337 protein-coding genes, 2 tRNA genes and 10 pseudogenes are annotated in these 423,407 nt (G+C 71.1%); 159 read left to right on the top strand and 190 right to left on the bottom strand.

Annotation, left to right across the window (positions count from 1 at the left end; genetic code table 11):
- Positions 1-159: 159 nt before the first annotated feature.
- The 9 genes from ACFZBP_RS05360 to ACFZBP_RS05320 all read right to left on the bottom strand — a co-directional run bounded on the left by ACFZBP_RS05360 (position 160) and on the right by ACFZBP_RS05320 (position 11,452).
- Positions 160-591, bottom strand: a complete 432-nt coding sequence (locus ACFZBP_RS05360; protein WP_234760355.1) for a PPOX class F420-dependent oxidoreductase — start codon at positions 589-591, stop codon at positions 160-162.
- A gap of 214 nt (positions 592-805) precedes the next feature.
- A complete protein-coding gene (locus tag ACFZBP_RS05355; RefSeq protein WP_391410126.1) occupies positions 806-2,497 on the bottom strand; it encodes an AMP-binding protein in 1,692 nt (563 codons plus the stop codon).
- Positions 2,494-4,296: a CoA transferase gene (locus ACFZBP_RS05350; RefSeq protein ID WP_391410124.1), complete on the bottom strand. Its 1,803-nt coding sequence runs from the start codon at positions 4,294-4,296 to the stop codon at positions 2,494-2,496. The genes ACFZBP_RS05355 and ACFZBP_RS05350 overlap by 4 nt, the downstream gene beginning before the upstream one ends.
- Entirely contained in the window at positions 4,293-5,156 is an 864-nt protein-coding gene (locus ACFZBP_RS05345) for a methyltransferase (RefSeq protein ID WP_391410122.1), read from the bottom strand. Before ACFZBP_RS05345 ends, ACFZBP_RS05350 begins: the two co-directional genes overlap by 4 nt.
- A gap of 60 nt (positions 5,157-5,216) precedes the next feature.
- A complete protein-coding gene (locus tag ACFZBP_RS05340) occupies positions 5,217-6,779 on the bottom strand; it encodes an AMP-binding protein (RefSeq protein ID WP_391410377.1) in 1,563 nt (520 codons plus the stop codon).
- 1 nt (position 6,780) lies between these two features.
- Positions 6,781-8,151: a protoporphyrinogen/coproporphyrinogen oxidase gene (locus ACFZBP_RS05335; protein WP_383456581.1), complete on the bottom strand. Its 1,371-nt coding sequence runs from the start codon at positions 8,149-8,151 to the stop codon at positions 6,781-6,783.
- Positions 8,148-9,122 (bottom strand): UbiA family prenyltransferase, encoded by a 975-nt coding sequence (locus ACFZBP_RS05330; RefSeq protein ID WP_391410119.1) that lies wholly within the window; start codon positions 9,120-9,122, stop codon positions 8,148-8,150. The genes ACFZBP_RS05335 and ACFZBP_RS05330 overlap by 4 nt, the downstream gene beginning before the upstream one ends.
- 96 nt (positions 9,123-9,218) lie before the next feature.
- Positions 9,219-10,361, bottom strand: coding sequence for an aminotransferase class I/II-fold pyridoxal phosphate-dependent enzyme (locus tag ACFZBP_RS05325; RefSeq protein WP_391410117.1), 1,143 nt, complete (start codon positions 10,359-10,361; stop codon positions 9,219-9,221).
- On the bottom strand, positions 10,358-11,452 hold the full coding sequence (locus ACFZBP_RS05320; protein ID WP_391410115.1) for an aminotransferase class I/II-fold pyridoxal phosphate-dependent enzyme: 1,095 nt from the start codon (positions 11,450-11,452) through the stop codon (positions 10,358-10,360). The genes ACFZBP_RS05325 and ACFZBP_RS05320 overlap by 4 nt, the downstream gene beginning before the upstream one ends.
- Positions 11,453-11,736: 284 nt before the next feature.
- On the opposite strand from ACFZBP_RS05320, the gene ACFZBP_RS05315 reads away from it, so the two are divergent.
- Genes ACFZBP_RS05315 through ACFZBP_RS05290 form a run of 6 tightly spaced genes read left to right on the top strand, consistent with a single transcriptional unit; the run spans position 11,737 to position 17,520 of the window.
- The gene (locus tag ACFZBP_RS05315; RefSeq protein ID WP_391410113.1) at positions 11,737-12,813 is read left to right on the top strand and encodes a Gfo/Idh/MocA family oxidoreductase; all 1,077 of its coding nucleotides are present in this window, start codon (positions 11,737-11,739) and stop codon (positions 12,811-12,813) included.
- A gap of 1 nt (position 12,814) precedes the next feature.
- Positions 12,815-13,720, top strand: coding sequence for a TIM barrel protein (locus tag ACFZBP_RS05310; RefSeq protein WP_391410111.1), 906 nt, complete (start codon positions 12,815-12,817; stop codon positions 13,718-13,720).
- Entirely contained in the window at positions 13,717-15,012 is a 1,296-nt protein-coding gene (locus ACFZBP_RS05305) for a M20/M25/M40 family metallo-hydrolase (protein WP_391410109.1), read from the top strand. The genes ACFZBP_RS05310 and ACFZBP_RS05305 overlap by 4 nt, the downstream gene beginning before the upstream one ends.
- On the top strand, positions 15,009-16,142 hold the full coding sequence (locus ACFZBP_RS05300; protein WP_391410107.1) for an Ldh family oxidoreductase: 1,134 nt from the start codon (positions 15,009-15,011) through the stop codon (positions 16,140-16,142). Before ACFZBP_RS05305 ends, ACFZBP_RS05300 begins: the two co-directional genes overlap by 4 nt.
- Entirely contained in the window at positions 16,139-17,089 is a 951-nt protein-coding gene (locus tag ACFZBP_RS05295) for a Gfo/Idh/MocA family oxidoreductase (RefSeq protein WP_391410105.1), read from the top strand. The genes ACFZBP_RS05300 and ACFZBP_RS05295 overlap by 4 nt, the downstream gene beginning before the upstream one ends.
- Positions 17,086-17,520, top strand: coding sequence for a DUF6917 domain-containing protein (locus tag ACFZBP_RS05290; RefSeq protein WP_391410103.1), 435 nt, complete (start codon positions 17,086-17,088; stop codon positions 17,518-17,520). Before ACFZBP_RS05295 ends, ACFZBP_RS05290 begins: the two co-directional genes overlap by 4 nt.
- Before the next feature lie 79 nt (positions 17,521-17,599).
- On the opposite strand, the gene ACFZBP_RS05285 is transcribed toward ACFZBP_RS05290, so the two are convergent.
- The 3 genes from ACFZBP_RS05285 to ACFZBP_RS05275 all read right to left on the bottom strand — a co-directional run bounded on the left by ACFZBP_RS05285 (position 17,600) and on the right by ACFZBP_RS05275 (position 19,947).
- The gene (locus ACFZBP_RS05285; RefSeq protein ID WP_391410101.1) at positions 17,600-18,133 is read right to left on the bottom strand and encodes an EF-hand domain-containing protein; all 534 of its coding nucleotides are present in this window, start codon (positions 18,131-18,133) and stop codon (positions 17,600-17,602) included.
- A 196-nt stretch (positions 18,134-18,329) separates the two neighbouring features.
- On the bottom strand, positions 18,330-19,589 hold the full coding sequence (locus ACFZBP_RS05280; protein ID WP_391410099.1) for a nucleotide sugar dehydrogenase: 1,260 nt from the start codon (positions 19,587-19,589) through the stop codon (positions 18,330-18,332).
- A gap of 49 nt (positions 19,590-19,638) precedes the next feature.
- Positions 19,639-19,947 (bottom strand): hypothetical protein, encoded by a 309-nt coding sequence (locus ACFZBP_RS05275; RefSeq protein ID WP_391410097.1) that lies wholly within the window; start codon positions 19,945-19,947, stop codon positions 19,639-19,641.
- Positions 19,948-20,770: 823 nt separating this feature from the next.
- Here ACFZBP_RS05275 and ACFZBP_RS05270 point away from each other — a divergent pair.
- A complete protein-coding gene (locus ACFZBP_RS05270; RefSeq protein WP_391410375.1) occupies positions 20,771-21,184 on the top strand; it encodes a TIGR02679 domain-containing protein in 414 nt (137 codons plus the stop codon).
- Positions 21,088-21,339 (top strand): DUF2399 domain-containing protein, encoded by a 252-nt coding sequence (locus tag ACFZBP_RS05265; RefSeq protein WP_391410095.1) that lies wholly within the window; start codon positions 21,088-21,090, stop codon positions 21,337-21,339. Before ACFZBP_RS05270 ends, ACFZBP_RS05265 begins: the two co-directional genes overlap by 97 nt.
- Before the next feature lie 729 nt (positions 21,340-22,068).
- On the opposite strand, the gene ACFZBP_RS05260 is transcribed toward ACFZBP_RS05265, so the two are convergent.
- Both ACFZBP_RS05260 and ACFZBP_RS05255 read right to left on the bottom strand, forming a co-directional pair.
- Positions 22,069-22,713: a 3-oxoacid CoA-transferase subunit B gene (locus ACFZBP_RS05260; RefSeq protein WP_391410093.1), complete on the bottom strand. Its 645-nt coding sequence runs from the start codon at positions 22,711-22,713 to the stop codon at positions 22,069-22,071.
- Positions 22,713-23,507 (bottom strand): 3-oxoacid CoA-transferase subunit A, encoded by a 795-nt coding sequence (locus ACFZBP_RS05255; protein ID WP_391410091.1) that lies wholly within the window; start codon positions 23,505-23,507, stop codon positions 22,713-22,715. Before ACFZBP_RS05255 ends, ACFZBP_RS05260 begins: the two co-directional genes overlap by 1 nt.
- 333 nt (positions 23,508-23,840) lie before the next feature.
- On the opposite strand from ACFZBP_RS05255, the gene ACFZBP_RS05250 reads away from it, so the two are divergent.
- The 5 genes from ACFZBP_RS05250 to ACFZBP_RS05230 all read left to right on the top strand — a co-directional run bounded on the left by ACFZBP_RS05250 (position 23,841) and on the right by ACFZBP_RS05230 (position 31,811).
- Entirely contained in the window at positions 23,841-24,896 is a 1,056-nt protein-coding gene (locus ACFZBP_RS05250) for an iron-containing alcohol dehydrogenase (protein ID WP_391410089.1), read from the top strand.
- A gap of 83 nt (positions 24,897-24,979) precedes the next feature.
- Entirely contained in the window at positions 24,980-25,852 is an 873-nt protein-coding gene (locus tag ACFZBP_RS05245) for a dioxygenase (protein WP_391410087.1), read from the top strand.
- A gap of 138 nt (positions 25,853-25,990) precedes the next feature.
- Positions 25,991-28,921 carry a BTAD domain-containing putative transcriptional regulator gene (locus tag ACFZBP_RS05240; protein WP_391410373.1) on the top strand — a complete coding sequence of 977 codons (2,931 nt, stop codon included), beginning with the start codon at positions 25,991-25,993 and terminating at the stop codon, positions 28,919-28,921.
- A 170-nt stretch (positions 28,922-29,091) separates the two neighbouring features.
- Positions 29,092-29,538 carry a flavin reductase gene (locus ACFZBP_RS05235; protein ID WP_391410085.1) on the top strand — a complete coding sequence of 149 codons (447 nt, stop codon included), beginning with the start codon at positions 29,092-29,094 and terminating at the stop codon, positions 29,536-29,538.
- A gap of 68 nt (positions 29,539-29,606) precedes the next feature.
- Complete coding sequence (locus ACFZBP_RS05230; RefSeq protein ID WP_391410083.1) at positions 29,607-31,811, top strand: LuxR C-terminal-related transcriptional regulator; 2,205 nt, start codon at positions 29,607-29,609, stop codon at positions 31,809-31,811.
- Between the two features lie 78 nt (positions 31,812-31,889).
- Here ACFZBP_RS05230 and ACFZBP_RS05225 read toward each other — a convergent pair whose 3' ends face one another.
- Positions 31,890-33,407: a 4-hydroxyphenylacetate 3-hydroxylase N-terminal domain-containing protein gene (locus tag ACFZBP_RS05225; RefSeq protein ID WP_391410081.1), complete on the bottom strand. Its 1,518-nt coding sequence runs from the start codon at positions 33,405-33,407 to the stop codon at positions 31,890-31,892.
- Positions 33,408-33,564: 157 nt separating this feature from the next.
- Between ACFZBP_RS05225 and ACFZBP_RS05220 the strand changes: the two genes are divergently transcribed.
- Positions 33,565-36,420, top strand: a complete 2,856-nt coding sequence (locus tag ACFZBP_RS05220) for an AAA family ATPase (RefSeq protein WP_391410079.1) — start codon at positions 33,565-33,567, stop codon at positions 36,418-36,420.
- 23 nt (positions 36,421-36,443) lie between these two features.
- Here the strand turns inward: ACFZBP_RS05220 and ACFZBP_RS05215 are convergent, their stop codons facing one another.
- The 10 genes from ACFZBP_RS05215 to ACFZBP_RS05170 form a co-directional block, all read right to left on the bottom strand.
- Positions 36,444-37,223: a polysaccharide deacetylase family protein gene (locus ACFZBP_RS05215; RefSeq protein WP_391410077.1), complete on the bottom strand. Its 780-nt coding sequence runs from the start codon at positions 37,221-37,223 to the stop codon at positions 36,444-36,446.
- A gap of 99 nt (positions 37,224-37,322) precedes the next feature.
- Positions 37,323-38,492, bottom strand: a complete 1,170-nt coding sequence (locus tag ACFZBP_RS05210) for an acyltransferase family protein (protein WP_391410075.1) — start codon at positions 38,490-38,492, stop codon at positions 37,323-37,325.
- Between the two features lie 10 nt (positions 38,493-38,502).
- Positions 38,503-39,306, bottom strand: a complete 804-nt coding sequence (locus ACFZBP_RS05205) for a methyltransferase (protein ID WP_391410073.1) — start codon at positions 39,304-39,306, stop codon at positions 38,503-38,505.
- Positions 39,307-39,429: 123 nt separating this feature from the next.
- Positions 39,430-40,386, bottom strand: coding sequence for a transporter (locus tag ACFZBP_RS05200; RefSeq protein ID WP_391410071.1), 957 nt, complete (start codon positions 40,384-40,386; stop codon positions 39,430-39,432).
- Positions 40,383-41,294, bottom strand: a complete 912-nt coding sequence (locus ACFZBP_RS05195) for an ATP-binding cassette domain-containing protein (RefSeq protein WP_391410069.1) — start codon at positions 41,292-41,294, stop codon at positions 40,383-40,385. Before ACFZBP_RS05195 ends, ACFZBP_RS05200 begins: the two co-directional genes overlap by 4 nt.
- Positions 41,291-41,731: a GntR family transcriptional regulator gene (locus tag ACFZBP_RS05190; RefSeq protein ID WP_391410067.1), complete on the bottom strand. Its 441-nt coding sequence runs from the start codon at positions 41,729-41,731 to the stop codon at positions 41,291-41,293. Before ACFZBP_RS05190 ends, ACFZBP_RS05195 begins: the two co-directional genes overlap by 4 nt.
- Positions 41,732-41,807: 76 nt before the next feature.
- Complete coding sequence (locus tag ACFZBP_RS05185) at positions 41,808-42,212, bottom strand: Rid family hydrolase (RefSeq protein WP_391410065.1); 405 nt, start codon at positions 42,210-42,212, stop codon at positions 41,808-41,810.
- 165 nt (positions 42,213-42,377) lie between these two features.
- Complete coding sequence (locus ACFZBP_RS05180; protein WP_391410063.1) at positions 42,378-42,779, bottom strand: cupin domain-containing protein; 402 nt, start codon at positions 42,777-42,779, stop codon at positions 42,378-42,380.
- Between the two features lie 164 nt (positions 42,780-42,943).
- Positions 42,944-43,417, bottom strand: a complete 474-nt coding sequence (locus tag ACFZBP_RS05175; protein ID WP_391410061.1) for a carboxymuconolactone decarboxylase family protein — start codon at positions 43,415-43,417, stop codon at positions 42,944-42,946.
- Between the two features lie 129 nt (positions 43,418-43,546).
- On the bottom strand, positions 43,547-44,359 hold the full coding sequence (locus ACFZBP_RS05170; protein ID WP_391410058.1) for a Rid family hydrolase: 813 nt from the start codon (positions 44,357-44,359) through the stop codon (positions 43,547-43,549).
- 72 nt (positions 44,360-44,431) lie between these two features.
- On the opposite strand from ACFZBP_RS05170, the gene ACFZBP_RS05165 reads away from it, so the two are divergent.
- Entirely contained in the window at positions 44,432-44,941 is a 510-nt protein-coding gene (locus tag ACFZBP_RS05165) for a LysR family transcriptional regulator (protein WP_391410056.1), read from the top strand.
- Here the strand turns inward: ACFZBP_RS05165 and ACFZBP_RS05160 are convergent.
- Positions 44,938-45,522, bottom strand: coding sequence for a hypothetical protein (locus tag ACFZBP_RS05160; RefSeq protein ID WP_391410053.1), 585 nt, complete (start codon positions 45,520-45,522; stop codon positions 44,938-44,940). The two genes, ACFZBP_RS05165 and ACFZBP_RS05160, sit on opposite strands and share 4 nt — an antisense overlap.
- Before the next feature lie 98 nt (positions 45,523-45,620).
- The gene (locus tag ACFZBP_RS05155; RefSeq protein WP_391410051.1) at positions 45,621-45,836 is read right to left on the bottom strand and encodes a hypothetical protein; all 216 of its coding nucleotides are present in this window, start codon (positions 45,834-45,836) and stop codon (positions 45,621-45,623) included.
- Between the two features lie 335 nt (positions 45,837-46,171).
- Here ACFZBP_RS05155 and ilvC point away from each other — a divergent pair, with 335 nt between their 5' ends.
- Positions 46,172-47,170: a ketol-acid reductoisomerase gene (gene ilvC, locus ACFZBP_RS05150; protein ID WP_391410049.1), complete on the top strand. Its 999-nt coding sequence runs from the start codon at positions 46,172-46,174 to the stop codon at positions 47,168-47,170.
- 19 nt (positions 47,171-47,189) lie between these two features.
- On the opposite strand, the gene ACFZBP_RS05145 is transcribed toward ilvC, so the two are convergent.
- Complete coding sequence (locus ACFZBP_RS05145) at positions 47,190-48,086, bottom strand: RNA polymerase subunit sigma (RefSeq protein WP_391410047.1); 897 nt, start codon at positions 48,084-48,086, stop codon at positions 47,190-47,192.
- A gap of 215 nt (positions 48,087-48,301) precedes the next feature.
- Here ACFZBP_RS05145 and ACFZBP_RS05140 point away from each other — a divergent pair.
- Positions 48,302-48,421: pseudogene (locus ACFZBP_RS05140) on the top strand (WhiB family transcriptional regulator); the annotation flags it as partial.
- 362 nt (positions 48,422-48,783) lie between these two features.
- Complete coding sequence (locus tag ACFZBP_RS05135; RefSeq protein ID WP_391410045.1) at positions 48,784-49,338, top strand: GNAT family N-acetyltransferase; 555 nt, start codon at positions 48,784-48,786, stop codon at positions 49,336-49,338.
- On the opposite strand, the gene ACFZBP_RS05130 is transcribed toward ACFZBP_RS05135, so the two are convergent.
- The 3 genes from ACFZBP_RS05130 to ACFZBP_RS05120 form a co-directional block, all read right to left on the bottom strand.
- Positions 49,335-49,868, bottom strand: a complete 534-nt coding sequence (locus ACFZBP_RS05130) for a DUF6262 family protein (protein WP_391410043.1) — start codon at positions 49,866-49,868, stop codon at positions 49,335-49,337. The two genes, ACFZBP_RS05135 and ACFZBP_RS05130, sit on opposite strands and share 4 nt — an antisense overlap.
- 8 nt (positions 49,869-49,876) lie before the next feature.
- A complete protein-coding gene (locus tag ACFZBP_RS05125) occupies positions 49,877-51,958 on the bottom strand; it encodes a hypothetical protein (protein WP_391410041.1) in 2,082 nt (693 codons plus the stop codon).
- 407 nt (positions 51,959-52,365) lie between these two features.
- The gene (locus ACFZBP_RS05120; RefSeq protein WP_391410371.1) at positions 52,366-53,520 is read right to left on the bottom strand and encodes a tyrosine-type recombinase/integrase; all 1,155 of its coding nucleotides are present in this window, start codon (positions 53,518-53,520) and stop codon (positions 52,366-52,368) included.
- A 14-nt stretch (positions 53,521-53,534) separates the two neighbouring features.
- Here ACFZBP_RS05120 and ACFZBP_RS05115 point away from each other — a divergent pair, with 14 nt between their 5' ends.
- Positions 53,535-53,819, top strand: coding sequence for a WhiB family transcriptional regulator (locus ACFZBP_RS05115; RefSeq protein WP_391410039.1), 285 nt, complete (start codon positions 53,535-53,537; stop codon positions 53,817-53,819).
- A 269-nt stretch (positions 53,820-54,088) separates the two neighbouring features.
- Here ACFZBP_RS05115 and ACFZBP_RS05110 read toward each other — a convergent pair.
- The 5 genes and pseudogenes from ACFZBP_RS05110 to ACFZBP_RS05090 all read right to left on the bottom strand — a co-directional run.
- Positions 54,089-54,262: pseudogene (locus tag ACFZBP_RS05110) on the bottom strand (low temperature requirement protein A); the annotation flags it as partial.
- A gap of 79 nt (positions 54,263-54,341) precedes the next feature.
- Positions 54,342-55,325 carry a pirin family protein gene (locus ACFZBP_RS05105; RefSeq protein ID WP_391410037.1) on the bottom strand — a complete coding sequence of 328 codons (984 nt, stop codon included), beginning with the start codon at positions 55,323-55,325 and terminating at the stop codon, positions 54,342-54,344.
- Positions 55,326-55,422: 97 nt separating this feature from the next.
- Positions 55,423-56,022, bottom strand: a complete 600-nt coding sequence (locus ACFZBP_RS05100; protein WP_391410035.1) for a YceI family protein — start codon at positions 56,020-56,022, stop codon at positions 55,423-55,425.
- A 115-nt stretch (positions 56,023-56,137) separates the two neighbouring features.
- Positions 56,138-57,838: an FAD-binding protein gene (locus ACFZBP_RS05095; protein WP_391410369.1), complete on the bottom strand. Its 1,701-nt coding sequence runs from the start codon at positions 57,836-57,838 to the stop codon at positions 56,138-56,140.
- 174 nt (positions 57,839-58,012) lie between these two features.
- Positions 58,013-58,276, bottom strand: a pseudogene (locus ACFZBP_RS05090) (FAD-dependent oxidoreductase); the annotation flags it as partial.
- Positions 58,277-58,344: 68 nt separating this feature from the next.
- Here ACFZBP_RS05090 and ACFZBP_RS05085 point away from each other — a divergent pair.
- Positions 58,345-58,593 (top strand): hypothetical protein, encoded by a 249-nt coding sequence (locus tag ACFZBP_RS05085; protein WP_391410033.1) that lies wholly within the window; start codon positions 58,345-58,347, stop codon positions 58,591-58,593.
- 1 nt (position 58,594) lies between these two features.
- On the opposite strand, the gene ACFZBP_RS05080 is transcribed toward ACFZBP_RS05085, so the two are convergent.
- The 6 genes and pseudogenes from ACFZBP_RS05080 to ACFZBP_RS05055 all read right to left on the bottom strand — a co-directional run bounded on the left by ACFZBP_RS05080 (position 58,595) and on the right by ACFZBP_RS05055 (position 65,353).
- Positions 58,595-59,017 carry an OsmC family protein gene (locus ACFZBP_RS05080; RefSeq protein WP_391410031.1) on the bottom strand — a complete coding sequence of 141 codons (423 nt, stop codon included), beginning with the start codon at positions 59,015-59,017 and terminating at the stop codon, positions 58,595-58,597.
- A 60-nt stretch (positions 59,018-59,077) separates the two neighbouring features.
- On the bottom strand, positions 59,078-59,575 hold the full coding sequence (locus tag ACFZBP_RS05075) for an Ohr family peroxiredoxin (protein WP_391410029.1): 498 nt from the start codon (positions 59,573-59,575) through the stop codon (positions 59,078-59,080).
- 257 nt (positions 59,576-59,832) lie between these two features.
- Positions 59,833-60,603, bottom strand: a complete 771-nt coding sequence (locus ACFZBP_RS05070) for a methyltransferase (protein ID WP_391410027.1) — start codon at positions 60,601-60,603, stop codon at positions 59,833-59,835.
- 8 nt (positions 60,604-60,611) lie between these two features.
- A pseudogene (locus ACFZBP_RS05065) lies at positions 60,612-61,753 on the bottom strand (2-oxo acid dehydrogenase subunit E2); the annotation flags it as partial.
- Positions 61,754-61,867: 114 nt separating this feature from the next.
- A complete protein-coding gene (aceE, locus tag ACFZBP_RS05060; RefSeq protein ID WP_391410025.1) occupies positions 61,868-64,555 on the bottom strand; it encodes a pyruvate dehydrogenase (acetyl-transferring), homodimeric type in 2,688 nt (895 codons plus the stop codon).
- Positions 64,556-64,612: 57 nt separating this feature from the next.
- Positions 64,613-65,353, bottom strand: a complete 741-nt coding sequence (locus ACFZBP_RS05055; RefSeq protein WP_391410023.1) for an NAD(P)H-binding protein — start codon at positions 65,351-65,353, stop codon at positions 64,613-64,615.
- 187 nt (positions 65,354-65,540) lie between these two features.
- On the opposite strand from ACFZBP_RS05055, the gene ACFZBP_RS05050 reads away from it, so the two are divergent.
- Both ACFZBP_RS05050 and ACFZBP_RS05045 read left to right on the top strand, forming a co-directional pair.
- Complete coding sequence (locus ACFZBP_RS05050; RefSeq protein WP_391410021.1) at positions 65,541-66,161, top strand: DUF5134 domain-containing protein; 621 nt, start codon at positions 65,541-65,543, stop codon at positions 66,159-66,161.
- A gap of 118 nt (positions 66,162-66,279) precedes the next feature.
- Positions 66,280-66,423 (top strand): annotated as a pseudogene (locus ACFZBP_RS05045) (PIG-L family deacetylase); the annotation flags it as partial.
- A 25-nt stretch (positions 66,424-66,448) separates the two neighbouring features.
- Here ACFZBP_RS05045 and wrbA read toward each other — a convergent pair.
- The 4 genes from wrbA to ACFZBP_RS05025 form a co-directional block, all read right to left on the bottom strand.
- The gene (gene wrbA / locus ACFZBP_RS05040) at positions 66,449-67,060 is read right to left on the bottom strand and encodes an NAD(P)H:quinone oxidoreductase (protein WP_391410019.1); all 612 of its coding nucleotides are present in this window, start codon (positions 67,058-67,060) and stop codon (positions 66,449-66,451) included.
- Between the two features lie 93 nt (positions 67,061-67,153).
- Entirely contained in the window at positions 67,154-67,396 is a 243-nt protein-coding gene (locus ACFZBP_RS05035; protein WP_391410366.1) for a WhiB family transcriptional regulator, read from the bottom strand.
- Between the two features lie 38 nt (positions 67,397-67,434).
- The gene (locus ACFZBP_RS05030; RefSeq protein WP_391410017.1) at positions 67,435-68,868 is read right to left on the bottom strand and encodes a sugar porter family MFS transporter; all 1,434 of its coding nucleotides are present in this window, start codon (positions 68,866-68,868) and stop codon (positions 67,435-67,437) included.
- A gap of 38 nt (positions 68,869-68,906) precedes the next feature.
- Positions 68,907-69,896 (bottom strand): ROK family glucokinase, encoded by a 990-nt coding sequence (locus ACFZBP_RS05025; RefSeq protein WP_391410015.1) that lies wholly within the window; start codon positions 69,894-69,896, stop codon positions 68,907-68,909.
- A gap of 440 nt (positions 69,897-70,336) precedes the next feature.
- Between ACFZBP_RS05025 and ACFZBP_RS05020 the strand changes: the two genes are divergently transcribed.
- Positions 70,337-73,210 (top strand): AAA family ATPase, encoded by a 2,874-nt coding sequence (locus ACFZBP_RS05020; RefSeq protein ID WP_391410013.1) that lies wholly within the window; start codon positions 70,337-70,339, stop codon positions 73,208-73,210.
- On the opposite strand, the gene ACFZBP_RS05015 is transcribed toward ACFZBP_RS05020, so the two are convergent.
- Complete coding sequence (locus ACFZBP_RS05015) at positions 73,194-76,088, bottom strand: AAA family ATPase (protein WP_391410011.1); 2,895 nt, start codon at positions 76,086-76,088, stop codon at positions 73,194-73,196. The two genes, ACFZBP_RS05020 and ACFZBP_RS05015, sit on opposite strands and share 17 nt — an antisense overlap.
- 225 nt (positions 76,089-76,313) lie before the next feature.
- Between ACFZBP_RS05015 and ACFZBP_RS05010 the strand changes: the two genes are divergently transcribed.
- The 7 genes from ACFZBP_RS05010 (at position 76,314) to ACFZBP_RS04980 (ending at position 83,713) form a co-directional block, all read left to right on the top strand.
- Positions 76,314-79,088 (top strand): AAA family ATPase, encoded by a 2,775-nt coding sequence (locus ACFZBP_RS05010; RefSeq protein ID WP_391410009.1) that lies wholly within the window; start codon positions 76,314-76,316, stop codon positions 79,086-79,088.
- Positions 79,089-79,339: 251 nt separating this feature from the next.
- On the top strand, positions 79,340-79,840 hold the full coding sequence (locus ACFZBP_RS05005) for an SsgA family sporulation/cell division regulator (protein ID WP_391410007.1): 501 nt from the start codon (positions 79,340-79,342) through the stop codon (positions 79,838-79,840).
- The gene (locus tag ACFZBP_RS05000; protein ID WP_391410005.1) at positions 79,837-80,172 is read left to right on the top strand and encodes a hypothetical protein; all 336 of its coding nucleotides are present in this window, start codon (positions 79,837-79,839) and stop codon (positions 80,170-80,172) included. Before ACFZBP_RS05005 ends, ACFZBP_RS05000 begins: the two co-directional genes overlap by 4 nt.
- Positions 80,157-81,494: an FAD-dependent oxidoreductase gene (locus ACFZBP_RS04995; protein ID WP_391410003.1), complete on the top strand. Its 1,338-nt coding sequence runs from the start codon at positions 80,157-80,159 to the stop codon at positions 81,492-81,494. The genes ACFZBP_RS05000 and ACFZBP_RS04995 overlap by 16 nt, the downstream gene beginning before the upstream one ends.
- A complete protein-coding gene (locus ACFZBP_RS04990; RefSeq protein ID WP_391410002.1) occupies positions 81,491-81,862 on the top strand; it encodes a hypothetical protein in 372 nt (123 codons plus the stop codon). The genes ACFZBP_RS04995 and ACFZBP_RS04990 overlap by 4 nt, the downstream gene beginning before the upstream one ends.
- 133 nt (positions 81,863-81,995) lie before the next feature.
- Positions 81,996-82,928, top strand: a complete 933-nt coding sequence (locus ACFZBP_RS04985) for an RNA polymerase sigma-70 factor (protein WP_391410000.1) — start codon at positions 81,996-81,998, stop codon at positions 82,926-82,928.
- Positions 82,925-83,713: a GNAT family N-acetyltransferase gene (locus ACFZBP_RS04980; protein ID WP_391409998.1), complete on the top strand. Its 789-nt coding sequence runs from the start codon at positions 82,925-82,927 to the stop codon at positions 83,711-83,713. The genes ACFZBP_RS04985 and ACFZBP_RS04980 overlap by 4 nt, the downstream gene beginning before the upstream one ends.
- Before the next feature lie 372 nt (positions 83,714-84,085).
- On the opposite strand, the gene ACFZBP_RS04975 is transcribed toward ACFZBP_RS04980, so the two are convergent.
- The 4 genes from ACFZBP_RS04975 to argG form a co-directional block, all read right to left on the bottom strand.
- Positions 84,086-85,615 (bottom strand): helix-turn-helix domain-containing protein, encoded by a 1,530-nt coding sequence (locus tag ACFZBP_RS04975; RefSeq protein ID WP_383456538.1) that lies wholly within the window; start codon positions 85,613-85,615, stop codon positions 84,086-84,088.
- A gap of 65 nt (positions 85,616-85,680) precedes the next feature.
- Positions 85,681-85,878, bottom strand: a complete 198-nt coding sequence (locus ACFZBP_RS04970; RefSeq protein ID WP_383456536.1) for a DUF4236 domain-containing protein — start codon at positions 85,876-85,878, stop codon at positions 85,681-85,683.
- Between the two features lie 84 nt (positions 85,879-85,962).
- Positions 85,963-86,487, bottom strand: coding sequence for an AAA family ATPase (locus ACFZBP_RS04965; protein ID WP_383456534.1), 525 nt, complete (start codon positions 86,485-86,487; stop codon positions 85,963-85,965).
- A gap of 105 nt (positions 86,488-86,592) precedes the next feature.
- Complete coding sequence (gene argG, locus ACFZBP_RS04960; protein ID WP_383456854.1) at positions 86,593-88,047, bottom strand: argininosuccinate synthase; 1,455 nt, start codon at positions 88,045-88,047, stop codon at positions 86,593-86,595.
- Positions 88,048-88,282: 235 nt separating this feature from the next.
- On the opposite strand from argG, the gene acnA reads away from it, so the two are divergent.
- The 4 genes and pseudogenes from acnA (at position 88,283) to ACFZBP_RS04940 (ending at position 94,945) form a co-directional block, all read left to right on the top strand.
- The gene (gene acnA, locus ACFZBP_RS04955) at positions 88,283-91,000 is read left to right on the top strand and encodes an aconitate hydratase AcnA (RefSeq protein WP_383456532.1); all 2,718 of its coding nucleotides are present in this window, start codon (positions 88,283-88,285) and stop codon (positions 90,998-91,000) included.
- An 856-nt stretch (positions 91,001-91,856) separates the two neighbouring features.
- A pseudogene (locus tag ACFZBP_RS04950) lies at positions 91,857-92,025 on the top strand (hypothetical protein); the annotation flags it as partial.
- A 408-nt stretch (positions 92,026-92,433) separates the two neighbouring features.
- Positions 92,434-93,522, top strand: a complete 1,089-nt coding sequence (locus ACFZBP_RS04945) for a homoserine dehydrogenase (protein ID WP_391409993.1) — start codon at positions 92,434-92,436, stop codon at positions 93,520-93,522.
- Complete coding sequence (locus ACFZBP_RS04940) at positions 93,515-94,945, top strand: aldehyde dehydrogenase family protein (RefSeq protein ID WP_391409991.1); 1,431 nt, start codon at positions 93,515-93,517, stop codon at positions 94,943-94,945. The genes ACFZBP_RS04945 and ACFZBP_RS04940 overlap by 8 nt, the downstream gene beginning before the upstream one ends.
- A gap of 68 nt (positions 94,946-95,013) precedes the next feature.
- Here the strand turns inward: ACFZBP_RS04940 and ACFZBP_RS04935 are convergent, their stop codons facing one another.
- The 3 genes from ACFZBP_RS04935 to solA form a co-directional block, all read right to left on the bottom strand.
- Positions 95,014-95,484: an AsnC family transcriptional regulator gene (locus tag ACFZBP_RS04935; protein ID WP_391409989.1), complete on the bottom strand. Its 471-nt coding sequence runs from the start codon at positions 95,482-95,484 to the stop codon at positions 95,014-95,016.
- A 514-nt stretch (positions 95,485-95,998) separates the two neighbouring features.
- Positions 95,999-96,970 carry a succinylglutamate desuccinylase/aspartoacylase family protein gene (locus ACFZBP_RS04930; protein WP_391409986.1) on the bottom strand — a complete coding sequence of 324 codons (972 nt, stop codon included), beginning with the start codon at positions 96,968-96,970 and terminating at the stop codon, positions 95,999-96,001.
- Between the two features lie 18 nt (positions 96,971-96,988).
- Positions 96,989-98,128 (bottom strand): N-methyl-L-tryptophan oxidase, encoded by a 1,140-nt coding sequence (solA, locus tag ACFZBP_RS04925; protein WP_391409984.1) that lies wholly within the window; start codon positions 98,126-98,128, stop codon positions 96,989-96,991.
- Between the two features lie 416 nt (positions 98,129-98,544).
- On the opposite strand from solA, the gene ACFZBP_RS04920 reads away from it, so the two are divergent.
- Together ACFZBP_RS04920 and ACFZBP_RS04915 are read left to right on the top strand one after the other, a co-directional pair.
- Positions 98,545-99,222 (top strand): winged helix-turn-helix domain-containing protein, encoded by a 678-nt coding sequence (locus tag ACFZBP_RS04920; RefSeq protein ID WP_391409982.1) that lies wholly within the window; start codon positions 98,545-98,547, stop codon positions 99,220-99,222.
- 105 nt (positions 99,223-99,327) lie between these two features.
- Positions 99,328-100,425: a lytic polysaccharide monooxygenase gene (locus ACFZBP_RS04915; RefSeq protein WP_391409980.1), complete on the top strand. Its 1,098-nt coding sequence runs from the start codon at positions 99,328-99,330 to the stop codon at positions 100,423-100,425.
- Positions 100,426-100,605: 180 nt separating this feature from the next.
- Here ACFZBP_RS04915 and ACFZBP_RS04910 read toward each other — a convergent pair whose 3' ends face one another.
- A complete protein-coding gene (locus ACFZBP_RS04910) occupies positions 100,606-101,592 on the bottom strand; it encodes an acetylxylan esterase (RefSeq protein WP_391410364.1) in 987 nt (328 codons plus the stop codon).
- A 185-nt stretch (positions 101,593-101,777) separates the two neighbouring features.
- Here ACFZBP_RS04910 and ACFZBP_RS04905 point away from each other — a divergent pair, with 185 nt between their 5' ends.
- Genes ACFZBP_RS04905 through ACFZBP_RS04885 form a run of 5 tightly spaced genes read left to right on the top strand, consistent with a single transcriptional unit; the run spans position 101,778 to position 108,032 of the window.
- Entirely contained in the window at positions 101,778-102,770 is a 993-nt protein-coding gene (locus ACFZBP_RS04905; protein WP_383445760.1) for an ABC transporter permease, read from the top strand.
- Positions 102,764-103,636 carry a carbohydrate ABC transporter permease gene (locus ACFZBP_RS04900; RefSeq protein WP_383445763.1) on the top strand — a complete coding sequence of 291 codons (873 nt, stop codon included), beginning with the start codon at positions 102,764-102,766 and terminating at the stop codon, positions 103,634-103,636. The genes ACFZBP_RS04905 and ACFZBP_RS04900 overlap by 7 nt, the downstream gene beginning before the upstream one ends.
- A 36-nt stretch (positions 103,637-103,672) precedes the next feature.
- The gene (locus tag ACFZBP_RS04895; protein ID WP_391409977.1) at positions 103,673-105,328 is read left to right on the top strand and encodes an extracellular solute-binding protein; all 1,656 of its coding nucleotides are present in this window, start codon (positions 103,673-103,675) and stop codon (positions 105,326-105,328) included.
- Positions 105,325-106,011: a hypothetical protein gene (locus ACFZBP_RS04890; protein ID WP_391409975.1), complete on the top strand. Its 687-nt coding sequence runs from the start codon at positions 105,325-105,327 to the stop codon at positions 106,009-106,011. The genes ACFZBP_RS04895 and ACFZBP_RS04890 overlap by 4 nt, the downstream gene beginning before the upstream one ends.
- The gene (locus ACFZBP_RS04885; RefSeq protein WP_391409973.1) at positions 106,008-108,032 is read left to right on the top strand and encodes a beta-galactosidase; all 2,025 of its coding nucleotides are present in this window, start codon (positions 106,008-106,010) and stop codon (positions 108,030-108,032) included. Before ACFZBP_RS04890 ends, ACFZBP_RS04885 begins: the two co-directional genes overlap by 4 nt.
- Here ACFZBP_RS04885 and ACFZBP_RS04880 read toward each other — a convergent pair.
- On the bottom strand, positions 108,026-110,005 hold the full coding sequence (locus ACFZBP_RS04880) for an alpha-glucuronidase (RefSeq protein WP_391409971.1): 1,980 nt from the start codon (positions 110,003-110,005) through the stop codon (positions 108,026-108,028). The two genes, ACFZBP_RS04885 and ACFZBP_RS04880, sit on opposite strands and share 7 nt — an antisense overlap.
- 20 nt (positions 110,006-110,025) lie before the next feature.
- Complete coding sequence (locus ACFZBP_RS04875) at positions 110,026-113,835, bottom strand: GH92 family glycosyl hydrolase (protein WP_391409969.1); 3,810 nt, start codon at positions 113,833-113,835, stop codon at positions 110,026-110,028.
- A 364-nt stretch (positions 113,836-114,199) separates the two neighbouring features.
- Here ACFZBP_RS04875 and ngcE point away from each other — a divergent pair, with 364 nt between their 5' ends.
- The 9 genes from ngcE (at position 114,200) to ACFZBP_RS04830 (ending at position 126,538) form a co-directional block, all read left to right on the top strand.
- A complete protein-coding gene (gene ngcE, locus ACFZBP_RS04870; protein ID WP_391409967.1) occupies positions 114,200-115,666 on the top strand; it encodes an N-acetylglucosamine/diacetylchitobiose ABC transporter substrate-binding protein in 1,467 nt (488 codons plus the stop codon).
- Between the two features lie 49 nt (positions 115,667-115,715).
- Complete coding sequence (locus tag ACFZBP_RS04865) at positions 115,716-116,639, top strand: ABC transporter permease subunit (protein WP_391409964.1); 924 nt, start codon at positions 115,716-115,718, stop codon at positions 116,637-116,639.
- Between the two features lie 202 nt (positions 116,640-116,841).
- Positions 116,842-117,777, top strand: a complete 936-nt coding sequence (locus ACFZBP_RS04860; RefSeq protein ID WP_391409962.1) for an ABC transporter permease subunit — start codon at positions 116,842-116,844, stop codon at positions 117,775-117,777.
- A gap of 210 nt (positions 117,778-117,987) precedes the next feature.
- Positions 117,988-119,187 carry an ROK family transcriptional regulator gene (locus ACFZBP_RS04855; protein WP_048583725.1) on the top strand — a complete coding sequence of 400 codons (1,200 nt, stop codon included), beginning with the start codon at positions 117,988-117,990 and terminating at the stop codon, positions 119,185-119,187.
- Between the two features lie 133 nt (positions 119,188-119,320).
- Positions 119,321-120,421 carry a substrate-binding domain-containing protein gene (locus ACFZBP_RS04850; RefSeq protein ID WP_391410362.1) on the top strand — a complete coding sequence of 367 codons (1,101 nt, stop codon included), beginning with the start codon at positions 119,321-119,323 and terminating at the stop codon, positions 120,419-120,421.
- A 198-nt stretch (positions 120,422-120,619) separates the two neighbouring features.
- Positions 120,620-121,411, top strand: coding sequence for an ATP-binding cassette domain-containing protein (locus tag ACFZBP_RS04845; RefSeq protein ID WP_383445795.1), 792 nt, complete (start codon positions 120,620-120,622; stop codon positions 121,409-121,411).
- Complete coding sequence (locus ACFZBP_RS04840; RefSeq protein ID WP_391409958.1) at positions 121,408-122,703, top strand: sugar ABC transporter permease; 1,296 nt, start codon at positions 121,408-121,410, stop codon at positions 122,701-122,703. Before ACFZBP_RS04845 ends, ACFZBP_RS04840 begins: the two co-directional genes overlap by 4 nt.
- Before the next feature lie 232 nt (positions 122,704-122,935).
- Positions 122,936-124,867 (top strand): 1-deoxy-D-xylulose-5-phosphate synthase, encoded by a 1,932-nt coding sequence (gene dxs, locus ACFZBP_RS04835; protein WP_391409956.1) that lies wholly within the window; start codon positions 122,936-122,938, stop codon positions 124,865-124,867.
- Positions 124,868-125,014: 147 nt separating this feature from the next.
- Positions 125,015-126,538: an amino acid permease gene (locus ACFZBP_RS04830; RefSeq protein WP_391409954.1), complete on the top strand. Its 1,524-nt coding sequence runs from the start codon at positions 125,015-125,017 to the stop codon at positions 126,536-126,538.
- Between the two features lie 55 nt (positions 126,539-126,593).
- On the opposite strand, the gene ACFZBP_RS04825 is transcribed toward ACFZBP_RS04830, so the two are convergent.
- Positions 126,594-126,965, bottom strand: a complete 372-nt coding sequence (locus tag ACFZBP_RS04825; protein ID WP_391409952.1) for an NTP pyrophosphohydrolase — start codon at positions 126,963-126,965, stop codon at positions 126,594-126,596.
- 29 nt (positions 126,966-126,994) lie between these two features.
- Positions 126,995-127,879, bottom strand: a complete 885-nt coding sequence (locus tag ACFZBP_RS04820; RefSeq protein ID WP_391409951.1) for an NAD(P)-binding domain-containing protein — start codon at positions 127,877-127,879, stop codon at positions 126,995-126,997.
- Positions 127,880-128,055: 176 nt separating this feature from the next.
- On the opposite strand from ACFZBP_RS04820, the gene ACFZBP_RS04815 reads away from it, so the two are divergent.
- The 5 genes from ACFZBP_RS04815 (at position 128,056) to ACFZBP_RS04795 (ending at position 141,662) form a co-directional block, all read left to right on the top strand.
- Positions 128,056-132,378: a LamG-like jellyroll fold domain-containing protein gene (locus ACFZBP_RS04815; protein ID WP_391409949.1), complete on the top strand. Its 4,323-nt coding sequence runs from the start codon at positions 128,056-128,058 to the stop codon at positions 132,376-132,378.
- 188 nt (positions 132,379-132,566) lie between these two features.
- On the top strand, positions 132,567-139,523 hold the full coding sequence (locus ACFZBP_RS04810; protein WP_391409947.1) for a polymorphic toxin-type HINT domain-containing protein: 6,957 nt from the start codon (positions 132,567-132,569) through the stop codon (positions 139,521-139,523).
- On the top strand, positions 139,523-139,930 hold the full coding sequence (locus ACFZBP_RS04805) for a hypothetical protein (RefSeq protein WP_391410360.1): 408 nt from the start codon (positions 139,523-139,525) through the stop codon (positions 139,928-139,930). Before ACFZBP_RS04810 ends, ACFZBP_RS04805 begins: the two co-directional genes overlap by 1 nt.
- Positions 139,927-140,385: a hypothetical protein gene (locus tag ACFZBP_RS04800; RefSeq protein ID WP_391409945.1), complete on the top strand. Its 459-nt coding sequence runs from the start codon at positions 139,927-139,929 to the stop codon at positions 140,383-140,385. The genes ACFZBP_RS04805 and ACFZBP_RS04800 overlap by 4 nt, the downstream gene beginning before the upstream one ends.
- 260 nt (positions 140,386-140,645) lie before the next feature.
- Complete coding sequence (locus ACFZBP_RS04795) at positions 140,646-141,662, top strand: hypothetical protein (protein WP_391409943.1); 1,017 nt, start codon at positions 140,646-140,648, stop codon at positions 141,660-141,662.
- A 106-nt stretch (positions 141,663-141,768) separates the two neighbouring features.
- On the opposite strand, the gene ACFZBP_RS04790 is transcribed toward ACFZBP_RS04795, so the two are convergent.
- From ACFZBP_RS04790 to ACFZBP_RS04775, 4 genes are all read right to left on the bottom strand, one after another.
- Entirely contained in the window at positions 141,769-143,898 is a 2,130-nt protein-coding gene (locus tag ACFZBP_RS04790) for a 3-hydroxyacyl-CoA dehydrogenase NAD-binding domain-containing protein (protein WP_391409941.1), read from the bottom strand.
- Positions 143,895-145,115, bottom strand: a complete 1,221-nt coding sequence (locus ACFZBP_RS04785; protein ID WP_383445836.1) for a thiolase family protein — start codon at positions 145,113-145,115, stop codon at positions 143,895-143,897. The genes ACFZBP_RS04790 and ACFZBP_RS04785 overlap by 4 nt, the downstream gene beginning before the upstream one ends.
- A 216-nt stretch (positions 145,116-145,331) precedes the next feature.
- Positions 145,332-146,366 carry a substrate-binding domain-containing protein gene (locus ACFZBP_RS04780; protein WP_391409938.1) on the bottom strand — a complete coding sequence of 345 codons (1,035 nt, stop codon included), beginning with the start codon at positions 146,364-146,366 and terminating at the stop codon, positions 145,332-145,334.
- Positions 146,363-148,732, bottom strand: a complete 2,370-nt coding sequence (locus ACFZBP_RS04775) for a glycoside hydrolase family 2 protein (RefSeq protein ID WP_391409936.1) — start codon at positions 148,730-148,732, stop codon at positions 146,363-146,365. Before ACFZBP_RS04775 ends, ACFZBP_RS04780 begins: the two co-directional genes overlap by 4 nt.
- 150 nt (positions 148,733-148,882) lie before the next feature.
- On the opposite strand from ACFZBP_RS04775, the gene ACFZBP_RS04770 reads away from it, so the two are divergent.
- From ACFZBP_RS04770 to ACFZBP_RS04760, 3 genes are read left to right on the top strand one after another with little or no spacing between them, the layout of a single operon-like run.
- Complete coding sequence (locus ACFZBP_RS04770; protein WP_383445848.1) at positions 148,883-150,193, top strand: ABC transporter substrate-binding protein; 1,311 nt, start codon at positions 148,883-148,885, stop codon at positions 150,191-150,193.
- Positions 150,193-151,146, top strand: coding sequence for an ABC transporter permease subunit (locus tag ACFZBP_RS04765; RefSeq protein ID WP_391409933.1), 954 nt, complete (start codon positions 150,193-150,195; stop codon positions 151,144-151,146). Before ACFZBP_RS04770 ends, ACFZBP_RS04765 begins: the two co-directional genes overlap by 1 nt.
- A complete protein-coding gene (locus ACFZBP_RS04760) occupies positions 151,143-151,973 on the top strand; it encodes a carbohydrate ABC transporter permease (RefSeq protein ID WP_383445856.1) in 831 nt (276 codons plus the stop codon). The genes ACFZBP_RS04765 and ACFZBP_RS04760 overlap by 4 nt, the downstream gene beginning before the upstream one ends.
- Positions 151,974-152,046: 73 nt before the next feature.
- Here ACFZBP_RS04760 and ACFZBP_RS04755 read toward each other — a convergent pair whose 3' ends face one another.
- The 8 genes from ACFZBP_RS04755 to ACFZBP_RS04720 all read right to left on the bottom strand — a co-directional run bounded on the left by ACFZBP_RS04755 (position 152,047) and on the right by ACFZBP_RS04720 (position 159,075).
- Positions 152,047-153,336 carry an HRDC domain-containing protein gene (locus ACFZBP_RS04755; RefSeq protein ID WP_383445859.1) on the bottom strand — a complete coding sequence of 430 codons (1,290 nt, stop codon included), beginning with the start codon at positions 153,334-153,336 and terminating at the stop codon, positions 152,047-152,049.
- A gap of 311 nt (positions 153,337-153,647) precedes the next feature.
- Positions 153,648-154,169, bottom strand: a complete 522-nt coding sequence (locus ACFZBP_RS04750; RefSeq protein ID WP_391409930.1) for a hypothetical protein — start codon at positions 154,167-154,169, stop codon at positions 153,648-153,650.
- A 110-nt stretch (positions 154,170-154,279) separates the two neighbouring features.
- Positions 154,280-155,479: a putative T7SS-secreted protein gene (locus ACFZBP_RS04745; RefSeq protein WP_391409928.1), complete on the bottom strand. Its 1,200-nt coding sequence runs from the start codon at positions 155,477-155,479 to the stop codon at positions 154,280-154,282.
- 10 nt (positions 155,480-155,489) lie between these two features.
- Entirely contained in the window at positions 155,490-155,801 is a 312-nt protein-coding gene (locus ACFZBP_RS04740) for a WXG100 family type VII secretion target (RefSeq protein WP_391409926.1), read from the bottom strand.
- Positions 155,802-155,977: 176 nt separating this feature from the next.
- A complete protein-coding gene (locus tag ACFZBP_RS04735; RefSeq protein ID WP_391409924.1) occupies positions 155,978-156,685 on the bottom strand; it encodes a hypothetical protein in 708 nt (235 codons plus the stop codon).
- A gap of 128 nt (positions 156,686-156,813) precedes the next feature.
- Complete coding sequence (locus tag ACFZBP_RS04730) at positions 156,814-157,134, bottom strand: DUF4333 domain-containing protein (protein WP_383445874.1); 321 nt, start codon at positions 157,132-157,134, stop codon at positions 156,814-156,816.
- A 354-nt stretch (positions 157,135-157,488) separates the two neighbouring features.
- Positions 157,489-158,151, bottom strand: a complete 663-nt coding sequence (locus ACFZBP_RS04725; RefSeq protein ID WP_391409922.1) for a LuxR C-terminal-related transcriptional regulator — start codon at positions 158,149-158,151, stop codon at positions 157,489-157,491.
- Between the two features lie 246 nt (positions 158,152-158,397).
- Positions 158,398-159,075 carry a DUF3000 domain-containing protein gene (locus tag ACFZBP_RS04720; RefSeq protein WP_383445877.1) on the bottom strand — a complete coding sequence of 226 codons (678 nt, stop codon included), beginning with the start codon at positions 159,073-159,075 and terminating at the stop codon, positions 158,398-158,400.
- A 104-nt stretch (positions 159,076-159,179) separates the two neighbouring features.
- Between ACFZBP_RS04720 and hemE the strand changes: the two genes are divergently transcribed.
- Positions 159,180-160,235 carry a uroporphyrinogen decarboxylase gene (gene hemE / locus ACFZBP_RS04715; RefSeq protein WP_391409919.1) on the top strand — a complete coding sequence of 352 codons (1,056 nt, stop codon included), beginning with the start codon at positions 159,180-159,182 and terminating at the stop codon, positions 160,233-160,235.
- A gap of 6 nt (positions 160,236-160,241) precedes the next feature.
- Here hemE and ACFZBP_RS04710 read toward each other — a convergent pair whose 3' ends face one another.
- Positions 160,242-161,063, bottom strand: a complete 822-nt coding sequence (locus ACFZBP_RS04710) for a rhomboid family intramembrane serine protease (RefSeq protein ID WP_383445884.1) — start codon at positions 161,061-161,063, stop codon at positions 160,242-160,244.
- A 125-nt stretch (positions 161,064-161,188) separates the two neighbouring features.
- On the opposite strand from ACFZBP_RS04710, the gene ACFZBP_RS04705 reads away from it, so the two are divergent.
- Positions 161,189-161,518, top strand: coding sequence for a hypothetical protein (locus tag ACFZBP_RS04705; RefSeq protein ID WP_383445887.1), 330 nt, complete (start codon positions 161,189-161,191; stop codon positions 161,516-161,518).
- A 91-nt stretch (positions 161,519-161,609) separates the two neighbouring features.
- Here the strand turns inward: ACFZBP_RS04705 and ACFZBP_RS04700 are convergent, their stop codons facing one another.
- On the bottom strand, positions 161,610-163,022 hold the full coding sequence (locus tag ACFZBP_RS04700; RefSeq protein WP_391409916.1) for an FAD-dependent oxidoreductase: 1,413 nt from the start codon (positions 163,020-163,022) through the stop codon (positions 161,610-161,612).
- A gap of 27 nt (positions 163,023-163,049) precedes the next feature.
- Positions 163,050-164,081 (bottom strand): DUF4349 domain-containing protein, encoded by a 1,032-nt coding sequence (locus ACFZBP_RS04695; protein ID WP_391409914.1) that lies wholly within the window; start codon positions 164,079-164,081, stop codon positions 163,050-163,052.
- Positions 164,082-164,242: 161 nt separating this feature from the next.
- Between ACFZBP_RS04695 and hemG the strand changes: the two genes are divergently transcribed.
- Positions 164,243-165,703, top strand: coding sequence for a protoporphyrinogen oxidase (gene hemG, locus ACFZBP_RS04690; RefSeq protein ID WP_391409912.1), 1,461 nt, complete (start codon positions 164,243-164,245; stop codon positions 165,701-165,703).
- A 4-nt stretch (positions 165,704-165,707) separates the two neighbouring features.
- Positions 165,708-166,439 (top strand): hydrogen peroxide-dependent heme synthase, encoded by a 732-nt coding sequence (gene hemQ / locus ACFZBP_RS04685; RefSeq protein WP_383445899.1) that lies wholly within the window; start codon positions 165,708-165,710, stop codon positions 166,437-166,439.
- A 119-nt stretch (positions 166,440-166,558) separates the two neighbouring features.
- On the opposite strand, the gene ACFZBP_RS04680 is transcribed toward hemQ, so the two are convergent.
- The 5 genes from ACFZBP_RS04680 to ACFZBP_RS04660 form a co-directional block, all read right to left on the bottom strand.
- A complete protein-coding gene (locus tag ACFZBP_RS04680; RefSeq protein ID WP_391409909.1) occupies positions 166,559-168,208 on the bottom strand; it encodes an alpha/beta fold hydrolase in 1,650 nt (549 codons plus the stop codon).
- Between the two features lie 97 nt (positions 168,209-168,305).
- The gene (locus tag ACFZBP_RS04675; RefSeq protein ID WP_391409907.1) at positions 168,306-169,088 is read right to left on the bottom strand and encodes a TIGR04222 domain-containing membrane protein; all 783 of its coding nucleotides are present in this window, start codon (positions 169,086-169,088) and stop codon (positions 168,306-168,308) included.
- A gap of 101 nt (positions 169,089-169,189) precedes the next feature.
- Positions 169,190-170,020: a DUF4142 domain-containing protein gene (locus ACFZBP_RS04670; RefSeq protein ID WP_391409905.1), complete on the bottom strand. Its 831-nt coding sequence runs from the start codon at positions 170,018-170,020 to the stop codon at positions 169,190-169,192.
- Positions 170,021-170,303: 283 nt separating this feature from the next.
- A complete protein-coding gene (locus ACFZBP_RS04665; protein WP_391409903.1) occupies positions 170,304-171,638 on the bottom strand; it encodes a DUF692 family multinuclear iron-containing protein in 1,335 nt (444 codons plus the stop codon).
- Positions 171,639-171,868: 230 nt separating this feature from the next.
- Entirely contained in the window at positions 171,869-172,585 is a 717-nt protein-coding gene (locus ACFZBP_RS04660) for a peptidyl-tRNA hydrolase (RefSeq protein WP_383445914.1), read from the bottom strand.
- Between the two features lie 38 nt (positions 172,586-172,623).
- On the opposite strand from ACFZBP_RS04660, the gene ACFZBP_RS04655 reads away from it, so the two are divergent.
- On the top strand, positions 172,624-173,520 hold the full coding sequence (locus ACFZBP_RS04655; RefSeq protein WP_391409900.1) for an ATP-binding cassette domain-containing protein: 897 nt from the start codon (positions 172,624-172,626) through the stop codon (positions 173,518-173,520).
- Entirely contained in the window at positions 173,517-174,188 is a 672-nt protein-coding gene (locus tag ACFZBP_RS04650) for an ABC transporter (RefSeq protein WP_383445920.1), read from the top strand. Before ACFZBP_RS04655 ends, ACFZBP_RS04650 begins: the two co-directional genes overlap by 4 nt.
- Before the next feature lie 8 nt (positions 174,189-174,196).
- Here the strand turns inward: ACFZBP_RS04650 and ACFZBP_RS04645 are convergent, their stop codons facing one another.
- The 9 genes from ACFZBP_RS04645 to zapE all read right to left on the bottom strand — a co-directional run bounded on the left by ACFZBP_RS04645 (position 174,197) and on the right by zapE (position 183,151).
- Complete coding sequence (locus ACFZBP_RS04645; RefSeq protein ID WP_383445923.1) at positions 174,197-174,388, bottom strand: hypothetical protein; 192 nt, start codon at positions 174,386-174,388, stop codon at positions 174,197-174,199.
- 18 nt (positions 174,389-174,406) lie between these two features.
- The gene (locus tag ACFZBP_RS04640) at positions 174,407-175,264 is read right to left on the bottom strand and encodes a polysaccharide deacetylase family protein (RefSeq protein WP_391409898.1); all 858 of its coding nucleotides are present in this window, start codon (positions 175,262-175,264) and stop codon (positions 174,407-174,409) included.
- Between the two features lie 101 nt (positions 175,265-175,365).
- Positions 175,366-176,832: a protein kinase gene (locus tag ACFZBP_RS04635; protein ID WP_391409896.1), complete on the bottom strand. Its 1,467-nt coding sequence runs from the start codon at positions 176,830-176,832 to the stop codon at positions 175,366-175,368.
- 62 nt (positions 176,833-176,894) lie between these two features.
- A complete protein-coding gene (locus ACFZBP_RS04630; RefSeq protein WP_391409894.1) occupies positions 176,895-178,283 on the bottom strand; it encodes an alkaline phosphatase PhoX in 1,389 nt (462 codons plus the stop codon).
- A gap of 90 nt (positions 178,284-178,373) precedes the next feature.
- The gene (locus ACFZBP_RS04625) at positions 178,374-179,219 is read right to left on the bottom strand and encodes an SPFH domain-containing protein (RefSeq protein ID WP_391409892.1); all 846 of its coding nucleotides are present in this window, start codon (positions 179,217-179,219) and stop codon (positions 178,374-178,376) included.
- A gap of 122 nt (positions 179,220-179,341) precedes the next feature.
- Positions 179,342-180,796, bottom strand: a complete 1,455-nt coding sequence (locus tag ACFZBP_RS04620; protein ID WP_391410358.1) for a SulP family inorganic anion transporter — start codon at positions 180,794-180,796, stop codon at positions 179,342-179,344.
- Between the two features lie 8 nt (positions 180,797-180,804).
- Positions 180,805-181,383 carry a carbonic anhydrase gene (locus ACFZBP_RS04615; protein WP_391409889.1) on the bottom strand — a complete coding sequence of 193 codons (579 nt, stop codon included), beginning with the start codon at positions 181,381-181,383 and terminating at the stop codon, positions 180,805-180,807.
- Positions 181,384-181,464: 81 nt separating this feature from the next.
- Positions 181,465-181,866 (bottom strand): hypothetical protein, encoded by a 402-nt coding sequence (locus ACFZBP_RS04610; protein WP_391409887.1) that lies wholly within the window; start codon positions 181,864-181,866, stop codon positions 181,465-181,467.
- Positions 181,867-182,041: 175 nt separating this feature from the next.
- Positions 182,042-183,151, bottom strand: a complete 1,110-nt coding sequence (gene zapE / locus ACFZBP_RS04605) for a cell division protein ZapE (protein WP_391409885.1) — start codon at positions 183,149-183,151, stop codon at positions 182,042-182,044.
- 37 nt (positions 183,152-183,188) lie between these two features.
- On the opposite strand from zapE, the gene ACFZBP_RS04600 reads away from it, so the two are divergent.
- The 5 genes from ACFZBP_RS04600 (at position 183,189) to ACFZBP_RS04580 (ending at position 187,500) form a co-directional block, all read left to right on the top strand.
- Positions 183,189-184,007, top strand: a complete 819-nt coding sequence (locus ACFZBP_RS04600; RefSeq protein WP_391409883.1) for a dihydrofolate reductase family protein — start codon at positions 183,189-183,191, stop codon at positions 184,005-184,007.
- A gap of 148 nt (positions 184,008-184,155) precedes the next feature.
- Entirely contained in the window at positions 184,156-184,629 is a 474-nt protein-coding gene (locus tag ACFZBP_RS04595) for an indole-3-glycerol phosphate synthase (protein ID WP_391409881.1), read from the top strand.
- A gap of 210 nt (positions 184,630-184,839) precedes the next feature.
- Positions 184,840-186,231 carry a UDP-N-acetylmuramate--L-alanine ligase gene (murC, locus tag ACFZBP_RS04590; protein ID WP_391409879.1) on the top strand — a complete coding sequence of 464 codons (1,392 nt, stop codon included), beginning with the start codon at positions 184,840-184,842 and terminating at the stop codon, positions 186,229-186,231.
- Positions 186,232-186,244: 13 nt separating this feature from the next.
- Positions 186,245-186,652: a peptide-methionine (R)-S-oxide reductase MsrB gene (gene msrB, locus ACFZBP_RS04585; protein ID WP_383445956.1), complete on the top strand. Its 408-nt coding sequence runs from the start codon at positions 186,245-186,247 to the stop codon at positions 186,650-186,652.
- Between the two features lie 101 nt (positions 186,653-186,753).
- Complete coding sequence (locus ACFZBP_RS04580) at positions 186,754-187,500, top strand: PP2C family protein-serine/threonine phosphatase (RefSeq protein ID WP_383445959.1); 747 nt, start codon at positions 186,754-186,756, stop codon at positions 187,498-187,500.
- 34 nt (positions 187,501-187,534) lie between these two features.
- Here ACFZBP_RS04580 and ACFZBP_RS04575 read toward each other — a convergent pair whose 3' ends face one another.
- The 4 genes from ACFZBP_RS04575 to ACFZBP_RS04560 form a co-directional block, all read right to left on the bottom strand.
- Positions 187,535-188,548 carry a lysylphosphatidylglycerol synthase domain-containing protein gene (locus tag ACFZBP_RS04575; RefSeq protein WP_391409876.1) on the bottom strand — a complete coding sequence of 338 codons (1,014 nt, stop codon included), beginning with the start codon at positions 188,546-188,548 and terminating at the stop codon, positions 187,535-187,537.
- Positions 188,549-188,783: 235 nt separating this feature from the next.
- The gene (locus ACFZBP_RS04570; protein WP_391409874.1) at positions 188,784-191,087 is read right to left on the bottom strand and encodes a hypothetical protein; all 2,304 of its coding nucleotides are present in this window, start codon (positions 191,085-191,087) and stop codon (positions 188,784-188,786) included.
- A 3-nt stretch (positions 191,088-191,090) separates the two neighbouring features.
- Positions 191,091-191,162, bottom strand: a tRNA-Pro gene (locus tag ACFZBP_RS04565).
- 3 nt (positions 191,163-191,165) lie between these two features.
- Positions 191,166-191,237 (bottom strand) — tRNA-Tyr (locus ACFZBP_RS04560).
- 152 nt (positions 191,238-191,389) lie between these two features.
- Here ACFZBP_RS04560 and ACFZBP_RS04555 point away from each other — a divergent pair.
- A complete protein-coding gene (locus ACFZBP_RS04555) occupies positions 191,390-192,889 on the top strand; it encodes a glycoside hydrolase family 3 N-terminal domain-containing protein (RefSeq protein WP_391409872.1) in 1,500 nt (499 codons plus the stop codon).
- A 24-nt stretch (positions 192,890-192,913) separates the two neighbouring features.
- On the opposite strand, the gene ACFZBP_RS04550 is transcribed toward ACFZBP_RS04555, so the two are convergent.
- A complete protein-coding gene (locus ACFZBP_RS04550) occupies positions 192,914-194,134 on the bottom strand; it encodes a cellulase family glycosylhydrolase (RefSeq protein ID WP_391410356.1) in 1,221 nt (406 codons plus the stop codon).
- A 102-nt stretch (positions 194,135-194,236) separates the two neighbouring features.
- On the opposite strand from ACFZBP_RS04550, the gene ACFZBP_RS04545 reads away from it, so the two are divergent.
- Both ACFZBP_RS04545 and ACFZBP_RS04540 read left to right on the top strand, forming a co-directional pair.
- Positions 194,237-195,271 carry a BadF/BadG/BcrA/BcrD ATPase family protein gene (locus tag ACFZBP_RS04545; RefSeq protein WP_391409870.1) on the top strand — a complete coding sequence of 345 codons (1,035 nt, stop codon included), beginning with the start codon at positions 194,237-194,239 and terminating at the stop codon, positions 195,269-195,271.
- Positions 195,268-197,511 carry a glycoside hydrolase family 3 N-terminal domain-containing protein gene (locus ACFZBP_RS04540; protein ID WP_391409868.1) on the top strand — a complete coding sequence of 748 codons (2,244 nt, stop codon included), beginning with the start codon at positions 195,268-195,270 and terminating at the stop codon, positions 197,509-197,511. The genes ACFZBP_RS04545 and ACFZBP_RS04540 overlap by 4 nt, the downstream gene beginning before the upstream one ends.
- Here the strand turns inward: ACFZBP_RS04540 and ACFZBP_RS04535 are convergent.
- The 6 genes from ACFZBP_RS04535 to ACFZBP_RS04510 all read right to left on the bottom strand — a co-directional run bounded on the left by ACFZBP_RS04535 (position 197,475) and on the right by ACFZBP_RS04510 (position 206,865).
- Entirely contained in the window at positions 197,475-198,353 is an 879-nt protein-coding gene (locus ACFZBP_RS04535; protein ID WP_383445978.1) for a carbohydrate ABC transporter permease, read from the bottom strand. The two genes, ACFZBP_RS04540 and ACFZBP_RS04535, sit on opposite strands and share 37 nt — an antisense overlap.
- Entirely contained in the window at positions 198,350-199,381 is a 1,032-nt protein-coding gene (locus ACFZBP_RS04530) for an ABC transporter permease subunit (RefSeq protein WP_391409865.1), read from the bottom strand. The genes ACFZBP_RS04535 and ACFZBP_RS04530 overlap by 4 nt, the downstream gene beginning before the upstream one ends.
- A gap of 2 nt (positions 199,382-199,383) precedes the next feature.
- Positions 199,384-200,754: an extracellular solute-binding protein gene (locus tag ACFZBP_RS04525; RefSeq protein WP_383445988.1), complete on the bottom strand. Its 1,371-nt coding sequence runs from the start codon at positions 200,752-200,754 to the stop codon at positions 199,384-199,386.
- A 149-nt stretch (positions 200,755-200,903) separates the two neighbouring features.
- Positions 200,904-201,623 carry a peptidyl-prolyl cis-trans isomerase gene (locus ACFZBP_RS04520; RefSeq protein ID WP_391409862.1) on the bottom strand — a complete coding sequence of 240 codons (720 nt, stop codon included), beginning with the start codon at positions 201,621-201,623 and terminating at the stop codon, positions 200,904-200,906.
- Positions 201,620-205,861: an NEW3 domain-containing protein gene (locus ACFZBP_RS04515; protein WP_391409860.1), complete on the bottom strand. Its 4,242-nt coding sequence runs from the start codon at positions 205,859-205,861 to the stop codon at positions 201,620-201,622. The genes ACFZBP_RS04520 and ACFZBP_RS04515 overlap by 4 nt, the downstream gene beginning before the upstream one ends.
- 119 nt (positions 205,862-205,980) lie before the next feature.
- Positions 205,981-206,865, bottom strand: a complete 885-nt coding sequence (locus ACFZBP_RS04510) for a MurR/RpiR family transcriptional regulator (protein WP_383445998.1) — start codon at positions 206,863-206,865, stop codon at positions 205,981-205,983.
- A gap of 207 nt (positions 206,866-207,072) precedes the next feature.
- Here ACFZBP_RS04510 and ACFZBP_RS04505 point away from each other — a divergent pair, with 207 nt between their 5' ends.
- Positions 207,073-207,837 (top strand): sugar isomerase domain-containing protein, encoded by a 765-nt coding sequence (locus ACFZBP_RS04505; protein ID WP_383446001.1) that lies wholly within the window; start codon positions 207,073-207,075, stop codon positions 207,835-207,837.
- Here ACFZBP_RS04505 and ACFZBP_RS04500 read toward each other — a convergent pair whose 3' ends face one another.
- Positions 207,838-210,933, bottom strand: a complete 3,096-nt coding sequence (locus ACFZBP_RS04500) for a beta-N-acetylglucosaminidase domain-containing protein (RefSeq protein ID WP_391409857.1) — start codon at positions 210,931-210,933, stop codon at positions 207,838-207,840.
- Between the two features lie 196 nt (positions 210,934-211,129).
- Here ACFZBP_RS04500 and ACFZBP_RS04495 point away from each other — a divergent pair, with 196 nt between their 5' ends.
- Positions 211,130-211,711, top strand: coding sequence for a hypothetical protein (locus ACFZBP_RS04495; protein ID WP_391409855.1), 582 nt, complete (start codon positions 211,130-211,132; stop codon positions 211,709-211,711).
- 68 nt (positions 211,712-211,779) lie between these two features.
- Here the strand turns inward: ACFZBP_RS04495 and ACFZBP_RS04490 are convergent, their stop codons facing one another.
- The gene (locus tag ACFZBP_RS04490) at positions 211,780-212,529 is read right to left on the bottom strand and encodes a DUF4142 domain-containing protein (protein WP_391409853.1); all 750 of its coding nucleotides are present in this window, start codon (positions 212,527-212,529) and stop codon (positions 211,780-211,782) included.
- A 119-nt stretch (positions 212,530-212,648) separates the two neighbouring features.
- Positions 212,649-213,704 carry an alpha/beta fold hydrolase gene (locus ACFZBP_RS04485; RefSeq protein WP_391409851.1) on the bottom strand — a complete coding sequence of 352 codons (1,056 nt, stop codon included), beginning with the start codon at positions 213,702-213,704 and terminating at the stop codon, positions 212,649-212,651.
- A gap of 175 nt (positions 213,705-213,879) precedes the next feature.
- Between ACFZBP_RS04485 and ACFZBP_RS04480 the strand changes: the two genes are divergently transcribed.
- Positions 213,880-216,906: a SpoIIE family protein phosphatase gene (locus tag ACFZBP_RS04480; RefSeq protein WP_391409849.1), complete on the top strand. Its 3,027-nt coding sequence runs from the start codon at positions 213,880-213,882 to the stop codon at positions 216,904-216,906.
- Between the two features lie 24 nt (positions 216,907-216,930).
- Here the strand turns inward: ACFZBP_RS04480 and ACFZBP_RS04475 are convergent, their stop codons facing one another.
- Entirely contained in the window at positions 216,931-218,436 is a 1,506-nt protein-coding gene (locus tag ACFZBP_RS04475; protein ID WP_391409847.1) for an alpha/beta fold hydrolase, read from the bottom strand.
- A gap of 143 nt (positions 218,437-218,579) precedes the next feature.
- Here ACFZBP_RS04475 and ACFZBP_RS04470 point away from each other — a divergent pair, with 143 nt between their 5' ends.
- The 10 genes and pseudogenes from ACFZBP_RS04470 to ACFZBP_RS04425 all read left to right on the top strand — a co-directional run bounded on the left by ACFZBP_RS04470 (position 218,580) and on the right by ACFZBP_RS04425 (position 230,135).
- Positions 218,580-219,836, top strand: a complete 1,257-nt coding sequence (locus ACFZBP_RS04470) for an ATP-grasp domain-containing protein (RefSeq protein ID WP_391409845.1) — start codon at positions 218,580-218,582, stop codon at positions 219,834-219,836.
- A complete protein-coding gene (locus ACFZBP_RS04465) occupies positions 219,833-220,678 on the top strand; it encodes a Rossmann-like domain-containing protein (protein WP_391409843.1) in 846 nt (281 codons plus the stop codon). The genes ACFZBP_RS04470 and ACFZBP_RS04465 overlap by 4 nt, the downstream gene beginning before the upstream one ends.
- Positions 220,675-221,751 (top strand): pyridoxal-phosphate dependent enzyme, encoded by a 1,077-nt coding sequence (locus tag ACFZBP_RS04460; RefSeq protein ID WP_391409841.1) that lies wholly within the window; start codon positions 220,675-220,677, stop codon positions 221,749-221,751. Before ACFZBP_RS04465 ends, ACFZBP_RS04460 begins: the two co-directional genes overlap by 4 nt.
- The gene (locus ACFZBP_RS04455; RefSeq protein WP_391409839.1) at positions 221,748-222,806 is read left to right on the top strand and encodes an enolase C-terminal domain-like protein; all 1,059 of its coding nucleotides are present in this window, start codon (positions 221,748-221,750) and stop codon (positions 222,804-222,806) included. The genes ACFZBP_RS04460 and ACFZBP_RS04455 overlap by 4 nt, the downstream gene beginning before the upstream one ends.
- Positions 222,790-224,052: an MFS transporter gene (locus tag ACFZBP_RS04450; protein WP_391409837.1), complete on the top strand. Its 1,263-nt coding sequence runs from the start codon at positions 222,790-222,792 to the stop codon at positions 224,050-224,052. Before ACFZBP_RS04455 ends, ACFZBP_RS04450 begins: the two co-directional genes overlap by 17 nt.
- A 329-nt stretch (positions 224,053-224,381) precedes the next feature.
- Positions 224,382-225,167 (top strand): annotated as a pseudogene (locus ACFZBP_RS04445) (class I SAM-dependent DNA methyltransferase); the annotation flags it as partial.
- A gap of 15 nt (positions 225,168-225,182) precedes the next feature.
- Positions 225,183-226,754 (top strand): ABC transporter substrate-binding protein, encoded by a 1,572-nt coding sequence (locus ACFZBP_RS04440; protein WP_391409835.1) that lies wholly within the window; start codon positions 225,183-225,185, stop codon positions 226,752-226,754.
- A gap of 26 nt (positions 226,755-226,780) precedes the next feature.
- Positions 226,781-227,797, top strand: coding sequence for an ABC transporter permease subunit (locus ACFZBP_RS04435; RefSeq protein WP_391409833.1), 1,017 nt, complete (start codon positions 226,781-226,783; stop codon positions 227,795-227,797).
- Positions 227,794-228,588, top strand: coding sequence for an ABC transporter permease subunit (locus ACFZBP_RS04430; RefSeq protein WP_391409831.1), 795 nt, complete (start codon positions 227,794-227,796; stop codon positions 228,586-228,588). The genes ACFZBP_RS04435 and ACFZBP_RS04430 overlap by 4 nt, the downstream gene beginning before the upstream one ends.
- Entirely contained in the window at positions 228,585-230,135 is a 1,551-nt protein-coding gene (locus ACFZBP_RS04425; RefSeq protein WP_391409829.1) for an ATP-binding cassette domain-containing protein, read from the top strand. Before ACFZBP_RS04430 ends, ACFZBP_RS04425 begins: the two co-directional genes overlap by 4 nt.
- Positions 230,136-230,425: 290 nt before the next feature.
- Here the strand turns inward: ACFZBP_RS04425 and ACFZBP_RS04420 are convergent, their stop codons facing one another.
- Genes ACFZBP_RS04420 through ACFZBP_RS04410 form a run of 3 tightly spaced genes read right to left on the bottom strand, consistent with a single transcriptional unit; the run spans position 230,426 to position 233,187 of the window.
- Entirely contained in the window at positions 230,426-231,148 is a 723-nt protein-coding gene (locus tag ACFZBP_RS04420; protein ID WP_391410354.1) for an FAD:protein FMN transferase, read from the bottom strand.
- A 22-nt stretch (positions 231,149-231,170) separates the two neighbouring features.
- A complete protein-coding gene (locus ACFZBP_RS04415; protein WP_391409827.1) occupies positions 231,171-231,881 on the bottom strand; it encodes an FMN-binding protein in 711 nt (236 codons plus the stop codon).
- A gap of 19 nt (positions 231,882-231,900) precedes the next feature.
- Positions 231,901-233,187, bottom strand: a complete 1,287-nt coding sequence (locus ACFZBP_RS04410; protein WP_391410352.1) for a ferric reductase-like transmembrane domain-containing protein — start codon at positions 233,185-233,187, stop codon at positions 231,901-231,903.
- 205 nt (positions 233,188-233,392) lie between these two features.
- Here ACFZBP_RS04410 and ACFZBP_RS04405 point away from each other — a divergent pair, with 205 nt between their 5' ends.
- The 5 genes from ACFZBP_RS04405 (at position 233,393) to ACFZBP_RS04385 (ending at position 238,153) form a co-directional block, all read left to right on the top strand.
- A complete protein-coding gene (locus ACFZBP_RS04405) occupies positions 233,393-234,082 on the top strand; it encodes a response regulator (RefSeq protein ID WP_391409824.1) in 690 nt (229 codons plus the stop codon).
- Positions 234,079-235,554 carry an ATP-binding protein gene (locus tag ACFZBP_RS04400; protein ID WP_391409822.1) on the top strand — a complete coding sequence of 492 codons (1,476 nt, stop codon included), beginning with the start codon at positions 234,079-234,081 and terminating at the stop codon, positions 235,552-235,554. The genes ACFZBP_RS04405 and ACFZBP_RS04400 overlap by 4 nt, the downstream gene beginning before the upstream one ends.
- Positions 235,555-235,626: 72 nt before the next feature.
- The gene (locus tag ACFZBP_RS04395; RefSeq protein WP_391409820.1) at positions 235,627-236,802 is read left to right on the top strand and encodes an ATP-binding cassette domain-containing protein; all 1,176 of its coding nucleotides are present in this window, start codon (positions 235,627-235,629) and stop codon (positions 236,800-236,802) included.
- Positions 236,799-237,488, top strand: a complete 690-nt coding sequence (locus tag ACFZBP_RS04390; RefSeq protein WP_383446073.1) for an ABC transporter permease — start codon at positions 236,799-236,801, stop codon at positions 237,486-237,488. The genes ACFZBP_RS04395 and ACFZBP_RS04390 overlap by 4 nt, the downstream gene beginning before the upstream one ends.
- A complete protein-coding gene (locus ACFZBP_RS04385; protein ID WP_383446077.1) occupies positions 237,485-238,153 on the top strand; it encodes an ABC transporter permease in 669 nt (222 codons plus the stop codon). Before ACFZBP_RS04390 ends, ACFZBP_RS04385 begins: the two co-directional genes overlap by 4 nt.
- A gap of 81 nt (positions 238,154-238,234) precedes the next feature.
- Here ACFZBP_RS04385 and ACFZBP_RS04380 read toward each other — a convergent pair whose 3' ends face one another.
- From ACFZBP_RS04380 to ACFZBP_RS04365, 4 genes and pseudogenes are all read right to left on the bottom strand, one after another.
- On the bottom strand, positions 238,235-238,870 hold the full coding sequence (locus ACFZBP_RS04380) for an ATP/GTP-binding protein (protein WP_391409817.1): 636 nt from the start codon (positions 238,868-238,870) through the stop codon (positions 238,235-238,237).
- Positions 238,857-239,220, bottom strand: a pseudogene (locus ACFZBP_RS04375) (DUF742 domain-containing protein). Before ACFZBP_RS04375 ends, ACFZBP_RS04380 begins: the two are co-directional and overlap by 14 nt.
- Before the next feature lie 200 nt (positions 239,221-239,420).
- On the bottom strand, positions 239,421-239,897 hold the full coding sequence (locus ACFZBP_RS04370; RefSeq protein WP_391409815.1) for a roadblock/LC7 domain-containing protein: 477 nt from the start codon (positions 239,895-239,897) through the stop codon (positions 239,421-239,423).
- Entirely contained in the window at positions 239,894-242,371 is a 2,478-nt protein-coding gene (locus tag ACFZBP_RS04365; RefSeq protein WP_391409813.1) for an ATP-binding protein, read from the bottom strand. Before ACFZBP_RS04365 ends, ACFZBP_RS04370 begins: the two co-directional genes overlap by 4 nt.
- Positions 242,372-242,678: 307 nt before the next feature.
- Here ACFZBP_RS04365 and ACFZBP_RS04360 point away from each other — a divergent pair, with 307 nt between their 5' ends.
- Positions 242,679-243,635: an ABC transporter substrate-binding protein gene (locus ACFZBP_RS04360; protein ID WP_383446087.1), complete on the top strand. Its 957-nt coding sequence runs from the start codon at positions 242,679-242,681 to the stop codon at positions 243,633-243,635.
- 70 nt (positions 243,636-243,705) lie between these two features.
- On the opposite strand, the gene ACFZBP_RS04355 is transcribed toward ACFZBP_RS04360, so the two are convergent.
- From ACFZBP_RS04355 to ACFZBP_RS04320, 8 genes are all read right to left on the bottom strand, one after another.
- Positions 243,706-245,085, bottom strand: a complete 1,380-nt coding sequence (locus ACFZBP_RS04355) for a glycoside hydrolase family 43 protein (RefSeq protein WP_383446090.1) — start codon at positions 245,083-245,085, stop codon at positions 243,706-243,708.
- Positions 245,086-245,217: 132 nt separating this feature from the next.
- Positions 245,218-245,805: an ATP/GTP-binding protein gene (locus ACFZBP_RS04350; protein ID WP_383446093.1), complete on the bottom strand. Its 588-nt coding sequence runs from the start codon at positions 245,803-245,805 to the stop codon at positions 245,218-245,220.
- Entirely contained in the window at positions 245,792-246,172 is a 381-nt protein-coding gene (locus ACFZBP_RS04345) for a DUF742 domain-containing protein (RefSeq protein WP_383446096.1), read from the bottom strand. The genes ACFZBP_RS04350 and ACFZBP_RS04345 overlap by 14 nt, the downstream gene beginning before the upstream one ends.
- Positions 246,153-246,572: a roadblock/LC7 domain-containing protein gene (locus tag ACFZBP_RS04340; RefSeq protein ID WP_030047831.1), complete on the bottom strand. Its 420-nt coding sequence runs from the start codon at positions 246,570-246,572 to the stop codon at positions 246,153-246,155. The genes ACFZBP_RS04345 and ACFZBP_RS04340 overlap by 20 nt, the downstream gene beginning before the upstream one ends.
- A gap of 11 nt (positions 246,573-246,583) precedes the next feature.
- Positions 246,584-248,974 (bottom strand): nitrate- and nitrite sensing domain-containing protein, encoded by a 2,391-nt coding sequence (locus ACFZBP_RS04335; protein WP_391409809.1) that lies wholly within the window; start codon positions 248,972-248,974, stop codon positions 246,584-246,586.
- Positions 248,975-249,167: 193 nt separating this feature from the next.
- On the bottom strand, positions 249,168-250,163 hold the full coding sequence (locus ACFZBP_RS04330) for a substrate-binding domain-containing protein (RefSeq protein ID WP_383446105.1): 996 nt from the start codon (positions 250,161-250,163) through the stop codon (positions 249,168-249,170).
- A 331-nt stretch (positions 250,164-250,494) separates the two neighbouring features.
- Entirely contained in the window at positions 250,495-250,911 is a 417-nt protein-coding gene (locus ACFZBP_RS04325) for a DUF6114 domain-containing protein (protein ID WP_391409807.1), read from the bottom strand.
- The gene (locus ACFZBP_RS04320; protein ID WP_383446114.1) at positions 250,911-251,579 is read right to left on the bottom strand and encodes a DUF6230 family protein; all 669 of its coding nucleotides are present in this window, start codon (positions 251,577-251,579) and stop codon (positions 250,911-250,913) included. The genes ACFZBP_RS04325 and ACFZBP_RS04320 overlap by 1 nt, the downstream gene beginning before the upstream one ends.
- Positions 251,580-252,198: 619 nt before the next feature.
- Here ACFZBP_RS04320 and ACFZBP_RS04315 point away from each other — a divergent pair.
- On the top strand, positions 252,199-252,852 hold the full coding sequence (locus ACFZBP_RS04315; RefSeq protein WP_391409804.1) for a Tat pathway signal sequence domain protein: 654 nt from the start codon (positions 252,199-252,201) through the stop codon (positions 252,850-252,852).
- An 18-nt stretch (positions 252,853-252,870) separates the two neighbouring features.
- Here ACFZBP_RS04315 and ACFZBP_RS04310 read toward each other — a convergent pair whose 3' ends face one another.
- Positions 252,871-253,806 (bottom strand): lytic polysaccharide monooxygenase, encoded by a 936-nt coding sequence (locus ACFZBP_RS04310; RefSeq protein ID WP_391410350.1) that lies wholly within the window; start codon positions 253,804-253,806, stop codon positions 252,871-252,873.
- 406 nt (positions 253,807-254,212) lie between these two features.
- On the opposite strand from ACFZBP_RS04310, the gene ACFZBP_RS04305 reads away from it, so the two are divergent.
- A complete protein-coding gene (locus ACFZBP_RS04305; protein ID WP_391409802.1) occupies positions 254,213-256,024 on the top strand; it encodes a S8 family serine peptidase in 1,812 nt (603 codons plus the stop codon).
- A 191-nt stretch (positions 256,025-256,215) separates the two neighbouring features.
- Here ACFZBP_RS04305 and ACFZBP_RS04300 read toward each other — a convergent pair whose 3' ends face one another.
- Entirely contained in the window at positions 256,216-256,893 is a 678-nt protein-coding gene (locus tag ACFZBP_RS04300; RefSeq protein WP_383446122.1) for a ScbR family autoregulator-binding transcription factor, read from the bottom strand.
- Between the two features lie 180 nt (positions 256,894-257,073).
- Between ACFZBP_RS04300 and ACFZBP_RS04295 the strand changes: the two genes are divergently transcribed.
- The 3 genes from ACFZBP_RS04295 (at position 257,074) to ACFZBP_RS04285 (ending at position 259,948) form a co-directional block, all read left to right on the top strand.
- A complete protein-coding gene (locus tag ACFZBP_RS04295; protein WP_391409799.1) occupies positions 257,074-258,012 on the top strand; it encodes a ScbA/BarX family gamma-butyrolactone biosynthesis protein in 939 nt (312 codons plus the stop codon).
- 69 nt (positions 258,013-258,081) lie between these two features.
- A complete protein-coding gene (locus ACFZBP_RS04290) occupies positions 258,082-258,729 on the top strand; it encodes a ScbR family autoregulator-binding transcription factor (RefSeq protein ID WP_391409797.1) in 648 nt (215 codons plus the stop codon).
- A 31-nt stretch (positions 258,730-258,760) separates the two neighbouring features.
- Positions 258,761-259,948, top strand: coding sequence for an ARMT1-like domain-containing protein (locus ACFZBP_RS04285; RefSeq protein WP_391409795.1), 1,188 nt, complete (start codon positions 258,761-258,763; stop codon positions 259,946-259,948).
- A 74-nt stretch (positions 259,949-260,022) separates the two neighbouring features.
- Here the strand turns inward: ACFZBP_RS04285 and ACFZBP_RS04280 are convergent, their stop codons facing one another.
- Together ACFZBP_RS04280 and ACFZBP_RS04275 are read right to left on the bottom strand one after the other, a co-directional pair.
- The gene (locus tag ACFZBP_RS04280; protein WP_391409792.1) at positions 260,023-261,285 is read right to left on the bottom strand and encodes a cytochrome P450; all 1,263 of its coding nucleotides are present in this window, start codon (positions 261,283-261,285) and stop codon (positions 260,023-260,025) included.
- Positions 261,282-262,163: an alpha/beta fold hydrolase gene (locus ACFZBP_RS04275; protein WP_391409790.1), complete on the bottom strand. Its 882-nt coding sequence runs from the start codon at positions 262,161-262,163 to the stop codon at positions 261,282-261,284. Before ACFZBP_RS04275 ends, ACFZBP_RS04280 begins: the two co-directional genes overlap by 4 nt.
- Positions 262,164-262,503: 340 nt before the next feature.
- On the opposite strand from ACFZBP_RS04275, the gene cyc2 reads away from it, so the two are divergent.
- Positions 262,504-264,663, top strand: coding sequence for a germacradienol/geosmin synthase Cyc2 (gene cyc2 / locus ACFZBP_RS04270; protein WP_391409788.1), 2,160 nt, complete (start codon positions 262,504-262,506; stop codon positions 264,661-264,663).
- Between the two features lie 119 nt (positions 264,664-264,782).
- On the opposite strand, the gene ACFZBP_RS04265 is transcribed toward cyc2, so the two are convergent.
- On the bottom strand, positions 264,783-265,526 hold the full coding sequence (locus ACFZBP_RS04265; RefSeq protein WP_391409786.1) for a hypothetical protein: 744 nt from the start codon (positions 265,524-265,526) through the stop codon (positions 264,783-264,785).
- Positions 265,527-265,620: 94 nt separating this feature from the next.
- Between ACFZBP_RS04265 and ACFZBP_RS04260 the strand changes: the two genes are divergently transcribed.
- From ACFZBP_RS04260 to ACFZBP_RS04240, 5 genes are all read left to right on the top strand, one after another.
- Complete coding sequence (locus ACFZBP_RS04260) at positions 265,621-266,493, top strand: LysR family transcriptional regulator (RefSeq protein ID WP_391409783.1); 873 nt, start codon at positions 265,621-265,623, stop codon at positions 266,491-266,493.
- A gap of 121 nt (positions 266,494-266,614) precedes the next feature.
- Positions 266,615-267,220, top strand: coding sequence for a PDZ domain-containing protein (locus ACFZBP_RS04255; RefSeq protein WP_391409781.1), 606 nt, complete (start codon positions 266,615-266,617; stop codon positions 267,218-267,220).
- 73 nt (positions 267,221-267,293) lie between these two features.
- Entirely contained in the window at positions 267,294-267,941 is a 648-nt protein-coding gene (locus tag ACFZBP_RS04250; RefSeq protein WP_383446156.1) for a LysE family translocator, read from the top strand.
- A gap of 118 nt (positions 267,942-268,059) precedes the next feature.
- Positions 268,060-269,223 carry a M24 family metallopeptidase gene (locus ACFZBP_RS04245; RefSeq protein ID WP_391409779.1) on the top strand — a complete coding sequence of 388 codons (1,164 nt, stop codon included), beginning with the start codon at positions 268,060-268,062 and terminating at the stop codon, positions 269,221-269,223.
- 61 nt (positions 269,224-269,284) lie between these two features.
- Entirely contained in the window at positions 269,285-270,232 is a 948-nt protein-coding gene (locus ACFZBP_RS04240) for a phosphotransferase (RefSeq protein WP_391409777.1), read from the top strand.
- Between the two features lie 31 nt (positions 270,233-270,263).
- Here the strand turns inward: ACFZBP_RS04240 and treZ are convergent, their stop codons facing one another.
- On the bottom strand, positions 270,264-272,009 hold the full coding sequence (gene treZ, locus ACFZBP_RS04235) for a malto-oligosyltrehalose trehalohydrolase (protein WP_391409775.1): 1,746 nt from the start codon (positions 272,007-272,009) through the stop codon (positions 270,264-270,266).
- A 185-nt stretch (positions 272,010-272,194) separates the two neighbouring features.
- On the opposite strand from treZ, the gene ACFZBP_RS04230 reads away from it, so the two are divergent.
- The 3 genes from ACFZBP_RS04230 to ACFZBP_RS04220 all read left to right on the top strand — a co-directional run bounded on the left by ACFZBP_RS04230 (position 272,195) and on the right by ACFZBP_RS04220 (position 274,671).
- Positions 272,195-272,746 (top strand): FHA domain-containing protein, encoded by a 552-nt coding sequence (locus ACFZBP_RS04230; protein WP_383446172.1) that lies wholly within the window; start codon positions 272,195-272,197, stop codon positions 272,744-272,746.
- A gap of 138 nt (positions 272,747-272,884) precedes the next feature.
- Entirely contained in the window at positions 272,885-274,255 is a 1,371-nt protein-coding gene (locus ACFZBP_RS04225; protein ID WP_391409772.1) for a M14 family zinc carboxypeptidase, read from the top strand.
- A complete protein-coding gene (locus tag ACFZBP_RS04220; protein ID WP_383446178.1) occupies positions 274,252-274,671 on the top strand; it encodes an SSI family serine proteinase inhibitor in 420 nt (139 codons plus the stop codon). The genes ACFZBP_RS04225 and ACFZBP_RS04220 overlap by 4 nt, the downstream gene beginning before the upstream one ends.
- Before the next feature lie 76 nt (positions 274,672-274,747).
- Here the strand turns inward: ACFZBP_RS04220 and ACFZBP_RS04215 are convergent, their stop codons facing one another.
- Entirely contained in the window at positions 274,748-275,998 is a 1,251-nt protein-coding gene (locus ACFZBP_RS04215; protein WP_391409770.1) for a M14 family zinc carboxypeptidase, read from the bottom strand.
- A gap of 344 nt (positions 275,999-276,342) precedes the next feature.
- Complete coding sequence (gene treY, locus ACFZBP_RS04210; protein ID WP_391409768.1) at positions 276,343-278,706, bottom strand: malto-oligosyltrehalose synthase; 2,364 nt, start codon at positions 278,704-278,706, stop codon at positions 276,343-276,345.
- Positions 278,707-278,787: 81 nt separating this feature from the next.
- On the opposite strand from treY, the gene ACFZBP_RS04205 reads away from it, so the two are divergent.
- Entirely contained in the window at positions 278,788-280,170 is a 1,383-nt protein-coding gene (locus ACFZBP_RS04205) for an MFS transporter (RefSeq protein WP_391409766.1), read from the top strand.
- Here ACFZBP_RS04205 and glgX read toward each other — a convergent pair.
- Positions 280,167-282,296, bottom strand: a complete 2,130-nt coding sequence (glgX, locus tag ACFZBP_RS04200; protein WP_383446192.1) for a glycogen debranching protein GlgX — start codon at positions 282,294-282,296, stop codon at positions 280,167-280,169. The two genes, ACFZBP_RS04205 and glgX, sit on opposite strands and share 4 nt — an antisense overlap.
- Before the next feature lie 181 nt (positions 282,297-282,477).
- Here glgX and ACFZBP_RS04195 point away from each other — a divergent pair, with 181 nt between their 5' ends.
- The 4 genes from ACFZBP_RS04195 to ACFZBP_RS04180 all read left to right on the top strand — a co-directional run bounded on the left by ACFZBP_RS04195 (position 282,478) and on the right by ACFZBP_RS04180 (position 286,859).
- Positions 282,478-283,293 (top strand): Tat pathway signal sequence domain protein, encoded by an 816-nt coding sequence (locus ACFZBP_RS04195; RefSeq protein ID WP_391409763.1) that lies wholly within the window; start codon positions 282,478-282,480, stop codon positions 283,291-283,293.
- Between the two features lie 56 nt (positions 283,294-283,349).
- Positions 283,350-284,678 (top strand): copper amine oxidase, encoded by a 1,329-nt coding sequence (locus ACFZBP_RS04190; protein WP_391409761.1) that lies wholly within the window; start codon positions 283,350-283,352, stop codon positions 284,676-284,678.
- Positions 284,679-284,750: 72 nt separating this feature from the next.
- Complete coding sequence (locus ACFZBP_RS04185) at positions 284,751-286,019, top strand: SAV2148 family HEPN domain-containing protein (protein ID WP_383447089.1); 1,269 nt, start codon at positions 284,751-284,753, stop codon at positions 286,017-286,019.
- A gap of 102 nt (positions 286,020-286,121) precedes the next feature.
- Positions 286,122-286,859: a 3'-5' exonuclease gene (locus ACFZBP_RS04180; RefSeq protein ID WP_383446207.1), complete on the top strand. Its 738-nt coding sequence runs from the start codon at positions 286,122-286,124 to the stop codon at positions 286,857-286,859.
- A 47-nt stretch (positions 286,860-286,906) separates the two neighbouring features.
- On the opposite strand, the gene ACFZBP_RS04175 is transcribed toward ACFZBP_RS04180, so the two are convergent.
- Both ACFZBP_RS04175 and ACFZBP_RS04170 read right to left on the bottom strand, forming a co-directional pair.
- Positions 286,907-287,422: a YbaK/EbsC family protein gene (locus tag ACFZBP_RS04175; RefSeq protein WP_383446210.1), complete on the bottom strand. Its 516-nt coding sequence runs from the start codon at positions 287,420-287,422 to the stop codon at positions 286,907-286,909.
- On the bottom strand, positions 287,368-288,387 hold the full coding sequence (locus ACFZBP_RS04170; protein WP_391409758.1) for an EamA family transporter: 1,020 nt from the start codon (positions 288,385-288,387) through the stop codon (positions 287,368-287,370). Before ACFZBP_RS04170 ends, ACFZBP_RS04175 begins: the two co-directional genes overlap by 55 nt.
- 92 nt (positions 288,388-288,479) lie before the next feature.
- Between ACFZBP_RS04170 and ACFZBP_RS04165 the strand changes: the two genes are divergently transcribed.
- The 3 genes and pseudogenes from ACFZBP_RS04165 to ACFZBP_RS04155 all read left to right on the top strand — a co-directional run bounded on the left by ACFZBP_RS04165 (position 288,480) and on the right by ACFZBP_RS04155 (position 290,533).
- Positions 288,480-289,385, top strand: coding sequence for a LysR substrate-binding domain-containing protein (locus tag ACFZBP_RS04165; protein WP_391409756.1), 906 nt, complete (start codon positions 288,480-288,482; stop codon positions 289,383-289,385).
- A gap of 34 nt (positions 289,386-289,419) precedes the next feature.
- A pseudogene (locus tag ACFZBP_RS04160) lies at positions 289,420-289,500 on the top strand (aminoglycoside phosphotransferase family protein); the annotation flags it as partial.
- A gap of 361 nt (positions 289,501-289,861) precedes the next feature.
- A complete protein-coding gene (locus ACFZBP_RS04155; RefSeq protein ID WP_391410348.1) occupies positions 289,862-290,533 on the top strand; it encodes a DNA alkylation repair protein in 672 nt (223 codons plus the stop codon).
- A 98-nt stretch (positions 290,534-290,631) separates the two neighbouring features.
- Here the strand turns inward: ACFZBP_RS04155 and ACFZBP_RS04150 are convergent, their stop codons facing one another.
- Positions 290,632-291,495 carry a phosphotransferase gene (locus ACFZBP_RS04150; protein ID WP_391409754.1) on the bottom strand — a complete coding sequence of 288 codons (864 nt, stop codon included), beginning with the start codon at positions 291,493-291,495 and terminating at the stop codon, positions 290,632-290,634.
- A gap of 239 nt (positions 291,496-291,734) precedes the next feature.
- Here ACFZBP_RS04150 and ACFZBP_RS04145 point away from each other — a divergent pair, with 239 nt between their 5' ends.
- From ACFZBP_RS04145 to ACFZBP_RS04135, 3 genes are read left to right on the top strand one after another with little or no spacing between them, the layout of a single operon-like run.
- Complete coding sequence (locus ACFZBP_RS04145) at positions 291,735-292,670, top strand: ABC transporter permease subunit (protein ID WP_391409752.1); 936 nt, start codon at positions 291,735-291,737, stop codon at positions 292,668-292,670.
- Positions 292,667-293,500 (top strand): ABC transporter permease subunit, encoded by an 834-nt coding sequence (locus ACFZBP_RS04140; RefSeq protein WP_391409750.1) that lies wholly within the window; start codon positions 292,667-292,669, stop codon positions 293,498-293,500. Before ACFZBP_RS04145 ends, ACFZBP_RS04140 begins: the two co-directional genes overlap by 4 nt.
- A complete protein-coding gene (locus tag ACFZBP_RS04135) occupies positions 293,500-294,783 on the top strand; it encodes an extracellular solute-binding protein (protein ID WP_391409748.1) in 1,284 nt (427 codons plus the stop codon). Before ACFZBP_RS04140 ends, ACFZBP_RS04135 begins: the two co-directional genes overlap by 1 nt.
- A gap of 26 nt (positions 294,784-294,809) precedes the next feature.
- Here ACFZBP_RS04135 and ACFZBP_RS04130 read toward each other — a convergent pair whose 3' ends face one another.
- A complete protein-coding gene (locus ACFZBP_RS04130; protein ID WP_391409746.1) occupies positions 294,810-295,418 on the bottom strand; it encodes a DUF6817 domain-containing protein in 609 nt (202 codons plus the stop codon).
- A 104-nt stretch (positions 295,419-295,522) separates the two neighbouring features.
- On the opposite strand from ACFZBP_RS04130, the pseudogene ACFZBP_RS04125 reads away from it, so the two are divergent.
- Positions 295,523-296,825: pseudogene (locus ACFZBP_RS04125) on the top strand (glycosyltransferase).
- Here ACFZBP_RS04125 and ACFZBP_RS04120 read toward each other — a convergent pair.
- Complete coding sequence (locus ACFZBP_RS04120; protein ID WP_391409744.1) at positions 296,783-300,460, bottom strand: helix-turn-helix domain-containing protein; 3,678 nt, start codon at positions 300,458-300,460, stop codon at positions 296,783-296,785. The pseudogene ACFZBP_RS04125 and the gene ACFZBP_RS04120 overlap by 43 nt on opposite strands.
- A 147-nt stretch (positions 300,461-300,607) precedes the next feature.
- On the opposite strand from ACFZBP_RS04120, the gene ACFZBP_RS04115 reads away from it, so the two are divergent.
- A complete protein-coding gene (locus tag ACFZBP_RS04115) occupies positions 300,608-301,816 on the top strand; it encodes an acyltransferase family protein (protein WP_391409742.1) in 1,209 nt (402 codons plus the stop codon).
- Positions 301,817-301,880: 64 nt separating this feature from the next.
- Here ACFZBP_RS04115 and ACFZBP_RS04110 read toward each other — a convergent pair whose 3' ends face one another.
- On the bottom strand, positions 301,881-304,148 hold the full coding sequence (locus tag ACFZBP_RS04110) for an MMPL family transporter (RefSeq protein ID WP_391409740.1): 2,268 nt from the start codon (positions 304,146-304,148) through the stop codon (positions 301,881-301,883).
- A gap of 308 nt (positions 304,149-304,456) precedes the next feature.
- On the opposite strand from ACFZBP_RS04110, the gene ACFZBP_RS04105 reads away from it, so the two are divergent.
- Together ACFZBP_RS04105 and ACFZBP_RS04100 are read left to right on the top strand one after the other, a co-directional pair.
- Positions 304,457-305,005, top strand: a complete 549-nt coding sequence (locus ACFZBP_RS04105; RefSeq protein ID WP_391409738.1) for a DUF1697 domain-containing protein — start codon at positions 304,457-304,459, stop codon at positions 305,003-305,005.
- The gene (locus tag ACFZBP_RS04100) at positions 304,998-305,381 is read left to right on the top strand and encodes a DUF4440 domain-containing protein (RefSeq protein WP_391409736.1); all 384 of its coding nucleotides are present in this window, start codon (positions 304,998-305,000) and stop codon (positions 305,379-305,381) included. Before ACFZBP_RS04105 ends, ACFZBP_RS04100 begins: the two co-directional genes overlap by 8 nt.
- Here the strand turns inward: ACFZBP_RS04100 and ACFZBP_RS04095 are convergent.
- Positions 305,362-306,228 (bottom strand): transglutaminase domain-containing protein, encoded by an 867-nt coding sequence (locus ACFZBP_RS04095; protein WP_391409734.1) that lies wholly within the window; start codon positions 306,226-306,228, stop codon positions 305,362-305,364. The two genes, ACFZBP_RS04100 and ACFZBP_RS04095, sit on opposite strands and share 20 nt — an antisense overlap.
- A 67-nt stretch (positions 306,229-306,295) precedes the next feature.
- Between ACFZBP_RS04095 and ACFZBP_RS04090 the strand changes: the two genes are divergently transcribed.
- The gene (locus tag ACFZBP_RS04090; protein WP_391409732.1) at positions 306,296-307,303 is read left to right on the top strand and encodes a 2-dehydropantoate 2-reductase N-terminal domain-containing protein; all 1,008 of its coding nucleotides are present in this window, start codon (positions 306,296-306,298) and stop codon (positions 307,301-307,303) included.
- 202 nt (positions 307,304-307,505) lie between these two features.
- Here ACFZBP_RS04090 and ACFZBP_RS04085 read toward each other — a convergent pair whose 3' ends face one another.
- The 15 genes from ACFZBP_RS04085 to ACFZBP_RS04015 all read right to left on the bottom strand — a co-directional run bounded on the left by ACFZBP_RS04085 (position 307,506) and on the right by ACFZBP_RS04015 (position 322,488).
- Positions 307,506-308,246 (bottom strand): CbiX/SirB N-terminal domain-containing protein, encoded by a 741-nt coding sequence (locus tag ACFZBP_RS04085; RefSeq protein ID WP_391409730.1) that lies wholly within the window; start codon positions 308,244-308,246, stop codon positions 307,506-307,508.
- Positions 308,247-308,251: 5 nt separating this feature from the next.
- Positions 308,252-309,151, bottom strand: a complete 900-nt coding sequence (locus ACFZBP_RS04080; RefSeq protein WP_383446258.1) for an ABC transporter permease — start codon at positions 309,149-309,151, stop codon at positions 308,252-308,254.
- A complete protein-coding gene (locus tag ACFZBP_RS04075) occupies positions 309,138-309,926 on the bottom strand; it encodes an ABC transporter ATP-binding protein (RefSeq protein ID WP_383446260.1) in 789 nt (262 codons plus the stop codon). The genes ACFZBP_RS04080 and ACFZBP_RS04075 overlap by 14 nt, the downstream gene beginning before the upstream one ends.
- Before the next feature lie 44 nt (positions 309,927-309,970).
- Positions 309,971-311,071 carry an aliphatic sulfonate ABC transporter substrate-binding protein gene (locus tag ACFZBP_RS04070; protein WP_391409727.1) on the bottom strand — a complete coding sequence of 367 codons (1,101 nt, stop codon included), beginning with the start codon at positions 311,069-311,071 and terminating at the stop codon, positions 309,971-309,973.
- Positions 311,072-311,278: 207 nt separating this feature from the next.
- On the bottom strand, positions 311,279-312,613 hold the full coding sequence (locus ACFZBP_RS04065) for a GTP-binding protein (RefSeq protein WP_391409724.1): 1,335 nt from the start codon (positions 312,611-312,613) through the stop codon (positions 311,279-311,281).
- A gap of 2 nt (positions 312,614-312,615) precedes the next feature.
- Positions 312,616-313,563 (bottom strand): sulfate adenylyltransferase subunit CysD, encoded by a 948-nt coding sequence (gene cysD / locus ACFZBP_RS04060; RefSeq protein ID WP_383446270.1) that lies wholly within the window; start codon positions 313,561-313,563, stop codon positions 312,616-312,618.
- Positions 313,560-314,147, bottom strand: a complete 588-nt coding sequence (cysC, locus tag ACFZBP_RS04055; RefSeq protein WP_391409722.1) for an adenylyl-sulfate kinase — start codon at positions 314,145-314,147, stop codon at positions 313,560-313,562. The genes cysD and cysC overlap by 4 nt, the downstream gene beginning before the upstream one ends.
- A gap of 3 nt (positions 314,148-314,150) precedes the next feature.
- On the bottom strand, positions 314,151-314,861 hold the full coding sequence (locus tag ACFZBP_RS04050; protein ID WP_383446276.1) for a phosphoadenylyl-sulfate reductase: 711 nt from the start codon (positions 314,859-314,861) through the stop codon (positions 314,151-314,153).
- A complete protein-coding gene (locus ACFZBP_RS04045) occupies positions 314,858-315,037 on the bottom strand; it encodes a hypothetical protein (protein WP_383446279.1) in 180 nt (59 codons plus the stop codon). Before ACFZBP_RS04045 ends, ACFZBP_RS04050 begins: the two co-directional genes overlap by 4 nt.
- Entirely contained in the window at positions 315,034-316,731 is a 1,698-nt protein-coding gene (locus tag ACFZBP_RS04040) for a nitrite/sulfite reductase (protein ID WP_391409719.1), read from the bottom strand. Before ACFZBP_RS04040 ends, ACFZBP_RS04045 begins: the two co-directional genes overlap by 4 nt.
- A gap of 128 nt (positions 316,732-316,859) precedes the next feature.
- A complete protein-coding gene (locus ACFZBP_RS04035; protein ID WP_310591794.1) occupies positions 316,860-316,943 on the bottom strand; it encodes a putative leader peptide in 84 nt (27 codons plus the stop codon).
- 127 nt (positions 316,944-317,070) lie between these two features.
- Positions 317,071-317,643 (bottom strand): GNAT family N-acetyltransferase, encoded by a 573-nt coding sequence (locus tag ACFZBP_RS04030; RefSeq protein WP_391409717.1) that lies wholly within the window; start codon positions 317,641-317,643, stop codon positions 317,071-317,073.
- 72 nt (positions 317,644-317,715) lie between these two features.
- Positions 317,716-319,005 (bottom strand): hypothetical protein, encoded by a 1,290-nt coding sequence (locus ACFZBP_RS04025; protein WP_391409714.1) that lies wholly within the window; start codon positions 319,003-319,005, stop codon positions 317,716-317,718.
- Between the two features lie 157 nt (positions 319,006-319,162).
- The gene (locus ACFZBP_RS04020; RefSeq protein WP_383446298.1) at positions 319,163-320,452 is read right to left on the bottom strand and encodes a GAF domain-containing protein; all 1,290 of its coding nucleotides are present in this window, start codon (positions 320,450-320,452) and stop codon (positions 319,163-319,165) included.
- A 401-nt stretch (positions 320,453-320,853) separates the two neighbouring features.
- The gene (locus ACFZBP_RS04015; protein ID WP_391409712.1) at positions 320,854-322,488 is read right to left on the bottom strand and encodes an acyl-CoA dehydrogenase family protein; all 1,635 of its coding nucleotides are present in this window, start codon (positions 322,486-322,488) and stop codon (positions 320,854-320,856) included.
- Positions 322,489-322,623: 135 nt separating this feature from the next.
- Here ACFZBP_RS04015 and ACFZBP_RS04010 point away from each other — a divergent pair, with 135 nt between their 5' ends.
- Positions 322,624-323,763, top strand: a complete 1,140-nt coding sequence (locus ACFZBP_RS04010) for a YihY/virulence factor BrkB family protein (protein ID WP_383446304.1) — start codon at positions 322,624-322,626, stop codon at positions 323,761-323,763.
- 17 nt (positions 323,764-323,780) lie between these two features.
- On the opposite strand, the gene ACFZBP_RS04005 is transcribed toward ACFZBP_RS04010, so the two are convergent.
- The gene (locus ACFZBP_RS04005; RefSeq protein ID WP_391409709.1) at positions 323,781-324,635 is read right to left on the bottom strand and encodes an NmrA family transcriptional regulator; all 855 of its coding nucleotides are present in this window, start codon (positions 324,633-324,635) and stop codon (positions 323,781-323,783) included.
- 80 nt (positions 324,636-324,715) lie between these two features.
- Here ACFZBP_RS04005 and ACFZBP_RS04000 point away from each other — a divergent pair, with 80 nt between their 5' ends.
- Both ACFZBP_RS04000 and ACFZBP_RS03995 read left to right on the top strand, forming a co-directional pair.
- Entirely contained in the window at positions 324,716-325,693 is a 978-nt protein-coding gene (locus tag ACFZBP_RS04000; protein ID WP_391409707.1) for a cupin domain-containing protein, read from the top strand.
- A 59-nt stretch (positions 325,694-325,752) separates the two neighbouring features.
- Positions 325,753-326,490 (top strand): helix-turn-helix domain-containing protein, encoded by a 738-nt coding sequence (locus tag ACFZBP_RS03995; protein WP_391409705.1) that lies wholly within the window; start codon positions 325,753-325,755, stop codon positions 326,488-326,490.
- On the opposite strand, the gene ACFZBP_RS03990 is transcribed toward ACFZBP_RS03995, so the two are convergent.
- The 3 genes from ACFZBP_RS03990 to ACFZBP_RS03980 form a co-directional block, all read right to left on the bottom strand.
- Positions 326,427-326,822 (bottom strand): VOC family protein, encoded by a 396-nt coding sequence (locus tag ACFZBP_RS03990; protein ID WP_391409703.1) that lies wholly within the window; start codon positions 326,820-326,822, stop codon positions 326,427-326,429. The genes ACFZBP_RS03995 and ACFZBP_RS03990 overlap by 64 nt on opposite strands.
- Positions 326,823-327,107: 285 nt before the next feature.
- Complete coding sequence (locus ACFZBP_RS03985) at positions 327,108-327,740, bottom strand: VOC family protein (RefSeq protein ID WP_391409701.1); 633 nt, start codon at positions 327,738-327,740, stop codon at positions 327,108-327,110.
- A 67-nt stretch (positions 327,741-327,807) separates the two neighbouring features.
- Positions 327,808-328,833 carry a DUF5954 family protein gene (locus ACFZBP_RS03980; RefSeq protein WP_383446319.1) on the bottom strand — a complete coding sequence of 342 codons (1,026 nt, stop codon included), beginning with the start codon at positions 328,831-328,833 and terminating at the stop codon, positions 327,808-327,810.
- Positions 328,834-328,991: 158 nt separating this feature from the next.
- Here ACFZBP_RS03980 and ACFZBP_RS03975 point away from each other — a divergent pair, with 158 nt between their 5' ends.
- A complete protein-coding gene (locus ACFZBP_RS03975) occupies positions 328,992-329,639 on the top strand; it encodes a ThuA domain-containing protein (RefSeq protein ID WP_391409698.1) in 648 nt (215 codons plus the stop codon).
- Here the strand turns inward: ACFZBP_RS03975 and ACFZBP_RS03970 are convergent.
- From ACFZBP_RS03970 to ACFZBP_RS03925, 10 genes are all read right to left on the bottom strand, one after another.
- On the bottom strand, positions 329,614-330,543 hold the full coding sequence (locus ACFZBP_RS03970; protein WP_391409696.1) for a phosphotransferase: 930 nt from the start codon (positions 330,541-330,543) through the stop codon (positions 329,614-329,616). The two genes, ACFZBP_RS03975 and ACFZBP_RS03970, sit on opposite strands and share 26 nt — an antisense overlap.
- Positions 330,544-330,590: 47 nt before the next feature.
- Positions 330,591-331,751 carry a ferritin-like domain-containing protein gene (locus tag ACFZBP_RS03965; RefSeq protein WP_391409694.1) on the bottom strand — a complete coding sequence of 387 codons (1,161 nt, stop codon included), beginning with the start codon at positions 331,749-331,751 and terminating at the stop codon, positions 330,591-330,593.
- A 190-nt stretch (positions 331,752-331,941) separates the two neighbouring features.
- A complete protein-coding gene (locus ACFZBP_RS03960; protein ID WP_391409692.1) occupies positions 331,942-332,406 on the bottom strand; it encodes an SRPBCC family protein in 465 nt (154 codons plus the stop codon).
- Positions 332,407-332,719: 313 nt separating this feature from the next.
- Positions 332,720-333,772, bottom strand: a complete 1,053-nt coding sequence (locus ACFZBP_RS03955) for a substrate-binding domain-containing protein (RefSeq protein WP_391409690.1) — start codon at positions 333,770-333,772, stop codon at positions 332,720-332,722.
- Positions 333,773-333,935: 163 nt separating this feature from the next.
- Positions 333,936-335,543 carry a family 43 glycosylhydrolase gene (locus ACFZBP_RS03950; protein WP_391409688.1) on the bottom strand — a complete coding sequence of 536 codons (1,608 nt, stop codon included), beginning with the start codon at positions 335,541-335,543 and terminating at the stop codon, positions 333,936-333,938.
- A 22-nt stretch (positions 335,544-335,565) separates the two neighbouring features.
- On the bottom strand, positions 335,566-336,504 hold the full coding sequence (locus ACFZBP_RS03945) for a carbohydrate ABC transporter permease (protein WP_383446340.1): 939 nt from the start codon (positions 336,502-336,504) through the stop codon (positions 335,566-335,568).
- The gene (locus ACFZBP_RS03940) at positions 336,504-337,388 is read right to left on the bottom strand and encodes an ABC transporter permease subunit (RefSeq protein WP_391409686.1); all 885 of its coding nucleotides are present in this window, start codon (positions 337,386-337,388) and stop codon (positions 336,504-336,506) included. The genes ACFZBP_RS03945 and ACFZBP_RS03940 overlap by 1 nt, the downstream gene beginning before the upstream one ends.
- Positions 337,389-337,398: 10 nt before the next feature.
- Positions 337,399-338,736: an extracellular solute-binding protein gene (locus tag ACFZBP_RS03935; RefSeq protein ID WP_391409684.1), complete on the bottom strand. Its 1,338-nt coding sequence runs from the start codon at positions 338,734-338,736 to the stop codon at positions 337,399-337,401.
- 463 nt (positions 338,737-339,199) lie between these two features.
- On the bottom strand, positions 339,200-340,291 hold the full coding sequence (locus ACFZBP_RS03930; protein WP_391409681.1) for a substrate-binding domain-containing protein: 1,092 nt from the start codon (positions 340,289-340,291) through the stop codon (positions 339,200-339,202).
- 396 nt (positions 340,292-340,687) lie between these two features.
- Positions 340,688-341,701: a hydroxyacid dehydrogenase gene (locus ACFZBP_RS03925; protein ID WP_383446352.1), complete on the bottom strand. Its 1,014-nt coding sequence runs from the start codon at positions 341,699-341,701 to the stop codon at positions 340,688-340,690.
- A gap of 549 nt (positions 341,702-342,250) precedes the next feature.
- On the opposite strand from ACFZBP_RS03925, the gene ACFZBP_RS03920 reads away from it, so the two are divergent.
- The 7 genes from ACFZBP_RS03920 to ACFZBP_RS03890 all read left to right on the top strand — a co-directional run bounded on the left by ACFZBP_RS03920 (position 342,251) and on the right by ACFZBP_RS03890 (position 353,355).
- On the top strand, positions 342,251-343,588 hold the full coding sequence (locus ACFZBP_RS03920; protein ID WP_391409678.1) for an extracellular solute-binding protein: 1,338 nt from the start codon (positions 342,251-342,253) through the stop codon (positions 343,586-343,588).
- Positions 343,585-344,592: an ABC transporter permease subunit gene (locus tag ACFZBP_RS03915; protein WP_391409676.1), complete on the top strand. Its 1,008-nt coding sequence runs from the start codon at positions 343,585-343,587 to the stop codon at positions 344,590-344,592. Before ACFZBP_RS03920 ends, ACFZBP_RS03915 begins: the two co-directional genes overlap by 4 nt.
- Complete coding sequence (locus tag ACFZBP_RS03910) at positions 344,589-345,455, top strand: ABC transporter permease subunit (RefSeq protein ID WP_391409674.1); 867 nt, start codon at positions 344,589-344,591, stop codon at positions 345,453-345,455. The genes ACFZBP_RS03915 and ACFZBP_RS03910 overlap by 4 nt, the downstream gene beginning before the upstream one ends.
- A gap of 34 nt (positions 345,456-345,489) precedes the next feature.
- The gene (locus tag ACFZBP_RS03905; protein WP_391409672.1) at positions 345,490-347,025 is read left to right on the top strand and encodes a glycosyl hydrolase family 28 protein; all 1,536 of its coding nucleotides are present in this window, start codon (positions 345,490-345,492) and stop codon (positions 347,023-347,025) included.
- Entirely contained in the window at positions 347,022-350,372 is a 3,351-nt protein-coding gene (locus ACFZBP_RS03900) for an alginate lyase family protein (protein ID WP_391409670.1), read from the top strand. The genes ACFZBP_RS03905 and ACFZBP_RS03900 overlap by 4 nt, the downstream gene beginning before the upstream one ends.
- Positions 350,373-350,398: 26 nt before the next feature.
- Positions 350,399-351,652, top strand: a complete 1,254-nt coding sequence (locus ACFZBP_RS03895) for an alginate lyase family protein (protein ID WP_391409668.1) — start codon at positions 350,399-350,401, stop codon at positions 351,650-351,652.
- Between the two features lie 110 nt (positions 351,653-351,762).
- Positions 351,763-353,355: a carboxylesterase family protein gene (locus tag ACFZBP_RS03890; protein WP_391409666.1), complete on the top strand. Its 1,593-nt coding sequence runs from the start codon at positions 351,763-351,765 to the stop codon at positions 353,353-353,355.
- Between the two features lie 243 nt (positions 353,356-353,598).
- On the opposite strand, the gene ACFZBP_RS03885 is transcribed toward ACFZBP_RS03890, so the two are convergent.
- The 3 genes from ACFZBP_RS03885 to ACFZBP_RS03875 all read right to left on the bottom strand — a co-directional run bounded on the left by ACFZBP_RS03885 (position 353,599) and on the right by ACFZBP_RS03875 (position 357,856).
- A complete protein-coding gene (locus ACFZBP_RS03885) occupies positions 353,599-354,651 on the bottom strand; it encodes a LacI family DNA-binding transcriptional regulator (protein WP_383446376.1) in 1,053 nt (350 codons plus the stop codon).
- An 88-nt stretch (positions 354,652-354,739) separates the two neighbouring features.
- Complete coding sequence (gene mmuM / locus ACFZBP_RS03880) at positions 354,740-355,657, bottom strand: homocysteine S-methyltransferase (protein WP_391409663.1); 918 nt, start codon at positions 355,655-355,657, stop codon at positions 354,740-354,742.
- A 90-nt stretch (positions 355,658-355,747) separates the two neighbouring features.
- Positions 355,748-357,856, bottom strand: coding sequence for an autotransporter (locus ACFZBP_RS03875; RefSeq protein WP_391409661.1), 2,109 nt, complete (start codon positions 357,854-357,856; stop codon positions 355,748-355,750).
- Between the two features lie 187 nt (positions 357,857-358,043).
- Here ACFZBP_RS03875 and ACFZBP_RS03870 point away from each other — a divergent pair, with 187 nt between their 5' ends.
- Together ACFZBP_RS03870 and ACFZBP_RS03865 are read left to right on the top strand one after the other, a co-directional pair.
- Positions 358,044-359,153 (top strand): glycoside hydrolase family 43 protein, encoded by a 1,110-nt coding sequence (locus ACFZBP_RS03870; protein WP_383446385.1) that lies wholly within the window; start codon positions 358,044-358,046, stop codon positions 359,151-359,153.
- A 1-nt stretch (position 359,154) separates the two neighbouring features.
- Complete coding sequence (locus ACFZBP_RS03865; protein ID WP_391409659.1) at positions 359,155-360,567, top strand: RICIN domain-containing protein; 1,413 nt, start codon at positions 359,155-359,157, stop codon at positions 360,565-360,567.
- 13 nt (positions 360,568-360,580) lie between these two features.
- On the opposite strand, the gene ACFZBP_RS03860 is transcribed toward ACFZBP_RS03865, so the two are convergent.
- A complete protein-coding gene (locus tag ACFZBP_RS03860) occupies positions 360,581-362,245 on the bottom strand; it encodes a rhamnogalacturonan lyase B N-terminal domain-containing protein (RefSeq protein WP_391409657.1) in 1,665 nt (554 codons plus the stop codon).
- A 217-nt stretch (positions 362,246-362,462) separates the two neighbouring features.
- Here ACFZBP_RS03860 and ACFZBP_RS03855 point away from each other — a divergent pair, with 217 nt between their 5' ends.
- Complete coding sequence (locus ACFZBP_RS03855; RefSeq protein WP_391409655.1) at positions 362,463-363,515, top strand: GDSL-type esterase/lipase family protein; 1,053 nt, start codon at positions 362,463-362,465, stop codon at positions 363,513-363,515.
- A 69-nt stretch (positions 363,516-363,584) separates the two neighbouring features.
- The gene (locus ACFZBP_RS03850) at positions 363,585-365,279 is read left to right on the top strand and encodes a DUF2264 domain-containing protein (RefSeq protein WP_391409653.1); all 1,695 of its coding nucleotides are present in this window, start codon (positions 363,585-363,587) and stop codon (positions 365,277-365,279) included.
- Positions 365,280-365,292: 13 nt separating this feature from the next.
- Here ACFZBP_RS03850 and ACFZBP_RS03845 read toward each other — a convergent pair whose 3' ends face one another.
- Positions 365,293-366,684: a hypothetical protein gene (locus ACFZBP_RS03845; protein WP_391409651.1), complete on the bottom strand. Its 1,392-nt coding sequence runs from the start codon at positions 366,682-366,684 to the stop codon at positions 365,293-365,295.
- A 439-nt stretch (positions 366,685-367,123) separates the two neighbouring features.
- Here ACFZBP_RS03845 and ACFZBP_RS03840 point away from each other — a divergent pair, with 439 nt between their 5' ends.
- From ACFZBP_RS03840 to ACFZBP_RS03830, 3 genes are all read left to right on the top strand, one after another.
- On the top strand, positions 367,124-367,882 hold the full coding sequence (locus ACFZBP_RS03840) for an isocitrate lyase/phosphoenolpyruvate mutase family protein (protein ID WP_391409649.1): 759 nt from the start codon (positions 367,124-367,126) through the stop codon (positions 367,880-367,882).
- A gap of 93 nt (positions 367,883-367,975) precedes the next feature.
- The gene (locus ACFZBP_RS03835; RefSeq protein ID WP_372497398.1) at positions 367,976-368,395 is read left to right on the top strand and encodes an NUDIX hydrolase; all 420 of its coding nucleotides are present in this window, start codon (positions 367,976-367,978) and stop codon (positions 368,393-368,395) included.
- A gap of 111 nt (positions 368,396-368,506) precedes the next feature.
- On the top strand, positions 368,507-369,379 hold the full coding sequence (locus tag ACFZBP_RS03830; protein WP_391409646.1) for a trypsin-like serine protease: 873 nt from the start codon (positions 368,507-368,509) through the stop codon (positions 369,377-369,379).
- 66 nt (positions 369,380-369,445) lie between these two features.
- Here ACFZBP_RS03830 and ACFZBP_RS03825 read toward each other — a convergent pair whose 3' ends face one another.
- From ACFZBP_RS03825 to ACFZBP_RS03805, 5 genes are all read right to left on the bottom strand, one after another.
- Positions 369,446-370,174, bottom strand: a complete 729-nt coding sequence (locus tag ACFZBP_RS03825; protein WP_383446411.1) for a hypothetical protein — start codon at positions 370,172-370,174, stop codon at positions 369,446-369,448.
- 37 nt (positions 370,175-370,211) lie between these two features.
- Positions 370,212-371,648 carry a hypothetical protein gene (locus ACFZBP_RS03820; protein WP_383446414.1) on the bottom strand — a complete coding sequence of 479 codons (1,437 nt, stop codon included), beginning with the start codon at positions 371,646-371,648 and terminating at the stop codon, positions 370,212-370,214.
- A 50-nt stretch (positions 371,649-371,698) separates the two neighbouring features.
- On the bottom strand, positions 371,699-372,310 hold the full coding sequence (locus ACFZBP_RS03815; RefSeq protein WP_391409644.1) for a WHG domain-containing protein: 612 nt from the start codon (positions 372,308-372,310) through the stop codon (positions 371,699-371,701).
- A gap of 69 nt (positions 372,311-372,379) precedes the next feature.
- A complete protein-coding gene (locus tag ACFZBP_RS03810) occupies positions 372,380-373,039 on the bottom strand; it encodes a response regulator (protein WP_383446420.1) in 660 nt (219 codons plus the stop codon).
- The gene (locus ACFZBP_RS03805; protein ID WP_391409641.1) at positions 373,036-373,890 is read right to left on the bottom strand and encodes a histidine kinase; all 855 of its coding nucleotides are present in this window, start codon (positions 373,888-373,890) and stop codon (positions 373,036-373,038) included. The genes ACFZBP_RS03810 and ACFZBP_RS03805 overlap by 4 nt, the downstream gene beginning before the upstream one ends.
- A 139-nt stretch (positions 373,891-374,029) precedes the next feature.
- Here ACFZBP_RS03805 and ACFZBP_RS03800 point away from each other — a divergent pair, with 139 nt between their 5' ends.
- The gene (locus tag ACFZBP_RS03800; RefSeq protein ID WP_383446428.1) at positions 374,030-374,737 is read left to right on the top strand and encodes an ABC transporter ATP-binding protein; all 708 of its coding nucleotides are present in this window, start codon (positions 374,030-374,032) and stop codon (positions 374,735-374,737) included.
- A complete protein-coding gene (locus ACFZBP_RS03795) occupies positions 374,734-377,049 on the top strand; it encodes an FtsX-like permease family protein (RefSeq protein ID WP_391409639.1) in 2,316 nt (771 codons plus the stop codon). The genes ACFZBP_RS03800 and ACFZBP_RS03795 overlap by 4 nt, the downstream gene beginning before the upstream one ends.
- A 27-nt stretch (positions 377,050-377,076) precedes the next feature.
- Here ACFZBP_RS03795 and ACFZBP_RS03790 read toward each other — a convergent pair whose 3' ends face one another.
- Positions 377,077-378,396 carry a jacalin-like lectin gene (locus tag ACFZBP_RS03790; RefSeq protein ID WP_391409637.1) on the bottom strand — a complete coding sequence of 440 codons (1,320 nt, stop codon included), beginning with the start codon at positions 378,394-378,396 and terminating at the stop codon, positions 377,077-377,079.
- Positions 378,397-378,655: 259 nt separating this feature from the next.
- On the opposite strand from ACFZBP_RS03790, the gene ACFZBP_RS03785 reads away from it, so the two are divergent.
- Positions 378,656-380,674 (top strand): calcium-binding protein, encoded by a 2,019-nt coding sequence (locus ACFZBP_RS03785; RefSeq protein WP_391409635.1) that lies wholly within the window; start codon positions 378,656-378,658, stop codon positions 380,672-380,674.
- Between the two features lie 103 nt (positions 380,675-380,777).
- Here the strand turns inward: ACFZBP_RS03785 and ACFZBP_RS03780 are convergent, their stop codons facing one another.
- The 9 genes from ACFZBP_RS03780 to ACFZBP_RS03740 form a co-directional block, all read right to left on the bottom strand.
- Entirely contained in the window at positions 380,778-381,587 is an 810-nt protein-coding gene (locus tag ACFZBP_RS03780) for an ABC transporter permease (protein WP_383446441.1), read from the bottom strand.
- 1 nt (position 381,588) lies between these two features.
- Positions 381,589-382,395, bottom strand: a complete 807-nt coding sequence (locus ACFZBP_RS03775) for an ABC-2 family transporter protein (RefSeq protein ID WP_391409634.1) — start codon at positions 382,393-382,395, stop codon at positions 381,589-381,591.
- 1 nt (position 382,396) lies between these two features.
- On the bottom strand, positions 382,397-383,404 hold the full coding sequence (locus ACFZBP_RS03770) for an ATP-binding cassette domain-containing protein (RefSeq protein ID WP_391409633.1): 1,008 nt from the start codon (positions 383,402-383,404) through the stop codon (positions 382,397-382,399).
- A gap of 138 nt (positions 383,405-383,542) precedes the next feature.
- A complete protein-coding gene (locus ACFZBP_RS03765) occupies positions 383,543-386,416 on the bottom strand; it encodes a glycoside hydrolase family 2 TIM barrel-domain containing protein (protein WP_391409632.1) in 2,874 nt (957 codons plus the stop codon).
- Positions 386,417-386,443: 27 nt separating this feature from the next.
- Positions 386,444-387,340: an ABC transporter permease subunit gene (locus ACFZBP_RS03760; RefSeq protein ID WP_391409631.1), complete on the bottom strand. Its 897-nt coding sequence runs from the start codon at positions 387,338-387,340 to the stop codon at positions 386,444-386,446.
- The gene (locus ACFZBP_RS03755; RefSeq protein ID WP_391409630.1) at positions 387,337-388,302 is read right to left on the bottom strand and encodes an ABC transporter permease subunit; all 966 of its coding nucleotides are present in this window, start codon (positions 388,300-388,302) and stop codon (positions 387,337-387,339) included. Before ACFZBP_RS03755 ends, ACFZBP_RS03760 begins: the two co-directional genes overlap by 4 nt.
- 20 nt (positions 388,303-388,322) lie before the next feature.
- Positions 388,323-389,588: an extracellular solute-binding protein gene (locus ACFZBP_RS03750; protein WP_391409629.1), complete on the bottom strand. Its 1,266-nt coding sequence runs from the start codon at positions 389,586-389,588 to the stop codon at positions 388,323-388,325.
- 192 nt (positions 389,589-389,780) lie between these two features.
- Positions 389,781-391,028 carry an ROK family protein gene (locus ACFZBP_RS03745; RefSeq protein ID WP_391409628.1) on the bottom strand — a complete coding sequence of 416 codons (1,248 nt, stop codon included), beginning with the start codon at positions 391,026-391,028 and terminating at the stop codon, positions 389,781-389,783.
- A 125-nt stretch (positions 391,029-391,153) separates the two neighbouring features.
- Positions 391,154-392,407: an FAD-binding protein gene (locus tag ACFZBP_RS03740; RefSeq protein ID WP_391409627.1), complete on the bottom strand. Its 1,254-nt coding sequence runs from the start codon at positions 392,405-392,407 to the stop codon at positions 391,154-391,156.
- 134 nt (positions 392,408-392,541) lie between these two features.
- Between ACFZBP_RS03740 and ACFZBP_RS03735 the strand changes: the two genes are divergently transcribed.
- From ACFZBP_RS03735 to ACFZBP_RS03710, 6 genes are all read left to right on the top strand, one after another.
- Positions 392,542-393,555 (top strand): NAD(P)-dependent oxidoreductase, encoded by a 1,014-nt coding sequence (locus ACFZBP_RS03735; RefSeq protein ID WP_391409626.1) that lies wholly within the window; start codon positions 392,542-392,544, stop codon positions 393,553-393,555.
- 605 nt (positions 393,556-394,160) lie between these two features.
- A complete protein-coding gene (locus ACFZBP_RS03730; RefSeq protein ID WP_383446473.1) occupies positions 394,161-395,516 on the top strand; it encodes a radical SAM protein in 1,356 nt (451 codons plus the stop codon).
- Positions 395,517-395,705: 189 nt separating this feature from the next.
- Complete coding sequence (locus ACFZBP_RS03725; RefSeq protein WP_391409625.1) at positions 395,706-397,196, top strand: cellulose binding domain-containing protein; 1,491 nt, start codon at positions 395,706-395,708, stop codon at positions 397,194-397,196.
- A 255-nt stretch (positions 397,197-397,451) separates the two neighbouring features.
- Complete coding sequence (gene rsgA / locus ACFZBP_RS03720) at positions 397,452-398,543, top strand: ribosome small subunit-dependent GTPase A (protein ID WP_391409624.1); 1,092 nt, start codon at positions 397,452-397,454, stop codon at positions 398,541-398,543.
- A gap of 63 nt (positions 398,544-398,606) precedes the next feature.
- Positions 398,607-399,998, top strand: coding sequence for an AlkA N-terminal domain-containing protein (locus ACFZBP_RS03715; protein WP_391410346.1), 1,392 nt, complete (start codon positions 398,607-398,609; stop codon positions 399,996-399,998).
- Positions 399,999-400,000: 2 nt separating this feature from the next.
- Positions 400,001-400,513, top strand: a complete 513-nt coding sequence (locus tag ACFZBP_RS03710) for a methylated-DNA--[protein]-cysteine S-methyltransferase (protein WP_391409623.1) — start codon at positions 400,001-400,003, stop codon at positions 400,511-400,513.
- A gap of 193 nt (positions 400,514-400,706) precedes the next feature.
- On the opposite strand, the gene ACFZBP_RS03705 is transcribed toward ACFZBP_RS03710, so the two are convergent.
- Together ACFZBP_RS03705 and ACFZBP_RS03700 are read right to left on the bottom strand one after the other, a co-directional pair.
- Positions 400,707-401,189 (bottom strand): DUF456 family protein, encoded by a 483-nt coding sequence (locus tag ACFZBP_RS03705; protein WP_391409622.1) that lies wholly within the window; start codon positions 401,187-401,189, stop codon positions 400,707-400,709.
- A gap of 87 nt (positions 401,190-401,276) precedes the next feature.
- Positions 401,277-402,266, bottom strand: coding sequence for a helix-turn-helix domain-containing protein (locus ACFZBP_RS03700; RefSeq protein ID WP_383446490.1), 990 nt, complete (start codon positions 402,264-402,266; stop codon positions 401,277-401,279).
- 271 nt (positions 402,267-402,537) lie between these two features.
- Here ACFZBP_RS03700 and ACFZBP_RS03695 point away from each other — a divergent pair, with 271 nt between their 5' ends.
- Positions 402,538-403,818, top strand: coding sequence for a protein phosphatase 2C domain-containing protein (locus ACFZBP_RS03695; RefSeq protein ID WP_391409621.1), 1,281 nt, complete (start codon positions 402,538-402,540; stop codon positions 403,816-403,818).
- Positions 403,819-403,827: 9 nt separating this feature from the next.
- On the opposite strand, the gene ACFZBP_RS03690 is transcribed toward ACFZBP_RS03695, so the two are convergent.
- Positions 403,828-405,147: a helix-turn-helix domain-containing protein gene (locus tag ACFZBP_RS03690; protein WP_391409620.1), complete on the bottom strand. Its 1,320-nt coding sequence runs from the start codon at positions 405,145-405,147 to the stop codon at positions 403,828-403,830.
- A gap of 243 nt (positions 405,148-405,390) precedes the next feature.
- On the opposite strand from ACFZBP_RS03690, the gene ACFZBP_RS03685 reads away from it, so the two are divergent.
- Both ACFZBP_RS03685 and ACFZBP_RS03680 read left to right on the top strand, forming a co-directional pair.
- A complete protein-coding gene (locus ACFZBP_RS03685; protein WP_391409619.1) occupies positions 405,391-406,008 on the top strand; it encodes a hypothetical protein in 618 nt (205 codons plus the stop codon).
- A 625-nt stretch (positions 406,009-406,633) separates the two neighbouring features.
- Positions 406,634-407,116 (top strand): ATP-binding protein, encoded by a 483-nt coding sequence (locus ACFZBP_RS03680; RefSeq protein WP_079056009.1) that lies wholly within the window; start codon positions 406,634-406,636, stop codon positions 407,114-407,116.
- Between the two features lie 69 nt (positions 407,117-407,185).
- Here ACFZBP_RS03680 and ACFZBP_RS03675 read toward each other — a convergent pair whose 3' ends face one another.
- Both ACFZBP_RS03675 and ACFZBP_RS03670 read right to left on the bottom strand, forming a co-directional pair.
- Positions 407,186-408,226 (bottom strand): DUF2637 domain-containing protein, encoded by a 1,041-nt coding sequence (locus tag ACFZBP_RS03675; protein WP_391409618.1) that lies wholly within the window; start codon positions 408,224-408,226, stop codon positions 407,186-407,188.
- Positions 408,227-408,530: 304 nt separating this feature from the next.
- A complete protein-coding gene (locus tag ACFZBP_RS03670) occupies positions 408,531-409,382 on the bottom strand; it encodes a (2Fe-2S)-binding protein (protein ID WP_391409617.1) in 852 nt (283 codons plus the stop codon).
- 155 nt (positions 409,383-409,537) lie between these two features.
- On the opposite strand from ACFZBP_RS03670, the gene ACFZBP_RS03665 reads away from it, so the two are divergent.
- Positions 409,538-410,362, top strand: a complete 825-nt coding sequence (locus tag ACFZBP_RS03665) for an FCD domain-containing protein (RefSeq protein ID WP_391409616.1) — start codon at positions 409,538-409,540, stop codon at positions 410,360-410,362.
- A 595-nt stretch (positions 410,363-410,957) separates the two neighbouring features.
- Here the strand turns inward: ACFZBP_RS03665 and ACFZBP_RS03660 are convergent.
- Positions 410,958-411,734, bottom strand: a complete 777-nt coding sequence (locus ACFZBP_RS03660; protein WP_383446517.1) for a hypothetical protein — start codon at positions 411,732-411,734, stop codon at positions 410,958-410,960.
- Positions 411,735-411,887: 153 nt separating this feature from the next.
- On the bottom strand, positions 411,888-413,564 hold the full coding sequence (locus ACFZBP_RS03655) for a PucR family transcriptional regulator ligand-binding domain-containing protein (protein WP_391409615.1): 1,677 nt from the start codon (positions 413,562-413,564) through the stop codon (positions 411,888-411,890).
- Between the two features lie 376 nt (positions 413,565-413,940).
- On the opposite strand from ACFZBP_RS03655, the gene ACFZBP_RS03650 reads away from it, so the two are divergent.
- The 7 genes from ACFZBP_RS03650 to ACFZBP_RS03620 all read left to right on the top strand — a co-directional run bounded on the left by ACFZBP_RS03650 (position 413,941) and on the right by ACFZBP_RS03620 (position 423,277).
- Entirely contained in the window at positions 413,941-414,831 is an 891-nt protein-coding gene (locus ACFZBP_RS03650) for an FAD binding domain-containing protein (RefSeq protein ID WP_391409614.1), read from the top strand.
- The gene (locus ACFZBP_RS03645; RefSeq protein ID WP_391409613.1) at positions 414,831-415,433 is read left to right on the top strand and encodes a 2Fe-2S iron-sulfur cluster-binding protein; all 603 of its coding nucleotides are present in this window, start codon (positions 414,831-414,833) and stop codon (positions 415,431-415,433) included. Before ACFZBP_RS03650 ends, ACFZBP_RS03645 begins: the two co-directional genes overlap by 1 nt.
- A gap of 5 nt (positions 415,434-415,438) precedes the next feature.
- On the top strand, positions 415,439-417,823 hold the full coding sequence (locus ACFZBP_RS03640; RefSeq protein ID WP_391409612.1) for a molybdopterin cofactor-binding domain-containing protein: 2,385 nt from the start codon (positions 415,439-415,441) through the stop codon (positions 417,821-417,823).
- A gap of 244 nt (positions 417,824-418,067) precedes the next feature.
- Positions 418,068-419,528: a solute carrier family 23 protein gene (locus ACFZBP_RS03635; RefSeq protein WP_391409611.1), complete on the top strand. Its 1,461-nt coding sequence runs from the start codon at positions 418,068-418,070 to the stop codon at positions 419,526-419,528.
- 62 nt (positions 419,529-419,590) lie between these two features.
- Positions 419,591-420,742: an XdhC family protein gene (locus tag ACFZBP_RS03630; protein WP_391409610.1), complete on the top strand. Its 1,152-nt coding sequence runs from the start codon at positions 419,591-419,593 to the stop codon at positions 420,740-420,742.
- Between the two features lie 100 nt (positions 420,743-420,842).
- Positions 420,843-423,026: a TOMM precursor leader peptide-binding protein gene (locus ACFZBP_RS03625; RefSeq protein WP_391409609.1), complete on the top strand. Its 2,184-nt coding sequence runs from the start codon at positions 420,843-420,845 to the stop codon at positions 423,024-423,026.
- Positions 423,027-423,130: 104 nt separating this feature from the next.
- Complete coding sequence (locus ACFZBP_RS03620; protein ID WP_234766714.1) at positions 423,131-423,277, top strand: hypothetical protein; 147 nt, start codon at positions 423,131-423,133, stop codon at positions 423,275-423,277.
- Positions 423,278-423,407: the final 130 nt, after the last annotated feature.

The following is a 423,407-nucleotide window of genomic DNA, read 5'->3' as shown; positions in this document are numbered from 1 at the left end:
TTTTTGCTTCCACTGCCCCGCCTGTCGGGGGCGGGGGGGCCGGTCCTGGGTGGGATAACACGCCAGGGGGGGGGGGCGCGCGGCCCCCCCCCCCCCCCCGGGGCGGGGGCCCCACGGCCGCTCCCGTGGACGCGGGGCCGTCCCGCGCCTGCCGCCCCGTCAGCTGATGTCGGCCCCGTAGACGTGGTCGACCGTCATGGTGATGAGCACCCGGCGGTCGGACACCATCACCGCCCGGTACTCGTCCCAGTCCGGGTGCTCCCCGGCGGCGAGCCGGTAGTAGTTCACCAGCGCCTCCACCTCGGGCCCGTGGGGGTCGGTGCCCGGACCGGTGAGCGTGGCGATGCCTTCGGCGGTGGCCCACGACATGCCGTCGGGGCTGGTCACCTCCAGCGTGGCCCGGGCGTCCCGCCGCAGGTTCGCCACCTTTGCCGCGCCCGCGCTGGTGGACACATGGATCACGCTCGCCGACTCGTCATAGAAGGGCTGGACGGGGGAGAGCTGGGGCCGCCCGTCCGCCTTGATGGTCGCGAGCACACCGATCGGGCTCTTCGCGAGCAGCGCATGGGGGTTGAAGGATGTAGAGGTCATGCCCCGGTTGTCGACCTTTCGTATCACCTTGAGGTTGGCGCAGACGTGCTGCCACTCTTACTTGACCTTCCTACAGGGCGAGCCCGGTGCGCTCCACCGACATGACGAGCCATTCTTCGGGGCGCGATTGCGCCATCGTGAACCGCGGGTCCCAGATGAGTCCCAGGGCCCTCTCGCAGAGGGGCGGCGCAGGCCGGACGTGAGCCGCCGGTCGTCACCCGCCCGCCGACCGGTCCGGGACGCGGTGCCGAGACGCCCGGGCGGCCAGGGTGCGATGGCAGATCTTGCCGGTGGGACCGAGGGGCATCTCCTGCACCACCAGGAGGAGTTCGGGGAGCTTGCGGCGGGCCAGGCCGCGGTTCAGCAGGTGGGTGGTGAGGTCGGACAGGGTGGGCGTGGGAGTGCCGGGGGCCGGGCGGACGCAGGCGCACAGGCGTTCGCCGAGGGTCGGGTCGGGTACCGGAACGCAGACCGCCTCGGCCACCGCTGGATGGCTGCCGAGTTCGCGTTCGACCTCGGCGAGGCTGATGTTGAGGCCGCCGCGGATCACGATGCGCTTGAGCCGTCCCAGGACGTGCAGCCGTCCGTGCTCGTCCAGCCGGCCGAGGTCGCCGGTGCGCACCCAGCCTTCCGACGTGCGGTAACGGGCGTCCAGTTCCGGCGCGTTGACGTAGCACATCGGTGTCATGGGGCCTCTGGCCTCGATCTGGCCGGTGTGCCCGGTGGCCAGGGACGTGCCGTCGGGGCCGGTGATCCGGATGCGGGCGACCGTGGGGTCGGGGGTGCCGACGCTGTCGCCCGGCGGGAGGCACTCGCCCGCGGTGTGGCAGTTCACGCCGTCCGAGGAGCCGTAGACGGTCACGACCGGCCGGGCAAACCGCCTGAGACAGGCGTCAGCGGTCGCTGCGGGCAGCGCCGCGCCGCTGGAGACGAGGACACGGAGCGACGAGGTGTCCTCGTCGGCCTGGGACGGGAGGTCGGCGAGCCGGCGGAGCATCGTGGGCACCGCGAAGAGGTGGGTGGGGCGGTGCTCGGCGACCAGCCGCAGCGCATCCTCCGCGTCGAACACCGACTGCACGATCAGAGTGCCGCCGAGGGTGGCGAGGGTGACGGGCGTGCCGAGCGAGCCGAAGGAGGAAGCCAGCGGGACGAGGACGAGATGACGGGGTGGCACCGAGGAGTCCGGGTGCAGCGCCCGGACGTAGCGGGCCCTGCCGCCGGCCAGGGCGTGATGGCTGTAGGCGACCATCTTCGGCTCGGCCTCGGTACCCGAGGACACCAGGATGCGGGCGGGGCCGTACGGATCGGCCGGCCGGTGCGGTCGGCGGCGCGAAGCCGGGGGGCGCGTGGCGTGCAGCCCCTGGGCCCGTCCCTCGCCGGGGCCGGGTACGAACAAGGTCTGCAGGTGGGGAAGGTCCACCACGCCCCGTGTCTGAGGCGCCCCGGTGAGGACGGCGCCGCGGGCCCGTGAGCGGGTGAGCAGCGCCCGCAGGTCACGGTCGTCGCCGCCCGGAGGGAGAGGGAGAGCCACCGCGCCGATCGCGTACACGGCGAGTTCCGCGGCGACGGCGTCGCGTCCGTTGGGCAGTCGCAGCGCGACCACGTCCCCGGCCCTCAGGCCCGCCTGCTCGAACACGGTGGCGATGCGGCGCACCTCGGTGTCGAGGGCCGCGTAGGACAGCACTCCGGCGTCGTCCACCAGCGCCTCGCGGTCCGAGTGTTCCCGGACATGGGCGGTGAACAGGCTGAACAGGTCGGTGTCCGGGCACACGCCGGCCGCCACCCAGGCCCGTCGTCGGTCGCGGGGCACGAGGTCGGGGAAGGGAACTCCGGCGCGTGAGGTCCACACCGGTCGCCCGGTACCCGTCGCACCCGTCGTCTCTTGCGTGGCGGGGGCGGCTGTCATGCGAACTCCCACGGTGTGTACGGACGGGCGTACCCGTTCGCCGGGCCCGGCGGCGCGACGGCTGTCCGGAAGGCGGCGTCGTGAGACAGGTCGGTCAGGGCGGTCAGCACGGGTGTCGCCGCCAGCCCCGCCTCGGCCAGCCGCACCCGCCACTCCTCGGTCGTGCGGCGGGCGAAGCGGGCCGCGACGTCCCGCGCGGACGCCGTGTCGGCGCCGTCCAGGAGGCGGCGCACCGCTTCGGGGTGCTGCCGGGCGCGGGGGCCGAGGTACAGATGGCCGTCCGCAGTGCGCAACGGCCGGTCCAGGGGCGTCCAGCGGACCCGGTGCGCAGGACGGGGGACCAGAGCGCCCGCGGAGAGCAGACAGGAGTGGACCTGGCTGCCCCGGTGGGCCGCCTCACGGACCGCCAGCGCCGTCAGCACGCCCTGGGCGCACACCAGCCCGCCGAGCACGTCGGTCAGGGTCATCAGGGACGGGGCCGGGGGTTCGCCTGCCGGTCGTACCGCGGCGGCGAGTCCGCTGTGCACCTGGGCGAGGTAGTCGGTGCCGACGGGGGGCCGGTCACCGAAGGCGTCGCCGAAGCCGGACGCCCAGGCGTACACCAGAGCGGGACTTCCGGGCAGCAGGTCGGAGGCGGCCAGACCGAGACGGGAGGCTTTCCCGGGGGCCCAGTTGTGCAGGAACACGTCGGCTTCGGCGGCCAGGGTGCGGATGGTGCGGCGGCCCAGTGCGGTGGTGAGGTCGGCCTGGATCACCGGCTTGCCCGCGTTGAGCGCCAGGAACCGGGCCGAGCACTCTCCCGCCAGCGGGGGGAGCCAGCGCATCGGGTCGCCGCCGGGCGGCTCGATCCGTACGACGTCGGCGCCCAGCATCCGCAGGATGTGCCCGGCGAGCGGGCCCTGCACTCGGCGGGTGGACTCCACGACCCGGAGCCCGGTCAGCGGAAGGGCGCCTTCGCGGGCCGGGCGCGGGGAGCGGGCCCCGACGGCGCTGTCCGCATGCGGCCCCCGGCCCCGTGCCGGTTCCGGCCAGGGGGTCAGTTCCCAGGGCTCCGGGTGGACGGCGGGGGCCGGGTCGGAACGTACGACGAGGAGGCTGACCCCGCTGTGGTGTGCGGCGGCGCGCAGATCCGGCAGCATGTGACGGCGTGCGGCCTGCCGCAGCGCGTCGGGCAAGGGGCAGACGGCGGTGGCGAACCGCTGCTGGAAGGGCAGCCAGCCGCGGCCCGCGACAGCCGGAGCCACGCCGAGCCGGACCCAGAACTCCCGCCAGGCGTCCGGGGCGAGGGTCTCGACCTCCACCCGGACACCGTCGGACGTGACCAGGGTCGCCAGGCCGCCCGCCTGCCCCGCGGAGTCCGGCGGGAGCCGGGGTTCGGGCGGGCCACCGCTCCCTGCGGCCGTCGCGGCGGCGAGGTACTGGCCGACCGCCAGCAGCGCTCCCTGAGCCACCGAGGTCCGCACCTCGCACAGGTCCGACCCGCGGGCCCGCCCGACGCGCAGGGCGGTGGCGCCCAGGGCGGCGAGCACCCCTGTCACGACGGAGGCGTAGTCGACTGCCAGCCGGGCGGGCCCGCCCGTGGCCCGGCCGTGGACGTGCATCAGTCCGCAGGCGGCCTGTACGGCGCACTCGTCCGGCAGGTCCGCAGCGACGGGGCCCGCCCACTCGATGCGCAGCCGCACCGGGTCCGGGCCGACGGCCGAGCCCTGTGGCAGTGCCTGTGCGGTGCGCCGCAGCAGGCGCTCCGCGATCGTGGTGGCGACGGCCGGTCGGGCCTCGGCCCGCAGCCCCGGCGTCACGGTCGCGCCTCGGCGGGCCGACGGCCCTGTACGGAGTAGAAGACGCTGGAGGCGGCACGGAAGGACGGGTCCCGCATCAGGACCCGCACCCGGTCCAGGTCGTCGTCGGTCATGCCCTGCTCCTTGAGCCGGTCCCGGAGGTTGCGGGTGTGGTTCAGCTGGAGTCCCAGACCGGGGTCCTGTGCGTGTCGTACGCCGATGTGGAGATGGACGTCGAGGGCGGTCAGCCCCGCCGCCCGCATGGCGGCCGGCACTTTCCGTGCCCAGCACGGGTCGCCGCCCGCGGCCCGCAGCGCCGCCGCCTTGGCGCCGAGGAACCGGACGTACAGTGCCTCGGCCTGTGTGTCCGGGGTGAGCAGCGGCGGTTCGTAGGAGGCGTCGATCTCGTCGATCTGCAGCAGGCCGCCGGGTTTGAGGGCGCTCACCAGCTTGTGCAGGACGGTGTCGCGGAAGGGCAGGTGCTGCAGGACCAGGCGGGCCACCACCAGGTCGTAGGCTCCCTCCGGGATCGGGTCGCGGGTCACGTCGAGGGCAGCGACCTCAAGGGACGGACCGGGTGCCAGATCGCGGGTGTCAAGGTCGGTGGCGAGCACGGAGCCGCCCGGTGCGACCCGGTCTGCCAGCCAGCGCGAGACGCTGCCGCCGCCGGCGCCGATCTCCAGACAGCGCCAGCCCGGACCGACGCCAACGGCGGCCAGCCGGGGCAGGGTCACCGGGTCGTACGCGGCGGCCAGGCAGCGGTGCTGGTCGCGGCTGTTCGCGGTGCCGTTGGTGAAGACCGCGCGCGCAGCTTCCCGGGGGTGGGACGGCTGCCATGCGTGAGACGGTTGCGGCACGGTATCGGGAGACGGCTGGGACACGGCAGGACTCCTCTCGTCAGCGTGGTGGCCTGTCAGGCCCGACTCGTACGTGGTGGCCTGTCAGGTCCAGCGGCCGGTCCCGGTCACCGCGGTACCGGTGAGGTGCCGGGCCAGGGCGGCGCGGCGAACCTTGCCGGTGCCGGTGCGAGGGACCTCGTCCCAGGTCAGGACCGCGGGCTGACGCATCGCCGGCAGCCCCTGGACGGCTTGTTTCCAGGCATCCGGATCCAGTCGGCCGTCGGCGGTGACCACGGCCGGCAGCGGATCGCCGTCCGGCGCCCCGACGATCACGCATTCCAGGGCCTGGGGCAGCCGCTGCTCCAGCAGGTCCTCGGTCCGCAGGCAGCTCATTCCGGGCAGGGTGTCGGCCTCGCGGTCCAGGACGCTGACGCTGCCGTCGCGGTGGTGCACCCCGACATCACCCGTGGACCACCAGTCGCCGACGCGCTTGGCCTCCCAGCGCTCCTGTTCACCGACGTAGCCCAGGGCGAGGGCCGGTGTGCGGATCAGGAGCAGACCCGGGCGGCCGCGCGGGACCGGGCGCAGCGTGTCCGGATCCACCACGCACAGCCGGGTCCGGCCCGGCACCGGACGGCCCAGCCGGCGCGTCGTGGACGCGGCGTCCGGTGCCAGCGCGGAGCGCCGCGTGTGGAAGCGGAACGTCAGCGGTCCGGTCTCGGTCTGGCCCCAGCCCTGCATCCACAGCGGGTGGGCGCGGCGGCTGGCGGTCAGGTACGCGCGCAGGGCGGGCGGGTGCATCGCGTCGTAGGTGCTGATGTACAGACGGATGCGCCGGAACGGGTTGTCCAGCCGTGCGGTGAGCGGCCGCAGCCGGACGTAGGTGGCGGGCAGCGCCTCCATCACGGTGGGCGGGTACGCCCGCAGCAACGGGTCGGCGGTGTCCGGGTCGTCACCGGTGAGGACCACGATGCCGGCGGGCGCGAGTGCCATCACCACCGCCGTCCAGCAGAAGGTGCGCCCGTGTGCGAACGCGCTGGCGTTGCACAGGACGTCGTCCCGGCGCAGCCCGATGCCCGGATAGCGCACCGCCTCCAGGCGGGCCAGCTTGCGCACGAGTGTCCGCGTGGAGTGGACCACGAGTTTGGGCACGCCGGTCGTGCCCGAGGTGTGGTGGATGACCAAGGGCTCGTCGTCGTGGCGCCGTACCGGCGCACCGGGGCCGGAGGCGTCCAGTGCGGCGAGGTGGGTCGCGCCGGGCACAGCGGTGTCGACGGTGATGCCGACGGGGGCCGCGGCGGCTGCGTCCCGGCAGCGCGCCAGCACCGCGGAGGTGGTGATCAGCGCGGCCGGCCGCAGCCGCCGCAGCAGGGTGAGGAGGTCCGGGGTGTCCAGTCGGGCGGACAGTTGGGCGGGCACGGCACCGACGCGGACGGCGGCGCAGGCGAGCAGGTCGTAGTCCCAGTGGTTGTCCTTCACGATGGCCACGCGGTCCCCGGGCCGTACCCCGGCGTCCGTGAGCCGGGCGGCCGTTGCGCGGACCAGGGCGGCGAGCTCCGCGACGGTCCACCGGGTGCCCGCCCGCGGGGCGATGTCGAAGGGCCGGTCCAGGTGGAACACGGTCCGGGCGCCGGCCGCCGCCGCGTCGTCGAACAGGGTGCCCATGTCATGCGGTCGCACGGATCTCCTCGGCTCGGTCGGGGCCGGACGACGGGCGCCGCCTCAGCCTGCTCAGGACACGGGACGCGGCCAGCGCACCCGCCCGGACGGCACCCTCGGAAGCGGGCCGCAGCATCACCCAGTCGCCGGCGTACTCCACGGCGCGCACCGGGCGGGCCAGGAAGCCGGGGCGTTCCCGCAGCGCCCGCGGGGTGGCTTCCGGAAGGCCGTGGCGAAAGGCGTGCACGAGGTGGTGGCGGCGGGCACCGGCGAGGCCCGGTACGTAGTGTTCCGCCGCGTGGGCGAGCACGTCGGCGGCCTCGTCTGGGGAGGCGTCCAGCAACTCGCGGACCCGGCGCGGACCGGCCACGAGGGTGATCAGCCCGCGGCCCGCGGGAGCTCGGCCGGGGTCCTTGGCGTGGTCGACGACCACACCGGAGAGCACGTCCTCCTCGACGGCCGGGGTGAGCAGGACGTGCACCGGACGCCGGGCGGGCGGGGCGAGCGGGTGGTCCAGCAGGTAGCTGACCTTCATCATCGGGGTGAAGGTGCAGGCCGTGACGAACGGCCGCTCGTCGGCGGGGGCGTCCGGGCGCAGCGCCACCGCCAGGGGCGCCGGTACGGCCAGTACAGCGGCCCGTGCCCGGACCTCGCCGTCATCGAACCGCAGGACGGCGTGCTCGCCCGCGTCGATGACCTCCCGCACGGCGCGGCCGGTCACGACGTCGGTACCGGCGGCCAGCCGGCGGGCCAGGAAGTCCATGCCGCCCCGGTAGGTACGCCAGGTGGCGGGGGAGCCGGCCTCCAGCAGCAGGCTCACCAGAGGGGCGGCGGCGGAGCGGGCGGTGTCCCAGCCGAAGAAGCACCCCGCGACCGGCTGGAGGAGGTAGTCGTGCAGGTCGGGGTGGTAGCGGGCGGCCGTCTGCCGCACGGTGGCCGCACCGAGGGGACTGTGCTCGGGTCGGTCTCCGTCGAACCGGGCACGGTGGCGTCCGGTCCACGCCGAGAAGACGGCCAGGTCGAGCCGGGCGCGGGCGGACAGGCCGGCGCCGGTGAACACCGCCGTGCTCTCGCCGACGCCGAGGTGGGCGCGCCCACCACGCCAGACGGCCACCGCACCGCCGACCCGGGGGACGTCCGCCGGGCCCGCACCCAGCCGGCGCAGCAGCTCCCAGGTGGCCCGGTAGCCGCGCGGCGCCACCTGCTCGGCTCCGGTGTCCACCGTCCAGCCCTCCTGGCGCAGGCTGCGCATCCGGCCGCCCACCTGGGGCAGTTGCTCGTAGACCCGCACCGACAGCCCGGCGCGACGCAGTTCGTGGGCGGCGGTCAGACCGGCGATGCCGGCCCCGACGACCGCGACATCGACCTCGGGCGTCATCGGGCGGCCCCCACTGCGACCAGGATGTTGGCCACGGTCATCAGCACCACACTCAGCCGGTGCACCGCGAAGCCCGTCCGGCGGGCCGTCATGATGTCTGCCCGGACGAACCCGGTCAAGTACTGGCGGGCCCGCAGCGCGGTCGCCGGCAGCATCAGCAGCACGAACCACCACGGGGCCGCCCCGGTGGCCGAGGCGACCGCACCGATGAGGAACTCGGTGACCGACAGGGCCGCGATGAAGACGGCGTTGCCGCGTTCGGACACCAGAGCCGCCACGGTCGGACGGCCCACCGCCCGGTCGCCGGCGACGTCGTTGGTGTTGGAGTAGACCCCGAACATCAGCGGCCCGAACCCGAACAGCACCGCCTGCACCATCAGGAAGCCGGACCAGCCCCCTGCCACCAGGCCGTAAGGCGCGATCACGAGCACCGCGCCGAGCGCGACGAGGAAGACCTCCTGGAAGCCGTGGTAACTGAGCTTCAGGCCGTACGAGTACTGCAGTGACACGGCGAACAGCGCGCCCGCGGCTACCAGTGCCCACAGCGGGCGGTGCGGTGCCAGCGCGGCGGCGCCCGCCCACAGCACAGCGCCCGCCGCCGCACAGCTCCAGGCGAAGCGGAGCGCTTGGGGCACGGTCAGCGTCCCGGCGACGAGGGGTTTGCGTGCCTTGCTGCGCAGCGGGTTGTCGGGACCGTAGTTGGCGAGGTCGCTGCCGTCCCGGAAGCCGGTGACGTCGTCCAGGGCGACCATCGCCATGAGGACCGCGACCTCCCCGGCCAGGAACACGACCAGCACGAGGGCCTGCCGGGCCGTGAAGTCGCCGACCGGGAACAGGGCGGCGGAGAGGGCGAGAAAGACACCGAGGTAGTAGTCGTACACGTCCAGCTTGCCGAGCCGCGCGTAGACGCGCAGCCTGCCGGCGCCGTGGGCGGCGGGCGCGGGCCGGCCGGCCGCGATGCTGTCGGTCATGGGTGACCTCTTGGATTTCTCTGCGTCGGACGGAGGTGCCGCGCGCCGTCCGGGTGAGGGGACGGCCCCCGCGGCTGTCGTACGTGCTGTCGTACGTCAGAGGTGCTTGGAGACGAACGCGCACACCAGGTCGGCGACCTGTTCGACCTGCGAGTCGCTCAGCAAGTGGTGTACGGGGAGCGCCAGATGACGGCGGGCGGCCTGTTCTGCTCGCGGCCAGCGGGCGCCGGGTGGCGCGTAGGGGGCGAAGGCGCGGTGCGCGGGCAGGGGACGCGGGTAGTAGACGTGCGAGGCCACCCCCGACTCGGCCAGGTGGGCGCCGAGGGAGTCCCGCTCGGAGGCGAGCACCGTGTAGACGTAGAAACACCGGCCGTCCCGGTCGGGCGGGGGCGGGACCACACCGTGGCCGGCCAGCGGCGCGAAGCGCTCGGTGTAGTAGGCGGCGATCTGCGCCCGCCGCGCCAGCCGCTCCGGGAAGCCTCGGTAGCGGTGCGTCTGGAACGCGGCCTGGATCTCGTCGAAGCGGCTGTTGAGCCCGATGGCGTGGTGCACGAAGCGCCGCCCGGCCACCTGGCCGTGATTGCGCAGCATCCGCACCTTCTCGCCCAGCTCCGCGTCCCGGGTGACCACCACGCCGCCTTCGCCGGGCATGCCGCAGGTCTTGACCTGGACGAAGGAGTAGACCCCCGCCTCGCCCCACAGTCCGGCCGGAACACCGCGCAGGACGCCGCCCTGGGCGACCGCCGAGTCCTCCACCAGACGCAGTCCGTGCCGACGGGCCAGCTCGACGAAGCTCGGCATGTCGGCCATCACGGAGAACATGTGCGCCGGCATCACCGCTTTGGTCCGCGCGGTGACGAGTCGCTCGGCATGGTCCGGGTCCATGGTCATGGTGTCCGGCCGGATGTCGGCGAAGACCGGGGTGGCTCCGGTGCCGGCCACAGACGCGGCCAGCGGCGCGCACCCGAACGCGGGCACGATCACCTCGTCACCGGGCCCCACGTCCAGAGCCCGCAGCACCAGTGAGAGCGCCGAGGTGCCGCTGGAACACGCGACCACATCGGCCGCCCCCAGATCCTCGCGCAGCAGATCCTCGAAGGCCGCGGTGCGCCGCCCCAGGATGAACCGCTGCTCCGGGTCCAGGCCGACCTCCCGGACCAGGCCGATCAGCGCGGCGCGGTCGGCTTCGAAGAGGGCGGGCGGGAAGAACGGGACGGCGGAAGGGAGCGATACGGTCATACGGTCGTCCTCCCCCCGGCGAGGAAGGAGCGGACGGTGTCGCACACGCGGTCCAGGTCGCCGGGGCTGAGATCGGGGTGGAACGGCAGGGCCACGGCATGCCGGGCCGCCGCCTCGGCGTGGGGGAACTCGCCCGTCCGGTGGCCCAGGTGGGCGAAGACGGGCTGGTGGGGCAGCGGCACCGGGTAGTAGACCTCGGTGCCGATGCCGTGCCGGTCGAGATGGGCGACGAGGGCGTCCCGGTCCTCGGCCTCGATGAGGTAGACGTAGTACACGTCACGGGCGCCCGGGCCCTCGGCGGTGACGCGCGGCAGGCGGACGATGCCCGGCATCTCCCGCAGACGGGCGGTGTAGGCGTCGGCCAGCTCGGCCCGGTACGCGATCTGCTCCTCCAGGAGAGGCAGTTTGGCGAGCAGGACGGCGGCCTGGATGTCGTCCATCTTGCTGTTCACGCCCGGCCACGCGCTGTCGGTCGAGATCGCCGGGAAGTCGTTCAGCGTACGGCCGGTCCTGCCGTGGTGGCGCAGGGCCGCGACGGTGTCCGCCACCTCCGCGTCGTCGGTGAGCACGGCTCCCGCGTCCCCGATCGCCCCGAGCGTCTTGGAGGGGAAGAAGGACAGCACCCCTCCGGCGCCGTGCAGGCCCGCGTGCACACCGCGTCGGCGCATGCCGATCGCCTCGGCGCTGTCCTCGACCACCGTCAGACCATGCCGCCGTGCGACCGCGGTGACGGCCTCCAGGTCGGCCATCGTGTGGAACAGGTGCACCGGCATCACGAACCGGCTGCGGGGAGTGACGGCTGCCTCCAGGGCCGCCGGGTCCATCGCGTACGTCTCCGGGTCGATGTCGACGAACTGGGGTCGGCCGCCTGCCAGAACGACGGCCGACGCGGTGGCGAAGAACGAGTACGCGGGCACCAGGACGCCGTCGCCGGGACGCAGCCCACAGGCGCGCAGCAGCAGCACGAGCGCGTCGGTGCCGCTGTTGACGCCGACCACGTACCGTGCACCGGTGTATTCCGCGAGCGCCGTTTCAAGCTGTCCGACCTGTTTTCCGTGAGAGAACTTGCCGTTGTGGAAAACCTCCTCCAATGACTTTTCGACAGAAGGCCACAGCAGTTCGAAGGTTTTGGCCTGGGAAAAGAAGGGAACAGCATGTGCTGCTCCTTCCGTGGCCGGTAATTCGCTCAATTCTTGACCGCCCCGTTGAGTCGTGCGGAATATCGACGCTAATAGGACTCGTGGGCCGCGGAGAATGGAGAAGGGGCAACTTCACACTTTGTGAGTAAATGCCTTCCGGATGTCTTGACCCATTCCTCCCGGGACGGCAATAGTCCTGCGTCACAACGGAGTTGGCGCACGGACTAGGAGGCCTTGTGCTGCAGCCCCTCGTGGTCGGGCTCGGCAGGTCCGGATCCGGACTGCACTTGAAAACACTGGCCCGGCTGGCCGGGCGGACCGGAAGCACGAATGATCCACTTGTCGCCCTGCCCGCGGTCGGCTGCGATCCGCGCGCCGGCGTTCTGCGGCTGACGGCCACCCCTGGTGAGGTGACCGTCGTCACCACGCTGGATCAGGCCCTGGAGCATGTGGACCCCGCCACCGCGGTGGTCCACGTGTGCACGCCGCCCCGGTTGCGGCACGCCCTGATCGCGGAACTCGCCGGGCACGGTTTCCGCCGGATGATCGTGGAGAAACCGCTGGCCGGATCCCGCGACGAGCTCGACGCCCTGGTACGGCTCCGCGACGAGACGGGCCTCGCCCTCGTGACCATGGCCCACTGGACCGGCTCCCGGCTCGCGGCCCGACTGCGCCGGCTCGTCCGTGGCGGCCATCTCGGCCGGCTGCGCCACATCACCGTGGACCAGCACAAGCCGCGCTTTCTGCGGTCCCTGACCACCGACGGGCACCAGAGCGCCCTCGACGTGGAGATCCCCCACTCCCTGGCTCTGGCCCTCGACCTGGCCGGCCCCGCCGAACTACGCGCCGCGCACTGCTGGGATCTGCGCTGCGAAGACGGAGAGCTGCCCGGTATGGGCGGGGCCCACCTGGAACTGGAGCACAGCACCGGGGTGTCCACGCGGTTGCGCTCCGACCTGGGCGCACCCGTGCGACAACGCAGCGTCGTCTGCGAGTTCGACGGCGGGACGGCCACGGGTCACTTCCCCCTCAGCGAGGACGACGACCACGCCCAGCTCGTCATCACCCCCGTCGGCGGCGACGCGCCCGCGACGACGACCGTAGCCAACGCCACGGGCGGCGTGCCCGGGCCCGGCCACCAGGTCTTCCGGGACGACGCCCTGACCGACTTCCTGGAAGGCGCCTATCGCGGCTTCCTCTCCGAAGCGCCGGACGCCACCGGGTTCACGCTCGCCTGTGAAACCGCCCGCCTGCTGTGCGCGGCCCGGGAACACTGCGCCGCCGCACCGCTTTCTGGCACCGGGAGCCGTTGACATGCCCCGACACGGCACGGCCGGGCACCGCACCGCGGGATTCGGGCCCCTGGCCGGGATCGGCGACGAGGCGGCGCCCGGAACCGACGGCCAGCTGGCCGCCCTGCGGCACCTGGGCTGGACCGCCGTCGAACTGCGCACGGTCGACGGCGCCGCACTCGCCGACCTCTCCCCGGCCGCCTTCGCCACCCTCACCCGGCGGCTGGAGGGCGCCGGCGTCACCGTGATCGCCGTGGCCTCCAGGATCGGCAACTGGTCCCGTCCCGTCACCGGTGATCTCTCCGTGGACCTCGCGGAACTGGATGTCCTGGCCGAGCGGTGCGCCGCACTGGGCTGCCGTCTCGTACGGATCATGTCGTACCCCAACGACGGTCTGACGGAGACCGAGTGGGCCGACCGCGTCCTCGCCCGCACCGCCGTCCTGACGGACCGCGCCGAGCGCGCGGGCCTGGTGCTGGTGCACGAGAACTGCGCGGGCTGGGCCGGGGACCGGGCCGACCGCGCGCTCCGACTGTTGCGTGCCGTCGGCAGCCCGGCCCTGCGCCTGCTGTTCGACACCGGCAATGGCGTTCCCCATGGCTACCGCGCGGCGGACATGCTTCAGGACCTCGCCCCCTACGTGGCCCACGTCCACATCAAGGACGCCGTACGCACCCCGGACGGCACCACCGCCTACACCCTGCCCGGTGAGGGCGGCGCCGAGGTGGCCGCATGCCTGCGGATCCTGGCCGCTCACGGCTACACCGGGGCCCTCTCCCTCGAACCGCACCTCGCCGTGCGTCCGCACGAAGGCCTGGTCCGGGCCGGTGAGGACGCCGGTGACCTGTTCGTGCGGGCCGGACAAGCGCTCACCCGGCTGCTGCGGACCGTGGAGGCGGCACCCGCCCACGTGGACGGTACGGCGTGACCGTACTGTTCACCGACCAGTACCGGATGCTGCTGCTGGACCTCCTGCGCCTGCCCAGCGTCAACCCTTTGGAGGCCGGGCCGGACGACCCCCCGTCCCGACTGCCCGATCTCCTCGACCGGTACGCGGCAGCCGCCGCCGACGCGGGGTTGGACACCGTCCGGCTCGCGGCCGCGCCCGCCGCATGTCTGGACCGGCCCGGGGTTCCGGCCACCGTTCGGGCCGCCGCTTGCGATCCGCGCTTCCTCGCGGACCAGCCCAGCCTGCTGCTGCGGCTGGGACCCGAGCGTCCCCGCGTGGACACGGTGATGTTCAACGTCCACCTGGACACCGTCGCCGGACACGTCCCGCCCGCCTTCGACGGAAGCAGGTTCACCGGCCGGGGCGCGGTCGACGCCAAGGGGCCCGCCGTCGCCCTGCTCGCGGGACTGCGGGCCGCCGCGTCCCACCCCGCCGTCGGACGGGACGTCACCGTCCTGGTCCAGGCCGTCGCCGGGGAGGAAGGCGGAGCCCTGGGCACCTACGGCACCCGCCCGCTGCTGGAAGCCGGCCACCACGGGCGCCTCAACGTGTTCTGCGAGCCGACCGGTCTGCGCGCGCTGCCCCGGGCGACCGCCTCCATGACCGCCCGGATCACCGTCACCGGCGAGGACGCCGTGGACGACCATCCGGACACGGGACACAACGCCACCGTGCTGCTCGGCTTCCTCGCCCAACACCTCGCCGCCCGCCTGGACGGGGCCGTACCCGGCGCACGGGTGTGCGTGGCCGGGCTGCACACCGGCCGCACGCACAACCGTGTCCACGGCACCGGCACCCTGCTGGTGAACCTGTCCTACCGCACCACCGCGAACGGCCGTCACCTGAAGACCGCGGTGACCCGGCAGGTCACCGACGGTCTGCTCCGCTTCACGGAACTCTTCGCCTCGACCCGGGAGTTCGCCCGCACGGCACGGGACGCGGCAGACATCACACGGCTCGGCTGGGACAAGCACGGACTGCCGGCGCTGGACAACCGTGATCCCTGGGCCGAGGCGCTCCTGGCCCGGGCGGGAGCCCGGCCGGCGGACGGCGACCCCGGTTTCACCTGCGACGCCATATGGGCCGCCGGTCTGGTCGACGCGTTCACCACCGTGCTCGGCCCCGGTGACCTGGCCGCCAACCACGCCCACGCTCCGGGGGAGTTCGTCGACCTCGCACACCTGGAGGACTTCGCGAACGTCGTCCACCGCCTCGTCACCCTCTTCGCCGAAGACCACCGGTCCGCCCCTGACGTAAGGAACCCCGTATGACGGTGTCCACCGCCTCCCCGGCACCCTCCGACCACGCATCCGTCCTTGTCGGCCACGCCGAGCTGCATGCCGCACTGACCGGACTGTTCACCGGGCACGGAATTCCGGCGCCCCGGGCACGGCTCGCCGCCGACGCCCTGTGCCACGGTGACCTCACCGGCCTCGACTCGCACGGGGTGTTCAACCTCACCCGGCTCTACCTGCCGCTGCTGGAGTCGGGGCGCTGCGACCCTCGTGCCGAACCACGGACCGTCACCGACCTGGGCGCCTGTGCGGTCGTCGACGCCCGCCGCGCCCTGGGTCTGTGGGCCGCGGCCGAGGCCATGGACGACGCCGTCGCCCGCGCCCGCCGGCACGGCGTCGGTCTGGTGTCCGTGCGTGGAGCCACCCACTTCGGGTGTGCCGGCTTCCACGCCGTCCGCGCCGCGCACGCCGGGATGATCGGCGTCGTCGCGAGCAACTGCGGCGGCCAGGGCGTCGCACGCCCGCCGGGAGGAACGGTGGCCATGCTCGGTACCAATCCGCTGAGCGTCGCCGCACCCGCTCTCGACCGCCACCCCTTCCTGCTGGACATGAGCACCACCGTCGCGCCGACCGGACGGGTACGCGTCGCCGCCCGGCGCGGCACGCCCGTGCCCGCCGGCTGGCTGGAGGACGCGACGGGCAAACCGGTGACCGACCCGTCCGCCTTCGACCGCGGCGAGGCGTTCCTGCGCTGGCTCGGCGGTACGGCCGAGACCGGCGTCCACAAGGGCTACGGACTCGGTATCGCGGTGGAGCTGCTGGCCGCGGTGGTCTCCGGGGCGGCCGTGGGGCCCTCGCCCGCCGCACTGGAAGGGAACGGCCGGCCGCACGGACGGGACGACGACATCGGCTTCTTCCTCCTTGCGATCGCCCCGGATGTGCTGCGTCCGGGCACGGACGTCGTCAGCTCGACCCGGTCCCTGTTCGGCGCGCTCGCCGAATGCCCGCCGGTGCCCGGCGGCGAACCCGTGCGTTACCCGGGGTGGCGGGAGGCCGAACTCGCCGCCGAGCGCCGCCGCGACGGCATCCCCCTGCCGGAGCACCTGTACCGGGAACTGGCCGACCTGGGCCTCCTCGGCGGTCCCGGCTCCGGGAACCCCCGATGACCCGGCCCCTGCGGCTGGGCGTCGTCGGCCTCGGCGCCATCTCCCCCTTCTACCTGGCCGCCGCCGAACGGCTGCCCGGCTGGGAGCTGTCGGCCGTGTGCGACACACGCGACCAGGCACTGGAGCAGTACCGGGGACGGGCGGCCCGCTTCCGCGACCACAGGACACTGCTCACCCAGGCACGGCCGGACGCCCTGGTCGTGGCCGTTCCCAACCACGTGCATCTCCCGGTCTGCCGAGAGGCACTGGCCGCCGGTGTTCCCGTGTGCGTCGAGAAACCCCTCGCCCTCACCGCCGCCGAGGGACACCTGATGGTGGATCACGCACGGCGCTGCGGCGTCCCTCTGATGACGGGGTTCCACCGTCGCTACAACGCGGCCGTCCGCGCGCTGGTGCACCGGGCGGCCGGCCGGAAGATCGTCGCGGTCCGCGTGCGGTACCTGGAGCGCATCGAGGAACATCTGGGCGGCGAGGACTGGTACCTCGACCCCGCCCGCTGCGGCGGCGGCTGTGTGGCCGACAACGGCCCGAACGCCCTCGATCTGCTGCGGCTGCTGCTCGGCGACGTCACCGTCACCGGCTGCGAGATCCACCGCGACGGTTCGGGCGTCGACCGGCAGGCCGTGATCCGCCTCAACAGCCCCACCGGCGCCACCGGGGTGGTCGAACTGGACTGGTCGTATCCGGGGGAACTCAAGGACATCGAGGTCGAACTGGCTGACGGGGAGGTCCTGCACGCCGACATGCTGGCCGGCCACTCCGGCTTCAAGGCGTCGCTGTGGCACGAGTACGAGGCGATCCTCACGGAGTTCGCCGCCCTCGCCGGCCGGCGCGCCCCGGCCCTCCCGGGAGCGCACGGCGGCCTGCCCGCACTGGAGTTGGTCGAGGCTGCCTACCGCAGCGCCCGGCCCGCGTCGGATGCGGCGTCTGCGGAGGTGGACCGGTGAACCCGGCGGAGGACGGCCCGAAACGTGTGGTGCGCGGGAGCCTGGTCAAGGTGCTGACGCACCACCGCACGGACCGCGGAATGCGGGTGGAGGAACACACCGCGCGCTGTGTACGCCGCGGCGAGGTGCACGAACTCGTCAGCACCGACCAATGGGACCCGCGCCCCGGTGCCCGGATCGACAGGGTGGGCTTTCTCGGCTTCGCGGAACTGGTGTGCGGCGGCGTGATCGACCGCGGTGACCTGGTGAGCATCGGGGAGGCGCCGATCGGCACGGTCCTCGGCTTCGATGCCTGCCACTTTCCGAACCACTACAACATCCTGATCCACACCCCCCGTCCGGTCAGTGGCCGGGACCTGCGGCTGCGGCCCGAGGCCCGTGTCACCTTCGTCCAGGGCCCGGATGAAGGAAGCCCCGGGCAGAAGGACTGACGCCTTCACCGCGGCCCCCTGATGGGGGTGACCCCCCTGAGCGAAGGCCCAGGGGGGTCACCGGAGCTGGTCCGGCAGGTCAGCCGAGAAGCTCGACGTCCAGCTGGCCGAAGTGGAAGTCGCGGAGCGCCTGCAGCAGTTCCTCCTCGGACAGACGGCCGTCGCCGTTCGCGTCGATCTGCCCGAACGTGTCACCGGCCCGGGAGTCCGGCACGCCGACGGCGGTCAGCCAGGCCCGGAACTCGCGCTCGTCGATCTCGCCGTCGTGGTTGTCGTCGCACAGGCGGATCAGCGCCTTCACGATGGGGGACAGGGCGCGGTTGAAGCTCGCCTCGCCCTCCTTGAACAGCATGTCCCCCGTGGCGTTGAGGAACTGATCCCGGCTGATGCCGCTCCCGGCGGGGACTCCGGCCTTCTGGGCCAGCTGCTCGTAGAGCCCCTGGAACGCGGTCAGCAGCCCCTGCACCTCCGCGGAGTCGGCCTTCCTACCCAGGTTCTGGGCGATCCGGGCTGCCTCGCCCTGGAAGTCGCCGGGTTCCAGCACACCGTTGCCGTCGGTGTCCCACTTCTCGAAGCGCTTCACCAGACGGTCGTTGGCGACAGCAGTACTCATGTGTTCTCCTTCTCGGTTCGTCTCGGAGAGATGACGGACTGCGGCCCTGGTCAGGGCCGCAACCGCGCAGGGCGCGGCCACTGCGCGGGTCTGTGGGCCGGCGGGACGCCGGCAGGAGAGCGCCGACGGGAGTCGGCGCGACGAGGCGCCGGCTGAGGCGGCGAAGGGGGCCGGTGCCGGAGACGTGACGGGGCTGTCAGAGAAGCGTCACCCTGCTGCCCACGGCCTTGCCGCGGGTGTCCAGCACGGCGCAACGGGCCCGGCCCAGAGTCTCTCTCGCGTAGCAGGCGTGGTCCTGCAGCAGGATCGCCACATCCGCCTCAGCCAGTGCTTTCCGCAGATCAGTGGCGCGCGGCAGGGACCGATCGTCCATGCTGAAGTCGGCTGCGTACGGGTCGTGGTAGAAGACGTCGACCCCGGCGGCAAGCAGACCCGCGGCCACGGGGCGCGCCGGTGACTCACGCATGTCGGCGACGTCGGCCTTGTAGGTGACGCCCAGGAGGAGGGCACGTGCGCCCTCGGGCCGGCCGCGGGTCTCGGTGAGCAGCGACAGGGCCCGGTCCACGACATGCCTCGGCATGTCGGTGAGGACCTCGTGTGCGGCTGTCAGCATGCGGAAGGGGAACCCCTGGGACTCGGCCCGCGCGGCCAGATAGCGAGGGTCGACGGGGATGCAGTGCCCACCGACCCCGGGACCGGGACTGAAAGGGGTGAAGCCGAACGGCTTCGACGCCGCGCAGTGCAGAACGTCCCAGACGTCGATGCCGGCCTGGTGGCAGAACAGCGCCACCTCGTCGACGAGGGCGATATTGACGTAGCGGTAGGTGTTCTCGAGGAGTTTGGCCATCTCCGCCTCCCGCGTGCCTCGGGCGAGGACGAGGCGGTCCACGAACCGCCCGTAGAACGCGGTGGCGTACTTGGCGCACAGAGCGGTGCAACCGCTCACGATCTTCGGGGTGTTGCGAACGCCCCAGATCTCGTTGCCGGGGTCGATGCGCTGCGGAGAGTACGCGAGATGGAAGTCCTCACCCGCCCGCAGTCCACTGCCGCGCTCCAGCAGCGGCCTCACGACATCCTCCGTGGTGCCCGGGTAGCTGGTGGACTCGAGGACGACGAGCATGCCGGTGCACAGCCGGCCGGCGAGGACCTTGGAGGCGTCCTCCACCGCGGATAAGTCGGGTAAGCCCTCCGGCGTGAGCCCGGTCGGAACACAGATCACCACGGTCTGTGCGCCGTCGAGGACCGCGGGGTCGGCCGTGGCGCGGAAGCCTGCGTCCAGCATGGCCGCGACCTCGGCGTCGCAGACACCACCGACGTGCGAGCGGCCCTCGGCGAGACCGGACACCACGGTGCCGGACACGTCGTACCCGGCGGTGGTCAGGCCGGCCGAGACCGCGGCTCGGGCGAGCGGTAACCCGACATGGCCAAGCCCCATGACGACAAGTTCGACGGTCATGTGAAGGAGTACTCCTGAGTGTGGGGGGCAGAGCGCGGGAAGCGGTGGTTCAGGCCGAGAAGCTGCCGCTGCCGGGCGCCACGTGCGCCCCGAAGCCCGGCTGCACGGTGAGGCCGGGCGTCAGACAGAAGGGGTCGCCGTACACCGTGACCGGCCGGTCGGTGCGATTCGTCAGCACGTGCGCGTCCGGCGGAAGCTTGTGACAGCCGTGAGGATCCTGGTAATCGGTCAGCGGCACCAGCTCCGTCCTGAACACCACGACCTCGCCGGGTTCCGCCGCCGCGGCTGTACCGGGGACTGCGGTCCCCGCGAGGAGCGCACAGGTCACAGCGAGCAGAAAGGTCCGGGCACCACGCACAAGCGGCCTCCTCTGGAATTCTTCGGTCATTTCTTTTTCCTCGGTCGTTCTTCTCAGAGCGAAGGACGGTTGAGTGCCGAATCCCCACGCGAATATCGACTTCGTCCGTCGGTGAGCAGGCGGCAAAAATCGTGTACTTCTCGGAGACCGGCTCGCCCTATATGCCGTGGTCCCACTTTCTGGAGGGCATGTGCGGTTCCCGGACACGGGCGTGCCCGAGGCGCACCTCGGTCGCGGTGGCCGCCAAGGTGCGGTGAGCGGCCGGCGAGAGGCAGCAGCCGATCAGACCGACTGTGGCCTGCATCATCGAGACGGTGCCGTGGTGGTGCGAGATGCGCGACTGCGCCCTGCCAACGTCCTCGGCCGGAGCCCGGCGGTGTCGCAGCTTCGCGCAGGAACTCCTCAGGCCGGGGCGGCAGTTGGGGATGCGGCCTGGCGAGCGTACCGATGGAGCGGACGATGCCGCTGAAGTGAGGGGTCCGGCCTGAGTCGAGCAGTTCGGCCACAGGGCGTCCGCCGACGGATCACAGGTCCTGTTGGCCTCAGGCAGGTCTTCGAAGGTCATGGGTACGGCTGTTTTCCTTTCTGGCGGCCACGAGACGGGAGCAAATCAGTCAGGTCGTGCCGCGTTCCTTGGGAGGAGGCGGCTGCCGCGCTTCGGCGCCTGGAGCCTGTCCGCTTGCCGGAGTAAGGATGCGCCGACGGCAGGTGGTGTACACATGTGGGTGAATCCGCCAGCGCGTGCGGATCGGCGGCGCCGAGTGCAGCCGTGCGTACGACATGGGGCTGCTGAACGCCCCAAGGGCAATGCCAAGGTGCACGTCTGCGGGCACGCCGGCGCCGGCGGACTCGTCGACTGCTACAACATCGTCAAACCCCGCTGACCCGCTGGGCCGACCGGATCCAAGGTGACGGTCTCGTACGGCGCCTCGCCCGTACACCGGAGGCCATGGGCATCCTGGTGGAGGCTGCCGTGCGCACGTTGCGCGCGCTGCCCGCGTCACCCCCGACATCGCGGGCGACGTTCGCGGCACAAAACCTCTCGGGCGCCCATGCCCTGGACGAGGGGACGCCGCTCGCCAGTCTCGTCCTGTCGGGCATCCGTTGTCTCACCGGCTTCCCCGACGGCTCCGGTGCGCGGTGGCGGCGGGAGGCTTGGGCTTCGGCGGGCTTGCCCAAGGACGACCTGTCATCCGGCCGTGGCGCTACACGGCGGCGGACTACCGAGCAGCAGTGAACGCAGTGGCCGAAGGCCCGGCTTTGACGGGCCAGCCCGCTGCAACTCCCCGCGACCCGGCCCTGGCCGTCGCTCTCGCCGAGCGCGGTGACCGGGTCGAGGAGGAAACGGTGCTGGACGACTTGCTCACTGACCTTGGTACGGGGTCCCACTGAGACGTATCTCGAAAGCGCGGCGGGCGCAGAATCAGACGAGTAACGACTCACCCCCCTCGTCATGCGACATCTTGCCGACGACGCGTCGTCTGGAGTGTGTGTCGCTCGAAAGCCTTCACGCCCGGCCAAAAGCCCCAGAAGAGTCCCCAGAGGCGCCTGCACGCCCCCTCCCGTCGCGAAACGGCACGGCCTGGAACCAGCGGGCAAACGCATTGAGAAGGTTCCGTACGGTGGGCCGGGGCTGGAGCTGTTCCTTGCGGATGGCCCGCATCCCAATGCACGGAGTCAACGGCCGAAGGCGGGGCGGGGATCCGGTTCTTGCTCCCTCACGACTTGCAGAGACCGGAGGCTGAGGCGGTCCGGCGAGGGTACGAGGTGCAAAAGCCTGGGTCGTCCTTCCACCCGCGCGAGGGCGGAGTGGACGTCGCTGTCGGCGGCTTCGCGTATACCGTCACCGTCAGACAGGAGTTCCCGGAGTCCACAGATCCGGAGCGTTCCGTTCGTCTTGTCGTGGAGCTGGCCCATGGCCTGGCCGGTCGGTCCGGTGGCCTGGCCGGTCGGTCCGGTCGCTGGCGGGATCGGAAGTCCGTGCTGCGCGGGAGCCCATCTTGGCCTCAGTGTCGAGGAGTTCACTGATGGGTGTGCCGCCGGGACGTCGGGGGTGTACCGACGCGGCCGCCGTGCGCACGGCGGATCGGCGTGCGCACGGCGGCGGCGGTTACACGCTCTTCATTTCACACCCTCCGCGACGCTCACCTTGGCATCGGTCCTCGCGATGATCTCCTCGACGTCGACACCGGGCGCACACTCGACCAGGACCAGGCCCTCGTCAGTGATGTCGAGGATGCCGAGGTCGGTAATGATCCGGTTCACGCAACGCTTCCCGGTCAGCGGCAGCCCGCATTCGGTGACGATCTTCGGCGAGCCGTCCTTGGCGGTGTGCGTCATCACGACGATGACCGTCTTGGCGCCGTGCACCAGGTCCATCGCCCCGCCGATCCCGGTGATCAGCTTGCCGGGGATCGCCCAGTTCGCCAGGTCCCCCTGTTCGGAGACCTGCATCGCACCCAGCACCGCCACGTCGATGTGGCCGCCGCGGATCATCGAGAACGACAGCGCCGAGTCGAAGAAGGAGGCGCCCGGCAGTACCGTCACCGTCTCCTTGCCCGCGTTGATCAGGTCCGGGTCGACGTGCTCCTCGGTGGGGTAGGGGCCGGTTCCCAGGATGCCGTTCTCCGATTCCAGGACCACTTCCACGCCCTCGGGCAGGTAGTTGGGGATCAGTGTGGGCAGCCCGATGCCGAGATTGACGTACTGGCCGTCGAGCAGTTCCCGCGCCGCCCGGGCGGCCATCTCCTCACGCCTCCAGGCCATCAGCCGCCCACTGACCCTCGCGCCGCGGGCACGGGCATGGGCGCGGACACCGTGCGCTGCTCGATCCCCTTGTCCGCCGCCTGTTCGGGGGTGAGGGCCACCACCCGCTGCACGAAGATCCCTGGCACATGCACCGCATCCGGATCGATCCGGCCCGGCTCCACCAGCTCCTCCACCTCCGCGACGGTCACCCGTCCCGCCATCGCGGCCAAGGGGTTGAAGTTGCGGGCCGACTTGCGGAACACCAGATTGCCGTGCCGGTCCCCCTTCGCGGCACGTACCAGTGCGAAATCGGTTCGGATCCCGCGCTCCAGCACATGCGCGACGCCTTCGAACGTCCGCACCTCCTTGGCCGGCGAGGGCAGTGCCACCCCGCCCGAGCCGTCATACCGCCAGGGCAGTCCGCCCTCGGCGACCTGGGTGCCCACCCCTGCCGGGGTGTAGAAGGCCGGGATGCCTGCCCCGCCGGCCCGCAACCGCTCGGCCAGCGTGCCCTGCGGGATCATCTCCACCTCCAGTTCCCCGGCCAGATACTGGCGTGCGAACTCCTTGTTGGCCCCTATGTACGAGCCGGTCACTCGCCCGATCCGGCCCGCCGCCAGCAGGACCGCCAGGCCGGACTCCAACGCCCCGCAGTTGTTCGAGACGACCGACAGACCGCCGACGCCCCGCTCGAACAGCGCCTGGATCAAAGCGTTCGGCACCCCACTCAAACCGAACCCGCCCACCGCCAACGACGCACCTTCCGGCACGTCCGCCACCGCCTCCAGAGGCGTGGCGACCACTTTGTCCATCCCTGTTGCCTCGCCTCTCGTGAATGGGCCCATCGGCCCTGTTTTCGTAAGGCAATGTCAAGCGTTCGGTCCGGCCTTCAGGTATTTCTGTAGGTGGCGCAATTCGCGTCTCCCCTGGCCGAGACCTGTATCCACGATGCACGCCATGGCTCCGCTCGACATCGCGTAGATGAGTGATACAGGCCGAGATGTCAAGGTCAGGGCGGTGAAACCTGTCGCTTGAACGGGGTATTTCCTCGCCTGTTCATGTCATTCCTCGCAGATTCCATTGACGGGCATCATTCGGGCCTTGACGCTTTCTTCGGTAAACAGCGGCGGCCTTGAGGAAATCTCATGAAGACATTCGTGCATCGGGGGCAGGTCACCAAGGTGGTCTTCGGCAGCGGTACGCGCAGCCGTATCCCTGAAGAGGCCGATGCCCTCGGATGCCGTCGGCTGCTCATTCTGTGCACACCTGGTCAAGCGGACCAGGCAGCGGAGATACGGGATCTGCTGGGTGCCGTAGCCGTGGGGACGTTCGCCGAAGCGGCCGCGCACACGCCGGTCGAGGTCACGGAGAAGGCGGTGGCGTACGCCAGAGCCGTGGAAGCGGACTCCGTGCTCGCCGTCGGCGGTGGGTCGACCATCGGCCTCGGCAAGGCGATCGCGGTGCGGACCGGGCTGTCGCAGCTGGCGCTGCCCACCACTTATGCCGGCTCGGAGATGACGCCGATCCTCGGAGAGACCGACGGCCGCAGGAAGACGACCCGGCGGCTTCCGGAAGCGCTGCTCAAGACGGTGGTGTACGACGTCGACCTGACGGTCACGCTTCCCACGGCGACCGCGGTGGTCAGCGGCATCAATGCCATGGCACACGCCGTGGAGGCCCTGTACGCGCAGGACCAGGATCCGGTCGCCTTCCTGCTGGCCGGTGAGGCGCTCGATTCCCTCACTCGATCCCTGCCGGTCGTCGCGCGGTGGCCGGACGACGGTGAGGCGCAGGCGGAAGCGTTGTACGGGGCGTGGCTGGCGGGCACGTGCCTCGGCATGGTGGGCATGGCACTGCATCACAAGGTGTGCCACGTGCTGGGCGGCACGTTCGGGCTTCCGCACGCCGAGACCCACGCGGTGGTCCTGCCCCACGTGGTCGCCTACAACGCGTCGGCGGCCCCCGACGCCATGGCTCGTATCGCGCGGTCGCTGCCCGGGGACGACGCGGCCAGGGGGATCTTCGACTTCGCCGGGCGACTCGGCGCCCCCAGAGCGCTGCGGGATCTCGGCATGCCGGAGTCGGGGATCGCGCAGGCGGCCGAACTCATCGTGCGGGACGGCTACTGGAATCCGCGGCCGGTGGATCGGACTCTCGTTCGCGCCCTCCTGACCCGCGCCTGGGCCGGACAGGCGCCGTAGGCGTCGCCTGGCAGGAAACATCCGACCGAGCATCCCCAGCCCGGACTCCATTCCCGAACTCTCAACCAACACAGGAGCACACCATGCGTGATCTGACCAGTGACACCATCACCGAAGCCGTGATCTCGACCATGCGGGACACCAAGGACGCCCGCATCGCCGAGATCCTGGAATCACTGGTACGGCACGTCCACTCCTTCGTCCGTGAGGTGGAACTGACGGAGCAGGAGTGGGCCCGGGGAATCGACTTCCTGACGCGTACCGGGCAGAAGTGCACGCCGACGCGTCAGGAGTTCATCCTGCTGTCCGACGTGCTGGGCGTCACGATGCTGGTCGACGCCCTGAGCAATCGACGCCCCGCCGAAGCCACACAGAACAGCGTCCTCGGCCCCTTCTTCAGGGAGGACAGGCCGGAGCGCGCCCACACCGCCGACATCTCCGGAGGTCTGCCCGGCACCCCGCTGTTCTTCGAGGGCAGGGTCGTCAACCGTGAGGGAGCGCCACTCGCCGACGCCGCGGTGGATGTCTGGCACAGTGACGCGGACGGCCACTACGACGTGGATGTGCCCGGGCTGGAAGACGACTCGGCCATGCGCGCACTGTTCCGGACCGACGAGAAGGGGCAGTTCGGTTTCCGGTCCATCCGCCCGTCCAGCTACCCGATCCCCGGTGACGGCCCGGTCGGCGAACTCATGAGCGCGACCAGCAGGTCGCTCATGCGTCCCGCCCATGTGCACCTGCTGATCGAGGCCCCGGAATTCCAGCGTGTGACCACCATGCTGTTCCCTTCGGACGACCCGTACCTGGACGCGGATCCGGTGTTCGGGGTCAAGGAGTCGCTGGTCGAGTCCTTTGACACCTACGAGGCCGGCTCCGGGCCCCACCGCGAGGTGACCGACGAGCCGTACACCCTGGTACGCCGCACCTTCGTCCTCGAACCGCGCCCCGCGGACTGAGCTCCCGGCTGCTCGCACACCGTCGAGAGGCGGTCATCGATGAGGAGCGGCGATCCTGGTGAAAGGCATGGCGGTCTGCCCCGGTTGGCCGACCATGTCATACCGCGACCGAGGCTGGTCGGCAGAATCCGTCAGTTGGTGGACCAGCACCCGGTGCTCGTCATGGCGGCTTCGGCAGGGTCGGGCAAGACGACCGCCGCCGTCCAGGCCGCTCAGGAGCTGGCAGGCCCCGTCGCCTGGGTGTCGTTCGCGGGAGCGGCCGCCGGCACGGAGCCCGGCGCCGGGCGTTCCGGCGCCGGCTGGGCGACGATGACGCGCCTTCTCAAGGCGGCCGTCGAGCCCCATGTGCCGGACGTGGCGACCGCGTTGACGGAGGCGCTGGCGCGAGGGTTCTCGGCGTCGGAGGTCGGGACCCTGCTCGCCGGGATGCTGGTCGGCGCGGAACTGGTACTGGTGCTCGACCGTGTGGAGACGATCGGTGCGGTCGCCGGTGCGGAGGAGTTGCTCTCCGCACTGGTCGGCGGTCTGCCGGAGGGGCCGCGGCTGGTCCTGATCTCCCGAGCGGATCTGCCCCGAGGCCTGCGAGGTCTCGGCGATGTCCATCGCGTCGCCTTCCTCGAGGACGGGGACCTGGCCTTCGACATGGCTGAGGCGACCGAAGCCCTGCGGGTCAGCGGCCGAAGCGACGACCCGGGCCGACTGGTCGAGGTGATGGGCGGTTGGGTCAGTGGAGTCCTCTACGACTGGTGGGGTGCCGACACCTCCGCCTCCGTCGCACAGCACGACATCCTTGCGGCCGAACTGCTGGCCCAGCTCACGCCCGTGGAGGCGGAACTGCTCGTCCGCACGAGCCTGCTGGACGACGGCGTGACGGCCGAGCAGGCGAATGCCCTCGGACTGGCGTCGCCGGACCGGACGATGGCCGCCCTCCGAGGCCGACGGCTGCCGCTCACCTGGTCCCCCGACGGCAGGCGTATGGCCGCTCTGCCGCGGTTCCGTCACCATCTCCAACGCGAGTTCGCACGCTTGGACGAGAACACTCTGCGAGCATTGCGTGGGGCGTACGCCTCGTTGCTCCAGGACAAGGGGCGCCACGAGGACGCCGTGGCCGAGTTGCTCATGAGCGGCGACACCGATTCGGCCCGAGACGCCGCGGAGCGCGCCCTGCCCGAGGTACTGGGCCGACTCGACCTGGCGACCGCCGAGAGCTGGCTCGACCGCATGCGCCCGGCGTCCCGCACGCTCACACCGAGCCTGGCCGCAGCTGGGCTCCGCGTCGCCTTCGGGCTCGAACAGTGCTGGCGGGGCGTGCAGTTGGCCGACCACCATGGGCGTGCGTGGTGGAGCCGCCTCGCCGAACGGCCGGGCGGTGCGGAGGACCTGGTCCTGCTGGTGTGGTGCTTCTGGCATGCAGGGAGAATCGAGGGGGCCCGAGAGATTTTGCGTGTCATGCCTCCAGGGCGCCCGCGCGACATCGCGGAGGCCTTGCTGGCCCTGGCGGACAACAGCCCGCCCCAGCTCGCCCCGGACCTTCTCGACCATGTCGTGGGACCCCTCGAGGCCATGGTGATGCGCATCTCCTACAGGGCTGGGCAGCTGCGGGGACTGCGGGACGGCTCGTCCGGCGCCTGGCGGAGCGTGGCCGGAACGCCATGGGCGATCGCCGCCCTGCGCGCCGAGGGACGTATCTCCCAGGCGGAGGAGGCGTACGCGGCGGTGGGAGACGGACCGCGGCCCGTCTGGCTGGCCGCGATCGAGGCCCCGGAGCTGATGGCGGATCTCGGACGCCGGGACGAGGCGTGGGCCTCGCTGCTGGCAGGGCGGGAGCGGATCGCATCGACCGGCTCCCACGTGTACGAGATCCTCAGCCTGCTCCTTGAGGCAAAACTGGCCCTGCGCCTGGATCGCGACGTGCCGCGGTCGGGCCGGGCCCTCGCCGAGGCGGAGCGCAGAGGGTGTGCGCGCTACGCGTTCACCGCGGAACTGGCCCGCGTCTGGCGTGGCCTGGAGCTGCTGCTGGCCGGTCATGACCACGAGGCCGTACCCCACCTCACCGCCGCGGTATGCGCCATGTTCACGAGCGGCAGGCGTCTTGAACTTCCCACGGCGGCCGTCTACTTGAGCGAGGCATTGTGGCGCACCGGCGACGAGGACGGTGCGGATGCCGCTGCCGACCTGGCGCTGGAGGTCGCGACGGCCCAGGGCCCCCGCAATCTGCTGTTGCAGGCTCTGGAGGACGTGCCTTCCGTCGCCGTGCGTCAGGCCGACGCGGAGCCCACGCACTCCTCACGCTGGCACGAGCTTGTGTCCGCGCTCTCGGCCGCGAGACCGGTGGCCGGGTGCGCCGTACCCCGACTGACCCTTGAGGACATCGGTCCGGTGCGGCTGGTCGCCGACGGGAGGGAGGTTCACCCGCGGCTGGCCAAGAGCGTCGAGCTGCTCGCCTACCTGCTGTCCCGGCCCGCGGCGAGTGCCAGGCGCAATGCGCTCTTGCAGGCGCTGTTCCCAGGGAAGAGCGACGCCACGGCGCGCAGCTACCTTCGGCAGGCCGTCTACCGGCTCCGCGAGGTGCTGCCCGAGGGACTGTCGCTCCTTCAGGAGGACGACGTGTACCGGCTGACACCGGCGTCCGCGGTGGTGAGCGCCTCGGGGACCGTCCAGCGACTGCTGGCGGAAGCCGCACGGCAGGACGGCGAGCACCGGTGGAACACACTCCAGCGCGCCCTGGCCATCGCCGAACGTGGTTCCTACTTCGACTCCCTCTCGACGGACTGGCTCGACACCAGGCGCGCCGAACTGGAGGCCGCACTCCTGCAGGCCCGTGTGGACGCGGCGACCATGGCGCTGCGCCTCGGCCGGGTCGGGGAGGCCCGTCGGCTCGCGCGTGCCGTGCTGGACCGGGACCCCTACCGGGAGAAGGCCTGGCGGCTTGCCCTGTACGCCGCTGAGGCGGCCGGCTCGGACGATGAACTGCTCGACCTGTACCGAGGCTATCTGCGCGTCATGAAGGAGCTCGGAGTTCCACCGTCCATGGACCTCAGACGCCTGGTCGACCGACTGCGCCGGTGAGACGGGTCGGCAGTGTGGACGACCGGTCGCGTTCAGGAGAAGCAGCGATTTCTCAGGTATTAACAGGCGCCGTTGCACGCTTCATGACAGCCGACGGGGTCCAGCCCCACTGTCACGGAGGTCCTTCGATGATTGAAATCCCTGACACGACGTTCGATTTCCGAGCCACCATGAGCCGGCTCGCCACAGGTGTCAGCGTGATCACCACCTGCTCCGGGAACAGTCCCATCGGAATGACCGCGAGCGCCGTGTCCGCGCTGTCCCTGGACCCGCTCCAGCTGCTCGTATGCATCGGCAACCACCTGTACACGCGGACCGCGATCGCGGAGCACGGGCGTTTCGCCGTCAACGTCCTCGGCGAGCACAGCGAGCCTTTGGCACGGAACTTCGCCGTATCCAAACGGGATAAGTTCGCGGGAATCGAGACCCTCGACGAGCATGGTGTGCCGGTGCTGAAGGACGCCATAGCGGCTGTCGTCTGCGATGTCGCCGAGGCGCTCCCCGGCGGCGATCACACGATTTTCGTGGGTGATGTCCGCCATTGCGAGCACAGGGTGGACGGCCGGCCCTTGCTGTACTTCGCGGGAGGGTTCGGCGCGCTCGACGCTCCGCACTAGGAGGTGCTGTGCCGGACTCTCACCACACCACCTGTTCCTGTCGGACGGAAGTCCCCACGACCACCATCGTGCCGACCTTCAAACTTCATCCTCCGGCCCAGCCCCCGCATCTCCTGACCCGCCCGCGGCTGCTGCGTCGGCTCGACGCGGCGACCGAGCCCGTGGTGGTGGTCTCCGCGCCGCCCGGTGCCGGGAAGACTGTGCTCCTGACCGAGTGGTCGCGTGGCCTGGCGGCTCGCGGAGAGCGCGCCTGGCTCAGCCTGGACGCGCACGACAACACCGCGGGCCGCCTCTGGACCGGAATCCTGCAGGCGCTGCACCGGGTACGACCGGAACTGCCCGCCCGCCTCGACAGCGCTGGGTGGACGCTCGACGGATGGCTGGAGAAGATCCTTCCGAGCCTGGTGACCGGAGTGGGTGCACAGGGACCGCTCACGCTGATCCTCGACGGACTGGAATCCGTCACGGACGCCGAAGCGGTCCGCAGCCTGGCCGACTTCCTGACCAGGCTTCCCCCGGGCTTCCGCATCGTCCTGTCGACCAGGCACGTACCCGGACGGCCCCTTCCGGCCCTGCGCGCCCGGGGGCTGGTCGCCGAACTCGACCAGCACGACCTGGCCTTCACCCCTGATGAAGCATGGGCGGTTCTCACCGATCTGCTCGGCTCCTCCCCGACCGCGGACACGTCGAGCGCGCTGTACGAGGTCACCGAGGGATGGGCGGCGGGGCTGTGCCTCATGGGGCGTATCCTCGCCCGCTCGGCGAACGAGGCAGACAGGGAAGGGAACTTGGCCCGGGGCCGGCAAGCGGTCACCGAGTATCTGGCCACCGAGGTGCTCCACCGGCTCACCACCGAGCAACGCGAGTTCCTGCTGCGTACCAGCGTCCTCGACGAGCTGAGTGCCGGGCCGTGCCAGGCCCTCGCCGGAGACCGGGCGGGCGCACTGCTGCGCGAGCTCGCGCGGACCGTACAACTGCTCGTGCCTGCCTCCGACCCGTCGGCGTACCGGCATCACCGCGCACTGTCTCTGCTGTTGTCCGACCTCCTGAAGTCCGAAGGGCCGGACACTCTCGCGTCCCTGCACCGGTCGGCCGCTCAGTGGTACTCCCGCCAGGGGCAGACGACCGAGGCCGTACGGCACTGGGGCCTGGGCCGTGACGAGTCCGCCGCGGTCGCCTCGGTCCTCGACGACTGGGAGAAGGCGATCTCGGCCGGCCGTGGCGCGGAGGTCGCACGGTGGCTGGACCTCTTGCCGCCCCGCACGGTCGCCGCCGACGCGGGGCTGTGTGTCGTGGCGGCCATGGCGTCTCTCGCGGAGGGGGCGCCGGAGACAGCGTGGCGCTGGCTGGATGTGGCCCAGCTCAGGCGGACGGGATCGGAGACGGTCGGCGAAGAGGGCACCGTGTCCGAGGCGTCGATCGTCGCCCAGGCCGTGGCCTGCTGTCTGAAGGGGGAGGTACTCACCGCCGGCCGTCTCGGCGAATCCGCCGTCGCCGGCACCATGCCGCTGACTTCCTGGCATGCCCTGGCCTGTACGGCCCGCGGTGTCGCTCTGCTGTGGACCGGCCGATTCGAGGAGGCGGAAATGCTGCTGGGCGAGGCGACCCGTGACGCACATGCGGTCGGGCACAGTCTGGCGCTCGTCCGCGCGCTGGGCCTGCGGGCGGTGTGCGCGTTGCTGGCCGGGCGGCACGAACAGGCGCGAACTCTGAGCGACGAGGCCCTTGATACGGCCGCGACGGCCGACCTGGGCGGGCACTTCGTCGTCGTGTCCGCGTACATAGGCCGGGCCGGACCGCTCCTGGAGGAGGGACGGGTCGAGGAGGCCGAACGGGCTCTGGCCGATGCCGAATCGGTGCTGGCGGGCTCGCTGCGGACCGGAACCGAACCCCACCTGCGCGCCATGTGCCACTTCACGCGGGCACGACTCGAAAGCGCGCGGCACAACGCGGACGCGGCGCGGGAGGCCCGTGAGGCAGCCGAGCGGGCGGCGGAACGGTGCGAGTCACCGGGGGTACTGGCGGATCTGCTCGGGCGAGTCGGCGAGGACACGGCCGTGACCCCGGTCGTGCGTGGTCCGCAGGATCTGTCCATGGGGGAGCGCCGAGTGCTTCGCGCGCTGTGCGGACCACTGACGCTGCGTGAGATCGCCGCCGAGCTCTATGTGTCCCACAACACCGTCAAGACGCAGGTACGGGCGATCTTCCGCAAACTCGACGCGCACGACAGGAGTGGAGCGGTCGCAAGAGCCCGGGAGTGTGGGGTCCTCTGACCCGGGCCCCGGCACCCGTGGCTGAACACCGGCCGGGCGCCCGGCCGGTGTTCAGCCACGGGAGGCTCTTCCACCCTGCTATGAGGCGTCCTGGCGTCGGGCGTACCCGGCCTGAGCCGTGTACGCGGTCGTCTTCCGCTCGTCGCCCGTGCTCTCGATGCCGCAGACCTTGCGCGCGAGGTCCGCGGTGGGGCCGCTCGGGGACAGTTCCGCGCGCTTCATCGTGAGGGTGCGGATGGCCAGCAGGGGCGTGCCGTTGAAGTTCTCGAAGGTGCTGATGCGGTCGCCCCAGTCGGACAGGAACAGGTCGCGGATCACGCGACTGATCTTCAGCCGGTCGTGCGGCCTTCCGACCGGCCCGGTCTGCAGCGCCTCCAGCCAGGGCCGCAGTTCGGGCCGCTGCCACTGCCCCTCGGTCGGGAAGATGAGCGAGGCGCGTCCCGCAAGGTCGACGACCTCGTTGACCATGCCGGCGACGTTCTCCAGGTAGTAGGCCCGGCCGAAGTCGAACATCAGGACGTTCGGCTTGTAGAGGCCGCCGGGCGTGGTGAACCCTTCGTCCTCCGAGGCGATCACATGCGCCTTGAGTGTCTGGTGGAAGCCGGCGAACCGGGCGATCCGGGTCTGGACCGGCGGCAGTGGATAGGTGCCGATGTGCTCGGTGATCAGCAGGACCAGACCGAGCATCAGCTCGGCGCGCACCATCTGCCGGACCAGGGCCTGGTAGTGCAGCCAGTCGAAGACGCGCTGCGGGTACAGCGACGCATGCTGGGGGTTACCGATATGGAACACCCGGTTCCACGGGATGAACACGTCCTCGAAAACGATGACGCTGTCCAGCTCGTCCCCCTGGGAGGCGAGCGGGTGCTCCACGTCCTCGCCGTCCCGGACGTTGCTCTCCCTGCAGATGATGGTGACACCGGGCGTGCTGGGCGGTACGGCGGCGAAGATGACCTGTTCCGGCAGGATGCCGGGGCGGTAGAAGACGCCGATGTGGATCCAGTCCCCGAAGGCCGCGCCGGTGCCGATGGCCTTCACGCCCCGCACGGTGATGCCCTCGTCCGAGGTGCCGACCACCTGCAGGGCGGGGGACTCGGCCTGTGCGGACTCGCGCGAGCGGTCCGTCTGCGGGTCGACGAACGCCGGCGTCGTGTTGAGGTCGCCCTCCCGCACCACCTTCCAGAAGTCGATGATTCCCTCAGTGAGGTCCCTCCCGTCGGTGCCGACGGACTGGCTGCTCCAGGGCTCGGGGTCGTCGACGTACGTGAGCAGCACGTAGTTGTTGACGTCCGGGGTGCGCGGGGTCGCCCCGCCGCCCATTTCCCGCAGCACCGTCTCCATGTAGCGCCGCTTACGCTGCAGGTCCTCCTTGGTGCGGTGCTGGAACCACGTCATCGACCGCCTGACGCCCTCTTCGTCCACGAACGTCATGACGTCCTGGAGGTCAGGGCGGTGGTGCAGGTCGTAGAAGTCCGCGAGCCTGCGGGCATACGCCCGGGTCGCGCGGTGCGTGGCCACGTTGTCGACGAGCTCGTCGCCCACCCACACCGTGCGGCCGTCGTTCAGCGCCGCGAGGTATTCCTTGCCTGTACGCACGTGATGCTCCTCTCCGGGGCAAGAGATCTGGACGATCGGAGCATGCGCGGCGGCGGGGTGAGAGACCGGCGCCGAACCGACAATCACCCGGGTGAAAGCGTCGATCACCGGAGTTCCGGCGTTGAGGGCGATCGCGGCCCTCCGGCATGCTTGCCTCATGCGCAGCACAGATCCCGCCGACGAGCAGATCCATGGGCGCGGGAAGCAGGCCATGAACAGGCTGCGCCTCAGGGGACGGGACCGCGAGATGGCGACTGTCCGTGAGGCCCTGAAGGTGGTGCGTGGGGGACGGGGCGCCTGCGTCGTCGTGGAAGGCACGCCCGGTGTCGGCAAGAGCCGGCTGCTCGCGGAGCTGGACGAGCTGGCGCGGCGGGCCGGCTTCGATGTGGTGTCCGTACGGGCCGACGAACTCGACCAGTACGCGGCAGGAGCCGCCCTGCAGTCCGCCGTGCGGTCCCTCGGCTCCCGCCGAGCCGCAGCGGCCACGGACGACCAGCGGCTCCGGCTGCTGGACGACACCGCGGACGCTCTGGAGGAACGGGCCCAGCGCGCCCCGGTGGCCGTGCTCGTGGACGACGCGCAGTGGGCGGATCCGGCCACGCTCTACATGCTCCGTACCCTGCCCGCACGACTGGCCGCCTCGCGGATCCTGTGGGTGCTGGCGGTCCGGTCGGAGACCGAGCGGCCGACCGTGGCCAGGATGCGGGAGGACCTCGAACGCCTCGGAGCCCGATGGCTGACCCTCAGCCCCCTGTCGCAGCACGAGCTGCGGCACATCGCGGCCGATGTGCTCGGGGCCGGCCCGTCACCCGGTCTGGCCGGGCTGCTGCGAGGAGTCGCGGGCAATCCGTTCCTGGCGATTGAACTGGTGCGCGCCTGTGCCGACACGGACGCCGCCGAAGAAGACGGCGGCGTCCCGCACCAGGGCATCCCCGCCGGCTTCCGGCTGAGTCTCGCCGCGCGTCTGGACCGGCTTCCGGAGGATGCCGTGCGCCTGCTCCAGGTGGGGTCCGTCCTCGGCCGCGAATTCGATCTCGGCACGGCCGCCCGCATGCTGGGCAGGCAGGCCGGCAGCCTGCTGTCGGGCGTCGAGGCCGCCCTGAACGCCGGTCTGCTCTTCGCCGACGGCCCGCGACTCGCCTTCCGCCACGACCTCATCCGGCAGGCCGTTCACGAGAACCTGCCCCTGGCCGTACGGACCGCTCTGCATCGGGAGGCGGCCGACTGTCTGCGCGACACCGGGACACGATCGGCGACGGTTGCCTGGCACATGGTCATGTCGGGCGGCCCGCTCGACAACGACGCGCTGACCACGCTGCACACCGCCGTACGGGATGTGTCGTCGACGGCCCCCGACGCGGCTGCGGACTTCGCCCAGCGGATCGCCGGGCTGCTGCCCCCGCACGACCGGCGTCGCGTCACCCTGCTGACCGACGCCGCCGAGTACCTCGGCCGGACCCGCCGCGTTCACGAGGCGCTCGACCTCGTCGATGCCACCCTGTCCGACGACCTTGAGCCGTTGCAGGAAGCGTGCCTGCGCCTGGTGGCCGCCGAGATCCACCAGGCAGCGGGCGACGACGACGCCGCGATGACACACCTCCAGCAGGCCTTGGACCTGCCCGCGCTGCCGCCCGACGTGCGCACCCGGCTGCTGAAGACCAAGGCGACGGGCCACGTGTACCTCGGGGACATCACCGCTGCCGAACAGACCGACACCGGGCTGGTCGAGGCCGCCTACCGCAGCAAGGATCCGGCACTGGTCGCCAGCGCCAAGGTGTTCCGGTCGCAGACGTCCTTCTACCGCGGGCGTCTGGCCCGCGCCATCGAGCTTGCCGAGGAGGCCACCGGAGGGGCTGGCACGGAGTCCGCCGCGCTCTGCCTGCGGCCCCCGCGGATTCCGGCGCTCTGGCTGGCCACGGTTCTGACCTTCACCGACCGACTCGCGGACACCGGGCGGATTCTGCGGGAGGGGCAGCGCGTAGCGGAGGAGCAGGGTCTCGGCTGGTCACTTCCCCACTGGCACGCCGCCCGTGCCTGTGCACTCCTCGAACAAGGTGCGCTGGATGACGCGGCCGTGGAGGCCGAGGCCTGCCTGGCGGTGGCGGACGAACTCGAAATCGCTCGACTGCACCCGCAGGCCCGCTCCCTGCTGGCATGGGTGGAGATCAGACGCGGTGACCTCGCCAGAGCCAGGGAGCATCTCGGCACCGCCGAAGCCGCTTTGGGCGCGACCACTCACCGGTACGGTCTGTGGGTGTCGCTCGCCCGTGCCTGCCTGGCGGGCGCGGAGGGCCGGGATGCCACAGCGGCAGCGGCACTCACGGGCAGCTTCGAGGACCGCGAACCGGCACGGCTGCTTGCCGTGCCGCCCTCCCTCTGGCCCGAGATCGTGCGCATGGCTCTGCGCGGCGAGGATCCGTCGGTTGCCCAGGCCGTGTCCGGTGCACTGCACAACCTCACCGCACAGGACGACAGCCAGCAGATCATCGTGACAGTCCGCGCCCACGTGGACGGTCTGCTCCACGGCGACCCTCGTGCCCTGGCATCCGCCATCAACGGTTACCGGAGCGCCGGCAGACCGCTGGCTCTGGCCGCGGCCTCCGAGGACCTCGGGGAGCTCATGGCCACATCGGCCGATGCGGCGCCGGCGATCCGGTACCTCGAAGAGGCGGGTCAGCTGACATCGGCCTCGGGAGCCCTGCGCGATCACGCACGGATCAGGCGGCGCCTGCGGCAGCTCGGTGTGCGGACCAGCGCCGTACGACAATGCAGGACCGGTTTCCCGGAGTGGGGGAGCCTGACCGAATCCGAGCGGAAGCTGATCCCGCTCGTCGTCGAGGGCCTCACCAACCGGGCCATCGCCGATCGCCTCTATGTGTCGGTGCACACCGTGAACACGCACATGAAGCACATCTTCACCAAGCTGGGCATCAACACGCGTGTCGAACTGACCCGGTTGGCGATCGAACAGGGTGGTGTCGGCGACGGGGCCGACCGAGCTGTGCCCTCATGAGCCTCGAATTCCGACTCGGTGGTTCAGGGCCGGTAGACCATCCCCGGCTCGGGCTCGGCAGGGGCGAGCAGTTGCGACACCGTGACGAGGGTGTAGCCACGCTGCTTGAGCGTCTTGATGATTCCGGGGACGGCCGGCACGGTCCCCTTGTGCAGGTCGTGCAGCAGGATGATGCCGTCGCGGTCGGTCTGGTCGAGCACCCGCTTGGTGATCAGGGCCGAGTCGGTCGTCTCGTAGTCCTTGGCCGTGACGCTCCACAGCACCTGCGCCAGCCCCAGGTCCCGGCAGATCTCGGACACCTCGCGGTCGGTGCGGCCCTGCGGCGGACGCATCAGGTTGGGCCTGGTGCCGGTGATCTTCTCGATGGCGTCCTGTGTCCGGGTCAGCTCCTGACGGGCTTCGACCCTGCCGATCTCCGTCAGCCTCGGATGGGTCCACGTGTGATTGCCGATCTCATGCCCTTCGTCCGACATGCGACGCAGGATCTCGGGGTACTTCGCGATGTGGCCCTTTCCCTGCACGAAGAACGTGACGTGCAAGTCCTCCTGTTTCAGGATGTCCAGCAGCCCGGGGGTCGTCAGGCTGGGGCCGCCGTCGAAGGTGAGGGCCACACACTTCGCTTTGCGGCAGTCGATGTTCCCGGCCACCGACCCTGATGCCTTGCCGCGGGCGGTGCGCGGCGAGGTGTGATCGTAGGTGGTGACCGTCAGAGCCAGGGTCACCGCCACAGCCAGGACGGCGGCTACGGCTGTTGCGACGGCGAAACGTATTCGCGATCGGCGTGATCGCGCTTTTATGGGCATGCGAGACCTTTCCCGGAATTCGGGTTGTCGCTGTGATCGGGTATGTCTGTTCGCGGAACTCGCGTGAGCGAAATCGCTATTGAGGGGTCCGGCCTCGTGCTACCGCGTGCGGGCGAAACCCGGCTTGGCGGCGGAGTCCTGCATGTGAACGTCAAGCGTCAGGCGATGCCGCAGCAGGCGTCCGAGCGGGCCCTCCACCTTCTTGTGGACAAGGGCGGAAAGGACCAGCATGCAGATGACGGAAAGCGCCATCGAAGGCAGGGGTCCCAGTCCTGGGAATGCTCGGATCAAGCCCTTGGCCAAGGGAATTCCGATGCTTTGGTGGACGAGATAGAAGGGGTAGGTGAGCGCCCCGGCGGTGACCAGCCAACGCCATTGCAGCGCCCTCAGCGGTCCGACACCCGCCAGTGCCAGCAGCCCGAGACAGACGGTGAGCACGGTCGCGCACATGGCCCAGGAGGGCTGCCCCTCACCGGCCGACGTGGTGGCATGGCCGGCCACCCGGAGTTCGAGGACGGTGAGTTCGTAGCACCAGGCGAAACCCAGCAGCAGCCACAGCAGCAGGTTCTGTCCGAACCTGCGCATGAGGTAGAGCACGATCCCGGCGACGAAGAGGCCGGTGTACCGGGTCAGGACGAGTTCGTCGAGCAGTGGCGAGTGAATTTCCAGGGTGATGACACCGGCCAGGAGCCAGATTCCGCAGAAGGCCACCATGCGGCGGTAGGACAGCCCGAAGATGAGCAGCACGGCTATCAGAAAGTAGAAGCGAGCTTCCACCCAGAGTGTCCAGCTGACACCGGCGACCAGATCAAGGCCCAATGGCCCAGGCGCCATGGTCAGGTTCCCCAGGACCGTACGCGGATCGATGCGCGTGGCGGCGGGCCAGTCGGCCATCCGCGCGACCAGGACCAGCATGACGACCAGGAGCACGGCGCACCAGTAGGCCGGGAAGAGTCGTGCTGTGCGGGAGACGGCGAACTGTCCGGGAGTACGCCCCCAGGAGCTCATGCAGATGACGAATCCGCTGATGATGAAGAAGAATTCGACACCGAGCCAGCCGTAACTGCTGATCTCGTGCAGGAACGGGGCGAAATCCCTGAGCTCCGTCTTGCCCCAGAAGCGGGGGGTGGGCGTTCCCAGAAAGTGATACGCGGCCACCATCATCGCTGCCACCAACCGGAGCCCGTCTATTGCGGCCAGACGCACCTGGCCGTGCTCGGATCGGTTCGCGTCGATGGGCTCACTCGACTCACGAGGTTGTGCCTGCATCCCGGAACTCTCAGCTGGCGGGCAGGGCCGAGCGGCTGACCCGGATCTTCGACTGGCCGTGCCGGCGCTCCTCCCAGTCCTCCATGAAGCGCGCCCGCAGGCCGTGCTTTTCGGCCAGGGCTAGAAGGGTCTCGGTGCGGTAGTAGAAGTCCTCGCGCAGCACCTGGTGTTCGGTGCCCTCGGTGCGGTCGAAGGTGAAGTCGAAGAACCCGGTGTCGGTCAGGACGCGGCCGACGTGCGCGAGGCATTCGTCGATGACATGCAGGGGCGAGTGGGAGAAGACGCTGTGCGCGTGGACGACGTCGAAGTGGTCACTGGGCAGGAAGTCCAGGGTGAGGTCGCCGGTGATGGTCAGATGCGGCAGCTTGTCCTGGAGACGGCGCTCGGTGAGGGTCTTCTTGGCGGCCATCAGGATGTCGGGCGAGATGTCGATGCCGTAGTAGTTGCCGCTGTCGAGGTGGCTGATGAAGCGCCAGCCGCCGCGCAGGTTGCCGCAGCCTATGTCGAGCATGCGGTGCTCGGGGCGCAGCCCGTGTTCGACGAGGTAGTCGAACTGCATCTGCCCGAGCGCCAGCCAGCGGTCGTGGGTCTGACTGCCGACCGCGGCCTCCGGGTTGCGTCGGGTGTCCGAGGCCATGACGGCCCGGTAGTAGCCGACGTGGTCACGGTGCTTCAGCCCCAGCCAGGCGTCTCGGCCGGCCCGGCTGAGATACGGGACGACACGGCCAGGGTGGCGCAGGGCGTAACCCACCTTGTGAGTGAGGGCGGAGCGGTTGTTGCGTAGCTTCTTCGGCGACTTGGCGTCTGCGGGCATGGCGGAGCGACCTCCGTGTCATGAGGGTGGTTCCCGGGAGGGGACTGAAGGGGTTGAAGATTGAAAGGGGCTATGAGATGGGCTACGAGGTGCCCGTCAAAGGGCCCGATACGGTCGCCGCGGTCAGACGCGGCGGCGCAGGAGCAGCACGGTGATCACCGTGAGCAGGAGGGCGAGGCCGCCGAGGACGGCGGTGTCGGTCCACTGGAAGGCCCAGTAGTCGCGGGCCGGGTTGGCCTCGTAGAAACGGGCGACGTACCCGTGCCGGTCCATGCACTGACTGAGCTGGGTGCCCGAAGGGAAGGGGCAGTTCAGCACGTCGTCGCGGCGGCCGGAACCGGTGATCAGCCCGTAGTTGCCGGTCGACCACTTCTCGCCCATGGCCGGCTTGGGGATGCTGCCGACGCTGGTGTAGGTGTGCGGGGGCACCAGCAGGCGGGTCCTGTGCGTCCACTCCAGCAGGAGGGTCACCGTCCCGGTCACCAGGAGCGTCAGTCCCATGGCGGCCAGCACGCGGCGAGCCAGCAGGCCCAGCAGCGTACCGGCCGCCAGGCCGAACAGGGCGGCGGCCACGACGCGCGGCCCCGAGCCGCTCAAGGCCGCGTTCTCGTACCAGAACAGGCCGTAACTACGGTCTGCTGCCGGTCGCCACCACCACGCGAACACTCCCGCGAGCAGTCCGGAGAGCGTCACGGTGACCGCACCGGCGAGGGCGAACCGCGAAGCGAACCACTGACCGCGGCTCACGCCCTGAGCGAGCACCATGCGGTGCGTGCCCAGTTCCCGGTCGCGGCCCAGCAGGGGAGCACCCCAGAAAACGCCGATCAGGACGGGCAGGGCGATGTTCAGCGCTCCGAGGTACTGAAGCGGTTCGACGTTCAACAGCAGGGGCACGCCGCTGTCGGGGCTTGTGCAGTACAGCGGGCCGGGGGCGCAGTGGTCGAACTGGCCGCTGCTCAGCCTGTCCAGCATGCCCGAGCGGCCGTACGCGGCGAGCGCGGCAGCGATCGCGAGGACGACCGCGCCGACGCCGACCAGGGTGCGTTGCTGGCGCCACGCGAGCCAGAGGGAGCCTTTCACGCCGCGGCCTCCGTCCGCTCCGCAGAGACAGGACGCTCCGGGCCGCCGGTCTGGAGGTAGCCGATCAGGATGTCCTCCAGTCTGGGCTGCTCGACGTGCCAGTCGCCGTGCAGGGGGCCGTGTTGCCGTATCAGGGCGGTCGTCTGTCTGCCGGCGGATCGGCGCTGTACGACGGTGTGCCGGGCCGCCAGGGCGTCGGCGTGGTCGGAGTGACCGGTCAGCATGGTGTGGCTCTGGCGCAGGGTGTCGACGTCCTCGCTCAGCTCGGTGTGGCCATCCCGCAGGAGCAGCACCCAGTCGCAGGTCTGCTCCAGTTCGGGCAGGACGTGTGAGGAGAGCACGATGCTCGTGCCGCGCTCTGCGGCCTCGGCCATCAGCGACGCCATGATCTCGCCTCGGGCCACGGGGTCGAGGTCGGCCATCGGCTCGTCGAGCAGCAGCAGTTCGGGCCGTTTGCCGAGCGCCAGGGCGAGCGCGACCCGGGTGCGCTGACCGGGGGACAGCTCGCCGACTCGGGCGGAAAGCGGGATGTCGCCCTCGCGGACGGTCTGTTCGGCGGTCGCCCGGTCCCACGAGGAGTTCAGTCTCTCGCCCATCAACAGGGTATCCGCGACGGTGAAGCGGGGGTAGAGCGGTTTGTCCTGGGTGAGCAGGGAGACCCGCGCGCGGGCCTCAGCCGTGCCCGGTACGGCGTCCAGTGCGTGTATCTCCCCGGAGCCGGCCCGCAGCAGGCCGCCGGCCAGGTGCAGCAGGGTGCTCTTGCCCGCGCCGTTGCGTCCGACGAGGGCGGTGATGCGACCACTGGGCACGGTGAACTCGCAGTCCCGCAAGGCCCAGTCGCCCCGCCTCCGGTACCGGAATCCGAGTCCCGTGGCGCGCAGTGCGGCCGGCGCGTCAGGCCCGGTCATGCGTCCTCCTCTTTCCGCTCCCGGTCGGCCGGGGGGGTGTCTTGCTCGTTGTCGTGGGCATCCAGGGCTGCGGTGACCAGGGCGAGGATGTCGGCCCGTTCCAGCCCTGCCGCCCGGGCGCGGGCCGTCCAGTCGGTCACCTCCCGGCGCAGAGGCGAGTCGTCCTCCGCGCCGGGCCGGGCGAGTGATCGCGTGACGAAGGTCCCCAGACCGCGGCGCAGTTCGACCAGTCCGGCCTGCTCCATGTCGCGGTAGGCCCGCAGCACGGTGTTGGGGTTGATGGCGGTCGCCGCCACCACCTCCCTGGCCGTGGGCAACTTGTCGCCGACCTTCAACGTGCCCATCCGGAGCGCACGTTCGGTCTGCTCGACGATCTGCACGTAGGCCGGCACGCCGCTGCCACGGTCGATCCGGTAGTCGATCACGTCGCCTTCCATGGCCCCATCATGCTTGTATTAATGAATTAATACAAGCATGATGAAGGTCGGCGACGGTGTCAAACCGGAGCAGGTGTCAGTTCGTCATGTCGAGGCGCACGACCGCACCGATCTCGACGAGTTGATCGGGCAGCGCCAGGTCGGACACGCCCAGGACGGTGCTGGCAGGCCGGTGATCACCGAAGTACTCGGCGTGCAGGCGGGCGACGGAGTCGAAGTGGTCTCGCAGGCCCTTGACGAGGACGGTGGTCTCGACGATCTGGCCGCTGGTGGCTCCGAAGTGCTCCAGCACCCGGTCGAGGTTGCCGAACGTCGTCCTCACCTGGAGCTCGAAGTCACCCGCCCCGACGAACGTGCCGGTGCTGTCATGGGACAACTGCCCGGAGATGTGGAGCGTGTCGCCGGCCTGCACTGCCTGACTGAACCCGTAGAAGGATTCCCACGGCATACCGAAGTTGAATTCCCTGGACCGGACGGTCACGGTTCTCTCCCTGTGGTCGACAAGACGTCTCCGCGGGTGCGGCGACGACAGGTAGACCAGCAAGGAGCCGATGGTGTGACAGGCTGGCACATTGTGTTCCCTCGGACACGGCAACCACCGCCATGGCCAGTGCCATGGCGGTGATCAAGAGAGACGGCTCGCCGGTCAGTCCGTGGGCCGCGGTGCGCGCAGGTGGGCCCGCTCCTTCAGCTCCTCGTCGTCGACCAGCGTGAGCATCGGCTTGCCCGGCGCGCAGAGCATGAACACGATGTACTTGGCCGGTGCGTCCGACCGGGCGTTGCCGTTCTGGTAGTGGATCGTGTCACCGCCCGGCTCCCAGAACGTGTCACCGGCCTTGAGCACACACTCGGGCTCGCCCTCGAGCTCCCACCGGACCTCGCCCTCGGTGACGTAGCCGAAGCACGGCCCCGAGTGGCGGTGGGGAGGCGTTCCGGGGTGGCCCGGAGGCCACTCGACGGCAACGGTCATCCCCGAGGCACCCTCGGGGATGAAGGGCGGCTTGACGTCCGCCAGCATCTTGGGCCCGAGCCCGTCCATCGAGTCCATTTCATGCACTGTGACACACCTCCGTAGGTACCCGGAACGGACGACGTCACGTCATCGGTCCGGGCTCTCACAACTTGCTTTCACACTGATGACCGGGCATCACCCGAATCTGTGACACGGATGCGCCTTCCGCTACCGACGCGGCATCACGGTGGGGGAGTGGCTCAGCCGAACATGCCGACCTTGTAGCTGCCGGCCGGCTGCTGCGTGATGATGTTGATGCGGTTGTAGGCGTTGATGATGGCGATGAGGGAGACCAGGGCGGCGAGCTGGTCCTCGTCGAAGTGCTTGGCCGCGTTCGCCCAGGCCTCGTCGGTGACGCCGCCGGCCGCGTCCGCGACGCGGGTGCCCTGCTCGGTCAGCTCCAGCGCGGCGCGCTCGGCCTCGGTGAAGACCGTCGCCTCCCGCCAGGCGGCGATCAGGTTGAGCCGCAGTGCGGTCTCCCCGGCGTGGGTGGCCTCCTTGGTGTGCATGTCCGTGCAGAAACCACAGCCGTTGATCTGGCTGGCGCGAACCTCCACCAGGTGCTGAACAGTGGCGGGCAGCGGCGAGCCCGACAACACCTTGCTGGCCGAGACGAGGTTCTTCAGCACCTTGCCTGCGAGCGGGTTGCCGTAGAAGTTGAGACGCGCGTCCATGGGTACTCCTAGCAGAGTTGCGGTTACGCACTTCTGACCGGACAACTCGGCGAGGTGTGACGCGGAGAGTATGTGACGTGGGTCTCCACGACCTCGGCCGCTCGCGCGACGGCTTCAGGTACCCGGGCTCTACCTGAGCGCCGATGGCCGTTGCTGATCACCGACTTGCGCTCGCGTGAACCCATGGCTCCGTTCCGCTTTCGCCACGTGCAGCGTGTAGCTCTGATACCAGTCCGCTCGCCCGCGCTGTTGCGCCGCGCGATGCTCGGCGTTGGTCCGCCACTTCGTGAGGGCGTCGGCGTCGCGGAAGTAGCCGACGGTGATGCCCAGCCCGCCAGGAGTCTGCGCATGGTCGATCCCCAGGTAGCCGGGGACGTCCTTCACCAGGTCTTCCAGGCGTGCGTTGGTCTCGTGGTAGCCGCTCTGGTCGTGGGTTCGCACCGCAGCGAAGACAGCGACGTAGTAGGGCGGTTCATAGGCCTCGACGGGCACGACGGGCACGATGGGTACGACCGACGCTTCCGGGCGACTGCTCGTGGCGACGCCACCGTGAGGCGGGATGGGCCGCCGCGCCTCCACCTCTATCTCGATCTTCATCCGCGGGTCGGCGAGGCCGCACACGAGCATGGTGGCGGCCGGCCGGACCTCACCGAAGCGGCGGCGCAGGACCGGCCAGCAGGGCTCGAAGTCCGCACGGTCGGGGAGCAGATACCGCACCCGCACCACATCCGAGAAAGTGCAACCCGCTTCGGCCAGCGCGGCCCCGATATTGCGCAGGCACTGCTCCGCCTGTTCCACCACGTCGTCGGAGATCGTCATCGTGCCGTAGTCGAACCCGGTCGTCCCGGACACATGCACCCGGTCGCCGTCGACCACGGCACGGGCATAGCCGATCTGCTCCTCGAAGGTCGAGCCGCTGAGGATCGCACGTCGCTCTGTCATGCGCCGCACGCTAGGTGACCAGCGCGGATACGTCTAATACTGCAGAGGGCATGACCTGATATCCCTGGGCGTATGGACCGTCCGGAACTGCCCCTGCAACAGCTGCATGCGTTCGTCGTGCTCGCCGAGGAACTCCACTTCGGTCACGCCGCCGCCCGTCTCGGTATCGCCCAGCCACCGCTGAGCCAGCAGATCAGACGCCTGGAGGACAAGGTCGGCCACGCCCTGTTCCACCGCGCCCCAGGAGGCGTCACGCTCACCCCGGCCGGCCGTGAACTGCTCCCCGCCGCCCGTCGCGCCCTCACCGACGTCACGGACGGCCTGGTCGCGGCCCGCGCCGTCGGCAGCGGCCGGGCCGGCACCCTGCGCGTCGGCTTCGCTGCGTCCCTCGCCCTGACCATGCTGCCCGGCCTGCCGCGCACCTTCCGGCATCGGTTCTCCGGCAAGGGCGTCGCCTTCCGTAGGATCGACGCCGGCACCGTCCGCACGCGTGTGGCCGTCGCCTGGCGCGTGAACGACCACAATCCCCTGGTCACATACCTGTCGGGGATCGTCAGTCAAGACACGCCAGACAGGCCCTAGGAATGCTGGGCGCGGTAGAGGCCTCGGCCTGTGCGTCGGACTCGGGACGCACTCACAAGACGATCGAGTGTGCTTCGTACCGCGTTGATGCTTCCGCTGTCGGTGTCACGACCGAGGGCCGCGGCGACATCACGGGCCCGTACGTCGGTGTCACCGACTTCGGCGAAGTACCCCATGATCTGCTCGGTGAGCTTGCCGTACTTCTTCTCATCGCCCGTGTCGGTGCCGGCGGCGGCACGCTTGGCGTTCATGTCGCTCGCCGGCTTCCCGGTACGGGCGGACTTCTTCGTGACCAGCGCGGGTTCGGCCGCCGCCATGGTCACTTGCGGTTCGGCGGGCGCCGCGACCCGGCGCTGCTTCGGTGCCACGGATCCCGTATCACCCGTCGTGTCGGCTGCGGTCGGTGTGGACATCAACGTCTCAAGGGCGGTCAGCGCCCGCTGCACCGAGCCGAGATGTGCCACGACCGCGGCCAACTCCCTTTCCAGCGCCTGCTTCTGGATCTGCAGACGAGTCAGGTCCTCCTGAAGGCTCTCAGCGGTGATCTCAATGTTGCGCGCGGCGTGGCTTACGGAGACCATGCGTACCTCTCACCTCGACCCTTCGTTGCCCTCCGACATCATATGCAGCGGCCACCCGGGTACAGTCGCAGCAGACGGTAGGAGCGGCAGGCCACTGATCAGGGCAGATGCCGGTCAGGCACCCATCGTTGCGCGGCGCTCTCCACAGCCTTCAGCTGCCTCAGGGCGTCCGAGACTTCCTCCATGCGTGCGTCGACAGTGTCGATGGCCTCCCGCAGCATACGGAGGCGGGCCTCCAGCAGCGCCGCCTCGGTTGCGAGCGACACGCTGGTGGCTGCGGGGTCGGACTCCTGGTCAAGGTCTCGTCGTGACATCGTGCGTCCTTCTGGGGTCGAGCGAGCGGCGCGCGAGCCGCTCGCCCGATTGACCACAGAACTCGCCGACGTGTGACACCGAGCCGGCAGAGCTGGGCTGGAAGACCACGTCCGTGGCACCGAGGTTCTCGCCGAGGCCCGTCCTCATGCTCATGGTTTGACAGCCCATCAGGCCGCCCACACAGTGTGAGATAGTGTCACCCGGTCTGCCGACGGCGACCGAGCATCCGCAGCTGCGCAGATGGCCAGCCGAGCGATCAGCGGCGATGGGCAGCCGTTTGTCCGGCGACCTCTCTTTCCTTCCTTCCACCTGTTTACGGGAAAGGTGTTTCTCCATGGCCGAGTTGTTCTACGACGCCGACGCCGACCTGTCCGTCATCCAGGGCCGCAAGGTCGCGGTCATCGGTTACGGCAGCCAGGGCCACGCCCACGCGCTGTCGCTGCGTGACTCGGGTGTCGACGTCCGTGTCGGTCTGCACGAGGGCTCCAAGTCCAAGGCGAAGGCCGAGGAGCAGGGCCTGCGCGTGGTGACCCCGTCGGAGGCCGCCGCCGAGGCCGACGTCATCATGATCCTCGTCCCGGACCCGATCCAGGCCCAGGTCTACGAGGAGCACATCGCCCCGAACCTGAACGACGGTGACGCGCTGTTCTTCGGCCACGGCCTGAACATCCGCTACGGCTTCATCAAGCCCCCGGCCGGCGTGGACGTCTGCATGGTCGCCCCGAAGGGCCCGGGCCACCTGGTGCGCCGCCAGTACGAGGAGGGCCGCGGCGTTCCCTGCCTCGTGGCTGTGGAGCAGGACGCCACTGGCAGCGCCTTCGGGCTGGCCCTGTCGTACGCCAAGGGCATCGGTGGCACCCGCGCCGGCGTCATCAAGACGACGTTCACCGAGGAGACCGAGACCGATCTGTTCGGTGAGCAGGCAGTGCTGGCGGGCGGCACCACCGCGCTGGTGAAGGCCGGTTTCGAGACGCTGACCGAGGCCGGCTACCAGCCGGAGATCGCGTACTTCGAGTGCCTGCACGAGCTGAAGCTGATCGTGGACCTCATGTACGAGGGCGGCCTGGAGAAGATGCGCTGGTCGATCTCCGAGACCGCCGAGTGGGGCGACTATGTCACCGGCCCGCGGATCATCACCGACGCCACCAAGGCCGAGATGAAGAAGGTCCTCGCGGAGATCCAGGACGGCACCTTCGCCCAGCAGTGGATGGACGAGTACCACGGCGGTCTGAAGAAGTACAACGAGTACAAGAAGCAGGACTCCGAGCACCTGCTGGAGACCACCGGCAAGCAGCTGCGCAAGCTGATGAGCTGGGTCGACGAGGCAGCGTAGACCGCGTCCGCGGGACGGGTCAGGGCGTGGCGGGGCCGGGGCGGTTCCAGGTGCGGAGTTTGTCGGGGTTGAGGATGACCCAGACCTGGACCACCTGGGGACCGGCGATATCGAGGCTGATGACCGCCGCGACCTGGTCGTCGTAGCGAACGACCAGACCGGTGCGTCCGTTGACGGAGCGGGTGTGCAGCGTGGTGCGCGGGTGCCGCGCCAGCAGGGTCAACAGGGCGTGGGCGACCTGGGTGTTGCCGTGCACCGGTTTGACCAGAGCCCTGACCTTGCCGCCGCCGTCGAAGAACGCCGTCGCGTCGGGGGCGAGCAAGGACGCCAGGCGATCCGCGTCCTCCGCCGCGCAGGCGTGCCCCACCGCGCGGGCCACCGCGTCGTGCTGCTGCGGCGGCGTAGGACGTGTCCGCCGGGCCCGCAGACTGCGCCGTGCGCGGTCCGCCAGCTCCTCGCACTCCGGCTCGGAGCGTCCCACTATCCCGGCGACCGCTCCCGGCACCATCCCGAAGACGTCGTTGAGCACGAACGCCACCCGCTCGGCAGGGGACAGTGTGTCGAGCGCGTCCAGCAGCACCTTGCTGATCTCCTCCTCCAGCATCCGCTGCCGTTCCGCTGCCACATCGGCGGGTGCCACCTCGCCGGACCTCCCCTCCTCCGCACTGGGTTCGCCTCGCTCGGGGAGGGCCAGGCGAGCCAGGCAGATCCTGCCGGTGACCTGCGCCAACCAGGCGCGCGGGGCCGTGATCCGAGCGCGCGCGGGATCCGACAGCCCGTACCACCGCCGGTACGTCTCATCGATGACACTCTCGGCAGCACGGCTGCTGCCCAGCATCCAAGAGGCGACATCCAGCAGATGCCGCCGCTCGTCGAGCAGCTCCGCGATCGGCACCGCGTCGTCGCCGGCATCCATTGCAGCAACCTCCCTCACACCACGCACCAAGACCCGAGACGGCTGCCTCCTCGGCAGGAGGCCCACTCGTCCGCTCAACAAGGGAGACCGGACAGTGGTGCATCTTGTGACGGCGACGCTGTCCTGTGTCACACAAACGTCGACCATTCGGTCTCACCTGTGACAGACCGGCCGGGTCCTCGGGAACGGCCCGGACTTCGACGAGGAGGCCTTCTGTGGACTGGCGTGAAAGGGCCATCTGCCTCAGTGCGGACCCCGACCTTTTCTTCCCCATAGGGAACAGCACCAGCGGTCCGACGCTGATGCAGATACATGAGGCGAAGGCCGTCTGCCGGCTTCTCTGGGGGTAACCGTGTGGCGCGAGGCGAGTTGGGGCAAGATTTGGCAGCTCAGCGCCGGTCATGGCGAGGATATCTGATGCAACACCTGTGGCGCTATCGCTGATCCGAGGGCTCGTGGAGCCTGTCCGCTGTAGTTGCAAGTGGTGGGGCAGACGGCGCCGTCAAGGCCACGCTATAATCCCTGTCATCACTGAAGCCTTCCCGGTCGGATACACATCCCCGGGGAGGCTTTCTTCATGCCCCGTCGGGAACCGCCCGGGGCCATGACTACCCCTCTCGGGCGTTAGCCCGCGGCACCGACCACTGAGCTCGGCATACGCATGTCCGACGGTCGGTCCCCTGTCCAAAGGAGTGCCATGCCAGACGTTTCAGTGCGCCTCGCGACCGTTGACGACCGTCCTGCCGTCGAACGGCTGTGGCTCATGTTCCGCCACGACATGTCGGACTTCGGCGGCCAGCTCCCCTTCCCGGACGGCACGTTCCGCAGTGAGCGGCTTGAAGCTGCCTTCACGGAGACCGGCTGGGCGCCGTACTTGCTGACCAGCGACGATTGCCCTGCCGGTTTCGCGTTCGTTCGTGCTCTGACTGAGCCGACGCATGTGCTGAACAGCTTCTTCGTGGTTCGCGGAGCACGCAGGGCGGGGATCGGCCTGTGTGCCGTTCAGCAGGTCGTCGCCAGCCATCCGGGGCGGTGGGAAGTCGCCTTCCAAGACGCCAATGTGGCTGCAGTCCGCTTCTGGCGGCGTGTCGCAACCGAAATCGCTGGCGAGGCCTGGTCCGAAGAGCGCAGGCCCATTCCTGGTCGGCCGGACCTGCCACCCGATGTCTGGATCTCGTTCCGTGCTGACTCGAATCCGCGACCGGCCGATGGGCAGGCCTCGGAATCACGTGCAGGCAGGACGGCCGTCTAGCGACCCACGGTGCCCTCTGACCCACGCTGGTTCAGGGCTCTGGTGAGGTCTCGGTTGGCTTCCCGCGCGGCGTCGAGGTCGGACTGCACCTCTTCCAACCGGGCCGTGATTTCGACGTTGTGCTGCTCCAGCCTCGTGATCTTCCGCTGGAGCTCGTCGATGTCCGCTGGGGCTCCGAGCCCTGACTCCTGCCATGCCTGCGCTCCCAGCGCCTGCGACAGCCGTTTCTCCAGCTGCTGAACGCGGGCGGTCAGACGGGTGTTGCGGGCTTGGGCGTTGGCGAGGTCGGTCTGGAGCGAGGCCCGGCTGACCGGCGATCCGCCGGCCGGGTCCTGGACTGCCGGTTCGAGTTCGGCGGCGTGGACGATTTCGAGCAGGTCGCGGTGACGGTAGAGGAAGCTGCGGTCTACTCCGGCTTGCCGGGCGATGGCCGAGACACTGATTGGGGTGCCGTTCTTCGCGGCGTTCTTGACCGCTGTGGTCACCCGCTGGCGGCGGCGCTCGGTGTCGGCCTGGCGGCCGTCGCGCATGGCGGGGATCATGGCAGCCTCCAGGGCCTGACATCGGGAAGTGGCTGGCCAACACGGGGCTTGCCCAGCATCACCACGCGACCGCGGCGGACCACGGCGACGGCTTCCTCGATCTGGGCGCGTTCTTCTTCTGACGGGTCGTCCAGGTCCGCCTTGACCCGGTTGATCAGGCGGCGGACGCGGCGGATCTCCTCTTCGGAGGGTATGGCCTCGCTGCGGGCCCAGTCGTCGGCCTCGAACGTCGACATGAGCCGCTCGCGGCTGCGGAGCAGATCAGAGAGGTAGCGCTCCAGGTCGGGAAGGTAGGAGACATCGGTGCGGAAGTGGTCGCAGCCGACGCAGCGGAAGCGAAGCGGGCAACTCTGCCCGCCGGCTGCGACGTTGTGCGGTTCCAGGCAGATGCCGTAGGCCGTGGCGACTTCTCCGATGGCCCGCCGTACGTGTTCGGAATCCAGCATCGTCTGTGCTTTGCGCCAGACGCGGTTGCCGCGACGGTCGAACTGCAGGGCGGTGACCCGGTCGACAGCCTCGCGCCGTCGCTCCTGGCTGACCCGGTAGTAGCCCTGAGTTGTGGAGATTTCACGATGGTCCATCAAATCCATGAGCACGTCCGGAGGGACGTTGGCGTCCGCGTGCCGCTGGGCGAAGGAGTGCCGGTAGGCGTAAGGGAAGATCTTCGACTTGTCGAACGGCAGCATCTTCGTCACCAGCTGCCCGTCGGCCTCCACCACGAACGGCATCATGATGTCGGGCAGGGCATCGACCCATGCTCGGTGAGCGTCGCCGATCGAGCCGATCGGCTTCGTCCCCTGGGGGTTGGAGATCGGGCTCGGCAGCAGCTTGAGCTTGCTCGCCGGGGTGTTGGGGAACCGCTGCCGTACCCGTTCCTGCTGTGCCGTGATCACAGCGGCGGTCGCCTTCGCGATCGGCAGACGGCGGCCCAGCCGGTAGTTCTTGGAGTTGTCGTAGAGCAGGACGAGGGTGCCGTCCGGATCCTTCTGCAGACACTCGAACGGCAACGTGCTGATCTCGTCGGGCCGCCGCCCGGTGTCGATGAGCAGTTCGGTCGCGACGCGGAACTCGCGGTTGCTGATCTTCTCCAGCAGGTCGAGGTTGTCGCAGAGTTCCCGCATCACCTCGTCCGGCAGATCGCGCCCGGCCTCGGTGTCCTCGGGCTCGTCCGGGATGTCTTGCACGGACAGTGCGAAGTCGGCCGGCAGGCCCTCCAGCACCTGGCCAGGACCGGTGAGGCCCATGACGCGGATCCGGTTCACGATGTTCCGGACGTAGCGGATCACGTTGACCCGGTGGTGAGCCCCGAAAACGCCGGTCTCGGCGAGGAACGCGATCCGGTTGCAGAAACTGACCATGTCCGTGCGGCTCAGGAGCCGGAGTTGATGTCCTTCGTCGTCTCGTTGCAGGCGCAGGCTCTCCGAGAGCTGTTCCATGCCGCGGATCATGTTCTGCATGGAGGACGCGACGTTCCGACCGCGTCGCCGCGGAAGTTCGTCGTAGGCCCAGACCTTGAGCGCCTCGCGGAGAGGTTGCTGATGGATCCGGCTGAAGTTGAGAGTGCCGTGGTAGCCGAAGACGAACAGATCCCAGATGTCCTTGAGACGTTCGGTCTCCGGAGTCGCCCCCAGCCTGCGCAGCGAGGTCTGAGCGCCCCTGATGATCATCCGAAGGTCGTCGACCAGCCCCGCGCGGACCAGGTCGGCGTCTTCGAGGGTTTCCAGGCTGGGGACCTGGAGGAGACGCAGCTGATCGCTGATGTGCCGGATCCGGTGGTCTCGGGTCTTCACCTCCCGGGCGGTGCGGACCTGCAGGCAGTAGAGGAGCTCGGCGACCAGCCGGTCGGGCAGACCGCGCAGGCTGGCCTCGCGGTTGACGGCCACCGCCGGCGTCGTCAGGCGCCACCGCTCCTCGTCGCCGCAGAAGGTCCCCAGACGCCGTTCGCGGTTGAGCCGTCCGCGGTGGACCTCGCAGTAGATGGTCCCCTCCGAGCCGCGCAGCCTGTAGCAGGCGGCAACCTGGCAGGGGCCGAACCCGGGCAGCCCCTTCTGCGGGGAGTTCCGCAGAAAGTCCTCCACGGTCGGCTCGGATGATGTCAGCCACCGGCTCCCGTGGGTTGTGCAGAGCCCGTGCGTCACCAGTCGGGGCGGCCGCTGGCAGCCGGGGACCCGGCAGAGCGTCTGTCCGTCCGAGCGGTGATACGTGCCCGGCCTCGGGGCCGTGGCGAAGTCCTCGAAAGACAGCCCGGACTGCCGCCAGCGATTCCTGCAACCGATGCAGACCGGTTCACCGAGCGGGGTGCCCTTCGTGCAGCCGGGGATCTCGCAGTCCGCCATGCCCAGCACCGGGTGGATCTTGGGATAGCGGACGACCCGCACGTCCCAGTCTCAGCTCACCAGGTTCAGGAAGTCGGCATCCAGCGCGGCGATGATCTCCGCGGTCCGCAGGTCCTGCAGCTCCTGGGCCAGTGGCAACGGCGTCGCGGTCACTTCTCCCCCGTCCCGTGCAGGGCCCGCGGGGAGGGAACGCGCTCGATCGCTGCACGCAATCGTGCCCGGTCAGGAATCAGGTAGGGCCTGGGTGACTCCGGGTGCGTCTGACCGAGCAGGGCCTGCACCTCGTCCACCGACCCGCCGGCATCCGAGATGTTGCTGCCGAAAGCGCGACGGGCCATGTGCGGGCCGACCTTCCGCGACAGCTTGGCCCGCTGTCCCAGGCGCTCGAACAGCTCGCCCAGTGCGTCCGGCGGCATCGGCGCCCCCAGCGGCTCGCGGAACAGGTTCACCAGCAGGAAGTCACTGCCGCCCGCCCCGAGGATCTCGTGGCGCTCGTCGATGTACTGGTCGAACGCCTGGACCACCAGGAAGTCCAGCGGCTGCGTCCACGCCTCCCTCGACTTCGACCACGCCCGATTGCTGTTGTCGCGGCGCCGGACATGAACGTGGGCGCCCGCGTAGTCACAGCCGAGAGCCCGTGCATCAGGCAGCAGGTGACAGTCGCTGCGGTGCAGGCCGGCCGCCTGGCCACGGCGCAGCCCGACCCGGCCGAGCAGCAGCACGATCAGCCGGTCCCGGGCGTTGCGGCACTGAAGGAACATCGCCACCAGCTCGTCGTCGTCGGTGGCCCGGTCCACCTCCGCCTCCGGCTCCTGCACCCGGTGGACGGCCCTCAGCCGGTAGGACAGGCCGGAGTCCTCGCCGTGGGCCTCCACCGGCAGGTCCCGGCTATCGGCCAGCTCGTATATCTGCCCGAGCACCGAACGGGGCACCTCGCCCACCGACACCGCGTACGACAGCAGCCCGCGCACCGCGGTCAGTACCCCGTTGATACGCCGTTCCCTCCGCGCCGGCTCGGCCCCGGGACCCAGCACGACCGAGGCCAGTTCACCGTCCGACGTCGACGGCGTGTACTTCAGCCAGACCATGAACAGGCCCATGTCCCGGGCCGCCTGCGGCCATTGCCGCCCCGTGATCCGGCACCACAGCAGATACAACGCCACACCCTCGGCGTACGCCTTCGTCGTCAGCTCGGCCCGGCTCCGACCGAACCGCAGGAACCGCAGCCACTGATCTGCGACCCACACCACCTCGAAGTCGTCGTCGACGACTGTCCAGTACCGAACTCCAGACGGCAAATCCACAGGAAAGGCACGCAATGCAACTCCATGATCTGACGGTTGATGCAACAACCCGCCACAGAGCCACACCCCCCCGAGAACGAGTCTCAGAAGATCGACTTACTGCTCCCGCACAACGTCACACCACACCGGGCTGCCCCCAGAGAAGCCGTCGTTGCCCCGTGCGGCAGCCCTGCCTGGACTGGGCCGTCGAGGCCGATCCGGTCGAGGGCATATGGGGCGGCACCACGGAGCAGGAGTGCCGCGCGTTGAAGCGGCGTCTGGTACGCCCGTCCCGGAACGTGCCGGCAACGGCGGCTTGACCGTCGGCTTACGCCCTCAGGGCCTGGCCGCTCTGCGGCCGGTCACCACAAGAGTGGACCCGAGCAGGAGCGATGCCACGACTCCGTACCGAGCACGGGAAACGTGGTGGCGAGGACGGCGAGTACGGCCACCGCGTGCAGGACGTTGACCAGGGTGGGCAGCCGCGGCCTGCCGGTGAAGGAACCAGACGCCGGCCATGAAGACGGCGACGGGCACGGTATTGAGGGCGAGGCCGGCACCCGCGGCGGCAGCGGAGGCGAACACCGCATAGTGGGAAGAACACGAGTGCGTAGCCGAGCAGGCCATGACCGAGGTGGCCCGCGGCCAACTCGTGCTCGAGCGTCGCGGCGGCCTGGGCGACGGCGGCGACGAAGCAGAGGTCGAAGAACAGTTCCAGTGCGGTGGCGGTGCGGTGCTCCTCCCGGGAACGGAGGGCGAGCATGGGCCGGTACCAGGAAGTGCTGCGTCAGGTGACTGACTCATGGGGGGGATCCCTGTCGTACGGCGACGGGTCGGCCCGATCATGTGCGGGACCCGGGCACCGGGTTCCTCCGCGGTGCGATGGTGGCGTGCGGCAGTGCCGGTGCGGGCAGGCGGTTGCCGTCGTACTCCTCTACCTGGCCGAAGCGGTCGGACCCGTACTCCCAGGCGTCGCGGGCCCGGACGATGTCGTCATGCGTGCGGCCGATGAAGTTCCACCACATGACGATCTCCTCTTGGAAGGGCGGCCCGCCGAGCAGCACGACGCGGGCGGGCCGCGAGCTCGCGTTGGTCAGGGTGAGCGATGTGAGTCCCGGGGCGGCACAGCCGAGTTCGGCAGGTCGCAGCGGCGTTCCGTTCATGTGCACCGCGCCGCTGTCCACGATGACACCGTGCTCGAACACCTCGTCGACGGCGAGCCACAAGGTGGCGTCCGGCTCGATCGAGAGTTCGGCACCGAGCAGGGGAGTGAACGTGGGAACGGGTGACGTGTCGCCGGCCAGGGAGCCCAGGAACACGCGTGCCTCGCCGCCCTCCAGGGGCACCGTGCCGGGCACGTGGTGCTGGAAGTTCCGCGCCGTGTGACGATGCGCCTCGGGCAGGGCGACCCACAGTTGCAGACCGTGCAACAGTGTGGTCCGCCCCGTCGACACCTCGGAGTGGCTGATGCCGAAGCCGCCCGTCATGAGATTCAGCTCACCGGGCCGCACGAATGCGTGGTTGCCGATGCTGTCGCGGTGCTCGATCTCGCCGCTGAACAGCCAGCTCACCGTCTGTAGTCCGGTGTGCGGGTGGGGAGCCACCCGCATGCCACCGGTCACGGTGACGTCGTCGGGGCCGTAGTGATCGGCGAAGCACCAGGCGCCGATGAGGGTGCGCGCTCGCTGGGGCAGCGTGCGCCGCACGGTCATGGCACGAGGGCCACCGAGCGGCACCTCACGGGCGGAGAGGACCTCGATCTCCCGCCCGTGGAGCCTGGGGGTCGTGCCCGCCGGCTCGGCCGGGCGGGGTTCCACATGGCTCACGGATACATCCTCTTCTGGACGGCGGAACGGGAAATCAACCGGAAATCAGGCGGGGCGCGTTGGCCCCGACCACGGCGCGGAAGGCTCCGGGCCGCTGTCAGGCGGCGGACTCGGAGTCGGCCCGCACGGCCGAGATGTCGAGAATCAGCGTCACCTTGTCGCCGACGAGGACGCCCCCGGTCTCCAGCGCCGCGTTCCAGGTGAGGCCCCAGTCGGAGCGGCGCAGGGTCGCTGTGCCCGAGAAACCGACCCGGTCCCGCCCGTCGGCGTCCCGACCGGCTCCCCCGAACTCCAGGTCGATGGCGAGGGGCAGTTCGACGTCCTTGATCCTCAGTTTTCCGGCCAGGCGGAAGGAGTCGTCACCCGTGTCGACGACCGCCGTGGAGCGGAACGCCATCAGCGGAAACGTCGCGGAGTCGAAGAAGTCGGGACTCATGAGGTGCTCGTCCCGCTCCCGGATGCCGGTGTCCAGGCTCCCGGTCTGGACGCTCACATGTGCCTCGGACCTGGACGGCTGGTACCCGTCGAGTTTGAGCAGTCCTTCGAAGGCGCCGAACTTCCCCCGCACATGGGAGATCATGGCGTGCCGGACGGAGAACCCGAGCATGCTGTGGATCGGGTCGATGGTGTAGACACCGGTCAGTGCTTCGTATCGGCCGGGGCCGGCAACGGTCTTGGCATTGCTGTTTTTGAGCATGGTGAGTCGCCTTTTCGGGCTGGGTGATGTGTTGGATGGGTGCGGAACTCTGAAGGAACTGAGGGGTGCCCGTGGGATTCGCGGACTTTCCTGTTCCGGGGTAGCCCTTATCGGCTCACTCGGCGAGCTTGCCGTCGGTCGAGACGTCTTCCATCAGGGAGGCGATCTCCTGCGGGATCGCGGGAATGCTCTCGCGTTCGATCCCCGTCGTGGGTGACCACACCAGGTTGACCTGGAGCGCCGGGTCGAGGTCGGGGTAGTCGCTGCGGTTGTGGCAGCCTCGGGTCTCGCGGCGTTCCAGTGCCGCTTCGAGGGTGGCCCGGGCCGCCAGGGCCGCGGATTTCAGGTCGAAGGCGTGCGCGAGGTCCTGGAAGCCGGCGATGTCCGGGTGCACGCCGACGTTCTCCATCCGCTTCTCGATCACTTCGAGTTCCGCCAGCCCCGCACGCAGGCCCTCTTCGTTGCGTACGACGCCGGCGTGCTCGGTCATGGTGTTGCGGATGGCGCGTTGCAGCGCGCGGACGTTCTCCGGCCCGTCCGCCGCGAGCAGGCTGTCGACCTCCGCGCGGGCCTCGGCCACCGCCGACGCCGAGCGCGGCTGGGCGGACAGCGACTCCGAGTGGGCGGCGGCCGCCTGGGCGGTGATCCGGCCGTAGACCAGCAGCTCGATGAGGCTGTTCCCGCCGAGGCGGTTGGCGCCGTGCAGTCCGCTCGACGCCTCACCGATGGCGTACAGACCGCGCACGTCGGTGCTGTGGTCCTCGGGCCGGACCCAGACGCCGCCCATCGAGTAGTGCGCCGTGGGCGCGACCTCGATCGGGTCACGGGTGATGTCCAGCATCTGCAGGTCCAGAAGTGTCTGGTACACCCGCGGGAGCCGGTTCATGATCGTCTGCCGGGGCAGATGGGAGACGTCGAGCCACACCCCGCCGTTGGGCGTGCCGCGCCCTTCCTTGATCTCCGTGTAGGAGGCGAGGGCCACGCGGTCGCGGGTGGACAGTTCCATGCGTTCGGGGTCGTAGCGGGCCATGAACCGTTCCCCGAGGGCGTTGCGCAGGATCCCGCCCTCACCCCGGGCCGCCTCGCTGACCAGCGTACCGGCCGCGTTTTCCGGCTCGATGATCCCGGAGGGGTGGAACTGGACCAGCTCGGGGTCGCGCAGCCGGGCCCCCGCCTCCACCGCCAGCCGGAAGGAGTCACCGGTGTTCTCGTCGCGCCGCGAGGACGTGCGCCGCCAGATCCGCGTGTGGCCACCGGCCGCGAGGATGACGGCGTCCGCGTGGATCAGATACCGCCGCCCGCTCGCGAGGTCGAAGCCGTACGCCCCGAACACGGTGCCGTCGTGCACCAGCAGCCGGGTGATGTACACGCTGTCGAGCACGGGAATGTCCAGCTGGCCCGCCCGCCTGATCAGCGTGCGCTGGATCTCCAGGCCGGTGTAGTCGCCGGCGAAGGCGGTCCGGCGGAACTTGTGCGCCCCGAAGAAGCGCTGGGAGATACGGCCGTCCTCCTCCCGGGCGAAGGCCATGCCGTAGCGCTCCAGGTCGTCGATGCCCCGGGCGGCGCCCTGGGTGACGATCTCGGCGGTACGGGGATCGCCGAGCAGGTAGCTCTCCTTGAGGGTGTCGGCGGCGTGCTGCTGCCAGCTGTCCTCGGGGTCCATCGTGGCAAGGGCCGCGTTGACTCCGCCGGCGGCGAGGGACGTGTGGGCGTCCTCCTTGGGGCGCTTGCCGACGGCGAGGACGTCGACACCGGCCTCGGCCAACTCGATCGCTGCCCGCAAGCCGGCACCGCCGGTACCGATCACCAGCACCATGGTGGAAAGACGTTGTTCTGTGGCAGCCACGATCGCTCCCATCGTTCGCTCTCATCGTTGTGGTCGTCATCCACTACGACCGGAATGCCAAGGAGGTTGTGACACACATGCCGCGGCCCCCACGTCAGTGGACGGAGCCTCAGCGCAGAAGGCTGTCCATGGGGACACCGAGATCGCGTCGACAGCCGTCACCCGTGTGCTCAGGATCAGGTCGACTCCGTGCTCGGTGTACCAGCCCTCGGGGTGGACGTAGATCGAGTCACGCTCCTCCTTGCCCAGGCGATAGCCCTTGGACAGCGGCGGCCGGGTGTACGGCCGCTCGGGTTCGTCGCCGATGAGGAGGAGCGAGCCGTCGTGGCCGTGCTCCCGCAGTGCCTGCGCCGCTTTGCCTGCGGCCAGACCCCCTCCGACGATCACGAAGGTGTTCTCAGGGGACATGATGTTCCTCGTCTCAGTTGCCGCAGGCTGCTGAGAGCCATGGTTACGCGTGCGAGCCGGTCTGCCCGGTGGAGGCCATCTTTTACGAGGACGACCTCCCCCAGCGCTGGGCGCATTACCGGTCCGTCAACGCCGAGTACTTCGAGCGTTCCTCCTTGCCCGAGGACGAACCGGGGGTCGGCCGCCGCGACCACGCTCTCGTCGCCGGGCTGCCCCCGCAGAGTTCATACAAGAAGGACATCGCCGCGTTCACCATCGGCAAGGAGGACCCCGCCGATGTCGGCGTGTGGTTCCCGTCCTCACCCGGCGCGGAGTGAGTCAGTCCGGCAGGGAATGGCTCCTGGCCGGCTGGGACACCCTCACGATGGTGGGAACGGTGGTCACGGTGACGTCGCCGGTCAGAAGGCGATGCACCGGACAGCGGCCGGCCACCGCCAGCAGGTGCTCCGCCTGAGCCGGTTCCAGGTCGCCGGTCAGGCGGATGCTCTTGACCAGGTCGCCGCGCTGCCCGAACCGCACGTCCACGTCGACCCGTTGGAGATGCCAGCCATGGCGGTCCGCATAGGCGCGGACCGCCATGGAGGTGCACGAGCCGAGCGCGGCCAGCAGCAGCTCTCCCGGTGTGGGCCCCGTGTCCGAGCCGAGGGGCTCGGGCTCGTCCGCTGTGAGGATGTGCGGTCCGACCGCGATCGAGCGGGTCAGCCGCTCGCCCTCGCGAACCGACACGGTACGTCCGGTCATGGGTCTGCCTCTCAGTGGTTTACCACTAGGACAGATGTGCACGTGCTCGTGTGACGGTCTTCAGGGAACCAACGTGATGGTTGCCGGTGTCCCCTGTGCGGCCATCTTCGCGTACGGGCACAGTGAGACGGCCTTCTCCAGGAGGGGATCGGCGATCTCCGGATCGATCCCCGGCCACGTGACCACCAGGTCGACGCGGAGGAGATAGCCGCCGTCGGCCGGATCCCGCCCGAAGGCCACGGTCGTCTCCACCGAGATGTCGGCGGGGTCCAGTTCCTCCTGTCGTGCCACGAGGCTCAGGGCGCCGTGGAAGCAGGCCGCGAAGCCGGTGGCGAACAACTGCTCGGGGTTGGTTCCCTGGCCGTCCCCTCCGAGTTCGACGGGCATGCGCAAACTGAGGTCCAGGGCCCCGTCGGCCGTCCGTGCCTCCCCGGAGGCGCGACCGTGCCCGGCCTTACCGCCGCTGACGGTCACTGTCGTGGAGTAGATAGGAGAGAAGGACTCCCCGTCGAAGTCCTTGTCGGTGGACAGATCGGGCAGTGGAATCTCGTCGGTCACAGCACGACTCCGATGGCGCTCGACGGGGTGGGGCCTGTCGGAGCAGGCGCTTTCGCCTGGCGGACAGAGCATCGGCCCCGTTCCGGGGCAGGGGGCGCCGTGCGGCTCATGACCAGCGTCACGTCGTGTGTCCTTCACGTTGTGGGAGACGAAATCTCGGACGACAAGTTGACCGACCAGTAGCCATCTCCGTGACACGGGCCGACCGGCGTCCGCTCCCACGCATACGGGCGTGGACCTTGGGAGGGCCGATGCTCCTACCGCGGCCGGAGGTGCAGCGTGAGCACGGTGGGTTCGTCCCGTCCGGGCAGCGGGACGAACCCGTGCTCCGCCAGGTCGCGGACCATCTCGGCGCGCGGGGCCGGCCACATCCAGAACGTCTCCGTGTGCTCCCGCAGGACACCCTCCGCCCCGCGCACCCGGTAGTCGAAGCGGGTGCGGATCCGGCTTCCGGCGGCGGACATCACCATGCGTCCTCCGTACGTGTGCTCACCGACCCGCTGGTCCGGGAAGACACGCACGGTTTCCTCGTCGGGCGGGCGAGCGGGCGGAAGCTGAAGGAGCAGACGGCCCCCCGGAACGAGCGCCCTGGCGAGGGCCGGCCAGAGCGCACGCCGCGCGGCGGGAGCCAGGCAGGCGACCGTGTTGTGGCAGACCGCCACGTCCGCGACCGCGCACAACCTTGCCTCCTCAAGCCTCCGAGGATGTACGGTGATCCGCTCCCTCAGCTCCGGGGACAGGGCAGCGAGACGTGACATCAGCGGTGTGCGCATCGCGCGCGCAGGCTCGACGGCGTACACAGCGACTCGGGACTCGAGGAGACTCATCAAGGTGACACGGCCGGTTCCGGCTCCGACATCCAGCACACCATGACGGGCGCTCGCGACATCACGGCCGTAGAGGCGATGGACCCGTATCGCGTCCTGCTGGGCCTGAAGAACGTCGTAGAACTCGGCGCTGACCGCATAGTCGTCGTCCGTCGGCGCGCGAACGGCCGACGGCCGGGAGATGACGGAGGGCGTGCGCACCGAGGCCCTCAGGCATCCGCGCCGGACAACAGGTCACCGGCGAACGAGACGTTCTCCAGGAGCGCCTTGACTGTCGTCAGGTAACGGGCGGCGTCCGCACCGTCCACGAGGCGGTGATCGTAGGACAGCGACACGTACACCAGGTCACGGATCCCGGTGCCGGCGTCCGACTCGGCCTCCACGACCGCGGGACGCCGGAGGACGGCGCCGACGCCCAGGGCGGCGACCTGGCCCGATGGCACGATGACCGTGTCGAACAGGGCTCCGTGCGACCCGGCGTGGGAGACGGTGAAGGTGGCACCCGACACGTCGTCCGGGGCGAGTCCGCCGCCGCGGGCCTTCTCGGTGAGTTCGGTGGCAGCCCGTGCGATGTCGGTGACGCTCAGGTCGCCCGCGTTCCTGATGACGGGAGTCGTCAGGCCCTTCTCGGTGTCCACCGCGATGCCGATGTGTTCCGTGTCGAAGTAGGTGACGGTGCCCTCGCCCTCGTTGATCCGGGCGTTGACGACGGGGTGCGCCTTGACTGCCTGTGCCGCCGCCTTGACGAAGAACGCGTCGGGGACGACGGGGCGCCCTCGCGCGAGGCGAAGCCGTCCATCGACCGGGCACGCGACCCCATCAGCCTGGTGACGTCGACTTCGACGACGGAGGTCAGCTGCGCCTGCTCCAGTAGGGCCTTCTTGAGACTGGCACCGATGATCTTGCGGATGCGAGGCATCGGGACGGTCTGCCCGCGCAGCGAGGATGCCTCCACCGGCCCGGGCGCAGGTAGCGGGGTGGGCACGGTGCCGGCCGCCACAGGCGTGGGCGCCACGGATCGAGGCGCGGGCCTCGGAACAGGGTCGGCCGGCGCTTGCGCCGCGGGAGCCGGTGCTTCGAGCACGGGCGATGCGAGGTCGAGCCCGGCCGCTGTCGGAACCGGCTCCGGCGCCCCGATGACGGCGAGTTCGGCGCCGATCTCGGCCGTCTGGTCCTCGGCGACGGTGATCTCCAGCAGGACGCCGGCCGCGGGGGAGGGGATCTCGGTGTCCACCTTGTCGGTCGACACCTCCACGAGGGGTTCGTCGGCCTCGACCGTATCGCCGACCTCCTTGAGCCAACGGGTGACGGTGCCCTCGGTGACGCTCTCGCCGAGGACCGGCAAGGTGACTGAGACTGCCATGATGTCGTTGCTCCTCATGGGGCTGTAGGGCGCGCGGCACCCTTTGTTCGCTTCCAGCGCCCGCGGTGCGCGGATGCGCCGCCGGCACGCTGCGGGCGCGGTTCACCCCTGCCAGCCGTGTCGCTCGCGGGCCCGCGTGACCGTGTCCGGGGCGACTGCACCGAGCCGGGCCAACTGGTCCAGGGCCGCCACGACGATCGACTCGGCGTCGACCCGGAAGTAACGGCGAACGGCGTCGCGGGTGTCCGACAGACCGAAACCGTCCGTTCCCAGCGACGAGTAGTCCTGTTCCACCCACTGGCTGATCTGGTCGGGCACCTGTCGCATCCAGTCGCTGACGGCCAGGACCGGCCCTGGTGCCCCGGACAGCGCACGCGTCACATACGGGACGCGTTCCTCGCCGCCGAGCCGTGCCCGGTCGGCGCTCAAGGCATCACGCCGCAGTTCGGTCCAGGACGTCACCGACCAGACGTCGGCGTGCACTCCCCACGCCGACTCGAGAAGTTCCTGGGCCCGCAGAGCCCAGTGGATCGCCGTGCCCGAGGCCAGCAACTGGATCCGTGGCCCGGCGTCGTGGGCCTGAGCCGGCTGGAACCGGTACATGCCCCGCAGGATGCCCTCCGCCACCAGCGGCCCCGCGGGCATGGGCGGTTGCCGCTTCGGCTCGTTGTAGACCGTCAGGTAGTAGAAGACGTCCTCGGGCTGGTCGCCGTACATCCGCCGCAGCCCCTCCCTGACGATCACCGCGATCTCATAGGCGAAGGCCGGGTCGTAGCACACTGCCGCCGGATTGGTGGAGGCCAGCAGATGCGAATGCCCGTCGGCGTGTTGCAGGCCCTCGCCGGTCATCGTCGTACGGCCTGCCGTCGCCCCGACGACGAACCCGCGCCCCATCTGGTCGGCGAGTGCCCAGAACTGGTCGCCGGTCCGCTGGAAACCGAACATGGCGTAGAAGATGTAGAAGGGGATCATCGGCTCGCCGTGCGTGGCGTACGAGGTCGCCGCCGCGGTGAACTCGGCCATGGAACCGGCCTCGGTGATGCCTTCGTCGATGAGCTGGCCGCTCTTGGCCTCGCGGTAGTAGAGCAGCTGGTCGGCGTCGACCGGTTCGTACGTCTGCCCCTCCGGCGAGTAGATCCCGGCTGTCGGGAAGAGGGACTCCAGTCCGAAGGTACGGGCCTCGTCGGGGATGATCGGCACCCAGCGCTGTCCCGTCTCCCCGTCACGCATCAGGTCCTTGACCAGGCGGACGAGCGCCATGGTGGTGGCCAGCTCCTGCTTGCCGAAGCCCTTCTCCAGGGCCTCGAAGGGACGCGACGGAGGCTGCTTGAGAGGCTTGGCGACGACGTCGCGTATCGGGAGGGGACCTCCCAGTGCGGTGCGTCGGTCGCGCAGATACTGCACTTCGGGGGAGTTCTCACCAGGATGCCAGTACGGCACCAGGTCCCCGCTCAGGGCACTGTCCGGGATGGGCAGCTCCAAAGTGTCGCGCATCCGGCGGAACTGCTCCATGGTCAGCTTCTTCATCTGGTGGTTCGCGTTGCGCGACTCGAAGTCCGGGCCCAGGGTGTGTCCTTTCACCGTCTGGGCGAGAACGACGGTCGGGGCCCCGCGGTGCTCGATCGCGGCCTGGTAGGCGGCATAGACCTTCAGCGGTTCGTGACCGCCGCGCGAGTTCTCGAACATCTCCACCAGCCGGGCGTCGCTGAGTCCCGCGGCGATACCGGAGAGGGTGTCACCGGTGAAGAAGTGCTCGCGCAGGTAGGCGGCGTCCCGCGCGGCGTACGTCTGCATCTGCGCGTCGGGCACCTCGCCGAGGCGGCGCACGAGCTCTCCGGTGGCGTCCTGCCGCAGCACCGGGTCCCAGGCCTCGCCCCACAGGGACTTGACCACGTTCCAGCCCGCGCCGCGGAACCGAGCCTCCAGCTCCTGAACGATCTTGGAGTTGGACCGTACCGGGCCGTCCAGGCGCTGCAGGTTGCAGTTGACGACGAAGGTGAGGTTGTCCAGACCCTCACGGGTGGCGAGCGCCAGCGCGGCCAGCGCCTCGGGTTCGTCCGTCTCCCCGTCCCCGAGGAACGCCCACACCCGAGAGGCGGACATGTCCTTGATGCCACGGGCGTGCAGGTAGCGGTTGAAGCGCGCCTGGTAGACGGCTGCCAGCGGGCCGAGCCCCATGGACACGGTCGGGAACTCCCACAGCCACGGCAGCCGTCGCGGGTGGGGGTAGGACGGCAGCCCGTGGCCGTCCGCCTCGCGCCGGAAGCCGTCCAACTGGTCCTCGCGCAGGCGCCCTTCGAGAAACACACGGGCGTAGATGCCCGGCGACGCGTGCCCCTGCAGGAACAACTGGTCGCCGGAGCCGTCCCGTTCCTTGCCCTTGAAGAAGTGGTTGAACCCGATCTCGTAGAGCCAGGCAGCGGAGGCGTACGTGGATATGTGGCCGCCGAGTCCCAGGCGGGAGCCGCGGGTCACCATCGCTGCCGCGTTCCACCTGTTGAGAGCGGTGATGCGGGACTCCATGGCGATGTCGCCGGGGAACGTGGGCTGGGCGGACGCCGGGATCGTGTTGATGTAGTCCGAGGAAAGGAGCCGGGGGAGTGCGATCCCGGACCGGATCGCGTACTCGTGCACACGTCGCATCAGATACACGGCGCGTTCCGGCCCGGCGTTCTTCATGACTGCGTCGAGCGATGCCTGCCATTCCGCGGTCTCCTCGGCGTCACGGTCGGGCAGCTGGTCGAGCTCACTCGTCGCCGAGTGTTCTGTGAGCCGCGCCGGATCACTCATGGCGGCTTTCCTTTCTCGCGAGGGAGGGGGAGGTGTCGGGTCACACGGACACGGTCATCACCGGGCGAGCCACTGGGCGAACGTTCCGTGTCCCAAGTGGGCGGCCGGTGCGGGCAGGAGCGTCCTCTCTTCGATCCGCGCGCCGAAGAAGGGGGCGTCGGCATCGATGACCACTTCACGCATGTCGCCGCGCGCGGCGAGCAGCTTCGCGGTGAGGTCGTCGAGGCGGTGTTCCTCGGGGCCGGCGATCTCAAGAACGCCGAACAGCGGTACTCCCAGGGCGACATGGGCGACCTCGGAGGCGACATCGTCCGCCGATACGGGACGCATCAGGACCGGCGCGGCGTGCACACCGTCTCCGTACGTGTTCATCAGCGCCATGGCCTCGACGGATTCGAAGAACGGCGTGGCACGCACCAACGAGGAGAACGGAATCCGCGAACGCCGCACCAGGTCCTCCTGCAGCAGCTTCGCACGGAAGTACCCGGCCTCCAGCCGCTCGGCCCCGACGACGGACAGGACCACGTAATGCTCCACGCCTGCCGTGGCCGCGGCCTCGACCAGGGTGTCCGTGGCACGGGCGAAGAACTCCACGCTCTCCTTGTCCGTACGTGAGGGCGCGTCGGTGACGTCCACGACCACCTCCGCACCCCGCAGTGCCTCGGCGAGGCCCTTCCCCGTGGTGACGTCGACTCCCTCACTGCGGGACACGGTCACCACCTCCACACCGTGGTCCCGGAGCCTGGCCACCGTCCTGGAACCGATCAGCCCGGTGGCTCCCACAACAACGACTCTCATGTGAATCCCTTCCCATCGTCGGCGACCCCGACTGGTGTCTTCGGGACGGTGACGGGCGAAGTCAGCCGCCTCACTCCACCTAGGACCAGGCGCGGGTCAACGTTGTGACACCGTCCCCGCGTGTCACGAATCCGCAGGCCGTGCGGTCACCTCTGGGAAACGACATCGAGGAAGGGCGCGAGACGGCATGCTTGCTGCTGACGTGGTGAACTGCACGCTGACAGCGCTGTTCACGGCCGCTGCCGTCCAAGCGCTGCGGCACGGCGTCCTGTCACGTGGTTCGGGACGGCGGGACCGCGTCGACCAGCTCCTGCACACCGCGATGGCCCTGGCCATGGCGGTGATGCCGTGGAGCTGGGGTCGCCTCTTGCCGCAGGCACCGACGACAGTGTTCTTCGCGGCCGCCGCGCTCTGGTTTCCCCTGACCGCGGTCGGCCGCCGCCCGGAGCCGTGGCCGACCGCGATCAGGCGGAGCCTGCCCTACGCGGCAGGCATGGCCGCGATGGCCTGGATGACCTACTCCACTGCGGACCCCTCGCACGAACCCCCGACCGAGGGCCTCCCGGCGATGCACCAGGCCGTGCACGTAGGCCACGTGGCCGAGCACTCGCAGATCGCTGACGCGGTCACCGGAGTACTGGCGCTCTGCCTCCTCGGCTGCGCTCTACGGTCGTTGACCCGCGAGATGCCCGCGCTCGGCCGGGCCCGGCGCATGCAGGACGGCTCCAGCACAGGGAAGCCGTACCGCCACTTCTGGGACGGATCGATGAGCCTGGGCACGGTCGTCATGCTCCTTATGCGCCACTGACCGCCCGTACCGGTCGCCCCCGGTGCTGCCCGGTTCGTCGAGGCCCTTGTGCCGGTACCGTCCGGCCGCTGACAACGATGTTGACCGCCGCCCGCGCCCCCTCGGGTGCCGGCGCGACGCTCTGCGCCGCGACATCGCCGCCGCCATCCGCCGTCACCGGCCCGAGCTGCTGATCACCCTCAACCACCGTGTCACCTGGGGTCCGGACGTCTGGAACACCCCGGATCACGTGGCCGTGGGCCACGCTGTCCGGAGCAGGGCACGCGGCGGAGCGGAAGGAACGGTCGTCACACCTCCGTACGCAACCGCCGCGTGATGTCCACGACCCGGCTCGCCTGGAAGTCGATGGCGGCCAGCTCGGTCTGCCCGGGCGGGATCTCACCGTTGCGGGACACGTGGCTCGTGCCGTAGGGGTTGCCGGCCTCGAACTGGATCGGGTCGGCGTAGCCAGGCGGGACGATGACGGCACCCCAGTGGTAGAAGGTGTTGTTGATCGCAAGGATCGTCGATTCCTGACCGCCGTGCGCTGTCGCCGTCGCGGTGAACGACGAGCCGACCTTGTTCGCCAGCCGGCCCCGCGCCCACAGCGGCCCCGAGGTGTCGATGAACTGCTTGAGCTGGGCCGCGGGCAGTCCGTACCGGGTGGGTGACCCGAGCATGACCGCGTCCGCCCAGTCGAGGTCGTCGAGAGTCGCGACGCGTATGTGCTGGGTGGCGGCGAGATGGGTGGACCAGCCCTGGTTGGTGGCGATGGCCTCCTGTGGCGCCAGCTCCGCCACCTTGCGAAGCCGCACTTCGGCCCCCGCCTTCTCCGCGGCCGTGGCCGCGGCTTTGGCGAGTTCGAAGACGGTCCCGGTGGACGAGTAGTAGATGACGGCGACGTTTACCGAAGAGTTCATGACGATTCCTGGGGGGCGATGTGACGGGTGATTCGGCAACAGCCTCGCGATGCACCGGGATACGGGCATCGGTCATCCGACCGGGGCCGTTGCTCAACCGGAAGAGGGGCCACTGCGGGGCCCGATGCGGATGAGGGTGTCGCGCGTGCCCTCGGTCAACCCGCCCCAGATGCCATATCGTTCCCGGTGGCGCAGGGCGTATCGACGGCAGGGAATCCGCACGGGGCACAGACCGCAGATTGTCAGCGCCCGTTGGACGGCCGCCTGGTCGCCCGGAGGCGGGAAGAAGGTCTCGATGTCCGTGCCGCGGCAGTGTGCGGCACTCCACCAGCTCATCGCCGAACGGGCGGATGAGCCATGTCCGTTCGCCGGCGTCATCCCATCTCCTCCAGCTTCCTGCCGTTGGTCTCGCGTACCAGGGCGGCGACGAAGACGAAGGAGAGCAGAGCGAAACCGGCGTAGAGGGCGTACGTGGCCGACAGGTTCCAGTCCGACATACGGGGGAAGCTTTCGGTGACGGCCCAGTTGGCGACCCAGTTGGCCGCGGTCGCCACCGACATCGCGGCGGCGCGGATCCTCAGCGGGAACATCTCACCGACCATCACCCAGAGCACCACCCCCCAGGAGACGGCGAAGAAGAACACGAAGGCGTGCGCGGCGATCAGTGCCACGGTGCCCTGGGTGTCCGGGATCGACAGACTGCCGCCGCTGCCCGTCCGGTAGGAGAACGCCCACGAGGCGAAGGCGAGTGAGACGGCCATACCGGCCGAGCCGGTCAGCGCGAGCGGTTTACGGCCCACCCGGTCGATCAGGAGCATGGCGACGACGGTGCCGACGATGTTGATGATCGATGTGGACAGACTGATCAGCAGGGAGCCGGACTGGTCGACACCCACCGACTGCCACAGCAGCGACGAGTAGTAGAAGATGACGTTGATGCCGACGAGTTGCTGGAAGACGGCCAGTCCGATGCCGGCCCAGACGATCGGCAGCAGCCCGAAACGTCGGCTGAGCAGATCGCGTACCAGCGGCTTGTGGTCGGTCCTGAGCGCATGCTGGATCTCGGCGATCCGGCTCTCGGAGTCCGTGTCCGTGCCCTGTAGGTCGCGCAGGACCGCGCGCGCCCGGTGCAGACGGCCCTTCGCCACGAGGAAGTGCGGCGACTCCGGGATACGGAGGGTGAAAAACAAGTACGCGAGCGCCGGTACGACAGCGGCCATGAGCATCCACTGCCAGGCCCGCAGGGGCCCCAGCGGATTCTCGCTCCCGCCGTCGGCGGCCTGCGCGATACCCCAGTTGACCAGCTGGGAGGCGGTGATCCCCAGCACGACGGCCGCCTGCTGGAACGAGGCCAGTCGGCCCCTATGGTCGGGCGGTGCGACCTCGGCGATGTAGGTGGGCCCGATGAGCGAGGCGAGACCGATCGCCACGCCGCCGACGACCCGCCACGCTCCCAGGTCCCAGGCGGAGAACGGCATGGACGAACCGAGTGCGCTGATCGTGAAGAGGATGGCGGCGAGGTACATCACCCGCAGACGTCCGACCCGGTCGGCGAGGCGCCCCGCGACGGCGGCTCCGACAGCGGAACCGAGCAGCGCCGAGGCCACGATGGTGCCCGTCTGGCCGGTCGTGAGGTGGAATCGGTGCTGGATCCCGGTGACGGCACCGTTGATGACGGCGCTGTCGTAGCCGAAGAGGAATCCGCCGATCGACGCGGCTGCCGAGATGCCGGTGATGCGGCGGAGGCTGGATGCGTGGGACGCGGCCACAGTGCGGGCGGGCCCCAGGGGACTGGTGTTGGAGGTCATGGAAAGGGACTCCTTCACAAGACCGGCCGTAACCGCTTTCAGAAGCGGATCGCCGGGGACGAGAGCAACTCGTGGAGGCGGGCGAGGTTCGCCGCGCCGATGAGGCCGGCGTCCTGTCCGACGGTGGCGGTGCGGACCTCGGCGTAGACCCGGTGCGCACCGCCACCGAGGGCACGGCGGTAGGCGACCTCGGCCGGACGCCGGATCAGCTCGCCGGTTTCGCCGAGGCCGCCGCCGATGACGAGGACGGAAGGGTCGAGGACGGAGGCGAGGTCGGCCAGTGCCTGGCCCAGCCAACGGCCCGACTGAGCGAACACCTCAAGAGCGAAGCGGTCTCCGCCGCGGGCCGCCTCGGTCACATGGCGGCCCCGGAGACCGGCGGGCGTGCCGTCGCCCAGCGCGAGCACGGCCGCGGCACGCCCGGGATCGGCGGCCGCCAGGTCGCGGGCGCGCCGCGTGTGGGCCGCTCCGCTCGCGTACTGCTCCATGCAGCCGCGCTGACCGCAGGGACAGGGCAGACCGTCGGGGACCGCCCGGTAGTGGCCGATCTCGCCCGCCATGCCGAAGCGGCCGCGGAAGAGCCGGCCCCTGCTGACGATGCCTCCGCCGAAACCGGTGCCGGCGGTGACCATCAGCATGTCCTCGTGCCCGGCGCCGGCTCCGTGCACGAACTCCCCCCATGCGGCGGCGTTCGCGTCGTTCTCGACCACGACCGGAAGCCCTGTGGCCTCCTGGACGATGTCCCGTATCGCCTTGTCGTGCCAGCCCAGGTTGGGCGCGAAGCGCACCGTCGACCGCTCCGCGTCCACGTATCCGGCGGCTCCGACGCCGACCGCGCGGACATCGTCCCGGCCCTCGCGGACCCGCCGGACCGCCTCGGTGACCGCGTCGGCGATCCGGTCCGGGTCGCGTGGGGTGGGGAGGCGGGCGCGCGTGGCGACACCCCCGGCGGGATCGACCGTTCCGGCGGCGATCTTCGTGCCGCCGACGTCGACGCCCACCGTCAGCCCGCAGGTCTGCTCGCTCATCCGGCACCACCCGTGCTCTCGAACGAACGGTGGTTGGCGCCGGGCTCCGGGTGCTCGCCGTGTCCGCACAAGGGCGCGCCCGTGAGTGCCGGGCGGATGGGCCAGATGGGCATGTCGGTTCCTTCGCGTCGTGCCTGGTGGTGCGAGCTGACCGGAACAGCTTCCGTACGCCGACGGTGAGTTGCTTGAGTCATTCGACTGGCGCCGGTACGGGCAGTCCCGCGGTGGGCCATCCGGAGGGGGCCGGACCCGGCGCCCCGCGAACCGACCGTCCCCTCCGCCGCGGTCGGAACCGCGCGCGTCACCTGTCACAGATGCCGCCCATGCGCTGTCTTCCTTCTGCGGCAAGGTGTGTCGGCCCGGAGACGGCGAGCGTGCGACGGTGCGTCGCTTCCGACGCCGCGGGTCGGCCAGGTCGGTTCTCGAAGGGAGCGTCGCCTGTGGGTGAGGGGTCGGTGCGGAGCACGGCCGACGGGCTCGTCGGACGCGACCGCGAGTTGGAACTACTGCGGTCGTTCGTCGACGAGGCGGTCGGTGGCAGTGGTGGGGTGCTGCTGCTGTCGGGGGAACCAGGCGTCGGCAAGTCCGCTCTCCTGGACACCGCGGCGAAGACCGCGGCGGCGGCCGACGCGCTGGTGCTGCGCTCCGACGGGGTCGAGTTCCTGGTCGATCTCAGCTTCTCCGGCCTGGACCACATGCTCGAACCGTTGCACCACGAGCGCGACGGACTCGATGCGGCCCACCGTGAGGCGCTGATGGTGGCGTTGGGCACAGGCGAGGGCGCCCCGGTGGAGCGTCTGGTCGTCTACGGGGCGGCGCTCGCGTTGCTCCGCAGGGCCGCCCGGACCCGTCCGGTGCTGCTGATCGTCGACGATCTGCAATGGGTCGACCGGGCCAGCCTGGCGGCGCTGGCGTTCGTCGCACGGCGGCTCGCGGGCAGCCGGGTGGGCCTTCTCGCCGCCTCCCGACCGGGATTCGAAGGCTTCTTCGAACGGGCGGGGCTTCCGGAGGTCACGGTCCCGCCCCTGGACGACAGGGCAGCGGCCGGTCTGGTGCGCACCAGGTTCCCGCTGCTCGGCGCACGCGAGCTGCAGCGTGTCCTGGCGCAGGCCCAGGGCAATCCCCTGGCCCTGCTGGAACTGCCGGCGGCGCTCGGCGACGCGCGGTTCGGTGCCGGAGCCGTACTGCCCGAAGTCCTCCCGCTCAGCCGCCGTCTGCAGGACCTGTACGCATCCCGTGTCGCGGAGCTGCCGCCGCCCACCCGTCGGTTGCTGCTCCTGGCCGCACTTGAGGGCAGCGGGGATCTGCCGGTGCTGCGGGCCGTCACCCCTGGTGAGGACGTGCTGCACGTCCTCGCCCTGGCCGAGCGGGCCCAGCTGGTGCGCGTCGAGGACCGGGGCCTGGGGCGGTTGGCGTTCCACCATCCCCTGATCCGCGCGACGATCGTCTCGATCTCGACCGGCGGTCAGCGACTGGACGCTCATCGGGCCCTGGCCCAGGCGTTGACCGGCCAGCCCGATCGCCAGGCATGGCACCTCGCCGAAGCCACGCCGGACCCGGACGAGCATGTCGCGGCGCTCCTGGAGCAGACCGCCCATCGGGTCCGCCGGCGCGGTGACGCCGTCGGCGCGTTCAACGCGCTGATCCGGGCCGCCGACCTCACACCCGGCCCCGCGGACCGCAGCAGGCGCCTGGCCGAAGCCGCCTACGTGGGCTCCGACGTCGCCGGAGAGCTGCGCACGGCGGCGGAACTGCTGGTGGAGGCCCGGCGCGCCGACCCCGCCCTCAGAGGATCGCTGCAGGCCGCGGCCGCGGCCTCCCACGTGCTGCTCAATCGTGACGGTGATGTCAGCACCGCGCACCGGCTGCTCGTGGGTGCCATCACAACCCGCGAGGGCCGCTCCGACGGCGGTGACGACGAGGCGCTCTTCGAGGCGTTGTGCACCCTGCGCCGGGTGTGCCTGTGCGCCGGCAGGCCGGATTTCTGGGGCGCGTACCACGCCGCGAAGGCACAACTGACCGTGGGGCTGCCGGCGTTCCAGGAACTGATCGTCGATGTCTATGCCGACCCGGCACGCGCCACCGAGGAAGCCCTCACGGTGCTCGACGCGGCCATCCACGATCTCTACCAGGAAACCGACCCGACCCGGATCGGGCGGCTCGGGATGACGGCACTCTTCGTGGACCGGGCGGCGGGATGCCGCGCCGCCCTCTGGCGTGTCGTCGAGGACGGACGTGAGGGAGGCGCCGTCACGTCGGCGCTCTTCGCGCTGGTGGTGTTGTGTCTGGACGATCTCGTCACCGGCCAGTGGGACGAGTGCGGCCGCCTCGCCGCGGAAGGTCTCGCACTGTGCGAGGAACACGGTTACGACATGCTGGCCCAACAGTTCCACCGGGGCGTGGGACTGCTCGCCGCGGTCCGCGGCGACCAGGGCACGGTGCGCGGACTGGCACAGGGGATCACCGAGTGGGCCGCGCCCCGTGGCGCCCGGACCGTAGAGCAGTTCGCACACCACATGACAGCGCTGGCGGCCCTCGGCCGCCGCGACTACGAGGAGGCCTACCGGCACGCCGCGGCGATCAGCCCTCCGGGCGTGCTGGCCCAGCACGTTCCGATGGCGCTGTGGGTGGCCATGGACCTCGTGGAATCCGCCGTCCGCACCGGCCGCGGAGCAGAGGCACGGGCGCATGTCGCGGCGATGCGACAGACGGGCCTGCCCGCCATCTCCAGCCGCCTGGCCCTGATCACCGCCGGCTCAGCGGCCATGGCCGCCCCCGAGGACCAGGCCGCAGAGCTCTTCGACGAGGCCCTCGCCGTGCCGGGCGCCGAGCGCTGGCCCTTCGACCTCGCCCGCGTCCGCCTGGCCTGCGGTGAACACCTGCGCCGCGCACACACGGCCAAGGAAGCCCAGCCGCACCTGGACGCCGCTTTCGACACCTTCCGTCATCTCGGAGCCACCCCGTGGGCCGCGCGAGCGGCAGAGGAACTCCGGGCGACCGGCCGTAGGACCGGCTGGGTGCACCAGGATCTGCGAAGCAATCCGCTCACCCCGCAGGAACACCGGATCGCCACGCTCGCCGCCTCGGGAATGACCAACAAGCAGATCGGTGAGAAGCTCTTCCTCTCCCACCGAACGGTGGCGGCCCACCTGTACCGCATCTACCCGAAACTCGGCATCACCTCCCGTGTCACCCTGGGGGAGGCCCTTGCCTCGCTGCTGCCGCACCAGAAGCTCCAAGAGCTGCCCGGCGGACCGGAACGTGCCGCAGAGGCCCGTACATCTCGTCAGCGGGATGTCAGGGAAGACTCGTGAGCGCGTCCCGGAGTGCCGCTCGGGAGGCGATCCCGAGCTTCGGGAAGAGTTGGTAGAGGTGCGAGCCCACGGTACGGGGCGAGAGGAAGAGACGCTCCGCGATCTGCTTGTTGGTCAACCCGGAGGCGGCGAGGTGGGCGATCTCCAGTTCCTGCGGGGTGAGCGTCACGTCATCGGCCGTTGCCCTGGTCCGCCCCCGACGGATGGCCCGGAGTTCGCCCGTCGCCCGGGCGGCCCACGGCCTGGCGTCCAAACGCTCGAACACCTCTGACGCCGCGTCCAGTTGTTCTCGCGCTTCCGTGACCGAGCGCATGCGCCTGAGGCGTTGCCCGTAAGCCAGCCGGATCCGGGCCAGATCGAACGGTCGGCGCTCGGCTCCCGGGACGGCCAGGGCCTGTTCGAAACGTCCCGGCGCGTCGTCGTCGGACGCCACAAGCGCGGCCGAGCCCGCCACGAGCAGCGCCAGCCGGGGGGAGAGCGCGGCGACGCCGGACTCCTGGAGCGCACGGACGTGTGCCTCGGCCTCGGTGGCGCGCTGGGTGTGGACCGCCGCTTCTACGAGATCCATGCAGACCCACAGGGCGTGGGGGACATGGGACGCCAGGCGGCCGGCCGGACTGATCGCCGCAGCGTGGTGGTAGGCACCTTCGTAGTCGCCGTCACCGAGATCGGCGAGCACCCGGACATGATTGACGAACGCCACGACACCCAGAGCACCACGGGGCACTGCCCACCGGGTGATGCGATCGGCCAGGGCTCGGCTCGCCTCGAAACGCCCGTGGACTGCGGCGAGCAGAGCCCGGTTGTACTGGAAGTACCAGGAGCAGACCCGGTACGGGAGTTCCTCACAGATCCGCAAGCCTTCGTCGGACAGCCTCGCGGCCTCCTCCCACTCACCGGTCTGGAATTCGTGCAGGCACAGGTTCATGAGCGCATCGAGGTGCCTGCGGGCGGGGCCGCCCCGGCGCCCCTGGCGGACCACACGCCAGGAGGCCTCCCGCACATCCGCGAGCCGGTCCGCGTAGAGACACGCCGTGCCGGCGCGGGCGATCTGCCCCGGGTCCTCCTCGTCCCGGATCCCGGCAAGAATCGAATCGAGCTCCTTCAGGCCCGCCACCCCGGTCCGGGCCGGATCGCCGAACGTCTTGCCGCAGACGGAGAGCAGCGGGGGAGGGGCCGGCTTCAGGCGATCGAGCGCCGCGTGGAAGGGTTCCCACAGGGCGGCGCGGCCGCCGATGAAGCACACCGACTGCAGGGTGTACAGGGCCTCGATGAGAGCGTCGTCCCCGGCATCATGTCCGTGCGGGCCGGCCTCGATGGCGGCCACGAGCAGGCGGTGGGCCGAGTCGACGTCGCCGTCACCGCTGTTGAGCAGGAGGATCGCCGCGGTGGCGGCAGCGAGCGGAGAGCCTGAGAGATCTGGGCCCGCGCGCCGGGCACGGTCGAGGAGCTCGGAAGCCGCCCGCAGCTCACCGGTCGCGTCGGCATCGAGGTAGGCGGCCGCCGTCAGCCGGCGTACCCGGTCGGCCGGTCGAGGGCTCAGCTCGGCGGCCCTGGTCCAGGTCGCGACCGCTCCCGCGGTGTCACCGCGCCGGTCGAAGCGGTGCCCGGCCTCCTCAAGGAGGTCCGCGACCTGCTCGTCCGGCGCGAGGGTCGCCTCTCCGAGATGCCACGCTCGACGCTCGGGCTCCTCCGCACGGACCTCGGCGAGCCTGCGATGAGCCTGGCAGCGCTCGGTCAACGTGCAGGCCTCGACGACGGCAGCCCCGATCATCGGGTGAGGGAAGGTGACCCGGCGGTTCGCGCCGTCGACGGCGATCAGACCCTCGGATTCCGCCGCTTCCAGAGCACGCAGCCCCACCGTGTCTTCCGGCCCGATCCGCAGGACGCCCAGATCCCCGGTGCCGTCGAGCGCGAGGAGCAGCAGAAGCCGTTGCGATGCGGCGGGAAGACCGGACAGGCGCGAAGCGTAAAGCGTCTGGAGGCTTGGAGGGAGGGGCAGTACGGTCGGCAGATCGGCCGGCGCCCCGCGCTGCGGGCTGCTGAGCGCGGCGGGAAGCTCCAACAGCGCGAGGGGATTGCCCTGAGCCTGCGCGAGGACGTGGCGCCGTACGCGTGCGGTGAGACCCGGGAAGCGGGCGCCGATCAGTTCCGCCGCAGCGCTGTGATCCAGCGGCGGCACCTCGTACCGGGTGAGACCGGCTCCGTCGAAGAAGGTCCCGGCTCCCGACCTGGCGGCCGCGAGGAAACCGATACGGCTGCCCGCCAGCCGACGGGCGACGAAGGCCAGCACCGCCGAACTGGGCCGATCGAGCCAGGGCAGGTCGTCCACGACGACGAACACAGGGCGTTCGGTGGCCGCTCGGCGCAGCAGGGAGAACACCGCATGGGAGACGAGGAGCCTGTCGGGCACCGGATCTGAGTCGAACCCCAGTGCACCGCGCAGAACCACGTGGTGCGAGCTTCCGATGCCGTCGAACCGGTCGTGCAGAGGGAAGAGCAACTGGTGCAGACCGGCGTAGGCGAGGTCGGCCTCGAACTGGACGCCGGTGGCCGACAGCACCCGGGCCCCCGCCGTGGACATGGCCTTGGCGATCTCGCCCAGCATCACGGTCTTGCCCACACCCGGTTCCCCGCGGAGCAACAGCGCGCGCCCGCCTTCGCCCGTCCCCGTCCCGAGGAAGGCCGTGATCTCCCGCAGCTGCTGGGCACGCCCCACTACTGCAGGCGGCGTGTTGCCGTCGAAGAAGACCCTTCCACTGAATCGTCCGGGCGCGGCCGTACGCGGCACGGAGGGCGGCTGCAGCAGCGGCCACTGTGTCTGCGCCGCTTCATCGGGAGCCGGCGACGGCCCTGTCGTATGCGAGTGGAGCGGCATGGGCACTCCGTACGTTATCGGTGTCGGCGCCATCGAGCGGTGGTCATCCGGGTCCCACCGTGCCTGAGCAGGAAAGCGCTAACATCGGTCAGGTGACTGCATGATCCTGTTCCGTACGGTCTCCGGTAGGCGTACGGCTGATCCGCAGCCACCGTTTCCCTCGGGAACGGAGGACATGTGGTGGGCGACCGTCGGCCCGCGCCCTCCCGAGCGACTGATGTCCTGGTGGGACGGCGAGCAGAGCTGGCGCTGGAGCGCGCGTTCCTCGACCAGGCCGCGACCGGCGGGGGATCCCTGCTCCTGACCGGTGACGCCGGCGTCGGAAAGACCGCACTGCTGGATCGCGCCGCGGCGATGGCGCTGACCGCTGGGAGCCTGGTCCTGCGCGGTTGCGGCGTGGAGTTCGAGGCCGATGTCCCCTACTCCGGGCTCCACCAAGTCCTTCTTCCGCTGGAGGGAGAGCTGCGCTCGCTCGAACACGGGCCGCGCAGTGCGTTGACGGTGGCGCTGGGGGGCGATGCGGGAGCGGCCCCCGACCGGGCGCGGGTGTCCGGTGCGGTGCTCGCCCTGTTCCGTCGAGCCGCTGCCCGTCGGCCGTTGGTGGTGATCCTGGACGACGTCCAGTGGTTCGACCGGGCCAGCGCCGGTGCGCTGGGCTTTGTCTCCCGCCGCCTGTCCAACACCCGCATCGGGCTTCTCGCGGGGACGCGCCCGGGAACGGAGAGCCCCTTCGCCGGGGTCGGCCTTACCGAGCACGAACTTCGGCCGCTCGACGACGATACGGCGATGGATCTGCTGCGCATACGGTTCCCCGGGCTGCCACCTGGGAGCCGCGCACGCGTGGTCACCCAGGCGCAGGGCAACCCGCTGGCACTGCTGGAACTGGCGGGCGACGAGACGAGCCGTACGGGGTCCGCGACCGCATCGGTGTCACCGCCGGTCGGGCTGCCCACCGACCGGATCCAGACGCTCTTCGCGTCTCAGGTGAACGACCTCCCTGCCCGGACCTTCGGGCTGCTGCTCCGTGCGGCCCTGGACACCACCGGCGATCCCCGCATCCTGCAGTCCACCGGCGCTGAGGCGCTCGGCCGCGGCGATCTCGGTCCTGCTGCGGAGGCCGGGCTGATCCGCGTCGACGACAACTCCGGCCGGGTCGAGTTCGCCCATCCCCTGATCCGCTCCGCCGTGATGCGACGGTCCACCAGCGGCGAGCGGCGCGAGGCCCACAACGTCCTCGCCCACCTGCTGGCGGACCTGCCCGAGCGCCGGGCGTGGCACCTCGCGTCGGCGAGCGGCGAGCCCGACGAGCACGTGGCCTCCCTGCTGGACGAGGTCGCCCGGCGCGGGCTGCGGCGCGGCGAGGTCGGCGAAGCGATAGCGGCACTGTCGCGTGCCGCTGAACTGAGCCCGCGCGGCACCGACCGGAGTCGTCGGCTAGCCGAGGCCGCGTACATCGAGGCGGAGACGGGCGGAGAACTGCGCGGCACGCCGCGGCTGCTGGCCGCTGCCCACGCCGCCGATCCCGGGAACGTCCAGCCGCTGCACGCCGCGGTCGCCGCCTCGTACATGCTGCTCACCGGTGAAGGCGACGTCGACACGGCGCATCGTCTGCTGGTCAAAGCCCTTGATGCCGCGCCCGTTCGCGACGACGCGGACGGCGGCAGTGTGCTGAACGAGGCCCTCCGTACGCTGCTCATGGTGTGCTTCTTCGGTGGGCGAGCCGAACTGTGGGACTCCTTCCACTCAACCCTTGCCCGCTCCGAGTGCGACAGTCTCGTAACGCTGTGCGGAGCCACATTCTGCGATCCCGCCCGCGCCACGGCGGACGTGCTGCGACACCTCGACGACCTGATCGCTCGCAGCGCGGATGAACGCGATCCGAGTCGGATCGTCGGGCTGTCGATCGCCGGCCTCTTCGTCGACCGGCTTCCGGGCCTGCGTGACGCGCTTTGGCGGGTGGTGGACGACGGCAGGAAGGGAGGCGCCGTCGGCTCGTCCGTCAAAGCGCGGATGGTGCTCGGCATCGACGACTTCCTGTCCGGCCGGTGGGACCATGCGCAGCGGCTCTTCGACGAAGGCCTGAAGGCGTGCGACGACCACGGCTACCGGATCCTGGAGGTGCCGGGGAGGTGGGGGCAGGCGCTTCTCGCCGCAGCCCGCGGCGACTTCGACGCCGCCGCAGCCCTGACCGACGACATGACCCGCTGGGCCGCAGCCCGGGGCATCCGCGTGGCCCAGGTGCTCGCATGTCACGTCCGGACGCTGACGGCGCTGGGGCGGGGGGACTACGACGAGGCCTACCAGCAGGCCACCGGCATCAGCCCGGCGGGCGTTCTGGCCTCCCGCGTGCCGGTGGCACTGTGGGTTTCCATGGACCTCGTCGAGTCCGCGGTGCGCAGCAACCGTCACGTCGAGGCAGAAGCACACGTGGCGGCCATGCGGGAAGCCGGTGTCGCCTCCCTCTCCCCGAGGCTGGCACTACTCATGGCGGGTTCGGCGGCCATGGTCGCTTACCCCAGCACGGCCACCGCACGGTTCGAGGAAGCACTTGCGGTTCCCGGGGCGGGCCGCTGGGCCTTCGACCTGGCCCGCGTGCGGCTCGCGTACGGCGAACACCTCCGACGTTCCCGGGCCATCACCTCCGCGCGGACGCAACTCGACGCGGCACTCCACGACTTCCGGAGAATGGGTGCGCGCCCTTGGGCGACGAGGGCGGAGAACGAACTGCTCGCCACCGGCCGCACCAGGTCGCACGCGGGGGAGTTCGGACCGGCGGCACTCACCTCGAGGGAACGCGAGATCGCGCTGCTGGCCGCCTCCGGGCTGAGCAACAGGCAGATCGGGGAGCGGCTCCACCTGTCAGCCCGGACCGTCGGCGCCCACCTGCGTCATGTCTTCCAGAAGCTCGGCATCGCCTCCCGAGTCGCGCTGCGGGACGCGCTTGGCCCGCATCCCGCCCCGCCGGACGGAACGGGGGCCCGACGACAGCCTGCTCCCTGAGGGCGGAGCCCGGACGGTGGCCTCGCACCGGTCATTCGACTGGTGTACGCCGACGAGCCACTCGGCGTGGCGACGCGGGACAGCCGGGCGGACGGGCAGAAGCGCTGCTGGTCATTTGACTGATGACCACGCTTCCCCGCACGTCCAGGATCGTGTCATCCCTGACTCGCAGAGCGGAACACCAGGTGGACTCACCTGGCTGGTGTCCCCGAGTCTCCCCTGATCGCAACGGTTGACCGAGCGGTGATGTGATGAGCCAGCCTGACATTCTGACCGTGGTGGCGTGCCGGATGCTGGTCCGCCTGATCGTCGCCGAGGGCGTGGACCGGCCCGTGATGCTCGACCTGTTCTACGACAGCACCGATCCGTATGCGGTGTCCTTGACGTTCCACATGCACACCGATGACTCCGTCCGGTGGGTGCTGGGCCGCGACCTCCTCCTGAACGGCCAGCAGGAGCTCACCGGCGTGGGCGACGTCCAGGTCTGGCCGTCACGGAGCTCACCGGCGGGCAAGGTGTGCGTCGCACTGCGCCCGTGCGCGGAGCGGGAGGCGGTGGTCGTGACCGCCTCGGCACGGGCCCTGAACGCCTTCCTGCGCCGGACCCTCACGGTCGTGCCCGCGGGGACCGAGGAACGCCACCTGGACGTGGACGGAACAGTCCGCCGGCTCCTGGGCGATCCTGGCGAGCCGCACCGACAGGTGTGGCCGAGGGACGGAGACGGACCCGGCGCGGAAGGAGAATCGCCGTGACTGCCATGGACGTACGCGAACCGGTGAACGCAACGGCGATCCACCGGGTCGGCGGCCTCGCGCACCGCTGCCACGACTCCTCGCTGGAGGAGGCCGCGATCGATGCCCTGGCGCGCATGTTGTGCCGTGCCACGACGCCGACCGGTCCCGGCGCGCAGGAGCTGCTGGCACGCCTGTCGGACGACGACCTGAGCGCCTTGTACCTCAGCTGTGCCCTAAGGATCTGCGGCATGCGCGGACCCATATCGGACGCCCACTGTCACAACAGCGTGCGGTGCGCGGTCTCAGTGGTGACCGACAACATCCAGAGGGGATCATGCGCGAGATTCTGATCGCCGGCGGCGGCTACGCGGGCTTTTACACCGCATGGGGCCTGGAGAAGACGCTGCTTCCGGGCGAGGCACGGATCACGATCGTCGATCCGCGGCCGTACATGACCTATCAGCCCTTCCTGCCGGAGGTGACGGCCGGCTCGGTCGAGGCACGTCACTCCGCCGTGTCACTGCGCCGCACCCGGCTGATCGCGGGCACTGTGACCGAGATACGCAACGCGGACCGGACCGTCACCGTCCGGCCCGCGAACGGAGCCGACCGCGAGATTCGGTACGACATCCTCGTGGTCACGGCCGGCGCCGTGACCCGTACCTTCTCCATCCCCGGCCTCACACAGCAGGCGATCGGCCTGAAGCACGTGGAGGAGGCGGTGGCCATCTGCGACCGGCTGATGACCGCGTTCGACCAGGCGGCGTCCCTGCCACCGGGCCCCGAGCGGCAGAAGCTGCTCACCGTCACCTTCGTGGGGGGCGGATTCTCCGGTGTCGAAGGATTCGGCGAACTGCTGTCGCTGGCTACCGCGATGCTCAAGTCGTACCCGGAGCTGAGCCTCGACGACCTGTCCTTCCACCTGGTCGAGGCCCGAGGCCGCATCCTGCCCGAGGTAAGCGATGGGCCAGGTGCCTGGGTGGTGCGCTCACTGGAGCGCCGCGGCGCCCGGGTCCACCTGAACACGCAGGTGGAGTCTGTGCAGGAGGGGCGCGTGGTGCTCTCCGACGGTGAGGAGTTCGAGTCCGCTCTGATCGTCTGGACCGCGGGCAACGCCTCCAACCCGGTCGTGCACAACCACACCGATCTGCCGGTCGACAAGCGTGGCCTGCTGCTCGTCCGCCCCGATCTCCGCGTGGGCACCGACAGTGAGCCCGTGCCCGACGTGTCGGCAGCCGGAGACGACGCGACCGTCCCCGACCTTGCCTTTCCCGTACCGGGAGCGCGTACGGTGCCGAACGCCCAGCACGCGGTGCGGCAGGGCAGACTCCTCGCCAAGAACCTTGCGGCCCACCTGCGCGCAGGACGCGTCCGGAACTACCGCCACAGCAGTCTGGGAGTAGTGGCGACGCTGGGGCGCGGCATCTTCCAGTACAAGGGCATCGTCATCAAGGGGCTGCCCGCCTGGCTGATGCACCGGGGCTATCACGTCCTGGCTGTGCCCACCTGGGAGCGCAAGGTCCGCGTACCGGCCGCATGGATCACTGCCGCGCTGTTCGGACGGGACCTCGTCTCCCTCGCCTCCGTGCAGCACCTGCGGGAAGCCTTCGTCACGAGCGAGGAGGCACAGGGCTTCGGCGTGAGCCGGGCGAGTGAGGAGACGGCGGCATGAGCCTGTGGGGTTCTCGTTTCCACCGGGAACACGCCGTGGACCCGGGTACGGAGGCCGCACGCGGCCTGACCGACATCGAGAGCTTCCTGTACCGGGAGGCGCACGAGGATGCGGCACGTCGGCGCGCGGCGGATTTCACCGCACGCACACAAGGGCTGAGCCCGGAACAGAAACAGCGGATCGAACAGTGGTACGTCCACGAGCAGAAACACGTCGCCCGCATGGTGACCGATCACATCGCCGACCGCGTCGAGGCGCTGGAGGAGCAGCACCGCGCCCGACTCCGACATCGACGGCGGGCAGTCACTGTGATGGCCGGCGTCACCGCGATGCTCATCGTGACCGTGATCCTGGCAGCGTTGCGATGAACACGGTGTGTCACCTCGGAAAACCTGACGTGGGACAGGCCTCGGCCGTCCCACTCGACACGGATCTGTCACACTTACGGGACTGCCTCGGTCAATGAGAGAGATGGACCGGAGCAACGGAGGCCAATGACTCATGCATGTCGAACTGGACCCCGCGACAAACGATCTCGACCAGGCTGTTTCTGTCTTCGTACAGCACCGTCGGCGCCTTTTCGGGATCGCCTACCGCATGCTGGGCAGCGCGGTCGAGGCCGAAGACGTGGTCCAGGAGGTGTGGCTGCGTTGGCAGCGGACCGATCGCTCGGTCGTGGTCAACCCGGTCGCCTTCCTGTCGTGCACCACGACCCGCCTGGCCATCAATGTCTCGCAGTCCGCGCGCGTGCGCCGGGAAACCTACATAGGCCCATGGCTGCCGGAGCCGGTCGACACGAGCGCCGACCCCGAAGTCGGTGCGCAGCGCGCGGAGGCCCTGGAGCTGGCGCTGCTGCTGGTGCTGGAGAAACTGACCCCCACCGAGCGCGCGGCATACGTACTGCGTGAGGCGTTCGACTACACGTATCCCGAGATCGCCGAAATCCTCGAGCTCAGCATCGTCAACGTCCGGAAGATCGTGAGCCGCGCTCGTCAGCACCTGTCGGACGAGCAGCGGGAGAGTGTGGACGCCGCCGAGCACCGGCGCCTGCTCGACGCCTTCGTCGCAGCGGCACAAACGGGAGACGTGGCAGCTCTGGAGGCGCTGCTCATCCCCGATGCCGTCAGCCTGTCCGACGGCAACGGAATGCGGGCGTGCGCCCGTGTGCCTGTGCTGGGACGTGCCCGGGTGGCCGTGCTGTCGACCTACCGGCACCTCTGGCAGGACGCGGAAGCGGAGTTGATCGAGGCCAACGGCTCCACGGGTGTCCTGGTCCGCCGGGACGGCCGGCCCGTCGCCTTCATGACGGTGGCTGCGTCAAAGCAAGGCATCCACCAAGTGATGTGGTTGTTCAATCCGAGCAAGATCGCCGCGTTCCTCGGTTCGCGTTCCCGTTTCGCGGTCGCCCCCGTGCCGGTGGCGGAGAGCGTGTGACGGTGACAGTGCGACGTTCTCGGGCGCTCGACGCCGAGGACATGTCGCGGGTGACCGCCAATTTCCGTCAGTACGTCATGGGCTGGGGTGACGGAGATCCGTCCGAGGGCCATGTCGACTGCTACCGCAGCGGGCTCGCCCAACCCCAGTTCAACGGTGTCGTCCGGCTGCGGTCCCTGGACATGATCGGGCAGGTCCTCACGACAGCGCGGGCCCGCCTGGCGGGCGTTCCCTGGTGGTGGTGGGTGGGCCCGGACAGTCCCGAGGGCACCGGCGCGGCTCTCACCGCGCGCGGTGCGGTGGCGCTGACGGCCATGCCGCTCATGATCCGATGGCTCGACCGCCTCGTCGAACCGGGACGGGCGGTACCGGGGCTGGGGGTCGAGACGGTCAAAGGGCCGGGGCAGCTGAGGGAACTGGTCAACGTGTACAGCACTTCCATCGGTGTCACTCCCGGCCTGGAGCCCAATGTGGTGCGTATCGAGGCCGAGCGTGCGGACAACGCGGACATCGTCCGGCTCGCCGCCGTGCTGAACGGCCGCATGGTGGGGACGACAGTGGTCATCGCGACGCACGGCATTGCGGGGATCTTCCTGGTCCACGTCGCCGAAGCGCATCGTCGGCACGGCATCGGCGCAGCACTCACGACGGTCGCGTTGCGGATCGGACAGCAGCGCGGGATGAGCCTGGCCGCGTTCATAGCCAGCCCGGCCGGCGAACCGCTGTACCGAGGGCTCGGCTTTGAGCCGGTGTCCGAGTACCGGCTCTTCGGGCTGCCGGTCTGACTTGACCGCTGCTGATCCAACCCCATGGACGAGAGCGCGGCGAGACGGATCCAGAGCGAGCGGGCGCCGAGCGGCCTGTTCCCGCCTGCCGGGAGTTGGCAGCGCCCCTGAAGGCGGGGATCGCCCGGCGCGATCTCCGTCCCAATGCCGGGTGCACCCTGCGGAAGTAATCCCACTTCCTGCCCCGCGCCGGCACACGGGGAGTGCCGCCATCGCGCGATCTTCGCGGAGCCGTAGCCGGTCGGCAGAGACTGTGGAGCGTGGCCATAGCCCGCCGCGGGCCCAAAGCCCCAGTGAAGTCCCAGAGATGCCGACGCACCCTCCCCAAGCCGCCCAGTAGCAGGTCAGACGGGGTGTGGCGGCATCCACGTATCAAATGTCCCGGAAGATCTCGATCTGCGCCCCGATCGAGTTCAGTCGCTCGGCCAGATCCTCGTAACCGCGGTTGATGACATACACGTTGCGCAGGACCGACGTACCCTCGGCAGCCATCATCGCCAGCAGGACGACCACGGCGGGCCGCAGCGCCGGGGGACACATCATCTCGGCGGCGCGCCAGCGGGTGGGACCCTCGACGAGGACGCGGTGGGGGTCCAGCAACTGGAGGCGGCCGCCCAGGCGGTTGAGGTCGGTCAGGTAGATGGCGCGGTTGTCGTAGACCCAGTCGTGGATGAGGGTCTTGCCCGACGCGACGGCGGCGATCGCCGCGAAGAACGGGACGTTGTCGATGTTCAGTCCGGGGAAGGGCATGGGGTGGATCTTGTCGATCGGCGCCTCCAGCTTGGAGGGGCGGACCGTCAGGTCGACCAGGCGCGTACGGCCGTTGTCCGCGAAGTACTCGGGCGTACGGTCGTGGTCGAGGCCCATCTCCTCCAGGACCGCCAGCTCGATCTCCAGGAACTCGATGGGGACGCGACGCACCGTCAGTTCCGACTCCGTCACCACCGCGGCGGCCAGCAGGCTCATCGCCTCGACCGGGTCCTCGGAGGGGGAGTAGTCGACGTCCACGTCGATGTTCGGTACGCCGTGGACGGTGAGCGTCGTCGTGCCGATGCCCTCGACGCGGACGCCGAGCGCCTCCAGGAAGAAGCAGAGGTCCTGGACCATGTAGTTGGAGGAGGCGTTGCGGATGACGGTGACGCCGTCGTGCCGCGCGGCGGCCAGCAGCGCGTTCTCCGTGACCGTGTCGCCGCGCTCGGTCAGCACGATCGGGCGGTCGGGGCGGACGGCGCGGTCGACCACCGCGTGGTACTGGCCCTCCGTCGCCGCGACGTCCAGACCGAAGCGGCGCAGGGCGATCATGTGCGGCTCGATGGTCCGCGTGCCGAGGTCGCAGCCGCCGGCGTAGGGCAGCTTGAAGCGGTCCATGCGGTGCAGCAGCGGGCCGAGGAACATGATGATCGAGCGGGTGCGTACGGCGGCCTCCGCGTCGATCGCCGCCATGTTCAGCTCGGCCGGCGGCACGATCTCCAGGTCGACGCCGTCGTTGATCCAACGGGTGCGCACGCCGATGGAGTTGAGCACCTCCAGGAGGCGGTAGACCTCCTCGATGCGGGCGACCCGGCGCAGCACTGTGCGCCCCTTGTTGAGCAGCGAGGCGCACAGCAGGGCCACGCAGGCGTTCTTGCTGGTCTTGACATCGATGGAACCGGACAGTCGACGTCCGCCGACAACACGCAGATGCATCGGACCGGCGTAGCCGAGGGACACGATCTCGCTGTCCAGGGCCTCACCGATGCGGGCGATCATCTCAAGGCTGATGTTCTGGTTGCCGCGCTCGATGCGGTTGACGGCGCTCTGGGAGGTGCCGAGCGCCTCGGCCAGCTGCGTCTGTGTCCAGCCACGGTGTTGCCGGGCGTCACGGATGAGCTTGCCGATGCGTACGAGGTAATCGTCTGCCATGGGATTGAGGTTATCTCAGATATGAGATGGCACATTCCCAGGGGGGCCGTTCGGGTGACGGGCCGTCAACGCCGCCTGGCGGTACGCGTACGACGCCACCCGAAAGGTCCGGGCAAATCCATCGATGTCGTACGACGTCCAGAACTGCTGTGCGTGCGTCGCGGCCCGTGCCTGCCACCGGTGGTGATGGACCAGGAGTGCCGGTTGATGTTCAGCCGCACTCCGGGCAGGATCCGAAAGCTCTTGCGGAATGTGAGGGGCACGGATGCCTCCCTCCGAGGTCGGGTACGTACCTCTCGGTTACCCCGACTTGCCGAACTGATGGCAGCTCGTCACGGAGAGTCTGCTCAAACGCCGTCGGCGACCAGCCGGGCGACCTGCTGGGGGGAGAGCGGCGCGGTGTCGATGACCTCTGCCTCCCGACTGAGCCAGGGCAGCGCCTCGCGGTAGGCGGCGCGATGGTCGAGGCGCCACTGGCGGGCCTGCGGGAACTGGGTGTTGGTCGCGTCGTCCGTCTCGATCCGCCGGGTGAGCGTGTCCGGGTCGGAGTGGAGCACGAAGTGGTGGACCGGGATGCCCTCCTTCTCCAGGCCGGTGCGGATCTCGGTCCAGTACCGCTCGACGAGAACCGTCTGCGGCACGACGAGCGTCCCGCCCAGGTAGCCGAGCAGTTGCGCGGCCGTCTCCACCACCAGGTGGCGCCACGGCGGCCAGTGCTGGAAGTCGCCCAGTGGGGGGAGCTTCTCGACGTGCTGCAGCATGTAGCCGACTTGTTCGGCGTCGAAGACCGTCGCATCCGGCACGAGGCCGACCAACTCACCGGCGGTGGTCGTCTTGCCCGCGCCGAAGGTTCCGTTCAGCCAGATGATCACCCGGTGAGCCTAGTGGGGTGGACCCGACGTGGTGGGGGATGACCTGAAAAGGCCGGTCCGACGCCCGTGGCGTCGAACCGGCCTTCAGTGGTCCCTCCCGGCGGGTCAGTCCGTGCCGGACTCCATCGCCGCGCGGTCCAGCAGCGCGTCCTCCTCGGAGACCTCGCCGCGGGAGGCGATCGCCTCGGCGCCGCCCTCGGGGAGTTCCGGCATGGTGCCGATCAGGCCGGTGGCGGCGGCCTGGGAGGCGCCGATGGTGGGGCTGCCGGTGCCGATCAGGCCGAGGCCCGCGTACTGCTCCAGCTTGGCGCGCGAGTCGGCGATGTCGAGGTTGCGCATGGTGAGCTGGCCGATCCGGTCGACCGGGCCGAAGGCGGAGTCCTCGGTGCGCTCCATGGAGAGCTTGTCCGGGTGGTACGAGAACGCCGGGCCCGTGGTGTCGAGGATCGAGTAGTCCTCGCCACGCCGCAGGCGCAGGGTGACCTCGCCCGTGATGGCCGCGCCGACCCAGCGCTGGAGCGACTCACGGATCATCAGCGCCTGCGGGTCCAGCCAGCGGCCCTCGTACATCAGACGGCCGAGACGCCGGCCCTCGTTGTGGTACTGGGCGAGGGTGTCCTCGTTGTGGATCGCGTTCACGAGGCGCTCGTACGCCGCGTGCAGCAGGGCCATGCCGGGCGCCTCGTAGATGCCGCGGCTCTTGGCCTCGATGATCCGGTTCTCGATCTGGTCCGACATGCCGAGGCCGTGCCGGCCGCCGATGGCGTTGGCCTCCATCACCAGGTCGACGGCGGAGGCGAACTCCTTGCCGTTGACGGTGACCGGCCGGCCCTGCTCGAAGCCGATCGTCACGTCCTCGGCGGCGATCTCGACCGACGGGTCCCAGAACCGGACGCCCATGATCGGCTCGACCGTCTCGACGCCGGTGTCCAGGTGCTCCAGGGTCTTGGCCTCGTGGGTGGCGCCCCAGATGTTGGCGTCGGTGGAGTACGCCTTCTCCGTGGCGTCCCGGTAGGGCAGGCCGTGGGCGACCAGCCACTCCGACATCTCCTTGCGGCCGCCGAGCTCGGTCACGAAGTTCGCGTCCAGCCACGGCTTGTAGATCCGCAGGTGCGGGTTGGCGAGCAGCCCGTAGCGGTAGAACCGCTCGATGTCGTTGCCCTTGTAGGTCGAGCCGTCGCCCCAGATCTGGACGTTGTCCTCGAGCATCGCCCGCACCAGCAGCGTGCCGGTGACGGCACGGCCCAGCGGCGTGGTGTTGAAGTACGCCCGCCCGCCGGAACGGATGTGGAACGCGCCGCACGTCAGCGCGGCCAGGCCCTCCTCGACCAGCGCCGCGCGGCAGTCGACCAGGCGCGCGACCTCGGCGCCGTAGGTCTTGGCGCGGCCGGGCACCGAGGCGATGTCGGGCTCGTCGTACTGGCCGATGTCGGCGGTGTAGGTGCACGGGACGGCGCCCTTGTCGCGCATCCAGGCGACCGCGACCGAGGTGTCGAGACCGCCCGAGAAGGCGATGCCGACGCGCTCGCCGGTGGGCAGGGAGGTGAGGACCTTGGACATAGGAAGAGTATGCATGAAGACGCATGGTCATGCAAAGAGTGCATGTCGAAGCCCCGGGACATGACCATCCCGGCCCCATGTACTAGAGTTATCTCGACATCGAGATATCTGCCGAGGCGTACCGCAGTCGCCCACCTGGTAAGGCATACCTAACTTAGCCTTACCTTAGCGGATCGGCCAAGACGGTGTGGCGGCAGGATGCGGTGGTAAGCGCACAGAAATGAAGGAGACTGTCGTGTCGGCGAACAGCTTCGACGCCCGCAGCACGCTGAGCGTGGGCGACGAGTCGTACGAGATCTTCCGGCTGGACAAGGTCGAGGGCGCCGCGCGCCTCCCTTACAGCCTGAAGGTGCTGCTGGAGAACCTCCTCCGCACCGAGGACGGCGCGAACATCACCGCCGACCACATCCGCGCCCTCGGCGGCTGGGACTCCCAGGCCCAGCCGTCGCAGGAGATCCAGTTCACGCCGGCCCGCGTGATCATGCAGGACTTCACCGGCGTGCCCTGTGTCGTCGACCTCGCCACCATGCGTGAGGCCGTCAAGGCCCTCGGCGGCGACCCGGCCAAGGTCAACCCGCTGTCGCCGGCCGAGATGGTCATCGACCACTCCGTCATCGCCGACAAGTTCGGCACGTCGGACGCCTTCAAGCAGAACGTCGACCTGGAGTACGGCCGCAACAAGGAGCGCTACCAGTTCCTGCGGTGGGGCCAGACCGCCTTCGACGACTTCAAGGTCGTCCCGCCGGGCACCGGCATCGTCCACCAGGTGAACATCGAGCACCTGGCCCGCACGGTCATGGTCCGCAATGGCCAGGCCTACCCCGACACCCTCGTCGGCACCGACTCGCACACCACCATGGTCAACGGCCTCGGCGTCCTCGGCTGGGGCGTCGGCGGCATCGAGGCCGAGGCCGCGATGCTCGGCCAGCCGGTCTCCATGCTCATCCCGCGCGTCGTCGGCTTCAAGCTGACCGGTGAGCTCACGCCGGGCACCACCGCCACCGACCTCGTGCTGACCATCACCGAGATGCTCCGCAAGCACGGTGTCGTCGGCAAGTTCGTCGAGTTCTACGGCGAGGGCGTCGCCGCCACCTCGCTCGCCAACCGCGCCACCATCGGCAACATGTCGCCGGAGTTCGGCTCCACCGCCGCGATCTTCCCGATCGACGCCGAGACCATCAACTACCTGAAGCTGACCGGCCGCTCCGAGCAGCAGCTCGCGCTCGTCGAGGCGTACGCCAAGGAGCAGGGCCTCTGGCTGGACCCGAAGGCCGAGCCGGACTTCTCCGAGAAGCTGGAGCTCGACCTCTCCACGGTCGTCCCCTCCATCGCCGGCCCGAAGCGCCCGCAGGACCGCATCGTCCTCGCGAACGCCGCCGAGCAGTTCAAGCAGGACGTCCGCAACTACGTCGACTCCGTCGACGAGGCGGGCCAGGAGTCCTTCCCGGCCTCCGACGCCCCGGCCGTCGCCCCGAACGGCGCCCCGTCCAACCCGGTCACCGTGACCGCCCCCGACGGCTCGACGTACGAGATCGACCACGGTGCGGTGACGGTCGCCGCCATCACCTCCTGCACCAACACCTCCAACCCGTACGTCATGGTCGCCGCCGCGCTCGTCGCGAAGAAGGCCGTGGAGAAGGGCCTGACCCGCAAGCCGTGGGTCAAGACCACCCTCGCCCCGGGTTCGAAGGTCGTCACCGACTACTTCGACAAGGCGGGCCTGACCCCGTACCTCGACAAGGTCGGCTTCAACCTCGTCGGCTACGGCTGCACCACCTGCATCGGCAACTCCGGCCCGCTGCCGGAGGAGGTCTCCAAGGCCGTCAACGACCACGACCTCGCGGTCACCTCGGTCCTCTCCGGCAACCGGAACTTCGAGGGCCGGATCAACCCCGACGTCAAGATGAACTACCTGGCCTCCCCGCCGCTGGTCGTCGCGTACGCCCTCGCGGGCTCCATGAAGGTGGACATCACGCGCGACGCCCTGGGCGCCGACCAGGACGGCAACCCGGTCTTCCTGAAGGACATCTGGCCCTCCGAGGCCGAGGTCAACGACGTCGTCGCCAACGCCATCGGCGAGGACATGTTCTCCAAGTCGTACGAGGACGTGTTCGCCGGTGACGCCCAGTGGCAGGCGCTGTCGATCCCGACCGGCGACACCTTCGAGTGGGACGCCGAGTCGACCTACGTCCGCAAGCCCCCGTACTTCGAGGGCATGACGATGGAGACCACCCCGGTCTCCGACATCTCCGGCGCCCGCGTCCTCGCCAAGCTCGGCGACTCGGTCACCACCGACCACATCTCGCCCGCCGGCGCCATCAAGGCCGACACCCCGGCCGGCAAGTACCTCACCGAGCACGGTGTGGAGCGTCGTGACTTCAACTCCTACGGCTCCCGCCGAGGCAACCACGAGGTCATGATCCGCGGCACGTTCGCCAACATCCGCCTGCGCAACCAGATCGCGCCGGGCACCGAGGGCGGCTACACCCGCGACTTCACGCAGGAGGGCGGCCCGGTCTCCTTCATCTACGACGCGTCGCAGAACTACCAGGCCGCCGGCACCCCGCTGGTCATCCTGGGCGGCAAGGAGTACGGCTCCGGCTCGTCCCGCGACTGGGCCGCCAAGGGCACCGCGCTCCTCGGCGTCAAGGCCGTCATCACCGAGTCGTACGAGCGCATCCACCGCTCGAACCTCATCGGCATGGGCGTCCTGCCGCTCCAGTTCCCGGCCGGCCAGTCGGCCGACTCGCTCGGCCTGACCGGCGAGGAGACCTTCTCCATCACCGGCGTGACCGAGCTGAACAACGGCACCACCCCGAGCACGGTCAAGGTCACCACCGACACGGGCGTCGAGTTCGACGCGGTCGTCCGCATCGACACCCCCGGTGAGGCCGACTACTACCGCAACGGCGGCATCATGCACTACGTGCTGCGCCAACTTGCCGGTTCTTGACCTGATGTGAACGAGCGCCCTGCCCCTGCATCTCGCGCGGGGGGGGCGGGGCACTCGCGCTCGGCGGTGCGGAAGACGCCGCCTGTGACCATGGTCGCAGGCGATCTGTTCCCGGAGCGGAGCTGCGCATCCTACGACGACGAAGAACCCCGCACCTGGTACCAGGTGCGGGGTTCTTCTGTCCTTGCGAGCGTGGGGCGAACGAGCGCCGCCGGACGATGTGCTGCAGCTGCGTGTCGTCGCCGCCGCTCAGCCGGAGGATCGCGACGATGCGATCGACCTGCTCCGAACCTGCACCTGCCACCGGTTACGCCCCTGCGCGGCAGGTGATCGTCTTGTTCCGCTCTCTCGGCGCCAGCAGCCCGGTCAGGTATTCGCGCGAAACCCTCGCCGGTGGGCCAGGCTGAAGAAGAGGTCGTCGAACCGGGCCGCGTAGTCCTCCAGCGGTCCCGGCGCGGGCGGACACGGACGGCGAGCGGTCATCTTCAGCCTCCAGGAAGGCAGTTGACTCCTATCACCGGCCTACGGCCAACCCGACCTGTCGTCAGCCCACGCCACCACCGGATTTAACGAACCACCGGTACCTCAGCCTGCTCACTGGGCCGGCCGGTGCAGGGGCGGCACCGCGACATCTGCTGATGACAGCACTCACGGGTTCGGCCGCATTCGCCTGCTCCGGGAGCAGGTGACTGCGAGGACCAGGGTCGACGGCCCCGGCCGCCTTGGAGTTCTGGTCTCCGCGGGACCTCCGCTCACTGACAGCCGCGCCCCGTTTTCCGTCTGGGCACGTCACGGTCGCGTACGCGGCGTGCCAGCCACGGTCACCCCCGAAGCGTACGGATCCGAGGTCGGTGAAGAGCGGTTCCTGGGCGTGCGCCGGGGCCTCTCTGCCCGACATCGACATCGACATCGACGTGGAGTCTGTCAGTCGGCTGGAGTGCTACGACACGATCTTCGAGCGGTTCGGCAAGGAGCGGGTCGCGGTCACCGCGACGCCCGAGACCTACCGGGCGCGCCGGGCCCTGCGGTTCTCTGTCAAGTTCAGCGTGTTGAGGACCAAGCGCCGAACTTCCCGTTCTGGCACTCCTGCAGTAAGACACCCAACCCGGCCGACGGCTGAGCGAGTCGGTCACGCGAGGGCGGCGGGCGCACTGCGGCCGTGCCGAAGCGCCGCGGACTCGTTCTGCCGCAACCTCAGCCGTACGCCTTGTGGAGCAGTAGGCGCACGGTGGGGGCCGTCGTCCCGGTCCCCGCACAGGCCGTCCGGCCTTCTCCAGCGCGGTGTTGCCGGAGGCGGGGCGAGCGAAATGCCATAGGACACAGCAGATCGGCATGCCTCGTGGTCGTAGTGGCATGGAGCAGGTGACAGGCAGGGAAGCGAGGCTCTCCAGCAGCCGCACCGTGGAGGCGGCGGACTGTGAAGGAGCGATCTCATGGGCCGATACGATCTCGCCCTCATCGGGTTCGGCGGCGTCAATCGCGCGCTGGCCGAGCTCATATCCCAGAACGGGGAACGCCTGACGAAGGAGCTGGGTTTCGCCCTGCGGGTGGTGGCGATCACCGATCTGCGGGCCGGTTCCCTGGTGGACACCGACGGCATCGATCTGGCGCCGCTGCTGGCCGCCGAGCCCGGGGAGCTGAGCTTCGCGGGCCTTGCCGGAGGCAGCGCTGATCCGCGCAACGAGTGGGTGATCCGCGAGGTCCCGGCCGACATCGTCGCGGAGGCGACGTTCACCAACCCCGCCGACGGCGAGCCCGCCCTCTCCCATGTGCGCTGGGCCCTGGAATCGGGCAAGCACGTGTGCACCACCAACAAGGGGCCGGTCGCACTCGCCGGCCGCGCACTGAAGCAGTTGGCCGCCGAGCGTGGTGTCAGCTTCGAGTTCGAGGGCTCGGTACTCAGCGGCACCCCCGTCCTGCGCACCGCCGAGCGCATGTTCGGCGGCCTGGAGATCACCGGCGTCCAGGGCATCATGAACGGTACCTCGAACTACATCCTGGGCCGCCTCGAAGAGGGCATCGAGCTTTTGGCGGCCATCGCCGAAGCCCAGGACCTCGGGTACGCCGAAGCCGATCCCACCGCGGACATCGAGGGCCACGACGTCCAGCTCAAGGTCATGATCCTGGCCAACGAGGTCCTCGGCGCCGACCTGCGCCGCGAGGACGTCTTCTGCGAGGGCATCTCCGCGATCACCCCCGATGAAGTGCGGGACGCCGCCTCGAAGGGGCTGCGCTGGAAGCTGGTCGGCTCCGCCATTCGCCACGAGGACGGCAGCGTCGACGCCCGCGTCGCCCCGCTCGCCCTGCCCGCCCAGCACCCGCTCGCCGGGATCTCCGGCCCCCTCAACGCGGTCGCCTTCACCACCGACCTCCTCGGCACCGTCACGGTGTCCGGGCCGGGCGCCGGGCGCATCGAGACCGCCTACGCCCTGCTGTCGGACATCATCGCCATCCACCAGCGCCACGCCGACGACGACACCGCCCCCACCCGCCACGTTCTCCAGGAGACCCACCGTGTCTGACACCGCCGTGCCCCCCGGCATCGAACTGGGCGCCGACACGGCGCCCGTGCACAACCCCTACACCGGCGAGGTCATCGCCTCGGTCCCCACCCTCGACGCAGCAGCCGCCGGCGGCGTCCTGCAGCAGGCCAGGTGCGGGCGCCGTACCGCGGCCGCCCTGTCCCGCGCCGCCAGAGCCTCCGTCCTGGAACGCGCCGCCCACCTGATCGAGCGGCGCGCCGAGTCCTTCGCCCAGCTGATCGTCAGCGAGGCCGGCAAGACCATCACCCAGGCCCGCAAGGAAGTCGCCCGTGCGGTCAACACCCTGTCCCTGTCCGGAGCCGAGGCACGGCGCAACGCCGGCGAGGTCATCCCCTTCGACTCCTACGAGGGCTCGGAGAAACGGCAGGGTTGGTTCACCCGCGAACCACTGGGCATCATCGCGGCCATCACCCCGTTCAACGACCCCCTCAACCTGGTCGCCCACAAGCTCGGCCCGGCCGTCGCCGGCGGCAACGCCGTCATCCTCAAACCGTCGGCACTGACGCCGCTGTCCGCGCTGCGGCTGGTCGACACCCTCATCGAGGCCGGCCTGCCCGAGGAGATCGTCACCGTCGTCAACGGCGACGCCGGCATCGCCGCCGCGATCGTCGCCGCCCCCGACGTGCGCATGGTGTCCTTCACCGGCGGATTCGCCACCGGCGAGGCCATCTCCCGCACGGCCGGCCTGAAGAAACTCGCCATGGACCTGGGCGGCAACGCCCCGGTCATCGTCATGGACGACGCCGACCTGGACGAGGCCGTCGCCTCCTGCGTCTCCGGCGCGTTCTGGGCCGCCGGCCAGAACTGCATCGGCACCCAGCGGATCCTCATCGCCGCCGAGGTCTACGACCGCTTCCGCGACGCCTTCGTCGCCCGCACCAGACTGCTGCGCGTCGGCGACCCCCTCGACGAGCACACCGACGTCGGCCCCATGATCACCCCGGACGCAGCGGCCGCCACCCGGGCCAAGGTCGACACGGCGGTCGCCGAGGGCGCGAGGCTGCTGTGCGGCAACGACGCCAGCGGCTCCCTGTACGCGCCGGCCGTCCTGGAAGACGTCCCGGCGACCTGCTCGATCTGGCAGGAGGAGGTGTTCGCCCCGGTCGTCGTGCTGCAGCCGTTCACGTCCTTCGAGGACGCCATCGAGCAGGCCAACGCCATCGACTACAGCCTCCACGCGGGCATCTTCACCTCCCGCCTGGACCGCGCCCTGAACGCCGCCCGGCTGCTGGAAGCCGGCGGGATCATGATCAACGACTCCTCCGACTACCGCTTCGACGCCATGCCGTTCGGCGGATACAAGTACGGCAGCATGGGCCGCGAAGGCGTCCGCTTCGCCTTCGAGGAGATGACCCAACCCAAGGTCGTCTGCGTCAACCACATCAGCGAAGTGGTCCAATGACCGTCTCTGTACCGGTGGCGAACCCTTGGCACTGAACGGTAACCGGCGAGCACCTGCCGATGGGCTGCTCACCCCGTTGGCGTTGTATTCCGTGTATTCCGTTCTCCTCGTGGGCGGTTGACGACGCTGGACAGGGTGAGGGCGGTGACCGTGTCCCGTACGCCGGGCATCTTGGCGATGTCCTCCCAGATGCCCCGTACGCGTTCCAGTGAGGCTGCTTCCAGGCGCACCATGATGTCGAAGTCGCCGCTGAGGATCTCGCAGATGACGACCTCGGGGATGCGTTTGAGTGCGGCCAGGACGTCGCCGCCGCGCATGCGGTCCTGGCGGTGGACGAGTACGAGGGCAAAGACGGCATCGCCGGTGTCGTGGCCCGCGCGGACGATGGTGTAGCCGGCGATGTGGCCCTGGCGCTCCAGCCGTTCGATGCGCTGGCGCACCGCGTTGCGGGACAGCAGCACCTTGCCGGCCAGCTCGGAGTGCGAGATGCGGGCGTTGCGGGTCAGCTCGGCGATGATCTTCTCGTCGATGGTGTCCACAGCGGACCGTCTCCTTCGCGAATCGGTCGAGGTTGCAAACCCCCGCGGCAAGGCGTACTACCGCAGACCTTCCGGCGGCGCAGGCACGGCGACCGTCCGGATCGCCTGCTGTTCCGCGAGGGAGGAGTCTCCGGTGCGACCGGGTGCCGGAGGGCGAGGCCGTGGCGGCGGGCCTTCAGGAGGCCGCCGCTCCGGTCGAAGCGGGCCAGGCTGGTCGCGGAGCTTCTTGCGCTGCCCGGTCGCGGTGGCCGGCTTGCCGCCGGCCACCTTGACGGACGGTGCGGCGACACCGTGTCGGGCCGTGGCTCCACTCCAACCAGCGTTGGTGACGGCGCTTCGTTCCGCAGCCACCAGTCGATGTCCGTGTCGAAGCGCTTGTCGTAGTGGTTGGGCGCACCGGCGCGTGCGTCGCGCTCGCCCTCCGTGAGCTGAGGTCGGCCACCGGGGAGGAGGGCTCGGCGGGAAGGCCGGCTCACTGGGACGGGGGCGGTTGAGTGGGCGGGCACGAGGCACGTCAGTCGTGGGGGGTGGCAATGGCGGCGAGGTGCGTGCCGGGGCGCACGGTCAGCCCGTTCATGTTGTAGATGATCGTTCCGGTGGAGACGGCGGAGACCTTGAGTTCGGCGCCGTCGACGGGGTCGATGATGCGGCCGATGGTCTGTCCCTCGGTCACTTCGTCACCGGTGACCGCGTCCGGGTACCAGAGGCCTGAGGCCGGAGATTCGACCTCGCCCGTCCAGATCCAGTCGCGCGGCTGCACGGTCACCGGTGCGAGGTGCTGCGGCGCCTCGATGACGTCGAGGTGGTGCAGGATCCGGTACAGACCGTCGAGGAGCCTGCGTACGGTGGGTGGCTCCCGGTCGCCGAGTTGCCCGGTCTCGACGAGGATCGCGGGGACGTCCTGCCGGTTCGCGGCGGCGTGGCTGTTGCCGCCGTCCGCGCTGGTGCTGAAGATGACCCGCTCGTATCCGACCGCGTGGGCCATCGCCCTGTTCTTCGCGTCCAGTTCGTCGTCACCGGTCAGGCGGTAGCCGACGAAGTCGAGCAGACGCTGGTCGATGCCGCCGCTGTGCAGGTCCACGTAGGCGTCGGCACCATCGATCAGGTGCTCGAACAGCCAGGCCGCCATCCGGTCGGTGGGGCCGCCGTCCTTGTCGCCGGGGAAGACGCGGTTGATGTTCACGCCGTCCAGCGGGGAGATGTTGAGCCTGCCCCCGTACACGGCCGGGGGGTTGGCCACGGGGCAGATCACCACCTGGCCGGCGACATCGTCCGGCTCCAGCAGCCCGGCCAGGCGGGTGGCGACGTCGACGCCGACGAACTCGCCGCCGTGGACACCACCGGTGATCACGACCCGCGGGCCGGGACGGGAGCCGTTGACGAGGATCAGGGGAACCTCCGCCGTCGTGGTGCCCAGGCCGGCGGGCAGCACCCCGCGCTTCTTCTGGCCGGGCTCGGCCCGCAGCGCGCCGATGGTCAGGGTCATGTCTTACCTCGTTCGGACTCAGGCCGCGGTACGGCCGTTCGTGGTGATGAAGTCGATCGGCTGGGAGGTGCGGCCCTCCAGCGCGAGGTCCGCGGCGATGTCGCCCATGGCGGGCGAGATCTTGAAGCCCTGGCCGGAGAAGCCGGCCAGCAGGACGATGTCGTCGCAGCCCGGCAGAGGGCCGACCAGTGGGCGGGTGCTGCCGGTGTAGCCCTCCATGAAGACGGACAGGCGCACCGGGTCGGGGTTCAGGCCGGGCAGGTGGCGTCGCACCGCTGTGGTGAAGGCCTCCAGTTCCTCCGGCGCGACGGTCCGGTCCAGGCGGTTGGGGTCCTCCACGGGCTTGTGGTGGGACTGGGGCAGGCCCAGCTTGACGGCAAGGCCGTCCGGGGACGGGATGCCGTAGAAGGGGATGTCGCCGCAGCGGACGAAGGCGGGACGTTCCACGTCCGCCGGGTGGTCCTCGTGGGGCAGGAACCAGGCGCTGATCGCACGGTAGACGCTCACGTCCCACGGCAGGTCGGGCAGCAGATCGCCCACCCAGGGGCCGGGGGTGACGACCGCGGCGTCGAAGCGCTCGGTGTCGGTGTCGGTGCGGATCTGAACGCCTCCGCCGGCGACGGGAGTGACGTCCCGCACCGGGGTGTAGCGGCGGATCCGGGCGCCCAGCTCCTCGGCACGCCGGGCCGCGGTCTGGACTGTCAGCTCGGGGCGGACGAACCCCGCGTGGGAGTCGAGTACCACCAGGTCGCCGTCGTCGACGCGGAACTGCGGGAAACGCTTGGCCATCGCCTCGGTGTCGATCACCTCGTGGTCGAGGCCGTGTTCGGCGATGCCGTCCATGACGGTACGTATCTCGGGGTCGTCGGCCGGCCCCATGACCAGGGCTCCGATCAGTCGGCGCAGTTCCCGCCCGGTCTCCGCCTGCAACTGCTTCCAGAGGGCGTCGGCGTGCCGGACCAGCGGCACATAGCGGCCGTCGTGGGTCTGCACGCTGCGGAAGACGCGGGTCTCGCCGCCCGCGGCGCTGCGGTCGTGGCCGGGCGCGAACCGGTCGTAGCCGACGACCTCGGCGCCCCGGGCCGCCAGCCGCCAAGCGGCCTGGCTGCCCATCGTTCCCACTCCGACCACCGCGACGCGTTTCCTCGCAGCTGACACAGGACTGTCCTTTCGTACCGCCGGGCCGCAAGCTGAGTGGGCCCCGAGCGTGAGGATCCTTGGTGGCGACCCGGAGGGAACCGGACCTCAAGTCCCCAATACTCGTATTCGTATCGGGTCAAGGGGATCCAGCGGAGCCCCCGAACTCCGTTGTGCCACATAGTGGTATGGTGTGCTAGTATTTGGCACAGAGAATGACAGCCACTTAAAGGGGAGTCAAGAGGTCCGGCGGATGGCCTCACTTCATCCCGGAAGGTGAAGCGGTGACCGCTCCCCACGCACGGGGCGCTCCACGCCGCCTTGCTTCTGGGGTCCCGGGGAGCGGCTCTCACCACAGGCTCACTGTGGGGCTACTGAGGTTTTCGGCCGGGGGCGACGGTGATCTCGCTGGTGGGTGTATCGCGGTGTCATGAGGTATGCCGATGGGGGGGCTGACCGCGATGCAGCGGGCTCAGCGGGAGCAAGTGCGGTTTGAGGCCGCCGAGTTATTGGCTCAAGGTGTGACGCCGCCGCTGGTCGCGCGGCGGTTACGGGTCTCACGCAAGTCCGCCTACGCCTGGCATGCCCGCTGGCGGGAGGGTGGCGTGGAGGCGCTTCGGTCCGAGAGCCTGTCGGGGCAGCCCTCCCGGATGAAGCCCGGCTGGCGCAAGTGGCTGGCCACGGAGTTGGGGAAGGGGCCGGCCGCGCACGGCTGGGTGGAGGACCAGCGATGGACGCCGGACCGCATCGCCACGGTGATCGCCCGGCACTTCCATGTCCGCTTCAGCCCCGCGCAGACCTGGCGCATCCCGCACCGGATGGGCCTCACGATGCAGGCCCCGCAGCGTCGGGCCGCCGAACGCGACGAGGACGCCGTCGTCGCGTGGATCAAGGAGACGTGGCCACGGGCGGAGACAAGGGGCACTTGTACGCCAGCTGGCGGCGTCGTCGGGTGCGCACGTGGGGTCGTGGAGGCCAGGAGCAACCGGTGCGTAGTGCGCGTCCGCGACGACCGGGCCCGCCCTTCCCGCGACGCCTTGTGCGTCAGGCGTTTACAACCACGCCCCCCGGCGCTACCTTCCGCAACAGACGGGGTGGGAGCGCTCCCACAGTGACGGACCGGAACCCGTCGCCCCGGACCGTTCCCGCCCCGCGCATCCGCACGCACGCCCACACAAGGACCCGCACGGCCTGTGCCTGACGGAACGGACCTGACTGTCATGATCCTGACAAACCAGGGGGCGACCGGGACCACCCCGCCCCGCCGATTAACATTCCCCACCCGCGCCAGAGCCCTCTTCCTCGTCCTGGTCTCCCTGCTCGCGACCATCCCCGCGGTGGCCCTCGTCATGAGCACCGGCGGCGAGGCGGAGGCCCACGGCACCCCCATGAAGCCGGGCAGCCGTACCTTCCTGTGCTGGCAGGACGGCCTCACCGACACCGGTGAGATCAAGCCCGTCAACCCGGCCTGCAGGGCGGCCCAGCAGGTCAGCGGCACCACGCCGTTCTACAACTGGTTCTCGGTGCTGCGCTCCGACGGCGCCGGCCGCACCCGCGGCTTCGTGCCCGACGGCGAGCTCTGCAGCGGCGGCAACACCAACTTCACCGGCTTCAACGCCCCGCGCGACGACTGGCCGCTGACCCATCTCACCTCGGGCGCGACCGTCGACTTCTCCTACAACGCCTGGGCCGCGCACCCGGGTTGGTTCCACGTCTACATCACCAAGGACGGCTTCGACCCGAAGCAGACCCTCACCTGGGACGACATGGAGGAGCGGCCCTTCCTCTCGGTCGACCACCCGCCGCTCAACGGCTCCCCGGGCACGGTCGAGGCCAACTACTCCTGGTCGGGGCAGCTCCCGGCGAACAAGTCGGGCCGCCACATCATCTACATGGTCTGGCAGCGCTCGGACAGCGCGGAGACCTTCTACTCCTGTTCCGACATCGTCTTCGACGGCGGCAACGGCGAGGTCACCGGCATCAAGGAGCCCGGCAACCCGACCGACCCGGTGCCCGGCGAGTGCTCCGCCACCCGCCGCACGACGGGTACCTGGTCCGGCGGCTACCAGTCCGAGGTGACCGTCACCAACTCCGGCGACGTGCCGATGCTCGGCTGGATGGTCGACTGGACGCTTCCCGCGGGACAGAAGGTCGAGAGCCTGTGGAGCGGCAACGCGACCTACACCGGTCAGGACGTGATGGTCCACAACGCCGACTGGAACGGCTCCCTCGATCCGGGTGAGAGCACGACCTTCGGCTACGTCGTCTCCGGCTCCGGCGGCGACAGTACGAGCGGTCTGCCCTGCCGGGTGGGCTGAACCGCGGCTCGGGGCGGACCCGGTGGACGGTGGGTCGCCGTCCACCGGGTCCGCGAGCCGGACGGGCCCGAGGGGGGAAGTGGGACCGTCCGGATGGTGCGTGGCCGGGGGAGACCAGAGTGTCCGACAACGTTGTCGAATGGTCTGTGCATGACTCTATCGCCTCAACGGACAACGACGTCAACCCAGTTGGCCTGCCAGCCAGTCCAGTTGGCGGCGTACGTGCACCGCGTCGCCGCCCTCGTGGCCGTTGAACCGATAGGGGTGGATCTCCTTGCGCGGTTCGGCGTCCGACAGTTCCGCGTAGCGGTTGAAGGCGGCGTAGGCCCCGCTCGGCGGGCACACGGTGTCGCGCAGGCCGACGCCGAAGTGGGCCGGAGCGTGAGCGCGGCGGGCGAAGGAGATCCCCTCCAGGTAGGAGAGCGTGGTGTACGCGGCCCGCTCGGCGTCCCGGTGCACCGAGAGGTACGCGGCGATCTCGCCGTACGGCGAGGCGTCGGTGAGGTCGAGGGCGCGGCGGATGCCGCACAGGAACGGGGCGGTGGCCAGGAGCGCGGTGAGGCCGGGGACGAGTCCGGCGACGGCGAGCGCGAGTCCGCCGCCCTGGCTGTTGCCGACGGCCGCGACGCGGGTGCCGTCGACGCCGGGCAGGGCGCGGACCGCGTCGACCGCGCGTACCGCGTCCGTGATCAGCCGCCGGTAGTGGTGGTCCCAGGGTGAGAGCAGGCCGCGTACGGCGGGGCCGGGGCCACCCGGCGCCGTGGCGTGCGGGTCAGGGGTGGCGCCGCCGTTGCCGTACTGGTCGCCCTGGCCCCTGTTGTCCATCAGCAGATGCGCGTACCCGGCGTTCACCCAGGTCAGCCGCTCGTGCGGGAGGCCGCGGCCCCGGCCGTAGCCGGCGTACTCGACGACGGCCGGCAGGGGATCGCGCACCCCGGCCGGTCTGCTGAACCAGGCCCGCACCGGGTCGCCGGCAAAACCCCGGAAGGTCACGTCCCAGGTGTCGGTGAGCCGCAGCCCCGTCTCCACCGGTTCGCACGCCACCAACACCTCGTGCCGGTCCGCCTCCTTGAGCGTGTCGTGCCAGAACTCGTCGAAGTCGGCGGGCTCCTGGAGGTCGGGTCGGTAGTGCTCCAGGTCCGTCAACGGCAGGTCGAACGCGGGCAACATGGCCTCCGATTGTTGCGCTTCTCCAACAGAATGTTTCGTAACCTCCGGCTCGTCCCGGTCCCGACCTCCTCAACTGACCTTCCCTGTCAGTCCCATTGACAGCCATTACACCCGCCCCTAACCTCGCCGCAAAGTTGCCGGTACGACTCCGAAACTTTCGGTGCCACCGGGAGGCCACCTGCATGAGCACCTCCACCACCTCGGCTCCACCACCCGGCACAAAGGAGCCGCCGCCGACCAGGGCCCCATCCCGCCGCGGGCGACGGACGACACGCGTCGGCTGGCGCCGGGCGCTGCGCCGGGACTGGCAGCTGTACTCGCTCGCCGTGCTGCCGCTGCTGTTCTTCCTGGTCTTCCGCTATCTGCCGATGCTCGGCAACGTGATCGCCTTCCGGCGCTTCGAACCGGGCGGCTCGATCTTCGGCGAGCAGTGGGTGGGCCTGCGCTATGTCGAGATGTTCCTCAGCGACCCCACCTTCTGGCAGGTGTTCCGCAACACCCTGTGGCTCGGCGGACTCACGCTCGTCTTCTGCTTCCCGATCCCGATCGTGCTCGCCCTGCTGCTCAACGAGGTGCGCAGACGTTCGCTGAAACGGTTCGTGCAGTCGGTGTCGTATCTGCCGCACTTCCTGTCGATCGTCATCGTCGCGGGCATCACCCTGCAGATGCTCGCCACGGACGGCCCGATCAACCACGTCCTGGGCTGGTTCGGGCACGACCCGGTCCGGTTCATCCAGGAACCCGAGTGGTTCCGCACCATCTACGTCGGCTCCGAGATCTGGCAGACCGCCGGCTGGGGCACCATCCTCTACCTCGCCGCGCTCACCACCATCGACGAGGACCTCTACGAGGCCGCCCGCATCGACGGCGCCAACCGCTGGCAGCAGATCTGGCACGTCACCCTGCCCGGCATCCGCCCCACCATGATCACGCTGCTGATCCTCAATGTCGGCACCTTCCTGGCCGTCGGCTTCGAGAAGGTCCTGCTGCTGTACAACCCGCTGACCTATCCGAAGGCCGACGTGATCTCGACCTACCTCTACCGCGCGGGCGTCGAGTCCAACAGCTTCAGCTACGCCGCCGCCATCGGCCTGTTCGAGGCGATCATCGGCCTGGTGCTGATCACGTCGGCCAACCAGCTCTCACGCCGCACAGTGGGGACCAGCCTGTGGTGAAGCCGAGCCGCTCCTACCGCGTCTTCCAGGGCGTCAACGGCGTCGTCCTCACCCTGGTCGTCATCGTCACGCTGTACCCGTTCGTCAACATCATCGCCCGCTCGTTCAGCGCGGAGCGGCAGATCAGGGCCGGTGAGGTGACGCTGTGGCCCGAGGGCTTCAACCTCACCACGTACAAGATCGTGTTCCAGGACGCCATGTTCTGGCGGAACTACGGCAACACCGTGCTGTACACGGTGGTCGCCACCGCCGTCGCCATGATCCTGACCACCTGTTACGCCTACGTCCTGTCGAAGAAGCACCTCAAGGGACGCGGCGCCCTGGTCGGGGTCGCCGTGTTCACCATGTTCTTCACCGGCGGCCTGATCCCCAACTACGTCCTCGTCACCAGCCTCGGCCTGAAGAACAGCGTCTGGGCCATCGCGCTGCCCAACGCCATCAGCGTGTTCAACCTGCTGGTGATGAAGGCCTTCTTCGAGAGCCTGCCGACCGAACTGGAGGAGGCCGCGCAGATCGACGGACTGAGCACCTACGGCATCCTGCTGCGGATCGTGCTGCCGCTGTCCAAGGCGGTCGTCGCGACGATGGTGCTGTTCTACTCGGTGTCCTTCTGGAACTCCTGGTTCAGCGCCTTCCTCTACATGGACAGGTCCGAGCTGATGCCGGTCACCGTCTATCTGCGCAACCTCATCTCAGGCGCCACCACGGGCGGCAACGCGGGCGCCGCCGACGCCCAGCTCAGCCAGGTCGGCGCGAACATCCAGGCGGTCACGATCGTGCTGACCTCGCTGCCCATCCTCTGTGTCTATCCGTTCGTCCAGCGCTACTTCGTCTCGGGCGTGATGCTCGGCGCGGTCAAGGGCTGACGGTCCAGGGCTAACAAGGGAGTAACCGTGTCATCCGTGCACAACGCAGGCCAGCTGTCACGGCGTCAGATCCTCGCCGCCGCCGGTTTCATCGGACTCGCCACCCTCACCGGATGCGGCAGCGGCGACGACGGCGAGGACTCCAAGGACCTGTCGAAGAAGCGGAACGGCGCCATGAAGGACTACCGGGTCGGCCAGCAGTTCAAGGCGACCGAGGCGCTCTCCTTCTCGGTCCTGCACAGCAACAACCCGGTCTACCCGTTGAAGGACGGCTGGCTGTTCTGGAAGGAGCTCACCCGGCGCACCGGCGTCACCTTCGAGCCCGTCGCCGTCCCCCTGGTCGACTACGAGAAGAAGCGCAGCGTCCTGATCGGCTCGGGCGACGCCCCGTTCCTGATCCCCAAGACCTACCACCCCTCCGAGGTCGCGTTCGTGTCGTCGGGCGCGGTCCTCCCGGTCAGCGACTACACGCACCTCATGCCCAACTTCCGGGACAAGGTCGAGCGCTGGAAGCTGGAGCCGGAGCTCGACTCCATCCGGCAGTCCGACGGCAAGTTCTATCTGCTGCCCGGCCTGCACGAGAAGCCCAGATCCGGCTACTCGCTGGCGCTGCGCACCGACATCCTGGACCGCCTCGGACTGAGCCTTCCCACCACCTGGGACGAGGTGTACGAGGTCTTCAAGGCGATCAAGGAGGAGTACGCGGACCGCTACCCGTTCTCCGACCGCTGGAGCAAGAACACGCCCTACCCGGCCGCCGCCCTCTTCAGCTACCTCGGCCAGGCCTACGGCGTCCGCGCCGGATGGACGTACGACAACATCGACTGGGACGCGGACGCGGGGAAGTTCGTCTTCACCGGGGCGACCGACGCCTACCGGCAGCTGGTCGAGTACGTGCGCAAGCTGGTCGCCGAGAAGCTGGTGGACCCCGAGAGCTTCACCCAGACCGACGACGAGGCCGCGCAGAAACTGCTGGGCGAGAAGTCCTTCGCGATCAGCGCCAACCCGCAGGTCCTGGTGCAGGAGTACCGCTTCAACCTGGAGAAGCAGGTCAAGGGCGCCAAGATCGAGATGATCCCGGTGCCGCTCGGCCCCGCCGGCCCGGTGGTGCTGGGCGGCGTCCGGCTGGAGAACGGCGTCATGATCTCCAGCAAGGCCCTCAAGAGCGACAGCTTCGTCGCGATGATGCAGTTCGTGGACTGGCTGTGGTACTCCGACGAGGGCCAGCGGTTCGCGCGCTGGGGTGTCGAGGGCGTCACCTACACCCACTCCGGCGGCCAGTACCAGCCCAAGCCCGGCATCAGCCTCATGGGCTCCGACCCGGACGCCCCGAAGGACATGCAGAAGGACTACGGCTTCTACAACGGCGTCTTCGCCTACGGCGGCAGCTGGGAACTCGTCTCCTCCATGTTCAGCCCCGACGAGAAGAAGTTCCAGGACGCCATGTCCCAGCGCGAACAGACACCCATCGCCCCGGCCCACCCGCTCCAGTCCTTCGAGCAGGAACAGGCGTCCCTGTGGGAGACCCCGCTCAGGGACCACGTCACCCAGAACACCCTCAAGTTCGTCCTCGGCAAACGCCCCATGTCCGAATGGGACGCGTACGTCGCCGAGCTGAAGGCGAAGAACATGGAGAAGTTCGTCGACCTGCACAACACGGCGTACGAACGCTTCAAGAAGGACAACGGGTGAGCAGCGGCGCCCCCACGGCCGACTTCGGCGCGGGGGCCCTCTCCCGCGCCGCCGCCCTGATCCACACCCTGGTCACCGTCGAGGCCCTGCTGCTCCTCGCCGCCGCACCCGGACTCGCCGGCCTGCTCCTCGTCGGCCCCGACCCGGCCAACCTGCCCCTGGCCGCCGTATGCCTGCTGCCGCTCGGCCCAGCCCTGTCCGCCGCCCTGTACGCGCTGCACCACCGCAGCCGGGACCTCACCGAACTGCACCCGGCCCGGACCTACGCACGCGGCTGGCGCCTCAACGCCCTGCCCGCGCTCAAGCTCTGGACGCCGCTGCTCGCCTGGCTGACGGTCATCGCCTTCACCCTCACCCACTTCGCCGCCACCGGCCTGCCCGGCTGGTGGGCGGTCCTGCTCGGCGTGATCGGCGTCGGTTCCCTGCTGTGGGGCGCGCACGCCCTGCTCCTCACCTCGCTGTTCGCTTTCCGCACCCGCGACACCGCCCGCCTCGCCGCCTACTTCCTGGTCCGGCACGCCCGCACCACCCTCGCCGCCGCCTCCCTGCTCGTCCTGGTGGCCGCGTCGACCGCCCTGCTGACCGAGGCCCTGCCCGCTCTGCTGGCCGCCCCGCTGCTGCTCTCCCTGCTGCACAGCGGCCGCCCGGTGATCGCCGAGACCCAGGAGGACTTCACCGCATGACAGCGCCGCGCACCCCGAAGATCGCGTACGGCGGCGACTACAACCCCGAGCAGTGGCCGCAGCCGGTCCGGGACGAGGACCACCGTCTGTTCACGCGGGCCGGCATCGACACCCTCACGGTCGGCGTCTTCTCCTGGTCGATCACCCAACCCGCCCCCGGGGCCTACGACTTCACGGTCCTCGACCGCGTCCTGGACCGCGCCGCCGCCGAGCACCGCCAGGTCTGCCTGGCCACCGGCACCGCAGCCCTCCCGCCCTGGCTCGCCAAGCGCCACCCCGAGGTCAACCGCACCGACTTCGAGGGCCGCCGCCACCGCTACGGCCAGCGCCACAACTTCTGCCCCAGCGCACCGGCCTACCGCGACCACGCCACCGCCATGGCGGCCCGCCTCGCCGAACGCTACGCCGACCACCCGGCGTTACTGGCCTGGCACATCAACAACGAGTACGGCGGCGCCTGCTACTGCGACCTGTGCGCCGAGGCCTACCGGGAGTGGCTCCAGCGCCGGTACGGCACCCTCGACGCCCTCAACGACGCCTGGTGGTCGACCTTCTGGTCCCACCGCTTCACCGACTTCGGTGAGATCGAGCCCCCGAGCGCCCTCACCGAGCACTGGCGCGGCCCCGACCACACCGCCTTCCAGGGCATCACCCTCGACTACTTCCGCTTCACCACCGACGCCCTGCTCGGCTGCTTCCTCGCCGAGAAGGAGGTGATCCGCGCCCACGACCAGGACACGCCCGTCACCACCAACTTCATGGGCATGTTTCGCCCCCTCGACTACCACCGCTGGGCGCCCCACCTCGACTTCGCGTCCTGGGACAGCTATCCGCCCCTCGACGCCCCGCCGACCTGGCCCGCCCTCGCCCACGACCTGATGCGCGGTCTGAAGGACGGCGCCCCCTTCTGGCTGATGGAGCAGACGCCGTCCACCACGGCCTGCCGTGACGTCAACCCGCTCCGCCGGCCGGGGGAGCTGCGGCTGGCCACCTTCCAGGCCGTCGCCCACGGCGCCGACGCCGCTCTCTACTTCCAGATGCGCGCCTCCCGGGGCGCCTGCGAGAAGTACCACGGCGCAGTGATCGGCCACGCGGGCCGGGACGACACCCGGGTCTTCCGTGAAGTGGCCGAACTGGGACGGGAGTTGGAGGCCCTGGGCAGCGCGACGCTCGGCGCCCGCACCCCGGCCCGGGTCGCCCTGCTCTTCGACTGGGACAGCTGGTGGGCCCTGGAGATCTCCGACGGCCCGTCCCGACTGGTCCGGTACCAGGAGGTGGTCCACGCCTACTACCGGGCCGCCCGCGAGGCCGGCGCGGACGTGGACGTCGTCCCGGTCACGGCCGACCTCACGGCGTACGACGTGGTCCTCGCGCCGGTCCTGCACATGGTCAAGGGAGACCTGGCACAGCGCCTGGAAGCCGTCGCCGCATGCGGCGGAACCGTTCTGACGACCTTTCTCTCCGGCCGCGTCGACGAACACGACCGCGCCTTCCCCACCGACGTGCCCGGTCCGCTCGCCCCGCTCATGGGCGTCCGCGTCGACGAATGGGACGCCCGGCCACCGGAGGTCGTCCAGCCCGTCCAGCTGGGGCAGCCGACCTGCGAGGCCCGCCTGGTCTTCGAGATCGTCCTGCCCCGCGGCGCCGAGCCGGTCGGGACCTACGGCGCCGACTTCTACGCCGGCACCCCGGCCGTGACCCGCCACCGGTTCGGCGACGCGGGAGGCGAGGGCTGGTACGTCGCCACGGCCCTGGACCAGCCCGGCGTCGACTCGGTCGTCCGCCGCGTCCTGGCCCGCCACGACCTGCTCGGCCCCTACGCCGACCATCCCGCCCTGGAGACCGCGACCCGGGTCGCCCCCGACGGCGCCCGCCTCCACTTCCTCCTCAACCACGCCCCGGAACCGACCCACCTCACCGCCCACACCACCGCGACCGACCTGCTGACCGGCAAGCGGATCGAGGAGGGCGAGCCCCTGACCATCGACCCGCTCGGCACAGTGATCCTCCGCAGTCAGTAGATGCGGCGCCCATGTGCGTCGGGCACACCTGACTTACGGAAGAAGTAGCTGTTGACCTGATCGCGCCACTCGCGGGCACTGCGGAGCTGCTCCTCGAACCGCTCGGCCACCCGCGCGTGGCGCGCCGGGTCCACGAGTCCGGCCAGCGAGGCCCACACCGCGCGGGCCTCCTCCACCTCCTCCACGCCTTCGCAGTGCGTGTCGTACATGTGCTGGATCACCGTCTTCCCGCTGTGGAGCACATGGTCGTACGACACGTGGTGGAAGAACAGCAACAGCTCGTCGGGGCAGGTGGCGGGCGATTCGTACAGCTCGGCCCACCGCTTGGCGTACTGACCGGTGTACCCGGTGCCGGTCGCCACGCTCCGGTCGACGCCGATGCCGTCGCGGTCGGCGAAGTGGTAGGTGCCCCAGGGGCTGTACTCGTAGCCGTCCACGCTCGGCCCGTAGTGGTGACCGGGCTGCACCATCCAGCCGACGCCGAGCGGCGCGGTGTACTTCTCGTACGTCCGCCAGGACTGGGCCAGCACCGCGTAGAGGCCCGCCTCCAGCCGCGCGCTCTCCTCGGACCTCGTGGACGTGAAGGTCAGCCTGATCCACTCGTCCAGCAGCCCGTAGGGATTCGCGTCCGGCTGCCAGGCCAGTCGCCCGAAGGTGTAGAGGTTCGCCTGGGCCAGCGGATGCCCGGTCCAGAACGGGTCGTCACCGACGTTCGACACGGCGACGAGCCCGCCGCGCGCCAACTCGCCGACCGCCGACTCCCCGTCCGCCCGGAACCGCAGCACCTCGCTCCACATCGGCCCCAGCCAGCACACGTGCCGCTGCTGCCCGGTGTACTCCTGCGTGGCCTGCACCTCCACCGCGAGCCGGGTCCGCGGCATGGCACCGATGAGCGGCGAGACCGGCTCCCGCACCTGGAAGTCCATCGGCCCGTGCTTCACCTGGAGCACGGCGTTCCCGGCGAACTGCCCGTCCAGCGGCACGAAATGGTCGTACGCGGCACGCGCCCGGTCCGTCGTCCGGTCCCGCCAGTCCTGGCGGTGGTCGTACACGAAGGCCCGCCAGTGCACCGTGCCGCCGAACGGCTGCAGGGCGGCGGCCAGCATGTTCGCGCCGTCCGCGTGACTGCGGCCGTACGCGAACGGCCCCGGCTGGCCCTCGGAGTCGGCCTTGACGACGTACCCGCCGAAGTCGGGAATCGCCTCGTACACCCGCGAGGTCGACTCCGCCCACCAGTCGCGCACGCCCTCGTCCAGCGGATCGGCCGTCGGCAGCCCGCCCAGCACCATGGGCGCCGCGAAGGTCACCGACAGGTGGACGCGGATGCCGTACGGCCGCAACGCGTCCGCGACGGCGGCGACTTCGCCGATCCGGTTCGTGAGCAGACGGGCCTCGACCTCGTGCACATTGACGTTGTTCACGGCCATGGCATTGATCCCGCAGGCCGCGAGCAGCCTGCCGTACGCCCGCACCCGGCCCAGCAGCTCGCCGCGCGCCCGGCCGTCCGCCCAGAACAGCGACCCGCCGGCGTATCCGCGTTCCACCTGGCCCATCACCGGGTGCACGGCGACGTTGTCCCAGTGGTCCAGCATCCGCAGCGCGAGGGCCGGGCGGTGGGCCTGCTTCTGCCGGTCCTGGGAGAAGGCGCGCTCACCTAGCCGCACGAGATGGAACAGCCCGTACAGCAGCCCCGCCTGACCGTACGCGGTGACGTGCGTGACGCCGTCCTCGCGCCGGCAGGTGAACCCCTCGGAGCCGAGCCCCTCGGGGCCGGTCAGTTCGAGCACCAGGTCGTACGCCGTGCCGTCCGCACCCGCGGCACGCACCACCCGGCCCCCGAACCGCCGGCAGGCCTGCGCCACCTCCCCGTGCACCGTGTCCACCAACGGACCCGCACCACGGATCAGCGTCCGCCGGGTGCCGATCGGCCGGAACGCCCCGTCCGGCAGCCAGGCCGGATCGACACCCTGCATCAGAACCCCAACTCCCTTGCTCAGCCGAGCAGTTCGACTTCCGCCAGCACCGCCTCGCCGTCGAGCACCAGGCGGTACTTCCCGTACGTACCCGGCGACCCCACGGAGAACGCCCGTGTCTGCCGGTCCCAGGTGAAGGATTCCCCGGAGCGCTGGTCGAGGGTCCGCCAGGTCGTCCCGTCGTCCTTCGACCCCTGAAGGGTCCAGCCGGTCGGCGCCTTCGTCCGGTCCTTCGGCGAGGTCAGCGTGTACTGCACCGCCCTGGCACCGCCCTCGGACACCGGCAGCTCGACCGAGGTGACGCCCGCCTCCGTGCCCGAGGTGTCGTCGAACAGCGCCCCGTCACCCTTCAGCACGTCCGCACGCGGCGTCGGCACCTCGTCGTCCTGGGTGATGGAGACCGGCGCCGCGTTCCTGCCGGTGCCCCAGGACGAGGGCTTCGGCCCCATGTCGAACTCCAGGACCCCGCCCTTCGCGATCAGCGAGTGCGGCAGCGAAGTCGACCTCCACGGAACGCCGTTGACCCTCAGCCCCTGGACGTACACATGGCGAGCGCTGTTCTTCGGCGCCTTCACCACCAGCTTCCGGCCGTTCTCCAGCTGGACCGTCGCCTTGGTGAACAGGGGCGAGCCGATGGCGTACTCGCCGCTGCCCATCACCAGGGGATAGAAGCCCAGCGCGGAGAACAGGTACCAGGCCGACTGCTCGCCGTTGTCCTCGTCGCCGTGGTAGCCCTGCCCGATCTCGCTGCCGACGTACAGCCGCGACAGCACCTCACGGACGTTCTTCTGCGTCTTCCAGGGCTGACCCGCCGCGTTGTACATGTAGTTCGCGTGGTGGGCGACCTGGTTGGAGTGGCCGTACATGCCCATCCGGACGTCCCGCGCCTCCGTCATCTCGTGGATGACTCCGCCGTAGGAACCGACGAAGTCGGGCGAGGCCGTCTCCGGGGTGGCGAAGTACTCGTCGAGCTTGTCGGCGAGAGAGCCGCGGCCGCCGTAGAGGTTGGCCAGGCCCCGGCTGTCCTGGGGCGCCGTGAAGGCGTAGCCCCAGCCGTTGGTCTCCGTGTAGTCGTAGCCCCACACGCGCGGGTCGTACTTCGAGGACTCGACGCGCCACTCGCCCTTCGCGTCCCGGCCCTGGAAGAAGCCCGCCTCGGAGTCGAAGAGGTTGACGTAGTCCCGCGCGCGGTTCAGGAAGTACGCCGACTCCTCCTTGTACCGCTTGTCGCCGGTCTTCTTGTACAGGGCCTGGCCCATCCTCGCGATGCCGTAGTCGTTGAGGTAGCCCTCCAGCGCCCACGACAGGCCCTCGTGCGTCTCGGTACTGGTGTAGCCGAGGAAGGGCGAGGTCTCCATGCCCTTGCGGCCCACGCCGGACGACGGGGGCACCACGGTCGCGTTCTTCACGGCCGCGTCGTACGCCGACCTCGCGTCGAAGTCGACGCCCTTGACGTAGGCGTCCGCGAAGGCGACGTCCGAGGAGGTGCCGGTCATCAGGTCGGCGTAGCCGGGGGAGGACCAGCGGGAGGTCCAGCCGCCGTCCTTGTACTGCTGCACGAAGCCGTCGACCATCTCGCCCGCCTGGCTCGGTGTGAGCAGCGAGTACGCCGGCCAGGTGGTCCGGTAGGTGTCCCAGAAGCCGTTGTTGACGTACACCTTGCCGTCCACGATCTTCGCGCCGGTGTGCGTCGGGGTGTCCGGGCCCGGCATCGGCGAGAACGGGGACGCGTACCGGTCCTTCCCGTCGACCTTCTCGAAGCCCGAGTTCGGGTACAGGTACAGCCGGTACAGGCTGGAGTACAGCGTCGTCAGCTGGTCCGGCGTCGCGCCCTCCACCTCGACCTTGCCGAGCAGCCGGTCCCACTGGCGCTGGGCGCGCGACTTCACCGTCTCGAAGGAGGCGCCGTCGACCTCCTGGCGCAGGTTGTCCTTCGCCTGGTCGACGCTGATGAGGGAGGTGGCGAGGCGGAGCGTGACGGTCCGGTCGGCACCGGCGGCGAAGCGCAGGTGGCCCTTGACTCCGCTGGAGGAGCCGTCGGTGACGGGCTTGTCGAACTCGCCGTACACGAACAGCCGGGTCGCGCCCGTCGACAGCCCGGACTTCACGTCCGAGTAGCCGGTGAACGTCCCGCTGTCCTTGTCGAGCGTGAGCCCCGCCTGGTCCGTCACGTTGTCGAAGATCACGCCGGCGTCGTCACCCGGGTAGGTGAAGCGCAGCACCGCCGCGTGGTCGGTCGGCGCCATCTCCGCCTTGAGCCCGTTCTCGAACCGGACCCCGTAGTAGTACGGCCGCGCGGTCTCGTTCTCGTGCCGGAAGGCCAGCTCGCGTGCCTCACGCCCGCTGTCCGGGGTGCCGGAGGCGGCCGACGGCATCACCTGGAAGGTCTGCCGGTCACCCATCCAGGGGCTGGGCTCATGGCTGGCGCTGAACGCCTGGATCGTCGGCAGGTTGTCGGCGTTGTTGGCGCGGGCGTAGTCGTACAGCCAGCTCAGCGATCCCGCGTTCGTCACCGGCGTCCAGAAGTTGAAGCCGTGCGGCACGGCCGTCGCGGGGAAGTTGTTGCCGCGCGAGAAACCGCCGCTGGAGAGGGTGCCGCGGGTGGTGAGCGCGTAGTCCGACGGGTGCGCCTTCGGCTTCTTGGGCGCTACCGCCTTCAGCGCGATGTCGTCCAGCCAGCCCTGGAACTTCGCCGGGCCCTTGGGGGAGTCGTACGCCACGAGGATCCGGTCGACGGTCCGGCCGGCCGCGACCGACCCGATGCGCGAGGCGACGTGGTTCCACTGGTTGACGTACAGCACCTTCGCCGCGCCCTGCCCGCGCGGCGACAGCGGGAAGCCGTGCTGGTCGGTGGCGCCGAGGTCGCTCAGATAGGTGCCGTCGGTGAAGGCGAGGTCGACGGAGACGTTCGTGGCGTCGTAGTCGCGGTCGCCGTCCGCCATCGACGGGAAGATCCGGTAGGAAAGGCGGGTGTCGCGGCCGACGGCCACGTTCACGTCGTAGACCTTGTTGTACGAGTACGCCTTCCCGTCCGCCGTGTGCCGGCCGGCGTACCGCAGCGCCCGCTTGCCGGTGAAGCCGGCGCCCGCCTTCGCGGTCGGCGATCCGCTCGGGCCGCGGTCGACGAGGGAGAGCATGTCCTGCGGCACCGGGCCGTCGCCGCCGCCCGTGGAGAACTGGACGTCGGCCAGCTGGAGGATGCCGTCGGCGCCGTTGTTCCCGGTGACCTCCAGCCGGAAGTGCTGGTACTCGGCCGGCTCCGCGAGGTCGTACGTCTTCGTCTGGAACCGTTCGGCGAACGTCTCACCCGAGCGGCTGTCCAGGGTCTTCCAGTCCTTGCCGTCCGTGGAGCCCTTCAGGGTCCAGTCGCGGGGGTCACGTTCGGCGTAGTCGTTGGCCGAGGTGAGCGCGTACTTCGCTATTCCCACCGGTTTGTCCAGGTCGAACTCGACCCATCCGGTGGGCTCGAAGACCAGCCATTTGCTGCTCGACTCGCCGTCGGTGAGGTTCTCCTTCACCTCTCCGCCGCCGGTGTTCTCGCCGCTCGCCCGTACGTCCGTGACATGGTCGGTCACATTGCCCGGAATGCCACTGCTGTAGCCGCCGTCGACGCCCGAGGCTCGCTTGGCGCCGTCCGGCGCGGTGTCGACGGTGTTGAGCCAGTCGGGTGCGGGATCGTCCGCCTCGAACGAGGACGTGAAACCCAGGTCGGCCGCCGCGGGGGCGGCGGGCAGGGCGACCGCCGCGCCCTGTGAGCCCACGGTCAAAGCGAAGGCGGCCGCCGACACGACCGCCGGTCCACCCCATCTGTGCCGAGCTCTCTGCTGCATAAGCGGGTACCCTCCCTGCGCACGGGACAACGTTGTCAACATCGCTGCGCAAGGAACAGTTGTGGCTCAAGTGCTCTGTCGTGTCAAGGGTGTTGGATGTGCCATTCGAGGGCTATGACAGGGATTTTTCCGCCAAGGAACACACAGGCCGCTCATATTTCCGGCAGGTCTCAACTCGGAAAAGACCACCGGGGAACCTTGCATTCGATCTTGCTCCGTTGGCGGGAAGTGGACTATACCTGTCGGCGATTCACACGATTCGCACTTCCTGCACGACCCAGCCTGCACGACCAGCTCGACCCGACCGCGGTGCCGGGAGGATCCGGTTCACCGCCTGAGTCCTGGAGAAGGCGAGGACTTGAGCATGGGATCCACTTCCGCCGAGAACCCTGAGAACAACGGCTCCGCAGGTGTGGGGCGCCGCGACCTGATCAGGCGGTCCGCCGCGCTCGGTCTGATCTCCGTCCCGACCATGGCCTTCCTGTCGGCGTGTGCCACCGGCGGTGGCGGCGGCAGCGACGAGGAGAGCAAGGCGCCCGGCGGCGCGAAGTCCGCCACCAACCCGCTCGGGGTCAAGGAGGGCACCGCGCTGGAGGCGTTCATCTTCAAGGGCGGCCTGGGCGACCAGTACGCCAAGGACGCCGAGGCCGACTACAAGGCCAAGTACAAGGCCGAGGTCAAGCACACCGGCACCCAGCAGGTCGGCCCGAAGCTCACCCCGCGCTTCGCCGGCGGCAACCCGCCGGACGTCATCGACAACTCCGGCGCCGACCACCTCGACATGAACAAGCTGTCCACCCAGGGCCAGCTCCAGGACCTCAAGGCGCTGCTGGACGCGCCCTCGCTGGACGACGCGAGCAAGAAGATCTCGGACGTCATCCACCCGAGTACCATCGAGAAGGGCAAGCACGGCGACACCTTCGACGTGCTCTACTACGCCTTCACCATCTACGGCACCTGGTACTCGCAGAAGGCCCTCGACGACAACGGCTGGGAATACCCCAAGACCCTCGACGACATGGTCAAGCTCTGTGGCGAGATCAAGAAGAAGGGCATCGCGCCCTGGACATACGCCGGAAAGTATCCGTACTACGTCCATTTCAACCTGTTCGCCCAGATCGCCAAGATCGGCGGCATGGACGGCTGGATCGCCATCGACAACCTGGAGCCGAACGCCTGGACCAGCAACGACGCCGTCAAGCAGGTCGTCGAGCACTACGAGGAGCTGGCCGCCAAGAAGTACTTCCTCGCGGGCAGCCAGGGCCTGACGCACATTCAGTCGCAGACCGCCTGGAACAAGGGCAAGGCCGTCTTCATCCCCAACGGCTCCTGGGTGGAGAACGAGGCCGCCCCGACCACGCCCAAGGACTTCCAGATGTCCGTCGGGGCCCTCTTCGACGGCTCCAGCGGTGACAAGCTGCCGCACGGCACCCTGCGCGCCGAGCCCAGCGAGCCGTACATCGTCTCCGCCAAGGGCAAGAACCCGGCCGGCGGCATGGAGCTGCTGCGCATCATGCTCTCCAAGAAGCACGCGCAGAACTTCGCCACCAAGGTCAAGTCGCTCACCTGTGTGGTCGACGCCACCGAGGGCATGACTCTCTCGCCGGGCCTGGCGTCGGCGAGCAAGGCGTTCAAGGACGCCGGGGACAACATCATCAGCCTCCAGCTCCAGGAGTGGTACCCCTCGCTCACCGACGAGAAGATCGGCGGTCTCACCGGGCAGCTGCTCACCGGTGAGATGAGCGCGGCCGACTGGATCAAGAAGACGCAGGCATACGCCGACGCCGTGGCGAAGGACGACTCGGTGAAGAAGTTCAAGCGCGAGAAGTAAGCGTCCGGTCCGGCACAGCGGCACTCAACGGGAAGGGCCGGGAAGCACCATGCAACACGGCAAATACCGATTCATCGTGGGCTTCCTGGCCCTGCCCGTCATCGTCTACGCGGTCTTCGTGATCTCGCCGTTCGTCCAGGCGTTCCAGATCTCGATGACCGACTGGTCGGGGCTTGTCGGCACGGCGAAGTTCGTCGGATTCGAGAACTTCGAAAAGCTGTGGCACAACGAGGATTTCTGGAACGCGCTGCGGCACAACGTCTACATGCTGATCGCCGTGCCGATCGTGACGCTGGGACTCGGCCTGTTCTTCGCGTTCATGCTCAATGTCGGCGGAAAGCGACGCAAGAACGAAGTCATCACCGGTGTCGCGGGTTCGAAGTTCTACCGTTTCGTCTTCTTCTTCCCGCAGGTCATCTCCATCACCATCATCGCCGTCATCTGGTTCAACATCTACAACCCGGACCCGCAGGACGGCATGCTCAACTCCCTGCTGGGCTCGGTCGGTCTGGACGGCTGGCAGAACGCCTGGCTGGGCGAGAAGAGCCTCGCCCTGCTGTGCATCATGGTGGTGATGATCTGGTCCCACGTCGGCTTCTACGTCGTGCTGTTCTCGGCGGCGATGGCGTCCATCCCGCGGGACATCTACGAGGCGGCACTGCTGGACGGCGCGGGCCGCTTCCACACCTTCTTCCGGATCACCCTGCCGCTGCTGTGGGACACCGTGCAGACCGGCTGGGTGTACATGGGCATCATCGCCCTGGACGGCTTCGCCCTGGTGCAGATCATGTCGGTCAACATGGGCGGCCCCGACGGCGCCACGGACGTCATGCCGCTGCGGCTGTACCTGACGGCGTTCCGCGACAGCCAGTTCGGCTACGCGTCCGCGATGGGCGTCGCCATGCTCATCGTCACCATGACGTTCGCAGTGCTCACCCTGCGCTTCGCGCGGCGTGAGCGGATCGAGTTCTAGGGCCTGTCCGGCGGGCCAGGCTGGAGGAAAGATGCGGAACCTCATTGACACAGGTGAGCGGGGTCTGGTGCGTGCAGCTGCAAGGCGGAGGAGGGAGTCGACGCGGAGCGTCGGCGACCGACGACAACGCGGCAGATGTGCGTGCCAGACCCCGCGTCTCCGGCATGGCCCGCTGGACAGGTCCTAGGGGGTTACGGGCGACATGACGACGGACACGACGAACACCGGCACGGTCACCAAGACGGACGGGGAGGACCGTCCGGGCCTCACCAAGAAGCTCGGCGCGACCGACGGCCGCAGCTCCGAGGGCGGCGTCCTGCACGTCTTCTCGCACGGCATGCTCGTCCTGTGGGCGCTGATGGTGGGCGTACCGCTGCTGTGGGTGCTGTGGAGCTCGTTCAAGACGAGCAACGGCATCCTCTCCGACCCGTGGGGGCTGCCGACCTCGCTGCACTTCGAGAACTGGGCCAACGCCTGGAACAAGGCGAACATGGGCCAGTACTTCCTCAACACCGCGATCGTGGTCGGCGGTTCGGTGATCGGCACCATGGTGCTGGGATCGATGGCCGCCTATGTGCTGGCCCGGTTCACCTTCCCGGGCAACCGGTTCATCTACTTCATGTTCGTGGCCGGCATGTCCTTCCCGGTCTTCATGCTGGTCATCCCGTTGTTCTTCGTGCTGCGGGACTTCCCCGGCAGCTCGCTGCTGGCGACGTACCAGGGACTGATCCTGGTCTACATCGCCTATTCGCTGCCGTTCACGGTCTTCTTCATGACCGCGTTCTTCCGCACACTGCCCACGTCGGTCGCGGAGGCCGCGCTGATCGACGGGGCGTCGCACACGCGAACGTTCTTCCAGGTGATGCTGCCGATGGCCAAGCCGGGCCTGATCAGCATCGGCATCTTCAACTTCCTGGGGCAGTGGAACCAGTACCTGCTGCCGATGGTCCTCAACCAGAACGAGGACAAGTACGTGCTCACCCAGGGACTGGCGATGATCGCGCTGCAGCAGGGCTACGAGAACGACTGGGGTGCCCTGATGGCCGGCATGATGATCGCGATGCTGCCGGTCCTGATCGTCTACTTCATCTTCCAACGGCAGGTGCAGGCGGGCCTGACGGCCGGTGCGCTGAAGTAGACGCTCTCTGTTCGCTCCAGGGTGAGCGCCACATCACCCCACGTCACACGTGAGCCGTCCCACACAGGGGCGGCTTACGTGTGCGCGTACACAGTCCCGGATCCGGTTCAACCTCTTGACGGGAGGCAACCCGAACGGCTCAGCTTAGAGTTCACTAGTTGGACACGTAACGGGGCCTCACCGAAGCGGCCCCGCGCGCAGGAGGTCGTCGTGGAGACTCCGGGGTCGCAGTCGTCGCTGCACCGAGCCAACCTGGAGCGGGTGGTGCGGGCCGTCCGGCTGGCCGGGTCGCTCACCCAGGCGGAGATCGCCAGGACCACGGGACTGTCCGCGGCGACGGTCTCCAACATCGTCCGGGAGCTCAAGGACGGCGGAACGGTCGAGGTCACGCCCACATCGGCGGGCGGCCGCCGGGCCCGCAGCGTCTCGCTGAGCGGGGACGCCGGCATCGTCATAGGGGTCGACTTCGGCCATACGCATTTGCGCGTCGCCGTCGGGAACCTCGCCCACCAGGTGCTCGCCGAGGAGTCCGAACCGCTCGATGTGGACGCCTCCTCGACGCAGGGCTTCGACCGGGCCGAGGAGCTGGTCAACCGGCTGATCGAGGCGACCGGCGTCGACCGGTCCAAGATCGCCGGGGTCGGCCTGGGCGTCCCCGGCCCGATCGACGTCGAGTCCGGCACCCTCGGCTCGACCGCCATCCTGCCCGGCTGGACCGGCACCAAGCCCGCCGAGGAGCTACGGGGGCGGCTCGGGGTGCCCGTGCACGTGGACAACGACGCCAACCTGGGTGCCCTCGGCGAGCTGGTCTGGGGCAGTGGACGGGGCGTGCGGGACCTGGCGTACATCAAGGTCGCCAGCGGTGTCGGCGCCGGTCTGGTGATCAGCGGCAAGATCTACCGGGGGCCCGGCGGCACGGCGGGAGAAATCGGGCATATTACCCTTGATGAATCCGGCCCGGTCTGCCGCTGCGGAAACCGGGGCTGCCTGGAGACCTTCGCGGCCGCGCGCTATGTGCTGCCGCTCCTCCAGTCCAGCCACGGCACGGATCTGACCATGGAAGGTGTCGTACGGCTGGCCAGGGACGGAGACCCGGGCTGCCGTCGGGTGATCGCCGACGTCGGCCGCCACATCGGCAGTGGAGTCGCGAACCTCTGCAATCTCCTGAACCCGAGCCGCGTGGTCCTCGGCGGTGATCTCGCCGAGGCCGGTGAGCTGGTCCTCGGGCCGATCCGGGAGTCCGTCGGCCGCTACGCCATCCCCAGCGCGGCGCGCCAACTGTCCGTTCTCCCCGGGGCACTTGGCGGTCGTGCGGAGGTGCTCGGCGCCCTCGCCCTCGCGCTCAGCGAGATGGGTGATTCAACCCTTTTGGACAGCACGCTGCACGCGGCCGCGCCTGCCTTCACTTAGAGAACGGATGGCACCGTTGCCAACCCGTTAAGGATTTACTTCTTGACGTCGCACGTGTGGCCGAGTTGACTTCCAGCCACCTCGGCCGCAACGACGCGGCCTCGTCAGGGAGGTTTCTGAAGTGAACACGCGTATGCGTCGTGCCGCTGTCGCCATTGCCGCTGGTGCTATGGCCGTTTCGCTGGCTGCCTGTGGCAGCGCCGAGGAAGCGGGCGGCGGCAACGACTCCACCGCTTCCGCCGCCAAGGGCGACGACATCAAGGTCGGTCTCCTGCTCCCGGAGAACCAGACCGCTCGCTACGAGAAGTTCGACCGGCCGTTGATCGAGGAGAAGATCAAGGAGCTGACGAACGGCAAGGCGACGATCGACTACAACAACGCCAAGCAGGACGCCAACCTGCAGGCGCAGCAGGTCGACACCATGATCACCAACAAGGTGGACGTCCTCATCCTGGACGCCGTCGACGCCAAGGCGATCAAGAACTCCGTCCAGAAGGCCGTGGACCAGGGCATCAAGGTCGTCGCCTACGACCGCCTGGCCGAGGGCCCGATCAGCGCCTACACGTCCTTCGACAACGTGTCGGTCGGCAAGACCCAGGGCGAGGCCCTGCTGACGGCCCTGGGCGCCAAGGCCAAGGACGGCCAGATCGTCATGATGAACGGCTCCGTCACCGACCCGAACGCCGCCCAGTTCAAGGAGGGCGCGCACTCCGCCCTCGACGGCAAGGTGAAGATCGGCAAGGAGTACGACACCAAGGAGTGGAAGCCGGAGAACGCCAACGCCAACATGGAGGCGGCGATCTCGGCCCTCGGCAAGGACAAGATCGTCGGCGTCTACTCCGCCAACGACGGCATGGCGGGCGGCATCATCACCGCCCTGAAGGCCGCCGGCATCGACGTCCCGGTCACCGGTCAGGACGCGGAGCTCGCCGCCGTGCAGCGCATCGTCGCCGGTGAGCAGTACATGAGCGTCTACAAGCCGTACGCCCCCGAGGCCACCGCCGCCGCCGAGATGGCCGTCGCGCTCGCCCAGGGCAAGTCGCTCGACTCCATCGCCAAGGACAAGGTCGACAGCGGCAGCGCGAAGGGTGTCCCGTCCGTGCTCGTCCCCGTCACCTCGCTGACGAAGGACAACATCAACGACACCGTCATCAAGGACGGCGTCTACACCGCCGCCGAGATCTGCACCGGCAAGTACAAGGCCGCCTGCGACAAGGCCGGCGTCACCGGCTGAGCCGCTTCGGCGAAAGCAGTCCCAGGTCCCTTTCCAGGTGCGGGAATTCGTCCTTGAATTCCCGCACGGGACATGACTGCACAAGACTCCTCCGGCGCCCCCGCGCATACGTCAGCCCCGCAAGCTCGGCGCGGGGCGCCGGACGGATCCTCTCTCACTCTTCTGCACTACCTTCCGCCGGGTCAGGCGGCGAAGGAGATGGTTCACGTGTCCGCTACGCCCGTGCTGGCGTTGCGCGGGGTCTCCAAGCGATTCGGTGCCGTCCAGGCGCTCACCGACGTCGAGCTTGAGGTCCACGCCGGTGAAGTGGTCGCCCTGGTGGGCGACAACGGCGCCGGAAAGTCCACGCTGGTCAAGACGATCGCCGGCGTGCACCCCATCGATGAGGGCGTCATCGAATGGGAGGGCAAGGCCGTTTCGATCAACCGGCCGCACGACGCCCAGAGCCTCGGTATCGCGACGGTCTACCAGGACCTCGCGCTGTGCGACAACATCGACGTCGTCGGCAACCTGTACCTGGGCCGTGAGGTCCGCAAGTGGGGTGTCCTCGACGAGGTCGAGATGGAGCGCCGCTCGCGCGAGCTGCTCCAGACCCTGTCGATCCGCATCCCCAGCGTGCGTATCCCGATCGCCTCGCTCTCCGGCGGTCAGCGCCAGACCGTGGCCATCGCCCGTTCCATGCTCGGCGAGCCCAAGCTGGTCATCCTCGACGAGCCCACCGCCGCCCTCGGTGTCGAGCAGACCGCCCAGGTCCTCGACCTGGTCGAGCGGCTGCGCGAGCGGGGTCACGCCGTGATCCTCATCAGCCACAACATGGCCGACGTCAAGGCCGTGGCGGACAAGGTCGCCGTGCTGCGCCTGGGTCAGAACAACGGCGTCTTCGAGGTCAAGACGACCTCGCAGGAGGAGATCATCTCCGCCATCACCGGCGCCACCGACAACGCCGTGACCCGCCGTGCGGCGCGCACGAACGGGGAGGCTTCCAAGTGAGCATCGACAAGACCTCCACGACGCCGCAGGACGAGCACGAGGTCCTCAACACCGAGGCCGCCGCGGCCGCCGTGACCGCGGTCGACCCCCGCCTGCTGGTGCAGGAGCAGGGACTGGCCGGCTATGTGACCGAGTTCCGGCGCAAGATCAAGGCCGGTGAGCTCGGCTCCCTGCCGGTCATCCTCGGCCTGGTCGTCATCTGCGTCATCTTCCAGAGCCTGAACTCGGCGTTCCTGTCCGCGCAGAACATCAGTGACATCACCGTCACGATGGTCGGCACCGGCATGATCTCCGTCGGCATCGTCTTCGTGCTGCTGCTCGGCGAGATCGACCTGTCGGTCGGTTCGGTCAGCGGCGCGTCCAGCGCCATCGCCGCCGTCCTCGCGGTCAACCAGGGCTGGCCCGAGTGGGCGGCCGTGCTCTTCGCCATCGCGGCCGGTGCCGTCATCGGCGCCGCGCACGGGTTCTTCTTCGCGGTGCTGGGCGCCCCCGCCTTCGCCGTGACGCTGGCCGGCCTGCTGTTCTGGCTCGGCTTCATGCTCCAGACGCTGGGCGAGAACGGCACGATCAACCTCGACGGCGACGGGCTGATCGGCAAGCTCACGACGTACTTCTTCACGGACGTGGCCGCCGCGTACGGGCTGGCGGCCGTGGTGACCGCGCTGTTCTTCGTCACCTCGTTCCTCGGCAACCGCCGTCGTGAGGCCGCGGGCATCCCGTTCCGGCCGCTGACCGACACGATCCTGCGGACGGTCCTGCTGGGCGTGGTCTCCTTCGCCGCGGCGATCATGTACAACCAGTACAAGGGTCTGCCGCTGGCCACGGTGATCTTCCTGGTGTTCCTGTTCGCCACGGACTTCCTGCTGCGCAGGACGTCGTACGGGCGCAAGATCTTCGCGCTCGGTGGCAGTGTCGAGGCCTCGCGTCGTGCCGGTATCAACGTGACCGCGGTGCGGATCACCGTGTTCGCGATCTCGGGTGGGTTCGCGGCGATCGGTGGTCTGTTCCTGGCCTCGAAGATCGCTTCGGCCAACCAGAGTGCCGGTACGGGCGACCTGCTCATGAACGCGATCGCCGCGGCGGTCATCGGTGGTACGTCGCTGTTCGGTGGGCGTGGGCGGACGTGGAACGCGCTGCTCGGTGTGCTGGTGATCGTGTCGATCCAGTACGGACTTCAGTTGGAGTCGATCGCCGAGCCGGTGAAGTACATGATCACCGCGGGTGTGCTGTTGACCACGGTCGTGATCGACTCGATCACTCGTAAGACGCAGAAGACCGCCGGACGCGCGTAACGCGGAACGCGGGGCGCCGTAGGGGCGTGGGTGAGATTGCGGGTGCCGGTCCGTTGGGGCTGGTCGCGCAGTTCCCCGCGCCCCTTTTTGCGGCGTTGTAGTACGGGGCGTTATTGGGTAGGGCCGATTGCGTGACGTGCGACAGGTGGGCCGGGAACCTTCCGGCTGGGCGGAACATTAGACTCGACGAGCCCGGCAACAGCTCGAAAAGCTCTACTGCAAGGAGGCACGGGTGCCGCTGCTGACCCGCATCAGGGGACCGCGCGATCTGGACCGGCTCAGCCCTGAGCAGCTGGACCAGCTGGCAGAGGAGATCCGCACCTTCCTCGTCGAGGCGGTTTCCAAGACCGGCGGCCACCTCGGCCCCAACCTCGGTGTGGTGGAGCTGACCATCGCCCTGCACCGGGTCTTCGACTCGCCCAGGGACAAGGTGCTGTGGGACACGGGTCACCAGTCCTATGTGCACAAGCTGCTCACCGGCCGCCAGGACTTCAGCAAGCTGAAGATGAAGGGCGGTCTGTCGGGCTACCCCTCGCAGGCCGAGTCCGAGCACGACGTCATCGAGAACAGCCACGCCTCGACCGTCCTCGGCTGGGCCGACGGCCTCGCGAAAGCCAACCAGCTGCGCGAACGCGACGACCACGTCGTGGCCGTCATCGGTGACGGCGCGCTGACCGGCGGCATGGCCTGGGAGGCGCTGAACAACATCGCCGAGGCCAAGGACCGCCCCCTCGTCATCGTCGTCAACGACAACGAGCGGTCGTACGCGCCGACCATCGGCGGCCTCGCCAACCACCTGGCGACGCTGCGGACGACCGACGGCTACGAGCGCTTCCTCACCAGGACGAAGGAGATCCTCGACCGCACGCCCGTCGTCGGCAGGCCCCTCTACGAGACGCTGCACGGGGCCAAGAAGGGCCTCAAGGACTTCATCGCGCCGCAGGGCATGTTCGAGGACCTCGGCCTGAAGTACGTCGGCCCGATCGACGGCCACGACATCGAGGCCCTGGAGTCGGCCCTCGCGCGGGCCAAGCGGTTCGGTGGCCCGGTCATCGTGCACTGCCTCACCGAGAAGGGCCGCGGCTACCAGCCCGCCCTCCAGGACGAGGCCGACCGCTTCCACGGCATCGGCCCCATCCACCCCGACACCGGCCTGCCGATCAAGGCCTCCGGCGCCGACTGGACCTCCGTCTTCGGCGACGAGATGGTCGAGCTCGGCAAGGAGCGCGAGGACATCGTGGCGATCACCGCGGCGATGCTCCAGCCGGTCGGCCTGAAGAAGTTCGCGGACACCTTCCCGGACCGGATCTACGACGTCGGCATCGCCGAGCAGCACGGCGCCGTCTCCGCGGCCGGCCTCGCGACCGGCGGACTGCACCCCGTCTTCGCCGTCTACGCGACCTTCCTCAACCGCGCCTTCGACCAGGTCCTCATGGACGTGGCGCTGCACAAGTGCGGTGTCACCTTCGTCCTCGACCGGGCCGGCGTCACCGGCACCGACGGCGCCTCCCACAACGGCATGTGGGACATGTCGATCCTTCAGGTCGTCCCCGGCCTCCGGCTCGCCGCCCCGCGCGACGCCGACCAGGTCCGGGCCCAGCTGCGCGAGGCCGTCCAGGTCAAGGACGCGCCGACCGTCGTCCGCTTCTCCAAGGGCGCCGTCGGCCCCGCCGTGCCCGCCGTCGGCCGGGTGGGCGGCATGGACGTGCTGCGCGAGCCGGGGACGGACACGCCCGACGTTCTGCTCGTCTCCGTCGGTGCCCTCGCCCCCATGTGCCTGGAGATCGCCGGCCTGCTCGACAAGCAGGGCATCACCACCACCGTCGTCGACCCGCGCTGGGTCAAGCCCGTCGACGAGGCCATGGCCCCGCTCGCCGAGCGGCACCGCGTGGTCGTCACCGTCGAGGACAACTCCCGGGTCGGCGGCGTCGGCTCGGCGGTCGCCCAGGCCCTGCGCGACGCGGGCGTCGACCTGCCGCTGCGTGACTTCGGCATCCCGCCGCGCTTCCTCGACCACGCCTCCCGCGCCGAGGTGATGGCGGAGATCGGACTCACCGCCCCGGACATCGCCCGCCAGGTCACCGGTCTTGTCGCCAAGCTGGACGGCCGGTTCGAGGAGCGTACGGCGGCCGAGGTCGACTCGGTGGAGCCCGCGCGCGACTGACGTCCACTCACAGGGCCGCAGGGGCCGGTTTCGCCACCGTGAAGGGTGGTGAAACCGGCCCATCTGTGTGAATCCACCCGCGTCGGGGCATGCGTACCACGCCCCCTCTCGATCATGTCGAGGACGACAAGCGTGGGAGGTATGACCGTGAGCAGCACACTCTTCCGGACGAAGAGAGTCGAGCAGTCCATCCTCGATACCGAGGAGCCAGAGCACGCGCTCAAGAAGTCCTTGTCCGCGCTGGATCTGACCGTTTTCGGCGTCGGCGTCATCATCGGCACCGGCATCTTCGTGCTCACCGGCACCGTCGCGAAGAACAACGCCGGGCCCGCCGTGGCCCTGGCGTTCGTCGCGGCCGGTGTCGCCTGCGCGCTGGCCGCCCTCTGTTACGCGGAGTTCGCCTCCACGGTCCCGGTCGCCGGGTCCGCGTACACCTTCTCCTACGCCTCCCTCGGCGAACTGCCCGCCTGGATCATCGGCTGGGACCTGGTCCTTGAGTTCGCGCTCGGGACGGCGGTGGTGGCCGTCGGCTGGTCCGGCTACATCCAGTCGCTGATGGACACCGCCGGCTGGTCCATGCCCGAGGCCCTGGGGAGCCGGGAGGGCGCCGACACCTTCGGCTTCGACATCCTCGCCGCCGTCCTCGTCCTCATCCTCACCTGCATCCTCGTGGTCGGCATGAAGCTGTCCGCGCGGATCACGTCCCTGGTCGTCGCCATCAAGGTGACCGTCGTCCTCGTCGTGATCATCGCGGGCGCGTTCCTGATCGACGGTGACAACTACGACCCGTTCATCCCGAAGACCCAGACGGTGGACGCCGGCAGCAGTCTCGACGCCCCGCTGATCCAGCTCATGTTCGGCTGGGCGCCCTCCAACTACGGCGTGATGGGCATCTTCACCGCCGCCTCGGTCGTGTTCTTCGCCTTCATCGGCTTCGACGTCGTGGCGACCGCCGCCGAGGAGACCAAGAACCCGCAGCGCGACATGCCGCGCGGCATCATCGGTTCCCTCATCATCTGCACCACGCTGTACGTCGCCGTGTCGATCGTCGTCACCGGCATGCAGCACTACAGCCGGCTGTCCGTGGACGCCCCGCTCGCCGACGCCTTCAAGGCCACCGGGCATCCCTGGTTCGCGGGCTTCATCAGCTTCGGAGCGGCGGTCGGCCTGACGACGGTCTGCATGATCCTGCTCCTCGGCCAGACCCGCGTCTTCTTCGCGATGAGCCGCGACGGACTGCTGCCCCGGTTCTTCTCCCACGTCCACCCGCGCTTCAAGACCCCGCACCGCCCGACCATCCTGCTCGGCGTGATCATCGCGATCCTCGCCGGCTTCACCCCGCTGAACGAACTCGCCGCGCTGGTGAACATCGGCACCCTGTTCGCCTTCGTGGTCGTCGCCATCGGCGTGATCATCCTCCGCAGGACCCGCCCCGACCTGCACCGGGCCTTCCGCACCCCGTGGGTGCCCGTCATCCCGATCCTCTCGGTGTGCGCCTCGCTGTGGCTGATGATCAACCTGCCCGCCGAGACATGGGTCCGCTTCGGCATCTGGATGGCCGCGGGCTTCGTCGTCTACTTCCTCTACGGCCGCTCCCACAGCCGTATGGCGCTGCACGGGGAGACGACCGTGGCCGAGGTGGAGAAGGGACACGGCAAGGACACCGAGTAGCCGAACCAGACGCCGAGGCCCGACCCGACGTCACGGGGCCGCGTACGACAGCCGGCTACGGCCGGACCGTACGCGGCCCCGTCACATCCGCCCCCAACTCCGCGACCCTGCGCCGCAGTTCACGATCCGCAGTCACCACCAGACAGGCCCGGCCGCCCGCCCCCGCCACCAGCTCGACCATGTGGTCGTCGCCGCTCCCGGCAGCGGACTCCACCCGCACGCCCGGCACGGACTCGACTCCCCGGGCCGCCCCCTCCACCACGAGCACGATCTCCACGGGCCCCGCACGCCCCGGCACCCCGTCCGCCGCCAGCCGGTCCCGCAGCCGCTCCGCGGCCCCCCGCCGGTCCCGCCACCAGCCGTCCGGCACCGACCCGACGACGTTCGCGGCGTCGACGATCACGAGCAGGGGAGCGTCCTCATCCATGGGGGCAAGGGTCCCACGCCGACCGGGCCCTACCTCCCCTCCTCGAAGCTGGCGAAGTACGCCGCCGCCATGTCCTCGTCCCCGTGCCCCTGCGCATCCGCCCGCTCGAACCGCTCCGCGCTCGCCGCGGCCACGTCCAGACGGGCGCCGTACCGCTCACCCGCCTCCACGATCAGCCGCGCGTCCTTCGCCGCCGTGCGCACCGCGAACGCGGCCGGGGACAGCCCGTCGTTCAGCACAAGACCGGTCTTGGCGCGCAGATACCCCATGTCGAGCGGGCCGCCGTCGATCACCTCGAAGAACCGCTGGGGATCCACGTCCAGGGCCTTGGACAGGGCCAGCACCTCACCGGCCGCGTTCGTCACCGCCAGCACCCAGCTGTTGGCGACCAGCTTCAGGCGGGTAGCGGTGCCGGCCCCCCCGTCCTCCCCGGTCCACACGGTCCGGGCGCCCACGGCGTCGAACACCGGCGTCACCGTCGGCCGGCCCTCGACCGGCCCCGCCGCCAGCACGGTGAGCCGGCCGGCCTCGGCGGGCTGGCGGGTGCCGAGCATCGGGGCGTCGTAGAAGACGAGGCCGTGCTCGCGCGCGAAGTCGGCCAGGTCGGCGATGCCCTCGATGCCGGCGGTCGTCGACTGCACCCACGCGGCACCCCGGCGCAGGGCGGGCGCCGCCTCACGCATGACGTCCAGGGTCGCGGGGCCGTCGTGCAGCATGGTCAGGACGACGTCGGCGCCCCGGACCGCCTCGGCCGGCGTGTCGGCGATCAGGGCGCCGTCGGCGCCCAGGGGCTCGGCCTTGGCGCGGGTGCGGTTCCAGGCGCGGACGGTGTGCCCGGCACGGGCGAGATTGCGGGCCATCGCGGCGCCCATGATGCCGGTGCCCAGGACGGTCACGGTGAGCTTGTCGGTCATGACGTCGACTTCCTGTTCTCGTACGGACGTTGCTACCAGTGATGTGACCAAGATCATGGCCACCCGCGTGATGCGGTTTCCGTATGCCCTGATTCTCCTCTCGATCATCACGCTTCGGCCGGAGTACAGTCCGTCAGCTTGTTCTCATCAAATCTTCATATAGGGGGGTGAGGTGTGTGAGCACCGAAGGGAAGTCACGAAGACGCGTCGTGGGCGGCGCGCTGTCCGTGGCACTCGGTCTGGGCCTGGTGGTCGCACTGCCACCGGCGGCGACCACGACCGCATCGGCCGCGGCACCGCGGCAGACGTCCGGACAGGACACGGGCAAAGAGACCCTGTCCGAATCCGAAGCGCTGGCCAAGGCCAAGCGGACCGGCACGAACGTGGAGATCGTGTCGCTGCGCGGCGAGAGCAGCGAGGTGTACGCGACACCGGACGGCAAGCTCGAGGCGCGGGAGCACCTGCGCCCCGTACGCGCCCGGGTGGACGGCGTGTGGCAGCCGATCGACACCGGCCTCGCCAAGCGCGCCGACGGCACGGTCGCGCCCGGGGCGACCACGGTACGGCTGGAGTTCTCCGGCGGCGGCGACGAGCCCCTGGTGCGCATGGAGCGCGCCGGACGTGAGCTCGCCCTGTCCTGGCCGACGAAACTCCCGGCACCGGAACTCGACGGCGACACCGCGACCTACCGGAACGTTCTTCCGGACGTGGACCTGCGCATGGGCGCGCAGGAGGACGGGTTCACCCAGCTGCTCGTCGTCAAGTCCGCCGACGCGGCGGCAAGCCCGGCGCTCAAGGAGCTGCGGCTGAAGCTGTCCGCCCAGGACCTGGACGTACGCGAGACGGCCACGGGAGGTCTGGAGGCCGTCGACGAGGCCGCGGGCAGCACGGTGTTCGAGGCGCCGAGGCCCGTGATGTGGGACTCCAGCCCCGGGAAGAGCGCGACCGCCGCGGCCAAGTCGGCCGGCGGTGCGGAGCGTGCCAAAGCCACCGTCGTGGCCGGGGACGCCAAGGCCGGCCCGACGGGCGGCAGCGGCGCCGGGGCCGACGCCGGCGAGTCCGGGAAGCTCGCGCCCGTAGGCGTGGAACTGCCCACCACCGGCCGTGAGCTGGTGCTCAAGCCGGACTCGGAGGTCCTGAAGGGCCCGGACACCAAGTACCCCGTCTACATCGACCCGCAGTGGTACTCGCCCAAGCGGTCCGCGTGGACGATGGTGTCCAAGTACTGGGCGTCGTCGCCGCAGTGGAAGTTCAACGGCGAGTCCACCGCCGGCATGGGCTACTGCGGCTGGCACTACTGCCAGCCGTACGACACCAAGCGGCTCTTCTACCGCATCCCCGTCTCCAAGTTCGCGGGCCGCAGCATCCTGTCCGCCGAGTTCGTCGTGCGCAACACCTGGTCGGCGTCGTGCTCGGACCGCGGGGTGCAGCTGTGGCGCACCAAGGGCATCAGCTCGTCGACGACCTGGAACTCCCAGAACGACTCGGACTTCTGGATCGACCACCTCAAGACGGAGAGCTTCGCCTACGGCTATGACGGCTGCGCCGCCAAGGACGCGGAGTTCGACGTGCGCTCCGCCGTCCAGACGGCCGCGAACGGCAAGTGGTCGACGATGACCTTCGGTCTGCGGGCGTCCAGCGAGACGGACGAGTACGGCTGGAAGCGCTTCTCGGACGACGCGTTCCTGCGCGTCAAGTACAACCGCCCGCCGTCCCAGATCAAGATGTCGCAGCTGACGGCGGAGTACGGCGGCACCTGCAAGAAGCCCACCTCCCCGGCTCGTGTGCGCACGCTGGGCAAGGTCTACGCGAACAACGTCACCGACCCCGACGGCGACAACATCGCCGTCCAGTTCCAGGCCAAGTGGGACTCGGGCGACGGCAAGGGCCTCATCGCCCGGTGGAAGCCGGCGCTGACCTCGTACAAGAAGTCGGGGTCCAGCTTCTCCATCACGCTGCCCTCGGTCACCGCGAACAAGACGGTCCACTGGTACGCGCGCTCCTACGACGGCGGCCAGTACTCGCCGTGGTCGTACACCGGCGACCCCACGGGCTGTTACTTCGTCTACGACACCAAGGTGCCCAAGGCCCCGACGATCGCGTCCGGCGAGTACCCGGCCTCCGACCCGGAGAACCCCGAGGACCCGTGGTACGACGGCGTCGGCAAGTACGGCTTCTTCGACATCGACTCGCCCGAGACCGACGTGACGAAGTACTGGTTCGGCATCAACGGCGACCCGACCTCGAAGAACACTCTGACCACGTCCTCCGGTGCGCTGAGGACGGCCGACGTGCTGCCCGCCAAGCCCGGGCTCAACTTCATCACCGCGCAGGCGTTCGACTCGGCGGGCAACGACAGCGAGATCCGTACCTACCAGTTCCGGGTCAAGGCCGGACAGCCGGAGCGGGCGATCTGGCAGCTGGACGAGGGCGCCGGAGCGAGCGCCGCCAAGGGGTCTGCACCGGAGCGCACCGCCGAACTGCGCGGCGGTGTCACCCTCGGCGTGGCCGGGGCCAAGGGGAGCGCGGCGTCGTTCGACGGCGTCGACGACTACGCGGTCACCGACATCCCCACGGTGGACACCTCGACCGGTTTCTCGGTCTCGGCCTGGGCGAAGCTGTCGGCGATGCCGGACCACGCGGCGATCATCGCGGCCCAGCCCGGCAACCACTCCCCGGGCTTCGAGCTGTACTACTCGAAGACCTACGACCGCTGGGCGTTCAACCAGTACACCTCCGACACCGCGAGCGCGGGCATCGTACGGGCCATGCAGGCCTCGCCGGGCGGAGTCAAGGCCGGTGAATGGACCCACCTGGTGGGCTCCTACAGCGCGACCAGCGACGAGATGAACCTCTACGTCAACGGACAGCTGGCCGGGACCACGACGTACGACTCGCCGTGGGACGCGCGGCGCGGGCTCCAGATCGGCGCCGGCTCCTACAGCGGGCAGCCCGGGTCGTTCTTCCCCGGGGCGATCGACGAGTTGCAGATCTTCGACAAGCCCGTGTCGTCCGGCGAGGTGACCCGGCTCTACGGCAAGGACTCGCTCATCTCGGGCCGCAGCGCTCGGGCGGTGTTCCCGCTCGACGAGCAGGCCACGGACAGCGCCGGCACCCCCACGACCATCCTGACCGGGGCCGCCGAGGTCGCGTCGGCCACGTTCTCCGGAGGCGTCACGCCGGGGCAGACCGGCACCGCGGGCAAGGCCCTGACCCTCGACGGGAACGACGACTACGCCTCCACCGGGCGACCGCTGCTGAACAACCAGCGCAGCTTCGCGGTCTCGGCGTGGGCCAAGCTGCCCAAGACCAAGCCCGACCACGCCGCCGTCGTCGTGACCCAGGCGGGCACCCACCGGCCGGGTCTTGAGCTGTACTACTCCAAGACGTACGACCGGTGGGCGGTCAACCAGTACTCGGCGGACACCTCGACCGCCACCCCGATCCGGGCGATGCAGGCCGACGGGCAGACCGCCTACGGCGACACCTGGACCCACCTGGTGGGCGTGCACGACACCGTCGCGAACAAGCTCACCCTGTACGTCAACGGCGTCAAGGCGGGCGAGACGGACCTCCAGGCCGGCTGGTACGCGGGCGGCGCGGTGCAGATCGGCGCCGGCTCCTACGACGGCGCGCCCGGATCGTTCTTCGGCGGCCAGATCGACGAGGTGAGCCTGTTCGACCGGCCCGTCTCCGCCGACGAGGTCCGGCAGATGTTCCGGCAGCGGCCGCTGGTCAAGGGCCGCTGGCTGCTGGACTCGGTGGCCACCGGCACCCCGGCCACCAGCCCCGACGCCTCCGCCGACAACCGGGCGCTGACCGTGGGCGGTGGCGCGCAGGTCGGGGCTTCCTGGGTCGACGACGGTGCCCTCCAGCTGGACGGCGTCGACGACCACGCCGCGACCGCCACGCCCGTCATCGACACGACGGCCAGCTTCACGGTGATGGGCTGGGCCACCGCGGCCGGTGCCCCGACCCGCAGCGCCGCGGTCCTCAGCGCACCCGGCGCGTCCAACAGCGCCTTCGCGATCCGGCACGTACCGGCCGCCGCGGGTGACGCGGGCGCGGGGCGCTGGCAGATCTCGATTCCGGACTCCGACGCGACGGACGCCACCGTCGTACGCACCGAGAACCAGCAGTTCTACGACGCACGGGACTGGAACCACCTGGCGCTCGTCTACGACGGCTTCGCCAAGGAGGCCCGGCTCTATGTGAACGGGCAGCTGGAGGAGGTCGCCTGCGCGGACGACGACGGTGACGGCGAGTCCGACGACCCGACCTGCGCCGACCGCCTGTCGTGGTCCGAGAACGTCCTGTCGTACAAGGCCACGGGCGGACTCCAGATCGGCCGCGCCCGCACGGCGGGGGCGTGGGGCGAGTACTGGCCCGGCGCCATCGACGACGTCTGGGCCTTCCAGGGGACGCTGAGCGACTCCCAGATCGCCCATCTGTCGCTGGGCATGCCGGGCGTCGCCACCGAGGTACCCGGCACCGACTGACCGGAAGCGGTGCCGGCCCGTCGCCCCTGTGCGGACGGGCCGGCACCGCGCCGCCGCCCGGGTCCCGCCCGGGCCGCCACCGGCTTCACACGAGCTGTCACACATCAAGGGGAACGATGAGGGATACGGGACGACCGGGCCGCGCGGCCCGGTGGAGACGGAAGACCGCACTGGCTTCCGGGATAGTCATGATCGCCACGGTGCTCCAAGGCATCACCGCCCCGGCGGGCGCGGGAGCCGTGGCGGACGACGGACGGGGCCGGCCGGCCCTGCCCAAGGCGGAGCGGCCCGTGGCCGGTGCCGCGGCCAAGACGAAGCCCCGCACGGTGGAGCGCGGCCCGCGCACCCCGCGGACCGCGCCCAAGGCCGAGTGGCCCGGGGCGGGTTCGGGCCGGGTGACCCTCACCGGGACACCGGCGGGAGCGAAGGGCGCGAAGGCTTCGGCAGGCGCTGAGGGCGCCAAGGGCTCGGCGAGCGCGAAGGATGCGAAGGGCTCGAAGGGCGCGGCGCAGGCTCCGGTCAAGGCCGGCAAACTGCCCGTCTCCGTCGGCGCCGCCAAGGCGCGCGGCGCCTTGGGTGCCGTGCGGGTCGAGCTCGCCGGGCGGGGGCAGACCCGGAAGGCCGCGATCGACGGCCTGCTCGTGACGCTCGCCCCCGAGCGCACCGACTTCACCGACGGCGCCGCCCAGGTGCGCGTCGACTACCGCGACCTCGCCCAGGCCTACGGCGGCGGCTACGGCGCCCGGCTCCGCCTGGTCCAGCTGCCCGCCTGTGTCCTGAAGACGCCGGAGCGGGCCAAGTGCCGTACCCAGAAGCCGGTCGAGACCGTCAACGACACGGAAAGCGGCGCGCTCACCGCCCCGTCCGTGCGGCTCGCCTCCGCCCAGCCGACCGTGCTCGCCGCCGTGGCGGACGACAGCGCGGCCACCGGCGACTACAAGGCGACCACGCTCGCGCCGTCCGCGACCTGGCAGACCAACCTCAACACCGGTGACTTCGCCTGGTCCTACGACATGGGTGTCCCCGAGGTGCCCGGCGGGCTGAAGCCGAGCATCGGCCTCGGCTACTCCTCCGGCTCGGTCGACGGCCGCACCACCGAGACCAACAACCAGTCCTCCTGGATCGGCAGCGGCTTCGACATGTGGCCGGGCTACATAGAGCGCCGCTACAAGCCGTGCGCCGAGGACGGTGTCGAGAACAGCGACGGCATGAAGCCCGGCGACCTGTGCTGGGGCTACGACAACGCCTTCATCAGCTTCAACGGCAAGGGCGGCGAGCTCGTCCCCACCGGCACCGACGGCGAGTTCAAGCTCCGCCAGGACGACGGCACCCGGATCGCCCGGCTGACGTCCACCACCCGCGGAAACGGCGACGACAACGGCGAGTACTGGCGGCTCACCGACCCCGACGGGGTGCGCTACTACTTCGGCTACCACCGGCTGCCCGGCTGGGCCGACGGCAAGAAGACCACGAACTCCACGTGGACCGCGCCCGTCTTCGGCGACGACACCGGCGAGGCCTGCCACGCCGCGGCCTTCGCCGACTCCTGGTGCCAGCAGGCCTGGCGCTGGAACCTCGACTACGTCGTCGACCCGCGCGGCAACGCCATCGCGTACTACTACACCCAGGAGAAGAACTCCTACGGCCGCAACCTGAAGGCCGCCGACGACACCCGCTACACCCGCGGCGGCTACCTGGACGAGATCCAGTACGGCCTCAAGTCGTCCTCGATGTACGGCACTCCGGCGCTCGCGAAGGTCACCTTCACCAACGCCGAGCGCTGCCTGCCCGACGCGCAGACCACCTGCTCGTCCATCACCAGCGACTCCGCCTACTGGTACGACATGCCCTGGGACCTCAACTGCGACGAGGGCAAGGACTGCGACGACGGCCGTCTGTCGCCCACGTTCTGGACGCGCAAGCGCCTCAGCGAGGTGACCACGCAGGTCATCGACGCCGCCGGCGCCTACCAGAAGGTCGACTCCTGGAAGCTGGCCCACCGCTGGGGCATGGCCGACATCGACTACCAGCTGCTGCTCGACTCGATCCAGCACACCGGCCACACCGCCACCCCCACGATCACCCTGCCGAAGACGACCTTCAGCTACACCCAGCTGGAGAACCGGCTCGACAAGACCGGTGACGGCTTCGCCCCGTTCATCAAGTCGCGCCTGTCGACGATCGCCGACGAGTACGGCGGCCAGATCGACGTCAACTACTCGGCACCGGCCTGCGACTGGGCCGCGCTGCCCACCCCGCAGACCAACACGACCCGCTGCTTCCCGCAGTACATCGGGGGCAGCTCCACCGAGGACCCGGAGCGGCACTGGTTCAACAAGTACGTCGTCACCTCCGTCACCGCGACCGACCGCACCGGCGGGGCGCCCGACCAGGTCACCCGGTACGAGTACATGGGGCCGGCCGCCTGGCACTACGACGATGACGACGGTCTGACCAAGGAGAAGTCCAAGACCTGGTCCCAGTGGCGCGGCTATGGACACGTGCGCGTCAAGACCGGCGGCCAGGGCGGCGACGCGGCGATGAAGTCGCAGTCCGACTCCTACTTCCTGCGCGGCATGGACGGCGACCGCGAGTCCCCGACCGGCGGCACCAAGAACGTCAGCGTCACCCTCGGCGCAGGCGAGGGCGACCCCATCACCGACCACGAGGCGCTGGCCGGCACCACCTACAAGACGGTCGGCTACTCCGGCAACGGCGGCAAGGTCCTCACCAAGACCGTGAACCGCCCCTGGTACCACCAGACCGCGAAGAAGACCCGCGACTGGGGCACGGTCACCGCCAACTTCACCGGTATCGCCAGCTCCAAGACCTGGACTTCCCTGGACGACGGGGCGGGCACGTCCTGGCGGACCACCTCCACGGCCACCTCGTACGACACGGTCGCCGGACGGGTCACCCAGGTCGACGACTTCGGCGACACCACCACGGCCGCGGACAACCGCTGCACCCGCACCACCTACGCCACCAACAGCACCGACAACATCCTCGGCCTGCCCGACCGCGTCGAGACCGTCGCCAAGTCCTGCGCCGACCCCGTAGACCGCTCCAAGGACGTCATCTCCGACGTCCGCACGGCCTACGACGGCGGTGCCTACGGCGCGGCCCCGACCAAGGGCGACGTCACGGCCACGGCCCTGTTGAAGAAGCACGACGGCACCACGGCCACCTACCTGGAGTCCGGGGCGACCTTCGACTCCTACGGCCGGGTCCTCACCAGCACCGACCTGACGGCGAACGTCACGGTCACGGGCACGGGCGCCCCCGTACGCACCGCGCGCACGGACGGCCGTACCACCACCACCGACCGCACCCCGAGCACCGGCTTCGTCACGAAGACGACCACGACCACACCGCCGGCGAAGGCCGGGGACGCCACCACGGCCCTGGTCAGCTACGCCACCCACGACCTGCGCCGCGGGCTGCCGCTGACCCAGACCGACGCGAACGGCAAGGTCACGACGTTCACGTACGACGCGCTCGGCCGGTCCTCGAAGGTATGGCTGGCTGACCGGCAGACGACGCTGACGCCGAGCTACGAGTTCGACTACCTGGTCACGGAGGGACAGCCGGTCGCGGTCGTCACCAAGGCGCTCGGTTCCGGCGGCAGCCAAGTGGCCAGGTACACCCTCTATGACGGACTTCTGAGGGAGCGTCAGAGTCAGGCTCCCGGGCCGGACGGCGGGCGCGTGCTGTCGGACGTCTTCTACGACGAACGTGGTCTGACCGCCAAGACCTTCGCGACCTACTACGCCACCGGCGCGCCCTCACGGACCCTGTTCAAGCCCGCGGACGCGCTCTCCGTAGAGACCCAGACCCGTACCACCTACGACGGTATGGGCCGCCCCACCGTGGCCGAGCAGATCGCGGGCAACGGCGACGGCGGCACGGTGCTGGGCACCACCCGCACGATCTACGGCGGTGACCGCACCACGGTCATCCCGCCGGAGGGCGGCACCGCGACCACCACGGTCACCGACGCCCGCGGGCAGACGACCGAACTGCGTCAGCACCACGCGCGCGCCGCCGAAGCCGCGTACGACACCACCCGCTACGCCTACACCAAGCGCGGCGAGCTGGAGAAGCTGACCGACCCGGCCGGGAACAGCTGGACCTACACCTACGACCTGCTCGGCCGTCTCACCGACACGACCGACCCGGACAAGGGCCCGAGCTCCAGCACCTACGACGACCACGGTCAGCTCACGTCCGTCTCCGACGACCGGGAAACCGACCTCTACTACGTCTACGACGGGCTCGGCCGGCACACCGAGATGCGGGAGAACAGTGCCACGGGCGCTCTGCGCGCCAAGTGGGTCTACGACACGATCAGCGGCGCCAAGGGCCACCTGGCCGAGTCCACACGGTACGTCGGCTCCAACGCGTACACCAGCAAGATCGTCGCCTATGACCGGCTGTACCGGACGCTTCGCTCGTCCGTGACCATTCCCGCGAGTGAAGGTGCACTCGCCGGCACGTATCTTTCCGCGACCGCCTACAACGTGGACGGCTCGATGCGCTCGACCGGATTCCCGGCCGCGGGCGCGCTGTCCGCTACCACGGTGGCGTTCACCTATGACACCCAGACCCTGCGGCCGACCGCGCTCAGCGGCAGCCAGGGGATCGACGCCACCATCAGCCACAGCCTCACCGGAAAGCCGCTGCAGTACGAGTTCTCGAACAACGGCGGAAAGAAGGTCTGGGCGACCAACACCTACGAATGGGGCACGCAGCGCCTGGCCACCTCGCGGGTGGACCGCGAGAACGTGGCGGGCGTCGACCGACACAACACCTACCGCTACGACCAGGCAGGCAACGTCCTGTCCGTCTCGGACGTGTCCCGCTCCGGCACCGACACGCAGTGCTTCGACTACGACCATCTGCGCCGGATGACCACGGCCTGGACTCAGGCCACAGCCACCTGCGCAGCGGCCCCCAGCGGTCAGACGGTCGGCGGCCCCGCTCCGTACTGGCACTCGTACACCTACGACAAGGTGGGCAACCGGCGTACCGAGACCCTGCACGACATCACCGGTGACACGGCGAAGAACACCGTGCGCACCTACGCTTACCCGGAACCGGGCCAGCCCCGTCCGCATGCCGTGAACACCGTGACCCAGACCGGTCCGGGCGGTACCGCGCAGGACTCCTACGGCTACGACGTGGTCGGCAACTCCGACACCCGCACCCTCGCGGGCACGACCCAGGACCTCGACTGGGACGTCGAAGGCCATCTGGTCAAGGTGACCAAGCCGGTCGAGGGCCAGCCGGACGAGGTCACGGAGTACATCTACGACACCGAGGGAAACCGTCTCATCGCGCGGACCCCCACGGAGTCCACGCTCTACCTGGGCGCCACGCAGATCACCGTTGCCAAGGGCAGCAGCACTCCCAAGGCCACCCGCACCCTGGACCTGGGCAGCGGCCACCAGGCGGTGATCGAGGACAACGGTTCGGTCTCCTTCACCTTGGCTGACAATCAGGGCTCGGGCCAGTTGGCGATCGAGGCGGCGACCCAGCAGCTGACCCAGCGTCGCACGCTGCCGTTCGGCGACATCCGCGGCGACCGGCCCGGCAACTGGCCCGGTACGGCCGGGTTCCTCGGTGGGACGGACGACTCCGGGTCGACCGGACTACAGCACATCGGTGCGCGTGAGTACGACCCTGCCATCGGCCGCTTCATCTCCGTCGACCCGCTGTTGTCCACGAACGACCCGCAGGCGTTCAACGGCTACGCCTACAGCAACAACAGTCCCGTCACCTTCAGCGACCCCGACGGTCTTGGCTGCATCCACGGTGCGCCCGGCGGCGGAGCGGACGGCATCTGCGCGGGAGTCGAAGGCGACACCGACGGCGTCATTGACGGCAACTCCAACAACTGTCAGCGGACGCAGTCCTGCTACGACACCGCGGTCAAGATGTCGCAGGAGGCCAGGAGGAACGGCACCTACGGCAAGAAGCCGATCGTCATCGCGCCCAAGGGTGACTCGATCACCATCCAGGGCACCTACATCCCGACCCAGGCGGAGCTCGCCGAGAACTTCCCTTACTACCACGAACGACTCGACTACGAGCACAACCTGCAGAACTGGGCGAGGGCCCGATGCACGGGCCTGACGGTCGCTGGTTCCGACTTCTGCAACGCGGTCGGAGAACTCGGCTGGTTCGGCGACCGGGACGGCCCCGGAATCCTCGAGGTACTGGGCGTCGATGACTACGTCGGGTGCGCCAAGGGATCCGGCAGTGCCTGCAAGGCGGCAGCGATCGACGTAGGTGTCGCCGTTGCCACCGGACTGGTCGGAAAGGCCGGAAAGGTCATCTTCAAGAGCATCAAGGCGGGCATCAAGAAAACGGACGTCCTGCCCGTCGAGTGCCTGGCAGCCGGCCTGGTGCACAGCTTCACGCCGGGCACCGGGGTCCTGATGGCGGACGGGTCGACCAAGCCCATCGAGGAGGTGCGCATCGGTGACGAGATCGTCGTCACCGACCCGACGACCGGTAGGACCGTCACGCGTGCGGTCGTCGCCACCATCGTGACCGAGGACGACAAGCACTTCGTCGATCTCACGGTCGCGCAGGAGAACGGCGAGGCCGCGGCCCCGCTGACCACCACCACGACGCACCCCTTCTGGTCCCCGTCCGAGGGCACCTGGGTCGATGCCGGGGAACTGAAACCCGGAATGACGCTGCGCACCGTCGACGGCAGCACGGTGCGGGTCGAGAAGACCCGTCCGTTCGAGAAGCGGCAACGCACGCACGACCTCACGATCGACGACGTCCACACCTACTATGTGGTCGCCGGCGACACGCCGGTGCTGGTGCACAACTCCGGCGGAGGCGACACACGCGGGCCCTGGAAGATCAAGCCCGGCAAGTCCGTGGAGATCAAGCGGGGTGGCCCCTTCGGAGTGAACTACTACAAGCAGGCTCCGGACGCGGCAGGCAATGTCTACTGGTGGAGCCCGGACAAGGCCGGTCATGCCTCGACCTGGAAGGTCTTCAAGGAGACGTCGAAGGGCCTGGAGTGGGTGGCCGATGCCGACGAATACGGAGACTTCATGACAGGCAAGCACAAGGGCAAGACCGGGAAGTTCATTTCCTGGAAGAACCTGAAGTCGGTGTGCTGATGATCGAGAGCGCAGAGGAGTTCATCCGGCTCCGGGAAAGCGGCGACGGCGGCGATTATCAGCGCCTGAAGAAGGAAGAAGCGCCCGCCGAGGTATGGCGGGAGCTCGTCGCGCACCACCCGGACATGCGGTTCTGGGTCGCCTTCAACCGCACGGTTCCGGCAGACGTGCTGCGGCAGTTGGCCAAGGACGCCGACTGGAGGGTTCGTGACAAGGTCGCAGGCCGACGGGACACACCGCCGGACGTGCTCGGCGAACTGGCAAGGGACGCCCACGACGCGGTCGTGTCGTCCGTGGCCGGCAACCCGAGCACGCCGGACGATGCCCTGCGCGTCCTCGCCGCGCACCCGTGGGACCAGGTGAGCGACACGGCGCGAAAGCGTCTTACCGACCCGGGCCACGGGTGACCACGACAGGTCTGGGTGGCGAGGTCGACCGCATCCTGAGGGGTGCGGTCGCCCGCTCCGTCGGCAGAGCAGTGGACATGGGCATCGTCGAGTTCCACGGCCCTGACGGCGAGGAGGCCATGATCCACATGCAGTGTCCGTTCCGGATCGTACGGAACGGGAGGATCCTCCTGGGATCCAAGGACATGCGGTACGCCCAGAAAGGCGCGGGCCCCCATGCCTTCGACGAGTTCCGCATGATCTACGACGCCCGGACCGTCACGCTCAACGGCGTGCTCGGACAGCTCCACCCCCGCGTCGACGGTGTGACCGTGGGCGAGACGGGTGAGCTCACCGTGAACTGGGAGCAGGGCTTCCGGCTCGAGGTGTTCCCGGACTGCTCCGGGAACATCGAGGCCTGGCGGGCCTTCGTCCGTGGTGACGCCCACTACGGATTCCCGCCGGAGACCGTCTGACGCGGTACAGCATCACCACGCGGCCCCCTGCTCCCGGTATTCGGGAGCAGGGGGCCGTTTTTCCAGCACTGACAATTCCGGAAGGGGTCTGGAGATGAATCCATGTCAGGAGTTCCGGCCCGACCCGGCCTCGTGGATCCTGGGGCTGCGCGGCCATGACGCACCATGGCGCTGACGGTCCCTGACGAGGGAACGGCGCCGTCCGCGGGGAAGCCAGGGGCGCCCCCCGACCGCATACCCGCCCCGCATATGGTGATCCGGTGAACGGCGACTGGCTCATCCGCGGCCGTGACGGCCGCCTCAGCGTCTATCTGCCGACCGGCGAGGCCGTCCTGTGCCGGGCGGAACTCGGACCCGGCGGCCCCTGGGAACCCCCGCGCAAGGTCGGCGGCGACCAGAAACTGCGCCCCGGCCCCGCGGTCGGCCAAGGCACCGACGCCTACGCCCATCTGGCGGCCTGGCGTCCCACCAAAGCCGGTGAGGCGGGCCTCGTCCACTCCACGCACTTCCGCCCGCGCCTGGCCGCCCTGGACTGGATCTCCATCGGCCACCCGAACCAGACCGGCGACCGCACCGGCACCCCCGCCGTCACGGTCGACGCGCAGGGGCGGGCCCACGTCTTCGTCCGGAACAGGGGTGGCGGCGTCAGCATGCGCGGCCAGAAGGAGGCCGGTGGCTGGGGCCCCTGGCGTGACCTCAAGGGCCGTGACGTACAGGACGACTTGGCCGCCGTGACCGGCGAGTCGGGGCTTGTGGAGCTCTACGCCGCCGTTCCCGGAGCCCTGCTGCACTGGCAGCAGGAGAAGCCCGGCGCCGTCCCCGTCCTGGAGGAGGCGATGGAGACCCCCGTCCGCCCGGGCACCCTGCACGCCCTGGCCACCTCCGCGGAACACACCACCCTGTTCTTCACCGACGACTCCGGCGACCTGCGCGCCTGGCGCCCCGGCACCGAACCGGTGACCCTGCTGGCCTCCGCGGGCCCCGGCCCGGTCTGCGCGATCCGTTGCGAACTCGACGGCCACGACTGCACGTTGCTCGCCCAGCGCTCGGCGAGCGGCCGCGTCGCCTTCGCCGCGTACCCGACGGAGCAGGAGTCGGCGGGGGCGTGGTGGACCGAGTCGGGGCCGCAGCTTCCGGTGGACGCGGTGGTGGGGCTGGCCGTGGACGAGGACGGGCGGGTGGTGGCGGCCACGTTGTCGCCGTCGACGGGGCAAATGCTCATCGCCCGACGCAAGGAGGAGCCGGGGCTGGCCCTGGAGGCGTGGCGGGAGGTCTGACGGCCCGCTGGGCATCGCACACGAATCGTCCCGCACACGAAAGGGCCCCTGCCGGAGCAGGGGCCCTCACTCGTGTACGAGTGCTCTCACTCGTGTACGAGTCGTGCTACGCCGGAACCGACGCCACGCCCGGCGCCAGGAACTTCTTGCCGTTCACGCGCTCGGAGACACCCTCGCGGTCCAGGTACGGCGTGATGCCGCCCAGGTGGAAGGGCCAGCCGGCACCCGTGATCAGGCAGAGGTCGATGTCCTGGGCCTCGGCGACGACGCCCTCGTCGAGCATGAGCCCGATCTCCTGGGCGACGGCGTCGAGGACGCGGTCGCGGACCTGCTCCTCGGTCAGGACGACATCGCCCTGCTTCAGCAGCGCGGCGACCTCGGGGTCCAGCTCCGGCTTGCCGGAGTCGTAGACGTAGAAGCCGCGCTTGCCCGCCTTGACGACGGCCGCGAGGTTCGGGGAGACCGTGAAGCGGTCCGGGAAGGCCCGGTTGAGGGTCTCCGAGACGTGCAGGCCGATCGCGGGACCGACCAGCTCCAGGAGGACGAGCGGGGACATCGGCAGGCCCAGGGGCTCCACCGCCTTCTCCGCGACCTCGACCGGCGTGCCCTCGTCGATGACGTTCTGGATCTCGCCCATGAAGCGGGTGAGGATGCGGTTCACGACGAACGCCGGGGCGTCCTTCGTCAGCACCGCGGTCTTCTTCAGCTTCTTGGCGACGGCGAACGCCGTGGCCAGCGAGGCGTCGTCCGTCTGCTCGCCGCGGACGATCTCCAGCAGCGGCAGCACCGCGACCGGGTTGAAGAAGTGGAAGCCGACGACCCGCTCGGGGTGCTTCAGCTTCGACGCCATCTCGGAGACCGAGAGGGAGGAGGTGTTCGTCGCGAAGATGGCGTGCGCCGGGGCGACCGCCTCGACCTCCGCGAACACCTGCTGCTTGACGCCGATCTCCTCGAAGACGGCCTCGATGACGAAGTCGGCGTCCGTGAAGCCCTCGGCCTTGTCCAGGACACCGCTGACCAGGGCCTTCAGGCGGTTGGCCTTGTCCTGGTTGATCCGGCCCTTGCCGAGCAGCTTCTCGATCTCGGCGTGGACGTAGCCCACACCCTTGTCGACGCGCTCCTGGTCGATGTCCGTGAGGACGACCGGGACCTCCAGGCGGCGCAGGAAGAGCAGCGCGAGCTGGGAGGCCATCAGACCGGCGCCGACGACACCGACCTTGGTGACCGGACGGGCCAGGTTCTTGTCCGGCGCGCCCGCCGGACGCTTGCCGCGCTTCTGCACCAGGTTGAACGCGTAGATGCCGGACCGCAGTTCGCCACCCATGATCAGGTCGGCGAGCGCCTTGTCCTCGGCGTCGTAGCCCTGCTGCAGGTCGCCGTTCTTGGCGGCGGCGATGATGTCGAGGGCGCGGTAGGCGGCCGGAGCGGCCCCGTGCACCTTGCTGTCCGCGATGAAACGGCCCTTGGCGACGGCCTGGTCCCAGCCCTCACCGCGGTCGATCACCGGACGGTCGACCTCGACGTCGCCCTTCAGCACCTGGGCGGTCCAGATCAGCGACTGCTCCAGGAAGTCCGCGCCCTCGAAGATGGCGTCGGCGATGCCCAGGTCGAAGACCTGCTGGCCCCCCAGCTGCTTGTTCTGGTTGAGGCTGTTCTCGATGATCACCGAGACGGCCTTGTCGGCACCGATCAGGTTCGGCAGGATCGTGCAGCCGCCCCAGCCGGGCACCAGGCCGAGGAAGACCTCGGGGAGCGAGAAGGCCGGGAGCGCCTTGCTGACCGTCCGGTACTTGCAGTGCAGACCGACCTCGACGCCACCGCCCATGGCGGCGCCGTTGTAGTACGCGAAGGTCGGCACGGCCAGGCCCGCGAGGCGCTTGAAGACCTCGTGGCCGCCCTTGCCGATGGCCAGCGCGTCCTTGTGCTCCTTCAGCAGCTCGACGCCCTTGAGGTCGGCGCCGACGGCGAAGATGAACGGCTTGCCGGTGATGCCGACGCCGACGATGTCACCGGCGGCGGCCTCGGCCTCGACCTGGTCGATGGCCTTGTCGAGGTTCGCCAGCGACTGCGGGCCGAAGGTGGTCGGCTTGGTGTGGTCGAAGCCGTTGTCCAGCGTGATGAGCGCGAAGCGCCCGGCGCCGTACGGCAGGTCCAGGTGACGTACGTGCGCGGACGTCACGACCTCGTCGGGGAACAGCTCGGCTGCACCCTTCAAAAGCTCAGCGGTGGTGCTCACTTGCTGCCTCCGTCGAAGTGCGGGTTCTCCCAGATGACCGTCGCGCCCATGCCGAAGCCGACGCACATGGTGGTCAGGCCGTAGCGGACGTTCGGCTGCTCCTCGAACTGGCGGGCGAGCTGCGTCATCAGACGCACACCCGACGAGGCCAGCGGGTGGCCGAAGGCGATGGCGCCGCCGTACTGGTTGACGCGCGCGTCGTCGTCGGCGATGCCGTAGTGCTCCAGGAAGGCGAGCACCTGGACGGCGAAGGCCTCGTTGATCTCGAACAGGCCGATGTCCTCGATGGACAGCCCCGCCTGCGCGAGCGCCTTCTCCGTGGCCGGGATCGGGCCGTAGCCCATGACCTCCGGCTCCACACCCGCGAAGGAGTAGGAGACGAGGCGCATCTTCACCGGGAGGTTGTTCTCGCGGGCGAAGTCCTCGGAGGCGATGAGGGAGGCGGTGGCGCCGTCGTTCAGACCGGCGGCGTTACCGGCGGTGACGCGCCCGTGGACACGGAACGGCGTCTTCAGACCGGAGAGGTTCTCCAGGGTCGTACCGGGGCGCATCGGCTCGTCGGCGGTGACCAGGCCCCAGCCCGTCTCACCGGCGTCGGCGTTGGTGCGGCGCACCGAGATCGGCACCAGGTCGGCCTGGATCTTGCCGTTGGCGTACGCCTTGGCGGCCTTCTCCTGCGAGCGCACGGCGTACTCGTCGGCGCGCTGCTTGGTGATCGTGGGGTAGCGGTCGTGCAGGTTCTCGGCGGTCATGCCCATGAACAGCGCCGACTCGTCGACCAGCTTCTCGCTGACGAACCGCGGGTTCGGGTCGACGCCCTCACCCATGGGGTGGCGGCCCATGTGCTCGACACCACCGGCGATGGCTACGTCGTACGCACCGAAGGCGACCGAGCCGGCGACAGAGGTGACGGCGGTCAGAGCGCCGGCGCACATGCGGTCGATGGAGTAGCCGGGCACCGACTGCGGCAGACCGGCCAGGATCCCGGCGGTACGGCCGATGGTCAGGCCCTGGTCACCGATCTGCGTGGTCGCGGCGATGGCGACCTCGTCGATCTGCTTCGGGTCGAGACCGGGGTTGCGGCGCAGCAGCTCCCGGATCGCCTTCACGACCAGGTCGTCGGCGCGGGTCTCGTGGTAGATGCCCTTCGGGCCCGCCTTGCCGAACGGGGTGCGGACGCCGTCGACGAAGACGACGTCCCTGACGGTACGAGGCACGATGGCTCTCCTCCAGAGGTGCGGGATCTGCACTGCTGCGCTACGCAAGCGCTGAGCGCGCGCTCAGGTTCATGCTACTTACGAGTAACGTAGCTGCACAGTCCTGGGGGCAGGAGCGGCGAAGGTCACATCAAAGCCGACGGTGCTGGAGCGCCCCGACAGGGGCGCGGGGAACCGCGCGAGAAGCACCCACGGACCCGCAGACCCATACGAACCTCACCGAGGCGGCGCTGTGGACCCCCGAGGAGCCAGTACGGGCGTAGCCACCGGATGCGACCCCACCCCACCCCCCATGATCACCCCGAACAAGGTCCGAGCCACCTCCGCCCCGAACCCGTGCACGTCATGACTCATCGCGGACAACGTCGGATGCGTGAGCCGGCACAACTGCGAGTCGTCCCACGCCAACAACGAAACGTCCTCCGGCACCCGCAACCCCATCTCCGCAGCCACCGACAACCCCGCCACCGCCATGATGTCGTTGTCGTACACGATCGCCGTCGGCCGGTCGACCCCCGACGCGGCGAGCAGCGACCGAGTCGCCCGCGCCCCCGCCTCCCCCGAGAAGTCCGTCGTCACCTGCCACGCCCCGGCCAGCGCCAGCGCCCCGGCCGCCTCGTCGAACGCCGCCGTACGGATCGACGTGTGCCCGAGCGCCGCCGCCCCGCCCACCCGGGCGATCCGCCGATGCCCCAGCGCGGCCAGATACCGCACCGCCTCCGACACGGCGGTGGCGTCGTCGGTCCACACCGACGTCAGCCCGCCCGTCAGCGACGGGTGCCCCACCGCGACCACCGGCATCCCGAGCCGCTGCGCCATCGCCACGCGCGGGTCGTCCGCGCGGAAGTCGACCAGGATCGATCCGCCGATCTGCCGCCCCCGCCACCACGACTCCTGGAGGCCGGTCTCCTCCTCCACGGTCCGCACCAGCCGTAGCAGCAGCGAGCAGGAGTGCTCGGTCAGGACGCTCTCCACGCCCGAGATGAACTCCATGTAGAACGGTTCGAGACCGAGCATCCGGGCCGGCCGGCAGATCGCCAGACCCACCACGTCGACCCGCGACCCGGCCAGTGTCCGCGCGGTGAGGTTGGGCGCCCACCCCAGTTCCCGCGCGGCCCGGAAGATACGGTCCCGGGTCGCCTCCGACAGCCCCGGCTTGTGGTTGAAGGCGAGGGACACGGCCCCCTTGGACACACCGGCGCGCGCGGCGACGTCCTTGATGGTGACGCGGGGGGTCGGCGTTGCCGTCATCGGCTGGGCTCCATGCAGTACAGGGCCGATCGCGCGGCCTCGGCGTCAGGAGTCTTCCAGTGACGCACACCGATGGTCACCTGTTCGCCGGGCAGCAGCGTGACCAGTCCCCGGTCGGCCACGGCGTCCGGATCCAGCCGGTCGGCCTGGAGAAGCAGATCCCGGACGAGGGTACGGGCCGTCACCGTGACCCCGCCCGGCGCGAGCGTGACGTCGAACTCCGGCCGGGGATACGGCACTTCGCGGTCCGGCGCGGGAAAGTGCACGGCCCTCAGCCCGTCCACGTCCGCGACCAGGAACTCCTTCGGCCCGCCCGGCTCCAGCTCCCTCGGCACCTCCACCCGGGCCACGGTCCTCGCTCCGGCGGCGAACGCCACGCCCGCCTCGCCGACCACCACCCCCTCGACCGACATCCGCCGCAGCCGCACCGCACCCGCCCACTCCTGCGCGGCCTGGTTGACGGCGGCCAACTCCAGCCCGTCCTCCCGCACCCGAAACGTCGGCAACCGGTCCGCGTACAGCCGCCGCAGCTCGTGGTACAGCGGCTTCTCCCGGCCGTCCCCGTCGATCGCGGCCCAGGACGTCACCGGCCAGCAGTCGTTCAGCTGCCACACCACCGTGCCCGCGCACACCGGCCAGTGCGACCGCCAGTGCTCGATCCCGGCCGCGACGGCCCGCGCCTGGTTGACCTGGGTGAGGTAGTGCCAGCGGTCGAAGTCCCCCTCGGGGAAGGCGAAATGCCGCTCGAGGCCTCGCCTCAGCTTGCCGTTCCCGTCGTCCGCCTTCTGGTGGTGCAGCATGCCGGGGGAGTCCGGCGCGAGCTCCTCACCCGGCAGGGCGCGCCGCAGCGTGGCGTAGGCGGGCGGCGCCTGCCAGCCGAACTCGGCCACGAACCGCGGCACGCTCAGCCGGTAGTCGGCGTAGTCCTCCCGGTTCCACACCTCCCAGGAGTGGTGCGTGCCGTGCGCCGGGTCGTTCGGGTGGTGGTCCCAGGAGCCGGACCACGGACTGCCCGCCGTGTACGGCCGCGTCGGATCCAGCTCGGCCACCACACGCGGCAGTACGCCCAGGTAGTACCCCTCTCCCCAGGACTCCCCGGCCAGCCGCGGCTCCCACTCCCAGTCCCGGAACCCCCACAGGTTCTCGTTGTTGCCGTTCCACAGCACCAGCGAGGGATGCGGCATCAGCCGTACGACGTTCTCCCGGGCCTCGGCCTCCACCTCCCCGCGCAGCGGCTGCTCCTCCGGGTAGGCCGCGCACGCGAACGGGAAGTCCTGCCAGACCAGCAGTCCCAGCTCGTCACAGGCGTCGTAGAAGTCCTCGCTCTCGTAGATCCCGCCACCCCAGATCCGTACGAGGTCCACGCCCGCGTCGGCCGCCTGCGCCAGCCGCCCGCGGTACCGCTCCCGTGTCACCCGGGACGGGAGCACGTCGTCCGGGATCCAGTTGACGCCCCGCGCGAAGAGCCGCTCGCCGTTGACGACGAGGGTGAAGCCGGTGCCGTGCGCGTCGGGCCGGCGGTCCAGCTCGACGCTGCGGAAACCGACCCGGCGCCGCCACACGTCCAGCGCGTCCCCGCCGTGCAGCAGCGTCAACTCGATGTCGTACAGCGGCTGTTCACCGTATCCGCGCGGCCACCACACATCCACGTCCGGCACGGACAGCCGTACGACCCCGCCCGTACCCTCGATGTCGGCCCGGGCCCGCACCCCGCCGACCGTCGCCTCGACGGTGAGCGGCGCCTCGACCCGGGTCCGCTCGACGACGACCGCCAACTCGACGCGCCCGGTGCCCTCTTCGACGGTCACCAGGGGCCGCACCCGCGCGATCCGGGCCGTCGACCACTGCTCGATCCGCACCGGCCGCCAGATCCCGGCCGTCACCAGTGTCGGCCCCCAGTCCCAGCCGAAGGAGCAGGCCATCTTGCGGAGGTACTGGTACGGCTCGGCGTAGGCGGCCGGCCGCTCGCCCAGCCTGCCGCGCACCGCCTCCGCCTCGGCGTACGCGGAGGCGAAACGCACCGAGAGCCGTCCGCTCATCCCCGTCACGTCAAAGCGGTACGAGCGGTGCATGTTCCTCACCCGGCCCAGGAGCCGGCCGTCGAGCGAGATCTCGGCGACGGTGTCGAGCCCGTCGAAGACGAGGTCGGTCTGCTCATGACGGGACGGGACGGCCAGGTCGGTCTCATAGGTCCAGTCCCGCCGCCCCACCCATGCCACCTCGGTCTCGCCCCGCCCGAGAAAGGGGTCCGGGATCGCCCCGGCGGCCAGCAGATCGGTGTGCACACAGCCCGGCACGGTGGCGGGGAGCGCGGCTCCCTCGTGCCGCAGGGTCCATCCGTCGGTGAGCGGTGTGGCCTGAAGCATCCGCACTCCTAAACCGATTCATCCCAGTGCTGGGACGGAATTTGGCATCGTTGGCGAGATACGGACTTTACCGGTTAAGAAAACGTTGTCAGAGTTCGGAACCAGCCAACCCGCTCGTGCTCGTCCGTCCCCAGAACGGAGCTGACGCACATGAACCGCCGTACACTCCTCGCCGCCGCCACGGGTGCCCTGCTGCTCTCGGCGTGCACCGGCACCGGAGGAAGCTCGCAGGGCGCCGAAGCCAAAGCCGCCGACGACCCGTCGAAGGTGAGCGGCACCATCACCGTCCTCACCCATCGCACCGACCTCGTGCAGGACGGGACGATGACGAAGTACGCCGCCGAGTTCAACAAGACGTATCCCAAGGTGAAGGTCGAGTTCGACGCCATCACCGACTACGAGGGCGAAGTAAAGATCCGTATGAACACGGAGAACTACGGCGACGTCCTCATGATCCCCGCGGTGATCGAGAAGAAGGACTACCCCAGGTTCTTCGCGGCGCTCGGCACCCAGGCCGAGCGCAGCAAGGAGTACCGCTTCACCGACTACACCGCCGTGGACGGCAAGGTCTACGGGCAGAGCCCGCTCGGCGCGGTCCCCGGCTTCATCTACAACAAGAAGGTCTGGCAGGAGGCCGGAGTCACCGACTGGCCGACCACCCCGGCCGAGTTCCTGGACGACCTGAAGGCGATCAGGTCGAGAACCGACGCGATCCCGTACTACACCAACTTCAAGGACATGTGGCCGCTGACCCAGTGGACGCAGGTCAACGGCTCGGTCAGCTGCGACGAGCAGGCCACCACGAAGCTCGCCGAGGGCGACCCGTGGGCCGAGGGCGCCGATGTGCGCACCGCCGACACCCTGCTGTACGACATCGTCCACGAGGGGCTCGTCGAGAAGGACCCGACGACCACCAACTGGGAGGCCTCCAAGCCCAAGCTGGCCAAGGGGGAGATCGCCACGATGTGGCTCGGATCCTGGGCGGTCATCCAGATGCGGGGCGCGGCGCAGCAGGCCGGCACCGACCCGGACGACATCGGCTTCATGCCCTTCCCCGCCCAGAAGGACGGCACCTTCTGCGCGGTGGCCCAGCCCGACTACAACCAGGCCGTCAACATCCACTCCGAGCACAAGGAGGCGGCCCGCGCCTGGCTCGACTGGTTCACCGACAAGTCCGGCTACGCGGCCGACAACCTCGCCCTGTCCCCGCTCAAGTCCGCCCCGCTGCCCACGATCATGAAGCCGTACGAGGAGACGGGGGTGAAGATCCTCGACCTCGACGACAGCAAGGGCGCCGTGGTGAAGTCCATCGACAACCAGTCCGAGATCGGCATCTACAAGCCCGACTACCGCCAGGACCTCGTCGACCTCGCCCGCGGCGCCACGAAGGGCGACCTGGACGACTTCCTGAACGACCTCGGCAGGAAGTGGACCGAGACCCAGCAGTCCCTGGGGTCCTGATGACGGACACGACCGAGAAGGCGGCCGCCATGGCCCCCGCGGGGGCGGTGGGCGCCGCCCCCGAACCGGCCCCCGCCCCGCGCCCGGCACGTCTGTGGCGCGGGGCCACCCCCTGGCTCTTCCTGCTCGCGCCGCTCGCCCTGCTGATCGTCTTCACCTACGCGCCGATCGCCAACATGGTCGCGTACAGCTTCACCGACTGGGACGGCGTCAGCCCCGAGCTGCACTACACGGGCGCCGAGAACTACGCCGAACTCTTCACCCGATCCGACCTGTTCGAGGTCTTCTGGGTCAGTGGCTACTACCTGGCGGCCTCGGTCTTCCAGATCGTCGCCGCCCTCTACTTCGCCACGATCCTGAGCTTCAACGTCCGCTTCCGGAACTTCTTCAAGGGCGTGCTGTTCTTCCCGTACCTGATCAACGGCGTCGCGATCGGCTTCGTCTTCCTCTACTTCTTCCAGGACGGCGGCACCCTCGACTCCGTGCTGAGCCTGCTGGGCGTGGAGACGGACCGCGCCTGGCTCGGCACACCGGAGTCGGCGAACACCTCCCTCGCCGCCGTCTCCGTCTGGCGCTACCTGGGCCTGAACTTCGTCCTCTTCCTCGGCGCGATCCAGTCGATCCCGGGGGAGCTGTACGAGGCGGCCGAACTGGACGGTGCGAACCGCTGGCACCAGTTCCGCCACATCATCGCGCCCGGCATCAAGCCGGTGCTGTCCCTGACGGTGATCCTGTCGATCTCCGGCTCGCTCTCGGTCTTCGAGATCCCGTACATCATGACCGGCGGGGCGACCGGCACCGAGACCTTCGTGATCCAGACCGTGAAGCTGGCCTTCCAGTTCAACAAGACGGGGCTCGCCTCGGCGGCCGCGGTCGTCCTGCTGCTGATCGTCCTGGTGGTGACCTGGGTGCAGCGCCGTCTCGTCCCCGACGACAAGGTGGACCTCGCATGACCCGGCACGCGCTGGCCCGCACGCTGGTGTACCTCTCCCTGCTCGCCGCGACGGTGGTGGTCCTGTTGCCCCTGGCGGCCGTGGTCCTGACATCGCTCAAGTCCGAGCGGGAGATGGCGAACGACAGCGGAGCCCTGGCCCTCCCCGGCAATCTGCTGAACTTCCACAACTACGCGACGGCGTTCGAGGACGGCCGGATGCTCTCGGCCTTCGCCAACACGGCGGTCATCCTGCTCTTCGCCATCGGCGGCACGGTCCTCATCGGCTCGATGACGGCGTACGCCATCGACCGCTTCACCTTCCGCTTCAAGAAGCTGGTGGTGGCCCTGTTCCTGGTCGCCGCCCTGGTCCCCGGCGTCACCACCCAGGTGGCGACCTTCCAGATCGTCAACAGCTTCGGCATGTTCGACAGCCTCTGGGCGCCCATCGTCCTCTACATGGGCACGGACATCGTCTCGATCTACATCTTCCTGCAGTTCGTCCGCTCGATCCCGACGTCTCTGGACGAGGCGGCCCGCCTGGACGGCGCCAACGCGTTCACGATCTACCGAAAGATCATCTTCCCGCTCCTGAAACCGGCCGTCGCGACCGTGGTGATCGTCAAGGGCATCACCACGTACAACGACTTCTACATCCCGTTCCTCTACATGCCCTCGGAAGATCTTGGCGTGATCTCGACGTCCCTGTTCCGCTTCAAGGGCCCCTTCGGTGCCCACTGGGAAACGATCTCGGCAGGAGCGGTCCTGGTGATCCTGCCGACGCTGATCGCCTTCCTGCTGCTGCAACGATTCATCTACAACGGTTTCACGAAGGGAGCGACCAGGTGAGGCGCCTCTAGGGGCGCGGGGAACTGCGCGACCGGCCAAAGACCACCCGCAGTCGCCGTACGAGAGAGACCTCCTACGGCGACTGGGCGGACAAAGCAGCCACCAAAACCGGCGTGACCTGCTCAACCTGCCAGGCCCGAGCCCCATACCCGGCCAACGCCTCCGCGACGGAGCCCGCGTCGACGACCTTGGGCGGCTCCCAGCAAACCCGCCGCACCGTATCCGGAGTGATCAGATTCTCCTGAGGCATGTTGAGCTGCTCGGCCAACGCCGAGACCGCAGCCCGAGCCGCAGACAGCCGAGCCGCCGCAACAGGGTCCTTGTCGGCCCAGGCCCGCGGCGGCGGAGGCCCCGTCACCGGCTGCCCCGGCGCCGGCAACTGCGCCTCGCTCATGGCCTTCGCACGATCCACCGCGGCCTGCCACTGCTCCAGCTGCCGCCGACCCATCCGATGCCCGAACCCGTTCAGCGCGGCCAGGGCGTGCACGTTCGCCGGCATGGCGAGCGAGGCCTCCACGATCGCCGCGTCGGACAGCACCTTGCCCGGCGACACGTCCCGCTTCTGCGCGATCCGGTCCCGTGTCTGCCACAGCTCCCGCACCACGCCCAGCTGCCGACGCCGCCGCACCTTGTGCATGCCGGACGTCCGACGCCAGGGATCCTTACGCGGTTCAGCCGGCGGCGCGGACGCGATCGCGTCGAACTCCTGCTGCGCCCACTCCAGCTTGCCCTGCCGGTCCAGCTCCTTCTCCAGCGCGTCACGCAGGTCGACGAGCAGCTCGACGTCCAGCGCCGCATACCGCAGCCAGGGCTCGGGCAGCGGGCGGGTCGACCAGTCGACGGCCGAGTGGCCCTTCTCCAGGACGAACCCGAGCACGCCCTCGACCATCGCGCCGAGGCCGACCCGGGGGAACCCGGCGAGCCGCCCGGCCAGCTCGGTGTCGAACAGCCGGCTCGGCACCATGCCTATCTCCCGCAGACAGGGGAGATCCTGCGTGGCCGCGTGCAGCACCCACTCCACACCGGAGAGCGCCGCGCCGAGGCCCGACAGATCGGGGCAGGCGACGGGGTCGATCAGCGCCGACCCCGCCCCCTCGCGGCGCAGCTGCACCAGATACGCGCGCTGGCCGTATCGGTAGCCGGACGCGCGTTCGGCGTCCACGGCGACGGGACCGGAGCCGGCGCTGAACTCGGCGATCACCTCGGCGAGCGCGGCCTCGTCGGCGATCACGGGCGGAATGCCCTCGCGGGGCTCCAGCAAAGGGATCGGCGCCTCCGTAACAGAAGATCCGCCGTCGTCCGGAGGGGCGCCTCCGGTGGTTCGCAGTGAACTGTCTGCTGCGGTGTCTTGGGCGTCGGTCACCTGTCAAGGGTATCCGCAAGGCTGAGCGTCTGACCTGCGCCTTCTGGACACGTTGGCTGTGACCTGCGCAAACGGCTCCCGCCGTGTTCCACGGCCCACCGATGCTTCTCGGCCACGTGGGGGCTGGGGGGTGTTTCGAGAGTCCCGTGCGGTGCCCGCGCCCGCCGCGGCAGCGGCTGGTGTCGCAGCCGGTGCGTGCCCTCGGCGTGCCGGACGAAGGCCCTCGTACTGGACGTACTCGGGCCTTTGGCCGGTGCTGCGAGGGTGCGTGCCAGGCGCCGTGGGTGCTGTGGGGACTTTCGAAACACCCCCTAGCCCTCCGAGGAGGGGGAGGCCGGGCGCAGGGTCGAGAGGAAGGACTGGAAGTCCTCCAGGACGTCCTGGAGCTGGCTCGTCCTCGCGGTCAGGGCGATCTCGATCTCGGCGCGTTCGCCGCGCTGCCGCTCGCTCTCCAGCACCAGGAGGAACTGGCTCTGCGCGAGCTCCATCGGCTGCCCGTTGACGGTGGCCTGGATGCGCAGGTTCTGCACGATCCCCGGGGCGTCGATGAGGCCCGGCGCGGGCGAGGTGCCCACCTCGGTGCGCTTGACGACCTCGACGGCGCCGACGTTCTCGCGCAGCCGCCGCACCGATTCCTCGGCGAGGCCGTGCAGGCTCGACGAGCCGTCGAGGCGGTGGCCGGTGACGGTGATGTTCGGCACGAAGCCCTGGCCCCGGGAGGCCATGTGCAGGGCGACGAAGGCGGCGTGCGGGGCGCCGACCTCCTCCGGGGGCGCCGACTGCCAGCCTTGCGGGAGCTCGATTTCGAGCGGGACCGGAAGTGTGCCCGGCATGGTGGATCAACTCCTTGCGGTACGGGTTGCGACGGTACGGGAAGCGAGGGGGACGTGGACGGAGCGGAGAGGGGACGGTGGGGCGCCCCCGGCTGGGTTCCCCGTGGCGGTCAGTCGAACCAGTCCCCGACCGCGTCGACCGCGTCGCCGGCCGCGTCGGTGATCTTGCCCGGGTCGAGCTCGATCTGGCCGCCGAGCTTGCCGCCCACGCCGAGGCCGACGCCCAGGTCGCCGCCGATGACGATCTTGCCGTCCTTCATGCCGGCGTCGAAGTGGGCCTCGGCGCCGGCCCCGGCCCACGCCTCCGCCGTGCCGCCGACGCCGACACCGGCGACGGAGGCGTGTCCCTCGGCGGTGGCCTTGGCGCCGGCGAAGGCCTCGCCGCCGACGTGGACGCCGTCCGTGCCGATGGAGCCCTTGACGCCGGCCTCGGCGCCCACGTACGCCTCACCCTTGCCGGAGGCCTCGAACAGACCGAACCCGTACTTGCCCTCGGCGGTGGCCTGGGCGAGATAGGCCTTGCCGGACGCCTGTGCGGTGGCGTTCCCGTCCACGAGTCCCACCCCGGCGGAGGCGTCGACACCGAGGAGGCTGACGCCGGCCTTGCCGGAGACCTCGCCGCCCGCGAACTCACCGCGGCCCTTGGCCTCGGCGCCCCACACCTTGGCATCGGCGGTGACGGACGGGCCGGCCACGGTGACGCCCGGACCCTTGCCCTCGCGCAGGGCCTCGCGCTCCGCCTGCGTCATGTTCTTGTGGTCGCCCCAGGTCCTGATGGTCCGTGGGTCGCGTGCCCGTTCCAGCTCGAAGAGTTGCTTGGACGTCGCGCCTGTGTCGTCCTGCGCCGCTTCGGAGGCCCAGAAGAGCCAGTCGGGCGCGTTGTCACCCTCGCCGCCCTGCGCCTTGAACTTCTTGGCCGCCGCGTCGCCCTCCGCCTCGACATGGGCGCGCGCCGACGCCAGCAGTTGCTCGCCGCCGCTCTCGTCGCCTCCGTCGTGCAGCCGGATGGCCTCTTCCGCCTGCCCCTGGGCCCACGCGAGGGCCCTGGCGTAGTCCCGCAGCGCTGCTGCGGCCGCGCCGAGCGAGTCCGAGCCGCGGTACCACTTCTGCTTCTGGCCCGAGAAGTCCTCCCAGAAGGCGTCGCTGGCCTGGCCGTGCCAGCTGGGAATGCGGACGGAGTCGAGCTCGTCCCCGATGCCGTCGAGGGTCTTCGCATGGCCGTCGAGCTTGTCCGCGTCGTCCGTGAGCTTAGAAGGGTTGCCCGGGATCAGTTCGCGCGGGTTCCGGGTGGACCCGAGTTGTGCCGCCATCGCTTCCCCGTCAGTAGCCCGGGCCGGCGACCGCGGGCCCGGTGAATCGGTCCTGGGACTCCCGCTCGGAGCGCTCGTAGGACGCGGCGTTCTCGTCCAGCTTGGCCGACGAGGTCTCCCCGTCCTCCTTCATCGGGCTCTTGATGGCCTCCATCCAGGTGGCCATCAGCTGTCCGAACTCCTTGGCCGCGTCGCCGTGGCCGAAGTCACCGCTGGAGTCCCCGAGTTCGTCGAGCTTCACCTTGTCGCTCCGGCCCACGGAGTCCTTGATCTTCTTGGCAGCCGACCGCAACTCGGACGGCTCGACATCGAACTGGCCCATCCGCTCCCCCCTCTACGTCCGAGAGGGTGCGAACGCACGTCCGCACCCTGGTTGTTGAGAACGTGAAAGAGGGTCTCCCAAAGGCAAAGACGCAGCGACACCGGCCCCGGACCTCACATGATTCCTACCGGGAAGCTTCATAGCGCGACCGCATCGTGCGCCTCGAAACGGCTGCGCTACGGCGCCTGCGGAGGACGGGCGGGCGACAGGGATCCCAAGTGGCCTGCGGCGTCGACGAGATACTCAAGGGGCTCGTCGAACGTCTCACCGCTCAGCCTGGTCCGCGAACGCGAGGTGATCAGCTGACCGTCGTGGAGCCGGAGCGGCAGCTCCAAGGCCCGAGGGTCGGAGGTGAGGAACTCCGCCAGGCCGCCGAGCACTACCGGCCGGGCGCGCTCCTCGTCGCGGGAGACGATGTGGAAGTCCTTGTCGAGCCGGGGGATGCCCACCTCCATGGCCCTTCCCCGATAGAAGGTGTCGAACCAGCCGTCGCGGTAGATCCGCAGGTCCGGAACGTCCACGCCCAGGTTCAGGGCCCAGACGGAGTGGACGACGACCTGCGTCGTCTCCGAGTCGACGTCCTTGTTGTAATAGCGGTACTCGAACGCGCGGAAGCCGAATCCGCGGTAAGTGCCGCTGACCACGTTGTCCCCCGTGACGTTGCTGGCCTTGTCCGGGAGCGGCTCGGCCCCCTCGTAGGCGTCGACGAGGCTCGGCACGCCCTCCTCGTAGGTCCACCCGCGGCTCTCGGCGAACGACTGGAGCCGGGCGTACCCCTCCTGTTCCGCACGCTTCTTGCGGGCCCTGCGCCGGACCGCCCACACCGCGAGCGCCGCGACGCCGCTCCACCACACCAGGATCAGGACTGCTTCCGCTCCACTCATGGTGTCAGCATCCCCCGCGGCCCCGGTGTGGGCCCGACCCCCCGGCGCTCCATCACAATCCGCACCTCGCGGTCACACATTTCCCCCGCGCCCGCCGGAACGGCTCGGCGGGCGCGGCCTGCTCCGGCTCAGGAGGCGGTCTCGTCGACCTTGATGTCGTAGCGGATCGTGCTGCCCTCGACGGAGGTGACCTTGACGGTGACGCCGAAGCTGGTGCCGTCGGTCGCGGTGAGCTTGCAGCGCAGCGAGGTGCCGACCTTGCCGGCGAGGTCCTCGGGGCAGGTGACGTCCGGCTTCGGCTGGCCCGTCTGCGCGGCGAGCTTCTCCGCCACCGAGTTCGCCACCTCGTCCTTGGCCAGCTTGGCCTCCGACGAGCAGCCCACCAGCAGCGCGGCGCAGGCCGCTGCGGCGAGGCTCCACGAGGCCAAGGACGAGTAGGACTTGGGCATGACGGCTCCGTTCGAGGCGGGAGGAAGACGACGGCCGGAAGATGACGCTCGTCAGTGCGACTGTCTATCAGCCCCCGTCGCCCACCCGGCGGATCTTCACATCCTCCCGCTCCGGCCCGCGAGTGATCTTCACCTGCGTCCGCCCCGGACGGGCCGTTCCCGGGGTCGTACATGGACAGCGCCCGCCGACGGAACGTTCCGTCGGCGGGCGCCTGAAGGTCGTGAACCAGTCGGCCCAGTACAGGATCCGGTCCACGACAGGTGGGGGACGCGGGCGGGACCGGAGGCCGATCCCGTGCACGTCAGTGGGTGGTCGAGGTCAGGGAAGCGGTCGGGGCCGGTGGATGACCGGCGTCAGTGGATGATGCCGGTCCGCAGGGCCACGGCGACCATGCCGGCGCGGTCACCGGTGCCGAGCTTGCGGGCGATGCGGGCGAGGTGGCTCTTGACGGTCAGGGCGGACAGGCCCATCGAGACGCCGATCGCCTTGTTCGACTGGCCCTCCGCCACCAGCCGCAGCACCTCGACCTCACGGCCGGACAGTTCGCGGTAGCCGCCCGGGTGGCTCGGGGCACCCGGGTGGCGACGATGCATACGGGCGGCGGCGGCGCCGATGGGAGCGGCACCGGGTCGGATGGGGAGCCCGACGTTGGTGCGGGTGCCGGTGACGACGTAACCCTTCACGCCACCGGCGAGAGCGTTGCGTACGGCACCGATGTCGTCGGCGGCGGACAGGGCCAGGCCGTTCGGCCAGCCCGCGGCGCGGGTCTCCGACAGGAGGGTCAGGCCGGAGCCGTCGGGCAGATGGACGTCGGCGACACAGATGTCGCGGGGGTTGCCGATGCGGGGACGAGCCTCCGCGATGGACGAGGCCTCGATGACGTCACGCACACCGAGCGCCCAGAGATGCCGGGTGACGGTGGAGCGGACGCGGGGATCGGCCACGACCACCATGGCGGTCGGCTTGTTCGGGCGGTAGGCGACCAGGCTTGCGGGCTGCTCGAGGAGAACGGACACCAGGCCTCCTGGGTGCGGGGACGGCTTTCAAGGTCACAGTCGTCTTCGGCACCAAACCTCTGGCCCTTTAGGGAAAGATCACGATTTAGTGAGTAACAATCGGGGCAATTCGGACGCGTGGTCGATCGTTCGGCGAGCAAAACGGTTCGATCATGGACGGATTCCTGACCGAAAGTGGCCGTATCGACAAAGTGACGGTCAAGTCGCCGTCACTGGTGTCACGTCGTCGACAGTCGTGAGCAGGGCTCAGCGGGACTGCGGGTCGCGGCGCTGCGGCAGCGTCACCACCGAGGCGTCCCCCGGTCCCGCCGGCGGCAGCCCCGCGACCTGGGCGAGCAGATCGCACCAGGACGCCAGATGGGCCGCGGTGTCCGGCACGCCGCCCAGGCCCTCGCGCGGGGTCCAGGAGGCCCGGATCTCGATCTGCGAGGCCGCCGGGCGCTCGGCGAGGCCACCGAAGTAGTGGGAGCTCGCGCGCGTCACGGTGCCGCTCGGCTCGCCGTACGCCAGCCCGCGCGCCTGCAGCGCCCCGGTCAGCCAGGACCAGCACACGTCGGGCAGCAGCGGGTCGACGGCCATCTCCGGCTCCAGCTCCGCCCGCACCAGGGTCACCAGCCGGAAGGAGCCCCGCCAGGCGTCGTGGCCCGCCGGATCGTGCAGCAGCACCAGACGGCCGTCGGCCAGGTCCTGGTCGCCGTCGACGACGGCCGCCTCCAGCGCGTACGCGTACGGGGCCAGCCGCTGGGGCGCCTTGGTCTGCTCGACCTCGATCTGCGGCCGCAGCCGACTGCCGCGCAGGGCGTCGACCGCCGCGCGGAACGCCGGCGGAGCCGTACTCTTCGCGTCGCGGTCCGCCTCCCCGGTGCCCTTCGCGTCGTCCATCCCGCCAGTACCGTCCGACAGTCGTTCCTGAGCCGCAGCCATGCCGGGAAGATTAAGGGGAACGGGGGCTTCGTGCAGGGAGGGACACCCGGACAACACGGCGACCCCGGCGCCGGGCCGGATGCGGCCGTGCGAGACTTGCCCCCGTGAGTGCCAACCAGACGCCGCCGACAGCCACGTACGACTCCGCTTTCCTCAAGGCGTGCAGGCGCGAACCCGTGCCGCACACGCCGGTGTGGTTCATGCGGCAGGCCGGGCGCTCCCTGCCGGAGTACCGCAAGGTGCGCGAGGGCATTCCGATGCTCGAGTCCTGCATGCGGCCCGAGCTGGTCACCGAGATCACCCTCCAGCCCGTGCGCAGGCACGACGTGGACGCGGCGATCTACTTCAGCGACATCGTCGTCCCCCTCAAGGCCATCGGCATCGACCTCGACATCAAGCCCGGCGTCGGCCCGGTCGTCGAGAACCCGATCCGCACCCGCGCCGACCTCGCCCGGTTGCGCGACCTGACCCCCGAGGACGTCTCCTACGTCACCGAGGCCATCGGCCTGCTCACCCGCGAGCTCGGCGCCACCCCGCTCATCGGTTTCGCCGGCGCGCCTTTCACCCTCGCGAGTTACCTCGTCGAGGGCGGCCCGTCCCGCACGTACGAGAACGCCAAGGCGATGATGTACGGCGACCCGGAGCTCTGGGCCGACCTGCTCGACCGTCTCGCGGACATCACGGCCGCCTTCCTCAAGGTGCAGATCGAGGCCGGCGCCTCCGCGGTCCAGCTCTTCGACTCCTGGGTGGGCTCGCTCGCCCCGGCCGACTACCGGCGCTCGGTGATGCCGGCCTCCGCGAAGGTCTTCGAGGCCGTCGCCGGCTACGGCGTCCCGCGCATCCACTTCGGCGTCGGCACCGGCGAGCTGCTGAACCTCATGGGCGAGGCCGGCGCGGACGTCGTCGGCGTCGACTGGCGCGTCCCGCTCGACGAGGCCGCCCGCCGCGTCGGCCCCGGCAAGGCGCTCCAGGGCAACCTCGACCCGACCGTCCTGTTCGCCACCCCCGAGGCGGTCGAGGCCAAGACCCGTGAGGTCCTCGACGCGGCGGCGGGCCTGGAGGGCCACGTCTTCAACCTCGGCCACGGCGTCATGCCGTCCACCGACCCGGACGCGCTGACCCGGCTCGTCGAGTACGTCCACACGCGGACGGCTCGCTGACGACGCTCACCACGTGTGGGGCCGCGCCCTCCTGCCGAACAGCAGACCGCGCGGCTCCGGTGGCGGCGGCGTCCCCGGCTTCAGCGGCCAGGCCAGCGCCATCCCGGCCAGGAAGCCCACGATGTGCGCCGCGTACGCCACGGTGCCCGCGTCGGAGACGCCCTCGCCGTTCGAGTACACCGCCTGCAGCACGAACCAGAAGCCCAGCACCAGCCAGGCCGGCAGCCGCAGCGGCAGGAAGACCAGGAACGGGACGAGCACCCACACCCTGGCCCTCGGATACAGCACGAGATAGGCGCCCAGCACGCCGGCGATGGCCCCGGACGCGCCGATCAGCGGGTCGGCCGAGTCGTCGTTGAGGAACGCGAAGCCGTACGACGCCGCGTAGCCGCAGACGACGTAGAAGAGGAAGTACCGCACATGGCCCATGCGGTCCTCGATGTTGTTGCCGAAGATCAGCAGGAACAGCATGTTGCCCAGCAGATGCAGCCAACCGCCGTGCAGGAACAGGGCGGTGAGGACCGACAGCGCCGGGGACTTGTCGTAGTCCGGCGGGCCGACCACACAGCCGGGGCCGTTCGGTCCGACGGCGACGTCGCCGGTGGGGACCACGCCGGGCAGCTGGTCGTGGACCAACTCCCTCGGCACCGCCGCGTAGTGGTCCAGGAACGCGTGCAGATGGCACGTCTGGGCCAGGCTGCTCTCACCGGCCACGGAGCCGGCTATGCCGGGCGTGGACAGGAAGACGAGGACGTTCGCGGCGATCAGCGCGTATGTCACCCAGGGCGTGCGGCGCACCGGGTTCACGTCATGGACGGGGATGACCACGAGGTTCTTCTGCCCTGGATACGTCCGGCGAATCGGTGAACGGCGCCGTCCGGGTGTGCGTATCTCCTCTCAACCGCCCGCGGCACGGGGAAGGCGGGTCGCGGGGTCTACGTGAGGAACAGGCGATGAACGACCGAGTTACTCCTGCGATGCACGCGTTGCCCGACGGGGAGGCCGAGATCTCCGTGGTGGTGCGGCTGCCTTGGGAAGACGTGGCCCGGCTGGGCCAGGAGGCCGGACGGCTCGCTTCGCAGATGCAGCGGCCGGTGACGCTGGACGAGGCCGTGAGTCACCGGTTGCGCTCCGCGCGAAGTGCTGCGCATGCGAAGCCGGCAGGGGAGCAGCCCGCTGCCGCGATGCCGCCGAGTGTGAGTGCGTCGGTGTCTTCGTTGCCCTCTCGGCCGCCCGCCGAGCAGGCTCGGCAGGCCATTGAGAGGATCAACGGATCCGCCTAGTCGCCGTGGGGGTGTGGGTGGCTCGGCGGGTGCGGGTGCGTTGCGGCTGGTCGCGCAGTTCGCCGCGCCCCTGGGCGGTACCCCGCGCCGCCTACTGGGAAGTCCCGGCGTTCACCGCCTTTGACGCCTTGCGGGCTGCCACCAGTACCGGGTCCCAGACCGGGGAGAACGGTGGGGCGTAGCCCAGGTCCAGGGACGTCATCTGTTCCACCGTCATGCCTGCTGCCAGGGCCACCGCTGCGATGTCGACGCGCTTTCCCGCGCCCTCCCTGCCCACGATCTGTACGCCCAGCAGGCGGCCCGTGCGGCGTTCGGCGAGCATCTTGACCGTCATGGTGGAGGCGTTGGGGTAGTAGCCCGCGCGGCTCGTGGACTCGATGGTGGCTGTGACGTACTGGAGGCCGGCCCGGCGGGCGTCCTTCTCGCGGAGGCCCGTGCGGGCGATCTCCAGGTCGCAGACCTTGCTGACGGCGGTACCGACGACGCCGGGGAACGTGGCGTAGCCGCCGGCGGCGTTCGTGCCGATGACCTGGCCGTGTTTGTTGGCGTGGGTGCCGAGGGCGATGTGGCGTTCCCGGCCGGAGACCAGGTCGAGGACCTCCACGCAGTCGCCGCCCGCCCAGATGTTCTCGTGGCCGCGCACCCGCATGGCCAGGTCGGTCAGCAGGCCGCCGTGGTCGCCGAGGGGGAGGCCGGCCGCGCGGGCGAGGGTCGTCTCCGGGCGGACGCCGATGCCCAGGACGACGACGTCCGCGGGGTACTCGGCGTCCTCCGTGGCCACCGCCCTGACCCGGCCGTCCTCGCCGGTGAGGACCTTGGTGACCTCGGCGTCGTCGACCATGGTGATGCCCAGGCCCTCCATGGCCTCGTGCACCAGGCGGCCCATGTCGGGGTCGAGCGTGGACATGGGCTCGCTGCCCCGGTTGACGACCGTGACCTCGTAGCCGCGGTTGATGAGCGCCTCGGCCATCTCCACGCCGATGTAGCCGGCGCCGACCACGACCGCGCGACGGCCACGCGTGCGGGTCAGCGTGTCGATGAGGGCCTGACCGTCGTCGAGCGTCTGCACACCGTGGACGTCGGGGGCGTCGGCGCCCGGCATGTCGGGGCGGATCGGGCGGGCGCCGGTCGCGATCACGAGTTTGTCGTACGACGTCCAGTACTCGTCGCCGGACTCGACGTCACGCGCGCGTACCCGGGCGCCGGCCACGTCGATCTCCACGACCTCCGTCCGCATGCGCAGGTCGATGTCCCGCGCGCGGTGCTCCTCGGCCGTACGGGCGATCAGCTGGTCGCGGTCGGTGACGTCGCCGCCCACCCAGTACGGGATGCCGCAGGCCGAGAAGGAGGTGAAGTGGCCGCGTTCGAACGCCACGATCTCCAGCTCGGCGGCGCCTTTGAGGCGCCGCGCCTGCGACGCCGCGGACATCCCCGCGGCGTCCCCTCCGATCACGACCAGTCGTTCCCGCGTACCCGGCACACCCCTCGCAGCGCTCATGTTCATGCGAACACGCTACGAGTGCCCCGCATTTCAGTCCTGCTCACCGCTCTGTTCGTCGCCCGCGCGCGTGGGGCGCGGTGCCGGGCGGGCCGTCGGCAGCGGACCCAGGGCGGTCGTCACCGGCGTGGGCTCCGGGCGGCGCGGCAGCCGGGGCCGCACGACCTTCAGCCACAGCAGCACGATCAGCGCGGCCACCGCCGCGAACGGCAGCACGGCGCCGATCACGACCGCGAGCCAGCGCAGCATCGTCACGAACGCGTCCCAGCCGCCCGCGAGCGCGTCCAGGAAACCGGGGTCGTCGTCCTTCGCCACCGCCTTCTTCACCGGCGTCTCCGACAGGGAGAGGGTGATCGTGGCCAGGCTGGTGCGGTCCTTCAGGGACGCCTGCTGGGCCAGCAGCGACTCCAGGTCGGCCTGGCGGGAGCTCAGCTCGCCCTCCAGCGTCACCACGTCGCTGAGCCTGGTCGCCTGGTCCATCAGCTCACGGATCCGGGCGACGCTGGCCCGCTGCGACTTGATGCGGCTCTCCACATCCACGACCTGGTCGGTGACGTCCTGTGCCTTGGCGCTGCGCTCGATCAGCTTGCCCGCGCCCTCCAGGTCCGCGAGGACCTCGGCGTACCGGTCGACGGGCACGCGCAGGACGACACGGGTCTGCTCGTGGCCCTCCTCGTCGCGGGTGGTGGTCTCGTTGCCGACGTAGCCTCCCGCGTTCTCGGCCGTGGTGCGGGCCTCGTCGAGGGCCTTAGGTACGTCCTTGACCTGCACGGTCAGGGAGGCGGTGCGGATGATGTGGCTCGCGGTGGCCTTGGGCGGCGTGGTCGCCTTGCCGGCGCCGGGACCACTGCCCGGGGCGCCCTCCTGCGTCCCCGCCCGCGAGTCCGCCTGCGCGCCGTCTCCGGCGGCGGCCTTGCTGCCGGCCGCCCCCGAGTCGTCCGAGGCGCTGCAACCGGTGAGCGCGAGAGCCGCGGCGAGAAGGACTCCGGCCAGGGCCTGGACCGGACGCACGGATCGTGCGGAGCCTACGGATCGTGCCGATGGTGCGGAACGTCGTGTGCGCATGTGGGCGTACCCCCGATGGTCGTCGTGGCGACTGATGCTTCTTCGACGCAGGGGCCCGGCGGAACGTTGGCGGTGACCGGTCCCGATGCGGTCACGGTCAGGACTCGTGGAGGACACCGGGGCGCGCAGGGATTGTCAGTGGGGTCTGAGAGGCTGTCGACATGCGCGAAGTGGAGAGTCGTACGGGTGCGGGGCGGGTCGTCGTCATCGGGGGCGGGATCGCGGGACTCGCCGCGGCCCACCGGCTGCTGGACGCCGGCCGGCAGGTGACCGTCCTCGAGGCGTCGGACCGGGTCGGCGGCAAGCTGCTGCCGGGCCGGATCGCGGGCGTCCGCGTGGACTTCGGCGCCGAGTCGATGCTGGCCCGCCGCCCCGAGGCCGTCGCCCTGGCCCGGGAGGTGGGGCTCGACGAGCGCCTCCAGCCGCCCGCCACCGCCACCGCCTCGATCTGGACCCGCGGTGCCCTGCGCCCCATGCCCAAGGGGCATGTGATGGGCGTCCCCGGCACCGCGTCCGCCCTCTCCGGCGTCCTGTCCGACGAGGGCCTGGCGCGCATCGAGCGCGACGCCGACCTGCCCCGCACCGAGGTCGGGGACGACGTGGCGGTCGGGGAGTACGTGGCGGCACGTCTCGGCCGCGAGGTCGTCGACCGGCTGGTCGAGCCCCTGCTGGGCGGCGTGTACGCGGGCGACGCGTACCGCATCTCGATGCGCTCGGCCGTCCCGCAGCTCTACCAGGCCGCGCGGACGCACGACTCCCTCACCGAGGCGGTCCGCGAGATCCAGGCCAAGGCCGCGGCCAACCAGCAGACCGGGCCGGTGTTCATGGGCATCGAGGGCGGCGTGGGCCAACTCCCGCTCGCCGTCGCCGAGTCGGTGCGCGCGCGGGGCGGCGAGATCGTCACCGGGGCGCCCGTGACCGAGCTGCGGCGCGTGGAGCCCACGGGGTGGCGCGTCGTCGCCGGTGACCGGGTGCTGCGGGCCGACGCCGTGGTCGTCGCCGTCCCCGCCCCGGCCGCCGCCGCCCTCCTGCGCGCCGAGGCCCCCGAGGCGGCCACCGAGCTGGACGGCGTCGAGTACGCCTCGATGGCCCTGGTCACCCTCGCCTACCGCCGCACCGACACCGGCCTCCCGGCGGGCAGCGGCTTCCTCGTGCCGCCGGTGGACGGGCGCACCATCAAGGCGTCCACGTTCGCCTCCCAGAAGTGGGGCTGGATCGCCGACGAGGACCCGGACGTGATCGTCCTGCGCACCTCCGTCGGGCGGTACGGCGAGACGGAGATCCTGGAGCGGGACGACGCCCACCTCGTCGACGTCTCCCGGCACGACCTGAAGGCGGCGACCGGCCTCGACGCCACCCCGCTCGAAACCCGCGTCACCCGCTGGACCGACGGCCTGCCCCAGTACCCGGTCGGCCACCACGCGCGCGTGGCCCGCGTCCGCGAGCACGTCGCCAAGGTCCCGGGCCTCGCCGTCTGCGGCGCCCAGTACGACGGCGTGGGCATCCCGGCGTGCATCGCGAGCGCCTACGCGGCCGCCGACCAGCTCGAAGGCGATCTGCGCGGTGTGGAGGAGCTCACCGCCCACCCGGTGCAGAGTCTGCACGGCGGAGCGGGAGAATAAGGGCATGAGTGACGACGCCCCCACCACCGAGTCCGGCAGGATCCCGAACAAGGGCAAGCTGGCCAAGGACCTCAACGAGGTCATCCGCTACACCCTCTGGTCCGTCTTCAAGCTGAAGGACGTGCTCCCCGAGGACCGCGCGGGCTACGCCGACGAGGTCCAGGAGCTCTTCGACCAGCTCGCCGCCAAGGACGTGACGATCCGCGGCACCTACGACGTGTCCGGGCTGCGCGCCGACGCCGATCTCATGATCTGGTGGCACGCCGAGACCGCCGACCAGCTCCAGGAGGCGTACAACCTCTTCCGCCGCACCAAGCTGGGCCGCGCGCTGGAGCCCGTCTGGTCGAACATGGCACTGCACCGGCCCGCCGAGTTCAACCGCTCGCACATCCCGGCGTTCCTCGCCGACGAGACGCCGCGGAACTACGTCAGCGTGTACCCGTTCGTGCGCTCCTACGACTGGTACCTGCTGCCCGACGAGGACCGCCGCCGCATGCTCGCCGACCACGGCAAGATGGCCCGCGGCTACCCGGACGTCCGCGCCAACACGGTCGCCTCGTTCTCGCTGGGCGACTACGAGTGGCTGCTGGCCTTCGAGGCCGACGAGCTGTACCGCATCGTCGACCTCATGCGCCACCTGCGGGCCTCCGAGGCCCGGATGCACGTCCGCGAAGAGGTGCCGTTCTTCACGGGCCGCCGCAAGTCCGTCGCCGACCTGGTCGCCGGACTCGCCTGACGACGCGACGTGAGGCCGGACGGGGTGGGCCCGCCGTTCGGTGGCACCCGGCGCCGGTCGGCCGTGGCCACCAACGCCGGGATGCCTGATCGGTGCGGGAGCCGGGCGCGCCGTCGTGGTTACTGCGGTCGGCCGCCCGGCTTCGTGGCGTCCGCCCGGTCGCCCAGCTTCTTCTTCGCCTGCTCCTCGCCCGGGCGCTCCGGCTTCGGCTCGGGGTGCGCCTCGCAGGCCGCCCGCCGCTGAGGGAGGCGGCCCTCCAGCAGGTAGGCGTCGACGTGGCCGTTGACGCAGGCGTTCGGGCCGTATGCGATGCCGTGCGTACCGGCGTCCCGCTCGGTCACCAGGACCGAGCCGGCCAGCCGCCGGTGCATCTCCAGAGCGCCCTCGTACGGGGTCGCGGCGTCGCGCTCGGCGGCCAGGATCAGCGTCGGCGGCAGCTCACCCTGACCGGTGCGCACATCGAGGGGCTTCTGCCGTGGCGCCTGCCAGTAGGCACACGGCAGGTTCATCCACGCGTTGTCCCAGGTCTCGAACGGCGCCACACGCGCGAGCCGCGTGTTGTCCCGGTCCCAGACCGCCCAGTCCGTCGGCCACGGGGCGTCGTTGCACTCGACGGCCGTGTAGACCGCGCTGGAGTTCTCCTGCTCGGCCGCCGACTCCCGCACCGGCGCGGCCAGCTCGACCAGCGCCTTCGAGTCGCCCTTCAGATACGCCGCCAGCGCCTTCGCGCGTGAGGGCCAGTAGTCGTCGTAGTAGCCGGCCTGGAGGTACGCCTCCTGCAACTGCCGCGGCCCGACCTTCCCGCCCGCGGGCTCCTTGGCCAGCTGCTCGCGCACCTTCTCGTAGTTGAGCAGCACCTCCTCCGCGGTGTCCCCGAGCCCGTACACGTCGTCGTGCTCGGCGACCCACTCCCGGAAGTCCTCCCACCGCCCCTCGAACGCGGCCGACTGGGCGAGGTTGTTGTGGTACCAGATCTGCGAGGGGTCCGGGTTGACCGCGGAGTCGAACACCATGCGCCGTACGTGCGAGGGGAAGAGGGTCGCGTACAGCGCGCCGAAGTAGGTGCCGTACGACGCGCCCATGAACGTCAGCTTCGACTCGCCCAGCGCGGCGCGCAGGACGTCCAGGTCACGGGCGTTGTTGAGGGAGTTGTAGTGCCGTAGCGCGGGGCCGGTGCGCTCGGCGCAGCCGCGCGCGTAGGCCTTCGCCTGTGCGATGCGCTCCTTCTTGTACGCCTCCGAGGGGTGCGTCGGCGCGAGTTCCGGGCCCTGGACGAACTTCTTGGGCGCCTGGCAGGACAGCGGCGCGGAAGGGGCCACGCCGCGCGGGGCGTAGCCGACGAGGTCGTACGCCGCCGCCAGCCGCTTCCACTCGGGGAGCAGGCCGATCAGCGGGAAGTGCAGCCCGGAGGCGCCCGGACCGCCCGGGTTGTAGACGAGCGAACCCTGCCCGGGCACCCGGCGCTTGCTGTTGTGCGGGTCCTTGTGCGTGGCCCGTACGCGGCTGACGGCGAGCTTGATCTGCTTGCCGTCGGGGCGGGAGTAGTCGAGCGGCACGGACACCGTGCCGCACTCCATCTTGCCCGGCAGGTCCTGCTCCTTGGCGCAGTCGCCGAAGGTGATCCCGGTCGCCTTGGCACGCGCGGCGGCCACGCTGGTGCCGTGCTGCTCGGCCGTGCCCGGGGCGGCCCCGGTGCTGCCGGCCGGTGCGGCGGAGAAGGTCGTCAGGAGCAGAGCCCCCGCGGCCGAGTAGAGGGCGGCAGCTCTCATCGCGTATCCCTTCGCAGCACGGCAGCAACAAAAGGGATATTTCGTTCGTCTGTTGAGGAAGGCAAGCACCGCCTCGCCGGTGTCGCCTCAATGCCCCCTATGCGCCACCGGGCGGGTCGCGGTGCGCGAAGGCGGCGCGCAGGTCCGGCTCGCCGATCGCGCGTACGCCCCGTACGGCGACGGAGGTGAGGTTGGTGCGGTCGTCCGCGCTGCGGGAGCGCCGGACCAGGGCGTTGAGCAGCCGCTGCCCGGCCGGGGAGGCCCACCGGGCGTACGGGTGGATCTCGATCCGGGCGATGGCGAGGCAGCTCAGGGTGAGCACGAAGGGCAGCGCGAACCAGAGCGCGACCAGATGGGCGGGCATGTCCGACCGGGCGGGCGCCAGCAGGGCGACGGCCCCCAGGGCGAGGACGACGGCCGCGGCGAGCCGCACTCGCCGGATCGCCGCGGCGATCCCGGTGCGCGCCCCGTCGGGCACCGCGAGGCCGGCGCTGACCAGCCGGTCGGCGAGGCTGCCCACCGCGTCGGCGGCGGCCGCGGCGTCCCGCACCGGCTCGATCCGGGACTGCCCCTCGGGCCCGATGGCCCCTATCACCGAGCGCTCCATCTCGTCCCGCCCACGCGGATCGACGACCGTCGCCCAGCCGGTGCGCGCGAGCAGCAGCCGGCGCTGCCGCGCCATGGAGACGAGGGTCAGATCGGCGACCCGCCGGGGTCCGCCGGACAGGAACGCGGCCTCGTACAACGTCAGATCGTGTCCCAGGCCCGCGGTCGCGTCCTTCGTGTCCATGGCGGCGGCGTGCGCGGCGGCCAGGCACAGCCGCGTGCACGCGGTGCCGGCGACCGCCCAGGCCAGCAGCAGGAGAAGGACCCAGAACATGCCGCGTTTCTATGCCAAAGCCCCGCAGGGCGCCATGCCTTGTTCACCATCCGGACGGAGAGTTGCCGGGATGTGACGTTCCGGATGGAGGGCCCGGGCGGTCAGGACACCACGTATTCGTCGTAGTCCTCGGATTCGCCGAAGTCCTCGGAGTCGTCGGCCCGGGGGCTGGTGGCGGCCGGCGGCAGGGTGTAGTTCGGGGAGGGGGACGGGGGCGGGGTCATCGGTACGGCGGGCGCCGGGTCGGCGGTCGGGCCTGGCGGCGCGGGGGAGGGCGTCAGCGGCGGAGTGCTGTCGGCGACCATGTCGCGGGCCAGGGCGTCGAAGTCGACGTACCCGGTGGCCTCCAGGACCGTGATGTGGTCCAGCACCGTGGTGTTGGCGTCGTCGGCGAGCTTGCGGACGAGGGTGTTGCGCGTACTGGCCCGTACCTGGGCGACGACGGAGAACACCTTGCCGTGCGCCAGCCGCAGGATGTTGGAGAACTGCCGGTCGTACTCGACGCCTTCGGCCGCGTCCAGGGTCGCCAGCCACTCCTGCTGCTGCTCGGTGGGCTCGTTGGGCAGGGCCAGGCTGAGCTTGCCGGCGACGTCGCGCACCCGCTCGTCGAGGAACGCGTGCCCCTCGACGAGGTGTTGCCCCGCGGTCCGTACGGCGGGCGTCGCCCCCTTCTGCCGCGCCTGCTGCCCCGCGGGCAGCTCCCACAGCCCCGCCAGCCGGACCTTGGTGACGAAGTCCCGGTCGAGCGCGGACAGTGGCCCGTACCCGGTCGAGACGGTCTCGGCGTTGAGCGTGTCCAGACCGGTCCCGGACCGGTCGGCGTACGACCAGATCGGGAAGATCATCGCCAGCAGCGTCGCCGCCAGGCCGGTGATGATGAGCCCGGTGCCGCTGAAGATGCCTCGGCCGTTGATCGGGGGTCGCGGTCGCATGGTGCCTCCTGTTGCGGCACCGCACGTTAGTGCGCTTCGGGGGTGGGGTTGGCATATTACTTCGGGGTACCCCGGGGTCTACGCCAGCTGCCGTACAGGAGCGAATGGTTGCAACGGGGGTGGATACGGGCGGATGGGGGAGTAAGGGTGGATGGCGTAGGGCGGTAAAGCGGGAGGAAAGGGGTGAGTTGTCAGGGTGGCGGGCCGGGGTGTTAACCCCGGCACACTCGGCGGGGGCGACCGCGTCCAGCGGGGGGACGCTGCTCGGCGTAGGCGATGCGGCTCACCGCCGCAGCAACACCCGCCGCGTGGCCCGGGCCAGCCGTACCCCCGGTCGCCGCGAGCGCGGCTTCGGCCCCGACCGCTCCAGCCACCACTCCCGCAACTCCGCGCGCACCCGCGCGTCTTCGAGCCGTCCCTCGGTCAGCAGGTGTCCGGCGAAGTCCAGGGCGTCACGGCGGTAGCCGTCCGTCATCGGGTGCCCGTGGCTGTAGGCCAGGAAGGCCCGCCGGTATCCGTCCCCGAGGATCACCGGCAGTTCGGGCGCCACCTTCGCCACGACGTCCGCCCGCTTCCCGGCGAGGGCCCGTGCCTGCACGCCGAGCCGCACCCGGTCGAACCCCTCCGGCACCGGCGTGCCGGCGACGAGCGCCGACAGCAGCGCGGCCTGGGCGAGGGCGAGGCGCTGGCGGGCGGGGGCGAGTTCCGCGAGGTGTTCGGAGGCAGGGGAGTTCTCCGGTACGGGTGCCGTCGTCTCCCGGGAGACCCCCTCGGCAGTCGCAGCCCGCTCCGCCGCCCCCTTCTCCAGCGCCCCCCTGATCGACCCCAGCTCCCGCTCCAGCTCGGCCGGTTCGGGGAAGTTCTCGTCCCTCTCCAGCAGCACCCCCGGCGGGGACACCCGGGACGCGAGGTCGGTCAGGACGTCCAGGACCGGCTGCGGGACGGGGTGGGCGTGGCTGTCGTGCCAGACGCCGTCGCGTTCGAAGCCACCGGCGACATGGACGTACGCGATGGCCTCGAGCGGCAGTTCGGCGAGCGCCTTGGCCGGGTCCTCGCCCCGGTTGACGTGGTTGGTGTGCAGGTTGGCCACGTCGATCAGCAGTCGCACGCCCGTGCGGTCCGCGAGCTCGTACAGGAACTGCCCCTCGGTCATCTCCTCGCCCGGCCACGCGATCAGCGCGGCGATGTTCTCCACGGCGAGCGGCACGGGCAGCGCGTCCTGCGCGATGCGGACGTTCTCGCACAGCACGTCCAGGGCGTCCCGGGTGCGCGGGACCGGCAGCAGGTGGCCGGCCTCCAGACGCGGGGAGGCGGTCAGCGACCCGCCCGCCCGTACGAACGCGATGTGCTCGGTGACCAGGGGCGATCCCAGTGCCTCGACCCGCTCGGCGAGCGCGGCCAGCCGCCCGGCGTCGGGCCGCTCCGCACCGCCGAGGCCCAGCGAGACGCCGTGCGGGACCACCGTCACGCCGCGCTCCCGCAGCCGTACCAGGGACTCGGGCAGATGCCCGGGGCAGATGTTCTCGGCGACGGCCTCGACCCAGTCGATGCCCGGCATGCGCTCCACCGCGTCCGCGATCTCCGGACGCCATCCGATGCCCGTACCCAGTCGCTCCATCGCCCCTCCTCGGCCTCTTCCCTGCCCGCTGTCCCGTCTCCTCGGACGTGTCGGTTCGTGACGGGGGTATGGCCCCGCATGTCCGGCGCGAACCGCTCGGGGGACACCTTCAGAGCAACATTTGAGGTTCGGATCCACGCCCCGCCCCGCGCCCCAGGCGCCCACGCCCCGCCGACGGCCCCGCAAGGTCGTACGCGCCGGACCCCGGGGATGTTCAAAGGCGGTCAGGCCTACCGCAGCGCCGGATGGTCGGCGACGACGGTGCACGAGCCGGGCGCGATCTCCGTGAACCCCGCGTCCCGCACCACCGGCAGCCTCCCGTCCGTCAGCTCACGCCAGCGCCCCGGCCCGGCGCCGCGCACCGCCAGCGGGAACCCCGCGTCACGCCAGGCGGCCCGCTCCTCGGCCGACAGTTCCCACCAGGCGAGCTGCGCCGCGTGCCCGGTCTGCGCCATCGCCTTGCCTGCCGACATGTCGAGCTCGGGGTTCAGCCACAGCACGGGCGTCGCCGGGTCGGCGGCCACGGGCGGCTCCGGATCGTCGAGATCGGTACCGGAGACCTGGAGCTTCGCCAGCTCCTTGGGCCAGCCGTCCAACGGCACGGGCGGGAAGACCCGCACCTCGGCCGACTTGCCGGTGACGGTGATGCCCGGCAGCCCTTCCGCGCGCCGCCACTCGGCGCCACGAGCCCGCCGCACGACCTTCCGGATCCGCGCGTCCTGCCAGTCCCGCATCGCCTGCGCCCACTCGCCGTCGCCGGCCGACCGCTCGTCGCTGAGGATCACCAGTACCGCGCGGGCGGCTGTCTCCAGCGCGTCGGTGCGGGCCGGGGGCGCGCCCTTCTCTATCCGGACGACCAGGGGCAGCACGAACTGTCGTGCCTGGTCGCGGGCGCTCGGCTCGGAGCGGAACGGGCTGTCGGTCGCGGGCGTCGGATCGCTGTTCACGTCCTCAAGTGTGCCAACCCCGAGAGATGATGATCCCCATGCAACGCGATCTTCGTCTGGACAACGTGGGCCGCCGCTACGGCCTGCGCGGCCCCTGGGTCTTACGCGGCGTCCACCTCACCGTGAGCCCCGGCGACCTCATCCGCGTCGAAGGCCCCAACGGCACCGGCAAGTCCACCCTGCTCCGCCTCGTGGCCGGCATGGACGCCCCGACCGAGGGCCGTATCACCGGCCGCCCCCGCACCGCCTACGTCCCCGAACGCTTCCCCACGGCCCTTCCCTTCACCGCCCTCGGCTACCTCACCCACCTCGGCAAGGTCCACGGCCTCTCCCGCCCCGCCGCCGCCCGGGCCGCCCTGGAGTGGCTCGACCGCTTCGGCGCCGCCGCGTACGCCCGTACGCCCATGGCCCAGTTGTCGAAGGGCAGCAGCCAGAAGGTCGCCGTCGTGCAGGCCCTCCTCGCCGAACCGGAGCTGCTCGTCCTGGACGAGGCGTGGACCGGCCTCGACGCCGCCGCCCGCGAGGAGTTGGAGCGGGCCGTCGCCGAACGCACCGCGGACGGCACCGCCGTGGTCTTCGTGGACCACGACCCGACCCGGCTGGCGGGCGCGCCGGACGCGACGTACACCGTGCGGGACGCGGGCCTCGACCTCCGCACCGAACGGGTGGCCGCGGAACCCGCCGGCCCGCACATGACCGTCGTCGTCCAGGGCGCGCGCGGCGCCCGACTCCCCGCCGACGCGGCCACCCGCACGGCCATATCGGTCGAGGAACCCGAGCCCGGCACCCATCGCATCACCCTCCCCGCCTCCCACTCGGACGTCCTGCTCCGCGCCCTGCTGACGGCCCGCCCGCCCTGGCACGTGGTGAGCGTGAGCCAGGACCCGCCCGCGACGGAGCCGAGACCGATCCCCGACACCGAGAGCCGCCGATGACCGCCCTCCTCAGCTACCAGACCGCCCTGCTGGTCCGCTCGCAGCGCTGGCTGCCGCCGTTCATCCTGTACGCCGCGTTCCTCGGCATCGGCGTGCAGGGCGGCCAGCCCGTCCTCGACTCGCTGGGCTTCACGGCCGCGGGCCTGCTGCCCGTCGCCGCCTGGCTGGTGCGGATCTGCGTCACCAACGAGCCGCCCGCCGCCCGCGGTTGCGTCTCCGCGGCGGCCGGTCCCGGGCGGGCGCACCTCGCCGCGCTGCTGGTGGCGCTGACCGCCGCGGCACTCGTCGGGACGGTCGCCACCGTGGTCGTGACGCTCATCAGCGACCCCGTGAGCGCGGACTACCAGACGCGCGTGCCCCGGCTTCCGGCGGGCGCGGCCGGGCTGCTCGCCACGCTGGCCTGCGCCCTGCTCGGTACGGCCGTGGGCGCCCTCACCACCTGGCCGCTGCTGCGCTCGACCGGCCGCGCGGTCCCCGCGATGCTGCTGGCGGCCCTGCTGGCTGTGGTGGGGACCGGCTCCCCTGCGCAGGCGGCGGTCAGCGGCCTGGTCACCGGCTCCCGCTCGGGCACGGTCCCCCTGCCCCTGCTGCCGCTGGCCGCGGCGGCCCTGCTCACGGCGGCGGCGACCGCCGTGGCCTGCGCGCTCACGTCCCGAAGATCACCCTGACCCGGGCGTCACCCCGAACAGGCGGTCCGCTGGGCCTCCTGCCACTCACACACCGGGCACATGGTGATCCCCTTGTACGACTCCGGGTACTCCGTCAACTCCCGGCACAGCACGCACTCCGCGTACGGCGGCCCGTCGGCCTTGGGTGGCCTGGTCGCGTCGATCAGGCAGTAGTCGTTCGTGGGCTGGTCCTCGCTCATACGTCCAGCGTACGAGCCTCAGCCCCGCCCACCGGCGGCCCCGATCAGCTCGGACACCTTGACGAACCGGAACCCCCTTGCGCGCAGCTCGGGCACGACCCGCCGGACCACCCGCTCGGTCGTCGGAGCGGCGCTGAGCGTGCAGTGCAGGACGACCACGGATCCCGGCCGCACCCCGTCCAGCACCTCCTGGGCGACGGCCCGGGCGTCCGTCGCGAACGCGTCCCCGCTCACCACGTCCCACTGCACGGCGGTGACCCCGACCGCGGCGAGCGCCTTCAGGGCGCGCCGGTCGTAGCAGCCCCCGGGAAACCGGAAGTACGGCATCGCGTCCCGGACCCCCACCTTCCGGAACGCCGCGTACGCCCGCTCCACGTCCGCCCGCATCCGCTCCTCGCCGACCGTCGGCAGCCCGTAGCAGTCCTCGGTGAAGGCGTAGTGGCTGTAGGAGTGGTTGGCCACCTCGAAGAGCGGATCCCGCCCGATGGACCGGGCCTGCCGCGGATACTCCTCGGCCCACCGCCCCGTCATGAACACCGTCGCCGGCACCTTCAACTCCCGCAGCGCCGCGACGAGCCCCGGATTGTCGAACCGTTCCCCACGCGCCGCCCGTGCCCCCTGACCCGCGGTCATGTCGGCGTCGAAGGTGAGCGCGACCGTCTTGCCGCCCGTGTGCGGACCGTGCTCGAAGACCGGGGTCAGACCGGCGGGGCCGGGGGCGAGGGTCGGAGGCCTGACCGAGGGCGAGGTGGTGAGGGTGGTGCTGGACGCCGGGTGGGGAGCACGGGTGGCCTCGGGCGCCCCGCAGGCGGTGAGCCCGCTCAGGGCCGCGCTCACGGTACAGACGGCGGCGATAAGTCGTACAAGTGCGATCACCGCATGAACATATGGGGATCAGATGGTCATATCGGTACCGGTGTGGGTGTGCCGGGCCCGTGTCACCCGCCCGGCGGGACCGGACCGCCGAGTGAGTCTTCTCAGTCGTCGCGTGTGCAGCGGCCCGTCGGTGCGGTGACCGGAGGGCGGCACTGCAGGGCGTTCTCGGTCGCGTCCGTGCTCACATAGCGGCCGATGCAGGTGTTCGGCGAGGTGCGGCCCCGTTCGGCGCAGAAGGCCAGGGCGGCGCGGCCGTCGGTGAAGGGGCCGGGGGCGTAGAACACCCAGTAGCCGGGGCGCAGGGACGCGTGGTCGTCGCTGCGGAGGACGGCCGTCTCCGGTACGGACTGACGGAGGACGGCGAGCCTGCGGTCCCGGTTGGCGGTGCCGGCGGAGACGGGTTCGGAGTGGAGCTGGGCGATCCAGCGGCCGTTCGCCGAGGTCGGGGTGGGGGTGGCCGGGGTCGGTCGCTGCTTTGCCGGGACCGGGGAGCCGGTGGCGGTGGCGGTCGGCGCCGGAGTCCTGGCGCGGGCCTTGTCGTCGCCGCCCGTGTCGCCGAGGCGCAGGGTGAGGACGAACGCCGCCCCGGCGACGGCCAACGCCGTGGCGGCGGCCACCAGGAGGGGAGTGCGGCGACGGGGTCTGCCCTCTCCCGTCGGAACCGCGGGAACCTCGGGGACCGTGGGGCGCGGGGTGTCCACCTGGGCCGGCGCCGGCCGCGGTGCCACGGCCGTCACCCCGGGCGGCGCGGTCCAGTCCGGCGCCGTCCCCGTCTCCACCTGGGCGAGCATCTCGTCCAGCCGGGCGGCGTCCGGGCGCGCCGCGGGGTCGCGGACCAGCAGGGCTTCGAGCACCGGCGTCAGCGGGCCCGAGCGGGTCGGCGGCGGGAGCGGGTCGTCGAGTACGGCGGCCAGGGTGGCGAGGGTGGTGGGGCGGCGCAGAGGGCTGACGCCCTCGACGCACACGTACAGGACCAAGCCGAGCGACCAGAGGTCGGCCGCCGGGCCGTCGTCGTGACCCCGGATGCGCTCCGGCGCCATGTACTCGGGCGACCCGACGAACTCACCCGTCGCCGTGAGGCCCGTCGTGCCCTGGAGCGCGGCGATGCCGAAGTCGGTGAGGACGGCGTCGCCGTCGGGGCGCAGGAGGATGTTGGCGGGCTTGACGTCCCGGTGCTGGATGCCCGCCGCGTGCGCGGCCCGCAGCGCCGCGAGCACCTGCCGGCCGAGCCGGGCCGCCGCCACCGGGGTCAGCGCGCCGTCGTCCAGCCGGCGTTGCAGCGAGACGCCCGGCACCAGCTCCATCACGATCCACGGATGCGGCTCGGCGGCGACGATCTGATGGACCGTCACCACATGCGGATGGCTCAGCCGCGCCAGCGCCCGTGCCTCCCGCAGCACCCGCTCGCGCATCACGCCGACCGTGTCCGCGTCGGACCGCACCGCCTTGAGCGCGACCTCGCGGTGCAGCACCGTGTCGCGAGCCCGCCACACGGTGCCCATTCCGCCACTGCCGAGCCGTTCCACCAGCTCGAACCGGCCGTCGACGAGATCCCCCGGAGCGTTCATGCCGCTCAGGTTAGAGGACGACCGGAGAGCGGCCCTCCGCACGGGGAGGTGTGACGGGACGGTTACCCGCGCCAGGGTCCCGTCACCGCGAACGTGGTGCCCGGCGTGTAGCAGTTCACGTACATCGTCCCGCCGTCCGGGGAGAAAGTGACCCCGGCGAACTCGCCCCACTCCGGTTCTGCGGGCGTCCCGATGTTCTGGGCGTTGCGGGCCATCGCGTAGACCTCGCCGCGTCGCGTCACACCGAAGACGTGCTGGGCGCCGTTGCCGTCCTCGCACACCATGAGCCCGCCGCTGGGGGCGAGGCAGATGTTGTCCGGGGACTCGCCGGGGAGCTGGAGGTCGGTGTCGGGACCGAAGACGATCACCAGGGTGAGGCGGCGCTCGGCGGGGTCGTAGCGCCAGATCTGGCCGTAGTGGTCCGCCGCCGAGCCCTCCGCCCGGCGGGCGAACGACGAGACGAAGTAGACGGAGCGGCCACCCCAGTAGCAGCCCTCCAGCTTCTGCGCGTGCGTGATGCCCTTCGGGCCGAAGTCCTGGTGGCGGATGGGGGTCCGGGTGGCGAGCGGGTCCGGTACGTCGACCCACTCGATGTTCCCGAAGCTCGCGCCGGTCTCCTGGATCGAGGAGAGGTCGGGGACGCCCGGCACCCGCATCGCCTGGAGGCGGCCGCCCGCGCGCAGGGTGCCCAGGCCGCCGTGCGGCTGGTGCGGCAGGAAGCGGTAGAAGAGGCCGAACGGCTTCTCGAAGGCGTCCTCGGTCTCGTAGACGATGCCGCGCCGCGGGTCCACCGCGATCGCCTCGTGCTGGAAGCGGCCCATCGCGGTCAGCGGGACCGCGCCCGAGCGGTACGGGTTCGCCGGGTCGACCTCGAAGATGAAGCCGTGGTCCTTGGTGTAGCCGTTGGTGCCGGCCCGGTCCTCGGTCTCCTCGCAGGTCAGCCAGGTGCCCCAAGGCGTGGGCCCGCCCGCGCAGTTGACGGCCGTACCGGCGATGGCGACCCGCTCGGAGAGGACCTTGTCGTGCCGGTCGAGGGTCAGGGCCGTACAGCCGCCCTTGCCGGCCGGGTCGTAGGTGAGGCCCTCGACCGTCGGGACGGGAACCCTGCCGTCGGCGCGGTTCTCGTGGTTGCGGACCAGGTGGACGCGGCCGTGCCTGCCGGGCAGGGCCGTCATGCCGTCGTGGTTGGAGGGGACCAGGCCCTCACCGGAGCGCAGCCGGTCGCCCTCGCGGGAGAGGACCCGGTAGCGGAAACCTTCCGGCAGATCGAGCAGGCCCTTCGGGTCGGGGACCAGCGGGCCGTATCCGGTGTGGCCGAGGTCCTGTGCCGCGGCCGTGCCCGCGAAGAGTTCGGTGAGATTGCCGGCGAAGGCGATCGAGACGCCCAACGCGCCGGTACGGGCGAGGAGTTGACGACGTGATGTGCCGTCGGTGGTCGTGTTCTCGGACATGGGGAAACCTTCCTGCTGGCGGACAGGAACTGTGACCCCGCCGTGTCTATCACCTGCTGCGAGTCGCGTGAACCACGCGCGTAGCGTGTGTCACTTCTGAAGGGGCTGTCCGGGGGGCTCGGACTCCTCGACGGCGATGTGCTCGGCGACGGGTTCGACCGCCTCCCCCGGCGCCGGCTGTGCGCCCCTCTCCAGGAAGCGCAGCAGCTCCACCGGGATCGGCAGGACCAGCGTGGAGTTCTTCTCCGCCGCCACCGCCATCACCGTCTGCAGCAGCCGCAGCTGGAGGGCGGAGGGCGCGTCGGCCATCTGGTGCGCGGCCTCGGCCAGCTTCTTGGAGGCCTGGAGTTCGGCGTCGGCGTTGATGACCCGGGCCCGCCGCTCCCGGTCGGCCTCCGCCTGCCGGGCCATGGAGCGCTTCATCGACTCCGGCAGGGAGACGTCCTTAATCTCGACGCGGTCGATCTGCACGCCCCAGCCGACGGCCGGGCTGTCGATCATCAGCTCCAGGCCCTGGTTGAGCTTCTCGCGGTCGGACAGCAGATCGTCCAGATCGCTCTTGCCGATGATCGAGCGCAACGAGGTCTGCGCCATCTGTGAGACGGCGAAGCGGTAGTCCTCGACGTTGATGATCGCGGCCGTCGGGTCCACGACCTTGAAGTAGACGACCGCGTCGACCCGCACGGTCACGTTGTCGCGGGTGATGCCCTCCTGGGCGGGCACGGGCATCGTCACGATCTGCATGTTGACCTTGTGGAGCCGGTCCACGGCGGGGACGATCAGCGTGAACCCCGGGTCGCGCACCGTGCCCCGCAGCCGGCCGAGCCGCAGGATCACCCCGCGCTCGTACTGCTTGACGACCCGTGCCGCGGCCGCGACGTACACCGCTCCCGCCGCGCCGACGCCCAGGGCCACGCCCAGCAGCTCTTCGACCATGACGACCTCCTCGCGGAGAGGGCCGTTCCGTGTGCTCCCTGCAACGATATGCCCGGTGTCCGGTCCGGGGCCATGGACGGCCCCGGACCGGGGTTCATACCGCGTCAGAGGTCAAACGGCGGTCAGGCGGCGGTGACCCGCACCGGTTCCGTACCCGCCGCGCTGTGCCGCTCGGCCCAGTTCTCCAGGGCCGTGCGGAAGGCGTGGTCCAGGTGGTGCACCTCGGAGAGGTTCAGCTCCACCGGGCGGTCCTGGGGCAGCGACTCCAGGCTGTCGAGGATCTTCGGCAGCCGCAGGAAGGTCGCGTTGCCCGACAGGCACACCTGGATGGGGCCGGCGCCCTTGTCGACGATCTCCAGCTTCACGTGCGAGGCCTGCCAGGCGGTCTTGGCGACCGACAGGGCCAGTCCGATCAGCACGCCCTCGAACATGTTCACCGCGACGATGGAGACGGCGGTGACGACGAGGATCAGCGCCTCGCCCTTGTGGCTCCGCCACAGTGCCACGACCTCGCGGAACGGGATGAGCTTGAAGCCCGCGTGGACCAGGATGCCGGCCAGGGCGGGGATCGGGATCAGGGCCAGGGCCCACGGCATCGCGGCGGCGAACAGCAGCAGCCACACGCCGTGCAGCACACGGGACGCCTTGGTCTTCGCACCCGCGTTGACATTGGCGGAGCTGCGCACGATCACCGCGGTCATGGGCAGCGCGCCGAGCAGGCCGCACACCGTGTTGCCCGCGCCCTGGGCGATCATCTCCTTGTTGTACTCGGTGCGCGGGCCGTCGTGCAGCCGGTCCACGGCCGCCGCGCTGAACAGCGACTCGGCGGACGCGATCAGCGCGAACGCGACGATCGTGCCCCAGATGGCCGGGCTGGCCAGCTCGCCGAAGGCCTCGGCGCCGGGCGGCTGGATGACGCCGAGCAGGCCCTCCACCTGGACAGTGGCGACCGGCAGACTGAACGCCAGCGAGGTGACCGTGGCCAGGACCACCGCCGCGAGAGCGCCCGGCACGGACTGCACGACCTTCGGCATCTTCTTCCACAGCACGATCACGGCGATGGTGCCCGCCCCGATCGCGAGCGAGGCCAGCGCCGAGGTGCTGCCGAACGCATCGGCGAAGGCGCCCGGAAGCCCCGCGATCTTGCCGATGCCGCTCTCCGGGGCCTTCAGGCCCGCTGCCGCGTAGATCTGCCCGGCGATGATCACCAGACCGATACCGGCCAGCATGCCCTCGACGACGGAGACGGATATCGCGCGGAACCAGCGACCGATCCCGGAGAAGCCCATGGCGAGCTGGAGCAGACCCGCCATCAGCACGATCACACCGAGGGTGGCGACCCCGAACTCGCTGACCGCTTCGAATACCAGGACGGTCAGTCCGGCGGCCGGACCCGACACCTGAAGGCTGCTGCCGCGCATGAGCCCGGTGACGAGTCCGCCCACGATGCCGGTGATCAGGCCCAGCTCGGCCGGGACACCGGAGGCGACGGCCACGCCCACGCACAGGGGCACGGCGACCAGGAAGACGACGATGGAGGCGAGGAAGTCCTGCCGCAGATGAGGGAACTTGGTCATCATGGCGGTCACAGCGCCTCGAACGCGTCGGTCTCGGCGCTGTGGACGCGCACGGCGCCCTTGTGCACCTCGTAGTACCAGGCGTGCAGGTTCAGTTGACGCTCCTTCAGCTTCTTCTCGATGAACGGGTACGAGCGCAGCCGCAGCAGCTGCGTCAGCACATGGGCCTGGACGCCCTCGGCGACCTCGGGGTCCTCGACGGTGCCGGACGGACGCGGCTCGGCCTGCGCGAGCCAGTCCCGCACCGCCGGTACGGCGTCCAGGTCGTCGCCGCGCACCAGCGCGCCGACGGCACCGCAGTGGGAGTGGCCGCAGACCACGATGTCGCGGACGCCGAGGACCTCCACGGCGTACTCGATGGTGGCCGCCTCGCTGGTGGGGTGCGCGCAGGCGTACGGCGGAACGATGTTGCCCGCGGTGCGCAGCTCGAAGAGCTCGCCGGGACGGGCGCCCGTGATCAGTGCCGGTACGACCCGGGAGTCGGAGCAGGTGATGAACAGGACCTGCGGGGACTGCCCTGCGGCCAGTTTGGCGAACTCCTCAGGGCGCTGTCCGAACGTACGGGCGTTGTCGATGAGGGGCTGCATGTGTGGTGACTCCTCCTGGCGCGCCGTGAGGGCGCGTCGGTGTGGTTTTTCATGACAGGGGTGGGGGGATCGCGCTGCTTCTCAGCAGCGGAAGACCTGGAGCCCCGCGGGAGTGTGGGACGTCGAGGATCTCGACGTGCGCTGATACGCGCTGCCGGGTGTGCCCGGCTGGTGCGCGGACGCGGGGTCCCGGGTGAGCAACGGTCGGTCGGGTGCCTGGACTCCGTTGTCGGCGGAGCGCAGGTCCCGGGTGCGCAGCGGGCCGGTCGGGTCCCCGTCGCCCGACGGCATGCAGTGGCGGAACGTGAGGGTCTCGTCGCGTAGCGCCTTGCCGGAGAGCTTGATTCCGGGCTGGGCTTTGGCCTCTGCCTGACTGACCGTATGCGCGTGTGCGAAGGAAGCGCCGGGTGCGAAGAACTGGAGGGCGAGCAGGAGTGCCGCGACGAGCGAAACCACGGTCCGTGCTGTTGTACCTCGGAACATGCGCCCCCCTCCAGGCAGTTCGTACCTATGGTGCTCGCCAACGCTTAGTCAATCGTTGGTCAAGAAACACTTTAACCCGGCAAAGTTGTTTGCAGGGTTAACTTAACGTTGCGAGCTGAAGAGAGCCTGAAATGTACGGGTGGCTTGGCCTGAACCACCCCTTGACCAGGGGGAATTAGTGGGTTACCAGGCTCTTGGCGTCGCGGGCCAGCGCGGTGAGTCGCGAGATGGCGCGGAAGTACTTCTTGCGGTACCCGCCCTTGAGCATGTCCTCGCTGAACAGCTGGTCGAACGGCAGACCGGAGGCCAGGACCGGGACTTCACGGTCGTAGAGCCGGTCCGCGAGCACCACGAGCCGCAGTGCGGTGGACTGGTCGGGGATCGGCTGGATGTCGGTGAGACACACGGCCTTCAGGCCATCGGTCAACGCGCCGTAACGGCTGGGATGGACGCGGGCCAGATGCTCCAGCAGATGCGGGAAGTCGTCGAGCGAGGCGCCCTCGGTGGCGTACGCCGCCTTCGTCACCTGTTCGTCGGAGTACGGCGCCGGCGCCTCGGGCAGACCGCGGTGGCGGTAGTCCTCGCCGTCGATGCGCAGCGGGCGGAAGTGGGCCGACAGGCCCTGGATCTCCCGCAGGAAGTCGGCCGCCGCGAAGCGGCCCTCGCCGAGCTTGCCGGGCAGGGTGTTGGAGGTGGCCGCGAGCGCGACGCCCGCGTCGACGAGCTTGCCGAGCAGCGTCGAGACCAGGACGGTGTCGCCGGGGTCGTCGAGCTCGAACTCGTCGATGCACAGCAGGCGGTGACCGGAGAGGGTCTGCACCGTCTGCTGGAAGCCGAGGGCGCCGACGAGGTTCGTCAGTTCCACGAACGTGCCGAAGGCCTTGAGGGACGGCTCGGCCGGGGTGGCGTGCCAGAGGGAGGCGAGCAGATGGGTCTTGCCGACGCCGTAGCCGCCGTCGAGGTAGACGCCGCGGGGGCCGGCCGGCACCTTGGGCGCCTTCGGCCTGCCGAACCCGAGGAAACCGCGCCTGGCCTTCCCCGCACCGCTCGCGTGCGCCCCGCCGAGCCCGGCCGCGAAGGCCTCCAGGACACCGACCGCCTCGATCTGGCTGGGCTGGTTCGGGTCCGGGATGTACGTGCTGAAGCGGACCGAGTCGAAGCGTGGCGGCGGCACCATCTCGGCGACCAGCCGGTCCGCCGGGACGTGCGGCTCACGGGCGCACAGGGACAGCGGGCTCGCTTCGGCTATCGGGCTCGGCTTGGACGCGGCGGAGGAGGACGACACGGTTCACCATGCTAAGCGCCGTGCCACACTCCATGACATGCGACGCCTGTTCCCTGTGACCGACGAGACAGCACCCAGGGCCTCCGGCGGTTCGGCCGGGCTTCCCGCCGGGGGTGATCCGGGTGACCGGGAGTGGAGTCTGGCCGAGCTCGCCGCCGCCTATGCCTATCCGGAGCCGGCGCCCGGGGGGCCGGTGCCCTGGCTGCGGGCCAACATGGTGTCCACGATGGACGGGGCCGCCCAGCACGACGGACGCTCGCAGCCCATCTCCACGGCGACCGACATGCGGATCTTCGGCACGCTGCGGGCGCTGGCCGACGTCGTGGTCGTCGGCGCCGAAACGGTACGCCAGGAGGGCTACCGTCCGGCACGCGCGCGTGAGGAGTTCGCCGAGGCGCGCGAGGCGGCCGGACAGGGCCCCGCGCCGGCCATCGCGGTGGTCAGCGCCGGCCTGGAGCTCGACTACGGCCTGCCGCTGTTCACCTCCCCCCTGGTGCCCACCCTGATCCTGACCGGCGCCGCCGCGGCACCGGACCGGGTCGCCGCGGCCGAGAAGGCGGGCGCCCGGGTCGTGATCGCCGGTGACGGCGTCGGCGTGGACCCCGTACGCGCCGTCCAGGCGCTCGCCGAGCTCGGTCACACCCGGCTGCTGACCGAGGGCGGGCCGCGGTTGCTCGGGCAGCTCGTGGCCGCCGGGGTGCTCGACGAGCTCTGTCTGACGATCTCCCCGATGCTCACCGCCGGGGACGCCCAGCGCATCGCGGGCGGGCCCTCGGTGGCCGTTCCCAAACGGTTCGAGCTGGTGTCCCTGCTGGAGGAGGACGGCTTCCTGTTCAGCCGGTACCGGCGGGCTTGAGGTTAGTTCGGCTCGAAAAGGGGTTCTATGAATCCCGTGGTCCGAAACGGCGGAATCCACCGTTCCGTTCAGCTTCCGCCGGGCACACTAAAACTCGCAGTCCCCGTGCGAGCACGGGGCAGGATGGTTTCCGCAGAAGGGGCGCCCGGTGTTCACAAGCGTTTTGATGATCGAGAAGGCCCTGACGTCCGCCGACGTGGAGTTCGTCACCACCTTGCACGGGGACGAACAGGTCTCGTTCCATGTGCTGCTCCAGCCGCGCGGCGAGCAGGCCGACAGGTTGTTGCGCGCCATCGACGACATCGCGCTCGGTGAGCTGGACGAGGCCGTAAGGGAGGGGAGCACTCCGGAGGGCGAGGAGGCGCTCAGTACGGGGGAGCGGGCGCTGGAGGTGTCGCTCACGGCGTTGCGCTCCGCCGGGGCCGCGGCGGAGGGGCGGCTGTTGGAGGACCATCCGCTGGACGCGTTGCGGGCGGTGGTGGACGAGGTGGGGGCGGACGAGGTGATCGTGCTGACGGATCCCCACTACGTGGAGGAGTTCTTCCATCGGGACTGGGCGTCTCGGGCTCGGCACAAGGTGGGGGTGCCGGTGCTGAAGCTGTTCTCGCACAGCAGAGTGTAGGGGGTTCGGGGGAGCGCCCGTGGCCGGCTCGGGTGGTTCGCCGGGTGCGCGTCCGTCGTGGCTGGTCGCGCCCACGCGGCGGAGCCGCATATCGGCACCGCCCCGAGCCCCTGGGTCGGCACAGTGCCCGGCGCCCCATTGCGCAACGCCCGCCGGAGTACCCCATAGGCTGAGGGCTCATCGTCGTATCGCAATCCTGGGAGAACACGCATGGCACCCGGTATTCCCACCGCCATGGACCGACCGCACTTCATCGGCATCGGTGGGGCCGGGATGTCGGGGATCGCGAAGATTCTCGCGCAGCGCGGGGCCAAGGTGGCGGGGAGTGATGCCAGGGAGTCGGCGACCGCCGAGGCGCTGCGGGCGCTGGGGGTGACCGTGCACATCGGGCACGCGGCGGAGCACCTCGCGGACGACGCCAGCTGTGTCGTCGTGTCGTCGGCGATCCGGCGGGACAACCCCGAGCTGGCCCGCGCCGCCGAGCTGGGCGTTCCGGTGGTGCACCGCTCCGACGCGCTGGCCTCGCTGATGGAGGGGCTGCGGCCGATCGCCGTCGCCGGTACGCACGGCAAGACGACCACGACGTCGATGCTGGCCGTCTCCCTGAGCGAGCTGGGCCTGCGGCCCTCGTACGCCATCGGCGGCGACCTCGACGCGCCCGGCTCGAACGCCCTGCACGGCGAGGGTGACATCTTCGTCGCCGAGGCGGACGAATCGGACCGCAGCTTCCACAAGTACGCGCCCGACGTCGCCATCGTCCTGAACGTGGAGCTCGACCACCACGCCAACTACGCCTCGATGGACGAGATCTACGAGTCCTTCGTGACGTTCACCGACCGCATCACCGAGGGCGGCACCCTGGTGATCTCGGCCGACCAGGACGGGGCGCGGGAGCTGACCCGGCGGGTCGCGGGCGGTGCTGTGCGGGTGGTGACCTACGGCGAGGCCGAGGACGCCGGCGTACGGGTCCTGTCCGTTCAGGCACAGGGGCTGAAGAGCCAGGTCACCGTCCTGCTGGACGGTCAGGAGCTCACCTTCGCCGTCTCCGTACCCGGCCGGCACTACGCGCTCAACGCCGTGGCCGCCCTGGCGGCGGGCGCGGCGCTCGGCGTCCCGGCCGCCGAGCTGGCCCCCGCGCTGGCGGCCTACACCGGGGTGAAGCGGCGCCTTCAGCTGAAGGGCGAGGCCGCGGGTGTCCAGGTCATCGACTCCTACGCCCACCACCCGACCGAGATGACCGCCGACCTGGAGGCCATGCGCGCGGCCGCCGGGGACGCCCGGATCCTGGTCGTCTACCAGCCCCACCTGTTCTCCCGCACGCAGGAGCTCGGCAAGGAGATGGGCGACGCACTCGCCCTCGCGGACTCCTCGCTGGTCCTGGACATCTACCCGGCCCGCGAGGACCCGATCCCCGGGGTCACCAGCGAGCTGGTCCTCGACGCGGCCCGCGCGGCCGGCGCCGAGGTCACGCCGGTGCACGACAAGAGCGAGGTGCCCGCCCTGGTCGCGGGAATGGCGAAGCCCGGTGATCTCGTTCTCACCATGGGCGCGGGCGATGTCACCGACCTCGGCCCGCTCATCCTGGACCGCCTGTCGAAGTGAGGGGCACGCACTCATGTCGTACGACGTCGAAAAGCCGGACGAGCAGTGGCGCACGGAGCTGACCCCGGCGGAGTACGCCGTGCTGCGCCAGGCCGCCACGGAGCCCGCCTTCACCGGTGAGTACACCAACACCAAGACGACGGGCGTCTACTCCTGCCGCGCCTGCGGGGCCGAACTGTTCACCTCCACCACCAAGTTCGAGTCGCACTGCGGCTGGCCGTCCTTCTACGACCCGAAGGACACCGACGCGGTCGAACTCGTCGAGGACCGCACGCACGGGATGGTCCGTACCGAGGTGCGGTGCGCGCGGTGCGGGTCGCATCTCGGGCATGTCTTCGAGGGCGAGGGGTATCCGACGCCCACGGACCAGCGGTACTGCATCAACTCGATCTCGCTGCGGCTGACGCCGGACGAGGGCTGACCCGGGGGCGGCCGTGGGCGTGCCGCACTGCGTTGGCACGCCCGATGCCGGTGTTCCTAGACTCGTAGGGGACCTCCGGTGCGGGAAGGCGGTGGCGCTGCATGCCGTACGTCGCGGTGAGTGCGATCAGCCATCCCGGACTGCTGCGCGAACGCAACGAGGACAGCCTCGTCGTCGGGCCGTGGACGCTGTGCGCCACCGTGACCGAGAATCCGCAGACCCTGATCTTCCCGCTGGGCACGCCGCTCGTCGTGGCCGTCGCCGACGGGCTCGGCGGGCATCCCGGTGGTGACCTGGCCAGCGCCCTGGTGGCCCGCCGGATCGCCTCGCTCGGGCCGGCGCTGACCGGCGAGGTCGCCGTCCGTGACGCGCTGAACGCCTGCAACCGGGCCGTGTACCAGGCGGCCGGGGGCGATCGGGGCGGTGAGCTCAGCGCCATGGGGACGACGATCGCCGGAGTCGTCGTACGGCCCGACTCGCTCGTGGCGTTCAACGTGGGCGACAGCCGGGTCTTCGCCGCGTCGGACGGCGAGCTGCGGCAGCTGAGCGTCGACGACAGCCCGCCGCACCCGGCCGGGCACACCACCTCGCTCGTCACCCAGTGCCTGGGCGGATCGCCCACCTACCGCGCTGTCCACCCCCATGTCACGGCCGGGCCCCTGACGCCCGGCGAGCGCTATCTCGTCTGCTCGGACGGGCTGACGGACCCGCTGCCCACGGAGGCGCTCGAGGAGGTGCTGCGGGAGCACGACGACGGCCGGGCGGCCTTCGAGCTGTGGAGGGCCGCGATCGAGGCGGGCGGGCCGGACAACATCACGGTGGCGGTCGTGCGGGTCGGGCAGGAGTGAGCGGGCCGCGCGGGCTGGGGCCGTGTCCGCCGGGTCAGAGGATCTTGCGCTGGACCATGATCGAGAGCACCAGCGCGCCCGGCAGCAGAGGCACCCAGACCGTCAGGACGCGGTAGCCGATGACGGTGGCCGCGGCCAGGCCCGTCGGGGCGCCGAAGGTGACCATCGTGAACACCAGGGCCGCGTCCATGGGGCCGATGCCGCCCGGCGCGGGTACGGCGCCGGCCGCCGTGCTGGCGAGGAGGAGGGCGAGGACCACCTGCGTCCAGGACAGCGGCAGACCGAGCGCGAAGCCGACCGAGGCGATCACGCTCGCCTGGAGCAGCGGCGTGGCGGCGGCCCCGCCCCACAGGGCGAGGACGCGGCTGGGCCGGGTGTGCAGGATCCGGGCGTCGGTCAGGGCGGTGCGCAGGAAGCGGAGCAGGGGCCGCCGCAGCGGGCGTACGGCGGTCACGAGTACGCCCGCGGCGCCGAGGCCGAGCGCCACGCCTCCGGCGACCATGAGCAACGTCCGCTTGTCCGGGACGAGTCCACCGAGGTGCAGCAGCTCGGGGAAGGCCACGAGGAAGACGAGGAGCACCGCTGTCTTCGCGAGCGGTTTGACCAGCGAGTACAGGGCGAGCGACGCGGTGGCCCGGGCCAGCGGGATGCCCTGGTTCTGCAGGAAACGCAGGGTGACGGCGTGGGCGCCGAGGCCGGCCGGCAGCACCTGGTTGGCGGCGCCGGCGGCGAACTGCGACGCGAGCAGCGGGCCTGGCGGGAGCCGTTCCGGCAGGGCGCCCTGCCGAACGACCGCGGCGATCACCCAGCCCATGCAGGTGAAGAAGAGACCGGCCAGCAGCCAGCCGGGGTCGGCGGAGGCGAGCCGGACGGCGCCGTCGCGCACCGTAGGCCAGTCGGCCGCCGCCCATGCCCCGATCAGCAGGAGCGGGAGCAGTGTCAGGGCGTGCCGGGCGAGACGGGCGGGGGAGAGGCGGCGGCAGACGGGAGCGGAGGTGGGGCGGGCGGGCAGCGACTGGGGGAGGTCGCTGAGCGGGAGCGAGGACACGGCGCGGTCGTCCTTCCGCGTCCTGACCGCGTAGGCGCGGGGCGGACGGCTAGAGGGCGAGGCAGGAGGGGACGACGGAAACGTGCCCGTCCGGCATGACGTCGCGGTGTCCGGAAACCGAAGCGACGTCGGCGGGCGGGCGACGTGACCGGGGTTTGGTCTATGCCCGATCCGTCCGGCCCCGAACCCCGGTTCGGCTACCGCTCCCGCCCGCCCCGCGTCCCTGCCACGCCTCTCACCGCATCCAGTGCCCCGTCGTACTCCACCCCAGGAACCGGCGTGCACGACCCCCCTCCGCCGTTCCGTCGGTGTCGAAGGCGCCGCCCTCGACCGTGCGGGCCAGGCCCGCCAGGGCCGGGGCCAGCCGGGTCGCCACATGGGCGGGGTGGCGGGCCGTCTCCTCGGCGAGTCCGGCGAGGAAGCGGCGCTGTTCGGCGGGCGGGCACAGGGACAGGTGGAACAGCATCTGGCGCCAGGCGTACGCGGCGTCCTTGATGGTGGGCAGCGGGCGCCGGTTGTTGTGCACCCGGGCCGTCAGCCGGCACACGGTGCCGAAGCAGCGGTGCGCCAGGTCGGCGAAGCCCGGCCGCGGGGCGATCTCCACCCGGTGGACCAGCGTGGCCAGGTTGTGCGTGGTGAGGATCTGCGCCTGCTCGATCACCGTGCCGTTCGCCGCCACGGACCAGGACCCGGACGAGTCCGCCGCGGCCCGCTCCGTGCACAGCCGCGCGAAACCGGGAGACGTCCGGGCGCCGTGGGAACGGCTCGGCGCGGCGCCCGTCTCGGTGATCGCGAGGTCGCGGATCGCCCCGTAGTCGATGCCGTAGTAGCGCTCGTACAGCGTGCCGCCGAGCAACTCGCCCGCGATCCGGGCCGCGGTGAGGAACTTCGGGCTGAACGTGCCCATGAAGATGTCGGCGGCCAGCTCCTCCACGAACGGCGCGCCCAGGTCGCACTGGCGGGCGAGCACGCCGAGCTCGCGGACGAGCGGGTTGGGCAGGATCGTGCCCGGGAAGGCCTGCACGGCCAGCTCGCCCAGCTGCCGCAGCACGGTGAGCGCGCCCTCCTCGTCCGTCTTGCCGATCACGGCCGACCGCTGCCCGGACACCGCCCGCACCCAGGGCAGCTCCTCCACGCGCACCTGGCGTTGCAGGTCGAGCAGGAGCAGGGAGCGGCGGTTGCCGAAGGCCCGGTGGTTCGCGGCCATCAACGCCCGCAGCGCCTCGTCGCCGTACGCCCGCGCGGTCGTGGCGGCGACCAGCTGCGGGACCAGCTCGGCCATGACCTCGGCGGACGGGACGACGCCCCGCTCGACGAGCGTGCCGAGCGGCGCGCTGAGTGCGGCCTCCACCACCCGGCGGATCACCCGGGGGACCTCCGCTCCGGCGGGCAGGCCGGTCTCCCGCTCCTCCTGCTCCGTCACGGGCGTCAGCAGCGGGGGCACCTCGGTGATGCCCGTGTCCTGGGGCAGTTCCGCGAGCCGGCGCAGCATCAGCTGGGCCAGCGCGTGGTGGGACGGGAGCGCGGCCTGGCGTGCCTGCTGTCGGCGCAGGGCGCTGTGCGGTGCGGACCCGGGCAGGCCGCGTCGGCGCACCATGGCCTCCACCGCGTGCCGCAGCAGACCGAGCCGGCGAGCGTCCAGCGGGCGTCCGGCGACGGTCTCCTCCAGCGCGCCGCGCAGAATGCCCAGGTTCTGCTTGGGGCTCAGGTGCTTGGTGCAGCGGGTGTGCTCCGCGGCCAGCCGCCGGTAGCGGGCGAGCAGAGCCGCACCCCGTGTCAACCAGTCGGTGTCCGGGGCGAGTTCGAGCACCCGGCCGTCCCGCGCCGTCTCCAGCCAGTGGGCCAGCAACTCGTCGCCGAACGGCTGCCATACGGCGAGTGCCTCGCGCTCGGTCTCGACGGCCGCGTTGGGCCGCCGCCGTACGAGGGTGTCGACGGTGTCGGAGACGGTGTTGCGGTGCACGGTGGTGACGCGGTCCGGCGCGGGGCCGTCCGCCGGGCGGGGCAGGAAGCGCAGCCGGTCGGCGAACGGCTCCAGTTCGTCCGCGAGGTCCAGCGCCGCGTCGGTCGCCCCGTGCCGCACCAGCCAGGCCACGGTGAGCAGCGCCGCCTCCTCGGGCACGCCGACCTCGTAGTGGCCGTCGTCCAACCGTGCCCACAGCCAGGCGAGCCCCGCCTCGGTCAGAGCGTGGGCGAAGAGCGCGCGCCGCTCGGCGGGCACCCCGAAGTTCCGCGCCGCCTCGGTCTCGTACGGCTGGAGCGGGCCGCCCGCGCTCGCGGTACCGGTGGCGAAGCCGCCCCGCACCACCTCGTGCGTCACCCAGGCCGGCAGCCCGGGCACCGGGGTGCGCGAACCGACCCTCAGCCGGCCGGCGCCCATCCCCGCGAGCACCGCACGCCAGCGCTGCCCGCGCTCCTCGGCCCGGCGCCGGGTGGCGGGGTCGTGGTGGGTCAGCGCGGTCGTGAAGGCCTTGGCGAGCTGGGCCGCCGGGTAGGACGGGGCCGCGACGAGGGGCTGCTGCTCAGCGTTGTCGTTCATAAGCCGACGTGGCAGGTTCCGCCCCTGCGCCCTCCGGGTCCCGAGCCCGGTGCTCTGCTGCTGAGCTACACGTCGAGGCCGACGTGGCAGGTGCTGCCCCTGCGCCCTCCGGGATTACAGCCCGGTGCTCTGCTGCTGAGCTACACGTCGACGAGGACCGACGGTAGACGCCCATGAGATCACCGTACAAACGGGTTTATGGCCGTCACCGCCGGGCTGGACGGCCGCGCGAGGCGGGCTTGATGAATCAGTGATCCACCGGGAGGTTGACTTTCGGCTGATCGAGCCAGAGCATTGCCGGGGTGAGCCACTTCGAGCACGTGCACGCGTCCTCCCGGTCGACCGCACTCCCCGCCGACCTGGACGAAGCCGCCCACCGCTGTCTCGTCGCCGGGTTCGACGGCGCCACGAGCGTGCCGGACCCCCTCAAGGAACTCATCGACCGCGGCCTCGGCGGGGTCATCCTGTTCACCCGCAACATCCGCGACGCCCGGCAGGTACGCCGCCTCACCGACGAACTGCGCGCGATACGCCCGGACCTCGTCGTCGCCATCGACAACGAGGGCGGCGGCATCGGCCACCTGGTCACCGCCGGCGCCCCCGACGTCCCCGGCTCCTACGCCCTCGGCGTCGTCGACGACCCCAACCTCACCGCCCGCTGCGCCGACGCCCTCGCCGGTCATCTGGCCGGCCTCGGCATCACCGCCTCCTACGCCCCCGTGGCCGACCTCCAGCACCGGCCGGACAACCCGATCGTGCGCACCCGCTCCTTCGGCGCCGACCCCGGACTCGCCGCCCGTCATCTGCGCGCCTGGATCACCGCCACCGAGGCCCGCTCCATCGCCTCCTGCGCCAAGCACTTCCCCGGCCACGGCGGCACCGTCACCGACAGCCACCACGGCCTCGCCGTCGACCCACGGCCCTACGACGAACTCCGCGCCGACCTCGAACCGTTCCGCGCGGCCATCGACGCCGGGGTGCCGATGCTGATGAGCGCCCATGTCGTCTTCCCGGCCCTGGACCCGGGCCGCCCCGCCACGCTCAGCCGTCGCATCCTCGGCGACATGCTCCGCCTCGACCTCGGCTTCGAAGGCGTCCTCGTCAGCGACGCCCTGGAGATGAAGGCGATCGCCGACCAGTACGGCGAGGCGGCCGGCGCCCGCATCGCCCTCGCCGCCGGCGCGGACCAGGTGATCGTCGCCGTGGGGGACCTGAACGTCACCCTGGACTGCCGGGACGCCGTCCTCGACGCGCTGCGCACCGGAGTGCTCGCGCAGGAGCGGATCGAGGAGGCCGCGGGCCGGGTGCGGCGGCTCGCCGAGCGGTACGCGACCCCCGCGTCCACCGTCGCCGGCTGGGACGAGGGCGCCGGGCTGGAGGCCGCGCGGCGGGCGATACGGAGCCGGGGCGTGCCGACCGCCGTGCGCGGCGCCCATGTCGTCGACCTGTTCCCGCCGCCGCACCCCGCGCTCAACTGGGGCGGCGAGGACCTGCTGACCGAGATGCGCGCCGTCGACCCCACGGCCACGGGCACGGCCGTCACCGGAGACGCGGCCGACCCCGCCGAACTCGTCGACGGCATCCTGCGCTGCTGCGGTCCCGCTCCGCTGGTCGTGGCCACCTGCGACGCCGGACCGCACCCCTGGCAGGCCCGGTTGCGCGACGCCCTCCTCGCGCGGCGGCCGGACGCGGTGCGGGTGGACACGGGGCTGCCGGAGGGCGGCGCGCTGTGCTCGTACGGGCGGGGGCGGGCCAACCTGCGGGCGGTCGCCGAGGCGTTGGCGGGCGTCACCGTCGGCTGACGCCCGCCGGTCGGGCCGGGCGGCTCAGGACGGGCGTACGACCTCCTTGATCCCCCTGGCCGCCAGGTACTCCCCGTCCTCCGCCCGTGCGGCCAGGACCACCGCGGGGCGCAGCCCCTTCGCCCGCATCCGCGTCCAGGCCTCGAAGTACGCGCCGCCCGGACCGGACACCGACCGGGTGCCCGGCGTGCAGTCCAGGAGCAGGGCGGTGGCGCGCGGCCCAGCCGGGGCCGGGGTCTCGCGCAGGTCGGCGATCGTGTCGGCGAGGGCCTCGGCGATGGGCTTCGCACGGCCCGTCGAGTCGAACAGGCCGAGCGTGTACTCCAGTTCCGGGAAGTCGGCCAGCGACCGGTCCACGTCGTGCGAGCACCACCAGGTCACGCCCCACAGCCCCGTGCACTCGGCCGCGTTGCGTACGGTGTCCCGCGCGAAGTCGGGGGCGTCGGCGGCCGGGATGTGCGGTTCGGGGGCGCCGGTCTCCTGGACCCAGACGGGGCGGGCGGGGTCGGTGGCGTACGCCTTGGCCAGCTCGGTGCCGTACTCGGCGAGATGCCGGACCTGCGGGGAGCGGGAGCCGTAGCGGCGGGCACAGTCGCCGGAGAACACCCAGGGGTGGACGGTGGTCAGATCGCCCTTGCGGGCCGAGGCCTCGGGGGTGAAGGGGTGGTCGTCGCCGTACCAGGCGGCGTCGTAGGCGGAGTGCGTGACCAGGCCGCCGTCCGGGCCGAGTCCGTCGCGGGCCGCCGCCAGCAGGGTGTCGAGGTAGTGGTCGACCTCGTCGGCCGTCACCGGGTTGTGCTCGACCAGGTTGTTGAGCTCGTTGCCGAGCTGGAGGCCGATGAGGTTCGGGCGGCCGGTGAGCGCGCGGCCCAGGGTGCGCAGGAGGTCGGCCTGGGCCTCGATCGCCTCCGGGTCCGTGAAGACGTTGCGGTGGTGCCAGCCACGGGTCCACTCCGGGTAGAAGTCGAAGCTCGACAGATGGCCCTGGACGCCGTCCACCATGACGTCCAGACCGGCCTCGCCGGCCAGGTCGACGAGGTGCGCCAGCCGGTCGACCGCCGCGGGTCGGACCAGGGTGCGGTTGGGCTGGAGCAGCGGCCAGAGGTGGAAGACGCGGACGTGGTCGAGGCCGAGACCGGCGATCTGGTCCAGGTCGTCACGCGCGCGTGCCGGGTCGAAGTCGTGCCAGGAGTGGAACCAGCCGTGGCGGGGCGTGTAGTTGACGCCGAAGCGGAGCGGGTGGATGGGATCCTCCTCGGGCCGGGCCTGCGCGGTGGCTTGGCCGCCGTGTGTCTCTTGTCCGTCGACTCTTGTCTGCCGCGAATGTATCAACCACCATGGGCGACGATGAATAGTGATTTGAACCAAACCTCGGCCGGACGGGCACCGGCGTACGTCGTCGGCCTCGACGCCGGCGGCACCCGCACGCGCGCCGTCCTCGCGCCCGCGCACGGCGGCGACCCCGAGGGTGAGGGTGTCTCCGGGCCCGGCAACGCCCTGACCGTGCCCGGAGCGCAGCTCACCGAGCATCTCGCCGAGGCCGTCGCGCAGGCCGTGCCAAAGGCGCTGCGCGGCCGTGTCGTCGCGGTGGCGGGCGGCTTCGCGGGCGCCTCGCGGACCGCGCCGGACGAGCCGGGCCGCGTGAAGGCGCACGCCGCTCTCGTCGTCGCCCTGAGCCGGCTGGGCATCGACGTCGACGCGATCGAGATCCACAGCGACATCGAGGCGGCGTTCGCCGCCGCGCCCGGCCACCCCGCCGACGGACTCGCCCTGGTGGCCGGTACGGGCGCGGTCGCGATGCGCATCACCGCACGCGGGTGCACCGCGACCGCGGGCGGCGACGGCTGGCTGCTCGGCGACGACGGCGGTGGCTTCTGGATCGGGCGCGAGGCGGTACGGGTGGCGCTGCGCATGGCCGACGGGCGGGGCGGGGCGACGGCGCTGGGGGCGTCGGTGGGGCGGGCGCTGGACGTGCCCGAGGACGTCCTGCCGGCGGAGCCTCCGGGCCCGTACGACACCCGTGTCTGGACCCGGGCCCGGCGCGAGGCCTACCGCATGCACCTGCTCCCCGCCGTGCTGGAGCGGCCACCGGTCCAACTGGCCCTGCTCGCCCCGCTGGTCGCCGAAGCCGCCGTCCGGCACGAGGACCCGGTCGCCGAGGGGATCCTCGAAACGGCCGCCGACCACCTCGCCGACACCGTCCGCGCCCTCGAACCGCGCCCCGGGGAGCGGATCGTCGCGACCGGTGGCCTGCTCGGCCCCGACGGACCACTGACCGCACCCCTCACCGCCCGGCTCCACCGCCTCGGCCTCACCCTCGACTGGGTTCCCGACGGCTCCCGGGGCGCCGTGGCCCTCGCCCGCCTGGGGCACGACGGATGAGCGCCGCCGACGCGCAGCGGTACCGCGACCCCACCGCCCCCGTCGACACCCGGGTCCGCGACCTCCTCTCCCGGATGACCCTGCGCGAGAAGGTAGGCCAGCTCAACCAGCGGATGTACGGCTGGGACGCCTACCGACGCACCCCCGACGGCGGCTTCGAGCTCACCGACGCGCTGTACGCGGAGACCGACCGCTTCGAGGGGCTCGGCGCCCTCTACGGCCTCCAGCGCGCCGACGTCTGGTCCGGCGTGGACCACACGAACGGGCCCGGCGCCGAGGACGGTGCGGCGCTCGCCGCGCTGGTGCAGCGCCATGTCGTGGAGCGCAGCCGGCTCGGGATTCCCGCGCTGTTCGTCGAGGAGGTCCCGCACGGGCACATGGCGCTGGACGGCACGGTCCTGCCGGTCAACCTGGCGGTCGGCGCCACCTGGGACCCCGGGCTGTACGAACGCGCCGCCGCCCACGCCGCCGCCGAACTGCGCTCCCGCGGCGGCCACCTGGCCCTGGTCTCGGCGCTCGACATCGCCCGCGACCCCCGCTGGGGCCGCACCGAGGAGTGCTTCGGGGAGGACCCGTACCTCGCCGCCCGCTTCACGGAGGCCGTCGTACGCGGCATGCAGGGCGAACCCGCCGAGTACTTCGCCGCCGACAAGGCCCCGGTCGTCCTCAAGCACTTCGCCGGACAGGGCGCCACCGTCGGCGGCCGCAACTCCGCCGAGTCCGAGCTGGGTCCGCGCGAGCTGCACGACATCCACCTCCCGGCGGCCCGCGCGGGCGTGCGCGCCGGGGCCGCCGCCGTCATGGCCGCCTACAACGAGGTGGACGGGATGCCCTGCTGCGGGAACAGGGCGCTGCTCACCGAACTCCTCAGAGAACGCTGGGGGTTCGAGGGCCTGGTCATGGCCGACGGCCTCGCGGTGGACCGGCTGGCACGGATCACCGGCGACAAGGTGTCCGCGGGCGCCCTCGCGCTCGCCGCCGGCGTCGATCTGAGCCTCTGGGACGAGGGCTTCACACATCTGGAGGAGGCCGTCGAGCGGGGCCTGGTGACCGAGGAGGCCCTCGACGCCGCCGTCGCCCGCGTGCTGCGGCTCAAGTTCCGGCTGGGGCTGTTCGATCAGCGGGACGCCACGGTTCCCTTCCCCGTGGGGGGCCGGGAGCTCAGCACCGCGGTCGCCCGCAGCGCGGTCACCCTCCTGCGCAACGACGGCGGCGTCCTGCCCCTGTCGGCGTCCGTCTCCCGCGTCGCCGTCCTCGGACCCCAGTCCGCCACCGCCGCCCACCAGTCGGGCGACTACACCGCGCCGCAACACCCCGGCGCCGCGGTGAGCCTGCTCGACGGGCTACGGCGGCTCGCCCCGCCCGGCCTCGACATCCGCCACGCCCCCGGCTGCGCCCTCACCGGCGACGACCTCTCCGGCATCCCCGAGGCGGTCGCCGCGGCCGCCGCGTCCGACCTGGCCGTGCTGGTGCTGGGCGGCAGCAGCGCACGTACGCCCGGCACGGAGTTCGACGCCAACGGGGCCGCGCGGACCGTCGTCTCCGAGATGACCTGCGGCGAGGGCGTCGACCTGGCCGGGCTGCGGCTCGGGAGGGCCCAGCACGCGCTGCTGGACGCCGTCGTCGCGACCGGGACGCCGACCGCGGTCGTGCTGGTCCAGGGCCGCCCGCACGCCGTGCCCGCCACCGGAGCCGCCGCCCTGCTCACCGCCTGGTACCCGGGCCCCTGGGGCGGCGACGCGCTCGCCGAGGTGCTGCTCGGGCTCGCCGAACCCGTCGGCCGGCTGCCGGTCTCGGTGCCGCGCTCCGCCGCCCAGCTCCCCGTCTACTACAACCACAAGGACACCGAGTACGGCGGCTACGTGGACGAGGACGCCGAGCCGCTCCACTCGTTCGGGCACGGGCTCTCGTACACGAGCTTCACGTACGGTCCGCCGCGCCTGTCCGGGCACACCGTCGAGGCCGACGTCACCAACACCGGGGAGCGCCAGGGCCGTTCCGTGGCGCAGCTGTACCTGCGGCGGCTGCGGACCCCGGTGTGGCCGCGCACGCTGGAGCTGTGCGGGTTCCGGGCCGTCGAGCTGGCGCCGGGCGAGACCCGCACGGTGGCGTTCTCGCTCGGCGCCGAGCTGCCCGGCAGGGGCACCGTGGTCGAGTTCCGGGTCGCGGAGTCGGCGCGGGCGGCCCTGACCGCCGTACCGACTCAGAGCTTCACGGCCCCCGACGAGACGCCCTTGTAGAACCACCGCTGGGTGATCACGAACAGCACCAGCACCGGGACCACCGAGATCACCGAGCCCGCCATCACCAGCCGCTGGTCGTAGCCGAACGACGACGTCTGCAGCCGGGCCAGACCCAGCGTCAGCGTGAAGTGCTCCTCGGAGCGCAGCACGATCAGCGGCCAGAGGAAGTCGTCCCAGGCGCTGATGAAGGTGTTGATGGTGACGACCAGGATCGCGCCGTACGCGGACGGCAGGTACAGATGGCGGAACCGCTTCCACTCGCCGGCGCCGTCCAGCATCGCCGCGTCCTCGATCTCACGCGGGACGGCGAGGAACGCGGCCCGCATGATGAGGACGTTGATCGCGGCGACGAAGCCGGGCAGCCAGACACCGACGAGGTTGTCGACCAGACCCATGTCGCGGACGCTCAGGAACAGCGACACCATGATCGACTCGAAGGGGAACATCATGGACGCCATCAGCAGCACCCAGACCAGCGCCCGGCCCTTCCAGGCGGGCTTGGACAGCATGTAGCCGGCCATCGTGGAGAAGACCAGCTGGCTGGTGATGGAGATGACCGCCACGAACAGGCTGTTCCTGATGTACGTCCACACCGGGACCTGGGCGAAGACCTGCTCGTAGGCCCGCAGCGTCGGGTGGTGCGGGATGAGCGAGGCGCCCGCGCCGAAGACGTCCTCGCCGGCGCCCTTCAGGGACGACAGGACCTGCCACAGCAGTGGGCCGACCGTGATGAACAGGACGAAGACCAACAGCAGGTAACGGACGACGAGTTCACGAGGGCGGCCGTAGTCCCGCCAGCGCGGCATCAGACGCCTGCGCTTCTCCACAGCCGTGGTCATGCCTCGTCCTCCTTCGTCAGGCGCTGCGCGATCAGCGTGAGGCCCAGGGTGAGTGCGAACAGGGCGACGCTGACCGCCGCGCCGTAGCCGGCGTTGCCGGTGAGCGGGTCGAGGCCGACGTCCCGGATGTAGAAGGGGAGCGTGCGGTCGGCGCCGCCGGGGCCGCCGGTGGCGCCGCCGAGCATGTAGATCTCGGTGAACACGCGCAGCGAGCCGATGCCGGTGAGGGTGCCGACCAGCATCATCGAGGTGCGGACACCGGGCACGGTGACATGCCAGAAGCGGCGCACCGCGCCGGCGCCGTCCACGGCGGCCGCCTCGTGGAGTTCGCGGGGCACGTTCCCGAGGGCGGCCAGGTAGAAGATCATGTACCAGCCGAGGCCCTTCCACAGCGTCAGGCCCATCGCCGACAGCAGGATCAGCCACGAGTCCGACAGGAAGGGGATGGCGCCGCGGATGAGGTGCGCCTTCTCCAGCCAGGTGTTGACCAGGCCCTGGTCGCTCAGCAGCCACTGCCAGCTCAGGCCGACGACCACCGACGAGGCGAGGACCGGGGTGTAGAAGGCGGAGCGGAAGAAGCCGATGCCGGGGAGGTTCTTCTCCACCAGGACCGCGAGCAGCAGCGGCAGCAGGACCATCAGCGGGACGACGATCAGCGCGTACAGGACGCTGTTGCGGGTCGCCAGCCAGAAGTCCGCATCCCCCAGCATCCGCGTGTAGTTGTCCAGGCCCACCAGGTTGTACGCGCCGCCGAGCGGCTTGGCGTCGGTGAACGACACCAGGATGGTGTTGAGGAACGGGAACACGCCGAAGACCGTCGTGCCGACGATCGCCGGGAGCATCCACAGCCAGGGCAGCCACCAGCGGCGGTAGAGCGCCGCGCCCCCCGCGTCCGCCGTCGGGCCGGGCGTGACGGCGCGGAGGGCGCGGCGCAGGCGCCCCGGCGGTTCCGGTACGGAGCCGGGGCGGGGGGCGCCCGCCCCGAGGGGAGCGGGAACGGGCGCTTGGTCCACAGTCTGCTGAGCCATCGTCAGCTACCCTGCTCGATCAGTTCGTTGCCCTTGGACTGGGCGTCCTTCAGGGCATCCTCGGCGCTCTTCTTGCCCTGCATGGCCAGCTGGATCTGGGCCGAGATGGCGTTCAGCTCGCCGGGCGTGAGGGCGATCTCGTCGGCCGTCGCGGTCTTGCGGTCACTGGCGACGATCTTCCGGGCCTCGGCGAAGGGGTCGGTGCCCTTGACCGACTGGAAGAACGGGTCGTCCAGCGAGGCCGTGGTCGACGGGAAGATGACCACGTTCGGGTCCTTCGCCCACTCCAGCTGGTTCTTCGCGTTGGTCAAGAACCGTGCGAAGGCGAGTGCGGTCACCGCGTTCTTGCTGGTGGATGCGGTGCCGATGTACTGCGGGGCGCCCACGGTGTGGCCGAGGTCGTCCAGCATGTAGCGGGCGACGCCGGTCTTCTTGTAGACGGTCGGGTTGTTCTGCTGGATGAACCGCAGGAAGTTGGGGTTGGTGGGGCCGTAGACCAGCTTGCCCTGGCCGAAGACGTTGGCCGGGTCCTGGGTGGAGGACAGGGAGTCCCGGGGCATCCCGCCGGCCTTGTAGAGCTTGGTCATGGCCTCGACCCACTGGGCCGTCCTCGGGTCGTCGGCGAAGGTGAACGACTTGCCGTCGGCGGAGAAGATCTTGATGCCCATCTGCTGCCAGTCGGCCGGTATGCGCAGCTGCGGGTTGGCGAGGAAGGCGTGGTACTTGCCGCCCGATGCCTTGGCCACCTTCTCCGCGTCGGCGAACAGTCCGAGGACGGTCGTCGGAGGTTTGGCCGGGTCCAGGCCCGCCTTCTTCATCAGCTCGGTGTTGAAGGTCTGCACGATGCCGCCGGAGTACCAGGGCAGCACGCTGTGCACCTTGGTGCCCGAGGCGTCGGCGTAGAGGCTCGACTTCCACAGCGCGGGGACGAACGGCTCGCCCGCGTCCGGTGCCTTCTTGTCCAGGTCGATCAGATAGCCGTTCTTGGTGAGCGCGATCGCCGTGTTGACGTTGATGTTGACCACGTCCGGCAGCGTGCAGCCCTGTGCGTCCGCGACCAGGCGCTGGGTGAAGGTGGCGTCGCCCGGGTCGTCGATCCACTTGACCTTCGTGCCCGGGTGCTCCTTCTCGAAGGCCGCGATGACGCCGTTGAAGTAGTCGCCGAAGTCCTTCTTCAAGTTGGTCGTCTGGAAGGTGATGTCGCCCTTCACGTCCCCCGTGAGCGCGCCCGACCCGACGTTCGCCTTGTCGACCTTGCAGCCGCCGGCCGTGGCCCCGCCGTCGTCGGAGCCGCCGGAGAGGCCGCAGCCGGCGGTCGTGAGTGCCAGGGCGAGGAAACATGCCAGGGATCCGGGAAGTCTGCGTGCGCGCATGGGTGCCCTCCTGCGGCCGGCCGCGCCGGCTGGTTCGCTGGTGTCAGCTGGCTGCTGGTTCAAATCACCAACTTGGACTCTGATTGATGAAAAGGTGGACCAGAATTCATCGGAGGTCAATGGGTTGCCGTGTTGCTTTTACGTTCCGTTCAGTGCCGGTGCTCGTGGTCCGGGTGGGACGGGTCGCCCGGGTGCTCGTGGCCCGGGGCGTACTCCACGCCGGTGCGGGCGTGGTCCAGCCAGGCGAAGAACGCCCAGCGGCCTGCCGCCTGGCGTAGTTCGCGCTCGATGTCCTCGCGGGCGCGTTCATATGGCAGGAAGTCCGCCGGTACGGCCGCCGGGTCGTAGGGGTTGAGGCCGCGTCTGAGCGCGCTGGGGGTCAGGAAGCGGTCGCGGTTGCGGTCGTAGTAGTCCCGTATCGCCGCCTCGGGGATGTGCTGCTCGGATTCCAGGTGGGCCAGCAGGGTGCGGGCGGCGGGGGAGTGGGACAGGGCGACGGCGATGATGCTGCCCAGGTCGGCCACGGTGCGCTCCGCGGGGGGTGCCGTGTCAGGTCGGTGGTCGGGTGCGGCGCCGTCGTGGCTGGTCGCGCAGTTCCCCGCGCCCCTTGGGGGTGTGGCGGAACCGTCGCTGATTCCGCGAGGGGCGTCCAGGGGTGGCCTCGTCTCCAGCCCGCGCTCCTCACATGCCTGTCGGGCCAGTTCGTCGATCACCACCACTTGGGTCGCCCAGCGGCGGCGTTGGCGTTCGGCCCTGGCGAGGGACTCGGGGCGGGTCTCGGGGTCGCGGGCCGGCACTGCTTCGAGGAAGGCGTCCACGTGGGCCTTGGGGATCGGCCGACCTTGGACGAGGGCGGCGTGGTTCGTCACTCCGTCACCTCCAGCACGACCGCCTCCGTGTAGGCGACGCAGCCGTGCCAGCCGACCTTGGCCATCAGCCAGTAGGAACCCGGTGGCACCGCACCGCCGTCCACCTCGATGACGTGGTCGAGTCGTTCGCCGCCCGGGACGGTGAAGCCCTGGCAGCCGGGGGTCACACCGGCCCAGGTTCCCCAGGAGGAGACCGCCCACAGGGTGCCGCTGATCGGGCCTCGGGTGGTGTTGCGCAGGGTCACGGGGACGTGGGCGCGTTCGCCCCGGCGCACGCTGACGCGCTCGACTGCCAGCTCCGTCACGAGCGTCGGGCCCCTGTGCCCGTCCGGCACATCCAGGGCCACCACGTCCTCGTACGTCTGACCGCCGTACGACAGCCGGGCGGCGAGCCAGTGGCGGCCCGGCTCGGCGTCGGGTGGTGGGGTCACCGTGGCCTCGGTGAGCGTGAACCCGCCGGGGGCGAGCGCGTACGGCAGCTCGGGTGGCTCGACGGACCAGCCGGGCGGGACGCGCAGGCTCACCGTGCCGGAGACCGGTGCGTCGGTCAGTTCCGAGGAGACCCGGACCGTCGCCGTCACCGGGCCGTCGGCGACGGTGAGCGTGGTCGGGGAGACGTACACCGCGACCGGCATGTTGCCGCGCGGGGCGGGGCCGGAGTTGTGGAGCCAGTAGCGGGTGGGGACGGGCTGGGCGGGCTCGTGGGCGGCGACGCCCTGACCGGGTGCGGTCGTCGCGTCCGTCGTGGCGAGGACGGTCGCCACCTCGAAGCCGGTCAGGTCCAGGTCGAGGGCTTGCTGATCGGCGGGCTGCAGTGGCTCCCCGCGCCTCTCCAGTACGTCCGCCCGCGCACCGTCCGTCCACTCCCGCGGCCCCCGCACCCGCGCTCGCACGGGCCGCCCGTTCACCTCGTGCATCCGGATGACGACCCCGCGTCCGGGGTCGGCCGGCGCCACGCTGCCCCGGGCGAGCGGCGACCCGGCGGGCTTGAGCGCGTCGAGCAGCACCTGTCCGGCCGGCTCCAGGCCGAGCAGCGCGGTCTTCCTCGGCAGTGCGGCGTCCTCGGCCGCCGTCCGCCTCGGCCGCGCCGTCAGGGGGTGGTTGAAGGCATGTCCGGCCTGCGGCAGCCGCAGCTCGCGCCAGTCGCCCGCGCCCGCGACCACGGCGTACTCGAAGGTGTGGGACCAGCGCTGGAGCTGGAACGCGGAGCCGTCGGGCGCCGTGCGGCGGGGCGGGTCGACCCAGATCCCGGACGGCCAGCCCGTGCAGGAGCGCATGAGGGACATGTAGAGGTCGCCGGAGGAGGTCACCACACAGCCGGGTGTGCCGCGGTTCAGGACCGCGAAGCTACGGCCGTCCCAGGCGTCCCCCGGGGGCAGCGCCTCGCCGCCGCCCGCAGCCGTGGCGCCCAGGACCGCGTCGTCCAGGTCGGCGATCAGCGCGTCCACGGCCTTGGCGTCGTCCTCGGGCCGGGCGCCCGCCACCACGAGCAGCGGCAGCCGCTCCAGGTCGCGCAGGTCGGCGCCGGGCACCCACTCCTCCCGCAGCGAGGCGCGCGGTGCGACCCAGACGGCCGCCACTCCCCGTTCGGCGAGCTGCCGGCGCAGTTCCCGCCCGGCGGCCGGGTCCCAGCCGAGGGCCTGAGCGACCAGCGCGTTGCGCTCGGGGGCGCCCACCGCGATCCGGATGTCGGGCAGGTTGGAGTCGACCTCCAGGTCGCCGTAGCGCGGGCCCCCGGCGATCGTCGAGGTCGCCGTCACACCCACGCGCACCAGGGCCGCCGCGAGCGCCGTGCCCAGCTCACCGGCGTCGTCCCAGGAGGCGTACACCAACTCGGCGACCCCGATGGACCGTTCGCCGAGCGGTCGGCCGGAGCCGTCCTCGATCGCGACCCGCGCGGTGGAGCCGAGCCCGAACCAGGTGTTGGCCGGGTTGTCGAGCGTCCACGGGAATTCCTCGCTGTCCACCTCCACGAACCCGAACCCGCGCCCGATCACCGCGTCGGCCACCTCGTGCACGGGGAGTCCGCCGCGCACGTCGGACGGCCAGCGGACCCGGATCAGGCGGTCGGCGCCGTCGTAGCCGTCGAGGGTCGTCGTGAGGTCGAGGCGGTCGACGCCCTTCCAGAGTGTCAGGCGCTGGGTGTAGCGGAAGAGGCCCAGGTCGGCGCGGACGGTGATCCGGGACCCGGCGGGGGAGTGCTCGACGTCGACGTCCGCCGTGACGTCCCGGCCGCGCGCGGCGGTCGTGCCGGTCGGCGTGAGGTGCCAGGGGCCCTCGCCGAAGCGCGGGTGTCTCGGGTACTCCTCCTGGACGACCAGCTCGTTGCCGATGTCACCGGGGCGCAGGAGCTCCCGGCCGGCCTCCTTCAGGGCTCGCAGGCTGCTGACGGTGCCGCCGCGCGCGGGGTCGACCGTGACCTCGTAGAACTCGTTGCGGATCGTCGTGCCCTCGCCGCGCGTCCACTCGGGGACGGTGCCGTCGGCGAGCGGGAGCGCCTTGAGGCCCATGCCGGGCACCTCAGGGACGACGACCCGCAGTTCGCCGTCCTCCCGTACGGCGGGCAGGGGCAGACCGGTGTCGTCCAGCGGGACGAGTCCCGGGTCCGCCACCGCCAGCACGTCCCGGCGCTCCCAGGTCGCCGCGTTGAAGACCACCAAGTCCGGTGTGCCGTCCGGTAGTTGGGCCACTCTGCGCGCCAGGGCGTCCGTCGCGTCCGCGTGCACGGTCTCGGCCAGGTCGTACAGCTCCCGCCAGCCGGTGAGCAGGTCGATGTAGACCTGGTCGGACTCCGAGCCGGTGATGGCGTCGTGGTGGGCGCCGTAGATCAGCTGCCGCCAGGCCTTGTCGAGCGCCGCGTCCGGATACGGGTGCCCGGCCACCAGCGAGGCGAGCGTCGCCCAGGCCTCCGCGTCGGCGAGGAGCGTCTCGCCGTGCCGCTGGGCCTGCTTGGTGTCGATGTAGGAGACGTCCTTGCCGGTGTAGACGGGGTTCATGTCCCGTGTCTGCGGGGAGGCCTTGCGGCCCTCGGCGTCGAGTTCGGCGCGCACGGCGGCGAAGAAGTCCCTCGGGATGCCGCTGACGAAGCGCGGCCAGACGTAACGGGCGTTCCAGTCCCGGTGGATGCCCATCACCCAGCGGCACGGCGGCGCGTAGTCACCGCCGACGGGCAGCAGGACGTTACGGGTGAGCGCGACCTGCTTGAGCCCCTTGAACAGCTTGAACGCGGCCGCCTCCGCCTCCGGCAGGGTGGGCGCGTTGTCGATCGCCCAGCCGGCGCCGTAGTGGTTGACCATGTACGCGGTCAGCAGCCCGCGCCCGGACGGGGCGATCCAGCTGAACTCCGCCGGGAACTGCATCCGGTTGGGGTCGCGCGGCTCCTCGCCGAACACGGAGAGGGTCGGCCCCCACTGGTGGAACGGCCCGCGCGCCCAGGAACTGGAGCTGACCCCCGCGTCCGCCATCAGCCCGGGGAACTGCGGATCGTGCCCGAACGCGTCCAGCTGCCAGGCCGTCTCCGGGGACGCCCCGATGATGCCGCGCTGGAAGCCGTCGCCGTACAGGGCGTTGCGTACGGTCGCCTCGGCGCCGGTGAGGTTGGTGTTCGGCTCGTTGTAGGTGCCGCCCATGATCTCGACGCGGCCGGTGCGGATCAGCTGCCGCAGGAAGGCGCGCTCCTCCGGGAAGGCGTCCCAGTAGGGCTTGAGGTAGTCGACCTCCGCGAGCACGAAGGTGTATGCCGCATCGCGCCGCGCCAGATCGCAGTGCGCGCGGACCAGGCTCATCCCGGACTGGCCGCGGGAGTCGAAGGTGCGGGCGGGCAGTCCGGTGCCGGCGGGGTCGTCGGCTACGTCCCAGGTCTCGGTGTAGGCGGCCTGGGTGTTCCACCAGACCGGGTCGTAGTGGAAGTGGCTGACCATGAACATGGTCCAGCCGGGCTCGGCGGCCGCGAACGCGGCGGACTGCTCCGCCCCGCGCGCCGGGTCGTCGGCGTCCTTCGCCGTGACCTTGATGTGCGTACGCTCGCCGGGGGCCAGGTCGGTCGTCACCGGTATCTCGGCGCGTACGGTGCCGTCGTCCCCCGCGGTCGCCTCGGCGGTGCCGTGGACACCCGGGCCCTCGACGGTGAGGCGGACCGTGCGGCCGGGGGCCTCGCCGATCTCCACGGCCACCACCTGCAGTGGATGGTCCTCGGAACCGACGAAGAGCTCGGTCGACTCGACAGAGATGACGCGCATGGGGCTCCTACGAGTGCTCGTGGGGAGCCCCATCCTGGCGCAACGGGATGATTCAAACAACCACCCTCAAGGTAATCAGGTGGTTGATCCATACACTCCGGGCCGGGTTCAGCCGGGGTTCAGCGGATCCGGCGGTTCTTCACCGCGTGCCGCGGGGTGATGTGGTCCGTCAGGGCGAGCGAGGCGCTGGCGCGCTGGTAGGAGACCTGGCCGACCCGGACGTAGAGACAGTCGACGATCATCAGGACGGAGTGCCGGCCGCCGATGCTGCCGGTGCGGAAGCTGGTCTCCGAGGTGGCCGAGATGAGCCGGATGTCGGCGGCCTTGGCCAGCGGGGAGCGCGGGTCGGTGGTGATGGCGATGGTGGTCGCGCCCCGTTCCTTGGCCGTCTCGAACGGTTCGAGCGTCTCGCGGGTGGCCCCGGAGTGGGAGATGCCGATGGCCACGTCGGCCGGGGTGAGCAGGGCCGCGGAGGTGGCGGCGCCGTGCACCTCGGTCCAGCCGCGGACCTGGCAGCCGATGCGGAACAGCCGGGTCTCGGTCTCCTGGGCCACCGCGCCGCTGCCGCCGACGCCGTACACGTCGATACGGCGGGCACGGGCCAGGGCCTGGGCGGCGCGTTCGAGGGCGTCGAGGTCGATCCGCTCGATGGTCTGCTGGATCGCCCGCAGGTCCGCGCTGCCGACGACCTGCACGACCCGCTCCAGGCTGTCGTCCGGCGAGATGTCGGGGCCGATCTCGGCGCTGCCCCAGTCGGAGACCTCGCCCCGGCCGCGCTCCTGGGCCAGCTCGATCAGCAGATGCTGGTAGGAGTCGAGCCCGATGGCCCGGCAGAACCGGGTCACCGTGGCCTGGGAGGTGCCGGTGCGGCGGCCCAGCTCGGCGGCCGAGCAGTGGGTGACGGCGGCCGGATCCTCCAGGATCAGCTCGCCTACCTTGCGCAAGGAGCCAGCCAGCCGGGGCAGTTCGGTGCGGATCAGTGTGGTGACGTCCGTCGGGGGCATGGGGAGAAGGTACCAGCCACCGTTTGCCGCGCAGGATGAATACCAGGACCGGGAAATGCCGGTTACCGGGGAGCCCGGTCGGACTCGTTGCCCGTACCGCTCGGTGTGTGATTTATTGATTCATCGATGTAGGAGTGCAGGGTGGTTCAATCCATCAGACTCAGAACGTCAGGCCCGTCCCGCGGGCCCGTCAGTGGGGAGTGACCTGTGTCCGACGAGTCCGTGAGCGCCCGGCGCTTCGCGCGCGAGGGCATGGCCGTCCTCGACCGCCTGACCGAGGCCGCCCGCGAGGACGTGGCCCGCGCCGCCGAACTCATCGCCGAGTGCGTCCGTACCGACGGGGTGATCCAGGCCTTCGGCACCGGCCACTCCCAGGCGATGGTCCTCGAAGTCGCGGGCCGGGCGGGCGGGTTGGTCCCCACCAACCGGCTCAGCATCGCCGACCTCGTCCTGTACGGCGGTGACGCGCCGAGCGTCCTCGACGACCCGCTCCTGGAACGCGAGCCCGGTGTCGCCGCCCGCCTCTACGACCTGGCCGCCCCGCACCCCCAGGACCTCTTCGTCATCATCTCCAACTCCGGCGTCAACAGCGTCATCGTCGAGATGGCCCTGCACGCCAAGGAGCGGGGCCACCGGATCCTCGCCCTCACCTCCCTCGCCCACACCCGGGCCGTCCCCGCGGGCCACACCAGCGGCAAGAAGCTCGCCGATCTCGCGGACGTCGTCCTCGACAACGCGGCCCCGCCCGGCGACGCGCTGCTGGAGCTGCCCGGCGGCGGTGCGGTGTGCGCCCTGTCGACGCTCACCGGCGTGATGCTGGTGCAGATGGCCGTCGCGGAGGCCTCGGGACTGCTCCTCGCCGCCGGGGAGCGACCGCCCGTCTATGTCTCCGCCAACGTGCCCGGCGGGTTCGAGGGCAACCTGGACCTGGAGAAGCGGTACGCCGGACGGATCCGGCGCACCGCGAGCTGATCACTCCACGGGTACCGGCGTCAGCGCGACGGCCAGCGGATACGCGCCGGTCGTCAGCGGTGACCCGGCGGTGCCCGACGCGGTGTCGACCGGCACCAGGCTGTTCCCGTCCGCGGTGGTGACGTAGGCCGTGCCGCCGTCCCAGTCCAGGCCGACGTCGAAGGCGGACCTTCCGACGGTGACCTCGGCGCCGGGCGCGCCGGTCACCGTGTCGACGGGGGTGACCCGGTCCCCGGTGCTGGGACTGACCCACAGCGTCCGGCCGTCCGGGGACAGCCCGAGGCCGTAGGCCTGGCCGGTGACCAGCAGCGTCGGCTCGGTGTCGTTGGTCGCCGTGTCGATCGGAGTCACCGTCGAGCCACCGGAGTTGGACACGTACACCGTCCTCCCGTCGGGCGCGGCGACCACGTTGAAGGGCCTCGGGCCGACCGCGACGGGGGCGCCGGCCGTGCCGGTGGCGAGGTCGACGGGGCTGACCGTGTTGTCGTGGATGTTGGCCACGTACAGCGTCCTGCCGTCCGGCGTGACCGCCATGTTCTCCGGGCCGTCGCCGACCCGGACGGGCGTTCCGGCCTTGAGCGTCCCGGTGTCCACGGGCTGCACCGTGCCGTCCGTGTAGTTGGCCACCCACAGCGTCCCGCCGTCCGGGGTGAGCGCGAGACCGGCGGGGACCCGGCCGACGGCGACCGTGGCGGTGACCGCGCCGCGCGCCACGTCGAGCACGCTGACCGTGTTCGAACCCTGGTTGGCGACGTACGCGGTACGGCCGTCGGCGCTCACGACGACCTCCCCCGGGTTGGCGCCGACCGCGATGTTCTCGGTCGTCCCGGTGGAGAGGTCGATGGAACTGACCGACGCGCCACTGAAGTTGGCCGTCAGCGCTCGCGGAGTGCCGCTGCCGTCGGTGACCTGGACGGGGAGCGCCCGGTCGAGGAGCCCCGTGCCCGAGACGACGACCGAGTGGACGCCTTCCTCGGCGGCCGCGTCGGCGGTGAGGGTGACCGTGACCGATGCCGGGCCGGTGACCGTGCCCTCGGCGGGAGTGGCGGTGACGCCCTCGGGCACGTCCAGCTTCCAGCCGACGGTCTTCTCCCGCGCGTCGGACAGGTCCAGGGTGACCGTGGCGGACGCCCCGGGCCGCAGGGACAGCGCGTCGGGGGAGAAGGAGGCGTCGACACCGGGGTCGGGTGCGGTCTGGAGCATCGTCGTGTAGAGGAACTGGTCCATCACACCCGGCGAGACCTGCTCGGGCACGGCGTCCAGCGCCTTGCGCTCGGCCCTCAGTTCGGCCCAGTACCGGCTGACGGCCTGAGTGTCGCCGTCCTTGTGCGTCAGCAGCAGGTCCACGGCGGTCTCGCCCGCGCCGCCGTAGCGGCCGAGCTTGTCCAGCCAGGCCGAGGTCTCGTCGAGGAACCCGGGGTTGTCCAGCAGGGCCCGCAGCCGGGCCGGGGTGGCGGCCATGTCGGCGAAGTATCCCCTGAGCGCGGCGGCGGCCCGCTCGAGGCCGCTGTCCTGCTCGTAGGCCTTGCGGAAGGCGGCGATCAGAGGGGTGAGCGTCGGGGACTCGGTGGGGTCGAGCTGGGAGGAGTAGCTGTTCTCGGCGAAGATCCGCAGCCAGCGGGCGGCGCCGGGTCCGGCGAGGTCCCGTACGGAGGCGAGGAACGCGGCCCGGGGGTCGTACGCGTCCGGGTTCCACAGATAGGCGGCCGTGGTGAACAGGGCGATCCGGCTCGCCTCTCCCTGCACCATCGGGTTGGCGGTCACCCCGGTCGACGCGCTCGCCACGCCGGGCTCGCGGCCGGTGTAGGGGCCGAGCAGGAGACGGCTGGTGACGTAGTCGTTGACCGGATAGTTGTCCCAGACCAGGATCGGGTGGCCGTACACCTCACGTGCCTGCTTCACCTGCTCGGCGGTGATGGTCGGCGCGATCACGCCGACGCCGGTCCACTCGACGACCACGGACGGGTCGAGCTTCTCCCGCAGCGCCTTCTTGTAAGGGGAGTCGGCGAGGTCGGAGTACTCGGTGGGGACCATCTCCAAGGGCTCGAGGTCCGTGTGCTCGGCGGTGAACTCCCGCCACACCGTGTTGAGCAGACGCGCCTGCGCGGCGCCCGCCGCACCGCCGCCCGTCCCGAACTCCGCCTCGTCGGCCGCGCAGTTCCACTTCGTGTAGCTGATGTCGTCCAGCGGGATCGCGAAGGAGCGCACACCGATGTCGTACAGCGAGTCGAACTTGGCGGTGAGCGCCTTGATGTCGGCGTCGGAGGAGTAGCAGACGGAGAGACCGGGGGAGAGGGCGTAGGTGAAGCGGACGTGGTTGGCGCGGGCACGGTCGACCAGTTCCCTCAGCCGGTCCAGTTCGGCGGGCGGGTACGGGTCGCGCCAGCGGGCGCGGAGGTAGTCGTCGTCCTTGGGGGAGTAGACGTAGACGTTCTGTTTCGTACGGCCGTAGAAGTCCAGCTGGGCGAGGCGTTCGGCGTGCGACCAGGGCGTGCCGTAGAAGCCCTCGATGACACCGCGCAGGCCGGCGGTGGGCCAGTCGCGGACGGTGACGGTGGGCATCCGGTCGCCGGTCACGAGCTGGCGCAGGGTCTGGGCCGCGTAGAAGGTGCCGGTGGTGTCGGTGCCGGAGAGGGCGAGGAGGGCGCGGCCGTGTGAGTGTCCGGCGCCGAGGGTGTAGCCGCCGGAGGGCAGGCCGGTCGGGGGCTCGGCGCGCAGGTTCCTCAGGGCCGCCGCGGTGGCGGGGTTCTCGGTGGGGCCGCCGACGTACACCGTGAGGGCGGAGGCGGGCGGCCGCCGGCCCGCCGGCACGGTGACGATGTGGTCGGCGCCGGCCTCGCGCAGCACGGACTCGACCAGGCGTCGGGCGGCGGGGTCGGTGCGCGGGCCGACGACCTCGACGACCCGGTCCGGCACGGTGAGCCGTCCCGGGCCCGCGTGCACGCTCTTCGGCGTCGGCCACATCTGCGGAATCCTGCTGCGGGGCTCGGGCGTGGTGGCGGCCGTGGCCGGGGCGGTGAGGCCGAGGGTCAGGAGCAGGGCGGCGGCCGATATCAGCGGGCGGCGGGCGCGTCTGACTCGGACAGCTGGAAACACGGGCAGCGCGGAATGCGCAGGAGGTACAGGACGCACGGGTCCTCCCGGGACTGGATGAATGTATCCATCGGGAGATGGTAGAGATGATGAATACTTGATTCAATGGTGCGGGAGTTCCATGACCGGAAGCCCGCGCGCCCGAAGGCAGGTGGGCGCACACTGGAAGTGTGCTGTCGGTGCTCAAGGGGGTGTCGGCATGGCTGCGTCTGGGTGTCCGAGGGTGCGGCTGTGGCGATGGCGGCGCAGCCCGCTGAGGCGGCGCAGTGACGTCATCGAGGCCTGGGTCGTGCTGTGCGCATGGCTGTTGGCGCTGGTCGGTGCCGTGTTCGCGGGCCGGGCGGCGGCCGACGCGGTGGTCGCCTCCGCGCAGGAGCAGCGGGCCCGAAGCCACAAGGTGACGGCCGTCCTCGTGAAGGAGGCGGAGGACTCCCGGGCCTCGCGGGTCACCACCGACCATCTCGTGTGGTCCACCGTGCGCTGGACGGACCCGGACGGCAGGACCCACACCGACGAGGCACGTGTGCCGCCCAGCACCCATGCGGGCAGCAAGGTCGAGGTGTGGACGGACCGCAATGGCGTCATCGCCAACGAGCCGCTCTCCGAGGGCGAGATGACGCTGCACTCGATCGCCGGTGGCATCCTGGCCGGCGCGGGCACCGCCGGTCTCGTGCTGGGGTCGTCCTGGGTGGTACGGCTGGGGATGGAACGGCGCAGGCTGGAGCAGTGGGCCGCGGAGTGGGAGCGGCTGGACACGCCGTGGGGGTGGAAGACGGGCTGATACGGCGGCCCACTGCCGCTGGTCATGCGTCTGACCAGCTGATACCTCGTGTCAGCTGACGCCCGCCGTCACTTGACGTCCGCGCTCGGCAGCGCCGACGGCGACGCGGTGTTGAGGTCCTCCAGGCCCTTGGGGATGGCGAGCGTGAGGACCGGCGCGCCCGGCTGCGGCGCGGGCGGGGTCATCTGCTCCTTGGGCAGCTTCGGCGGCGTGGTCTGCTGGAAGTTGTTCGCGTCGAAGTTCACCAGGCCGGTCTTCTCCAGGACCGTCATGTGGTCGAGCACGGTGTCGTTCGCCAGGTCGGCCAGCTGACGGACCAGGGTGTTCTGCGTGGTGCCCCGGATCTTCGCGATCGCCGGGAAGATCTGCCCGTGCGTCACCCGCATGATCGCGACACCCGTGGCGTCGAACTCCTTGCCCGTCTTGGAATCCACGGTCGCCACGAACTGCTGCTGCTGCGGACTCGCCTGGTTGGGCAGCGTGATGTTCAGTTCGGACGCGAGCTTGCGGCAGGCGAGGTCGAGCCGGGCGTGTCCGACGACCAGGTGCTCGCCGGCCTCCTTCATCTCCGGTGTCGTACCGCGCTGCATCGCCATCATGCCCAGCGGGTGCTCCCAGAGGCCCGCGGCGCGGACCTTGACCACGAAGTCCCGGTCGGCCTCGGTCAGCGGACCGTACTGCGTGTTGGCGATGACGCGATCCTGATTAACGGAGGTGGTCTCCACGCCCAGCATGGCGGGGTAGGCGAGGGCGGAGAGAGTCAGGACGAGGGCGCCTCCCACGAAGACGGTTCCTACCATGCGGCGCGAGATGGGCATCGTGCCTCCAGAGACGAACGGCTCAGTACTCCAGGAGGTACGGACGCGGCGCGCGAAACAATCACCGCCGAGGGAAAAAACTTACGGCCGCCCGTGCGGGGTGCGTCACAGACGCCGGCTCAGCCCAGGTGACGCTCGAAGAACGCCGTCGTCACGTCCATCGACTCCCGCCACCGGGGCCCGAAGGTGTGCCCCTCGCCCGCCCACGTCCGCAGCTCCACGTCCTTCCCCGCCGCCTCGAACGCGGCGACCGTCGTCCTCGACCAGGCCGGGGGGCAGGTGTCGTCGGCGGTGCCGTGGTGGACCAGCAACGGCTCGGTGACCCGGTCGACATAGGTGACCGGCGAGACCTGCCGCCAGAACTCCGGGTTCTCCTCCGGGGTGCCGTGCGCCTCCTCGATCTCCTCGACCAGCGGGTCCCCTTCGGGCCGCTGGAACCGGTCGATGTTCTCCTCCGGGCGGGAGCTGACCGGCGCGAAGACGACGGCCGCGTCGACCAGGCCGGGCGCCACGACCAGCGCGTTGTACACGACCCCACCGCCCATCGACCGCCCCAGCAGCCCGATCCGCCCGTCGTCGACGTTCGGCCGGTCGGCGGACCGCAGGGCCTGTACGGCGTTGATGACGTCCTCCGTGTAACCGAGCCGCAGGTTGACGTCGTTGTCCGGGTCGTCGTCGGACCCGGCGTGGTTGCGGTAGTCGGTGTGCAGGACGACGTACCCACGGCGGGCGAGCAGGTCCTGCTCCCTGGGCATGCCCTGCCCGGTCGTGTACACGTCCGGGTCGATATAGCCGTGCGCCAGGACCAGCGCCGGGAAGGGGCCCTCGCCCCGGGGGACGTTCATGATCCCGGAAACGGTCAGCCCGTTGGACCGGTACGTGACGGCGTACTGCGTGTAGGCGTCGGTACGCAGGCGTACGGCACCGAGGCGCAGGCCGGAACCGTGGTGCTCGCGGCGGATCAGGGCGGGGAGGGAGACCGGGTCGGCGGGTGCGGGCGTGGATGTGCCGGGGGTCTGTGTGCGCGTGGGTGTGGGTGTCGTGCCGGCCGCTCGTGTCGACGCCGGCGGATCCGTACGCGGCGTGTCGTCGTCGCCGCCACCTCCGGTGCAGCCGACGGCGACCGCCAGGACCAGCCCAGCGGTGACACGGGCAGCGTCCCGAGGGAACCGCATGGGCCAAGTATCGCTCGGCTGCCGTCCGCGGACGCGCGGGGCGGGCGCGGTCCGGTGCCGGAAAGAACCTGTTGTGGTGCGCATCGCGCAGGTCTAGGGTGATATCGCCTGGAGGCCTCCGCCGGGCCGTCGGCCGAGTGGGCGGTGCGTGGCCGGGGCGGCTCCGGGTGAGGAAGTGATCCGGTTGTCCGTCGCCTGGGACGACGTCGGCGGTCTCGTCGATGCCCATGAACGTTTCCTGGCCGGCTCCCTCATCGAGTCGGACGTCAGGGACTCCGTGCTCGACTCCTGGAAGCGCTGCCGCTCCGCGGGGCTCGAGCCGCATCGGTTGCTGGTTTCCTACAGCGCTGACGTGACGCTGGACGACCGGTTCCTGCGCGCCGCCGACCCGGTCCTGCAGGACCTGATCGCGTCCCTCGCCGCCGCGGGCATGGCCATCGCGCTCTGCGACGCGCAGGGCCGCATGGTGCAGCGGCTCGGCGGTGACCCGCGGCTGCGCGAGCGCCTCGACGAGGTGCAGTTCGCCCCCGGCTTCGACGCCTCGGAACCGGTCGTGGGCACGAACGGCGTCGGCACCGCGCTGGCCGAGCGCGGCCCCGTCTACGTCGCCGGACGCGAGCACTTCGCCGACTGTCTGCAACCCTTCGCCTGCGCGGGAGCACCCGTCCGTGATCCGCTCAGCGGTCGTATCGAGGCCGTTCTCGACCTCACCTGTCTGCGCGACCAGGGCGATCCGGCCATGATGCGGATGGTGCGGGAGGCCGCCCGGAGCATCGAGGCCCGGCTGCTGGACCAGGCCACCCGCCGTGAGCGCGCGCTGCTCGCCGCGTACCGGCGGGCCGGCGGCCACCCGGAGACCTGGCCGAAACAGCCCGAGGGCCTGCCGCCCGGCCCGGACGGGGGCGTCGGCGCCCTGCCCCGGCTCGACCTGGTCGTACTGCGGGAGAAGGCCGAGGAACTCCTCGCCTCGCCGCACCGCACCCTCGACGAGGTCGCCCTGCCCAGCGGCCGCGCCGCCACCCTGCTGCGTCGTCAGGTCACGGGCGAGGACGGCGAGGTCGGCGTGGCGGTCGAGGCCCGCGTCCTCGGCGGCCCCCGCCTGCGCCACGTCGCGCCGTCGCCGTCGGCCACGCATGTGGCCCCGCTCGCCTCCGCCGACCGGACTCTGCCCTCCCCCTCCGTGCGCACCACGTCGCCGCGGAGCACGCCGGCTCCGCCCGCACCGCCCGAGCCGTCGGCATCGTGGCCGGCCGCGGACGCACGCGCCGCCCAGGCCACAACGGCCACGGCAGCCGCGCCCGCGCCGCCCACCACCGCCCCGCCCACTGCCCGGCACTCCGTCGTGCCGCCGCCCTCCGTACCCCAGCCGTACCCCGCCGGGTCCGAGCCTGACGCTGACGGAAGCGCGGACGCCCCGCGCATCGTCGCCGCCGAGCCACCGGCACCCGACCCGCCCCGCCCGGACGGCCAGGGCGCCGAGGGCCGGCTGCTGCTCGTCGGAGAGCCCGGGGTCGGCCGGCTGGCCGTGCTGGCGCGGCGGCGCCTTGAGTTGCTGCACGACGCGAGCGTGCGGATCGGCACCACCCTGGACGTCACCCGCACCGCCGAGGAACTCGCCGAGGTGACCGTCCCCCGGTTCGCCGACTTCGTCGCCGTCGACCTGCCCGACCCGGTACTGCGCGGTGAGGAACCGGAGGCGCTCGGCGGCCGGAGCGCGCTGCGCCGGGTGGCGATCCGCGCCGTACGCCAGGATCCCCACTACCTGTACGACGTCGGAGACCGCGTCGAGTACGTGCCGTCCACGCCGCAGGCCCGCTCCCTGGAGACCCGGCAGTCCGTGCTGGAACCCGTCCTGTCCGAGGCGGGCGGCTGGCTCGCGCAGGACCCGCGGCGGCTGGAACGGGTGCTCGCGGCCGGGATCCACTCCCTGATCACCGTGCCGCTGCGGGCGCGGGGCACGACCCTCGGCGTGGTCAGCTTCTACCGCTCCCTGCGACCCGCCGCCTTCGAGGACGACGACCTCTCCCTCGCCCAGGAGCTGGCCGGCCGCGCGGCGATCTGCATCGACAACGCCCGCCGCTACACCCGCGAGCACAACACGGCACTCGCCCTGCAGCGCAGCCTGCTGCCGCGGGGACGCCCCGAGCAGAGCGCCGTCGAGGTCGCCTACCGCTATCTGCCGGCGCAGGCCGGCGTCGGCGGCGACTGGTTCGACGTCATCCCGCTGTCCGGCGCCCGCGTCGCCCTCGTCGTCGGCGACGTCGTCGGGCACGGACTGCACGCCGCCGCCACGATGGGACGGCTGCGCACCGCGGTCCACAACTTCTGCTCCCTCGACCTCTCCCCGGACGACCTCCTCACCCACCTCGACGACCTGGTCGGTCGGCTCGACCGGGGCGAGGGCTGGGCGGCGGAGGGCACGCCGGACTCCGGCATCGTCGGAGCCACCTGCCTCTTCGCCGTCTACGATCCGGTGTCCCGGCGCTGCACCCTCACCCGCGCCGGGCACCCCTTGCCCGCGCTCGTCACCCCCGACGGCACCGTCGAGTTCCTCGACCTGCCCTCCGGCCCGCCCCTCGGCCTGGGCGGCCTGCCCTTCGAGACGGTCGAGCTGGAACTGGCCGAGGGCAGCCAGCTCGTGCTGTACACCGACGGGCTGGTCGAGGACCGCCACCGTGACATCGACGCCGGCCTCGACCGGCTGCGGACGGTCCTGGCGCGGGCCGGCCGCGCGCCCGAGGAGACCTGCGAGGCCGTCCTCGACGCGCTCCTCCCGGCCCGCCCCGGCGACGACGTCGCCCTCCTCGTGGCCCGCACCCACACCCTGGACGCCGACCACGTCGCCCAGTGGGAGCTGCCCAGCGACCCGGCGGTCGTCTCCCGCTCCCGTGCCGCGGTCACCGAACGACTCGCCGCCTGGGGCCTGGACGACCTGGCCTTCACCACCGAACTCATCGCCAGCGAACTCGTCACCAACGCCATCCGCCACGCCACCGGCCCCGTCCAGCTCCGCCTGCTCCGCGACCGCGCCCTGATCTGCGAGGTCTCCGACGGCAGCGGCACCTCACCGAGACTGCGCCGTGCCCGCAGCACGGACGAGGGCGGCCGGGGTCTGTTCCTCGTCGCCCAGCTCACCGAGCGCTGGGGGACGCGGTACACCCCCGACGGCAAGATCATCTGGACGGAACAGCCGTTGCCGTGACGCGCCGCCGGGGGGCGGGGGGCGCTACGGCTTCCCAGGCGTCGGCAACCCCGGCCCCTCACACCGTGTATCGGCCCCCGGCACCACCCCGTCGACGAGATACGCGGCCACCGTGCCGTCCACGCACCCGTTGCCCCGGCTGGCGAACACCCCGTGCGAGTAGTCGTCGTCGAGGACCACCAGCCGGGAACCGGGCAGCACCTCCCGAAGTCGCCGGGCGCCCTCGACGGGCGTCACCGGGTCGTGCGCGGACGCGACCAGCAGGACCGGCGGGGCGGCCGGACCGCCCAACGGGGTACGGCCGCCCGGGCGGTGGTGCCAGTAGGCGCAGGCCGTGGCCTCCAGGCCGGTCAGGACCGGCTGCGGGTCCAGTCGCCGTATGCGGCGGATGTCCGCCACGATCTCGCGCGGCGTCGGGCCCGGTCCGTCCGCGCACTTCACGATCCGGTTGGCCGCCTCGTAGTTGCGGGATTCGGGGCTGTCGAAGGCGGCGGCGGGGCGCAGGCCGGCCACGCCGCCGGCCGTCAGGTAGGCGCGCAGGCCGTCGGCCAGGCCCGCCCAGCGTTCGGTGCGGCCGAGGGCGCGGTAGACGGCACGGTCGAACTCCGCGGGACCGAAGCCCGCCACCGGTCGGGCGGCGAGGCCCTCACGTGCGCGCAGGTACGAACGCCGTACCGCATCCGATGTGTTGCCCAGGTCGAAGCGGTCCGGGTGCGCGGCGGTCCAGGCGAAGAACGTGTCGCGGGCGCGGAGCAGCGCCCGGGCCTGGAGCACGTCGAAGTCGTACCAGTCCCAGGGGCCGACCACGCTGTCCAGCACCATGCGGCCCACCCGGTGCGGGAAGCGAGCCGCGTAGGCCGCGCCCAGGTAGGTGCCGTACGAGACACCGAGGAAGCTCGTCCGCGGCTCGCCCAGCGCGGCGCGGATCGCGTCCATGTCGTACGCCGTCCGTTCGGTGGACAGGTACGGCAGCATCGCCGTGCCCGCCCCCGTCGCGCAGTCGTCGGCCAGCCGGCGCTGTGCGTCGAGGTACGACCGCTCGGCGCGCGGGCCCACCGGTACCGGGTCCGGGCCCGGAGCGCTGAACAGGCCGCCCATCGCGCCGCAGTCGACCGGCGTGCTGTGGCCGACGCCGCGTGGGTCGAAGCCGATGACGTCGTAGGCGCGCCGCACGCTCGCGGGGAGTTTGGCGCGCTTGGTCACCGCGTAGGGGAGCCCGGAGCCGCCCGGGCCGCCGGGGTTGACGAGCAGGATGCCGCGCCGCTCGGCCGGGGTGCCGGAGGCGGGGACGCGGGAGACGGCGATCTCGATGCGCGGGCCGGACGGGCGACGCAGGTCGAGCGGGACGGTGAGGCGCCCGCATTCCACGCGGTCCGGTGCGGGCGGGGCCGGCACGGAGTCCGGGCAGGCGCCGAAGGTGAGGGCGGGGGTGGCGCGGGCGGAGGCGGCGGCTGGGGCTGCCATGGGGAGCAGGGCCGCGGCGGCCGTGAGGGCGCACAGCAGGGCGGCGGGACGGGGCGGGACGGACAAGGGCACTCCAAGGCTGAGTAAGAACGGGGTAGCAAATGAAAATGATTATCGCTAACCTGTCCGCGTCAAGTCCGGCACCCCTCCGACCGAGGGGCGCCCAGGGCTGCCTTGACGTCTGGACTCACGGCACGAAAAGGGGAGTTGTGGCTCATCTGCTGGTGGTAGAGAGCTGGGTCGGGTCGATGAGCAGGCTGCTGCCAAGGGCGATCCGGGAGGGCGGACACGAGTTCACCTTCCTCACCCGTGACCTGCATCACTACCTGCGCTCGGCGCCCGAGGGGGCGGCACATCCGCTGCTCGGCGCCCGCAACGTGATCACGACCGAAACCAACGACCTCGACGCCCTGCTGCCCGAGGTGGCACGGCTGCACTCGGTGCTCGCCTTCGACGGGGTGATCACCTCCTGCGACTACTACCTGCCGGCGGTCGCCCGCATCGCCGGACACCTCGGCCTGCCCGGCCCCGGCCCCGAGGCCGTGGAGAACGCCTGCCGCAAGGACGCCACCCGCCGCGTCCTCGCCGACGCCGGCCTGCCGGGACCGCGCTTCGCCGTGCACGAGGAGTGGGCCGACCTCGCGCGGGCCGCGAAGGAGATCGGCTACCCGCTCGTCGCCAAACCAGTCGACCTGTGCGCGGGCATGTATGTGCGCCGCGTCGACGACGAGGCCCAACTTGCGGACCTGGTCAGGGACCTGGCCGACTTCCCGGTCAACGCCCGCGGCCAGCGCCGCACCCCCGCCGTCCTCCTCGAAGAGCTCCTCGACGGCCCCGAGGTGAGCGTGGAGACCGTGTCGTACGCGGGCGCCGTGCACATGGTCGGCGTCACCGACAAGAGCATCGGCGGAGCGCCCGCCTTCATCGAGACCGGCCACATGTTCCCCGCCGCGCTGCCGCTCGCCGACCTCGACGCCGCCGAGCAGACCGCCCTCGGCGCGCTCAAGGCCCTCGGCCTGACCGACGGGGTCGTGGCGCACACCGAGATCAAGCTCACCTCCGCCGGGCCCCGCGTCGTCGAGGTCAACCCCCGGCCCGCCGGCAACCGCATCACCGAGCTCGTCCGCCATGTCACCGGCATCGACCTCGCCGCCGCCTTCGTGGACGTCGCCCTCGGCCGCCGCCCCGACCTCCGGCGCACGGACACCGGCCTGCGCAGCGCCGCCGTCGGCTTCCTCGTCCCGGACCGCGCGGGCACGCTCGAAGCCCTGGACGCGGGTCGACTGGCCGACGGGCCAGGCGTGTTGGAAGTGCAGCTCGCCGAACCCGGCAAAGCCGTGAAGGCGGCGGGCAGCAACAACGAGTACCTGGGCCACGTCATGGCAGGCGACCCCGACGGGCCCGGCGCCCGCGACTGTGTCGAGAGCATGCTGGCCGGCCTGCGCGCCGGGATGGTGATCCGATGACCCCGGTCGGCGCCCAGCGGGCGGCGCCCTGTCGGACGTACGACGATCTCGTCGCCCAGGTCCGCGCGGGCGCCCTCGGCCCCGACCCCCGCACCCGGCGCGTCGCCGTCGCCTTCACCACCCGGCAGGCCGTACGGCACGACGGACGCGGCACCGGCTACCGCAACGAGGTCCTCAGCCTGCGGCTCGCCGAGGCCGTCGGCTCGTGCGCCGTCGAGCCCGGCGAACTGCCGGACAGCGCGCTCGACGACTGCGTCGGCGCCGACGTGGCACGGCTGCTGGAACACCCGCTGGCGGCCGTGCGCGTGGCCGCCCTCGACGCCTACCTGATGCACGTCACCCCGCACACACCGGACCACGGGGCGCTGCCCACCCCGCTGCCCGCCGGGTCCTCGCTGGAGAAGTCCGAGGCCAGGGCGAGAGCCGTGGTCGAGCTGCTGGACCTGCCGGCCGGGGCGACGGTGCTCGTCGTCGGAGTCGTCAACTCCCTCCTGGCGGCCCTGCGTTCGCGTGGGCTCGGCTATGTCCCGTGCGACCTCAAGGGCGGGGTGACCGAGTGGGAGGAGCCGGTCGTCATGGACGCGCTCGCCGCCGCCGCGCGCTGTGACGCGCTGCTGGTGTCCGGGATGACCCTGGGCAACGGCAGCTTCGAGCCCCTGCGCGAGCACGCGCTGCGGCACGGCAAGCAGCTGGTGATGTTCGCGCAGACCGGCAGCGCGGTGCTGCCCCGCTTCCTGGGGCACGGTGTGAGCGCGGTGTGCGCGGAGCCGTACCCCTTCTTCTGGCTCGACGGCGGCCCCGGGGTCGTCCACCGCTACCGCTGTGCCGGAGGTGCGCGATGACCACCACCGCCGTACGGTCCACCGCCCGCCCGGAGTTGCTCACCCTGCTCGGCCGCACACCCGTCGTCCGCGTCACCACCGACCTGCCCCACGCCCATCCCGGCTTCTGGGCCAAGCTCGAAGGGCTCGCGGCGGGCGGCATGAAGGCACGGGCCGCCGTGTCGATGCTGCTCGGCGCCCGCGAGCGCGGCGAACTGCTGCCCGGCGCCCCGGTCGTGGAGTCCACCTCCGGCACGCTCGGCATCGGGCTCGCCTTCGCCGGGCAGGCGCTCGGCCACCCCGTCGTGCTGGTCGGCGACAGCGAACTGGAGCCGTCCATGCGGCAGTTGCTGCGCGCGCACGGCGTCCGCCTGGAACTCGTGGACCGCCCGGCGCCCCAGGGCGGCTGGCAGGCCGCACGGCTCGACCGGCTGCGCGCGCTGCTCGCAGAACTGCCCGGCGCCTACTGGCCGGACCAGTACAACAACCCCGACAACACGACCGGCTACGCCTCCCTGGCCGCCGAACTCGCCGTCCAGCTCGACCACTTGGACGTCCTGGTCTGCAGCGTCGGCACGGGCGGCCACAGTGCCGGGATCATCGGCCCGCTGCGCCGGCACTGGCCCGGCCTCCGGCTCGTCGGCGTGGACGCCACCGGCTCCACGATCTTCGGCCAGCCCGCCCGCCCCCGTCTCATGCGGGGCCTCGGCAGCAGCATCCACCCGCGCAACGTCGCCTACGACGCCTTCGACGAGGTCCACTGGATCGGCCCCGCCGAGGCCGTGGACAGCTGCCGCAGGCTCGCCCGGGGCAGCTTCGTCAGCGGCGGCTGGAGCACGGGGGCCGTGGCGCGGGTCGCCGCCTGGGCGGCCCGCGTGCACCCGGGCGCGGTCGTCGCCACCGTCTTCCCCGACGGGCCGCACCGCTACCTCGGCACCGTCTACGACGACGACTTCCTCACCGCCCACGGACTCGACCTCGCGGGCGCCGCCGCCCGGCCCGTGGAGATACCGCACCCGTACGCCGCCGAGGCGAGCGGCTGGGCGCGGTGCACCCGGGTCGCCGACCCCCTCTCTCCCGGAAGGACACGATGAAGGCCCGCCTGCGCACCGTACGGCTCGAACTCGCCCAGCCGCTGCGCATCTCCCGCTCCACCATGACCGCCCGCGACGCCGTGTGGCTGGGCGTCGAGCACGACGGGGTGACCGGCTACGGCGAGGCCGTCAGCAGCGTGTACTACGGCCTGGACGCCGACACGCTCGTACGGCTGATCGCGTCGGTCGACCTCGAACGGTTCGCCGATCCCGAGAGCGCGCTGGAGGCCCTGCCGACGGGTGCCGGTGCCGGTCCTGGTGCCGTACCCCCAGCCGTGACCGCCGCCGTCGAGTCGGCGCTGCTGGACCTCGTCGGCAAGCGGGACGGTGTGCCCGTCCACCGCCTTCTGGGGACCGATACGCCGTTCGGCGTCGCCACCGCACGCACCATCGGCATCACCTCGCTCGCGCACGCGGCCGCCGAGGCCCGGCGCCTGGCCGCGAGCGGCTTCGAGATCGTCAAGGTGAAGGCGGGCTCGTCCGATGCGGAGGACGACGTGGAGCGTGTGCGGGTCATCCGTGACGCGGCTCCCCACGTGCGGCTGCTGCTGGACCCGAACGGGGCCTGGAGCGTGGTGGAGGCCGAGCGGCTGCTGCCCCGGTTCGCCGCGCTCGGGGTCGAGGCCGTCGAACAGCCGCTGCCGCCCGGTGACCCGGACGTGCTGGGCGCCCTCGCCGAGAAGTCGCCGCTGTCCGTCATCGCCGACGAGGACGCGGTGAGTGTGGAGGACGTACGGCGGCTGGCCGGACGCGTGCACGGCGTCAACGTCAAGCTCGCCAAGTGCGGCGGAGTCCGGGCGGCCCTGCGGATCGCCGAGTTGATCGAGGGCAGCGGGACCGAGCTGATGCTCGGCTGCCTCACCGCCAGCAGCCTCGGCATCGCGCCCGCCGTCCACCTGGCCGACCGCGCCCGCTGGACCGACCTCGACGGACATCTGCTGCTGGCCCACGACCCGTGGCGCGGGATCGGCGGCGACGACGGCGTCGTACGCACAAGTGCCCTTCCCGGTCTGGGAGTCGAGGAGGTGGAGGCCGCCCATGAAGACGTGGCGTGAGATGCGGGCCTTCCCACTCGCCGTCCAGCTCCTCCTGGTCAACCAGCTCGGCGTCAACACCGGCTTCTACCTCCTCATCCCGTACCTCGCCACCCACCTCGGCGAGAACCTGGGCATGTCGGCGGCGGTCGTCGGCATCGTGCTCGGCGTGCGCAACCTCAGCCAGCAGGGCCTGTTCATCATCGGCGGTTCGGCGGCGGACCGGCTCGGGGCGCGGGGCGTGATCATCGCCGGGTGCGCGCTCAGGACCGTCGGCTTCGCGCTGTTCGCGCTGGGCGACGGGCTGCCGGTGCTGCTCGCCGCGTCCGTGCTCAGCGGGCTCGCGGGTGCCCTGTTCAACCCGGCCGTGCGGGCCTACCTCGCCCAGGAGGCGGGGGAGCGCAAGGCGGAGGCGTTCGCGCTGTTCAACGTGTTCGCCACGACCGGCGCGCTCATCGGGCCGCTGCTCGGCAGCGCCCTGCTCCTCGTCGACTTCCGCACCTCCGCGCTGACCGCCGCCGGCATCTTCGCGGTCCTCACCGTGGCCCAGGCCCTCGTGCTGCCCGCGCGCAAGGTCGAGCCCAGCGGCACGGGTGTCCTCGGCGACTGGCGCGAGGTGCTCGGCAACCGGGCCTTCCTCGCCTTCGCGCTCGCCATGGTCGGCATGTTCACCCTGGAGAACCAGCTCTACCTGCTGCTGCCCGCCGGGGCCCGCGAGGCCACCGGCTGGGACGGGGCCGCCGGCATCGTCTTCCTCGTCGGCACGGTCGCCAACCTGGCGCTCCAGCTGCGCATCACACGGTCCCTCAAGTCACGTGGCAACAGGGCGCGTTGGATCGCGGCCGGGCTCGCCGTGATGGGCCTGGCCTTCCTTCCGCCCACGCTGGTGGCGGGTGCCGGATCCCCCGGTCTGCTCGACGCCGTACCCGTCCTGCTCGGCGCACTGCTCCTCTACGTCGGCGTCATGGTCGCCTCGCCCTTCGTCATGGAGCTCATCCCCCGCTTCGGCCGCCCCGAGCTGACCGGCACCTACTTCGGGATCTTCTACGTCGTGTCCGGCATCGCCTCGGCCGTGGGCAACACCGTCGTCGGCTGGGCCATGGACGCGGGCGAGCACGGCGGCCACGCATGGTTCCCCTGGGCGTCCTGCGCCGCCTTCGGCCTCGCCTCGGCGGGTGGCGTGGCCTGGCTGCACAGGCGCGGGGCGCTGCCGGCGGATCCGGTGCCGGCGACGCCCGAGCCGGACGGCGAGAGGAGTACGGCGTGAGTGAGCCGGACGTGGTGAGTGAGTCGGGCGCCGTCGAGGCCGCCTCGGCGACGGCTGCGGAGGGCTCGCGTGGCCGGTTGGAGCGGGGCCCGGGCGCTGAGCGCGCGGGCGTCGGTCATGGGGCCTGTCTTGCCGAGTTCGGTCGCCGGGAGGCGGGCGGTGCAGACGCGGTCGACGGCGACCGGCCGGCCACCACGGCCGACTCGCCGAGTGGTGAGCGGCTCGGCGGGACCATGCCGTCGAGCGGCCGGGACGCGGACGTTCCCGTCGCGGACGGGAGCGAGGCGAGAGACGGATTCGGCGGCGTCGGCGCCCCCGCGGACAGCCGGAACCTCCTCACCGACAACCCCGCCCTCTACGAGGCCCGCTTCCCCGACCCCGACCGGCTCGCCGGACGGTGGGCCGAGGACTGCCTGCGGCGCCACGGCGCCGGGGCCCGGGTGCTGGACATGGGCTGCGGTACCGGTCGCGACGCCGCTCATCTGCGTTCCGTCGGCCGGGAGGTGACCGGCGCCGACCTCTCCGAGACGATGCTGGAGCACGCCCGGGTCCATCACCCGGGGCCCGCTTACGTCCGGGCGGACCTGCACGGTTTCACCCCGGGCGACCTGGGCGGGGGCGCCTTCGACGCCGTCGTCTGCCTGGACAGCTCCCTGCTGTACTGCCACACCAACGACCAGCTCGACGGCTTCCTCGCCTCCTGCCGCGAGGCCCTCGCGCCGGGCGGGCTGCTGGTCGCGGAGATGCGCAACGGGGCGTACTTCCTGGGTCGTACGGACCTCCTGGACGACCCGAAGGTCAACTCCTTCAGCTGGCAGGGCACCGCCTACCGGTCCCGCACCACCCTCACCGTCGACCGCACCGCCCAACTCCTGCGCCGTACCCGCGTATGGACCGCCGACGACGGATCACCGCCCGTCGAACAACGGTCCGCCTGGCGGCTGCTGTTCCCGCAGGAGCTGCGCCGCTTCCTCGCCGCGCACGGCTTCGAGGTGCTCGAACTGCACGACGGGCCCGGACCACGCACCGAACCCCCGTGGGGCGAGGGCGAGTTGCCCGGGACCGTCACCGACGCGGACCGGCTGCACCTCGTCGCGCGCCTGCACACCCTCTGACACCAAGGACCAGACATGTACGACGAACGTTTTCCCGGCCTGCGCCGCCGCGGCTTCCTCGCCGCCACCTCGGGCGCCGCCGCCCTCGCCCTCGTCGGCTGCTCGGGCGGCACGGACGACAAGGCGCAGAGCACCTCCGGCACTCCCAAGCGCGGCGGACGGCTGCGCGCCGCGTTCGCCGGGGGCGGGGCCAGCGAGACCCTCGACCCGCACCTGGCCAGCCTCTTCGCCGACGTGGCCCGCGCCAAGGCCCTCTTCGACAAGCTCGCCGACTACGGCGCCGACCTCTCCGCCCAGCCCCGCCTCGCCGAGAAGTGGGAGCCCAACAAGACGCTGGACCGCTGGCAGGTGACGCTGCGGCAGGCCACCTTCCACGACGGCAGGCCGGTCACCGCCAAGGACGTCCTCTACAGCTACCGCCGTATCGCCGATCCCGAGCAGGCGTTCCGCGCCAAGGCGTCCCTGGAGCCCGTCGACCTCGACGCCAGCCGCGCCACCGGTGAACGGTCCATCGAGTTCGTCCTCAAGCGGCCCACCGCCGAGTTCCCCAACGTCCTGGCCGCGTTCGGCGCGTACATCGTCCCCGAGAACGCCACCGGCACCGACTTCGACCGCAAGCCCGTCGGCTCCGGCCCCTTCCGGTTCGTCTCCTTCGCCCCCGGCCGCTCCGCCGTCTTCCGCCGCAACGACGCCTACTGGGACGGCGCCCCGCACCTCGACGAGATCGAGTTCATCGTCGCCAACGAGGAGTCCGCCCGCGTCAACGCCCTCCTCGGCGGCCAGGTCGAGTACGCCCACGAGCTGAACCCGACCACCGCCCGCGCCCACGAGTCCGCGGGCCAGATCCAGATCGTGCGGCTGCGCAACAGCGCCATGCAGGCGTTCTGCATGAAGACCGACCGCCCGCCCTTCGACGACAAGCGGGTCCGTGAGGCCTTCTTCCTCATCGCCGACCGGCAGGAACTCGTCGACGGCGCCCTCTCCGGGGCGGGCGAGGTCGGCAACGACCTGTTCGGCAAGGGCTACGAGTACTACGCCGCCGACCTGCCGCAACGCCAGCAGGACCTCGACAAGGCCCGCGCCCTGCTGAAGAAGGCCGGCGCCGAGAAGCTGAAGATCACCCTGGACACGTCGGCCGTGGCCGCCGGCTTCACCGAGGCCGCCGGCATCTTCCGCGACCAGGCCGCCAAGGCCGGCGTCACCATCGACGTGAAGGCGGGCAGCAAGGACTCCTACTGGAGCGACATCCTCGACAACGGCACCCTGTCCTGCTACCGCTCCGGCGCCATGCCCATCGAGGCCCACATCTCCCAGCGCCTGCTCACCGACTCCACCACCAACGCCACCAAGTGGCACCACAAGGACTTCGACGCCCTCTACCAACAGGCCCAGTCCACCCGGGACAAGACGGAACGGGCAGCCGTCTACGAGCGCATGCAGCGCCGGCTGTACACCGAGGGCGGCTTCCTCATCTGGGGTTTCGCGGACTGGATCATCGGAACGGCGCGCACGGTGAGGGGGGTCGAGACGAAGGCCCCCGCGAACACCTTGGACTGGGCCCGCTTCGACAGGGTGTGGCTGGCGTGAGAGGCGCTTCCAAGGGGGGCGGGGCTGTGTCGACACGCGGCTCCGCCGCGGGGTCCGACCAGCCACGACGGACCCGCGGACGACAGACGGCATACCGCGGCACCCCCTTCGTCGCCCGGCGCCTCCTGCTCGGCGCGGTCCAAACCGTGGCGGTCGTGCTCCTGGTCTTCGCCCTGACGGAAGCGCTGCCGGGCGACGCGGCGGTCGCCCTCGCCGGCGACCAGCCGGACCCCGCCCGCATCGCCGCGATCCGCGAGGCGATGGACCTCGACCGTCCCGCCCCCGAGCGGCTGGCCGACTGGGCGGCAGGCCTGCTGCACGGCGACTTCGGCACGTCCCTCGCCTCCGGCCGCCCCGTCACCCAGTACATCACCGACGCCTTCGGCCCCACCCTGCTGCTCGCCGCGCTCACCCTCGTCCTCCTCGTCCCGCTCGGCTTCGGCCTCGGCGTGCTCGCCGCCCGCCACGAGGGGCGCCTCGTCGACCGGGTGGTCAGCTCGGTGACGCTGGCCGTGTACGCCGTCCCCGAGTTCGCCCTCGGTGTGCTGCTGGTGACGGTCCTCGCCCTGAAACTGGCCTGGCTGCCGCCGACGGCGGTCGGCTACGGCACCGATCTGCTCGGCCATCCGGCGGCACTGGTCCTGCCGGTGCTGGTGCTGCTGTCCCGGCCGGTGTGCTCCCTGTCCCGCCTGGTCCGGGCCGGCATGGTCGACGCCCTGGCGTCCCCCTACGCCGCCCACGCCCGCCGCTACGGCGTCCCCGGCGCCCGCGTCCGCTACGCCCACGCTCTGCCGAACGCCCTCGCCCCGGCCGCGCAGCAACTCGCCCGTACCGTCGACTGGTTGCTGTGCGGGGTGATCGTGGTGGAGGCCCTCTTCGTGATCCCGGGTCTGGGCACGGTCCTGCTCAACGCCGTGGCCGAACGGGACGTACCCGTCGTGCAGGGGCTGGCCGTGGTGTTCGGCGTGCTGACGGTGCTGCTCAACCTGGGGGCCGACCTGGTGGCGCACCGGCTGACCCCGCGTGCGGGGGTGGCCGCGTGACGACGTACCGCCGTTTCGCGCTCGGCCTCGCCGTGGTCGCCGTGCCCCTCGTGCTCGCCCTGCTCGGGCCGCTGTTCGCGGGCGATCCCGGTCCCCGGGCCATCTCGTTCACCCTCGGCGGCGGCCACTGGCTCGGCACCGACTTCGTGGGCCGGGACGTGTGGCACCAGGTCCTGCTGGGCGGCCGCACGGTGGTCCTGACCGCGCTCGCCGCCACCGCGCTCGCGTATCTCGTCGCCGTCCCGGTCGCGCTCGTCAGCGCGCTCACCCGCCTCCGCCCGCTGGAGGAACTGCTGATGCGGCCGCTGGACGTGCTGCTCGCCGTGCCGTCACTGCTGCTGATCCTGCTCGTGGCCTCCGTGTTCTCGCCGGGCGCAGCCGGGCTCGCGCTGCTCGTGGCGCTGGTGAACGTGCCCGACGCGGCGCGGATCGTGCGGGCGGCGGCGGGGGAGGCCGCGGCACGGCCCGCCGTCGAGGCGCTGCGCATGCAGGGGGAGACCTGGTGGCGGATCGCCGTCGGCTACGTCACCCGGTCGGCCCTGCGCACCCTCGCCGCCGACGCCGGGATCCGGCTGACGGGTGTGCTGTACCTCGTGTCGACGGCCGCGTTCCTCGGCGTCGGCGTCGCGCCGGACGCCGCCGACTGGGCGGTCATGGTCGACCGCAACCGCACCGGCCTGCTCGTACAGCCCTGGGCCGTGGTGGTGCCCGCGCTGCTGATCGTGGCGCTGACGATGGGGACGAACCTCCTCTTCGACGCCGCTCTGGAGAAGAAGGGACGAGGCCGGTGAGCCGGGCTGTCGAGGAGACCGTCGCCGAGATCCGTGGCCTGCGTGTCGAGATCGGCGGTCGTGTCCTCGTCGACGGGGTGCACCTGCGGGTGTCGCCCGGCAGGGTGACCGCCCTGGTCGGTGCGTCGGGCAGTGGGAAGACCACGACCGGCCTCGCGCTGCTGGGGGAGTACCCGGCCGGTGCGCTGGTCGCGGGCGAGGTGCGGCGGTCGGGGGACGGTCCGGTGGGCTATGTGCCCCAGCATCCGGCGGCCGTCCTCAACCCGGCCCGGCGCGTCCGCGCCCTGCTCGACGACATCGCCCGCCCCCAGGTCCGCCACCTGCCCCGCGCCGAACGCCGCGAGGCGGCCCGCGCACTGGTCCTGCGGGCCCTGGGAGATGCCCAACTACCTGACGGAGAAGCCCTGTTGGGGCGGTACCCGCACCAGCTCTCCGGCGGTCAGCAGCAACGCGTCGTGCTCGCCCAGGCTCTGCTGCTCGGCGCCCGTGTCATCGTCGCCGACGAACCCACCACCGGCCAGGACGCGTTGACCAAGAGCCGTATCGTCGAGCAGCTGGCGGCCGTCGCGGCGCGCGGCATCGCGGTCGTCCTGCTCAGCCACGACCTGGACGTGGTCCGCGCCCTCGCCGACGAGGTCCTCGTCATGCGCGAGGGCCGGGTCGTGGAGTCGGGCCCGGTGGAACGGCTGTGGACGGCGCCCCGGCACGAATGGACCCGCCGACTGCTCGACGAACAGCGCGCGGCCCCGCCGGACGGGACGGCCACCGAGGCCGGTCGACCCGTCCTGGAAGTACGGGACCTGACCGCCGTGCACGACCGCCGAACCGTCGTCCTGCGCGCCCCGCACCTCACCCTCCACCCGGGTGAATGCGTGGCCGTCGTCGGTCGTTCCGGCAGCGGCAAGACCACACTCGCCCGCTGCCTGGCCGGCCTGCACAGCGACCACGACGGCGACATCCTGCTCGACGGCGCGCTCCTGCCTCGCAGCCTCCGCCGCCGCGACCGAGCCCAGCTCGCCGCCGTGCAGTACGTCTTCCAGGACGCCCGCGCCGCCTTCGACGAACACCGTCCCGTGCTGCCCCAGGTGGCCCGCACGGCCGTACGCCTGCGCGGCGTCGACGAACGGGCGGCCACAGCGGAGGCGTTGACCACGCTGAACCGTCTCGGTCTGCCCGAGCACCTGGCCCACCGTCGCCCCGGCGAACTCTCCGGCGGCGAACTCCAGCGCGCCGCCCTCGCCCGGGCGCTGCTCGCCCGCCCCCGGGTCCTGATCTGCGACGAGGTCACCTCCGGCCTGGACACGGTCACCCGGCGCGGCATCCTCGACGTCCTTTCGGGCCTGGTCGGCGCGGAGGGCGACCTGTCCCTCGTCCTCGTCACCCACGACCTGGACACCGCACGCCTGGCCCACCGCGTCGCCGTACTGGAGGAAGGGGACATCGTCGAACAGGGGCCGACACAACAGATCCTGACGGCCCCTCAACATCCGTTCACGATCGCCCTCATGCGGACCACGGAGCGCCTGGAGACAGGTACCCGGTCGTGAGAAGGCCGACCTCCGGGCGGTTCGCGGAGGAGACGGGAAGGCCTCGGCGGTTGGCGGGCAAGGTCGAGGACCCGCTCGCCGCGCTGGACGCGTTCCGCGGATACGGCGCCGAGGTCCCCCTGGCCACGCCCGCCGACCGGGGCGAACTACGCGTCCGCACGGCGACCGCGCCCCCTGCCCGGCGTCCGCTACGAACAGGAGGTGACCGAGCGGACCGAGGGGCCCTACGACGGGACCGTGGCTCTGCCGGAAGGGGTCGGCTGACCGAACTCCCGCTGCCTGCCCGTCGGTTATGCCGCCGTCCGGGTCTGCGCCGACGCCACCGCAAAGCCCTCCGTACGGAAGACACGCCGTTCGGCGTCCACCGCGAACACCTCGCAGCCCGCCCGTCCGGCCGCCCACTCGACACCCTCCGCGCCCATCGCGAACGCGGCGGTCGCCACGGTGTCCGCGACGGTCAGGGAGGACGCCACGACGCTCAGCGAGAGCAGTCCGGTCGCCGGGCGTCCGGTGCGGCCGTCGACGATGTGGTCGCCGCGTTCGTAGCGCGCGGACGTCGCGATCGCCCCGTCGGTGAGCTCGGCCACCGTGCACACCTTGTCGGCCTGCTCGGGGTGGCGTACCCCCACCCGCCAGGGCCCGCCGGAGGCGACGACGTCACCACCGGCGTTGAGGACGAAGCGCCGCGCTCCCGCGGCTGTGAGCAGCTCGGCCGCCCGCTGCACCGACCAGCCCTTGACCACCGCGCACGGATCGAGCCCGCGCCCCGGCAGCCGTACGTCGAAGGCGCCGCCCGTGGCGACCCGGTACTCCTCGCACAGGCCCAGCACCTCGTCGAGGTCCGCGCTGACGTCGCCGCGCGCGATCTCCTCCCGGTCCAGCTGGCAGACCTCGCTGTCCGCTCTGAACGGGCTGAACCGGGCGTCGACCTCGCGCAGCCACGCGAACACGGCGTCGGCCGCCTCCTCGCCGACGTGCGCGTCGTCGACCCGCAGCGAGACCGGGAACCCCATCACATGCTCGACGCGGTGCACGTCAGGCGCCCTTCGCGTCGATGGCGGCCTGGAGGGACTCCTTGTAGCCGTCGCTGGTGATGGTGGCGCCGGAGACCGTGTCGATGTCGGCGCTCTGTGCTTCCAGTGTCTCGGCGATCAGCTGCGGCACGGCGGCCGTGGTCTGGGGGTGGTTCGGCTGCTGGAGCATCCGCACGGCCGAGATCCTGTCGCCCTGGAAGGTCACCTGGACCTGGACAGGGCCCTTGTCCGTGTTCACCGTCGGGCCGTCGACCGTCCGCGTCTGCGAGGCGGCGGACGCCGAGGCCGAGGGGGACGCGGAGGACGAGGACGCCGACTTCGCGTTCGCGTCGATGGCGGCCTGGAGGGACTCCTTGTAGCCGTCGCTGGTGATGGTGGCGCCGGAGACCGTGTCGATGTCGGCGCTCTGTGCTTCCAGTGTCTCGGCGACCAGCTTCGGCACGGCGGCCGTGGTCTGGGGGTGGTTCGGCTGCTGGAGGAGCTTCACGGCCGTGATCCTGGAGCCCTGGAAGGTCACCTCGACCTGCACGGGACCCTTCTCGGTCTGCACGGTCGGGCCCTTGACGACCGTGTTCCCGGATCCGGCCGCCGCCGAGGGCGTCGAGGCCGGTGTGGCGGCCTCCGTGGTGGCGGTGCCGAGGGACGGCTCGTAGCGCCAGACCGGGATCAGGCCCACGGCGCTCAGGACCAGGACAGGTATTGCTCGCTTCACGATGTGTTTCCCGTCCCTCTCAGCCGGCCAGGCTGAAGCGCTCGAAGTGGACCTGCTGCTTGGGCACGCCCAGCTCGCGCAGGCTGCCGATCAACGCGTTCATCATGGGCGGCGGGCCGCACAGGAACACGTCCCGGTCCGTGATGTCCGGCACCAGCCGCGTCAGCTCCGCCGGGGCCAGCTGGTCCGGGACCGGCGGTCCGGTCACCAGGTGCAGCTCGGCGCCCTTGGCGTGGGCGAGCTCCACCAGCTCGCCGTACAGCACCGCGTCCCGGTCCGTGGCGACCCGGTAGATCACGACCGCGTGGCCGTGCAGCTCCTCCAGCAGTGCCCGGATGGGGGTGACGCCGACGCCGCCCGCGATGAGCACGGCCTCCGTCCGGGTGCGGTGCATCGTGGTGAAGGCGCCGTAGGGGCCCTCGGCAAAGACGCGCGTGCCCACCTTGAGGTGCCTCAGGCCCGCCGAGCCGGCGCCGGCCGCCTTGGCGGTGAGCCGCAGCTGGTTGCCGTCGGGCGCGGCCGACAGGGAGAACGGGTTGGCCTGCCACCAGCGGTCCTTCGTCAGGAACCGCCACAGGAAGAACTGGCCCGCGCGGGCCGGGAGCCTGTCCAGGTCACGGCCGGTGACATAGACGGAGACCACGTTGTCGGACTCGGCGACCACGGCGGAGACGCGCAGCTGGTGGCGCTGGTTCCGCCACAGCGGCAGGACCAGGCGGCCGACGACGACCGAGGCCAGGGCGGCGCCCCACACGCCGTACCAGTACGCCGTGGCGGCCGGGGACGAGGTGAAGGACGTACCGACCGCGACCTGGTGCGTGAACGCCAGGACCACCGCGACATAGGTGTACAGGTGGATGAAGTGCCACGTCTCGTACGCCAGCCGGCGCCGCGCGAAGCGGGCCGAGACCACGCCGATCACGATGATGATCCCCAGCGCGACCACGGCACGGAGCACGCCCTCGACGGTCTCGGCGAGGTCGATCAGCTGGTTCACCGGGTCCAGCGAGGACGACTCGGCGTAGCCGAAGGTGATGAACACGGCGTGCGCGAGGAGGGCCCACAGGACGCTGAAGCCGGTCCAGCGGTGCCAGGAGGTGAGCCGGTCCATGCCGATCCGGCGGTCCAGCCAGGGCAGCCGGGCCACCAGCAGCAGCTGGAAGGCCATGAGGAGCGCGCCGAACAGGCCGGTGAGACGGCCGAGCACGATGAGGGTGTTCGAGGCGAAGCCGGCAGCGATGAAGAAGTACAGGACCACGGCCACGTTCGCGGCGAGCAGGGCGTACAGGCCCGTGCGGGCGACCACCCTGGGGCGTATCGCTGTGGGGGGCGCGGCTGGCGATTGGACGGTCGTCGTCACGGCGACAGCTCCTTGATCTCGTCTGTGGATACCGAGCTTGTCCGGTCGCAGCTGTCGAAAAGCTGTCGTAGATCTTTCAAGTGTTTATCGATGTGGTCGCGGTGTCCGACCCGCACCCGGGCGGCGGCGTTCGGTGCCGCACTATGAACGGGTGGAGAAAGTACGCCTTCTGGTCGTGGACGACGACCCGCCCATCGCCGACCTCGTCGCGACGGTCGCCCGCTACGAGGGCTGGCAGGCGATCACCGCGAACTCCGGCGAGGAGGCGCTGCGGCTGGCCGCCGAGTTCCATCCGGACATCGTGGTGCTGGACCTGATGCTGCCCGATCTGGACGGATTCGGCGTCCTGGACCGGCTGCGCGGCGCCGGCACGATGGTGCCCGTGGTGTTCCTCACCGCCCGCGACGGGGTCGCCGACCGGGTGGCCGGACTGACCCGGGGCGGCGACGACTACCTGGTGAAACCGTTCGCGGTGGAGGAGCTGATGGCCCGGCTGCGGACCGTGCTGCGGCGCGGCGCCGGGCCCGGCTTCCAGCGTTCCGTCCTTCGGGTGGCCGACCTGATGATGGACGAGGACACCCGCGAGGTGCGCCGCGGCGACAGACTGCTCACGCTCACCCCGACCGAGTACGAGGTGCTGCGCTACCTCATGCGCAAGTCACCGACCGTGCTCACCAAGGCGCAGATCCTCGACCACGTGTGGGAGTACGGCTTCGGCGGCCGCTCCAACGTCGTCGAGCTGGTCGTCAGCCGGCTGCGCCGCAAGCTCGACGACACCGGCACTCCGCTGATCCACACCGTGCGGGGCTTCGGATACGTGATCCGGCAGGCGGCCGAGTGATCGGGCGGCTGCGGCGGACCTACCGTGCGATGCGGCTCGGCACGCGGCTGGCGCTGGGCCTCGGCGTGCTGTCCCTGGTCGTCTTCGGCGTCGTCGGCACGGCCCTGACGACGTACATGCGCGACTACCTGTCGGCCCAGCTGGACGCACAGCTCGCGCAGGGCCAGATCGCCCAGTCCAAGAGCATCGCGGACTACGGCACGCTGACCGGCAAGAAGTACTACAGCTGGTTCTACGCCGTCTACGACGTGGCCGACGGCACGCCCGAGCTGCGCAGGCCCGAGGACCCCGCCGACCTGCCGGAGGACGTCGACGACTTCACCGCGCTCGCCCGGGCGCAGAGCGCCGCGCACACCGAGCTGCTGCGCACCGAGCACCTGCGCGGCAAGGGCGAGTACCGGCTGCGCGCGTGCGAGGTCGAGCCCGGGGTGGTGCTGGTCAGCGCCGCGCCCATGGACGACATCGAGGACACCGTGGGCCAGCTGATCGCCATCCAGGCGGTCACCTTCGGGCTGGCGTTGATGACCCTCGTGGTGGCCGGGCGGGGCATGCTGCGGCGCGGTCTGAAGCCGCTGAGCGACATGGCGCACACCGCCCGCGGGATCACCTCGCACGATCTGACGGACTCGGCGCGGCTGCCGGTGCGGCACGACAAGCGCAGCGGCGGCCCCGAGGTCGAGGAGTTGCGCACCGCCTTCAACACCATGCTGGAGCACATCGACGACTCCCTCGCGGTGCGCGCGGAGGCGGAACAGCGGCTGCGCCGCTTCGTGGCGGACGCCTCCCACGAGCTGCGCACCCCGCTGATGTCGGTGCGGGGCTACGCCGACCTCTTCCAGTACGCCGCCGCCAACGCCCCCGAGGAGCGGGACAAGCACCTGGCCCGGCTGCGCGCCGAGGCCGCCCGGATGGGCTTCCTCCTCGACGACCTGCTGCTGCTCGCCCGCCTGGACGCGGCCGAGGTGGAGACACCGCTGCGGCTGCGGGAGGCGGACCTGGTGGAGCTCGTCGAGCAGGCGGCGGACGCCTTCCGCGTCACCCACGCCGACCATTCGCTGACGGTGGCCCCCGGGCCCGGTTCCCTGAAGCTGGCCCTGGACCCCCAGCGCATCCGCCAGGTCCTGGACAACCTGCTCACCAACGCGGCGATGCACACCCCGGCCGGCACCCAGGTCTCGGTCGCGGTGTCCATGGTGAACGGCGCCGCCCAGGCCCGGATCGCCGACGCGGGCCCCGGCATCCCGCCCGCTGACCGGGCCCGTGTCTTCGACCGCTTCTACCGCGTCGACAAGGCCCGCAGCCGCGACCGGGGCGGCAGCGGTCTGGGTCTGGCGGTCGCCCAGTCACTGGTACGGGCCCACGGCGGCCGTATCGACCTGACCAGCGAGCCGGGCGCGACGGTGTTCACGGTGACGATTCCGCTGACCGGAGCGGCTCCTCCGGGCCACAACCCCGCAACACAACACGTCTAGACTCTTCCAACGGCCCGGCGCCCGTGGTCAGAAGCGGGCGAAACCCGTCAAACCCGAAGGGCATTCGGCGTTTTGATACGCATAGACTCAGTCACCAAGCGATACCCGGACGGCACGGTGGCGGTCGATCGGCTCTCGTTGGAGATACCCGACCGCTCGATCACCGTTCTCGTGGGGCCGTCGGGCTGCGGGAAGACGACCACCCTGCGGATGATCAACCGGATGGTCGAGCCCAGCGAGGGCACCATCCTCATCGACGGCGTCGACAGCCGCCGGCAGCCCGTCAACACGCTGCGCCGGTCCATGGGATACGTCATCCAGAACGCCGGCCTCTTCCAGCACCGCACGATCCTCGACAACATCGCCACCGTGCCCCGCATGCTCGGCTGGGGCAAGGACAAGTCCCGGGCCCGGGCGCGGGAGCTGATGGAGCGGGTCGGCCTCGACGGAACGCTCGCCAAGCGGTACCCGTACCAGCTCTCCGGCGGCCAGCAGCAGCGCGTCGGTGTGGCGCGGGCGCTCGCGGCGGACCCGCCGGTGCTGCTGATGGACGAGCCGTTCTCGGCCGTCGACCCCGTGGTGCGCAAGGGACTGCAGGACGAACTCCTACGGATCCAGGACGAGTTGGGCAAGACCATCGTCTTCGTCACCCATGACATCGACGAGGCCGTCAAGCTCGGCACGATGGTCGCTGTGATGCGCACGGGCGGCAAGCTCGCCCAGTTCGCGCCGCCCGCGGAGCTGCTGTCCCGGCCGGCCGACGACTTCGTGGAGGACTTCCTCGGCGCCGACCGCGGTATCCGGCGGCTGTCGTTCTTCCCGGCGGCGGGTCTGGAGCTGCTGACCGCCCCGGTCGTGGCCGTGGACGCCACCGCCGAGCGGCTCGCCGAAGCGGGCGCCGCCGACACCCCGTACCTCCTCGTCACCGACGCCGACGGCAAGCCCCTCGGCTGGGGCGAGCCGCGGGACCTCACCGCCGGGGCGATCACGACCGAACGACTCCTGCCGTACGGGCGTCCGTTCGTCGCCGGCACCGACTCGCTGCGGGCCGCCCTCGACTGCGCCGTGCTCTCGCCCACCGGATGGGCCGTCGCCGTGGACGCGTCGGGCCGGGCCACCGGGGTCGTCTCGCAGCAGGTCATCGCGGAGGCCATCCGGGGCGCGCACGCGCTGAGCGACGCGGACAGGGCGCGGGACGCGGACGCCGAGCCCGACGACGACGGCAAGGTCCAGAAGGTCGCGCCATGAGCGAACTCCTCGACCTGCCCAGCGACCTCCAGAACAGCTACTTCGGACTGGTCGCCCTGCATCTGCGCGAGGCCCTGATCCCGGTGCTCGTCGGCCTCCTCGTCGCCCTGCCCGTCGCCCAGCTGTGTGTGCGGGTGCGCTGGCTGTACGCGCCCGTGCTGTGGGTGACGACCGTGCTGTACGCGATCCCGTCGCTCGCGTTCTTCGTCATCCTCATCGACTACACCGGCCTCAGCGAGCTCACGGTGATGATCCCGCTGGCCGTCTACAGCCTCGTCGTGCTCGTCCCGGCGATCGTGGACGGCGTCCGCTCGGTGCCGCAGGAGACCCTGGCCGCCGCCACCGCCATGGGCTTCGGGCCCGTACGGCGCTATGTCCAGGTGCAGTTGCCGATCGCGGCGCCCGCCATCATCGCCGGGCTGCGGGTGGCGTCCGTGTCGAGTGTCTCCCTCGTCAGCGTCGGCATGCTGATCGGCAACGAGGGCGCCCTCGGCAACCTGCTCAACAGCGGCCTGACCTACAATCAGCCCCGCCTGATCTGGCTCTCCGTCGTGGGCACGGCCGTCCTCGCCCTCCTCGTCGACGCCGCGCTGATCGGTCTCCGCGTCCTGCTGACGCCCTGGATGCCGCGCGCCACCCGCCGGAACAAGGCGCGCACCCCCGCCGTGCAGGAGGCCGCCCGGTGAACGTCCTGAACTTCATCAACTCCTTCTTCAGCGACAACGCCCACTGGCAGGGCTACGACGGCATCCCGACCCGCGTCGGCGAGCACATCCAGTACACGCTGATGGCCCTCGGCATCGCCGCCGCCGTCGGCCTGCCCGTCGGCCTGCTCACCGGCCACACCGGGCGCGGCGGCAACACGCTCGCCCTCATCGCCACCTCCGCCCGGGCGCTGCCCAGCTTCGGGCTGATGGTGCTGATGTTCATCCTGCTGGGCCTGGGCATGGCCCCCGTGATGATCCCGCTGGTCGTGCTCGCCATCCCGCCCATCCTCGTCACCACCTACGAGGCGATGCGCTCCGTCGACCCCGCCCCGGTGGACGCCGCCCGCGGCATGGGCATGGCCGAGACCGCGGTCCTCTTCCGCGTCGAACTCCCCGTCGCCCTCCCGCTGATCCTCAGCGGCCTGCGCTCGGCGGCCATCCAGATCGTCTCCACGGCCACCATCGCCGCCTACGTCAGCTTCGGCGGCCTCGGCCGCTACATCATCGACGGCCTCTACCAGCGCGACTACGAGAAGGTCGTGGGCGGCGCCACGCTGGTCGCCGCCATGGCGTTGGCGACGCTGGGGCTGTTCTGGGCGGTGTCACGGGTAGCGGTGTCGCCGGGGGTGCGCAGGCGCCCTTGAGGGGCGCGGTGCTGTATCGACACGCGGCTCCGCCGCGGGGCGCGACCAGCCCCCACCGGCCCGCAGCGAACCACGGCCAGTTCAGCGAAGCGCCTGCGTGCGGGCCAGCGCCAGCTCCAGGACGACCAGCAGCGCATCCCGCACGGAGGTGCGCTCGCGGGCGTCGAAGACCAGGACCGGGACGCCCTCGGTGACGTCGAGGGCCCAGCGGATCTCCTCCAGGGTGTGCTCGACCTCGCCGTCGAAGGCGTTGGCGGCCACCGCGAAGGGGATGCCCCGGTGCTCGAAGTAGTCGACGGCGGCGTAGCAGTCGTCGAGGCGGCGGGTGTCGACGATGACGAGCCCGCCGACCGCGCCCTCGACGATGTCGTCCCACATGAACCCGAACCGCTCCTGGCCGGGCGTGCCGAACAGATACAGCTTCAGGGTGGGGTCGATGGTGAGGCAGCCGAAGTCCATGGCCACGGTGGTCGTGGTCTTGAGCGGGGTGTGCGTGAGGTCGTCCACACCCGCCGCGACCTCCGTGATGGCGGCCTCGGTGGTCAGCGGCTCGATCTCGGAGATCGAACCCACGGCGGTGGTCTTGCCCACGCCGAAGCCGCCCGCGATCACCATCTTGACCGGCAGCGGCGGTCGTACGGTGGCCGCCGGCGCGGCGGGCGCGCCTGGGGGTCCCCCCGGCCGGAGGCTGGGGGAGGCCGGTTCAGTCGTCGTCACGGAGTGACCCCTCGCGAGTCGGGGATGGCGCGCAGGCCGTCGATGACCCTGCGCAGGACGGATGCGTCGTGGACGACGCCGGAGTCGGGCACGTGCACCGCCAACTGCCCGGCGGCGCGCAGGTCCTCGGCGAGGACACGCACCACGTTCAGGTGCAGCCGCAGCCGGGCCGCGATCTCCGCGATGGACTGCGGCAACCGGCAGACGGCGACGATGTCGTGCCGCTCGAAGGCCAGCCGGTCGAGCGCGTCGATCCCCTCGGTGGTGGCCACCACCTGCGTCTCGACCGGCATCGACCGACCGTCGGCATCCCCCACCACCCGCCCGGCGGTCACCAGGAACGGCCGCACGGCGGGGGCGGGGCCGACCGGGTCCGGCTGCCCGCCGGGGTGGGTCCGGTCACCCTCCGGAACGGCGGGACCGGTCCCGGGTTCCGGCCCGTCGGGCTCGACGCCGTCAGGCTCCGGCCCGGATGGACCGGCGGGCTCCGGGCCGGCCGCGGCCGGTGGTGGGGTGCCGTCCGCCATGGCGGTGTCCGTCCTTCTGGGCGTCAGCGGGCCGACGCGGCGCCGACGTTGTTCTTCAGCTCCAGCACGAGCTGCGGGCTGAGGGAGGAGCCGGCACGGTTGGCGAACACGGTCATCTCGTAGGCGATGTTGCCCAGCTTGGCCTCCTTGTCGGTGACCACGCCGAGGACGGCGCCGCTGCCGATCGCGGAGACCAGGACATGACCGCCCTCCAGGTCGATGATGACCTTGTTGAGGCCGCCGAGGCCGTAGTTGCCGGAGGCGCCGGCGGCCAGGCTGGTGATGCCGGAGACGATCGCGGCGAGCCGCTCGGAGTCGGCGTGCTCACGCAGCTCTGACACGGCGATGAGCAGGCCGTCCGACGAGACGGCGATGGCGTCCACCACACCGGCCGTCTCCTTCGCGAACCGATTCAGCAGCCAGGTGAAGTCGGCCGCGGCGGCCTGAAGTTCGGCCGGCGTGGAGCCTCCCACCGGGGTGCCACCTGTCGACGTGCTCACTGCTCCGCTCCTTCCGGGGAGTCGTTCTGGTCCTGCTCATGGGGGGTCGGGGTCATGACGGGGGCGGGGTGTTCCCCGGTGTCGCCGGACCGGCTGTCGCGGTGCGCGCGCTCCACGCCGGCCTCGAACTCGTCGAGCGCGGCCCGCACCGCCTCCGCGTCGAGCGTCCGCACATCCTGGCGCAGCGCCGACTGCCGTTCGGACGGCTCGGCGGTCGTCCGCAGGGTCGCGCCGCGCACTCGGCGACGCAGCGGCCGGGTCGCGCCGACAGCCGGTTCCGGCTGGTCGGCCCGGGCATGGTCGACGGGCGTCGGCTCACGGTGGGTGACGCGGCGGGGCAGCGGCCGCAGGGCGTCACCGTCACCGTCGCCGTGACCGTCCGGCCGTACGGGATCCGCAGGCACCGTGGCCGAGGGCCGGGGCCCCGCGGCGGGGGCCGAAGGCGGCCTGGTCGCGGGCGGCGCGGCGGCCGGCGGAGCGGCGGCCGCCACCGCGGCCAGGGCCGCGGTGGCCGCCGACCCCGTCGTGCTCCCCGTCACCAGCAGCGACGACGGCACCGTCACCTCGGCCGTCACACCGCCGCCCGGCGTCCGCGACAGCGTGACCGTGATGTGCCAGCGGCGCGCCAGCGTGCCGACCACGAACAGACCGAGGACCTTCGTCGGTACGACGTCCAGTCGCTCGCGGCGGATCAGCCGCGCGTTCTCCTCGTCGAGGCGTTCGGGCGTCATGCCGAGACCGTGGTCGGTGACGACGACGACCGCGTCGTCGCCGGAGGCCGCCACGCGCACCTCGACCGGGCTGCCCTCCGGCGAGAACGACACCGCGTTCTCCAGCAGTTCGGCCACCATCAGCGTCAGGTCACCGATGACCTCCGGCTCCACCACGGCCTCGGTCCGCGCCCGCACCTCCACCCGCTGGTAGCCCTCGATCTGGCCGAGCGCGGCGCGTACTACGGTGGTGAGCGGACTGGGACCGGAGTCCAGGACCGCCTCGTGGATGCCGGCGAGCAGCATCAGGCTGTCGGCGTTGCGGCGCAGCCGGACCGCGATGTGGTCGATGGAGTAGAGCCGCTCCAGCAGGGCGGGATCCGTCTCGCCCCGCTCCACCACGTCGATCAGGGACAGCTGGCGTGTGGTCAGGTTGCTGACCCTGCGGCCCACGTTGCCGAACATCTCGGCGACGTTGCGCCGGCTGAGCACCTGCCGCTCCAGCAGCGCGGCCGCTGTCTTCTGCACCTGGTTGAAGGTCTCGGCGAGTTCACCGATCTCGTCGCGCGCGGTGACCGGCATCTCGCCGAGGCGGGGCGGGCCGTCGTCCTCGGCGTCGTCGTCGGCCACCCGGGCCAGTTCGCGCTCGGCGACCTCGGCGACCTGCCGTGCCGCACCCGTGAGGGCCTGCACCGGGCGGACCACCGAACGGCGGACCAGCATCGCGAGGGCCAGCCAGACCGCGAAGCCGAACAGGGCGAGCCCCAGCAGCAGGAGCGCGCGCCACGCCGCCGTGTCGGAGGCGCTCTCCGCCTCGTCGGCGATCTGCCCGATGAGCGAGGTGGTGATCGCCAGCCGGGTCCTGGCCTGGTCGCGGTAGGCGCCGTAGGAGTCGAGCGCCTCGGCGAGCGACCTGCGGATCTCGGCGGGGGAGTCGGCCTGCACCGCGCCCGGGTCGATCTGCAGCTCGGAGTACTGCCGGCTGATGGTGGTCTGCGCCCGGGTGTACCTGATCCCCTCGAGGGTCTCGGCCTGGGCCTCGGTGGCGAACCGGGCGAACCGTTCGGCCTGGTGGGTGTACTCGTCGTAGGCGCCGATCGCGCCGATGAACTCGATCAGCGCGTTGGAGTCGCCGGTCGACGCCGAGAACACGCCGGTCTCGAAGGCGCTGTGGGCGGCGCCCGCGCGCAGCAGCGAGTCCAGCATGCTGCCGGTGAAGGAGGTCGCGAGATCGGGGTTGCGGTCCAGGCCGAGGCCGTCGATCAGCCCCTGGGCGGCGTGGGTGTAGGCCGGGTCGATGTTGCTGGCGGGCAGATAGCCCTGCTCGACGGTGTCCCGCAGGCTGCTCAGTCCCTCGACCCCGCGCAGGGCCTGCGCCTCGGTCTGCGGCAGCCGTTCCCCGAACGCGTCGCGCACCCGCTGGACCTGGGAGTCCACGCTGGACTGCGCCGTGCGGTAGGCGGCGGACGAGGGCTCGCTGTCCCCGGCGGCCTCGTGCCGTACGGACAGCAGGATCGCCTGCTGGTGCTCGGCGGCCAGCCGGTCCACGAGGGTCGCGACCTCGACGCTCTCCCGGACCAGCCGGGCGGCGTCGGCGGCGTCGCGCGACTGCGCGGTCTGGTCGGCGATGAGATAGGCGAGCAGGACCGCGACCACCGTCAGCGGCACACCGACCAGGAGATTGAGCTTGCGCCGGAACGGCCAGCGGTCGGCGAAGCCACGTATCCGACGCGGACGGGGCACGCCCACTTCATCAGTGGCCACCCTGCCTCCTTCGTGGGCGTCACACGGCGCGCGAAGGGTCGCACATGACCGGTGCTGATCGAGTATGAAACGGCTTTCTGACGGGGACGGTACCGCCCCTGGATCTCCGTGACCGGAACTGTACGTCAAGAATCCATTACGACCCCCTGCACCCCAACCGTCCCTCCTTCACATCGGAGCGCAACTGCCCGTTACCTTCCGATTTTTGAGGCCAATCGGTGACCCGCCCGCTCTTGACTGACCGAGAACCGGCTGGATTGGATCAGTGGAAGAGCTCTCCCAACCCACTGAATCCGGAACGGGAATCGTGACTTTCACCGCCACACGCAGCAGGTCCCTCAGGAACCATCCCGGCGCGGCCGCCGTCGCGCTCGCCGCCACGGCGGCGCTGCTGGCGGGATGTTCCTCCTCCGACGACAAGTCCGACCCGCTCGCCGGGGACAAGCCGAGCGGTGACACCGTCGTCGTCGGCTCCAACAACTTCCCCGAGAGCACCCTGCTCGCCGACATCTACGGTGAGGCGCTCAAGGCCAAGGGCATCGAGGTCAGCTACCAGCCCAACATCGGCAGCCGCGAGGTGACCTACGGTCAGCTCCGCAACGGCTCCGTCACCGTGCTGCCGGAGTACAACGGCTCGCTGCTGGCCTACCTCGACCCCAAGGCGGAGCAGAAGTCCTCCGAGGCCGTGAACGCGGCGGTGAAGACCAAGCTGGACGCGAAGCTGACGCTGCTGGAGTCGTCGCCCGCCGAGAACAAGGACTCCGTCGCCCTCAACGTTCAGACGGCGAAGAAGTACGACCTGACCTCCGACTCCACCCTTGAAGACCTCAAGGACGTCGCCCCGGACCTGGTGATCGGCGGCTCGCCCGAGTTCCAGACCCGCCAGCAGGGCCTGAAGGGCCTGGAGTCCGAGTACGGGCTGACGTTCAAGTCCTTCAAGGCGCTGGACGCGGGCGGCCCGCTGACCCGGGCGGCGCTGGTGAAGAACACCGTGCAGGCCGCGGACGTCTTCACCACCGACCCGAGCATCACCAAGGAGGGCTTCGTCGTCCTGAAGGACCCGAAGAACCTCTTCGGCTTCGCCCAGGTGACTCCGCTGGTCTACAAGAGCGGCCTCTCCCAGGAGGGCGTCGACGCGCTCAACGCGGTCTCGGCCAAGCTGGACACCAAGACGCTCCTCGAGCTGGACTCCCAGGTGCAGCTGGAGAGCAAGGACCCGCTGGACGTCGCCAAGGCCTGGCTGAAGTCGGCCGGCCTGGGCTGACGTACGGCTGACCGGGCAGGTTCTCGCGGGGTTGTGACGGGCTGCCGTCACAACCCCGCTGTGCTGTCGGTCAGTAGCCGACCTGGAAGGTGGCGTCCTGGCGTTCGGTGGCCGTCGATATCGGGTCGATGCGCAGGGCGTAGTCGGAGTGCCTGAGGTAGCGGGTCGGGTTGTTGTACGAGCGGAACGACGCCCAGGTGGCGTCCGCGAGTCCGGCCGTACGGTGGAAGGTGGCGTCACCCGCGAACGTCGACGTGCCGTCGTTCACGTCCAGGCGCAGGGCGTAGTCGTAGTGCCGCAGATAGCGGGTCGGGTAGTTGACCGACTGGAAGGAGACGCCGGAGGAGTCGGCGAGCCCCGGCACCAGCTTCCACTGCGAGTCGGGGAACGGGTCGAAGGGGTAGGCGTCGATCCGGCCGGCGAAGCCGCTGTGGCGGACGTAGCGGGCCGGGTAGTTGTAGGACTTCAGCCGGTTCCAGGCGGGGGCGCCCCACTTGGCCAACAGGTTGTCGTACTCGGTCGAGGTGATCGGGTGGATGCCGCAGTGCTTGGAGTTGAGCGGCTGCGTGTAGAGCTTCTGGTCCAGGGCGGTCCAGGTGCCGGCGGCCAGATCGGTCGTCTGCCAGACGTAGAAGACGCCGTTCGGTGTGTACGTGTCGCCCCACAGGTACCAGTTGTTGCCGGTCAGGGACTTGACCACCGTGGGCGCCTCGGTGCCGCCGTGGTTCACGGCGGTGCTGAACGCGGTGAAGCTGCCCGGGTTCAGGCTCGTGGAGCGGGCGCCGACCAGGGTGCCGTTCCGTTTGAAGTAGAGGTAGTTGACGCCGTTCACGCCGACGGTGAGGTTGCCGTCGATGACGTCGTAGCCGGGGTCGAAGAAGACCTGGGGGCTGGTCGTCGTACGGAAGTCGGTGGTGTAGCTGACCATGATGACGTTGTGGCCGCTGCTGTTCACCGACGAGTAGAGGATGCCGTACTGGCCGCGTGCGGCGTCCCAGAACGCCTCCGGCGCCCAGCTGTGCGTGGTGGTCATGTCGTGCAGCTTCAGCAGCCGGTAGCCGGTGAAGGTGCGCAGGTCGGTGGAGTCCCAGACGTGGATGTAGACGCTGTTGCGGGTCCAGTCCGTGCCGCTGAGGTCGGTCGCGAGGACGACGAACGTGCCGTCCTGCTTGCGCAGCAGGAACGGGTCGCGCAGACCGCCGGCGCCGAGGGTGGGGGTGGCGACCGGCTTGTTCTGGTTGAGCGGTGTCCAGCGCAGGCCGTCGGTGCTGACGGCCAGGTGGAGGTTGTAGTCCGCCTCCAGCATGGTGTTGGACTCGGTGAAGTAGACCATCGCGTACGCCGAGTCGGCGGCGTGGGCGGTCCCGGCACCGAGGGCCAGCGCACCGGTCGCGGCGAGCGGGACGGTGGCGGCCATGCCGAGGAAGTGTCTGCGTGAGGGGTCGGTCATGCGGCTCTCCTGGTCGATATCTCGAACAGAGTTCGGTTAATCGACCAGAAAGTAGGAGAGGGTTGAGGGCACGTCAATCACAGGGGCACCCTTGGCGGTTTCCCGCCACCCGGATGAGCAGCCCTCCCCGGCTCAACCGGCCTCGCGGGCGTCCGCGATCAACTGGTCGATCAGGGCGATCAGTACGTCACGGCTCGACTCCCGCTCCCGCGCGTCGCACAGCAGCACCCGTACATGCTCCGGCAGGGCGAGCGCCTCCCTGATCTCCTCGGCAGGGTACGGGTGCGCGCCGTGGAAGCCGTTGACGCCGACGACGAACGGGATGCCCCGGCGCTCGAAGAAGTCGATCGCCGCGAAACTGGACTCCGGCCGGCGCACATCGACCAGGACGACCGCGCCGAGCGCGCCGATCGCCAGGTCGTTCCACATGAACCAGAACCGCTGCTGCCCCGGCGTACCGAACAGGTACAGCACCAGCTCCCGACTGATGGTGATGCGGCCGAAGTCCAGGGCCACCGTGGTGGCCCGCTTCTCCTCGATGCCGTTGAGGTCGTCGATGCCCAGCCCCGCGGCCGTCAGGGGCTCCTCGGTGCGCAGCGGGGCGATCTCGCTGACCGACCCGACCATGGTCGTCTTGCCGACGCCGAAGCCGCCGGCGATGAGTATCTTGACCGTGTCGGGAGGCGCGACCGCGTCCAGGGCGGTGTCAGAGCCGGCCAAGGCCGTCCCTCACTTTCTGCAGCAGGTCCAGGTCCGGGGTGCGGGGGGTGACGGGGTGCGGCGGGTGCACGGTGATCAGACCCGCCTCCAGCAGATCGCAGAGCATGATGGCGACCACGCTCACCGGAAGGTCGAGATGGGCCGCGAGCTCCGCCACCGCGATCGGCCGGGCGCAGTACCGCAGGATCCGCGTCTGCTCCGGCTGCGGCCGCGGCGCCCGCTCCGGCGGCGGATCCACCGCCGTCACCGTCGTGATCAGGGTGAAGTCGGAGCGGCTGGGCCGGGTCCGGCCGCCGGTCAGGGTGAAGGGACGGACCAGCCGGCCGGCCGTATCGTCTCCGCTCACCTCACGCGCCAGGGCCGACATGGGCCCGCGGTGCCGCCGAGAGATGCTCGCCGATCTTCTTCACCAGCATGTTCATCTGGTACGCCACCACACCGACGTCCGCGCCCTGGTTGGTGAGGACGACGAGATGGGCGCCGGGACCGGCCGAGGTCAGGATCAGATAGCTGTTGGCCATCTCGATCAGTGCCTGCCGCACCGGCCCGCCTCTGAAGTCCAGGCTGACGCCCTTGCTGAGGCTCATCAGCCCGGACGCCGTCGCCGCCAGCCGCTCGGCGTCGTCACGCAGGAACCCGGTGGACCTGCTCACCACCAGACCGTCCTCGGAGAGCACGACGGCATGGTTGACGTCGGCGACCCGCTCCACGAGTCCGGTGAGCAACTGATCGAGCTGGGTGTCCGTGGCGGGGGTGGGGCGTGTCATGGCGATGTCCTTCATGAACGGTCGGCGGGCGGGGTGGAGGACGTGGGGGAGGAGGCGGAACGGGCCGGACCGGCCGTGGGCCGCCCCTCGCCGGCACCGTCGTCACGCGCCCCCCGAGTGGCCGGGACCCGCTGGTCCTCGGCCTTGGGCGCGTGCGGGGCCTCATGGTCGCTTTCGTCGCGGGCCTGGAGCGTCCCCCGCTGGAAACAGGCGAGGGACGAGGCGGCGCGCTCGGCGGTGAAGTCGTCGGGGTGGTCCTCCTCTTCGACGGACGGGGGCTCCTCACGCAGTTCGGCCGCCAGGCTGGTCTGCGGCACCCGGCGGGGGAGGGGAGAGAGGCCGTCACGGGCCGCGGGCGCGGCGGTCCGCCCGGACACGGTACGGGCCGGCACCACCGGACGGGACTCCCGTACGGGCTCCTCCGGTTCGGCCGCCCCCGCGTGCTCCACCTCGTCCCGGTCCGGTGCGGCCACCTCCCGCACCACGACGTCGTGCGGGAGCAGCACGATCGCCGTCGTGCCGCCGTACGGCGACGAGCGCAGCGTGACCGCGATGCCGTGCCGCTGGGCGAGCCGCGCGATCACGAACATGCCGAGCCGCAGGTCGTCGGCGAGCGCCACCACGTCGAACTGCGGGGGCTCGGCCAACTGGGCGTTGAACGAGGCGTAGTCCTCCTCGGACAGCCCGAGACCGCGGTCCTCGACCTCCACGGCCAGCCCCTTGGCCACCATCGCGGCCCGCACGGTGACCGGCGCGGGCGCGGGGGAGTACAGGGTGGCGTTCTCGATCAGCTCGGCCAGCAGATGGATCACGTCCGCCACGGCGGGCGGCGCGAGATGCACCTCCTCCTCGGTGTGCACCTCCACCCGCTGGTACTCGGCGACCTCGCCGACGGCACTGCGCAGGATGTCGATCAGCGCGACCGGCTCGCTCCAGCTGCGGCCCGGCCGCTCACCGCTGATGATGACGAGGTTCTCCTCGTAGCGGCGCAACTGGCTGGCGGTGGAGTCCAGTTCGTACAGCCCCTGGAGGACCTCCGGGTCCTGGTGCGCCCGCTCCAGCGCGTCCAGCTTGGTCAGCTGGAGGTTGACCAGGTTCTGGCTCTGCCGGGCGATGCCCAGGATGACCTTCTGGAAGCCGCGCCGGGTGTCGGCGAGTTCGACGGCGGTGTGCACGGCGGTGCGCTGCGCGGTGTTGAACGCCTTGGCCACCTGGCCGAGTTCGTCGTGGCCGTAGTCCAGCGGCGGCGTCGCCAGCTCCACATCGACCGTCTCGCCCCGCTCCAGCCGGGCCACCACGTCCGGCAGCCGGTCCTGCGCCAGGCCGAGCGTGGCCTCGCGCAGGCCGCGCAGCCGCCTGGACAGCGAGCGCGTGATCCGCCAGGACATCCACACGCACAGCAGCAGCGCGACCAGACCGCCCGCGCTCAGCGACGCCGCCTTGATCAGCAGACCGCGCGCCTCGTCGCCGCTGCGCTGGAGCAGTGCGGTCGTCTGCTGCCGGATCAGCACCTCGTACTCGTCGGAGACCTTGACCAGCGCGGCCCGCCACTCCCGCTGCGCGTCCGGGACGGCGATGTCCCCCTCGGCACCCGCCGCCGCCCGCGCCGCGAGCACCCGGTCCTCGACCTTCTCCAGGGTCCGCCACTGCGGGCTCCCCAGGATCCGCTCGGTCTCCGCCTTCGCGTCGCCGGTGAGCGCGGGCAGGATCTGGTCGCCGACCAGCCACCGCCGTGTGTTCACCAGCTCGGCGAACTCGGTCCACGTCTTCTCGTCCATCTTCTTCGACGGCGAGGCCAGCGTCAGCAGCGCGTCCTCCCGGGACACCAACTCGGCCGCGTGCTCCAGCGACACGAGCGGCCCCGCCTGCGAGGTCAGGTCGCCGTCGTCGACCTGGGACAGCTCCTGGAAGGCGTGGATCTGGTCGTCGATGATCGACGTGTACTGGCCCAGCGCCTGCACGGCGGGGATGTCGGTGGGGTTGTCCACCTGCCCCCGGTAGTACTCCAGGCTGCTCACGGACGCCACGACCGAGTAGAGCCGGTCCTTGATCCGCGAGGGCGCCTGCTGGATCTCCTCCGACTGCGCCAGCAGCTTCGCGACCGCCTTGTCGGTCCTGCCGCGCTGCGCCTCCAGCGCGGCGCGCGCCTCCTGCTGCCGCGAGGCCAGCCACACGGCCGAGTAGCTGCGCTCCTGCTGCAGCGCGAGCGTGGCCTCGGTGCCCATGGCCCCGGTCGACCTGCTCAGCCCGGTCTGCGACCGCAGCCGCAGCCCCTCCGAGAACATCTGGATCGTCGTCACGCTCCAGACGGCGGCGAGCGTGACGCTGGGCACCAGCGCCAGGAGGATCAGGGAGAGACGGATGGAGCCGAGGCGGCGCCGGGGACCTGTCCGTGGAGACATTGTCGTCCTAGGGCGATCAGCAGGGGGTGGGGGCGGGGGCGGGAGCGGAGAGCGGGGGCGAAAGGGGGACGAGAGCGGGGGTGGCCGCGTGTCCGGGATGTCACAGGGGGTGCGCAGGATGCTATCCGTACAAGTGGGCGTACGCGTCAGGCGGGACCGAATCTTTGGCGACACCGCCCGGGGAACTGTCCGGTCAGCGGGTTCCGTTGGCGGCGAACGCCGCGACCGAGGCGATGTTCGCCCTGGTGACGAACGCCGGCCCGGTGAGGACGGGCGCCTCGCCGCCGCCGAGCGTGTTGCCGTTGGTCCGGTACAGCCAGAGCGAGTCCACCGCGAGATAGCCCTGGAGATACGGCTGCTGGTCCACCGCGAACTGCACGTCGCCGTCCTGGACCGCCTTGACCAGGTCCTGGTTGAGGTCGAAGGTCGCGACATGGGCCTTGCTGTCGGCCTCCCGGGCCGACTTCACCGCGGCCAGCGCGAACTGCGCGCCGTTCGTGACGACCTCGTCGAAGCTCGGGTCCTGGGAGAGCCGCGCGGCGATGGTGGCGGTGACTGCGTCCATGTCGGTGCCGTCCACGTACAGGTTCTCGGTCTCGCCGCCGAACGCCTTCTTCACGCCCGCACAGCGCGCCTCCAGGGCGACGTTGCCGCGCTCGTGGATGACGCAGAGCGCGTGCTTGGCCTTGAGGTCGTCCAGCTTGTCGCCGACGGCCCGGCCCGCGACGCTCTCGTCCTGGCCGAAGTATCCGAGGAGCCCCGCCGACTGCCATTCGTCCATACCGGAATTGAGCCCGACCACGGGTATGCCCGCCGCCCGCGCCTCGGCGACCGGACCGGCCATCGCCGTCGGCTTGGCCAGGGTCACCGCGATGCCGTCGACCTTCTGCCGGATCGCGTCCCGCATCAACGCCGCCTGGCCCGCGGGCTCGGAGTCGTTCGCGTAGGTCAGCTCGATCTTGTCCTTGGCGGCCGCGGCCTGGGCGCCCTTCTGCACCAGGTCCCAGAAGGCGTCCCCCTCGCCTCCGTGAGTGATCAGGGCGACCTTCAGCCGTGCGGTGCCCGCCGCGTCCGAGCCCGACGCGTCGTCGGTCGCCCCGGCGGCGGAACAGCCGGCCAGCAGCAGACAGGCCGCGGCCGTGACGGCCGCGGCGCGAGTGAGAGTGAAGCAGGGGGGTGGGGTCTTCATGAGGGTGCGGCACCTCGCTGTACGGCCGAGCCGGAGGAACGAACGAGAGCACGGCCGGAGTCGAACGGGGAGGTCCCCGACCTGGTGAACTCTCGCTGTGGCGGAGCCAATCGCGTGTGACCACCGGTAGTCAAGTGTGCAACCACGGGGTGTGAGTCGTTGCTGCCACATCGTGATGAACCGCTGGCGAGAGGCCGAACGCGTCGCGCTCGCAAACCTCGCCCACCGTACTGGAAGGCCGACGAACAGTGTGCCCACCCAGGGGCGCGGGGCTGTGTCGTCGTGCGGCTCCGCCGCGTGGGCACGACCAGCCCCCGCACACCCGCGCCCGTCAACCCCCCGTCGCGGCAACCCCTCTGTCCCGCCGCAGCCGCCGCCGGACCCGGGGTTCCTGATCCGGAAGCCACCCGAAGGCAAGGCAACTCCCCACGACCCCGAGCAGCAGCCCCACGAAGAACCCGCCCAGATTCGATGTGAGCCAGGTTCCCAGCGCCACCAGAACCCCGGTGATCGAATAGAAGAGCCGCTGGGCGGGATTGAAAAGGATCAGCAGCCCGAGCAACACCATCAGCGTCGGCAACAGATACCCGGCCAGGCCCTGCATACCGGCATGCAGCATGACCTTCACGGACGCCTTCATGGTGAGCAGGACCTCCGCCCCGCCCAGCGCGAGCAGCACCCCGCCCCAGAACGGCCGGTCGGCCCGCCAACGACGGAAGGCCGACCGGAAACCCGTACGCGAACTCATCAGCAACCCGTACTGCTGAAGCGGAGTTTCAGCCCGGGGAGCTTGAAGACCCCGGCGGTCGTCGCGTAGTTGGTCTGCCGCAGATTGGCGATGCGCACGGTGTCGGCCTGCTGGCTGAAGACGCCGATCGGCCCCTTCACCCCGGCCTTGGTCAAGGTACTCGCGTCGTTGCCGATCTCGATGTTGTTGAACGCGGCGTCACCCGACAACTCCGTCGAGTCGGTGGTCAGATCGCTCGCGGTCACCTTCTCCGCCCCGCTGCCGGCGGTGATGAGCAGGTTGGTCCCGCCCAGGTCCACGCTCTGGCACAGCTTCGTGAGCGTCGCGTTCTTGATCGCGGACGTGACCACCAGCACCTGCCCGCCGGTGTCGCCCGCGTTGGGGCTGCCCGGCGCCATCTCGTCGAGCCCGCCGAACTGCTCGAACCCGGTGCCGTTGAGCTCGGTCGCGGTGACGGTGAAGGGCATGCCGGAGATCGCGAACTGCACGCCCAGCGCCCCCTCGGCGGTGAGCACCGCGAGGGTGCCGGCGACCAGGGTGGCCGGTACCGCCATCACGGCGGCTCGGCGCGCCCGGACCCGTCCGCGTCTCGCGGGACCGTCGGGGGTTTCGGATGCTTCGGACGCTTTGGACACGGAACCGCTTTCCGGGTTCTCGGACAAGGCCATGACTGCTCCCAGGTGCAGAGAAAGTGCGGGTAGGGCATCAGCGGCACGTTGTCCTGGCGCGGACAGCGCCCACGGCGTACGTCTCCTCACAACTCCCGGCGGATGCAAGGGCTTTCTCGTACTCCGCAGTAGCCAAGCCCGGAAGTTACCGGTGGTTACAGTCGAGGGTCAAGGCAGTTGTGGAAAAAGGGTGTTGATTGTGAGTCACCTGTGGCTCAAGGGCTTGTGGAGCACCGGCCATGGACTCGTCGCCCGTATCAACTCCCTTTCAACTGCTTGACGATGACTGACCCTCAGGTCTACAACTGCCCCTGGCTCCCCCCTGGATCCGTGGCGCCGGATCCGCCGCCCGCGCGGCCTCTGCCCGCGTTCCCGGACTGATGTCCTTCACATTTCCGTGAGTTCACTCCATGGAGCCGTCACGGTCGCTTCCCCCCTCGGTCCGTGCCGGTCACCCCCCCGCCGTTGCCGGTCCGTGACGTACGGAGAAGGCGTCACGGACCGGCAACGGCACACGTGAACTCGCGCACCCCTCACTCCAGCCCCCACCCCAGAACTCCCTGAGCGGCACGGCTGCCCTCAGGGCACACCCCTGCAACGAAAGCCGAGGTACACCCCCATGCGCACCCGCACTCTCCTCACCCTCGCCGGTACCGTCGCCGCCCTCACCCTCCCCCTGGCCGGCCCCGCGTCCGCGGCCGACGGCACCGTCCTCACCACCGGATCCGTCGGCGGTACGGCCGTCGCGGCCGGCGAGGTCCTCACCGCGCCGCTGGCGAGCGGCACCGCCGCCACGTTCTACTCCAGCGCGACCGGGACGAGCGGTATCTCGTGCACGTCGTCGCAGTTCACGGCCACCGTGACGGACAACCCGAGCGCACCCGGCACCGCCACGGAGTCGGTCTCCGCGCACACCTTCGACGCCGCCAGCTGCACCACCAACGTGGTCGGCGTGCTCGGCGTCACCAGCATCACCGTCAACAACCTGCCGTACAGCGCCGCCGTGTCCTCCGACGGCACCGTCACCGTCACCCCGGCCGCGGGCTCCACCATCCAGACGACCGTCGTCCTGCGGACCCTGCTGGGCAGCATCAACTGCGTCTACCAGGCCCCCAGCCTGTCCGGCACGGCCAGCAACGACGACAACACCATCAACTTCGCCGGCGCCCAGTTCACCAAGGTCTCCGGCTCGTCCCTCTGCTTCGCCAACGGCTACTTCACCGCCAAGTACGCCCCGGTGACCGCCGGTGGTGAGGCCGTCTACGTCAACTGACGCCGAAAGCGCCGGAGTTCACCTCCTGCGCAGCCGCAGCGCGAGGGCGGCGCCCCCGGTGAGCACCAGCACCGCGGCGGCGCCGCCCGCCAGCATCGGCGTCGAGGGCCCGGTACCGGCCTCGCCGGTCTTCGCCACCGGCGTGCTGTCGGGCACGGCGGCGTTCTGCGGACGCCGGCTCCCGGTGTCGACGGGGGCGGAAGGCGTCGGTGTCGACGTCGGTGTCGGTGAGACGGGCGTGCGCGGCTCGGTCGTCGACGAAGGGCTCGCGGTCGTACGTCCCGCGGCGCTGTCGGCAGCGGAATCACCCCCGCCCGCCGGGAACACCACGTCCGAGCACGAGTAGTACGTGTCCGGAGTGCTGCTGTTCTGCCAGATCGTGTACAGCACATGCCGCCCGGTCCGGTCGGACGGCAGCGTGGCCCGGATCCGGTACGCCCCGTTCGTCAACGCGGGATCCTTCACCTCCGCGAACGGCCTGTCCGGCAGGTCGGACCAGGTGAGCGGCTTCGCCGGGTCGTAGCCGGGCTTGGTGAGGTACAGCTTGAACGTGCCGGTGTGCGGGATCGTCGAGACGTACCGCATGGTCAGGTCGGCCCCCGGCGTGAGCCGGGTCGACGGCCAGTCGGCGCGGGCGAGGTCGAGACCCCGGTAGGCGGGCAGTCCGCCGCTGCACAACTGCCCGTCGGGGACGACCTGTCGGTCCCGGCCGTTCACGTTCGCGATCCGAAGGTTGTCCCAGGCCGTGAAGGCCGCCCCGTTCGACGCGACCGCCGCCCGGCAGGCCGCCGACCGGGACGCGCTGCCGCCGTCGGGGGAGCAGGCGTACACCCGGCTGACCGGATCCGTCGGCGCACCGTGCGCCTGGGCGGGGCCCGCCGCCCACACCGTGAGCAGCAGGGGTGTGACGGCGGTGGCCGCAAGGGCGGTGCGGTGCGATCTCATCCAGCGCATCCGGGACATCCGGAACGTCTCCTCGGCCGGCACGGAAAGGGTCCCCGTGCAGTACGGGAATCGGGCCCGGCGCGTTCACCGCGCGACGAGTCGGGCAAAGTCTGGCAATGCCGGTCAACCGTCCGACGTAGAGGGTAGGTTTCCGGCCGGATCGAGGGTTTCCCCCGTATCCCGGTGACCTTCTCTTTGCCTATCGTTCGACCACAGCCGACCCACAGGTAACCCCGAACGGGTCGAAGCTCGCGCCAGGCCGGCCGCCGCGCCCCCGCGTTCCGCACTGCCCCACATGCGTTTCCCGCACTGCCCCACCGCCTTCTCGGCGTACCCCCCGCCGCTTCGAGGACGAAGCGAATCGACCGCCGCTCCGCGCTGCCCGGAGTACGGCAGGCCACGAAAGGGCACACCCTTGCGTACCTCTGCGTCCACCAGACGGAAGCTGATATCCGTCGCCGCGGTCTCCGCCGCGCTCTTCACGGCCGCCACCACCTCGGTCGCCGTGGCCCAGGACTCCTCGGCCCAGGAAGCCGCCGCCCCCGTCCCGGCGGCCCAGACCGAGGCCGCCCCCGGCACCCCGGCCGAGCGCCTCATCGTCGGCTACAGGGCCGGCGCCGCCGAGGCCAAGTCGAACAAGGCCGCCGAGGCCGACGCCGCCGCCAAGGGCAAGGAGGCCGGCGAGGACCTCGACTTCCAGCGCCGCCTCGGCTCCGGCGCCGCCCTCGTCGACCTGGGCGAGGAGCTCACCAAGGCGGACGTCGCCGACGTCGTCGCCGAGTACCAGGCCGACCCGCAGGTCGCCTACGTCGTACCGGACCGGCTGAACAAGCCGCTGGCCACGCCCAACGACACCGAGTACAGCAAGCAGTGGGACCTCTTCGAGAGCACCGCGGGCATGAACGTGCCGGGCGCCTGGGACGTCACCACCGGCAGCGGCGTCACCGTCGCCGTCATCGACACCGGCTACGTCACCCACTCCGACCTCGGCGCCAACATCGTCGGCGGCTACGACTTCATCTCCGACACCGCCGTCTCCAACGACGGCAACGGCCGTGACAGCAACCCTGCCGACACGGGCGACTGGACCACCGACGGCCAGTGCGCCGCCGACTGGACGGCCACCACCTCCTCCTGGCACGGCACCCACGTCGCGGGCACCATCGCCGCCGTCACCAACAACGGCAAGGGCGTCGCGGGCATCGCCTACGGCGCGAAGGTCTCCCCGCTGCGCGTCCTCGGCCAGTGCGGCGGCTACGACTCCGACATCATCGACGCCATCACCTGGGCGTCCGGCGGTTCGGTCTCCGGCGTCCCGGCCAACACCAACGTCGCCAAGGTCATCAACATGAGCCTCGGCGGGGGCGGCGCCTGCTCCTCGGCGACCCAGAGTGCCATCAACGCCGCGGTGAACCGTGGCACGACGGTGGTCGTCGCGGCGGGCAACGAGAACCAGAACGCCTCCAACTCCTCGCCGGCGAACTGCAACAACGTCATCTCGGTGGCCGCGCTGGGCCGCTCCGGCGCCAAGGCCTACTACTCCAACTACGGCTCGAGCGTGGACATCGCGGCCCCCGGCGGTGAAACCCGTACGACCACGGCGAACGGCATCCTGTCCACGCTGAACACCGGCACCCAGGGCCCGTCGAGCGAGACGTACAAGTACTACCAGGGCACCAGCATGGCCGCCCCGCACATCGCGGGCCTGGCCGCGCTGATGAAGTCGGCCAACGCGTCACTGACCCCGGCGCAGATCGAGTCCGCGATCAAGACCAACTCGCGTGCTCTGCCCGGCGCCTGCTCGGGCGGCTGCGGTGCCGGCCTCGCGGACGCGGCCAAGACGGTGCAGGCGGTGAGCGGCAGCTCCGGCGGCTCCACGGGGGGCACCACCTTCACCAGCACCTCCGCCGTCGCCATCCCGGACAACTCCTCCGCGATCGAGTCCTCCATCGCGGTCACCGGCCGCAGCGGCAACGCCCCCTCGGCCCTCCAGGTCGGCGTGGACATCACCCACACCTACCGCGGCGACCTGGTCATCGACCTGGTGGCGCCGGACGGCTCGACGTACCGCCTCAAGTCCAGCTCCTCGGACTCCGCGGACAACGTCAACACCACCTACACCGTGAACGCCTCCAGCGAGACGGCCAACGGCACCTGGAAGCTGCGCGTCCAGGACACGGCGGCCCAGGACACCGGCCGGCTCAACAGCTGGAAGCTGACCTTCTGACCGACCTGGTGGCAGACCGTCTGATCGACCTCATGGCCGACCTTCCGGTCGACAACTGAACGCGGGCCCTGGACGGGCGCGTACACGAACGGGCGGGCCGGCCGGTGCGGATGGGGCATCGGCCGGCCCGTCGTGTGTCCGGAGCACTGCCGACCGGGGCGGAAACCGTCGCTCCGGTCGGCTTCGTGCGCTCAGCGGCCGGACGCGTCCACCGCGACCCGCCCGGCGCCGACCTCGTCGAGGGCGGCCAGCACCCGGGCGCCGCGATCGGGCTCCCGGTCGATCCCGGGCAGCAGACCCGGCACCGCGATGCTCGGCAGGACATGCCCCCACAGGACCGAGATCCGCTCCGCCAGATCGGCCCGGTCGGTCAGCGCGCGGGACATCAGCTGGATCCCCGCGAACGCCCCGACCAGCAGCTCCACCGTCTGCCTCGGTACCACGGTGGGCAGCAACTCACCCTGGTCACGGGCTCGTTCGAGCAAAACGACGAGATGGTCCGCCCACTGCCGGAACGGGCCGGAGTGGTCGGACCCGGCCGGTGCGCTCTGGTCCACCGCCAGCCGCACGCTGCCCTTGAGCAGCGAGTTCCCGAGCAGCCGCTGCCCGAACACGAAGGTCATGTCGACGAGTTCCTGCAGCTTGCACGGCTGCGGCGGCACCGCTGCGAAGGGCACCTGCTCGTCCAGCACGGCCTGGGCGAGGGATTCCTTCGACGAGAAGTGGAAATACAGGGCACCCTTCGTCACTTCGGCCCGCTCCAGGACCATCGAGATGGTCGTCGCGGTGTATCCGTGCTCGTCGAAGACCGCTCCGGCGGCCTCGAGAATCACCCTCCGCGTTCTGATGGCGCGCTCCTGCCTCGCCATAACAGCCCCTCCGCTGCGCCGAGTTGGCCCGTGCGCCGGGCGTGCGCCGGAGCGGTTCGGGCACAGCCGGGCGACCCAGGGCCGCATTGAAAACAAACCGGTCGGCTCGTACTCTAACGCTCGCGGCACGGGCACCTCGCCGTCTGTCAGCGCACACACGGGGGGACCCAAGGAGGGGACATGCCTTATCCGCGGCCACTCGCCACGACCCTGCTCGCCGAGACTCCGGTACCGGACGGCCTGACCGCCACCGTACCGCGCCAGCTCGTCCACCGCGCTTCGGTCGCGGAAACGTTTCTCACGGGCGCGACCAGCATCAACACCGACCGGTTCACCGTCTTCGCCGAGTGGCCGCGCGCTCATCAGTTACACGTGTCGCCGGACCGGTCGGCCTATGAACCGCTGCTCGTCGCGGAAACCGTCCGTCAGGCCGGCACCCTCATCGCGCACACCGCCTACGAGGTCCCCCTGGGCCACCAGTTCGTGCTCCAGGAACTGCGGATCACCACGCGTCCCGAACGCCTCGTCATGGGCGCCACCCCCGCCGAACCCGTCCTCCACATCGAGGTCGTCGACGTCACCCGGCGCGGCGGCCGTCCGGCCGGATTCCGCTATGACGTGGAGATACGGCTCGGCGAGGAACTCGTCGGAACCGCGCATGTGGCCGCCACCTGGACCAGCGCCGCCGTCTACCGCCGACTGCGCGGCGGCCGCACCGCCGCCACCGTGTCCGCGTTGCCCGCCCCGCAGGGTCTGCCGCCCGCCGTCGTGGGCCGCGCCCTGCCCGAGGACGTCGTTCTGGCCCCGGCCGGGCGCTCCGACGACTGGCAGTTGCGAGTCGATACCGGACATGCTGTTTTCTTCGACCACCCGCTGGACCACGTACCCGGCATGCTCCTGCTGGAGGCGGCCCGCCAGGCCGTCTGGGCCGGTGCCCGCGGCACCCACCGCACAGCGGCCTCCTTCCACGCCGTCTTCCACCAGTACGCCGAACTTGACCTGCCCCTTTGGATAGAGGCCGAGAGCCGGGCGGGCGCGCACGGCACCGATGTCCAAGTCGTAGGACGCCAGGGGAAGTCGACGGTCTTCGAGTGCGGGGTGGGTATCGAGGAGCGCTGAGATATCGTGTGGGGGAGCAAGAAACAAACGGCACGACCCGTTCTTTTCCGTCACAGGAGAGTCCAGCTGATGGCGAGGCAGTTACGCGCCGAACAGACCCGCACCACGATCCTCACAGCCGCCGCCGAACTGTTCGACCGTCACGGCTATGAATCGACCAGTCTCAGCGACATCGTCGAGCAGGCCCAGGTGACCAAGGGAGCCCTCTACTTCCACTTCGCGGCCAAGGAGGACCTCGCCCAGGCCATCATGGAACTCCAGTCCCGGGCCGCCCGACAGGTCGCGATCGAGATGGACGGCAGGGGCTACACCTCGCTGGAGTCCCTGATACGCACGACGTTCGGCATCGTGCGGCTCTCCGTAGAGGGCCCGATACCCCGGGCCGGCCTGCGCCTGGCCACCGGGGGAGTGGTGATACGGCCGCCGCTGCGGCACCCGTACACCGAGCTGCTGGACATCACCTCCCGCAAACTCCTCGGCGCCGCCAAGGAGTCCGACATCCACCCGGACGTCGACGCCGAGGCCGCGGCCCACTCCCTCGTCTGCTTCTTCGTCGGCACCCGCGTCGTCGGCCGCTCCCTGGAACCCGTCGCACGACAGCCGCGCCGACTGGCCGAGATGTGGCACATCATGATCCGCGGCCTGGTCCCGGTACCGCGCCGCGCCCGCTACCTCACGCTCGCGACACAGCTGGAGCGGGAGATCAGAGCCGTATGAGCCGTAGGGCACGCGCGGTACCGTGAGGCGCATGCCCGAGAGGTCCGACACCCCGCCCCCGCCCGTGCTCCTCGGGAACGAACCCGGCTCGTTCCCGCACCGCGTCCTCGCCGAACGGCATCCCGCGATCATCCAGCAGGTGCGGGACTCCTTCCCGTACGGCCCCGAGCAGCACCGCGCGCTGGACGCGCTTCTCGCGAACTGCACCAAGGGTGTCATCGAGGCCCTCCCCGCCTACGCCCACGACGGCGACCGCTGGACGGCCTGGGGCGCCGACGCCAACGTCGGCCGGTCCTGGTTCGACGTACCGTGGCTGTGGTCGGAGAGCTACTTCTACCGCCAACTCCTGGAAGCCGTCGGCTACTTCACCCCCGGGCCCTGGCAGGGCATCGACCCGTTCCGCCCCTCCAAGACCGCCGAACTCGACGCCCCGGAGACGGACGAGGAGCTCTCCGCCCTCGACACCCTCGCCGACCGGCCCGCCGAGGAGCAGGACCGGGCGCTGCTGCACGGCTCCCTCTGGGGCAACCGGGCCGACCTCGGCTTCCGGCTGTCGGCCGCGCCCGGCGAGACCTCCTCGGACACCCCGCCCCTGGTGGCCGACGACAGCGAGACCCTCTGGTCGCTGCTCCCGCCCTCCGGCTCGGCCACCTTGTGCCTGATCGCCGACAACGCGGGCCGCGAACTCGTCCCCGACCTGCTCCTCATCGCCCATCTCCTCACCCAGGGGCGCATCGCGCGGGCCGTCCTCCACGTCAAGCCGTACCCGTACTACGTCTCCGACGCCACGCACACCGACGTGCTGGACGCCCTGCGCCGGCTGACCGCGGCCCCGGGCGCCGCCGCGACCTACGGCCGCACCCTCTGGTCGGCGCTGACCGACGGCCGCCTCACCGTCCGCGCCCACCCCTTCTCCTGCGCCCCGCTGCCGTACGCCGAGATGCCCGGCGACCTGCGCGACGAGTTCGCCGCCGCCACCGTCACCCTCCTCAAGGGCGACCTCAACTACCGCCGCCTGGTCGGCGACCGCCTCTGGCCGCCGACCACGCCCTTCGCCGATGTCACCGCCTACTTCCCCGGCCCGGTCGCCGCCCTGCGCACCCTCAAGTCCGACGTGATCACCGGCCTCGCCACCAGGACCGAGGCGGCGCTGGTGGCGGCGGAGGGACAGCGCTGGCGGACGGGCGGCACGCACGCGCTGATCCAGGTGCGGACGTGACGAAAGGGTTGGGGCGGTTACCCGTGCCGGTGACTCGTGCCTGCGATTCTTTGAGCAGCCCGACCCATTCAGGATCAAGTGACGTGCACCGGAAGCGACTTGATGCCGTTGATGAAGTTCGACACCAGCCGCCTGGGCGGCCCGGCCGTCCGTAGCTCCGGCAGTACCCGCAAGGTCTCCTGGTAGAGCACGCGCAGCTGGAGCCGTGCGAAGTGCGCGCCCAGGCAGACGTGCGGACCGTCGCCGAACGAGACGTGCGGGTTCGGAGCGCGGGACAGATCCAGTCGGTCCGGTTCGCCGAAGACCCGTTCGTCACGGTTGGCCGAGGCGTGGAAGACGACCACCTTGTCGCCCGCGCGAATGCGCCGACCGGCCAGTTCCGTGTCCTGCGCGGCGGTGCGCCGGAAGGTGAGGACGGGCGGATGCCAGCGCAACAACTCATCGACGGCGAGGCGGAGTTGAAATCGTCCGGCGCGTAGTCGCTCGTACGACTGCGGGTGCTCGGCCAGGGCCAGCAGCCCGCCCGGGGCCGCGCTGCGGACGGTGTCGTTGCCCGCGACCGTGAGCAGGAAGAAGAACATCTCCAGCTCGGGCCCGGCGAGTTCGCCATCGTGGGCGAGGGTCGTCATCACGTCGTCGTCGGGGAACCGCCTCTTGTGCGCGGCCAGTTGGCGGGCGTAGGCGAACATGTCCCGCAGCATCGCGGGCGACCGCGGATTGACCGGTCTGCCCTGCGGGTCCAGCACCGGGGGACCCGCCTCGTCGGGGTCCTGGTAGCCGATCACCCGCTGCGTCCAGTGCAGCAGCAGCTTGCGGTCGGCCTCCGGCACGCCGAGCAGGTCGGCGAGGTTGAGCAGGGCGTAGTCGTCGGTCACGGCGGTGACGAGATCGACGGTGCCGTCCGTCGCGCGGGCCGTCTCCAGGGCCTGCGCGAGGAGGGTGCGGGCCCGCTGCTCGGAGACCCTGGCGAAACGGTCGACGCGCCCCGGAGTGAAGGCCCGGCTCACCAGCCGCCTCAACCGGCCGTGCCCCGGCGGATCCTGATTGAGCATCATGCGGCGGATGAACGGCAGATCGTCGGGGTCGGGATCCCGGATCTGGGTCGCGCCCACGTACGAGGAGTAGGCCGCCGAGTCCTTGAGCACCCGCACCACGTCCGCGTGCCGGGTCACCGCCCAGAAGCCGGGCCCCGCCGGCCAGCCCAGCACCTCGGACTCCTCCTGTCGGACCACGGGGTGATGGTCGCGCAGGACGCGATAGGCCTCATGGGGGACGCCGGCCGCGTACTGCCGGGGATCGAAGACGTCGGGGACGGGGGGCGCGTCGTGGACGGTCACGCCGGCTCGCCTTCGCCGACGCGGCCGCTGCCTCGCGCGCCTTCCGCGTCGGCTGCGCCTTCCGCGTCGGCTGCGCCTTCCGTGCCGTCCGTGTCGTCTGCGCCGTCCGGGCTGTCGGCGCGCAGGAAGTCCTCGACGACGCGGATGAGCTCCAGCGGCGTCTCGTCCATGGCGTAGTGGCCCGCGGACGAGAGTTCGCGCAGCTCGGCCCGTGGATACCAGGTCATCCACGTCCCGCGGAGAAGGTCGGCGGACAGGGCGGGGTCGAGGGCGCCGGCCACGGCGAGCGCGGGGACCGGGGAGTCCTCGATCCGTGTGTGGAAGTCCTCCCCGGCCCAGGAGTCCAGCCAGGCGCGGAACGCCTTCTGGTCGCTGACGGCGAGCGAACGGGCGACCATCCGGTCGAGCCAGGCGGCCGGCCGACGGCCACCGGTGGTGATGTCGATGATGGCACGCCGGTTCTCCGGCCGGTGCGCCGCGTCCGCGAACAGCTCCCACTGCCCGGGCGGCAACGCCAGCCCCGACGCCGGCACCGGCGAGACCCCGACCAGCCTGCGCAGCCGGTGCGGGGCGACGGCGAGGAGGCGCTGCCCGACCGCACCGCCCATCGAGTGCCCCACCACCGAGAACCGCTCCCAGCCGAGCCGGTCGGCCAGCTCCACCAGGTCGAGGGCCGCCTCGTTGGTCGTGTACGCGCCGGCGGCGTCCTTCGCGGCGCCGTAGCCGCGCAGATCGACGAGCGCGTAGGTGAACTCCGTACGGTCGAGGTCGGGGAGGACCGCCGCGTAGGCGGACCGATCGGCGAACCAGCCGTGCACCGCGAACACCTTGTGGGCGCCGTCGCCGTGCAGCTCATGGGGGAGCGAGAAGGAGGTCATGCGACCAAGGTGGCCCATATCGGGGGAGACCGACAGATTGACGGAGCCGGGTCGGTGTGCTGTGTGTCCGTGATGCCTGGGGCCGTATGCGGTGTGCGGCCGACGGCGTCGCCCCGCTTCCCGCGCGGTTCGGATCAGCTCGTCCCTGTGGGCGGCGGGGTGAGGTCGGCGGCCACGCCCTGGAGGAGGTGGGCAGGTGAGGTGCGAGGAGTTCGCGCGCGTGGAGATGAACGCCACAAGGGCCGTCGAGAACTCCCGGAATCACCCGCGATTCACGCGATGGTGTGATCATGTGCCGCGCCACGGATGCCACTTGAGTCCCAGGGGTAGGGCCCCGGCCATGACGCAGCAGCCCTTCGAACTCCCGCACTTCTACATGCCGTACCCCGCGCGGCTGAACCCGCATGTCGATGAGGCGCGTGCCCACTCGACCGAATGGGCGCGCGAGATGGGCATGCTGGAAGGGTCCGGGGTCTGGGAGCAGGCCGACCTGGACGCGCACGACTACGGCCTGCTCTGCGCCTACACCCATCCCGAATGCGACGGTCCCGCGCTCTCCCTCATCACCGACTGGTACGTGTGGGTCTTCTTCTTCGACGACCACTTCCTGGAGATCTTCAAGCGCACTCAGGACCGCGTCGGTGGCAAGGCCTACCTGGACCGGCTGCCCCTGTTCATGCCGATGGACCTGTCGACCCCGATGCCCGAGCCGCAGAACCCGGTCGAGGCGGGCCTCGCCGACCTGTGGAAGCGCACCGTGCCCAAGATGTCGGCCGACTGGCGCCGCCGCTTCTCCGTGGCGACCGAACACCTCCTCAACGAGTCCCTGTGGGAGCTCTCCAACATCAACGAGGGCAGGGTCGCCAACCCGGTCGAGTACATCGAGATGCGCCGCAAGGTGGGCGGCGCCCCCTGGTCGTCGGGCCTGGTGGAGTACGCGACGTCCGAAGTGCCCCCGTCCGTCGCCGAGTCGAGGCCGCTGAGGGTCCTGATGGAGACCTTCTCCGACGCCGTGCACCTGCGCAACGACCTGTTCTCCTACCAGCGCGAGGTCGAGGACGAGGGCGAACTCAGCAACGGCGTGCTGGTCCTGGAGACCTTCTTCGGCTGCACCACCCAGGAGGCCGCCGACACCGTCAACGACGTCCTCACCTCCCGGCTCCACCAGTTCGAGCACACCGCCCTCACCGAGGTCCCGGCCGTGGCGCTGGAGAAGGGGCTCACGCCCCAGGAGGTCGCCGCCGTCGCGGTGTACACCCGGGGACTCCAGGACTGGCAGTCCGGCGGCCACGAATGGCACATGCGCTCCAGCCGCTACATGAACGCGCGTGCCGAGCCCACCGCACCCTGGCGCGCCCCGACCGGACCCGGCACCTCCGCCGCCGACGTCGGCGCGCTGCTCGCGGCGGCCGGCGCCGAACGCCTGCGTGCCTACACGCACATGCCGCACCAGAAGGTCGGCCCGTCCCGGCTCCCCGACTTCTACATGCCGTTCCAACTCGAGCTCAGCCCGCACCTCGGCGCCGCCCGCCACCGCCTGACCGAGTGGTCGCACCGGATGGGCATCCTCCAGGAGGGCGTCTGGGACGAGGACAAGCTCGCCGCCGCCGACCTTCCGCTGTGCGCGGCCGGCCTCGACCCCGACGCCACCCCGCAGGCCCTCGACCTCAGCTCGCAGTGGCTGGCCTGGGGCACCTACGGCGACGACTACTACCCGCTCGTCTTCGGCCACCGCCGCGACCTCGCCGCCGCCCGGCTCACCACCCAGCGCCTCTCAGCCTGCATGCCCCTCGACGGCGAGCAGGCCGCCCTCCCGCTCAACGCCATGGAACGCGGCCTGATCGACCTGTGGGCGCGCACGACGGCGGCCATGACCCCCGAGCAACGCCGCTTCCTCAAGGACGCGGTGAACGTCATGACCGAGAGCTGGGTGTGGGAGCTGTCCAACCAGCTCCAGAACCGCGTCCCCGACCCGGTCGACTACCTGGAGATGCGGCGCGCCACCTTCGGCTCCGACCTCACGCTCAGCCTCTGCCGGATGGGCCACGGCCCCGCCGTCCCACCGGAGGTGTACCGCAGCGGGCCCGTCCGCTCGCTGGAGAACGCCGCCATCGACTACGCCTGCCTCCTCAACGACGTCTTCTCCTACCAGAAGGAGATCGAGTACGAGGGCGAGATCCACAACGCGATCCTCGTCGTGCAGAACTTCTTCGGCATCGACTACCCGACCGCGCTGTCCGTCGTCCACGACCTGATGACCCAGCGCATGCAGCAGTTCGAACATGTGGCGGCACACGAACTGCCCATCGTGTACGACGACTTCGCGCTCTCGGACGAGGCCCGCGAGATCATGCGGAACTATGTGGTCGACCTCCAGAACTGGATGGCGGGAATCCTCAACTGGCACCGGGAGGTCGACCGCTACAAGGCCGAGTACCTGGCCCGCCGCGCGCACGGCTTCCTGCCGGACCGTGCCCCCGCCGTGCCCGTCCTCCGCTGACCTCCCGCACCCGCGCCGCCGTCACCTCGGCGAGCTCTCGTACGCCGTTCGTCGCGTTCTCCGAGAGCTCGCCGCTTTCGAAACTTTTCGGTTCGACGAGAGGGGCACACGGGCTGACGTCACGCGCGCGTGGGCACCTTCCGGGCCGCGTGTTCGACCGCGGCTCGCGCCAGCGCCCGGACCACCGGGTGCGGGCGCGAGCCGTCGCCGGACAGCTCGGGCTGGAAGAGCGTGGCCAGGAAGAAGGGATGGCCGGGCAGTTCGGCGATCCGGACGTGGCCGTCCTCGTCGTGCCCGGAGAAACGCAGCCCGCGCGCACGCAGGGTGCCGAGGTGGCGGGAGGGGCCGTACGCGCAGAAGTACCGTTCGACGGTGCGCTCCGAGCCGATCACCGACTCGGCGAGCGTGTCGGGCTCGATCCGGACGGCCGCCTCATGGCCGACCAGCGAGCAGGCCAGGGGTTCGATGAGGAAGTCGTCGGCGTCGGGGTCGTTCTCGGCGTGGGCGACCCGCGTCAGCCCGCACACCTGGCGGGCGTACTCCAGGAGCGCGTGCTGGAAGCCACCGCAGGTGCCGAGGAAGGGGATGCCCTCCTCGCGCGCGGTGCGGATCGCGGCCAGCACACCCTCCTCGCTGCGGTACGGGCTGCCGGGCAGCACCCACACGGCGTCGAAGCCGCGCACCGCACCGTCGGCGACCGCGTCCCGCGTGGGGATCCAGTAGGCGTCGAGGACGAGCCGGTCGCGTTCGGCGAGGGCGTCCAGCAGAAGGGGCACGCGTGTGTGCGAGGCGACGTCGGGGGAGCGGTCCCCGACAAGGGCGAGCCTGGCCGGCCCGGCCGTCCGAGCAGCGGTTTTCGTCATGGCGTCATCCTGGGCGCGGCCCCCACTTCACGTCCAACGATGATTACTGGACCTCCGATAAGCGGAGCTGATGGCGTGCGGGATCCTGTGCCGCATGGACCCGCACCTGCTGCGCACGTACGTCACCGTCGCCCGCCTCGCCTCGTTCTCCGAGGCCGCCCGCACTCTGGGGTACACCCAGTCGGCGGTGTCCCAGCACATCGCCGCGCTCGAACAGGACCTCGGCGCGCCCCTGCTCACCCGTCGCCCCGTCACGCCCACGGCGGCCGGCGAGCGGCTCCTCGAACACGCGGGGCCGCTGCTGCTCCGGCTTGAGGCGGCCCGCGCGGACGTCGCACGGATGGCGGCCGCGCCCGACCGCGAACTGACCCTGGCGACCACGTCCACCGCCCTCGGCGCCCGCGTCCTCGCCGCGCTCCCGGCCTCCGGCGTGACACTGCGCGTGCTGCCGCGCGACGAGGTCCCCGCGGCCGTCGCCACCGGCACGGCCGACCTCGGGCTCGTCGACGGCCTCGCCGCCCCGAGCGACCCGCTGCGGCTGCCCGACGTGGCGCCGCTGACCACGTACGGCGTCGGGGAGGAGCCGGTCTGCGTGCTCCTGCCCGACACCCACCCGCTCGCCGGGCGCACCGGACTGCGGCTCGGCGACCTGGCCGACGCCCGCTGGCTCGACGCCCCCGACGCGGGTCTGCCGCTGGCCCACCTCCGCGGCGCGAACGGCGGCCACGGGTTCCGCAGCGCCCTGCGCTACGAGGGCACCGACGTCCGCGCCCTCACCGCCCTGGCCGCGGCGGGCCACGGCCTGACCCTGCTCCCGCGTTCGGCGGCCGCCGAAGTGCCGCACACGGTCGCCGTACCGCTCACGCGACCGCGGGTCGTACACCGGACCGAACTGGTGTGCGCGGGGGCGGGTACGCCCCGGGGAGCGGTGGCGGACGTCGCGGAGGCGTTGCTCGATCGGGCCTGATCGCGGAGCGGTCGACGTCCGGACGCCGACGGCTTCCCGTTCCTGACCCCCGGTCAGTCTCACTCGATCGTGGCTCGTCGTGCGCCGGTGCGCAGGGTAGTCACCAGCCGGAGGCGATCCGATGGAACAGACTGCGTTGCGACCCAAGCCCATGCCAGGTCAGAGCCCCGGCGACGGCACCAAGCCGGCCCCCGGCGCACGACGCCCGCACGCCGCGCCCCAGCCGCGCGGCCGACGGCTCACGACCGTGCTGTGCGCCCTGCTGGCCGGGACGGTCCTGGTCCTGTCCGGGGTCGGACTCGGCACGCTCGGGGCCACCGTGATCGGCATGAGCAAGCTCGCCGAGTTCCAGCGGCAGGCGGGCCAGCGGGCCGGTGCCCCGGGAAGCCCGGCCGAGTCGGCACACCCCGGCTCCTCCGCCCCGGCGTCCCCGACGCCCACCTCCTCGCCGGCTCCCGCCGCCGTCGCCACCCTCGGCGTCGAGGCCGTGGACGCCCGGAGGACGGGCGCCCTGGTGGTCGGCGTCCACGTCCCCGGACCCGGGTACTCGGCCGGTCTGGTCAGGAGCGACGTGATTCTCGCGTTCGACAACACCCGCATCGACTCGGCCGCCGACCTCGCGCGCGCCGTCGCCGAAGCCCGCCCGGGCGACGAGGCGACCTTGACGGTGCGCCATCGCGGCGGGGGCCGGCAACAGCTGACCGTGATTCCGGGGGTGGTCATCTGACCGCCGGGCGGCCCTTGCAGGAACCCGCGAAAACCACTGGTCACGGTCGGCCGACCAGGCCACGATGAGGCCCATGCCGACCACCCTCATCGCCTTCCTGGGAGCCTGCACCCTCGTCGCCGCCTCGCCGGGGCCCAGCACGGTGCTGATCATCAAGCAGTCCCTGCACAGCAGGCGCTCCGGCTTCCTGACCGTGCTCGGCAACGAGACCGGCGTCTTCATCTGGGGCGTGGTCGCCGCGTTCGGCCTGACCGCGCTGCTGACGGCCTCCGAGGTCGCGTACGACGTGATGCGGATCGTCGGCGCGGTCGTCCTCGTCGGCTTCGGCGTCCAGACGCTGCGGCACGCGCGCCGCACGAAGCAAACGGAGGGCGCGGAGGGTGCGCGGGGCGCGGAGGAACCCGTCTGGGAGGGCACGCGGAAGGGCGACTGGGCGTCCTACAGGGGCGGGCTGCTGCTCAACCTCGCCAACCCCAAGGCGGCCGTCTTCGCGCTGTCCTTCCTCCCGCAGTTCGTGCCGCAGGGCGCCCCGCACCTGCCGACCATGGTGGGCCTCGCCGCGCTCTGGGCGGTCTACGAGGTCGGGTACTACGGCCTGTACGTGTGGTTCGTCGGCCGGATGAGGACCGTGCTGTCCCGCGCGGGCGTGCGCCGGCGTCTGGAACAGGTCTCCGGCGGCGTCCTGCTGCTCCTCGGCGTCCGTATGGCACTGGACAGCTGACGCCGTGACCGCAGGGGCGGTCGAAGTCCCGCCGACAAGACCCGTCGACCGGCTCGCGCCGCCCCCTCCGTCCGGGCAGGATGCTGCCCGTAGCCCTTCACGCGCCCAGGAGGCCCGGATGACCGGCACCGCACCAGCGCCCTTCACCGCCGACGACTACGGGGCCCGGATGGAACGTGCCGCACGGGCGGCCGCGGACGCCGGCCTCGCCGGGCTGCTGGTGGCACCCGGCCCGGACCTGGTGTGGCTCACCGGCTACGCGCCCACCGCGGAGACCGAGCGGCTCACCCTGCTGGTCCTCGCCCCCGGTCAGGACCCCGTCCTCGTCGTCCCCGCCCTGGAGGCCCCGGACGCCGCGAAGGCCCCCGGCGCGCCCGGTCTGACCCTGCGCGACTGGACCGACGGCAAGGACCCCTACGCCGCCACCGCCGCCCTGCTCGACGGGCGGCTCCGGGGAGGTGCGAGTGCGTTCCCGGAGCCGCCCGGACGGTTCGGCATCAGCGACAACGCCTGGGCGATGCATCTGCTCGCCCTCCAGCGGGCACTGCCCGGCACCTCGTACGCCTCCCTCACCGACGCCCTGCCGATGCTCCGCGCCGTCAAGGACGCGGCCGAGCTGGAGCTGTTGGCGGCCGCGGGCGCGGCCGCTGACGCAACGTTCGAGGAGATCCGGAAGGTGCCCTTCGGTGGGCGTCACGAGTCGGACGTCGCCGCCGACCTCGCCGACCTGCTGCGCCGCTTCGGACACTCCCAGGTCGACTTCACCATCGTCGCCTCGGGCCCCAACGGCGCCAACCCGCACCACGAGGTGGGCGACCGCGTCATCGAACGCGGCGACATGGTCGTCCTCGACTTCGGCGGCCTGAAGGACGGCTACGGCTCCGACACCTCCCGCACGGTCCACGTCGGCGAACCCACCGACGAGGAACGCCGGGTCCACGACCTCGTACGCGAGGCCCAGGAGGCCGGCTTCCGGGCGGTGCGGCCCGGCGTCGCCTGCCAGGAGGTCGACCGGGCCGCCCGCGCGGTCATCGCCGACGCCGGGTACGGCGAGTACTTCATCCACCGCACCGGGCACGGCATCGGCGTCACCACGCACGAGCCGCCGTACATGATCGAGGGCGAGGAGCAGCCCCTCGTGCCCGGCATGTGCTTCTCCGTGGAGCCCGGCGTCTATCTGCCGGGCCGTTTCGGAGTGCGCATCGAGGACATCGTCACCGTCACCGAGGACGGCGGCCGGCGCCTCAACGACACGACCCGCGAGATGGTCATAGTGGACTGACCCGGTGACCGGCACCGGAGCGAGGAGACCCCGTAGACCCCCGAGCGACGACGGCGCGACCATGACCCAGGCACCGACACCCACCGCGGACACCGTCCGCCGACTGGTCCGTTCCCTGCTCAAGAACGGCGTGGACGACTCGGCCGGACCCGAGGTCCGGCCCGCCGCCCCGGGCGCCGAACCCGCCACCTGGCTGGTCGGCACCCGCCATGTGCTGCGCCTCGCCCCCGACCGGGGGGCCGCCGTGCGGCAGCGCCGCGAACTGCGGCTGCGTGACCTCGTCCGCCCGCATGTCCCGGTCACCGTGCCGACGAGCGTCGCGCACGGCGAGTGGGCGCCCGGGCTGCCCTACACCCTGGACACCAAGGTGCCCGGCGGGGCCGGCGGCGAGCACGACGTGTCCGCCCTCGGCGAGGCCGACCTGGCCGGGCTGCTCACGGGGCTGCGCGAGGTACCGGCACGGCAGGCCGAGACCCTCGGTGTGCCGCGCACCGCACCGCGCTCCCTGGAGGCCCTGCGCCGCGCCGCCGAACGCCCCGCCGCGCGCCTCGCCGACGCCGACGAGTTCGACGCCGCCCGGCTGCGCCAGCTCACCCAGCCGGCCGCCGTCCAGCTCGCCGCCCAGCCCGGCACGGCCGTCCTCGTCCACCACGCCCTCACCGGCGACCACCTCGTCGTCAGCGCCGACGGCCGGGTGCGCGGCGTCCTCGGCTGGGCCGACACCGTCCTCGGCGACCCCGCCGAGGACATCGCGGGCCTCGCCCTCACCGTCGGCTCCCCGGCAGCCGTCCGCGCCGCCACCCTCGCCGGCTACGGCGCCCGCCCCTGCCTGCGCGGCCTCTGGCTCGCCCGCTGCGACGCGCTCCTGCGCCTCGCGGACCGCCTCGACGGCAAGGGCGAGGCACCGCTCCCCCTGCTGCGGCTGCAACTGCGGCACGCGTGGGAGGCGATCCTGCTGGAGCGGGTGACCGAGCTCAGGGAGGACGACGACGGGGCCGACGAGCTCTAGGGGGCGCGCCCGCCCAGAAGGCACGCCCCGCTCAGCCCTGCAGCAGCACCACGCCCGACTCCCCGGGCACATGCAGCACCCCGTCCGCACCCGGCGCCTCCACCGGCTCCCACGCCGCCAGTACGGTGGCCCGGCGCGGTCCCAGCGGGATGGCCGCCGCCTCCTTGGCGAGGTTGACGGCCACGCGTACGTCACCGCGGCGGAAGGCGAGCCAGCGCTCCCGCTCGTCGTAGGCCACCTTGGTGTCGGCCAGGTCCGGATCGGTGAGGTCGGGCTGCTCGTGGCGCAGGGCGATGAGACGGCGGTACCAGTCCAGCACGCGCGCGTGGGGCTCGCCGTCGAGCTCGGACCAGTCGAGGCAGGAGCGGTCCCGGGTCGCGGGGTCCTGCGGGTCGGGCACGTCCTCCTCGGCCCAGCCGTGCTCCGCGAACTCCCGCCGCCTGCCCCGCCGTACGGCCTCGGCGAGCTCGGGATCGGTGTGGTCGGTGAAGAACTGCCAGGGCGTGCCCGCGGCCCACTCCTCGCCCATGAACAGCATCGGCGTGAACGGCGCGGTCAGCGTCAGCGTGGCCGCGCAGGCCAGCAGGCCGGGGGAGAGCAGGGCGGCGAGCCGGTCGCCCTGGGCCCGGTTGCCGACCTGGTCGTGGGTCTGGCCGTACCCGAGGAGGCGGTGCGCCGCCACGCGCGTACGGTCCAGCGGGCGACCGTGGCGCCGGCCCCGGAAGCTGGAGTACGTGCCGTCGTGGAAGTACCCGCCGGTGAGGGTCTTGGCGAGGCCCGCCATGGGGGCGCGCGCGAAGTCGGCGTAGTAGCCCTGGGACTCGCCGGTCAGCGCGGTGTGCAGGGTGTGGTGGAAGTCGTCGTTCCACTGCGCGTGCAGACCGAGGCCGCCGTCCTCGCGCGCGGCGATGAGCCGGGGGTCGTTCAGGTCCGACTCGGCGATCAGGGACAGTGGCCGGCCGAGGTCGGCGGAGAGGGCGTCGACGGCCGTCGACAGCTCCTCCAGGAAGTGGCACGCGCGCGTGTCCTTCAGCGCGTGCACCGCGTCCAGCCGCAGCCCGTCGAGCCGGTAGTCCCGCAGCCAGGCCAGCGAGCTCTCAAGGAGGTACGCCCGCACCTCGTCGGAGCCGGGCGCGTCCAGGTTGACGGCCGAACCCCAGGGGGTGTGGTGCTTGTCCGTGAGGTAGGGGCCGAAGGCGGGCAGATAGTTGCCCGACGGGCCGAAGTGGTTGTGCACCACGTCCAGGACCACGCCCAGGCCCAGCCCGTGCGCACGGTCGACGAAGCGCTTCAGCGCCTCGGGACCGCCGTACGGCTCGTGCACCGCCCACAGCGAGACGCCCTCGTACCCCCAGCCGTGCCGGCCGGGGAACGGGCACACCGGCATCAACTCGACGTGGGTGACACCCAGTTCGACGAGATGCCCGAGCCGCTCGGCGGCAGCGTCCAGCGTGCCCTCACGCGTGTACGTGCCCACGTGCAGCTCGTACAGCACCGCTCCGGGCAACGGCCGCCCCGCCCACTCGGTACGCCACTCGAACCGCCCGTGGTCGACGACCGCGCTCAGCCCGTCCGGGCCGTCCGGCTGCCGGCGCGAGCGCGGGTCGGGCAGCACGGGGCCGTCGTCGAGCGCGAAGCCGTACCGTGTGCCGTCCCGTGCCTCCGCCTCCCCCCGCCACCATCCCGCGCGATCGGGATCGCGCTCCAACGTGCGCGTGTCGCCCTCGCAATGGAGCGTCACACGGTCGGCCTGCGGTGCCCACACCTCGAACTGCACGGACGGTTCCCCTTCGTCTGCTCACCGTGATGTAGCCCGTCCATGGTGCTTCAAACGAGATCAATCCGCTTTTGAATCTTCCCTTTTGCGGCAGGTGTCGCGACCGGTCCTGTCGATCACGCGCGCGTGGTGGCCGTTTCCCCGTTTTCTGGACACCGGGGGTTCGCTGACCGACAATCAGCGACGTGACGTCGTCCTTCGAGTTCAACACGTACCCCGCGCGGCTTTCCGACGTGGAGCGCGACAAGGCGCTGAAGGTGCTCCGTGACGGCGTCGCCATGGGTCGGCTGTCGCACGACACGTTCGTACGGCGCATGGAACTCGCGCTCTCCGCCCGCCGCGCGGACGAGCTCGCCGCGCTCACCGCCGACCTGCCCTCCGAGAGCCGTCTGTCGCGTCTGGTGTTCGGCACCGTCGAGGCGGTCTCCGGCTTCACCGTACGGCTGCGCCGGGCATGGCAGGCCGAGCGGCTGCCCAAGCTGCTGCTGCCCCACCCCTCGGCCGGCCACCCCCTGCGCATCGGCCGCGACCCCCTCAACGGGCTGCGGCTGACCCACGAGACGGTCTCCCGGGTGCACGCCGAACTGAGTCACCAGGGCGGCCTGTGGGTCCTGCGCGACCTCGGCTCCACCAACGGCACCACGGTGAACGGCCGCCGCGTCATCGGTGCCGTCGTGGTCCGCGAGGGCGACCAGGTCGGCTTCGGCCGGATCTCGTTCCGGCTCGCCGCGAACTGAGCCCTGTCCCAGCCCTGGCCTGCCCCTTGGTTGAAGTGTTGACTCAAGTCCCTTTGCCCTCTGTGGTGTTGACGTGGTCGTCAACTCGTGACTGACTGTGCGTACACCATGCACATCAGGTGAACCGACGGCACCGCATTGTGGAGGTGTGCCCTGCCGCCCCTCCTCCGCTACCCGACCGTCGACGAGCTGGGCGCCCGGGCCGCCGCGCTCGTCGCCCGCCGCCCCCGCGACGCGCGTCTGCGCCGCGTCGGGACGTCCCGCGCGGGCACGCCCCTGTGGCTGTTGTCCGTCGGCCACGGCAGCCGTCAGGCCCTCGTGGTCGCCGGTCCGCACGCCAACGAGCCGGTCGGCGGCGCCACCGTGCTCCGGCTGGCCGAACGGGTGCTCGCCGACCCCAGGCTGCACGAGGGCGCCGACGCCACCTGGAACCTGCTGCTCTGCCTCGACCCCGACGGCCTGCGCCGCAACGAGGGCTGGCTGCACGGCCCCTACGCCCTCTCCGGTTACTTCCGGCACTTCTTCCGGCCCGGCTTCCTGGAGCAGCCCGAATGGCTGCCGGACGGCGCGGACCGGGCCAGGCTGCCCGAGACTCGCGCGCTGCTCGAACTCCAGGACGAACTGCGGCCCTTCCTGCAGTGCTCCCTGCACGGCGTCGACGTCGGCGGAGGCTTCGTCGAGCTGACCCACGACCTGCCCGGCCTCGCCCAGCGCGTCGCCCACACCGCCGCCCGCCTCGGCATCCCGCGCGAGCTCGGCCCCTACGACACCCTGTACTGGCCGGAACTGGGCCCCGCCGTCTACCGGATCCCGAGGCCCCGCCGAGGCGACCTGGCCGCCGCCATCACCGAGGCGGCCGTCGAGTCGACGTGGTTCCACCCGTACCGGCACGGCACGGTCACCGCGGTCGTCGAGGCGCCCATGTGGGGTGTGGCCGGTGTGGAGGACGGCGCCCCGCACGCCGATGAGGAAACGGTCCTGCGCCGGGTGAGCCACACCCTGCGCCACGACACCGGCGTCCTGAACGGGCTGCTGGCACGCCTGCGGCCGCACCTGCCCGCCGGACCCGAGACGGCCCGGCTGCTCGCCCCGGTCGACGACTATTTACTGGTCTGCCCAGGGCTCGCCGACACCTGGGACCCCGACGTCACGGACCCGGTCGGCGTACACCCCCTCCCTCCGCTCAGCACCGCCCACCTGGCCGCCCTGCGCATCGCCGGGCGACGCCTCGCGCTGCGGACCGCGGGGCTGCTGCACCAGCTCGTGACGGCAGCCGGGCGCGACCCGGCCGGCGTGCTGCCCGAGCTGGACCCGCTCATCGAGGAGTGGTGCGAGGACTACCGGGACGGCTGCGGGGCGCGCTGGATACCGGTCGCCCGCCAGGTGGAGTACCAGGCGCGGGTCGTGCTCGCCGCGTTCGAACTCGCCGGGCGGCACGCGCCCGCGTGCTCCCGTTCGGGTGAGTCGGGGTGGAATGCCGGGGCAGCCGTGCCGATGCATCAGGAATGACGATTTCATTCACGGCGAAAGCGGTACGGGGCGGCCTGCTGGCGACGGCCGCCATGCTCCTCCTCGGCGCGGCTCCGGCGCGGGCGGCGGTCCAGGAACCCCAGCCGGGAAGCTGGCTCTACCTGACGGTCACCCGGGGCGACGCCCGTCACGGCGACCCGCACGGCACGCTGCTGCTGTGCGACCCGCCGCAGGGCCACGGGAAGGCGGCCGAGGCCTGCGCGGACCTGGAGCGGGTGGGCGGTGACATCAGCAGGCTCCGCACGGTGGACGCGTTCTGCCCGATGATCTACGCGCCGGTGACCGTCCAGGCGCGCGGGGAGTGGAACGGCCGGCCGGTCGAGTACCGCGAGACCTTCGCCAACGGCTGCGCGATGGGCGCGCGGACGGGCTCGGTGTTCGCGCTGGACGGCTGACGCCGTAGGCCACACGGCCGCACGCGCGCGTAGGCGGCACGGCTCGCGCCGACCGGCCCCTCCACGGCCGTGCGGCTCACGCCGCCCCGTCGCGCGCGTGCAGGGCTGCCGCGACGACCGTCCGGGACTGGTGCTCGACCTGGTGCTCCAGGGGCACCCAGCGGGCGCGGAAACGTTCGGCGAAGGCATCGCTCCAGGTCGCCACCAGGTGTTCGAGGCGCTGCGCCCCGCGGTCGTCGGCCTCCTGAAGGACGCGCAGCAGCATGGCCGCCGCCCGCAGCGGCAGCCGGCGCCCGAAGGCGTCCACGCTCCCGACGTACGCCATGGTGTTGTCGGCGGGCGGCGTGTGCGTCCAGTCGGCGGCGAGGCCGGGCACCAGCTCCAGCGCCCACTTCGACGCCCGCAGCAAGGGCCCGTCGACCCCGTCCAGACGGGGGAGCGCCTCGGTGAGCACCCGCTCCACCTCCACCGAGTCCCGCCGCAGCCGGGCCGCCAGCCGTCGCATCGCCCTGGCCGGCGCCGGATGCGGCGCCGGGTCGTCCACCAGGTCGCTCGCCCACATCGGCACCTCCACGACCGCGGTCAGCCCGCCGTACCGGTGCACGTGGTACCAGGTGCTGCTGCGCGCGTCGTCCGGCATGCTCGGATACGCCGCCCCCGCGCCCGGCGCCGGCATCACGTGCACGCCGGGCCCCGACGCGGGCCAGCCGGCCGCGTCCGAGGCGCCGGTCTCCACCGGGATGTGCAGCTGCGCCGCCGACTTCGCGAACGGCTCGGCGAGCCCGGGCACGTCCTTCGTCAACTGCACCCAGCTGCCACCCAGGTCCGTCCCGTGCAGCGTCACCTGGAGGTAGGGGCGCAGTTCGTCGATGACCCGGGTCAGCGCGCGTGTCTCGGGCGGCAGCCGGTCGGGCGGCAGCGTGGCCGGCGCCCACTCCGGCTGCTCCGGGGCCGCGGGCCGGAAGAAGCCGCGGTGGTAGTCCAGCAGGGTGCGGGGCGCCGGTGTGACATGCAGGCTCGCCCCGTCGGGATCCGCGCACAGCAGGAAGTGCCAGGAGATGTCGGCCCGCAACTCCCGCTCGTGCAGCACCCGTTCGGCGACCGCGAGGAGCGTGGGGCCGCCCGTGGGCTCGTTGGAATGCGCCCCGGCGACCACCAGCACGGCGCGTCGGGCGTGACCGATGGACAGCAGGTGGAGGGGCCTGCCCGCCCGGGAGGCCCCCACCTGTCTCAGCGTGCACAGGCCCGGCCGGTGGGCGGCCAGGGCGCGGGCGGACAGGACCAGTTCGGTCAGGGTGGGGTAGCGCAGCTCCGGCAGGAGACTCACCCCCGTCACGTCCGCCCGGCTCGCAATCCGCAGTACCCCACGGCCTGGTTTACCTGTCAAGGAGTTCATGGGGGAGGCTCCCGGGGGCGCCCAGGTGCATTGACCGCCGGACGGCGGGATCGACCGGCGTCAGCCGGGGCTGCCGGGTCCGTGCCGACGCGCTCGCCCACCCGTGTCCTGCACCGATGCGTGCCGGGAACCCGGGCGTGCGGCGGGCCTCGACGCTCGTCACCACACGCCGGCTGCCCACCCCGAGCCCCGGGAGCGCACGCGGGGCCCGAGCCGGTCGCGGGCACGAGGCCACGGCGCGCCACGCGGCCGTACGCCCCGTGCGCGCGCCCGCCTCACCCCGCCGCCTCCACGCCGACCCGTTCGAGCAACGCCACCGGCAGCCGCTCGAACAACTCCGCCACGCGCGCGTGCCCGGTGAACTCCCGCTCCGGAGCGAGCACATCGGCCCACCGCCCCGGCGGCAACGGCAGCACGGTCTCGCCCCAGCCACCCGACCGCGCCAGCCGCAGCGACAGCCGTGTCACGGCGGTGACCACCTCTCCGGAGCGCGTGAAGGCCACACAGTGGGCGGCCGACGGGCCCTCGGCGGCCAAGGGCGCGTACGACGCCGAGTCGCCGAACACCTCCGGGCGCCGCCTGCGCAGCCTGAGCGCGGCCGTCGTCACCGCGCCCTTCTCCCCCGGGTCCTCGTGCGGGAACCGGGCGACCCGGCGGTTGTCCGGGTCCACCAGCGCCCGGTACTCGCCCTCCGTGCCCTGATAGACGTCCGGCACACCCGGCATCGTCAACTGGGCCAGGGCCATGCCCAGCACGTTCGCCCGCACGTGCGGCTCCAGACGGCTCCGGAAGGCCGCCACGCGCTCGCCGGGCGCACCGCACGGCCCCGCGGCGACGAACGCCGCCACCGCCTCCTCGTACGGCGGCTCCCGCTCCGTCCAACTGGTGAACAGCCCGGCCTCGCGCACATGCTTCAACAGCGCTCCCTGCACCCGGTCGACGTCCGCCGCGCCCAGCCCGAACACCGTCTGCCACGCGGCCCACGCCAACTGCGCGTCCGGGACGCCCTCGCCGTCCCGGGTCACCTCGGTCAGCACGTCCGCCCACCACTGCGGGCACTGCGTGAGCACGGCCAGCGCGGCCCGTACGTCGGCACTGCGCTTGGTGTCGTGCGTCGACACGACCGTCCCCGTCCCGGGCCAGTCGCGCTGCACGCGCGCGCAGTACGCGTGGAACCCGTCCGGCGAGACCGCCGGGCTCCCCGGGTTGCCGCCCACCTCGGTCGCCGACAGCAGCGGCACATGGCGGTAGAACGCCGTGTCCTCCACGGACTTGGCCCGCAGCGCCGACGCCGTCTGCGCGAACCGCGTCCGGAACTCCACGTGCTCCGGACCGTCACCGAAGCGCCCGAGCACCAGGTCGCGCACGACGTCGACCGCGCCCGCCTCCTCGGGCACCACGAAGGCGAGTCGGGCCTCGGCGGCATGCTCCTCGGTGACCACGCGGGCCGCGTCACCGGAGGCGTACGGCCGGTAGACCTCCAGCCGGACGAGGAGTTCCTCGAGCGCCATGCGCAGCGCCCAGGGCGCCCGGTCGCGCAGCGCGGGCTCCGGGGACGTGGCGCACAGGTGGCTCGCCACCCGCGTCAGCCGGTCCACCTCCGTGGCCAGCTCGTGCGTGAGCACCTTGTACGCCGCCCGCCGCACCGTCGCCTCCCAGTCGCCGCCCCGGTCCGTCTGCGGGGCCGCGAACCGCCGGTACTGGCCGAGGAGTTCCCCGAACCCGGCCGGGTCGGTGAACAGGCCGTCGACGTACCGCAGGGCGTCGTAGCCGGTGGTGCCCGCGACGGGCCAGGAGGCCGGCAGATGCTCGCCGTCCGCCAGGATCTTCTCCACGACCGTCCAGCGTCCGCCGGTCGCCTCGTGCAGGCGCTGAAGATAGCCGTCGGGGTCGGCGAGGCCGTCGGGATGGTCGATGCGAAGGCCGTCGATCACGCCCTCGTGGAGGAGTTCGAGGATCTTGGCGTGCGTGGCGTCGAACACCTCCGGGTCCTCGACCCGGACCCCGATCAGCTCGGAGATGCTGAAGAACCGCCGGTAGTTGAGCTCCGTACGGGCCAGCCGCCACCACGCCAGGCGGTACCACTGCGCGTCCAGGAGCCGCGGCAGCGGCAGTTCCCCGGTGCCCTCGCGCAGCGGGAACACATGGTCGTGGTAGCGCAGGACGTCCCCGTCCACCTCCAGGTGAGCGAGCTCCTCGCCCAGCGGCCGCCCCAGCACCGGCAGCAGCACCCGGCCGTCCTGCGTCTTCCAGTCGATGTCGAACCAGCGCGCGTACGGCGACTCGGGGCCCTCGCGCAGCACTTCCCACAGCGCGCGGTTGTGGCGCGGGGCCATGGCCATGTGGTTCGGCACGATGTCCACCACCAGACCCAGCCCGTGCTCACGCGCGGTCCGCGCCAGCGCGCGCAGCCCGTCCTCACCGCCCAGTTCCTCACGCACGCGCGCGTGGTCCACGACGTCATAGCCGTGCCCCGACCCCGGAACCGCCTCCAGGACCGGGGACAGATGCAGATGCGAGACGCCGAGCGAGGCCAGGTACGGCACGGCCGCCGCCGCGGCCTCGAACGGGAACGCGGGCTGCAACTGCAGCCGGTAGGTGGCGGTCGGCACCATCGGGTCAGGTCGCTCAGGTGTCATGGAAACCTACGTACCCGCCCTGCCGCCCTTCGTGTCATCGTCCCCTCCACGTGGGCCCACGCGCGCGCCTAGCTTCGAGCGATGGGAGAGACGGGGAGCAGTGGACGGCGCGGCACATCGGCGGCATACCGGGAGGTGATCGGCCTGACCGGGCCGCTGCTGCCGGTGATGTCCTTCCTCGCCCGGCTGCCGACCGCCACGATCCAGTTCGGCAGCGTGCTGCTCGTCGCACGGACCAGCGGCTCCCTGGCCGCCGCCGGCCTCACCGGCGGCGCGCTCGCCGTCGGCCAGGTGGCGTGCGGGCCGCTGGTGGGCCGGCTCGCCGACCGCCACGGCCAGCGCACGGTCGTCCTCACCTGCTGCCTCGCCAACGCCCTGGCGATCGCCGGGTTGGTCCTCGGCGCGCTCGCAGGGTTGCCCACGGCGATCCTGGCCGTGCTGGGGGCGGCGGCCGGGGCCACGGTGCCGCAGATCGGGCCGATGGCACGCGCACGTCTGGTCGCCCTCGCGCGCGGCGCCGGGGTCCGGGACTCCACCGTGGGTGCCGCGCTCTCCTTCGAGAGCACCCTGGACGAGGTGTCCTTCGTCCTGGGGCCCGCCCTGGTCGGGCTGGCGGCCGTGACCGCGCATCCGGGGTTCGCGCTGGGTGGAGCCGCGGTGCTGGTGGCCCTGTGCGGCGCGGGGTTCGCGCTGCATCGGACGGCGGCGGTGACACGGCCGGAGTCCATCGCCACGGCGCCGGCGATACGGTCGGAGTCCGCAGCCACGGCGGCGGAACGACGGTCCGGTGCCGTCCCCGCGCCCCCGCCAGGACGACCCGCCCCCGCCCTACCCCGCATCCCCCGCTCCGTCCACTCCCTCCGAGCCGCCCTGGCCCTCCAAGGCGCCATGTTCGGCGCATGCCAAGCCGGCATCACCGCCCTCACCGAGCGCCTCGAACAGCCGGACCAGGCGGGGCTCGTGTACGCCGCCATGGGAGTGATGAGCGCGGTCGCCGGGCTCTCCATGGCCGCGGTGCCCGCCCGCGTCGCACTCACCACGCGCTGGCGGGTGGCCACCGCCGCCGCATGCGTGCTGTCGCTCCCGCTGCTGTGGACGGAGAGCCTCATCGCCCTCTACGCCACCGTCGTCGTCCTGGGCGTCGCCTACGCCCCGCACCTCATCACGGTGTTCGGGCTCACCGAGCGCGTGGTGCCGCCCGCGCGGCTCGCCGAGGCGATGGCGGTGGCGACGAGCGCACTGGTCGGCGGGCAGGCGCTGGCCGTCGCCGGCACGGGCCGGCTCGCCGAGTCCTACGGCCCCGCGGCGGCGTTCGGCGCGGGGAGCCTCGCCGCGGCGCTCGCCGGTCTGATCGCGCTGACGGCGCGCCCGGAGTCGTACACCGGACGCACCGCCGAAAGCGTCCGCCACGCGCGCGAACCCGCCCGGCCGGCATCCGCCCCTCGGCCGGGTGAGCCGGTCTAGACCGGCCGCTGCAGCACCGTCATGCTGCGGTCCACCAGCGTCAACCGCTCCCCGGCCTGCACCTTTGGGCCCGTCCCCGGCGGCACCCCGTCCGCGCGGGCCGTGTCGACGACCACCTGCCACTGACGGCCGTGGTCGACCGGCACGACGAAGTCGAGGGGCTTCGGGGAGGCGTTGAACATCAGCAGGAACGAGTCGTCGCTGATGCGTTCCCCGCGCGGGCCCGGCTCCGAGATCGCGTTGCCGTTGAGGAACACCGTCAGTGCCGACGCCTGCGCCCTGTCCCAGTCCCGCTGGGCCATCTCCTTGCCCTGCGGGGTGAACCACGCGATGTCCGACAGGTCGTCGTGCGTGCCCTCCACGGGACGCCCGTGGAAGAAGCGCCGCCTGCGGAAGACCGGATGGTCCCGCCGCAGCCACACCATCGCGCGCGTGAAGGCGAGCAGCCCGCTCTCGCCCTCCTCGGCACCGTCCCCGGTGTCGCCCCACTTCACCCAGGCCAGCTCGCTGTCCTGGCAGTACGCGTTGTTGTTGCCGTGCTGGGTGCGCGCGAACTCGTCGCCGTGGCTCAGCATCGGCACGCCCTGGGACAGCATCAGCGTGGCGACGAAGTTGCGCATCTGGCGGGCGCGCAGTTCCAGGACGGCCGGGTCGTCGGTCTCGCCCTCCGCCCCGCAGTTCCAGGACCTGTTGTGGCTCTCGCCGTCCCGGTTGTCCTCGCCGTTGGCGTGGTTGTGCTTGTCGTTGTACGAGACGAGGTCGTGCAGCGTGAAGCCGTCGTGGCAGGTCACGAAGTTGATGGAGGCCAGCGGGCGCCTCCCGTCGTCCTGGTACAGGTCGGAGGAGCCCGTCAGCCGGGACGCGAACTCCGCCAGCGCCCGCGGTTCGCCCCGCCACAGGTCCCGTACGGTGTCGCGGTACTTGCCGTTCCACTCGGTCCACATCGGCGGGAAGTTGCCCACCTGGTAGCCGCCCTCGCCCACGTCCCACGGCTCGGCGATCAGCTTCACCTGGGAGACCACCGGGTCCTGCTGCACCAGGTCGAAGAACGACGACAGCCGGTCCACCTCGTGGAACTGCCGGGCCAGGGTGGCCGCGAGGTCGAAGCGGAACCCGTCGACGTGCATCTCGGTGACCCAGTACCGCAGCGAGTCCATGATCAGCTGGAGCACGTGCGGGGACCGCATGAGCAGCGAGTTGCCGGTCCCCGTGGTGTCCATGTAGTAGCGCGGGTCGTCGGTGAGCCGGTAGTACTGCGGGTTGTCCAGGCCCCGGAAGGACAGCGTGGGGCCCAGGTGGTTGCCCTCGGCGGTGTGGTTGTAGACCACGTCGAGGATGACCTCGATACCGGCCTCGTGCAGCGCCCGTACCGCCGACTTGAACTCCAGGACCTGCTGGCCGCGGTCGCCCCAGGAGGCGTACGCGTTGTGCGGGGCGAAGAAGCCGATGGTGTTGTAGCCCCAGTAGTTGTTCAGGCCCATGTCGACCAGCCGGTGGTCGTTGACGAACTGGTGGACCGGCATCAGCTCCAGCGCCGTCACCCCCAGCTCGGTGAGGTGCTCGATGAGCGCCGGGTGCGCGAGGGCGGCGTAGGTGCCGCGCAGCTCCTCCGGCAGCCCCGGGTGCCGCATCGTCAGGCCCTTCACATGGGCCTCGTAGATCACCGTGTGGTGGTACTCGGTGCGCGGGCGGCGGTCGTCGCCCCAGTCGAAGTACGGGTTCACCACGACCGACGACATCATGTGCGGCGCCGAGTCCAGGTCGTTGCGCCGGTCGGGTGCGTCGAAGTGGTAGCCGTACACCTCCTCGCCCCAGCGGATCGCGCCGCTGATCGCCTTGGCGTACGGGTCCAGCAGCAGCTTCGCCGAGTTGCAGCGCAGACCGCGCTCCGGGGCGTACGGGCCGTGCACCCGGAATCCGTACCGCTGTCCCGGCATGACGCCCGGCACGTACGCGTGCCGCACGAAGGCGTCGCTCTCCCGCAGTTCCACCGCCGTCTCCGAGCCGTCGTCGTGCAGCAGACACAGCTCTACTCGGTCCGCGGCCTCCGTGAAGACCGCGAAGTTCGTGCCGGCGCCGTCGTAGGTGGCACCGAGTGGATATGCCTCTCCAGGCCAGACCTGCATGGACACGACTCTTTCAGCTGGAGCGCGCCGTCGGGGGCGCCTTGACGTCGAGTCTCCCCGAAAGTGATGGAACCACCTATGACTTACGTCCCTCTTACCGGCCGACCAGTGCATACGACGTATGCCGAACCAGTGGGGCAGACACGTACTCCCGTGGACGTTGGGGGAGTAGGGGGAAGATGTGCGCGACATAGTGCACCGCCATCTGGGCAAGGTGGTGGCGGGTGCGGCCATCGCGGTGGCGGGAACCGCCGTGATGATCGGAATCACCCTGCCGGGCACGGCAGGGGCGGACACGACAGGAGGGACCGACGGCAGCGGCCGGTCGGCCCAGCAGTCGGCGCAGGGCCGGGACGGCGCCGCCGCCGCCGTGCAGCCCGGCGTGGTCGAGGAGGCGCCGGCCGAGGGCGACCGCGGCAAGGGCAACGACCCGCTGACCGACGACGAGATCGCGCGGGTCGAGAAGCTCGCGGTGAACCGGCAGCTCATCGACCGCAGCGAGAACGTCAGGGGCGCGCGCGGCCCGCAGCGCATCGACGTCCAGCTGGCCGAGCCGGAGGCCGACGAGGTCGACGACGCGAGCGCGCCCCGGCGCGCCGACGTGACGGTCTACGACTACCAGGACGACACCCTCGTCACCAGGACCGTCAACCTCGACACCGGCAAGGTCGAGCGGACCGCCACCCAGCGCGGCGTGCAGCCGCCGCTGAGCCTCGCCGAGCAGGCCGAGGCCGCCAGGCTGCTGATCGCCGACCCGCTGGGCGCCGATCTGAAGGCGGACTACAAGGACGCCACCGGCAAGGAGCTCACGTCTGACGACCAGCTCCAGCTGAGCGGCATGGTGTACCGGGCCGCTCCGGGCGGGTCGGTGTCGGTCGAGAAGTGCGGCGAGCACCGCTGCACCCGGCTGTTCCCGAAGGTCAAGAACGGCCCGTGGATCGACGCCCGGGACTTCGTGATCGACCTGAGCGCCCGCAAGGTGATCCGGCTCGGCTGAGCCGGCCTCCGTTCACGCCTCCAACTCCGCACCTCCTGTAAGGGAGTCACCTCTTCATGCGCGTCAACAGAATCAGCCGTGCCCGCAGGCGGGCGGCCCTCGGTCTGTCCCTGGCGGCGCTGGCCGCCGGCGCGACGACCGGGGCGGGGCCGGCCGCGGCCCAGCCCAAGGCCGCCGCGGCCCCGGCACCCGCCTGCAGCGCGGCCTACCGCATCGAGCAGAAGCTCTCCACCGGCACCACCTGGCGGATGTGCTGGCGCTTCAACAGCACCTCCGGTGTCGTCCTGGAGGACATCTCCTACCAGCCGCCCGGCGAGGCCAAGCCCATCAAGGTCCTCAACAGCGCCAAGCTGGCCCAGATCCATGTGCCGTACGACGACGGCAACGCCGAGTACAACGATGTCACCGAGTACAACTTCGGCAACGGCCTGCTGAACATGAAGCCCGCCGAATGCCCCGGCGGCACCATCAAGACGGTCAAGGTCCGCGAGCCCATGTACTCGGCCTCGCAGAACGTCAAGGGCCTGTGCGCCACGACGCGTTCGCGCGGCCACGCCTACCACCTGCAGACCGAGCCGCCGAACGGGAACGTCGGCAAGACCTACCAGGCCCAGGGCAAGGACCTGCTGCTCTACACCGTCAACAAGGTGAGCTGGTACGAGTACATCACCGAGTGGCGGTTCCAGGACGACGGCACCATGACCATGAACGTCGGCGCGACCGGCAGCCTCGCCCCGGAGGACTACGACTCCGGTGACGGCCGCGGCTGGCCCATCGGCAAGGGCGCCAAGGACTACGCCGACAGCCACAGCCACAACGTCTTCTGGCGGCTCGACTTCGGCCTCGACGGCTCCTCCAAGACCCGGGTCGAGCAGTACGACTCGAAGGTCAGCCCGGCCGCCGGCGACCGGGGGCCGACCAACAAGACGACGCTCACGAAGGTCACCAAGGAACTCGCGGGCGACGCCAAGAACATGCGCTGGTGGCGCGTGGTCAGCCGGTCGGGCAAGAACAAGGACGGGCACGCGCGCTCGTACGAGCTCGTCCCGGGCGCCCAGACGAAGTATCCGGGCCGCCCCTTCACCAACCACGACGTGTACTTCACCGAGTACAACAAGTGTGAGCAGTACGCCAGCGGCAACCTGGGCGCCTGCGCCGCCGGACACCCCGACTCCGTCGACAAGTGGGTCAACGGGCAGACCCTCACCCACCCCATCGTCTGGATGAACGTGGGCTTCCACCACATCGTGCGCGACGAGGACCAGCAGCCGATGCCGGTCCACTGGCAGGGCTTCTCGATCGCCCCGCGTGACGTGACCGCTATGAATCCGCTCACTCCGGCGGACCTCAAGGGCATCAACGGGCACGTCGGCCGGGACAGTTGAGAAACGACCCTGTCCATCGGGCTGCACCGCCCACCGCTCCCGGAGTACCCTTCCTTGATCGTTGGGACGGGGATGCTCGGGGGAGCGGAAGGCGGTGCGCGGGTGGGCTCGGGAGGCCTGGAGTTGCCCCCTGGTGACGAGGGTCACGAGGGGAACTCCGCAGACGTCCCGCCCGGCACGGTGTCCCTGGCCCGGCCGATGGAGACCAGTTCCATCGGCCCGGAGCTGGACTGGGACACCGAGGCCTGGCTCGAGGTGCGCACCCGCGCCCAGCGAGCCGGCCGGGCCTACATCTGGCTGAACCTCGTCGAACAGCGGCTGCGCGCGGTCGTGGCCGCTGTCGTGCGCCCCATCTACGAACCCGTCCACGGCGACGACTGGGTCGTCGCGGCGGCCGGCCCGGCCGGCCAGGAGTGGGTGCAGCGCGCGGTCGCCGTACGCGAAGTCAGCCGTCGCAAGGGCTACTTGCTGGACCCGGCCGACGACAACGTCCTCAGCTTCCTCACGCTGCCGCAGCTGCGCGAGCTGATGGTGCAGCACTGGCCGTGCTTCGAGCCGTACGTCGACGACCGGCGGGACGTCGAACTCGCCCTGGACGAGCTCGAAGTGACCCGCAACGTCGTCTCCCGCAACCGCGCCCTGTCCGAGGCGGTCCTCAACCAGGCCGAACGGGCCTCGGCGCGGCTGCTGGAGATCCTCGGCACGGGCGGCGACGTGCCATCCGCGCGCCGGCTGCCCATCGACGCCGTCGAGGACCTGGTCGGCGACCGGTACGCCGACGTGGTCGCCGTGCACCCCGACCGGGTGCGGCTGCTGCGCCAGTTCCCGGCCGAGGACATCTTCGGCGGCGCCCGCAGGCTCGACGCCATCGGCATCGGCCTCAACCTGCTCGTGCAGAACTTCTCGGGCCGCCGGCTGGTGCGGCTCGCCGAGTCGGGCTGCCGGGTGCGGCTGCTGTTCCTGAACCCGGCCTCCAGCGCCGTCAAGCGGCGTGAACGGGAACTCGGCATCAAGCGCGGCGAGCTGAGCCGCGCCGTCGAGATGAACATCCTGCACATGCGCCGGGTCCGGTCCCGGCTGCGGGACCCGGGCGCCTTCGAGATCCAGGTCTTCGACGAGACGCCCCGCTTCACCGCCTACCTCGTGGACGGCGACGGCTCCGACGGCATCGCGGTCGTGCAGACCTATCTGCGCCGGATGCGCGGACTGGAGGCGCCGGTCCTGGTGCTGCGCAACGGAAGCCGGGTGGTCAAGTCGGGCGAGATGGACGAAGGCGGGCTTTTCCCTACGTATCGCGAGGAGTTCGAGCTCATGTGGGCGGATTCGCGACCGGTGTCCTGAACCGTCCCGCGGGCGAAGCGGAACGCGGTCCTCTGATTGTCAGTGGCCCATGGGAAGGTGGAGACCACTGGGGGAACGCACCACCAAGAAGGGGGACCGCCCATGGGCTGGCACCGTGAGCTGCTGATCGGCTTCGACCTGGAGACGACCGGGACCGATCCGCGCGAGGCGCGCATCGTCACCGCCGCCGTGATCGAGGTCCGGGACGGGCAGCCCATAGGGCGCAAGGAATGGCTGGCCGATCCGGGAGTCGAGATCCCGGCGGACGCGGTCGCGGTCCACGGCATCAGCAACGAACGCGCGGCCGCCGAGGGCCGCCCCGCCGACCAGGTCGCGGACGCCGTCGCCGACGTCCTCGTGACGTACTGGAAGACGGGCGTGCCGGTCGTCGCCTACAACGCGGCCTTCGACCTGAGCCTGCTCTCCGCCGAACTGCGCCGCTACGGACTGCCGTCCCTGCGCGACCGGCTGGGCGGCGTGGATCCCGCCCCGGTCATCGACCCGTACACCATCGACCGCTGGGCCGACCGCTACCGCCGCGGCAAGCGCAACCTCGAAGCGGTCTGCCGGGAGTACGGCATCGCACTCGACGCCGCCCACGACGCCTCCGCCGACGCCCTCGCCGCGGCCCGGCTGGCCTGTGCGATAGGCGGCCGCCACCCCAAGATCGCGGCCCTCGGCCCGGCGGAGCTGCACCTGCGCCAGATCGAGTGGTACGCCGAGTGGGCGGCGGACTTCCAGAGCTTCCTGCGCCGCAAGGGCGACGCGACCGCGGTGGTCGACGGCACCTGGCCACTGCGGGAGCCGGCCGGCGAGAGGGTGGCGGGCGAGTCGGTCTGAGGAGCGCCGGGCGGGCAGGTTCAGGCCCGTCCGCCGGGCAGTCCCGCCTACGCCGGTGTCGCGACGCGCTCGACGCGGGGCCTGGCCAGCCGCTCGTAGTCGGCACCCGAGATGAGCAGGGAGCGGTCCAGGCGGGCCGCGTTGAAGTACAGCTTCGGCTGGGCCACGACATCCGGGTCCGCGACCACTTCGAGGTCGTCGTCGAAGCTGAACGGCAGGACCGTGCCCGGGACGGCGCGGGCCAGCCGCTCCGCGGTCTCCGCGTCGCTGAAACCGACGTAGCGCGCGTCGAACAGCGTCCGGACGGCGTCCAGGTCCACCCGGCGGTCCCCGGGGACGACCGCGAGGACATGACGGGTCGTGCGCCGGTCCACCTTGACCCGCAGCACGATGCACTTCGCGGCCTCGGAGGCCGGGTGCCCCCGCAGCGCGCAGACGGCCTCGGTGGAGCCCTCGGGCGCGTGGTCGATGAGGTGGTAGTCGACGCAGGAGGAGTCGAGCAGGGAGATCAAGTGCTGGTAAGTGTCGTGGTGGGTGATGCCGGCGTCGGGGCGGTCGGGCATGCGGAGTCCTTCTCGAGGGGGTCGGGCGGGACAGGGGGCGAGGTGCGCGGCGGGAGGGACGGCGAGGGCGGTGCGGGGTCGGGTGCGGCGCGGTGCGCGCGTTCCACCGCCTGCCCCCAGTACGTGCCGGAGACCATCAGAGCCGCCCCGAGACCGGTCAGCGCGGTGAGGTGGTCGCCGGCGAGGGCCACGCCGACCGCGACGGCCCACACCGGCTCGGTGCCCAGCAGCAGACTGGCCCGGCTGGCGGACGTGCGCTGCACCGCCCAGGTCTGCGCCAGGAAGGCGAACACACTGCAGAACAGGGCGAGATACACCAGTTGGGCCCAGGTCGCCGGGTCCGCGTGGACCAGCATCGGCAGGTCGAGGACGGCGACCGGCAGGAACAGGGCGGTGCCGACGAGGGTCTGCACCGTGGTCAGCTGGAGCGGGCGGACCGCCCGGCCGGCGGTGAAGCGGCCGACCAGCACGACATGCCCGGCCCGGATCACCGCGGCGCCGAGCATCAGCAGATCGCCGAGGCGCGGCGCGTGGAAGCCGTTGCCGGACATCAGCAGCCCGACGGCCAGGACGCACAGGCCGGTCGCGGCGAAGAACGCGGCAGGCGGCGCGCCGCGGTGGCCGCCGCGGTCGAGGAGCGGGGTGAGGACGATGGTCAGGCTGATGATGAGGCCGGCGTTGGCGGCGCTGGTGTGGGCGACGCCGTACGTCTCCACGACCAGGACCGCCGCCTGGGTCAGCCCCAGGGGCACACCGGCCCGCAGCTCGTCACGGGTCCACCGGCGCGCCCCGCCCCGCCGGGCGGCGACCACACCGAGACACGCGAGCGCGGAGAGGGAGTAGCGGGCGAAGAGCACCAGCAGGACGGGCAGCGCGGCGGTCGCCGTCTGGGCCGAGAGATAGCTGGAACCCCAGACGAGTGCGACAAGGAGGAGTACCGCATCGGTACGGCGGAGGTCGGACACCCGCCTACGGTGCACCGGAAGCATCCATGAAGCCCAGTACCAGCTTCTAAAACGATCATTTAGCCGGACTACATCGTCCCTACACTGACGCCATGGACGAACGGCAGCTGCGGATCCTGCGGGAGCTCGGCGAACTGGGCAGCGTCACGGCCGTCGCCGAGGCGATGCTGGTGACCCCGTCGGCGATCTCCCAGCAGCTACGGCTGCTCCAGCGCGCCATCCCGGTGCCGCTCACGGAGCGGCAGGGCCGTCGGCTGGTGCTCACCGACGCCGGACAGGCGCTGGCCGGAGCGGCCGTGGAGGTGGAGACGGCGCTCGCGCGGGCCCGGCACACCGTCGAGGAGTTCCTCGGGCGGCCGGACGCGGAGGTGTCGGTGGCGGCGTTCCACAGCGCGGGCTCCGCTTTCTTCCCGCCGCTGCTCCGCGCGCTCGCCGGGCCGGACCGACCGGTGCCCAGACTCGCCGACGAGGACGTACCGCAGGAGGATTTTCCGCGCCTGACCAGGGAGTACGACGTCGTCCTCGCCCACCGTCTGGACCACGCCCCGCCCTGGCCGGACACGGTGGCCACGACGACGCTGCTGCGCGAGCCGCTCGACGTGGCCGTGCCCGCCGACCATCCGCTGGCCGCCAAGCGCCGTGTCACCCCGCGTGACGTGGCCGACGAACCGTGGATCACCGTGCACGACGGTTTCCCGGTGCTCGCCGTCATCGAGGCCATCGCCGCGGCGGCCGGCCGGCGTCCCCATCTCGCCCACCGCATCAACGAGTTCGCGGTGGTGGCCGAGGTCGTGGCGGCCGGGGGTGGCATCGCCCTGATCCCGCGCTGGACGATGCGCCCGCATCCGGCGCTGGTCCTGAAGCCACTGAGCGGAGTCCAGGCCAGGCGCCACATCGACGCGCTCTACCGCCCCGAACGCACGGCCCGCACAGCCGTCCGCACCGTCCTCACCGAGCTGAGCCGTGCCGCTCGCACCATCCGCGACGCGGGACCTTGAGCGCCTGTCGCTTCCCGGCGACAGCGTGATCGTCATGACGGCTGAGGGCGAGGCACTGATCGGCGGCATGGCGAACGAGGGGGCGGTCTTCCGCCGCGGTGCTCTGGTGGAGCGGCGAGTTCGGTCATCTCGCTGGGCGGGTCGATCACCGGGTGGATGAGGAGTTCGTCGACGCCTGCATGTTCCAGGGCGGTGATGCGCGTGCGCCGGTCGTCGCGGGTGCCGACGAGGGCCAGGCTGTTCATCAGCGAGGGCAGGACCAGGTCCCGGTCCCGCGGTGCGACGCGTCCGAGGTAGTTGGGGTAGAGCTTGGTGTACCCGGACGCGGACCGGGTCGAGCCTGCTCATGCTGGCAGGTCGCGGGACCGAAGCCCATGGCCGTGACGCCGCCCGCGCGACCACCATGGCGCGGCGCTCTCCGGCGTAGGCTGAATCCCGCGTATGAGGGACAGGAGACCGAGGTGGCCGAGACGGCGCTGACCGAGACGACGGTGGCCGAGGTGCTGGCCGAACTGGCCGAGCTCGACGACCCCAGGATCCGCGCGGTGAACGAGAAGCACGGCGACGATCACGGCGTGAACCTCGGCAAGCTGCGCGCGCTCGCGAAGCGGCTGAAGACCCAGCAGGAGCTGGCGCGCCGGCTCTGGGCGACCGCGGACACCGCCGCCAGGCTGCTGGCGCTGCTGATCTGCCGCCCGAAGGCGTTCGAACGCGACGAGCTGGACACGATGGTCCGCGACGCGCGCACCCCCAAGGTGCACGACTGGCTCGTGAACTACGTGGTGAAGAAGAGCCCGCACGCCGAGGAGCTGCGGGTGGCGTGGTTCGCCGATCCCGATCCCGTCGTCGCGAGCGCCGGCTGGGCACTGACCACCGAGCGCGTGGCGAAGAAGCCCGCGGGCCTCGACCTCCCCGGGCTGCTCGACACCATCGAGGCGGAGATGAAGGACGCCCCGGACCGGCTCCAGTGGGCGATGAACCACTGCCTGGCGCAGATCGGGATCGAGCACGCCGAGCACCGCACCCGTGCCCTCGCCATCGGCGAGCGCCTTGAGGTGCTCAAGGACTACCCGACGTCCCCGGGCTGCACCTCACCGTTCGCGCCGGTCTGGATCACCGAGATGGTGCGCCGGAAGAACGACGCCTAGCCGCAGCACCGGCCGAGATCGACCGACCTCGGAGCGCCGACGCTCAGAACGGGCACCACCGCACCGGCCGGGACCGGCCGACCCCGGAGCATCGACGCTCAGAACGGATACCACCGCACCGTCTCGTCCCCGTCCCGCAGCGACGCCACCCGCCGCTCGAACTCGGCCAACGCCTTCGGATTGCTCGGCGCGTGCTGGGCCACCCAGGCGCAGCTCGCCGTCTCCCGCGCCCCGCGCAGCACCGAGCACCCCTCCCACTCCCGCACATCCCAGCCGTACGCCTCGACGAACGACCGGTAGGCCGTCTCGGGCAGCCCGTACCGGTCGCGGGAGAGCACCATGACCACCAGGTCGTGCTCGCGCAGATCGGCCGAGAAGGTCTCCAGGTCCACCAGCACCGGTCCGTCCGGCCCGACATGCACATTGCGCGGCAGCGCGTCCCCATGGATCGGACCCGGCGGCAGATGAGGAGACAGGGCGGCAGCGGCCGCCGCGAAGCCGTCCCGGCGTTCCCGCAGATACGCCCCGTCCGCCGCGTCGACCGCGTCCCCCGCCAGCCGCAGCCAGCGCTCCACACCCCCCAGCAACTCACGGGGCGGCAACGCGAAGGAAGGCGTGGGCAGGGCGTGCACGACCCGTAGCAGTTCGGCCAAATCCCGTGGCTCGGCGGGCCGTACGGGGTCGGGCAGCCGGTGCCACACGGTCACCGGGTGCCCTTCCACCAGCAGCGGCTTCGATTCGGCGGCCCGCACCGCCGGAACGTCCGCCTCCGCCAGCCACGTCGCGATGTCCAGTTCGCGCCGGGCCCGGTCCAGGAGTTCGGCGTCGCGACCCACCTTGACGACCAGGTCACCGGCGGCGAACACCGCGTTCTCGCCCAGGGCGAGCAGGCGCGCCTCCCGTGCCGGGCCGGACAGTACTCCCGCGGCGGTCAGTACGTCCCGTGCCCGTGCCTCGTCCATCGTCCGCCTCCGTGTCCCGCCCGGCCTGTCCCGTATCGACACGGATCGATCCGCGTCGGCGGTGTCGTTGATCCGTACCGACGGTGCCGTTGATCCGTACCGAGGGCGTCGAGTTCTCGCCACCCGCCCGTCAGTCTCGCATTTCCACAGGTCGGACCGCGTGCGCGCGGCCTTGACGGGGTACGGCGCCTTCACGACCATGACGGGGCCCACCCGAGCCGTGCAAAGGGGCTGATTCCGTGACATCGGTGACCGAGGTGGAGAGGTCGGTGGGACGCACGCCGGGCGACCGGAGACAGCGGCGCGTCACGGACCACGGCGCCTGGTTCCTCGTCCTCCCCGCGCTGATCCCGATCCTGATCCTGAGCGTCGGACCGCTGCTCTACGGCATCCTGCTGTCCTTCACCGACGCCCAGTCCGGACGGACCCAGCCCACCCAGTGGATCGGCGGTCTCAACTTCCGGGACCTGCTGCACGACACGCTGTTCTGGGAGTCGTTCCGGATCGGCCTGGTCTGGGCGGTCGGCGTCACCCTGCCGCAGTTCCTGCTGGCGCTCGGCCTGGCCCTGCTCCTCAACCAGGATCTGCGGCTGCGCTGGCTGGCCCGCGCCCTCGCGATCGTCCCCTGGGCCATGCCCGAGGTCGTCGTCGGCGTCATGTGGCGGCTGGTCTACAACCCCGACGCGGGCATCCTCAACGAGACGCTCCGCGACCTCGGACTCGGTGACGGCCGCGACTGGCTCAGCGGACTCGGCACCGCTCTGCCCGCCGTCATCGTCGTCGGCATCTGGGCCGGCATGCCGACCACCACGGTCGCCCTGCTCGCCGGCCTGCAGAACACCCCGCGCGAACTGCACGAGGCGGCCGCCGTGGACGGCGCCGGCGCCTGGCGCCGCTTCCGCACGGTCACCTGGCCCGCCCTGCGGCCCGTGGCCCTGTCCATCACGGCGCTCAACCTCATCTGGAACTTCAACTCCTTCGCCCTGGTCTACGTCCTCACCAGCGGCGGCCCCGGCGGCCGCACCCGCCTGCCGATGCTCTTCGCCTACGAAGAGGCCTTCCGTTACGGACAGTTCGGCTATGCGGCCGCGATGGGATGCGTGATGGTCGCGGTGATCTCGATCCTCCTCTCCGTCGTCCTCGTCGGCCGGCTCAGGGGAGGTGACCGGTCATGAGGACCAGCACCGCGGGCCGCGTCGGGCAGTACGCCGCCCTCCTCGCCTACCTCCTCTTCCTCGCCTTCCCCTTCCTCTGGCTGGTCTCCACCGCCTTCAAGCCGCCGCGCGAGCTGGGCAGCCTGCACCCCACCTGGATCCCGAAGGACCCCACCCTCGCCAACTTCCGCCAGGCCTTCGACGAACAGCCCCTGCTGCACGCCGCCCTCAACTCCCTGATCGCCGCACTCGGCGCCGCCCTGATCGCCGTACTCCTCGCGACCCCGCTGGCCTACGTCATGGCCCGCCACCGCACCCGGCTGGCGCGCGCGGCGACCGGCTGGGTGGTCGTCAGCCAGGCGTTCCCGCTCGTCCTGGTGATCATCCCGCTGTTCCTGGTCCTGAAGAACCTGCGGCTGATCAACTCGGTGCCGGGGCTGGTCATGGTGTACGTCGTGTGGGCGCTGCCGTTCGCGCTGTGGATGCTCGTGGGGTATGTACGCGCGGTTCCCCCCGAGCTGGAGGAGGCGGCGGCCGTCGACGGCGCCGGGCGGCTGCGCACCCTGGTCTCCGTGACGGCGCCGCTGCTCGCGCCGGGGATCGTGGCGACGGCGCTGTTCGCGTTCGTCACGGCCTGGAACGAGTTCTTCTTCGCGCTCGTTCTGCTGAAGACCCCCGAGAAACAGACCCTGCCGGTCGTCCTCACCCACTTCATCGGCGCGGAGGGCGTCGCGGACCTCGGCCCGCTGGCCGCCGCCGCGTTCCTCGCGACACTGCCCTCGCTGGTGGTGTTCGCGGTCATCCAGCGAAGGATCACGGGCGGCATGCTCGCCGGGGCGGTGAAGAGCTGATGCGTACAAGAGTGCTGTCGACCCTGGTCGCCGTCCTCGCCCTGCTGCTCGCCGGATGCGGCGGCGACGACGGCCGGTCCGGCGGGCCCGTCACGCTGCGCTTCCAGTCCCTGGCCTGGCAGGAGGAGTCCGTCGAGGCCAACAAGGAGCTGGTGGCGGAGTGGAACGCGACCCATCGGGACGTCAAGGTCGAGTACATCCAGGGTAGTTGGGACAGCGTCCACGACCAGTTGCTCACCTCCTTCGAGGGCGGTGAGGCCCCGGACATCATCCACGACGCCTCGGACGACCTCGCGGACTTCGCGTACGGCGGATACCTCGCCGATCTGACCGACCTGCTGCCGCGGCGACTCAAGTCCGACATCCCGCAGCGCAGTTGGGACACGGCGACCTTCGACGGCCGGATCTACGGCGTGCCGTTCCTCCAGGAGCCGCGCGTGCTCATCGCCAACGCGAAGTGGCTGAAGGCGGCGGGCGTACGCGTCCCGACCCCCGAACGGCCCTGGAGCTGGCCGGAGTTCCGCGAGATCACCCAACAGCTGAGCGGGGACGGGAAGTACGGCGTCGCCTGGCCGCTCAAGGAACCCGTCTCCGCCTCCCTCAACCTGTCGCTGTCGGCCGGCGGGCAGCTCTTCCACCGCGCCGCCGACGGCAAGGTCACCGTCCGCTTCGAGGCGGCCGACCAGGTGATGCCGCGCACCGTCCACGACCAGGTCAACGCCGACCGCAGCGCCTCGCCCACGACCCTGGGCAGTGGCGGCTCGGACACCCTGCCCGGCTTCTTCGGCGGCCGCTACGCGATGGTCCCGCTCGGCTTCTCCTACCGCCAGCAGATCGTGCAGCAGGCCCCGAAGGGCTTCGACTGGCAGGTGCTGCCCGCCCCGGCGGGCGCCGACGGCCTCACCCAGGGCGTCAGCCCGCAGACCCTGTCCATCGCCGAGGACAGCCCGCACCAGCGGGAGGCCGCCGAGTTCATCGACTTCCTGCTGCGCCCCGAGAACATGGTGCGGCTGGCGCTTGGCGACTGGATGCTGCCCACCGGCAGCGAGGCGCTGAAGGACCCCGCTCTGCGCACCACCGAGCACGACTGGGCCACCGGTACCGCCCTCGCCGCACATCTGCGCTCGGCGCCCGCGCAGTCCGTGCGCGGCTACCCGGAGTGGAAGGACAAGGTCGCCACACCCGCTCTCCAGGAGTACTACAGCGGCGCCATCGGCCTCGCCGAACTGCGCGAGCGGCTGGAGGAGGACGGGAACCTGGTCCTCGCGCGCTACCAGCGCTGACGCACTTCGGTTGCCCGCGTGCCGGGTTAGGGCGCACCGCGCTGTCGCCGGCTCTCGGGCTCTCGGTGGTTCGCCGGCTCGGAGGCAGGGGTGGCAAGTGTCCTGCGACACGCGAGCCAGGCGTCAGCACTCAGCAGATCCTGGAGTCTGGTGAACAGGGCGAGCAGCTCGGGGCCCCATGTGTCGCGGAAGGCGGAATCGACAACGGCGAGATCGAGTTCGTTGGCCGCCGACAGCTCGGCGAAGTCCCGGCGCGCCTGGGCCTCTGGAACGTGGGAGCGGCCGGTGAACCTGTCGTGGAAAGCGGCGCCGGCCTGGTCGAGAGCCGGGTACGAGGTCTTCCGGTCGCACGAGGCGTACAGGTACACGAGGGCCTCGGCCTCGGCGCCGATCACCTCTGCGAGGTCCTGGCGACGGTCCAGGGGGAGCAGCGCTGTGGGGAAGCCGTCCGTGCCGTAGAACGCGTGACACAGGCCGGCGAGTTGAAGGGCCGGACGGGCGTTCCACGCGGCGAGCCGCGCTTGTACGCGCCGAAGGTGGGTGAGGAGGGTGCCGCCGGGGTGCACGATGCCTTCGGCACCGAACTCACGCAGCAGGGCGACAGCCCGGTCAGCCGCGGCAGGGAGATCAGTCACAGTGCCCGTGTCCCTTCGGTAACGGGTTGCCTCCTGGGTCCTGCAGCGATCTTCTGGCACCCGCAAATCCCAGTCAATCCTTGGGATTTCTCCCCATACCCCAGGTGCAGCTTGGGTGCGACTCGTGCCGAAGTCAGTTGCACGAGACGTATCGTCTCGTTTAGAGTCCACGGCATGACCACCCCCGCGCACATCGCCATGTTCTCCATCGCCGCCCACGGCCACGTGAACCCCAGCCTCGAAGTGATCCGCGAGCTCGTGGCGCGTGGGCACCGCGTCACGTACGCGATTCCGCCGGCCTTCGCCGAGAAGGTCGCCGAGACCGGCGCCGAGCCGAAGCTCTGGAACTCCACGCTGCCCGGCCCCGACGCGGACCCGGAGGCCTGGGGGAGCACCCTGCTGGACAACGTCGAGCCGTTCCTGGCCGACGCGATCCAGGCCCTGCCGCAGCTGGTCGAGGCGTACGAGGGAGACGAGCCCGACCTCGTCCTGCACGACATCGCCTCCTACCCGGCCCGCGTCCTCGCCCACCGCTGGGGCGTCCCCGCGATCTCGCTCTCGCCGTGCCTGGTCGCCTGGGAGGGGTACGAGCAGGAGGTCGCCGAGCCGATGTGGGAGGAGCCGAAGAAGACGCAACGCGGCCGGGCCTACTACGAGCGCTTCCAGGCATGGCTGGAGGAGAACGGCGTCACCCAGCACCCCGACCCGTTCGCCGGACGCCCCGACCGCTCCCTGGTCCTGATCCCGAAGGCGCTTCAGCCGAACGCCGCCCGGGTGGACAAGTCCGTCTACTCGTTCGTGGGCGCCTGCCAGGCCGACCGCACGGCCGAGGGCGACTGGAAGCGTCCGGCGGACGCCGAGAAGGTCGTGCTGGTCTCCCTCGGGTCGGCGTTCACCAAGCAGCCCGCCTTCTACCGGGAGTGCGTGCGTGCCTTCGGTGACCTGCCCGGCTGGCATCTGGTGCTCCAGATCGGCCGGCATGTCGACCCAGCCGAGCTCGGAGACGTACCGGCCAACGTCGAAGTGCGTTCCTGGGTCCCGCAGTTGGCGATCCTCAAGCAGGCCGACCTGTTCGTCACCCACGCCGGCGCCGGCGGCAGCCAGGAGGGCCTTGCCACGGCCACCCCGATGATCGCCGTACCCCAGGCCGCGGACCAGTTCGGCAACGCCGACATGCTCCAGGCCCTCGGCGTCGCCCGCCATGTCCCGACGGACGAGGCCACCGCCGAGTTCCTGCGCGAGACGGCCCTCGCGCTCGTCGACGACCCCGAGGTCGCCGGGCGTCTGAAGGACATCCAGGCGGAGATGGCCGAGGAGGGCGGGACACGCCGGGCCGCCGACCTCATCGAGGCCGAGCTGACGGCTCAGCCTCCGGCGCGGGAAGAAGCCGAACCAGAAGCCGAATGAGTGGTGCCGACGGCCGCTTCGACGGCCTGGATCGCGTGCGCCGGATCGGGCAGGTAGACGTCCCACAACTCGACGGAGCCGCCCGTGCCGACGGCCAGGGTCCGACCGTCCGGGCCGAACACCACCCCCGCCGGTGAGCGGCCCGGCAGGCTCATCCTGGCCCGGCCGGTGGCGAGGTCCCAGAGGCGGACCCCTCCGGCGCCGGCCGTGGCCAGGGTGCGCCCGTCGGGACTGAAGGCAGGCGACCCCGCCTCGGTGCCGGCGGTGAAGCCGTCCCGGAGCTCTCCGGTGCGCGCGTCCCATGTCCTCACGGATCTGCCGCTCGTGGTGGCCAGGGTGGTGCCGTCCGCGCTGAACGCGAGGGCCAGCGGGCCGCGGGCGCCCGGCCGGACGGTGCGCTGGGTGCGGCCGGTCGCGGCGTCGAGGAGGGCGACCGGTTCGTCGCCGCCCTCGATGGCCGCGACGGCGAGTGTGCGGCCGTCCGGGCTGAACTCCACCGTTCTGACGGGGTCTGCGTCGCCGGCGCGGACGGTGCGGACCGCGCCGCTCGCGAGGTGCCAGATCCGTACCCACCCCTCGACGCCGACGACGGCGAGCCGCGTCCCGTCCGGGCTGAAGGCCACCTCCTGGACACCGCGCCACGCACGGCTCTGGCGCAGGCGGCCCGTGGCGACGTCCCGGACCTCGATCACTCCCTTCCTGTCCGTCCTGGCTGCCAGGGCACGCCCGGTCGGGCCGAACCCCATGTCCCCGGGGCGGGAAACCGCGACGGGCAGCCCTTCTCCCCGGAGCGTCAGGTCGGTGTCGGGTGCCAGTGCGGCTTCGCGACCGCCGGTCCCGGCGTCCCAGAGCTCCACCGACTCGCGGGCGGACGCATCATGGCCCACCGTCGCCACCGTGTGTCCGTCCGGACTGAAGGCGATATCGGCGACGGAACCTCCGGCACCGCCGCGCAGAGTGGTCCGCGGCTGATCGCCGGTCAGGCGGTGCACGCGTACGGCCGGGTCCAGGTTGCCGCTGGTGACCAGGGTGCGCCCGTCCGGACCGAGAGCCACCGTCATGGCCCCGCGTCCGCGATGACCGGCGGTCACCGTGGCCCGTGCGGCGCCGGAGACGGTGTCCCACAGGCGAACCGTGTCCTGAGGTCCCGGGACGGCGAGGGTCTTCCCGTCCGGCGCGAAGGCCACTTGGTTCCACCCACGGGGCCCGTCCTCGATGGTGCGCCGGACGCCGCCGCCGGCCACCTCCCGCAGTTGCACCGAGCCGTCGCCGCGAACAGCCGCGTATGTCCGTCCGTCCGGGCTGAAGACCACCGCATCACCCTCGGCCCGGCTGTCGTGGGTGCTCCGGGTGCGGCCGGTGGTCGTGTCCCACACCCGCACGCGCCCATCGAGGCTCACCGCGGCGACGGTACGTCCGTCAGGGCCGAAGGCGACGGCCTCCAGGTCGGGGAGGCCGGTGAAGGTGTGCCGTGTGCGGCCGGTGGGCACCTCCCACACCCGCACGGCCGACAGGGAGGAGACGGCCACCGTACGACCGTCAGGGCCGAAGTCCACGCCCCGTACGGAACCGTCGGGGACGGCGAGGCCGCTGACCTTCCTGCCGGTGACCGGATCCCACAGGCCCACCGCGGCGCCGGAGCCGGCCGAGGTGACGACGGCGAGGGTCCGTCCGTCGGGGCTGAACGCCATGACCTCCAGGACGTGGCGGCCGGTGAACGTGTGCCGGAGCCGGCCCTCGGGCAGGTCCCAGATCCGTACGGTGCCGTCCCCGCTGTGCGCGGCGAGCGTGCGCCCGTCCGGGCTGAGGGCGAGGGAGTGCACGGGTTCGGTGCCGCCGGCCAGGCGCTTGCGCAGCGGCAGGGCAGCGGCGGCGTACAGGGCGGTGGTGGCCTCGCGGGTCGGGCTGGTGCGGTAGGCCTGGACGGCGAGCAGGGCGGCACGGTCGGGATCGGTGTCCAGCAGTGCGCCGGACTGGGCGGCCAGTTGTCGGGAGTGCGCCAGCTCCTGGGCGGTGACCGCGCTCTGCCACTGCCGCACGGCGAGGCCCGCGGCGACGAGCACGAGACACAGGGCCGTCGTGACCGCGGTGAGCGTCAGCCGGTGGCGGCGACGGCCCCTCAGCTCGTGGTCGCGGCCGGCGTCCAGGAAGGCCCGCTCCAGGTCGGTCAGGTCCGCGTGGGCCGCCCCGCCGAAGTGCTCCCGGGCGGCGGCCAGTCGGCTGCCCCGGTACAACGCCCCCTTCTCCCGGCCCAGTTCCCGCCAGGCGTGGGCCGCGTCGGTCAGGTTCCGGTGCACCCGCAGGCGTTCGCGGTCGTCGTCGATCCACCCGCGCAGCCGGGGCCAGGCCGTGATCAGGGCCTCGTGGGCCATCTCGACGGTGTCGCCGTCCAGGGTGAGCAGCCGTGCCGCCGCGAACGCCTCCAGTACCTCGGCGGTGTCCTCCCGGCCGATGCCGGACAGTTCCGCGCGCTCGACGGGACGCCGGGTGTCGGGGGTGCCGTCACCGGGGGAGACCAGACGCAGCAGCACCCGTCGGGCGACGGCCGCCCGGCCCTCGGTGAAGCGGCCGTAGACCTCCTCGGCGGTCCTGGCGATGGCGTCGTCCAGGCAGCCGGCCGCCTCGTAGCCCGCCAGGGTCAGGGTCTTGCCGCGGCGGCGGCGCCAGGTCTCCAGCAGCGCGTGGGACAGCAGCGGCAGCCCGCCCGGGGCGTCGGTGACCTCCTCGACCAGCCGGGCGGTGAGGGTGCGCTCCACGATCAGCCCGGCGGCCGTGGCCGGCTTGACGACGGCGTCGCGCAGTTCCGCCGCAGTCATCGCACCGGCCAGGAGGTTGGCGTCGCGCAGGGCGTCGGCCAGTTCGCGGTGCTCGGCGCAGCGGCCGTAGAAGTCGCCCCGTACGGCCACCAGCACCCGTAATCGGCTCTCCGGTCGTCGGGCGGCCAGCAGCAGGTCGAGGAAGCGGGTCCGTTCGGCGGGGTCGTGGCAGAGGGTGAAGAGCTCCTCGAACTGGTCGACGATCACGAAGGTGTCCGTCCCCGCGCCGTCCGCGCCGGGGGCCGTGGGGGTGAGGAGGGGCGCATGGGTGCGGGCGGGATGTGCGCCCGGGGTCAGGATCCGGATCGCGGCCGGACGTAGCTCCGGCTCCCGGGACTGCCGGAGGACGGGGATCAGTCCGGCCCGCAGCAGGGAGGACTTGCCGCTGCCGGAGGGGCCGAAGACCGCCGCGAACCGCCGTCGGCGCAGCAGGTCGACCAGGTCGGCCGTGAGCTGTTCCCGGCCGAAGAACAAGGCGCTGTCCCCGGTCTCGAACCGGGCCAGCCCACGGTACGGAGCCACTGACCCGTCGTCCCGGGAGCCGTCGTCGGCGGACTCCGCCACCGCCTCCTTCCACCGCGCCTCCCACAGCGCCAGATCCGCGCCGCACGCCTGCGCGTAGGCCAGGGCCACCGGCAGCGTCGGCAACCGCTCGCCCGCGGCGGCCTGCGACAGCGTCGTCACCGAGTAGCCCGCCCGCCGGGCCAGCGTCCGGTAGGTGATCCCGCCCGCCTCCGCCCGCAGTTCGCGCAACTCGAACGCGAACCGCTGCACCGGCCCCGCCGCCGGATCCACCGGCGCCTCACGACGACCCGCCACCCCCGCACCTCCTCCAGCCGCCCCTGCGCGTACCCCGCCATTGTTCGGCCGCCAGAACGGTACTGCCGAACAATTCGCCGGCCGCTGAACTCGAAGACACCCCAGGCCGAACCGGCCACCCCGCACGGAACAGGACTGCGCCCCCGCATGGAACCCCCACCCTCCGGCTCCGCCGCCCGCCTGGGCTGGCTGGACGCGCTGCGCGGCATCGCCGCACTCGTCGTGGTGTTCGACCACTCGTCGTACACCTTCCTGGCGGACTTCCGGCGGGAGCTGATGCCGCAGTTCAGCACCAGCCGCTACGGCATCATGGTGTTCTTCCTGGTGAGCGGCTACATCGTGCCCGCCTCGCTGGAACGCCGGGGCTGCGTCCGGACGTTCTGGATCGGACGGCTCTCCCGCGTCTACCCGCTGTGGGCGGCCGTCGTCACCGCGCTCCTCGCCGCCGACCTCCTGGGCCTCGCGCAGTCGCGCGACTTCGGTCAGCAGAGCGCCGTCATGGTGGCCGTCGCCCACGCCACCATGCTTCAGGAGTTGTTGGGCACACCCAACCTGCTGCTCGTCCTGTGGACGCTCTCGTACGAGATGGCCTTCTACCTGCTCGTCGTCGCTCTGTTCACGGTCCGCCTGCACCGGCGGTCCGCGGCGATCGCCCTTCTCCTGGCCGTGCTCGCCGCCGTGAGCGTGACGGCGGGGGTCGCGCTGCCGCCGTCGGCCCTGTCCGGGCTGGTCGGCACCGGCCCGCTGATCGCGTTCGCCTCGATCGCCATGGCGGTCGCCCTGTGCTGTGCGAGCGCCACTTCACCCGTACTGCGGGTGTTCGGGGGCGTGTCGGGCGGGGTGTCGGCGTTGGTCCTGGTCCTGTGCAACGGCACGGTCCCGTTGTGGGAGGGCCTGGTGATCCTCGCGGTGATGTTCCTCGGCACCGCGGTCCACCGGGCCGAGAAGGGGCAGATCAGCCGGCGGTGCGTGGCGGGCACGGCCGTCGTGGTGGTCGCCTGTGCCGTGGGCAGCGCCTACCGGTACGGCGACGGCGACCACTTCACCCGGCGCGGCTGGATCGTCGCCTTCCTGTCGGCCGTGCTGACCTTCGGCGCGGGACTGGCGGCGCGCCACCGACGCATACCTCGGCTGCTGAGCGGACTGGGCACGATCAGCTACTCGGTCTATCTGACGCATCCGCTGCTGCTGGCCGTGATCGACAGCACGGCCGGCCGCCGACGCCAGGACGATCCCGTGCTCGAAGTGGCGTTCTTTGTCGTGCTGTTGCCGCTGTGCGTCCTGACCCACCGCTACGTCGAGGTACCGGGCCAGGCCTTGGGCCGCAGGTTGGCGCGCCGCGTACGGTCACCGTGACATGCGCGGCGGGGCCCGCCGACCCCGTGGAGTCGGCGGGCCCCGCTCGTCGGGCGGGACGGGATCAGACGGGCACCCGCTCGCCCTCGTCGTCCCGGGCCGCCTTCCGCGTCACGGCCTCCGGCGCCTCGTCGTGCGTCAGGTCCGGCAACCGGTGCAGCCACTTCGGCAGATACCAGTTGCGCTCGCCCAGCAGCGCCATCACCGCCGGGAGCAGCACACCCCGGATGACCGTCGCGTCGATCAGCACGGCCGCCGCGAGGCCGACGCCCATCTGCTTCATGGACTGCATGGACAGCGTGCCGAAGATCGCGAACACGGCGACCATGATGACCGCGGCGCTGGTGACGACACCGGCCGTGGTGACCACCCCGTGCTGGATCGCGTCCTTCGTCGTACGGCCCCGCAGCCGCGCCTCGCGGATCCGGGAGACCACGAACACGTGGTAGTCCATCGACAGGCCGAACAGGATCACGAAGAGGAACAGCGGCAGCCAGGTGATGATGGCGCCGACCCCCTCGGCGCCCACCAGGGACGCGCCCCAGCCGTGCTGGAACACCGCGACGAGGATGCCGTACGCGGCGCCGACCGACAGCAGGTTCAGCACGATCGAGGTGACGGCTACCGTCAGCGAGCGGAACGACAGCAGCATCAGACCGAAGGCGAAGACGACGACGAACGCGAAGACCGGGATGACGGCTCCGGCCAGCTGGTCGTTGAAGTCCTTCGAACCGGCGACCTGCCCGGTGATCGGCGCCTCGACCCCGTCGACCTCGCCGAGCGTGGCCGGCCGTACCTCGTCGCGCAGCTTGTCCAGGCTCACGCCCGCCTTGTCGAGGTCGGAGCCGCCGACCAGCGGGACGTACACGAAGGCGATGTTCTGCTCGTCGTGCAGCTTGATCTCCACCGGGCCGCGCGAGGCACCCGAACTGATCGCCCGCTCACGGAAGTCGGCGAGCGCGGACTTCACCGCGGGGGCGTTGATGTCGTCCGCCTTCACGACCACCTCGGCCGGCTCGGAACCGCCCGGGAAGGCCTCGTTGAGCCGGTTGTACGTCTGCACGATCGGCAGCGAGTCGCCGAACTCCTTGTCCAGGGTGAGCTGCTCGGTCTTCATGCCGAGCGCAGGCGCCGCGATGGCGAGCAGCGCACCGGCCGCGACGGTGACCGAGACGACCGGCCGGGCGAGTACGCCCTTCAGTACGGCCGTCCAGAACCGGCTCTCGCGGTTGCCGCGCGCCCGGTTGCGCCGGAGCTTGCTCTGCGGGTGCAGGAACGGGATCTTGCCCTTCTCGACCCGCTCACCCAGCAGCGACAGCAGCGCCGGCAGCACCGTCACCGACCCGACCATGGCGACCGCCACGACCATCAGCGAGGCCAGGCCCATCGCCTCGAACTCGGCGAGACCGGTGAACAGCATCCCCGCCATCGCCACGCACACCGTGACCCCGGAGACGATGATCGCGCGGCCGCTGGTGGCGGCGGCGACCCTCAGGGCGGTCTGCGCGTCCCGGCCGGCCTCGCGCTCCTCGCGCTCACGGCGCAGATAGAACAGGCAGTAGTCGACGCCGACGGCCAGACCGACCAGCAGCATCACGGAGTTGGCGGTGTCGCTCATCGGCATCACATGGCTGACGATGCCCATCAGGCCCATCGTCGCCATGATCGCCGTGACCGCCAGCAGCACCGGCAGCAGGGCAGCCACCAGCGCGCCGAAGGCGATGAGCAGAATGCCGAGGGCCACCGGCACCGCCGAGTACTCGGCCTTCTGGAAGTCGTCCCCGAACGCGTCGTCGAACGTCTTCGTCATGCTCGCGCCGCCGATCTCCTCGATCCGCAGCGACGCGTGGTCCTTCTGCACACCCTCCACGGCCTTCAGTACGGGCTCCACGCGCTCGCCCGCAGTGTCCGCCTCGCCGCGCATGTCGAACTGCACCAGCGCGCTGCGGCCGTCCTTGGAGATCGTCCGTGTCTCGTACGGCGACGTCACGTCCGTGACCTCGCCGGTCCCCTCGACGGCCTTGACGACCGCGGTGACGGCGGACCTGAACGCGCCGTCGGTGGCCTTGAGCGAACCGTCCTTCGCCTGGATCAGGACGGTCTCACCGGCCGGCTCGTCGATCCCGGCGTCCTCGACGATCTTGGCGGCGGTGTGCGTCTCGCCCTTCAGTTGGTCGCTGTCCTTGACGTCGACCCGGCCGGCCGCCGAACCCAGCCCCATCGCCAGGACGACGAACAGCACCCAGATGCCGACGGCAGCCCATCGATGGCGGGCGCTCCAGCCGCCGGCGCGGGCGGCGAGTCCCCGTACCCGCGTATCTCCGTTCCCCATGACGGGCTTGCCCCCTTGTCTTGCGGTGGCGGCCCCCTGCCGCCCCCTTTCGTTTCGAAGGTATGGGCTGGATAAAGCCATCTCGTCGTGCTTCCCGGTGAACCGCGGCGTCCGGAACTCATCCGCTCGGGCACCGCCCTCTCCCCACTGGGGAGGATGAAGGTCCCTTACATCTATCGGGCCGAAAAGGTTGTGCTCCGTACTGACCGATGAGTAACTTACGGCTCCGGGCCGTCGTGCCCACCCCCACGGGGCACGACGGCCACGACAGCCCGGCCACTGTCAGTGGGCCGCCTTAAGGTGGCCGGATGACGACGACGTATGCGGCGCTGCTGCGCGGAATCAACGTGGGCGGCAGCAGAAAAGTCCCGATGGCCGACCTGCGCACCCTCCTGACCGGCCTCGGCCACGGCGGCGTACGCACCTATCTCCAGAGCGGCCAGGCGGTCTTCACCGCCGACCACGGCGACGAGGACTCCTTGGCCGCCGAGCTCGCGTCGGCGATCGAGAAGCACTTCGGCTTCGCCGTGGACGTCATCGTGCGCGACCACGCCTACCTCCGGGCCGTCGCCGACAACTGCCCCTTCCCGGCGGCCGAGTTGGAGCCCAGACAGCTCCATGTCACCTACTTCTCCGCCCCGGTCGACGCCGACCGCTTCGCGGAGATCGACCAGCCCGCCCACCTCCCGGAGGAGTTCCGCCTCGGCGACCGCGCGCTGTACCTCTACGCCCCGAACGGCCTGGGCCGCTCCAAGCTCGCCGAAATCCTGTCGCGGCCCCGGCTCAACAAGGGTTTGATCGCCACCAGCCGTAACTGGAACACCGTCGTGAAGCTCGTGGAGATGACAGGTGACTGACCATGATCCCGCCGTGCAGGCGGCCATCGCGGGCGAGCTGAGGCTGCTGGACCCCGAAGTCCGAAGCTCGCCCGAGCTGCTCGGGGCGCTGCTGCACCCCGACTTCCACGAGTTCGGGTCCTCGGGGAGGCGCTGGGACCGGGCGTCGACCCTGGCCCGTCTGCCGGTGGACACCGATCCGTCCGACCCCGAGGACCGGTATGTCGTCACCTCCGAGATCCGGGGCGTCCGGCTCGCAGCCGACGTCGTCCACCTGACCTTCGACACGGAGTACTGCGGCCGGCACGCCCACCGCAGCTCACTGTGGCGCCGGACGGCCGACGGCTGGCAGATGTACTTCCACCAGGGGACACCGTTCAGCGCCGAGGGAGCGTGACCCCGCGCAGACCGAAGGCGGGCGACTTGGAGAGGATCTCGCGGGGCGGCGCCAGCCGCGGCTGCGCACACAGGCGCCGTACGTCCTCGTCGGTGTGCGCGGTGGCCACGGCGTCCAGGAGCGCGAGGTCGTCGTCCGACAGCGACACGTCACCGAAGCCCGCGAGAGGCTCCCAGCCGTCCCAGGGCAGCGTCTCCACGCCACCCCGACACGCCAGGTCGAGGACGAGACTGCCCCGGACGAACCACAGCCCGCGCAGCGCCCCGTCACTCCAGAGCCCGAACGTCCCCGGATCCGCCTCCCCGCCCCGGCACGCCCGCCAGGCGTCGCCCGCCACGAGAAACCGGTCGCGCGGCACGTCCAGCGGATCGAAGCCGAGATCGCCGTAGGCCGGATGCAGGACCTGGGGGTCGACCAGCCGCCAACTCCCGTCCGGCAGCCGGTACTCGCTGACCCAGTGGTCCTCGTGGAAGCCGTCCACGAAGTAGGTGCCGAAGCCGCCCCGGACCCGTGCGGGCGTCCCCGTGGCACGCAACAGCGACACATGCAACAGCGCGAAGTCCCGGCACGTCCCCACGAACCGCTCCTCCGGCTCGCGCGCCTCGGTCAGCGGGGCGTCCCGCCGCTCACGCAGGATCCGCAGAATCTCCGTGACGTACCGGGACTCGGCGTCCTCGCGCAGCCGTTGCTCGGGAATGGTGTATCCAAAACGCGTCCCGTCTCCCTGATGCATGATCACATCTCGTACGGCACAGGCGAGTTGGCGCGGATCACTCGGCAGCCCACTGACATCCAGCTCCCCGGGATCGCTGTAAGGCGTCTGCCGCAAGTAGAAGTCGTCGTCCATGCGGGGACTCTCAAGCCTGCCCCCGGGTCAAGGTCAACCCGGTGGACGGGTGTGCGAGGCTCGGCGTATGCGCTACATCATCATCGGGGCAGGAGCGGTCGGCGGGGTCATCGGCGGGCGGCTCGCGGGTTCGGGGCACGAGGTCGTACTGGTCGCGCGGGGCGCGCACTTCGAGGCCCTACGGGACCACGGGCTGCGGCTCAGGGTGCCGGAGGGCGAGCTGACCCACCGGCTGCCGGTCGTCGAGGGCCCCGCCGCGCTCGGGGAACTGCGCCCCGACGACGTACTCGTCCTCGCCGTCAAGACCCAGGACAGCGTGGCGGCGCTCCAGACCTGGGGCCCGGCCCCGGTTACGGGCGGCGGCACGGCCGCGGAGCGGCTCCCGCTGGTCTGCGCACAGAACGGCGTCGAGAGCCAGCGCCTGGCCCTGCGCCTCTTCCGCCGTGTCTACGGAGTCTGCGTATGGCTCCCGTCGACCTACATCGAACCCGGCGTCGTCTCCGCGGCCGGCAGCCCCCTCACCGGGATCCTCCATCTCGGCCGCTACCCGCACGGCACCGACGAGACCGCCCGCCTCATCGCCGCCGACCTGGAGAAGTCGCACTTCGAGGCACCGGTCGTGGCAGACGTGGCCCGCTGGCAGTACGCCAAGCTGCTGGCCAACCTCGGCAACGCCCTGGAGGCCGTGACCGGCCCCGTCGACAGCGAGGAGGCCGCGGCTCTCTTCCAACGGGTGCGCGCCGAGGGCGCCGCCGTGCTCGACGCCGCCGCAATCGCGTACGCCGACGCCGAGGAACAACGCGCGGTACGCGGCGACAAGGTCACCCTCGTCCCGCTCCCCGGCACCTCACGCGGTGGCGGCTCCTCCTGGCAGTCCCTCACCCGGGGCACCGGCACCATCGAGGCCGACTACCTCAACGGCGAGATCACCCTCCTGGGCCGCCTCCACGACGTACCCACCCCCCTGAACGACCTCCTCCAGCGCCTCGCCAACACCTTCGCCAGGGAGAGGCGGGCGGCGGGGTCGATGCCGGTGGCCGAACTCCTGCGCCTGGCCGAGGAGGCCACGCACTGAGCGCCGCGCCCGCAGGGGCGCAACTCCTGCTGGCCTCGCCGCGTGACAGGACGTTTTCCGTCATCCGTTCCCGGTGCGTCCTCGTGGGTCGCGGCCTCGGGCAGGGGTTCGGTGTCGACCCCTCTGCGCACCCAAGGCGCTACGCGACCTCCCACCGAACACCAACAGGCCGCCGCAGACATTCCGCCCAACCGCCGGAGGCTCACGCCCCCACAGCCGTCAGCACCGGCACCCGAGCCGCCTCGTACCGCTCCACCAGCACCCGAGCCACCTCCGGCGCCGCCCCGAGAACGTCCGCCAGGACATCCGCGTCGGCCGCGCCCCGCGCGATCCGGTCCGGGAGGAAACCCGGGGCCAGTACGTACGGCGCCACAGCCACCCGCTCGCAGCCGAGCTTCCGCAGCTCCCGGACGGCCTCCTCGGTGCGGGGAAGGGATGCGGAGGCGAACGCAGGTCGCACGGCGCACCAACCGGTGTGCCGCCACTCCCGCGCGATTGCTGCGATCACCGCGTTCGCCTCCGGGTCGGAGGACCCCGCCGAGGCCAGCACGACCCCGGTCGAGGACTTGTCGGCGGGGCTCAAGCCCGCCTCGTACAGACGCCGTTCCAGGGCGGAGAGGAGCAGCGGGGACGGCCCCAGCACCTCCGCCTGGCGGATCCGGAGCTGCGGCGGCGCGTCCCTCAGGACCGCCGGGATGTCCGCCTTCGCGTGGAAGGCGCGCGTCAGCAGCAGCGGCAGGGCGACGACGTCACGGACGCCCTCCGCGGCCAGCGACTCCAGCACGCCCTGCACGGACGGGATGTTGAAGTCGAGGAAGCCGGTCTCCACCCGTACGTCCGGGCGCAGCGAGCGCACCCGGCGTACCAGGGCGTGCACCGTCGCGGCATGCCGCGGATCGCGGCTGCCGTGGGCGATGACGAGAAGAACCGGCTTCTTGAACACAGGACTCAGCTCCTTGCCAGCAGACCGCGACTGCGCAGCACCCACCGCTCCAGCGGGCTGAAGATCAGCAGGTCGATCGCGATGCCGACGACGAGGATCAGGAAGATGGCGAGGAAGACCTGGGACATGCTGCTGTTGGTGCGCCCCTGCTCCAGCAGCTGCCCCAGCCCGATGCCCAGGTCGGGCGAGGTGGCGATGATCTCGGCGGCCATCAGGGACCGCCAGGAGAAGGCCCAGCCCTGCTTCAGACCGGCCAGATAGCCGGGCAGCGCGGCCGGCATCACGATGTGCCAGGTGCCCTTCAGCCCCGTCGCGCCCAGTGTGCGGCCCGCCCGCAGGAACAGCGGGGGCACCTGGTCGACGCCGGACACCAGACCGTTGGCGATGGACGGGACCGCGCCGAGCAGGATCACCGCGTACATCATCGAGTCGTTCAGGCCCAGCCAGATCACGGCCGGCGGCACCCAGGCCACCGACGGCAGCGACTGCAGGCCCGACAGGATCGGCCCGATCGCCGCCCGCACGAACCGCACCCGCGCCACCAGCAGACCCAGCGGCGTGCCGATCGCGAGCGCCAGCAGGAAGCCCATCAGGCCGCGGGAGACGGACGTCCAGATGTAGTCGAAGAGCGTGCCCTGCAGCCAGGACTGGCGCACCTCGCCCCACACGTCGGACGGCGAGGGCAGCTTGTAGTCGGGCGCGACCTCGGCCCACACCAGCAGCTGCCAGACCGCCAGCACCAGCGCGACGGCGACGACCGGCGGCAGGACCTTCTGGGTCAGGGTCTTCCGCAGCGGCGTACGGCCCGTCTGGACCGTGTCGAGGGCGTCCAGGCCCGCTTCGAGCCCGGCGAGATCGTTGCCGTCCTTGCCGCCCTTGGCGACGGTCGTCTCAGTGCTGGCCATGACGGCGGATCTCCCCACGCAGTTCCTCGGTGATCTCCCGCGACAGCTCCGCCACCTCGGCGTCCTCGATTCGGCGCGGCTGCGGGATGCCGACCGTCCACTCCCGGGCGATGCGGCCCGGACGGGACGACAGCAGCACGACCCGCTGGGCGAGCCGCACCGCCTCGCGCACGTTATGGGTGACGAACAGCACCGACAGGCCCGTCTCCCGCCAGATCCGGGTCAGCTCGTCGTGCAGCACGTCGCGCGTGATCGCGTCCAGCGCCGCGAACGGCTCGTCCATCAGCAGCAGCCGGCTGTCCTGGGCCAGAGCCCGGGCCATGGCGACCCGCTGCCGCATACCGCCGGACAGCTCGTGCACCCGCTTGCCGTACGCGCCCTTCAGCCGGACCAGTTCGAGGAGCTCCTCGGCCCGCTCGCGCCGCTCGGCCTTGGCGACCCCGCGCAGCTTCAGCGCGAGCTCGATGTTCTTGCCCGCGGTCAGCCACGGGAACAGGGCGTGCTCCTGGAACATCAGCGCCGGCCGGCCGTCGGTCGTGATGCTGCCCGCGCTGGGCCTGTCCAGCCCGGCGACCAGGTTGAGCAGGGTGGACTTGCCGCAGCCGGACGCCCCGAGGAGGGTGACGAACTCGCCGGGCGCGACATCGAGCGTGATGTCGTCCAGGACGAGCTGCTGCCCGGCGGGGCCGGCGAAGGACTTCGAGACGTGGTCGATGCGCGCGGCGTGCTCGACGGACGCATCCGTGTCGGCGGCCTTGGCGAGGGCGGTAGCCATGGTCGTCACCTCCTGGGGAACTCGCGGATTTCCGGAAACGGGACTTACTCGACGCCGAGCCCGGCGTCGTCGACCTCGGGTTCGCCCTCGGCCTTGAGGACCCTGTTCAGCGGTGCCAGGTCGTAGATGCCGGTCAGGTCCGGCTTCTGCAGCAGGCCCGCCTCGACCGCGTGCTTCGCCTCCGTGGCGAGCGTGGCCGCCAGCGGGTCGTCGGTGACCTGGATGGACTGCCACGCCGGGTCCAGCACATCGGCCGGCAGCGCCTTCCCGGTGTCGGCCTTCAGCTGCGCGTTCGCCGCCGCCTTCGCCTTCTCCGGGTTGTCGTCGATCCACCGGTTGGTCCGCACCGAGGCGCGCAGCACGGCCTCGACGGCCTCGGGGTGCTCCTCGAGGAAGTCCTGCCGCACGATGACGTTCGTGATCACGAACTTCTTGTCCGGCCACAGGTCGGCCTCGTCCAGCAGCACCTTCCCGCCCTCGGCGACCAGCTTCGACGCCGTCGGCTCCGGCACCCACGCGCCGTCGATCGACCCCGACTTGTAGGCGTCCGGCGTGATCTTGTTGTCCGTACGGACGACGGAGACGTCACCCTTGCCGCTCTGCGCGTCGACCTTCCAGCCCTGCTCGGAGACCCAGTTGAGGAACGCCACGTCCTGGGTGTTGCCGAGCTGCGGGGTGGCGATCCTCTTGCCCTTGACGTCCTTCAGGGACTTGATCTTCTCCGGGTTGACGACGAGCTTCACGCCGCCCGAGGCCGAACCGGAGATGATCCGCAGGTTGGTGCCGTCCGACTTGAGGTAGCCGTTGATGGCGGGGGAGGGGCCGATCCAGCCGATGTCGATCGACTTGGAGTTCAGCGCCTCGATCTCCGAGGGACCGGCGTTGAACGTGGCGTACTCCGCCGTCGTCCCGCCCAGCTCCTTCTGGAACAGCCCCTGCTGCCGCCCGACCAACGCCGTGGCGTGCGTGAGGTTCCCGAAGTAGCCGATCCGCACCGAGTCCAGGCCGTCGACCTTGGCCGCCCCGGCGACGGCGTGCTCCGTGTTCTCCTTGGCCTGGGAGCCGTAGCCGCAGGCCGCGAGGGCCAGCAGCGGCAGCGCGGCCAGGACGGCGAACGTCCGTCGCAGGGCGGGAGTGGCAGGCACGGGAGGTGTTCCTCTCGGTGGCCCGGCGTCACGCCCGTGTCAGGTCGTGGCCGGGAGGTCGGCGGGTTCGTGCGCGGCGGCGCGCATACGGTGCACGCGGGTCAGCGCACACATCGCGCCACTCCGCCCTGCCCGCTGCCGAGGACGCCGCTGCCGACGCGGCCGCCCTCCTTCGCGAACGTGGAGTAGACGTCGTGGGCCTTCATGTCAGAAGTCCCACCCGTCGTCCTCGACCTCGTCCTTGACCGGCTCCGGCGCGGCGAACGACTCGCCGACCATGCCCGCGGTGAGCGTGGTGCCGTCGTTCGGGTCGATCAGGATGAACGATCCGGTGCGGCGCGAGTCGGCGTAGGAGTCGACCGGCAGCGGCTCGGCGGTACGGACCTTCACCCGGCCGATGTCGTTGGCGACGAGCTGCCCCGGGTGCGGGTGCAGGGACAGGTCGTCCAGCGTGAGCCGGGACGGGATGTCCTTGACGATCGCCTTGACCGTGCGCGTGCCGTGCTTCAGCAGCACCCGGTGACCGACGGTCAGCGGCGCGTCGGCGACATGGCAGACCGTCGCCTCGATGTCCTGCGTGGTCGCGGGCGCGTCCTTGGTCGGCACGATCAGGTCGCCGCGCGAGATGTCGATGTCGTCCTCCAGCAGGAGGGTCACCGACTGCGTGGTCCACGCGACGTCGACCGGTTCGCCCAGCAGGTCGATGCCGGAGATCCTCGACGTACGGCCCGACGGCAGCACGGTCACCGACTCGCCGACCCGGAACGAACCGGCGGCGATCTGACCGGCGTAACCCCGGTAGTCGGGGTGCTCGGCGGTCTGCGGCCGGATCACGACCTGCACCGGCAGCCGGGCGTGGCAGTGGCTCAGGTCGTGGCTGACCGGGACCGTCTCCAGGTGCTCCAGGAAGGTCGGCCCGCCGTACCAGTCCATGTTCGCGGACGGGTCCACCACGTTGTCGCCGGCCAGCGCCGAGATCGGGATCGCGGTGATCTCCGGGACGCCCAGCTCCAGCGCGTACGCCGTGAACTCCTCGGCGATGGCGGCGAAGACGGACTCCTGGTAGTCGACCAGGTCCATCTTGTTCACGGCGAGCACGACGTGCGGGACCCGCAGCAGGGCCGCGATGGCCGCGTGCCGGCGGGTCTGCTCGACGACGCCGTTGCGGGCGTCGACCAGGATCACCGTCAGCTCGGCCGTCGACGCGCCCGTCACCATGTTGCGGGTGTACTGCACATGCCCGGGGGTGTCGGCCAGGATGAACCGGCGGCGCGGGGTCGCGAAGTAGCGGTACGCCACGTCGATCGTGATGCCCTGCTCGCGCTCGGCCCGCAGGCCGTCCGTCAGCAGCGCCAGGTCGGGCGCCTCCTGGCCGCGGCTGCGGGAGGCGTGCTCGACGGCCTCCAACTGGTCGGCGAGGACCGACTTGGAGTCGTGCAGCAGCCGGCCGACCAGGGTGGACTTGCCGTCGTCGACGGAGCCCGCCGTGGCGAACCGCAGCAGCGTGGTGGCCGAGAGCTCCTCGGTCGTGATCGTGCTCATGCTTAGAAGTACCCCTCGCGCTTACGGTCTTCCATCGCGGCCTCGGAGAGCTTGTCGTCGGCGCGGGTGGCGCCGCGCTCGGTGAGCCGGGACGCGGCGATCTCGGCGATCACCTGCTCCAGCGTCACCGCGTCGGAGTCGACGGCACCCGTGCAGGACATGTCACCGACGGTCCGGTAGCGGATGAGCCGCTTCTCGACGGTCTCGCCGTCCTTGGGTCCGCCCCACTCGCCCGCGGTCAGCCACATACCGCTGCGGGCGAACACGTCACGCTCGTGCGCGAAGTAGATCTGCGGCAGCTCGATGCCCTCGCGGGCGATGTACTGCCACACGTCCAGCTCGGTCCAGTTGGACAGCGGGAAGACGCGGACGTGCTCCCCGGGAGCGTGCCGGCCGTTGTACAGGTTCCACAGCTCGGGCCGCTGGCGGCGCGGGTCCCACTGCGAGAACTCGTCGCGCAGCGAGAAGACGCGCTCCTTGGCCCGCGCCTTCTCCTCGTCACGCCGCCCGCCGCCGAACACCGCGTCGAACTTCTCGCTCTGGATCTTCTCCGTCAGCGGCACCGTCTGCAGCGGGTTGCGCGTGCCGTCCGGACGCTCCTTGAGCACACCGCGGTCGATGTAGTCCTGCACCGACGCGACATGCAGCCGCAGGTTGTGCTTCTCGACCGTACGGTCGCGGTACTCGATGACCTCGGGGAAGTTGTGCCCCGTGTCGACGTGCAGCAGCGTGAACGGCACCGGCGCCGGCGCGAACGCCTTCAGCGCCAGGTGCAGCATGACGATGGAGTCCTTGCCGCCGGAGAACAGGATCACCGGCCGCTCGAACTCGCCCGCCACCTCACGGAAGATGTGGACGGCCTCGGATTCCAGCGCGTCCAGGTGGGACAGGGCGTACGGGGAGTCCGTACCGTCCTCGCCCCCCTTGACCGTGGCAACGGTCGTCGTCATGCCAGTCCCCTCTCGGTGAGCAGCGCGTGGACCGCGCCCGCGGATTCCTGGACGGTCTGGTTCTGGGACTCGATGCGCAGATCGGGCGACTCGGGCGCCTCGTACGGGTCGTCGACCCCGGTCAGCCCCGTCAGCTCGCCCGCGGCCTGCTTGGCGTACAGCCCCTTCACATCGCGTACGGAGCACACCTCGACCGGAGTGGCGACGTGCACCTCCAGGTACGGCGACCCGTTCTCCTGGTGGCGCTTGCGGACCGCGTCACGGCTGTCGGCGTAGGGCGCGATCACCGGGACGAGCGCCTTCACGCCGTTACGGGCGAGCAGTTCGGCGAGGAAGCCGATGCGCTGCACGTTGGTGTGCCGGTCCTCGCGGCTGAAGCCGAGGCCCGCCGAGATGAACTCGCGGATCTCGTCGCCGTCGAGCACCTCGACGCGGTGGCCCTCCTCGCGGAGCCGGCCGGCCAGTTCGTAGGCGATGGTGGTCTTGCCGGCGCTCGGCAGACCCGTGAGCCAGACGGTGGCTCCGCTCGTCACGTGGTTCTCCAAATTCGCAGAAGGCGTGGGAAACGCCGAGGACTCGGTCATGGGTCAGCCGTGCAGCCCGCACTCGGTCTTGGCGCGGCCCGCCCAGCGCCCGGCGCGGGCGTCCTCGCCCTCAAGGACCCGGCGGGTGCAGGGGGCGCAGCCGACGGAGGCGTAGCCGTCCATCAGCAGCGGGTTGGTGAGGACGCCGTGCTCGGTGACGTAGGCGTCGACGTCGTCCTGCGTCCAGCGGGCGATCGGGGAGATCTTGACCTTCTGCCGCTTCTCGTCCCAGCCGACGACCGGGGTGTTCGCCCGGGTCGGGGACTCGTCGCGGCGCAGACCGGTCGCCCAGGCCACATAGTCCTTCAGGCCCCGCTCCAGCGGCTCGACCTTGCGCAGCTTGCAGCACAGGTCGGGGTCGCGGTCGTGCAGCTTCGGACCGTACTCGGCGTCCTGCTCGGCGACCGTCCGGCGCGGGGTGAGGGTGATGACGTTGACGTCCATCACGGCCTCGACCGCGTCGCGGGTGCCGATGGTCTCCTCGAAGTGGTAGCCGGTGTCGAGGAACACGACGTCGACGCCGGGCATCGCGCGGGAGGCGAGATGGGCGACCACCGCGTCCTCCATCGAGGAGGTGACGCAGAAGCGCTTGCCGAAGGTGTCGACCGCCCACTGGAGGATCTCCAGCGCGGAGGCGTCCTCCAGGTCACGGCCCGCCTGCTCGGCGAGCGCCTTCAGATCGTCGGTCGTGCGCTCTTCCTGAAGCGTCGTCATATCTGTTCTCCCCCTGCGTCGTCGTGCTGAAGGCCCCGGGCGAGCAGCCCGAGGAACTTCAACTGGAATGCGCGGTTGCACGCCGCGCATTCCCACGCGCCGTGACCCTGCTCGCTGGGACGGAGGTCCTCGTCACCGCAGTAGGGGCAGTAGAAAGGGGCGGCCCGCTCGCTCATGAGAGGGCCTCCTCGGAGGCGCGCGAGGCCCAGGCGGCGAACCGCTCGCCGTCCTCACGCTCGTCCTGGAAGCGCTTCAGCACGCGCTCGACGTAGTCGGGCAGTTCCTCGGAGGTGACCTTCAGACCGCGCACCTTGCGGCCGAAGCCGGCCTCCAGGCCGAGCGCGCCGCCGAGGTGCACCTGGTAGCCCTCGACCTGCTCGCCCTGCTCGTTGAGGACCAGCTGGCCCTTGAGACCGATGTCCGCCACCTGGATACGGGCGCAGGCGTTCGGGCAGCCGTTGAGGTTGATCGTGATCGGCTCGTCGAACTCCGGGATGCGGCGCTCGAGTTCGTCGATCAGCTGGGAGCCGCGCGCCTTGGTCTCGACGATGGCGAGCTTGCAGTACTCGATACCGGTGCAGGCCATGGTGCCGCGCCGGAACGGGGACGGCTTGGCCGTCAGGTCCAGCGCCTCCAGGGCCTCGACCAGCGGCTCGACCTGCGCCTCCTCGACATCGAGGACGATCATCTTCTGCTCGACGGTGGTGCGGACCCGGTTCGAGCCGTGCGCCTCGGCCACCTCGGCGATCTTCGTGAGCGTGGCGCCGTCGACCCGGCCGACGCGCGGCGCGAACCCGACGTAGTAGCGGCCGTCCTTCTGCCGGTGCACGCCGACGTGGTCACGCCAGCGGCCCGAGGGCTCGGCGGGCGCGGGGCCGTCGACGAGCTTGCGCTCGAGGTAGTCGTCCTCCAGGACCTGGCGGAACTTCTCCGGGCCCCAGTCGGCGACGAGGAACTTCAGACGGGCACGCGTGCGCAGGCGCCGGTAGCCCCAGTCGCGGAAGATGCCGACCACACCGGCCCACACCTCGGGCACCTCGTCCAGCGGCACCCAGGCGCCGAGCCGGACGCCGAGCTTGGGGTTGGTGGACAGGCCGCCGCCGACCCACAGGTCGAAGCCGGGGCCGTGCTCGGGGTGCTCGACACCGACGAACGCGATGTCGTTGATCTCGTGGACCACGTCGAGCAGCGGGGAGCCGGAGATCGCCGTCTTGAACTTGCGCGGCAGGTTGGAGAACTCCTTGCTGCCGATGTAGCGCTCGTGGATCTCGTCGATCGCCCAGGTGCCGTCGACGATCTCGTCCTCGGCGATCCCGGCGACCGGCGAGCCGATGACGACACGCGGGCAGTCACCGCACGCCTCGGTGGTGGACAGCCCGACCGCCTCCAGGCGGTTCCAGATCTCCGGCACGTCCTCGATGCGGATCCAGTGCAGCTGAATGTTCTGCCGGTCGGTGATGTCCGCGCTGCCCCGCGCGAACTCCTCGGAGATCTCGCCGATCACCCGCAGCTGCTGGGTGGTGAGGCGGCCGCCGTCGATCCGCACCCGCAGCATGAAGTACTTGTCGTCCAGCTCCTCCGGCTCCAGGATCGCGGTCTTGCCGCCGTCGATCCCGGGCTTGCGCTGGGTGTACAGGCCCCACCAGCGCATCCGGCCGCGCAGGTCGTTGGGGTCGATCGAGTCGAAGCCCCGCTTGGAGTAGATCGTCTCAATGCGTGTCCGCACATTGAGACCGTCGTCGTCCTTCTTGAACTGTTCGTTGCCGTTCAGCGGGGTGTGATGCCCCGCGGCCCACTGACCCTCACCGCGGTGACGGCTCACCTTGCGGCGGGGAGTCGCGGCGGCAGGTTTCTGCGGGGTGGCGGCCATGGTGGTTACGTCCTTCGGGACAGGCGGGAATACGGCTCTGACCTGCGCATACGGGCGCATGGGTATAGATGCGCGTCATTGCGCGGGAATGAAGCGAGAAGAGAGGGATGTCGGGCGCTGCGGGGCTGTCAGCGCGCCGGACAGATGGCGCTGGACATGCGGCCGAGGTCGACGTGCCGCCGACTCACCAAGGCAATTCCAGTTCCAGACATGACGGAAGCGTGTCACGGCGATCTGGACAGAGTCCAGCTTCGTCCAAGATGCGGACACCCTTGTCCCGTAGAGTGAGACAAGGGTGGTGTTGGTCACATGGCCCGTATCGGACTGTTTCTCCCCAGCTCAGCCAGGGTAAGCGCCGGGCCACGGACCGGGCGTGGCCACCACCGCCTCCTCCTCGACCTTGGTGTCGAAGAGCTTGAAGCCCCGCCGCAGGTAGTTGTCCATGGCGTGCTCCCCGTCCTTGCTGCACGTGTGCAGCCAGACCCGCTTGGTCTGCGCGAGCCCCGGCCAGCGCTCCGCGAGATCCCAGGCGCGGGCCGTGCCGTACGAAAGCAGATGACCTCCGATTCGGCGGCCGCGGAAGGCCGGAATCAGCCCGAAGTACTCGATCTCCACGACCCCGTCGTCCTGCGGGCTCAGCTCCACGTACCCCGCGGGCGTCCCCCGGTCGTAGGCGACCCACGTCTCGACACCCGGACGCTCCAGATGCGCCTGCCACTGCGCGTACGTCCAGCGCAGCCGGTCCACCCAGAGGATGTCCCCGCCCACGGACGCGTACAGGAACCGGCTGAACTCGGGGGAGGACACCTCGGAGCGGACGATCCTCACGTCGCCCTCCGGGCCGGCGGCCGGGAGGAGGTCGGTGGGAGAGGTCTGCTCCAGGGACCAGGTGGTCACGGCGATGTTGGGCATGTCCGTCAGGGAATCATCCAGGTGGCCGATCTGTCGATCGGCGTCCATGCGGGCCGGCCCCGAACCGGGCGGCTACCCCAGCGCCCGGTCGATCGACGTCAGCGGTACGGCGAACAACGTCCGGCCCGACTGGGACCAGACCTCGCCCGTCGCCTCCCAGTACGACAGGGGCCCGGCCTGGACGCCCCAGCAGCGGGGGGCGTCCTCCGAGCCGCAGCGGGTCGCCTCGGCGCCGTCGGCGTCCTGGCGCCACAGGCTGCCCTGCCGGTCGGTGGAGCCCGGGGCGCGGCTGACGTACCAGTCGGAGCGGTCCGTCCCGGCGGACGGGTGCGACAGGACCCCCGCGATGCCGGAGGCCTCGGTCTCGTACGCCTCGACCGCGGACGCGGATCCGGTGGCGTCGGTGGAGAGCAGGCCGGGGCGGGCCGGGTCCTTGCTGAAGTCGTAGCGCCACAGACGGGCGTGCCGGTCGCTGTCGGCGGCGGTGCGCTCGCTCGCGACCAGGCTGTCGGGCGCCGTGGCCCGGTCCAGGGAGATGCCGCCGAACGCGGGGGCGGTGCTCCCGCCGGTCAGACGGTACGAGCCGACGGCCGGCAGGACGAAGCGGTAGCCGTGCGCCGACCAGCCCTTCTCGACGCGGCCCACGGCGGCGCTGTCCACCGTGGTGCGCTGGACGCGGTTCATGTCGTACACGTACAGGCCGTCGCCTGCGGTGACCAGCAGCTTGTCCTGATACCAGACCATCCCCGACAGGCGGGACGTCAGGGCGCGGTAGTCCCTTCCGCCGTCCACCGGGACGACGAGGAGCGCCGACGCGTACCTGAGGCGGCTCAGGTCGCCCGCGTCGACGAAGGCGACCCGGGCGAGGCCGCGGTCGGCGGAGCCCTGGCTCCAGCCGGAGAGCAGCACCCGGTTGTCGTTCCACCAGCCGTCGTCGTCGGCGTCGCCCGAGGTGGTGACCGCGCCCGCCCGCCAGGTCCGGGTGTCGGCGGCGTCCCAGCAGTACGCGCGGGTGGCCGTCGGCGCGACCGGCAGCGCCGTGCGCTCGTCGGCCGTACAGCCGGACGCGGTGCGCAGACTGTGCTCGGCGGTCTCCAGGACGGCACTGACACCGACCGGCCTGCCCATCCCGGAGGCGAGCTCGTCGAGGGTGGCCTGCGGGACCAGTTGCTCCTGGAGCCGCAGTGCGCGGGTCTCCGCGGCCCTGGTGAGGGGCTCCAGCGCCCCGGGGTTGTCGCCGACCGTGGCCTGTGACGCGCTGATCATCGTGGCGGCGGCGGTGAGCGCGAGGGCGGTTCCGGCGAGGAACGCGCGCGCCGCGCGGCCCTGCTTGCGTCGACGATGTCTGCCGCGGTGCTTCATCACAACCTCCCGAGGCGGGCCAACTGCGGCCATTGGTCTGTGCGTTGACCAAAGGAGCAGGTGGGGCGGCCCGTACAGGGATGCTACGGCAGTTGGGCACGGTTGCGGACTAAGACCCTGCAAATATGCGGAAGATGCACTCCGCAGGCCCCCCGGTTCAGGGCACGTCGGCCGAGAACCGCCCCCGTGCCACCGCGGGTGCCGTCGAGTGCGGCAGCAGATCGCGCGGGTCGTCCGGCAGCAGCACCTCGACCTCCGCGTCCTCGCGGAACCGGTACGGCCGATGCTCCAGGAACGCCCCGAGGTAGCGCCGCACCCGGGACATCTCGGCGCGCACCGTCACCGTACGGCCCGCGTCCCCGAACACGTCCTCGGCCAGCCCCGCGGCGCTGCGGCCGGCCCGGTGCAGGGCCAGCAGATACAGCAACTCGGCGTGCCGCGGACTCAGTTCATGGCTCCAGGAGCCCGCGCCGCCGGACACCGTCACCGACCAGCGGCGCGGCTGCGTCAGATCCAGCGCGATCCGGGTCGCCGCGGCCGGCACCGGCTCCTCGGAGGCCCGCAGCAGCCAGCCGCCCGCCAGCGGCTCCACCGAGCACAGACCCAGCGGCGGCAGCCACCGTCGGCCCGGCGACAGCGACTTGGGCAGCGCGATCCGATGCGTGTACGGCATCCCGGACACCGCGGCCGTCCAGCCGTCCCGGTCCACCACGAGCGCCCGCCCGGGCAGCCGCGCCAGCACCGGCGCCGCCACCGCGCGCAACCGCTCCAGCGACGACAGATGCAGCTCCCGCAGCCGGGCCTCGGCGAGCTTGGCCACCGAGTCGACCCAGGCGAGCGTCGCCGGATGCATGGTCTCCAGCGGGCCGCTGACGTCCACCACGCCGATCAGCCTGCCGTCCCGGGGGTCCGTGATGGGGGCGCCGGTGCAGGTCCAGGAGGTCTGCGAGCGCTGGAAGTGCTCGGAGGCGAAGACCTGCACGGGCCGGCGCACGACCGCCGGGGTGCCCACGCCGTTGGTGCCGACGACGCTTTCGCGCCAGTCGGCGCCGAGTTCGAAGCCCAGGTTGTCGGCCTTGCGCAGCACCGAGGAGTTGCCCTCCCGCCACAGCACCCGGCCGTCGTCGTCGGCGACCACCATGATGTGGTGGGCGACGTCCGCGACCGACAGCAGGCCCTCGCGCAGCACCGGCAGGACATGTCTGAGCGTCGTGTCCTCCCGGCGCCGCTGCACCTCCTCGCGGGTCAGCAGCCCGGACCGGAAGTCGTGGTCCGGGTCGACGCCGCTGCGCAGCATGCGTGACCAGGACTGCTCGATCACCGGGCGCGGCGCGACGGGCGCGCGCCGGCCGGAGAGCGTGGCGGCGCGGACGTCGCTGAGTACTCGCGCCGCCCGCGCCGCGTCCACGGCGGCCAGCTGCGTCACGTCCGTCGGCGAGTGCGCCAAGGGTCCTCCACCGTTCGGCTCTGTCCTGACCGTGTGTCTCATAGTGCCGCCCGCCGCTCGCGGAGGCACACACTCCGCACACAGACGCCAACAAGTTGCAACCCCTTGCAACCCTGGTGGACGGCTCCGGGCTGGTTGAAACTTGAGCGACGCCGTCCCGAGCGGCGTTCGCGGCCTCGAACGGGCCATGGTGGGGGTGGTGCCGTGTCGGCGCAGCACCACCCCCTACCTCCGGCGGTTGGGCGGGGGCCCTGGGTGGGTGCCGGGTGCTGTTTCGTTGGCGGCTGCGGGTGCGTCGTGGCTGGTCGCGCAGTTCCCCGCGCCCCTGGGTTGGCTGGTGTGCTGGACGTGGTCGCGCCCGCGCGGCGGAGCCGCAGATTGATACAGCCCCGCGCCCCTGGTCAGGCCTGCGGCCTTGAGCGGTTCACCACTGAACGCAGGTTCAGCGTCGGGGGCAGGGTGCCGAAGGCTGAGCCGCCGTCCGTGCCCAGGCGCGACGCGCAGAAGGCGTCTGCCACCTCCGGGGGAGCGAAGCGGACGAGCAGGGAGCCCTGAAGGACGAGGGCCAGTCGCTCCGTGAGGCGGCGGGCCCGGGACTCGATGTGTTCCAGGTCGGCCAGTTCCGTCAGGAGGGCCTTGATGGCTGTGTCGAGGCGGTGGTCGGCGCCGCGGGCCTTGCCCACCTCCTGGAGGTAGGCGTTGAGGGCCGTGGGCTCGCGTTGCAGGGCGCGCAGGACGTCGAGGGCCTGGACGTTGCCGGCGCCCTCCCAGATGGAGTTGAGGGGGGACTCGCGGACCAGGCGGGGCATGCCCGAGTCCTCGACGTAGCCGTTGCCGCCCAGGCATTCGGAGGCCTCGACCGTGAGCGGCGTGCAGCGCTTGGTCACCCAGTACTTGGCGGTCGGCACCGCGATCCGCAGCAGGGCGCGCTCCTGCTCGCCACCGTCGTCGTAGGCGGCGGCGAGGCGCAGCGCGAGGACGGTCGCAGCCTCGGACTCGACGGCCAGGTCGGCCAGGACGTTGCGCATCAGGGGCTGGTCGACGAGCTTCCCGCCGAACGCCTCGCGGTGGGCGCAGTGGTGGACCGCCTGCGCGACGGCCTGCCGCATCAGGCCCGCCGAGCCGAGGACACAGTCGAGGCGGGTCGCCGCCACCATCTCGATGATGGTGCGCACCCCGCGGCCCTCCTCACCGACCCGGCGCGCCCACGTCCCGTCGAACTCGACCTCGGCGGAGGCGTTCGAGCGGTTGCCCAGCTTGTTCTTGAGGCGCTGGATCAGGAAGACGTTGCGGCTGCCGTCCGCCAGCACACGCGGGACGAGGAAGCAGGTCAGCCCCTCGGGCGCCTGCGCGAGGACCAGGAAGCCGTCCGACATCGGCGCCGAGCAGAACCACTTGTGGCCGGTCAGCGTGTACGTGCCGGCTTCCGCGAGCGGGGTCGCGGCCGTCGTGTTGGCGCGTACGTCGCTGCCGCCCTGCTTCTCCGTCATGCCCATCCCGAACAGGGCGCCGGCCTTCTGCCCGGCGGGCCGCAACTCACGGTCGTAGATCATCGACGTCAGCCGAGGCTCCCACTCGGCGGCGAGGACGGGGTCCGAGCGCAGGGCGGGGACGGCGGCGTGGGTCATGGACAGCGGGCAGCCGTTGCCGGCCTCGACCTGGGTCCACAGGACGAAGGCCGCCGCCCGTCGGACATGGCCGCCGGGCCGTCCCCAGGCCGCGGTCAGCCCCGCCGCGACGCCCTTGCCGAGCAGCCGGTGCCAGGCCGGATGGAAGTCGACCTCGTCGACCCGGTGGCCGTAGCGGTCATGGGTGCGCAGCGTCGGCGGGTGCTCGTTGGCCAGCACCCCCCACTCCTGGACCTGCGCCGACCCGCAGGTCTTCCCGAGCGCCGCCAGCTCGCCCCGGACCTCGTCCAGCAGCTCCGGGTCCAGATGACGTTCGACGGCTTCGCTCAGGGCCCGGTCGGAGGTGTAGGCGTCGTACCCGACGAGGGGCGGGGGCTGGTTGGTCACGGTGTGCGTGCTGCCTGCCATGGCTGTGAACCTATCCCTCCGTAAGGCGTCGGTCTCCACCGTGACACGGCACCGGCGCGCGGGATCGGACAGGCGGTGAACACCGGACGAGGCGCCGCGGTGAGTGCGCCCCCGCACGGCGGATACCTTTGGTTCGTGCAGCCAGCAAGCGAATCGTCCCCTCAGCAGCCCTCCGGGCGTCTCCACCGGGCGCGTGTCCTCTACCGGAACGTCTCGAAGCGCAGGACCGCCTGGCTGTTGATCAAGGACACCGTCAACTCCTGCATCGAGTACCGCATCCTCGGCCTCGCCGCCGAGGCCGCGTTCTTCACGCTGCTGTCGGTGCCCCCGCTGCTGCTCAGCATGATCGGCCTGCTCGGCTACGTCGACGACTGGACCGGCACCGACACCATCAGCAGCCTGGAGGCCAACCTCATCGAGGCCTCGCGCACCGTCCTGTCCGACAAGGGCGTGCGCCAGATCGCCCAGCCGATCCTGGACGACGTGATGCACGGCGGCCGCCCCGACGTCATCTCCGTCGGCTTCCTGTTCGCCCTGTGGTCGGGGTCGCGCGCGGTGAACGTCTTCATAGACACGATCACCGTGATGTACGGCCTCGACGGAGTCCGCGGCATCGTCAAGACCCGTCTGGTGGCGTTCCTGCTGTTCATCGCGGCCCTGCTGATCGGCTCGGTGGCGCTGCCGCTGATGGTGGCCGGGCCGGACGCGGTCGTGCGGATCGTGCCCTGGTCGGAGACCCTGGTGCAGGTCCTGTACTGGCCCGTCGTGATCGTCCTGTCCATCGCCTTCCTGACCACGCTCTACCACGTGTCCGTGCCGGTCCGCTCCCCCTGGATCGAGGACGTGCCCGGCGCGCTGGTCGCCCTCGGCATGTGGGTGCTGGGCAGCTTCCTGCTGCGCATCTACCTGACGAACACGATCGAGGGCGCGTCGATCTACGGCTCCCTCGCCGCCGCCGTCGCTGTGATGCTGTGGATCGGCGTGTCCGCGTTCGCGGTGCTCGTCGGAGCCGCGGTCAACGCCGCGATCGACCGGGTCTGGCCGGCCGCCGCGACGGCCGCGGCCCGCGCCGCGAACGAACGCATGCGCGAGGCCCAGGTCGCCGAGTACGTCGCCCGCGCCGCCGCGGCCCACGACCACGACCCCGAGGACCCGGACATGCCCTCCGAGTTCCCCGAACGCTGGACCCGCTTCCTCCCCCCGGAGGACGTGACCTCGCGGCTGCGCACCCATGCCAAGAGCCACCACCCGCCGCACAAGCCCGAGGACTCCTAGGGCGTTGTCGGGTCCGCTCAGGCCTGCCACGCCCCCGCCGCCGCGGCCTCCCGCGCGAAGTCGGCGAAGTCGCGCGGCGCCCGGCCCAGTACCTCCCGGACGCCGTCCGTGACATGGGCGTTGCGGCCGTCCATGAGGGTGTCGAAGACCTCGATCAGAAGCTCGACCTCCTCCGGCGGCACCCCGAAACCGGCCAGGGCCTCACCGTAGGCCCGGGTCGGCACCGGTGTGTACGTGATCGTGCCGCCCGTCGCCCCGGAGATCTCCGCGACCGCCTCCCGCCACGACAGCAGCCGCGGCCCGGTCAGCTCCAGCGTCCGCCCCCCCCCATACCGGTCACCGGACGTCAGCACCGCCGTCACCACGTCCGCGATGTCCCGCACGTCGACGAACGGCTCCCGCACCTCACCCGCCGGGAACACCAACTCCCCGTGGACCAGCCCCTCCACCAGCGGGCCCTCGCTGAAGTTCTGCGAGAACCACGACGCCCGTACGATCGTCCAGTCCGCGCCGGACGACGTCAGCGCCTCCTCGGTGGGCAACGCCTGGTCCTCACCGCGCGCCGACAACAGCACCAACCGCCGCACCCCGAGCCCGACCGCCTCCCGCGCCAGCGCCCCGACGCCCTCGGCCGCCGCGGGGGAGCCCACGTCCGACGGGTACATCAGATACGCCGCGTCCGCGTCCCGCAGCGTCCGCGCCCACGTCGTCGGGTCCTCCCAGTCGAAGCCCCGCGCCCGGCTGGCGGCCCGCACCACGAGCCCCGCCCCGCGCGCCGCCTCCGCCACCCGGCTCCCCGTACGACCCGAGGCCCCGGTCACCACTACCGTCATCCGCTGCGTGTGCGCCGTCCCGGCTGCGTTCTGCGTCATGCCTCCAGTCAACGTCCGTGCGCCCGGGCGGCCCATCGCCGAACGGCTCATTCCCATGCGCGGCCGTCTACGCTGACGCCATGGACGCCCTTGCCGGCCTGTTGGAGGGCCCACGCGCGCGTGGCGCCTTCATGATCCGCGCGTGCTTCGAACCGCCCTGGTCCGTCCGCGTCGAGGACCGCGCCCCGCTCACCGTCATGGTCATGGTCCGCGGCGAGGCCTGGGTGATCCCCGACCAGGGCGAGCGAAGCGAGATGGGGGTTCCCCCGGCCGAAGGCTGGGGGAGGATTCTGCTGCGCCCTGGCGACCTCGCCGTCGCCCGCGGCCCCGACCCCTACACCTGCGCCGACGACCCCGGCACCGCGCCCCAGGCCCTGATCCTCCCGGGCGCCGAGTGCCGTTACCCCGACGGGCGCGCCCTCAACGGCTCGATGGACCTCGGCGTGCGCACGTGGGGTGATCGGCTCGACGGGTCGGCCGTGATGCTGATCGGCACGTATCTGTGGCAGGGCGAGATCAGCGGGCGGCTGCTGAACGCGTTGCCGCCGCTGCTGTGCCTCCCGGCCGACGTGTGGGACTGCCCGCTCACGCCGTACCTCATGGAGGAGATCGTCCGCGACGAGCCCGGGCAGGAGGTGGTGCTGGACCGGCTGCTCGACCTGCTGGTCATCGCCGCGCTGCGGGCCTGGTTCTCCCGTCCGGAGGCGGAGGCTCCCGCTTGGTACCGGGCGCTGGCGGATCCGGTCGTCGGGCGCGTCCTGCGGCTGGTCCAGGACGATCCGGCCCACCCGTGGACGGTGACCTCGCTGGCCGGCAAGGCGGGGGTGTCGCGGGCGGCGCTGGCGCGGCGGTTCACGGAGTTGGTGGGGGAGCCGCCGATGACGTATCTCACGGGGTGGCGGTTGGGGCTCGCGGCGGACGCGTTGCGGGACACCGGGGACACGTTGGATGCCATCGCCCGGCGGGTCGGCTATGGGAGCGCGTTTGCGTTGTCCGGTGCGTTCAAGAGGGTTCATGGGGTGAGTCCGCAGGAGTATCGGGCGCGAGTTGCGGGGTAGAGCGGGGTTCGCCGTCCGCCCCGCGCCCCTTAGGAGGGTGGCCGCGTAGCCTCGTCTGTATGTACGCGGAGCGGGGGTCTCGACTGCTTGGCGCTGTGGTGTGGACCAATGTGCCCGGTGGGTCCGGGCGGGTGCTGCCCGACGGGTGCATGGACCTGCTCTGGCACGACGGGCGGCTGCTGGTGGCCGGGCCCGACACACGGGCGTACGTCACCGAGGGCACGCGGAGTGCCTGGGCGGGGCTGCGCTTCGGGCCGGGGACCGCGCCCGCCTTCTTCGGGGTGCCGGCGTACGAACTGCGCGACCGGAGGGTGGAGTTGACGGAGTTGTGGCCCGCGGGGGAGGTGCGACGGCTGCAGGGGCGGGTCGCGGCGGCCGCCGACCCCGTGACGGCGCTCGAAGAGGTCGCACTGGAACGCGCGACCCCGTCGGACCCCCTGCTGGACAGGCTGGTCGGAGCCCTCCGCGCCGGCCGTCCGGTCGTCGCCACCGCCGACGAACTCGGCCTAGGCGCACGCCAGTTGCACCGCAGATCGCTCACCGCCTTCGGGTACGGCCCCAAGACGCTCGCCCGGATCCTGCGGCTGCAACGGGCTCTCGCGCTGGCCCGGGAGGGCGTCGGCTTCGCCGAGACGGCCGTTCGGGCGGGGTTCGCCGACCAGGCTCATCTGGCCCGGGACGTCAAGGAACTCACGGGACTGCCGCTCGGGGAGCTACTCGGCCGACGTGGCAGTCAGGGCCCCAGGGGCGCGAACAGGTCGACGCCGTTGCCGTCCGGGTCGTGTACGGAGGCGTAGCGCTGGCCCCAGAAGGCGTCCCAGGGCTTGAGCTCGCCGTGGTAGCCGGCGCCGACCAGGTCCTCGTACACCGCGTCGACCTCCGTGGGGTCGTCGCAGCGCATCGCCAGGGCGTGGCGGCCGCCGCCGCTGGGCGGCTGCCACTGCGGGAGGAAGGACCGCACCGTCGCCTCGGTGTCGAGCAGCAGGCGCAGTCTGCCCGGGAGTTCGGCCTCGGTGTGGGGCTCGTGCTCGGCGCCGTCGGGGAAGGCGAAGCCCAGGCGGCGGTAGAAGGCGACCGAGGCGGCCATGTCGGAGACGACCAGGCCGATGGCGTCGAATCGTGGAGTCATGCGGCCACCGTAGGCAGCCGGACGGCGGCCGGTCTTGAAGGAATCGGACGTCTTTCGGCCCCTGGGGGGTGTTGTGAAAGTCCCGCACAGCACCCACGGCGCCCGGCACGCACCCTCGCCGCACCGGCCAAAGGCCCCAGTAGTTCCTCCCCCACGCTCGAACAACCTCGCGCGGGGGGACCCCCATCGAGGACCTTCGTCCGGCACGCCGAGGGCACGCACCGCTGTGGCATCAGCCGCTGCCGCGGCGGGCGCGGGCACCGCACGGGACTTTCAAAACACCCCCTAGTGGAACGTGACCGGGCCCCGCGGTGTGTCCACCGTGAACGAGATGCCCACCGGGCCCGACGTGAGGTCGAGGTCCGTGCCGAGCGCCGCGAGCAGGGGGCGGATCTCGTCCGGGTCGGGCGCGCTCGCGGACAGCGAGAGCAGAGGGGTGACCGGCAGGTCGGAGGCGGTGGGGTGGACCGTGGCGCTCCAGTCGATGAGGAACGGGACGAGGCCGGAGGGGTGGGCGTCGTCGCCGTCGGTGAGCCGCCACCGAAGCAGGGTGCCGTCGGGTCTGCGGCGGCTCATCGTCTGCGCCGCGCCCGGGTCGTACCCCTGGGCCCGGGCGGCCTCGATGGCCGCGTCCAGGTCGGGCGGGCTGATCGCCCAGGTCACCGTGCACGGGGCGGTCAGCCCGTCGACCTCGAAGGGGCGGGGCTGCCCGGGCGCGCACTGCTCGGGATCCGGACCGATGATCTCCAGATAGCTCGCTCCGCCCAGCGACACCAGGTGGTTGCGGGTGCCGAGCCCGATGTGCACGCCGCCCGGTGCGGGGGTCACGCCGGTGCGTCGGGCGAAGTCGGCGACCGTGGCGGACAGGTCGGGGGTCGCGAGGACGAGATGGTCCAGGAGCGCGGGGATGGCGTTCATCGCTGCCGAGGCTACGCAGAGCGGCGCGCGATATGGAACACCTGTGCGCCGGACGGTGGGCGCCGGGTCACTCGTCGTAGACGAGCGTGCCGTCGTCGAGCAGCGTCGGATGGATCTTCATGGGGCCGTAGTCGTCCAGGTCCGAGGGGCGCGGGCTCTCCGGACCGTCGGGGCCCATGCGGAGCAGGCGCTCGGTGCGGCAGATCCGGAAGACCCGGTCCTCCACCCGGGCCTCGTCGGCGCGTTCGAGCGCCCGGAACTCCTCGGCGGCCTTCGCGTACACGGCCTTCCTCGCGTCGTCGAACCGGTACAGCATGGGCCACATCTCGCCCAGCGCGTCGTACAGCACCCGCCGGGCGTCATGCGGGGTGGACTGCAGGGCGAGGGCCGGCTCCCAGCCGGTGCGCTCCCGCTCGACCACGCCGAAGCAGGTGGGCAGCAGCACGATCGCCGGATGCGAGAGCGCCGCCCGTTCCGAGTCACGGCGCACCAGGGCCGGGAACCGGACGCCCTGGTACGCGAATCCCCGCAGCGCCGCCCGCAGGGCGCCCGCCATCGGGCCGCCGTCGAGGGGATCCGGGTCGAGGACGAAGCCCAGGTCGGGGAAGGGGACGTGGTCGGCGCGCGGGTCCCAGGTCCGTTCGGCGGGCTCCGGGTCGGTGGGCCGGGGCGGCTCCAGCGCGTCCTGGTCGTCGCAGCGCGTGAACTCGTCCCCGCGCACGATGCGGTACCGCACCCCGCGCACCTCGACCTCGTTCACCGACTCCCGGCTCAACACGTCCACGGCGGCGACCAGTTCACGCCGTACGGCCGGATCGTCGGTGTCGTCCTTCGCGCGGAACCACAGATACGTGTTCAACGCGTCCCGGCACATCTGCGGCATCCCGTTCACGACCGGCTTCAACACCCGCCACTCGGGCCCCGCCGCCGGATCCTGCACGGCGACCCCGAACACCGGCCCCCGCAGGACGAGCCCGGGATACCGCAGCGAGGCGTCCATCGCGTCGGCCTCCCGCACCCAGGCGGCGGGGTCGTCACGCCGGACCAACTCCTCGTGGAGCGCGTGGATCTGTTGCTGCCAGTCATGGTTCATGCACGCATTGTCGCGAGGTGCCGCGTGCCCGTGTGGGTGAACCGGACCAACAAACCGGGTTGTTGGACCCGCCGGAGCCAGTGCCGCCCGTGCTCCGAAAATTTCCGACCACTTGCGGCAGTGGGGCTCGTCCGCCCAGGTCACCTAGGCTCGGCCCCATGCCCGCACGACTCCTCGTCCACACCCGGACCACCGGCTACCGGCACGCGTCCATCCCGGCCGGCGTCGAAGCCGTACGCACCCTCGCCGACTTCGACGTCGAGCACACCGAGGACCCGACGGCCCTCGACCGCCCCCTGGACGGGTACGCCGCCGTCGTCTTCCTCTCCACCAGCGGCGAGGTGCTCACCCCGACCGGGCGCGCACGGCTCGCCGCGTACGTCGAGGCGGGCGGCGGCTTCGTCGGGGTGCACGCGGCGGCCTGCACCGAGTACGACTGGCCGTACTACGGCGAGCTGCTGGGCGCCCGGTTCGACCGGCACCCCGAGTACCAGCCGGGCAAGGCGCTCGTCGAGGACCGCGAGCACCCGGCCACCCGGCACCTGCCCGCCGTATGGGACTTCGTCGACGAGTGGTACGACTTCCGCAGCAACCCCCGGGGCGCGGTACGGGTGTTGGTCAGCGCCGACGAGTCGTCGTACGACGGCGGCGGCATGGGCGAGGACCATCCGCTGGCGTGGTGCCGTGAGCAGGGAGCCGGGCGCGTCTTCTACACGGCCCTCGGCCACGCCGCCGAGGCCTACGACGACCCCGACTTCCGCGCCCACCTCCTCGGCGGCATCAACTGGGCGGCGAAGTCGGCCTAGCGACGAGACGGGCCAGCGTGGCGTGGCCGGGTGGGCCCCAGGTGGGCTTGCCGCCCGGGCGGCCCTGGACGCCGGCCTCGCCGATGAGGATTCCGGCGATGGCCTTGGCGGCCGCCCAGCCGCGGGCCCGGCGCCTGGTCGCGGCGTCCGGCGACGGCGCGTAGGCGGCGAAGAAGCGGTCGGCGGCACCGTCGGGCAGCAGGAGCCAGGCGGCGGAGAGGTCGTAGGCCGGATCGCCCGCGCAGAGGTCACCGAAGTCGATCACACCGCTGAAGGCGCCGTGCGCGGTGACGACGTTGGCCGGGTGCAGATCGGCGTGCAGCCACAGCGGCGGCCCCGCCCACTCGGGCGTGGCGACGGCGTCCTCCCAGACCGCGCGCACGGCTTCCGGATCGGGGATCAGCCCCATGTCGGTGGCGGAGCCCAACTGCCTGGCGAACCCTTCGGAATGGTCGGCCAGCGGACCGCCGCGGCGGCTCAGGCTGACCGGTGCCGCCTCGGGGGCGGGACGGTGAAGGGCCGTCAGGAAGGCGGCCAGCGCGTCGGCGGAGGCCTCGGCGTCGGTGACGGGGGCGCGGTCGGCGGGCTCGCCCCGCACCCAGGTGGTGACGATCCAGGGCCGCGGAAACCGCTCGGAGGGGTGGCCGAGGCGCTGCGGGACCGGGATCGGCAGCGGCAGGTGCGGGGCGAGGGAGGGCAGCCAGGTGTGTTCGTTGTGCAGCAACACGTCCGCGCACTCGGTCGCCCAGGGCAGTCGGACGGCGAGGTCGTCGCCGAGCCGCCACAGCTGGTTGTCCCAGCCGCGCGCGCCGAGCCGCACGGGGCGGTCGGCGAGATCGGGGTGCTGCTCCTGCAGCAGCTCCCGGACCAGCTCGGCGGTGATCTCGATCTCGGTGTGCGTCATGCGGATCAACGGTAGCCGCAAGCCCTTTCACGGCCACCGGCACGGCGTCAGGAGGCCGCGAGCCGCTTGCGGAGCGCCCGGAACTGGGGGCCGTAGGTGCCGGGGACGTAGGGGTTCGGGGTCTCCATCAGTTCCACGGCGGGCCGCTCCAGGCCGCGCATCGCGTGGATGGCCGCGCCCAGGGTGCGCTGGCCGCCGCCCGCCCAGGCCGCGTCGAGGGTGTCCAGCACGGTGCTGTAGGTGGCGTCGAAGTGGTGCAGGAGCTGCCGCACCGGGGCCGGCGGGTTGGGCCAGCCGCCGACCGGGATCGGAGCCATGGGGCGTACGTCGGGGAAGGGCACGGGCGCGCCGACGTAACTCCAGCCGTGGTCGGTGCGGCGCAGCTCCCGGCCGTGGTAGATCTCGCCGAACGCGTAGTAGTGCGCCGGGTGGTCGTCCTCGAAGGAGGCCGACGGCGAGCTGCTGGTGCCCTCGCCCTGCTCCATGATGATCCTCACGGCCTGCTCGACGTGGTCGGGGGTCACGATCGGCGACAGGTCGTCGGAGAAGACGTACTGCGACAGCTGCCCCCGCGCCGACAGCTCCGGCCGCTCCGTGCGGAACGCCCGCAGCAGCTCCTCGTAGAACTCGCCGACGGTGGGCGAGGCCTGCGCGACGCGGACGAGCGACTCCTCGGGGGCCTCGATCGCCATCATCACATCGCGTACGTAGGCCTTGGTCAGGCCCGACAGGTAGACGGTCACGCCGGCCCGCACACCGCCCGGCAACGGGCCCGGGTAGACGGGCGCCGCGGCCTTGATCTGCGGCCTTCCGCCCACGGCCACCAGCAGGTTGCAGACGATGCCGAGGTGGTACATCTCGTCGCCGACGATGCGCTGGATCAGCCGCGCGACCTCGCTGCGCCGGTCCTTCACGGACCACAGGCCGCAGAAGTACGGCGGGATGGTGGCGAGTTCGAGTCCCACGGCCACCTGGAGCGCCGACCTGATCCAGCCGACCCCCCGGCTGTCCGCGGGAACGGCCAGCAGCCGTGCCACGGACCCGAGGGCGGGCGCCGCGAGCGCACCGCCCGCCGCCGCCGGCGCGGCGGCCTGCGCGGGACCGGCGACCGCGACGGCGGCCGGCGCGCCGCTCGCCAACGCGGCCGACGCCAGGAAACTCCTGCGCCTGAACGGGGCAACCGCCTGACTGTCCGGCTCTTCGCTCATACCCGTCCCTCTCGACTCTCGCCTCAGCTGATGGCCATGGCCCCGCCTCGGCTCGATGCCCCCGGGACCCTTGGACAGCTCGCGAAGCTAGCAATGATCAACGCCGCCACCAGGGCGGACGGGCCGGTCGGCGCATCAACCACCCTGTCGGTCCAACGCGATCAAGTTCGGCGGAGAGCGCCGGAGCCGCTCAGTGGGCGGGGGTTCCGACGGTGCTGCCGTCGGCCTCGCGGACCGCGATGCGGGCGAGTTTCGTGAGCATCATGCCGTTGCGGATCCGGACGAGATAGTCGACGGGAAGCCCGTGCATCCGGATGCCGGGGCCGCGCAGGGCGTGCCAGTCGAGCGTGAAGAGGGTGTTCTCGCCCCAGGGGATCAGCCGCATGGCGATCCGGGCCGCGCCGAAGGGGTCCGCCTTCGCCTCCAGCTCCAGCCGGCGCTGCGGTTCGCAGATCCGCACGACGCAGGTGTCGTCGAGGACCAGCGGCCCCAGCCCGACCCGCACCTGCAGACGGGCGCCCACGTCGGGCCAGTGCGGATCGGCCTCGAGGACCTGCTGGGTCCCCGACACCCACTCCCCGTAGCGATGTCCCTCGGACAGCAGCCCCCAGACCTTCGACGGCGAGCTCAGGATCAGACGCCGGTTACGGGCCACACCGACCACGCTCCTTCCGGGCACTCCCGAGCCGCTCGACCTGCCGTCCACCGGCCCCTCGACGCTAGGGCCTGTCCGGCGGATCAGCCCGGCGTCGCAGGGCCCGGCACACCCGGCTGCCGTGCTGCCGTCAGCCCCGACGGCCCGCGTCGACCCCCTCCTCCGGCCTTCCGGCCGTCCGCACCAGACCACGCTCACCTGCGCTGATGAGGTGTCGTGCGGTACGGCCGCCCTGGTCCGCAGGACAGGCCCTGGCCGCCCACGCAGCCCCGGCCCCCGAATCCGCCGTCCGCTCGGCCGACCAGGTGAAGCCTCAGTGGGCCGGCGCGCGCGGCACGGCCGTGCTCGCCCGTTCCACCAGCCGCGTCGACAGCTCGGTCCGCGTGCTCTCCGGACGCTCCCCGTCCATCATCCGCACCAGCAGCCGCAGCGCCGTCGCCGCCATCTCCGACAGCGGCTGACGGACCGTGGTCAGGGCCGGGGCGATCCAGCGGGCCTCCGGCAGATCGTCGAAGCCGACGACGCTCATGTCGGCCGGCACGCTCAGTCCCCGTTCCGCCAGCGCCTCGTAGACGCCGAGGGCCATCCGGTCCGAGCAGACGAAGACGGCGGTCGGCGGTTCGGGCAGGTCGAGGAGTTCCAGCATCCGGCGCCGGGCGACACCCTCGTCGAAACTCGCGTGCCGGACGTACTCGGGACGGTGCCGCACTCCCGCCGACGCGAGCGCCGAACGGTACCCGGCGACCCGGGCGGTGCTGCACATCTTGCGCTGGTGACCGGCGATGACCGCGATCCGCTCATGGCCGAGCGCCAGCAGATGCTCGGTCGCCGTCACACCGCCGTGCCAGTTCGCCGCGCCCACCGACACCACCCCCGGCGGCGGCTCCAGCACCGGGTCGATCATCACGAACGGGATGCGGTGCTGCTCCAGCCACGCGTACTGGGACGCCGTCAGCTCGGCCAGGTTGAACAGCACCCCGGACGAGCCGCGCGCCGTGAGCTTGTCCAGCCAGCCCCGCTCCGGACGTCCGCCCCGCGTCCGGGTCAGTCCGGCCGAGACCACCACCTCGAGACCGGCGTCATGGGCCGCCGCCTCCACCCCGTGCAGCACCGCACCCGACCACGAGGTGTCCAGCGAGTGCACGACCAGGTCGACCAGGCCGGGTGTCTTCGCCGCGTCGAAGCGCGGCCTGCGGACATAGCCGAGCCGGTCCAGCGCCTCGGTGACCCGGCGGCGGGTCTCGGGGGCCACGTCCTCCCGGCCGTTGACCACCTTGGACGCGGTCGGCACGGACACCCCGGCCTCGCGGGCCACGACGGCCAGGGTCGGTCCGGCGGTCACGCTCGCTCCGCCCGTACGGACCATCGGGAACCACCTCTCCGGCCCGCCCGCGGGCCATGAAAAGTTTCGACCAGCGCGGAAACAGTAAGCGCTTCCTACTCTAGGTTCGCCGCAATGAGTCCGGAAGAGGCCGGAGATCGCAGGTCTGCCAGGTCCACGACTTTCGAAACTTCGAACGCGCCCCGGGCTACCAGCAGGTGAGACGGAATCCCGTGAAATCGGCCGTGAACGACGCGTCGACGAGATCCACGGCATGGATGCCGGCCATCGCCCCGGTGAAACGCAGCTTGGAGCCGTAGTCGTCGGACAGCTTGGTGAAGTCCAACGGCGGCCCGACCAGGGCGCGCACACCCCCGCGCACGTACCAGAACTGCGCCTGGCCGTCCTCGACCGTCACACCCAGGGTCAACGGCGTGCTCGCGTCCACCTCCACGACAGCCATCTGCTGCGTCCCGAACTCCTCCCGCTCCACGAGCCTCAGCACCGTACGCCCTCCACCGCGCCACTGCTGCCCGCGCTGCCTCTCACCGTGGGGCTCCGCCCAGGTCAGGTCGAGGCTCAGATACGCCTCCGCGTTGTACCGCAGGACCAGCCCGGCGGCCTGCGTGAAGGTGCGGGGCGCCGCCTGGACGGTGGCCTCGGCCTCCGCCCGGTGCTCGGTGATCCGCTGGGCCAGCAGACTGTGCGCCCACCGCGACTCGGGACCGTGCCGACCGCGCAGCCTGATCCAGCCGGGCCGGACGGTGGCATCGGCCCAACCCGGGTCGACCCGGCCGCGCAGGGTGCTCCAGGGCCAGCCGAGATCAGCGCCGGGCTCGGCGCCCCCCGACCCGGGCCCGGCCTCCACCTCCGCCTCGACGGACGGCGTCGACACCTCGACCTCGACCGCCGGATGCCACCCGCCCTGCCGCAACCGCGGCCAGCCGTCCCTGTCCCAGGTCACCGCCTGGATCGCGGTCTCCCGCCCGAGCGGACAGCGCGGCCCGTCCGGCGTCCGCAACGGCCGCGCCGCGAGATGGCTCATCACCCACTCGCCCTCGGGCGTCTCCACCAGCTCAGCGTGCCCGGCCTTCTGCAACGGCACCGAGGCATCGTCACGCGTCGTCAGCAAGGGCTGGCTGTCCAGCTCGTACGGCCCGGTGATCGCCCGACTGCGCGCGACCAGCACCCCGTGCTCCACACCCGTGCCGCCCTCCGCGAGCACGAGATGGAACCACCCGTCCCGCCTGACCAGTTTCGGCCCCTCGATGAGCCGTTCGTGCTGCATCAGCAGATGCGTCTCACCGACCGGCACGAGCGACTCGCGATCGACCTCCGTGAGCACGATCCCGGCGAACCGCCGGCCGCCCGGACGGTGGTCGTTCTGGAGGTTGAGCAGCCACAGCCGCCCCTCGTCATGGAAGAGCGCGGGGTCGAACCCATGGCTGGCGACCCGCCGCGGCGGCGTCCAGGCGCCGCCGGCCTCCGTGGCCGTACTCACGTACGTGTCCGTGTCGAAGTACGGCGTCCCGACCGAGCGCACGACCGAGTACACCACCCAGAACCGCTCCCCGTCCCAGCTCAGCGAGGGAGCCCAGATGCCACCCGAGTCGGGGACCCCGGCCAGCGAGTCACCGGGAACCGCACCCCGCACGTGGCCCGCGTACTCCCAGTGCGCCAGGTCCCGGGATCGATGGATCGGGATCGTGGGGAACCACTCGAAGGAACTCGTCGCCACGTAGTACCAGTCGCCGACCCGGACCAGGGAGGGGTCCGGGGCGAAACCGCGGATGACGGGATTGTGCAGCAAGGTCACGCGAACTCTCCCAGGGCGAAAGTCACTTGAGGGCACCCAACGTCACACCGGTCCGCCAGTAACGCCGCATCGCGACCATCATGATCGCCATCGGGACGATGGACAGCAGCGCACCTGTCAGCACCAGACTGGTCACGTCGATGCCCGACTCCAGCCGTTTGCCGGACCAGTTGTACAGACCCAGGTTGAGCGTCCAGTTCTCCTCGCCACGCAGCACGGTCAGCGGCAGGAAGAACGCGTTCCAGGTGTTGACGAACGCGAGCAGGAAGACGGTCGCCCCGCCCGTCGTCATCATCCGCAGCACGATGCTGAAGAAGATCCGCAGCTCACCGGCACCGTCGAGACGAGCAGCCTCCAGCAGCTCGAACGGAATCGTCGCCTCGGTGTAGACCTTCGCCAGATACACACTGAACGGATTGATCAGACACGGGATCAGCATCGCCCACGGGGTGTCGACCAGTCCGATCGCCGAGAACAGCAGGTACAGCGGCAGCGTCAGCAACGCGATCGGAATCAGGAAGGACCCCACCACACACGCGAAGACGACCCCCCGCCCGGGAAAGTCGAACCGCGCCAGTCCATAGCCCGTGGCGAGCGCGATGAGCGTGCCGCCGAGGGAGCCGACACCGGCGTACAGGAACGAGTTGGCCGTCCAGCGCAGGAAGATGCCGTCCTCGTAGGTGAAGACCTGCTGGAGGTTGTCCCACAGGTGCCAGCCGGAGAACCACAGCCCGTTGCTCTGGTACAGCCCCACGCGGTCCTTGGTCGCGGCGATCATCAGCCAGTACACGGGGAACAGACTGTAGACACTCGCCAGAACCAGCCCGACCAGCATGAACCGCTGCCCGCCCCGCGACCGCGACGCGGGATCCGGCCGGGTACGCCGCCGCACACCGCCCCCACCACGCGGCACCGCGGCCGTCAGCTCCCCGCCCTCCTTGCGATTCTCGGTCAGCGCCATCAGTCCGCCTCCTTCGAGGTCAGCCGGTAGAAGAGGAGCGAGGCGACGCCGAGGATCAGGGCGAGCAGCACCGAAAGGGCAGCGGCGTAGTGGTAGTTGCCGGCGTTGAACGCCTGGTTGTAGATGATCATGATCGGGGTGAAGCTGTCACTCACCGTCTGCGGGGTCACGTTCCGGAACAGCGCGGGCTCGTTGAAGATCTGCAGCATCTGGATGATCGACAGCAGCGCGGTCAGCACCAGCGCCGCCCGCACGAACGGGATCTTGATGCTCAGCGCGATCCGCAGCTCGGAGGCACCGTCCAGCCGCGCGGCCTCGAACAGCTCGCGCGGCACGCCCTGGAGCGCCGCGTAGATGATCACCATGTTGTAGCCGATGCCGTGCCAGGTCAGCAGATTGCCGATGGCCGGCCACACCATGGAGGGCGCGAAGAAGTTCCAGTCGAGGCCGAAGACCTCCCCGAGCGGGGTCAGCGGCCCCACCTCCGGGCTGTACAGGTTGATCCACACGAGCGCCGCGACCACGCCCGGGATCATGTACGGCACCAGCAGCAGGATCCGGAAGCGCCCGGCCACCTTGGAGCTGACCGCGTCCAGGAACAGCGCCAGCACCAGACTGACGAGCAGCATGAACGGGATCTGCACACAGGCGAACAGCACGACCCGCAGGATCGACGTCATGAACGCCGAGTCGGTGAGCCCGTTCTGATAGTTCTCCAGCCCCACGAACTCGGTCGTGGCACCGCCGAGCCCGAGCCCGGACTGCTTCTGCAGAAACAGCGACTGGTAGACCGCGTACCCGATCGGGAGCAGGTAGAGGAAAGCGAAGCCGAGCTGGAAGGGCACCGTGAAGGCGGCACCCTTCCAGCGCTGGGAGCGAATCATCGAGTCCGCCTCAGCCCTTGACGCTGATGCCGCGCTGCTTCAGGTCGTTGACCGTCCACTCCTGCATGTGGTCGAGCAGGTCGGTGACCTTCTGCTTCTTGCTGACGACCGCGGCCCACTCGTCCTGCATCTCGGTGAACATCGCGGTCCAGTTCGGCCCGAAGGTCCAGTCCGTGGTGACGGTCCCCAGGCTGTCGGTCACGACCTTCTTCCCGGGCTCGTAGTTCTTCCCGAGCAGCTTCTCGGAGATCGCCTCGCTCACATAGGAGTCACTGTCCTTGAGAGCCGGCATCACGCCACTGCCGGTCTCCGGACTGGCCATCGTCTTCACGGCCCCCGTGTCCGTGGACATCCACAGCGCCGCCTGAGCGGCCTGCTCCTTGTTCTCGCACTGCTCGCTGACCAGCGTCAGATTGCCGCTCTGGTTGGTCGCGGCAGGCGTCTTGGCGGCCTCGCCCGCGAAGGTCGGCCACGGCGACAGCGCCCAGTCGCCGAACGACTTGGTGAAGTTCTGCACCATGCCGGACATCTGCCAGGTGGAGATCTGCCGGGTGGCGGTCCCACCGTTGTCGTAGTTGCGCTGGACGGCCGCGTAGTCGGCGAACGACAGCTTCGAGTTCAGGTCGTTGTCGATGATCTCCTGGATCACCTTCGCGGCCTTGAGGGTGCCCTCGTCCTTGAAGTTCACCTTCCACGCGTTGCCGTCGATGGCGTACCAGTGCGCCCCGGCCTGCATCGCGAGCACCTCCAGGGTGCTCGGGTCCTCACCGGCGTAGTTGGTGATCTTGATGTCGTGCTTCTTCAGCTCCTTGCCCGCGGCGATGAAGTCGTCCCAGGTCGTCGGCGCCTCGAGCCCGTACTTCGCGAACAGGTCCGTCCGGTAGATGGTGAACGCGGGAGCCGAGGCGGTCGGCACCCCGTACACCTTCCCCTGCACCTGTCCCGTGGCCCACGAGCCGGCGTTGAACTTGTCCTTCTCGCCCTCGACGTACTGCGTGATGTCGGCGAGTGCGCCCTGCGAGACCCAGCTGGTGACGTACTCACCGGTGTTCTGCAGCAGACAGGGCGCGTTGCCCGCCTTCACGGCGTTCGTCAGCTGCTTCTGCATGGTCAGCTGGTCGGTGACCTTCGTGTACTTGAGCTGGACGTCCTTGTGCGAGGCGTTGAACGCCTTCACGACCGCCTCCTGCCCGTTGGCCCAGCCCCAGAAGTCGAGGGTGACCGGACCGGAGGAACCGGACCCGGAGTCCTGGGAGCCGGATCCACCACAGGCGGCGAGCAGACCGGACAGTGCGATTCCCGCGACGGCGGCGGAGGCGAACCTTCTCCGGGGGCTGGTGAAGTTCATCTGACCGTGATCCTTCGGAATGAGAGCGTTCTTGCGGAACGGCGGCGGCTCGGTGGCGCCGGCCAGGAACGGCGGCCGGAAAGTCGTCGGCTCGCGGTTGCGGGGGGTCGGCCAAGCAGAAGCTGTAGTAAGCGGTTGCAGGGACGGTAGGCCGAGGGCTTGGCTCATAGCAAGGGGTGGGCGGAAATTTGTTACGCCGGTTTGTCCTTGCGGTTATGTCTGGGGTGGGGGAGGCGGATTTGCGAAGGGCGGGCTTACGCGCAGGTCAGGGGATTGTGAGAGCGCCCGACGCAGCCCCGGGAGCGCTCCCGGGGCCGTGGGGGACGAGCAAGGAATGGGGGTAGAAAACGTTTACGAAACGCGAGGCGAATGTAAGCAGCGAGGCGCAGCACCAGGGCCGTCGGCGAGGCGGAAAGGCGACGACCAGCCCGCAACTGGGGCTGGGTGGTCGGTCGGCCGCCGGTCAGTCACGGCGAGCGGCAGGCGGCCGCACGGAGTTGCGTACGACGACGTGGGTGCCCAGCACCAGATGGTCGCCGTCACCGCCCTTCCGGCGCCCGCTGCCCCCCTCACGCCGGTCGGCCACGGCGCGCAGCGCCACCCGTCCCATCTCCTCGTACGGCACGTGCACGGTGGTGAGTTGGGGCGTGAGCTGCGCGGCGAGCGGGATGTCGTCGTACCCGACGATCGACACGTCGTCCGGCACCCGGAGCCCGGCCGCCCGCAAGGCCTGCATGGCCCCTGCGGCGACGACGTCGGTGCCGGCCAGCACGGCCGTGAACTCCATGCCTTCCGCCAAAGCCTCCTCGACGGCCGCGTACCCGTGCTCGTAGTCGTAGGGACCGTGCCGCACCATGCCCGGTTCGAACGGCACGCCATACGCCTCGAAGGCGCGCCGGGCACCGCTCAACCGGCCCTGCGCGGTGGTCAGTTCGGCATGCCCCGGCAGCACGAGCACCTTGCGGTGACCGGCGGACAGCAGATGGCTGGCCATGGCGTAGGCGCCGCCCTCGTTGTCGTAGTCGACCGTCGTCGCCGGCACGTCGCCCTCCAGCGGGGGCCTGCCCACCAGCACCAGATGAGACCCGGCGGCGTCGAGGGAACGCGCGAAGCGGGCCATGCGCAGCTGGTACTCGTCGTAGTCGTACGCCCCGCCCAGCAGCACGACGGCCGCCACGCCCTGCTGCCGCATGAGGTTGACCAGGGCGAGCTCCCGTTCGGGGTCGTCGCCCGTGGTCCCCACCAGCGAAAGCCAGCCACGCAGTGTGGCGGCTCCCTCGACGCCCTTCGCCACGTGGGCGAACGCGGCGCCGGTGATGTTGTTGATGAGGATCGCCACGGTGGGCGTGCCGCCGCCGGCCAGGGACCGGGCGTGGGCGTTGGTGACGTAGTCCAGGTCCCGGACGACCTTCATCACCCGGCGCCGCAGGTCCTCCGACACCGGGTAGTTGCCCGACAGGACGCGGGACACGCTGGCGACGGAGACGCCGGCGCGCTCCGCGACGTCCCGGATGGTGGCCCGGCCGGCGTCGCCGGCCACCCTGCGCTGACTCACCCTTGCGGCTCCTTCACCGTTGCGCCTGCGTCGGCATACGGCCGGAAAACGCGCCCCCACCGATACAGAAACCGTATCCCATGCCCCTCACCCCGGCCCCTGCCGTCTCCCGACGCCGGCCACTGGGGCCGCACCGGCGCGGGGTGAGACCTGGCCAGGCAGCCCGCCCGGCCACAGGGCTCGGGTCGGCAACCCGCCCAGCCGGAGTTCGCCCCCGCCGCCCCTACCCGTCCCGTCCCTGGGGGCTGCGCCCCCAGACCCCCCTGATCGGCCCTCCGGGCCTCGTCCTCGAACGCCGGACGGGCTGAGAATCCGGCGGGACGGCAAAGGCTCGTCCTCGAACGCCGGGCGGGCTGAAGGCGGCTGGGCCTGCGCAGCCGCACAAGCCCCCACTCCTCAAGCCACCCGAGCCATATCCGCATGCACCACCTCATGCCGCAACCCACCCCCACCCCCCACCCGTTCCAACTCCTCCACCACGATCCGCCCCAGCCGCTCCAGCTCGTTCCCGAGTGAACCGGCGATGTGAGGTGTGAGGAAGACGTTGGGGAGGTGGTAGAGGGGCGACCCCGCAGGCAGCGGCTCCGGTTCGGTCACGTCGAGGATGGCGTGGAGGCGGCCGGAGACGAGTTCGTCCGTGAGGGCGTCGGGGTCGACCAGGGCGCCGCGTGAGGTGTTGATCAGTACGCCCCCGTCGCGGATGAGCGCCAGCCGTTCCCGGTCGAGCATCCGGTAGGTCTCGGGGATGTCCGGCGCGTGCAGGCTGACGATGTCGCTGTGCCGTAGGAGGGCGTCCAGCGACAGCAGTTCGGCGCCCAGTTCGGCGGCCTCGGTGGCGCTGACGTACGGGTCGTGGAGGAGGACCGTGAAGTCGAACGGCCGTAGGAGCTCCAGGAGTCGTCGGCCGACCCGGGAGGCCCCGATGATGCCGACGCGGCGGCCGACGTTGCCGATCGCGGCGGTTTCGCGCTGCGTCGGGTAGGCGTGTGAGCCGCGGAAACGCTCGCGGTGGCCGAAGGTGTCCTTTCCGGCGAGCAGGATCATGGCGAGGGTGTACTCGGCGACCGGGAGGGCGTTGCCGGTGACCGCGCTGGAGACGGTGACGCCGGCTTTCCAGAGCGCTTCGCCGACGAGTGAGCGCACCGAGCCGGCGGCGTGCAGTACGGCGCGCAGTCCGGGTGCGGCGGCGAGGACGTCGGCGTCGAGGTGGGGGCAGCCCCAGCCGGTGATCAGTACCTCGGCCCGGGCGAGGGCCGCGGCGGCGGCCGGGTCGGTGAAGTCCTGTACGACGAGGGTGGGGTCGATCTCGGCCGCTTGCCTCAGCCGTGCCATGAGCGGTGGGGGGAAGAGCAGGGGGAGGTGCACCGGATCCATTGCGAACACGGCCCTCGGCGGGTGCGGGCTGGGCATGACTCTCCTGAGGCGCTGAGTTGAGACGCTGGTCGCTGGTCGAGTACTCGCAGAGGCTGAGCCCGATTGAGGCGCAGCGGAAGAAACAGTTTCAGAAAGCGCCTTCTACCGTAGATCTGCTGGGTGACCCGGTCAATCGGTGGGATGAAGAGCGGTGTTTCCGGAGCCGGCCCTCGACGGCAGCTGGATTGCGCCGCTCGCTGAGTGGTCTGGTCGGGTGCGTTCCGAAATCGGTTACTGAGTGTTCCAGGGCAACGGCGCGGGCGCAGTCCGAATTCGGCAACCGGTTCCCGTCATCCGAGCCTCGGCCTCCGCCTCAACGTCCCAGGTCAGCCGCACTCCCGCCGATCCGGCACGCCCTCACCTCTCGTGAAGCCGAGGTTACACAGACTTTTCGAAATTCCGTCAAGCCTCTTGACGTGCCCCTCGCCCCAGAAGAAGCTCTGCCCCAACGCCATAGCAACCGGTTGCCAAACTGGCTGGATTCCTGACCGGCACGCCGCTCGATGGCCGATATGTCGAACGAACTGAGCAGGAGGTGGTGCGCTCATGCGCCCACAGGCCGGCGCCCCTCTGAGCCGCCGCCGTTTTCTCGCCCTCTCCGCGGGCGGTGCGGCGGCGTTGAGCGGCTGCGCGCTCCAGGTGTCGAGCGGGGTCAGCGGATCCGGTGAGACCGTGACCGTGATGGTCAACTCCGGGGACATCCTCCCGGAGCAGGTCCAGCAGGCGAAGAAGGCCCTCGGCATCAAGATCGCCCTGGTGAAGTACGACATCACCAAGCTGATCGCGATGCTCACCAGCGGCAACCCGCCCGACCTGGTGCGCGGCGTCGGGGCGGTCGACCTGCCGTACTTCGCGGCGCGGGACGTGGCCGAGGAGCTGGACCCGTACTTCGCCCGGAGCAGCGTCCTCGAGCTCGACGACCTCGACCCCGTCAACGACCTGTGGCGCTTCGACGGCCGTACACAGGGCAGGGGTCCGCGCTACGGCATGGCGAAGGACTTCTCCCAGGACTCCATGTTCTGGTACAACACCACGGCCTTCGACAAGGGCGGCGTCGACTACCCGCCGCAGACCGAGCCGGTGACGTACGAGGAGTGGCTCGAGAACGCCAAGCGCCTCGTGCAGCGCAAGAAGGGCCAGACCACCGTATTCGGCGGCAGTTTCAACGGGCTGACCCGGTCCACGCTCCTGGCGACCCTGACGGCGTCCGCCGGTGGCAGCCTCTTCAGCGACGACTTCTCCCGGGTCGACTTCACCACTCCCGAGGCCCGCAAGGCGTTGGCCTGGTACATCGACTACTGCAAGACCAAGGTCGGGCCGAGCCTCATCCAGCCGGACCCCAACGGCTGGGACGGGCCCACCTATCAGGCGGGGCGCCTCGGCATGTCGAACGCCGGCTACTGGATGGGCGGCATGATCTACCCCGACAAGAAGCTTGCCGCCGCCTCCCGTCTGGCGCCCGCCCCGGTGTTCGCCGGCGGCGAGCGGATCAGCGCCTGCCAGGGCGGCACCGGGCTGTGGATGCCGAAGAAGGCGAAGAACAAGGACGCCGCGTGGCGGGTCTTCGAGTGGTTCTTCGGTGAGGAACCGGCCAAGGCGCGCGCCTCCGGCGGCTGGGGCATCCCGTCGCTGAAGTCGCTGCGCCCGCTGATGCCGGCGCAGGAGGACTACCAGAAGCGGGTCCTGAAGGTGCAGGAGAACGAGCTGAAGCATTTCTCGGTCGTCTCCTTCACGCCGTACACCAGGGCGGACGCGATCGACGCTCTGTTCAACCAGATCGCCCCCGCCGCGATGAACGGCCAGATCTCCGTCGACACCCTCGCGGGGCGTCTGAACTCGGCCATCAACGAGCAGATGAAGCGCGGTAAGGAGCAGGTGGGATGACGGTCGACCAGATCTCCCCGGTCGCGGACCGGCCCGGCCGCCGCACGACGGCGGGCGCTGCCGGACGCGCTGCGGCCACCGGCAGGCCGCGGACCTCGATGACCGCGCGCAGGCACCGGGCGTTCTACCTGTTCACCTCGCCGTGGATCATCGGGTTCCTGCTGCTGACCATCGCGCCGATGGCGTACGCGCTGTGGCTGAGCTTCACCACGTTCGACGGCATCTCGCCCAACTGGACGTACGTCGGCCTCGGCAACTACCGCGAGCTGCTGAACGATCCGGTGACCTGGGACGCGCTCGGGCGCGCGGGACTGTTCGCGATCACGTCCGTGCCCCTGTCGATCATCGCCGGCCTGGCGCTGGCCGTCCTGGTCAACCGGCCGATCAAGGCGCGCGGCGTCTTCCGCACCCTGCTGTATCTGCCCGCCGTGGTGCCGCCGGTGGGCGCGGGCCTCGCCTTCAAGCTGCTCTTCGACCCGAACTCCGGCGCCACCAACGGTGCCATGACGTTCCTCGGCTTCGAGGCCATCGGCTGGCTCGCCGACCCCTACGTCCGCTATGTGCTGCTGATGACGGTGCTCTGGAGCGCCGGAAACGTCATGATCATCTCGCTGGCGGGTCTGCAGGACGTGCCCCGTGAACTCCACGAGGCCGCCCGGATCGACGGGGCGAGCGCCTGGCGGACCTTCCGCAGCATCACGGTGCCACTGCTGTCGCCGGTGCTGCTCTTCCAGACCGTGACCGGGATGATCGCCTCGGTGCAGACGATCATGCCGCTGCTGCTGGCCCCGCTCGGCGACACGAGCGGTATCACCACCGTCCCGCAGTCCAACTACCTCTACATGATGCACGTGTTCGCGCAGTACTTCGCGCTCGGCCGCTACGGCTACGCCTCCGCGCTGCTGTGGGTGCTCTTCGTCCTGATCCTCATCGCGACCGGACTCATCTTCAAGTTCACGTCCGGAGTCGTGTTCTACAACGTCGACCCGGAGGCGAAGAAGTGACCGCCACGACCGCCGCGCCCGCCGACATACCCGTGCGGGTGAGGGTGCGCACCAAGCGCCTCGTCCTCTACACGGTCCTCGTCTCCGTCACCGGACTGTTCCTCGGCCCCTTCGGCTGGCTGGTCCTGTCCGGCCTGAAGACCCAGGGCGAACTGGCCGCCTCGCCGGTGCACTGGCTGCCGGACACCTTCCAGTGGCACAACTTCGCCGACGCGTTCACCCAGATCGACTTCCTGGGCTACGCCCGCAACTCCCTGATCATCGCCCTTCTCTACGCCACCCTCGTCACGGTCAGCTCGGCCTGGGTCGGCTTCGGTTTCGCCCGGCTCGACGCGCCCGGCAAGAAGGTGCTGTTCGGGGTGCTGCTCGGCTCGATGATGCTGCCCCAGATGGTCACCCTGCTGCCCACCTACCTGATCTTCGCCAAGCTCGGCATGGTCGACACGTACTGGCCGTGGGTGCTGTGGGGGCTGTCCGCCGCGCCGTATCTGGTCTTCCTCTTCCGGCAGTTCTTCGCGGGCATGCCGCGCGAGCTGGAGGAGGCCGCGATCGTCGACGGCTGCGGATACACGTCGATCTTCTGGCGGATCTTCCTTCCGCAGTCCTGGTCCGTGCTCTCCGCGAGCTTCATCATCGCCTTCACCTGGACCTGGGGTGACTACATCGCCCCGCAGCTGCTGCTGTCCACCGACCGCACGACGCTCGCCGTGGCCGTGATGACCGCCTACGTCAACGACGGAGGCACGCCCGTCCCCGAACTCCAGGCCGCCGCCTCCGTGATGTACGTCGTCCCGATCCTGCTGATCTTCCTGATCGCCCAGCGCGGCTTCGTCGCCGGGATGTCCACGTCCGGGCTCAAGTAGCCCCGCTCACCGACCTGTTGACTAGGAGCCCCGCATGAACACGCCCCTGTCGCGCCGCACCGCCCTCCAGGCCGCGGGCGCCACCGTCCTCGCCGCCGGCATCACCTCCATGACAGCCACGGCGGCCGCGGCGGCTGACGACGCCGACGCCGACGCCGCGCCGACCCTCGTGACCTACCCCCGCCCCTCCGCCATGCCGACCAACACCAGCTTCAAGGTGCGGGTCCGCACCGCCCCCGACGGTGAGTGGCAGACCCTGGACATCTGGCGCCCGCAACTGTCGGAGATCAACCCGACCACCGGGTCGAGCAAGGTGTACAACTCGTCGCTGGCGTACTTCGACTTCCAGGGCTCCGTCGAGATCGAGGTCACCTACCTCAAGGGCGGCACCACCAAGGTTTGGGTCAGACCGGACTCGTACGGCATCGCGCCCGAAGTCCTCGGCGACACCCTGCGTTTCACGCTCGACCAGCCGCGCAACGTCGTCGTCCAGATCAATGACGACATCTTCGACTGCCTCCACCTGTTCGCCCGCGCGATCGAGAAGAAGCGGCCGAAGCCGGACGACCCGAACGTCCTCTACTACGGCCCCGGCGTCCACACCACCGCCGACGGCTACCTCACCGTCCCCTCCGGCAAGACGGTCTACCTCGACGGCGGCGCCGTCCTCAAGGCCACCGTCCTCTTCCGGAACGTCGAGCACGCCGGGCTCGCCGGCCGCGGCGTGCTCGCCGGGACCGTGGACGGCGGCGTCCTCGTCGAGAACTCCAGGAACATCTCCGTCGGCGCGGTCACGGCGCTCAACCCGGCCGGCTACGCCGTCAAGCTCGGCGAGGCCACCGGCGTCACCATCAAGGGCCTCGGCTCCTTCAGCTCCAAGGGCTGGGGCGACGGCATCGACGTCTTCTGCAGCAGCAACGTCGTCGTCGACGGCGTCTTCATGCGCAACTCCGACGACTGCGTGGCCATCTACACCCACCGCTGGGAGTACTACGGCGACACCACGAACATCACCGTCCGCAACTCCACCCTCTGGGCGGACGTCGCCCACCCGATCAACGTCGGCACCCACGGCAACACCGACAACCCCGAGGTCCTGAAGAACCTCACCTTCAAGAACCTCGACATCTGCGACCACCGCGAACCCCAGATGGGCTACCAGGGCTGCATCGCCCTCAATCCCGGCGACAGCAACCTGATCAAGAACGTCAAGGTCGACAACGTACGCGTCGAGGACTTCCGCTGGGGCCAGCTCATCCACATGCGGATCGCCTACAACACGAAGTACAACACGTCGGTCGGCCGCGGCATCCAGAACGTGTACATCAAGGACCTCTCGTACACCGGCAAGCCGCTCGCCACCTGCCTGCTGCTCGGCTACGACGCCAAGCACGCCATCAAGGACGTCACCTTCGAGAACCTCGTGATCAACGGCAAGGTGATCGCCGACTCGATGAAGAAGCCGGGCTGGTACCTCACCACCGACACCATCCCGATGCACGCCAACGAGCACGTGCTGAACCTGAAGTTCCTCACCACCGCCGAGGCCGAGGCGGCCGCCGCGTCATGAGCACCCTGAGAACCACTCCCGCCACGAGCCGCCGGGGATTCCTCGGCGGTGCCGCGGCCCTGCTGCTGGCGTCGGGCACGAGCGGACTGCTCCTGCCCGGCACGGCCCGGGCGGCGGCACAGCACGACACGGGCAGTCGGGAGTTCACGCATCCGGGTCTGCTGCACACCGCCGACGACCTCGCCCGGATGAAGGCCGCGGTCGCCGCCCAGGAATCCCCGATCCACGACGGCTACCTCGCCTTCGCGGCCCACGCCCGTTCGAAGTCGACGTACGCCGTCCAGAACACCGGCCAGATCACCTCCTGGGGCCGCGGCCCCACCAACTTCCAGAACCAGGCCGTCGCCGACTCGGCCGCCGCCTACCAGAACGCCCTCATGTGGTGCGTCACCGGCGTGCGCGCCCACGCCGACAAGGCACGGGACATCCTCAACGCCTGGTCGGCCTCGCTGACCATGGTCACCGGCGCCGACGGTCCGCTGGGCGCCGGCCTTCAGGTCTTCAAGTTCGTCAACGCCGCCGAACTGCTCCGGCACAGCGGCTACGACGGCTGGACCGACGCGGACATCGCCCGCTGCGAGCGGTCCTTCCTCGACGTCTGGTACCCGGCGATCTCCGGCTACATGCTCTACGCCAACGGCAACTGGGACCTGACGTCCGTCCAGTCCATCCTGGCCATCGGCGTGTTCTGCGAGGAACGCACCCTCTTCGAGGACGCCCTGCGCTTCGCCGCGGCCGGCGCCGGCAACGGCAGCGTCCGCAACCGCGTCGTCACCCAGGGCGGCCAGGGCCAGGAGTCCGGCCGCGACCAGGGCCACGAGCAGCTCGCCGTCGGCCTGATGGGCGACGCCGCGCAGGTCGCCTGGAACCAGGGCGTCGACCTGTGGGGCTTCGACGGCAACCGCATCCTCGCCAATGCCGAGTACGCCGCCCGCTACAACCTCGGCGGCGACGTCCCCTTCACGCCCGACCTGGACCGCACCGGCAAGTACATCAAGACGACCGTCTCCGACAAGGTCCGCGGCACGCTGCCGCCGGTCTACGAGATGTACTACGCCCACTACGCCGGCGTCCGCGGCCTCGACACTCCGTACACCAAGGCGGCCGTCTTCCGCGGCGTGGGCGGCACCCGCCTCGTCGAGGGCAGCAACGACGACCTGCCGAGCTTCGGCACCCTCACCTACGCGGGGACCGAGCCCCCGTCGCCGACCGCACCGACGGCCCCGGCGGGCGTCACCGCCCTCGGTGACGTGCACGCGGTGACCCTGGCCTGGCTGCCGTCCGCGTGGGCGACGACGTACACCGTCCGCAGGGCGAACCGCCCCGAGGGGCCGTACGAGAAGATCGCCGCGGGCAACGCCGAGCCGGAGTACCAGGACACCGACGTCCATGCCGGACGGACGTACTACTACACCGTCACGGCCACCAACTCGCGGGGTACGAGCGAGAGTTCGGGCCCGGTCGCCGCCACGTCCGGACTCCCCGCGCCCTGGTCCAGCCGGGACATCGGCCAGGTGCGGACCCCCGGCTCGGCCCACTTCGACGGGGAGCGGTTCCTGCTGGAGGCGTCCGGTACCGCCGACACCTACCGCTCGGCGCACCTCCCGCTGCGCGGCGACGGCACGGTCACCGCACGGGTCGTGTTCCCGCTCAGCTCGCAGTACGCCAAGATCGGCGTCACCCTGCGCGACTCCCTCGACGCGGACGCCGCGCACGCCTCGATGCTGATCCAGGGGCTGCCGCTGCACACCTGGAGCGGCGTGTGGACCGTACGCCCCCAGACCGGGGCGGCCGTCTCCGGCACCGGCAGCACGCCCGTGCCGCCCACTCAGCAGCAGGCCGTCACCACGTCCGCGGCCTTCCCGATCTCCGACCTCGGCGAGCTGCCCGAGTCGGCGACCCCGCTTCAGGCCCCGTACGTCGAGGGCGCGGGCGACGGCTACCGGCTGCGGGCGCCCTACTGGGTCCGGGTGACCCGCAGGGGCCGCCGCTGCACGGGCGCCATCTCCCAGGACGGCATCCGCTGGACCGAGGTGGGCTCCAGCGAGGTCGAGTTGGGGCGTACGGCGTACGCCGGGCTGGTCCTCACCTCCTGCCTCGGCGTGGACGCGGACTACGCCGAGACCGGCACCGGCGCCTTCGACAACGTCAGCGTGACGTCCGCGTCCTCCGGCGAGGTCTGGTCCGTGCCCCGGCCCACCCGCACCGCCACCGGCCTGACGGCGTCCACCGGCGCCGACGCAGTGGAGCTGGCCTGGACCGACCCGGACCTCTCCGCCCGCTACAAGGTGCTGCGGGCCGAGCGGTCCGACGGCCGCTACGAGACGATCGCGACCGGCGTCGGCCCGGTCGGCTTCGGCACCCGGATCCGGTACGCGGACGCCACGGGCACGCCCGGGCGGACGTACCACTACGTCGTCGCGAAGACGAACCACGGTGGCCGGGGCCCGCTGTGCGAGCCGACGTCCGCACGGATGCCCACCCCCTCAGTTCCCCAACTCACCTCCGCCGACACGGCGTTCGCCAACAAGGGCGTGCCCTTCCGGCACCTCCTGGGCGGCTCGCACGAGCCCGTGCGGTTCACCGCGGCCGGGCTGCCCGACGGACTGCGGCTGGACAAGCGCACCGGCATGATCTCGGGCACGCCCACGGAGACCGGCGAGTTCACCGTCACCACCACCGCGGGCAACGCGACGGGAGAGGGCACCGGCACGCTCACCCTCACCGTCGGCACACCCCCGCCGGCTCCCTGGACGTACGGAGACCTCGGCGACCCCGTGGTCGACGAGCGTGCCTTCGGGACGCTCGGCGTGGTCGCGATCCGCACCCCGGGCAGCACCTCGTACGACGGCGGGACCTTCACCGTGCGCGGCGCGGGCGTCGACCTGAGCACCAACAACCAGGGAATGACCGGGCAGTTCGTGCGACGGACCGTCACCGGCGACTGCGAGATCACCGCCCGGCTCGGCTCCCGCACGGGCGCGAGCGCCGACCAGGTGGGCCTGCTGATGGCCAAGTCGCTGTCGCCGTTCGACCAGGCCGCCGGGGCCGTCGTCACCGGCGGGACCACCGCACAGCTGATGCTGCGCACGACCGTCGCCGGAAAGTCGGCCTTCACCGGAAACACCACCGCCACGCTCCCCGGACTGCTGCGGCTGAAGCGCGTAGGGACCGCCTTCACCGCAAGCCTGTCCACCGACGACGGCGCCACCTGGACCACCCTCGCCACCGGCGAGATCCCCGGGTTCGGTGACGCCCCCTACCACGTGGGCCTCGTGGTCTGCTCCCGCGACCAACTGGCCCGCTGCACCACCGAGTTCAACGAGGTGAGCATCACCACCGACTGATCCCCCCACGGATTGGAGTCGCACCAATGAGCCGCACTTCCCCCCACCAGCACCTCCCCACAGGTGAGCTGAGCCGTCGCGGTCTGCTCAGGACCGCCGGCGGTCTCACCGCGGCCGTCGCTCTGGGGACCGGGACCGCGTCCGTCGCCACCACGGCGGACGCGGCCCCGGCGACCTTCACCCACCCCGGCATGCTGCACAACGCCGGAGACATCAACCGGGCCAAGGTCAGGGTCGCCGCGGGCACCGACCCCTGGCTGTCCGGCTGGAACCGGCTGACGGCCAACTCCCACGCACAGTCCACCTGGACACCCCGCCCCACGGCCACGATCATCCGTGGCGGCGACGGACAGAACTACCCCCAGCTCTACAACGACATCCACGCCGCCTACCAGAACGCGCTGCGCTGGCACGTGGGCGGCACCGCCGCCAACGCCGACTGCGCCGTGCGCATCCTCAACGCCTGGTCGTCCACGCTCACCAGCATCACCGGAAACGCCGACCGGTTCCTGGCCGCCGGCCTCTACGGCTGGCAGTTCGCGAACGTCGCCGAGCTCATGCGCGGCTACGCGGGGTTCGATCTCAACCGGTTCAAGACGATGATGCTCAACGTCTTCTACCCGCTCAACAACCAGTTCCTGACCGGCCACAACGACGCCTGCATCAGCAACTACTGGGCCAACTGGGACCTGTGCAACATGGCCTCGATCATGGCCATCGGGATCCTGTGCGACGACGGCGCCAAGTACGACCAGGCCGTCAACTACTTCAAGAACGGCGGCGGCAACGGCGCCATCAAGAAGGCCGTCCCGTTCCTCTACGGCAACGTCGAGGGCTACGACCTCGGCCAGTGGCAGGAGTCCGGCCGCGACCAGGGCCACACCGTCATGGGCATGGGCCAGATGGGCGCCCTGTGCGAGATGGCCTGGAACCAGGGCGAGGACCTCTACTCGTACGACGGCCGACGCTTCATGAAGGCCGCCCAGTACGTCGCCAAGTACAACCTGAACATGAACGTGCCCTACACCACCTACACCTGGGGCAGCGGCCAGAACTGCGCCCAGCAGTCACAGACCGTGATCGGCTCCGGCAGCCGCGGCCAGGTCCGCCCGGTGTGGGCCATGCTCCACTACCACTACGGGCGGCGCCTGCTCCTGGACGACAAGTACATCGCCCAGATGTGCTTCTCCGTCGCACCCGAGGGCGGCGGCGGTGACTACGGCACCACCAGCGGAGGATTCGACCAGCTCGGCTTCGGCACCCTGATGTACGCCAAGTAGCCGGGTACGCCGAACAGCCCTCACACCCGCTCGTGCACCGGAATATCGGGCCACAATGAGTTGCTCTGATCTTCACGGTGCACGAGCGCGGTGAGGAGGCTGGTGGACGTATGACAGAAGTCCAGACGGATTCCGTGACAGACCCCGTGGTGAGCACGCCCTACGGTGCCGTACGGGGCCGGTACGAACAGGGCGTCGCGGTGTTCCGAGGCATCCCCTACGCGGCGCCCCCGTTCGGCCCCCGCAGGTTCCGGCCACCGGTGCCGCCGGAGCCCTGGGACGGTGTGCGCGAGGCCGTGGCCTTCGGGCCGACCCCGCCGAAACCGCCGTACTCCGAGGCCTTCGCGCAGTACCTGTCCGACCCCGTCGTGCCCGGCGACGACTGTCTCAACCTCAACGTCTGGACGCCCGAGCCCGGTCCGGGCGCCCGATTGCCGGTCATGGTGTGGCTGCACGGCGGCGCCCTGACCCGCGGCTCCGCGAGCATGCCCGTGTACGACGGCCGGCCCTTCGCCCGCGACGGCGTCGTTCTCGTCTCGGTGAACTACCGGCTGGGCGTCGAGGGCTACGGCTACTTCCCGGACGCCCCCGCCAACCCCGGCCTGCGCGACCAGCTCGCCGCCCTGAACTGGGTGCACGAGTCCATCGAGGCCTTCGGCGGCGACCCCGGCCGCATCACCCTGTTCGGCCAGTCCGCCGGCGCGATCAGCATCGGCGCGCTGCTCGCCGCCCCGCAGGCCCAGGGACTGGTCCGAAGGGCGATCCTGCAGAGCGGACCGCCCGAGACCGCCGACCGGGACAAGGTGCGGCGGATGGTGCGCCGGATGGCCACCCGGCTGAGGATCCCCGCGACCGCCGTCGCCTTCGCGGACGTCGACCGTGAGCTGCTGCTGCGCACCCAGGCCGAGGTCGGCCGGCTCAGCAGCCCCGTGGTGGGCGGGCCCGCCTTCGGGATCGTCGTCGACGGCGACATCGTCCCCCGCGAGCCCCTCGCGGCGATCACGGAGGGTGACGCCGCGGTCGGCGTGGACCTCATGATGGGCTGGACCCGCGACGAATACCGGCTGTGGCTGGTGCCCGGCGGGCTGCTGGAGCGCGTCGACCGGCTCGGCGCGGTCGCCCTGGCCGGCGCCATGGCCCGCTGCCACGCCGGCGCCGACATCCCGCGCGGCTACCGCGCCCTGCATCCGGAGGCCGGCACCGCCGAGATCGTCGGCCAGATGGTCACCGACCACCTGCTGCGCATCCCCCTGCACCACCTGGCCGACTCCCGCCCCGGGGCGTCGTACGTGTACGAGTTCGCCTGGCCCTCCACCCTCCCCGACCTCGGCTCCTGCCACGCGCTGGAGCTCGGCTTCGTCTTCGACACCGGCGACGTCCCCGAGTCCCGCAGGCTGGCCGGCGAGGGTGCCCCGCAGGAGCTGGCCGATGAGATGCACCGGGCGTGGGTGCGGTTCGCGGTCGACGGCGACCCCGGGTGGCAGCCCTGGGACGACTCGCATCCGGTGCGGGTCTTCGGCGACGGCGAGACCCGTACCGTGCACGGCCCGCGCGACGCCGAGCTCGCCCTGTGGGCCGCCGCGGCCACACCTCCGCAAATCCCCGCCGCCCCCGACCCGGCTCTCGGCCCGGCCGGGCGCGGCGCGGAGCTGCGGGCGGTGGTCCGGCGTCTGCGGCTGCCCGGCGCGGTACGGCGGCACTGACCGGCGGTACGGGGGCGGGGGCGGACCGGACCGGCCCGTAGGGCAAGATCCGCACAGCACCCACGGCGCCCGGCACGCACCCTCGCCGCACCGGCCAAAGGCCCAGGTACGTCCAGTACGAGGGCCTTCGTCCGGCGCGCCGAGGGCACGCACCGGCTGCGACACCAGCCGCTGCCGCGGCGGGCGCGGGCACCGCACAGGACGTTCGAAGCACCCCCTAGGCCCTGAACCGCGCTGACACGCCTACTTCGCAGGAGCCACCGAGTCCCGCACCACCACGTGCGTGCCCAGCAGCAGATGCTCGTCCGGGTTCTCCGGGGTCCGGCCGAGCGCGGTGCGCACCGCGAGACGGCCCAGCTCCTCGTAGGGGACGTGGACCGTCGTCAGGGCGGGGTGCAGGTCACGGGCGAACGGGATGTCGTCGTAGCCGGCCAGCGACACGTCGCCGGGCACGCTCAGGCCGGCCTCGTGCAGGGCGGTCAGCGCACCGGCCGCGACCATGTCGGTGGCGGCGACCACGGCCGTGAACTCCAGCCCCTGCTGCAGGGCCTCGCGCATCAGGCGGTGCCCGGAGTCGCGGGTGAAGTCGCCGTGCAGGAGGAGCGCCGGGTCCGGGTCCAGGCCCCGGGCGCGGTGGGCGGCGAGATAGCCGCGCTCACGGCCCTGCGCGGTGGTGTGGTCGGACGCGCCGCCGAGGAACAGCACCCGCTGATGCCCCTGGGTGAGGACGTGGGCGACCAGGGCGTAGGCCCCGCCCTCGTTGTCGTACTCGATGACCGTGACCGGCGCCCCGGGGCCGAGCGGCGGCCGGCCGCACAGCACCAGCCGGGAGCCCGCCGACGCCAGCGAGTCGGCCATGCGGCGGGTGCGCTCGCGGTACTCGGGGGTGTCGGCCGAGCCGCCGACCAGGATCACGGCGGCGGCGCGCTGGGCGCGCATCATCTCGACGAACTCCACCTCGTGCTGGACGTCGCCCTCCGTGGTGCACACCAGGCACAGATGCCCGAGCCGCCGCGCCTCCCGCTCCACCCCGTACGCCATGTGCGCGAACGACGGCCCGGTGATGTCCTCCAGCACGAACGCCAGCGTGGGCGTGCCGACGCCCGCGACCGCCTTCGCCCGCGCGTCGGCGACGTAGTCCAGGTCCCGCACCGCCCGCATCACACGCGTCCGCGTCGCCGAACTCACCGGATACACCCCACCGAGCACCCGCGACACGGTCGACGCGGACACCCCCGCCCGGGCCGCCACGTCCCGGATGGTGCTGCGCCCCGCGTCCGCGCTCTTCCTGGTCATCCCTGCCTCGCCCCCTCGAACTGCGGAAACACAGCGGCAACCGGTTCCCGTCCGGAGGCTAGCAGCGTGGTGGGGGCGTCGACAGCCGTTACGCCTTCAATGCCCCCGCGATCCCCGAGATCGCCTCCGGCCCCACCCGGCAGCACCCCCCGATCAGCCGCGCCCCGGAGGCACGCCACCCCAGGACCTCCTCCGGGGAGAAGGAGGAGCGGCCGTTCCAGGCCCGCGCCCGCGCGTCCCAGGCCTCGCCGCTGTTCGGGTAGACGACGACGGGCTTGCCGGTGACCCGGGTGGCGGTCTCGACGGCCCGCTCGACGTCCTCCGGCGCGCAGCAGTTCACGCCCACCGCGATCACCTCGTCCGCGTCGGCGGCCAGGGCGAAGGCCTCCTCCAGCGGCTGCCCGGCACGGGTCCGCTCCCCAGCGACGGAGTACGACAGCCAGGCCGGCACGTCCAGCCCGCGCACCGCCCGCAGCAGCGCCTCGGCCTCGTCGGCGTCCGGGACCGTCTCCAGCGCCAGCACGTCGGGACGGGCCGCGGCCAGCACCTCCAGCCGGGGCCGGTGGAAGCGCTCCAGCTCGGCCACGCTCAGCCCGTACCGCCCCCGGTACTCGGAGCCGTCCGCGAGCATCGCCCCGTAGGGCCCGACCGAGGCGGCCACCCACAGCGGCCGCGCGATCCCCGCGGCCTGCGCCTGCCGGGCGGCCTCGCGCGCCAACTCCACGCTCAGGGCGAGCAGTTCGGCCGCCCGCTCCCGCCCGATCCCTCGCTTGTCGAACCCCTCGAAGGTGGCCTGGTAGCTCGACGTGATCGCCACGTCCGCCCCGGCCTCGAAGTAGGCGAGATGCGCCTCGGTGATCGCCTCGGGCCGCTCCGTGAGCAGCCGCGCCGACCACAGCTCGTCGCTCAGGTCGTGCCCGGCGGACTCCAGCTGGTTGGACATGCCGCCGTCGAGCACGACGGTTCCGGCGGCGAGGGCTTCGGCGAGGGTGATGGTGCTGGTCATGGTGACGACGGTAGTCGAGCCGGGGCGGGGGACCGGCATGGGCGACCGGCATGTGGGACACCGGGCAGGTGGGACACCCGGTGGGCGTCCCTACGCCGCGTGCCGCCCACCCCGCCGCCGCCCGCGCCCCCGACCGAACCTCGTCGCCGGGACCGCGAGCCCGACGAGCAGGCCCGACGCCAGGACGTACGGCCACCAGCCGAGGCCGCTGCTCGCGGCGCTCGCCGTACGGGGGTCGGGGGAGAGCGCGTCGGCCGCCGCGCGGGGCGTGTCCGAGCCGGGGGAGGGGGTGCCGGTGACGGCGGTCAGGACGACGTCGTTGCCGTCGCCGCCCCGGTAGCTGATCCGGTAGGTGGTGTCGTCCAGCTGGAGCTTGGTGCCCTCCTCGAGGCCGATGAAGCTGCCGGACGTCTTCGCCCGGCCCCGGTGGTCGAGGACGGTGATCCTCCGGGCCGGTGCGGTCCCGGTCGCGGCGGACGCCAGGTCCAGGTCGCCGGCCAGGCGGACCGCGCCGGTGACCTTCAACGGGGCGTCGCGCAGGACCAGTTCGCCCTTCGCCGATTGGGTGTAGTCGCCGGAGACGGTCAGGCCGCTCGCGACCACGCCGCCGTTCGTCACCGCTCCCCGCACGGTCCCCTTCCCGGTCAGTGTTCTGCCCGTGCCGACGCGCAGCCCCGAAGGGCCCGCGTCCAGCCGGGACTTCGCCGTCGTGAGCCGGATCGCCTTGCTGTGGGCGAGCGTCGCGCCGTCGCGCAGGGCGAGGGTGCCCCGCTCGACCGTGGTCGTGCCGGTGTACGTCACCGCGCCGCCCGTCAGGGTCGCCGTCGCGGATCCCGCCTGGGTGAGCGAGCCGCTGCCGCCGACGCGGGACAGCGACAGGGGCTTGCCCGTGTTGTTCAGCACCAGCGAGCCGTCGTTGACGACCTTGTGGAGGGCGCCCTGGGTGTAGAGCCCGCCGTCGCCGCCCGCCCGGCCGCTGCCCAGCCGCAGCACCGCGCCCTTCTCGACGGTCGTCGAGCCGTCGTAGTACTGCACGGCGGCGAAGGTGACGTCGTTGCCCTTCGTCCCCTTGATGACGACGTCCCCGGCGCCGGGCGCGGCGAGCGTGTCGTGGAACCTGCCGCCGCCGATGGGGGCGCCCAGCGTCACCGGGCCGTTGTAGTCGAAGGTGAGCAGGGAGCGGGAGCGGGCCGCGAGGAGGTTGATGTAGACGGTCTCCGCCGTGCCCGGCATGAAGATCCTGTTCGTGGTGCCGTCGCCCCACTGGACGTTCGCGCCCTTGATGTTGGTGCCGCGCTTGTTGACGTTCTTGCGCGCGGGCGTCCAGTTCAGGGCCGGGTCGCTGAGCGAGGGGTCGGTGTCGCCGCCCTGGTCCGACCAGCTGTACTGGCCCGTGAGGACCACCTTGCCGCCCGGCCGGGACTGGACGTTGATGTCGCTGCCGTACTCGCGCTGGTAGAAGTCCATGCCCATGGTCACGGTCCGGCCGAGCGGGGTGTCCACCGTGTACGTGCCCTGGTTGAGGATCTTGCGCACGTTCGGCAGCGATGTCGCGAACTCCGGGCGCCCGGCGTTGACCTGCGTGCCGTTGTCGATCACCCCGGAGAAGGAGTGGGTGCCCGGCAGGTCCCAGGTGCCCCAGAGGAAGCGGGGCTGGGTGATGAGCCCGGAGCCGCTGATGGTGCCCAGGTTGTAGGCGCTCTTCAGCGACAGGCGCAGAGTGCCGTCGACCCGGATGTTGTCCTGGTTGAGCCGGAACGCCGGGGTGCCGTACGGGAAGTGGCCGATCAGCCCGGTCGTACCGCCGTCGCCGTACTGCAGGGTCGCCCCGCGCTCGACAGTGATCGCGGGCGGGTCGGCGTCGGTGGTGGTGACGTACGGGTGGTTGCCGCCGAGGACGCTCACCTTCTGCCGCTGCCGGGACTTCGGCAGGGTGAAGTCGCTGTCCCTGGTCAGGACCAGGGTCCCGGTGCCGCGCACGGTGAGCGTGCCCTCGCCGCGGAAGACGCCGTCGTACGTCGTCGTCCCCGGGGGCACGGTGACCACCGTGTCGCCGCTGAGCGTCACGTCCCGGTCGGCGAGGACGTCGGCGGTCACGTCCCGGCCGACGGCGGCCGCCGGGGGAGCGGCGAGGGTCAGGGCGGCGACCGCCGCGAGGGCGCCGACGGCCGCTGCTGTCTTGTGGGTATGGCTGCGCACGTCATGGGAGACGGGTGGGGAGGGCGCGGATAACAGAAAATCGCGCCTCGTCGGTAAGCGCTCTCTTCGTCACGTCGAACCCGTTGACCTCCTGGTTCCACACCCTTACCTTTTCGGCGTTCGTAATAGCAGATCATGTCCGTTATTTCGAACAACTCCCCCTCTGAGAACCCGAGAGGCAGTCCGCATGAGCCGCGCAGACGACCTGCCCCACCTCCCCCCAGCCCCCCAGGTCCCCAGCCGCAGACTGCTGCTGAAGGGTGCCGCAGCCGCCGGCGCCCTGACCGCCGCGTCCGCCGTCCCCGGTGTCGCCCACGCCGCACCCCCGAAGGCAGCCCCCTACATGAACCCCCTCGTCCAGCAGCGCGCCGACCCCCACATCAACCGTCACACCGACGGCTTCTACTACTTCACGGCCACCGCCCCCGAGTACGACCGCATCATCCTGCGCCGCTCCCGCACCCTGAACGGCCTGACCACGGCCGCCGAGTCGGTCATCTGGCGGGCCCACGCCACCGGCGACATGGGCGCGCACATCTGGGCGCCGGAGCTGCACCGCATCGGCGGCAAGTGGTACATCTACTTCGCCTCCGCGCCCGCCGAGGACGTCTGGAAGATCCGCATCTGGGTCCTGGAGAACTCCCACCCCAACCCCTTCAAGGGCACCTGGGTGGAGAAGGGGCAGGTCAAGACGGCCTGGGAGACCTTCTCCCTGGACGCCACCACCTTCACCCACCGCGGCACCCGCTACCTCTGCTGGGCCCAGCACGAACCCGGTCTCGACAACAACACCGGGCTCTTCCTCTCCGAGATGGCCAACCCCTGGACCCTGAAGGGCCCTCAGATCCGGTTGTCCACACCGGAGTACGACTGGGAGTGCGTCGGCTTCAAGGTCAACGAGGGCCCGTACGCCCTCAAGCGCAACGGCCGGATCTTCCTCACCTACTCGGCCTCCGCCACCGACCACCACTACTGCGTCGGCATGCTCACCGCCGACGCGGACGCCGACCTCATGGACCCCGCCGCCTGGGCCAAGTCACCGACCCCGGTCTTCACCAGCAACGACACCACGAAGCAGTACGGCCCCGGCCACAACTGCTTCACCGTCGCCGAGGACGGCCGCAGCGACGTCCTCGTCTACCACGCACGCCAGTACAAGGAGATCGTCGGCGACCCGCTGAACGACCCCAACCGCCACACCCGCGTCCAGAAGCTCGGCTGGCACCCCGACGGCACCCCGGACTTCGGCATACCCGTGGCCGACACGGCTGCCGCGACCGTGAAGGAGCGTGTGTGAGATGAGACGTGCGTACGCGGTCCTGCTCGCCCTGTGTCTGGCCGTCGCAGGCGCCCTCGCGACCGCCGGCCCCGCCCAGGCGGCCCCCCGGACCGTCACCAACGGCACCCAGTTCACCGACACCTCCGGCAACCCCGTGCACGCCCACGGCGGCGGCGTCATCAAGGTCGGCACCTACTACTACTGGTTCGGCGAACACCGCAACGCCGACAACACCTTCCGCTACGTGGACGCCTACCGCTCCACCGACCTGAAGAACTGGGAGTTCAGGAACCACGTCCTGACCCAGTCCAGCGCCGCCGAGCTGGCCACCGCCAACATCGAGCGCCCGAAGGTCATGTACAACGCCTCCACCGGCAAGTTCGTCATGTGGATGCACAAGGAGAACGGCACCGACTACAGCGAGGCCCGCGCCGCCGTCGCCGTCTCCGACACCGTCGACGGCAACTACACCTGGCAGGGCAGCTTCCGCCCGCTCGGCCAGCACATGTCCCGTGACATCACGGTCTTCGTCGACACCGACGGCACCGGCTACATGGCCTCCGCCGCCCGCGAGAACTACGACCTGCAGATCTACCGCCTGACCAGCGACTACACCGGCATCGCCGCCCTGGTCGCCGACCCCTGGCACGGCGGCCACCGCGAGGCCCCCGCCCTGTTCAAGCGGAACGGCGTCTACTTCATGCTGACGTCCGGCGCGACCGGCTGGAACCCCAACCAGCAGCAGTACGCCACGGCCACCAACATCGCCGGCCCGTGGACCGCGATGAAGAACATCGGCGACTCCACGACCTACGGCTCGCAGACCGCGTACGTCCTTCCCGTGCAGGGCAGTTCGGCCACCTCGTACCTGTACCTGGGTGACCGCTGGGGCAACTCCTTCGGCGGCACCGTCAACGACTCCCGCTACGTCTGGCTGCCGCTGACCTTCCCCTCCTCGACCTCGATGTCCATGTCCTGGTCCCCGGAGATCACCATCGACACGGCCACCGGCTCGGTCAGCGGGACGAGCGCCACGTACAACACGCTGATCGCCCGGAACTCCGCCAAGTGCGCCGACGTGACCAGCCAGTCACTGTGGCAGGGCGCCCAGATCAAGCAGTACGACTGCAACGGCGGCAACAACCAGAAGTACTGGTTCAAGTCGGTCGGCAGCGGCTACTACCAGCTGCTGGTCAGGAACAGCTCCCTGTGCGTGCAGGAGAACGCGAGCACGGTCACCCAGGAGAACTGCAACGCCTCCTCGACCAGCCAGCAGTGGTCGGTGACCACGACCGGCTCCTACGTGAACGTCAAGTCCCGCGCGACCGGGGAGTGCCTGGACGTGAACGGCGCGTCCACTGCCAATGGCGCCGCGATCATCACGTACACGTGCAACGGCGCGACGAACCAGCAGTGGACGCGCGGGACATGAGGTGCCGGTGCCGTCAGGCGAGCAGGTCGATCGCGTCGATCGCCGTGCCCGCGCTGAGATAGCCGGTCAGCCCCGAACCGCTCACCACGTCGATCTTCAGCACGTTGTACTGGCCGGTGTCCGTCAGCCAGGCGGACGCCGGCACGCTGTAGGTGAACGTGTGGTTGTTGCCGCGGTAGGAACCGTTGGTCAGCGACCGGGTGTCCGGCTGGGTGGGCGGGGAGGGGATGGCCGACGTCCAGTTGCCGTTGACCGACACCTGGGGGCGGCCGTTGGCGTACGCCGTCGTCACCCCGATCCGCAGGGTGTGCGCGGCCGCCGCCTGGGCCGCCGTCAGCCGGAAGTACACCAGGATCCCGCTGTTGACGTCCTTCCAGAGGTAACAGGGGAACGACGACGTCTCGTTGTTGCCGATGACGACGTTGCCGGTCCAGGAGGCGGCCCGGACGTCGGACGGGTGCGCGTACGTCATCAGGTCGGCGTTCTTGAACCCGCTCGGCGTGCCGTTCCAGTCGCCGATCCGCCAGATCGCGCTCGCGTTGCTCGGATCGTTCGAGGACGGGATCGCGATCGTGTTGAAAGTGGTCGTGCCCCCGGCGGTCACCGTCACCGACCCCGTGTACACGGCGAGTTCGCCCTTGAAGACGGTCAGCGTGTACGTCCCCGGCAGCACACCCCCGATCGAGAAGTAGCCGTCCGACGAACGCGCCGATGCCCAGTACTGGGCCGCCGAGTTGGCGATGCCGACGGTGTACGGGTACGCCGTGTTCCGCCCGGAGATCCCGACCCCGGCCACCCGTCCGCGCCCGCTCGCGCCGACGTACCCGGCCATGCCGAGCGAGTCCGCCCACGAGGTGGTGAGCGTACCCGGGAACAGCGACGAGGAGGGTGCCCCGCCGTCGGTGAGGGCGATGACGTACGGGCCCTGGAGGCCGAACCGCTGTGCCTCGGTCTGGTTCTGGCCGTAGTACAGGATCTCGTACAGGCCACCCCCGTCCGCGCTCTGGTGGCGCAGCAGCGAGCGGTAGAACGGGCCGCCGGACGCCTTCTCGTGGTTGCTGCGCACGATCCACAGACCGACGCCGCCGCCGGACCAGCCGATGTAGTCGTAGTCCATCACGCGCCGCTTCGAGTAGTGCTTCGAGCGGGTCTGGCCGTCGGACTTCGCGAAGACGTCCGACGCCTCGATGGTGCTGTTCGTGTACGTGTAGGAGTCGGGCTCGTCGTTGAGGAACAGCCCCTTCTTCACGCGCAGGATGTAGCGGGTGGCGGAGACCGACGTGTCGGCCTTGTTGGTCCACAGGTAGATGTTGTTCTCGCCGCTGCGGGCCGCGTAGTAGTGCCGCAGCGTGCCGTACGCCACCGAGATCAGGATGGTCGAACCCGACTGTCTGATGGACACGGTGGACGAGCCGAGGCCGGACTCGATGTGCGAGTTCATGCCGCCGTAGCCCTGGTACTCCGTGCCCCGGTAGACCAGCGAGGTCAGGTCGCCGTTGGACTTGCTGACCTTGAAGACCAGGTCGGCGCCGGTGTCGACGACGTAGTTCGACCCGTCGTCGCTCCAGCCGAAGGCCGCGGCGGCCGCGGTCCCGCTCAGCGCGGCCGTCCCGGCCGCGGCGGCGGTCCCGAGCACGAAGGTACGGCGTCGGACCGTTCTGTCGGTGGATCCGGACATGGGGGTGCCTCCTTCGAGAGGTGGTCCAGAGGTGTCTCGAGGATCGTGGGGGTGGTGCGGGTGAGAGCGAGAGTGACAGTTGAATCGATTTCGCGAAAGGGCTTTCGTTACGGAGAAGTTGGCAGTCCTGCGAAATCTGACCGAGATCTAGAAAGCGCTTGCGGAAACGGGTACGGTCCAGCGCCAGGCCTTGTCGTCCTGTGGAGGAGCCGACCGAATGAGACGTTTCAACCTCGCCGTCCTGGCGGCGGTGACGCTGAGCACCGGCCTGGCGGCCGTACCGGCCCAGGCGCACGGGTCGTACGACGGGCGACGGCCCCTCGGCCTCGACCACTGCACCGCCACCGCCTGCCACTTCGACGTCCCGCCCGGCACGTACGACGTGAAGGTCCTCCTGGGCGGCGGGGCCGCGTCCAGCACGAGCGTCACCGGCGAGACCCGCCGCGCTCTGCTCCCCGAGACGGCCGCCCCAGCGGGCGAGCGGGTCTCCCGCAGCTTCACCGTGGACGTCCGCACCCCCGAGGGCGAGCCCACCGGCCCCGACGGAAGCCCCGGCCTCGACCTCCGGCTCGGCGGGGCGGCCCCCGCGCTCGCCGGCATCAAGGTCACCCCCGCCCGGCACGCCCGCCAGATCTTCCTCGTCGGCGACTCCACCGTCTGCGACCAGCCCGGCGACCCGTACACCGGCTGGGGCCAGCAGCTGCCGCAGTACCTCCGCAAGGGCGTCTCCGTCGCCAACCACGCCGACTCCGGCGAGAGCACGGTCACCTACCTCGCCGACTCCCGCCTGTGGGCCACCGTCCAGCCCCGGATCCGCCCCGGCGACCTGGTCCTGATCCAGCTCGCCCACAACGACAAGACCACCGACGAGACGACCTACCGGACCAACCTGGAGGCCCTGGTCGCCGGGGTCCGCGAGCAGCGCGGCGAGCCCGTCCTCGTCACTCCGATCGTGCGCCGCTGGTTCAACGCCGACGGCACGCTCGACAACGGCACGGCGCTGCTGGTGAACGGCCTCGGCGTGGACCACCCCGCCGTCATCCGCTCGGTCGCCGCCGCCCACGACGTCCCGCTGATCGACCTGACGGCGAAGACGAAGGCGCTGGTGGAGTCCCTCGGCGTCGAGGCGTCCAAGGCCCTGTACCTCTACAACGAGAAGCGCGACAACACCCACACCTCGGTGCACGGCGCCACGACGTACGCGGAGCTCGTCCGCGACGAACTCGTCGCCCGGCATCTGGTGCCGGAGGGCAAGGTGCGGGTGGGATGAACCCCTGGGGCGCCCCGACCGGAACCGGGGCGCCCCAGGTCTGAACCGAGCCGGCGAGAAAGAGAACCCATGCATCTGCCCCCGGACGACCGCACCCTGAGCCCGCGCACCGGGTACACCCGCGCCCACTGGGAGGCGGCCGCCGACTCCCTGCTCGGCGCTGTGGAGCCGTACGCCACCGAGGACCGCGCCCTCTACCACTTCCCGGGCGACCGCCAGAGCTGGTCGGGCCGGCTCTCGGACGGACTGGAGGGGTACGCCCGTACGCTCCTGCTGGCCACCTTCCGCCAGGACGAGACGGCCCTGGAGCGCTACGCCGAGGGCCTCGCGGCCGGCGTCTCGGGTGTCTGGCCCCGCATCGAGGACCGCAGCCAGCCGCTGGTCGAGGCCGCGTCGATCGCCCTCGCCCTGCGGCTGACCCGGCCGCTGCTGTGGGACCGGCTCGACGACGGGGTACGGCAGCGGGCGGCGGCCTGGCTCGCGGACGGGCTGACCGCCGAGGCCTGGCCCTGCAACTGGGAGCTGTTCCCTGTCACCGTCGGCGGCTTCCTCCAGGAGATCGGGTACCAGGCCGAGGAGTCCCGCAAGGCGATCGACCGGGGCCTCGAACGCATCGAGGACTGGTACGTCGGCGGCGGCTGGTACACGGACGGCGACGGCCGGAAGTTCGACTACTACAACGGCTGGGCCATGCACCTCTACCCGGTGCTGCACGCCTGGCTGGCCCAGGACGAACGGCTCCTCGACCTGTACGGCGACCGGCTCTCCCGCCACCTGGAGGACTACGCCCGCCTCTTCGGCGGCGACGGCGCCCCCATGCACCAGGGCCGCTCCCTCACCTACCGTTTCGCGACCACGGCCCCCCTGTGGCTCGGCGCCCTCACCGGCCGTACGCCGCTCACCCCGGGCGAGACCCGCCGACTGTCCTCCGGCGCGCTGAAGTACTTCCTGGAGCGCGGTGCCGTGGACGGGCACGGTCTGCTGAGCCTCGGCTGGCACGGCCCCGACGAGGCCGTCCTGCAAGGCTATTCGGGCCCGGCGTCCCCGTACTGGGCCAGCAAGGGCTTCCTCGGCCTGCTCCTCCCGGCGGACCACGAGGTCTGGACGGCGGCGGAGAAACCCGCCCCCGCCGAGCGCACGGACGCGGTCACCGCCATCGCCGCCCCCAACTGGCTGCTCCAGTCCACCAGCGCGGACGGCCTGGTCCGCCTTCACAACCACGGCAGCGAGGACGTCCGCTACGACCCGTACTACACGCGCCTCGCCTACTCCACGGCGACGGCGCCCGCCCCGGCGTACGACAACAGCGTGATCATCGGCGACGATCCGAGCCGTACGGACATCGTGCCGCTGGGCGTGGGCGACGGCTGGGCGGCGTCCCGGCACTCGGCCGGCGCCGGAACGCGGGTGACGAGCGTGGTGCTCGCGCGGGGGGCCGTGGAGGTGCGGGCCCATCTGGTGGCGGGGGCGGCACCGGGGACGCCGGTCCGGATCACGGGGTGGGCCGCGCGGGACGGGGTCAGCGCCGAACTCCGCCCGGTCGCCGGACTCGACGACGACCTCACCGGCACCACCGACCCCGCACCCACCCTCTTCGTCGCCCTCGCCCGCCTCACGGCGGAACCGGAACCCGCTCCGCTCGACGAGCTGGTGACCGTGCGCGTGGACGGCGAGGACGGTGTGCACGTCCGCTGGAGCGACGGCCACGAGGTCCGGGTGCGGTTGGCGGACGGCGAGGGTGTCGAGGTGCGGCCCGGCGCCTGACTTCCCGGGGACCTCAGGGCTTGAGACGGGCTGTCCGCAGGGTCGTCGTGGTCGGCGACGCCCCGGTGAGCGGCGTCGCGTACGACGGCTTCACGGGCACGGACGCCCAGGTCAGCGTGCCGTCCTTCTGGACCGCGAGGTCGCCGGTGATCCGTGTGCCGACGACCTTCGTGGCGCTTCTGAACCTGCCGTTCCAGTCGATGAGCCGGAAGTTCGTCCCCGTGAAGGTGCCGGTGCAGGTCCCGGCCTTGCACTTGGCGTTCTTCAGCGACTCCCAGGACAGCAGCAGCCGGTCCTTGCCGTACGGGGCGAGGTGGACGTTGACATGCTCCGTGCCCTTGGTGTCGGAGAGCTGGATCGCCTTGCCGGGACCGGAGTTGCGGTTCTTGAGGAAGGCGACCGCCACCTGGTGGGTGCTGGTCTTCGGGGCGACCGACCAGCCGCGGCCGGACGAGTCGGCGGGGTTCTTCTTCGCCGACGCGGCGCCGCGCGAGGCGAACGCGGTGGCATAGCGCCCGCCGGAGGACTTCACCAGGTCACCGGTACGCCCCGCGAACGTGCCGCCGCAGTAACCCGCCCAGCACTGCTCGCGCTGCACCACCGGGGCGTTGTCGGGTGCGCCGATCCCCGTCGACACGAACAGCCCCGAACGCCAGTCGTCGAAGCACAGGGACGTGAAGGCCCCGGTCTTCTCGGCATGCAGGGCGATGCCCTCGTTGTGGCTGCACCCCCAGCTCCAGCCGCCGCTGAGCTTCGCGCCCTTGGCGCTGACGTACGACAGCTTGTCGCCGAAGTGCCCGTCGGCGAAGCCGCCCGCGCCGTGCACGACGAAGTAGGCGCCGTACTTGGTGCCGTTCCAGGTGAGCTGGCCGTCCAGGGCCGGTGACGTGTCGTTCGTGGCGGTGCCGGTCAGCTTGGTGCGAAAGGTCTGCCTGCCGTTGGTGTAGCGCACGATCGCGGCGGCGGTCTCCTTCCACTTGTTGGTGTCGGCGACCCGGGTGAGCAGCGCGAAGCCGTCGTTGTGCGCGACGAGCCCGCCGACCTCCTTCGTGCCCTTGACGAGCGTGTCCGCGCCCGACCGCTTGCCGGAAGCGGTCAACGGGGTGACGTGGACGCCGTCCGCGGCGGGCCACGCGACGCGCAGGGTGCCGTTCGGGGCCACCGCGGTCGCCGTACGCGTCCACTCACGGGTGTTGTTGTAACCGGCCGACAGGTACGGGAACTTGGCCGGCAGGCTCAGCGTGGTGGTCGTCGGCGTGAGCTCGGGGGCGGTGCTCGTGGCGGCGCCGGCGGTGGCGTACCAGGTTCCGACCAGGGCGGCGGTGGCGGCGAGGCCCGCGATGAGGGGCTTGCGGGCCGCGTGGGACCGGCGATGGCCAGGCGTCGAGTGTCGTCCGGAAGTCATGCCCTGCGGTCGCCGCCGAGTGCAGATCGGGTTGCTGAAGATTCAAGGATGTGTTCGGGATCACTTCGGCCGGCACCGAAACGATGGGCGCCTAGCGTGTTGACGGAACCCGCGAGGGCGGCATACCCCCACGCACCCGCGGTCGCGTACGGCGGGAAGGGGACGCGTCGGGGGGTGTCCGCCCGCAGCGGCCGGCGTCCGACACCGCTCACCCTCCAGCCCACCGAGCCGCCGGACCGAGGACGGACACCCCCCGGCGCGGCCCCGACCCACAACGCACCCGCAGGCGCTACGCGCACCCTCACCGAACCCGCACAGGCCGCCGCAGGCATCAGGGGCGCGGGGAACTGCGCAAAAACGCGCACCCCCACCGAACTGGCACAGGCCGCCGCAGGCACCCCCGACCCCCACCGAACCCGCACACCACAGGATCCCGGCCATGACCACCTTCGCCGCACTTCACCACACGGACACCCCCCTCCTCCTCCCCAACGCCTGGGACCACGCCTCGGCGAGGGCATTCGCCGACCGGGGCTTCCGGGCGATCGGCACGACGAGCCTCGGTGTCGCCGCGGCCGCCGGTCTGCCCGACGGGACGTCGGACACCCGCGACGAGACCCTCCGGTTGGCCCTCGCCCTCGGCTCCGATCCGTACCTCCTCTCCGTCGACGCGGAGGACGGATACAGCGAAGACCCGGAGAAGGTGGCGGAGTTCGCCCGGGAGCTGGCGGCCGTCGGCGCCGTCGGCATCAACCTGGAGGACCGACTTGGCTCGCCCACCCTGCACGCCGCGAAGATCCAGGCCGTCAAGGCGGCCGCACCAGGCCTCTTCGTCAACGCCCGCACCGACACGTACTGGCTGGGCGACGGAGAGGGGACGCTCGACCGGCTCGACGCCTATCAACAGGCCGGCACCGACTGCGTGTTCGTACCCGGAGTCACCGGACCCCGGGAGATCGGCGCGCTGGTGAAGCATCTCGCCGTCCCCCTGAACATCCTCTACACCCCGACCGGCCCCACCCTCCCTCAGCTCGCCGACCTCGGCGTGCGCCGCGTCAGCCTCGGCTCGCTGCTCTACCGAAGGGCGCTGGGCGCCGCGCTGGAGGCGGTCGGGGAGATCAGGGAGGGGAGGGCGCCCGGTGGGGCGGTTCCGTCCTACGACGCCGTGGACGCGCTCAGCCGCCGGGAGGCGACCTGACTCACAGCGACGTACGGTCGGTTCCTGTTACCGTTGACTGTTTCCCGGGTATCAGACCCTTTGGACTCATCACCGGCGAGGGACCGAGGAACCATGACCATGGACATCCCCGGCGACAGGCGACTGGCGGCCGCCGTCGTGATGGACGACAAGCAGCGGGTGCTTCTGGTGCGCCGCAGTGTGAAGGAGCGGTTCCTGCCCCGGGTGTGGGGCGTTCCCTGCGGGAAGCTGGAGCCCGGTGAGAGTCCCGAGGACGGCGCGCTGCGGGAGCTGAAGGAAGAGACCGGACTGCTCGGCGAGATCGTCCGCAAGGTCGGCGAGTCGTCCTTCGTCAGCGACTACCGAGGGCACGAGATCAAGAACTGGCAGGACAACTTCCTGGTCAGGCCGTTGTCCGCGAGCGTCACCCTCCCCGAGCCGGATCAGGACGCGCGCTGGCTCGGCCGGTCCGAGCTGACCGGCGTGGAGATCGACGCGTACAACCTCGACATCGTGCGACAGGCCTTCGCATAGGGAAAACCCTGCGGGAGCGGGCACGCTCTTGTCGCCGCCGCCCCCAGACGTTTCACTTGGCGCACCCCCACAGGAGAACACCCAAGCTCACCTGCAGAAGGGTCAGTTCTTTTGTCAGCCATACGCGCCACCGCCGTCACCGCGGCGGCCTGTGCGGCCGTGCTCGCCACGGCGCTGCCGTCCTCGGCCATCAACTCGTACAACGCGACGCCCGCACCCGAACGCACCGAGGTCGGCGCGCTCGTGGCCACCTGGGACAACGACGGCGATCCCGCGACCCCGGACCGGGTCGACTGGGTCTGCTCCGGCACCATGATCGACGCGGACACCTTCCTGACGGCCGCGCACTGCACCACCGACTGGCCCGACAACGTGAGGTTCTACGTGTCCCTGGACCAGGACGTGCAGGCCGGCCTCGACGCCGCCGCCAGGAAGTACCCCGGCGACCCGGCCGCCCAGGCGAGGGCCGTCGCCGTCGAGGGCACCGCGCACAGCCACCCCGACTTCCCGGGGCCCGCGTCCGACACCCATGACATCTCGGTGATCGAACTGCCCGCCGCGAAGGTCAAGTCCCGGTGGACCTTCACGCCGGCCACCCTGCCCACCGCGAACCAGCTCGGCGCGCTCGGACCGCGGGGCCTGAACGCCACTGACTGGTTCGTCGCCGGATACGGCACCCAGGAGGCCGCCAACGGACCGGGCGGGCAGACCCACCCCGGCGGCGGCGTCCGCATGAAGGCGCCCGTCACCTTCGACGCCCTCAACGACTCCTGGGCACGCCTGGCCATGACCGCGCCGCAGGGCAACGGCGGTGCCTGCTACGGCGACTCGGGCGGCCCCAACTTCGCGTCGATCGGCGGCAAGAACGTCCTGGCCGCCACCACGATCACCGGGGACACCCCGTGCTACGCGACGAACGTGACGTACCGTCTGGACACCTCGGGCGCCCGCGCGTTCCTGTCGCCGTTCGTGAAACTCCCGTGACGGGCCGGCCGGCCCCGCCCGCCCGGCGCACCAAGCGGCCCGGCGGGCGGGGTGGGCCGTGAGCCCTCACAAGCCCCCGAGCCGTTCCGCCAGATCGCTCAACGCCTCCAGGTAGTCCCGCACATCCAGCGGCACCTTCGCCACCGCGCCCGGATGCGGGCCCACCGCCGTGAACACATCGGTGTGCCGCCGCCGTTCGGCGCCCGTCTCCAGGAACAGCGTCACCGTCGGCTCGTCCGTGTCGCACCACGCCCGGTGCAGGGTGTCCGCGGGCAGCGCGTACGAACTGCCCGCCGCGTACTGCCCCAGGTGCGTCAGCCGCAGCCGCGCCGGACCGGCCGGCCTCAGTGTCCAGTCCGCCGACCGCTCCGCCAGCGACTCCTCGTAACGGGCCGCCGCGAGACCCCCCAGCCGGTCGTCGACCTCGTACAACTCCATGGCCAGCCGCCCCCGCACGACATAGGACGCCAGCGGCGAACGGTGGTTGTGGATGTCCTCCTTGCCGATCGTGCCCGCCCCCGGATGCCACACATGGGCGCGCAGCATCCGGCGCGGACCGCCGTCGATCAGCAGCAGCTTGTCGAAGCCCAGGACATGGCGGTACGACAGCCGTGCGCACCCCTCCGGATCACCCGCGCCGGAGGCGAGATCGTCGATCAGCTCCAACAGGCGGTCGTCGGCGCCGAGTTCGCACACGACGCGGCGCGCCTCGGCCGCGAGTGCGTGCTCGGGCAGTTCACCGTCCAGCGCCCCCGCCAGCAACCGCCGCGCCGCCAGGACGTGCCGACCGCCCATGCACCCACCTTCCAACGCCCGCTCGTCTCCGCCGGGTTCACCCACCCGGCTCATACATCCATACGGCATGCCCGCGCAGCGCGGAAAGACCTTGATAGGTCATCCACATGGGCCGCCGCAGCTCGGTGCTGTCACCCAGCCCCCAGGACCAGATGCCGTCCGTCTGCCCCGCCCACACCGCGGCGACGGCACCCTCCAGCCGGACCCGCCACTCGTCCTCAAGACCGTCCGCGCGGGCGATCTCCAGCGCGCCCGGCGACAGGAGGGCGCGGGCCAGCCAGGAGGCGGTGAAGTGCCGTACGTTCAGAACCTCGTGGCGCGAGGGGTCGTCCGTGCGGGGACGGCGCACCTCCTCGTGCAGGTTCTCCAGGTCCGGGCAGGTGTCGTGCGGCGCGTCCGGGCAGGACAGCAGCCAGCGGACGCCGTCCTCGCGGGCGGTCCGCGCCCGTGCGGCGCGTGCGTCGGAGTCCTCGCCCAGGACCCGGGCGGCCCGGTCGAGGGCGACGACGGCCTGCGCGGTGTGCAGGGGTGACGGTCTGCCGTACGGCGGCTGGAGCCGGTAGCCCCAGCAGCGCAGATGCTCGCGGCGCGGGTCGCTGATGGCGCCGTCCGCGAGGGCCTCGCGCAGCGCCGGCAGGAGCTCGGAGCGGGGCGCGGCGCGCAGCAGTCCGCGCAGCACGGTCGTCACGACATGCGTCGACTCCAGTCCGGCGCGGTCGAGTTGCCGGGTGAATCCGCTCGTGCACCGGTCCACCTCCGCCGCCAGCCGCTCGGCCGAGGTGCCCGCCCGGGCCAGCGCGCCCAGCACCAGCGCGGTGACCTCCGGCCGTGCCTCGGACCCCTGCGAGCGCGCCGACCATCCGCCGCCCGGCAGCCGCAGCCGCCACAGCGTGTCCACCAGGTCGCCGGTGCTCAGCCGGCCGTCGGGCACGCCCAGGTCGAGCATGATGTGCAGGCCGTACGCGGTGCCGACGGGGGTGGGCCGGGAGGGTGTGTTCTCGCCGAGGGAGTGCGGCCAGCCGGTGAGCCGCCCGCGCTGCGGGTCCTCCACGACGGACACCTGGTCGACGAGGGCTTCGTAGGCGGAGGCGAACACCCGCGGGAGCGGGCCGGGCGCGCCCGGTGCCATCGCGGCCGGTCCGACGGCGGGGGCCTGCGTCTGCCCCGCGGACGCCGCGGTCCGGGCCCGCAGCAGCGCGGCAGCCAGCCACGCCGCGACGAAGGTGCCGAGCCCGCTGACCCCGGAGATCAGATACCGGGCCGCCGCCCCGTCGATCGAGTCGGGCAGCACACTGAACAGGAACTGGAACACGCCGTACCCGGCCGCCACCGCCCCGAGGCCGCCGAGCCAGCCGACGAAGCGGGCGGGAGGCGAGCCGTCCGAGGGTTCCTCGTCGGGGGCGGGCGGGGTGGGACCCGACTGTCGGGGCTGACGGGACCTCAAGGGGCCGCGTCCGAGCTGCTGTTGGGACATGACCGGCTCCCTCCCCCGTGGCGGAGTGTGACCTCCGCGAAGCTTCCAGTCTAAGTGGTCAGCGTGGCACCTGGGGCGGGGTGTCGGCCCTGCCCGCCGCGCGGCCAGTTCACGAGCGCCACGTGCAGGGCGTCGACAGCGCGCTCCCAGGACTCCTGCACGGCCCGGGGAGCGCCGAAGGCGCCCGTCGACTCCAGCGCGCAGTAGCCGTGGAAGGTGCTGCGCAACAGGCGGACGGCGTCGGTGAGATCGGGTTCGTCCAGGCCGTACGCGCGGAGCACGCCGTACGTGATCTCGGCGGTACGGCGCATGGCGGGGGAGTCGGCGACGAGGGACTGGTCGATCCGGATCTGGGTCGCCGCGTAGCGGCCCGGGTGCTGGAGGGCGTACTCCCGGTAGGCGTCGGCGAACGCCCTCAGCGCGTCCTTGCCCGCCCGTCCCGCGACCGCCAGCGCGATCCGGTCGATCATCTCCCCGCCCGCGAGCAACGCCATCCGCGTCCTGAGATCCTGAAGGTTCCTGACATGCGAGTACAGGCTCGCGTCCTTCACGCCGAACTGCCGCGCCAGAGCCGACAGACTGACCTTCTCGAAGCCGACCTCGTCGGCCAGGTCGGCGGCGGCCGAGGTGATGCGGTCGGCGGTGAGACCCGCTCGGGGCATGGGGGACCTCCGTTGCTGTGGGGGCTAGTTTATTGCCTAAAACCCCTAGGACCCCGAGGTCGGGGGGGCTCAGTCCGGTCCCGGCTTCACCAGGCCCGTCTCGTACGCCAGCACCACCGCCTGCGCCCGGTCGCGCAGACCCAGCTTCGAGAAGATGCGGGCCACATGGGACTTCACGGTCGCCTCGCTGAGGGTGAGGTGCTCGGCCAGCTCCGTGTTGGACAGGCCCCGGCCCAGCAGGGTCAGGACCTCCAGCTCCCGTGGGGTGAGCGCGGCCAGGGAGGTGGGTGGCGGGGCCGCGGGGGCCGTGGCCGCGAAGCGTTCCACCAGCCGGCGGGTGATGGAGGGGGCGAGGAGCGCGTCGCCGGTGGTGACCAGGCGTACCGCGGCCGCCAGGTGCTCCGGGGTGACGTCCTTGAGCAGGAAGCCGCTCGCTCCGATCGACAGGGCCGTGTACACGTACTGGTCCAGGTCGAAGGTGGTGAGCATCAGCACCCGGCAGTCGGGGGAGTGCCGGAGGATGCGGCGGGTCGCCTCCAGGCCGTCCATCGTCGGCATCCGGATGTCCATCAGCACGACGTCCGGCGCAAGCTCGCGTGCGAGCGACACCGCCTCCGCGCCGTCCGCGGCCTCGCCCACCACATCGATGCCGCGTGAGGTGAGGATCAGCCGGAAACCGGTCCGGATCAGCGTCTGGTCGTCGACGACCAGCACCCGGGGCGCCGTCACGGGCGGTCCATCGGGATGCGCGCCCGGACCCGGTACCCGCCGCCGAGGCGCCGACGGGCGTCCAGGTCACCGCCGTACACCGCGACCCGCTCCCGCAGCCCCAGCAGCCCGCGCCCCGTCCCCTGCCGGGCCACCGGCGGCGGGGCGTCCCCGGTGAGGACGCTCGGGCCGGTGCTGAGGACCTCCACGCGCAGCGCGTGGTCGGCGTAGCGCACGGTGACCTCGGCCTTGCCGCCGTCGCCGTGTCTGAGGGCGTTCGTGAGCGCCTCCTGGATGATGCGGTAGGCCGTGACGGCGATGCCCTGCGGGAGCGGGCGGGGTTCGCCGGAGACCCGGACCTCGACGGGCAGGCCCGCGAACGAGACCCGGTCGACGAGTTGGCCCAGCCGGTCCAGGCCCGGCTGCGGGGTGAGGTCGGCCGCGGCGGCGTCGTCGCGCGGGCCGTCGTCCACGTCGTCGTCCTCGCCGCTCGGCGACGGTGCCAGCAGCCCCAGCAGATGCCGCAGGTCCGTCATCGCGCCCCGCCCCGCGTCCTCCACCGCCCGCAGCGCCGCCGCGGCCTCGTCCGGCATCGTGCCGAGCACCTCGCGGGCCGCACTGGCCTGGACGACCATGAGGCTGACGTTGTGGCTGACGATGTCGTGCAACTCGCGGGCGATCCGGTCCCGTTCGGCCGCGACCGCGGCCCGCGACGCGCGCTCCCGCTCCAGTTCCAGCAGCCAGCCGCGCTCCCCGACGGCGTCCCGCCAGCGGCGCCGCGTCCGCGACAGCGCGACACCCAGCACGAGAACGGCGGCACACGCCAGCGCGAGCGCCACCACGAGGCCGTTCGTCTCCCAGTCCTCCCCCATGGGGTTCACCCTGGCAGACGATCACCGTGTCCGCATCGGCCCGGGGATGCAGGCCCTGCATCCCCGGGATGAGACGAGCGGCCGGATGCCATCCGGGGAGGGATGCCCGGACCCGGTCCCGCCTCGTAGCGTCCTGTCCATGGTCACTGAGGACAGCAGGGGAGAGGTCGTCGTACGGCTCGACGGCGTGCGCAAGGAGTACGGCGAGACGGCGGCGTTGGCCGGGGTGTCGCTGGAGATCAGGGCCGGGGAGGCGGTCGCGGTGATGGGGCCGTCGGGGTGCGGGAAGTCCACGCTCCTGAACATGATCGCCGGGCTGGACCGGCCCACGGGCGGTGAGGTCGTCGTGCACGGCGAGAACGTGGGGGAGCTGAGCGAGAAGGGACTCGCCCTGTACCGGCGCCGGCGGATCGGCATGATCTTCCAGTTCTTCAACCTCATCGACGACCTGTCGGCCCTCGACAACGTCGCCCTGGCCGCCCAGCTCACCGGCACGCCCGCACGACAGGCCCGGCGACGCGCCCTGGAACTCTTCGACGAGCTCGGCATCGCCGACCGGCAGCGCGCCTACCCCGCCGTGCTCAGCGGCGGCGAACGCCAACGCGTCGCCGTGGCACGGGCGTTGATGAACCGCCCCGCCCTGCTGCTCGCCGACGAGCCGACCGGCGCCCTGGACAGCGGCTCCGGGGAACAGGTCATGGACCTGCTGCTCGACCTCAACCAGATCGGCCAGACCCTGGTGCTGGTCACCCACGACGAGCATCTCGCCCGCCGCTGCGCCGGCCGGCTGATCGAGTTCGGAGACGGCCGGGTCACCGGCGAGCACACCCTGGAGCCGTCCGCATGAGGGCCGTGTGGCGCGCCGCCCGCGCGGCGGTACGGCGGCGCAGGCTCCAGACTCTCGTCATCGCGCTGGTCACCCTGACCTCGACGGCGGCCATGGTGGTCGCCCTGGGCCTGCTCGACGCGGCCTCCGCCCCCTTCGACAGGGCCTTCGACCGGCAGCGCGGCCCGCACGTCGTGGCCGCCTTCGACCCCGCGGAGGTCTCCGACGCACAGCTGGCACGGGCCGCGCGGAAGCCCGGCGTCGAGGCCGCCGCCGGTCCCTACGCCCAGGCCACGGTCGAACTCCCGGACGGCAGCATGAGTTTCGGCCTCGGTACCGAGATCACGGTCGTCGGCCGCGCCGAACCCGAGGGCCCCGTGGACCGGCTGGACCTGTGGGCGGGCCGCTGGGCCACCCGGCCCGGCGAGATCGTCCTGAACCGGCAGTCCGACTGGACCGCGGACGATCTCGGCAAACGGCTCCCGATGCCCCCGGGCGGCCCCGCCCTCACCGTCGTCGGGTTCGCCTTCGACCTGAGCCGGACCGCCGACGCCTGGGTCGCGCCCGCGCAGATCGACGCGCTGCACCCGACGGCCACCCAGATGCTGTTCCGCTTCCCCGACGCCTCGAGCGACGACCGGCTGCGCACCCGACTGGCCGCGGTGACCGACGGTCTCCCGGCGGACGCGCTCACCGCCGCACGGTCGTATCTCGCCCTGAAGCACCAGGTGAGCAGCTCGGCACGGGCGTACACGCCCTATCTGATGGCCTTCGGCGTCCTCGGCATCGCGGTCGCGGTCCTCATCATCGCCAACGTGGTCAGCGGCGCCGTCATCTCCGGCTTCCGGCACATCGGCGTGCTCAAGGCGCTCGGCTTCACACCGGGGCAGGTGGTCGCCGTCTACCTCACGATGATCTCCGTGCCGGCCGCGGCCGGCTGTGCGCTCGGTACCGCCGCGGGCAACCTGCTCGCCCGCCCCTTCTTCGGGTTCGTGTTCACGGGCCCCGACGCCGGGGTCTTCCACGACACCGTAGGGATCGCCCCCTGGATCAACGCCGTCACGCTGCTCGGCATGCCCGCCGTGTGCCTCCTCGCCGCGCTCGCCCCGGCGCTGCGCGCCCACCGGATGTCGGCGGCGCGGGCGATCAGCGCGGGCAGCGCCCCGCGTGCCGGGCGCGCCCTCGGCGTCCAGCGCCGGCTGGCCGGCAGCAGGCTGCCGCGCTCGGTGAGCCTGGGCATGGGTCTGCCGTTCGCCCGGCCCGGGCGCAGCGCCCTCACGCTCGCCGCCGTCGTCCTCGGCGTCACCACGGTCACCTTCGCGACCGGGCTAGCCACGACGATGACCCGGTTCGGCGAGGCCGGCCGGGACGCCTACCAGGTCACCGTGTACGCCTCGAACTTCAAGAACGGCAAGGAGATCAGGCCGGAGCACGACGACCGTGAACTCGCCTCGCTGCTCGGCGGGTTGCCCGGCGCCACCGAGGTCACCGCCCGGGCCTCCGTCGACGTACGCCTCGTGGGCTCGGCGCATCCGGTCGTCCTCGAAGGGCGGCGCGGCGACCGTACCCGGCTGGACGGCGTGCTCACGGACGGCAGGTGGTCGCGGGGCGGCGGCGAGATCGTGGCCGGTTCGGCCTTCCTGCGGCAGAACGGCGTGCGGGTCGGTGACCGGGTCGGTCTGGAGAAGGGCGGCCGCATCGAACGGGTGCTGGTCGTCGGGGAGTTCATGGAGAGCAACGCCCGGGTGGTGGTCGCCGACTGGCCGACGCTGACGGCGCTGGCACCTGACGAGAAGCCCATCGCCTACCACGTCCGACTCCGCGAGGGCACCGACCCGGCCGCCTACGCCCGCGCCGCCCGGGCGGCCGACCCTGGGATCACCCCGGACGTGCGGGGCGCGAACACGATCACCCAGACGATCGTCGGCTCCGCCACCGCCCTCACCCTGATGCTCGCCGTCGTCGCCGCACTGGGCGTCTTCAACACGGTCGTCCTCAACACCCGTGACCGCAGGCGGGACTTGGGCATGCTGAAGTCGATCGGCATGACACCACGTCAGGTCACGGTGATGACGGTGACGTCGATGGCGGTCCTCGGCGCGATCGGCTCCCTGCTCGGTATCCCGCTGGGCATGGCCGGCCACCAGCTGGTGATCCCGCGCATGGCGGGAGCCGTCGACCTCACCCTGCCCGCCCACATGACCGACGTCTGGCAGGCCCCGGTCCTGACCGCGCTCGCCCTCGCGGGGCTGGCGATCGCCGTGCTGGGCGCGCTGGTTCCGGCACGGCGGGCGGGGCGGCTGACGGTGGCCGAGGTGCTGCGCAGTGAGTGAGGTGACGGCTCCCGCGTACGGCGGTGATCAGCCGATCGGCGCGTACAGCACCCCCAGCTTGTCGACCTCGCCACCGGCCCGCCCCGTGAACCCGACGATCTGCCAGCCCGAGGGTGCCGTGAAGGTCCTGGCGTCCGAGGTCGCCGTACCGGAGGACAGCGTGCGGCCCTTGTCGGTCGTGAAGGCGGCCGAGAAGATCCGGGTACGGCCGTCCTTCTGGCCCTGCGTCAGCCTGGCGGAGGTGAGGTGCTCGCCGGAGGCCAGGGTCAGGGACGCGGCCGTGCCGCCCGTACCGCCGTGCGCGAGGGTCGCGCCGCCGTCGTGCGTGAGGGACACCGCGTCCAGGCGGGAGGCGCCGCGCAGCGTGAGGGTGCGGGGCGAGGGGGTGGCCGGCAGGTCGTCGGCGTCGTTGAAGGCCGTGCCGTGCGGGCCGCCGAAGAAGTCGCTCGCCTTCAGGGACGGGGCGAGGGTGTAGGAGAAGTCGACGGCGTGCGGGAAGTGGTCGGACAGGTTGCCGCCCGCTGAGTCCAGGAACGACGCCCACTCGTTGTTGTACCGGGTGGCGTTCAGCGTCAGGAGCTCGCTGCCGCGGTAGAGGACCTTGTCGACGACCTCGCAGTCGTTCGGCGGCGCCGACGTCGGACACAGCAGCGCGTCCGCGCCCTGCGTCGGCCGGACGCCTCCCTTGGCCAGCTGTACCCACGCGTCGGTCAGGCCGTTGTCGTCGGCGAGGGTACGGATGTTGTCGCCGCTGCGGGTGTACCGGGTGTTGGTGTCGCCCATGACGATCACCGCGTTGCCGGACGAGTTCGCCTGGATGAAGTCCGACAGCTGCTCGACGTTGGCGCGGCGGGCGGCCAGCGCGTCCTCTGTGTCGTCGGCGTTGGTGTGGACGTTGTAGAGGTCCACGAAGACGCCCTCGGCGAGGCGGACCCGGGCCAGCGAGAAGCCCTTCGGGGTCAGGCAGTTGGTGCCGGTGCACTTGTTCCACTTCACCCGTTCGAAGTCCTCGAACGGATGGTCCGACAGCGTGTTGAGACCGTCGCCGAAGGGCACGCCGCCGCTGGTCGCCGTGCGGTACGGGTGGTTGTCGCCCGCGTACAGGGCCGCGTGGTAGTTGAAGTCCTCCTGGACGTTCACGATGTCGTACGCCGCCAGCCGCGGCGAGATCAACGGGGTGTTCTTCTCCGGATTGCCGGAACTCAGGCCTTCCGGCAGTCCGGCGACGTTGTACGTCAGAACGTTGAAGGTGCCGGTGGTGGCGGCCGCCGCGGGGGCCGAGCCGGTGGTGGTGAGGCCGGTGAGGGCCAGTGCGGTGGCGGCGAGGGTGCCGATCAGTCTTCTCATGGTGGGGGTGTCTCCGATGAGCGACGAAGAAAAATGAGTGCTGTTCAGGTTCGACGTCAACCAGCGTGACGCACAAGGGCTGTTGGGGAAACAGTGAGGGACGTGGCGTTCCGCCGTGTCCGGGGCGCCCGGCCGCCGTCCGCCTGCCCGGCACTATCGTCGGACCGATCACCCCGCAGGGTGGAACTCTGCGGCCCAGTGAGCCGATCCACTGGCCAGCCCCCGGCGACGGCCGTGCCGCATCCGGACCCTGACGCTCATGTCCATCCTTGTTCCCCTGAGGGGATCCCTACGTGCCCTGGCCGCCCTGGCCATGGCGCTGGCGTGCGTCGTCGCCGTACCGCACGCCGCGTTCGCCGCACCCGGTGACCTGGATGCCACGTTCGGCACCGGGGGACGGGTCAGCATCAGCACCGCCAACTACGCCGAGGCCGAGGACGTCGCCGTCCAGCCCGACGGCAGAATCGTCTCGGTCGGATGGGAGCAGGACCCCGAGTACCTCGACGCCGAGTTCGCGCTGACCCGGCACAACGCCGACGGCAGCGTCGACACCTCCTTCGGCGGCGGCGACGGCCAGGTGGTGACCGACTTCGAGAACGGCAACGACGTGGCCCAGGGCGTGGCCGTCCAGCCCGACGGGAAGATCGTCGTGGTCGGCCGTCACCAGGAGACCGACGACGAGTTCGCGGGCTGCTGCTGGTTCACGGTGGCCCGCTACAACGCGGACGGGAGCGTCGACACCTCCTTCGGGGGCGGCGACGGCTGGGTCAGCCCCGGCCTGGCAGGCGGGGCCGAGGACGCGGCAGGGGTCGCGGTGCAGCCCGACGGGAGGATCGTCGTGGGAGCCCGGGCCGGCGGCTGGTTCGCGGTCCTGCGGTACCTGCCCGACGGGAGCCCGGACGGCACGTTCGGCGGCGGTGACGGCCTGACCATCACCACGTTCTCCGACACGGGCGGCGGCGCCGCGACCGCGCGGGACCTGGCCCTCCAACCCAACGGGAAGATCGTCATGGTCGGCTACGAGGGCGAGAGCTTCTTCGACCTCGCCGTGGCGCGCTACAACCCCGACGGCAGCCCGGACACCACCTTCAGCGGCGACGGCGAGCTCACCACCGACCTGGGCGGCTACAACACCGCCGACTCCGTGGTCGTCCAGTCCACCGGCAGGATCGTCGTCGGCGGATACAGCGCAGGCCGCTTCGCGCTCGTGCGCTACAACCTCGACGGCAGCCGCGACACCGGCTTCGGCACCGGCGGTGTCGCGAGCACGGACTTCGGCGGCACGGCCGGCGTGGACGACCTCGCGATCCAGTCCGACGACCGGATCATCGCCGGCGGCAGTGGGCAGCCCGGTGACTTCCTGCTCGCCCGCTTCAACGCCGACGGCACTCTCGACACCGGGTTCGGCACGGACGGCCGTACCACCACCGACTTCGGCTCCGGCGACCGGCTGACCGCGCTCGCCCTCCAGTCCGACGGCAGGCTCGTCGCCCTCGGCAACAGCGGCAACGGCCTGCGCGTCATGGCCCGCTACCTCGGCGGCGTCGGCACTCCGCCGCCCCCGCCGCCCGCCGGCGTCGACCTGTCGGTCACCAAGACCGGCACGAGCACCGTCAGCATCGGCGAGCGTGCCACGTACACCGTGACGATCGCCAACAACAGCACCACGACCTCGGCCACCGGCGCGAGCCTCACCGACACGCTCACCGGTCCCGCCGCCACCGTGGTCTCGGCCACCCCGGGCCAGGGCACCTGCACCACCTCCGCCACCGGCGCCACCTGCGCCCTCGGCACCCTCGCCGCCGGCGCCCGCACCACCGTGACGGTCGTCGTCGAACCCAGGGCCACGGGAACCCTCACCGACCGGGCCACCGTGACCGCCGCCCAGAGCGACCCGGACACCGCCAACAACACCACTACGGCCCCCACCACGGTCAACAACGCCCGCGGCTGCACCCGCATCGGCACCAGCGGCAACGACAGCATGACCGGCACCAGCGGCACCGACGTCATCTGCGGTCTCGGCGGCAACGACACGATCAACGCCGGATCCGGCACCGACACGGTGTACGGCGACTTCGGCAACGACCAGGTCGACGGCGGCCTGAACAACGACACCCTGAACGGCGGCCCCGGCGGCGACACCCTGCTCGGCAACTCCGGCAACGACCGCCTGGTCACCGTCGACAACGTCTCCGCCAACGACACCGCCAACGGCGGCCTCGGCACGGACGTCTGCACGACGGACCCCGGGGACACCCGGATCAGCTGCCCGTAGCCCCCGACGGTCCGGCAGCCCCACGGCCACCCGTGCACCCCCGGCGGATCGCGCCGGGGGTGCACGGGTGCCTCGCCGCCGCCTCAGCGGGGTGGGGCGAGCGTCATCCGTTCACCCCCGAGTAGTGCCCCAACGCCCACCGCCACAGCCACCGAGCCCCCAGATACGCCACCAGCCCCAGCAGGGGCGAGGACGCCGCCAGCCAGTAAGGGACGGACGTGTCGTGGCCCGTGAGGACCGCGGCCGGGAAGTACGCGACGAACGCGAGGGGGAGGGCGAAGGTGAGGAATCCGCCTACCGCCTTCGGCAGGACGTTCAGCGGATAGCTGCCGAAGGTGCCGAGGAGCTCCTCCAGCCAGCGGCCCCAGTAGTCGGCGGCGGGATAGCGCAGGCAGGCGGCGGCCACCGCGGTGAACAGGGCCGCCTCCAGGAGCATCCCGCCGATCACCGCGGCGATCAGGTACGAGACGCGGCCCGCCGACCAGTCCAGGGTGCTGCGGCTGAGCGCGCCCGCCATCAGGCCCGCCGCGACCGTCAGGTCACCGATCGCGTTGGTCGGGAAGTAGGCGAGCTGGACCTGGCGGTGCACCGGCATCGGGCGGAGCAGATAGATGTCGATCCGCCCCTCCTGGACCTGGCGGCCGATGAAGTGCATCCGGCCCAGGAACAGCACGAACAACCCGTGCGCGAGCATCCGGACCGCCGGGATCAGCAGCACGTCCGAGCTCTCCCAGCCACCCATCCCGGTGAACCGGGCCAGCAGCACCGTCGCGAACACGATCACCGACATCTGCCAGATCGCGCCGATCGCGATGTTCAGCAGGAACTCGGTGCGGTACTCCATCGAGGAGCGGACGTTGAGCAGCGAGATGCGCCAGACGAGACGCAGGGACTTCACGGCTTTCGACGTCATCTCAGCCTCCCTGCGAGATCACGCGTCGCGCGGCCCGCCGCCACACCCACCGGGTGAACAGCGCCAGCAGCACCACCCAGGCGGCCTGGACGGCCAACTGGGCTCCCGCGTCGGACAGTTCGATCCGCCCCACGTAGATCGACAGCGGCACGCTCAGCGTCGCCTGGAAGGGCAGGAAGCCGCTGACCGTGATGAACCAGTCAGGGAAGAACCACAGCGGCGCGTACACCCCCGACAGCAGGTTCTGCGCGAAGATCAGGATCAGCATCGCGGAGTTGTTGCGGATGGTGAAGAAGCACATCTGGTCCAGCAGCAGCATGACGTAGTACAGGACCCACTGGCCCAGCAGCATGCTCACGGCGAACACCCCTGCCACGGCCGCCGACCCGGGTGGTTCCACCACCCCCGCGGCCAGGCAGACCACGTATCCGAACAGCGCCCACACCAGCCCGTACAACTGCTCGCCGAGGGCGCGCACGGCGTAGTAGCGCTGGGGCGGCAGCGGACGCAGGTACCAGTAGACGATCGTGCCGAAGTGCATGTGCTGCAGCACCGTGTCCCGGCCCGCGTACTGGTCCAGCTCCCGCAACCGGGAGGCCAGTACGGCCAGGACGGCGTACGTGACCGCCTGGTCCCGGGTCAGCCCGGCCGTGGTGCCGGTGTGGGAGTAGAGGCCGCGCCACAGCGACGCCACCAGGACCACCTGGACGGTCAGCCGGAGCAGGACGGCCGTCATCCGGGGCGGCGTGTGCAGTTCGCCGAGCGGCGTGACGCGGGCGGCGCGCCAGCCGTGCAGTACGGACGCCATCTCAGGCTCCTTCTGCCACGGTCTCGGCATGCACGTACGCGGCCCGCATCACGTCCTCCAGGTCCGCCTCGTCGAGCGCCAGGTCCGTCACCTCGTACCGCTCGATCACCCGCTTCAACGCCTGGTGCACCGTCGGCGCGTCGGCGCCGTCCGGACCGAAGACCGCCTTCGGGCCCTCCCGGCGCAGCAGCGCGATCCCGGGCAGGGAGCCGACCTCGGTGTGCGGGTCGGCGAGCGTCACCCGCACCTGCCAGGTCGAGCCGAACTCACGGCGGATCTCGTCGAGCGTGCCGTCCAGCACGAGCCGGCCGTGGTTGATCAGCACGACCCGCTCGGCGAGCCGCTCGACCTCCGTCATGTCATGGGTGGTGAGCAGCACCGTACGGCCGCGCTGCTCCACCTGGTGCCGCAGGAACTCCCGCACCTGCTCCTTCACCACCACGTCCATGCCGATGGTGGGTTCGTCGAGGAAGACGACCGGCGGGTCGTGCAGCAGAGCGGCCGCCAGGTCGGAGCGCACGCGCTGGCCGAGCGAGAGGTGGCGGACCCGGGTGTCCCAGAAGGACGACAGGTCGAGGAGGTCGTCGAACTCCCGCAGTCGCGCCCCGTGTTCGGCCCTGGGCACCTCGTAGATGTCCCGCAGGATCGCGAACGACTCGCGTACCGGGAGGTCCCACCACAGCTGGGTGCGCTGCCCGAACACGGTGCCGATGTTCCGGGCGTTGCGCTCCCGTTCCTCGTACGGCACGACCCCGGCGACCCGGGCCTCGCCCGCGGTCGGGGTGAGGATGCCGGTGAGCATCTTGATGGTGGTGGACTTGCCGGCGCCGTTCGGGCCGAGCAGGGCGAGGAGTTCGCCGCCGGCTACGGAGAACGACACGTCACAGACCGCGTGCTTGGCGACCTTCTCCGGGTTGACCAGAGAGCGCAGCGCACCGGCGAAGCCGGGGCGGCGGACGGTGGTGTGGAAGGTTCGGGACAGACCGCGAACCTCGATACTGCCAATCAAGTGGCATCAACTCCCTTGCTGTGCACGCAGAGCGCGGCCGGCCGGCATCGCTGCCGACCGGCCGCACACGACCCTCTGAACGCTGTCGGAAAGTCGATCAATCGGTCAATCGATTTGCAGTTTTCTCACCGTGGCTTCTCACTCGGGGATCGAAAACACGAACGAGAACTCGGTGGGCTCGGCCTTCAGGAAGTACTGCGGCAGCGGGCCCGGACCGCAGGACTGCGAGCCGATGCCGTGCTGGCCGTGGTCGAGGTTCACCCAGACCGTGTCGCCCGGCGTGAGGTCGGTCAGGTGCCGGGCGGCGTCCAGCTGCTCGTTGGTCCAGCGGCGGGCGCTGAACCAGAACTCCGGGGCGCCGTCGATCCGCAGCCCGCCGAGCTCCACCCAGCGGACGTCGGCACGGGCGCCGTTCTCCTGCGGGCGGACGTACGGCGTCTGGAGCTCCTCGATGCTCGCGTCCCATTGCAGCAGCTTCGCCGCGGCCTTGGTGTCGGGGTACGCCTCACCACCGCTGCCGAACCAGGACGCAGAGTCCGTGGACGCAGCCGGCAGCCCGAAGCGGACGCCGAGCCGGGGCAGCGGCACCTTCCAGTCGCCCTCCGGAGTGACCGAGACGGTGAGCCGCACGCGCGTGCCGTCGGACGTCCACCGGTACACGGTGCGCAGGCCCACCTCCCGGGCGGCGGGCGCCACCCGGGTCCGGACGATCAGCGCGTCGCCGTCCGACTCCACACCCTCGATCCGGTGGCGCATGCGGTGCAGGCCCAGCTGCCGCCACAGCACGCCCCACCGGGTGTCGTCCTGCCAGGACGCACCCTCGTCGTTGTCGGTGGTGGCGCGCCACACGTCCAGGCGCAGCCCGGTGACGTCCACCCCGCCGATGGACCGCAGGGCACCGCTGCGGGCGTCGAACGTGGCCGGGCCGAGCGTGATCCGGTCGCCGTCGGCCGTGGGCCCGGCACCGGTGGCGGCCGGGAGGGCAGCGCGCGGCGCGACCGTCCGCTGTGCCCACGCCACCTCATGGCCCTCGCCCGCCCAAGGGGTGTCCTCGGCGAGCAGCGCGCGGACCGTCCACTGGACCTCGTCGCCGTCGCCGTCGGGCGCGGCAGCCGGCAGCTTGACCTCCGCCGACTCTCCCGGTGCGAGCGGCGGCACGGCGAGTGTGTGCGCCCCGGTGGGGAATCCGTCCACCTGATACGAGAACTCGAACCGGAGGTGCGAGAGATCGCCGAAGTCGTACGCGTTCGTCACGCGCACCGTGCCGTCCGCGCCGTCGCCGTCGATCCGGATGGGCTCGATCACCTTCTTGTACTCGACGAGCCCCGGCGACGGCGTCCGGTCCGGGAAGATCAGCCCGTCGCAGACGAAGTTGCCGTCGTGCAGCTCCTCGCCGAAGTCACCGCCGTAGGCATAGCCCAGCTCCGGGTGCTTGACGCCGTGGTCGATCCACTCCCAGATGAAGCCGCCCTGGAGGCGCTCGTACCGCTCGAAGATCTGCTGGTAGTCGGCGATCCCGCCCGGGCCGTTGCCCATGGCGTGCCCGTACTCGCACTGGATGAAGGGCAGTTCACGCCTCTTGCGCGTTCCGCCGTCCAGGCTCTGCCCGATGCGCTCGACCTCCTCGTGGGAGGCGTACATCCGCGAGTACACGTCGGTGTCCCGGCAGTCCCAGTCGCCCTCGTAGTGCACGAGCCGCTCGGGGTCCCGGCCGTGGATCCACTCGGCCATGGCGGTCAGGCCGCGCCCGGTGCCCGCCTCGTTGCCGAGGGACCAGAACACGATCGACGGGTGGTTCTTGTCCCGCTCGACCATCCGGGCGGCGCGGTCCAGCAGGGCCGGGGTCCAGCGGTCGTCGTCGACGGGGTTGTCCCGCCATGCCTGCTCGGTGAAGCCGTGGGTCTCCAGGTCGCACTCGTCGATGACCCACAGGCCGTACTCGTCGCACAGGTCCAGGAAGGCCGGGTGCGGCGGGTAGTGCGAGGTGCGCACCGCGTTGAGGTTGTGCCGCTTCATCAGCAGGACGTCCTCGCGCATGGTCTCCAGGTCCAGCGCGCGGCCCTTCTCGGGGTGCCACTCGTGCCGGTTGACACCCTTGAAGAGGATCGCCTTGCCGTTGACCTTGACCAGGCCGTCCTCCAGGACGACCGTACGGAAGCCGATCCGCAGCGGCACCCGCTCGCCGGCCGTGACCAGCTCGCCGTCGTACAGCTTCGGCGACTCCGCCGACCACGGCTCGACCGCGACCGTCACCGGCTCGCCGGTCGCGACATCGATGTCGAGGGCGGGCACGGACACCCGCCCGTCGACGTCGGAGTCGACGCGCAGGGTGCCCTCGCCCGTGGTGTGGTCGTAGGAGGCGTGCACGAAGAAGTCGCCCGCGCTGCCCGTCGGACGGTGCAGCAGGGTGACGTCACGGAAGATGCCCGGCAGCCACCACTGGTCCTGGTCCTCCAGGTAGGAGCCCGCCGACCACTGGTGCACGCGGACGGCGAGCACGTTCCCGGCCGGCTTGAGCAGCTCGGAGACCGCGAACTCGTGCGGCAGCCGGGAGCCCTTGAACTCGCCGAGCTCCGTGCCGTTCAGCCAGACCCGGGCACAGGACTCGACACCGTCGAAGCGCAGGACGGCACCGCCGTCGGCCGGCCAGTCCGCGGGCAGGTCGAAGACCCGCACGTGGTCACCGGTCGGGTTCTCCGTCGGCACGTGCGGCGGGTCGACCGGGAAGGGGTAGAGGTGGTTGGTGTAGATGGGCGACCCGAACGCGCCGTCGCCCTGCAGGACCCAGTGGCCGGGGACCGTGACCTCGGCCCAGTCCCCGGCGTCGTACCCCTCGGCGGCGAACGAGTCGTCCTCGGCGTCGGCGGTCGCTGACAGCCGGAACCGCCAGCTGCCGTTCAGGGACAGGGACCGCGCGTCCGAGGCGGCGTACCAGGCGCGGGGCGCGAGGGCCCCGGTGCCGGGCGAGACGTCCTCGACGTAGTCGACGGAGGGGGTGGTGCGGAAAGACATCGGTCTCCAGCTCTTGAGAGAAAGGCGTCAGCCCTTGATGCCGGTCTGTGCGATCCCCTGCACCAGCCAGCGCTGGAGGAAGAGGAACACGAACACCAGGGGCAGGATGGAAACGGCCGTCGCCATGAAGATCATGTGGAAGACGACGGTCTGGTTGGTCATATAGCTGGACAGCGCGACCTGCACGGTCCACGAACTGGGGTCCTGCCCGATGACCAGCGGCCACAGGAAGGCGTTCCAGCCCGCGATGAAGGTGATGGTCGCCATCGCGGCGAAGAAGTTCAGCGAGTTGGGTACGACGACACGCCAGTACGCGCCCCAGTAGCCCAGGCCGTCCATGCGTGCCGCCTCCTCCAGTTCCTTGGGGAACCCCAGGAAGTACTGCCGAAAGAGGAAGCAGGTGAAACCACTGAACAGGCCCGGGATGATCAGGCCCCGGTAGGTGTCCACCCAGCCCAGCGAGGAGACCAGCACGAAGCTCGGCACGAAGGTGACCGCGGTCGGGACCATCAGGGTGCCCAGGACGGCGTAGAACACCTTGTTCGCGTGCTTGTACGGGATACGGGCGAGGCCGTAGCCCGCGAGGGAGCACACCAGCAGGACGCCGACGGTGTGCAGGGTGGCCACCACCGCCGAGTTCCACAGGGACTGGGCGAAGGGGACCGTCTCGTCGCCGAAGAGCTCGCTGATGTTGCCCCACTGGATGTCCGTGGGGAAGAACTTCCAGGTCTCGCCGGTGATCTCGGCGTCGGTGGAGAGGGCGTTGCGGACGAGGATGTAGAACGGGATCAGGAAGAGGAAGGCGGCGACGCCCGTGGCGATGTAGAGCCCGGTGGAGCTCATCACGCCGTTACCGCGCCTGACGCGGCTGGGTGGTTCCGACTTCGGTGCGGACTTGCGCACCTTGGGGATGGTGGTGGTCACTTGGACTCGTCCCCCCTTCCGAAGCCCATGATCTTGCCCTGGAGCAGGGTCACGGCACAGATCAGCACGGTCAGAATGAGTGCGCCCGCGCTGCCGGCGCCGTAGTCCTGGCTCTCGCCCAGGGCCTTGTAGTACAGCTCCATGAGGGGCGGGCGGCCCCAGGTGGTCTTCGACAGCAGGTTGAAGAACTCGTCGAAGGCCTGGTAGGCGGCGACGAGCAGCAGCAGGATCACCGCGGTGGACGTGGCCCGCAGCTGGGGCAGCGTGATGTGCCAGAAGGTCTGCCAACCCGACTTGGCGCCGTCGATGGCGGCGGCCTCGTACAGCTCCTCCGGGATGTTCTGCAGCGCGGCGATGAACAGGATCATGTAGAAGCCGGACTGCAGCCACAGCCGGGCGGTCACGATGACCAGCCAGTACCAGGGCGGGTTGGGGTCGATCAGCCAGGCGATGTTCTCGATCCCGAACCAGCCGAGGACCGTGTTCATCAGGCCGAAGCGGACGCCGCTGAAAATGGACATCTTCCAGATGAGCGACGCGGCGACATAACTGACCGCGGTGGGCAGGAAGAAGACCGAGCGGAAGAACGCCCGCATGAAGCGCATCCGGTTCACCAGCAGGGCGAGGCCCAGCGAGAGCGCCCAGGTGGTGGGCACGATGAACGCGGCGAAGACGGTGAAGGTGCCGAGGGAGCCGACGAAGTCGTCGTTCGTCAGCATGTACTTGTAGTTGTCGAACCCGACGAACTTGTCCGGGGTGACGGTGAAGCGGGCCTCGAAGAAGCTCAGCCAGAGGCTCCAGAGGATCGGCGCGTAGACGAAGATCGCCAGACCGATCAGGAACGGCCCGGTGAAGAGCCAGAAGGTGAAGGTGGGGCTGCCCCGCAGACCCCGCCGCGGCTTGGCCGAGGAGGCCTTCGCCGAGGCGGGGCTCGCGAGGTCGAGCTTGGTGGTCGTCGACATGTCGTGGTCCGTCCCGCGGCCTATCCGAACAGCTTCTTGAGCTCGCGGTTGACGGCCGTGTCGCACCTGTCGAGTGCCTTCTCCGGGTCCATGTTCTTGCGGACGGCGTTGGCGAAGACGTCCTCGAAGGCGGTACGCATGGCCTGGGTCCAGCCGATGTTGTCGAAGTGCCCGAACTCGTTGAAGAGGCGGACGCCCTCAGCGGCGTTGCCCGACTTGAGCTTGTCCGCCTCCTTGGCGAGCGACGCGCGCGGCGGGATGTGGAAGCCGTAGGAGGTGGCCCAGTCCTCCTGGTACTCCTTCTGGTCGATCCACAGCCACTTGACGTACTCCTTGGCCGCGTCGACGTTCTTGCCCTTGGCGTTGACGAACATCGACCAGCCGCCGTTGTAGACCGACTGCTTGCCGTCGTCCGTGACCTTCGGGAAGGGGAAGACACCCCAGTCGTCGCCGAGCGCGTCCTGGATCGCCGGCATCGCCCACATGCCGCAGAACTGGATGGCGCACAGACCCTGGTTGAACGAGGAGGGGTCCCAGGACTCGGTCGGGGCGCCGAGGAGGAGGTCGCCGCTGGTGAACAGCGTGCGCATCTTCTTCAGACCCTCGACGACACCGTCCGTGTGGTAGGCGATCTGGTTCTTCTCGTCGAGGTGCTGGGCACCCGCCGACCAGATCAACGTGTCGTTGACGCTGTGCAGGTCGTTGCCCATGTACAGGCCCTTGACCTTGCCGGTGGTGAGCTTGGCGGCGGCCTCCATCAGCTCGTCGAGCGTGGTCGGCACCTCGACCTTGGCCTTCTCCAGCATCGACTTGCGGTAAAAGAAGAACTGCGGGTCGTCGATCATCCGGACGCCGTATATCTTCCCGTCGACCGTGTGCGACTTGATGTCGGCCGGGTTGAAGTCGTCCTTGACCGGGTCGATGATGTCGGTCAGGTCCGCCACCTGCCCGCTCTTGACCATCTGGATCTGCGGGTGGAACTCGAAGAGGTCCGGGGCGTTGTCGGTGAGCAGGGCCGAGAAGAGCTTGCTCTCGAAGTCCGCGCTGGTGATCCACTGCGTGGTCACGTTGGCTTCCTTGTACGCCTTCGCGTACCGCTTGATGGCCTGCTCGGTGCCCGCCTCGCCGTAGGCGTGGAACATCTGCACGAGGTTCGTGCCCGAACCGGACCCGCCACCGCGGCCGTTGTTGCCGCCGCACGCGGCGAGTCCGCCGGCGGCGGCCAGTCCGAGCGCGGCCCTCAGTGCGGTGCGGCGGTCGAAGTTCCTGTTGCTCAATGCCGACATGCTGACGTCCTTGTCTCGAGTACGGCTTGCGGCTCTGCGCCCGTTGCCTGTGGCTGGAGCGGCTCAGCGCCAGTTGGCTCAAAGGGGGTTGCGGTGCGGGACGTTAACCTTCGGCTAAGGCTTCGGCAAGGGGTTGGACGAAGTCTGTGCGAAGCGTTGTGCAACGTTCGGCATGCCGGACGTGACGGGGGGCTAGGGAGACGGTGCGGTACGGCTCCGGGCGGGCGCGGCGGTCCGCTTTGCCTGCCTCTGTCCCACGGACTGCAAGGCGCCCTCGAGCGCGAACGTGGCCGCGCCGAGGCACACCGGGTCGGTGGGGATCGGGGACAGGACGATCCGGGTGGCGGCCATCGGCCGGGGCAGCGCGTGCCGGGCGACCGCCTCGCGCACCTCGGTGACCAGGGGTTCGCCCAGGGCGGCCGCGACCCAGCTGCTGAGCACGACCACCTCAGGGTTGAACAGGTTGACCAGGTCCGCGATGCCGGCGCCGAGGTAACGGACGGTGTCGCGAAGCGCCTTGAGCGCCACCGGATCGCGTCCCCGCAGTCCCCGGGCGAGCGCGTCGATGGTGGCTGTCTGGTCCTCCGGGTGCAGCAGCGCGCTGTCCGCGCTCAGCTCCCGCAGGGTCAGCATGATCCCGGACGCGCCGACGTAGGCCTCCACACAGCCGTGCCTGCCGCACCGGCACAGCCGGCCGTCCAGCACGATCGTGGTGTGCCCCCACTCGCCGGCGCTGTTGCTGACACCCCGGTGCAGCCCGCCGCCCAGGACCAGGCCGGCGCCCACGCCGGTGCCGAGGTTGACCACCACGGCGTCCCCGCTCCCGCGTGCCGCCCCGAACCACAGCTCGGCCACCGCGCTGGCCCGCAACGGGTTGTCCAGGTACAGCGGGTAGGCGATGTGCTCGGTGAGCAGCTCCAGCAGCGGCACGTCGTGCCAGTCCCAGTTGGGCGCGTACTCGGAGATGCCGGTGGCCCGGTCCACCTGCCCCGGCACGCTCACGCCGACGCCGAGGACGCGGGCGCCCTCGATGCCTGCCTGCGCCACCACCGAGCCGACGGCGGCTGCGACATGCCCCACCACCTGCTCGGGGAGGCTCTCACCCGGGCGGACGTCCTCCTCAGCGCGGGCCAGCACATTCAGCCCGAGGTCGAACAGCTCGACATGGACGTACGTCTCCGCGATGTCGACGCCGATCAGGGCGCCGCCGGACGCGTTGACGGCCACGAGCCCGCGGGGGCGGCCGCCGGCCGAGTCCTCGAACCCGACCTCCGTGATCATCCGGAGGTCGAGCAGCTCGCCCACGAGGGTGGCGACCGTTGCGAGACTGAGCCCGGTGGCGGCCGCCAGCTCCTGCCGGGAGGTCGGCGACGCGGCGATGATCTGGCGCAGCACCTCGTAGCGGTTGGCGGTGCGGATGTCGCGTGATGTGCGCTTCACCGGGCGTGTCCCCCGTCCCTTCGCTCAGCCGGGTCGTCGTCGGCACCGGCGCGGCGCAAGGCTATGGCGTGCGGAGACTTTCGACAAGGGGTTAGGAAAGGGGGTTTACGAAGTCTCCCAGCACTTCACTCTCCCAGTATGTCCTGCACGAAGGCGTTGGCGAATTTCCGACCCGGGTCCAGCTCCCGCGCCAGCGCCCGGAAGTCGTCCAGCCTCGGATACCGCCCGCCCACCACCTCCGGCGGCACCATGAACACCTTCCCCCAGTGCGGCCGCGGCTCGAAGGCGTCCAGCGCCTCCTCCAGCCGCCGCACCACCGGCAGTACGGCGGCGGTGTCCTCGACCCAGGTGAAGTGCAGCGCCACCGTGTCCCGCCCGTACGAGGGGCTCAGCCACTGGTCGTCGGCGGCGACCGTCCGCACCTCGCAGGTCTGGAGCACGGGGGCCACCGTCTCCCGGATCCCGTCGATGGCGCGCAGCGCGTCCACGGCGTACCGGCGCGGCAGCAGGTACTCCGACTGCAGCTCCGCCCCGCTGCTCGGCGTGAACTCCGCCCGGAAGTGCGGCAGCCGCTCGTGCCACGGCCCCGGCACACCGAACTGCTCCGTGCAGTTGACCGCCGGCATCCCCGGCACCGGGTGCAGCTTCTCGGTGGCGGGCGCGGCCCACGGGAAGTCGGGCAGCGGCCGGTCGGTGCGCCGCTTGAGCCACACCTGCCGAAAGCCCGGCGCCCGCCAGTCGGTGAACAGGCTCACGCTGTACGCCGACGCCATCACCGTCTCGAACGACGCCGGATCCAGCCCCTCCAACGGCAGCTCGGTGAAGACATGCTGCTCGACGTCGAAGGACGGCTCCAGGCCGAGAGTGAGCGCCGTGACGACACCGAGGGCCCCCAGCGAGGTGACGGCACCGCCGAACCGCGCGTCGTCCCGCCCGATGACCACCACCGTCCCGTCGCCCGTGACCAGCTCCACCTCCCGCACGGACGAGGCCAGCGCGCCGTTGCCGACGCCCGAGCCGTGTGTACCGGTGGCGACCGAGCCGGCCACCGAGATGTGCGGCAGGGACGCCATGTTGGGCAGCGCGAGCCCGTGCGCGTGGACCGCGCGGGCGAGCTCGGCGTACCGTACGCCGCCCGACACCCGGACCGTACGGGCCGTGCGGTCCACGTCGATCACCGGCGGCAGGCCGGCGATCGACAACAGGAGCCCCTCGGGGCCCGGCTCGGCGATCGCGTTGAACGAGTGCCCGCTGCCCAGCACCCGCACCTTCGAGCTCCCGGCCACCAGCGTGCCGATCGCGTCCAGCGAGTACGGGCGGTGCAGTTCCTTGGCGGTGTAGGTGATGTTGCCCGCCCAGTTGGTGATCGTCTCCGTCATCCCTCGCCGTCCTCCAAGGTGAGTGCGTGTGCGTTGACCCTCTCATTCGCGGCTGCCTACGGTGGAGACCGCTATAGAGACCGCTTTCTCACCTCTGTTTCTCACCCCTTCTCGCCGAGCCGGAGGACACGTCCTTGACCCAGCGGCCGTACGCCATGTTCGCCATGTCCGCCGAGAACGTGCCGCAGGTCTTCCCGCCGGAGGTGCTTCAGCGGCTGCGGCGGTCGGTGGACGTCGACCCGGCCCTGGTGGCCGAGGACTTCACGGACCCGGACCCGCGTCTGACGGACGCGCTCGCCCGCACCGAGATCCTCGTCACCGGCTGGGGCTGTCCCCGCCTCGACAAGGCCGCCCTCGACGCCATGCCCGGGCTGCGGGCGGTGCTGCACTCGGCCGGGTCGGTCAAAGGTCTCGCCACGCCCGAGCTGTGGCGGCGGGGGATCGCGGTGAGCTCGGCCGCGGCGGCCAACGCGGTGCCGGTCGCCGAGTACACCCTCGCGATGATCCTTCTCGCCGGGAAGGACCTCTTCGCCGCCCGCGACCGGTTGCGCGCCGAGCGCGCCTTCCCGGGATGGGGGCTCGTCCCCGGTATCGGCAACCACGGGCGCCGGGTCGGGGTGATCGGGGCCTCGCGGATCGGTCGCCGTGTGATCGAGCTGCTGCACCCCTTCGACCTGCGCGTGAGCCTCACCGACCCGTACGTCGACGAGGCCGGTGCCGCCGGGCTGGGCGTGCCGCTTCTGGCCTTGGACGACCTGTTGCGTACCTCGCACGTGGTGACGATCCACGCCCCCGAGACCCCGGAGACCCGCCACCTCATCGGTCCGCGCGAGCTGGCCCTGATGCCCGACGGCGCGGTCCTGATCAACACCGCGCGCGGCGGTCTGCTCGACCACGACGCGCTGATCGCCGAACTCCGCACCGGCCGCCTCTCGGCGATCCTCGACGTCACCGAACCCGAGCCCCTCCCCGCCGACTCCCCCCTCTACGACCTGCCGAACGCCGTCCTCACCCCCCACCTCGCAGGCTCCCAGGGCAACGAGGCCTCCCGCCTGGGTCTCGCCGTCACCCAGGAGGCGGAACGGCTCGGCGGCGGCCAGCCGTTGGCCCACGGGATCGTCCCCTCCGAACTGGAACGCATGGCGTAAAAGCATGACCTTCCCTCGCCCCCGCCGCCCCTACCCGTCCCATCCCTGGGGGCTCCGCCCCCAGACCCGCACCGGTCGGCCCTCCGGGCCTCGTCCTCAAACGCCGGACGGGCTGAAGATGCCTGGGCCGGCGTAGCCCCTGCGGGTGGGTGGGGGTTCGGGATGGTGGTGGCTCGTCCTCTAGCGCCGGACCGGGCTGGAAGGGCCTGCGCGGGCGTAGCCCCCTGTGGGTGGGGGTTCGGGATGGCGAGGTCTCGTCCTCGAGCGCCGGACGGGCTGGAAGATCCAGACTTGGTCGGCAAAATTCAGCCCCGGCCCGGCAAATTCAGCCCCTCCGGCGTTTGAGGAGCGGGGTCTGGGGCGGAGCCCCAGAAAGGGGCGCGGGGCTGTGTCGATATGCGGCTCCGCCGCGTGGGCGCGACCAGCCCCCGCCCACCCGCACCCGAAGGGCGACCGGCCGGGGTCGAAGGGGCGGAGCCCCTGGGATGGGTCGGGTAGGGGCGGCGGGGGCGAGGAACACCCGGTTCAGGGGACCCGGCGCCGCACACCTCCGGCCAGGGGCATACCGTGAGGAGTCGTACGCCTGAGCCGGGAGGAGATTACGGATGGGCAGCCGCACCGCACTGGTCGAGGATCTGATGGAGCGATTCCCGCACGTTCCGCGGGAAGCCGTCTTCAAGGAGGACCTGCTCCGGGGCGGCGTGGCCTTCGACCCGTCCGCCCTCAGCGACAACGAGGGCGGCGAGGTCAAGCCGAAGTCGTACTTCATCTTCTCCTTCGACCACGGCACCCTCCCTGAACTGGGCGAGGCCGCGCTGCGACGCCCCCCGGAGGAGATCATCCTCACCGGCGGCCCGTACGACCTGCGCCGCACCGTCGTCTCCGTACGCGTGAACCCGTCGTCCCCGTACCGGGTCGCGGCGGACGACCACGGCATGCTCGGGCTCTACCTCGACGGCAAGCGCATCGCCGACGTCGGCGTGCCCCCGATGCCGGAGTACTACCGTCACAAGCTCGCCAACGGGAAGTCCGTCATGGAGGTCGCCCCCACCATCCAGTGGGGTTACCTGATCTACCTGACCGTCTTCCGGGTCTGCCAGTACTTCGGCGCCAAGGAGGAGTGCCAGTACTGCGACATCAACCACAACTGGCGCCAGCACAAGGCGGCCGGGCGACCGTACACGGGCGTCAAGGACGTCGAGGAGGTCCTGGAGGCGCTCGAGATCATCGACCGGTACGACACCGCCAAGGCGTCCACCGCCTACACCCTCACCGGCGGCGCGATCACCAAGACCGTCTCCGGCCGGGACGAGGCCGACTTCTACGGGCACTACGCCAAGGCCATCGAGGAGCGCTTCCCCGGGCGGTGGATCGGCAAGGTGGTCGCGCAGGCGCTGCCGCGCGACGACGTGCAGCGGTTCAAGGACTACGGCGTCCAGATCTACCACCCGAACTACGAGGTGTGGGACGAGTACCTCTTCAAGATGTACTGCCCGGGCAAGGAGCGCTACGTCGGCCGCGACGAGTGGCACAAGCGGATCCTGGACTCGGCGGAGATCTTCGGCGCGCGCAACGTGATCCCCAACTTCGTGGCGGGCGTCGAGATGGCCGAGCCCTTCGGGTTCAAGACGGTCGACGAGGCCATCGCGTCCACCACCGAGGGCCTTCGCTTCTTCATGTCCCAGGGCATCACGCCCCGGTTCACCACCTGGTGCCCCGAGCCCACGACCCCGCTCGGCAAGGCCAACCCCCAGGGCGCGCCGCTGGAGTACCACATCCGGCTGCTCCAGGCCTACCGCCAGACCATGGACGACTTCGGCCTCTCCTCGCCCCCCGGCTACGGCCCGCCCGGCCCCGGCCGCGCGGTGTTCTCCGTCAGTTCCTTCATGGACAGCCTGCCGGCACGGGAGTCCGCGACGGCGGAGGATTCCACTGCGGCGGAGAATTCCACCGCGGTGTAGGTGAGACAGACGGGGCCCGCGTCCGTACAAGTGGCTGGAGTTGTCCGGGCGCGCGGCCTGTCATGACATCTGAACACGACGCTTGTCAGTTGTGTCGGAAACGTGAAAGGCTCATGTCCTGCCGCGAGGTTCCCCCCAACTCCACTGCCAATATGGCGAGTTGACCTCGCATGTGGATGCAGGAGACTCATGCCCGACCTGCCGACCCCCCAGGACGCCACCGAGGCAGCGCTGTTCTCCGAGTGCTGGGACGCCGTGCTGTCGTACTCCGACCTGTGCACGGCCGGCTCCGCCGCGGCCAACCAGCTGGCCACGGAGGCGTTCTCGACCGGCATACGCGAGGCCCGCGACTCCGACGCCGGCACCATACGCGGCGCGGGCCGCCGGCCGCCCCGCCTGCCCCGCATCCCCCTGCTGCTGACCGCCGTACGCACCACGGCGGCCGCCTGGGAGGAGAGCGGACAGGGCCACAAGCTCGACCCCGACCTCCGCCTGTGGCTCAACTCCGAGAAGGCCGCCCGCTACACCGGCCCCCCGCTCCAGCGCCCGCTCGCGCTGCGCGGACTGCGCGACATGCAGGAGCCGGACGCCGCCCTGCTGTGGCTGGCCGAGGTCGAGGCACTGCCGCTGCACGGGGTGGCCCGCCGGCTCGGCCTCGACCCGGCCACCGTGTCCGACGAACTCACCCAGGTCCGCGGCCTGTTCCGGGACCGCTGCCAGCGCAACCACCTCGACACCCCGATGGACGCCCGCTGCCGCAGCTACGCCCGCCTCCTCGACGCCGTCACCCGCTCGGCCGGCGCCGACGCCCCCGGCGACCTCTCCCGCCACCTCGCCACCTGCGTCCAGTGCGCCGAGGCCGCGGCCTGTCTGCGGCTGAACGGCTCCGGGCTGCCTGCGGCCCTCGCGGGCGGGGTGCTCGGCTGGGGCGGTCTCGCCTACCTGGAGCGCCGTCGCAGGGCCGCCGAGGTGCGCCTCGGCGCCGGCCGCCCCGACCCGGTCGACGCCGGCCCGCCGAACCCCGGCGCGCACAGGGCGCGCGTCGTACGCAACGGCCTCCTCGTCGCCGCCGTCCTCGTCTCCGTGCTCGCCCTCGCGGTGTCGATCATGCCTGCCGGCTCCACCGGCGACGGCGGCACGGCGGCCGGTGACCCCTCCGACCGCCAGCCCGTCGCCGACCCCGGCTTCACCCTGCCGGTCACCGCCGCCACCCGGCCCGCCGAGGACTCCCCGGGCCCGTCGGACAGCGCCACCGACGCCGAGGACTCGCCCGACCCGAAGAAGCCGGACCCCGGACCGCAGGGCACCACGTCGTCCACGCCCGCCACCTCCGGCCCGGACGACGACCCGGACCCCTCCGCGAGCGAACCCGTGACGTGCAGCGTCGACTACGACCTGGTCAACGAATGGCCCGACGGCTTCCAGGCCACCATCACCGTCACCACCGAACGCGCCCTCGACGACTGGCGCGTCGCCTGGTCCTTCCGCGACGGCCAGCAGGTCGGCCAGATGTGGGACGCGAGCTTCGCCCAGAACGGCGACCGGGTCACCGCCACCGCCGCGGACTACAACAGGACGGTCACCGCAGGCGGCGAGCTCGCCTTCGGGTTCCTCGCCTCCCGGGACGGCAAGAACTCCCCGGCGTACGACTTCACGCTGAACGGGCACGACTGCGGCTGAGCACGACCGCGCGTAAAAACGTTTGACGGGCCTTCCCCGGGCCGGGCTAGAGTGACGGAAGATCAGGGCGGTGGCCGGTGGCCGCCGCCGACGAGCGGACGTGAGTGAGGAGGTGTCGACCGATGGCTGTCTTTGCGACGAGCGCTGCCCGCATCCGGTTCATCAAGTCCACCTCCGTGGCCCTCGGCTGACCACACCTCATCTCTCCGCGCCCTGTGCGCGGCTGCCGGGGCCACCCTTGTGAAGGGTCACCCGTTGACTTCCACCTCTGTTTTCTCCGCGTTGGCTCCCTACGGCTGGGACTCCGCCTGGGCCGACGCGTTCACCCCGTACGACACCGAAGGGCTGCTGCCCGGGCGGGTCGTACGGGTCGACCGCGGGCAGTGCGACGTCGTCACCGCCGACGGTGTCCTGCGGGCCGACACGGCGTTCGTCACCCCGCACGACCCGATGCGGGTCGTGTGCACGGGCGACTGGGTCGCCGTCGAACCGGCCGGGAACCCGCGGTACATCCGCGCGTATCTGCCGCGCCGCACCGCCTTCGTACGCTCCACCTCCTCCAAGCGGTCCGAGGGGCAGATCCTCGCCGCCAACGTCGACCACGCCGTCGTCGCCGTGTCGCTGGCCGTCGAACTCGACCTCGGTCGTATCGAACGGTTCCTGGCCCTGGCCTGGGAGTCCGGCGCGCAGCCCGTCGTCGTGCTCACCAAGGCCGACCTCGTGCCGGACGCGGTGACGCTCTCGCACCTCGTGCAGGACGTGGAGACCACGGCCCCGGGCGTGCCGGTGCTGACCGTCAGCGCGCTGGACGGCGACGGGCTCGACGTCCTCGTCGCGGTCGTCTCCGGGGGTACGTCCGTGCTGCTCGGGCAGTCCGGGGCGGGCAAGTCGACGCTGGCGAACGCGCTGCTCGGCGAGGACGTGATGGAGGTCCAGGCCGCGCGCGACGTCGACGGCAAGGGCCGCCACACGACCACCACGCGCAATCTGCTCGCCCTGCCGGGCGGCGGCGTCCTGATCGACACCCCGGGGCTGCGCGGCGTCGGCCTCTGGGACGCCGAGGTCGGCGTCGGCCAGGTGTTCTCGGAGATCGAGGCGCTGGCCGAGCGGTGCCGCTTCCACAACTGCGCCCACGACAGCGAGCCGGGGTGCGCGGTGCGCTCCGCGATCGACGCCGGTGAGCTGCCCGAACGGCGGATGGAGAGCTACCGGAAGCTGATGCGGGAGAACCAGCGGATCGTGGCCAAGACCGACGCCCGGCTGCGGGCCGAGATCAAGCGGGACTGGAAGCGCAAGGGCGCCGAGGGGAGGACGGCGATGCAGGCGAAGCGCGGCCACTGGGAGTAGCCGAGCGCCGTGTCCGATTTCCGCCAGCCGAACCTCTCGCGGTGGCGGACACTGGACACCGTGATGGACGAAGACACCAGGTACGAGGCCGTACGGAGCCGTGACGCCCGTTTCGACGGCGAGTTCTTCTTCGCCGTCGAGACGACCGGCATCTACTGCCGCCCCAGCTGCCCGGCGGTCACGCCGAAGCGGTCGAACGTGCGGTTCTTCGCGACGGCCGCCGCCGCGCAGGGCTCGGGTTTCCGGGCCTGCCGGCGGTGCCGTCCGGACGCCGTGCCCGGGTCCGCCGAGTGGAACGTACGGGCGGACGCGGTCGGGCGGGCCATGCGGCTGATCGGCGACGGCGTCGTCGACCGGGAAGGCGTCGCCGGGCTCGCCGGGCGGCTCGGATACAGCCCCCGGCAGGTGCAGCGGCAGCTGACCGCCGAGCTCGGCGCCGGCCCGGTGGCCCTCGCCCGGGCCCAGCGGGCGCACACCGCGCGGGTACTGCTCCAGACCACCGAGCTGCCGATCACGGAGATCGCGTTCGCGGCCGGTTTCGCCTCCGTGAGGCAGTTCAACGACACGATCCGGGCCGTCTACTCCTCGACCCCGAGCGAGCTGCGCGCCGCCGCCGGCCGCCCCTCCCGGCGTACGGCCACCCCGTCGGCCGGCATCCCCCTGCGGCTCGCCCACCGGGGCCCCTACCAGGCCGGCGCCGTCTTCGACCTGCTGGCCCGCGAGGCCGTCCCCGGCGTCGAGGACGTCTGCGGCCCACCCGGCCGCCGCGTCCACCGCCGTACCCTCCGGCTGCCCCACGGCACCGCCATCGTCGCGGTGCGGGAACGGCCGGGCGGCGCGGGACGCCACGCGCGCGCCGCTCACCCGGGCGGCTGGCTCGACGCCCGTCTGCATCTCACCGACCCCCGTGACCTGACCACCGCCGTCCACCGGCTGCGGCGGCTGTTCGACCTGGACGCCGACCCGTACGCCGTCGACGAGCGGCTCGCCGCCGACCCCCGGCTCGCCCCGCTGGTCGCCGCCCGGCCGGGGCTGCGCTCACCCGGGGCGGCCGACGCCGAGGAACTGGCCGTACGGACGCTCGTGGGGCCCGAGCGGGCCGAGGCGCTGGTCCGGCGGTACGGGAAGGCGCTCGACGCGCCCTGCGGCAGCCTCACCCATCTGTTCCCCGAGGCGGCCGTCCTCGCCGAGGCCGAGCCGCACGGCCCGCTGGGCGCGCTCACCGCGGCCCTCGCCGACGGCGCCGTACGGCTGGACCCCGGCGCCGACCGGGACGAGGCGGAGCGGGCGCTGCTCGCGCTGCCCGGTGTCGACGCCCGTACCGTCGCCGTCATCCGGGCCCGCGCCCTCGGCGACCCGGACGTCGCGCCGCCCGGCGTCGACGCCCCCGACAGCTGGCGCCCCTGGCGCTCCTACGCATCGCAACACCTGCGCACAGCAGGGGAGTTGGAGTAACCATGACTGTCCCGACCACGCCCTGGACCGAGGTCGACAGCCCCGTCGGCCCCCTCCTGCTCACCGCCGACCCCGGCACCGGCGCCCTGACCTCCCTCTCCGTGCCGGGTCAGAAGGGCGGCCGCACCGTCCAGGAGGGCTGGCGGCACGACCCCGCGCCCTTCCGGGCTGCCGAGGAACAGCTCGCCGCCTACTTCGCCGGTGAACTCAAGCAGTTCCAGCTGGAGTTGAGTACCGGTGGCAGTGAGTTCCGGGAGCGGGTCTGGGCCGCCCTCGACACCGTTCCCTACGGGGCGACCACGACGTACGGCGAGATCGCCGCGCGGATCGGCGCCTCCCGTGCCGCCGTACGGGCCGTCGGCGGCGCGATCGGCGCCAACCCGCTGCTGATCGTCCGCCCCTGCCACCGCGTGATCGGCGCCGACGGCTCCATGACCGGGTACGCGGGCGGCCTCGAACGCAAGGTGCGGCTGCTCACCCTGGAGGGCCGGCTGCCGGGACCGTCCCTCTTCTAAAGCGTGTTGCACAACGGCGATCACGACGGGATCCGGCCACTCGGGGCAAGGTCAACTGACCAGTTGTGGGTTGATTTCCACCGTCCTGACAGCGTCTTCGAAGACTCCTTTGGAAGATCGTTTCGCGTTGTGCAACACCCTTTAGTCCGTCTCCCGGCCCGCTTCCCGGTCCGCGGGCAGCCCCCGGAGATCATCAGCCCCAGATCACCGCACCCACCCACGCCCCCGCGATCAGCTGGCAGGTGAACAGCTCCGCCAGCACGCTCGACCCGCCCGACCGCATCACCGTCCGCAGCGCGGCCCTCGCGTCGCCGTGGCGGCCCAGCCGGAGCCGCTCCGCGAGGTAGATGCCGGCCATGAAGCCGGGGATCGAGCCGAGCACGGGGACCAGGGCGAAGCCCAGGAACGAGCCCGCTCCGGCGTACACCACGACGCGTCGGCCCGCCCAGCTCGGGCGCAGTCGGCGCGGCGGCAGCGCCCAGCGCACCACCTGGGAGAGGAACAGCGCGACGGTGGACCCGACCAGCACCCACCAGGCGACCGGCTGGGGGTCCTGCACGGCCCACCACATGACCGCGGCCCACACCAGCCACGACCCCGGCACGCCGGGCACCAGCACTCCGCAGAGGCCGAGCAGGAGGACCAGGCCGACCAGCACGAGGTCCCACACTCCCATCTGACCAGAGTGCCGGAGCGCGCGAGGATGCGCAGATCAGCGTCGTCGCCGCAGGTACGACGCCCGCTCACCCCGCCGCCGCACCGGTCACCCCTGCCGTCCCCGAGCCACCCAGCCCCGCTCGTACGCGTGCCACCCCAGCTGCAACCGGGTCGTCACCCCGGTCAGCTCCATCAGCCGCTTCACCCGGCGCTGCACGGTGCGCAGCCCCAGGTCCAGCTGCTTGGCCACGCTCGCGTCGGTCAGGCCGGCCAGCAGCAGGGAGAGCACCTCCAGGTCGGTGTCGTCGGGCCCGTCCGGCTGCTCCTCGGCGACGCCGGACGTGCCGAGGCGTATCGGGAGCGCCTCCCGCCACACCGACTCGAACAGCCCGGAGAGCAGTTCCAGCAGCCCGCTCGCGTGGACGACGAGCGCGGCCGGTTCCGCGGTGTGCGAGGTGAGCGGCACCAGGGCGATCGTACGGTCGGCGATCACCAGCTTGGTCGGGACCTGGTCCACGACCCGGACCTGCTCCTCGCGGCCGAGCGCGGCGGACAGCTCGGTGACGCCGTCCGGCTGGTCGAGGACCGAGCGCTCCAGGACCGCCCGGTAGCGCACCCCGCGGTCGGCGGCCCGCTCCTCGGCGGCGTTCTCCATGCCGGTGACGGCGACCGGACTGCCGGTGACCAGCGCGCAGACCTCCTCGCTCGCCCCGAGCCGGAGCTGGAGGAAGCGCTGCGAGACCGCGGCCGCGCCGATCACCACCTCGACGAGATCGTGCACGGCGGGCTGGGCGATCCCCGCCCGGTACTCCTCGGCGAGCATCGCGGCCGCCAGCTCCGCCTTCTCCAGCTCGTGCCGCTGCTGGGTGAGCAGCGCGCCCAGCGCCACGCCGGGCGGGGCGGCGACCCAGCGGCCGGGACGGGCCGAGGACTGCGCCGCGAGGCCGTGCCGCTCCAGCCGGCGCAGGGCGCGCTCCGTGTCGTGCTCGCCGAGCGTCAGCCGCCGCGCGAGATCGGGCACGTCGGCGGCCCCCACGGACACCAGGGCCCGGTACGCCGACTCATGCGTCTCGTCGAGACCAATCACTCCCAGCATCGGGCCGCGCCCCTCCCAGAGAACACCGGTGCTCGGTCCGTGGCGGGAGACGGCCCGCACGACCGGCCTGGGCACATCATCGCCGTACCACCTGTCACTCTGCCAAGGTGCCGCCCCCGCAGCATCAACGGCCGCCCGCTTTGCCCTTCCCCCCGTGGTCTCGCAAGGGTGTTCAACAGCTCACCCGACCACGCCACTTGAGGCCGTTCGGCGGGTCGGATTTTCCCGATGCCCCGTTTTCATCCGGCCCGTGCGGTGGACAATTGGGGGCATGAGCCAGCAGGGGGGAAGGCCCACCGGTCACGAGGACGACTGGTGGGGTCAGCTGTACGGTGACTTCACCGAGGACACGGGCCCCACGGCGGCGCCCGACTCACTGGACGACCGGTTCGCCTCGGCGGCGGGCGCGGTGAACCAGCCTGCGGCGGCCGGGGTCCCCGGCACGAAGGCCCCGGAGACGGGCGCGGCCGTTCCGTCGCCGCGAGCCGACCCGGACCCCGTACCGGGCCGGTCGACGTTCCCGCCCGGGCTGCCGAAACCGCCGGGATTCACCGTGGAGCCACCGCCCGAACCCGTGCCGCCCCCGCGCCCCCTCGACTACGTGGGCCACGGCCCGCCCACCTACGCCGCCGAACCCACCGCCCTGCCGCCCGCGGACCCCGACGACCTCGACGACCTGGTCGCCGACACCGTCCTCGACGGCGCCCGCTACGGCGTCTGCACCCTGCGCGCCGTGTCGCTGCGCGGCGACTCCGCCCGCTACCGGGGCGAACCCCGACGCGACTCCCTCCTCACCGCCCGCTTCGGCACCGGCGACCACGCCCTGATCCTGGTCGCGATGGCCACCGGCGCCCGGGCCACCCCGGGCGCCCACCGCGCCGCGGCCGAGGCCTGCCACTGGATCGGCCGGGCCGTGGGCCGCAGCCAACCGAAGCTCGCGGAGGACATCAGGGCCGCCCGGCGCGGCGACCTGAAGTCGGGCCTGCACCGCCTCACCGACCGCAGTCTCGGCAAACTCCGCGCCAGCGCCGCCGAACAGGGCATCGAACCCGAGGAGTACGCGGCGACCCTGCGCTGCCTCCTGCTGCCCGCCGACCCCGAGTGCCGCACCCGCGTGTTCTTCGGCGTCGGCCCGGGCGGGCTGTTCCGGCTGCGCGACGGCGAATGGCAGGACATCGAGCCCCGCGTCACCGACGTCACCGGCGACCCGGTCGTCGGCTTCGGCTCGTTGCCCGCCGAGACCCCCGAGGGCGACCGCCTCACCATGGACCTCGGCATCACCACACCCCCGAGCCCCTACGACCCCGCCCCCGAGCCGCCCCGCGAGCCCTTCCGCTTCCGTGCCTCCGTGGCCCGCCCCGGCGACGCCCTGCTGATGTGCACCGGCGGCCTCGCCGACCCCCTGCGCGGCGAACCCGAACTCGCCGCCCACCTGACGGGGCGCTGGTCAGCGGCCGAGCCGCCCGGGCTCGCCGAGTTCCTCGCCGACACCCAGGTCCGGGTCAAGGGGTACGCGGACGACCGTACGGCCGCCGCCGTGTGGGAGGCGTGACCGGCTCCCTCAGCTGCTGTACGGCACCCACTGGCGCGCCGAGGTGTCGTACTCGTAGCGCGGCAGCCCTTCGATGCCCGTCGTGCGGAACGGACGGCCGTGGTCGTCGACGCGGACCGTGCCGGTGCGGCCCTGCGAGGACCAGTCCAGTTCGAGGTACCAGCTGCAGGCGCAGTTCTTCGTCCGCGCGTCGATCAGCAGCACCTCGGGGTCCTCGGCGGACACCCGGTACGGAAGCCGCATCGCCGGGATGGTGACCCCCGAGTCGTTGCCGTCGGCGGGGAGGGCGACGGGCCGGTCCTTGTCGAGGTCTACATCGAAGTAGCGGGGCGTCAGCGCCCCGCCGCAGCCGTTGTCCATCGCGTACGAGCTGCCCCCGCCGGGCGCCGCGCGGCCGACCACGCGCACCCGCAGTGCCTCCAGGACGACGGCCGTGGACGTCCGGCCCTGTACGGAGATCTTCACCAGGGTCTGCCGCCCGTGCACGGCGTCGTGCGAGCCCGCCCAGGTCTCGGCGTCCTGCGCGGCGGGCGGCGGGGCCACCTGCTGCGGGGACCTGCCGATGACGTAGTCGTGGCCGCAACCCGCCTGCCAGACATGGGAGTCGGCGCTCCAGGCCAGGGGCACCCCGGCCGGGGGCCGCCGCTGCCCGGGATCCTTCGAGGGCTCCTCGGCGGTCCCGGTGGGCTTCGCCGAGGGCGTCTTCGACCCGCCGGCCTCGGGGGAGGGCGTCGTGGCGGACGGACTCGGGGACTTGGACGACTTCGGGCGCGGCGTGCCCGGCGATGTCGTACGGGGCGGATCGGCGGCCTCGACGGAGCCGCTCGCACCGGGACGGCGGTCGTCCGGGAGAGCGGAGAGACTGCCGAGCGTGGCGAGGAGGGCGGTCGCCACGGCCGCGGAGACCAGGAGGCGCCGGCGGCGGTACCAGGGGCGGCGGGGCGGGTCGTGGGGTGCCGGTTCCTTTGCCGGTTCCTCGACCGGGGTGCCGGGCCGAGCGTCGGCCGGGTCCGCGGCCGGGGCGTCCGCCGGCGCGGTCGAGGGCGCGGGCGGAGGCACCGTACGCGACCGCTGCCGTGCCGCCACCGCCAGGATCCACAGCCGGTGCAGCTCCAGCCGCTCCTCCGCAGTCGCCCCGCACAGGGCGGCGAACCGTTCCACCGGCGCGAAGTCGAGGGGGACCGCGTCGCCGGCGCAGTAGCGGTGCAGCGTCGAGGTGTTCATGTTCAGGCGGCGGGCCAGCTGACCGTAGCTGCGGTCGGTGCGGTCCTTCAGCCGCCTGAGTGCCGCCGCGAACTCCTGGACGTCGTCGTCCTGTGCTTCGTACACCGTTCCCCCGGGTCCTCACCGTCCCGGGACGGCATCCCAGGCACTCCATATACCTGCACGTCAGATGGGCTGGGATGGTTCCACCGTCGCGGATCGGGCGACGGAGCTTGCGGCCGTGCGCTGTGACGGCTGATGCTCTTGGTGTCGCACCGATCAGGGGCCGGACGGACCATCCGCCATCGGTGACGACCACTTTCACACGTTCACGCTCTCATCGCACTCATCTCGTCACGGGGGACAGCCATGCCCAACCGCACTCGAACCGGAGCGCTCGCCGCACTCGCCGTCGCGACGCTCGCCGCCGGCGCCGCACTCACCGCCGCACCGGCCGGCGCCGCCACGAAGGCGTCCGCGCCGAAGTTCCTGTCGGCGTCCCAACTCCCGCCGCACCCCACCTCCGCCTGGACCGCCGACAAGGTCACCGACGGCGTCCCGGAGGAGATGCAGTACTGCTTCGGCGAGTCGCTGCTCGCCTACGACTCCCGCTACCGGGCCTTCCGCACAGACCTGGAGACCAACGCCCAGCAGCTCAACGTCGTGGTCGGGGACAGTGCCAAGGCCAAGGCGCTCGCCACCCGCCTCGACAAGGAGGTCAAGCGCTGCGTCGCCCGCATGGACGCCGCCGAGGACATCGAGGCCGACCACAAGAGCTACGGCAGCCTGCCGGTCGAGGAGGGCGCCCGTGTCCACGGCTACGCCACCCGTGCCTCGTGGGGTGCCATGGACATCCACCTCGTCTCCGTCGGCCGGGACGGCGGCACCGTCACCGTCGTGCTGTGGGGGCAGATGGGCGACTTCGCGGACGCGCCGGTGAAGGCCTTCAAGAAGACGACCACCACGGCGGTCAACAAGCTCTACTGACCACCGCACCAGCGGGGCCGCCCTCCCGGACGGGGGTCGGGCGGGCGGCCCCGCACTCACCCGCACCCGTCACCCGCACCCGCAACCCGCTCTCGGCACGGGCCGAACCACGGCCGAGCAAGCGAATTCCGGCCAGTTTCGCCGGCCGCGGGCCCCGCGCGGGGCGTTCACGTCGACGACACCCCGCCGCCGCGCTTCCCACTGCCTCATGCCCGCGTCACATACGGCCGGAACGACAGCGGGCGATCGGCGTCCGGGCCGATCCCGTCCGGTCCCGCCGCCCGGGCGCGCGTCGGCGTGCGGCCGGGTGGGACCGCCCAGGTCGGCCGCCCGCGCCACCGGCGGACGAACCGCCCCGCCTCCTCACCCCGGACGCCCGTCTCCGGCCCGCGGGCCGGTCCGTGGGCCGGTGACCGACCCGCTCCGCCCGTCGCGTACGGCGGCCTCCGGGCGGCCGGTGGGTGACGTTCCGGGTTTCATGCACCCGGCGTGCGCCGCGCCAACCTTGGCCGAACACCTGGTCGTTGACGATTCGACATGACTGGCGCCGGTCCCGATGGGAAATGGATCCCGTGAACGTGTTCGAGCCAGGAGGGGAACCGACATCGGCACGCGGGCGGGGGTCATGAAGAGGCAGGCACGAGGGGGCGGTCCCATAGCGTACGGGGCCTTCTCGGTGGAGACGGTGGAGGACCAGGCCGCGATCGAGGGGGACCGGGCGCAGCCACCTCAGCTCAGGCGCAGACTCGGGCGGGCGGATCTACGGGCCGTACCGGAGGCCCGCAGGGCCCTGCGGGACCTGTTGCGGCACTGGGGGAGGCCCGGACGGTCGGACATAGCCGAACTGCTCACCAGCGAACTCGTCACCAACGCGATCGTCCACACCGACCGTGAGGCCGTTCTGACGGCGACCGTCGGACCGGACGGACTCCGGGTGGAGGTACGGGACTTCGTGGCCCGCCGGCCCAGACTGCGCGTACCGGTCGCCGACGACGGTACGAACGGCAGAGGCCTGGTCCTCGTCGAGTCCCTCGCGGACGCCTGGGGTGTACAGCCGCACGGGGTGGGCAAGGCGGTGTGGTTCGAACTCGACGCGGATGCCGCGTGAGGCCCGACGAACGGGATGGGGCGCGACCCGAGCCCGGGTCGCGCCCCATCCCGTCGATGAGCGGTGTTCTCAGCCGAACTGCTGCTCAAGGTCCTTGAGCTTGCGCTCCAGGGAGTCGAGTCGCGGCAGCGCCATGGTGTCGTCCTCCGCGGTGAGGTCGACGGCGACCGGCTCAGAACCGGTGCGTACGGGCTGAAGTGAGGGACGCGACCGTACGGGCAGTTGCTCCGGCGTGGATATGGCAGGCTCCGCGGTGACCTGGGCCGAGGCACGCTCCAGGGCCTGTGTCTCGACCTGCCGTCCGTTGCCACGGCCGATGAAGCCGCGGTGGCCCCGACTGATGGCCTTCAGCTGGGCCCGCTCCATGCGCTGCTGGTCGCGCCGGCGCAGTCGGCTCTCGTCCTTCTGCCGCTTGTCCTCGCGGACCTCGTCGACCGCCTCGTCCAGGCTGCGCACGCCCTCCAGGAGCATCAGCGACCAGGCCTTGTAGGTCTCGCGGGGGGCCCGCAGCCAGCGGACGATCCGGATCTGCGGAAGCGGCCTGGGCACCAGACCCTGCTCGCGCAGGGCGGCCCGGCGGGTCTGCTTCAGCGCCCGGTCGAACAGCACGGCCGCGGAGAGGGACATGCCGGCGAAGAAGTGCGGGGCGCCGTCGTGGCCGATGCCCCGGGGCGCATGCACCCAGTTGAACCAGGCGGCGGCGAACGCGAAGGTCCACACGAGTATCCGGGAGCCGAGGGCCGCGTCACCGTGGCTGGCCTCCCGCACCGCGAGCACGGAGCAGAACATCGCCGCGCCGTCGAGGCCGAACGGCACCAGGTACTGCCAGCCGTTGGTCAGGCCGAGGTTCTGCTCACCGAAGCCGACCAGACCGTGGAAGGAGAGTGCCGCGGCCACCGCCGCACAGCAGAACAGCAGGACGTAGGAGACGGTGCCGTAGATGGCTTCCTTGCGCCTGCGGCGCTCTTCGCTGCGCTCCCACGAGTCGTCCGCGCCGGCTTCCTTCCCCGCGGTCTTCCCGCGCCGCAGCACCGCTATCGCCGCCAGCAGGCCCAGGAGCAGTACGGCGCCCGGAAGCAGCCAGTTCAGCGATATGTCGGTCAATCTCATCTGGGGTCCCTTGCATTGGGATAGGGCGTAACGCCCGCCATAGTGGCCCAATCCCACTAGCCCTCAGGGGGTTTCGGGGCAAGAGGCCGCCAAGGAAGTGCAAGGGGATGCCCAGGGCGGCGTTCTGCTCGAACTGCCGCTTGAGGGGCGGGAGTTGAGTTCGAACAACACTACCCGTGCGGGTGGTTCCACGGAAAGTTCCTGCGCGAAGTGAGGAATTCGTGAAACGCCTGTAACCGGAACGAGTGTGCTGCTCGCGAGTGATCTTACGACACGGCGGCTCACGCCTGTGTCTGAGGGGGCCTCAACTGGCGGTGGCGAGAAGCCTCGTGACCCGGTCGGCGTCGCAGGTGCGCGGGCAGGTGGGGCAGGTGTCCTCGGGGCGCAGCGTGTAGAACATGCAGCAGCTCGCCCGGTCCCGGGTGGGCAGGGACTCGCCGTTCGGGCCGGTGAGCTCACGGAAGGCGGCCGAGCCGACGTACGGCTTCGTCGCGCCCGGCAGCAGCAGTTCCAGTTCGCGTCGCGCCCGGTTCTGCTCCCCGTCGCCGAACAGGTGGGCGACATACCACAGGCCCTCGACGATCTCGTCGGTCGCCATGCCCCACAGTGCTCGCCCGCGGCGGCGCATGCGCGGGCCGAACCCCGCGAGGACGGGTTCGAGGTGCTCGGCGACGGCGGTCCGCACCTCGGCGCGCAGCGCCTCCTCGTCGGGGACGACCCTCGCGCCGGGCAGGGTGGCGGCCGGGTCGCCCGGGAGGCAGGCGAAGGTGGTGGGGCGGGCCGCCAGGCGGCCCAGTGGGAGGCCGGGGGGCGTGCGGTCGTACGAGATGTGTGTCACGGGGAAGCGGGGGACGCGGCGGAGCAGGAACCAGGGCACGGTGATCAGCAGGCAGACCGGCCAGGCGTAGCGGTGCAGGCCGAAGCCGGCGACGACGTCCGGGCGTGCGGGCTGTCCGTAGTCGCGTCGTATCTGTGTGTCGTCCCAGGCCAGGAAGGCGTCGAGGCCGGCTGTGCCCTCGGCGAGCGCGGTGGCGGTGATCCAGCCGTCGTGGTGGGGGAGCTGTGCGTCCGGGGAGAGCTCGGTGATGTCCAGGCCCGGGAAGACCTCGGTGAGACGGGTGTACGCGTCCGTGAGGGCCGAGGGGGGCACGGGCATACTGGACCGCCGATCCGCGAGGCTTTGAAGGTAAGGCTTACCTTACCCAAGATCGCCGCGATTTGAACTGTCGCGTTCTGCGCCTAAGGTGCTTGACGGGCGAGTAACAAGACGCCGTAATGACCCAAAGTACCGACACGTCCGGAGGAGGACCCGTGAAGCAGGGCGCGCAGGGCTCCGCGGCGACGGGAATTCCGCAGGTGTCGGGGGAGGACGGGGGTGCGGGCGCGCCCATGGGCGGGGCCGCGCGGGTGCCGTCGCAGGGGCGGGCCGGGGGTGTGGAGCGGGGCCGGGGTGTGTCGGTGCCGACGGCTCGGGGGGAGCATGTCCACAGCGAACCGCCGATGCCGGTGCCGGTGCCGCGTGCTGTGGTGCAGCGGGCCTCCGTGCGGGGGCAGATCCTCGATGCTCTGCGTACCGCGCTGGTCACCGGGGAGCTGACGCCGGGCGTCGTCTACTCGGCGCCCGCGCTCGGGGAGCGTTTCGGTGTCTCCGCCACGCCGGTGCGTGAGGCTATGCAGCAGCTTGCCCAGGAGGGGGCCGTCGAGGTCGTTCCCAACCGGGGGTTCCGGGTGGTCGAGCGGGGCGCTCGGGAGCTGGCCGAACTCGCCGAGGTGCGGGCGTTGATCGAGGTTCCGGTGATGCTGCGGCTGGCCCGTACGGTGTCCGCGGAACGGTGGGCGGACCTGCGGCCGTTGGCCGAGGCGACGGTCCGGGCGGCGTCCACCGGGTGCCGGGCGACGTACGCGGAGGCCGACCGGACCTTCCATCGCGCTGTGCTGTCCCTCTGCGGCAACGAACAACTCGTCCAGCTCGCGGACGACCTCCATCGCCGGGCCCAGTGGCCCCTGCGGACCTCCACCCGGAGCCGCACCGACCTGCTGGCGGACGCTACGGAGCACTCGGCGCTGCTGGACGCGTTGATCGCCGGGGACGTGGATGTGGTGCGGGTGCTCGTGGGGGAGCACTTCGCGGGGTGACGATGCCTGCGGCGGCCTGTTGCTGTCCGGTGGGGGTGCGTGTGGCGCGGTTCGGTGGGCGGCTGGGTCGGGGCCGTGCCGGGGGGTGTCCGTCCTCGGTCCGGCGCTGGTCGTAGGCCAGGAGGTGCCGCGTGTTGACACCGGACTCTGCGGGCGGACACCCCCCGACACGTCCCCTTCGCGCCGCGCGCGACCGGGCGTCCGTGGGTCCACCGGCCAACATCCTGCAGCGCGGCCGACCCAGGCCGGCGCTCGAAAACAAGCCCGTCCCGGCCCCCCCACCCACAGGGCGCTACGCCGCCCGGACGCGTCCGAGGTCAAGCCCGTCCCGAGTCCCCACCCGTCCGCAGGGGGCTGGACAGCCCCGGACGTCTTCCAGTCCGTCCGGCGTCCGAGGTCGAGGCCGTCCCGAGCCCCCACCCACCCGCAGGGGCTACGCCGGCCGAGGCATATTCAGCCCGTCCGGCGTTTGAGGACGAGGGCCGGAGGGCCGATGGGGGTCCAGGGGGGCGGAGCCCCCCTGGTGGGGTGGAAGGGGCGGAGCCCCTGGGGATGGGACGGGTAGGGGCGGCGGGGGCGAGGAAAGGGGGGTGGATTAGGCGGCTGCGGGGGGTGTGGGGGCCAGTTGGCGGGCCAGCCAGGTGGGGACGCCGCCCAGGAGGTGGAAGAGGCGGCGGGCCTCGTTGCGCAGGCGGGCCGCCTCCGGCTCGGTCTCCGCATCGGCGAGGGACGCCAACGCGGGGGCGGTGCCCACCAGGTAGCCCAGTTCCTCTCGGATGCGGAGGGACTCGGCGAAGCCGTGCCGAGCCTCCGCCAACTCGCCGTCGCGCAGGGCGAGTCCGGCGAGGTGGCGCCAGGTGAAGGAGAGGAGGAGGGGGTCGGCGTGGGCCGTCGCGCCCGCGTGGGCCCGGCGGTACGCGGCGCGGGCCGCCTGCGGCGAGCGCGCCAGGTTCTCCGCCAGGAGCCCGCGGCGGAAGTCCAGCAGCGCCCTCCCCGCGGCCCCCGGAGGGATCAGCGCTGCCGCCCGCCCCAACGCGGCCCGCGCCTCGTCGGCCCGATCGCGCACCGAGTGCAGCGTCGCCGCGTAGGCAAGTTGCCCGCGTTCACAAGCGGCAGCGCCCCGCTCGTCGTCACTGTGCGCGAGCGCCTCGGCCGTACGGAGCGCGTCCTCGGCCTCCTCCCAGCCCTGCTCGGTGTAGAGACAGCGCTCCACCAGCAGCGACGCCCGCTGCAGCGCGGCCTGCGCGGTCACCGGCTGTAGCAGGGCCGCCGCGTCCGCCCAGCACGCGCGTGAGCGCAGCCGCCATACCGCGGTCTGGAGTGGATCGTCACCGGCGGTCGTTCCGTTACCAGACATGGCGGTATACGCCACCTCGCCCTCCCCGAGCACGCCATCGAGCTGTTGAGTGGTGGCGGCATCTCAGCACGGATCGACGGGTTCGGCCAAGAGGGTGGGTGAAGGATTTCACAAAGTCGTGGGACAGCGGCGGCACTTGGTGCCGTGCGGCGGGGGAGCCCGGTGGGGTCAACTCATCCGCAATGCCAAGAAGAAATCCAGCTTGTCCTCCAGCCGGGAGAGGTCACGGCTCGTCAACTGCTCGATTCTGCCCACTCGGTAGCGCAGTGTGTTGACGTGCAGGTGGAGACGGGTCGCACAGCGCGTCCAGGAGCCGTCGCAGTCGAGGAACGCCTCGAGGGTGGGGATCAGCTCGGCGCGGTGGCGGCGGTCGTAGTCGCGCAGGGGGTCGAGGAGGCGGGCCGTGAAGGCGCGGCGTACGTCGTCCGGGACGAAGGGCAGCAGGAGGACGTGCGAGGCCAGCTCCTGGTGGCCCGCGGCGCAGACCCGGCCGGGGCGTGCCGCGGCCACCCGGCGGGCGTGCCGGGCCTCCTCCAGGGCGCCGCGCAGGCCCTCCGCGGAGTGCACGGCAGCGCTCACGCCGAGCGTGACCCGGCCGTCGCCGTCCAGGCCCGCCGACAGGGCGTCGCGGACCGAGTCGAGGAGCGCGTCGGCGAGGATGCCGGTCTCCGAGCCGTCGTGCTCCGAGGAGACGGCCGGCAGGGGGACCAGGGCGATGGCCTCGTCGCCGGTGTGGGCCACGGCGATGCGGTCGGACGGTTCGGGGCCGGTGGCGAGCGGGTCGACGAGGATCTCCTCCAGGAGGGACTGGGCGATCGGGCCCTCCTCGATGTCGCCTCCGTCCTCCCACTCGACTCGGGCCACGACCACCTGCCAGTGGGGGGCCGCGCCGAGGCCGGGCAGCAGGACCGGGGCCGCCACGCGCAGGCGGGCGGCGATCTCGGCGGGTGCCGCGCCCGTCTGGACCAGTTCCAGGACCTCCTGGGCGAGCCGTCGGCGGACCGTGCGGGCGGCGTCGCGCCGGTCGCGTTCCACCGCGATCAGCTGGGTGACGCCCTGGAGCAGGTCGAGGCGCTCCTCAGGCCAGTCGCTCGCGTCGGCCTCCACGGCCAGCAGCCACTCCGACAGCACCGTCTCGCGCACGTCGCGCGCGGCCTGCGCCGAGCGGCCGGTGCTGCGGATCGGGAAGAGCGAGTACTGCGCGCTGCCCAGCGGCAGCCGGTGTGGGCCGCGACGGCCCGTACGGGCTGCCGTCAGATGCTCCGCCGCCAGCCTCGCGCACACCTCGGGGGCCAGCGCCGGGCCGCCGACCTTCGAGCCGGCGATGAGCCGGCCCGTCGGTGACAGCACCCACGCCCGCAGGTCCAGGTCCGAGCCGAGGAGGTCCAGGACCACGTCCGGGCCGCCGCCCGCCGGGCCCGAGGTCATCATCCGGCGGTGCCGGTCGACCACGGCCGCGAGATCCCCGGCCCGCTCGCCGCTCACCTGCCGTACGACATGCTCGGTGATCGTCGCGAACGCCACCGACTCGTGCACCGCGAACAGGGGGAGGCGGTGGCGGGCGCAGGCCAGCACCAGGTCGTCGGGGATGTCGCCGAGCTCGGCCTCGCCGGCCCCCAGCGCCGCCACGCCGGCCTGGGCCAGGAGGCGGACGAAAGGCTCGGAGTCGGCGGAGTCGCGGCGCCAGGCCAGCCCCGTGAGCACCAGCTCGCCGCCGGAGAGGTAGCGGCTGGGGTCCCTGAGGTCGGTGGTCATCACACCGCGCACGGTGCGGTCCAGCTCGTCCTCGCCGCCGAGCAGCTTGAGGCCCAGCGCGTCGGTGTCCAGCAGTGCGCGCAGCCGCATTCTCGTCGCCGCCGTTCTTTGTCTCGAAATCTACGATGAATCTTGATGGGTCTGTGGTGAGGCCGGTCTGTGGGCCGGTGAGCGGCGCCCGGGGCGGTGCTCGTCGTCTTTCGGACCGTGTCCCAGGTCACAGCCTCGTGCCGGATGTTTCCAGAGGAAAGCGTGGAGGTTACTGGTGGCCTCCATTCATACGAATCTACAAGATGACCGCCCTGGCCAGCCAACTCCTTCATGGTTTCCGTGACTGACCCCGGTGGAGCAGCGCGCTGTGTACTGACGTCAATCCGCGTTAACAGCACATGAACGAGCCGGGCCCGCCGCACCTGATCTGGCTCAAACCGTACGACCCACGAGACGAAGAAGAAGAGAGCCGGTCATGGACTTCCTTCGCCCCGCCAGCTGGGAGGAGGCGCTCGCCGCTAAGGCAGAGCACCCCACCGCTGTGCCGATTGCGGGTGGCACCGATGTGATGGTCGAGATCAACTTCGACCACCGCCGGCCCGAGTACCTTCTCGACCTGAACCGCATCGGCGACCTCTACGAGTGGGAGGTCGGCGAGGACAGCGTGCGGCTCGGGGCCTCCGTCCCGTACACCCGCATCATGGAGCACCTGCGTGCCGAGCTGCCGGGCCTCGCCCTGGCCTCGCACACGGTCGCCTCCCCGCAGATCCGCAACCGCGGCGGCGTCGGCGGCAACCTCGGCACCGCCTCCCCGGCCGGTGACGCCCACCCCGCCCTCCTCGCGGCGGGCGCCGAGGTCGAGGTCGAGTCGGTGCGCGGCAGCCGCCGTATCCCGATCGACGAGTTCTACACCGGCGTCAAGCGCAACGCGCTGGCCGCCGACGAGCTCATCCGGGCCGTGCACATCAAGAAGGCCGACGGGCCGCAGCAGTACTCCAAGGTGGGGACCAGGAACGCCATGGTCATCGCCGTGTGTGCCTTCGGGCTCGCGCTGCACCCCGAGACGCGGACCGTGCGGACCGGGATCGGCTCGGCCGCCCCGACGCCCGTGCGGGCCAAGGCCGCCGAGGAGTTCCTGAACGCCGCGCTCGAAGAGGGCGGCTTCTGGGACAACGGCAAGATCATCACCCCGTCGGTCGCCAGGCAGTTCGCGGAGCTGTGCTCCGGCGCCTGCAACCCGATCGACGACGTCCGGGGCACGGCGAGCTACCGCCGCCACGCGGTCGGCGTCATGGCGCGCCGCACGCTGACCTGGACCTGGGAGTCGTACCGCGGCACCGCCGCCCGCACGGAGGGAGTCGCCTGATGCGCGTCAACTTCACTGTCAACGGACGTCCGCAGGAAGCCGACGACGTGTGGGAGGGCGAGTCCCTGCTGTACGTGCTGCGCGAGCGGCTCGGTCTGCCGGGGTCGAAGAACGCCTGTGAGCAGGGCGAGTGCGGGTCCTGCACGGTCCGGCTCGACGGGGAGCCCGTCTGTGCGTGTCTCGTCGCGGCCGGACAGGTCGAGGGCCGCGAGGTCGTGACCGTCGAGGGTCTGGCCGACTTCGCCAAGCAGCGTGCCGAACACGGTGGTTGCGCGACCGGCGCCTGCGGTACGGACGGCAAGGCGGGGACCTCGCTCCAGGACGCTCAGCACTGGGCGGCCAAGGGGCAGGACTCGCAGACCGGCGAGGGCACCGAACTGTCCCCGGTCCAGCAGGCGTTCATCGACGCCGGCGCCGTCCAGTGCGGTTTCTGCACGCCCGGTCTGCTGGTCGCCGCCGACGAGATGCTGGAGCGCAACCCCAACCCGACCGACGCGGACATCCGCGAGGCCCTGTCGGGCAACCTGTGCCGCTGCACCGGTTACGAGAAGATCATGGACGCGGTCCGCCTCGCGGCCGCCCGGCAGGGAGAGGCGGTCTGAGCGACATGCCCACCAACGGCGCTCCCACGAAGATCACCCAGGGGTCCCAGACCAAGGGCGGCATCGGTGAGTCCACGCTCCGCCCGGACGGCACCCTCAAGGTCACCGGCGAGTTCGCGTACTCGTCCGACATGTGGCACGAGGACATGCTCTGGGGACAGATCCTCCGGTCCACCGTCGCGCACGCCGAGATCGTGTCCATCGACACGAGCGAGGCCCTCGCCATGGCCGGTGTCTACGCCGTCATGACGTACGACGACCTGCCGACCGACGTGAAGAACTACGGCCTGGAGATCCAGGACACCCCGGTTCTCGCCCACGGCAAGGTACGCCACCACGGTGAGCCGGTCGCGATCGTCGCCGCCGACCACCCGGAGACGGCGCGCCGCGCCGCCGCCAAGATCAAGGTCGACTACCGCGAGCTGCCCGTCATCACCGACGAGGCCTCCGCGACCGCCCCGGACGCGATCCTCGTCCACGAGGACCGCGACGACCACCACAGCGGCCACGTCCCGCACCCGAACATCGTCCACCGCCAGCCGATCCTCCGCGGCGACGCCGCGGCGGCCGCCGAGCGGGCCGACTTCGTCGTCACGGGCGAGTACACCTTCGGCATGCAGGACCAGGCCTTCCTCGGCCCCGAGTCGGGTCTCGCCGTGCCGGACGAGGACGGCGGCGTCCACCTCTACATCGCCACCCAGTGGCTGCACTCCGACCTGAAGCAGATCGCGCCGGTCCTCGGCCTGCCCGAGAGCAAGGTCCGCATGACGCTGTCCGGCGTCGGCGGTGCCTTCGGCGGCCGCGAGGACCTGTCGATGCAGATCCACGCCTGTCTGCTGGCGATGCGCACCGGCAAGCCCGTCAAGATCGTCTACAACCGCTTCGAGTCGTTCTTCGGGCACGTCCACCGCCACCCCGCCAAGCTGTACTACGAGCACGGCGCCACCAAGGACGGCAAGCTCACCCACGTGAAGTGCCGGATCGTGCTGGACGGCGGCGCGTACGCCTCCGCCTCCCCGGCCGTCGTCGGCAACGCCTCCTCGCTGTCGATCGGCCCGTACGTGGTCGACGACGTCGACATCGAGGCCATCGCCCTCTACACCAACAACCCGCCCTGCGGCGCCATGCGCGGCTTCGGCGCGGTCCAGGCGTGCTTCGCCTACGAGGCGCAGATGGACAAGCTCGCCGACGCGGTCGGCATGGACCGGGTGGCCTTCCGGCAGCTGAACGCGATGGAGCAGGGGACCATCATGCCGACCGGGCAGCCGGTCGACTCCCCGGCCCCGGTCGCCGAACTGCTGCGCCGTGTCAAGGCGATGCCGCTGCCGCCCGAGCGCCAGTGGGAGTCCAGCGAGGGCGCGGACGTACGGCAGCTGCCGGGCGGTCTGTCCAACACCACGCACGGCGAAGGCGTCGTCCGCGGTGTCGGCTACGCGGTCGGCATCAAGAACGTCGGCTTCTCCGAGGGCTTCGACGACTACTCCACCGCCAAGGTGCGCATGGAGGTCATCGCCGGCCAGCCCGTCGCCACCGTGCACACCGCGATGGCCGAGGTCGGCCAGGGCGGCGTCACCGTCCACGCGCAGATCGCCCGCACCGAGCTGGGCGTCACCCAGGTCACGATCCACCCCGCGGACACCCAGGTCGGCTCGGCCGGCTCCACGTCCGCCTCCCGGCAGACGTACGTCACCGGCGGCGCCGTCAAGAACTCCTGCGAGCTGGTCCGCGAGAAGGTCCTGGAGATCGGGCGCCGCAAGTTCGGCTCCTACCACCCCGCCTGGGCCACCGCCGAGCTGCTCCTGGAGGGCGGCAAGGTCGTCACCGACGGCGGCGAAGTGCTCGCCGACCTGGTCGACGTACTCGAAGGCGAGAGCGTCGAGGTCGAGGCCGAGTGGCGGCACCGTCCCACCGAGGCCTTCGACCTGCGCACCGGCCAGGGCAACGGGCACGTGCAGTACTCCTTCGCCGCGCACCGCGCCGTCGTCGAGGTCGACACCGAGCTCGGCCTGGTCAAGGTGATCGAGCTGGCCTGCGCCCAGGACGTCGGCAAGGCGCTCAACCCGCTGTCCGTCATCGGGCAGATCCAGGGCGGCACGCTCCAGGGCATGGGCGTCGCGGTGATGGAGGAGATCATCGTCGACCCCAAGACCGCGAAGGTCAGGAACCCGTCCTTCACGGACTACCTGCTCCCCACGATCCTCGACACGCCGATCATCCCCGTCGACGTGCTCGAACTCGCCGACGACCACGCCCCGTACGGGCTGCGGGGCATCGGCGAGGCCCCCACCCTGTCGTCCACCCCGGCCGTCCTCGCGGCGATCCGGAACGCGACCGGGCTGGAGCTCAACCGCACGCCGGTACGTCCGGAGCACCTCACCGGAACGGCGTAGCAAAGCTCTCCGGGCGGCGCCGGGAACGTCACACTTCGCCGCGCCGCCCGGAGGAACCAAGTACCGCACCGCTCGCGGCACTTGACTCCCCAGCAAGTACCAGCACCACGGATCCCGTTCACCGGATCCTGATCGTTCGCCTCGGGCCGTCCCCCGGGTCGTGCGGCCGAAGCACCTTCCCAAATCCCGCTGCTGTCAGGTCGGCCGCGCGGGTGCCCCTTTGAACCTTGGGAGTAGGCCCCACATGACCCAGCAGTCACTGGAGCCGACGACGTCGGCCGAAGACGCGGGAGAAGGAACCCGCGTCCCGGCCGGCAGGTCGTGGCTCGACCGGTACTTCCACATATCCCACCGAGGATCCACGGTCGCGCGTGAGGTGCGCGGCGGCGTCACCACCTTCATGGCGATGGCGTACATCCTCCTGCTCAACCCGTTGATCCTGTCCGGCAAGGACGTGGCCGGGGACATGCTCGCCCAGAAGGCCCTCATCACCGCGACCGCGTTCGCGGCGGCCTTCACCACGCTCCTGATGGGCTTCTTCGGCAAGGTGCCGCTGGCCCTCGCCGCCGGCCTGTCCGTCTCCGGCGTCCTCGCCTCGCAGGTCGCCCCGCAGATGACGTGGCCGCAGGCCATGGGCATGTGTGTGATGTACGGCGTCGTCATCATGCTGCTGGTCGTCACCGGCCTACGCGAGATGATCATGAACGCGATCCCGCTGGCACTCAAGCACGCGATCACCATGGGCATCGGCCTGTTCGTGGCGCTGATCGGCTTCGCCAAGGCCGGTTTCGTGCACCAGGGCGAGTCCACCCTGGTCACCCTCGGCCCGGCCGGGGAACTCGCCGGCTGGCCGGTACTGCTCTTCGCCGTCACCCTGCTCGCGATCTTCATGCTCCAGGCGCGCGGCGTCCCCGGCGCCATCCTGATCGGCATCGTCGGCGGCACCGTCCTCGCCGTCGCCCTCAACGCCTTCGACGTCATCGACCCCAAGCAGTGGGCGGGCGGCGCCGCACCCGAACTGCACGGCAGCGCGGTGTCCATGCCCGACTTCTCGATCTTCGGCAACGTCGAGTTCGGCGGCTGGGGCGAGGTCGGCGCGATGACGGTCGGCATGATCGTGTTCACGCTCGTGCTCGCCGGGTTCTTCGACGCGATGGCGACCATCATCGGCGTCGGCACCGAGGCCAAGCTGGCCGACGACAAGGGCCGGATGCCGGGCCTGTCCAAGGCGCTGTTCATCGACGGCGCCGGCGGTGCGATCGGCGGCGTGGCCGGCGCGTCCGGGCAGACCGTGTTCGTCGAGTCGGCGACCGGCGTCGGCGAGGGCGCCCGCACAGGTCTCTCCTCGGTCGTCACCGGCCTGTTCTTCGCGGCCTGTCTGTTCTTCACCCCCCTCACCGCGATCGTGCCGGGCGAGGTCGCGGCCGCCGCCCTGGTGGTGATCGGCGCCATGATGATGATGAACGCCCGCCACGTGGACTGGGCCGACCGGGCCACCGCCATCCCGGTGTTCCTCACCGTCGTGCTCATGCCGTTCACGTACTCGATCACGGCCGGTGTCGCGGCCGGTGTCATCTCGTACGTCGCCATCAAGATCGCGCAGGGCAAGGCGCGGGAGATCGGGGCGTTCATGTGGGCGCTGACAGGCATCTTCATCGTCTACTTCGCCCTCAATCCCATTGAGAACTGGATGGGCGTGCACTAGCCGCTCCCGGATCGGATCCCGGGAAACGCCGTCCACACAACCGCTGTCAAGGAGACCGAGAGATGTTGGACATCGCCGAGGAGTTGCACCGGTGGGTCGAGCAGGGACGTGACTTCGCCGTGGCCACCGTGGTGGCGGTCGGCGGCAGCGCACCCCGGCAACCCGGTGCCGCGCTCGCGGTGGACGCCGACGGCACCGCCATCGGCTCGGTCTCCGGCGGTTGTGTGGAGGGCGCCGTGTACGAGCTGTGCCAACAGGCGCTGCAGGACGGCGAGACGGTCCTGGAACGCTTCGGCTACAGCGACGACGACGCCTTCGCGGTCGGGCTGACCTGCGGCGGCGTCATCGACATCCTCGTCACGCCGGTACGGGCCGCCGACCCCTACCGCTCCGTTCTCGCGACCGCGCTGCGGGCGGCCGCGAGCGGGGAGGCGGCGGCGGTGGCCCGGATCGTGTCCGGGCCGGCCGAACTGATGGGCCACGCTCTGCTCGTCGGCCCCGACGGCGGCTACGACGGCGGTTTCGGCGCCCACCCCGAACTGGACCGCACGGTCGCGGCGGAGGCCCGTGCCCTGCTGGACGCGGGCCGCACCGGCACCCTGGAGATCGGCGAACAGGGATCGCGCTGCGGCGCCCCGCTCACGGTGCTGGTCGAGTCCTCGGTCCCGGCACCCCGGATGATCGTCTTCGGTGCCATCGACTTCGCTTCGGCGCTGGTACGCGTCGGCAAGTTCCTGAACTACCACGTGACCGTGTGCGACGCCCGCCCGGTCTTCGCGACGAAGGCCCGCTTCCCGGAGGCCGACGAGATCGTCGTCGAGTGGCCGCACAAGTACCTGGAGCGGACGTCCGTCGACGCCCGGACGGTCCTGTGCGTCCTCACCCACGACGCCAAGTTCGACGTACCTCTGCTCCAACTCGCGCTGCGGCTGCCGGTCGCGTACGTCGGCGCGATGGGCTCCCGCCGCACCCACCTGGACCGCAACGACCGGCTCAGGGAAGTCGGCGTGAGCGAACTGGAGCTGGCCCGGCTCAGGTCCCCCATCGGACTGGACCTCGGCGCCCGCACCCCGGAGGAGACGGCCCTGTCGATCGCCGCGGAGATCGTCGCGAGCCGACGGGGCGGCAGCGGGGTGTCCCTGACGGGGGCTCACACACCGATCCATCACGACGCGGCCGGGCGGCCCGCGGGACGGATCGGCTCCGTGGCCTGACGGCCGCGCAGGCCTTCCTCGACGGCCTCACCGCCATGGCGCGAGCCGCCGTACGACGCCCACCGGCGTGTACACCGCTACCTGAGAACGAGGGGGATTCTTGGACAGCGAAGAGCTGTTCCTGAGGCAGGACGCCGCATTTCTCGAAACGCCCGAAGGGGTGCTGCTCAGAGGAGGACGCGAGGATTTCTTCCTGAAAGGGGCATCCGCCTACCGCTGGCTCACGGCGTTGGCGCCCGCGCTCTCCGTCGGATGCACGGCCGAGCGCCTGTGCGCGGGGCTCGACGCGGACCGGGCGGCGGCGGTCCGGCGGCTGCTCGCCCAGCTGGTGCGCAGCGGCTTTCTCCGGGTACGCCGCGTCGAGCCGGAGGGAGTGCTCGACGCGGCCACCCGGTCCCGCTTCGCCGAGCAGATCTCCTACCTGGCCCATCACACGGACACGCCGCAGGCAGCCTTCCGGAAGGTCAGGGAGGCCCGGGTACTGGTGGTCGGCGAAGGCCCCGGCGCCGCGTCGGCGGTACGCCTGCTGCTGCGCAACGGCGTGCGGCAGGTGGCCCTGTGCGGCTCCGTCGACGACGCACCCGACGACCTGGAAGTGTTCCCCGGGCAGGACGACGCCGCCGTGCTCGCACGGGCGGCGAGCTGGCGCCCCGACGCCCTCCTCGTCCTCCCCGAAGGCCCGTCGGCCGGACTCGTCGCCGCCCTCGCCGACCACGCCGCGCAGCGAGGACCGCTGTTCCTCGCCGGGCACGCGACAGCCGACCGCCTGCTGCTCGGCCCCCTGGTACGGCACGGCGCGACGAGGGACTCATGCTGGCACTGCCTCCGGCTCAGGACCGCGCGGACGGGAACGACGGAAGCATCGGGAACGTCAGCCGCGCAGGGGGAACCGCCCGTCGAGCTCTTCCCGGCCGTTTCCGCCGCCGCCGGAAGTGAACTGGCCGCGGAGCTCTTCAGGACTCTCTCCGGCTGTATCGAGTCGGAACTCGTGAACGGTGTCGTCCTACGCGACCCGCTCTCCCTGGAGAGCACACGGGAACCCTTGGCCGCCCACCCGTCATGCCCGCACTGCAACCACGAGGAATCCCTCGACGAATGCACCGATCGCATCCTGGAACTGTCCTCCGGGCGCCATGACCTGCCCCGCGACAGCGAGCAGCGCGCCGCCGCCCAGACGGCGGCACTCGCCCCGACCCTCGGCCCGCTCGCGGACTACGACGACCAGGAACTGCCCCAACTCCTGGTGAAGACCGGCAGGGTGCGAGCCCCGGCCACCCGGGCCGGTGCCACGACGGATCCGGGCACCGCCCGGCACGCCTACGGGTTCAGCTTCGCGACGTTGGAGGCCGCGCGGATCGACGCTCTCGAACGCATGGTCCGCCGCACGGCCGCCGACGACCGCACCCCGTCCTCCCTGCCGAAGACCCTCGGCACCTGGGAACAGCTGACGGACGAGGGCTCGGACGCGCTGTCCGCCGCGCGCTTCGGCACCCGTCGAAGGCCGGCGGCTCCGGGGGACGGCCCCGCGGAGAAGTCCACCTGGGTGCCCGCCTTCTCGCTGAGCCGTCGCACCCTGACCTGGATACCGCAGCACATCGCCTTCGCCCCCGCCGGGACGGACAGTGTCGGTGCGGCGGTCGGCTACGGGGCGGGGGCGACCTTCGAGGAGACCGCGCTCGCCGGAGTCCTCTCCGTGCTGCTGCACGAGCGCGTCGAGGCGGGCCTCCGCGGCGAGGTGACGGTTCAGCCGCTGGAACTCACCACCGAGGAACGTGACAGCAAGGAGCTGTCGATCCTCCCCGCTCTGCGGCGCTCGGCGGGCGAACCGCGCTTCGGTGAGCTGCCCGCCCCCGACCCCGCCGAGCCGGCCCGCGTCGTGGTCGCCCGCGCCGAGCCGCCGACCGGCGACCGACGCCGCCCGGTACAGGTGGCGGCCATCGGCCTGACCAGGGCCGAGGCGCTGCACACCGCCGTACTGGAACTGGCGGGCCTGCTGCAACTCCCGTACGACACACCGCGCCTCGACAGCGCCCGCTCGCTCGTGTGCCCGGAGTCGTGGCCGCCGTTGCCCGCCGGGTCGGCGGAGCCCGCGCCCGCGGCGCCCGCCCTGCCGGAGTGCGCACTTCCCGCGTCGGCACCTCCCGAGTCCGGGGCCGTCGACCTGGCGGGCCTCCTGGCCGCACTCGCGCGGCGTGGTCGTGAGGCGGTCCTGGTGAGCACCCTGCCGCCGGCCGTCGCGGCGGGCCTGCCGGCGCTGACCGGCCGCGTCCTGCTCACCCGCTGAGTCTCCCCCCGCCCCCTGCTGTACCTCCCATGACTTCCCGGTGTCCAACACCGGGCGGCTTCCGGGGCATGCCCGGAAGAAGGCCAACAGAAAGGTACGTCTTCATGCAGAACGATCTCGCCGACCTGAGCAGCCTGACCGTGGAGTCCTTCGAGCTGGAGGCGGTCCCCGCCGAGCTCGTCACGGAGTCCCTGCACACTGACTGCGTCTTCTGCGGCTGCCACTGCAACCAGGTCCCCGAGAAGAAGTAACCCATGTCCGCCGTGGGGGGGGGGGGGGGGGGCCCCCCCCCCCCCCCCCCCCCCCCCCCCCCCCCCCCCCCCCCCCCCCCCCCACCCAACGCTGCAAGTGACACACCCCCCCCCGCGCCCGCCCCCCCCC

Source organism: Streptomyces sp. NPDC008086 (assembly GCF_042957325.1).
GTDB lineage: Bacteria > Actinomycetota > Actinomycetes > Streptomycetales > Streptomycetaceae > Streptomyces.
The sequence above is the reverse complement of the archived record's forward strand: the minus strand, read 5'-3'. Positions and strand labels throughout refer to the sequence as shown.

Excerpts from the sequence above, each read along its gene's own strand:
- ACFZBP_RS04825 (WP_391409952.1), bottom strand. The coding sequence starts at position 126,965 with ATGGATGAGGACGCTCCCCTGCTCGTGATCGTCGACGCCGCGAACGTC.
- ACFZBP_RS04260 (WP_391409783.1), top strand. The coding sequence starts at position 265,621 with ATGGACCCGCACCTGCTGCGCACGTACGTCACCGTCGCCCGCCTCGCC.
- ACFZBP_RS03675 (WP_391409618.1), bottom strand. The coding sequence starts at position 408,226 with ATGAGATTGACCGACATATCGCTGAACTGGCTGCTTCCGGGCGCCGTA.
- ACFZBP_RS05220 (WP_391410079.1), top strand. The coding sequence starts at position 33,565 with ATGCGCAGCACAGATCCCGCCGACGAGCAGATCCATGGGCGCGGGAAG.
- ACFZBP_RS03815 (WP_391409644.1), bottom strand. The coding sequence starts at position 372,310 with ATGCCCCGAGCGGGTCTCACCGCCGACCGCATCACCTCGGCCGCCGCC.
- ACFZBP_RS04135 (WP_391409748.1), top strand. The coding sequence starts at position 293,500 with ATGCGTACAAGAGTGCTGTCGACCCTGGTCGCCGTCCTCGCCCTGCTG.
- ACFZBP_RS04105 (WP_391409738.1), top strand. The coding sequence starts at position 304,457 with ATGACGACGACGTATGCGGCGCTGCTGCGCGGAATCAACGTGGGCGGC.
- ACFZBP_RS05155 (WP_391410051.1), bottom strand. The coding sequence starts at position 45,836 with ATGTCACGACGAGACCTTGACCAGGAGTCCGACCCCGCAGCCACCAGC.
- ACFZBP_RS04610 (WP_391409887.1), bottom strand. The coding sequence starts at position 181,866 with ATGTTCCGAGGTACAACAGCACGGACCGTGGTTTCGCTCGTCGCGGCA.
- ACFZBP_RS05005 (WP_391410007.1), top strand. The coding sequence starts at position 79,340 with ATGAGCCAGCCTGACATTCTGACCGTGGTGGCGTGCCGGATGCTGGTC.
- ACFZBP_RS04530 (WP_391409865.1), bottom strand. The coding sequence starts at position 199,381 with ATGGCTCAGCAGACTGTGGACCAAGCGCCCGTTCCCGCTCCCCTCGGG.
- ACFZBP_RS03865 (WP_391409659.1), top strand. The coding sequence starts at position 359,155 with ATGAGACGTGCGTACGCGGTCCTGCTCGCCCTGTGTCTGGCCGTCGCA.
- ACFZBP_RS03885 (WP_383446376.1), bottom strand. The coding sequence starts at position 354,651 with ATGACCAGGAAGAGCGCGGACGCGGGGCGCAGCACCATCCGGGACGTG.
- ACFZBP_RS03825 (WP_383446411.1), bottom strand. The coding sequence starts at position 370,174 with ATGGGCGGTCGGCACGTCCTGGCGGCGCGGCGGTTGCTGGCGGGGGCG.
- ACFZBP_RS05160 (WP_391410053.1), bottom strand. The coding sequence starts at position 45,522 with ATGGTCTCCGTAAGCCACGCCGCGCGCAACATTGAGATCACCGCTGAG.
- ACFZBP_RS04730 (WP_383445874.1), bottom strand. The coding sequence starts at position 157,134 with ATGCCCAAGTCCTACTCGTCCTTGGCCTCGTGGAGCCTCGCCGCAGCG.
- ACFZBP_RS04770 (WP_383445848.1), top strand. The coding sequence starts at position 148,883 with ATGAACCGCCGTACACTCCTCGCCGCCGCCACGGGTGCCCTGCTGCTC.
- ACFZBP_RS03945 (WP_383446340.1), bottom strand. The coding sequence starts at position 336,504 with ATGGCGCTGACCGAGAATCGCAAGGAGGGCGGGGAGCTGACGGCCGCG.
- ACFZBP_RS05130 (WP_391410043.1), bottom strand. The coding sequence starts at position 49,868 with ATGCGCGACGGCCGCCAGGCCGACACCGAGCGCCGCCGCCAGCGGGTG.
- ACFZBP_RS05055 (WP_391410023.1), bottom strand. The coding sequence starts at position 65,353 with ATGAGAGTCGTTGTTGTGGGAGCCACCGGGCTGATCGGTTCCAGGACG.
- ACFZBP_RS04285 (WP_391409795.1), top strand. The coding sequence starts at position 258,761 with ATGCCCGAGAGGTCCGACACCCCGCCCCCGCCCGTGCTCCTCGGGAAC.
- ACFZBP_RS04760 (WP_383445856.1), top strand. The coding sequence starts at position 151,143 with ATGACCCGGCACGCGCTGGCCCGCACGCTGGTGTACCTCTCCCTGCTC.
- ACFZBP_RS05235 (WP_391410085.1), top strand. The coding sequence starts at position 29,092 with ATGAGCCGGCTCGCCACAGGTGTCAGCGTGATCACCACCTGCTCCGGG.
- ACFZBP_RS04820 (WP_391409951.1), bottom strand. The coding sequence starts at position 127,879 with ATGACCGACAAGCTCACCGTGACCGTCCTGGGCACCGGCATCATGGGC.
- ACFZBP_RS04775 (WP_391409936.1), bottom strand. The coding sequence starts at position 148,732 with ATGCTTCAGGCCACACCGCTCACCGACGGATGGACCCTGCGGCACGAG.
- ACFZBP_RS04655 (WP_391409900.1), top strand. The coding sequence starts at position 172,624 with ATGCAACGCGATCTTCGTCTGGACAACGTGGGCCGCCGCTACGGCCTG.
- ACFZBP_RS04065 (WP_391409724.1), bottom strand. The coding sequence starts at position 312,613 with ATGAGCACGATCACGACCGAGGAGCTCTCGGCCACCACGCTGCTGCGG.
- ACFZBP_RS04630 (WP_391409894.1), bottom strand. The coding sequence starts at position 178,283 with ATGTCCGAGAACACGACCACCGACGGCACATCACGTCGTCAACTCCTC.
- murC (WP_391409879.1), top strand. The coding sequence starts at position 184,840 with ATGGCACCCGGTATTCCCACCGCCATGGACCGACCGCACTTCATCGGC.
- ACFZBP_RS03985 (WP_391409701.1), bottom strand. The coding sequence starts at position 327,740 with ATGAACGCCATCCCCGCGCTCCTGGACCATCTCGTCCTCGCGACCCCC.
- ACFZBP_RS04450 (WP_391409837.1), top strand. The coding sequence starts at position 222,790 with ATGAAGACGTGGCGTGAGATGCGGGCCTTCCCACTCGCCGTCCAGCTC.
- ACFZBP_RS04240 (WP_391409777.1), top strand. The coding sequence starts at position 269,285 with ATGACCCAGGCACCGACACCCACCGCGGACACCGTCCGCCGACTGGTC.
- ACFZBP_RS04945 (WP_391409993.1), top strand. The coding sequence starts at position 92,434 with ATGGGCCGATACGATCTCGCCCTCATCGGGTTCGGCGGCGTCAATCGC.
- ACFZBP_RS04180 (WP_383446207.1), top strand. The coding sequence starts at position 286,122 with ATGGGCTGGCACCGTGAGCTGCTGATCGGCTTCGACCTGGAGACGACC.
- ACFZBP_RS04670 (WP_391409905.1), bottom strand. The coding sequence starts at position 170,020 with ATGCGACCGCGACCCCCGATCAACGGCCGAGGCATCTTCAGCGGCACC.
- ngcE (WP_391409967.1), top strand. The coding sequence starts at position 114,200 with ATGGGATCCACTTCCGCCGAGAACCCTGAGAACAACGGCTCCGCAGGT.
- ACFZBP_RS05145 (WP_391410047.1), bottom strand. The coding sequence starts at position 48,086 with ATGGATGCCGGCGACGACGCGGTGCCGATCGCGGAGCTGCTCGACGAG.
- ACFZBP_RS04390 (WP_383446073.1), top strand. The coding sequence starts at position 236,799 with ATGAGCGAACTCCTCGACCTGCCCAGCGACCTCCAGAACAGCTACTTC.
- ACFZBP_RS04320 (WP_383446114.1), bottom strand. The coding sequence starts at position 251,579 with ATGGCCTTGTCCGAGAACCCGGAAAGCGGTTCCGTGTCCAAAGCGTCC.
- ACFZBP_RS04495 (WP_391409855.1), top strand. The coding sequence starts at position 211,130 with ATGGCTGCGTCTGGGTGTCCGAGGGTGCGGCTGTGGCGATGGCGGCGC.
- ACFZBP_RS03710 (WP_391409623.1), top strand. The coding sequence starts at position 400,001 with ATGACTGTCCCGACCACGCCCTGGACCGAGGTCGACAGCCCCGTCGGC.
- ACFZBP_RS04250 (WP_383446156.1), top strand. The coding sequence starts at position 267,294 with ATGCCGACCACCCTCATCGCCTTCCTGGGAGCCTGCACCCTCGTCGCC.
- hemQ (WP_383445899.1), top strand. The coding sequence starts at position 165,708 with ATGAGTGACGACGCCCCCACCACCGAGTCCGGCAGGATCCCGAACAAG.
- ACFZBP_RS04205 (WP_391409766.1), top strand. The coding sequence starts at position 278,788 with ATGGGAGAGACGGGGAGCAGTGGACGGCGCGGCACATCGGCGGCATAC.
- ACFZBP_RS03980 (WP_383446319.1), bottom strand. The coding sequence starts at position 328,833 with ATGAACCATGACTGGCAGCAACAGATCCACGCGCTCCACGAGGAGTTG.
- ACFZBP_RS04310 (WP_391410350.1), bottom strand. The coding sequence starts at position 253,806 with ATGCGCTGGATGAGATCGCACCGCACCGCCCTTGCGGCCACCGCCGTC.
- ACFZBP_RS03795 (WP_391409639.1), top strand. The coding sequence starts at position 374,734 with ATGAGGGCCGTGTGGCGCGCCGCCCGCGCGGCGGTACGGCGGCGCAGG.
- ACFZBP_RS04490 (WP_391409853.1), bottom strand. The coding sequence starts at position 212,529 with ATGCCCATCTCGCGCCGCATGGTAGGAACCGTCTTCGTGGGAGGCGCC.
- ACFZBP_RS03970 (WP_391409696.1), bottom strand. The coding sequence starts at position 330,543 with ATGACGCACACCGAGATCGAGATCACCGCCGAGCTGGTCCGGGAGCTG.
- ACFZBP_RS05170 (WP_391410058.1), bottom strand. The coding sequence starts at position 44,359 with ATGACAGAGCGACGTGCGATCCTCAGCGGCTCGACCTTCGAGGAGCAG.
- ACFZBP_RS03790 (WP_391409637.1), bottom strand. The coding sequence starts at position 378,396 with ATGAGAAGACTGATCGGCACCCTCGCCGCCACCGCACTGGCCCTCACC.
- ACFZBP_RS03900 (WP_391409670.1), top strand. The coding sequence starts at position 347,022 with ATGAGCACCCTGAGAACCACTCCCGCCACGAGCCGCCGGGGATTCCTC.
- ACFZBP_RS03990 (WP_391409703.1), bottom strand. The coding sequence starts at position 326,822 with ATGACTCCACGATTCGACGCCATCGGCCTGGTCGTCTCCGACATGGCC.
- ACFZBP_RS04545 (WP_391409870.1), top strand. The coding sequence starts at position 194,237 with ATGAATAGTGATTTGAACCAAACCTCGGCCGGACGGGCACCGGCGTAC.
- ACFZBP_RS03905 (WP_391409672.1), top strand. The coding sequence starts at position 345,490 with ATGAACACGCCCCTGTCGCGCCGCACCGCCCTCCAGGCCGCGGGCGCC.
- ACFZBP_RS04465 (WP_391409843.1), top strand. The coding sequence starts at position 219,833 with ATGACCCCGGTCGGCGCCCAGCGGGCGGCGCCCTGTCGGACGTACGAC.
- ACFZBP_RS04780 (WP_391409938.1), bottom strand. The coding sequence starts at position 146,366 with ATGACGGCAACGCCGACCCCCCGCGTCACCATCAAGGACGTCGCCGCG.
- ACFZBP_RS04420 (WP_391410354.1), bottom strand. The coding sequence starts at position 231,148 with ATGGGGTTCCCGGTCTCGCTGCGGGTCGACGACGCGCACGTCGGCGAG.
- ACFZBP_RS04920 (WP_391409982.1), top strand. The coding sequence starts at position 98,545 with ATGCCGATGGGGGGGCTGACCGCGATGCAGCGGGCTCAGCGGGAGCAA.
- ACFZBP_RS04345 (WP_383446096.1), bottom strand. The coding sequence starts at position 246,172 with ATGTCGGCCCTGGCGCGTGAGGTGAGCGGAGACGATACGGCCGGCCGG.
- ACFZBP_RS04300 (WP_383446122.1), bottom strand. The coding sequence starts at position 256,893 with ATGGCGAGGCAGGAGCGCGCCATCAGAACGCGGAGGGTGATTCTCGAG.
- ACFZBP_RS03895 (WP_391409668.1), top strand. The coding sequence starts at position 350,399 with ATGAGCCGCACTTCCCCCCACCAGCACCTCCCCACAGGTGAGCTGAGC.
- ACFZBP_RS04860 (WP_391409962.1), top strand. The coding sequence starts at position 116,842 with ATGACGACGGACACGACGAACACCGGCACGGTCACCAAGACGGACGGG.
- ACFZBP_RS04510 (WP_383445998.1), bottom strand. The coding sequence starts at position 206,865 with ATGCCCCCGACGGACGTCACCACACTGATCCGCACCGAACTGCCCCGG.
- ACFZBP_RS03680 (WP_079056009.1), top strand. The coding sequence starts at position 406,634 with ATGAAGAGGCAGGCACGAGGGGGCGGTCCCATAGCGTACGGGGCCTTC.
- ACFZBP_RS05310 (WP_391410111.1), top strand. The coding sequence starts at position 12,815 with ATGCCCCGACACGGCACGGCCGGGCACCGCACCGCGGGATTCGGGCCC.
- ACFZBP_RS05325 (WP_391410117.1), bottom strand. The coding sequence starts at position 10,361 with ATGACCGTATCGCTCCCTTCCGCCGTCCCGTTCTTCCCGCCCGCCCTC.
- ACFZBP_RS04995 (WP_391410003.1), top strand. The coding sequence starts at position 80,157 with ATGCGCGAGATTCTGATCGCCGGCGGCGGCTACGCGGGCTTTTACACC.
- cysC (WP_391409722.1), bottom strand. The coding sequence starts at position 314,147 with ATGACCGAGTCCTCGGCGTTTCCCACGCCTTCTGCGAATTTGGAGAAC.
- ACFZBP_RS03635 (WP_391409611.1), top strand. The coding sequence starts at position 418,068 with ATGACCCAGCAGTCACTGGAGCCGACGACGTCGGCCGAAGACGCGGGA.
- ACFZBP_RS05355 (WP_391410126.1), bottom strand. The coding sequence starts at position 2,497 with ATGACAGCCGCCCCCGCCACGCAAGAGACGACGGGTGCGACGGGTACC.
- ACFZBP_RS04985 (WP_391410000.1), top strand. The coding sequence starts at position 81,996 with ATGCATGTCGAACTGGACCCCGCGACAAACGATCTCGACCAGGCTGTT.
- ACFZBP_RS04720 (WP_383445877.1), bottom strand. The coding sequence starts at position 159,075 with ATGGCTGCGGCTCAGGAACGACTGTCGGACGGTACTGGCGGGATGGAC.
- ACFZBP_RS03940 (WP_391409686.1), bottom strand. The coding sequence starts at position 337,388 with ATGATTCGCTCCCAGCGCTGGAAGGGTGCCGCCTTCACGGTGCCCTTC.
- ACFZBP_RS03800 (WP_383446428.1), top strand. The coding sequence starts at position 374,030 with ATGGTCACTGAGGACAGCAGGGGAGAGGTCGTCGTACGGCTCGACGGC.
- ACFZBP_RS04570 (WP_391409874.1), bottom strand. The coding sequence starts at position 191,087 with ATGAACGACAACGCTGAGCAGCAGCCCCTCGTCGCGGCCCCGTCCTAC.
- ACFZBP_RS04535 (WP_383445978.1), bottom strand. The coding sequence starts at position 198,353 with ATGACCACGGCTGTGGAGAAGCGCAGGCGTCTGATGCCGCGCTGGCGG.
- ACFZBP_RS04440 (WP_391409835.1), top strand. The coding sequence starts at position 225,183 with ATGTACGACGAACGTTTTCCCGGCCTGCGCCGCCGCGGCTTCCTCGCC.
- ACFZBP_RS04045 (WP_383446279.1), bottom strand. The coding sequence starts at position 315,037 with ATGAGCGAGCGGGCCGCCCCTTTCTACTGCCCCTACTGCGGTGACGAG.
- mmuM (WP_391409663.1), bottom strand. The coding sequence starts at position 355,657 with ATGACCAGCACCATCACCCTCGCCGAAGCCCTCGCCGCCGGAACCGTC.
- ACFZBP_RS04665 (WP_391409903.1), bottom strand. The coding sequence starts at position 171,638 with ATGGAGCGACTGGGTACGGGCATCGGATGGCGTCCGGAGATCGCGGAC.
- ACFZBP_RS04990 (WP_391410002.1), top strand. The coding sequence starts at position 81,491 with ATGAGCCTGTGGGGTTCTCGTTTCCACCGGGAACACGCCGTGGACCCG.
- ACFZBP_RS03890 (WP_391409666.1), top strand. The coding sequence starts at position 351,763 with ATGACAGAAGTCCAGACGGATTCCGTGACAGACCCCGTGGTGAGCACG.
- ACFZBP_RS04705 (WP_383445887.1), top strand. The coding sequence starts at position 161,189 with ATGAACGACCGAGTTACTCCTGCGATGCACGCGTTGCCCGACGGGGAG.
- ACFZBP_RS03755 (WP_391409630.1), bottom strand. The coding sequence starts at position 388,302 with ATGTCGACGACCACCAAGCTCGACCTCGCGAGCCCCGCCTCGGCGAAG.
- ACFZBP_RS03630 (WP_391409610.1), top strand. The coding sequence starts at position 419,591 with ATGTTGGACATCGCCGAGGAGTTGCACCGGTGGGTCGAGCAGGGACGT.
- ACFZBP_RS03700 (WP_383446490.1), bottom strand. The coding sequence starts at position 402,266 with ATGCTGGGAGTGATTGGTCTCGACGAGACGCATGAGTCGGCGTACCGG.
- ACFZBP_RS04885 (WP_391409973.1), top strand. The coding sequence starts at position 106,008 with ATGACAGCGCCGCGCACCCCGAAGATCGCGTACGGCGGCGACTACAAC.
- ACFZBP_RS05250 (WP_391410089.1), top strand. The coding sequence starts at position 23,841 with ATGAAGACATTCGTGCATCGGGGGCAGGTCACCAAGGTGGTCTTCGGC.
- ACFZBP_RS04030 (WP_391409717.1), bottom strand. The coding sequence starts at position 317,643 with ATGCCCAACATCGCCGTGACCACCTGGTCCCTGGAGCAGACCTCTCCC.
- ACFZBP_RS05205 (WP_391410073.1), bottom strand. The coding sequence starts at position 39,306 with ATGCCCGCAGACGCCAAGTCGCCGAAGAAGCTACGCAACAACCGCTCC.
- ACFZBP_RS04075 (WP_383446260.1), bottom strand. The coding sequence starts at position 309,926 with ATGGCTACCGCCCTCGCCAAGGCCGCCGACACGGATGCGTCCGTCGAG.
- ACFZBP_RS03670 (WP_391409617.1), bottom strand. The coding sequence starts at position 409,382 with ATGCCCGTGCCCCCCTCGGCCCTCACGGACGCGTACACCCGTCTCACC.
- ACFZBP_RS04265 (WP_391409786.1), bottom strand. The coding sequence starts at position 265,526 with ATGACGAAAACCGCTGCTCGGACGGCCGGGCCGGCCAGGCTCGCCCTT.
- ACFZBP_RS04295 (WP_391409799.1), top strand. The coding sequence starts at position 257,074 with ATGCCTTATCCGCGGCCACTCGCCACGACCCTGCTCGCCGAGACTCCG.
- ACFZBP_RS03935 (WP_391409684.1), bottom strand. The coding sequence starts at position 338,736 with ATGAACTTCACCAGCCCCCGGAGAAGGTTCGCCTCCGCCGCCGTCGCG.
- ACFZBP_RS04150 (WP_391409754.1), bottom strand. The coding sequence starts at position 291,495 with ATGGACGAGGCACGGGCACGGGACGTACTGACCGCCGCGGGAGTACTG.
- ACFZBP_RS04635 (WP_391409896.1), bottom strand. The coding sequence starts at position 176,832 with ATGAACGCTCCGGGGGATCTCGTCGACGGCCGGTTCGAGCTGGTGGAA.
- ACFZBP_RS03920 (WP_391409678.1), top strand. The coding sequence starts at position 342,251 with ATGCGCCCACAGGCCGGCGCCCCTCTGAGCCGCCGCCGTTTTCTCGCC.
- ACFZBP_RS04540 (WP_391409868.1), top strand. The coding sequence starts at position 195,268 with ATGAGCGCCGCCGACGCGCAGCGGTACCGCGACCCCACCGCCCCCGTC.
- ACFZBP_RS05340 (WP_391410377.1), bottom strand. The coding sequence starts at position 6,779 with ATGGGCACCCTGTTCGACGACGCGGCGGCGGCCGGCGCCCGGACCGTG.
- ACFZBP_RS04485 (WP_391409851.1), bottom strand. The coding sequence starts at position 213,704 with ATGCGGTTCCCTCGGGACGCTGCCCGTGTCACCGCTGGGCTGGTCCTG.
- ACFZBP_RS05015 (WP_391410011.1), bottom strand. The coding sequence starts at position 76,088 with ATGCCGCTCCACTCGCATACGACAGGGCCGTCGCCGGCTCCCGATGAA.
- ACFZBP_RS04115 (WP_391409742.1), top strand. The coding sequence starts at position 300,608 with ATGGAACCCCCACCCTCCGGCTCCGCCGCCCGCCTGGGCTGGCTGGAC.
- ACFZBP_RS04335 (WP_391409809.1), bottom strand. The coding sequence starts at position 248,974 with ATGTCTCCACGGACAGGTCCCCGGCGCCGCCTCGGCTCCATCCGTCTC.
- ACFZBP_RS03870 (WP_383446385.1), top strand. The coding sequence starts at position 358,044 with ATGAGCCGCGCAGACGACCTGCCCCACCTCCCCCCAGCCCCCCAGGTC.
- ACFZBP_RS04290 (WP_391409797.1), top strand. The coding sequence starts at position 258,082 with ATGGCGAGGCAGTTACGCGCCGAACAGACCCGCACCACGATCCTCACA.
- ACFZBP_RS04865 (WP_391409964.1), top strand. The coding sequence starts at position 115,716 with ATGCAACACGGCAAATACCGATTCATCGTGGGCTTCCTGGCCCTGCCC.
- ACFZBP_RS04680 (WP_391409909.1), bottom strand. The coding sequence starts at position 168,208 with ATGAGAGCTGCCGCCCTCTACTCGGCCGCGGGGGCTCTGCTCCTGACG.
- ACFZBP_RS04580 (WP_383445959.1), top strand. The coding sequence starts at position 186,754 with ATGCCGTACGTCGCGGTGAGTGCGATCAGCCATCCCGGACTGCTGCGC.
- ACFZBP_RS03765 (WP_391409632.1), bottom strand. The coding sequence starts at position 386,416 with ATGTCTTTCCGCACCACCCCCTCCGTCGACTACGTCGAGGACGTCTCG.
- ACFZBP_RS04515 (WP_391409860.1), bottom strand. The coding sequence starts at position 205,861 with ATGCGCGTCATCTCTGTCGAGTCGACCGAGCTCTTCGTCGGTTCCGAG.
- ACFZBP_RS04175 (WP_383446210.1), bottom strand. The coding sequence starts at position 287,422 with ATGCCCGACCGCCCCGACGCCGGCATCACCCACCACGACACTTACCAG.
- ACFZBP_RS05030 (WP_391410017.1), bottom strand. The coding sequence starts at position 68,868 with ATGACCTCCAACACCAGTCCCCTGGGGCCCGCCCGCACTGTGGCCGCG.
- ACFZBP_RS05135 (WP_391410045.1), top strand. The coding sequence starts at position 48,784 with ATGCCAGACGTTTCAGTGCGCCTCGCGACCGTTGACGACCGTCCTGCC.
- glgX (WP_383446192.1), bottom strand. The coding sequence starts at position 282,296 with ATGCAGGTCTGGCCTGGAGAGGCATATCCACTCGGTGCCACCTACGAC.
- ACFZBP_RS03925 (WP_383446352.1), bottom strand. The coding sequence starts at position 341,701 with ATGCCCAGCCCGCACCCGCCGAGGGCCGTGTTCGCAATGGATCCGGTG.
- ACFZBP_RS04675 (WP_391409907.1), bottom strand. The coding sequence starts at position 169,088 with ATGTTCTGGGTCCTTCTCCTGCTGCTGGCCTGGGCGGTCGCCGGCACC.
- ACFZBP_RS04645 (WP_383445923.1), bottom strand. The coding sequence starts at position 174,388 with ATGAGCGAGGACCAGCCCACGAACGACTACTGCCTGATCGACGCGACC.
- ACFZBP_RS04625 (WP_391409892.1), bottom strand. The coding sequence starts at position 179,219 with ATGGTCGAAGAGCTGCTGGGCGTGGCCCTGGGCGTCGGCGCGGCGGGA.
- ACFZBP_RS04810 (WP_391409947.1), top strand. The coding sequence starts at position 132,567 with ATGATCGCCACGGTGCTCCAAGGCATCACCGCCCCGGCGGGCGCGGGA.
- ACFZBP_RS03740 (WP_391409627.1), bottom strand. The coding sequence starts at position 392,407 with ATGACGGAGACGATCACCAACTGGGCGGGCAACATCACCTACACCGCC.
- ACFZBP_RS04700 (WP_391409916.1), bottom strand. The coding sequence starts at position 163,022 with ATGAACATGAGCGCTGCGAGGGGTGTGCCGGGTACGCGGGAACGACTG.
- ACFZBP_RS03845 (WP_391409651.1), bottom strand. The coding sequence starts at position 366,684 with ATGACTTCCGGACGACACTCGACGCCTGGCCATCGCCGGTCCCACGCG.
- treY (WP_391409768.1), bottom strand. The coding sequence starts at position 278,706 with ATGACACCTGAGCGACCTGACCCGATGGTGCCGACCGCCACCTACCGG.
- ACFZBP_RS05100 (WP_391410035.1), bottom strand. The coding sequence starts at position 56,022 with ATGCTCAAAAACAGCAATGCCAAGACCGTTGCCGGCCCCGGCCGATAC.
- ACFZBP_RS04330 (WP_383446105.1), bottom strand. The coding sequence starts at position 250,163 with ATGAAGACCCCACCCCCCTGCTTCACTCTCACTCGCGCCGCGGCCGTC.
- ACFZBP_RS03995 (WP_391409705.1), top strand. The coding sequence starts at position 325,753 with ATGTACGCGGAGCGGGGGTCTCGACTGCTTGGCGCTGTGGTGTGGACC.
- ACFZBP_RS05285 (WP_391410101.1), bottom strand. The coding sequence starts at position 18,133 with ATGAGTACTGCTGTCGCCAACGACCGTCTGGTGAAGCGCTTCGAGAAG.
- ACFZBP_RS03915 (WP_391409676.1), top strand. The coding sequence starts at position 343,585 with ATGACGGTCGACCAGATCTCCCCGGTCGCGGACCGGCCCGGCCGCCGC.
- ACFZBP_RS04080 (WP_383446258.1), bottom strand. The coding sequence starts at position 309,151 with ATGGCCAGCACTGAGACGACCGTCGCCAAGGGCGGCAAGGACGGCAAC.
- ACFZBP_RS04185 (WP_383447089.1), top strand. The coding sequence starts at position 284,751 with ATGCTCGGGGGAGCGGAAGGCGGTGCGCGGGTGGGCTCGGGAGGCCTG.
- ACFZBP_RS05255 (WP_391410091.1), bottom strand. The coding sequence starts at position 23,507 with ATGGACAAAGTGGTCGCCACGCCTCTGGAGGCGGTGGCGGACGTGCCG.
- ACFZBP_RS04050 (WP_383446276.1), bottom strand. The coding sequence starts at position 314,861 with ATGACGACGCTTCAGGAAGAGCGCACGACCGACGATCTGAAGGCGCTC.
- ACFZBP_RS04975 (WP_383456538.1), bottom strand. The coding sequence starts at position 85,615 with ATGGCAGACGATTACCTCGTACGCATCGGCAAGCTCATCCGTGACGCC.
- ACFZBP_RS03840 (WP_391409649.1), top strand. The coding sequence starts at position 367,124 with ATGACCACCTTCGCCGCACTTCACCACACGGACACCCCCCTCCTCCTC.
- ACFZBP_RS03850 (WP_391409653.1), top strand. The coding sequence starts at position 363,585 with ATGCATCTGCCCCCGGACGACCGCACCCTGAGCCCGCGCACCGGGTAC.
- ACFZBP_RS03775 (WP_391409634.1), bottom strand. The coding sequence starts at position 382,395 with ATGGCGTCCGTACTGCACGGCTGGCGCGCCGCCCGCGTCACGCCGCTC.
- ACFZBP_RS04845 (WP_383445795.1), top strand. The coding sequence starts at position 120,620 with ATGGTTCACGTGTCCGCTACGCCCGTGCTGGCGTTGCGCGGGGTCTCC.
- ACFZBP_RS04805 (WP_391410360.1), top strand. The coding sequence starts at position 139,523 with ATGATCGAGAGCGCAGAGGAGTTCATCCGGCTCCGGGAAAGCGGCGAC.
- ACFZBP_RS05360 (WP_234760355.1), bottom strand. The coding sequence starts at position 591 with ATGACCTCTACATCCTTCAACCCCCATGCGCTGCTCGCGAAGAGCCCG.
- ACFZBP_RS04095 (WP_391409734.1), bottom strand. The coding sequence starts at position 306,228 with ATGGACGACGACTTCTACTTGCGGCAGACGCCTTACAGCGATCCCGGG.
- ACFZBP_RS04325 (WP_391409807.1), bottom strand. The coding sequence starts at position 250,911 with ATGAGTTCGCGTACGGGTTTCCGGTCGGCCTTCCGTCGTTGGCGGGCC.
- ACFZBP_RS03975 (WP_391409698.1), top strand. The coding sequence starts at position 328,992 with ATGCCCGCACGACTCCTCGTCCACACCCGGACCACCGGCTACCGGCAC.
- ACFZBP_RS04040 (WP_391409719.1), bottom strand. The coding sequence starts at position 316,731 with ATGGCCGCCACCCCGCAGAAACCTGCCGCCGCGACTCCCCGCCGCAAG.
- ACFZBP_RS04035 (WP_310591794.1), bottom strand. The coding sequence starts at position 316,943 with ATGTCTGGAACTGGAATTGCCTTGGTGAGTCGGCGGCACGTCGACCTC.
- ACFZBP_RS05245 (WP_391410087.1), top strand. The coding sequence starts at position 24,980 with ATGCGTGATCTGACCAGTGACACCATCACCGAAGCCGTGATCTCGACC.
- ACFZBP_RS04275 (WP_391409790.1), bottom strand. The coding sequence starts at position 262,163 with ATGACCTCCTTCTCGCTCCCCCATGAGCTGCACGGCGACGGCGCCCAC.
- ACFZBP_RS05035 (WP_391410366.1), bottom strand. The coding sequence starts at position 67,396 with ATGAGCTGGTGGAGTGCCGCACACTGCCGCGGCACGGACATCGAGACC.
- ACFZBP_RS04315 (WP_391409804.1), top strand. The coding sequence starts at position 252,199 with ATGCGCACCCGCACTCTCCTCACCCTCGCCGGTACCGTCGCCGCCCTC.
- ACFZBP_RS03965 (WP_391409694.1), bottom strand. The coding sequence starts at position 331,751 with ATGAGCGAAGAGCCGGACAGTCAGGCGGTTGCCCCGTTCAGGCGCAGG.
- cysD (WP_383446270.1), bottom strand. The coding sequence starts at position 313,563 with ATGACGACGACCGTTGCCACGGTCAAGGGGGGCGAGGACGGTACGGAC.
- ACFZBP_RS04650 (WP_383445920.1), top strand. The coding sequence starts at position 173,517 with ATGACCGCCCTCCTCAGCTACCAGACCGCCCTGCTGGTCCGCTCGCAG.
- ACFZBP_RS05335 (WP_383456581.1), bottom strand. The coding sequence starts at position 8,151 with ATGACGCCCGAGGTCGATGTCGCGGTCGTCGGGGCCGGCATCGCCGGT.
- ACFZBP_RS04255 (WP_391409781.1), top strand. The coding sequence starts at position 266,615 with ATGGAACAGACTGCGTTGCGACCCAAGCCCATGCCAGGTCAGAGCCCC.
- ACFZBP_RS04190 (WP_391409761.1), top strand. The coding sequence starts at position 283,350 with ATGCGCGTCAACAGAATCAGCCGTGCCCGCAGGCGGGCGGCCCTCGGT.
- ACFZBP_RS03715 (WP_391410346.1), top strand. The coding sequence starts at position 398,607 with ATGGACGAAGACACCAGGTACGAGGCCGTACGGAGCCGTGACGCCCGT.
- ACFZBP_RS03695 (WP_391409621.1), top strand. The coding sequence starts at position 402,538 with ATGAGCCAGCAGGGGGGAAGGCCCACCGGTCACGAGGACGACTGGTGG.
- ACFZBP_RS04140 (WP_391409750.1), top strand. The coding sequence starts at position 292,667 with ATGAGGACCAGCACCGCGGGCCGCGTCGGGCAGTACGCCGCCCTCCTC.
- ACFZBP_RS05280 (WP_391410099.1), bottom strand. The coding sequence starts at position 19,589 with ATGACCGTCGAACTTGTCGTCATGGGGCTTGGCCATGTCGGGTTACCG.
- ACFZBP_RS05115 (WP_391410039.1), top strand. The coding sequence starts at position 53,535 with ATGCAACTCCATGATCTGACGGTTGATGCAACAACCCGCCACAGAGCC.
- ACFZBP_RS04525 (WP_383445988.1), bottom strand. The coding sequence starts at position 200,754 with ATGCGCGCACGCAGACTTCCCGGATCCCTGGCATGTTTCCTCGCCCTG.
- ACFZBP_RS04005 (WP_391409709.1), bottom strand. The coding sequence starts at position 324,635 with ATGACGCAGAACGCAGCCGGGACGGCGCACACGCAGCGGATGACGGTA.
- aceE (WP_391410025.1), bottom strand. The coding sequence starts at position 64,555 with ATGAGTGATCCGGCGCGGCTCACAGAACACTCGGCGACGAGTGAGCTC.
- ACFZBP_RS04620 (WP_391410358.1), bottom strand. The coding sequence starts at position 180,796 with ATGACCAAGTTCCCTCATCTGCGGCAGGACTTCCTCGCCTCCATCGTC.
- ACFZBP_RS03855 (WP_391409655.1), top strand. The coding sequence starts at position 362,463 with ATGAGACGTTTCAACCTCGCCGTCCTGGCGGCGGTGACGCTGAGCACC.
- ACFZBP_RS04220 (WP_383446178.1), top strand. The coding sequence starts at position 274,252 with ATGACGATTTCATTCACGGCGAAAGCGGTACGGGGCGGCCTGCTGGCG.
- ACFZBP_RS04340 (WP_030047831.1), bottom strand. The coding sequence starts at position 246,572 with ATGACACGCCCCACCCCCGCCACGGACACCCAGCTCGATCAGTTGCTC.
- ACFZBP_RS05190 (WP_391410067.1), bottom strand. The coding sequence starts at position 41,731 with ATGGAAGGCGACGTGATCGACTACCGGATCGACCGTGGCAGCGGCGTG.
- ACFZBP_RS04740 (WP_391409926.1), bottom strand. The coding sequence starts at position 155,801 with ATGGGCCAGTTCGATGTCGAGCCGTCCGAGTTGCGGTCGGCTGCCAAG.
- ACFZBP_RS03705 (WP_391409622.1), bottom strand. The coding sequence starts at position 401,189 with ATGGGAGTGTGGGACCTCGTGCTGGTCGGCCTGGTCCTCCTGCTCGGC.
- ACFZBP_RS05330 (WP_391410119.1), bottom strand. The coding sequence starts at position 9,122 with ATGACCGACAGCATCGCGGCCGGCCGGCCCGCGCCCGCCGCCCACGGC.
- ACFZBP_RS05050 (WP_391410021.1), top strand. The coding sequence starts at position 65,541 with ATGCTTGCTGCTGACGTGGTGAACTGCACGCTGACAGCGCTGTTCACG.
- ACFZBP_RS04905 (WP_383445760.1), top strand. The coding sequence starts at position 101,778 with ATGAGCACCTCCACCACCTCGGCTCCACCACCCGGCACAAAGGAGCCG.
- ACFZBP_RS05175 (WP_391410061.1), bottom strand. The coding sequence starts at position 43,417 with ATGGACGCGCGTCTCAACTTCTACGGCAACCCGCTCGCAGGCAAGGTG.
- cyc2 (WP_391409788.1), top strand. The coding sequence starts at position 262,504 with ATGACGCAGCAGCCCTTCGAACTCCCGCACTTCTACATGCCGTACCCC.
- ACFZBP_RS05195 (WP_391410069.1), bottom strand. The coding sequence starts at position 41,294 with ATGACCGGGCCTGACGCGCCGGCCGCACTGCGCGCCACGGGACTCGGA.
- ACFZBP_RS04915 (WP_391409980.1), top strand. The coding sequence starts at position 99,328 with ATGATCCTGACAAACCAGGGGGCGACCGGGACCACCCCGCCCCGCCGA.
- ACFZBP_RS03780 (WP_383446441.1), bottom strand. The coding sequence starts at position 381,587 with ATGACGTCGAAAGCCGTGAAGTCCCTGCGTCTCGTCTGGCGCATCTCG.
- argG (WP_383456854.1), bottom strand. The coding sequence starts at position 88,047 with ATGTCCAAGGTCCTCACCTCCCTGCCCACCGGCGAGCGCGTCGGCATC.
- ACFZBP_RS03805 (WP_391409641.1), bottom strand. The coding sequence starts at position 373,890 with ATGGGGGAGGACTGGGAGACGAACGGCCTCGTGGTGGCGCTCGCGCTG.
- ACFZBP_RS03860 (WP_391409657.1), bottom strand. The coding sequence starts at position 362,245 with ATGTCCGGATCCACCGACAGAACGGTCCGACGCCGTACCTTCGTGCTC.
- ACFZBP_RS04735 (WP_391409924.1), bottom strand. The coding sequence starts at position 156,685 with ATGAGTGGAGCGGAAGCAGTCCTGATCCTGGTGTGGTGGAGCGGCGTC.
- ACFZBP_RS03730 (WP_383446473.1), top strand. The coding sequence starts at position 394,161 with ATGGGCAGCCGCACCGCACTGGTCGAGGATCTGATGGAGCGATTCCCG.
- ACFZBP_RS03620 (WP_234766714.1), top strand. The coding sequence starts at position 423,131 with ATGCAGAACGATCTCGCCGACCTGAGCAGCCTGACCGTGGAGTCCTTC.
- ACFZBP_RS04880 (WP_391409971.1), bottom strand. The coding sequence starts at position 110,005 with ATGCAGGGTGTCGATCCGGCCTGGCTGCCGGACGGGGCGTTCCGGCCG.
- ACFZBP_RS03685 (WP_391409619.1), top strand. The coding sequence starts at position 405,391 with ATGCCCAACCGCACTCGAACCGGAGCGCTCGCCGCACTCGCCGTCGCG.
- ACFZBP_RS03655 (WP_391409615.1), bottom strand. The coding sequence starts at position 413,564 with ATGCGGCTGCGCGCACTGCTGGACACCGACGCGCTGGGCCTCAAGCTG.
- ACFZBP_RS04615 (WP_391409889.1), bottom strand. The coding sequence starts at position 181,383 with ATGCAGCCCCTCATCGACAACGCCCGTACGTTCGGACAGCGCCCTGAG.
- ACFZBP_RS03750 (WP_391409629.1), bottom strand. The coding sequence starts at position 389,588 with ATGTCGGCATTGAGCAACAGGAACTTCGACCGCCGCACCGCACTGAGG.
- ACFZBP_RS04355 (WP_383446090.1), bottom strand. The coding sequence starts at position 245,085 with ATGACCGACCCCTCACGCAGACACTTCCTCGGCATGGCCGCCACCGTC.
- msrB (WP_383445956.1), top strand. The coding sequence starts at position 186,245 with ATGTCGTACGACGTCGAAAAGCCGGACGAGCAGTGGCGCACGGAGCTG.
- wrbA (WP_391410019.1), bottom strand. The coding sequence starts at position 67,060 with ATGAACTCTTCGGTAAACGTCGCCGTCATCTACTACTCGTCCACCGGG.
- ACFZBP_RS04850 (WP_391410362.1), top strand. The coding sequence starts at position 119,321 with ATGCGTCGTGCCGCTGTCGCCATTGCCGCTGGTGCTATGGCCGTTTCG.
- ACFZBP_RS05095 (WP_391410369.1), bottom strand. The coding sequence starts at position 57,838 with ATGGTGCTGGTGATCGGTACCGGCGGTGCCGGCTTGCGGGCAGCGATC.
- ACFZBP_RS04745 (WP_391409928.1), bottom strand. The coding sequence starts at position 155,479 with ATGGCGGCACAACTCGGGTCCACCCGGAACCCGCGCGAACTGATCCCG.
- ACFZBP_RS05210 (WP_391410075.1), bottom strand. The coding sequence starts at position 38,492 with ATGCAGGCACAACCTCGTGAGTCGAGTGAGCCCATCGACGCGAACCGA.
- ACFZBP_RS04930 (WP_391409986.1), bottom strand. The coding sequence starts at position 96,970 with ATGACCCTGACCATCGGCGCGCTGCGGGCCGAGCCCGGCCAGAAGAAG.
- ACFZBP_RS05180 (WP_391410063.1), bottom strand. The coding sequence starts at position 42,779 with ATGGACTCGATGGACGGGCTCGGGCCCAAGATGCTGGCGGACGTCAAG.
- ilvC (WP_391410049.1), top strand. The coding sequence starts at position 46,172 with ATGGCCGAGTTGTTCTACGACGCCGACGCCGACCTGTCCGTCATCCAG.
- ACFZBP_RS03820 (WP_383446414.1), bottom strand. The coding sequence starts at position 371,648 with ATGTCCCAACAGCAGCTCGGACGCGGCCCCTTGAGGTCCCGTCAGCCC.
- ACFZBP_RS05080 (WP_391410031.1), bottom strand. The coding sequence starts at position 59,017 with ATGACCGGACGTACCGTGTCGGTTCGCGAGGGCGAGCGGCTGACCCGC.
- ACFZBP_RS04600 (WP_391409883.1), top strand. The coding sequence starts at position 183,189 with ATGCGACGCCTGTTCCCTGTGACCGACGAGACAGCACCCAGGGCCTCC.
- ACFZBP_RS05260 (WP_391410093.1), bottom strand. The coding sequence starts at position 22,713 with ATGGCCTGGAGGCGTGAGGAGATGGCCGCCCGGGCGGCGCGGGAACTG.
- ACFZBP_RS04765 (WP_391409933.1), top strand. The coding sequence starts at position 150,193 with ATGACGGACACGACCGAGAAGGCGGCCGCCATGGCCCCCGCGGGGGCG.
- ACFZBP_RS05295 (WP_391410105.1), top strand. The coding sequence starts at position 16,139 with ATGACCCGGCCCCTGCGGCTGGGCGTCGTCGGCCTCGGCGCCATCTCC.
- ACFZBP_RS04750 (WP_391409930.1), bottom strand. The coding sequence starts at position 154,169 with ATGCCGGGCACACTTCCGGTCCCGCTCGAAATCGAGCTCCCGCAAGGC.
- ACFZBP_RS05300 (WP_391410107.1), top strand. The coding sequence starts at position 15,009 with ATGACGGTGTCCACCGCCTCCCCGGCACCCTCCGACCACGCATCCGTC.
- ACFZBP_RS03955 (WP_391409690.1), bottom strand. The coding sequence starts at position 333,772 with ATGGTCCGTACGGGCGGAGCGAGCGTGACCGCCGGACCGACCCTGGCC.
- ACFZBP_RS04245 (WP_391409779.1), top strand. The coding sequence starts at position 268,060 with ATGACCGGCACCGCACCAGCGCCCTTCACCGCCGACGACTACGGGGCC.
- ACFZBP_RS04015 (WP_391409712.1), bottom strand. The coding sequence starts at position 322,488 with ATGGCAGGCAGCACGCACACCGTGACCAACCAGCCCCCGCCCCTCGTC.
- ACFZBP_RS03835 (WP_372497398.1), top strand. The coding sequence starts at position 367,976 with ATGACCATGGACATCCCCGGCGACAGGCGACTGGCGGCCGCCGTCGTG.
- ACFZBP_RS05025 (WP_391410015.1), bottom strand. The coding sequence starts at position 69,896 with ATGAGCGAGCAGACCTGCGGGCTGACGGTGGGCGTCGACGTCGGCGGC.
- ACFZBP_RS04460 (WP_391409841.1), top strand. The coding sequence starts at position 220,675 with ATGACCACCACCGCCGTACGGTCCACCGCCCGCCCGGAGTTGCTCACC.
- ACFZBP_RS03640 (WP_391409612.1), top strand. The coding sequence starts at position 415,439 with ATGCCCACCAACGGCGCTCCCACGAAGATCACCCAGGGGTCCCAGACC.
- ACFZBP_RS04875 (WP_391409969.1), bottom strand. The coding sequence starts at position 113,835 with ATGCAGCAGAGAGCTCGGCACAGATGGGGTGGACCGGCGGTCGTGTCG.
- ACFZBP_RS05215 (WP_391410077.1), bottom strand. The coding sequence starts at position 37,223 with ATGCCCATAAAAGCGCGATCACGCCGATCGCGAATACGTTTCGCCGTC.
- ACFZBP_RS04165 (WP_391409756.1), top strand. The coding sequence starts at position 288,480 with ATGGACGAACGGCAGCTGCGGATCCTGCGGGAGCTCGGCGAACTGGGC.
- ACFZBP_RS03650 (WP_391409614.1), top strand. The coding sequence starts at position 413,941 with ATGGACTTCCTTCGCCCCGCCAGCTGGGAGGAGGCGCTCGCCGCTAAG.
- ACFZBP_RS03785 (WP_391409635.1), top strand. The coding sequence starts at position 378,656 with ATGTCCATCCTTGTTCCCCTGAGGGGATCCCTACGTGCCCTGGCCGCC.
- ACFZBP_RS05165 (WP_391410056.1), top strand. The coding sequence starts at position 44,432 with ATGGACCGTCCGGAACTGCCCCTGCAACAGCTGCATGCGTTCGTCGTG.
- ACFZBP_RS04455 (WP_391409839.1), top strand. The coding sequence starts at position 221,748 with ATGAAGGCCCGCCTGCGCACCGTACGGCTCGAACTCGCCCAGCCGCTG.
- ACFZBP_RS04110 (WP_391409740.1), bottom strand. The coding sequence starts at position 304,148 with ATGGGGAACGGAGATACGCGGGTACGGGGACTCGCCGCCCGCGCCGGC.
- ACFZBP_RS04025 (WP_391409714.1), bottom strand. The coding sequence starts at position 319,005 with ATGAAGCACCGCGGCAGACATCGTCGACGCAAGCAGGGCCGCGCGGCG.
- ACFZBP_RS04000 (WP_391409707.1), top strand. The coding sequence starts at position 324,716 with ATGGACGCCCTTGCCGGCCTGTTGGAGGGCCCACGCGCGCGTGGCGCC.
- hemG (WP_391409912.1), top strand. The coding sequence starts at position 164,243 with ATGCGCGAAGTGGAGAGTCGTACGGGTGCGGGGCGGGTCGTCGTCATC.
- ACFZBP_RS03645 (WP_391409613.1), top strand. The coding sequence starts at position 414,831 with ATGCGCGTCAACTTCACTGTCAACGGACGTCCGCAGGAAGCCGACGAC.
- ACFZBP_RS04695 (WP_391409914.1), bottom strand. The coding sequence starts at position 164,081 with ATGCGCACACGACGTTCCGCACCATCGGCACGATCCGTAGGCTCCGCA.
- ACFZBP_RS04090 (WP_391409732.1), top strand. The coding sequence starts at position 306,296 with ATGCGCTACATCATCATCGGGGCAGGAGCGGTCGGCGGGGTCATCGGC.
- ACFZBP_RS03725 (WP_391409625.1), top strand. The coding sequence starts at position 395,706 with ATGCCCGACCTGCCGACCCCCCAGGACGCCACCGAGGCAGCGCTGTTC.